At 35.2% G+C, this 461373-nt stretch carries 438 protein-coding genes, 5 tRNA genes and 1 pseudogene (2 of these 444 running past the window's edge); 211 read left to right on the top strand and 233 right to left on the bottom strand.

Features of this window, described 5'->3' with window-relative positions; translation table 11 throughout:
* The 6 genes from atpB to P163_RS02375 all read right to left on the bottom strand — a co-directional run.
* A protein-coding gene (gene atpB / locus P163_RS02400) for a F0F1 ATP synthase subunit A (RefSeq protein WP_034887232.1) crosses the window boundary here: on the bottom strand, positions 1 to 468 show its beginning. Its footprint begins 615 nt before the window's first position; only the first 468 of its 1083 coding nucleotides appear in the window; it begins with the start codon at positions 466 to 468; the stop codon falls past the left edge of the window.
* Between the two features lie 133 nt (positions 469 to 601).
* Complete coding sequence (locus P163_RS02395; protein ID WP_034887229.1) at positions 602 to 988, bottom strand: hypothetical protein; 387 nt, start codon at positions 986 to 988, stop codon at positions 602 to 604.
* Positions 989 to 997: 9 nt separating this feature from the next.
* On the bottom strand, positions 998 to 1225 hold the full coding sequence (locus P163_RS02390; protein WP_034887227.1) for an AtpZ/AtpI family protein: 228 nt from the start codon (positions 1223 to 1225) through the stop codon (positions 998 to 1000).
* A gap of 61 nt (positions 1226 to 1286) precedes the next feature.
* Complete coding sequence (locus P163_RS02385) at positions 1287 to 3836, bottom strand: tetratricopeptide repeat protein (protein ID WP_051931040.1); 2550 nt, start codon at positions 3834 to 3836, stop codon at positions 1287 to 1289.
* A 111-nt stretch (positions 3837 to 3947) separates the two neighbouring features.
* A complete protein-coding gene (locus P163_RS02380) occupies positions 3948 to 4661 on the bottom strand; it encodes an ABC transporter ATP-binding protein (RefSeq protein WP_034887224.1) in 714 nt (237 codons plus the stop codon).
* Positions 4662 to 4685: 24 nt separating this feature from the next.
* Positions 4686 to 6170 carry a DUF5687 family protein gene (locus tag P163_RS02375; protein WP_034887221.1) on the bottom strand — a complete coding sequence of 495 codons (1485 nt, stop codon included), beginning with the start codon at positions 6168 to 6170 and terminating at the stop codon, positions 4686 to 4688.
* A 92-nt stretch (positions 6171 to 6262) separates the two neighbouring features.
* Between P163_RS02375 and P163_RS02370 the strand changes: the two genes are divergently transcribed.
* A complete protein-coding gene (locus P163_RS02370; RefSeq protein ID WP_034887218.1) occupies positions 6263 to 7312 on the top strand; it encodes a ferredoxin--NADP reductase in 1050 nt (349 codons plus the stop codon).
* Between the two features lie 23 nt (positions 7313 to 7335).
* On the opposite strand, the gene P163_RS02365 is transcribed toward P163_RS02370, so the two are convergent.
* The 3 genes from P163_RS02365 to P163_RS02355 form a co-directional block, all read right to left on the bottom strand.
* Positions 7336 to 8430 carry a glycosyltransferase family 9 protein gene (locus tag P163_RS02365; protein WP_316930048.1) on the bottom strand — a complete coding sequence of 365 codons (1095 nt, stop codon included), beginning with the start codon at positions 8428 to 8430 and terminating at the stop codon, positions 7336 to 7338.
* A complete protein-coding gene (locus P163_RS02360) occupies positions 8431 to 9039 on the bottom strand; it encodes a DUF4254 domain-containing protein (RefSeq protein WP_034887216.1) in 609 nt (202 codons plus the stop codon).
* Positions 9040 to 9226: 187 nt separating this feature from the next.
* Positions 9227 to 10153, bottom strand: a complete 927-nt coding sequence (locus P163_RS02355) for a DUF6427 family protein (RefSeq protein WP_034887213.1) — start codon at positions 10151 to 10153, stop codon at positions 9227 to 9229.
* A 45-nt stretch (positions 10154 to 10198) separates the two neighbouring features.
* Between P163_RS02355 and P163_RS02350 the strand changes: the two genes are divergently transcribed.
* On the top strand, positions 10199 to 10429 hold the full coding sequence (locus tag P163_RS02350) for a DUF6341 family protein (protein ID WP_034887211.1): 231 nt from the start codon (positions 10199 to 10201) through the stop codon (positions 10427 to 10429).
* Here P163_RS02350 and purD read toward each other — a convergent pair.
* A complete protein-coding gene (gene purD / locus P163_RS02345; RefSeq protein ID WP_034887209.1) occupies positions 10421 to 11695 on the bottom strand; it encodes a phosphoribosylamine--glycine ligase in 1275 nt (424 codons plus the stop codon). The genes P163_RS02350 and purD overlap by 9 nt on opposite strands.
* Positions 11696 to 11786: 91 nt before the next feature.
* Between purD and P163_RS02340 the strand changes: the two genes are divergently transcribed.
* Entirely contained in the window at positions 11787 to 13094 is a 1308-nt protein-coding gene (locus P163_RS02340; protein WP_034887207.1) for a phenylacetate--CoA ligase family protein, read from the top strand.
* Here the strand turns inward: P163_RS02340 and P163_RS02335 are convergent.
* From P163_RS02335 to P163_RS02305, 7 genes are read right to left on the bottom strand one after another with little or no spacing between them, the layout of a single operon-like run.
* Positions 13083 to 13862 (bottom strand): glycosyltransferase family 2 protein, encoded by a 780-nt coding sequence (locus tag P163_RS02335; RefSeq protein WP_034887205.1) that lies wholly within the window; start codon positions 13860 to 13862, stop codon positions 13083 to 13085. The genes P163_RS02340 and P163_RS02335 overlap by 12 nt on opposite strands.
* A gap of 11 nt (positions 13863 to 13873) precedes the next feature.
* Complete coding sequence (locus P163_RS02330) at positions 13874 to 14863, bottom strand: UDP-glucuronic acid decarboxylase family protein (RefSeq protein WP_034887202.1); 990 nt, start codon at positions 14861 to 14863, stop codon at positions 13874 to 13876.
* A 34-nt stretch (positions 14864 to 14897) separates the two neighbouring features.
* Positions 14898 to 15755 carry a dTDP-4-dehydrorhamnose reductase gene (gene rfbD, locus P163_RS02325; protein ID WP_034887201.1) on the bottom strand — a complete coding sequence of 286 codons (858 nt, stop codon included), beginning with the start codon at positions 15753 to 15755 and terminating at the stop codon, positions 14898 to 14900.
* On the bottom strand, positions 15752 to 16297 hold the full coding sequence (gene rfbC / locus P163_RS02320; protein WP_034887199.1) for a dTDP-4-dehydrorhamnose 3,5-epimerase: 546 nt from the start codon (positions 16295 to 16297) through the stop codon (positions 15752 to 15754). The genes rfbD and rfbC overlap by 4 nt, the downstream gene beginning before the upstream one ends.
* 9 nt (positions 16298 to 16306) lie before the next feature.
* Positions 16307 to 17992 carry a DUF6909 family protein gene (locus P163_RS02315; RefSeq protein WP_034887198.1) on the bottom strand — a complete coding sequence of 562 codons (1686 nt, stop codon included), beginning with the start codon at positions 17990 to 17992 and terminating at the stop codon, positions 16307 to 16309.
* Positions 17989 to 19500 (bottom strand): GH3 auxin-responsive promoter family protein, encoded by a 1512-nt coding sequence (locus P163_RS02310; RefSeq protein ID WP_034887197.1) that lies wholly within the window; start codon positions 19498 to 19500, stop codon positions 17989 to 17991. The genes P163_RS02315 and P163_RS02310 overlap by 4 nt, the downstream gene beginning before the upstream one ends.
* Before the next feature lie 6 nt (positions 19501 to 19506).
* Complete coding sequence (locus tag P163_RS02305; RefSeq protein WP_034887196.1) at positions 19507 to 20376, bottom strand: M23 family metallopeptidase; 870 nt, start codon at positions 20374 to 20376, stop codon at positions 19507 to 19509.
* A gap of 114 nt (positions 20377 to 20490) precedes the next feature.
* Here P163_RS02305 and P163_RS02300 point away from each other — a divergent pair, with 114 nt between their 5' ends.
* Positions 20491 to 20709, top strand: a complete 219-nt coding sequence (locus P163_RS02300) for a twin-arginine translocase TatA/TatE family subunit (RefSeq protein ID WP_034887195.1) — start codon at positions 20491 to 20493, stop codon at positions 20707 to 20709.
* Between the two features lie 74 nt (positions 20710 to 20783).
* Here the strand turns inward: P163_RS02300 and P163_RS02295 are convergent, their stop codons facing one another.
* The 3 genes from P163_RS02295 to P163_RS02285 are packed head-to-tail and all read right to left on the bottom strand — an operon-like array spanning position 20784 to position 24615.
* Positions 20784 to 21761 (bottom strand): DUF4837 family protein, encoded by a 978-nt coding sequence (locus P163_RS02295; RefSeq protein ID WP_034887193.1) that lies wholly within the window; start codon positions 21759 to 21761, stop codon positions 20784 to 20786.
* A gap of 23 nt (positions 21762 to 21784) precedes the next feature.
* Positions 21785 to 23380: a lytic transglycosylase domain-containing protein gene (locus tag P163_RS02290; RefSeq protein WP_034887191.1), complete on the bottom strand. Its 1596-nt coding sequence runs from the start codon at positions 23378 to 23380 to the stop codon at positions 21785 to 21787.
* 47 nt (positions 23381 to 23427) lie between these two features.
* The gene (locus P163_RS02285; RefSeq protein ID WP_034887188.1) at positions 23428 to 24615 is read right to left on the bottom strand and encodes a phosphoglycerate kinase; all 1188 of its coding nucleotides are present in this window, start codon (positions 24613 to 24615) and stop codon (positions 23428 to 23430) included.
* Positions 24616 to 24686: 71 nt separating this feature from the next.
* Between P163_RS02285 and P163_RS02280 the strand changes: the two genes are divergently transcribed.
* Positions 24687 to 25838 (top strand): ATP-binding protein, encoded by a 1152-nt coding sequence (locus P163_RS02280; RefSeq protein WP_034887187.1) that lies wholly within the window; start codon positions 24687 to 24689, stop codon positions 25836 to 25838.
* A gap of 10 nt (positions 25839 to 25848) precedes the next feature.
* Positions 25849 to 26244 carry a hypothetical protein gene (locus tag P163_RS02275; RefSeq protein WP_034887183.1) on the top strand — a complete coding sequence of 132 codons (396 nt, stop codon included), beginning with the start codon at positions 25849 to 25851 and terminating at the stop codon, positions 26242 to 26244.
* Between the two features lie 69 nt (positions 26245 to 26313).
* On the opposite strand, the gene P163_RS02270 is transcribed toward P163_RS02275, so the two are convergent.
* The 6 genes from P163_RS02270 to P163_RS18690 all read right to left on the bottom strand — a co-directional run bounded on the left by P163_RS02270 (position 26314) and on the right by P163_RS18690 (position 33705).
* Positions 26314 to 26823, bottom strand: coding sequence for an OmpH family outer membrane protein (locus P163_RS02270; protein WP_034887181.1), 510 nt, complete (start codon positions 26821 to 26823; stop codon positions 26314 to 26316).
* Between the two features lie 228 nt (positions 26824 to 27051).
* Positions 27052 to 27915 carry a class I SAM-dependent methyltransferase gene (locus tag P163_RS02265; RefSeq protein WP_034887179.1) on the bottom strand — a complete coding sequence of 288 codons (864 nt, stop codon included), beginning with the start codon at positions 27913 to 27915 and terminating at the stop codon, positions 27052 to 27054.
* Positions 27916 to 27993: 78 nt separating this feature from the next.
* Positions 27994 to 29862, bottom strand: coding sequence for a tRNA uridine-5-carboxymethylaminomethyl(34) synthesis enzyme MnmG (mnmG, locus tag P163_RS02260; RefSeq protein WP_034887177.1), 1869 nt, complete (start codon positions 29860 to 29862; stop codon positions 27994 to 27996).
* 13 nt (positions 29863 to 29875) lie between these two features.
* Positions 29876 to 30307: an rRNA maturation RNase YbeY gene (gene ybeY / locus P163_RS02255; RefSeq protein ID WP_034887174.1), complete on the bottom strand. Its 432-nt coding sequence runs from the start codon at positions 30305 to 30307 to the stop codon at positions 29876 to 29878.
* Complete coding sequence (locus P163_RS02250) at positions 30291 to 33563, bottom strand: glutamyl-tRNA synthetase (RefSeq protein WP_034887741.1); 3273 nt, start codon at positions 33561 to 33563, stop codon at positions 30291 to 30293. Before P163_RS02250 ends, ybeY begins: the two co-directional genes overlap by 17 nt.
* Before the next feature lie 7 nt (positions 33564 to 33570).
* Positions 33571 to 33705: a hypothetical protein gene (locus P163_RS18690; protein WP_262489648.1), complete on the bottom strand. Its 135-nt coding sequence runs from the start codon at positions 33703 to 33705 to the stop codon at positions 33571 to 33573.
* A gap of 14 nt (positions 33706 to 33719) precedes the next feature.
* Between P163_RS18690 and gltX the strand changes: the two genes are divergently transcribed.
* Positions 33720 to 35234, top strand: coding sequence for a glutamate--tRNA ligase (gltX, locus tag P163_RS02245; protein ID WP_034887172.1), 1515 nt, complete (start codon positions 33720 to 33722; stop codon positions 35232 to 35234).
* Positions 35235 to 35240: 6 nt separating this feature from the next.
* Here the strand turns inward: gltX and P163_RS02240 are convergent, their stop codons facing one another.
* Complete coding sequence (locus P163_RS02240; RefSeq protein ID WP_034887170.1) at positions 35241 to 35909, bottom strand: hypothetical protein; 669 nt, start codon at positions 35907 to 35909, stop codon at positions 35241 to 35243.
* A gap of 73 nt (positions 35910 to 35982) precedes the next feature.
* Here P163_RS02240 and P163_RS02235 point away from each other — a divergent pair, with 73 nt between their 5' ends.
* Positions 35983 to 36972, top strand: a complete 990-nt coding sequence (locus P163_RS02235; protein ID WP_034887168.1) for an SPFH domain-containing protein — start codon at positions 35983 to 35985, stop codon at positions 36970 to 36972.
* 78 nt (positions 36973 to 37050) lie between these two features.
* On the opposite strand, the gene P163_RS02230 is transcribed toward P163_RS02235, so the two are convergent.
* From P163_RS02230 to P163_RS02215, 4 genes are all read right to left on the bottom strand, one after another.
* Positions 37051 to 37278 carry a DUF6327 family protein gene (locus P163_RS02230; protein ID WP_034887166.1) on the bottom strand — a complete coding sequence of 76 codons (228 nt, stop codon included), beginning with the start codon at positions 37276 to 37278 and terminating at the stop codon, positions 37051 to 37053.
* A gap of 8 nt (positions 37279 to 37286) precedes the next feature.
* Complete coding sequence (locus tag P163_RS02225; protein WP_034887164.1) at positions 37287 to 37637, bottom strand: phage holin family protein; 351 nt, start codon at positions 37635 to 37637, stop codon at positions 37287 to 37289.
* A 4-nt stretch (positions 37638 to 37641) separates the two neighbouring features.
* Complete coding sequence (locus P163_RS02220) at positions 37642 to 38016, bottom strand: YtxH domain-containing protein (RefSeq protein ID WP_034887162.1); 375 nt, start codon at positions 38014 to 38016, stop codon at positions 37642 to 37644.
* 130 nt (positions 38017 to 38146) lie between these two features.
* Entirely contained in the window at positions 38147 to 39823 is a 1677-nt protein-coding gene (locus P163_RS02215) for a glutamine--tRNA ligase/YqeY domain fusion protein (RefSeq protein ID WP_034887160.1), read from the bottom strand.
* Between the two features lie 218 nt (positions 39824 to 40041).
* On the opposite strand from P163_RS02215, the gene folB reads away from it, so the two are divergent.
* Both folB and P163_RS02205 read left to right on the top strand, forming a co-directional pair.
* A complete protein-coding gene (gene folB / locus P163_RS02210; RefSeq protein WP_034887158.1) occupies positions 40042 to 40398 on the top strand; it encodes a dihydroneopterin aldolase in 357 nt (118 codons plus the stop codon).
* Positions 40399 to 40446: 48 nt separating this feature from the next.
* Positions 40447 to 40520: transfer RNA gene (locus tag P163_RS02205), tRNA-Cys, on the top strand.
* Positions 40521 to 40580: 60 nt separating this feature from the next.
* Here the strand turns inward: P163_RS02205 and P163_RS02200 are convergent.
* From P163_RS02200 to rnr, 3 genes are read right to left on the bottom strand one after another with little or no spacing between them, the layout of a single operon-like run.
* Positions 40581 to 41297, bottom strand: coding sequence for a LysE family translocator (locus tag P163_RS02200; RefSeq protein WP_034887157.1), 717 nt, complete (start codon positions 41295 to 41297; stop codon positions 40581 to 40583).
* Between the two features lie 31 nt (positions 41298 to 41328).
* Positions 41329 to 42000 (bottom strand): head GIN domain-containing protein, encoded by a 672-nt coding sequence (locus P163_RS02195; RefSeq protein WP_051931039.1) that lies wholly within the window; start codon positions 41998 to 42000, stop codon positions 41329 to 41331.
* Between the two features lie 19 nt (positions 42001 to 42019).
* Complete coding sequence (gene rnr / locus P163_RS02190; protein WP_034887154.1) at positions 42020 to 44221, bottom strand: ribonuclease R; 2202 nt, start codon at positions 44219 to 44221, stop codon at positions 42020 to 42022.
* A gap of 1057 nt (positions 44222 to 45278) precedes the next feature.
* Here rnr and rpiB point away from each other — a divergent pair.
* From rpiB to P163_RS02175, 3 genes are read left to right on the top strand one after another with little or no spacing between them, the layout of a single operon-like run.
* Entirely contained in the window at positions 45279 to 45707 is a 429-nt protein-coding gene (rpiB, locus tag P163_RS02185) for a ribose 5-phosphate isomerase B (RefSeq protein WP_034887152.1), read from the top strand.
* Positions 45708 to 46619, top strand: coding sequence for a cation diffusion facilitator family transporter (locus P163_RS02180; RefSeq protein WP_034887150.1), 912 nt, complete (start codon positions 45708 to 45710; stop codon positions 46617 to 46619). It abuts the gene before it with no gap.
* Positions 46620 to 46631: 12 nt separating this feature from the next.
* Positions 46632 to 47072 (top strand): GNAT family N-acetyltransferase, encoded by a 441-nt coding sequence (locus tag P163_RS02175; RefSeq protein ID WP_034887147.1) that lies wholly within the window; start codon positions 46632 to 46634, stop codon positions 47070 to 47072.
* Here P163_RS02175 and P163_RS02170 read toward each other — a convergent pair.
* From P163_RS02170 to P163_RS02150, 5 genes are all read right to left on the bottom strand, one after another.
* Complete coding sequence (locus P163_RS02170) at positions 47069 to 48706, bottom strand: S41 family peptidase (protein WP_034887144.1); 1638 nt, start codon at positions 48704 to 48706, stop codon at positions 47069 to 47071. The two genes, P163_RS02175 and P163_RS02170, sit on opposite strands and share 4 nt — an antisense overlap.
* Entirely contained in the window at positions 48687 to 49079 is a 393-nt protein-coding gene (gene rnpA / locus P163_RS02165; RefSeq protein ID WP_034887142.1) for a ribonuclease P protein component, read from the bottom strand. The genes P163_RS02170 and rnpA overlap by 20 nt, the downstream gene beginning before the upstream one ends.
* A 109-nt stretch (positions 49080 to 49188) precedes the next feature.
* Complete coding sequence (locus tag P163_RS02160) at positions 49189 to 51066, bottom strand: M1 family metallopeptidase (protein ID WP_034887139.1); 1878 nt, start codon at positions 51064 to 51066, stop codon at positions 49189 to 49191.
* Positions 51067 to 51076: 10 nt separating this feature from the next.
* Complete coding sequence (locus tag P163_RS02155) at positions 51077 to 52759, bottom strand: S8 family peptidase (protein WP_034887137.1); 1683 nt, start codon at positions 52757 to 52759, stop codon at positions 51077 to 51079.
* Positions 52760 to 52769: 10 nt separating this feature from the next.
* The gene (locus tag P163_RS02150; protein ID WP_034887737.1) at positions 52770 to 53633 is read right to left on the bottom strand and encodes an MBL fold metallo-hydrolase; all 864 of its coding nucleotides are present in this window, start codon (positions 53631 to 53633) and stop codon (positions 52770 to 52772) included.
* Positions 53634 to 53937: 304 nt separating this feature from the next.
* Here P163_RS02150 and P163_RS02145 point away from each other — a divergent pair, with 304 nt between their 5' ends.
* The gene (locus P163_RS02145) at positions 53938 to 55806 is read left to right on the top strand and encodes a cation:proton antiporter (protein WP_034887135.1); all 1869 of its coding nucleotides are present in this window, start codon (positions 53938 to 53940) and stop codon (positions 55804 to 55806) included.
* 157 nt (positions 55807 to 55963) lie between these two features.
* Positions 55964 to 57994, top strand: coding sequence for a cation:proton antiporter (locus P163_RS02140; protein ID WP_034887134.1), 2031 nt, complete (start codon positions 55964 to 55966; stop codon positions 57992 to 57994).
* 55 nt (positions 57995 to 58049) lie between these two features.
* On the opposite strand, the gene lepA is transcribed toward P163_RS02140, so the two are convergent.
* Positions 58050 to 59846, bottom strand: coding sequence for a translation elongation factor 4 (gene lepA, locus P163_RS02135; RefSeq protein ID WP_034887132.1), 1797 nt, complete (start codon positions 59844 to 59846; stop codon positions 58050 to 58052).
* Positions 59847 to 60353: 507 nt separating this feature from the next.
* Between lepA and P163_RS02130 the strand changes: the two genes are divergently transcribed.
* The 9 genes from P163_RS02130 (at position 60354) to P163_RS02090 (ending at position 73734) form a co-directional block, all read left to right on the top strand.
* Positions 60354 to 61640: a sugar MFS transporter gene (locus P163_RS02130; RefSeq protein WP_034887130.1), complete on the top strand. Its 1287-nt coding sequence runs from the start codon at positions 60354 to 60356 to the stop codon at positions 61638 to 61640.
* A gap of 62 nt (positions 61641 to 61702) precedes the next feature.
* Positions 61703 to 62515: an N-acetylmuramic acid 6-phosphate etherase gene (gene murQ / locus P163_RS02125; RefSeq protein ID WP_034887127.1), complete on the top strand. Its 813-nt coding sequence runs from the start codon at positions 61703 to 61705 to the stop codon at positions 62513 to 62515.
* 68 nt (positions 62516 to 62583) lie between these two features.
* The gene (locus P163_RS02120; protein ID WP_034887126.1) at positions 62584 to 65673 is read left to right on the top strand and encodes a SusC/RagA family TonB-linked outer membrane protein; all 3090 of its coding nucleotides are present in this window, start codon (positions 62584 to 62586) and stop codon (positions 65671 to 65673) included.
* A 10-nt stretch (positions 65674 to 65683) separates the two neighbouring features.
* Positions 65684 to 67300, top strand: coding sequence for a SusD/RagB family nutrient-binding outer membrane lipoprotein (locus P163_RS02115; protein ID WP_034887124.1), 1617 nt, complete (start codon positions 65684 to 65686; stop codon positions 67298 to 67300).
* A gap of 10 nt (positions 67301 to 67310) precedes the next feature.
* Positions 67311 to 68102 carry a DUF4397 domain-containing protein gene (locus tag P163_RS02110; RefSeq protein WP_034887122.1) on the top strand — a complete coding sequence of 264 codons (792 nt, stop codon included), beginning with the start codon at positions 67311 to 67313 and terminating at the stop codon, positions 68100 to 68102.
* Between the two features lie 120 nt (positions 68103 to 68222).
* A complete protein-coding gene (locus P163_RS02105; RefSeq protein ID WP_034887120.1) occupies positions 68223 to 69854 on the top strand; it encodes a glycoside hydrolase family 10 protein in 1632 nt (543 codons plus the stop codon).
* Positions 69855 to 69873: 19 nt separating this feature from the next.
* A complete protein-coding gene (locus tag P163_RS02100) occupies positions 69874 to 71322 on the top strand; it encodes a sodium:solute symporter (protein ID WP_034887119.1) in 1449 nt (482 codons plus the stop codon).
* 21 nt (positions 71323 to 71343) lie between these two features.
* Positions 71344 to 72363, top strand: a complete 1020-nt coding sequence (locus P163_RS02095) for a dipeptide epimerase (RefSeq protein WP_034887116.1) — start codon at positions 71344 to 71346, stop codon at positions 72361 to 72363.
* A gap of 141 nt (positions 72364 to 72504) precedes the next feature.
* Positions 72505 to 73734, top strand: coding sequence for an NlpC/P60 family protein (locus P163_RS02090; protein WP_034887115.1), 1230 nt, complete (start codon positions 72505 to 72507; stop codon positions 73732 to 73734).
* 70 nt (positions 73735 to 73804) lie between these two features.
* Here the strand turns inward: P163_RS02090 and P163_RS02085 are convergent, their stop codons facing one another.
* From P163_RS02085 to P163_RS02075, 3 genes are read right to left on the bottom strand one after another with little or no spacing between them, the layout of a single operon-like run.
* Entirely contained in the window at positions 73805 to 74746 is a 942-nt protein-coding gene (locus tag P163_RS02085) for an N-acetylmuramoyl-L-alanine amidase (RefSeq protein WP_034887114.1), read from the bottom strand.
* A gap of 13 nt (positions 74747 to 74759) precedes the next feature.
* Positions 74760 to 76679: a glucosamine-6-phosphate deaminase gene (gene nagB / locus P163_RS02080; RefSeq protein WP_034887113.1), complete on the bottom strand. Its 1920-nt coding sequence runs from the start codon at positions 76677 to 76679 to the stop codon at positions 74760 to 74762.
* Between the two features lie 42 nt (positions 76680 to 76721).
* Complete coding sequence (locus tag P163_RS02075; RefSeq protein ID WP_051931037.1) at positions 76722 to 77993, bottom strand: ROK family protein; 1272 nt, start codon at positions 77991 to 77993, stop codon at positions 76722 to 76724.
* 298 nt (positions 77994 to 78291) lie between these two features.
* Here P163_RS02075 and P163_RS02070 point away from each other — a divergent pair, with 298 nt between their 5' ends.
* The 4 genes from P163_RS02070 (at position 78292) to dusB (ending at position 86095) form a co-directional block, all read left to right on the top strand.
* Positions 78292 to 79419, top strand: a complete 1128-nt coding sequence (locus P163_RS02070; RefSeq protein WP_034887112.1) for an acyltransferase family protein — start codon at positions 78292 to 78294, stop codon at positions 79417 to 79419.
* A 45-nt stretch (positions 79420 to 79464) separates the two neighbouring features.
* The gene (locus P163_RS02065; RefSeq protein WP_034887111.1) at positions 79465 to 82419 is read left to right on the top strand and encodes a glycoside hydrolase family 3 N-terminal domain-containing protein; all 2955 of its coding nucleotides are present in this window, start codon (positions 79465 to 79467) and stop codon (positions 82417 to 82419) included.
* Positions 82420 to 82578: 159 nt separating this feature from the next.
* On the top strand, positions 82579 to 85011 hold the full coding sequence (locus P163_RS02060) for an outer membrane beta-barrel protein (protein ID WP_034887110.1): 2433 nt from the start codon (positions 82579 to 82581) through the stop codon (positions 85009 to 85011).
* A 91-nt stretch (positions 85012 to 85102) separates the two neighbouring features.
* Positions 85103 to 86095, top strand: a complete 993-nt coding sequence (gene dusB, locus P163_RS02055) for a tRNA dihydrouridine synthase DusB (protein WP_034887109.1) — start codon at positions 85103 to 85105, stop codon at positions 86093 to 86095.
* Here the strand turns inward: dusB and P163_RS02050 are convergent.
* Positions 86092 to 87297 carry an ABC transporter permease gene (locus tag P163_RS02050; protein WP_034887108.1) on the bottom strand — a complete coding sequence of 402 codons (1206 nt, stop codon included), beginning with the start codon at positions 87295 to 87297 and terminating at the stop codon, positions 86092 to 86094. The two genes, dusB and P163_RS02050, sit on opposite strands and share 4 nt — an antisense overlap.
* 1 nt (position 87298) lies before the next feature.
* Positions 87299 to 87691, bottom strand: a complete 393-nt coding sequence (gene rbfA, locus P163_RS02045) for a 30S ribosome-binding factor RbfA (RefSeq protein ID WP_034887107.1) — start codon at positions 87689 to 87691, stop codon at positions 87299 to 87301.
* Positions 87692 to 87768: 77 nt separating this feature from the next.
* On the opposite strand from rbfA, the gene mce reads away from it, so the two are divergent.
* The 4 genes from mce to P163_RS02025 all read left to right on the top strand — a co-directional run bounded on the left by mce (position 87769) and on the right by P163_RS02025 (position 90411).
* The gene (gene mce, locus P163_RS02040; RefSeq protein WP_034887106.1) at positions 87769 to 88179 is read left to right on the top strand and encodes a methylmalonyl-CoA epimerase; all 411 of its coding nucleotides are present in this window, start codon (positions 87769 to 87771) and stop codon (positions 88177 to 88179) included.
* A gap of 59 nt (positions 88180 to 88238) precedes the next feature.
* A tRNA-Ile gene (locus P163_RS02035) sits at positions 88239 to 88312 on the top strand.
* Positions 88313 to 88433: 121 nt separating this feature from the next.
* Entirely contained in the window at positions 88434 to 89699 is a 1266-nt protein-coding gene (locus P163_RS02030; protein ID WP_034887105.1) for a radical SAM protein, read from the top strand.
* Positions 89665 to 90411, top strand: a complete 747-nt coding sequence (locus P163_RS02025; protein ID WP_034887104.1) for a hypothetical protein — start codon at positions 89665 to 89667, stop codon at positions 90409 to 90411. The genes P163_RS02030 and P163_RS02025 overlap by 35 nt, the downstream gene beginning before the upstream one ends.
* On the opposite strand, the gene P163_RS02020 is transcribed toward P163_RS02025, so the two are convergent.
* From P163_RS02020 to P163_RS02000, 5 genes are all read right to left on the bottom strand, one after another.
* A complete protein-coding gene (locus P163_RS02020; protein ID WP_034887103.1) occupies positions 90402 to 91244 on the bottom strand; it encodes a hypothetical protein in 843 nt (280 codons plus the stop codon). The genes P163_RS02025 and P163_RS02020 overlap by 10 nt on opposite strands.
* Before the next feature lie 96 nt (positions 91245 to 91340).
* Positions 91341 to 91559: a hypothetical protein gene (locus tag P163_RS02015; RefSeq protein ID WP_034887102.1), complete on the bottom strand. Its 219-nt coding sequence runs from the start codon at positions 91557 to 91559 to the stop codon at positions 91341 to 91343.
* Positions 91553 to 91852, bottom strand: a complete 300-nt coding sequence (locus P163_RS02010) for a helix-turn-helix domain-containing protein (RefSeq protein WP_051931035.1) — start codon at positions 91850 to 91852, stop codon at positions 91553 to 91555. The genes P163_RS02015 and P163_RS02010 overlap by 7 nt, the downstream gene beginning before the upstream one ends.
* Positions 91853 to 91933: 81 nt before the next feature.
* The gene (locus P163_RS02005; RefSeq protein ID WP_034887101.1) at positions 91934 to 92605 is read right to left on the bottom strand and encodes a hypothetical protein; all 672 of its coding nucleotides are present in this window, start codon (positions 92603 to 92605) and stop codon (positions 91934 to 91936) included.
* Entirely contained in the window at positions 92605 to 93840 is a 1236-nt protein-coding gene (locus P163_RS02000) for a site-specific integrase (protein WP_034887100.1), read from the bottom strand. Before P163_RS02000 ends, P163_RS02005 begins: the two co-directional genes overlap by 1 nt.
* Positions 93841 to 94350: 510 nt before the next feature.
* On the opposite strand from P163_RS02000, the gene P163_RS01995 reads away from it, so the two are divergent.
* Positions 94351 to 94587, top strand: coding sequence for a hypothetical protein (locus P163_RS01995; RefSeq protein ID WP_034887097.1), 237 nt, complete (start codon positions 94351 to 94353; stop codon positions 94585 to 94587).
* Here P163_RS01995 and P163_RS01990 read toward each other — a convergent pair.
* Positions 94571 to 95158, bottom strand: coding sequence for a riboflavin synthase (locus tag P163_RS01990; protein ID WP_034887095.1), 588 nt, complete (start codon positions 95156 to 95158; stop codon positions 94571 to 94573). The two genes, P163_RS01995 and P163_RS01990, sit on opposite strands and share 17 nt — an antisense overlap.
* A gap of 59 nt (positions 95159 to 95217) precedes the next feature.
* Here P163_RS01990 and pdxA point away from each other — a divergent pair, with 59 nt between their 5' ends.
* The 9 genes from pdxA (at position 95218) to P163_RS01945 (ending at position 102741) form a co-directional block, all read left to right on the top strand.
* A complete protein-coding gene (gene pdxA / locus P163_RS01985) occupies positions 95218 to 96264 on the top strand; it encodes a 4-hydroxythreonine-4-phosphate dehydrogenase PdxA (protein ID WP_034887094.1) in 1047 nt (348 codons plus the stop codon).
* Between the two features lie 95 nt (positions 96265 to 96359).
* Positions 96360 to 96908: a YceD family protein gene (locus P163_RS01980; protein WP_034887092.1), complete on the top strand. Its 549-nt coding sequence runs from the start codon at positions 96360 to 96362 to the stop codon at positions 96906 to 96908.
* 9 nt (positions 96909 to 96917) lie between these two features.
* Positions 96918 to 97115, top strand: coding sequence for a 50S ribosomal protein L32 (gene rpmF, locus P163_RS01975; protein ID WP_034887091.1), 198 nt, complete (start codon positions 96918 to 96920; stop codon positions 97113 to 97115).
* A 171-nt stretch (positions 97116 to 97286) separates the two neighbouring features.
* Complete coding sequence (locus P163_RS01970; protein WP_034887090.1) at positions 97287 to 98282, top strand: beta-ketoacyl-ACP synthase III; 996 nt, start codon at positions 97287 to 97289, stop codon at positions 98280 to 98282.
* Between the two features lie 20 nt (positions 98283 to 98302).
* Positions 98303 to 98806, top strand: coding sequence for an acetyl-CoA carboxylase biotin carboxyl carrier protein (gene accB, locus P163_RS01965; RefSeq protein WP_034887089.1), 504 nt, complete (start codon positions 98303 to 98305; stop codon positions 98804 to 98806).
* 56 nt (positions 98807 to 98862) lie between these two features.
* On the top strand, positions 98863 to 100215 hold the full coding sequence (accC, locus tag P163_RS01960) for an acetyl-CoA carboxylase biotin carboxylase subunit (protein WP_034887087.1): 1353 nt from the start codon (positions 98863 to 98865) through the stop codon (positions 100213 to 100215).
* A 278-nt stretch (positions 100216 to 100493) separates the two neighbouring features.
* Entirely contained in the window at positions 100494 to 101606 is a 1113-nt protein-coding gene (locus P163_RS01955) for an NAD(P)/FAD-dependent oxidoreductase (protein ID WP_034887086.1), read from the top strand.
* Positions 101607 to 101610: 4 nt separating this feature from the next.
* On the top strand, positions 101611 to 102279 hold the full coding sequence (gene mtgA, locus P163_RS01950; protein WP_034887085.1) for a monofunctional biosynthetic peptidoglycan transglycosylase: 669 nt from the start codon (positions 101611 to 101613) through the stop codon (positions 102277 to 102279).
* An 18-nt stretch (positions 102280 to 102297) separates the two neighbouring features.
* The gene (locus P163_RS01945; RefSeq protein ID WP_034887084.1) at positions 102298 to 102741 is read left to right on the top strand and encodes a transcription elongation factor; all 444 of its coding nucleotides are present in this window, start codon (positions 102298 to 102300) and stop codon (positions 102739 to 102741) included.
* Position 102742: 1 nt separating this feature from the next.
* Here P163_RS01945 and P163_RS01940 read toward each other — a convergent pair whose 3' ends face one another.
* The 7 genes from P163_RS01940 to P163_RS01910 form a co-directional block, all read right to left on the bottom strand.
* Entirely contained in the window at positions 102743 to 103708 is a 966-nt protein-coding gene (locus tag P163_RS01940; RefSeq protein ID WP_034887083.1) for an ABC transporter ATP-binding protein, read from the bottom strand.
* Positions 103709 to 103831: 123 nt separating this feature from the next.
* Positions 103832 to 105994, bottom strand: a complete 2163-nt coding sequence (locus tag P163_RS01935; RefSeq protein ID WP_034887082.1) for a prolyl oligopeptidase family serine peptidase — start codon at positions 105992 to 105994, stop codon at positions 103832 to 103834.
* A 246-nt stretch (positions 105995 to 106240) separates the two neighbouring features.
* The gene (locus tag P163_RS01930) at positions 106241 to 107230 is read right to left on the bottom strand and encodes an aspartate-semialdehyde dehydrogenase (RefSeq protein ID WP_034887081.1); all 990 of its coding nucleotides are present in this window, start codon (positions 107228 to 107230) and stop codon (positions 106241 to 106243) included.
* A 184-nt stretch (positions 107231 to 107414) separates the two neighbouring features.
* Complete coding sequence (locus P163_RS01925; protein ID WP_034887080.1) at positions 107415 to 107663, bottom strand: hypothetical protein; 249 nt, start codon at positions 107661 to 107663, stop codon at positions 107415 to 107417.
* Between the two features lies 1 nt (position 107664).
* Complete coding sequence (gene mscL, locus P163_RS01920; RefSeq protein WP_034887079.1) at positions 107665 to 108090, bottom strand: large conductance mechanosensitive channel protein MscL; 426 nt, start codon at positions 108088 to 108090, stop codon at positions 107665 to 107667.
* A 75-nt stretch (positions 108091 to 108165) separates the two neighbouring features.
* The gene (alr, locus tag P163_RS01915) at positions 108166 to 109275 is read right to left on the bottom strand and encodes an alanine racemase (protein WP_034887078.1); all 1110 of its coding nucleotides are present in this window, start codon (positions 109273 to 109275) and stop codon (positions 108166 to 108168) included.
* 3 nt (positions 109276 to 109278) lie between these two features.
* Entirely contained in the window at positions 109279 to 109914 is a 636-nt protein-coding gene (locus tag P163_RS01910; protein ID WP_034887077.1) for a thymidine kinase, read from the bottom strand.
* A 208-nt stretch (positions 109915 to 110122) separates the two neighbouring features.
* On the opposite strand from P163_RS01910, the gene P163_RS01905 reads away from it, so the two are divergent.
* From P163_RS01905 to P163_RS01885, 5 genes are all read left to right on the top strand, one after another.
* Positions 110123 to 110968 (top strand): hypothetical protein, encoded by an 846-nt coding sequence (locus P163_RS01905; protein WP_034887076.1) that lies wholly within the window; start codon positions 110123 to 110125, stop codon positions 110966 to 110968.
* Positions 110969 to 110994: 26 nt separating this feature from the next.
* Positions 110995 to 111666 carry a 16S rRNA (cytidine(1402)-2'-O)-methyltransferase gene (rsmI, locus tag P163_RS01900; RefSeq protein ID WP_034887075.1) on the top strand — a complete coding sequence of 224 codons (672 nt, stop codon included), beginning with the start codon at positions 110995 to 110997 and terminating at the stop codon, positions 111664 to 111666.
* The gene (locus tag P163_RS01895; RefSeq protein WP_034887074.1) at positions 111667 to 112236 is read left to right on the top strand and encodes a uracil-DNA glycosylase family protein; all 570 of its coding nucleotides are present in this window, start codon (positions 111667 to 111669) and stop codon (positions 112234 to 112236) included. It begins immediately after the preceding gene.
* Positions 112237 to 112427: 191 nt separating this feature from the next.
* Positions 112428 to 114122 (top strand): single-stranded-DNA-specific exonuclease RecJ, encoded by a 1695-nt coding sequence (recJ, locus tag P163_RS01890; RefSeq protein ID WP_034887073.1) that lies wholly within the window; start codon positions 112428 to 112430, stop codon positions 114120 to 114122.
* Between the two features lie 85 nt (positions 114123 to 114207).
* On the top strand, positions 114208 to 116280 hold the full coding sequence (locus P163_RS01885; protein ID WP_034887072.1) for a glycoside hydrolase family 97 protein: 2073 nt from the start codon (positions 114208 to 114210) through the stop codon (positions 116278 to 116280).
* A 44-nt stretch (positions 116281 to 116324) separates the two neighbouring features.
* Here the strand turns inward: P163_RS01885 and P163_RS01880 are convergent, their stop codons facing one another.
* Both P163_RS01880 and P163_RS01875 read right to left on the bottom strand, forming a co-directional pair.
* Complete coding sequence (locus P163_RS01880; protein ID WP_034887071.1) at positions 116325 to 117083, bottom strand: UDP-2,3-diacylglucosamine diphosphatase; 759 nt, start codon at positions 117081 to 117083, stop codon at positions 116325 to 116327.
* Positions 117084 to 117219: 136 nt separating this feature from the next.
* On the bottom strand, positions 117220 to 117672 hold the full coding sequence (locus P163_RS01875; protein ID WP_034887070.1) for a 6-pyruvoyl trahydropterin synthase family protein: 453 nt from the start codon (positions 117670 to 117672) through the stop codon (positions 117220 to 117222).
* 142 nt (positions 117673 to 117814) lie between these two features.
* Between P163_RS01875 and P163_RS01870 the strand changes: the two genes are divergently transcribed.
* Positions 117815 to 118477, top strand: coding sequence for a 2OG-Fe(II) oxygenase (locus P163_RS01870; RefSeq protein ID WP_034887729.1), 663 nt, complete (start codon positions 117815 to 117817; stop codon positions 118475 to 118477).
* On the opposite strand, the gene P163_RS18685 is transcribed toward P163_RS01870, so the two are convergent.
* The 3 genes from P163_RS18685 to P163_RS01865 form a co-directional block, all read right to left on the bottom strand.
* The gene (locus P163_RS18685; protein WP_262489647.1) at positions 118478 to 118609 is read right to left on the bottom strand and encodes a hypothetical protein; all 132 of its coding nucleotides are present in this window, start codon (positions 118607 to 118609) and stop codon (positions 118478 to 118480) included.
* Positions 118609 to 118776: a hypothetical protein gene (locus P163_RS18420; RefSeq protein WP_172822441.1), complete on the bottom strand. Its 168-nt coding sequence runs from the start codon at positions 118774 to 118776 to the stop codon at positions 118609 to 118611. Before P163_RS18420 ends, P163_RS18685 begins: the two co-directional genes overlap by 1 nt.
* 210 nt (positions 118777 to 118986) lie before the next feature.
* Positions 118987 to 119754, bottom strand: coding sequence for an enoyl-CoA hydratase/isomerase family protein (locus P163_RS01865; RefSeq protein WP_034887069.1), 768 nt, complete (start codon positions 119752 to 119754; stop codon positions 118987 to 118989).
* Between the two features lie 199 nt (positions 119755 to 119953).
* On the opposite strand from P163_RS01865, the gene P163_RS17705 reads away from it, so the two are divergent.
* Positions 119954 to 120439 carry a lipoprotein gene (locus P163_RS17705; RefSeq protein WP_051931031.1) on the top strand — a complete coding sequence of 162 codons (486 nt, stop codon included), beginning with the start codon at positions 119954 to 119956 and terminating at the stop codon, positions 120437 to 120439.
* Between the two features lie 93 nt (positions 120440 to 120532).
* On the opposite strand, the gene P163_RS01855 is transcribed toward P163_RS17705, so the two are convergent.
* From P163_RS01855 to P163_RS01820, 8 genes are all read right to left on the bottom strand, one after another.
* Positions 120533 to 121861: an MATE family efflux transporter gene (locus P163_RS01855; RefSeq protein ID WP_034887068.1), complete on the bottom strand. Its 1329-nt coding sequence runs from the start codon at positions 121859 to 121861 to the stop codon at positions 120533 to 120535.
* A gap of 28 nt (positions 121862 to 121889) precedes the next feature.
* Positions 121890 to 122405 carry a GNAT family N-acetyltransferase gene (locus tag P163_RS01850; protein ID WP_231556139.1) on the bottom strand — a complete coding sequence of 172 codons (516 nt, stop codon included), beginning with the start codon at positions 122403 to 122405 and terminating at the stop codon, positions 121890 to 121892.
* A 60-nt stretch (positions 122406 to 122465) separates the two neighbouring features.
* Positions 122466 to 122539, bottom strand: a tRNA-Ala gene (locus P163_RS01845).
* Between the two features lie 81 nt (positions 122540 to 122620).
* Positions 122621 to 123505 (bottom strand): alpha/beta hydrolase family protein, encoded by an 885-nt coding sequence (locus P163_RS01840; protein ID WP_034887067.1) that lies wholly within the window; start codon positions 123503 to 123505, stop codon positions 122621 to 122623.
* Complete coding sequence (locus P163_RS01835) at positions 123492 to 126248, bottom strand: PD-(D/E)XK nuclease family protein (RefSeq protein ID WP_034887066.1); 2757 nt, start codon at positions 126246 to 126248, stop codon at positions 123492 to 123494. The genes P163_RS01840 and P163_RS01835 overlap by 14 nt, the downstream gene beginning before the upstream one ends.
* Before the next feature lie 67 nt (positions 126249 to 126315).
* The gene (locus tag P163_RS01830) at positions 126316 to 127707 is read right to left on the bottom strand and encodes an OmpA family protein (RefSeq protein WP_034887065.1); all 1392 of its coding nucleotides are present in this window, start codon (positions 127705 to 127707) and stop codon (positions 126316 to 126318) included.
* Between the two features lie 241 nt (positions 127708 to 127948).
* The gene (kbl, locus tag P163_RS01825) at positions 127949 to 129145 is read right to left on the bottom strand and encodes a glycine C-acetyltransferase (RefSeq protein ID WP_034887064.1); all 1197 of its coding nucleotides are present in this window, start codon (positions 129143 to 129145) and stop codon (positions 127949 to 127951) included.
* A 31-nt stretch (positions 129146 to 129176) separates the two neighbouring features.
* Complete coding sequence (locus tag P163_RS01820; RefSeq protein WP_034887063.1) at positions 129177 to 132305, bottom strand: UvrD-helicase domain-containing protein; 3129 nt, start codon at positions 132303 to 132305, stop codon at positions 129177 to 129179.
* A gap of 174 nt (positions 132306 to 132479) precedes the next feature.
* On the opposite strand from P163_RS01820, the gene P163_RS01815 reads away from it, so the two are divergent.
* Positions 132480 to 133088, top strand: coding sequence for a superoxide dismutase (locus P163_RS01815; protein ID WP_034887062.1), 609 nt, complete (start codon positions 132480 to 132482; stop codon positions 133086 to 133088).
* A 265-nt stretch (positions 133089 to 133353) separates the two neighbouring features.
* Here the strand turns inward: P163_RS01815 and P163_RS01810 are convergent, their stop codons facing one another.
* From P163_RS01810 to P163_RS01795, 4 genes are all read right to left on the bottom strand, one after another.
* A complete protein-coding gene (locus tag P163_RS01810; protein ID WP_034887061.1) occupies positions 133354 to 135252 on the bottom strand; it encodes an amidophosphoribosyltransferase in 1899 nt (632 codons plus the stop codon).
* Between the two features lie 60 nt (positions 135253 to 135312).
* A complete protein-coding gene (locus tag P163_RS01805; protein WP_034887060.1) occupies positions 135313 to 136251 on the bottom strand; it encodes a PfkB family carbohydrate kinase in 939 nt (312 codons plus the stop codon).
* Positions 136252 to 136341: 90 nt separating this feature from the next.
* Positions 136342 to 136809, bottom strand: a complete 468-nt coding sequence (rnhA, locus tag P163_RS01800; protein WP_034887059.1) for a ribonuclease HI — start codon at positions 136807 to 136809, stop codon at positions 136342 to 136344.
* Position 136810: 1 nt separating this feature from the next.
* Positions 136811 to 137404: a phosphoribosylglycinamide formyltransferase gene (locus tag P163_RS01795; protein ID WP_034887058.1), complete on the bottom strand. Its 594-nt coding sequence runs from the start codon at positions 137402 to 137404 to the stop codon at positions 136811 to 136813.
* 146 nt (positions 137405 to 137550) lie between these two features.
* Between P163_RS01795 and P163_RS01790 the strand changes: the two genes are divergently transcribed.
* From P163_RS01790 to pyk, 5 genes are all read left to right on the top strand, one after another.
* Positions 137551 to 137784: an acyl carrier protein gene (locus P163_RS01790; RefSeq protein ID WP_034887057.1), complete on the top strand. Its 234-nt coding sequence runs from the start codon at positions 137551 to 137553 to the stop codon at positions 137782 to 137784.
* 16 nt (positions 137785 to 137800) lie between these two features.
* Positions 137801 to 139054, top strand: a complete 1254-nt coding sequence (gene fabF, locus P163_RS01785; protein WP_034887056.1) for a beta-ketoacyl-ACP synthase II — start codon at positions 137801 to 137803, stop codon at positions 139052 to 139054.
* 10 nt (positions 139055 to 139064) lie between these two features.
* Positions 139065 to 139802, top strand: coding sequence for a ribonuclease III (gene rnc / locus P163_RS01780; protein WP_034887724.1), 738 nt, complete (start codon positions 139065 to 139067; stop codon positions 139800 to 139802).
* A 107-nt stretch (positions 139803 to 139909) separates the two neighbouring features.
* Positions 139910 to 140389, top strand: coding sequence for an IPExxxVDY family protein (locus P163_RS01775; RefSeq protein ID WP_034887055.1), 480 nt, complete (start codon positions 139910 to 139912; stop codon positions 140387 to 140389).
* Positions 140389 to 141819, top strand: a complete 1431-nt coding sequence (gene pyk, locus P163_RS01770; protein ID WP_034887054.1) for a pyruvate kinase — start codon at positions 140389 to 140391, stop codon at positions 141817 to 141819. The genes P163_RS01775 and pyk overlap by 1 nt, the downstream gene beginning before the upstream one ends.
* A 150-nt stretch (positions 141820 to 141969) precedes the next feature.
* On the opposite strand, the gene dinB is transcribed toward pyk, so the two are convergent.
* Positions 141970 to 143070 carry a DNA polymerase IV gene (dinB, locus tag P163_RS01765; protein WP_034887053.1) on the bottom strand — a complete coding sequence of 367 codons (1101 nt, stop codon included), beginning with the start codon at positions 143068 to 143070 and terminating at the stop codon, positions 141970 to 141972.
* Positions 143071 to 143184: 114 nt separating this feature from the next.
* Between dinB and P163_RS01760 the strand changes: the two genes are divergently transcribed.
* Genes P163_RS01760 through P163_RS01745 form a run of 4 tightly spaced genes read left to right on the top strand, consistent with a single transcriptional unit; the run spans position 143185 to position 145136 of the window.
* Positions 143185 to 143844 carry a nucleoside-diphosphate sugar epimerase gene (locus P163_RS01760; protein WP_034887052.1) on the top strand — a complete coding sequence of 220 codons (660 nt, stop codon included), beginning with the start codon at positions 143185 to 143187 and terminating at the stop codon, positions 143842 to 143844.
* A gap of 18 nt (positions 143845 to 143862) precedes the next feature.
* Complete coding sequence (locus tag P163_RS01755; protein WP_034887051.1) at positions 143863 to 144330, top strand: CYTH domain-containing protein; 468 nt, start codon at positions 143863 to 143865, stop codon at positions 144328 to 144330.
* Positions 144331 to 144342: 12 nt separating this feature from the next.
* Positions 144343 to 144843, top strand: a complete 501-nt coding sequence (locus tag P163_RS01750) for a YciI family protein (RefSeq protein ID WP_034887050.1) — start codon at positions 144343 to 144345, stop codon at positions 144841 to 144843.
* Positions 144844 to 144854: 11 nt separating this feature from the next.
* Positions 144855 to 145136 (top strand): GNAT family N-acetyltransferase, encoded by a 282-nt coding sequence (locus P163_RS01745; protein ID WP_034887049.1) that lies wholly within the window; start codon positions 144855 to 144857, stop codon positions 145134 to 145136.
* A 61-nt stretch (positions 145137 to 145197) separates the two neighbouring features.
* Here P163_RS01745 and P163_RS01740 read toward each other — a convergent pair whose 3' ends face one another.
* From P163_RS01740 to P163_RS01710, 7 genes are all read right to left on the bottom strand, one after another.
* Entirely contained in the window at positions 145198 to 146604 is a 1407-nt protein-coding gene (locus tag P163_RS01740; RefSeq protein ID WP_034887048.1) for an efflux transporter outer membrane subunit, read from the bottom strand.
* Between the two features lie 25 nt (positions 146605 to 146629).
* Complete coding sequence (locus P163_RS01735) at positions 146630 to 149770, bottom strand: efflux RND transporter permease subunit (RefSeq protein ID WP_034887047.1); 3141 nt, start codon at positions 149768 to 149770, stop codon at positions 146630 to 146632.
* 21 nt (positions 149771 to 149791) lie between these two features.
* On the bottom strand, positions 149792 to 150919 hold the full coding sequence (locus P163_RS01730; RefSeq protein WP_034887046.1) for an efflux RND transporter periplasmic adaptor subunit: 1128 nt from the start codon (positions 150917 to 150919) through the stop codon (positions 149792 to 149794).
* A gap of 37 nt (positions 150920 to 150956) precedes the next feature.
* Complete coding sequence (locus tag P163_RS01725) at positions 150957 to 151457, bottom strand: GbsR/MarR family transcriptional regulator (RefSeq protein ID WP_034887045.1); 501 nt, start codon at positions 151455 to 151457, stop codon at positions 150957 to 150959.
* 69 nt (positions 151458 to 151526) lie between these two features.
* Positions 151527 to 152372 (bottom strand): phospholipase A, encoded by an 846-nt coding sequence (locus P163_RS01720; protein WP_034887044.1) that lies wholly within the window; start codon positions 152370 to 152372, stop codon positions 151527 to 151529.
* 126 nt (positions 152373 to 152498) lie between these two features.
* The gene (locus P163_RS01715; RefSeq protein WP_034887043.1) at positions 152499 to 153599 is read right to left on the bottom strand and encodes an isoaspartyl peptidase/L-asparaginase family protein; all 1101 of its coding nucleotides are present in this window, start codon (positions 153597 to 153599) and stop codon (positions 152499 to 152501) included.
* 134 nt (positions 153600 to 153733) lie between these two features.
* Entirely contained in the window at positions 153734 to 154486 is a 753-nt protein-coding gene (locus P163_RS01710) for a YoaK family protein (RefSeq protein ID WP_034887042.1), read from the bottom strand.
* A 258-nt stretch (positions 154487 to 154744) separates the two neighbouring features.
* Here P163_RS01710 and P163_RS01705 point away from each other — a divergent pair, with 258 nt between their 5' ends.
* Together P163_RS01705 and P163_RS01700 are read left to right on the top strand one after the other, a co-directional pair.
* Entirely contained in the window at positions 154745 to 155287 is a 543-nt protein-coding gene (locus tag P163_RS01705; RefSeq protein WP_034887041.1) for a 3-hydroxyanthranilate 3,4-dioxygenase, read from the top strand.
* 91 nt (positions 155288 to 155378) lie between these two features.
* Complete coding sequence (locus P163_RS01700) at positions 155379 to 156932, top strand: aldehyde dehydrogenase family protein (RefSeq protein ID WP_034887040.1); 1554 nt, start codon at positions 155379 to 155381, stop codon at positions 156930 to 156932.
* A 191-nt stretch (positions 156933 to 157123) separates the two neighbouring features.
* On the opposite strand, the gene P163_RS01695 is transcribed toward P163_RS01700, so the two are convergent.
* The 7 genes from P163_RS01695 to hemB form a co-directional block, all read right to left on the bottom strand.
* Positions 157124 to 157837, bottom strand: a complete 714-nt coding sequence (locus P163_RS01695; RefSeq protein ID WP_034887039.1) for a 3'-5' exonuclease — start codon at positions 157835 to 157837, stop codon at positions 157124 to 157126.
* Positions 157830 to 158987: a serine hydrolase domain-containing protein gene (locus P163_RS01690; RefSeq protein WP_034887722.1), complete on the bottom strand. Its 1158-nt coding sequence runs from the start codon at positions 158985 to 158987 to the stop codon at positions 157830 to 157832. The genes P163_RS01695 and P163_RS01690 overlap by 8 nt, the downstream gene beginning before the upstream one ends.
* A gap of 53 nt (positions 158988 to 159040) precedes the next feature.
* Complete coding sequence (locus P163_RS01685; protein WP_034887038.1) at positions 159041 to 159511, bottom strand: methylated-DNA--[protein]-cysteine S-methyltransferase; 471 nt, start codon at positions 159509 to 159511, stop codon at positions 159041 to 159043.
* Complete coding sequence (locus tag P163_RS01680) at positions 159495 to 160595, bottom strand: CNNM domain-containing protein (RefSeq protein ID WP_034887037.1); 1101 nt, start codon at positions 160593 to 160595, stop codon at positions 159495 to 159497. Before P163_RS01680 ends, P163_RS01685 begins: the two co-directional genes overlap by 17 nt.
* Before the next feature lie 158 nt (positions 160596 to 160753).
* Positions 160754 to 161242, bottom strand: a complete 489-nt coding sequence (locus P163_RS01675) for a hypothetical protein (RefSeq protein ID WP_034887036.1) — start codon at positions 161240 to 161242, stop codon at positions 160754 to 160756.
* 123 nt (positions 161243 to 161365) lie between these two features.
* Entirely contained in the window at positions 161366 to 161719 is a 354-nt protein-coding gene (locus P163_RS01670) for a hypothetical protein (protein ID WP_034887035.1), read from the bottom strand.
* A 115-nt stretch (positions 161720 to 161834) separates the two neighbouring features.
* Entirely contained in the window at positions 161835 to 162809 is a 975-nt protein-coding gene (gene hemB, locus P163_RS01665; RefSeq protein ID WP_034887034.1) for a porphobilinogen synthase, read from the bottom strand.
* 235 nt (positions 162810 to 163044) lie between these two features.
* Between hemB and P163_RS01660 the strand changes: the two genes are divergently transcribed.
* Both P163_RS01660 and P163_RS01655 read left to right on the top strand, forming a co-directional pair.
* On the top strand, positions 163045 to 163929 hold the full coding sequence (locus tag P163_RS01660) for an ABC transporter ATP-binding protein (protein WP_034887033.1): 885 nt from the start codon (positions 163045 to 163047) through the stop codon (positions 163927 to 163929).
* 2 nt (positions 163930 to 163931) lie between these two features.
* Positions 163932 to 167537, top strand: a complete 3606-nt coding sequence (locus P163_RS01655; protein ID WP_034887032.1) for an ABC transporter permease/M1 family aminopeptidase — start codon at positions 163932 to 163934, stop codon at positions 167535 to 167537.
* 143 nt (positions 167538 to 167680) lie between these two features.
* Here P163_RS01655 and hemF read toward each other — a convergent pair whose 3' ends face one another.
* From hemF to hemA, 7 genes are read right to left on the bottom strand one after another with little or no spacing between them, the layout of a single operon-like run.
* Entirely contained in the window at positions 167681 to 168583 is a 903-nt protein-coding gene (hemF, locus tag P163_RS01650) for an oxygen-dependent coproporphyrinogen oxidase (RefSeq protein ID WP_034887031.1), read from the bottom strand.
* A complete protein-coding gene (locus tag P163_RS01645; RefSeq protein ID WP_034887030.1) occupies positions 168573 to 169124 on the bottom strand; it encodes a GNAT family N-acetyltransferase in 552 nt (183 codons plus the stop codon). The genes hemF and P163_RS01645 overlap by 11 nt, the downstream gene beginning before the upstream one ends.
* On the bottom strand, positions 169124 to 169519 hold the full coding sequence (locus P163_RS01640; protein WP_034887029.1) for a hypothetical protein: 396 nt from the start codon (positions 169517 to 169519) through the stop codon (positions 169124 to 169126). Before P163_RS01640 ends, P163_RS01645 begins: the two co-directional genes overlap by 1 nt.
* A 9-nt stretch (positions 169520 to 169528) precedes the next feature.
* Complete coding sequence (gene hemE / locus P163_RS01635; RefSeq protein ID WP_034887028.1) at positions 169529 to 170563, bottom strand: uroporphyrinogen decarboxylase; 1035 nt, start codon at positions 170561 to 170563, stop codon at positions 169529 to 169531.
* Between the two features lie 50 nt (positions 170564 to 170613).
* Positions 170614 to 171276, bottom strand: coding sequence for a uroporphyrinogen-III synthase (locus P163_RS01630; RefSeq protein ID WP_034887027.1), 663 nt, complete (start codon positions 171274 to 171276; stop codon positions 170614 to 170616).
* A gap of 6 nt (positions 171277 to 171282) precedes the next feature.
* Entirely contained in the window at positions 171283 to 172194 is a 912-nt protein-coding gene (gene hemC, locus P163_RS01625) for a hydroxymethylbilane synthase (protein WP_034887026.1), read from the bottom strand.
* A complete protein-coding gene (gene hemA, locus P163_RS01620; RefSeq protein ID WP_034887025.1) occupies positions 172191 to 173447 on the bottom strand; it encodes a glutamyl-tRNA reductase in 1257 nt (418 codons plus the stop codon). The genes hemC and hemA overlap by 4 nt, the downstream gene beginning before the upstream one ends.
* A 200-nt stretch (positions 173448 to 173647) precedes the next feature.
* Here hemA and P163_RS01615 point away from each other — a divergent pair, with 200 nt between their 5' ends.
* The 7 genes from P163_RS01615 (at position 173648) to P163_RS01585 (ending at position 181121) form a co-directional block, all read left to right on the top strand.
* Complete coding sequence (locus P163_RS01615) at positions 173648 to 174559, top strand: helix-turn-helix transcriptional regulator (protein WP_034887024.1); 912 nt, start codon at positions 173648 to 173650, stop codon at positions 174557 to 174559.
* Between the two features lie 103 nt (positions 174560 to 174662).
* Positions 174663 to 175697 carry a ferrochelatase gene (gene hemH, locus P163_RS01610; protein WP_034887023.1) on the top strand — a complete coding sequence of 345 codons (1035 nt, stop codon included), beginning with the start codon at positions 174663 to 174665 and terminating at the stop codon, positions 175695 to 175697.
* Positions 175697 to 177055, top strand: a complete 1359-nt coding sequence (locus P163_RS01605; protein ID WP_034887022.1) for an MATE family efflux transporter — start codon at positions 175697 to 175699, stop codon at positions 177053 to 177055. Before hemH ends, P163_RS01605 begins: the two co-directional genes overlap by 1 nt.
* Before the next feature lie 81 nt (positions 177056 to 177136).
* Positions 177137 to 177685 carry a CopD family protein gene (locus tag P163_RS01600; RefSeq protein ID WP_034887718.1) on the top strand — a complete coding sequence of 183 codons (549 nt, stop codon included), beginning with the start codon at positions 177137 to 177139 and terminating at the stop codon, positions 177683 to 177685.
* A 46-nt stretch (positions 177686 to 177731) separates the two neighbouring features.
* Entirely contained in the window at positions 177732 to 179186 is a 1455-nt protein-coding gene (locus tag P163_RS01595; protein WP_034887021.1) for a sensor histidine kinase, read from the top strand.
* Between the two features lie 6 nt (positions 179187 to 179192).
* Entirely contained in the window at positions 179193 to 179975 is a 783-nt protein-coding gene (locus P163_RS01590) for an enoyl-CoA hydratase/isomerase family protein (RefSeq protein ID WP_034887020.1), read from the top strand.
* Positions 179976 to 180044: 69 nt separating this feature from the next.
* Positions 180045 to 181121, top strand: coding sequence for a PA0069 family radical SAM protein (locus tag P163_RS01585; protein ID WP_034887019.1), 1077 nt, complete (start codon positions 180045 to 180047; stop codon positions 181119 to 181121).
* A 9-nt stretch (positions 181122 to 181130) separates the two neighbouring features.
* On the opposite strand, the gene P163_RS01580 is transcribed toward P163_RS01585, so the two are convergent.
* Both P163_RS01580 and P163_RS01575 read right to left on the bottom strand, forming a co-directional pair.
* Positions 181131 to 181604, bottom strand: coding sequence for a hypothetical protein (locus tag P163_RS01580; RefSeq protein ID WP_034887018.1), 474 nt, complete (start codon positions 181602 to 181604; stop codon positions 181131 to 181133).
* Between the two features lie 97 nt (positions 181605 to 181701).
* A complete protein-coding gene (locus P163_RS01575) occupies positions 181702 to 182784 on the bottom strand; it encodes an endonuclease/exonuclease/phosphatase family protein (protein ID WP_231556138.1) in 1083 nt (360 codons plus the stop codon).
* Positions 182785 to 182879: 95 nt separating this feature from the next.
* Here P163_RS01575 and P163_RS01570 point away from each other — a divergent pair, with 95 nt between their 5' ends.
* Entirely contained in the window at positions 182880 to 185708 is a 2829-nt protein-coding gene (locus P163_RS01570; protein ID WP_034887017.1) for a carboxypeptidase-like regulatory domain-containing protein, read from the top strand.
* A gap of 11 nt (positions 185709 to 185719) precedes the next feature.
* Complete coding sequence (locus tag P163_RS01565) at positions 185720 to 187102, top strand: DUF5689 domain-containing protein (protein ID WP_034887016.1); 1383 nt, start codon at positions 185720 to 185722, stop codon at positions 187100 to 187102.
* On the opposite strand, the gene P163_RS01560 is transcribed toward P163_RS01565, so the two are convergent.
* From P163_RS01560 to P163_RS01500, 13 genes are all read right to left on the bottom strand, one after another.
* Positions 187099 to 188076, bottom strand: a complete 978-nt coding sequence (locus P163_RS01560; protein ID WP_034887015.1) for an endonuclease — start codon at positions 188074 to 188076, stop codon at positions 187099 to 187101. The two genes, P163_RS01565 and P163_RS01560, sit on opposite strands and share 4 nt — an antisense overlap.
* 59 nt (positions 188077 to 188135) lie before the next feature.
* Positions 188136 to 189359: a GTPase HflX gene (gene hflX, locus P163_RS01555; RefSeq protein ID WP_034887014.1), complete on the bottom strand. Its 1224-nt coding sequence runs from the start codon at positions 189357 to 189359 to the stop codon at positions 188136 to 188138.
* A gap of 140 nt (positions 189360 to 189499) precedes the next feature.
* Entirely contained in the window at positions 189500 to 190399 is a 900-nt protein-coding gene (locus tag P163_RS01550; RefSeq protein ID WP_034887013.1) for a DUF3078 domain-containing protein, read from the bottom strand.
* Positions 190396 to 190917 carry a DUF2480 family protein gene (locus P163_RS01545; RefSeq protein WP_034887012.1) on the bottom strand — a complete coding sequence of 174 codons (522 nt, stop codon included), beginning with the start codon at positions 190915 to 190917 and terminating at the stop codon, positions 190396 to 190398. The genes P163_RS01550 and P163_RS01545 overlap by 4 nt, the downstream gene beginning before the upstream one ends.
* 19 nt (positions 190918 to 190936) lie before the next feature.
* A complete protein-coding gene (locus tag P163_RS01540) occupies positions 190937 to 191260 on the bottom strand; it encodes an SUF system Fe-S cluster assembly protein (RefSeq protein ID WP_034887011.1) in 324 nt (107 codons plus the stop codon).
* 1 nt (position 191261) lies between these two features.
* On the bottom strand, positions 191262 to 191684 hold the full coding sequence (locus P163_RS01535) for a SufE family protein (RefSeq protein ID WP_034887010.1): 423 nt from the start codon (positions 191682 to 191684) through the stop codon (positions 191262 to 191264).
* 40 nt (positions 191685 to 191724) lie between these two features.
* Positions 191725 to 192159, bottom strand: coding sequence for a hypothetical protein (locus P163_RS01530; protein ID WP_034887009.1), 435 nt, complete (start codon positions 192157 to 192159; stop codon positions 191725 to 191727).
* Between the two features lie 341 nt (positions 192160 to 192500).
* On the bottom strand, positions 192501 to 193739 hold the full coding sequence (locus P163_RS01525) for an aminotransferase class V-fold PLP-dependent enzyme (RefSeq protein WP_034887008.1): 1239 nt from the start codon (positions 193737 to 193739) through the stop codon (positions 192501 to 192503).
* Positions 193740 to 193778: 39 nt separating this feature from the next.
* The gene (gene sufD, locus P163_RS01520) at positions 193779 to 195095 is read right to left on the bottom strand and encodes a Fe-S cluster assembly protein SufD (RefSeq protein WP_034887007.1); all 1317 of its coding nucleotides are present in this window, start codon (positions 195093 to 195095) and stop codon (positions 193779 to 193781) included.
* 112 nt (positions 195096 to 195207) lie between these two features.
* Positions 195208 to 195963, bottom strand: a complete 756-nt coding sequence (gene sufC / locus P163_RS01515) for a Fe-S cluster assembly ATPase SufC (protein ID WP_034887006.1) — start codon at positions 195961 to 195963, stop codon at positions 195208 to 195210.
* Between the two features lie 36 nt (positions 195964 to 195999).
* Positions 196000 to 196389, bottom strand: coding sequence for a hypothetical protein (locus P163_RS01510; protein ID WP_034887005.1), 390 nt, complete (start codon positions 196387 to 196389; stop codon positions 196000 to 196002).
* A gap of 10 nt (positions 196390 to 196399) precedes the next feature.
* Positions 196400 to 197845, bottom strand: coding sequence for a Fe-S cluster assembly protein SufB (sufB, locus tag P163_RS01505; RefSeq protein WP_034887004.1), 1446 nt, complete (start codon positions 197843 to 197845; stop codon positions 196400 to 196402).
* A 247-nt stretch (positions 197846 to 198092) separates the two neighbouring features.
* Complete coding sequence (locus P163_RS01500) at positions 198093 to 198422, bottom strand: HesB/IscA family protein (protein WP_034887003.1); 330 nt, start codon at positions 198420 to 198422, stop codon at positions 198093 to 198095.
* Positions 198423 to 198701: 279 nt separating this feature from the next.
* Here P163_RS01500 and thiL point away from each other — a divergent pair, with 279 nt between their 5' ends.
* Entirely contained in the window at positions 198702 to 199760 is a 1059-nt protein-coding gene (gene thiL / locus P163_RS01495) for a thiamine-phosphate kinase (RefSeq protein ID WP_034887002.1), read from the top strand.
* A gap of 1 nt (position 199761) precedes the next feature.
* On the opposite strand, the gene P163_RS01490 is transcribed toward thiL, so the two are convergent.
* Both P163_RS01490 and P163_RS01485 read right to left on the bottom strand, forming a co-directional pair.
* Positions 199762 to 200019, bottom strand: coding sequence for a hypothetical protein (locus P163_RS01490; RefSeq protein WP_034887001.1), 258 nt, complete (start codon positions 200017 to 200019; stop codon positions 199762 to 199764).
* A 71-nt stretch (positions 200020 to 200090) separates the two neighbouring features.
* Positions 200091 to 200861, bottom strand: a complete 771-nt coding sequence (locus P163_RS01485; protein ID WP_034887000.1) for an alpha/beta fold hydrolase — start codon at positions 200859 to 200861, stop codon at positions 200091 to 200093.
* Between the two features lie 34 nt (positions 200862 to 200895).
* On the opposite strand from P163_RS01485, the gene brnQ reads away from it, so the two are divergent.
* On the top strand, positions 200896 to 202185 hold the full coding sequence (gene brnQ / locus P163_RS01480) for a branched-chain amino acid transport system II carrier protein (RefSeq protein ID WP_034886999.1): 1290 nt from the start codon (positions 200896 to 200898) through the stop codon (positions 202183 to 202185).
* A gap of 130 nt (positions 202186 to 202315) precedes the next feature.
* On the opposite strand, the gene P163_RS01475 is transcribed toward brnQ, so the two are convergent.
* The 3 genes from P163_RS01475 to P163_RS01465 all read right to left on the bottom strand — a co-directional run bounded on the left by P163_RS01475 (position 202316) and on the right by P163_RS01465 (position 204953).
* Positions 202316 to 203608 (bottom strand): aminopeptidase P family protein, encoded by a 1293-nt coding sequence (locus tag P163_RS01475; protein WP_034886998.1) that lies wholly within the window; start codon positions 203606 to 203608, stop codon positions 202316 to 202318.
* Positions 203609 to 203745: 137 nt separating this feature from the next.
* Complete coding sequence (locus P163_RS01470; protein WP_051931029.1) at positions 203746 to 204036, bottom strand: chaperone modulator CbpM; 291 nt, start codon at positions 204034 to 204036, stop codon at positions 203746 to 203748.
* Positions 204033 to 204953, bottom strand: coding sequence for a DnaJ C-terminal domain-containing protein (locus P163_RS01465; RefSeq protein WP_034886996.1), 921 nt, complete (start codon positions 204951 to 204953; stop codon positions 204033 to 204035). Before P163_RS01465 ends, P163_RS01470 begins: the two co-directional genes overlap by 4 nt.
* A 286-nt stretch (positions 204954 to 205239) precedes the next feature.
* Between P163_RS01465 and P163_RS01460 the strand changes: the two genes are divergently transcribed.
* From P163_RS01460 to P163_RS01450, 3 genes are all read left to right on the top strand, one after another.
* A complete protein-coding gene (locus P163_RS01460) occupies positions 205240 to 205902 on the top strand; it encodes a succinate dehydrogenase cytochrome b subunit (RefSeq protein WP_034886995.1) in 663 nt (220 codons plus the stop codon).
* A gap of 12 nt (positions 205903 to 205914) precedes the next feature.
* Positions 205915 to 207918, top strand: a complete 2004-nt coding sequence (locus P163_RS01455) for a fumarate reductase/succinate dehydrogenase flavoprotein subunit (RefSeq protein ID WP_034886994.1) — start codon at positions 205915 to 205917, stop codon at positions 207916 to 207918.
* A 70-nt stretch (positions 207919 to 207988) separates the two neighbouring features.
* Positions 207989 to 208735, top strand: coding sequence for a succinate dehydrogenase/fumarate reductase iron-sulfur subunit (locus P163_RS01450; protein WP_034886993.1), 747 nt, complete (start codon positions 207989 to 207991; stop codon positions 208733 to 208735).
* Positions 208736 to 208828: 93 nt separating this feature from the next.
* On the opposite strand, the gene P163_RS01445 is transcribed toward P163_RS01450, so the two are convergent.
* On the bottom strand, positions 208829 to 209332 hold the full coding sequence (locus P163_RS01445; protein WP_034886992.1) for a DUF1440 domain-containing protein: 504 nt from the start codon (positions 209330 to 209332) through the stop codon (positions 208829 to 208831).
* Positions 209333 to 209431: 99 nt separating this feature from the next.
* Between P163_RS01445 and P163_RS01440 the strand changes: the two genes are divergently transcribed.
* On the top strand, positions 209432 to 210214 hold the full coding sequence (locus P163_RS01440; RefSeq protein ID WP_034886991.1) for an amidohydrolase: 783 nt from the start codon (positions 209432 to 209434) through the stop codon (positions 210212 to 210214).
* Here the strand turns inward: P163_RS01440 and P163_RS01435 are convergent.
* A complete protein-coding gene (locus tag P163_RS01435) occupies positions 210193 to 211803 on the bottom strand; it encodes an Ig-like domain-containing protein (RefSeq protein WP_034886990.1) in 1611 nt (536 codons plus the stop codon). The genes P163_RS01440 and P163_RS01435 overlap by 22 nt on opposite strands.
* 42 nt (positions 211804 to 211845) lie before the next feature.
* Positions 211846 to 212526 (bottom strand): ComF family protein, encoded by a 681-nt coding sequence (locus tag P163_RS01430; RefSeq protein WP_034886989.1) that lies wholly within the window; start codon positions 212524 to 212526, stop codon positions 211846 to 211848.
* A 61-nt stretch (positions 212527 to 212587) separates the two neighbouring features.
* Between P163_RS01430 and P163_RS01425 the strand changes: the two genes are divergently transcribed.
* The 6 genes from P163_RS01425 to P163_RS01400 all read left to right on the top strand — a co-directional run bounded on the left by P163_RS01425 (position 212588) and on the right by P163_RS01400 (position 221090).
* Entirely contained in the window at positions 212588 to 213472 is an 885-nt protein-coding gene (locus tag P163_RS01425; protein WP_051931027.1) for a hypothetical protein, read from the top strand.
* 64 nt (positions 213473 to 213536) lie between these two features.
* The gene (locus P163_RS01420; RefSeq protein WP_034886987.1) at positions 213537 to 215072 is read left to right on the top strand and encodes a glycine--tRNA ligase; all 1536 of its coding nucleotides are present in this window, start codon (positions 213537 to 213539) and stop codon (positions 215070 to 215072) included.
* A 136-nt stretch (positions 215073 to 215208) separates the two neighbouring features.
* Positions 215209 to 218184: a GEVED domain-containing protein gene (locus tag P163_RS01415; protein ID WP_034886986.1), complete on the top strand. Its 2976-nt coding sequence runs from the start codon at positions 215209 to 215211 to the stop codon at positions 218182 to 218184.
* Between the two features lie 91 nt (positions 218185 to 218275).
* The gene (locus P163_RS01410; RefSeq protein WP_034886985.1) at positions 218276 to 219049 is read left to right on the top strand and encodes an exodeoxyribonuclease III; all 774 of its coding nucleotides are present in this window, start codon (positions 218276 to 218278) and stop codon (positions 219047 to 219049) included.
* A 5-nt stretch (positions 219050 to 219054) separates the two neighbouring features.
* On the top strand, positions 219055 to 220011 hold the full coding sequence (locus P163_RS01405; RefSeq protein WP_034886984.1) for an OmpA family protein: 957 nt from the start codon (positions 219055 to 219057) through the stop codon (positions 220009 to 220011).
* A gap of 44 nt (positions 220012 to 220055) precedes the next feature.
* Entirely contained in the window at positions 220056 to 221090 is a 1035-nt protein-coding gene (locus tag P163_RS01400) for an aldo/keto reductase (protein WP_034886983.1), read from the top strand.
* On the opposite strand, the gene P163_RS01395 is transcribed toward P163_RS01400, so the two are convergent.
* From P163_RS01395 to panC, 6 genes are read right to left on the bottom strand one after another with little or no spacing between them, the layout of a single operon-like run.
* Complete coding sequence (locus P163_RS01395) at positions 221087 to 222220, bottom strand: M23 family metallopeptidase (protein ID WP_034886982.1); 1134 nt, start codon at positions 222218 to 222220, stop codon at positions 221087 to 221089. The genes P163_RS01400 and P163_RS01395 overlap by 4 nt on opposite strands.
* A gap of 42 nt (positions 222221 to 222262) precedes the next feature.
* Positions 222263 to 223627 carry a DNA repair protein RadA gene (radA, locus tag P163_RS01390; RefSeq protein ID WP_034886981.1) on the bottom strand — a complete coding sequence of 455 codons (1365 nt, stop codon included), beginning with the start codon at positions 223625 to 223627 and terminating at the stop codon, positions 222263 to 222265.
* A 34-nt stretch (positions 223628 to 223661) separates the two neighbouring features.
* A complete protein-coding gene (locus P163_RS01385; protein ID WP_034886980.1) occupies positions 223662 to 224807 on the bottom strand; it encodes an alpha/beta hydrolase in 1146 nt (381 codons plus the stop codon).
* A 35-nt stretch (positions 224808 to 224842) separates the two neighbouring features.
* Positions 224843 to 225808 (bottom strand): YbhN family protein, encoded by a 966-nt coding sequence (locus P163_RS01380; protein WP_034886979.1) that lies wholly within the window; start codon positions 225806 to 225808, stop codon positions 224843 to 224845.
* A gap of 4 nt (positions 225809 to 225812) precedes the next feature.
* Positions 225813 to 226163 carry an aspartate 1-decarboxylase gene (panD, locus tag P163_RS01375; protein WP_034886978.1) on the bottom strand — a complete coding sequence of 117 codons (351 nt, stop codon included), beginning with the start codon at positions 226161 to 226163 and terminating at the stop codon, positions 225813 to 225815.
* 10 nt (positions 226164 to 226173) lie between these two features.
* Entirely contained in the window at positions 226174 to 227025 is an 852-nt protein-coding gene (panC, locus tag P163_RS01370; RefSeq protein WP_034886977.1) for a pantoate--beta-alanine ligase, read from the bottom strand.
* Between the two features lie 101 nt (positions 227026 to 227126).
* Here panC and P163_RS01365 point away from each other — a divergent pair, with 101 nt between their 5' ends.
* The 5 genes from P163_RS01365 (at position 227127) to P163_RS01345 (ending at position 233597) form a co-directional block, all read left to right on the top strand.
* Complete coding sequence (locus tag P163_RS01365; RefSeq protein ID WP_034886976.1) at positions 227127 to 227939, top strand: glycogen/starch synthase; 813 nt, start codon at positions 227127 to 227129, stop codon at positions 227937 to 227939.
* A gap of 15 nt (positions 227940 to 227954) precedes the next feature.
* On the top strand, positions 227955 to 229565 hold the full coding sequence (locus P163_RS01360) for a DUF4270 domain-containing protein (protein WP_034886975.1): 1611 nt from the start codon (positions 227955 to 227957) through the stop codon (positions 229563 to 229565).
* A 5-nt stretch (positions 229566 to 229570) separates the two neighbouring features.
* Positions 229571 to 231421, top strand: coding sequence for a glutamine--fructose-6-phosphate transaminase (isomerizing) (glmS, locus tag P163_RS01355; RefSeq protein ID WP_034886974.1), 1851 nt, complete (start codon positions 229571 to 229573; stop codon positions 231419 to 231421).
* Between the two features lie 300 nt (positions 231422 to 231721).
* The gene (gene atpD / locus P163_RS01350) at positions 231722 to 233233 is read left to right on the top strand and encodes a F0F1 ATP synthase subunit beta (protein WP_034886973.1); all 1512 of its coding nucleotides are present in this window, start codon (positions 231722 to 231724) and stop codon (positions 233231 to 233233) included.
* 73 nt (positions 233234 to 233306) lie between these two features.
* A complete protein-coding gene (locus tag P163_RS01345) occupies positions 233307 to 233597 on the top strand; it encodes a FoF1 ATP synthase subunit delta/epsilon (protein WP_034886972.1) in 291 nt (96 codons plus the stop codon).
* Between the two features lie 148 nt (positions 233598 to 233745).
* Here P163_RS01345 and P163_RS01340 read toward each other — a convergent pair whose 3' ends face one another.
* From P163_RS01340 to P163_RS01325, 4 genes are all read right to left on the bottom strand, one after another.
* Complete coding sequence (locus tag P163_RS01340; RefSeq protein ID WP_034886971.1) at positions 233746 to 235518, bottom strand: M61 family metallopeptidase; 1773 nt, start codon at positions 235516 to 235518, stop codon at positions 233746 to 233748.
* Between the two features lie 51 nt (positions 235519 to 235569).
* Complete coding sequence (locus P163_RS01335) at positions 235570 to 235779, bottom strand: helix-turn-helix domain-containing protein (RefSeq protein WP_034886970.1); 210 nt, start codon at positions 235777 to 235779, stop codon at positions 235570 to 235572.
* A gap of 2 nt (positions 235780 to 235781) precedes the next feature.
* Complete coding sequence (locus tag P163_RS01330; RefSeq protein WP_081891274.1) at positions 235782 to 236300, bottom strand: DUF2975 domain-containing protein; 519 nt, start codon at positions 236298 to 236300, stop codon at positions 235782 to 235784.
* 67 nt (positions 236301 to 236367) lie between these two features.
* Complete coding sequence (locus P163_RS01325) at positions 236368 to 236559, bottom strand: hypothetical protein (RefSeq protein WP_034886968.1); 192 nt, start codon at positions 236557 to 236559, stop codon at positions 236368 to 236370.
* On the opposite strand from P163_RS01325, the gene P163_RS01320 reads away from it, so the two are divergent.
* The 14 genes from P163_RS01320 to P163_RS01255 all read left to right on the top strand — a co-directional run bounded on the left by P163_RS01320 (position 236558) and on the right by P163_RS01255 (position 249851).
* A complete protein-coding gene (locus P163_RS01320; protein WP_034886967.1) occupies positions 236558 to 238864 on the top strand; it encodes a putative monovalent cation/H+ antiporter subunit A in 2307 nt (768 codons plus the stop codon). The two genes, P163_RS01325 and P163_RS01320, sit on opposite strands and share 2 nt — an antisense overlap.
* Before the next feature lie 33 nt (positions 238865 to 238897).
* Positions 238898 to 239311, top strand: a complete 414-nt coding sequence (locus P163_RS01315; RefSeq protein WP_034886966.1) for a Na+/H+ antiporter subunit B — start codon at positions 238898 to 238900, stop codon at positions 239309 to 239311.
* 3 nt (positions 239312 to 239314) lie between these two features.
* Positions 239315 to 239668, top strand: a complete 354-nt coding sequence (locus P163_RS01310; protein ID WP_034886965.1) for a Na+/H+ antiporter subunit C — start codon at positions 239315 to 239317, stop codon at positions 239666 to 239668.
* Positions 239665 to 241188, top strand: coding sequence for a proton-conducting transporter membrane subunit (locus P163_RS01305; protein WP_034886964.1), 1524 nt, complete (start codon positions 239665 to 239667; stop codon positions 241186 to 241188). The genes P163_RS01310 and P163_RS01305 overlap by 4 nt, the downstream gene beginning before the upstream one ends.
* Positions 241188 to 241664 carry a Na+/H+ antiporter subunit E gene (locus tag P163_RS01300; RefSeq protein ID WP_034886963.1) on the top strand — a complete coding sequence of 159 codons (477 nt, stop codon included), beginning with the start codon at positions 241188 to 241190 and terminating at the stop codon, positions 241662 to 241664. The genes P163_RS01305 and P163_RS01300 overlap by 1 nt, the downstream gene beginning before the upstream one ends.
* The gene (locus P163_RS01295) at positions 241661 to 241930 is read left to right on the top strand and encodes a cation:proton antiporter (RefSeq protein ID WP_034886962.1); all 270 of its coding nucleotides are present in this window, start codon (positions 241661 to 241663) and stop codon (positions 241928 to 241930) included. Before P163_RS01300 ends, P163_RS01295 begins: the two co-directional genes overlap by 4 nt.
* Positions 241930 to 242334, top strand: coding sequence for a monovalent cation/H(+) antiporter subunit G (gene mnhG / locus P163_RS01290; protein WP_034886961.1), 405 nt, complete (start codon positions 241930 to 241932; stop codon positions 242332 to 242334). The genes P163_RS01295 and mnhG overlap by 1 nt, the downstream gene beginning before the upstream one ends.
* Positions 242335 to 242458: 124 nt before the next feature.
* A complete protein-coding gene (locus tag P163_RS01285) occupies positions 242459 to 243616 on the top strand; it encodes an aminotransferase class I/II-fold pyridoxal phosphate-dependent enzyme (RefSeq protein WP_034886960.1) in 1158 nt (385 codons plus the stop codon).
* Between the two features lie 66 nt (positions 243617 to 243682).
* A complete protein-coding gene (gene bioD / locus P163_RS01280; protein ID WP_034886959.1) occupies positions 243683 to 244306 on the top strand; it encodes a dethiobiotin synthase in 624 nt (207 codons plus the stop codon).
* A 24-nt stretch (positions 244307 to 244330) separates the two neighbouring features.
* Positions 244331 to 245641 carry an adenosylmethionine--8-amino-7-oxononanoate transaminase gene (bioA, locus tag P163_RS01275; protein WP_051931025.1) on the top strand — a complete coding sequence of 437 codons (1311 nt, stop codon included), beginning with the start codon at positions 244331 to 244333 and terminating at the stop codon, positions 245639 to 245641.
* A gap of 116 nt (positions 245642 to 245757) precedes the next feature.
* Entirely contained in the window at positions 245758 to 246912 is a 1155-nt protein-coding gene (locus P163_RS01270; protein ID WP_034886958.1) for a beta-ketoacyl synthase N-terminal-like domain-containing protein, read from the top strand.
* A gap of 104 nt (positions 246913 to 247016) precedes the next feature.
* A complete protein-coding gene (gene bioB / locus P163_RS01265) occupies positions 247017 to 248108 on the top strand; it encodes a biotin synthase BioB (protein WP_034886957.1) in 1092 nt (363 codons plus the stop codon).
* Positions 248109 to 248115: 7 nt separating this feature from the next.
* Entirely contained in the window at positions 248116 to 248985 is an 870-nt protein-coding gene (locus P163_RS01260; RefSeq protein WP_034886956.1) for a cupin-like domain-containing protein, read from the top strand.
* Complete coding sequence (locus tag P163_RS01255; protein ID WP_034886955.1) at positions 248982 to 249851, top strand: cupin-like domain-containing protein; 870 nt, start codon at positions 248982 to 248984, stop codon at positions 249849 to 249851. Before P163_RS01260 ends, P163_RS01255 begins: the two co-directional genes overlap by 4 nt.
* A gap of 1 nt (position 249852) precedes the next feature.
* On the opposite strand, the gene P163_RS01250 is transcribed toward P163_RS01255, so the two are convergent.
* Positions 249853 to 250335 carry a regulatory protein RecX gene (locus P163_RS01250; protein WP_034886954.1) on the bottom strand — a complete coding sequence of 161 codons (483 nt, stop codon included), beginning with the start codon at positions 250333 to 250335 and terminating at the stop codon, positions 249853 to 249855.
* Positions 250336 to 250473: 138 nt separating this feature from the next.
* Here P163_RS01250 and P163_RS01245 point away from each other — a divergent pair, with 138 nt between their 5' ends.
* Entirely contained in the window at positions 250474 to 252351 is a 1878-nt protein-coding gene (locus tag P163_RS01245) for a T9SS type B sorting domain-containing protein (RefSeq protein ID WP_034886953.1), read from the top strand.
* 303 nt (positions 252352 to 252654) lie between these two features.
* Here the strand turns inward: P163_RS01245 and P163_RS01240 are convergent, their stop codons facing one another.
* The 4 genes from P163_RS01240 to P163_RS01230 all read right to left on the bottom strand — a co-directional run bounded on the left by P163_RS01240 (position 252655) and on the right by P163_RS01230 (position 255721).
* The gene (locus P163_RS01240) at positions 252655 to 253161 is read right to left on the bottom strand and encodes a hypothetical protein (protein ID WP_156100636.1); all 507 of its coding nucleotides are present in this window, start codon (positions 253159 to 253161) and stop codon (positions 252655 to 252657) included.
* A gap of 172 nt (positions 253162 to 253333) precedes the next feature.
* On the bottom strand, positions 253334 to 253465 hold the full coding sequence (locus tag P163_RS18680) for a hypothetical protein (RefSeq protein ID WP_262489646.1): 132 nt from the start codon (positions 253463 to 253465) through the stop codon (positions 253334 to 253336).
* Positions 253466 to 253575: 110 nt separating this feature from the next.
* The gene (locus P163_RS01235) at positions 253576 to 255114 is read right to left on the bottom strand and encodes an Rne/Rng family ribonuclease (RefSeq protein WP_034887714.1); all 1539 of its coding nucleotides are present in this window, start codon (positions 255112 to 255114) and stop codon (positions 253576 to 253578) included.
* A 301-nt stretch (positions 255115 to 255415) separates the two neighbouring features.
* The gene (locus P163_RS01230) at positions 255416 to 255721 is read right to left on the bottom strand and encodes an HU family DNA-binding protein (protein WP_262489651.1); all 306 of its coding nucleotides are present in this window, start codon (positions 255719 to 255721) and stop codon (positions 255416 to 255418) included.
* A gap of 118 nt (positions 255722 to 255839) precedes the next feature.
* On the opposite strand from P163_RS01230, the gene mutY reads away from it, so the two are divergent.
* The 7 genes from mutY to P163_RS01195 all read left to right on the top strand — a co-directional run bounded on the left by mutY (position 255840) and on the right by P163_RS01195 (position 264873).
* Positions 255840 to 256886 (top strand): A/G-specific adenine glycosylase, encoded by a 1047-nt coding sequence (gene mutY / locus P163_RS01225; protein ID WP_034886950.1) that lies wholly within the window; start codon positions 255840 to 255842, stop codon positions 256884 to 256886.
* Positions 256887 to 257012: 126 nt separating this feature from the next.
* The gene (locus tag P163_RS01220) at positions 257013 to 257495 is read left to right on the top strand and encodes a single-stranded DNA-binding protein (protein ID WP_034886949.1); all 483 of its coding nucleotides are present in this window, start codon (positions 257013 to 257015) and stop codon (positions 257493 to 257495) included.
* A gap of 21 nt (positions 257496 to 257516) precedes the next feature.
* A complete protein-coding gene (locus P163_RS01215; protein ID WP_034886948.1) occupies positions 257517 to 258839 on the top strand; it encodes a gliding motility-associated protein GldE in 1323 nt (440 codons plus the stop codon).
* On the top strand, positions 258836 to 259396 hold the full coding sequence (gldD, locus tag P163_RS01210) for a gliding motility lipoprotein GldD (protein WP_034886947.1): 561 nt from the start codon (positions 258836 to 258838) through the stop codon (positions 259394 to 259396). The genes P163_RS01215 and gldD overlap by 4 nt, the downstream gene beginning before the upstream one ends.
* 133 nt (positions 259397 to 259529) lie before the next feature.
* A complete protein-coding gene (locus P163_RS01205) occupies positions 259530 to 262526 on the top strand; it encodes a SusC/RagA family TonB-linked outer membrane protein (protein ID WP_034886946.1) in 2997 nt (998 codons plus the stop codon).
* An 11-nt stretch (positions 262527 to 262537) separates the two neighbouring features.
* Positions 262538 to 263854, top strand: coding sequence for a RagB/SusD family nutrient uptake outer membrane protein (locus P163_RS01200; RefSeq protein WP_034886945.1), 1317 nt, complete (start codon positions 262538 to 262540; stop codon positions 263852 to 263854).
* A gap of 110 nt (positions 263855 to 263964) precedes the next feature.
* A complete protein-coding gene (locus P163_RS01195; RefSeq protein ID WP_034886944.1) occupies positions 263965 to 264873 on the top strand; it encodes a DMT family transporter in 909 nt (302 codons plus the stop codon).
* 31 nt (positions 264874 to 264904) lie between these two features.
* Here P163_RS01195 and P163_RS01190 read toward each other — a convergent pair whose 3' ends face one another.
* On the bottom strand, positions 264905 to 266971 hold the full coding sequence (locus tag P163_RS01190; RefSeq protein ID WP_034887711.1) for a M16 family metallopeptidase: 2067 nt from the start codon (positions 266969 to 266971) through the stop codon (positions 264905 to 264907).
* A 21-nt stretch (positions 266972 to 266992) separates the two neighbouring features.
* Complete coding sequence (locus P163_RS01185; protein WP_034886943.1) at positions 266993 to 268324, bottom strand: M16 family metallopeptidase; 1332 nt, start codon at positions 268322 to 268324, stop codon at positions 266993 to 266995.
* A 188-nt stretch (positions 268325 to 268512) separates the two neighbouring features.
* On the opposite strand from P163_RS01185, the gene P163_RS01180 reads away from it, so the two are divergent.
* The 4 genes from P163_RS01180 to P163_RS01165 all read left to right on the top strand — a co-directional run bounded on the left by P163_RS01180 (position 268513) and on the right by P163_RS01165 (position 270143).
* On the top strand, positions 268513 to 268983 hold the full coding sequence (locus tag P163_RS01180) for a DUF4199 domain-containing protein (RefSeq protein ID WP_034886942.1): 471 nt from the start codon (positions 268513 to 268515) through the stop codon (positions 268981 to 268983).
* A gap of 98 nt (positions 268984 to 269081) precedes the next feature.
* Positions 269082 to 269555: a 50S ribosomal protein L21 gene (gene rplU / locus P163_RS01175; protein WP_034886941.1), complete on the top strand. Its 474-nt coding sequence runs from the start codon at positions 269082 to 269084 to the stop codon at positions 269553 to 269555.
* Positions 269556 to 269580: 25 nt separating this feature from the next.
* Positions 269581 to 269841, top strand: coding sequence for a 50S ribosomal protein L27 (gene rpmA / locus P163_RS01170; RefSeq protein WP_034886940.1), 261 nt, complete (start codon positions 269581 to 269583; stop codon positions 269839 to 269841).
* An 86-nt stretch (positions 269842 to 269927) separates the two neighbouring features.
* Positions 269928 to 270143: a DUF2007 domain-containing protein gene (locus P163_RS01165; protein ID WP_034886939.1), complete on the top strand. Its 216-nt coding sequence runs from the start codon at positions 269928 to 269930 to the stop codon at positions 270141 to 270143.
* A gap of 249 nt (positions 270144 to 270392) precedes the next feature.
* On the opposite strand, the gene ahcY is transcribed toward P163_RS01165, so the two are convergent.
* On the bottom strand, positions 270393 to 271709 hold the full coding sequence (ahcY, locus tag P163_RS01160; RefSeq protein ID WP_034886938.1) for an adenosylhomocysteinase: 1317 nt from the start codon (positions 271707 to 271709) through the stop codon (positions 270393 to 270395).
* Positions 271710 to 271773: 64 nt separating this feature from the next.
* Between ahcY and P163_RS01155 the strand changes: the two genes are divergently transcribed.
* From P163_RS01155 to P163_RS01120, 8 genes are all read left to right on the top strand, one after another.
* The gene (locus P163_RS01155; protein ID WP_034886937.1) at positions 271774 to 272427 is read left to right on the top strand and encodes a 4'-phosphopantetheinyl transferase family protein; all 654 of its coding nucleotides are present in this window, start codon (positions 271774 to 271776) and stop codon (positions 272425 to 272427) included.
* Between the two features lie 3 nt (positions 272428 to 272430).
* The gene (locus P163_RS01150; RefSeq protein WP_034886936.1) at positions 272431 to 273138 is read left to right on the top strand and encodes a geranylgeranylglyceryl/heptaprenylglyceryl phosphate synthase; all 708 of its coding nucleotides are present in this window, start codon (positions 272431 to 272433) and stop codon (positions 273136 to 273138) included.
* A gap of 89 nt (positions 273139 to 273227) precedes the next feature.
* Complete coding sequence (locus P163_RS01145; protein ID WP_034886935.1) at positions 273228 to 273488, top strand: thiamine-binding protein; 261 nt, start codon at positions 273228 to 273230, stop codon at positions 273486 to 273488.
* Complete coding sequence (gene pnuC, locus P163_RS01140; RefSeq protein ID WP_034886934.1) at positions 273472 to 274104, top strand: nicotinamide riboside transporter PnuC; 633 nt, start codon at positions 273472 to 273474, stop codon at positions 274102 to 274104. The genes P163_RS01145 and pnuC overlap by 17 nt, the downstream gene beginning before the upstream one ends.
* A complete protein-coding gene (locus P163_RS01135) occupies positions 274065 to 274634 on the top strand; it encodes an AAA family ATPase (RefSeq protein ID WP_034886933.1) in 570 nt (189 codons plus the stop codon). The genes pnuC and P163_RS01135 overlap by 40 nt, the downstream gene beginning before the upstream one ends.
* Positions 274631 to 276184 (top strand): DUF4301 family protein, encoded by a 1554-nt coding sequence (locus tag P163_RS01130; RefSeq protein ID WP_034886932.1) that lies wholly within the window; start codon positions 274631 to 274633, stop codon positions 276182 to 276184. Before P163_RS01135 ends, P163_RS01130 begins: the two co-directional genes overlap by 4 nt.
* A gap of 2 nt (positions 276185 to 276186) precedes the next feature.
* On the top strand, positions 276187 to 276591 hold the full coding sequence (arfB, locus tag P163_RS01125) for an alternative ribosome rescue aminoacyl-tRNA hydrolase ArfB (protein ID WP_034886931.1): 405 nt from the start codon (positions 276187 to 276189) through the stop codon (positions 276589 to 276591).
* 339 nt (positions 276592 to 276930) lie between these two features.
* Entirely contained in the window at positions 276931 to 278295 is a 1365-nt protein-coding gene (locus tag P163_RS01120; RefSeq protein ID WP_034886930.1) for a sigma-54-dependent transcriptional regulator, read from the top strand.
* Here P163_RS01120 and P163_RS01115 read toward each other — a convergent pair.
* Entirely contained in the window at positions 278285 to 280711 is a 2427-nt protein-coding gene (locus P163_RS01115) for a hybrid sensor histidine kinase/response regulator (RefSeq protein WP_034886928.1), read from the bottom strand. The two genes, P163_RS01120 and P163_RS01115, sit on opposite strands and share 11 nt — an antisense overlap.
* 324 nt (positions 280712 to 281035) lie before the next feature.
* Between P163_RS01115 and P163_RS01110 the strand changes: the two genes are divergently transcribed.
* Positions 281036 to 283414, top strand: coding sequence for a TonB-dependent receptor (locus P163_RS01110; RefSeq protein WP_034886927.1), 2379 nt, complete (start codon positions 281036 to 281038; stop codon positions 283412 to 283414).
* A gap of 43 nt (positions 283415 to 283457) precedes the next feature.
* Here P163_RS01110 and P163_RS01105 read toward each other — a convergent pair whose 3' ends face one another.
* The gene (locus P163_RS01105; RefSeq protein ID WP_034886926.1) at positions 283458 to 283892 is read right to left on the bottom strand and encodes a hypothetical protein; all 435 of its coding nucleotides are present in this window, start codon (positions 283890 to 283892) and stop codon (positions 283458 to 283460) included.
* A gap of 259 nt (positions 283893 to 284151) precedes the next feature.
* On the opposite strand from P163_RS01105, the gene greA reads away from it, so the two are divergent.
* The 3 genes from greA to P163_RS01090 all read left to right on the top strand — a co-directional run bounded on the left by greA (position 284152) and on the right by P163_RS01090 (position 285582).
* Positions 284152 to 284628, top strand: coding sequence for a transcription elongation factor GreA (greA, locus tag P163_RS01100; RefSeq protein ID WP_034886925.1), 477 nt, complete (start codon positions 284152 to 284154; stop codon positions 284626 to 284628).
* Between the two features lie 151 nt (positions 284629 to 284779).
* On the top strand, positions 284780 to 285169 hold the full coding sequence (locus P163_RS01095; RefSeq protein WP_034886924.1) for an HIT family protein: 390 nt from the start codon (positions 284780 to 284782) through the stop codon (positions 285167 to 285169).
* A complete protein-coding gene (locus tag P163_RS01090; protein ID WP_034886923.1) occupies positions 285169 to 285582 on the top strand; it encodes an acyl-CoA thioesterase in 414 nt (137 codons plus the stop codon). Before P163_RS01095 ends, P163_RS01090 begins: the two co-directional genes overlap by 1 nt.
* Here the strand turns inward: P163_RS01090 and P163_RS01085 are convergent, their stop codons facing one another.
* Positions 285583 to 286734 carry a sensor histidine kinase gene (locus P163_RS01085; protein ID WP_034886922.1) on the bottom strand — a complete coding sequence of 384 codons (1152 nt, stop codon included), beginning with the start codon at positions 286732 to 286734 and terminating at the stop codon, positions 285583 to 285585.
* Between the two features lie 108 nt (positions 286735 to 286842).
* On the opposite strand from P163_RS01085, the gene P163_RS01080 reads away from it, so the two are divergent.
* The 3 genes from P163_RS01080 (at position 286843) to aat (ending at position 288826) form a co-directional block, all read left to right on the top strand.
* Positions 286843 to 287718, top strand: a complete 876-nt coding sequence (locus P163_RS01080; protein ID WP_034886921.1) for a flavin reductase family protein — start codon at positions 286843 to 286845, stop codon at positions 287716 to 287718.
* A gap of 9 nt (positions 287719 to 287727) precedes the next feature.
* A complete protein-coding gene (locus P163_RS01075; protein WP_034886920.1) occupies positions 287728 to 288099 on the top strand; it encodes a DUF3127 domain-containing protein in 372 nt (123 codons plus the stop codon).
* Between the two features lie 130 nt (positions 288100 to 288229).
* A complete protein-coding gene (gene aat / locus P163_RS01070; RefSeq protein WP_051931095.1) occupies positions 288230 to 288826 on the top strand; it encodes a leucyl/phenylalanyl-tRNA--protein transferase in 597 nt (198 codons plus the stop codon).
* A 22-nt stretch (positions 288827 to 288848) separates the two neighbouring features.
* On the opposite strand, the gene P163_RS01065 is transcribed toward aat, so the two are convergent.
* From P163_RS01065 to P163_RS01035, 7 genes are all read right to left on the bottom strand, one after another.
* Complete coding sequence (locus tag P163_RS01065; RefSeq protein WP_034886918.1) at positions 288849 to 289541, bottom strand: DUF2490 domain-containing protein; 693 nt, start codon at positions 289539 to 289541, stop codon at positions 288849 to 288851.
* Positions 289542 to 289546: 5 nt separating this feature from the next.
* Entirely contained in the window at positions 289547 to 290125 is a 579-nt protein-coding gene (locus P163_RS01060; protein ID WP_034886917.1) for a DNA-3-methyladenine glycosylase I, read from the bottom strand.
* 7 nt (positions 290126 to 290132) lie between these two features.
* Entirely contained in the window at positions 290133 to 290852 is a 720-nt protein-coding gene (locus P163_RS01055; RefSeq protein WP_034886916.1) for an energy transducer TonB, read from the bottom strand.
* Between the two features lie 36 nt (positions 290853 to 290888).
* Entirely contained in the window at positions 290889 to 291590 is a 702-nt protein-coding gene (truB, locus tag P163_RS01050; RefSeq protein WP_034886915.1) for a tRNA pseudouridine(55) synthase TruB, read from the bottom strand.
* Entirely contained in the window at positions 291580 to 292374 is a 795-nt protein-coding gene (locus tag P163_RS01045) for an undecaprenyl-diphosphate phosphatase (RefSeq protein ID WP_034886914.1), read from the bottom strand. Before P163_RS01045 ends, truB begins: the two co-directional genes overlap by 11 nt.
* A 6-nt stretch (positions 292375 to 292380) precedes the next feature.
* On the bottom strand, positions 292381 to 292638 hold the full coding sequence (locus P163_RS01040; RefSeq protein WP_034886912.1) for a DUF3098 domain-containing protein: 258 nt from the start codon (positions 292636 to 292638) through the stop codon (positions 292381 to 292383).
* Positions 292639 to 292777: 139 nt separating this feature from the next.
* On the bottom strand, positions 292778 to 293656 hold the full coding sequence (locus P163_RS01035) for a cell division protein FtsX (protein WP_034886910.1): 879 nt from the start codon (positions 293654 to 293656) through the stop codon (positions 292778 to 292780).
* Between the two features lie 115 nt (positions 293657 to 293771).
* Here P163_RS01035 and P163_RS01030 point away from each other — a divergent pair, with 115 nt between their 5' ends.
* The 6 genes from P163_RS01030 (at position 293772) to P163_RS01005 (ending at position 302124) form a co-directional block, all read left to right on the top strand.
* Positions 293772 to 294698 carry a ketopantoate reductase family protein gene (locus P163_RS01030; protein ID WP_034886908.1) on the top strand — a complete coding sequence of 309 codons (927 nt, stop codon included), beginning with the start codon at positions 293772 to 293774 and terminating at the stop codon, positions 294696 to 294698.
* A 105-nt stretch (positions 294699 to 294803) separates the two neighbouring features.
* The gene (locus P163_RS01025; protein ID WP_034886905.1) at positions 294804 to 297842 is read left to right on the top strand and encodes a leucine--tRNA ligase; all 3039 of its coding nucleotides are present in this window, start codon (positions 294804 to 294806) and stop codon (positions 297840 to 297842) included.
* Between the two features lie 32 nt (positions 297843 to 297874).
* A complete protein-coding gene (locus P163_RS01020; protein ID WP_034886903.1) occupies positions 297875 to 298486 on the top strand; it encodes a DUF4230 domain-containing protein in 612 nt (203 codons plus the stop codon).
* A 37-nt stretch (positions 298487 to 298523) separates the two neighbouring features.
* Positions 298524 to 298883: an MmcQ/YjbR family DNA-binding protein gene (locus P163_RS01015; protein ID WP_034886901.1), complete on the top strand. Its 360-nt coding sequence runs from the start codon at positions 298524 to 298526 to the stop codon at positions 298881 to 298883.
* Positions 298884 to 298901: 18 nt separating this feature from the next.
* Positions 298902 to 300671, top strand: a complete 1770-nt coding sequence (locus tag P163_RS01010; protein WP_034886899.1) for a MutS-related protein — start codon at positions 298902 to 298904, stop codon at positions 300669 to 300671.
* Positions 300672 to 300765: 94 nt separating this feature from the next.
* Positions 300766 to 302124 (top strand): glycosyltransferase 87 family protein, encoded by a 1359-nt coding sequence (locus tag P163_RS01005; RefSeq protein WP_034886897.1) that lies wholly within the window; start codon positions 300766 to 300768, stop codon positions 302122 to 302124.
* Here the strand turns inward: P163_RS01005 and P163_RS01000 are convergent.
* The 10 genes from P163_RS01000 to P163_RS00955 all read right to left on the bottom strand — a co-directional run bounded on the left by P163_RS01000 (position 302119) and on the right by P163_RS00955 (position 312418).
* Complete coding sequence (locus tag P163_RS01000; protein WP_034886895.1) at positions 302119 to 302745, bottom strand: lipid-A-disaccharide synthase N-terminal domain-containing protein; 627 nt, start codon at positions 302743 to 302745, stop codon at positions 302119 to 302121. The two genes, P163_RS01005 and P163_RS01000, sit on opposite strands and share 6 nt — an antisense overlap.
* 108 nt (positions 302746 to 302853) lie before the next feature.
* Positions 302854 to 303825, bottom strand: a complete 972-nt coding sequence (locus P163_RS00995; RefSeq protein WP_034886894.1) for a deoxyhypusine synthase family protein — start codon at positions 303823 to 303825, stop codon at positions 302854 to 302856.
* Positions 303818 to 304696, bottom strand: a complete 879-nt coding sequence (gene speB / locus P163_RS00990; protein ID WP_034886892.1) for an agmatinase — start codon at positions 304694 to 304696, stop codon at positions 303818 to 303820. The genes P163_RS00995 and speB overlap by 8 nt, the downstream gene beginning before the upstream one ends.
* Positions 304697 to 304758: 62 nt before the next feature.
* Complete coding sequence (locus tag P163_RS00985; protein WP_034886890.1) at positions 304759 to 306162, bottom strand: arginine decarboxylase; 1404 nt, start codon at positions 306160 to 306162, stop codon at positions 304759 to 304761.
* Positions 306163 to 306522: 360 nt separating this feature from the next.
* A complete protein-coding gene (locus P163_RS00980) occupies positions 306523 to 307362 on the bottom strand; it encodes a pseudouridine synthase (protein WP_034886889.1) in 840 nt (279 codons plus the stop codon).
* A gap of 71 nt (positions 307363 to 307433) precedes the next feature.
* Entirely contained in the window at positions 307434 to 308339 is a 906-nt protein-coding gene (locus tag P163_RS00975; protein ID WP_034886887.1) for a geranylgeranylglycerol-phosphate geranylgeranyltransferase, read from the bottom strand.
* Positions 308340 to 308354: 15 nt separating this feature from the next.
* Positions 308355 to 309293 (bottom strand): mevalonate kinase, encoded by a 939-nt coding sequence (locus tag P163_RS00970; RefSeq protein ID WP_034886885.1) that lies wholly within the window; start codon positions 309291 to 309293, stop codon positions 308355 to 308357.
* A gap of 72 nt (positions 309294 to 309365) precedes the next feature.
* Positions 309366 to 310457 (bottom strand): diphosphomevalonate decarboxylase, encoded by a 1092-nt coding sequence (gene mvaD, locus P163_RS00965; protein ID WP_034886884.1) that lies wholly within the window; start codon positions 310455 to 310457, stop codon positions 309366 to 309368.
* 41 nt (positions 310458 to 310498) lie between these two features.
* Positions 310499 to 311713, bottom strand: coding sequence for an NAD(P)/FAD-dependent oxidoreductase (locus P163_RS00960; RefSeq protein WP_034886882.1), 1215 nt, complete (start codon positions 311711 to 311713; stop codon positions 310499 to 310501).
* A gap of 18 nt (positions 311714 to 311731) precedes the next feature.
* On the bottom strand, positions 311732 to 312418 hold the full coding sequence (locus tag P163_RS00955; protein WP_034886879.1) for a glycerophosphodiester phosphodiesterase: 687 nt from the start codon (positions 312416 to 312418) through the stop codon (positions 311732 to 311734).
* Between the two features lie 148 nt (positions 312419 to 312566).
* On the opposite strand from P163_RS00955, the gene P163_RS00950 reads away from it, so the two are divergent.
* Both P163_RS00950 and P163_RS00945 read left to right on the top strand, forming a co-directional pair.
* The gene (locus P163_RS00950; RefSeq protein WP_034886877.1) at positions 312567 to 313415 is read left to right on the top strand and encodes an SDR family oxidoreductase; all 849 of its coding nucleotides are present in this window, start codon (positions 312567 to 312569) and stop codon (positions 313413 to 313415) included.
* 114 nt (positions 313416 to 313529) lie between these two features.
* Positions 313530 to 314048 carry a DUF421 domain-containing protein gene (locus P163_RS00945; RefSeq protein WP_034886876.1) on the top strand — a complete coding sequence of 173 codons (519 nt, stop codon included), beginning with the start codon at positions 313530 to 313532 and terminating at the stop codon, positions 314046 to 314048.
* A 75-nt stretch (positions 314049 to 314123) separates the two neighbouring features.
* Here the strand turns inward: P163_RS00945 and P163_RS00940 are convergent, their stop codons facing one another.
* Complete coding sequence (locus P163_RS00940; RefSeq protein WP_051931024.1) at positions 314124 to 314561, bottom strand: hypothetical protein; 438 nt, start codon at positions 314559 to 314561, stop codon at positions 314124 to 314126.
* Positions 314562 to 314664: 103 nt separating this feature from the next.
* Here P163_RS00940 and gntA point away from each other — a divergent pair, with 103 nt between their 5' ends.
* Genes gntA through P163_RS00925 form a run of 3 tightly spaced genes read left to right on the top strand, consistent with a single transcriptional unit; the run spans position 314665 to position 316551 of the window.
* On the top strand, positions 314665 to 315366 hold the full coding sequence (gene gntA / locus P163_RS00935) for a guanitoxin biosynthesis heme-dependent pre-guanitoxin N-hydroxylase GntA (RefSeq protein ID WP_034886874.1): 702 nt from the start codon (positions 314665 to 314667) through the stop codon (positions 315364 to 315366).
* Positions 315367 to 315368: 2 nt separating this feature from the next.
* Entirely contained in the window at positions 315369 to 315986 is a 618-nt protein-coding gene (locus tag P163_RS00930) for an FMN-binding negative transcriptional regulator (protein ID WP_034886873.1), read from the top strand.
* A complete protein-coding gene (locus P163_RS00925) occupies positions 315970 to 316551 on the top strand; it encodes a DUF1989 domain-containing protein (RefSeq protein ID WP_034886872.1) in 582 nt (193 codons plus the stop codon). Before P163_RS00930 ends, P163_RS00925 begins: the two co-directional genes overlap by 17 nt.
* Here P163_RS00925 and P163_RS00920 read toward each other — a convergent pair.
* The 3 genes from P163_RS00920 to P163_RS00910 are packed head-to-tail and all read right to left on the bottom strand — an operon-like array spanning position 316543 to position 318474.
* Positions 316543 to 317259, bottom strand: a complete 717-nt coding sequence (locus P163_RS00920) for a TerC family protein (RefSeq protein ID WP_034886870.1) — start codon at positions 317257 to 317259, stop codon at positions 316543 to 316545. The genes P163_RS00925 and P163_RS00920 overlap by 9 nt on opposite strands.
* A 59-nt stretch (positions 317260 to 317318) precedes the next feature.
* Positions 317319 to 317702 (bottom strand): DUF3037 domain-containing protein, encoded by a 384-nt coding sequence (locus P163_RS00915; RefSeq protein ID WP_034886869.1) that lies wholly within the window; start codon positions 317700 to 317702, stop codon positions 317319 to 317321.
* Positions 317680 to 318474 carry a HipA family kinase gene (locus P163_RS00910; protein WP_034886867.1) on the bottom strand — a complete coding sequence of 265 codons (795 nt, stop codon included), beginning with the start codon at positions 318472 to 318474 and terminating at the stop codon, positions 317680 to 317682. Before P163_RS00910 ends, P163_RS00915 begins: the two co-directional genes overlap by 23 nt.
* Positions 318475 to 318873: 399 nt before the next feature.
* On the opposite strand from P163_RS00910, the gene P163_RS00900 reads away from it, so the two are divergent.
* Positions 318874 to 320088, top strand: coding sequence for a site-specific integrase (locus tag P163_RS00900; RefSeq protein WP_031427482.1), 1215 nt, complete (start codon positions 318874 to 318876; stop codon positions 320086 to 320088).
* A gap of 112 nt (positions 320089 to 320200) precedes the next feature.
* Here P163_RS00900 and P163_RS00895 read toward each other — a convergent pair whose 3' ends face one another.
* From P163_RS00895 to P163_RS00755, 31 genes are all read right to left on the bottom strand, one after another.
* Complete coding sequence (locus P163_RS00895; protein WP_031427481.1) at positions 320201 to 320986, bottom strand: zinc-dependent peptidase; 786 nt, start codon at positions 320984 to 320986, stop codon at positions 320201 to 320203.
* Positions 320987 to 321000: 14 nt separating this feature from the next.
* Positions 321001 to 321213 carry a heavy-metal-associated domain-containing protein gene (locus tag P163_RS00890; protein ID WP_028376586.1) on the bottom strand — a complete coding sequence of 71 codons (213 nt, stop codon included), beginning with the start codon at positions 321211 to 321213 and terminating at the stop codon, positions 321001 to 321003.
* Between the two features lie 23 nt (positions 321214 to 321236).
* The gene (locus P163_RS00885) at positions 321237 to 323495 is read right to left on the bottom strand and encodes a heavy metal translocating P-type ATPase (RefSeq protein ID WP_031427480.1); all 2259 of its coding nucleotides are present in this window, start codon (positions 323493 to 323495) and stop codon (positions 321237 to 321239) included.
* Between the two features lie 246 nt (positions 323496 to 323741).
* Positions 323742 to 324062 (bottom strand): four-helix bundle copper-binding protein, encoded by a 321-nt coding sequence (locus P163_RS00880; RefSeq protein ID WP_028376588.1) that lies wholly within the window; start codon positions 324060 to 324062, stop codon positions 323742 to 323744.
* 143 nt (positions 324063 to 324205) lie between these two features.
* Complete coding sequence (locus tag P163_RS00875) at positions 324206 to 324772, bottom strand: helix-turn-helix domain-containing protein (RefSeq protein ID WP_013073615.1); 567 nt, start codon at positions 324770 to 324772, stop codon at positions 324206 to 324208.
* A gap of 12 nt (positions 324773 to 324784) precedes the next feature.
* The gene (locus P163_RS18515) at positions 324785 to 324961 is read right to left on the bottom strand and encodes a hypothetical protein (protein WP_013073616.1); all 177 of its coding nucleotides are present in this window, start codon (positions 324959 to 324961) and stop codon (positions 324785 to 324787) included.
* A gap of 64 nt (positions 324962 to 325025) precedes the next feature.
* Entirely contained in the window at positions 325026 to 326810 is a 1785-nt protein-coding gene (locus tag P163_RS00870; RefSeq protein WP_013073617.1) for an efflux RND transporter periplasmic adaptor subunit, read from the bottom strand.
* Between the two features lie 68 nt (positions 326811 to 326878).
* Positions 326879 to 327358, bottom strand: coding sequence for a DUF305 domain-containing protein (locus P163_RS00865; protein WP_013073618.1), 480 nt, complete (start codon positions 327356 to 327358; stop codon positions 326879 to 326881).
* A 17-nt stretch (positions 327359 to 327375) separates the two neighbouring features.
* Complete coding sequence (locus tag P163_RS00860) at positions 327376 to 328089, bottom strand: PepSY domain-containing protein (RefSeq protein WP_028376590.1); 714 nt, start codon at positions 328087 to 328089, stop codon at positions 327376 to 327378.
* Positions 328090 to 328091: 2 nt separating this feature from the next.
* Positions 328092 to 330629: a heavy metal translocating P-type ATPase gene (locus P163_RS00855; protein WP_028376591.1), complete on the bottom strand. Its 2538-nt coding sequence runs from the start codon at positions 330627 to 330629 to the stop codon at positions 328092 to 328094.
* Positions 330630 to 330643: 14 nt separating this feature from the next.
* Positions 330644 to 331999, bottom strand: a complete 1356-nt coding sequence (locus P163_RS00850; RefSeq protein ID WP_013073621.1) for an APC family permease — start codon at positions 331997 to 331999, stop codon at positions 330644 to 330646.
* Between the two features lie 74 nt (positions 332000 to 332073).
* Positions 332074 to 332367 carry a hypothetical protein gene (locus P163_RS00845; protein ID WP_013073622.1) on the bottom strand — a complete coding sequence of 98 codons (294 nt, stop codon included), beginning with the start codon at positions 332365 to 332367 and terminating at the stop codon, positions 332074 to 332076.
* 157 nt (positions 332368 to 332524) lie between these two features.
* Positions 332525 to 333067, bottom strand: a complete 543-nt coding sequence (locus P163_RS00840; protein ID WP_013073623.1) for a hypothetical protein — start codon at positions 333065 to 333067, stop codon at positions 332525 to 332527.
* A gap of 71 nt (positions 333068 to 333138) precedes the next feature.
* Positions 333139 to 334437 carry a hypothetical protein gene (locus P163_RS00835; protein WP_231556137.1) on the bottom strand — a complete coding sequence of 433 codons (1299 nt, stop codon included), beginning with the start codon at positions 334435 to 334437 and terminating at the stop codon, positions 333139 to 333141.
* Entirely contained in the window at positions 334392 to 334874 is a 483-nt protein-coding gene (locus P163_RS00830) for a YybH family protein (RefSeq protein WP_013073625.1), read from the bottom strand. The genes P163_RS00835 and P163_RS00830 overlap by 46 nt, the downstream gene beginning before the upstream one ends.
* An 18-nt stretch (positions 334875 to 334892) precedes the next feature.
* Positions 334893 to 335450 carry a potassium channel family protein gene (locus P163_RS00825; protein ID WP_013073626.1) on the bottom strand — a complete coding sequence of 186 codons (558 nt, stop codon included), beginning with the start codon at positions 335448 to 335450 and terminating at the stop codon, positions 334893 to 334895.
* A 257-nt stretch (positions 335451 to 335707) separates the two neighbouring features.
* Positions 335708 to 336304, bottom strand: a complete 597-nt coding sequence (locus P163_RS00820; protein ID WP_013073627.1) for a DUF4136 domain-containing protein — start codon at positions 336302 to 336304, stop codon at positions 335708 to 335710.
* 29 nt (positions 336305 to 336333) lie between these two features.
* On the bottom strand, positions 336334 to 336882 hold the full coding sequence (locus P163_RS00815; protein WP_013073628.1) for a YceI family protein: 549 nt from the start codon (positions 336880 to 336882) through the stop codon (positions 336334 to 336336).
* A complete protein-coding gene (locus P163_RS00810; RefSeq protein ID WP_034886862.1) occupies positions 336875 to 338401 on the bottom strand; it encodes an FMN-binding glutamate synthase family protein in 1527 nt (508 codons plus the stop codon). Before P163_RS00810 ends, P163_RS00815 begins: the two co-directional genes overlap by 8 nt.
* A gap of 9 nt (positions 338402 to 338410) precedes the next feature.
* Positions 338411 to 339085, bottom strand: coding sequence for a DUF2231 domain-containing protein (locus P163_RS00805; RefSeq protein WP_013073630.1), 675 nt, complete (start codon positions 339083 to 339085; stop codon positions 338411 to 338413).
* A gap of 16 nt (positions 339086 to 339101) precedes the next feature.
* Entirely contained in the window at positions 339102 to 339239 is a 138-nt protein-coding gene (locus tag P163_RS18415; protein ID WP_008610782.1) for a hypothetical protein, read from the bottom strand.
* Positions 339240 to 339649: 410 nt separating this feature from the next.
* The gene (locus P163_RS00800) at positions 339650 to 340081 is read right to left on the bottom strand and encodes a hypothetical protein (protein WP_008610780.1); all 432 of its coding nucleotides are present in this window, start codon (positions 340079 to 340081) and stop codon (positions 339650 to 339652) included.
* Positions 340082 to 340137: 56 nt separating this feature from the next.
* Positions 340138 to 340698, bottom strand: coding sequence for a DUF3347 domain-containing protein (locus tag P163_RS00795; RefSeq protein ID WP_008610779.1), 561 nt, complete (start codon positions 340696 to 340698; stop codon positions 340138 to 340140).
* A gap of 23 nt (positions 340699 to 340721) precedes the next feature.
* Positions 340722 to 341174: a heme-binding domain-containing protein gene (locus tag P163_RS00790; protein ID WP_013073632.1), complete on the bottom strand. Its 453-nt coding sequence runs from the start codon at positions 341172 to 341174 to the stop codon at positions 340722 to 340724.
* Entirely contained in the window at positions 341175 to 341762 is a 588-nt protein-coding gene (locus tag P163_RS00785; RefSeq protein WP_013073633.1) for a DUF3347 domain-containing protein, read from the bottom strand. It lies immediately after the preceding gene.
* 119 nt (positions 341763 to 341881) lie between these two features.
* Positions 341882 to 342076: an SHOCT domain-containing protein gene (locus P163_RS00780; protein ID WP_013073634.1), complete on the bottom strand. Its 195-nt coding sequence runs from the start codon at positions 342074 to 342076 to the stop codon at positions 341882 to 341884.
* Between the two features lie 18 nt (positions 342077 to 342094).
* The gene (locus P163_RS00775; RefSeq protein ID WP_031427478.1) at positions 342095 to 344482 is read right to left on the bottom strand and encodes a multicopper oxidase domain-containing protein; all 2388 of its coding nucleotides are present in this window, start codon (positions 344480 to 344482) and stop codon (positions 342095 to 342097) included.
* A gap of 64 nt (positions 344483 to 344546) precedes the next feature.
* Positions 344547 to 345113 (bottom strand): helix-turn-helix domain-containing protein, encoded by a 567-nt coding sequence (locus tag P163_RS00770; protein WP_008610774.1) that lies wholly within the window; start codon positions 345111 to 345113, stop codon positions 344547 to 344549.
* Between the two features lie 4 nt (positions 345114 to 345117).
* A complete protein-coding gene (locus P163_RS00765; RefSeq protein ID WP_013073636.1) occupies positions 345118 to 346335 on the bottom strand; it encodes a TolC family protein in 1218 nt (405 codons plus the stop codon).
* On the bottom strand, positions 346332 to 350084 hold the full coding sequence (locus P163_RS00760; protein WP_013073637.1) for an efflux RND transporter permease subunit: 3753 nt from the start codon (positions 350082 to 350084) through the stop codon (positions 346332 to 346334). The genes P163_RS00765 and P163_RS00760 overlap by 4 nt, the downstream gene beginning before the upstream one ends.
* Before the next feature lie 103 nt (positions 350085 to 350187).
* Positions 350188 to 350604 (bottom strand): HYC_CC_PP family protein, encoded by a 417-nt coding sequence (locus P163_RS00755; protein WP_034886856.1) that lies wholly within the window; start codon positions 350602 to 350604, stop codon positions 350188 to 350190.
* A gap of 248 nt (positions 350605 to 350852) precedes the next feature.
* Between P163_RS00755 and P163_RS00750 the strand changes: the two genes are divergently transcribed.
* The 28 genes from P163_RS00750 to P163_RS18050 all read left to right on the top strand — a co-directional run bounded on the left by P163_RS00750 (position 350853) and on the right by P163_RS18050 (position 376340).
* Positions 350853 to 352073: a DUF4856 domain-containing protein gene (locus P163_RS00750; RefSeq protein WP_031427476.1), complete on the top strand. Its 1221-nt coding sequence runs from the start codon at positions 350853 to 350855 to the stop codon at positions 352071 to 352073.
* A gap of 72 nt (positions 352074 to 352145) precedes the next feature.
* Positions 352146 to 353270 (top strand): imelysin family protein, encoded by a 1125-nt coding sequence (locus P163_RS00745; RefSeq protein WP_031427475.1) that lies wholly within the window; start codon positions 352146 to 352148, stop codon positions 353268 to 353270.
* A gap of 3 nt (positions 353271 to 353273) precedes the next feature.
* Entirely contained in the window at positions 353274 to 354638 is a 1365-nt protein-coding gene (locus P163_RS00740; protein WP_031427474.1) for an HTTM domain-containing protein, read from the top strand.
* Positions 354639 to 354646: 8 nt separating this feature from the next.
* Entirely contained in the window at positions 354647 to 357094 is a 2448-nt protein-coding gene (locus P163_RS00735; RefSeq protein WP_031427473.1) for a TonB-dependent receptor, read from the top strand.
* Between the two features lie 165 nt (positions 357095 to 357259).
* Entirely contained in the window at positions 357260 to 357682 is a 423-nt protein-coding gene (locus tag P163_RS00730; RefSeq protein WP_034886854.1) for an HYC_CC_PP family protein, read from the top strand.
* A 171-nt stretch (positions 357683 to 357853) separates the two neighbouring features.
* Positions 357854 to 358435, top strand: a complete 582-nt coding sequence (locus P163_RS00725) for a helix-turn-helix domain-containing protein (protein ID WP_034886851.1) — start codon at positions 357854 to 357856, stop codon at positions 358433 to 358435.
* A 70-nt stretch (positions 358436 to 358505) separates the two neighbouring features.
* Positions 358506 to 359108, top strand: coding sequence for a WG repeat-containing protein (locus P163_RS00720; RefSeq protein WP_034886849.1), 603 nt, complete (start codon positions 358506 to 358508; stop codon positions 359106 to 359108).
* 159 nt (positions 359109 to 359267) lie between these two features.
* Positions 359268 to 359729, top strand: coding sequence for a hypothetical protein (locus P163_RS00715; protein WP_034886847.1), 462 nt, complete (start codon positions 359268 to 359270; stop codon positions 359727 to 359729).
* A 25-nt stretch (positions 359730 to 359754) separates the two neighbouring features.
* Positions 359755 to 360012 (top strand): hypothetical protein, encoded by a 258-nt coding sequence (locus P163_RS00710; protein ID WP_034886845.1) that lies wholly within the window; start codon positions 359755 to 359757, stop codon positions 360010 to 360012.
* Between the two features lie 12 nt (positions 360013 to 360024).
* Entirely contained in the window at positions 360025 to 360243 is a 219-nt protein-coding gene (locus P163_RS00705) for a heavy-metal-associated domain-containing protein (protein WP_034886844.1), read from the top strand.
* 20 nt (positions 360244 to 360263) lie between these two features.
* Positions 360264 to 360482 carry an SHOCT domain-containing protein gene (locus P163_RS00700; protein ID WP_034886843.1) on the top strand — a complete coding sequence of 73 codons (219 nt, stop codon included), beginning with the start codon at positions 360264 to 360266 and terminating at the stop codon, positions 360480 to 360482.
* A 17-nt stretch (positions 360483 to 360499) separates the two neighbouring features.
* Entirely contained in the window at positions 360500 to 360778 is a 279-nt protein-coding gene (locus tag P163_RS00695; RefSeq protein ID WP_034886842.1) for a DUF5676 family membrane protein, read from the top strand.
* 51 nt (positions 360779 to 360829) lie between these two features.
* Complete coding sequence (locus P163_RS00690) at positions 360830 to 362056, top strand: multicopper oxidase family protein (protein ID WP_231556134.1); 1227 nt, start codon at positions 360830 to 360832, stop codon at positions 362054 to 362056.
* Positions 362057 to 362073: 17 nt separating this feature from the next.
* Positions 362074 to 363228, top strand: coding sequence for a hypothetical protein (locus tag P163_RS00685; RefSeq protein ID WP_034886840.1), 1155 nt, complete (start codon positions 362074 to 362076; stop codon positions 363226 to 363228).
* Between the two features lie 6 nt (positions 363229 to 363234).
* Positions 363235 to 364029 (top strand): helix-turn-helix domain-containing protein, encoded by a 795-nt coding sequence (locus P163_RS00680; RefSeq protein WP_034886838.1) that lies wholly within the window; start codon positions 363235 to 363237, stop codon positions 364027 to 364029.
* Between the two features lie 4 nt (positions 364030 to 364033).
* The gene (locus P163_RS00675) at positions 364034 to 364750 is read left to right on the top strand and encodes a lycopene cyclase domain-containing protein (protein ID WP_034886837.1); all 717 of its coding nucleotides are present in this window, start codon (positions 364034 to 364036) and stop codon (positions 364748 to 364750) included.
* A 4-nt stretch (positions 364751 to 364754) separates the two neighbouring features.
* Complete coding sequence (locus tag P163_RS17700) at positions 364755 to 365270, top strand: hypothetical protein (protein WP_051931021.1); 516 nt, start codon at positions 364755 to 364757, stop codon at positions 365268 to 365270.
* Between the two features lie 28 nt (positions 365271 to 365298).
* Positions 365299 to 365760, top strand: coding sequence for a universal stress protein (locus tag P163_RS00665; protein ID WP_034886836.1), 462 nt, complete (start codon positions 365299 to 365301; stop codon positions 365758 to 365760).
* 34 nt (positions 365761 to 365794) lie between these two features.
* Positions 365795 to 367150: an NAD(P)/FAD-dependent oxidoreductase gene (locus P163_RS00660; RefSeq protein WP_034886834.1), complete on the top strand. Its 1356-nt coding sequence runs from the start codon at positions 365795 to 365797 to the stop codon at positions 367148 to 367150.
* Between the two features lie 7 nt (positions 367151 to 367157).
* Positions 367158 to 368513: an APC family permease gene (locus P163_RS00655; RefSeq protein WP_034886832.1), complete on the top strand. Its 1356-nt coding sequence runs from the start codon at positions 367158 to 367160 to the stop codon at positions 368511 to 368513.
* 18 nt (positions 368514 to 368531) lie between these two features.
* Positions 368532 to 369545 carry a type II glyceraldehyde-3-phosphate dehydrogenase gene (locus P163_RS00650; RefSeq protein ID WP_034886831.1) on the top strand — a complete coding sequence of 338 codons (1014 nt, stop codon included), beginning with the start codon at positions 368532 to 368534 and terminating at the stop codon, positions 369543 to 369545.
* 11 nt (positions 369546 to 369556) lie between these two features.
* On the top strand, positions 369557 to 370618 hold the full coding sequence (locus P163_RS00645; protein WP_034886829.1) for a class I fructose-bisphosphate aldolase: 1062 nt from the start codon (positions 369557 to 369559) through the stop codon (positions 370616 to 370618).
* Positions 370619 to 370630: 12 nt separating this feature from the next.
* Positions 370631 to 371989 carry a dicarboxylate/amino acid:cation symporter gene (locus P163_RS00640; protein ID WP_034886827.1) on the top strand — a complete coding sequence of 453 codons (1359 nt, stop codon included), beginning with the start codon at positions 370631 to 370633 and terminating at the stop codon, positions 371987 to 371989.
* Entirely contained in the window at positions 371986 to 372906 is a 921-nt protein-coding gene (locus P163_RS00635; protein ID WP_034886825.1) for an alpha/beta fold hydrolase, read from the top strand. Before P163_RS00640 ends, P163_RS00635 begins: the two co-directional genes overlap by 4 nt.
* On the top strand, positions 372893 to 373867 hold the full coding sequence (locus P163_RS00630; RefSeq protein ID WP_034886823.1) for an ATP-dependent 6-phosphofructokinase: 975 nt from the start codon (positions 372893 to 372895) through the stop codon (positions 373865 to 373867). The genes P163_RS00635 and P163_RS00630 overlap by 14 nt, the downstream gene beginning before the upstream one ends.
* 3 nt (positions 373868 to 373870) lie before the next feature.
* Positions 373871 to 375139 (top strand): MgtC/SapB family protein, encoded by a 1269-nt coding sequence (locus P163_RS00625; protein WP_034886822.1) that lies wholly within the window; start codon positions 373871 to 373873, stop codon positions 375137 to 375139.
* A 10-nt stretch (positions 375140 to 375149) separates the two neighbouring features.
* Positions 375150 to 376139, top strand: coding sequence for a 2-hydroxyacid dehydrogenase (locus tag P163_RS00620; protein ID WP_034886821.1), 990 nt, complete (start codon positions 375150 to 375152; stop codon positions 376137 to 376139).
* Positions 376140 to 376181: 42 nt separating this feature from the next.
* The gene (locus P163_RS18050) at positions 376182 to 376340 is read left to right on the top strand and encodes an SDR family NAD(P)-dependent oxidoreductase (protein ID WP_081891273.1); all 159 of its coding nucleotides are present in this window, start codon (positions 376182 to 376184) and stop codon (positions 376338 to 376340) included.
* Positions 376341 to 376371: 31 nt separating this feature from the next.
* On the opposite strand, the gene P163_RS00615 is transcribed toward P163_RS18050, so the two are convergent.
* Both P163_RS00615 and P163_RS00610 read right to left on the bottom strand, forming a co-directional pair.
* Positions 376372 to 377238, bottom strand: a complete 867-nt coding sequence (locus tag P163_RS00615; protein WP_034886819.1) for an IS3 family transposase — start codon at positions 377236 to 377238, stop codon at positions 376372 to 376374.
* Positions 377235 to 377624, bottom strand: a complete 390-nt coding sequence (locus P163_RS00610; protein ID WP_034886817.1) for an IS630 transposase-related protein — start codon at positions 377622 to 377624, stop codon at positions 377235 to 377237. Before P163_RS00610 ends, P163_RS00615 begins: the two co-directional genes overlap by 4 nt.
* A gap of 57 nt (positions 377625 to 377681) precedes the next feature.
* On the opposite strand from P163_RS00610, the pseudogene P163_RS00605 reads away from it, so the two are divergent.
* The 15 genes and pseudogenes from P163_RS00605 to P163_RS00535 form a co-directional block, all read left to right on the top strand.
* Positions 377682 to 378314, top strand: a pseudogene (locus P163_RS00605) (SDR family oxidoreductase); the annotation flags it as partial.
* A 24-nt stretch (positions 378315 to 378338) separates the two neighbouring features.
* Entirely contained in the window at positions 378339 to 379175 is an 837-nt protein-coding gene (locus P163_RS00600; protein WP_034886816.1) for a universal stress protein, read from the top strand.
* Positions 379172 to 380014: an ATP cone domain-containing protein gene (locus tag P163_RS00595; RefSeq protein WP_034886815.1), complete on the top strand. Its 843-nt coding sequence runs from the start codon at positions 379172 to 379174 to the stop codon at positions 380012 to 380014. The genes P163_RS00600 and P163_RS00595 overlap by 4 nt, the downstream gene beginning before the upstream one ends.
* A gap of 38 nt (positions 380015 to 380052) precedes the next feature.
* Positions 380053 to 380307 carry a hypothetical protein gene (locus tag P163_RS00590; protein ID WP_034886813.1) on the top strand — a complete coding sequence of 85 codons (255 nt, stop codon included), beginning with the start codon at positions 380053 to 380055 and terminating at the stop codon, positions 380305 to 380307.
* A gap of 14 nt (positions 380308 to 380321) precedes the next feature.
* Positions 380322 to 381698, top strand: coding sequence for an MBL fold metallo-hydrolase RNA specificity domain-containing protein (locus P163_RS00585; RefSeq protein WP_034886812.1), 1377 nt, complete (start codon positions 380322 to 380324; stop codon positions 381696 to 381698).
* A 28-nt stretch (positions 381699 to 381726) separates the two neighbouring features.
* Positions 381727 to 383229, top strand: a complete 1503-nt coding sequence (locus P163_RS00580) for a thymidine phosphorylase family protein (RefSeq protein WP_034886810.1) — start codon at positions 381727 to 381729, stop codon at positions 383227 to 383229.
* A gap of 6 nt (positions 383230 to 383235) precedes the next feature.
* A complete protein-coding gene (locus P163_RS00575) occupies positions 383236 to 384129 on the top strand; it encodes a ribose-phosphate pyrophosphokinase (protein WP_034886808.1) in 894 nt (297 codons plus the stop codon).
* Positions 384126 to 384770 carry a hypothetical protein gene (locus tag P163_RS00570; protein ID WP_034886807.1) on the top strand — a complete coding sequence of 215 codons (645 nt, stop codon included), beginning with the start codon at positions 384126 to 384128 and terminating at the stop codon, positions 384768 to 384770. The genes P163_RS00575 and P163_RS00570 overlap by 4 nt, the downstream gene beginning before the upstream one ends.
* Positions 384771 to 384776: 6 nt before the next feature.
* The gene (locus P163_RS00565; protein ID WP_034886805.1) at positions 384777 to 385070 is read left to right on the top strand and encodes a hypothetical protein; all 294 of its coding nucleotides are present in this window, start codon (positions 384777 to 384779) and stop codon (positions 385068 to 385070) included.
* Between the two features lie 18 nt (positions 385071 to 385088).
* Complete coding sequence (locus tag P163_RS00560; protein ID WP_034886804.1) at positions 385089 to 387206, top strand: copper-translocating P-type ATPase; 2118 nt, start codon at positions 385089 to 385091, stop codon at positions 387204 to 387206.
* Positions 387207 to 388421, top strand: a complete 1215-nt coding sequence (locus P163_RS00555; RefSeq protein WP_034886802.1) for an MFS transporter — start codon at positions 387207 to 387209, stop codon at positions 388419 to 388421.
* Between the two features lie 64 nt (positions 388422 to 388485).
* The gene (locus P163_RS00550; RefSeq protein WP_031427469.1) at positions 388486 to 389337 is read left to right on the top strand and encodes an RteC domain-containing protein; all 852 of its coding nucleotides are present in this window, start codon (positions 388486 to 388488) and stop codon (positions 389335 to 389337) included.
* A gap of 293 nt (positions 389338 to 389630) precedes the next feature.
* Positions 389631 to 389915, top strand: coding sequence for a helix-turn-helix domain-containing protein (locus P163_RS00545; RefSeq protein WP_031427468.1), 285 nt, complete (start codon positions 389631 to 389633; stop codon positions 389913 to 389915).
* Positions 389916 to 389918: 3 nt separating this feature from the next.
* On the top strand, positions 389919 to 390671 hold the full coding sequence (locus P163_RS00540; protein WP_031427467.1) for a hypothetical protein: 753 nt from the start codon (positions 389919 to 389921) through the stop codon (positions 390669 to 390671).
* The gene (locus P163_RS00535) at positions 390655 to 391317 is read left to right on the top strand and encodes an ATP-binding protein (protein ID WP_034886801.1); all 663 of its coding nucleotides are present in this window, start codon (positions 390655 to 390657) and stop codon (positions 391315 to 391317) included. Before P163_RS00540 ends, P163_RS00535 begins: the two co-directional genes overlap by 17 nt.
* Positions 391318 to 391538: 221 nt before the next feature.
* On the opposite strand, the gene P163_RS00530 is transcribed toward P163_RS00535, so the two are convergent.
* Positions 391539 to 392171, bottom strand: coding sequence for an N-acetylmuramoyl-L-alanine amidase (locus P163_RS00530; RefSeq protein WP_034886799.1), 633 nt, complete (start codon positions 392169 to 392171; stop codon positions 391539 to 391541).
* A 189-nt stretch (positions 392172 to 392360) separates the two neighbouring features.
* Between P163_RS00530 and P163_RS00525 the strand changes: the two genes are divergently transcribed.
* The 11 genes from P163_RS00525 to P163_RS00475 all read left to right on the top strand — a co-directional run bounded on the left by P163_RS00525 (position 392361) and on the right by P163_RS00475 (position 403623).
* A complete protein-coding gene (locus tag P163_RS00525; protein ID WP_034886797.1) occupies positions 392361 to 392648 on the top strand; it encodes a hypothetical protein in 288 nt (95 codons plus the stop codon).
* Between the two features lie 2 nt (positions 392649 to 392650).
* Positions 392651 to 392935 (top strand): hypothetical protein, encoded by a 285-nt coding sequence (locus P163_RS18045; RefSeq protein WP_073100513.1) that lies wholly within the window; start codon positions 392651 to 392653, stop codon positions 392933 to 392935.
* A complete protein-coding gene (locus tag P163_RS00515) occupies positions 392922 to 395324 on the top strand; it encodes a TraG family conjugative transposon ATPase (RefSeq protein WP_031427461.1) in 2403 nt (800 codons plus the stop codon). The genes P163_RS18045 and P163_RS00515 overlap by 14 nt, the downstream gene beginning before the upstream one ends.
* A 4-nt stretch (positions 395325 to 395328) precedes the next feature.
* Positions 395329 to 395910 carry a hypothetical protein gene (locus tag P163_RS00510; RefSeq protein WP_031427460.1) on the top strand — a complete coding sequence of 194 codons (582 nt, stop codon included), beginning with the start codon at positions 395329 to 395331 and terminating at the stop codon, positions 395908 to 395910.
* A gap of 1 nt (position 395911) precedes the next feature.
* Positions 395912 to 396754, top strand: a complete 843-nt coding sequence (locus tag P163_RS00505; protein ID WP_031427459.1) for a hypothetical protein — start codon at positions 395912 to 395914, stop codon at positions 396752 to 396754.
* A 10-nt stretch (positions 396755 to 396764) separates the two neighbouring features.
* Positions 396765 to 397379 (top strand): conjugal transfer protein TraK, encoded by a 615-nt coding sequence (locus P163_RS00500; RefSeq protein WP_031427458.1) that lies wholly within the window; start codon positions 396765 to 396767, stop codon positions 397377 to 397379.
* 119 nt (positions 397380 to 397498) lie between these two features.
* On the top strand, positions 397499 to 398428 hold the full coding sequence (gene traM / locus P163_RS00495) for a conjugative transposon protein TraM (protein ID WP_031427457.1): 930 nt from the start codon (positions 397499 to 397501) through the stop codon (positions 398426 to 398428).
* Between the two features lie 31 nt (positions 398429 to 398459).
* Entirely contained in the window at positions 398460 to 399293 is an 834-nt protein-coding gene (locus tag P163_RS00490; RefSeq protein ID WP_034886790.1) for a DUF4138 domain-containing protein, read from the top strand.
* Positions 399294 to 399300: 7 nt separating this feature from the next.
* On the top strand, positions 399301 to 399666 hold the full coding sequence (locus tag P163_RS00485; RefSeq protein ID WP_031427455.1) for a hypothetical protein: 366 nt from the start codon (positions 399301 to 399303) through the stop codon (positions 399664 to 399666).
* 200 nt (positions 399667 to 399866) lie between these two features.
* The gene (locus tag P163_RS00480) at positions 399867 to 402887 is read left to right on the top strand and encodes an Eco57I restriction-modification methylase domain-containing protein (RefSeq protein ID WP_081868416.1); all 3021 of its coding nucleotides are present in this window, start codon (positions 399867 to 399869) and stop codon (positions 402885 to 402887) included.
* On the top strand, positions 402868 to 403623 hold the full coding sequence (locus P163_RS00475) for a hypothetical protein (RefSeq protein WP_031427453.1): 756 nt from the start codon (positions 402868 to 402870) through the stop codon (positions 403621 to 403623). The genes P163_RS00480 and P163_RS00475 overlap by 20 nt, the downstream gene beginning before the upstream one ends.
* Before the next feature lie 132 nt (positions 403624 to 403755).
* Here the strand turns inward: P163_RS00475 and P163_RS00470 are convergent, their stop codons facing one another.
* From P163_RS00470 to P163_RS00395, 16 genes are all read right to left on the bottom strand, one after another.
* Positions 403756 to 405336 carry a type IV secretory system conjugative DNA transfer family protein gene (locus P163_RS00470; protein ID WP_034886787.1) on the bottom strand — a complete coding sequence of 527 codons (1581 nt, stop codon included), beginning with the start codon at positions 405334 to 405336 and terminating at the stop codon, positions 403756 to 403758.
* 9 nt (positions 405337 to 405345) lie between these two features.
* Positions 405346 to 406377 (bottom strand): MobB family relaxase, encoded by a 1032-nt coding sequence (gene mobB / locus P163_RS00465; RefSeq protein WP_034886784.1) that lies wholly within the window; start codon positions 406375 to 406377, stop codon positions 405346 to 405348.
* 11 nt (positions 406378 to 406388) lie between these two features.
* Positions 406389 to 406769 carry a BfmA/BtgA family mobilization protein gene (locus P163_RS00460; protein ID WP_034886781.1) on the bottom strand — a complete coding sequence of 127 codons (381 nt, stop codon included), beginning with the start codon at positions 406767 to 406769 and terminating at the stop codon, positions 406389 to 406391.
* A 443-nt stretch (positions 406770 to 407212) separates the two neighbouring features.
* On the bottom strand, positions 407213 to 407410 hold the full coding sequence (locus P163_RS00455; RefSeq protein WP_031427449.1) for a hypothetical protein: 198 nt from the start codon (positions 407408 to 407410) through the stop codon (positions 407213 to 407215).
* 11 nt (positions 407411 to 407421) lie between these two features.
* Entirely contained in the window at positions 407422 to 407802 is a 381-nt protein-coding gene (locus P163_RS00450; RefSeq protein ID WP_031427448.1) for a DUF6876 family protein, read from the bottom strand.
* Between the two features lie 83 nt (positions 407803 to 407885).
* Complete coding sequence (locus P163_RS00445; protein WP_031427447.1) at positions 407886 to 408230, bottom strand: single-stranded DNA-binding protein; 345 nt, start codon at positions 408228 to 408230, stop codon at positions 407886 to 407888.
* A 74-nt stretch (positions 408231 to 408304) separates the two neighbouring features.
* Positions 408305 to 408649: a single-stranded DNA-binding protein gene (locus tag P163_RS00440; protein WP_031427446.1), complete on the bottom strand. Its 345-nt coding sequence runs from the start codon at positions 408647 to 408649 to the stop codon at positions 408305 to 408307.
* A gap of 10 nt (positions 408650 to 408659) precedes the next feature.
* Entirely contained in the window at positions 408660 to 408806 is a 147-nt protein-coding gene (locus P163_RS18410; RefSeq protein ID WP_164917885.1) for a hypothetical protein, read from the bottom strand.
* Positions 408807 to 409331: 525 nt separating this feature from the next.
* Entirely contained in the window at positions 409332 to 409490 is a 159-nt protein-coding gene (locus P163_RS18255) for a hypothetical protein (RefSeq protein ID WP_156100634.1), read from the bottom strand.
* 606 nt (positions 409491 to 410096) lie between these two features.
* Entirely contained in the window at positions 410097 to 410888 is a 792-nt protein-coding gene (locus P163_RS00425; protein ID WP_034886778.1) for a UPF0489 family protein, read from the bottom strand.
* Positions 410881 to 413160, bottom strand: a complete 2280-nt coding sequence (locus P163_RS00420) for a hypothetical protein (protein ID WP_034886775.1) — start codon at positions 413158 to 413160, stop codon at positions 410881 to 410883. The genes P163_RS00425 and P163_RS00420 overlap by 8 nt, the downstream gene beginning before the upstream one ends.
* A 10-nt stretch (positions 413161 to 413170) precedes the next feature.
* The gene (locus P163_RS00415) at positions 413171 to 414274 is read right to left on the bottom strand and encodes a nucleotidyl transferase AbiEii/AbiGii toxin family protein (protein ID WP_034886773.1); all 1104 of its coding nucleotides are present in this window, start codon (positions 414272 to 414274) and stop codon (positions 413171 to 413173) included.
* Positions 414267 to 415034 carry a DUF6577 family protein gene (locus P163_RS00410; protein ID WP_031427440.1) on the bottom strand — a complete coding sequence of 256 codons (768 nt, stop codon included), beginning with the start codon at positions 415032 to 415034 and terminating at the stop codon, positions 414267 to 414269. Before P163_RS00410 ends, P163_RS00415 begins: the two co-directional genes overlap by 8 nt.
* Positions 415035 to 415230: 196 nt before the next feature.
* Positions 415231 to 416067, bottom strand: a complete 837-nt coding sequence (locus tag P163_RS00405) for a DUF932 domain-containing protein (RefSeq protein ID WP_031427439.1) — start codon at positions 416065 to 416067, stop codon at positions 415231 to 415233.
* A gap of 262 nt (positions 416068 to 416329) precedes the next feature.
* Positions 416330 to 418117: a ParB/RepB/Spo0J family partition protein gene (locus tag P163_RS00400; RefSeq protein ID WP_031427438.1), complete on the bottom strand. Its 1788-nt coding sequence runs from the start codon at positions 418115 to 418117 to the stop codon at positions 416330 to 416332.
* 382 nt (positions 418118 to 418499) lie between these two features.
* Positions 418500 to 418581 (bottom strand) — tRNA-Leu (locus P163_RS00395).
* 219 nt (positions 418582 to 418800) lie between these two features.
* Here P163_RS00395 and P163_RS00390 point away from each other — a divergent pair.
* Entirely contained in the window at positions 418801 to 420192 is a 1392-nt protein-coding gene (locus P163_RS00390; RefSeq protein ID WP_034886768.1) for a dipeptidase, read from the top strand.
* Between the two features lie 71 nt (positions 420193 to 420263).
* Here P163_RS00390 and P163_RS00385 read toward each other — a convergent pair whose 3' ends face one another.
* Positions 420264 to 420839: a PhnA domain-containing protein gene (locus P163_RS00385; RefSeq protein WP_034887699.1), complete on the bottom strand. Its 576-nt coding sequence runs from the start codon at positions 420837 to 420839 to the stop codon at positions 420264 to 420266.
* Between the two features lie 139 nt (positions 420840 to 420978).
* On the opposite strand from P163_RS00385, the gene P163_RS00380 reads away from it, so the two are divergent.
* Together P163_RS00380 and P163_RS17695 are read left to right on the top strand one after the other, a co-directional pair.
* The gene (locus tag P163_RS00380) at positions 420979 to 421344 is read left to right on the top strand and encodes a BlaI/MecI/CopY family transcriptional regulator (RefSeq protein WP_034886766.1); all 366 of its coding nucleotides are present in this window, start codon (positions 420979 to 420981) and stop codon (positions 421342 to 421344) included.
* Between the two features lie 3 nt (positions 421345 to 421347).
* Positions 421348 to 423042: a M56 family metallopeptidase gene (locus tag P163_RS17695; protein ID WP_051931019.1), complete on the top strand. Its 1695-nt coding sequence runs from the start codon at positions 421348 to 421350 to the stop codon at positions 423040 to 423042.
* 81 nt (positions 423043 to 423123) lie between these two features.
* On the opposite strand, the gene P163_RS00370 is transcribed toward P163_RS17695, so the two are convergent.
* From P163_RS00370 to P163_RS00350, 5 genes are all read right to left on the bottom strand, one after another.
* Entirely contained in the window at positions 423124 to 424125 is a 1002-nt protein-coding gene (locus tag P163_RS00370; protein ID WP_034886761.1) for a metal-dependent hydrolase, read from the bottom strand.
* Positions 424126 to 424128: 3 nt separating this feature from the next.
* Positions 424129 to 425601, bottom strand: a complete 1473-nt coding sequence (locus P163_RS00365) for a cellulose synthase family protein (RefSeq protein WP_034886760.1) — start codon at positions 425599 to 425601, stop codon at positions 424129 to 424131.
* Positions 425601 to 426293, bottom strand: a complete 693-nt coding sequence (locus tag P163_RS00360) for a glycosyltransferase family 2 protein (protein WP_034886759.1) — start codon at positions 426291 to 426293, stop codon at positions 425601 to 425603. The genes P163_RS00365 and P163_RS00360 overlap by 1 nt, the downstream gene beginning before the upstream one ends.
* Before the next feature lie 79 nt (positions 426294 to 426372).
* Positions 426373 to 427968: a 4Fe-4S binding protein gene (locus P163_RS00355; protein WP_034886757.1), complete on the bottom strand. Its 1596-nt coding sequence runs from the start codon at positions 427966 to 427968 to the stop codon at positions 426373 to 426375.
* Positions 427969 to 427970: 2 nt separating this feature from the next.
* Positions 427971 to 429257, bottom strand: coding sequence for an NAD(P)/FAD-dependent oxidoreductase (locus tag P163_RS00350; RefSeq protein WP_034886756.1), 1287 nt, complete (start codon positions 429255 to 429257; stop codon positions 427971 to 427973).
* Positions 429258 to 429432: 175 nt separating this feature from the next.
* Here P163_RS00350 and P163_RS00345 point away from each other — a divergent pair, with 175 nt between their 5' ends.
* Positions 429433 to 430473, top strand: a complete 1041-nt coding sequence (locus P163_RS00345) for a glycoside hydrolase family 113 (RefSeq protein WP_231556132.1) — start codon at positions 429433 to 429435, stop codon at positions 430471 to 430473.
* Here P163_RS00345 and P163_RS00340 read toward each other — a convergent pair.
* From P163_RS00340 to P163_RS00285, 12 genes are read right to left on the bottom strand one after another with little or no spacing between them, the layout of a single operon-like run.
* A complete protein-coding gene (locus tag P163_RS00340) occupies positions 430463 to 431149 on the bottom strand; it encodes a TIGR04283 family arsenosugar biosynthesis glycosyltransferase (RefSeq protein ID WP_034886754.1) in 687 nt (228 codons plus the stop codon). The two genes, P163_RS00345 and P163_RS00340, sit on opposite strands and share 11 nt — an antisense overlap.
* A gap of 2 nt (positions 431150 to 431151) precedes the next feature.
* On the bottom strand, positions 431152 to 431961 hold the full coding sequence (locus P163_RS00335; protein ID WP_034886752.1) for a DUF547 domain-containing protein: 810 nt from the start codon (positions 431959 to 431961) through the stop codon (positions 431152 to 431154).
* Positions 431962 to 432002: 41 nt separating this feature from the next.
* Positions 432003 to 432815, bottom strand: coding sequence for a purine-nucleoside phosphorylase (locus tag P163_RS00330; protein WP_034886751.1), 813 nt, complete (start codon positions 432813 to 432815; stop codon positions 432003 to 432005).
* 1 nt (position 432816) lies between these two features.
* A complete protein-coding gene (locus P163_RS00325) occupies positions 432817 to 433431 on the bottom strand; it encodes a TIGR04282 family arsenosugar biosynthesis glycosyltransferase (protein WP_034886750.1) in 615 nt (204 codons plus the stop codon).
* Between the two features lie 16 nt (positions 433432 to 433447).
* A complete protein-coding gene (locus P163_RS00320) occupies positions 433448 to 433957 on the bottom strand; it encodes a rhodanese-like domain-containing protein (protein WP_034886749.1) in 510 nt (169 codons plus the stop codon).
* A 34-nt stretch (positions 433958 to 433991) separates the two neighbouring features.
* Entirely contained in the window at positions 433992 to 434840 is an 849-nt protein-coding gene (locus P163_RS00315) for a metallophosphoesterase family protein (protein ID WP_034886748.1), read from the bottom strand.
* Positions 434825 to 436186 (bottom strand): sodium:solute symporter, encoded by a 1362-nt coding sequence (locus tag P163_RS00310; RefSeq protein ID WP_051931017.1) that lies wholly within the window; start codon positions 436184 to 436186, stop codon positions 434825 to 434827. The genes P163_RS00315 and P163_RS00310 overlap by 16 nt, the downstream gene beginning before the upstream one ends.
* A 44-nt stretch (positions 436187 to 436230) precedes the next feature.
* Positions 436231 to 437673 (bottom strand): SusD/RagB family nutrient-binding outer membrane lipoprotein, encoded by a 1443-nt coding sequence (locus P163_RS00305; RefSeq protein ID WP_034886747.1) that lies wholly within the window; start codon positions 437671 to 437673, stop codon positions 436231 to 436233.
* A 32-nt stretch (positions 437674 to 437705) separates the two neighbouring features.
* On the bottom strand, positions 437706 to 440921 hold the full coding sequence (locus P163_RS00300) for a SusC/RagA family TonB-linked outer membrane protein (protein ID WP_034886745.1): 3216 nt from the start codon (positions 440919 to 440921) through the stop codon (positions 437706 to 437708).
* Positions 440922 to 440975: 54 nt separating this feature from the next.
* Positions 440976 to 441665, bottom strand: a complete 690-nt coding sequence (locus P163_RS00295; RefSeq protein WP_034886743.1) for a DUF2064 domain-containing protein — start codon at positions 441663 to 441665, stop codon at positions 440976 to 440978.
* Positions 441666 to 441719: 54 nt separating this feature from the next.
* The gene (arsS, locus tag P163_RS00290; RefSeq protein WP_034886741.1) at positions 441720 to 442781 is read right to left on the bottom strand and encodes an arsenosugar biosynthesis radical SAM (seleno)protein ArsS; all 1062 of its coding nucleotides are present in this window, start codon (positions 442779 to 442781) and stop codon (positions 441720 to 441722) included.
* 59 nt (positions 442782 to 442840) lie between these two features.
* Positions 442841 to 443176 carry an arsenosugar biosynthesis-associated peroxidase-like protein gene (locus tag P163_RS00285; protein WP_034886740.1) on the bottom strand — a complete coding sequence of 112 codons (336 nt, stop codon included), beginning with the start codon at positions 443174 to 443176 and terminating at the stop codon, positions 442841 to 442843.
* 920 nt (positions 443177 to 444096) lie between these two features.
* Between P163_RS00285 and P163_RS00280 the strand changes: the two genes are divergently transcribed.
* The 3 genes from P163_RS00280 (at position 444097) to P163_RS00270 (ending at position 447576) form a co-directional block, all read left to right on the top strand.
* Positions 444097 to 445119: a helix-turn-helix domain-containing protein gene (locus P163_RS00280; RefSeq protein ID WP_034886737.1), complete on the top strand. Its 1023-nt coding sequence runs from the start codon at positions 444097 to 444099 to the stop codon at positions 445117 to 445119.
* Positions 445120 to 445219: 100 nt separating this feature from the next.
* Entirely contained in the window at positions 445220 to 447193 is a 1974-nt protein-coding gene (locus P163_RS00275) for a PAS domain S-box protein (RefSeq protein ID WP_051931015.1), read from the top strand.
* Positions 447190 to 447576, top strand: a complete 387-nt coding sequence (locus P163_RS00270) for a response regulator (RefSeq protein WP_034886735.1) — start codon at positions 447190 to 447192, stop codon at positions 447574 to 447576. The genes P163_RS00275 and P163_RS00270 overlap by 4 nt, the downstream gene beginning before the upstream one ends.
* 81 nt (positions 447577 to 447657) lie before the next feature.
* Here the strand turns inward: P163_RS00270 and P163_RS00265 are convergent.
* Positions 447658 to 447730 (bottom strand) — tRNA-Phe (locus tag P163_RS00265).
* Between the two features lie 122 nt (positions 447731 to 447852).
* Between P163_RS00265 and P163_RS00260 the strand changes: the two genes are divergently transcribed.
* The 6 genes from P163_RS00260 to P163_RS00235 all read left to right on the top strand — a co-directional run bounded on the left by P163_RS00260 (position 447853) and on the right by P163_RS00235 (position 455488).
* Positions 447853 to 448584 (top strand): type III pantothenate kinase, encoded by a 732-nt coding sequence (locus tag P163_RS00260; protein WP_034886734.1) that lies wholly within the window; start codon positions 447853 to 447855, stop codon positions 448582 to 448584.
* On the top strand, positions 448581 to 449825 hold the full coding sequence (locus P163_RS00255) for a membrane protein (protein WP_034886732.1): 1245 nt from the start codon (positions 448581 to 448583) through the stop codon (positions 449823 to 449825). Before P163_RS00260 ends, P163_RS00255 begins: the two co-directional genes overlap by 4 nt.
* Before the next feature lie 19 nt (positions 449826 to 449844).
* The gene (locus P163_RS00250) at positions 449845 to 451218 is read left to right on the top strand and encodes a tetratricopeptide repeat protein (RefSeq protein ID WP_034887690.1); all 1374 of its coding nucleotides are present in this window, start codon (positions 449845 to 449847) and stop codon (positions 451216 to 451218) included.
* 5 nt (positions 451219 to 451223) lie between these two features.
* Positions 451224 to 451787 (top strand): LPS export ABC transporter periplasmic protein LptC, encoded by a 564-nt coding sequence (gene lptC / locus P163_RS00245; protein ID WP_034886723.1) that lies wholly within the window; start codon positions 451224 to 451226, stop codon positions 451785 to 451787.
* A gap of 194 nt (positions 451788 to 451981) precedes the next feature.
* Complete coding sequence (locus P163_RS00240) at positions 451982 to 453271, top strand: hemolysin family protein (protein ID WP_034886721.1); 1290 nt, start codon at positions 451982 to 451984, stop codon at positions 453269 to 453271.
* A 96-nt stretch (positions 453272 to 453367) separates the two neighbouring features.
* Positions 453368 to 455488, top strand: coding sequence for a peptidylprolyl isomerase (locus P163_RS00235; protein WP_034886717.1), 2121 nt, complete (start codon positions 453368 to 453370; stop codon positions 455486 to 455488).
* A 208-nt stretch (positions 455489 to 455696) separates the two neighbouring features.
* Here P163_RS00235 and P163_RS00230 read toward each other — a convergent pair whose 3' ends face one another.
* Both P163_RS00230 and P163_RS00225 read right to left on the bottom strand, forming a co-directional pair.
* The gene (locus P163_RS00230; RefSeq protein ID WP_034886715.1) at positions 455697 to 456611 is read right to left on the bottom strand and encodes a GYDIA family GHMP kinase; all 915 of its coding nucleotides are present in this window, start codon (positions 456609 to 456611) and stop codon (positions 455697 to 455699) included.
* Positions 456612 to 456636: 25 nt separating this feature from the next.
* Positions 456637 to 457953 (bottom strand): hydroxymethylglutaryl-CoA reductase, degradative, encoded by a 1317-nt coding sequence (locus tag P163_RS00225; RefSeq protein ID WP_034886714.1) that lies wholly within the window; start codon positions 457951 to 457953, stop codon positions 456637 to 456639.
* Positions 457954 to 458151: 198 nt separating this feature from the next.
* Between P163_RS00225 and P163_RS00220 the strand changes: the two genes are divergently transcribed.
* A complete protein-coding gene (locus tag P163_RS00220) occupies positions 458152 to 460323 on the top strand; it encodes a S9 family peptidase (RefSeq protein ID WP_034887688.1) in 2172 nt (723 codons plus the stop codon).
* Positions 460324 to 460346: 23 nt separating this feature from the next.
* On the top strand, positions 460347 to 461373 hold the 5' portion of the coding sequence (locus tag P163_RS00215) for a peptide MFS transporter (RefSeq protein WP_034886713.1). The gene runs 878 nt beyond the window's last position; 1027 of the gene's 1905 nt are visible here — the first part of the coding sequence; it begins with the start codon at positions 460347 to 460349; its stop codon lies off the right edge, out of view.

The raw sequence follows: 461373 nt of genomic DNA, 5'->3' as shown, positions 1-461373 counted from the left end.
GAAGAAAACAAGCATTAATATTACTGTTAAGAACATAGCCGCTACGTTCTTCGTAATAGAAAAATCTAATGGCTGGGTTCCATTTACAACATGATGCTCTGCATCAAACTCTGCTTCTGTAGCCCCTTGGTTTAATTGATAGATGTTTTCATGGTAATTCACAAAGCTCATCCCGTCTTTCTCCACAATGTGGTGTCCTTCCGTATCGTGATGAAACTCACTAGACATAAAAGAAACTAATCCATTGTCTGTGTATAAAATTACCGGAAGTGGAAGAACTGCAGCGCTCTCACCTTCCCCAAAGAAATGCCAGCCATGAGAATCACCAATGTGATGCATGATCATATCTGTGGCATTAAATTTTTCTTTACCCTCATGTTCTTCGCTCTGATCCTTCGAAAATGAAAGAAAAGGAATAGAAGTTAACAAAAGTGTCACTATAATCTTAAAAGATTTCTGTGCTGTCATAGTCCAGTTTAACTTAATAATTGCAGGCTCAAAATTCCGTGCAAAGGTATACTTTTAATTTTTATCTAAAAGTCCCGGTGTGAATTTTTTATCACTTTCCGCATTTTTATGGATTTTATTGAAACACAATTAGTTATTTCGAATTGATTAACCTTACTGCTTGTATAGTTTCAAAAATCAAATAAAAAAAATACGGAATAAAAAATGCGAAAATGTTTTCTATATCATCTTCTAGTCTTGCTAAAATCATTGGTAGTAAAAACAGTACAGCTGCCAGCATCTTCAGAAGACTGGCTCCCATAAAGGCAAATCCAGTGTTCTCACTAAAATTATGATGTATCCACAACAAAATCAAATAAATAATGAGCGTAGACAACACCATGAATGTATAGATAGCAGGTACTCCGTAATAAAATTCTGTAGTTTCAAAAAAGTTTACGGTTATAAAATATTGAGCTACAAAGAGAATTGCGGTTACTAAACTTAATGAAATTAGGAAGCTGCGTAATTGTTGTTTCATGAATTTACTTTAATTGTCTTTACTTATTTGACTCACTTTTCGGATTACCTGATATAGGGCTATAAATACACCTAACAACGAAATACCTATAGTGAAGCCAGAATGCTGGTTTGGAAATTTTTCGTCCAGCCAGATCCCTAAAAAAACCCCTCCGCCTATTATAATACCCATTTGGAATGCAATGTTTACAAATTCCAGATATTTATTTTTGGGTGAGCCCGACTTATTACTATCCATGTTATTAATAAAATTTAAAATCACTTATATATTTTTCAAAGTGACAGAGTCAAATAGATTTTTATTCTTTTACCGAGGTATTCTTATAATCCTCTAAAGTTTTATGCACTAGAGCAACTTTATAATTTTCTGATGAGATCACAATTGGTTCCTTTTCAATAGCATATATCTTGTTCTCTCTTAAAAGCTCCTCAAAACCTAAAGCTCTACTTCTACTGCCAATTCCATGAACAACCAATAACACTACATCCTTAGAATATATATCTATAGAGGTGGTGTATTTATAGTTTAATTCTGTAATAGCCTTCTCTACTTTTTCCTTTAGTTTTTCTACTTCTGCCTTATCCTCATATGGAAATTCATAAAGTAATTTCATGTTTTGAGAAAGTGTATCAGGTTTAAACTTGTTTGCCGCTAATGCTGGTAGAGAATTGGTTAACAAATCTTGAGCTTTTTTTCCAGATTCTGTTTCAGGATATTTAAGAGCTACATCCTTAAGCGCAAGTCTATAAGCATCAAACCCAACCAATCTACCAGTAGCAAGTGCTTTCAACAATTCTATCTTTGGTAAGAGTTCATCATCATTAAACTCTTCTAAATATTCTGAACTCAGCTCTAAGACCTCAACATATTCTCCTTGCTCGTAGCGCTTAAATAGTTCTTGATATTTATCTTCTGCTTTATTATCTATCTCTATTGCCAGTCCAGGATTCTTAATGCTTGCGGCATATCTAGAATCTGGATATTTTGCTAGTATATCTTGTTTATATTTTTCTGCAGCTACACGATCTCCCTGAGCATCATAGATCTGATATAGATAATAATTTGCAGGTACTACAAGACGTTCTTCATTGGTATACGTTAATAAAGCTTCCAGTTTTTGCTTTGCCATTTCATCTTCCTGAAATTTCTCACGATATACCAAACCTAATCTGTAATAAGCATCATTTCGTTGTGCCTTAAGACTATCAATCTCTACAGCATCTACAGGAATTCTTGAAATATAGGTTTGTGGATCGAACTCAGGACTGCTGGATAACATATCTTCTGAGACCTGATTTAATGTATCTACCCTTGCATTGGAAATGATCTCTAGAGTATATCTCCAGTTATCCTGAAGCTTTCTTGGGCCCCAGACTCTTAAAAATTCCTTCAAGCCATTAGCAACGCGTGTAGGATTATAGAAATAGAATAAATTTCCTGCGTTTGGTACCCCAAGGGAGGGTGGTAAACCCGGACCGCTAATTGGTGAATTATTATTTTGAAGTGTATTAAGTTGGGCAACCTCACCTTTTATAGCCTTCGCTATAGCCAGTGTTTTTAAACTATCTGCATAATTGGTAAAATAAGTTTCACGCGCTGCTACTCCCATATCTACTAACTTTAAGATACTATCGTTCTTATCTGCTATGGCTTCATACTTTATAACATCTTGAAGATTATCTCTTTTTCGTTTTATAAAAAAATAATCTCTGGTTGTTGTAGGTATCTTGGTTAGTGTACTATCATAATAAACACTGGCGTTTCTAAAATTTGCATTATCAAAATTAATATCGCCTAAGGTCTCGTAGTTTACAGATTGTAGAAAACTATCGTTAGACTGGGTTCTTAGCGATCTATTATAATAATCTATAGCACCTTGAATGGAATCTTCATGATTGTAGTATTCTCCTATTTGAAAATAAATCTTATCTAAGAAGTCTCTGTTCTCTCTATTTTCTTCCATTTCTGAAAGCATTAGCATAAGATCTTCAGGATTTCCGGTATCAAAATTAAAATTTCGTGCCTTCCCTAAATATGCATTTATATAATATTCTCTGGGAGATCTTCTGTTTAGGCGAATTACTTTATCAAATGCATAATTAGCGCTATCTCTATTGCTAAGTCTATTGTATAATTGACCTAAAATGAAATTATAACGCCCCTCTTCTGCCGTAATTTTTGTAAAATTTGCAGCAGTTTTCATAGGAGCTACAGCACTGTCTAAAGCATTGGTATTTATATAAGCCTGAGCCAAAATTGCATTGGCATCTGCCCTATCCTGATCTTTTAAGGTTTCAAATTCTAAAAGACGCTTAAGATTTTTAATAGCCAACTCATTATTCTGAAGTCTGATGTTTGTCTTTTCACGCCATATCTGTGCATGATTAATAGTATTGCTGGCAGGATATTTATATAAAATATAATTAAAGGCTTCTAATGCCGGAATAAATCGCTGATCGTAATATCTGGACTTTCCTAACAGCAAATAAGATTCATCAATTTGAGGGTTGTTCTCTTTTCCTGCAATGAGCATAGAATGCTTTTGAATTGCTTTGGTAGCTTTATCTTCAGACACTCTAAAGAATTCATTTCTCTCGGAACCGGGAAGCAGAATTTCTTGAGAAACCTGCATCTTTTCAACAGGAAGTATATCCCAGAAATTCTCGTTATACCCTTGGTCTATTTGCTTTTTACCCTGCTCTAGGGCAACATTACCATTATATAACGTATTATATTCTGCAGTAACAGCATGCCAATTTCTATTGATGAAGGTGTCCTTTTTCCTAGAACATCCAACAATAGAGAGTATGGAAATAAGAAATATAAAGCCAGAGGAAATTCTATTCAAAATCAATACGTTCTTGATGTTATAAATAACTGTAGCACTTAGGTTTTAGTATGCTAAAATACGTTTCTTTTTGGAAAAGAATGATAGATAGAATTTTGGGCTTCAAAAAATTTATTGTTCAATAAATTCGTCTTTAGAAAAATAGGCTTCCAGCTCTTGGAGCGTTGCAGGAGAGGTAATTATATCTTTTTCTAAGAGTCCATGATTAAGAACAACAATTCTCTCACACACCTCCGTAATATGAATTAGGTCATGGCTGGAAATAAGAATAGTGGTATCTCGTGCAGCGGTTAGTTCTTTAATAGTTTTTTTAAGTCTAATTTGGGTAGTTGGATCTAGATTAGCAAAAGGCTCATCCAAAATAACAACTTTAGGCTTTCCTATAAGTGCTGCTACTATTCCAACCTTCTTTTGATTTCCTTTTGAAAAATCTCGCAAATATTTACGCTTGTTCAAAATTTCTCCATTAAAGAATTCTTCAAATTTTTCTAGAACAGCATCTACATCTGCCTTATTCTGCTCTCTTAATTCTCCAATAAAATAGAAATATTCTTCTGGAGTAAGATAACCTATCAAAAAACTTTCATCTATAAATGAAGATGTAAATGGTTTCCAGTCTTCACTTTGGTTTACCGTAATTTCATTATTAAAAATGTTTCCGGTGGTAGGCTGAATAAGGTCTAATAAAAGACTGAAAAATGTTGTTTTTCCGGCTCCATTGTTCCCAACCAGACCAAAACTTTGACCTTCAGGAATATCAAGATGATCTATATTTAGCACTGTATTGCCTTTATAAACTTTTTTAAGATTTGTTGCTGTGATCATTTCTGAAATTATTTAACTGTATTGTTATTCTCCTTTTTGACTAAAACCTTCTATCATCTCATATTTATTCTTCTTATAGACCTGAGAGATAAAGTTGATAGCATTCGTTCTAAAGAACATTCCTAGTATTCCTAAACCTAATAGAAAAGCCATGCCGCTTTCAAAAGAAACATACTTATCAAATAACCAGAAAAATACTACCGGTAGTACCATTAAGGGTAAACTTACCAGCCATTGTGTTGCTCCCGTGCCTTGATAGTTCATAAACGGACTTTTGTCTAGATCTATTCTTTTTCTGTTGAAAGAGCCTGCATAGAGAAGCATCGGGATATTAATACCAATATTGTACACCGCACAAACAATGTTCAACATAAATATTCTCCATCCAAAGTAAACATAGGGAGTAGCTAATATTACAAGAATAACCACACTAAAAGACATTAATGCCGCCTTGGCAGTTAGGTATTTTTTTAAAGGAATATTTTGAGCCATGATCATGGAATAGTATTTAGCATCCCAAGCCGGAATGAATTGTCCAAAATTGATCATAAAGATTCCTGTAATGAAGATGCCAACAAATACAAAGAACCATGGATTATTTTGATAAGAATCTTGAGGATAGAAGAACATTCCATACCCTAATAACAATAAAGACATATAAATGGTGGTTTTAGGCCTTTTATTACGCCAGATAAGCTTAAGATCTTGCTGTAAATACGGTGCTATATCTCCGAATTTCTTGGTCCATAAGAATTCTTTTGTGTCTGCGCTTTTTGTTTGCTCCTTTAAGGTAGCATCTAAATAGAACTTCCCTTCTAGATTTAGCTGATTCCATTTAAACAATCCTATAAAAAGGAGAACCGGAATAATTGCATAATATGGAGTTTCAATAATTTGATCTAAAACACTTCCAAACCAAAGTCCAATTTTAAAAACCTCAAAATAATCTAATAGAAAAAAGCCAAGAACCAATAAAATAAATGGAAGCAATGCCTTTAAATTCTCTGTGAATCTCTTTTTGATGATAAAATTGGCATAATTAACTGATAGCGTTAAAAAACTTAGAGCGATCATCCATGCAATGATTGATATATCTGGATGTGATTGCTTATACATATTAAAGATCCCAAATGGAATGATATTAAGTAGTGGTAAGAAGTTGAAGAAGGAGAAAAGTGATTTTATCAATACAAAATTCACTAATTTTCTTTTGCTAATAGGTAAAACCATAAGAGGTTTAATATCTAGCACTGGTAGGGTTTGCAATAAGAATCTATAAGCTAGTTCAGCCAGAAGCCATACCAGCACATAATTATTTACAAATAACAAGGGGTCTGCCTCTGGAAAATGTTCTTTAATGATTGGGAAAAGTCCTATTCCAAAGAATAAAAAAATAGCGATAAAATAGAGTGCTAAGAAACCCATTACGATCTTAAGTCCTAAACTTTTGCCCATACTGGCAGATCTAAAGAAAGATTTCCATTCTAGCCAAATTAAACGCTTAAACATATATTCAAGTTTTTATACAAGTGTTGAAATTTACCAATTTGTTACAAATTAAAAACCCCAGACTTTGTATTTTTGCGCACAAAGATTATGACATGAATAAATTCTATGCTTTAAAGATAAAAGAAATAATCCGCGAGACCCCGGAGGCGGTAAGTTTATCTTTTGAAATCCCTTCAGAATTAAAGGAAATATTTAAATATAAGGCAGGACAATATATTACCATTAAAACTACAGTAGATGGTAAAGAAATAAGAAGAGCATACTCTCTTTGCTCTGCACCTTTTTCCTCGGAATTTAAAGTAACGGTGAAAGAGGTAAAAAACGGGTTATTTTCAAGTTTGGCTAATAATAAATTAAAGGCCGGAGATATTTTGGAGGTTCATCCACCAGAAGGTAAATTTATATTTCAACCTGCAAATAGTAATAATACTTACGCTGCCTTTGCTGCAGGAAGTGGTATTACACCTATTTTGTCCATAATAAAAACCATGCTTAATGAGGAGCCGGATAGCAATTTTGTGCTAGTTTACGGTAACAAAACACCAGACGATACCATTTTCTTTAAAGAACTTCTAGAATTACAGGTAAATTATCCTGAAAGACTTTTCGTGGAATTTGTATTTAGCCGAACTCAAGAAAACGACTCACATTTTGGAAGAATAGAAACCAGTACTGTAAATTTTGTTCTGAAAAATAAATTTAAAGAAACCAATTTTAAAACATTCTATATCTGCGGACCGGAAGAAATGATCCATATGGTAAGTGATGTTCTAAAATTGAATAATGTGGAAGAAGCTGATATTTTGTTCGAACTCTTTACCGCTGCAGAAGATGGAGAAGTTATAGAATCTAACATGCAAGGTGAAACAGAGATCACTATTTTGGTAGATGATGAAGAGACCACTTTTAAGATGAAGAGTGAAGATACAATCTTAGATGCGGCATTAGAGAACGATCTAGATGTACCTTATTCTTGCCAAGGTGGTATTTGTAGCAGTTGTATTGCCAGGATCACAGAAGGAAAAGCAGAAATGCGTAAGAATCAGATCCTAACAGATAGTGAGATCGCAGAAGGTCTTATTTTAACTTGTCAGGCTCAACCCACTACACCTATGGTAAAGGTGGATTATGATGATGTATAAAAGCTTATTATTTTCCTAATAAATCAGGAGAAAAGAACTTCATTTATCTTATTATATACTATTTCCGGAGAGATTGTGCGCATAACATCTTCATATCCCTCCGGAAATTTATTTCCATAGATGGACGTTGGAATTTTTGGATACATCTGTAAATCCGGAAGTAAACAATTCTCTAAGGGTTGATTAAAAGCTTTAAAACCTGCATAAGGATGTGTAACTCCCCAAAGTGTAACTACAGGAATTCCGAATATTGCCGCTAAATGGGCATTTCCACTATCCATAGATAGCATCCCATCTAAATTTGAGATAAGGGCTAATTCCTCTTCAAATTTTAATTTACCAACCAGCGATGTAGCATTTCCAAGTTTAGAAGCTAAAGACTCTAATTTTTCCTGTTCTTCTTTACCACCTCCAAAAAGATAGATTTGTACATTCCCATCAGCATTCAATTTTTCTAGAACCTTAGCTAATAAATCTAATGGATACACTTTAGAATTGTGTTGTGCAAAAGGTGCAATTCCCAACCATTTTAATGTATTTTTTCCTGTAATTTCTCTTGCATTTGGAGAAAGTCTTTGTTTTTGAGGATACCTATATTTAGAAAGATCTAAAGCATAGCCAAGCTCTTTAAAAACATCGGCATAGCGTTCTGGAGTAGGTTTTAGCTGTTTAAAGATCTTATTGTTTTCTCTAATCAAAGCCTTCTTCTCTGCCCTGCCCTTGTCAATTTGTTTTACCGGAATTCCAAATAAAAAGAAAATTGATTTTAGAACATTAGTTCTAAGCACATTATGAACATCTGCCACTGCATCTACCCCCAGATCTCTAAGATCTTTTGCAAGACTACTCAATCCAAAAACTCCGTTATGTGCTCCTTTTAAATCGGCTTCATAGATAACTACATTATCAATTCCGAAGAAGATAGGTGCAAAGAATTTTTTAGTAAGTACTGTAATTTTTAATTGAGGATACGTTGTTGTCAACACCTGCAATACCGGTGCTAACATAGCAACATCGCCCATAGCAGAAAGCCTAATTACCAGTAAATGAACCCTCTTATGGTCTGAAAATTTAGCATTTTCAGTCTTTTCCTTAATATTTGAGGATCCAGATTTCATCTAATTCTTTTTTCTTAGAATCGGGTTAAGCTCATCGTCATTGTACATTTTCATCTGCTTGTAAACCTTCATATACTTATCTCCGCTCTCAATATCTTTTAATAATTGATCTATTGCTGAAGAAAGATCTTCTCGCTGCTCTAAAAGGATAGTAAGTTTATCATTACATTTTTCAAGATGTTCTGAAGAAGCGTCGTTTCTCTGAGTTTCTTCTTCCATATGAAAGATCTTTAAGGCCAGAATAGAAAGTCTATCTACTGCCCATGCAGGAGATTCCGAATTTATAGTAGCAGTAGCTTTTGCTGAAATATCATTATATTTCTCAAGAAAATAACTGTCAATATATTCTACCATATCGGTTCTGTCCTGATTGGAAGCATCTATCTGTCTTTTTAATTTCAACGCAGATATAGGATCTATTTGTGGATCTCTAATTATATCTTCATAATGCCATTGTACTGTATCTATCCAGGATTTTCTATATAATAAGTGCTCTATTAGTTGATCTTGCTCCTTATATGGATTTGTAAAATTTTGATCTACAGTATTTATTTCGTGATATTTATTAATCACTTCCTGAAATATAGTATTGGCTTTATCTGAAAACATTAAGGTATTTTTTATCTGTTTCTAATTGAATAATACTCCCTATCTACCGCACTTTTAAGAAAAAGAACCATAGATTTTTGAGAAATACAAAGGTATCATATTTTAGTAAAGTTTGTATTAATCAAATTAAAAAGCTCACAGTAAAGCAGGCTCACAGATAAAAGGTAAGGTTGGCTAACCTCTTTTTTTAGGAAATAAATAATATTAGAATAGGCATCAATACCAATCCTATTAGTAAGATCTCTTTGAAAATCTTTTCTTTCTTTCCTTCAAAATAATTAGAAATAATAAGACTTAGCGGTACAAAAAGAAATATTAACTCACTACCATCTTTTATTGGAGAAAAAATAGCCACTAATATTGCTAGTGCTAAGGTGAACAAGACCAAAATATAGGTTGGTCTGGAGTTAACACTAGCCTTTTGCATTATTCCGAAATAATAGAACAACGTCCAAATACCTAAGCCGATGATGATGCTTAAAGGAATTAGAAGTTGCAGGTTTTGATATAAACTAAAATCGAAGCTTACTTTTTGAAACCATTTCTCCCAGGTATAGAGTTCTGAATATACTAGAATATGAAAACTCATTACAAGGGCAACCACCGTACAAAAGGCAACTAGCGGAATTAACCAATTCTTAAAATAGTTTGCTGCATGCACCAAAATTCCAATAAATACTACAAACAAAAATAAAATCGCCCAAAAGTAGAATAGCGATGCTATGCATATCCAAAATGTTGCATCAAAGATCTTTTTAGGAATATCTTTTCTAGACTTTAAGCTAATGATCCTCCTTAATGCCAGCAGAATGCATAAGTTTGCTAATATCACCTGGTTGTTTTGTAGTATAGCTAAAAAAGAAACAGAAAATACCGCAAAGATCACGATCTTAAAAGCACTTCTTTTTGTTAGGTCGTTCTTTTTGGCGATAAAGTCTAAAACAGTGATACTTAAAATAAAGCATACAAAAACACCCATTTTAGTACCCCAAACCCCAAGATCTAAAGTATTTATAAGCTCAGGGAAATTTGCTGAAATGTAAAACACAGCCATTATAAATGCGACTGCCAAAAAATTTACAGGTTTTGATTTGCTAAAAAAGCTTGTTAGCATTGCCGTTTTTTATATTTTTGTACCATAATATAACAAAGTTATACAATGAAAGATTTTTTTGAAGGAATAGCATGGCTTTTCGAGAATGTTTTATTCATCCCTTTAGATGCACTTAGAACGTTACAATTAGATTCATGGTGGCTTGCAAATATCATGAACTGGATTTTTATGATTATTGGTGCAGCAGCTTTTATTTACTGGATGCTTCAACTAAAAAAGTTCGATGATGAGGAGAAAGCACATCACAATCGTTCTCACCGTTCTACGTTAAGCTAGATCAAAGCCTAGATCCTTTCTATAATACATCTTATCAAAATGGAGTTTATCTACATTTTGATAAGATTTTTTTAGTGCCTCTTGGTAATCTTTTCCAAATGAGGTAACAGCAATCACTCGACCTCCCGAGCTTACTATCTTTCCTTCACTCTCTGCAGTTCCTGCATGAAAAACAATAGAATCCTGAACGTTTTCTATTCCAGAAATTTCCTTACCTTTTTCATAAGCTTCCGGATATCCCCCAGAAACTAACATTACTGTAACGGCAGAATCTTCTTTAATTTTAAGAGTAGCTTCATCTAATTTCTGCTCAGAAACTTTTTGAAGTAGCTCAACCAGGTCAGACTCAATTCTAGGAAGCACTACTTCTGTTTCCGGATCTCCCATTCTTACGTTATATTCTATTACGTAAGGCTCCTCTCCTACCTTTATCAACCCTATAAATATAAACCCTTTATATTCTATATCTTCTTCTTGCAAGCCTTTTATAGTTGGCTTTACAATACGATCTTCAATTTTTTTCATCAAGGTTTCATCTGCAAATGGCACAGGAGATATCGCTCCCATTCCTCCTGTATTTAAACCAGAATTTCCTTCACCAATTCGCTTATAATCCTTAGCTGTTGGTAAGATCTTATAATTTTTACCATCGGTAAGTACAAATACACTTAACTCTATACCATCTAGAAATTCTTCAATTACCACTTTATTACTAGCCTTTCCAAATTTGCTATTCATAAGCATATGTTCCAACTCTTGTTGTGCTTCTTCAAGGTCATCTATAATTAGCACCCCTTTTCCTCCGGCCAAACCATCAGCTTTTAGCACATATGGAGATTTTAGATTTGTTAAGAACGCTTTACCTGCTTCTAAACTTTTAGGAGTAAAACTCTCGTAAGCAGCAGTAGGAATGTTATACATCATCATAAACTCCTTTGCTCTTTCCTTACTCCCTTCAAGCAAGGCACCTCGTTTAGATGGGCCTATAACCGCAACTTCCTTTAACTCACTATCATCCATAAAAAAATCATAGATACCTTCTACTAATGGGTCTTCTGGTCCTACAACCACCATCTCAATATTTTCCTTTAGCACGAAATCTTTAATTTGAGCGAAATTGGTTACCTTCAAATTTACGTTCTTAGCAATTTGAGAGGTCCCTGCATTTCCAGGTGCTACAAAAAGTTGATCACAGTTCTTGCTTTCAGCTATTTTATAAGCAAATGCATGTTCTCTACCGCCGGCACCTAAAATTAAAATATTCATCTGGAAGTTGTTTTTTAGTTCTTGTGTCAAAAATAATTGTTTGTAAATTGAAGCGCTAATAAAAACCAACAAATTAAAGCTAATTTATTCCTTGAACTGGTTCAAAATTTCTTTACAGCTCAATAAATTTCCCATTAATAGGGCTCAAAAAATGTTACGAGAAATTCAGCAGATACCGGAAGGATCTTTCTTGAATTATATCCAGGAAAAGCGAGATGCCATTGTGATTCATCATCTAAATCACAATTCATATTATTCAGAATTTTTTGGCAAAAAGAACTTCACATCTTGGGAAGAGGTGCCCGTTATGTCTAAATCTGATCTGCAGCGACCTCTTAATGAAAGATTAAGCAAAGGTTATTCTAAGAATAAGATCTATGTTGGTAAAACTTCTGGCTCTAGCGGACATCCGTTTATTTTTGCGAAAGATAGATTTTGCCACGCCTTAACCTGGGCAGGATTTATAAATAGATATGATTGGATTGGGATAGACCTCAACAAATCTCTACAAGCCAGATTCTACGGAATTCCTTTAGATATTTATGGCAATTTCATGGAGCGCTTTAAAGACCAAGTAAGTCTAAGAAGAAGATTTAATGTATTTGATCTTAGCGAACAAAAGATGCAGGCTTTTTTAGAACGCTTTAAAAGATCAAGATTTGATTATTTAAATGGATATACCAGCGCAATTCTATTATTTGCTAAATATCTAAATAAGCATAAGATAGTTCTAAAAAATATTTGTCCAAGTTTAAAGATATGCATCGTTACTTCAGAAAAACTTTTTGAAGATGATAAGCTTCTCATAGAAGCTGCTTTTGGAGTGCCCGTGATCAATGAATATGGTGCTAGTGAAGTTGGACTTATAGCTTTCGAAAATCAGCAAAACGAGTGGATAATAAATTCTGAAGACCTCTTGATAGAGATCTTAGATGAAGATGGTCATATTCTTCCTAATGGAGAGGAAGGCCGAGTAGTAATTACATCGCTGTATAACAAAGCGCACCCTATGATTCGCTATGATATTGGAGATACTGGAACTCTTGATATTAAAAGTACTCCTAAAAAGCCAATTTTAAACAAACTTACCGGAAGAACTAATGATGTAGCAATACTTGCAAATGGTAAGGTGGTGCCTGGACTAACTTTTTACTATGTTACAAAATCTATTATTGAAGATGCCGGAGGAATTAAGGAGTTTCTTATAATACAAACAGACCTGGATAGATTTAAGATAGAATACGTAAGCGAGCAGGAATTTACTTCAATTCAAGTCCAGAAAATCTTAAGTGCCATAGAAACATTTGTAGGAAAAAATCTGAATGTAGATTTTGAAAGAAAAACCATTCTTAAGAGGAATAAAAGTGGAAAATTAAAACAATTTACATCAATGATCTAGAGGCATTTTTTGCTGTTTCTTTATAAAGAAGTGTTCCCATAAGAAGATTCTCATAGAATTTAAACTTCTAAAAAGACCCTGATCTAAAAATCTATAATAGATCAAAAAATTATAGTTAAGCAAAGCCAACTTATTTTGAGAAATAGAGTCATTTCTTATTCTATAGGATGCTAATACCTCATCCATACCTTTAGTTTCACCTATTTGCTTCAATATACTCAACCAAAGTGCCCAATCTTGTCTCTTTCTAAGCAAAGGAGCATAAACCTTTCCTAATTTATGTGCATTGTAAATTCCGGCTAGATTCCCAATGTAATTAGATTTCAGTAATTTCTGATAAGTCAATACAGCGAGTGCCTGTACCTTTTCACCGGTTTCTTCACCATTCTCAGATATTAGTTTATAGCTAGAAAAAGTCACCACAAGATCATGTGTTTGCATAAAATCTAACTGCAGATGTAACTTATTAGCATGCCAAAGATCATCTGCATCTAAAAACGCTATATAAGTTCCATTAGCAGCTGCTATTCCTTTATTTCTAGCGGCTCCGGTACCTAAATTGGAAGTATTATTTAGTAAATTAATACGCTTATCTAAGATCATTAGATTCTCTACGCGTTCTTTGGTATGATCTTTAGAAAAATCATCTATTACCCATAATTCCCAATTCTTATAGGTTTGTTGCTGAACAGATTTAATAGCCTCTTCTATAAATGCCGAAGAATTATAACAAGGCATAATTATGGAAACTAGAGCTTCACTGTTCATTTAAGGGTGTTTTAGCGCTTTATATGTTTGGAGAAGTCTTTGTGTTCACTCTTAAATAATTCCTCCTGTGTAAGGTTCTTAAAATAATCATAGGTGATCTTCATTCCCTTACTTCTAGAAACCTTTGGCTCCCACCCCAAGATCTCTTTAGCTCTGGTAATATCTGGCTGGCGTTGTAAAGGATCATCTTCCGGAAGTTCCTTATAAACTATCTTTTGATCTGTATTGGTCAATTTTATGATCTCTTCAGCAAAATCTTTAATAGTAATTTCTTCAGGATTGCCAATATTTACCGGTTCGCTGTAATCGCTTAATAACAATCTATAGATACCTTCTACCTGATCATCTACATAACAAAAAGAACGAGTTTGCTGCCCATCCCCAAAAACAGTCAAATTCTCACCTCTAAGTGCCTGACCAATAAATGCAGGTATAACGCGCCCATCATTTAATCTCATTCTTGGCCCATAAGTATTGAAAATTCTGGCAATTCTGGTCTCCAAACCATGAAAACGATGATAAGCCATGGTCATAGATTCTTGAAATCGCTTGGCTTCATCATAAACTCCACGAGGGCCTATAGAATTTACATTTCCATAATAATCCTCGGTTTGTGGATGTACTAAAGGATCTCCATAAACTTCTGAGGTAGATGCTATTAACAATCGCGCATTCTTTTCTTTAGCTAATCCTAAAAGATGAAATATACCAATAGACCCCACCTTTAAAGTTTGAATTGGGATCTTTAAATAATCTATTGGGCTGGCAGGAGATGCAAAATGCAGGATATAGTCTAATTTTCCGGGTACGTGTACATATTTTGTAACATCGTAATGAACGAACTCAAAATTTGGCTCATTTATAAGGTGTTCTATATTTTTCATATCTCCGGTGATCAAATTATCCATCCCGATAACCTGATAACCCTCCTTGATAAACCTATCTGATAAATGAGAACCTAAAAATCCGGCTGCTCCGGTAATCAATATCTTCTTTGCCATGTAGCTTTAATTAGATGCTAAAATTAGAGAAAAATTATGCTTTGAAACTTTTATAAAGTTCTAAAAGCGATACTTGCCAAGACTTTGGAGTGTAATGGAGATTCTCAATAAGTTTCTGCTTGCTCATTACACTATATTCTGGCCTTACTGCCATTGTTTTATAAGAACTATCGCTATTAAGCTGAACTCTATCTGAATTTCCAGAAATTTTTAAAATCTGTTCTGCAAATCCGTACCAGGAAGTCTCTCCAGCATTACTAAAATGATATAAACCTGAATTTCCGTTCTTTTTTAAAATTACCTGCAAAATTAATTCAGCCAGATCATTAGCATTGGTTGGAGTTCCTATTTGTTCTGGAGTGATATTTATTGTTGATCTTTCTTCAACTTTATTTAGGATGGTCTTAAAAAAGTTATGACCAAATTCCGAATATAACCAGGAGGTTCTAAAAATAAAATATTCATGTAACAACTCTTGAATGTAAGCTTCTCCTTTTAATTTTGAAGCACCGTAAACATTTATAGGATTGGTGGAATCTGTTTCCTTATAAGGTTGATCTGCTTTTCCATCAAACACATAATCTGTAGAAATATGTATTAGCACCGTTCTATTCTCGCGGCATTTAATAGCTAGATTCTTTACAGCTTCTGCATTTATAGAAAATGCTTTCTCTTTTTCGATTTCTGCTTTTTCCACATTGGTGTATGCGGCACAGTTAATACAGTAATCAATTCTTTTACTGGTAAAACAGGCCTGTAGATCTAAATTGGATGTAATATCAATTTCAGAAGAATCAAAAAAAAGCCAATCTATGGTATTCTCTTGCTCTGCTAATTTCTGAATACATTGGCCTAACTGCCCAGAAGCTCCGGTTACTAATACTGTCTTCATTTGTATAGATCTTGAAGTGTAGGTAATTTAGTGTCTTTTTCAGAAAGGATCATTTCGCTTTCCGGCAAGATCCAGTCTATAGCCAGATCCTTATCATTATAAATAATTCCAGATTCAGAGCCTGGTGAGTAAAATCTATCACACTTATATAAAAAAACAGAAGTTTCAGACAAGGTTATAAACCCATGTGCAAATCCTTGTGGGATAAATAACTGATGTTGATTCTTATCATTTAAAATAACAGAAAAATGAGATCTAAATGTGGATGAATCTGGCCTAAGATCTACCACAACATCTAACACTTCCCCATAAATAACTCGCACTAATTTTGCCTGAGCATGATCTCCTTCTTGAAAATGCAGACCTCTCAACACTCCTTTTTTTGAAACAGATTGATTCTCCTGAACAAAATCTATTTCCAGACCTGTAGCTTCTTTAAACTTCTTTTTGTGGAAGCTTTCAGAAAAGATGCCTCTATGATCTGGAAACATATCTGGAGTAAAAAGAAAACAATCCTTTAGCGGAGTTTTTTCAAATTTCATGGAGTTCTATTAAGAATTGAAAATTTGTTCTAAGATCTTTTCTGTAATTAAATACGTAGGCTTAACACCGGTGGTTCCCAATCCTCCTGAAGCCAAAGTACTACCTGTTTCTAATGGATTATCTGATGCATAATAAGCATATCTCACCTTTACATCTTCACTAATGCTACCTCTTAACTTAGAAGCGGCCTGAATTGCTTTTTGGTAATGAACACCTTCCATTTCCAGACCCACAACATTCCAGGTAGATTCTTGAAAGAATTTTAAGATGTCTTTATTCTGAAGGGAAGTTCCTAGAACGGTGATCATAGAACCATCTACCACCTTAATACCGTTACCCTCAAGATCCGATTTTTTAAGCTCATTCACAAATGGATAGTTATCTGCAGTTCCTTCAAATAGGTGAGCAGATGGTATCATGATATCTCCTTTACCTCCATATAAAATACCGGCTTTACCCATAATAGAAATTGAGGCAACATTCATATGTATCTCGTTCTCTTCAATATTATAAGGCTTTAAAAGCTCATCCATAGTCTCATAAGCCTGCTCTCCAAAGGCATAATCCATAACCACCAATACCGGTTTCTCATCTTCTATCTTCCCTACAAAATCTGGATTTCTAAAACCTTGCTTCAGTTTTGCAGTATCAAATACCTGAACGTCTATATTGGTACCACTGGTATCTTCAAGAAATTTCATTCCGTTTTCAAGAGCTACCTTCATAACTTTACTACGTAATTGCCCGTTACCGCTATCACTTAAGTTCTCATAGATCTCCATAGCTCCTTTTTTCTCTAGCTCATTTGCCAAAGCTTCTGGAGAAAAAATGGTATTCATAACACTATGCATATTGGCACTAATAATATGAATTGGCCTATGCATTAGATTGTTTTCCAACAAATGTTTCTTTATACCATCTGCCCAGATCTCTCCATGAATGTGATGCCCTAAACGCTCTCTTAGTACCGGACTAAATGTTACTATACGCTTATTGTTATTGATAGTTTCATCCATTGCCAATTTACCTAACCAATAAATAATATGAAGAAAACGCTCTTCGTTTTCCGGCAAAATGAATTTTGGATATAATGTAGTTACTTCTTTGAAAGTTCTTCCCAGAATATTAGAGGTATGTGTAAGTGCAATTTCTCTCTCTATCTGATCTAATTGAGGTTTTTGAACAGCGGCTTCCAGTTTTTTCCAATCTCTGGTAACATTACCCTCTTCATCTATAATAACTCTTCTCATAATTTTATGAGATTCAACAAAAAGAAAGGTAAGGTGCGTTAGTATATCATAGATCTCAGATCTTCCACGAGTGATCTCTATATTCATTTGCTCCTCATCTATTCTATAGCAATTTCTTCTTCTTTTTGGAGGAACTATAGGCTTAAAGTGGGAGTTTGCATACCCTTCATCACTGGTAAGATTAATAAATCTACATTCTTCAATTCCTTTTGGAAGTCTGTCTATAACATATAGAAGTCCGTCTAATTCAACTTTTTCATCTGCAATAGTACCGTAGATCTCTGGGCGAAGTGTTAGTAAAGATTCGCGTAATGTTTCTCCGGAAACACCCATAGGTTTGTAAAAACCCCTGTTAAACAAGTGTCTCATGGTAATATACATTCTCTCAATAGCATGAGTGCTTTCTTGTGCGCGGGTGCGGCCTAATTGTTTTAAGTTGATCATATGCTTGTACTTGATTTTAATATTAGTTCCAGTTTATCTGCAATATTTCTATCATTAGATAATCTTGGTAATTTGTTTTGTCCGCCTAATTTCCCAATAGATTTCATATAATCCTGAAATCCATTTTCGGGCATCTTTGTAATTTTTAAGGTCTGAAGAATATTTCCTTCCTTTAGATCTAAATAATAAGAATTTTGTTCTTGGAGCGAATTATCTAGTATTTCTACAAATTCCATCATATTAGACGGTTCTTTCTCAAACTCTATAAACCATTCATGATATGGCAATTGTTCTCCTTGAGGAGTAATTTGAGGTGCCACGGTAAACTCTGTGATTCTTGCGCCAGTAGCTTCTGTAGCCGCCTGCATGGCATATTCTACCTCTTTAGCAATAACATGTTCTCCAAAAGCAGAAATAAAATGCTTTATCCGTCCTGAGACAATAACTTTGAAAGGTTTAAGAGAAGTAAACTGAATAGTATCTCCCAAATTATAAGCCCAAAGTCCTGCTGTGGTAGATACAATCATTACATAATTTATACCAACCTCAACCTCCGCGATGGTTAACCTTTTAGGTTTTTCTTCAAAAAACTCATCAGCTTTGATAAATTCATAGAATATACCGGAGTCTAGCTGAAGGAGCATTCCTTTATCTTTTTGCAGATCTTGAAAAGCAAAGAAACCTTCAGATGCCGGGTAAAGCTCAATACTATCTACTTTTCTACCTATAAGATTTTCAAATTTTGCTCGATACGGTTCATAATTAACTCCCCCGTAGATAAATAAGTTAAAATTCTTAAATAGATCTCCAACCTTCTGTCCTGTTTTTTGCTGAAGCCTTTCAAAATACATCTGTACCCAAGAAGGTATCCCGCTAATAACGGTCATATCTTCTCCTTTGGTTTCTTCAACAATAGCATCTACTTTTTTCTCCCAATCTTCTATGCAATTGGTTTCTAAAGTGGGCATTCTGTTCTTCTGAAGATATGCTGGAACGTAATGAGCCACAATCCCTGAAAGCCTCCCGAGTTTAACTCCATTCTTCTCGTGTAATTCTGGACTTCCCTGTAGAAATATCATTTTACCATCTACAAACTGTGTATTTCCCGTCTCTGCAATATAACATAGAATCGCATTTCTTGCAGCGTTAATATGGGTTGGCATAGACTCTTTGGTAAGAGGGATGTATTTTGCTCCACTGGTAGTTCCAGATGTTTTAGCATAATAAAGCGGCTTTCCGGGCCAAAGAATATCTTCTTCTCCCGCCACCATCTTATCTACATAAAACCGCAATTCTTCATAATCTCTAACAGGAACCTTTTTAGCAAAATCCTGATAGGTCTTTATGCTACTAAAGTCATGATCTTTACCAAACTTTGTAGAAACTGCTTTTTGAATAAGATCTTTAAAAACCTCTTCCTGAACTTCTATTGGATTTGAAGCCCATTTATTAATTTTCTTTCTAATATAGTACGCAAAAATCTTTGCGGAGAATGATTTTATAGACATAGGTTATTAATCAAAATCGATATAATCTGTAGGATTTACAGGGTTTCCTTCTTTCCAAAGTTCAAAATGTAAATGTGGTCCGGTTGTTAATTCTCCGGTAGATCCGGCTGTCGCAATAACTTCACCTGCACGCACAAAATCTCCTTGCTCTTTAGTAAGTGAAGAATTGTGCTTATATACAGAAATAAGCCCAAAATCATGCTCAACGATCATTACATATCCGGTTCCTGCACTCCATTCAGCAAAAATTACTCGTCCGTCTGCCACTGCCTTTACGGGTGCGTTCTTAGCAACCACTACATCTACCGCAAAATGTTTGCTTTTTAATTTATACTTTGCTGAAATAGGACCCTTTACCGGAGGAAACAGGGCAAAATTCATTGCAGAACCTGCAGATTCTAATACATTGTATTTATCTTCCTGAGCAACCTCATCTCTTAAAAGAGAATCTGCCTTAGAGGGGCTTAGATCAAGCATTAATGGATCACTAGTAATAGTTTTGGGTAAAGAATCTTTATTAAGATTACCCGGCTCTAGATCTCCATTTAAAACTTTTCTGATAGACGCATAGTATTGATTGTTTAAAACTAATGCTGTTTGAAGCGAATCTGTCTTAAACGCCAATTCTGTTGCTTGTTTTTTTAAAGCTGCAGAAGAATAGCCCGGAATATATTCCCTAAGCCCTGTAAAGGCTATAAGAAACGTGGTTCCGGCAATAAGGATGATAGCACTAAGCGTTACCGCTACAAACACATTCAATTTGGTAAGCTTAAATGATAGCCTCTCCTCAAAGGTATCTTCGTTAAGCACCACCAAACGATATTTGTGCAGCAATTTCTTAGCGAATTTCTTTTTATTTTTATTTGATTGTTTCATAGTAGATACTGCATTTACAAAGATAGCATAAAGTTAAATTTATACTATTTTATAAGTTGTAAACGTTTATATTAATGTTTTCTTACTAAGTTTGTAACAACTAAATTTTTAATTATGAACGCACTATTTTTACCTTTAGTTATAGGAGCACCTCAAATCATCTTAATTGTGATAGTAGTATTGCTTTTATTTGGAGGTCGCAAAATACCTGAACTGATGAGAGGTCTTGGAAGTGGTATAAAAGAATTTAAAGACGCATCTAAGGATGATGATAATACAACTTCTCAAACTACTACAGATGAAAGCAAAAAGGTATCTGGCGATAACAACTAATTCGACATTTATATCTTTAAAATATTAAAAAAAGCCCAATTAAAATTGGGCTTTTTTATTACACTTTATTTTGATTATTGAAATTTAACCGATTTCAATATCGCTTCAAGTTCAAACATGTTATCTCTTTTTGCTGATGCCGGAGAAAAAGCAAATCCTTCAAGAATGATATATCTGCTGTTGGCCGTATCTCTTACTGCGTAGTTAATAAATGGTCCCGCCATAAAATCGTTTTTAACCTCCCAAGTACCTTTAGTTTCATAAGCAAACTTCCCATCGATCTCAGAATTGAAAAGATAAGGAGCGTACGCTTCTTCTGTGATCATGTAACTGCCATCCAAACGACCTGGAACTCGAGATTTGCCAATGGAATCTCTCATTTTAATGATTTGCCCAACTACATTAGTGTCTTTATCTATTGTACTTAAAGGCACTTCATAAACCATAATCTCTATATTCCCTTTTGGAATATCCTTTCTTATCCAAAAGAACTTTTTATCTTCTATTGCATACCTGTAGGCGGTTGGAAATTTCATAGAAATTCCAAACTGTTCCTCCAATTTATCATCGTCTTTCAGAGATTTTCTAATTCTTCGTTGCTTTTCAGTAATTTCAGTATTCTTTAAAACCTTTATTAACGACTCTGAATTTTCAGAGATCTGGTCTACGATTTCTTGCGAATTTTGACCGGAAATAACAACTCCTATTTGAGGATGTGCATAAGGATCTCTAAATATTTTAAATCCCGCTTCTTTCCCACTTTCTATCTTTACAAATAATCTATTCTGTCTCACAAAGCCTTCAAAAGACTGTTGTGGCATTTGATTCAATGAAAAAAGAGGTTCTTCTTGTGGAAGCCCATCTACAGGTGCTGCGAGGGTATTTCGAAGTGATTCTCCAATAGAACCTTCCCATAATTCATTGTCTACAATAACAGAAATACTATTGATGTTCCCAGAAGAACTAGTAAGGATAATCTTGTCTTTCTTTTCAGAATCACATCCTGATAATACGGCGGTAAGAAATACAGCTAAGAATAAAATATTCTTCATAGAGAGTGTTTTGTAAAACAGACCTAGCTTTTAGAAAGCTTTAGGACCATTCCTGGTTTTAGATTTGTACTGGTTATACTATTCCAAGCCCTCAAATTCTGTACCGAAACTCCAGGAAACTTATTTGAAATGCTCCAAAGAGAATCGCCATTCTTTACCGTATAAGATTTTGGAGTAGAAGATTGCTGGGCAACCTGTTGTTTTTTACTAGTATTTGAAACAGATTTTCTAGGGTATATTGTAAGATATTGACCAACTTTCAAGTTATTACCTCTAATATTATTCCAGCTTCTAATGCTAGTTATAGCAACTCCATATTTTTGAGCGATCTTTCCTAGATAATCGCCACTCTTAACTCTATATCTAACTTTATCTTCTGCTTCTACAAATCTAGGCAGCTCCTTTTTAGCTTCGGTGATCTCTGTTTTCGCAAAATTATAGATAGCATCTTCATTATTCACAAACACTCCAACACTGGCTCTTGGCAAACGTAGCGCATATTTTTCATCTTCCACAAATGGAATAATATTCAATTTGTAACTAGGGTTTAAAAATTCTAACATGTCTTTCTCAACTCCAGTAACATTCGAGATCTGATCAAACGTAAGCAGCTGCTTTACATGAAGCGTATCTGTTTCAAAAAAGGCTACATCAGGATTGCTTGGCTGAAAATCATGTTCTTTAGCATATTCAAAAAGATACATTGTAGCCAAGAATGCTGGAACATAACCAGCTGTTTCACGTGGAAGATATGGTCTTAATTTCCAATAGTTGGTAGACCCACCACTTCTTCTAATAGCTTTTGAAACATTTCCAGGTCCGGAATTATAAGACGCAAGAACCAAATCCCAATCTCCAAAGGTCTTATATAGACTAGAAAGGTACTTAACAGCTGCTTCTGTAGCCATTATCGGGTCCATACGCTCATCTACATAAGAACTTACATCTAAGCCATGCATCTTTCCTGTAGTAAACATAAATTGCCATAAACCAGTTGCTCCCATATGGGATTTTGCTCTTGGGTTTAAAGCAGATTCTACTATTGCTAGGTATTTAATCTCTAAAGGAACATCAAATCTATCCAATTGCTGTTCGAACATTGGAAAGTAGTACGTACTTAACGCCATAAGACGTTCCATAGACTTCTTATTCCTTTTTAGATAAGACTTAATAACGCTCTCCAACATTGGATTGTATTCAACGTTAAAAGGTGTTCTAGCATTCAACTTAGCGAGTCTAGCCTTTAAAGTATCTGTTGGAAGATCTTTATAAACAACATCCGAGTAATCCTGTTTCTGGATCTCACGTTGCATATTTTCAAACAGATCAGAATTTAATAATTCTGATTTCCAAACAGAATCTATTACCGCTGCTTTAGGTAGATCTTTAAGATTAACAAGATCCGCCTTATTGATCTTAGCACCAATTGGAAGCCTGTTCTTAAATTCTGGATCTGGATTTAATATTTTTATATCACTTGTGTCTGTTTTCTTAAATACCTGTACTCTAAAATTAGCTTTTTTAGCCTGTGTTTTAGATTGCGGAGTATTCTTTGGTCCTTGCTGTGCCCAGCCACCAAAAAAAGCAAACATCATTAGGAGTGAGAGTGTTTTTTTCATAATCATCACATTATTAAACAAAAACGAACTTTCATCATTTTTCGTGCCTACTTATTTAAAATAGCATCGATTCCGGGTAATGATTTTCCCTCTAGCATCTCCAACATGGCACCACCACCGGTAGAAACGTAGCTCATATCATTTTCAAGATTGAATTTTTTAACAGCAGAAACAGAATCCCCTCCTCCCACTAATGAGAAAGCACCATTTTTTGTAGCCTCTCCAATTGCTTTTCCAATTTGAATGGTTCCATTAGAAAAAGCGTCCATTTCAAAAACACCAACTGGCCCATTCCAAAGAATGGTTTTGGATTTTAATATTACTTCAGAGAAATTCTTAATGGTTTCTGGTCCAGCATCAAGACCCATCCAACCTTCTGGAATATCTTTAGTAGGTCTTACATCTGTCTTAGCGGTTTCAGAAAAACTATCTGCAATTACAGAGTCTACCGGTAAATGAATTTCTACACCTTTCTCCTTTGCAGATTTTAATATCTCTAAAGCCAATTCTAATTTATCATCTTCTACTAAAGAATCACCTACATTTCCACCTTGTGCTTTCACAAATGTAAAAGCCATTCCACCTCCAACTATAAGGTGATCTACTTTTTCAAGAATATTCTCAATAACGGTAATTTTAGACGAAACCTTTGCTCCTCCAAGAATGGCAGTAACAGGTTTTTCTGCAGATTTTAATACTTTATTTAAACTCTCTATTTCCTTTTGTAATAGGTATCCAAAACATTTATCATCAAAATACTTTGCAACAATGGTAGTAGAGGCATGCGCTCTATGAGCGGTTCCGAAGGCATCATTTACATAGATATCTCCTAATTTTGAAAGTTGTTTAGCAAATTCATCATCTCCATTGGTTTCCTCTTCATGAAACCTGAGATTCTCTAATAACAATACTTCTCCAGATTGAAGATTTTGAGCTGCAGTCTCTGCAACCTCTCCAACACAATCTGAAACAAATTTTACTTCTACTCCAATAACTTCAGAAACTTTATCTTTAATGCGCTCTAAAGAAAATTCTGCTTCCTGAGCTTTTGGTCTACCCATATGAGACATAAGGATAACGCTTCCGCCATCTTCCAGTATCTTTATGATTGTAGGTTTTGCAGCTTCAATTCTTGTAGCATCATCTACCTCTCCTTCTTTATTGATAGGTACATTAAAATCTACTCTAATTAATGCTTTCTTATGTTTAAAATTATAGTCGTCTAGTGTTTTCATGATCAATGTTTATATCACAAATATAAATTTTTCTTAAGATATAAAAGTGCAGATTAATTTTATCTTTGCTCATGCTTTTTTCTGAAGTCCTAGGTTTACCACATATAAAAAATCATCTAACAACCACAGCAGACAGGGGTAGAATACCTCATGCTCAGCTTTTTGTTGGCAATCATGGTAGTGGTATTCTACCAATGGCTATAGCCTACGCACAGTATATTCTATGCAGTAATGCTGGATCAGAAAATTCTAATAATCATTCTTGTAATTCCAGATTTAAAAATCTTTCTCATCCAGATCTTCATTTTGTTTTTCCTGTGGCTGGGAATGATAAGGTGAAATCTCACCCTGTCTCTAATCATTTTATGGAAGAATGGAGAGCATTCGTAAAAGAATCTCCATATGGTAGTCTATTCGATTGGTATCAGAAATTAGGAATAGAAAATAAGCAGGGACAAATAGGGGTAGATGAAGCTTTGGAAATAGTGAAATCTTTATCACTAAAGTCTTATGAAGGTGGGTTCAAGATCATGATCATCTGGATGGCAGATAAAATGAATACGTCTAGCTCTAATAAATTGTTGAAGTTAATTGAGGAGCCCCCAGAGAAAACGGTTTTTCTTTTAATAGCTGAAGATGAAGAGCAGATCATTCAAACCATTAGATCTAGGTGTCAAATATTGCGGTTTCCTCCTATTGCTGAAGCAGTAATTACAGAAAAACTTATTGCTTCGGAAGGTATGGATACTCTGGCTGCTAAGAAAATAGCGGTTCAAGCTAACGGAAATTATGCAAACGCCCTGCATCTCATACAGCAAAACTCTTCTGAAGATATTTTTGAAAAGTGGTTCATTACCTGGATCAGAAGTGCATTTAGAGCAAAAGGAAATAAAGCTGCAATACACGATCTTATAGATTGGAGTAATGAATTGGCTAGTTCTGGAAGAGAAACTCAAAAAAGCTTTTTATTATATTGTCTGGACTTTTTCAGACAAGCGCTTTTAATGAATTATAAAGCAGACGCGCTGGTATATATGCAGCCTAAAACTGCAGGATTTAAATTAGAAAAATTTGCTCCTTTTATTCATGGTGCCAACATTATTTCCATTACTCAGGAATTAGATGATGCCTTATATCATATTGAAAGAAATGGGAATGCAAAAATTGTACTTACAGATCTTTCTATTAAACTAACCAGATTACTTCATACTAAAATTGATTAACTATAAACTCATGGAAAACTTTCACGCATACGTAACAGAAATTCTAATTCTAATCTTTGTTTTAATAACGTTCCTTCAATCTGGGATAGATAAGATGGTAGACTGGCAAGGCAATATAGCTTGGTTAAAAGAACATTTTTCAAAAACGTTCTTGTCTGGTCAGGTACCCGTAATGGTAGGTATCATACTAGTAATAGAAGTTATTACCGGAATATTATCTATTATAGGGATCGCTCAGATCTTATTATATGGCAATGTAATTATGGGATTATACGCCTGCGTTTTGGCTGCCCTAACGCTATTAATGTTGCTTTTTGGACAACGTGTTGCCAAAGATTATGCAGGGGCATTCACCTTAACAGGATATTTTATAGTTGTGATATTAGGAGTTTATATCATGTCTTAATTCTCAAATTTAAATAATAAAAAAGGCTGCAATTAAAATTGCAGCCTTTTTTATTTGAGAGCGTAAATACTATTTCTTGTACTCAGCATTAAGTTTTTCTAAGATCTCTTCTGTGATATCCAACCCATCTTTAGCATACATAATGTTAGCAGATTCATTAGAACCAAAGATATAAGTGTATCCATTATCTTTTCCATAGTCTTTCACATATCCTTTAACTTTAGAAACGATAGAGTCTATAACAGTATCACTTTCTTCACGTAATTGATTCCCTCTCATTTGTTGTTGTTGCTGAATCATTTGTTGCTTACGCATTAAAGTTTGTTCAACTTCTTTTCTTTTATCTACAGACATACTATTCATGTTTGCCTGGTAATCTTCAACTTCTCTTTGGAAATCTTGTGCCATAGTATCTAATTCACCTTTAATACTATCAGACTTAGCTGTGAATTCTGCCTCCACCTCTTTCATCTCTTTATACTCCTGAATTAATTTTGAAGTATCTACATAAGCTGTTTTCTGTTCATTACAACTTGTAAGTCCGGCCGCCAATAAAACAACCAATAGTAATTTTTTCATTCTAGTTTAAATTTTGATTCACGCAAAAGTAATAAAGTAACTCAGTAATAATTGAAAAAAAAAATCGGATTCACTATTATAAGAAAAACTTATAAAAATTATAGATGCTATAAGATTTTACAATAAAAATACGACTCATTAGCTGAGATCTAAGAGATAATCAGGAATAATTCTTAATATATACCACAAGTCATACGAAAACTCGCTTAAAATGCCTTATTTTAGATTCTAACTCCTTTTTCTGAAGAAATAGGCAATGGAAGAATACTCTGAAGATGATTTTGCTTTTGAATTGGAAATATACCCAATATAGAGTGCTTTTAAGAAATTGCTATTTCCAGTCTTATATTTCTCTGAAAGTAAACTTACATAATATGAATCGAAAATTAGTGGTTTGGAATCTGATTGTTTAAATGAAGTTCCACTAAATACAGATTTAAAACTATTTCTAGAGAAATGCCATAAATGTCTTGGTACATCGTAAGCTGCCCAAAATTCTTTATAATATGATGCATCAAAGCTTTTATAATTTGGAACTGCAATTATTAAAAGGCCATCTTTTTTTAGGAGCGTCTCTAATTCTATGATCTGCGCTTTAAGATCTGGAATATGTTCAAGAACATGCCACATAGTAATAACGTCAAATTTTTCAGATTTAAAATGAGAAGAATCTTCAAAAAGCTTCACTCCTTTTTCTTCAGCTTTTTTTCTTGCTGAAATTTCTGGTTCAATTCCTTTAACCTTCCATCCATCTAATTTAGCAAGTGCCAAAAAATCTCCAGTGCCTGCTCCAATATCTAAAAGTTTACCCTTTTGTGGAAATTTCTTATTTATCCATTTCAGTTTCTTCTGAAGCATAAATTTCCTTACGCTTTGATAGATCTTATCTTTTAAGCTTGAGGAAGAATCTGTATGAGAGATGTAAGCTTCACTTCTATAATAATTAGAAAGAACTCTTTTATCTGGCCTTGGGTATGTAACCAACATTTCAGAATCTTCATCTAAAAGAAGATCAAAATTTTCTCCACTTACCGTATGATCTTTACAGATAAGAAATTTCTTTTGTGATGATAGTAAATATTGCTCCTCCAAGATTTTTAAAATATAAACGTATTTATGTCGTTAAATTTCATCATTTTTTAAATAGTTCCACGTGGAACAACGCAAATTTTATCTACCCATATAAACCAAAAGAACCGAAATATCGCTAGGACTAACCCCGCTTATTCGTGATGCTTGGGAAACTGTTATGGGCTGTATCTTATTCAATTTTTCGCGTGCTTCAAAAGACATCGACTTTATATTAGAATAATCGTAATTCTTAGGGATCTTAATATCTTCTAATCTATGAAGCTTATCTGCATTGTTCTTTTCCTTATCTATATAACCAGAATACTTTACTTGGATTTCTGTTTGTTCCAACATTTCTTCGTTCAATTCATTATTATCAATAAATTCCTGAACTCCCGGAAAAGTTTGTACATCCCGCATGGTAATATTAGGTCGAGAAAAGATCTTGAAGATCTTATCATTTTGCTTCATTAATGCAGAATCTTTATCTTCTAAAACTACGTTCGCAACCTCATGATCTACACTGGTATCTTTTAAGAAATCTACAAATTTTAATGACTTATCTTTCTTCTCTTCCATTTTACGCATTCTCTTTTCACTTGCTAATCCAATATTAAAAGACTTTTCAGTCAATCTAAAATCGGCATTATCCTGCCTTAGCAACGTGCGATATTCTGCTCTAGAAGTAAACATTCTATATGGCTCTTCTGTACCTTTTGTAATAAGATCATCTACCAAAACTCCAATATACGCTTCATCCCTCTTTAAGATAAAAGGATCCTTTTCTTGAACTTTTAGTGCGGCATTCATTCCTGCCATCATTCCTTGGGAAGCAGCTTCTTCATATCCTGTAGTACCATTAATCTGCCCAGCAAAATATAATCCGTTTACTAATTTAGTTTCCAGCGTATGCTTTAATTGCGTAGGTGGAAAATAATCATATTCTATTGCGTATCCAGGTCTAAAGAATTTTACATTCTCAAATCCGGCTACAGATTTTAAGGCTTTAAATTGTACGTCTTCCGGTAAAGATGTTGAAAATCCATTCACATAAACCTCGCACGTTTTCCAACCTTCCGGTTCAATAAATAGTTGATGTCTATCTTTATCTGCGAATCTATTTATTTTATCTTCAATAGAAGGACAGTAACGCGGACCTAAACTTTTAATTCTACCATTAAACATTGGAGAACGATCAAAACCTTCTTTCAAAATCTCATGCACCTCATTTGAGGTATACGTCATATAACAAGAACGTTGTTTTTGTAATGGCCTAGTTTCATCTAAGTATGAAAATTTAGAAGGAATTTCATCACCTGGTTGTTCCACCATTTTAGAATAATCTAAAGATCTTCCATCTACTCTAGGAGGAGTTCCAGTTTTCATTCTTCCTGCTTCAAAGCCAAGATTTACTAATTCTTCGGTAATTCCAGTCGCCGCTCTTTCTCCAGATCTACCACCACCAAAGTTCTTATCTCCTATATGAATTAATCCATTCAAAAAGGTTCCATTGGTAAGAACTACAGATTTGGCTCTTATTTCTAGTCCTAAAGAAGTTCTTATACCTACAACAGTATCTCCTTCCACAATTAAACCCGATACCATTTCTTGATAAAAATCGAGATTTTTTGTTTGTTCTAAACGCAATCTCCAGTGCTCTGCAAACATCATTCTATCACTCTGCACTCTTGGGCTCCACATTGCCGGACCCTTAGATTTATTAAGCATCTTAAATTGAATTGCACTTGTATCACTAACCAATCCACTATATCCTCCAAGAGCATCAATCTCCCTCACAATCTGCCCTTTTGCAATCCCACCCATGGCAGGATTACAGCTCATCTGTGCAATATTTTGAAGATTCATTGTAACCAATAAGGTCTTAGAACCTAAGTTGGCGGCAGCAGCGGCAGCTTCACTTCCAGCATGTCCTGCACCAACAACTATAACATCATATTCTTCAAACATAATATCTCTTTCTTTATGATTGTTCCACGTGGAACAATTTCATTTTTTCCTCTTCTTTACCACGCATGATCTCTGCCTGAGAAACTGTTTTATCCTTGTAACCACATAAATGTAGAATACCATGAGACAACACGCGTCTTAATTCTTCGTCGAAATCTACTTGAAAACTTTCAGCATTTTCCTTAACACGTTCCGTACTAATATAGATATCTGCTTGCAGAATATTTCCCACGCAATAATCAAAAGTTATAATGTCTGTATACGTATCGTGGTCCAAGTATTCCTGATTGATATTAAGAAGATATTCATCATCACAAAATATATAACTTATTTCTTCTAGCTTCTTATCTTCAGATAAAATTACCCTTTCCAACCAGCTTGAATAACGATTATGATCTTCTAAATCAAAATCATTTTCTGAATAAAAATTAATCTTCTCTTGCATCAAAATACTCCTTTACTTTCGTCTTATAAATTTGGCGCAAAGGTAAGCTTTGTCTATTTAAAATATCAATTGAATTAAAATATTCTTTAGCCCTATCAATTTGATCTTTAGCGTTGTTATTGTACTCTATGCTATTTGAAGTCGAACTCCTTTTTGAATCTTCCTGCTGACTCAATTCAGAATTTTGTAGCTCCATTAATTGATGAGTTATGTTATCCATACGTTTTCTCGTCTCTTCGTTGTAGCCCTTATCTAAAATATCATTTTCAATTTGCTCCAGCTCTAGTAATAGATCTGATTCACGCTTATCGAATCCATTCTCTCTAAACTTTTCCAAAAGCTGTTTTCTTAATTCCTGCTGATCTTTGAATATATTAAAAAGCTCACCACTCAGTTTCTCTTGTATTAAGCCAGATTTACTATCCGTATCGTCATTCTTATCTTTACCAGTTTCTTCACCCTTCTCCATACCTAGTTGCATTTTCTGTTGTAACTGTTGTTGGGATTGAATAATATCTGGCAATTGTATTCCTTCTCCGTCATTACCATCTCCAGAACTAGGATTTAACTGTTGCTCCATATTAGAAAGTATATCTCCAAGCATATTGGCTAACTCATTGGTATCTGCCATTACATATTGTTGACTAGCGGTTCCTTGTGGAATTTGATTCTCAGACAATCGTTCTAAAGATTTATTGATATTAAAATCAATGTCAGACAACTTTCCATTAATCTGTTCTGTCATCATTGGATTTTGCAAAGACAAGGCGAATAAGCTATCATTAATATGTTCAAAATGTTGCTTTAAAACCTGCTGCCTTCTTAGCTGTTTCGCATAGAGAGGATCATTATTGCTATAACTTTTAAATAAAAGCATAAGGTCTTCCTGCTCAAAAGAGAATTTTATCAAATTATCTAATATCTGCCGCAAACTCTCTACATTAGCTTTTAAGGTTTGTGCTTGTTGAGAGTTATGAGATGATCTCATTTTAGAACTTAGCTCCTTCATTTTCTCTGCGGCAGCTTTCTGTTTTTTCTTGGCAAGATCAATTTCCTTTTGCTCTAAATTATCTACTGCTTCTTTTTGATCTATTGTGATCTCGTCTTCTCCCCCATCCTGATTAGATATATCAAATGGTTTTTTTAGACTTTTATTTTCTTCTTCTAAAGAATCCATCTCCTTCTTAAACTGATCAAATTGCTCTGACAATTTCTCTTGATTTTCTTTTGAATTATTCAGATCACTCTCGGAAATCTTTTGTTGCTCTCTTGCTAAAATTTCTAGATCATTTGCCAGTTTTATATTTTTTTCTTGAACATAATAACGCTTGGTTAATTCTAAAAGTTGTTCAATATTTCTTTTCTGAGCCTTGTTCTGTTTAGCAAGATTTTCTAATTTTTTAGCTAATTCTTCAGTACTAATCTTTTCGGTATATTTTTCAAGTTCTTTCATTAAGGCTTCATTTTCTTTTAAGCGCTCTTCATTTCTTTCTAATCTTTGTTGAAGATCCTGCTTAAATTTTTGATTTTCCGGAGATGTACTACTGCTTTTATCTAAAGATGTTTTCAATTTATCTGTAAAATTTTCTATCATTTCTGATTGTTGCATTTGCCTCTTTAAAAAATCATCTAGCTTTTTTTGATCGTTATAATTTAAATCTCTTTGTTGTTTTTGTTCATTAGATAATTCCTTTAGTTCTTCTTCAGAAGATTTCAGATTATTAAGACTACTAGAAATATTCTCTATAGATTTTTGTTGCTCCTTTAGGTTTTCTTTTATTTTATCATTTTCAGAATTACTCTTATAAGATATTATTTGACTCCTAGATTTTTTACCACCATGGATTGCATCGTTATCTATAACTTCGAAATAAATATTATAAGTTACACCCTCTTCTATTTCTAAATTTCCCGGAAAAGCATACGGGAATTGCATAATATTCCCAATATTATTTAGAATAGTTACTTTTTTCTGCTTTAACTCCTGATTTTCAATAAAATAAACCATAGATATATTAGAAATCCCGTTATCATCTGTAGCTTTTCCTAAAAAATATAGCTGCTCCTTATTCAGGCTGTCCCTTTTGGTCTGAATTTTAATTTTAGGATATTGGTCCTTAATTACAGATATATTATAATCTAAAGTTTCATGATCTGGAAAGTCTGCATTAGAGGTGGTAATCTTGTAAGGAAGATCTGCAAATACCATTTGAGATAATTTGAAATTATCTACTTCTTTAGCAAATAGATTTGAAGTATCTAAACTCACAAACATAACCTCGTCTGTTTTCTTAGCTCTCAAAACCCACGTAACTTTTGTACCCTCCGGTAGTTTGGCATTTCCAGTACCTTTTAAGATCTCATCAGTTATTTTTAAATACACTGGATATTCTAACTTCATTTCAAAATCTGTGAGAGTAGGAACCGCTATTACCTCTATTTTGTACGGTAGACTTTTTACCTGATTAGCACTTATATAAAAATCTATATTCTCATCAACTCCTTCAAATTTAAATGTGAAATTTCCCGCCCCATCATTTTTTAAAAGATATTCCTGCCCATTGTAATGTATGCTCGCCAATTCTGGATGTACATTACCTTCCACTTTTACGAGAATCTCCAAATCACCTCCTTGCGCTACTTTAAGATCTACTTGATTAATATAAAAAGAAAAAGGTGCAGGTGGTAAATAGGCAGTTCTATAATCTATAACTCTGGAATAGCTTTCTGTAAATGATGAAATATTCCCGGAAATATAAATTCCTAAGATCAGTAAAAGAGGAAAGGCTGCGTATTTTATGTACTTTAAATTTCTTCTAAAATCTACTGCCAATTTAAAGGGGACAGGTTTTAATTCTTTAGATCTTTGAGCTATACTTGCTAATAATAGTTCAGACTGTTCTGAAGATCTTTGAAGTTGCAGCACGTTCAACAACTTATCATTCACCTCCGGAAAATATTTCCCTATAATCTTTGAGGCATCTATTAAATCTATGCCTTTAGATAAATTGAAAAGTTTCAAAATAGGTACGGCAACAAATTTATAAAGCAATACAATTGTTACCCCAATAGATATGAAAAAAAGCCATTTTCTATAGCCCGGTGTTAACCAAAAAAAATATTCAAGAAGTAACACAGCTATGAAATAAAATAACCAGATCGAAATGAACAATATCGCCCCTTTCAGCAATTCATTTAAATAATATCTTTTAATGAATGCTACTAGTTTATTCTGAAGAATATTAAAATCGTTCATTTCTGCTTCACTTACCAACTAATAAAACTACAATATTCTTTCCATAAAGTCTGGTAGACTTAATAATAGAAAATAATATCAAATTAGGCTGAAGAAGTGCTTTAGAAATGGCAAAACCCATAGAATCTCTTACCTTTGCCAATAAAATCAGTATTTATGTCTACTAAAGTTCGAGTTCGTTTTGCTCCTAGTCCAACCGGTCCATTGCATATAGGTGGAGTTAGGACTGCTCTATATAATTATCTATTTGCCAAAAAACATAATGGCGATTTCATTCTAAGAATAGAAGATACAGACCAGAACAGGTTTGTAGAAGGTGCAGAACAATATATTATAGATTCTTTAAACTGGTGCGGAATTCCTTACGATGAAGGTCCAGGAAAAGAAGGGAGTTTTGGTCCTTACAGACAAAGTGAAAGAGCAGATCTATATAAAGATTATGCAAAGAAATTAATTGAAAGTGGAAATGCTTATTACGCATTTGACACTCCCGAGGCTTTGGATGCGCAGCGTAAAGAGCATGAAGAACAAGGAAAGACTTTTATATACAATTGGCATAACAGATTAAAGCTAGATAATTCATTAGCTCTAAATAAAGAAGAAGTACAAAATAAACTAGATGCTAATTTGCCTTATGTAGTAAGATTTAAATCTCCTGAAGCAGAAACGCTACCGTTAACAGATGAGATTCGTGGAAATATGGAAATAGATACGAGTATCTTAGATGATAAAGTCTTATTTAAAAGTGATGGTTTACCTACCTATCACCTTGCAAATATTGTAGATGATCATTTAATGGAGATCACCCACGTAATTAGAGGGGAAGAATGGTTGCCATCTCTTGCCTTGCATGTTCTATTGTACAGAGCATTAGGGTGGAATGCTCCAAAATTTGCTCATTTACCTTTAATATTGAAACCTCAAGGTAAAGGAAAGTTGAGCAAGCGCGATGGAGATAAGATGGGCTTTCCAGTGTTTCCACTAGAATGGAAAGATCCAAAAACAGGAGAGATCTCTTCCGGATACAGAGAAGAAAATTATTTACCGGAAGCTATGGTAAATATGTTAAGTTTTTTAGGTTGGAATCCTGGAACAGAACAAGAATTTTTTAATTTACCTGAATTGGTTTCAGCTTTTGAGCTTTCAAGAGTTCATAAGTCTGGTGCAAAATTCGATCCTGAAAAAACTAAATGGTTCCAACAACATTATCTTCAGTTGCAAGATGATGCTACGCTTGCTGCTCAATTTCAGGAAATACTAGAGGCAAAAGGAGTAAAATCTGAAGAAGATTTTACAATTAAAATAGTTTCTTTACTTAAAGAAAGAGCAGTTTTTGTAGACGATCTTTGGGAGCTTTCAAACTATTTCTTCATAGCTCCTACCCTATTAGATCCAAAAGCTTCAAAAAAAGCATGGAAAGAAGATACCAATGATATTTTAGAAAATTTGATAGCGATAGTTTCTTCAGTTCAACCTTATACTACAGAGAACCTTCAAACTGAAATTAAAGAATGGATTACTTCTAATGAAATTGGGTTTGGTAAAGTAATGCAACCTTTACGCCTTGCTCTGGTAGGATCTTTACAAGGACCAGATGTATTTGAAATAGCTTATTTATTAGGAAGAGAAGAAACCATTAAAAGAATAAGATTTGCGCAACAAGCGAACTAAATCTTATTAAAAATAGAATACTACTCCTGCAGCAGCCAATCCTAAATGAGCATTAAGATCGGTTATGCGGGAGTCTTTATTTTTAATAATTTCTTTATCTAGATTTCCAAAACTATTTGTTATTCCATATTGATATTGTATCCAAAATTTTACATCTCTAAAACCAGCGGAGATCATAGCAGCAACATTCAAATTCACTTTAGTAATATCTTCGAGATCTGAAGCTTGTATATTATAACCTTGCATTAGATGATCTTGATATTGATCTTCTGTTTTTAATTTACTATTTATTTGCAATATAGGCCCTCCCTCAATGCTTAAATGCTCTCCTAGCAACTTCTGCCCTAGAAATAAGTTTAATTGCACTCCAGAGGCTTTAAAATCGATTTCTTCCAGCTTAGAACTAGCAGCATCTATAACAGACATTCCGGTGTTGAATTCAAAAAAGTTTACACCGTAGATAATGATCAAATTGTTATAAAAATTAGCACGAGTGGTTAAACCAGCCATAAAACTAGCTTTATCTGTGGTAGCGAAATTTTTAGTATTTAAACTTCCATAAGTAACACCGGCTTGTATCCCTAACCTATTATAGCTATCTCTTTTATATTGAGCATTTATATTAATACTCGTAAATAGAAAAAATAAAAAAAATATATAACTGTAGATTTTCATAAGGGCCAGATTTTAAAATCTCAAATGTAGCTCAATTATTAGTATCTTAATCCTCTAAAATATTTAAGCAATTATGATTGAAGCTGTTATTATCCCCATTGTTGTTGTCTTGGCAATAATTATTCTTTTTACAGGAATTTTTACTGTAAAGCAACAAACTTCTGTAGTATTAGAGCGTTTTGGAAAATTCCAAGCCATTAGGAGCTCTGGTTTACAATTTAAGATACCTGTTATTGATCAGATAGCCGGAAGGATTAATTTAAAAGTGCAACAATTAGATGTTTTGGTAGAGACTAAAACTAAAGATGATGTTTTTGTAAAATTAAAGATCTCTGTGCAATTTCAGGTTATCAAAACCAATGTTTATGATGCTTTTTATAAATTAGAAAGTCCGCATGATCAAATAACTTCCTATGTTTTTGATGTTGTTAGAGCTGAAGTTCCTAAAATGAAGCTAGATGATGTTTTTGAACGTAAAGATGATATAGCTATTGCGGTTAAGCGTGAGCTTAATCAGGCCATGCAAGATTATGGTTATGATATTATAAAAACGCTTGTTACAGATATAGATCCAGATGCTCAGGTAAAATCTGCTATGAACAGAATTAACGCAGCAGAAAGAGAGAAAGTAGCTGCAGAATATGTAGCAGAGGCAGAACGTATAAAAATTGTAGCCAAAGCCCGTGCAGAAGCAGAAAGTAAAAGATTACAAGGTCAGGGTATTGCAGATCAAAGGCGGGAGATAGCTAGAGGATTAGAAGAAAGTGTAGATGTGCTTAACAACGTAGGAATAAATTCTCAAGAAGCTTCAGCACTAATAGTGGTTACTCAGCATTATGATACCCTACAATCTATAGGTGAACATACTAATAGCAATCTTATTTTGTTACCTAATTCTCCTCAAGCTGGTAGCGATATGTTAAATAATATGATAGCATCTTTTACAGCATCTAATCAGATTGGAGAAGCGATGAAAGAAAAGAATGCACAATTAGGCATAGAGATCAAAAAGAAGAAAAGAGATAGACCAGAGTCTGGATATAGCACAGATTCTGAAATATAACTAATAAAAAAATCGGATAATCCTAAAGAAGAGCAATGCTGATCTTTATGGAATATCCGATTTAAATTTTATTAAAGTCTAGTTAGAAGTAACTACTCTTTTAACGCCAAATATCTTTGATACCGCTTTTAATACTATGGCTTTCTGAAATACAGAACTTACCATTCCACCAATCATAGAAACGGGAGACAAAGCTTCCTTGGTATGATGAATATTAATCTTCACCTCTTCCTTATCAATTTCATTTTGAAGCTTTAAAATCTTCAAATCTCTATCTATTTCTTCAAATGAGGTATATTGTTTCATACTAAAGGTTAATCGTTAAAGAAAGTTTTCGAAGATTTTAAAAGAACGATCTTCTCTATCTTTTTCTTTCCAAAAATTCGGAATAGAATAAATATCAAGGCATAAAAACCACCCATAATATAATATCCATAGCTCAGATGTCCTAAAGCCTCTCCTATACTAATCGCAACGGCTATTGATAAAAATGAAACTACCAATAAGCATACAAAACAAATGATCATAAGATTGATTAGGAAAATAGCCCCTTTCATAACCTTTTTATAAAGGTCTAACTTATAATAATCGGCACTGCTCTTGGCTAGTTCCCGAACATTATCATTTAAATTATTAATACTATTGGTTAGTTTTTCAAATGCCATACGCTTAAACTACTGCTTGATTTGGAGTATTAGAGCTAGTCTCAGATTTTACATCTTTCTGTAATTTAGCATTTTGCTTTCTAAGATCCTCTAATTTAGATTCCATTGCAGATAATATCTCGTCTGCTTTGTAACTAGCAGAAGATAGAGTTTCTTCTAAACGTGTTTCAAAATCGTATCTCGCTTTTTTAGCTTTACTAGATAAGTTTGAAGAAGTCTCTTTATACTTTTGGTTGAATTGATCTTGAGCTTTTTTAGACTCTTTTGTAATTTTTTTACGTGTTTTATCACCACTTTCTGGTGCATATAACAATCCAACAGCTGCTCCAATAGCGGCTCCGGTTACCAATGCAAGTAAAGTACTTCCTGTATTTGCCATAATATTTGATCTTTTTTTAGTTAATTATCTTACAAAATTAACTTAAACCTAAAGAAATCGTTGTTAATAACCGGTTAATATCTAAACTTTCTTTCCTAAAGTATTCTTAAATAGTCCTGCATTATTTAGATTAATCTTTCTTAGTCCAAGAATCTTTAAGTGTAACTGTTCTATTAAATATCAATTTTTCCACTGCTGAATCTTTATCTACGCAGAAATAACCTATTCTTTGAAATTGGAACTTATCTGAAACTGATGCATTTCTTAAACTCGGTTCAACATAACCAGTAATGGTTGTTAACGAATCTGGGTTAATGAAGTCTAGATAATCCTTTTCTTTATCTGCATCTGGAGCCTCTACTGTAAACAGTCTGTCATACAACCTTATTTCTGCTTTTAAAGCGTGCTTAGCAGAAACCCAGTGTAGCGTTCCTTTAACCTTTCTTAGAGATTCTTCACTCCCACTTCCACTTTTGCTTTTAGGATCATAGGTACAGTGAATTTCGGTAATATTTCCTTCCGCATCCTTAACAACACTTTCCCCTTTAATAATGTAAGCACTCTTAAGTCTTACTTCTTTTCCGAGGGTTAGCCTGAAGAATTTACGATTTGCTTCTTCTTTAAAATCTTCCCGTTCTATATAAAGTTCTTTTGAAAAAGGAATTTCTCTTGTTCCTGCACTTTCATCCTCAGGATTATTTTCAGTTTCTAGTAATTCTTCTTTTCCATCTTCATAATTGGTAATAACCAATTTTACCGGATCTAAAACACCCATAACTCTAGGTGCATGCTTATTAAGGTCTTCTCTTATGCAGAATTCTAATAAAGACACATCTATTATATTCTCACGCTTAGCAATTCCAATTGTATCTGCAAATTTTCTAATTGAAGAAGGCGTATAACCTCTTCTTCTTAAACCAGAAATTGTTGGCATTCTAGGATCATTCCAAGAGTTTACGATACCTTTCTCAACCAGTTGTAATAATTTACGCTTACTCACCACGGTATGACTAAGGTTTCTACGCGCAAATTCGCGTTGTTTTGGCTTAAGCTTAGCTTGGGTATCTATTTTCTCTAAAAACCAGTTATAAAGCTCTCTATGCATTACGAACTCTAGTGTACAAAAAGAATGAGATATACTTTCTATAAAATCACTTTCTCCATGTGCCCAATCATACATTGGATAGATCTTCCAATTTTCTCCTGTTCTGTGGTGCTTCTTGTGTAAACTACGGTACATAATAGGATCTCTCATAAGCATATTAGTAGAAGCCATATCTATTTTGGCTCTCAAAACATGCGCTCCTTCTACGGTTTCCCCGTTTTTCATCTTTTCGAATAGATCAAGATTTTCTTCTACAGAACGATCTCTATAAGGACTATTCTTACCAACAGTAGTTGGAGTTCCCTTTTGTTCTGCAATTTCAACAGAAGTCTGACTGTCTACATAAGCCTGACCATTTTTGATCATCACTACAGACCAATCATACAGTTGTTGAAAATAGTCTGATGCATAGCATTCATTTTCCCATTTATATCCTAACCAAAGAACATCTTCTTTAATAGCATCTACGTATTCTTGCTCTTCTTTGGTAGGGTTGGTATCATCAAATCTTAAATTTACAGGTGCGTTATAACGTTCCCCTAATCCAAAATTTAAACAAATAGAGGAAGCATGACCAATATGCAGGTATCCATTAGGTTCTGGTGGAAATCTAAATTTCAATTCCTCTCGGGAGTAATCATTCTTAAGATCTTCTTCTATAATTTGCTCAATAAAATTGAGTGATTTTTTTACTTCTGCCATAATATCTTTAAAAAAATAATAGACAAAGTTATCAAAATTAGAGGTGGTAATAGTATTTTATAAAAGATAAGAAGCCTTAATTTCGAGTTATAAGCACAGAAATGACTTTTGAATACGGAAGATTGAACTTTTACAAGCTTAATTTTGGTAAAAGGAAGGTTAAAAATGAATATATAGTCTAATATTTGTGGTTTAAAATAACATTTATAAAAATTATTTTGGGAAGTATTAAATTAAAAAATATCAAGGTTTTTTCCTACCACGGATGCCTTGAAGAAGAGAGCAAAATAGGAAGTGATTATAGAGTAGATCTTTCTATAAAAGGAGATCTTTCAAGATCTGCGGAAACAGATTTATTAGCAGATACTATTGATTATGTGCATCTTAATAAAATAGTAAAAGAAGAAATGGCTATAAGATCTAAATTATTAGAAAATGTTGCAGAACGTATTTTAGCAAGAGTACTAAATGAGTTGGAGCTTGTAAAAAAGGCTAAGGTACATGTATCTAAAATTAACCCTCCTATAGGTGGAAATGTAAGTATGGTAACAGTAACTAGAAGCAAATCGAGATAGATTGTTAGGAAACACAAAAATTTTATTACATTTGCCATCCAAAATTATGGCATCGTGGCCGAGTGGCTAGGCAGAGGTCTGCAAAACCTTGTACAGCGGTTCGAATCCGCTCGATGCCTCCAAAAAGCTTCCTTTAAATAGGGAGCTTTTTTTATTTCAACCCTTTTGCAAATAGAAATATCCTATTTGGAATCTTTATCTAGGTCAAAAACAATTTCTCCTGGCTGTATAAGATCAATTCTATCTTGAAGATTTTCAATCCTTTTAGGAAAAACTCCCCTACTTATAAGAATAGCTCCAAAAATTATCATTATAATACTTATCCCTCTCTTCATTCTAAAGATTCTGGAAGGTGTAAGTTTTCTATTTAATTTCTTCGCTAATAATATTTTAAGAATATCAAAGAATAAATAAGTTAATAGAACAGTACTAAAGAATACTACAATTCTATTCGTTTCCATATTAAGGGTTGGACCAAATACAATTATTAAACCTAGCCAAAAACCAAGAACCCCAATATTTATGAAGTTCAATAAAAATCCTTTGGCTGCTAAGCCAAAATAATCGCCTCTCCCGAGCTTTCTTACCTCTGGCGACTCTTCATCATGAGGAATAGATTTCTTTGTCTGTATAAAGGTCATAACCCCATAGGTGGCCAAGATCATACCTCCAAAAATAAAAAGTGCCGGATCGTCTTTTAAACTAGCCAGCAACTTAGAAGTACTTAGATAAGCTATGAACAGGAATATTATATCTGCCAATATAACTCCCAGATCTAAAGATATTGCCGCTCTAAAGCCTTTAATGGCAGCGGTTTCAAGCAATACAAAAAATACCGGACCTAAAAGGAACGCTAGAAAAAATCCTAGGGGTATGGCAGCCAAAACATCTTGAAACATACAAAAATGTTATTTTCACAAAGGTAAGATTTTACTTTATCTTTTTAATTGTACCTCCAAATGTGGTTTTTTTATCTAATTTTTCAGGTTTTCCATATACATATATAGTTCCTCCTGCTGTTACCGTAGCTTTTACATATTTCTTTGCATACACATTGGCTTTTCCACCTGCACTAAGACTTATATCTACCGTTTCACCAATAAGGTTTTCACCTTTGAAATCTCCAGAAGCTTTTAGATCTATTATTTGATCTATAGCAGTTCCTATAATTACTAAATTACCACCAGTTATAGATCTTGCTATGAAATTCTCTACTTCAATATTTGCATAGATATCAGAACCTTCAGCAGATTTAAATTCTATTATTGGTTGAAATATCTTTCCACAAAGTTCTACATCTGCATTTTGTCTGGCCTCTACACGTAGTAATTGTTTGTAATATATATTAACGATGGTATTATCTTCATTCCAGATATGATTCAAAGATGTTTGAACCTTTATAACTCCATCTTTTTGGTTAATTTCAACCTTATCTCTACTATTCCCAGAGATAATAGCTTTATTTTCTTCACTTTTTATAAGATTCACTTTAAGTCCATTAGATACTTCAATTTCTGTAAAATTATCTAGATCTATACTTATTTCTTGTGCGTAACCAGTAATCCCCGCAAGGATAAATAGGGTAAAAATTATGTTTTTCATTTTATATTAGCAATGCTCTTTATTTTTCTACTTCTTCTTTACTTCCAACCAAATTAAAATCTAAATGTCTTTTAACCAGATCAGCATTTTTTACATTCACATACACTTCATCACCCAACTGATATTTCTTACCTGTTTTACGGCCAATGATAGCATATTGTTCTTCATCAAATTCATAGTGATCATCGCTAATGTCCCGTAATCTCACCATTCCTTCACATTTATTTTCTTCAATCTCTACATAGATTCCCCACTCTGTAACTCCGGAGATCACTCCTAAGAAATTTTCATCCTGGTGATCTATCATGAATTTTACCTGCATGAATTTAATAGAATCTCTTTCTGCACTAGTTGCAAGACTTTCCATTTCACTACTATGGTGACATTTTTCTTCATACTCTTCTTCTGGAGCAGAAGCTTTTTCATCTAAATAACGCTGCAATAATCTATGCGTCATTACATCCGGATATCTTCTAATTGGAGAAGTAAAATGTGAGTAATAATCAAACGCCAGACCATAATGACCAATATTCTCTGTACTGTAATATGCCTTACTCATGGTTCTAATGGTAAGTGTATCTACCATATTCTGCTCTTTAGATCCTTGAACAGAAGAAAGAAGATTATTTAGCGAATTATTGATAGATTTCTTGTCTTTAAGATCTAATTTATATCCAAATTTTGCAATTACGGTTTGCAATGAGTTCAATTTAGATTCATCTGGCTCATCATGACATCTGTATACAAATGTCTTTTTGGGCTTCTGTTTTCCTATAAATTCTGCAACTTTTCTATTGGCAAGTAACATGAATTCTTCAATAAGCTTATTAGCTTCTTTAGACGTTTTAAAGAAAACACCAACTGGTTCACTTTTTTCGTTCAATTCAAATTTAACTTCAACCTTATCAAAAGATATAGCGCCTTCTCTCATTCTTCTGCCTCTCATTACCACAGCAAGATCATTAAGTGTGGTTACAGCATGTACGATCTCATCGTTAACACTGTAAGCTTTATCTTGAATAGAGATCTCTTCAGGAATATTTCCTTCTTTAGTTTCTATGATATGCTGCGCTTCCTCATAAGCAAAACGAGCATCAGACAAGGTAACCGTTCTACCAAACCACTGGTTCACCACATGTGCCTTTTTATCGATCTCAAAAATGGCCGAAAAAGTATATTTTTCTTCATTTGGACGTAAAGAACAGGCATTGTTAGAGAGTATCTCTGGCAACATAGGTACTACTCTATCTACCAAATATACAGAAGTAGCGCGTTGATATGCTTCATCATCTAAGACAGTACCTGGTTGTAAATAATGAGAAACATCTGCAATATGAATTCCAATTTCATAATTACCATTCTCTAAAATTCTAAAACTCAAAGCATCATCAAAATCTTTAGCATCTTTTGGATCTATAGTAAACGTTAGTACGTCTCTTAGATCCTTACGCTTTTTAATTTCTTCTGATTGAATAGATGTATCAATATTATTTGCAAAATCTTCTACCTCTTTCTCAAATTCATGAGGCAATCCATATTGCGCTAAAATGGAATGAATTTCTGTATTATGTTCTCCCGGTTTTCCTAAAACTTCTTTGATGGTTCCAAAAGGAGAATCTGCTTTTTCTGGCCATTCTTCTAAAGTTACCACAACCTTATCTCCATCCTGAGCATCTTTCATTTTATTCTTCTGAACAAAAATATCTGTATACATTTTTGGATCCTGAATAGCTACAAAACCAAACGTTTTCTGCATCTGAAGTACTCCAACAAAATCTGTACGCTTTCTCTTTAAGATCTTAACGATCTCTCCTTCAGATTTTTTATTCCTTCTTTTATTATAAATGTAAATTTCCACTTCATCACCATTCAATGCTTTATTCAATGAATTAGCAGGGATAAAAACATCATCTTCCAGCTCTTCTACTACCACATAACCAAAACCTTTAGTGGTCATATCCAGCACACCTTTATAATAATCTAAATTGGCAACAATCTTAAATTTTCCTCTGTCTTCTTCTTGAATTTGCTTTTTAGCAGCAAGCTGTGCTAAACTTCTAATAATCTTATTTCTAGAACTTGGATCGTCAACACCAAGTTTTGCAGCAATCTGTTTATAATTAAAGGTAGTATCCGGAGATTTTCTAAGAATATCTATAATGCTCTTAGACATACTTCCTTGATTCTTGGATCCTTCCTTCTTTCTATTATTTTTCTTCATAAATTTTAATAAAGCATAAAATTACAGTTAATATGTGACTTGAGATTATATAGGGAATAAAGTTTTGTTAAGCTAAAGCTCACTTTTTATTCAAAAAATTGTTCTTTGATAAATTGATTAACAATCACTTAGCTAAAAATAAAAACTAGAAAAGTGTAATTTTTCTTAATATTTTCTTAATTTTAAAGTAACACGTTATAAATTAGATCCCCTCATCTTTATTATAATTAAACTATTGAGGATGAGTCAATCTACAAGAATATCGCTTCTCTTTCTCTTAATATTCCTACTAGGTATTATAGGAACTATCACTCTTGTTCAAAAGAGTTTAAATAAGAAACATTTGGTTAATAATACCATGGTAGATTCTAATTTTTAAAAGTTCCATAGCTAAGAATATTAAAGATCTATATCTATGAGGTCTTTATTTATAAGCGTTTCAAAGTTATCTTTAAGACAATTTCAGTTTTAATAATAAAATTCTATTTTTTTTAAATCTTCAGTTTGGATGAACTGTAAGTCTAAGATTCTAAGCAGAGTTGTTAACACCTATTATTATATTTCCTTTTTTTCTTTTTATTAAAAATTAAAACTGATGTCTATTATTGTCTGTTAATTTGTAGCATAAGTTTATTGAAAAATAGTTGCATTTATCGTTACCAACATTCTAAATAGAGTTGTTAACAAAACTATAAAGCTTTAACTACCTGATACTGTTCTAGATTTAATATTTACTTAACAAAAGTTAATAATTGAAAAGGATTTTAGATTCTTAAAAAATATTCAGTTTTGAGATGTTCACAATCCAATTTTTAATGGTGATAACTTCTCTACAAATTCTATAGTTATAATTAGGGATAACGATAAATATTTCTCTATTCCAAAAATTAATCAATAATCCAAATTTCGTTGTTAGATTCTCACCAAAGGTTATCCACAATTTGGGTGATTTATTAAGTGCTTAAAAACTAAGTATCTGCAAATAGTAATTAACAATGGAAATAACTTTAGTTAACAAGCCATTTTTTACCTTTGCTTAACCTTAAAAACAAAAATTATGAAAATTTCTATTGGTAATGATCATGCCGGAACCGAGTATAAACAGGCAGTTGTGGCTTTTTTAGAAGCTAAAGGTATTGAAGTTATTAACTATGGTACTAATTCTGAAGAAAGCGTGGACTATCCAGATTTTGTACATCCTGTAGCTACAGATGTAGAAAATGAAAAAGTAGATCTAGGAATCATTATCTGTGGAAGTGGAAATGGCGCTTCTATGACTGCTAATAAACACCAAGGTGTAAGAGCAGCTTTATGTTGGACTAATGAAATTGCAAAATTAGCCCGTCAACATAACGATGCTAATATTTTAGGAATTCCTGCCAGATATGTTTCTCAAACCCAGGCTATAGATATGGTAGATACTTTTTTAAACACAACTTTTGAAGGCGGACGTCATCAAAACAGAGTAGCTAAAATACCAGTTTAAATGGGGCATTCTCACGATCACTCGCATGCTCATCCTGAGGTTAAAGGTAAGAACCTGTTAATATCTATAGGGCTAAATATTCTTATTACCATAGCTCAAATTATTGGTGGTTTCTTAAGCGGTAGTTTATCTTTATTATCTGATGCACTACATAATTTAAGTGATGTGATCTCCCTTATAATTAGCTATGTTGCCAATAGATTATCCAAAAAAGACGCTTCACTAAATAAGACCTTTGGCTTTAAAAGAGCAGAAATAATTGCTGCCTTTGTGAATGCAGCAACTCTTATCATTGTTGCTGTTCTTTTAATGGTTGAAGCCGTAAAACGCTTTCAGGAACCTCAAGAGATCGCATCCGGATTGGTTATATGGCTGGCATTATTAGCTATTGCCGGAAATGGGTTTAGTGTTTTGATAATTAAAAAAGATAGCAAAGCCAACATGAATATGCGTTCTGCTTATCTGCATTTAATTACAGATATGATGGCTTCTGTAGCAGTACTGGTGGGTGGACTATTAATGAAATATTATGAGCTCTATTGGGTAGATAGTGTACTTACTTTTGCAATTGGTGTCTATCTAATTGTGGTAGGTTATGATCTTCTTAAATCTGCAACTCATGTACTAATGCTCTTTACACCTTCTGATATTGCCTTAGAAGATATTGCCAAAGGCATCTGCAAATTAGAAGAAGTAGACAATGTACACCATATTCATATTTGGCAATTAAATGATAAAGAGATTCATTTAGAAGCGCATGTAGATTTTAATAAAGATATATCAATTTCAGAATTTGATAAGATATTATCTAAAATTGAAGAAGTTACTTTTCATGATTTTGGAATTACCCATATAAATATACAGCCAGAATTTGGGAAATGCGATACCAAAGACTTGATAGTACAGGATTAATAAAATAGAAAAATGGAAATTAGAATAAAGGCCTTTAAAGAGCTTAGTATAGATGAATTATATGATCTATTGCAGTTAAGATCTGAAATTTTTGTGGTTGAACAAGATTGCGTATACCAAGATATTGATGGGAAAGACCAAAAAGCTTTGCATATTATAGGCTCCAAAGATGGTAGAATTGTAGCCTATACCCGTTGCTTTAACAGTGGAATCTTTTTTGAAGAAGCATCAATTGGAAGAGTGGTTGTTGCTAAAGATCAACGTAAATATGGACTAGGTCATGAAATTATGAAAGCTTCTTTAAAAGCAATTCAAGACCATTTTAAAACAGATTCTATTAAGCTTTCTGCACAACAATACCTCGTCAAATTCTATGAATCTCATGGTTTTAAAACTATAGGAGAAGGATATTTAGAAGACGGTATCCCACATATAGCAATGATAAGATCTTAATATTTTAAGATCTTATCATATTGCTGTTTATCGTTCAATACTTTTTTGGCTTCTAAAATTTCAGGATTGTAGAGTACATAATGATCATATAAACCTTCTTGATAGAAATATCTCTTGATAATTTCATCTGTTAATAAACTCGCAATTTCAGGTTTTTTATCCTCTAGTTCTACTTTTTTCTGAGCCTCAATTTCAGCTAGTAAAGAATTATATCCTTTTAATATATCCTGGTTAAAATCTTCTGCTTTAGCCGTCTTCATTGCTTTTGTTAGATCACGTTCTGTAGCGGTCTCATAATTAAAATCTGTTTTTTCTAAAAATGCCTTAAAGCTATTATAATCCTCATCTGTAAGTTGAAAACTTTCAGGATTCTCTAATTTATGAGCATAATAATATTGTGTGGCAAAGTCAAAAATTGCATCGCTGGCCAACAGAGCTTTGGTGATAGTGTTATATTCTGAAGATTTTAAAGTAACATCCGGTAAGATCCCTCCACCATCAAAAACGCTTCTCCCATTTCTGGTTTTAAATTCATTATAATCCTCGATTCTTGTTCTAATAGGATTTCCTTCTGCATCTCTGTCTCTATAATTTAATGCCTGAATACATCTTCCACTTGGAGTATAATATCTAGAAATAGTGAGTTTTAACTGTGTTCCATATGCCAGTTCTTTAGGTCTTTGCACCAAGCCTTTTCCAAAACTTCGGGCACCAATAATTACTGCTCTATCAAGATCTTGTAAAGATCCTGCCACGATCTCACTAGCAGAAGCGCTTCTACCATTAACAATTATTGCTAAGGGGATCTTTGTATTTATAGGTTCTTTAGGCGTATAATATTTGTTATTATATTTATCTATCACAGATCTTGTGGAGGTAATTAATTCTCCCTTATCCAGAAAAATATTGCTAACCAGAATAGCCTCTGCCAGCAATCCTCCCGGATTTCCTCTAAGGTCTAAGATTATTTTATCTGCACCCTGACTCTCGAGATCCTTCAATGCCTTTATCGTTTCCGCAGAAGCACGCTCATTAAATCTTGATAAAACTATGTATCCAGTATTATCTTCGAGAAGTTGATAATATGGAACAGCATTCAGTTCTACTAAGCCTCTGGTAATTTGAGTAGTTTCATTCTTACCTTGTCTATTATATTCTATGACGACTTTAGAATTTGGAGCTCCATTTAAAAGTTCTCCTGCATCATCTTTATAATCTGATACCGATAATCCTCCGATCTTAATTATTTCGTCTCCGGGCTTTAAACCGGCTTTATCTGCAGGATAATCCTTATAAGTTTCAATAATTGTAAATTTTCCATCTTTTATCTTTACAGTAGCTCCAATTCCTTGATATTCTCCGGCAGTATTCATTCTGGCTGCTTCTACATCCTGTTCATTCCAATAGTTAGTATAGGGATCTAGATCTGCAAGCATCGCTTTTATAGCCGTATCCATAAGTTCTGCAGGATTGGTTTCATCTACATAATTCATGTTCAGTTCCTTGAATAGCGTAGTGAAAATCTCCAACTGCTTGGCTATTTCAAAAAAGTCAGATTTAAAGGAAGAGGTAATAAAAAGTAAGCTTAACCCAAGAAAGGCAACTGCTGCTTTTTTAAGTTTTGGTATTTTCATGTAAAGATTCCCTTTGTATAAGCTTATTCATAATTTGAACAAAACATGCTGCCATCTGTTCACTATTTATCTTCTTAGGTGAAGTATAGATAAACATCAACGCGTATTTACCCTGCAAGTTGCTCTCAACAAGGTACTTATTTTTTCTGAATGCCTCACGCATAGATCTTTTTATACTATTTCGATCTACAGCCAGCTTATAAATTCTTTTGGGAACAGAAACGCCTGATTTAAAATGAAGATCCTGAGGATTTTTAAGCGGAAGATAAATGAGCTTTAATGGAAAATTTTTCAAAGATTTTCCTTCTGAAAATAAGCGATCTATCAATATTTTGCTTTTCAGTTTTTCTGAAGAAGGAAACTTTTCGTTCATTGAGTTCAATTGAAGGGGCTAAATTAAAAAAATCCGCTTTGGGAATTCCCAAAACGGATCTTTCTTTTTATTCTGAAGCTTTTAACTACTAAAACCTCTTTTATAATTCTTATTCTGCAGCTGCTGCTGGAAAGATATTATTAGATCTATCTACATCTGCCATAAATCCTGCAGCATCAATCTCTATCTTGCTGATCTCGCTTTTTGGCTTATTCAGTTTAAGGTCATAATTTCTTTGTGCCCAAGACCAGTTTTTTTCTACAGTTCTTTCCATTCCTTCTGCAGCTGGTTTTTCCCATTGCATCATACTTAGCGGAATGTAAATGTTTTCTGAAGTTCCATCGGTATAAGAAACCGTAACATCTAAAGGCATTGGCATAATTCCAACTCTTTCTAAGGTTGCTGTGGTAGCATTGTTCTCTTCAGAAATATTTTTAACAGCATAATCTATGGTATTGGTAGTATTTACCCAATCATTTAAATACCAGTTTAGCTCTGCACCAGAAACTTTTTCTGCAACTCTAATAAAGTCATTTGGAGATGGATGTTTAAATTTCCATTCATCATAATAACTATGCAATGTTTGTTGAAGATTTTCTTTCCCGATAATATATCCTAACTGAGATAAGAAAACACTTCCTTTTACATAAGATGCTATAGAATAAGCCATATTGTACTCATAACGATCTCCATGAGTAGATAATGCTTGTTCCTTTCCAGATTGTGCTAAATAATTATAAGTTCTATAAGATCCCTTATAAGGATTTTCAGAATTTTTACCTTCTAAACTTTGCTCTGCCTGTGTAGAGATATAGCTGGTAAAACCTTCGTCCATCCAAGGATGTTGAGATTCATTAGTTCCTAATAATTGCTGAAACCAAGAATGCGCAAATTCATGAGCAGTAGTTCCTAGAAGTCCGTCATAGTTTTCACCACCGGTTATTAGGGTACAATTTGCATACTCCATTCCACCATCTCCACCTTGAATTACAGAATATTGTTTCCAAGGGTATTCTCCTATATGCTCATTATAAAAAGCTAATAATTTAGCGGTTTCCGGTTGAATTTTCTTCCAATTCTCCTTCACTTTTGGATCATTCTTGTATAAAAAGTGAAGGGTTACTCCGCTTTCAGTTTTCATAGAATCGTGGATATATTCTGGATCTGCAGCCCAAGCAAAGTCATGAACTTTTTCTGCTTTAAAGTTCCAAGTAAGCTTATCTCCTTTGGCTCTTTTTACTTTAGTTCCTTCTTTTTCATACCCATATCCAATTTCATCTGCATTTTGAAGTACTCCTGTACCACCAAGAATATATTTTTTATCTATGCTGATGTTCACATCAAAATCTCCCCAAACTCCAAAGAATTCTCTGGCGATATAAGGATCTGCATGCCATCCTTCAAAATCATATTCTGCTAATTTAGGATACCATTGCGTCATAGAAAGCGCAACACCATCTGCATTGTTTCTTCCAGAACGACGAATTTGAACAGGTACTTGCCCCTTAAATTTCATCTTGAAGGTTGTAGATTTTCCAGGAGCAATTGGCTCTGCAAGAGAAACTTTAAGTATGGTTCCCTCCTCTTTATATTCTACCTTTTTACCGTCCTGATCTAAAGATTCTACTCTTAGATATCCAATTTCATTAGGCTTTAAAATACTAATTCTACTTTGATATTTAGGTTCTTCCTTAGTTCCTAAGTTATTCACCATTCTTCCATCTGGATCTGCAATGTCTTGCAATCTCATATCCATATCGCTTCCCGGTTGAAGAGCGTTAAAGAATAGGTGATAAAATACCTTTTTTAAAGTATCTGGAGAATTGTTAGTGTACTTAAGTTCTTGCGAACCTGTATATTGAAAATTATTAACGTTCATATCAATATCCATCTTATAATCAACATGTTGTTGCCAATAATTAGGATTTTCCTGAGCAGACATTGCCCCGCCCGTTAAAATTAAAATACTTAATATTAATTTCTTCATAGTTTATTTTTTAGTTGCTTTTGTTCACTTTATCTGCAAGAATAAGAGCATTGTAAAGATTTGCCATCTTCCCTGAAGTAGAAATTTCAGTGAATTTCTTAGATTTTTGCTCCTCTCCTACCAAAACTGTAGCAGTAGTAGAAACTCCACTATCCATAATAATATGTTTTACCTGAGATGCAGATAATTTTGGGTAGAAAGATCTAATAATTGCAGCAACCCCTGCAACTTCCGGAGAAGCCATAGAAGTACCTTGTAAATACTCATACGTGTTCTTTGGAGTTGTAGACCAGATTTTCACACCAGGTGCAAATACATCTACATTAGATTTTCCATAGTTTGAGAAACCAGCAATAAGATCTGAACCATATTTATAATTTAAAGCTCCAACGGTTAAGAAATTATCTGCAACCTCTGTTGGCGCCTCTGGATATTGATCGTTTGGATATACTCTGTTGGTATCTAGGTCTAAACTTTCATTTCCTGCTGCGTTAACAATAAGCACATCTTTAGCTGCAGCATATTTAATAGCATCTGTAACCCATTCTGGATGTGTAGAGAAATATTTTCCAAAACTTGTATTTATAACTTTAGCACCATTATCTACTGCATATCTAATAGCCAAAGCAATATCTTTATCATACTCATCTCCATCTGGAACAGCTCTTAACACCATGATCTGAGCATTATTAGCAACACCTTTTAAACCTTTATTATTGGTTCTGTTGGCTGCAATAATACCTGCTACGTGGGTACCGTGTTTAATATCATCTTTGTCTGAAGTTGGTCCGTCTACTTCATTATTACCATATTTTGTATCGGTAATATCATCTGGATTATCTCCTACTATAGCTCTACCATCTAGATTCAAATTAAAATGAGTGTCTAAACGCCCTGCATAATAATCTACCGCTTCATTCAATTGCTTTATAGCTGCAGGAATGTTCTCATCTACATTATTCTGAATTTGAGTTAACATTGCTTTATACTGCTGCATTTCTGGAGTTGTTGCAGGCATTGCAGATAATTCAGCTTTCGTATAATCTTCTTTTCCAAGTTTAGAAGAAACTGCTGCATGTGCAGTTACTAATTGCTGCTTAATATTGGTGTATTGATCTTTAGTTTGAAGAGCTTTGCTATATTCTTTATCATATTCTGCTTTTGCAGCCTGATACATTGCAAATTCTTCTCTATCTGCAGTGCTAATAGCACTTGCAGATTTACCGTCATACTTTGGTTTTAATTCCTTATAAATTCTGGTAAATTCTGTATTTTCTTTTACAGCATCTCCTAAAAAGTTCCAACCGTGAACATCATCAATATATCCATTATTATCATCATCTTTTCCATTATTAGGAATTTCACCTTTATTGGTCCAGATTACGCTTTTTAGATCTTCTTGATTAATATCTACCCCGCTATCTATAACACCAACAATCATTGTTTTTCCAGTGTTATTTTTTATGATCTCGTTATAAGCTTTTGTAATGCTCATCCCTGGAATGGTATCTGTAGTTAGATCTGCTTCAGGCCAGGTTTTAAGTTGAGCATCAGTTAGTGGTGTAACCTTTAAAGGGGTTTGATCTATATTATCTATAGGGGTAGCAATAATTGAAGGGGATGAACTGCTACATCCGGTAATTGCCATTGCAATTCCAGCGATCATCAAGGGCTTAAAAACAGGTATTTTCATTGAGTTTGGTTTAATTAAAAAGTTCATTAAATGTATATGTGTTGTCTAGTCTTACTCCTTTTTCGGTATGTTTTAAGGTAATAATCTCATTATGGGCATCATGTTCTAAGAAAAGATAATATTCATTATCTGCTGCGGTATTCAAAAATGTCTCCTTTTCATCTAAAGTTAACAAAGGTCTGGTATCAAATCCCATTACATAGGGCAATGGAATATGACCTGCTGTTGCTAAAAGATCGGCCATAAAAACCAAGGTTTTCCCTTTATATTGAATATGAGGAATCATTTGTTTATCTGTATGTCCATCTACAAATAGCACACCAAAGCCCATTTCATTGTAATTTTGAAATTTGTTTGAAGGGTCTCTATCCAGAAAATTTAGTTGCCCGCTTTGCTCCATAGGAAGGATATTTTCTTCTAAAAATGAAGCTTTTTCCCTCGCGTTTGGCTGTGTAGCCCAATGCCAATGATCTTTATTGCTCCAAAATTTAGCATTTTTAAAAGCAGGTTCATAACCGGTTCTATCTTTATTCCACTGTATACTACCCCCACAATGATCAAAATGTAGATGTGTCATAAAAACATCGGTTATATCATCTCTATGAAATCCGTTTTGTTTTAAAGACTTGTCTAAAGAATGCTCTCCCCATGGATAATAATAGCCAAAGAATTTTTCGCTTTGCTTATCACCCATACCGGTATCAATAAGCATTAACTTGTCGCCATCTTCAATTAACAAACACCTGGCGGCAATGTCTATCATATTATTTGCATCTGCTGGATTGGTTCTTGTCCAAAGACTTTTTGGAACTACTCCAAACATAGCACCTCCATCTAACTTAAAATTTCCGGCTTCTATAGGATAAAGTTTCATTTTTTTGAATTTGAACTGCAAAGTACTAAAACCCCAATACATGCCTGAATTCAATCGTTTTTATTTTGTTATTTTTAACAAACTTTTGGAGATTGATATGGTATTTGCTGACAAAACTATTAGTACTATCGCATGATATTGAAGCTAACTTTTAATAATAGTTAGTTGTCTGATTATTAGCACTCCTAAGATTTATATTGGTTATTTTAACTAGTATAAACTTCAAAAAACTTTGAACTTCAGTAAATAGCACTATTTTTATGCGACTGAGGTTTTTTATTATAGAATAGACAATAGAACTTAGATGTTAGAACTTGCAGGATTAATTATTTTAGGAATTCTGGCGCAATGGGTAGCCTGGAAAATTAAAGTTCCGGCTATTTTGCCGTTGATACTTATAGGCCTTTTAGTAGGTCCAATATCCACACTTATTTCTGAAGATGGTGCCAAATGGTTAGAGCCTATCTGGAATGGAGAAAAAGGTCTATTCCCCGGAGAAAGCTTATTTTACTTTGTGTCTTTGGCTATTTCTATCATTCTTTTTGAAGGTGGATTAACACTTAGAAAAAGTGAAATTGGTACTGTAGGTCCTGTAATACTCAAATTAATAAGTGTAGGTGTAATTGTTACCTTTTTTGGAGGTGGTCTTGCTGCCCATTATATCTATGGGTTTACCTGGCAAATATCCTTTCTTTTTTCTTCCTTAATAATTGTAACAGGTCCCACAGTAATATCCCCTATTTTAAGAAATATCCCTCTTAAAAAACACGTGTCTTCCATCCTTAAATGGGAAGGTATTCTTATAGATCCTATCGGCGCTTTAATAGCGGTATTGGTGTATGAATTTATACGTGTTGAAGGTGGACAAGATTTCACGAAAACAGCGCTCGTAGAATTTGGTAAAATTATCTTATTCGGTTTCACCTTTGGGTTTGCCTTTGCAAATGTGCTTACATTTTTAATCAAAAAGAATGTAATTCCACATTACCTATTAAACGTATTTACACTTGCCACAGTGCTAGGAGTTTTTGTTCTTGCAGATCAATTTGCACATGAAAGCGGGCTTTTAGCCGTAGTGATCATGGGGATGGTAATGGGTAATAAAGATCTGCCTAATCTTAAAGAGTTACTTTATTTTAAAGAATCTCTAAGTGTACTTCTTATCTCAATACTCTTTATTTTACTTTCTGCAAATATAAAAATGGAAGAATTGTACCTGCTTTTAAATTGGAAAGCTTTGGTATTGTTTGCTATAATCATGTTTATAGTTAGGCCCTTGGGTGTTATATTAAGTTCTATTGGTTCTGGATTAAAGATCAACGAAATTGCTTTTATTAGCTGGGTTGGCCCTAGAGGAATTGTAGCTGCAGGTATCGCCTCCCTATTCGGTTTAAAATTAGCGCGTGAAGGCGTAGAAGGTGCAGAATATATCACTCCGCTGGTTTTTATGATTGTATTATGTTCTGTACTATTAAACGCTACCACCGCTAGATTATTTGCTAAACTTGTGGGTGTGTTTATTAAGAACTCTCAGGGAATTCTTATTATTGGAGCCTCTTCAATTTCAAGAATTATAGGTAAATATCTTCAGGATAATAAAAGACATGTAGTTTTTGTAGATAGCAATGGTGAAAATATACGTAAAGCTAGAGCTTTAGGAATGGAAGCTATAGAGGGAAGTGTTTATTCTGATGATCTTATCAATAATATTGAATTGAATGATATTGGTTATTTAATGGCCATTACCGCCAATAGTGATATTAATAAAACCGCAATTTCCCGATTCCAAAAACAATTTGGAGAAAAAGGTTCATTTAGAGTGATTTCTTCAGATGAAATGAATGATCCGGAGAGAAATCCTGCTGAAGGTCTTTTCTCTCATACAGACGATTATATAAAGCTTGCTGAGGTATCTAGAAGGTATCCAAAGATCCATGAGATCATTGTGAACAGTAAAGAGCATTACGAAGGCTTGATTGAAATTTCTAAAACAGATCCAGACATAATTCCACTTTTTGTTAAGACAGATGATGGTGATCTTCAAATAATTCCATCTCACAGCTCAGAGGTAGAAATACAAGAAGGCTTTCACTTGGTTTATCTGGGTAAAAAGATCCAAAAAGAAGAAATTTTTGAAGAAAATTATAAGGAAGTCGCAGATGATGATAACTAATTCTACGTCCTTAATTATTATTGCTGCAAGCATCATTTAGTTTACAAAGCATTTAATTGTTTTTATAAATTTGGCGACTGCTAAGAGGATAAAATAACCATCATTTTATCTACAAGTCAGAATTTTATCAGCAACAATAATTGATATAAGGTGTGGTATGAATGATTTTCTAGAAACTCTGCGCCATGAGTTCACCCTACCAATAGGTGATCCTGTCCTAATATTTTCTATTATACTAATTATAATATTAGTATCTCCAATTCTTTTAAAGCGAATAAATATTCCAGGGATAATTGTTTTGATTATTTCCGGAATTATAATAGGCCCTTTTGGAGTTGGGCTTTTAGAAAAGAATACAGCAATAGATCTATTTTCTAAGATCGGGATACTATATATCATGTTCATTGCCGGACTAGAATTGGACATGAATCAATTCAAGGCAAATCAAAATAAGAGCTTTACTTTTGGTTTTTTCACCTTTATAATACCGCTCACTTTAGGTTTTCCAATTTGCTATTATTTGCTTGGATATAACTTTAATGCTAGTTTTTTAACCGCAAGTATGTTCGCTACTCATACACTAATAGCATATCCAATAGTTAGCAAATTGGGTGTTTCCAAAAATGAAGCTGTTGCCGTAGCTGTAGGTGGAACAATTTTAACAGATACTGCAGTACTTATTATTCTTGCCGTGATCTTGGGAAATGCAGAAGACGGTGGACTTACCGCATCGTTTTGGCTAAGACTTATAGTATCACTACTTATATTTTGTGCTATTATGTTCTTTTTAGTTCCAAAGATCGCCCGATGGTTCTTTACAAGAATGGATAAAGAAAAACACTCTCATTACATTTTTGTGTTAACCGTGGTATTTCTATCTGCTTTCTTAGCAAAGTTAGCAGGTGTAGAAGATATTATAGGGGCTTTTCTGGCCGGTTTGGCTTTAAATAGATTAATACCCCATTCTTCTCCACTTATGAATCGTATCGAGTTTATAGGGAGTTCTCTATTTATACCTTTCTTTCTGATTAGTGTGGGAATGATGGTTGACCTTAAGGTTATTTTTAGTGGGTATATGGCTATCGTGGTGGCATTAACGCTATCTGTAGTAGCAATTCTTGGAAAATGGCTGGCAGCCTTTGTCACACAGTTAACCTTTAAATATTCTGCTACACAAAGAAAACTTATTTTTGGATTGAGCACGGGGCATGCTGCAGCAACACTGGCAGTTATTATTGTAGGTTATAAAGCAAGTATCATTGATATTAATATTCTTAATGGTACCATTATTCTTATTCTTATTACCTCCATTGTTGCAACTTTGACAACAGAAAATGCTACCAAGAAGATTGTAGAAGAATCTAAAGAAATAGACTTGAATGAAGTAAAGAAGTCTAATAATTATAAGATGGAAAGTATTCTGCTCCCGTTAGCTAATATTGTGAATCTAGAAAGACTGCTGGAGTTTAGTATTTTAATAAAAGATAAAAATTCAGAAAATCCAATTTCTATACTATCTGTAGTTCCAAATGATGAGCAAGCAGAATTAAACATAGCTCAGGCTAAGACCAAATTACAAATTTTTGTAAATCAAGCTTCTGCCACAGAAACCAAAGTAGACGTAACTGCTACTATTGATGAGGATGTAGCTAAAGGGATTGCCAGAAAATCTAAAGAGATCATAGCAGATGTTATTGTTATGGGGTGGCCAACAAGTGGTAATGAAGATGAAATTATAAATGCAAAGATGAACGGTATTATCCAACAGACCTCAAAAACCTTATTTCTATGCCAAACGAATAAGCCTTGGGCTACCCATAAAAAGTTACTTGTTTTAGCTCCTATTGATGTTCAAAATATGAAGGGCTTTGAAATATGGATCAAAAAATGCGTAAGAATAGCTGAAGAATTAAGTGTTCCAATACTTGTTTATTGCTCTTCAGAAACTCAGGTGGCTATAGAAAGACTTGTGGATAAACTAAGATTAAAGGCTCCGTTCTTATTCAGAAAAACTGCAAACTTGGAACAAAGTGCTATAATATTGAAGGAAGTAGATACAAATGATATTTTGATGCTTATTACTGCCAGAGAAGATGCCATTGCATACCAACCGATGTTGAAACAGCTACCTTATATTCTGGAAAATAATTTTAGAAGAAACACTAAGATCTTGGTATATTTACAATAAAAGAAAAGGCATTAGAAATAATGCCTTTTCTTATTTGATATGTAGAATGTTCTAATTAATCGTTCAATTTAAGAACAGCCATAAATGCCTCTTGAGGAATTTCAACATTCCCTACCTGTCTCATACGTTTTTTACCTTTTTTCTGCTTTTCTAGAAGCTTTCTTTTACGAGATATATCTCCTCCATAACATTTTGCTGTAACGTCTTTTCTCAATGCTTTCACCGTTTCACGAGAAATGATCTTTGCTCCTATGGCAGCTTGTATTGGAATATCAAATTGTTGTCTTGGGATAAGCTCTTTCAACTTTTCACACATTTTCTTACCAATATCAAAAGCATTATCTACGTGCAGTAATGCAGATAGTGCATCTACCACACTTCCATTAAGAAGTACATCTACTTTAACCAGTTTAGAAGCACGCATTCCTATTGGAGAATAATCAAAAGAAGCATAGCCTTTAGAAACTGTTTTCAATCTATCATAAAAGTCAAAAACGATCTCTGCCAAAGGCATATCAAAATTAAGCTCTACTCGCTCTGGAGTAAGATAAGTTTGATTGGTGATCTGGCCACGTTTTTCTATACAAAGAGACATTACAGGACCAACAAAATCGGCTTTGGTAATGATACTCGCTTTAATATAAGGTTCTTCTACTCTATTTAAACTTGATGGTTCCGGAAGATCTGAAGGGTTATTAACCAGAATCATTTCATCTGGATGTTTATGCGTAAATGCATGGTATGAAACGTTAGGAACCGTAGTGATAACGGTCATATCAAACTCTCTTTCCAATCTTTCCTGAATGATCTCTAAGTGTAACATTCCTAAGAATCCACATCTAAAACCAAACCCTAAAGCAGCAGAGCTTTCTGGAGTAAATACCAAAGAAGCATCATTAAGCTGTAATTTTTCCATAGAAGATCTTAGATCTTCATATTCTTCTGTATCTACAGGATAGATTCCGGCAAAAACCATTGGTTTTACGTCCTCAAAACCTGCCACAGCTTCTGTAGTTGGATTTTTAGCATCTGTAATAGTATCACCAACTTTTACTTCTCTTGCATCTTTTATCCCAGTAATTAGATATCCAACATCTCCTGTTTTTATCTCTTGTCTTGGAAATTGTTTTAACCTTAGTGTACCAACTTCATCTGCGAAGTATGTTTTATCTGTAGCAACAAATTTAATGTTTTGCCCTTTTTTGATAGAACCATTAATAACTCTAAAATAGGTTTCTACTCCTCTAAAAGGATTGTATACAGAATCAAAAACCAATGCTCTAAGTGGCGCATCCACTTTTCCGGTAGGTGGAGGAATGCGTTCTATAATAGCGGTAAGAATCTCCTCTATTCCTATACCTGTTTTAGCACTTGCAGGAATCACATCTGAAGGATCACATCCTAATAATTCAACAATATCATCTGTAACCACTTCTGGATTTGCACTTGGTAAATCTACTTTATTAAGCACAGGAATGATCTCTAGATCATTTTCTAATGCTAAATAAAGGTTAGAGATAGTTTGTGCCTGAATGCTCTGTGCTGCATCTACAATTAAAAGTGCACCTTCACAAGCTGCGATAGACCTGGAAACTTCGTAAGAGAAATCTACGTGTCCAGGAGTATCAATTAAGTTTAAAATATATTGTTCACCCTTAAAGGTGTATTCCATTTGAATAGCATGACTTTTTATTGTGATCCCACGCTCACGCTCAAGATCCATACTATCCAGTAATTGCTCTTGCTTTTCACGATCTGTTACCGTTCCGGTAAAATCGAGTAATCTATCTGCTAACGTACTTTTCCCGTGATCAATATGGGCAATAATACAAAAGTTACGTATGTTCTTCATGTGTCAATTTCAGAGTTGATCGAGCCTATTGTGACCCAACATATTAAAGTTTACAAATATAGGTTTTTTAATATGGTTTGTATAACTATTCTGCTTGGCTGTTGCGTAATTATAAATCCTGTATTAAATGTACCTAATAATCGCAATTTTGAGATTGCTATGATCCTAATCTGAAATAATTCGTAAAATTTCAGAAACACCTGACATAAAGAATATTATAAAAAATTGAATAATCTTTTAATAGGTTATAAAAAAAATTATAAAAGTATTTGGTTTTTTTAAAAAAAGACGTCTTCTTTGTAAGTGTAAAAGCTAAATATTAGCCATTTAACTAATTTTAGTTTTTTTATAAGATTTTTTTTCAGGTGAAATTCAAACGTTTTCGTGAGTTGAGCTTATCGATCTAACTATTTTTTAAATATTTGTGGAGTATCATTATCTATAATTTTTTTGGAAGTTAAGGTTTTGATCGAGTAACGTTTTAATCTTATACATTAGAAAACTTCTATGAAAAACCAATCAACTTTAGGCACACCACAAGTCAGTGCGAAATCTGAAACTAATCGTTCCATTCTTATCATTGGAGCACTCTTCTTTATCTTCGGATTTGTTACATGGCTAAATTCTGTACTAGTACCGTATTTAAAGATCGCCTGTGAACTTAATAACTTTCAATCCTACTTTGTTGTAAGTGCCTTCTATATCTCATATTTAGTAATGGCTCTGCCGTCTGCTAAGATCCTTAAACTTACAGGTTTTAAAAAAGGAATGTCTGTAGGATTACTAGTAATGGCAGTTGGGGCTTTAATTTTTGTTCCTGCAGCTTATACTAGAACCTATGGCTTATTTCTTTTGGGTCTTTTTGTGCTAGGAACCGGCTTAGCAATATTACAGACTGCTGCAAACCCTTACATTACTATTTTAGGCCCAATAGAAAGTGCTGCTAAGAGAATTAGTATTATGGGTATTTGCAATAAGATAGCAGGAACTCTAGCGCCTTTGGTGCTGGGAGCCATTGTTTTTAAAAATACCGAAACTTTAGTGGAAGAGTTAACTCTCATGAGCGTAGCAGAAAAGGCGCTTGTTTTGGATGAGCTTTCGGAAAGGGTAGTAGTACCATATCTTATTATGATGGGGGTTCTTATTTTACTGGCAGTTATGATCTATTTTTCTTCCTTACCAGAAGTAGATACAGATTCTGAAGATGAAGAATTGGCAAAAACCAATGTAAATAAAACCAGCATCTTTCAGTTTCCACATTTATTGCTAGGTACCCTTGCCATGTTCTTTTATGTAGGTGTGGAAGTGATAGCAGGAGATACCGTTATTAGTTATGCAGCTTCTCAGGGTATTCCGCTAATAGATGCTAAAGTCTTTACCTCGTATACTTTAGGAGCCATGATCATTGGATATATTATAGGTATATCTACAATCCCAAAATATATTTCTCAAGAAAAAGCCTTAAGAATTTCTGCTATTGTAGGGATTATCTTCGGGTTAGGGGCCATCTTTTCAGATGGGTTTATATCAGTACTATTTATCTCATTATTAGGATTAGGAAATGCTATGGTGTGGCCGGCTATTTGGCCAATGTCTATTGCAGGCTTAGGTAGATTCACCAAAATTGGATCTTCATTTCTAATTATGGCTATTGCAGGTGGTGCTATTTTACCTCCTTTATATGGATACCTGGCAGATATTGTGAATCCTCAGAATGCCTATTGGATTGTAATTCCTTGTTATGCATTTATACTATTCTTTGCCAGTAAAGGATATAAGATAAGAAGTAACTGATCTAATTATTAAATATTGAATTAGAGTAGCAAAGTGCATGCTATACTTAGACAAAAATTAAGATGAATAAAAGAACCACAGAGCAAAGCTCACTATATAATGATCTGGAAAAGATGAATACGCGTCAGTTATTGACAAATATCAACAATGAAGATAAGAAGGTATCAGAAGCTATAGAAAAGGAGATTCCAAGTATAGAAAGATTGGTAGATGTTATAGTGGAAAAAATATCTAAACATAATGGGAGACTTTTTTATATAGGAGCAGGAACCAGTGGAAGGCTGGGGGTTTTAGATGCTTCAGAATGTCCTCCAACTTTTGGAGTTTCAGATAATGTAATTATAGGATTGATAGCCGGTGGAGATGTTGCCTTGCGAAAGGCGGTTGAAAATGCCGAAGACAATAATAATAAGGCCTGGGAAGACCTAAACGAATATAATATCAATAATAACGATGTACTAATAGGTATAGCGGCCTCTGGTACTACACCCTATGTTATTGGAGGAATAGAAAGAGCCAGAGAAAACGGACTTATCACGGGATGTATAACCAATAATGCAGATTCTCCACTTGCCAATGCTTCAGAATTTCCAATAGAAGTAGTAGTAGGGCCGGAGTTTGTAACGGGTAGCACCAGAATGAAATCTGGTACAGCACAAAAATTGGTGCTGAATATGATCTCTACTTCAGTAATGATAAAATTAGGAAGGGTAAAAGGAAATAAAATGGTAGACATGCAACTATCTAATGCCAAATTAGTAGACCGCGGTATTAAGATGATCATGGAAGAGTTGGATGTAGATAAAGAGAAAGCTTCAGAATTATTAAAAGAATATAAAAATGTACGCTCTGCTATACACAATAATAGGGGGTAGTTTGCTAAATATAAGATAGTTAAGAAGTTAAATAGAAACCAACAACGTTTATTAAATACATTCAAATTATGGAAAAACGATTACTCTTAATTTTACTCTGCTTCATTGGCATGCAATCTTTTGCCCAGGAGCGTAGGGTTACAGGAACAGTAAAAGATGGTAACGGTTTACCTGTTGCAGGAGCATCTGTTTACATAAAGGATACAAATAATGGAGCCGTTACAGACATGGATGGAAATTTTGCTTTGAACGCTCCAGATAATATGGAAGCTATTCTGGTAATTTCGTCTTTAGGTTTTGATACTCAGGAAATCAAGCTACAAAATAAGTCCACATTTAATATTCAATTAAGCGAAAATTTAGAAGGATTAGATGAAGTTGTAGTAACCGCTTTAGGAATAAAGAGGGAGAAAAAAGCGCTTGGTTATGCCGTTACAGAAGTTAAAGGGGATGTAATTGCAGAAACACAGCGTGAAAATTTTGTAAATGGTCTGGCAGGAAGAGTTGCTGGGGTAGAGGTAAATAGTACTTCAGGACTTCCTGGCTCTTCATCTTCTATAGTAATTAGGGGAATAAGTTCCTTAAGTGGTAGTAACCAACCATTATTTGTAGTAGATGGACTTCCAATTAGTAACAATACTACTTCCACTGCAGTATTTGCATCTTCTGTTACTGGTAATGCTTTTGATAACAGAGGGGTAGATTTTACAAATAGAGCGGCAGATATCAATCCTGAAGATATAGAATCTGTTACGATATTAAAAGGTCCTGAAGCTGCAGCATTATACGGTATAGAGGCTGCATCTGGAGCTATTGTAATTACTACTAAACGAGGTAAAGCCGGAAAAACTCGTATAGATTATAGCAACAGTTTTAGAATAGATAGAATTATAGAGTATCCAGAAATTCAGCAAACTTATGATAGAGGTTCTAATGGATATACTAATGAAGGAAATGAAGAATTATATTATTTTGGAGAACCTTATCCTGAAGGCACTAAATTCTATGATAATGTTAAGGACTTCTTCCAAGAAGCTTTCACTCAAAGACACAACATCTCATTTTCTGGTGGAAGTGAAAAGACTCAATATAGAATTTCTGCTTCTCACACAGATGCAGAAGGTTTTGTTCCAACCACCGGCTTAGAAAAATTAAATATTTCTTCTGCAATTACAGCAGAGTTCAACGACTATCTTTCTGCAGATGTAACGTTTGATTATACCAGATCAGATAATGATCAAACCTTTAGAGGTTCTGGTGGCCCATTATTAGATTTGCTGCTTTGGCCTTCTACAGATGATGCTAGTAACTATCTTACTCCGGGAGGTGATAGAAGAGACTATGCAGACTATTCTAACGCGGTAGAGAATCCATATTTCAATGTTAACAAAAACATATTTAACTCATTAACAGATAGATATAAGTTAAATACTCAACTTACAGCTACTCCTCTAAGCTGGCTAAAATTTGTAGGTCAGATAGGGGTAGATTATTTTACTACAAATAATACAATAGTAAGACATCCGGAATCTAATACGGGTAAAGATTTTAATGGAATATTTGATCAGGCTTTAGTAACAACTAGAAATTTAACTTTTCAATATTATACACAGATCACTCCTCCAAAACTTTTTGATGATAAGATTACAACAGATATAAAAATTGGTAGTGCGGTTTATGATTATAACACATTTAGTGCTGCAGCAGGTGGGCAGGATTTTCAAGCTCCAGATTTATGGTCTATAAATAATACAGACCTATCTACTCATAGAGCTTTTAACAATTTAACAGAACGTAGATTGGTTGGCGCATTTGCAAGTTTAAATGCTAGCTATGATAATATGCTCTTTCTAACATTAACTGGAAGAAATGACTGGAGCTCAACGCTGCCTAAAAAGAATAACTCCTTCTTTTATCCATCTGCAGGATTGAGTTTTATATTTACAGAACTTGATGCTTTTAAAGGATTTAAAAATGTACTTACCTATGGTAAATTAAGAGCTTCTGTAGCCGAAGTTGGAAAAGATGCGAGACCTTATAGCATACGTCCTTTTTATACTAATGCTTTAACTACAGGTGGAGGTTTTCGATATGGGTTTACCGGACCAAGTTTAGATCTAAAGCCAGAGATTACAACTTCTTACGAATATGGTCTTGAACTTAAATTCTTTAAAAACAGATTGGGTATAGATGCTACCTATTTTAATAAGACCTCTAAAGATCAAATCGTTCAAAATCTAAGACTTAGTTATGCTACAGGATTTGTACTTATGACGTTTAATGCCGGTGAGATTCAAAATGAAGGTATTGAACTTCAATTAAATGCTACCCCAGTTCAAACCGAAAACTTCTCTTGGGATATCTTAGCTAACTATACTAAGAACTGGAGTGAATTGGTGAGTTTACCTGGTGATGTATCAGAATTCTATAATTCAGATACCTGGTTGTATGGAAATGTACGTCTAGGATCTAGAGTAGGTGGTTCACTTACTACATTTACAGGGTATGATTTCGAAAGAAATGACGATGGGGAAGTATTAATTAATCCTTCTAACGGGTTACCAATTCTAGATACAAGCGAATGGATTGTTGTTGGAGATAGAAATCCAGACTTTTCAGTTGGACTTACCAATACCCTAAGATATAAGAACTTCTCTCTTAATTTCTTATTAGATTTTAGAGTAGGTGGAGATGTCTACAACGCTACAGAGCATTACCTAACAACAAGAGGATTAAGTAAGAGGACTTTAGATAGAGAAACCCCAAGAATTGTTTCTGGTGTGCTTAAGGATGGAAATGAGAACGTTAACCCAACAGAAAATAATATTCCTATAGATCTATATCGTAACTCTAGTTACTGGAGTAGTATATATCCACATCAAAGCTTTATAGAAAAGGATATAAACTGGGTGCGCTTAAGAGATGTAACTTTTAGTTATAATTTCTCTTCAGACATTTTAAGTAGCACTAAATTTTTAAGAACTGCTAGTGTTTTTGTTACAGGTACAGATCTGTTCTTGTTAACTAATTATTCAGGATTAGATCCAGTTGCAAGTGGAAACTCTGCTGCAGTAGGAGGCGCAGGTGGAGCAGGAATAGACTATGGTAATTTCCCATTACCAAGAGGATTGAATATAGGAATGAGAGTTGGATTTTAAATAAAGAGCGATGAAAAAAATTATATACACATGTTTAATGATTGCCGGAACACTTACTTTTTCCGGCTGTGAGGATTATATAGATGTAAATACCAACCCTAACGGTCCGGATGCACTTTTACAGCCAGAATTATTCTTGCCGCAAATTCAGTCTGAACTAGCAGTTGCAGTTCAATGGGATGGTAGATTTACAGGTTTTTATACCCAAAATTGGGCATATTCTTCTGGAGAATCTTATTCTTTGAATTTGCACAACAACCCATTGTCAGATTCTTATGCCCAATTATGGAGAGCTGTTTATTGGAGTATGGGTTACAATCTATCTGATATGATAGAAAGTGGGATGAATAGTGAGAAATATGATTTCGTTGGAGTAGGCTATATTTTAAGAGCTTACGGTTGGCAAATGTTAACAGATTATCATGGACCTGTAATTGTAACTGAAGCATTCAATTCAAGTCAACGTGTTTTCAATTATGATGAGCAGGAAGTGGTTTATGAGGAAATACAAAGATTGTTAGCCTTAGGAATAGAAAATCTAGAAAGAACAGATGGTTTAAGTCCCCAAGATTCTGGTCTAAGCGAAGCAGATCTAATCTATAACGGAGATAGAGATAAATGGAAAAGATTTGCTTATGGTTTACTTGCAATAAATGCTCACAGATTAACTAATAAAAGTTCTTATAATGCAGATGAGGTTATTGGATATGTAGATCAGGCATTGGCAGGGAATCAAGATGATGCTACAATTCGTTTTGAGGGAACTGTGAGCTCTAATACTAATTTCTTTGGACCACTTAGAGGAAATATTGGTAGATACCGTCAAACCAAATTTATGGTAGGACTTTTAGACGGAACGAATCCAGAATTAACAGATCCAGACCTTATAGGTGCAGATCCACTATTGGAAGATTCAGAAGAACATTTAAAAGATCCAAGAATTACAGCAATGATGGCGCCATCTCCAGATGGTAAATATAGAGGGATATCTCCAGTGGTAGGTATTAATGAATGGTCTCCAGAAGAATCTGATCTAGTTCCAAAGAACTTTTGGAATGAGGAAGGTTATACGGGCACATCTCCATCTCCTCAAATATATTTCTTTAATAACGATGCTAGATTTCCTTTGATGACTTATGCAGAACTTCAGTTTATTAAGTCTGAGGCTGCTTTTATCTCTGGGAATAAAGATGTAGCATTAAATGCGTATCAAAAGGGGGTAAGTTCTCATATGGATTTTGCAAGACAATATGCTCCAGACCCCTCAATTTTTGATACTAGGCGTGAAATTTACCTTAGTAGTGAAGAACTATATCCATCTTCTGCGGGAGAGCTAACATTATCTAAGATCATGTTACAAAAATACATAGCTACTTGGGGATGGGGATTCTTCGAAACCTGGTCTGATATGAGAAGGTACCATTATGATATGGATACAGCAGAACCTGTTTACAAAGGTTTCGAACTTCCAGACCCATTATACATAACCAATAATGAGAACCCTGCCTACCGTGCAAGACCTAGATTCAATTCAGAATATATGTGGAACAAAGAGGCTTTAGAAGTACTTGGTGCTTTTGAAGAAGACTATCACACCTACGAAACTTGGTTTAGTAAACCAGAATAATTCAAAAATTATGATAAAGACATTCAATAAATTATTGTTATTTTTCACAGTAAGTTTATTTTTTACTTCTTGTGATGAAAATGCTATTCCTGAGCTTACAGAGCCAGTATCTAATAATGCTACGTATTTAAAATTCTTTTTTCATGTAGAGGATGCACCCAGCCTAAATATATATTTTGATGATCAAAAAGTAAGTGCGGTGAGTTCTTCAAATACAGATGAAGAGAAGGGTAATTCCTATGGATCTGTATTTCCTTCTAATGCTTATGCTTTAATTCCTTCAGGTAATTTTAGTGTGAATGCAAAAGATTTAGATGGAAATATCGTAGCCTCTACAAATGCTTCCTTTGCAGATGATAAAAACTATTCTGCATACCTTGTTGGAACTACAGATAGCTATGAGATCTTTGTAATGGAGGATAACCTTCCTCCTTTAGATAGAGTAAAAATATACTGGAGATTTGTAAATACAATGGCAAATATGCCATTTGCTGTAGATGTTTTTGCAATTAAAGATGCTATTGTGGCCACAGAAGATTCTCCTGCGCAAGATACTCAGATAATAAGTTTAGGAAGCGGGTTAGGCTTTAAGCAAGCCGGAGATTATAAAGAACTAGAATCAGGTAACTATACATTTAAAGTATTTGAAGCTGGAACAGAATACGATGTGGAAACATCCGAACCTTATATTCAAAATACAGTGAATGTGGGTAGTAAGGGAAGAGTTTATTCTACTCAAATTAGAGGAACGTATACCGAAAATCCAAGCTCAAAAAATATAGATTACTGGAGAGAGCGCTAATTGATATTTGATAATTAATAAAAGAAAGAGACACGAATTGTGGCTCTTTCTTTTTTAAAAGTAATTCACGATTTGTTGAATTTAAATTTTAAAATTTGTTTCATACTTATCAATTAATTTATGTCGTTAAAAATTAGATCCATTTTGTTGATATTGCTGTGTGCAGTAACACTTAACTCCTGTAAAACACCTAAACCTGTTGTTTCAAAACCAAGGCCTCCAAAAAAGGAGTTACCTCAAAGAGTTGAGAAGCCAACACTACCTTCTACAAAGATTCCTAAACCGGTTGAAATTGAAGAGAAGGTTCCACCAGTTCAAATATTTAAAAGTAGTCCCTATGTGATGCGCGAATTTCGTGCAGCTTGGATTGCTACAGTGGCAAATATTAACTGGCCTAGTAGATCTGGTTTGTCTACAAAGCAACAGCAAGAAGAGGCTATAAAATTATTAGACTTTCTTAAAGATCATAATTATAACGCAGTGATCTTTCAAGCCAGACCGCAGGCAGATGCTTTATACCAAAGTGATTTAGAGCCATGGTCTTATTTTCTATCTGGAGAAGTTGGAAAAGCTCCAGACCCATATTATGATCCTTTAGATTTTTGGATCAAGTCTGCACATGAGAGAGGAATGGAATTACATGTTTGGTTAAATCCATATCGTGCACATCATTCTACAGGAGGACCGATAGCACCAAAATCTATGGTGAAAATGCATCCAGAGTTTATGGTGAGCTTAAAAAATGGAATGTGGTGGATGGATCCATCTAAACAAGCAACGCAAGATCATTCTGCAGCCGTGGTTATGGATATAGTTAAGAGATATGATGTAGACGGAATTCATTTTGATGATTATTTCTATCCTTATGCTTCCTACAATAAAGGTGCAGATTTTCCAGATTCAGAAGTATATCAAGCATATATAAAATCTGGAGGAAAGCTATCTAAGCCAGACTGGCGTAGAGAAGGTGTAAATAATTTTGTGGAACGTATCTATAAAGAAATTAAGGCAGAAAAACCTCAGGTTAAATTTGGGATTAGTCCGTTTGGGATCTGGAGACCGGGCTACCCAAAATCAATTTCTGGGATGGACCAGTACAACGAGTTGTATGCAGATGCTAAATTGTGGCTAAATAAAGGGTGGTTAGATTATTTTACACCTCAGCTATATTGGAAGATCAATCAGACCGCTCAAAGTTTCCCTGTTTTATTAGGATGGTGGGAAGGTGAGAATTCTCAAGATCGCCATTTATGGCCTGGAATTAATATAGATTTTGGGGGAGATGCTGCTAATGTTGATGAAACTATCAATCAGATCATGTTAACTAGAGGAATGATAGCAGAAAGTAAAGGTACAGTACACTGGAGTATAGCTCCATTGTTGAAATATCCAAATCTCTCAAAAGCCTTGGTAGACGGACCGTATGAAAAACAAGCCCTTGTACCTGCAAGTCCGTGGTTGGATGAAGTATTACCAGAAGCCCCTACAGTTTCAGCAAAAATTGAAGGAAATAGCGTGAAGATCTCTTGGTCTCATTCTGCAATTACAGATGTATCAAACTGGGTGGTCTTCTATAAATATGGAAATAATTGGGATTATAAGATCTTAGACAGAACTGAAAATGCTACAGATTTCACTCATTATTTAAAGGAAAAGGAGAAAAAGGATCCGTTGACTTTTATAGGGGTTACTGCCGTAGATAGAACCGGAAATCAGAGCACTTTCAATGAAATTAAAATTGAAGCTAAATAGTTAAGAAAATTTAATAAGTATGACTCCATTATTGGTTTTTAGTGTGATCGCCGCCTATTTTGTCCTATTGTTAGTAATAAGTCACTTTACCTCGCAAAAGGCAGATAATACTACGTTTTTTACAGCCAACAGAAGATCTCCTTGGTTTTTAGTAGCCTACGGAATGGTTGGTGCTTCTCTATCTGGAGTCACCTTTATCTCGGTTCCTGGAGAAGTAGGAAATTCTAATTGGACGTATCTACAATTTGTAATGGGAAATATGGTGGGTTATGCCGTAATTGCATTTGTATTGATCCCGCTTTTTTATCGACTTCAGCTAGTTTCTATTTATGAATACCTAAGAGATAGGTTTGGGAAGAATTCCTATTTAGCAGGCGCTTCCTTCTTTTTGATCTCTCAAACCATTGGAGCTTCCTTTAGATTATTTTTAGCCGCAGTAGTACTACAGATTGCATTTTTTGATGCTTTTGGAATTCCTTTTTTCGTAACCGTACTTACTACCATTTTACTTATTTGGATCTATACTTTTAGAGGAGGAATTAAAACCATTGTTTGGACAGATACACTTCAAACCACTTTTTTATTAGCTGCGGTAGTGATTAGTATCATTATGATTGTTGATCATATGAATTTGAATTTTGGAGAAGTGACTAGTCTGGTGTCAAAAAGTAAGATGTCTACCATATTTGATTGGGATTGGAGATCTAATCGCAATTTCTTTAAAACCTTCTTAGCGGGAATCTTTATTACCATCGCTATGAACGGGCTGGATCAAAATGTAATGCAGAAAAACCTGACTTGTAAGAATAAGGGGGATGCTCAAAAGAACATCTTTTGGTTTTCTATCGTTTTCTTTTTCTCTACTATGTTGTTTTTAGCTTTAGGAGTACTGTTATATCAATACGCCATAGATCAGAATATCTCGATTCCAGAAAGAACAGATGATCTATACCCATTGTTGGCTTTAAATTATTTTGGAACTTTTGCCGGTATCGTATTTTTATTAGGAATTATTGCAGCAGCATTTTCAAGTGCAGATTCAGCATTAACAGCGCTTACAACTTCTTTTTGTGTAGATATTTTAGATCTTTCCAAACGAAAGAGCAATCAAAAGAAAACACGATTTTTAGTACACATAGGCTTCTCTTTACTGATGTTCTTTGTGATCATCATTTTTAATGCATTAAATGATACCAGCGTGGTAAGTGCCGTTTTTAAAGTGGCAGGATTCACCTATGGACCTTTATTAGGTTTATTTGCATTCGGATTATTAACAAAGCGTGGAGTAAAAGATAAATGGGTGCCCTTAGTGTGCATTCTCTCTCCAATGCTATCTTTTATTCTAGATCAAAATTCTGCAAGCTGGTTTTATGGTTATAAATTCGGATTTGAAATATTATTGGTAAATGCTGCCATAACATGTTTAGGCCTAGCATTTTTATATAAAAGACAACCTGGATTTCTATAATAGAATAGTGAAAATGAACTCATGAAAATTGAATTTTACACTTTTAATTTAGCGCTTAAAAATACTTTTACCATTACTCACGGATCCAGAGATTTTCAGGAAACACTGATTGTGGCTTTAACCGATGGAGACTTTACCGGATATGGGGAAGCAGCGGCAACGGTGTATTATGGAGTTTCTACCAAAGCGATGATAGCATCTATAAAATCTGTAGAAAATATCATTTCAGAAAACATCCATTTAAAACCAGAAGAACTTTGGGAACTCACATTTCCGCATTTAAAAGAAAATCCTTTTGCACAATGTGCTTTAGACATTGCAATGCACGATCTTCATGGAAAACGAAATAAACTTCCATTATATAAAATGTGGGGTTTAGATCTTGACAATATTCCGCTTACCAATTATACCATCGGAATAGATTCAGTTGAAAAAATGACAGAAAAGATCAATGCATTTCCATGGCCATTATATAAGATCAAATTAGGAACTGAGGATGATGTGCAAATCATAAAAGAACTTAGAAAACATACAAATTCAGTATTTAGGGTAGATGCAAACGGCGCGTGGACGGCAGAGCAAACCATCAAGAATTCTAAATTATTGAAGGAGCTAAATGTGGAATTTTTGGAGCAACCCTTGAATCCGAAAGATCTGGATGGAATGGGGGAAGTTCACAAGAATTCTGTATTGCCAATTATTGCTGATGAAAGTTGTATTGTTGAAGCCGATGTTGCAAAATGTAAAGATTACTTTCATGGCGTTAATATAAAACTTACCAAATGTGCAGGGCTTACACCGGCAAGAAGAATGATAGCGGAAGCCAAGCGTTTAAATATGAAAGTGATGGTGGGTTGTATGACCGAATCTACTGTGGGGATTTCAGCAATTGCTCAATTATTACCTTTGTTAGATTATGTAGATATGGATGGCGCACTTTTATTAAAATCTGATATTGCAGACGGAGTAAAGGTGTATGATGAAAAAGTGTATTTTCCGAAGCGAAATGGAACAGGAGCTAAATTATTGATTTCAGGATAAAGTACGAGATCTCAAGAATTTAGTTTCATATTCTAAAATTAAATTTGCATCTAAATGTCAGGTTGAGCGGAGTCGAAACCTAATTTCTAAATAAGTATTTTTATAATATCAATAACTAATTGATTAATATTTTAAAATTATATGAACGTATTTAAAAAGATCAATTTATTAGCCTTAGTTGGGCTTTTAACAATTGCTTCTTGTAATAAGAAAGCAGAAGAAAAAGAAGACAATAAAGCGCAAGCTTATATTGAAGATGTAAAACAGGAATACGCTCCAGATAAAAGGGTGGCATTATTTGATGTAGAAGCAATGCAAGCTAACGATGCTTATATTCTTAAAGGGGAATCTAATTTGCCGGATGCTGTAAGTGCATTAAAAGAAAAATTAAATGCTGAAGGAATTTCTTTTGCAGACAGCATTCAATTGCTTCCTACCACCGATTTAGAAGGAAAAACCAACGGACTTATAAAAATTTCTGTAGCCAACCTTAGAGGTGAAGGAAAACATTCCGCAGAACTTGTTACCCAGGCAACTATGGGAACTCCTGTGAAAATATTGAAAAATAATGAGGGTTGGACATTAATTCAAACTCCAGACGGTTATATTTCTTGGGTAGACTACGGGGGAGTAATTGGATTAACAGATGCTGAATTTGAAGATTGGAAAGCAGCAGATAAGATCATCTATCTAAATCCTTATGGAAAATCTTTTGAAAAGGCAGACTTAAAAAGTCAGCCGGTTTCCGATTTGGTTGCTGGAGACATTTTAGAGGTTCTAAGCGACAAAAACGGATTTTATGAGGTTAAGTATCCTGACGGTCAAAAAGCCTTTGTAGATAAGGTAGAAGCTATGGGATATTCAGATTGGGTAGCTTCTGTAGATCAATCTGGAGAAGATCTGGTAGCTACGGCTAAAAAGTTGATGGGATTGCCTTATTTATGGGGTGGAACTTCGCCTAAAGGAGTTGACTGTAGCGGATTTACAAAAACTGTTTATTTTTTGAATGGTTTGGTCATTCCAAGAGACGCTTCACAACAAGTGCACACCGGAAAATTGATAGACTCTACAAAGAATTTTGAAAATCTGGTTCCCGGAGATCTTTTATTCTTCGGAAAAAAAGCTACCGATTCTACCGGTGAAAGAATTATACATGTTGGAATGTGGATTGGAGATCAAAAATTCATTCATTCTATGGGGAATGTACACATTAGTACTATGGATACCACCAGTGCAGATTTTGATGAATACAATTACAACCGATATTTAAGAACAAAACGCATCAATAATCAAGAAGGAAACGGATTGTTATATCTGGCCAAAAAAGATATTTTTATGGCTAAGAAAGATTCTACATCGGTAAAAGAATAACCTTTAAATTCTTATAAATAAAAAGCTCCTCTACATCTAGAGGAGCTTTTTTTATGCTGAAAAAGATACTTTATAGATACTTCTTATATAGATTATTAAGCACCTTCAAATCATGATTTGTTAAAGTAGAATTTACTTCCGTTTGAATAAAATGAAGTTTAAAGGCCTTAATTGCTGCTGGCATATCGCTTACATCATATCCAATAATCTTTAGAGCGATCTTAGGAGTAACATCTAATAATGGAGCAGCTTTTGGCACTTTTGCATCTGCAACAATTACAGAATCATTTACTTCGGTCTTGATCTCCTGAGGGATTTCTGTGGTTAGCTTATTACCTTTATCTAAAGTCTTAATTTCCTCTTCCGGGATTTCATCATACCACAAGCCAAATCCTTCTTTTGCCAATTCTTTCCACGGAAAAGTTTTATTCGGATCTTGTTTTCTGGTTGGAGCGATATCAGAATGGCCAATAAAATTAGCTGCTGGGATCTTATATTTCTCTTTAAGATCTTTCAATAATTCCAGTAGGCTTTGAATTTGTAATGGTGAAAATTCGTCACTTCCATTATTGTCTAATTCAATTCCTATAGAAGATGAGTTTAGATCGGTATTAGAACCCCACTTTCCGGCACCACCATGCCATGCACGATAAAGATCATTCAGCATATGATAGATCTCTCCGTTTTCACCAATTACATAATGCGCACTAACTTGAGTTCTCTCTAATGTGAAGGTTTTTAAAGTTTGCCCTACCGAATCTTGCGCGGTATGATGAATAACCACAATATTTGGTTTTCTAAGGTTGAAATTGGTAGTACCTACCCAATCTTCCACATACTTTAAACTACTTGCAGTTCCAGGATTTGGCGGAGGTAAAACTTCTAACTCTTTTGTGAGTTCTTTGGTGTGTTTTTTATGATCTCGGTTAGTTGAAGCATACGGATTGCTGGCACATGAAACCATCATGTAAGCTGCTGCAACTATTGTGAATGCTGAATTTATTCTTTTCATTTAAAGTTTAATATTAAAATTTCCAGCGGACAAAAGCTTCCATTGCTTCATAATCTGCCATTCCTAATTTGTGATAATTAATTGCAGTTTCTCTGTTTCTTTCCTGAGCGCGAACCCAAAATTCTCGTTCATCGTCACCCGGAAAAACAGGATGATCTTTTTGAGATTGATGCTGAAAAATGGCTTTTCTTTTGCGATCTACTTCTTGAGGAGAAAGTGGTACTGCCATTTCAATTTCATGAGTTTCAAATTCTAACCATGCACCTCTGTACATCCAAAGCCAACAATCTTTTGTCCAAGCTTCGGTTTTTCTAAGTCGGTTCATGGCTTCGATGATAATTCTGAAGCAAACAATATGAGTACCATGCGGATCTGCAAAATCGCCTGCCGCAAAGATCTGATGAGGTTTTATCTTCTGTAAAAGCTCCATGGTCAACAAAACATCTTTTTCTGTAACCGGATTTTTCACCGTTTTTCCCGTTTCGTAAAACGGTAAGGCCATAAAATGAATGTTCTTATCTGCTAACCCGGCAAATCGGGCTCCGGCAAAAGCTTCAGATTTTCTTATAAAACCTTTTACTTCTCTAATCTCTGGCAAGTCGATCTCATTAGGTTGTTTAGACTTTAAGAAACTTCGCATCTCTTCATAAATAGCTTCCAGTCTTTTGGTATCATCGCCCATACTTTTATTAAAGTCGATAGCAAATTCAACATATCTTAAGACATCGGTATCCCATACAGCGGTATTTCCCGAAGTTTGATAAGCTACATGCACGTCATGACCTTGATCTACCAATCTTATAAAGGTTCCGCCCATAGAGATCACATCGTCATCTGGATGAGGTGAGAAAATTAATGATCTTTTATGTGCCGGTTCCGATCTTTCCGGGCGTTGAGTTTCATCTGCATTGGGTTTTCCACCCGGCCAGCCTGTAATGCTGTGTTGAAGATTATTAAATACTTCAATATTGATGTTGTAGGCAGGACCTTTTTCGGTGGCTAATTGTGCCATCCCGTTATTGTTGTAATCTTCGTCTGTAAGTTTTAAGATAGGTTTTCCAATTTCTGAAGATAACCAGATCACCGCTTTTTTAATTTGCCTATCGTCCCACAAGCAATCTTTAACCAACCATGGCGTGTTGAATCTTGTTAATTCTGAAGCCGCTTCAGTATCTAAAATAAACTCCACTTTATCTGAATGTTGCAAATAGGTAGCAGGTACATTTCCTGAAATTTCTCCTTCTACAGCCTTTTTAATAATACTGGCTTTTTTCTTGCTCCAAGCCATTAAAATGATCTCTCTGGCTTTGAAAATAGTACCAATTCCCATGGTAATGGCTTTTGTAGGTACATTTTCTTTACCGCCAAAATCTCTTGAGGCATCTCTTCTGGTAAGATCGTCTAAAGTAACCAGTCTCGTTCCGGAGTTGGGAGCAGATCCAGGTTCGTTAAAACCAATATGTCCTGTTCTACCAATTCCTAAAATTTGAAGATCAAGGCCTCCTAATTCTTCGATTTTATTTTCATAATCCAGACAAAAAGCAGCAATATCTTCTTTCTTTAAAGTACCATCTGGAATATGAATATTCTCTTTTAAAATATCGATATGATCAAAAAGATTTTCGTTCATGAACGTTACATAGCTTTGTGGCGCTGTAGGTTGCATGGGAAAATATTCATCTAGATTGAAAGTGATCACATTCTTAAAACTTAAACCTTCTTCCTTGTGCATTCTAACCAATTCCTGATAAACCTCCACTGGAGTAGCTCCAGTGGCAAGACCTAACACTGTAGGAATACCCTCCTTTTGCTTTTTAGTGATAAGGTTGGAGATTCTTTTAGCAACACTTTTAGATGCTAAATGTTCATCTGGAAAAACACTTACCGGTAATTTTTCATACCGTGTTTCTTCAAGGAGATTTAGTCTGGCCATAATAAAGTTTTACAATAAGGTTGTTGATTATATGTAACTTATTTAGTTAAGTTGCGCTTTGGCTACAGCTATCTGTTGTTTAAAGATATGATCCATAATGGCTACGGTGGCACCTAACAAACTTGAGTTCTTTCCTAGTTTGGAAAGCTCAATTTCGGTGCGTTCTTTTAGCTGGATCATACAATAAGTATTTATAGATTGCTGTATTGGAGTTGTTATAAACTGTTTAGCTTCGGCTATTTTACCTTCCAGGATAATAAGTTCCGGGTTAAAGATCTGTATTAGAATAGCTATTCCTTTTCCTAGACTTATACCAATATCAGATAGCACATTAATTGCAAATTGATCTCCGCGATTGGCAGCTTCAATAATAATAGAGGGTTCTAAATTTTCGAGTTCATTGCTAACCAAATCTTTTAAAATAGAATGTTGTCCAGCCTCAATTCCATCTTTAGCTTTTTTTACCAATGCAATTCCGGAGGCCACGGTTTCTAAGCACCCTCTTTTCCCGCAATGGCATAACGCTCCGTCTTCTACTAAAGGAATATGACCGAATTCTCCTGCAAAGCCTGAAGACCCCATGTGCAGTTTCCCACCCATAATAATACCAAGACCAATTCCCCAGTCCATAGATAGTACCAGAACATTATTCTTGTTCTTGGCGAGTCCAAATCTAAATTCTGCCAAACATGCACTTTTAGCATCGTTTAATATAACTACAGGCTTATTAAATTTTTTTTCAAACTCTGCTTGGAGATTTTGTGGCTGATGATCTTTTAGAAAATAAGTAAAATTGGTTCCGTTTTCTGAAGATACCAGTCCGGGCATACTAATTCCTATACCCATCAACTTATCAGAATTAATATTAGATTCTGCTATGAGTTCTGTGGCATGCTCATGCAAAATGTTCACAATATCAAAATCTTTAGAAATTATGGTACGTACGTTTTTTTCAAATAATATTTGGTGAGTATTATCCAGTATAGCTAATTGTATTTGGAAGCGTTCAATATGGATGCTCAACACAAAAAAAGTGTTCTCCTTTAATCCAAATAGATCTGGTTTTCTCCCACCAACAGATTCACCTCTTCCTTGTTTAGCTACAATTCCATCTGCAACTAACTGATTTAATAAAGACATGGAGGTAGGCAGACTTACATTAAAAGTGCTACAAATATCTGCGTTAGTATTGGCTCCGTTAAAATAAAGATGCTTAATGATCCTTATTTTTTGAAGATATTTTTTCCTCTCTACGTTACTCAATCCCGGTGGTGGAGAATGGTTGATAAAAAATTCCTGCAATTCTTTAGACATACATAAAATTTAAATTTGAAATTAATTTGTCATTAAGATTAGTCCTTTTTTGACATATAGGAAGGAATAATATTTTTTAAAATTAGATAAAATATTATTTTCAAAAAAGACTTTATTAATTTTTTTATGAAAGATCGATTATTTATTTAAAATTTATATTTTTAAGCATTGGTTTTAAAAACAATCTTAAAATCGATCATAATTTACTGGCTCAATATAAGTAAACATTGAGTTCTTAAAGCATTGGAGATTAAAAAATCTATTTCTCCTTCTAATTTTAACTTATGTTAATGATGCAATGGTAAACGGAGTTCAAAGATATTTTGCACTAGATGTATTAAGAGGTCTAACCATTGCCTTAATGATCTTGGTTAATAATCCTGGTAGCTGGTCTAATATATATGCTCCTTTTAAACATGCTGTCTGGCATGGTTTTACAATTACAGATCTGATATTTCCAACCTTCTTATTTGTGGTAGGTAATGCTATGAGTTTTAGCTTAAGAAAGAACAAATACAATTCTAACAAAGTATTTCTGAAGAAGATCTTAAAGCGGAGTTTCCTAATATTTTTTATAGGCCTTTCTTTAAATGCGTTTCCTTTTGTTATAAGAAATGAGTTTGGTGAAATTGTTTTAAAAGACTTCTCAGAAATACGCATTATGGGAGTGCTGCAGAGAATTGCAATTTGTTATTTGATTGCTGGCTTATTGCTCCATTTCATCAAAACTCAGGCAAGTCTAATTATTAGTATCAATATCTTACTATTTTATTGGTGGGTATTATATAGGTTTGGCAATGCATTAGATCCATTCGGACTTCAGGGAAATGCAGCCTTAAAATTTGATCTTTTGATCTTCCAACCGGAAAATTTATGGAAAGGGTTTGGAATAAGGTTTGACCCTGAAGGCTTGTTAAGTACCTTGCCAGCAGTGGTAAATGTAATTGCAGGTTATGTGGCAGGAGTTTTTATACAGACTTCTGGAAATAAACTCACTACGGTATGGAAACTAGCACTTGGGGGATTAGTATTATTAATTGTATCGTTGTTTTGGGATAATTATTTTCCTATAAATAAAGCGTTATGGACCAGCTCTTTTGTGCTTTATTCTATTGGTTGGGACTTATTAATTATTGCAGTTCTTATAATAATATTAGAGCTGTGGCATTTTAAAAAGTGGGCCAAAATTTTTATAGCATTCGGAAGAAATCCTCTTTTCATTTTTGTGCTATCTGGTATTTTTTCTAAGTTATTGAGTATTGTTTGGATACATGGAGCTGCTTTGAAAATTTGGATCTATACTAATGCTTTTTTAAGCTGGCTTACCAAATACAATGCTTCCCTAGCTTTTGCCGTTAGTTTTATGTTGCTAATGTGGTGCATTGGTTATATTATGGACAGAAAGAAGATCTATATAAAAGTTTAAATTCTGCAAACCTCTGGTTTGCTTATAATCATCTATAATTTTAATATGAAATTATTCCAATTTTACACCTTATTACTTTTAACTCTTTGCATAGGGCTGAATTCTTTTGCTCAGGAAGCTAAAGTTAGAACTCCAGAATTTGTTCAATTTGAACACAGTGTCTGGGTAGATTCTATAATGAAAACTTTAACTCCAGATGAGCGTATTGCTCAGATGTTAATGGTAGCAGCCTATTCAAATAGGGGTACGGAGCATAAAGAAGAAATTCTAAAACTCATTAAAGAACAAAAGATTGGTGGAGTTATCTTTTTTCAAGGCGGTCCGGTAAGGCAAGTAGCGTTGATGAACGAATATCAAGCAGCCTCGAAAGTTCCTTTAATAGGAGCTATTGATGCAGAATGGGGATTAGGAATGCGGTTAGATAGTACCATTAGTTACCCCTTCCAGATGCCTATGGGTGCTATGAAAAATGATACACTTATCTATAAAATGGGAACCCAGATAGCCGAGCAAATTAAAAGGGTTGGGTTGCACATCAACTTTGCTCCAGATGTAGATGTTAATAACAATCCCGATAATCCAGTGATTAATTACAGGTCTTTTGGAGAGAACAAATATAAAGTAGCAGAAAAAGGGATTGCTTATATGAACGGACTTCAAGATTCGGGAGTCTTAGCTACAGCAAAGCATTTTCCGGGACATGGAGATACGGCTACAGATTCGCATTACGCTCTTCCGCAGATAAATCATAACAGAACACGCTTAGATACTCTAGAACTTTACCCTTTCCGCGAAATTGTAAACGCGGGAATTGGGGGAGTTATGGTAGCGCATTTAGATATTCCGGTTTTAGATTCTACGGGAGTTCCTTCCACCTTATCTAAACCTATAATTTCAGGATTATTGAAACAGGAATTGAATTTTGGCGGATTGATAGTTACAGATGCCATGAATATGAAAGGAGTAACTACCGGACATGAACCTGGAATAGTAGATAAAGATGCGGTTTTGGCAGGGAATGATCTTTTAGAATTTACCGAAGATATCCCGATGGCAATTTCAGAAATTAGAAAAGCAATCAATCAGGGTTTGATAACTCAAAAACAAATTGATGAAAGATGTAGAAAGATCCTGGCGGTGAAACAATGGGTTGGACTGAATAAATATCAACCAATTTCAACAGAAAACATTATTGAAGATCTTGATAAGCCGGAATATCATTTATTAAACAGGCAGCTTACGGAGGCTAGCTTAACGATTCTTAAAAATAATAAAGATCTATTGCCACTTAAAAGGTTAGATACTCTAAAGATCGCTGCTATTTCTATAGGTAAAGAAGAGCGTTCTAAATTTCAGGAAAGCTTAGGGTTATATACAAATATCACCAATTTTAATATTTCAAGAGATGCCACTTCAGAAGATATTTCAGCAATAGAGAAGGAGTTAGAAAATTTTAATCTAATTATTGCTGCTGTTCATGATCATAGCAAATTCCCTAGAAATGGTTTTGATCTTTCCGAAGAAGGAAAACAGTTTATTAGTAAAATTTCTTCAGAAGAAAATGTGATCATGACATTTTTTAAGAATCCTTATGTAATTAACGATATTGATCTAATTGAAAAATCTTCTGCTTTAATTTTAGGGTATCAGGATACTGATAATTCTGAGGATCTGGCGGCACAATTAATTTTTGGTGGGATAGGAGCAAATGGGAGATTACCGGTGAGTATTGGAGACAAATTTAAAGAAGGAGATGGATTGGATGTTGAAGGCAGAATTCGATTTAAATATACGCTGCCGGAAGATGCAGGAATGGATTCTCAAATTCTATATAAAAAAATAGATTCTTTAATGCAAGAGTCTATAGATGCTAAAGCGATTCCTGGAGGTCAGATCTTAGTAGCAAAAGGAATGAAGGTGGTAATGCACAAAGCTTATGGCTATCATGAATATAGCGATACTATTAAAGTTAAAATTTCTGACATCTATGATCTTGCTTCGGTTACCAAAGTTTCTTCTGCTTTAGCGGCATTGATGAAATTAAAAGATGAAGGTAAGTTTGATCTAAATGCAGGAATAGATGCGTATTTACCATATTTCAAAAATTCTAATAAAGCAGGAATTCCATTTAGACAGATCTTAGCACACCAAGCTGGTTTTAAGCCTTGGATTCCTTACTGGAAAAATACGCTTAGAAAGAATGGAAGTTACAAATGGAATACGTTTAAGAAAGATTCTTCTAAAAGATATCCTATAAAAGTTTCAGAAAATATGTGGCTATTTAAAGATTATAGAGATAAGATATACAGAGAGATCAAGAATTCGCCATTAGAGAAAGACCGTAAGTATCTATATTCCGGATTGGCATTTTATCTGTTGCCGGGAATTGTGGAGAATATTACCAAAGAAGATTATATAGATTACTTAAATGAGCATTTTTATGCTCCTCTTGGTGCAACAACTTTAACCTATAAGCCATCAGATAAATTTTCTGGAGATAGAATTGTTCCTACAGAGCATGATTATTTATTCAGAAACAAACCAATTCATGGGAGTGTGCATGATGAAGGCGCTATTATGATGGGAGGAGTCTCTGCAAATGCCGGATTATTTGCCAACGCTAATGATCTTGCTAAACTATTGCAGATGTATCTGAATGGAGGAAATTATGGAGGAGTTCAATATATTTCCACAGAAACCTTAAAAGAATTTACCAGTTATCAATTCCCGGAAAATGATAACCGCAGAGGCTTAGGATTTGATAAGCCGAGTTTGGGAGATAGAAAACCAGATGGCAATGCAGCATTAAGTGCTAGTAAGGAGAGTTATGGGCATACCGGCTTTACCGGAATTATGGTATGGATGGATCCAAAAACAGATCTGCTCTACCTATTTCTTTCTAATAGAGTTTTGCCAAGCAGAGAAAACACCAGACTTTACCAAATGAATACCAGAACTAAGATCCAGCAGGTACTTTATGATGCTATAAATTTTAATTAGCTAATAAGTGTAACCGTTTTAAAACTCCTGCCTTGAGCAGGAGTTTTTATTTTTATGTTATTCATCGAATAAGCAGGCAATTAATTAGATGTTTTTATAGAAATAGTATATTTGTTTAATGCTTAACGCTTAAAAACCCCAATTTTCTAATTATTTCGAATGAAACAATATTGTTTGAACCCCCTTGTTTACTTGATTGCCCTACTCTCTATTCCAAGTTTTTCTCAAAATTCTATTAACGGATCTATTACAGATTCAGACAAAAATCCTGTTGCATTTGCGAATGTAATTTTGCTTCAAGCAAAAGATTCTGCAACTGTTTATAAAGGAACCGTATCTGAAGAAGATGGGAAATTTATAATTGAAGATGTAGCAGATGATGAGTACGTGCTTCAAATAAGCTTTGTAGGTTACGAAGATTATTTGAAAAAAATAAAGGTTAAAAATGGTGAGAATTTAGGACGGATCATACTAAAAGAATCTGAAAACGGACTGGATGAAGTAGTTGTGAATGCCCGCAAGCCTAAGGTATCTAGGAAAGTAGACAGATTGGTTTTTGATGTTGAAAACACTAGTATTTCCAGCGGAGATTCCTGGGACATCTTAAAATACACTCCCGGAGTTATGGTGAGCCAGGGCCAGTTGCTTATAAAGAACAAACCGGCTGTAGTTTATATAAATGACAGGAAGGTTTATTTAAGTCAGCAGGAGTTGCAGCAGTTATTACAGGGTTTTTCCGGGAACAATATAAAATCTGTTGAAGTGATCACTAATCCCCCTGCAAGATATGATGCAGATGGAGGGGCCATTTTAAACATAGTTACTTCTAAGAATATTTCTATTGGATATAAGGGAGACATTAGTGCTTCTAATACTATTGCAATAGTTCCAAAATATACGGTTGGGACAAGCCAATATTACAAGAATGACTGGTTGAATGCTTATGCTAGTTATAACTACAATTCTAGATACGATTATAAAGAGGATATTGGTAATATTACTTATTATGAGCCTAATGGAAATGTAGATTCTTATTGGGATAACATCTTTAAAAAAGATTCAAGAACCATTTCTCATAGTTTGAACACGAATTTAGATTTCACATTGAATGAGAATAATAGCTTAAGCCTAAGTGCTAATCTACTTTTTACTCCAAAATCAGATTCAGAGATTATAGGAAAAACAGAGATCTTTAACCCACAAAGGCAGTTAGATTCTTTATATACTACAGATAGTGATGTAAATTCTAATCAAGATAACCTTTTGTTCAATGCTACCTATTCTTCTAATTTAAATGATAAGGGAGCAAATTTATCTGTTCAGGCTAATTATATCAATTATAAAAATGATCAATTTCAAGATCTTACCACAACATTTTTAAATTCTGAAGAGGTAGAGTATGATAGAAACAATTTTAGCACTGTTTCTTTTCAAGATACAGAGATCTTAGCAGCTCAGGTAGATCTTACTACAAGCATAGCCGGACTTCCATTTGAAACTGGACTTAAAGCTTCTAGAATTTTATCAGACAGCGGATTGGATTTCTTCAACGTTGATAATACCATAGATTATTCTGTAGGTTTCCTTTCTGATGCTTTTAAGTATGATGAAAATATTTATGCGGGATATGTTAGTTTATCTAAAGATTGGGATAAATGGGCGGTAAAGGCAGGATTGAGAGGAGAATATACCGATGCTCTTGGAACTTCTTCTAATGTAGGAGCTTTAAACGATCAGCAATATTTTGAATTGTTTCCAACTTTCTTTTTACTGCATAGTCCCTCAGAAGATCACTCCTATAGTCTAAATTATAGTAGAAGAATTTCCAGACCAGCCTTCCAAAGCTTAAATTCTTTTAGGTATTTCTTGAATGAAAATAACTTTCAAGAAGGAAATCCACAATTGCAGCCTGGAATAACCAATAAGATCACCCTAAATTATACCTATAAATCTAAGCTTTCTTTTGATCTGTATTGGGAAGGCACCAACAATGCGATTACGATCTTACCCTTTCAAAATAATGAATTTAAATTCTTGAGATCTGTAAATTCTAATTTAGATTACGATCAGCAATACAGCTTAGACGTTTCTTATTATTCTTATGTAAATGATTGGTGGTATTTCTACGGACTGGCTTCTTTTTATAATCTGAAATCTGATTTCTATGCGTTGGAAAGCGGAAATCAAAAAGTGACTAATGAAGTTACCAGTGCATTTGTAAATATTTTCAATCAGTTTACGTTGTCTAAAGACAGAACGTTCACTATGGATGTTTCGGGAATGTATCTTCCAGATTTTATTGCCGGATCTTACGATTTTGATCCTCAGTATTCTTTAAATATCGGGTTGAGAAAATCATTCTTAAACGGACGTTTGATAGCTACGGTAAATGCAGATGATATTTTTAATACCAACAATATTCCGCTGGTATCAAAATATTTAAATCAGAACAATTCGTTCTTTGCTAAACCGGAATCTCGGAAAGTGAGATTTTCTCTAAGATATAAATTCGGAAACTTTAAATTAAGAGATAATCAGCGTGCTGTAGATGCTGAAGAAGGTGAGCGTTTAAAAGAAAAGTCGCTTTTATAGATCTTATATACGCTTTCTAAATATCTGTTTTTCATCTTACTGATGCATATTGAAAACAAATTCTTAATTTTGCACTCTCAAATAAATTGATTTGGCAAAAATAGGAAACATAGATGTTGGAGAATTCCCGTTGCTTTTAGCACCGATGGAAGATGTGAGCGATCCGCCATTTCGCGCTTTGTGTAAAGAACAAGGGGCAGATGTAGTGTATACAGAATTTATTTCTTCAGAAGGACTTATTCGCGATGCCGCGAAAAGCGTAATGAAACTTGATATTTACGAAAAAGAGCGTCCTGTTGGTATCCAGATCTTTGGTGCTAATCTGGAATCTATGCTACAATCTGTAGAGATCGTAGAGAAATCGAACCCGGATATTATCGATATTAATTTTGGATGTCCTGTAAAGAAGGTAGTATCTAAAGGTGCCGGAGCCGGAATTCTTAAAGATATAGACTTGATGGTTTCCCTAACAGCGGCCATGGTAAAACACACACATTTACCGGTTACTGTTAAAACCCGTTTAGGATGGGATCAAGACTCCATAAAGATCGTTGAGGTTGCAGAACGATTGCAAGATGCAGGAGCAGCTTCTATTGCTATTCACGGTAGAACCCGAGCACAGATGTATAAAGGTGTGGCAGATTGGGGTCCTATTGCAGACGTTAAGAACAATCCTAGAATGCACATTCCTGTCTTTGGAAATGGCGATGTAGATTCTCCAGAGAAAGCTATGGAAATGAGAGATAGATACGGATTAGACGGAGCCATGATTGGACGTGCAAGTATTGGGTATCCATGGTTTTTTAGAGAAGTGAAGCACTTTTTTGAGACGGGTGAGCATATGGCGCCTCCAACTTTGGAAGAGCGTGTACAAGCCGCCAGAAAGCATTTGCAAATGGCTATAGATTGGAAAGGTGAGAAGTTAGGAGTTTTTGAAACTCGTAGACATTACACCAACTACTTTAAAGGAATTCCGCATTTTAAAGAGTATAGAACCAAAATGGTAACCAGCGATGATTCTATAGATGTTTTTGCAGCTTTTGATGAGGTAGAAAGAGAATTTGCAGGCTTCGAATTCGCTTAAATTCCCAATGCTTTTTTACTTCGGGTTGCAGCAATATAAGATGCTGAAATTCCTAACACACCTATAGTTAAAGCCACTATTAGAATATTGATCGCCTTTATGCTTACAGGATAAGGAAGGCTAGGGGTGATCATTACAAAGTTAAATTCTAACTGAAGGTAGACCAGCACTATTCCGAAGATAAGTCCGAGAACTCCACCAATCACGGTCATTAAAGTACCCTGAAAGAAAAAGATATTTTTTATAGAATTCGGGGTTGCCCCAATATTGTATAAAGTCTTAATGTTTTCTCTTTTATCTAAGATCACCATTATTATAGAACCCACTACATTAAATAGTGCAATGATCAACACTAAAGTAAATATAAGATATACCGCAAGATTTTCGGTATTTAGCATTTTATAAAGCGTTTCATTAAGCTGCGCTCTAGTTTTTACTTCCACGTTATTCCCAAAGATCTTTTCTAGATTTTTGGAAATATTATCTATATCTGCTTCTGGTTTGGTTTTGAATTCTAAAGATGAAATTTCATCATCTTTCATATCAAGCAATTTCCGAGCGAACATTAGATTTGAGAACACAAATTTGTTATCTAATTCTTCGTTGATGCTATAAATACCGGTAACAATAACACTTTCTCTACTAAACGCACTATTTATATTGGTGAGTTTTATCTGCCCTTTCCCCGGCTTAGGCACCATAATATTGAGAAGATTATTATAATCAAATGGAGAGATAGAAAGCAATTTAGAGATTCCATTTCCAACCACTACCTGATATTCAGATTGGGCAAGCCAGGTTCCGTAAACCATAGCGCTATCTACATTGTTCACACGTTGATAATTGGAATCTACTCCCTTGAGATACGCGGTATGGTTTTTAGATCTGTAATCTAAGAAAACGCGCTCTTCAATAGTTTGCGTAAAGCCTTCGATACCTTCTATCTTTAAGATATCTTCTTTTTCCTTTTCTGTAAATTGAATGATCTTACCTTCAGAAGGCAAAACTTTTAGATCTGGATCAAATTCATTCGTAAAGGAGAGGCTAAAATCTTTTAATCCGGAGAAACCGGAAAGTACTACGAATAAAGCAAAGGTTCCTGCAAATATTCCAATAGCAGCAATAATGGTAATAATATTTATTGCATTACTGCTGCTTTTGGTAAAAAGATATCGCTTTGCGATGTAGAGGGAAAAATTCAAGTTAAGATTTTTTCCTGCGCTCTAAAAGATCTGGTTGATCTATAGGGTTTTCTTTACCTTTCATAGATTTCTCTAAGTTGTCTATATACTCTAAAGAATCATCAACAAAGAAATCTAGATCTGGCATACGTCTTAATTGGTTTTTAGTACGCTGCGCCAATTCATGCTTTATCTTATGCTTAATCAAATTAAGATCATCAAGCACTTCCTGTGCATTTTTATTCGGAAAAATACTTAAATATGCTTTTGCTATAGAAAGATCTGTTGTAACTGTTACTTTAGAAACGGAGATCAAAATGCCCGACACCCCAGAATCTCTAAGATGATTTTGCAGGATCTCTGCTAGATCCTTTTGTAGAACTCCACCTATTTTTTTTTGTCTATTTGTTTCCATAGTACAAAAGTAGCATATTTAAAGATTATAGTATTTTTATAAGCTGAAATAAGATGAATAATTAGATTTTAGTTGCAATGAGAAAGATAGAACATATTGGGATAGCTGTAAAGAATATGGAAGAAGCCAATAAGACCTACCAAGATCTTTTAGGTGCAGAGCCATATAAAGCGGAAGAAGTGGAAAGCGAAGGAGTACTAACTTCCTTCTTTAAAATTGGGGATAGTAAGATCGAGTTATTGTCTGCTACAAATGAGAATAGTCCTATTGCCAAATTCTTGTCTAAAAGGGGAGAAGGGATTCATCATATTGCATTTGATGTAGAAGATATTCAAAAAGAGATCTTAGATCTTGAGAAAAAAGGATTTACTTTAATTAATAAAGAACCTAAGAAAGGTGCTGATAATAAATTAGTTGCGTTCTTACATCCTAAAGATTCTCATGGGGTTCTGGTAGAATTATGCCAGGATATGAATAATAATAAATAAATTATTTGGTGCGTAAGTAGCAATTATCTAAATTTGCGCCCTCATATACCTATTGAGCCGGTCCTATAGCTCAGCTGGTTAGAGCACCTGACTCATAATCAGGTGGTCCCTGGTTCGAGTCCAGGTGGGACCACTTTTAAGCATTGATAAGCCCTATAAACAGTACGTTTGTAGGGCTTTTTCTATTTTAGGGGCTGAATGAGGGGACGAAATTATTATTGTATATTTAATTTTATAAATAATCTAATCAATTAATGCAAGAAACTTATAAAAACCCTTTAGGACTAACTAGTCAATTTAGTTTTTGTGGATTACCATTTAGATTGGATACTTATGCGGGATGTGCTTTAAGTTGTAATTATTGTTTTGCAAGATTGAGAGGAGGTAATTCATTATCTAATCGAATTCGAACTGCAGACTCTGTGCAGATTATTAATAGATTCAAAAACGCCTACCAGAATCCTTTAACATCTACGGGCATAATTTCAGAATTAATTAGAAATAGGTCGCCATTACACTTTGGAGGTATGAGTGATCCATTTCAACCGATTGAAAAAACTAAAAAAGTTTCTTATAATGTATTGAAATATCTGTGCTCAATCGAGTACCCAATAGTTATTAGCACTAAATCAATTATTATTGCAGAAGATCAATATGTAAATTTATTAAAAAGTAATCCTAACATACTTGTTCAATTTTCATTCTCTACTACTCAGGACAATTTAAGTGATCTCGTTGAGCCATCTGCATTTGCACCAAGTGAAATAATGCGTGCGATTGAATTTCTTTCCAAGAATGGAATTAAAACTAGTGTTAGGTGGCAACCTTATATTCCTGGATTTAGTGAAGAGCCGGAAGAATTTGTATCTTCCTTTAATAATATTGGAATTAAACATATAGGTTTTGAACATTTGAAATTACCTGTTGAAAAAAATAATCCATTATGGAAGAAATTGTCTGCTAAATTAAATTATGATATCAGAGATTATTATTTGCAGAATGGCTCTATAAGTGACGGTAGAGAACTAATATTACCTCCAGAGATAAAAATAAAGAACGCATTAAAAGTCAAAAAAGAATGTTTCACTAATGATATCAGTTTTGGATCTGCTGATAATGAAATTCAATATTTGTCAGATAATGATTGTTGTTGTAGTGGAGTTGATCAATTTGAAGGGTTTGAAAATTTTAATAAATTTCAAATTAGTTACGCTATAAAAAAATCGAGAGGAGAAAGAATTACATTTAACCTAATTTCAGAAGAATGGAGACCTAGTGGCTCTATAGACAAACATTTAAATTCAAAGTCTAGAATCGAAAGAAAAGACAAATTTAATAATGTGGAGGATTATATTCATAATAGATGGGAAAATTTAAACTCCCCATTTAATCCTTCTAAATTTTATGGAATTAAAAGTACTCAAGAACGTGATGAGAACGGATTTCGTATTTTTGATTGGGATAACAATATTATAGATATAAAAAATGAACTGGATACAGAAATATGCCAAAAACAGTAAAACTCACTGGCAGTGGTACAAGGATTTTTTTCAATTAGCTATTTTTCGTTACTTGATAACATGGTTTGCTATTGTTCCTGTATTTGCTAAATTGTTAAGTAAGATTCCTTACGAAGTCCCAATCCGAACTTCCAACGGTTTTGAAATGATATTAACGTTAGCTCTTCCTTTTCATTGGCAGTTATTATGGTTATCATCTTTGTTTTTTGTAATAGCTTTCTTTTTATACAAAATTTTCTGTCCAAATTTTATAATAAAATACCCCAACTTTTATAAATATTTAGACCACAATCATTCTCCAAGATGGATGGTATGGGAAGCTGCAGAGGTTATAAAAACACGAAGTGAAATTTCAAAGTTTATAGATAGACTTTCGAAAAAACAGTATATCAAAGAAGAAAAATTTTATTTAGTAAATGAAATTAAACCTGAGGTCGAAAATAAGCAGACCATACTTAAATTTAATTTTAATGACAGAACCTACTCTCTAGGAATGCCAATTATTAAAAATGATGAAGTAGCAGAGAATTTAACTTTAATCGCTGAAAAGGAAATTTTCTGGGAAATATTCGGAAGATTTGCCTCTTCACATTATAAAATAAGAGTGCTAATATCAATTTTGCTTTTATTAAGCTCCGCTGCATTTGGAGTTGTATTAATTGAAAACATTTGGGCGGGTTTATTATATTTTTTTAAGTGGATCTATTTATAAATTGCTTTATTTTTTTCATCCAATCTTTTATAAAGTGGTAAGGTCTGCCTATTGAGATCAATCAATTTAATATTTAGAAATGGTCTTTCTATATGATCTTTTACTTCAAATTCTTTGAGAACTGCATTTAAACGGACGAAATTTTCTGTAAACTCTGTAGTAGTATAAAAGTCGGTGTAGAGCTCGGAAACACGCTTAGAACAGTTCCAAACTTGACATTTAAACTTTGCATCATTCTTCGTGACATATTTGGTTACATAAGAGGCGATAGACCTAATATTATTCGAGTTCAATTGCTTTACATCAAATGCTGATGAAGGCTTATAATCTTTTTTTCTAGGTTTGATTCCATTCTTAATTTGCAGATCAATCCAGTAATTCCACCACTTATCTATTTTCCAATATTTATTTGTAATCATATGGAAATGTACATTTCCCTTAAATGCATCATTTTTATTTTGACGTTCTGCAACCCATACGTATTGAAAATCTTCACTTCTTTTTTTAGCGTTGTCTATAAACTTGCGTAAGAGATTTATCGCTTCTTCATCTGTAACTTTATTTAAGAATGTTAGAGTTACGAAGTTTAACCGCTTATAACATCTAGCAAAGCATGTAATTTTCTTTCTGATCTTTTGTTTTGATCTTCTGGAAAGTGTTCTAAGTTTAATTTTCTTCTTTTCTTCATTCTCCAATTTCTTCTTTATTGGTTTCTTATCGGGATCTGGTTTTTTACGTTGTAAAGCAGAACCAGCAAATTCTTCTTTGGGAATTACGCCGAACTGTGTTGTTGAGAATCCGACGCTTATTCCATATGTATTTTTGACTATCATAATCTGAATCGTTGCACATTAATTAAAACCATTAAAAGGTTTCTTATTAAGGGTTTTCTAAGAGTGCGTTTTATTAAAGGTTAAAAAAAAAAGACGCTACTCTTGAAGATGTGCAGGAATGAAACTATCTCTATAAAATCTTCTAATATAATTGGCTGTTCTTCTATTGTAGACATTCATATACTTCCAAGTAGAGTGGCTCTTATGAAGAAACATTGAGAAGCCGTTTAATTTATCTACGTATGTCCATTTCTTTGGTTTAGTGCCATCTTCAAAATAGACTATAACTGAATAATCATTCTTCTTTTTTAACATGATACACCTCCTCTTGATTTTAAAGTTTTAATCTGAGTAAGTGCTTGAATAACTTCTTCCTGTTTATAAAGAATTCTGTTACCAATACGATAACCCACGATAGAACCAGTTTTAGTCCATTCGTGAAGTGTTGGAAGTGAAATGCAAAGCGTTTTTGCTGTTTCTTTTCGAGTAAGTAGTTTTAGAGATTTTGGTTCTCCAAAGTTTAAAGAATTGAGTTTTCTTTCTAGAACTTCTTCAACGACTTTTTTTATGTCGGATAGTTCCAATGATGTTAATAATACTTTTGTCATTTTTAATTTTATTTAATTAATTATGACGCAAATATGTTACACAGGAGTGCTTGGGGTTTGGGCTGGGGTTACCCCAAATTTTTATTTTATTTTTTCTATATCTTCTTTTATTTTGTCTGCTATTTCTTCAAAACCCGCATTATCAAATAGTTGTAAAACTTTTTCTAAATTATCTTGATTTCTTACTTCATCATTATTTCCGTATAAAAAAGGGATTTGTTTTCTAGTGTCCCCAAAATTTTGCCCGATTATTGGTTCTAAAATTTTAGCAGATTTTATGTTATCATATCTTCTTAGGTCTAATCCTAAATAATGTAATGCTAGTAATTTTTGCTTGTGAGTAAGAGTTGATTTCTTTGAAGTTTTTTGTGGAGTGTTTTTCAATTCTATCAACCACTTATAGTATTCTGAAAATTCAAAAGCCTGTTTAGATATATGTTTTTTTATATTCAAAGATTCTTCTGTGTCAATAGTAGAATTTGAAATTGGAAATTTTCCAGTAGTCAGAAAACTGTGAACCGCTTCATTAAATAGAGGTCTCAACATATCGCTAATAGATAGTTTAAAAATTTGAGTTTGATTTGCTTTTTTTAGATGAACTAATCCATTCCTTTTAATTTTGGGAGTTGGAGAATAATCTAGATAATTATTTATTTCCCTTAATTCATTCTCGATTAAAAAATTCTTATTTATAGTTTTTTCTAATGCTGAATTGAAATCGTTTTGCAGTTCGGTAAGTGTTGCTAAGTTCATTAATTAAAGAATGGATGATTAACTAGTTTATCTGCGTTTTGTTCTTGAGTGATCTTTATATATTGCATGAATGATCTTTCAGACCTATGTCCTGTAATCTTCATTATTGAGATTGTTGGTACATCAGCTAAATATAAATTTGTTGCAAAACTTCTTCTCGCAGTATGAGTGGAAACAAGATCAAATTTTTTAATTGGAGTTTTCTCTACTTTTCCACCTCTTGTAATAGTGGTTTCAACATTTTCTTTTAATCCAGCTAATGAGGCGACATCTTTTAAATATCTATTCATAACTTGATTAGTATATGCTTTTGGAAGTTCATTATCGTATTTCTTTAAAATCTTTTTGACTGTTTTATGTAAAGGAATAGAAACTCTTTCTCCTGTTTTTTGAGTTCGCACTTGAATGATAGATTTTTCAGAAATTATATTCTCAGGTTTAATTTGAGTGAAATCAGAAAAACGTAAACCAGTATAACATCCAATTAAAAACAAATCTCTTACTTTATCAAGTCTAGGACTAGCCGATAAATCTAATTTCTCAAAACAATCTAATTCTTTGATTGAAAGATATATTGAATCTGATTCTTCTCTTAGCGTTTTAAACTTTCTTTTCTTGAATTCTAGATTTGTATTATAACCCCTATCTGTAGCTTCATTTAAAAACGATTTTAGCGTTTTAATATGTTTTCCGACCGTATTAGCTGCAAGCTTATTTTCAATTGATAAATAAGCGATGTATTGATTGTAAAATTCTAGATTGATAGTATGGAAATCTAATTCTTTATTGAGAGAGTTAGAGTATTTTTTTAAGTAGTTGAATGTAGTAGTATAAACTTTTACAGTTCCTTCCTTTTTATGGGCTTTACTTTCTTCTATATAATTTTCTATAAACTTTAATAGAGTTGTTCTTTTAGCTTGTAAGATGTTGTCAGATAGGCAAGCTTCTAATTCTTCTTTAAGATTAGTATTGTTTGGCTGAATTCCATCATTTAATAATTTTCTGAATGCAGTTTTAATTCCGCTCTCTAATTTATCTAAGCGAGTATTAAATTCGGGATATTCAGCAAATTTTTTAGTTTCTTTTGCTCTTTGACTTTCAGGATTCCAGAACTTAGGATTTATTTTTTCTCCAGTAGAATATTTGAATCTTCTATACTGATAATTGTAAAGCATATACACAAGAGTTTCCTCTTTTGCTTTTGGTTCCTTAAGTATAAATTTTGCCTTTGCCATAAGACAAATATATTCTAAAATTTCACTCAGGGGACGAATGAGGGGACGAATAATTTTAATTTGTTCTTGTTTCTCTTGTTTTTACTTTCCCTACGAAACCCCTATAATTTAGCCTTAAGGCTTATGAATAAAGAAAATATAGTAAAATAATGTAAAAAGTCATTATGTACAGGTGGGACCACAGAATACTTAAAAGCCTTTCACTTAGTGGAAGGCTTTTTTATTTACAATTTAGTGGTGCTACTACTATTTCATCTTCTAATTTAAAGCGCTATCTTATAAGGATTGGAAGCCGTATAAATTATTTGGCCCAGAATTTGAAATCATGTTTCTTAGTAGAAGATTTGATGGTGAGTATTTTAGCCCATGGATACGAGAAATGGGTATATGTTATTTTTATAATTAATAATATAAAACTATACTACAGATAAATCCGTATCTATTAAAAGTTTACGTCTTGTCTTGAAAATTTTTGCTGGATAAGATTAATGTAATACTTTAGACGAAATTATGAATTGTAAAAAGATTTCTTCCCTAGTTCTCTTTTTGGCAATAGTATTATTGCCATTCATTGGATTTTCGCAAATAAATCCCCCTCCGCCTCAGATGGTGGATGGAGGTCCTGGAGGTCCTCCACCTCCGGTTGGTCTACCTATAGATGACCACCTTCCTGTATTGCTATTGGCAGGTTTTAGTTTAGGTATTTATATAGTAGTCTTCCGAAAAGCTACTAAGAAAGTTCTGTAATTCTTTTCACGTATTTGCCAATCACATCAAACTCTAAGTTAACAATAGTTCCCTCTTTCAATAATTTGAAGGTTGTATGCTCATAGGTATATGGAATAATAGCCACACTAAATTCATTCAATTTAGAATTTACTACCGTTAAACTAACACCATTTACGGTAATAGATCCTTTCTCTATTGTGATGTTGGTTAATGTAGGGTCATAAGTAAAGGTATAAACCCAGCTTCCATTGCTTTCTTCAACACTCTTGCATGTTCCAACTTGGTCTACATGGCCTTGCACAATATGTCCATCTAATCTTGCACCCAGCTTCATGCCTCTTTCCAAATTTACAAGATCCCCTTTTAGCCAATTACCAAGACTGGTTTTTGCTATGGTTTCTTTTATGGCAGTTACGGTGTAGGTATTATCTTTAATAGAAACCACTGTAAGGCAGATGCCATTGTGGGATACACTTTGATCTATTTTAAGTTCAGAAGTCATTTTAGCCTTAATGCTAAGATGGAGATTGTCCTTCTCACGGGTTACTTCTTCAATTTCTCCTAGTTCTTCTACAATTCCGGTAAACATATGTGTGGATTATTCTTACATTTGTGTGGTAAAAATAGAAATAAAAAAGGGGATTGATTATGAAGTCTGTTCAAAAGATCAAATTAGGAATTAGTATTGGAGATCTAAATGGTATTGGAGGCGAGATCGTCTTAAAGACTTTTGATGATTCTAGAATGCTGGATTTTTGCACTCCTATTATTTTTGCTTCTGTAAAAACGCTAAGTTTTTTAAAGAAACACTTTAATTTATCGCTTAATTTTCAAGGTATAGATGAGGTTTCTCAGGCTATAGATGGAAAGATAAATGTGGTAAACGTTTGGAAAGAAAACGTAGCTATAGATTTTGGAGCAGAAGATCCTAAGATTGGGAAGTATGCCTTCCTATCTTTAGAGGCTGCTACCAAAGCTTTAAAGAATGATGAAATTGATGTTTTAGTAACAGCCCCTATCAATAAGAATACAATACAGTCTGAAACCTTTAATTTTCCTGGGCATACAGATTATCTTGCCAAAGAATTGCAGGGAAATAGTTTAATGTTTATGATTTCAGATAATTTAAAGGTGGGTCTTTTAACAGATCATGTGCCTTTAAAAGATATTGCAGAGGTAATTACCCCAGAGCTTATAGAAAAGAAGATCAATATCATTCAAAAAACACTTCAGCAAGATTTTAGAGTTTCAAAGCCAAAAATAGCTGTGTTAGGAATAAATCCTCATAGTGGAGATAACGGGCTTATTGGAAAAGAAGACGAAGAGGTTTTAAAGCCAACGTTAGAGAAGATTAGAGAGAAGGGGTCCTTAGTTTATGGTCCTTATGCAGCAGATAGCTTTTTCGGTTCTAAAAACCATATGAATTTTGATGCTGTTATAGCTTCCTATCATGATCAAGGCTTAATACCTTTTAAAACCTTATCTTTTGGGGAAGGTGTAAATTTTACCGCAGGTCTTAACAAAGTTAGAACCTCTCCAGATCATGGTACTGCCTTTGAAATTGCCGGGAAAGACTGTGCAAATATCAATTCTTTTAAAGAGGCAGTTTTTAAAGCTATTGAGATATTTAATACTCGTAGTGAGTATAAAAAACTAACAAAGAATCCCTTGAAAAAGCAAAGTAAAAAGATATAAACAAAAATTTGTTTATAACGAAGCGTTAATTCATTATATTTTATATCTTTGCACCTGCCTTTTCCGGAGGGCAAACGCTCGAAATAGATTATGTTATGAGGAAATTAGCAGCGTTTTCAATTCCGTTTGTAGGATTGAAACCAGGTAAGCATGAGTTTGAGTACCAATTGGATAAAGAGTTCTTTGAAGATTTTGAATACGAAGAGTTTAACAGCGTCAATTTAAAGGTTGATCTGCTGTTTGACAAAACGCCTACTATGATGGAATTAAATTTTCATGCGGAAGGTGTTGTAAACGTAAACTGCGATCTTACTAATGAGCCTTACGATCAGCCAATTAACGGGGATCTTAGGTTGGTAGTAAAGTTTGGAGATGAATTTAATGATGATAATGAAGAGATATTGATATTGCCACATGGGGAGTATCAGATAAATGTAGCTCAATATATATATGAGCTTGTTGTTCTCTCTGTTCCATTAAAAAGAATTCATCCCGGAGTTGCAGATGGATCTTTAGAGTCTGAAGTACTCAAGAAATTAGAAGAATTAAGCCCTAAAGAGGCTAAAGATATTGATGAAAATGAGAATGGGGAAGATATCGATCCCCGCTGGAATAAATTAAAAAACTTATTAAACGATAAATAATACGTAGCAATGGCACATCCTAAGAGAAAAACCTCTAAAACCAGAAGAGACAAGAGAAGAACCCATTATAAGGCTTCTGTTCCACAAATTGCCAAAGATCCTACCACAGGAGAAGCGCACATTTACCATAGAGCGCATTGGCATGAAGGTAAATTATACTACAGAGGTCACGTGTTGATTGACAACACTGAAGAAGTAGAAGCATAATTAAGAGCTAAACTTTATTTGAAAACTCTCACTAGGTGGGAGTTTTTTCTTTTAAGTTGAATAAGTCCTAAAAAGGCCTTAATTTACACCCCCGTTCAAGGAAAATTTAGTACATTTCTCTACCTAGATTTCAGAAATTTTCTGAAATTTGGTGTGTAAAATTCGATTTTTATGAATAAAATCACAGCAGCGATCACAGCTGTAGGTGCCTACGTCCCTGATGATATCTTAACCAATAAGATGTTAGAAAAAATGGTTGATACCAATGAAGAGTGGATTGTTAGCCGAACAGGAATTAAAGAGCGCCGTATCCTTAAAGACCCTTCTAAAGGGACTTCCTACCTAGCCATTATGGCTGCCCAAAATCTTATAGATAAAAAAAACATAGATCCTAAAGAGATCGATCTGGTAATTTTAGCCACCGTTTCTCCAGATATGCCTGTGGCTGCTACCGCAGTACACGTGGCAACAGAAATTGGAGCAACTAATGCTTTTGCTTATGATCTACAGGCCGCATGTTCAGGATTTCTTTATGGAATGTCTACAGCGAGTGCCTATATAGAATCTGGGAGATATAAAAAAGTTCTTGTAATAGGTGCAGATAAAATGTCATCTATTATAGATTATACAGATAGAACTACCTGTATCATCTTTGGAGATGGAGCAGGAGCAGCACTTTTTGAACCAAATTACGAAGGTCTTGGCTTTCAAGATGAAATATTACGAAGTGACGGGATAGGTAGAAAATCACTTAGAATTGAAGCTGGTGGATCTTTATTGCCACCAACTGAAGATACCGTTGCTAAAAAGCTTCACTATGTTACCCAAGATGGTAAAACAGTATTTAAATACGCTGTTTCCAATATGGCCGATGTTAGTGAACAGATCATGAAACGTAACAATCTAACCAATAAAAATGTAAATTGGTTGGTAGCGCATCAAGCTAATCAAAGAATTGTGAGTGCCACTTCCAATCGCATGAAATTGGAAGACGAAAAAGTGCTTATGAATATTGAACGTTACGGAAATACAACCTCTGCAACCCTTCCGTTATTACTTAACGATTTCGAAAGTAAGTTGAAAAAAGGAGATAATATTATCTTTGCCACATTTGGAGGTGGATTCACATGGGGATCTATCTATCTAAAATGGGCCTATAATTCTTAATAAACCAACAATCTAATATTATGGATTTAAAAGAAATTCAGAATTTAATCAAGTTTGTAGCTAAGTCAGGTGCTAGTGAGGTAAAACTTGAAATGGACGATGTAAAGATTACCATTAAAACAGGATCCGAAGAAAAAGAGCATACCTATATGCAACAAATGCCTATGGGTGGCCAAATGCAGCAAATGCCAATGCAACAATCGCAGGCACCAGCTCAACAAGAGCAATCTCAGGCAGCTCCGGCTCAAGAATCTTCAGCTCCTCAGGGAGACGACAATTCTAACTATGTAACTGTAAAGTCTCCAATTATTGGAACCTTCTATAGAAAACCATCTCCAGATAAAGATGTTTTTGTAGAAGTGGGAGATACCATTAAAGAAGGAGATGTACTTTGTGTTATTGAAGCAATGAAATTGTTCAATGAGATAGAAAGTGAAGTTTCTGGAAAAATAGTTAAAGTATTGGTGGATGATTCTTCTCCAGTAGAATTTGATCAACCATTATTTTTAGTAGATCCATCTTAGATACTACCCGTTCTTCAAGAATTTAATTTTACTGTTTCAGTAAAAAATATAAAGGTATGTTTAAAAAAATATTAATTGCCAATAGAGGGGAAATAGCACTACGTGTTATTAGAACCTGTAGAGAAATGGGAATCAAAACCGTGGCGGTTTATTCTACAGCAGACGCAGAAAGTCTTCACGTACGTTTTGCAGATGAAGCTGTTTGTATTGGACCTCCACCAAGTAATTTATCTTATTTAAAGATTTCCAATATCATTGCTGCTGCAGAGATCACTAATGCAGATGCAATTCACCCTGGATATGGATTCTTATCAGAAAATTCTAAATTTTCTAAGATCTGCCAAGAACATAATATCAAATTCATTGGAGCTAGTCCAGATATGATCGATAAAATGGGAGATAAAGCTTCTGCTCGCGCCACTATGCTTGCAGCAGGAGTACCTTGTATCCCAGGATCTGACGGATTGCTTAAAGATTATGCAGATTGTTTAAAAACTGCAAAAGGAATGGGCTTCCCTGTAATGCTTAAAGCTACCGCCGGTGGTGGTGGTAAGGGGATGAGAGCCGTTCTTAAAGAAGAAAATTTGCAAGCTGCATGGGATTCTGCCCGTCAGGAAGCAGGTGCTGCTTTTGGAAACGATGGGATGTACATGGAGAAATTGATCTTGGAACCTCGTCATATCGAGATTCAAGTGGTAGGAGACAGCACAGGTAAAGCCTGTCACCTTTCAGAAAGAGATTGCTCTATCCAACGTAGACACCAAAAGCTTACAGAAGAAACTCCATCTCCTTTCATGACAGATAAGCTCAGAAAAGAAATGGGAGATGCTGCGGTAAAAGCTGCAGAATACATCAAATACGAAGGAGCAGGAACTGTAGAATTTCTGGTAGATAAGCATAGAAACTTCTACTTTATGGAGATGAATACGCGTATCCAGGTAGAACACCCAATTACAGAGCAAGTAATAGATTATGATCTTATAAGAGAACAGATCATGGTTGCTGCAGGAATTCCATTATCTGGTAAGAACTACTTCCCGCAACTGCACTCTATAGAGTGTAGAATTAATGCAGAAGATCCTTATCACGATTTTAGACCTTCTCCAGGAAAGATCACCAATTTACATGCACCTGGAGGTCATGGAGTACGAATAGATACGCACGTTTATAGCGGATATTCTATTCCTCCAAACTATGATTCTATGATCGCAAAATTGATCACTACCGCTCAAACCAGAGAAGAAGCTATCAATAAAATGAAGCGTGCTCTAGATGAGTTTGTAATTGAAGGTATAAAAACTACCATCCCTTTCCATAGACAACTAATGGATCATCCAGATTATGTGGAAGGAAATTATACTACCAAGTTTATGGAGTCCTGGAAAATGGATCCTATCAAACAAGATTAAAACTAAAACCTCGAGCAATCGGGGTTTTTTTATGGGGTTTCCGCTCCCAAAAGAGCGGTCGGGCTATTCGCTTGTAGTCCCAATCCCAAAAGGTCTTGGGAGCTACCGCTGCTATCCCTAACCCAAATGCTACTTTCAATCTGCAGTTCTATTGCGCTATAGATTGTCACTTCGAAAGAAAAATAGAAGTCTACCATTTATAAAATAAATCTCAGAAATTTTTATAACATTAATATTCTGCAAAACTTTATGTAATTTTCATCTCTTAAATAGTATTGATGAATCTTTCTTACTGGGAGTATAAATCCTGGCTTTCCAATATAGATTACACCATTGTTGGCAGTGGTATTGTAGGCCTTAATGCGGCTTTGCATCTTAAAGCCCAACATCCAAAAGCAACTATTCTGGTTTTAGAAAGAGGAATGTTGCCCAACGGCGCAAGTACTAAAAATGCAGGTTTTGCATGTTTTGGTAGTCTTTCTGAAATTCTTGACGATTTAAAATCACATTCTGAAGACGAAGTTTTAGAATTGATTAAAAAAAGGATAGCAGGTTTACAACTACTTCGTGAAAACTTAGGAGATAAAACTATTGGCTACAAACCTTGGGGCGGATATGAACTTTTCTTGCCTCAAGACAAAGAACTCTTTCAAGAATGTATCTCTAAAATGGGTGCTGTCAACAAATTATTAAAGCCTGTATTTAAAGATGCAGTTTTTAGCGAAGGCAGCAACAATTTCAACTTTAAGAATGTTGAAAATTCGCTTATTTTCAATCAATTTGAAGGGCAAATCAACACCGGAAAAATGATGGAAGCACTTTTACATAAGGTGCAGGTTGCCGGAATAAAGATCTTGAATAATGTGAATGTTTTGGAGTATTCAGAAAGCAATACTTCAGTAAAAGTTAAGACAGATCATTTCGAATTTGATACGCTAAAATTAGTGATCGCTACCAACGGTTTTGCTTCTAAACTTGGAATCGAACATGTGAAACCTGCAAGAGCTCAGGTATTGATCACTAAACCTATCAAGAATTTAAATATCAAGGGAACTTTCCATTTGGATAAAGGCTATTATTATTTCAGAAATATAAATAATAGAATCTTGTTAGGTGGTGGTAGAAATTTAGATCTTAAAGGAGAAGAAACCACAGAATTGGTACAAACAGATCTTATTCAGAATAGATTAGAACAACTTCTAAAAGAGACCATATTGCCGAATGAAACTGTGGAAATAGAGCAAAGATGGAGCGGAGTAATGGGCGTTGGAGATCAAAAAATAGTGATCGTAAAAAAAATGTCAGACAAGGTTAGTTGCGGGGTGCGTTTAGGCGGAATGGGCGTAGCAATTGGAAGTTTGATTGGTAAAGAATTAGCAGAGATATCTTAATTATATGAAACGAATATTTAAATTTTTCTTGAGACTTATTGGATGGTTATTTCTATTTAGTTTATTTATAGTCTTACTATACAAATGGGTTCCGGTGCCATTTACTTCTTTAATGGCTATTAGATATTTTGAAAATCCTTCAGAAGAAATAAAGCATGATTGGGTGCCTATAGAATCTATTTCTCCTCATTTACAATTGGCGGTGATCTCCAGTGAAGATCAAAACTTTTTAAATCATAGTGGCTTTGATATGAAAGCTATTGAAAAAGCTATTGAAAGAAATAAAACAGGAAAGAGAGTACGAGGTGCGAGTACCATTTCTCAACAAACTGCTAAGAATGTGTTTTTATGGCCAAACAGAAACTGGTTTAGAAAAGGAATGGAAGTTTATTTCACTTTTTTGATAGAAACCTTGTGGAGTAAAGAACGCATCTTAGAAGTCTATCTTAACAGTATAGAAATGGGAAAAGGAGTTTATGGAGCAGAAGCAGCTTCTCAATTATGGTTTAAAAAACCCGCTGCTAAACTTTCGGCTTATGAAGCTGCGGCAATTGCTGCAATTTTACCAAATCCAAGACTGTACAGAGCAAATCCTGCAAGTAGCTATATACAAGGAAGGAAATCTTGGATAGTGCGCCAAATGAATAATCATGGTCCTTTTAATTTAAATTAGGCTCTTAAAATTTAAAGATTGAAAGAAAAATTATTTACTGCTTGTAAGGATTATTTAGAGGAAAGAATTAATAGAATTCAGTCTTCTTTAGAAGATCTTAATGAGGCGCTTCAAAATGAAACCAAGAGCAGCGCTGGAGATAAATACGAAACTAGTAGAGAAATGATAAATACGGAAGTGAATAAACTTTCGGTGCAACTTCAGCAATTTAAGAAGCTTCAGGCTACGCTGGAAATGGCAAGAATTAGAAAAGGTTCAACTACGGTTCAACTAGGTAGTGCGGTAAAAACTTCTGCAGCAAATTATTTCTTAGCAATTCCTGCTGGCGAGATAAATTCAGGGAAAGAAAAATTTTATGCTATTGGTGTAAATTCTCCTATGGCGCAAACTTTAATGGGAAAAGCTGTAAGTGAAAACTTTAGTTTCAACGGGAAAGAAAATAAGATCTTAGATATTTTCTAATCTAACTTCGTTTTGCAATAATAGCTTCAGAAACCTTAATTCCGACGATCTCATTTGTTTCTAATGCCGAAGCATTTTCAAAAAAGATAGTTTGTCCGGAAAGAGCTACTTTAATTAAATATGCATTTCCTTTAAAATAGCTTTTCAAAACTTTTACTTTCAGCTTGGAAGATTTAGAAATTTTGATCTCATCTGGATATAGTAAGATCTTCTTTTTACTATTAGCATCTGGAGAGAATTGATTTAAATGGATCTCGTTCACATCCCCAAAAAGTGAAGCCACATATTTATCTTTTGGATGTTGATATAAATTAAAAGGAGCGTCCTTAGCGTGAATTTTGGTATTCTTCAGCACAATGGTTTCATCTGCAAAAGAAAGCGCATCTGTGCTATCGTGAGTGGCTATAATGCAAGTAATATTCTTTTCTTTTAGGTAAGCAAAGAGTCTTCTCCTCAAATTATTCTTTCTAAAATGGTCTATATGGCTAAAAGGCTCATCTAATAAAATAAGTTCAGGTTCGTTTGCTAAAGCTCTGGCAAGTGCTACCCTTTGTTGCTGTCCACCGCTTAATTTGCTGGCTTTTACATTGGCCATATCTTGCATTTCTACCACACCCAACAATTCTTTGATCCTGCGCTTTTTTTTGACAGGATACATGTTGCTAAGATATTTTCCCACATTTTCCTGAACACTTAATGGAGGCATCAGATCAAAATCTTGCGCAAGGTATTTTATAAAATCTTCTCCGGGAACCAGATTAAAAGTAGGACCTAAAAGCTCTTTTCCATTCCAAGTAATAATTCCGTCTGTATGATGCAACCCATAAATGAGCTGAAGCAAGGTGCTTTTTCCACATCCGCTGGCTCCTATAATTGAAACATTTTGACCTTTTTCTATTTTTAAGTTGATATTCTTTAAAATTGGAGTTTTATCATAAGAAAAAGAAACATTTTTCAATTGAAGCATAGAAGCAGTTTTAATAGGTGATAAATTTAAGATAAACTTTTTAAGCTCTCTACAAAGAAAAAGACCCCTGAAGTTATTTCAGAGGTCTTTCTAAATCTATTAATTCAACTAAAATTCAATAGTTTACATCTTATTCGGCAAACTTTTGAAACCCATATTGTAAAGGGTAAAAGCAAATATATCTGCATATTCCTCTATGATCATAGCTGTTGGTTTCCCCGCTCCATGACCAGCTTTGGTTTCAATTCTAATAAGAACAGGTGCATCTCCCGCTTGTTTTTCTTGTAATTCTGCAGCAAATTTAAAAGAGTGTGCAGGTACTACTCTATCATCATGATCTCCGGTAGTTACCATAGTTGCCGGATATTTAGTTCCCTTTTTTACATTATGAACAGGAGAATAAGCGTAGATGTAATCAAACATTTCTTTGCTGTCTTCGGAAGTTCCATAATCATAAGCCCATCCGGCTCCTGCTGTAAAGGTGTGGTATCTCAACATATCCATAACACCTACGGCAGGTAATGCTACTTTCATAAGATCTGGACGTTGCGTCATTGTTGCCCCAACCAATAATCCTCCGTTAGACCCACCTCTTACGGCTAAATAGTCGCTTGAAGTATATTTATTATCGATTAGATATTGAGCTGCCGCTATAAAATCATCAAACACATTTTGCTTTTTCATTTTGATCCCTGCATCATGCCACTCTTTTCCATATTCTCCACCACCTCTTAAATTAGGTACCGCATAAACACCACCTTGTTCCATCCAAACTGCGTTGGCAATGCTAAATGAAGGCGTTAAGCTAATATTGAATCCGCCATAACCATAAAGTATAGTTGGATTTTTACCATCTAATTTTACTCCTTTTTTATAAGTGATGATCATTGGGACTTTAGTTCCATCTTTTGATGTAAAGAAAATCTGCTTGCTTTCATACGCTGAAGGGTCAAAGTCTATATCTGGTTTATTATATAATTCAGATTCTCCCTCTGTGATCTCATATTTGTAAATACTACCCGGAGTTACGTAATTAGTAAAAGAATAGTACAATACTTTTTCTTCTTTTTTAGCACCAAAACCTCCTGCAGAACCAATTCCCGGAAGTTCAATTTCTCGAACCAATTTCCCGTCATAATCAAACTGTTTTACTTTAGAAACTGCATCTACCATATAATTGGCAAAAAAGTAACCACCTCCCGTAGAAGGGGTAAGTACGTTTTTGGTTTCAGGAATAAAATCTTTCCAATTTTCTGGAGTTGGATTAGAAGCATCTGCTGTTACTATTCTTCCATTAGGAGCATCTTTATTAGTGAAAATGAAAAGTTTAGAACCATCATTTTCCATTACATAAGAATCTGTTTCCTCATTGTCTAGAATAGTGATCAATTCTGGATTGTCTTTGGTAAGATCCATCATGAATAATTTCCCGCCAGATGTAGAATTTCGAGCAGAGATATACAAGTAATTATTATCTTCTGAAACACTTCCACCTACATACCGATGTTTTTGGGCTGCAGTAGCTCCAAAAACCAATTTATCATCTTTTTGATTAGTACCTAATTTATGATAGAATAACCGATGCTGATCTGTTTTTGCTGAAAGCTCACTTCCTTCAGGCTTTTCATAACTAGAATAGTAAAATCCTTCGTCGCCTCTCCAAGAAATTCCACTGAACTTCACATCTCTTAAAGTGTCTTCTGTGATTTCGCGAGTTTCTGCATTTAAGATCAAGATCTTTCTCCAATCGCTTCCACCTTCAGAAATACTATAAGCTGCTTTTTTACCGCTTTTAGAAAACGTCATTCCACTTAAAGAAGTAGTTCCGTCTTCACTAAATTTATTCGGATCCAGAAAAACTTCCGCTTCTCCATCATCTCCTTTTTTGCGATAAACTACATACTGATTTTGCAACCCATCATTCTTATAAAAATAGATATAGTCACCTTCGGTAAAAGGAGCGCCAAGTTTTTCGTAATTCCAGAGCTTGGTTAAACGCTCATTCAAATTTTTGCGATAAGGAATTTTTTCTAAATAATTAAAGGTGACTTCATTTTCGGCCTTTACCCAGTTCTCTGTAGCTTCACTTCTATCATCTTCCAGCCAACGATATGGGTCTTTTACTTTGGTTCCAAAATAATCTGTTACCGTATCTACTTTTTTAGTTTGTGGATATTTCAAATTTGTTGATTTGTCGTTAGTATGATTTTTATCATGCTCCTGTGCATTTGTAAAGGGAGCGGCTAGCATTAAACATATCGACAGTAATTGTAATTTATTCTTCATATGTTGATATTTTTTGATTCGTAGTATTGACGCAATGTGTATCTGAATTAAATTCTTACTAAGATCATTTTATATTATTGAAATTAAATCGTCTTTAAATTTAATACAAAATGCCCATAAGTTGAAATCTTACAGGCATTTAGATTTTATTTTTGATCTTTTGTATTGAATTGTCACATCGAGCGGAGTCGAAGGGTTAAGACATCTCGGCTCCGCTCGATGTGACAGAAGGTTTTCATTTTGAGATTAAACCAAATTGTGACTCACCAAATATTCAGCAATTTGCACAGCATTGGTAGCGGCTCCTTTTCTTAAGTTATCTGCAACTATCCACATATTCAAAGTATTTGGTTGCGAATAATCTCTTCGTATTCTACCCACAAACACATCATCTTTTCCTTCCGCATAAATAGGCATCGGATACGTATTTACAGAGGGATTGTCCTGTACAGTAACTCCAGGAAAATCATTCAATAACTTTCTAACGTCATTTTCATCGAAATCATTTTCAAATTGAACGTTTACCGATTCGCTATGCCCTCCAACAACTGGAATTCTAATAGCGGTTGCCGAAACATTTACGCTATCATCTCCAAGGATCTTTTTGGTTTCGTTCACCAATTTCATTTCTTCTTTGGTGTATCCATTGTCCATAAACACATCGCAATGAGGAATAGCGTTTCTATGAATTGGATACGGATAAGCCATTTCGCCTTTTTCCTCTTTATATTCGTTTTCTAATTGCTTTACCGCCTTTACTCCAGTGCCAGTAATAGACTGATACGTAGAAACTACAACTCTTTTAATCTTGTACGCATCGTGTAGTGGCTTTAAAGCCATTAGCATTTGGATGGTAGAACAGTTTGGATTGGCAATAATCTTATCTTCTTTGCTCAACTCATTGGCATTGATCTCCGGGATGATCAATTTCTTATTTGGATGCATTCTCCATGCAGAAGAATTGTCGATAACTGTAGTTCCAACCTCAGCAAACTTAGGCGCCCATTCTAAAGATGTATCTCCTCCTGCAGAAAATAATGCAAGATCTGGTGTTAAACTTACCGCTTCTTCAAGGCCAATAACTTTGTATTTTTTATTTCTGAAACTGATCTCTGTGCCCACAGATTTTTCTGAAGCAACAGGATAAAGCTCAGTGACTTCAAAATTTCTTTCTTCTAAAACTTTTAGTATAATATTTCCTACCATTCCGGTGGCTCCAACTACTGCAATTTTCATATGAACTATTTTAATAAACTGAATGCAAAGGTATATTACATGAAATAATCTAGGCATCTAGAAATCACATAATTTATAACTACATCTTTAAATTAAACACAATTCTAATTTTTGTGTAAAAAAATACCCCGCTTTCACGGGGTTTGGTTGTTAAAATATGTAGTGTAGCGGTAAGCGTACTTCTTTATTTTAGATATAACTCTTTGAAATGTTCAACTCTTAGTCCTCTATAGAACATTTTCCAAATTTCATTTTTTTCAATCACTCCCTTACTTACAAGTCTCAGACCATCTATATAAGTTCTGTAAATTAAAGTATATGTAAAGAGAAAGCTTACAAAAACCAAAGAGTTAGTATTGAACATTCTCAAAAAGAAGATCATTAGAACCAATGGTGTTATGATAGCAAAGTAATAAAAGTAGATATTTTTCATTTTAAGAGTTTTGCTTTTTCAGCTCATCACGAATTTCAATCAACAATTCTTCTTGGGTTGGTCCTTTTGGCGCTGGAGCAGCTTCTTCTTCCTTTTTCTTAGTCTTTTCATAAGCTCTTAAAAATAAGAATACAAAAAGTCCTACTAAAATAAAGTAGATAATTGCCTGAATAAGATTTCCATATGTTAGCACAGCAGCTTCAGCTTCTTGAGCAGCTTCTAGCGTTGCATATTTAGTGCCGTCTAAAGAAATAAATTTCTGAGAGAAATCTGCACCCCCGGTTAATACTCCAATAATAGGCATAAAAATATCTGCCACTACAGATGCTATTACTTTATTAAAAGCAGCACCAATTACTACAGCAGTAGCAAGCGCAACTATATCCTTCTTCATTAAGAAGGCTTTGAAATCCTGAAAAAAAGCCATATATGTTAGTTAAATAGTTAGTTTGTAAGCAATTTAGCTAAAAAATTAAAAGCTGTGCTAACTTTCTTTTTATAATTACTGAATTATCACTCTCTTAACGCGCTGAGAAATTCCGGTAATAAGTTCGTAAGAGATCGTATTTCCTGTTTCAGCAAAATCTGTAGCCGGTTGAGGTCCTCCAAATATAATTACTTCATCTCCATCTGTACAATCAATCCCGGTGATATTTATCATTAACATATCCATACACACATTTCCGATAATAGGTGCATACTTACCATTAACAATTACCCCTGCTTTTCCATTTCCATACTGGCGATTTATTCCATCTGCATGACCTATAGGCAATACGGCGATCTTTGTTTTATCTGAAGCGATAAATGCTCTATTATATCCCACAGATTCTCCTGGTTCAATATTATGAATTTGAGAGATTATAGTTTTTAAGGTTCCTATTGGCTTTAGGTGTTTAGAGACTTCACTATCATTTCCAAATCCATAAAGGCCAATACCACTTCTAACCATATCATGAGCAGCTTCAGGATAATTCATAATTCCGGATGTATTGCATAGATGTAATAAAGGTCTGTAACCTAAAGCTTCTACGAGCTTGTGTGCCATATTTCTAAATTTATTGATCTGCCCTAAAGTGAATTCTCGTTCTTTCCAGACTTCACTTGCTGCTAAATGAGAGAAGATGCCTTTTACTTTTATAGCACTTGTTTGGGAAAGTAACGTTAAAACCTCATCCAATTCTACTTCGTCGAAACCAAGTCTGTTCAGGCCTGTATTCAGTTTTAGATGAACAGGGTAATCTTTTAATCCTAATCTTTCTGCCGTCTGTATGAATTCTGTTAATACAAAATGGCTATACACACTAGGTTCCAAACAATGATCAATTACTTCTTCAAAATTTACAGATTGCGGATGTAATACTAGAATAGAATTCTCTATTCCTGCCTTACGTAAAGAAATACCTTCGTAAGTATATGCCACCGCAAAATAATCTACACCAAGTTCACTTAATTTTTGAGAGATTACTTCTGCTTTACTTCCATAGCCATAGGCTTTTACCACTGCCATGAATTTTACATCTTTGGGAGTTTTAGAACGTAAATATTTATAATTATGAGCCAATGCCCCTAGATCTATCTCAAGGGTTGTTTCTCTCGTTTTATTTGTCAAAATCTAATGTTTTTTAGGATCTATAGGTTGAGCGCTGTTTACAGGAATATTTTTTATGCGTTCTTTAAGCATTGCTTTATAATAAGCACCTCTGCTTAAAGGCTCATATTCTTCATTTTCACCAAGAAATACAAGATCATCATTCACTGCTTTTCTGTAGCTAAATTGTGCGAGATTTCCGGTTCTTGTACATACTGCATGAACTTTAGTTACATATTCTGCGGTGGCCATTAAATTAGGCATGGGCCCAAACGGATTTCCTTTAAAATCCATATCTAGTCCTGCAACTATTACCCGCACTCCTCTGTTGGCAAGATCATTACAAACCGTTACGATCTCATCATCAAAGAATTGAGCTTCATCTATTCCAACCACATCACAACCATCTGCCAGTAATCTAATATTAGAAGCAGAGGGAACAGGTGTAGATCTTATTTCGTTAGAATCGTGAGACACCACCATTTCTTCGTGATATCTTGTGTCTATTGCGGGTTTAAAGATCTCTACCTTTTGTTTTGCAAATTGAGCTCTTTTTAATCTACGTATCAATTCTTCGGTTTTACCGGAAAACATGGAGCCGCAGATTACTTCAATCCATCCAAATTGCTCTTTGTGATTTACTGTATTTTCGAGAAACATTTTGTAATTTTCAGTGCCGAATAGGAATAGTTCCTATTTCGCATAAAGTTGACACAAATTTATTAAAAATACAACCTGCCTCAAGGCTAGGTTCTCTAATTTTGTGAACTATGAAGCAAGAATTTATTACAAACGTAGTTTTATAAATTGGTAAAATAATTGCAATTGTAAGCTTACACTGTTCTACTTAACTTAAACACAACCTGTGATGAAAAATAAACTTGAAGCCGAATTGAAACAATTGGCTAAGAAAATATTTGAAAATAATACCTATCAATCTGCAACAGATCTTAAGCATCTAGCTAAAGATCTATATGAAAAATTGACCATTTTATCTTTTACAGAAGAGAATTTAGCTTCATTTCAAGAAACAAATTCACCTGAAAATAAACAAGAAGAGCCGGGTATAGTTGAAGCAGAATATAAAGCGCCAATCGAGGAGGAGCATGAGCAAAAAGAGGTTTTTGCAAGAGTAGCAGAACCGATACATGAAGAGGTTAGAGCAGAAGAAAAAGATGAGTATCTACCTGATGGAACAGAGTATAATGATGCTGAAGCCATTACAGAGCCAAATACAGAAATGATAAAAGACATTGTAGCTCAAATGCCTCCAGAAACGGAGAATGTAGATAGAATGCTAAACAATGTGATGTCTAGAAATACAACTGTTGGTAGAACAGACGTTAATAGAACAGAAGCTCCAAAAGAGCACGATAAAACAGATTTTAGAAATATAGGAGTAGATTACGATAATCTTCCAAGTTTTGAACCGGTTAAGAAAAATGAAAAAGAACGTCCTCGCTCTTTAAATGACAGACTTAAAAAAGGTATTAATATTGGATTGAACGAAAGACTAGCATTTATACGTCATTTGTTTGATGGAAATGCTTCAGATTATAATAGAGTGATCTCTCAATTAAATACTTTTGATTCTTTAGAAGAGGCCAAAAAATTCATCCAGTTGGTAGTAAAACCAGATTATAAGAAATGGGTAGGGAAAGAAGATCATGAGCAACGATTCATGGAGTTGGTAGAAAATAAGTTCAATCATTAGATCTCAACCAGACCAATAACAATTTTATGGCAAAACTTTTTTTAGTGCCAACACCCATTGGTAATCTTGAGGATATGACCTTTAGGGCTATCAGAGTTCTTAAAGAGGTAGACTATATCCTGGCAGAAGATACCAGAAATAGCGGTAAACTTTTAAAACACTTCGAGATCAACACTCCTATGCATAGTCATCATATGCATAATGAGCATAAAACAGTAGAAACTATTGTTAGAAGGATTCAGGGTGGAGAAACTTTTGCATTAATAAGCGATGCAGGAACTCCTGCTATTAGTGATCCAGGTTTTTTATTAACTCGAGCTTGCGTACAGGCGGGAATAGAAGTAGACTGTTTGCCAGGTGCTACTGCATTTGTACCTGCGCTTGTAAATAGTGGTTTCCCAAATGATAAGTTTGTGTTTGAGGGTTTCTTACCTGTCAAAAAAGGTAGGCAAACCAGATTAAAGCTTTTAGCAGAAGAAGATAGAACCATCATCTTTTATGAATCTCCTCATAAGCTTATTAAGAGCTTAGCACAATTTGTAGAATATTTTGGGGAAAACAGGCTAGTCTCGGTTTCCAGAGAGATAACCAAACTTCACGAAGAAACTATTCGTGGTACTGCAAAAGAAGTTTTAGAATATTACACCAATAAACCTCCAAAAGGCGAAATAGTGGTTGTGGTACAAGGGAAGGCTTAAATGCAACAACTTTTGAACACTATTAGGCAATGTGAGGTTTGTGTAAAAAATTTACCCCGCGGCCCAAGGCCTATCATTGAAGCCTCTGTAGATTCTAAGATTTTATTGGTTAGTCAGGCACCGGGAAGAGTAGTGCATGAATCTGGTATTGCCTGGACAGATCAAAGCGGAAAAAAGTTAAGGGAATGGCTCGGTGTAGATGAAAACACTTTCTTCAATACTTCCAACTTTGCCATATTACCTATGGGATTTTGCTATCCCGGAAAAGGAAAGACAGGAGATCTTCCTCCAAGAAAAGAATGTGCGCCGCTATGGCATGAGCAGGTATTTTCAGAACTTCAGAATATAAAGTTGATCATTCTCATAGGCTCTTATGCCTCTTCTTATTATCTTCCTGAAGAAAAAACTAATCTTACTCAAAAAGCAGCAGATTTTGAAGAGCATCTACCCAAATATTGGGTGGTTCCACATCCATCCCCGGTAAACAGATTTTGGCGAGCTAAAAATCCATGGTTTGAAGAAAGCGTTGTACCTCAACTTCAGCAAAAGATTGCAGATATATTAAAATAATTATTTTCTAGAGCCATTCAGATTCATTGAAATTTTAATGATTTCATTTATAAATTACTGAATACTAGTTTATTTAATAAATAGATCTGCCGATTGATCCCTAAAATTTTAATATTTTAGTATCCTTCCCTAACAAGGCTATATTTAAGGAGTCCTATTACCTTTGTGATCAATTTAAATCTTAAGAATTTATGCGCTGGACATTAAAACCTAAACCCGATAGTGAAACTGTTTCTCAACTTGCCTCAAAACTTGGAGTTGAAAAACCTATTGCTTCTTTATTGGTTCAGCGAGGAATAGAAACTTTTGATGAGGCTAAGAAATTCTTCAGGCCTTCTTTAGAAGATCTTCATGATCCTTATTTAATGAAGGATATGGATCTGGCGATTGATCGAATTGAAAAGGCGATAGAAAATGGTGAGAATATCATGGTTTTTGGAGACTATGATGTAGATGGAACTACCAGTGTGGCGTTACTTTCATCTTTCTTGAAAAGTTTTTATCCAAATGTTGCAACCTATATTCCGGATAGATATGAAGAAGGTTATGGCGTTTCTTATAAAGGAATTGATTTTGCTGCCGATAATGATATTACACTAATAATTGCCTTAGACTGCGGAATTAAAGCCATAGATAAAGTTGCCTATGCTTCAGAAAAGGGAGTAGATTTTATAATATGTGATCATCACCGCCCCGGAAATGAAATCCCTAAAGCAGTAGCTGTATTAGATCCAAAGAGGGATGACTGCGAATATCCGTATAAAGAACTTTGTGGTTGCGGGGTAGGGTTTAAATTAATGCAGGCTTGGGCGATAAAGCAAGAATATCCATTAGATACTCTTTTGCCTTATTTAGACCTAGTAGCTACTGCAATTGGTGCAGATATAGTTCCTATTACCGGAGAAAATAGAGTGCTGGCTTACCATGGTTTACATGTTATTAATACCGCTCCAAGGGTTGGGTTTCAGGCAATATTAGATCAGGTAAAAAAAGAAACGCTTACAATAACGGATGTTGTCTTTATACTCGCGCCAAGAATAAATGCTGCCGGTAGAATGAAACATGGATTACATGCCGTGAATTTGCTTGTAGAGGATGATGTAGAAACTGCAAAACAATTTGCAGCAGAAATAGAATCTTATAATTCAGACAGAAAGAACGCAGATAAAACAATAACAGTAGAGGCTTTAGCTCAGATCGAAGATCCAGAAGAAAAGGAGCGCTTTACAACAGTGGTATATCAGGAGAATTGGCATAAAGGGGTAATTGGAATTGTAGCTTCCCGCTTAATAGAAACCTATTATAGACCTACCTTGGTCTTTACTAAAAGTGGAGAGAAATTGGCAGCTTCTGCAAGATCTGTAAAAGGTTTTGATGTTTATGACGCCTTGGAAGCGTGTAGCGAACATATAGAACAATTTGGAGGTCATAAATATGCTGCAGGGCTTACGCTTCACGAATCTGAATATGAGAATTTTAAGCGAAAATTTGAGGAAGTGGTAGCGGCAACTATAGAAAAACATATGTTGGTTCCTGAAGTTTCTATAGATACCGAGTTAAATTTGGTAGACATCACTCCAAAATTCTATAGAATTTTAAAGCAATTTGCACCGCATGGGCCGGGCAATATGTCTCCGGTATTTCTTACTCAGAATTTAAAAGATAGTGGCTTTGGGAAATGTGTAGGTGCAGATGACCTTCACTTAAAGTGTAAAGTTAAACAAGGAAATAGTCCATTGTCTATAGATACTATTGGTTTTAATCTTGGTCCTAAGTGTAATTTGATCACTAATGCTCAAATTTTTAAAGCAGCCTATTCAATAGACGAAAATGAATGGAATGGTAATATTTCTCTTCAGTTGAAATTAAAAGATATAAGCGATTAAAAGTTAAAATGAAATTAAGAACTGGATCAATTAACTTGCTCCACTTTAATTTCCGAAATTTAGTACCTCACCAAACATCATCAAAATGAAATTTAATTTTACACTAGCAGCTTTGCTGTTATTTTTGAATCTTTCTGCTCAGAAAAATGATTACAAAGTAAATTCTCCAGATGGGACTATAAAGGTTTCTTTTAATCTCAATGCTGCAGGGGAACCCTATTATTTTATCTATCATAAGGATAGCAAGGTTATAGATACTTCTTATATGAGCTTTGATCTTAAAGACGCTCCTTCGCTCTCTAAAGATTTTAAAGTAGCAGATGTTCAAAATTCATCATTCAATGAAACCTGGGAAATGCCATGGGGAGAGCAATTAAAGGTGGTGAATAATTATAATGAACTAGAGCTGAGCCTACAGGAAACTTCAAATTTTAAAAGAAAAATTACCATTGTTTATAGAGTTTTTAATGATGGAATTGGCTTTAGATATGAATTTCCAAAACAGGAGAATCTACATGAAGTTGTAATAACAGATGAGAATACAGAATTTGCCCTAACAGGAGACCATACTGCATTCTGGATTCCAGGAGATTGGGATATTTACGAGCATTTGTATAATACCTCGAAGGTTTCAAAAATTAATGCAACAACTTTAAGAGATAACCCGAACTTAGGAAAGCATTCTTATATTCCTGAAAATGCTGTGGTAACTCCAGTAACCATGAAAACAGATAATGGACTTTATTTAAGTTTTCATGAAGCTGCCTTGATAGATTATGCAGGAATGACCTTAAAAGTAGATACGAGTAATTTTAAACTTAGCAGTGAGTTGGTAGGTTCTGATATTACGGGTTATAAGGTAAAAAGAGCTACACCATTTAATACTCCTTGGAGAACTATTTTGATCACAGAAAAAGCAACTCAACTTATAGACTCTAAAATGATCTTGAATTTAAATGAACCAAATAAACTGGAAGATGTTTCCTGGTTTAAGCCTACAAAATATACCGGTATCTGGTGGGAAATGCACTTAGGTAAAAATTCTTGGGATATGGCTTCTGGAATTCACGGAGCTACCACTCAAAATGCAAAAGATAAGATTGATTTTTCTGCTAAAAATGGAATAGGAGCCATGTTGGTTGAAGGTTGGAATACTGGATGGGAACATTGGATTGGTTTTGAAGACAGGGAAGGAGTGTTCGATTTTGTAACTCCGTATTCAGATTATGATCTAGATGAGGTGGTAAGATATGGTAAGAGAAAAGGAGTGAGCATTGTAATGCATCACGAAACTTCTGCAGCTCCAAGAACTTATGAAAAGCAAATGGATACCGCTTATGCTTTGATGAAGAAATATAACATGCATGTGGTTAAATCTGGATATGTAGGGAAGATCATTCCTAAGGGAGAATATCATCACGGGCAATGGATGGTAAATCATTACAATAATGCAGCTATTAAAGCAGCAGATTACCAAATTGCTGTAAATGCACATGAGCCAATAAAAGCAACAGGATTAAGAAGAACATATCCGAATATAATTTCAAGAGAAGGATTACGCGGACAAGAATTTAATGCGTGGGCCAGTGATGGAGGAAACCCTCCGGAGCATTTACCTATTGTTGCTTTTACCAGAATGCTTGCCGGCCCCATAGATTTTACTCCGGGAATATTTGATATTAAATTTGATAAATACAAGCCGAACAATCAGGTAAATACTACGCTTGCTCAACAATTGGCTTTATATGTAGTAATTTACAGCCCTATTCAAATGGTACCAGATCTAGCTGAAAATTATGAAAATCAGCCGGGATTCCAGTTTATTAGAGATGTAGTTACAGATTGGAAAAAGACAGAAGTCTTAAACGGAGAAATAGGAGATTTTGTAACTATTGCCAGAGAAGACAGGAACAGCGATAATTGGTTCTTAGGAAGTATAACAGATGAAAATGCTAGAGACTTGGACATAGATCTAAATTTCTTAGCGGAAGGAGCTACCTACACAACTACTATTTATGAAGATGGTAAAAATGCACATTGGGATAAGAATCCAACATCTTTAAATATTAGAAAATTTGAAGTAACTAAAAATGACACTTTAAAATTAAAGTTAGCTGCTGGGGGTGGAGCTGCGATAAGTTTTATGAAGAATAAATAATCTTGAAATTGCCTGAAATGGCAGTCCTTTAAGAAAATTAGTAGTTAAGGCTGGAGTTTCTTCAGCCTTAATTCATTTCCGTCAAATTCTGCATAGGTATAGAAATTGATCCAATCTCCTGTATTTACATAGGTTGAAGTTTCGTTGAGCTCTATCTCTAAAGGCAAATGTCTATGCCCGAACAAGAAATAATCATAATGCTGAGATTCTAATTTTCTGCGGCAGTATTGAATTAACCATTCTCCTTCTTCCCCTAAAAATTGCTGATCTTCTTCTCCCGATATTAATTTATTCTTGATAGAAAGATGTTGCGCTAACGGAACTCCAAGATCTGGATGCAACCAACGGTAGAACCATTTAGAAACTGGATTTGTAAATACCTTTTTCATTCTTTTATAACCGTGATCTCCAGGTCCAAGCCCATCACCATGTCCAACTAAGAATTTCTTATTGTTGAATTCAAACTTTTTTGGCTTGTGATACACGGGGATGTTCAATTCTTTTTCAAAATAATCATCCATCCACAGGTCGTGATTTCCAACAAAGAAATAAATTGGAATACCACTATCTCTAATTTCTGCTAACTTTCCTAAAGTTCGTACAAATCCCTTTGGAACAACGTGTTTATATTCAAACCAGAAGTCGAAAAGATCTCCTAATAAGAAAATTGCAGCTGCATCTTCTTTGATCTCATCCAGCCATTTTACAAACTTCTTTTCACGAGATTTGCTGGCTTCCGGTGTGGGAGCGCCAAGGTGATTATCGCTAGAGAAATAAACTTTTTTTCCTGCTGGAATGTTCATAAAATGAGAATGAGATGTAAATATAATTAATTTGGTGTATTTGAATGCTTATAAGAAAGTGCGCAAGGGATGGCAGCGACATCCCCCGATTTTTATCGGGGATATAGCGAACAGACCGACCCTTTAGGGATGCGCCCTAAGAATTATCTGAAGCATACCACTCTGCAAAAGAAGAGTCTGTTTCCTGAAGTTTTAACGAGTGCAATTGAATATGACCCGGTAGATTTTTCTTGATCTTTTCTGCAAAATCTATCACCATGTTCTCACTGGTGGGTTGGTAGTCTACCAAGATCACATTATGATCTCTGTTTTCTAGCTCCTTTGCAAGTTCTACATGAGGAGTATTTTTGTTGAAAACAGTGGCATGATCAAACTTGTCTACAATTTCAGACTTCACGATCTTTTTGAGATCTCCAAAATCTATCACCATTCCGTATTTAACATTGTTGGTATCTAGAATTGGAGTTCCAATTACGGTAACGCTTAGCTTATAACTATGGCCATGCACATTCTTACATTTCCCGTCATATCCATATAATGCGTGCCCTGTTTCAAAAGAAAATTGCTTGGTGATCCTGATCTTGCTCATACTATAAATTTGCAGCAAAGATAATAGTTTTTGTCGGCTTAAATTTTAGATACAAGCAAAGCTTTCCCGATGTATATTTGTAGGCTTTATTAACTCTAATTTGGAGTTTAAATTTCTAAAAGTTTTTGCTATAATTTTTAATATGACCACAACCACCACCTCAGATCTGGAATTATTTGAACAACTAGAATTTAGAGAAAATCCGCTCTACGAGAAGATCATTTCTGATATTTTAGAAAATCAATATAGCATAGTTGAAGACTTTTTTAGTTTGGAAGAAGTAGCAGAACTAAGACAATCTCTTTTAACCAAATATGAAGAAGACAACTTTAAGAAAGCAGCTATTGGGAATAGGGTAAATGAAACCATAGAGAAATCTGTGCGTGGAGATTTTATTTTGTGGATGAACGAAGCCAATGCAGAACTTTTGGAGAAGCATTTTTTTGCTAAGATCAATTCTTTGGTAGACTACCTTAACAAGACGTGTTTCTTAGGAATTCTTCAAAAAGAATTTCATTATGCTTTATATCCTGAAGGCACCTTTTATAAGCGGCATTTAGATACCTTTCAAAATGACGATAGAAGAAAGTTGTCTATGGTTTGTTATTTAAATGATGAAGACTGGAAACCTGAAAATGGGGGAGAGTTGGTGATCTATAAAGAGGAAAATGGCGAGGAGAAAGAAACAAAGATCTATCCTTTTCCCGGAAGGATGGTGATTTTCGAAAGTCAGATCTTAGAACATGAAGTGAAACCTGTAAAAACTCCAAGAATGAGTATTACAGGATGGTTAAAGACCCGATAATTATTTTTTAAGTTTTTGGTATATAAAGACACCAACCAAAACAAGAGCGAGAATGATCCAAAGCCCCATTCCGCTTAAAAATGTAAAAATATCAAAGGCTTCTTCGCTAACCGGAACTTTATTTTGTATCATTATTTATGTTTGTTATAATAGGATCTGGAATAAAGGAATATTAGCAATAAAAGTAGCACCATTCCTAAATAATACTTGTTGGCATCTATAAATTCCCAGAGCGTAAATCCCCATTGTTCATCTCCAACGGCGGGTTTATCTTGAGGTAATTCGCTTTGCTGTATCATATTTATAATATTGAATTAACATTCTTTACTGCTTAAGAGGGAATAATACATTAATTGTAGAATTATTGTCCCTCTGTACTTTACAATTGCTCCAGCTATTAAGTGAATAATTTACATCTCTACTATTCTCGATTTGAACTTGTTGGTATCGAGCTTACCTAAAGTAGCCTTTATCTTGAGGGAAGATACTAAATAATAGTATCGCTAGCTTTATTTTTTAAACTTAGAAAGTGCTTGTTTTGTAAAGTCAGAAAGCACTAATTCTCCACTTATAGCAGCTCTTTTTTGAAGTAAATCGTCCCAATCTTCGGTATTTTCCCAAAGCGTACGTTTCATTTCCAACAAAGCTTGTGGATTATAGGATGCCAGTTTTTCACTAAACATTTCAATTTCCTCATCTAGATCTTTAATAGATTCGAACACTTTAGCAAACAATCCTTTTTCTTTTGCCCAATACGCATTTTTCCATTCGTGAGCAGCTAAAGTTAGTTCTGCCAACCCAGAAACTCCTATTTTACGCTCTACGGCTGGTGCTATTACAAAAGGCCCAATACCTATAGTAAGTTCAGAAAGCTTTATAGAGGCCGCCTCTGTTGCCATAGCGTAATCGCATGCGGCAGCAAGTCCAACTCCTCCGCCAACGGTTTTACCTTGAATTCTTCCAACTATAAGTTTCTTACAAGATCTCATAGCATTGATCACCTTCGCAAACCCAGAGAAGAACTGTTTTCCTTGTTCTAAATTTTCTACCGCCACCAATTCATCAAAAGAAGCGCCTGCACAAAATGCTTTTTCTCCTTCAGATCTTAATATAATAACGTTTACGGTATCTTCTGTAGATAATCTAAGAAGTTCCTTCTCCAATCTGTCTAAAAGTTCTGATGGGAATGAATTACTTGCAGGATGTCCAAATTCTACAGTGGCTATCTTATTTTGAATTTTGGTATATAAACTTCCGTTCTCTCTATTGGTGGTCATGATTCTCAATTTTATCAAATGTAGTGATAATGCGCAAAATTGCACAATTCAGAACAGCGCTCAAGATGTAAGATCCTTGTAATGTATTGATTGTGAGTTTAAATCTAATTTCTAGAAAAATTTTTCTTTTTGTGCGCAACCTTTTGAAGGTATAAGGTCATATAAGTAAAGAAATCTATTATACACCAAACTTTAAAAAATGAAAAAACTAATTTTATTATTTGTGAGCACCTTGATCTTAACTAGTTGCAATGTAGATGATGATGGGCCTAAAACCTTGTTAACTCCAGCAGAAGTATCTGAGATAGACGTGCCAGATTATTTTGAAAACGGAAAAACTTACGAGATAGATATAGTGTATTTGTTGCCAGATGCATGCCATAATGCGGCGGGTATTAACGTTCAAAGAGGAAGCAATAGCAATGGCGAAAAAGAATGGCGTGATATTTATGTTACTGGAGTTGCTTCTTATGATTCTAATTTATCTGAATGTAATAAGGATGCTACTAATACAGAACTAGAAAAAGATGGTTCATTTAAGATCACAATTCCTATGAATGATGAGCAATCTTATACGTTCTTTCTCTGGACTGGGGTAGATACAGATAACAAGAATATTTATACCGAAGTTGTTGTACCAATTGGGAAACCAGAAGATGCAGCACAAGCTGTTTGGAGTAATTAAGATTCTAAAACGAGTATCGCATAAATCTAAGCAAAGCAAAAGCTATTTCTGGAAAACTCTAGAACAGCTTCTGCTTTGCTTTTTATTTAAAAATTAAACCTCTTTATTAAGATATTTTCTTCTGAATTTTATTACTAAAGCGCTACTTCTAAGAAGCATCCAGCAGAAGAATGCTATCCAGATGGCGTGCAGTTTTAGTCCGAAATGATCTGCTATTAAAAGAACGGGTGTAAACACTAAAAACGTAGCAACCAGCAGTAGATTCCGAAGATATTTAGCTTCTCCCAAACCTTTAAAAATTCCGTCGAACATAAAGGCGATGGCATTTACGGGTTGCATAACTAGAACAATCCAGAAAACAGAAGAGAACAATACTAATACACTGGCTTCTTTGTTGAATAAAAGTCCGATCTGGTCATAAAGCAAGAAACAGATTCCCATTAATATAAAAGCTATTAGCACTGCATATTTGCTGATCTTTTTGCTGAGCTCCCACAAACTTTTATAATCTTTAGATCCTAATAATTTCCCGCCAATTGCATTCCCGGCATTTGCATAGCCATCTATAAAAAAGGAAAAGAATAACCAAATATTCATTAAGATGCTCTGGGCTGCAATATAATTTTTCCCGTATCCGGTTGCGTAGGCATTGGCTAAATAAATGGCGAAATTCAAGGCGGCTGTTCTTACAAACAAGTTGGCAGCCATAAGCAATAGGCCTTTCATTCTAGGGTTGATAGTGAAACTCAGCTTTAAATGAAAAGGTGTTTTTTTGAAGAAGAACCATAAAGCCATGATAAGCATGACCAACTGCGCAGCTAAACTGGCATAAGCAGCTCCTTTTAAATGCATTGGTTCCAAATATCCATCAATACCATATACCAACAAATAATCTAAAGCTACATTTACCACCGCTCCCGTAAGACTGCATTTCATGGCCCAAAGAGTATTTTGAAGTCCGCGAAAAACTCCAAAAATTGCAAATGTTACCAAAGTTAAAGGATAGCCTAAAGCCCTTATTTGATAGTAATCTTCAGAATATTGAAGTATCAATCCATCGGCATTATATGCGCTAAAAATGGAATGCGCAAAGAAAGCAGTTACTCCATAGATTACAAAGCTAAATACCAAGTTAAAAGCAATTGCTTGTGGAATAAGAGTTTTAACAGCGTGTAATCTATTAGCTCCTAAATGTTGAGAAACAATGGCAGAAATAGCGGTTTTGGTTTGAGCCACGATCCAGATAATAGCAGAGAGAAAAGAACCAACAATTCCTGCGGCTGCTAAAGCTTCTATTGGGTGATCTTCTACATTTCCAATAACAGCAATATCAGTTAATGAAATAAGAGGTTCGGCTATTCCAGCAATAATAGCTGGAATTGCAATTCTATTGATATTCTTAAAACTTATGGCAGTGCTCAAGGTCTAATTTATATGCTAAAGTTAGTGCTTATAATACCAATTCATAACAATGAAAGGGATGCGTGCTTTGTTTAGGGAAAAAGATGTCGCCTAATTTCTGATATCCACGAGCTTCATAAAAACGTTGATTTCTTTTGTTCTGACTAAAAGTGTCTAATCTAACCGATTCGTAATTATTTTCTCTGGCAAAATCTTCTGCAAAATTCATTAATTTTTTACCGTAGCCTTTTCCCCAAGTTGCAGGATCTGTAGCTAAACGATGTATATAAAGATTCTTAGAATTTGCGGTGAGCCAAGATATAGGAATGTATTCTTCGTCCATAATATCGGTAAGAACTATAATTCCTAAGAGCTTATCATAATTTTCTAAAACAAATAACTCATTATGATCAACATCAAATTCTAATTTTTTTAAAGAAGGGTAGTGTTCATTCCATTGAAAGATCCCCTTCTCTTGCATCGCAAGAGCACAAGCTTCGGTTAAACTTTTAATATTTTGAAGATCGCTAGAAGTAGCTAATCTAATTTGTGATGAATCTTTCAAGCGGCAAATCTTTAAGGTTCTTAAAAATAAAAAAACCACCCTAAAAAGAGTGGTTTTATGTGGAGAATATCGGAGTCGAACCGATGACCTTTTGGCTGCCAGCCAAACGCTCTAGCCAACTGAGCTAATCCCCCAAAATCGAATTCAAAGATAGTTAAAAAAACAAATGCTGAAAATGTTATTTACTTTCTTTGAATTCAACAAGTTTTATATAATTAACCTTCGGTTGCTCTCAAAAGTTCTTCTTGTGGAGTATCCATAAATTCTCGGGTTTTTTCTAGAACGTATTTAAAATCTTTCGAAACCTCAGGTTCATTCCATGGATGTGTAATTCCATATACGTGATCTGCATTTTCTACCAATAAAAGTTCTGAGAAAGTACTCCATTCAAACAGTTTCCCTGAAGCACTAATAGGCACCGCAACATCACTGCTTCCGTGTACTATTAATAATGGAATTTCTAAGGCTTTAGCAGCTCTAGATATTGTAAGTCGCTCCTCGTTCTCTTTAAAATTGGTGTAGAATTGATAGTGATGCGGTAATTTTTGATTGGTTCTGGTATTTAAAATATATCTTACCCCTTTCTCTTCCCACTTTTCTAATTCTTCTTCTTCCGGGAATCTTTCTCCAAAGTCACTTACAGATGAAAAAGTGATCAGTTTATTTATTCTATTTTCCTCTGCAGCTTTAATCACAACAATTCCGCCTCCTCGAGAATGTCCAATTAGGCCAATGTTAGATGGGTCTATTTGTTGAGCACAGTTAAAATCTGGCAATAAAATATGGTCTATCATAGATTGAAGATCATCTAGTTCAATACTATAATTATTATCTCCAAACGCTTCTACATCTAAAAATTCTGTTGGTTTCTCCGGGGTAGTTCCGTTATGTGAAAAATTAAATTTCACGAAAAAATATCCGGCTTCTGCAAAAAAGTCACCCATTTTGTCCCAAGCACCCCAATCTTTAAAACCTTTATATCCGTGGCAAAAAATAACCACTGGTTTAGGTTGGTTGGTAGGAGTGTAGAAAAAGTCTGCCAGTATAGGCTTCTCATGTTTTCCCTGTATTTCTATATTCTTTTGTCTAGTAATTTCCATGTGCTTTAATTTCCTTTTCGTAAAATGCAGTTTCCGGATCGCAAATTTCTAAGATCAGTTTTTTAAGTTGAGTTTTAAAATTTAACAGCGTATCTGCATTTACAACGTTATTTTTAATTGTTTTTTTTCCTTGAGATTCTTTGATACCGAATTTTAAGAACCCTTCTTTTAGATTCTTAAAAGAGATCACACCAGCTTCGGCATCTACTGTAGTTGGTTGGTTTTCTAATAAAATAAGTGCATACATAAGCACTTGAAATGGTTTTGAATACTTGTCGTAATCTGTAGTAATATCTTCCCAATTCGTAATCTCCAACTGACTTTGTATCACTTTCCCGGTCTTGTAATCTATTATACGTAATATATCATTAGAAATATCTACCCTGTCTACCATTCCACCAATATTAACCGGATAGTCTAGTTCTGGAATATTCAGGCTAGCCGTTAACTTCGTTTCAATCTCTTTGACCTTTATAGATCTACCTGCTGCCAATTCTTTAATTTCCATTTTAAGGAAATTGGTTACATATCTTTTTACAACTTCTAAAATAAGTAAATTCTTCCCCTTAGATAACGGTATCTTACTATAGGTTTGATGAAACTGATGTTCAACCTCTTCTGGAGTTCTCTTAATAAAATCTTCTAAATGTTCTTGTGAAAGTTCTATCTCAATTACTTCTTTATAAAGCTTTTCTAAAGTATCATGAACGATGGTTCCTAGCGTATTATAAGCTACAGTTTCTTCCACTTCCTCCTTGTCTCTTATGCCAAGAATATACTGTTTATAGAAATCTAGAGGGTTTCTTATATACGTGGTTAAGGCAGAAGGTGAAAATCCTCTATTTGCAAGCTGTTCTAATTTCTCAAGGATCTCCGGTGTTTTTTGAATTACCTGAAGTTCATTGTGTATAGCCGGTACTTCAGGAATAACAACAGAATGTTTAATATTATGTAGTGGCTCATTATCTATTTCTAATTGAATTAAAAATCTACTTTTCTCACCGCCCATATTGCTATCTGTATCTGTATTGTGCAACAAGTATACCTTTTTTGCCCTTTGTAGGAGATGATAAAAATGGTAGGTATATACAGCATCCTTTTCTTTATAAGTAGGGAGATTGTAGGTTTTCTTAAGTTCAAATGGAATAAAGGAGTTATTGCTCTTTCCTGCAGGAAGTGTTCCTTCATCTACAGAGGTTAAAATAACCGTGTCAAAATCCAAAACCCGAGATTCTAACATTCCCATTAATTGGAGGCCTTGGAAGGGTTTACCTTGAAAATCTAGGGTTTGAGTACTAATTAGTTCCTTAAAAAAATGATGCAGTGAGGAAACAGATTTTATATGCGGATAATTGCTAACCAGTTTCAACAGTTCTTCAACAACCAGGTGATAATGGTATAGAAACTCCAAATTGATCTTATCTTCATCTTCTTTTATTTCTGTCTTGAACCATTTAATTAAACTACTAAAATCTAATAGTATTTCTTTAGCTGAATTGTTATGTGAAGGAAAACAATAAGCTATTTTCAAACCAGTTTCTTCTGTGAAAAGTTCTAAGATCTGTGTTTTGGATAAGTAAAGAAGATTGTTAGATTTAATATGTTGAATGGCAACTTCTGCTTCCTGTTTAGAAGCCTTCATGATTATAGAATTGCTAAATACGGAGATCACATCCTTATGATAGTAATTCTCATTACCTGCCTTTAAAATATCAAAAAGCTTTTCAAATAAAGAAGAAAAAGGACTATACTTAAGAGGATAGCCCATAGTAATGTTTAGGGCATCTATGTTTTGCGGCATTGCATTTAACATAGGTAATAATAAACCTTCATCTCCTAATACTACTGCGGTAGAATTTAATTCTGAAGGAGTAAGTTGAGATAAGATCTCTCCTGCATATTTTGCCTGTCCTATACTTTTAGGAATTCCAATAATTTCGATCTGTTTTTCTGTTCTATAATGTGAGCTTACACGTTCCAGTTCTTCAGATTGATAGTAGGGCCAGGATTGAGCATATTTTCGAATAAATAGAGATACATCATGATCTGGATCTTCAAAATGTACTTGGTCTATATCCCAGAACACCTTGGCTTTCTGGTCTAACATCTGCTGAAATATTAATTGTTCTGCAGAGTTAAGCGCGTTAAATCCTATAAAAACATAATTTTGTGCATATTCTTTAGCAAAGGTCGCAGCCTTTTCTGAGGCTTGCCTATAAACTAAACCTTGATATGCTTCTTGTTTTATTAGAAGTCTGGATTTAAGTTCTGTATAATATTCGGGTAGTTTTCTCCAGAAACTTAGGTAATTTTTTACAAGATCTGTTTGGTTGTCTTGTAGAGACCAATGTTCATTGTCTTTTATAGCAGAGAGATAATTGAAGATTGCATCAGGAGGTACTAAATATCTATCTATTTCATTGAAATCATGAATAAGTGTCTGAGCCCAGTTGCTAAAATTTTCAAAATCTTCTGCTTGTTCTTTGGGTGTAAGAGATAAGTATACAGAATAGAATTCAAAAAGTGTAGCGGTGGTATCTAAGGTTTTAAGTTCTGAAAGTTCTTCTGCAAATTCTTCAATACTTAAGATAGCTGGTGAGAATACCGGTTTTGTATAGCATCCGGCTATTTGCTTTTTTAAATAAGCTCCGGCTCTTTTACTAGGAAATATAAAAGTAAGGTCTGGTAAATAATGACCTTCTTTTTGAAGGTTGGCTAAGATTTCAGAGATGAATGATGTCATGATCTAAAAATAAAAAACGCCCCGATAAATCGAGGCGTTTTTATTAAAACTTTAGAAATATATTCTATTATTCTTTATCAGCGCTAGCTTTCATTTCTTTGTCTTTATCTAAAGAAATTTCAACACGTCTGTTATCTTGTCTTCCTTTTGCAGTTTTGTTAGTTGCAATTGGTTTAGTTTCACCGTAACCTTCAGAAGTTAATCTGTTAGCAGGAATACCAGCAGAGATCAAGAATTCTCTAACAGAAGCAGCACGCTCTTTAGATAATTTCATGTTGTAAGCATCACTACCTTGGCTATCTGTATGTCCACCAATATGGAAGATAGTTTGTGGATACTCATCCATAATATCAGCGATAGATTTTAAAGCTGAACCAGAGTCAGAACGGATTGAAGCTTTATTCAAGTCAAACAATACAGTTTTAGAATACTCATTCAATTCAGAAATAACTTCTACAGTTGGCTCAGGACATCCGTTGTTAGCAGCAGTTCCTGCAACATCTGGACATTGGTCATCTTTATCTAATACACCGTCACCATCCTTATCTTGGAAAGGACAACCGTTATTTTCTTTTGGACCAGCTTCGTTAGGACATTCGTCTTCACTATCTTTTACACCATCACCATCAGCATCAGGACATCCATTCATTTCAGCTGAACCAGCTACAGTAGGACATTCATCTTTATTGTCAGCAATACCGTCACCGTCAGTATCAGGACATCCATTAAACTCAGCTAAACCAGCTTCGTTAGGACATTCATCTTTACGGTCTTCGATTCCGTCACCGTCAGTATCAGGACATCCGTTAAACTCAGCTAAACCTGGAGTTTCAGGACATTCGTCATCTTTATCATATACTCCATCTCCGTCAGTATCTTTACCACCGAATACGAATTTAACACCAGCAGAATGCTGTAAGTGAGACATAGCGTCATCACTAAAAGCATGCTTGTAAGAAGACTGGATGTCTAAAGCTATGTTGTCTGTAAACCAGAAAGAGATCCCTAAACTTCCGTTTAAAGTTCCATTTCCTTCTTCATCCAACCAAGTGTAACCACCACCAACACCTACATGCGGGTCAAACCATCCGTCATTAAGTAATGCTCTTAGGCTGTAGTTTACTGTACCATCAACGGCATAGTAAGAAAGGTCATTTGCAGATTGATCACCAATTTTATCAATTTGGTTTACAGTTCCTGCTACCCCAAATACGAATCCACCACCAATATATCTGGCAACAGATAATCTTGATACTGAAGGAAGTATATTCCAGTGATCGTCGGTGTTGAAGTACTCATCTCCGAATCCACCTGCTGGAGCATCATCTCCTGTAGGGTAATAATCAACCGCATTTACGCCAATACCAATGGCCCAAGGGTTGTTTTGATCTTGAGCTTGTACAGCAGTAAAGCCAAGAACAAATAATGAAGCGAATAAAAATCTGCTAAGATGTTTCATATCTGTTAATTTAGTTTTTAAGTGTTAATTGAAACAAAAGTATGTTGTAATTCAATATTAACAAAGTTAAAAATAATAAAGTTTTCTTAATTAGCCCCCAAATACCACGTATTACAAGGGTTCTACAGTGGTAATATGCATTGACTTGTAGTTCTTATACGGATTTACCTTTATAAATTTAACAGAATAATACTTAATAATTTAATAAAAATTGAATTATTTAACAATTTTGTTTTTATGATTATGATATGACTTTTAGTTCTTTTCCAACCTTGATGAAGGCTTCTATGGCTTTATCTAAATGGTCTTTAGTGTGAGCTGCAGAGAGTTGAACTCTTATTCTGGCTTTCTCTTTTGGTACCACTGGGAAGAAGAATCCAATTACATAGATACCTTCTTCTAATAATCTATCTGCCATTGCTTGAGATAATTTGGCATCATAAAGCATTACAGGTACTATTGCAGAATCTCCATCTATTATATCAAATCCGGCCTCTTTCATTCCTTTCTTGAAATAATTAGTATTCTCTTCTAATGTATCTCTTAGTGAAGTATCATGTTGTAACATTTCAAATACTTTGATAGAAGCACCAACAATTGCCGGGGCAAGAGAGTTTGAAAATAAGTAAGGTCTGGATCTTTGGCGCAAAAGTTCTATTATTTCCTTTTTACCTGTAGTATAACCCCCCATCGCACCACCTAATGCTTTACCGAGTGTTCCTGTAATAATGTCTATTCTTCCAAGTACTTTCTTTTCTTCTAAAGTTCCAATTCCTTTCTCTCCTATAAAACCTGTGGCATGACATTCATCTATCATTACCATAGCATCATATTTATCTGCCAGATCACAAATCTTATCTAATGGGGCTAATAGTCCATCCATAGAAAATACTCCATCTGTAACTATCAATTTAAAACGTGCGCCATTAGCATTGGCATCTTGAAGTTGCTTTTCAAGATCTTCCATGTTTCCATTATCATATCTATATCTTGCTGCTTTACAAAGTCTAACCCCGTCTATAATGGAGGCGTGATTTAAAGAATCTGAAATAATAGCATCTTCTTTAGATAACAAAGGTTCAAAGATTCCTCCATTAGCATCAAAAGCAGCAGCATATAATATAGTATCTTCTGTACCGTAGAACTCTGCAATTTTAGATTCTAGTTCTTTGTGTATATCCTGAGTACCACAAATAAAACGAACGCTAGACATTCCAAAACCATGAGAGTCCAAAGTGTCCTTAGCAGCTTTAACCACTTCTGGATGAGAAGAAAGACCAAGGTAGTTGTTGGCACAAAAATTTAAAACCTTTTCTCCGGTAGAGATAGTAATTTCTGCTCCCTGTGGAGATGTAATTATTCTCTCTTTCTTATAAAGACCATTTTCTTTGATCTCTTCTATTTCCTTTTCTAGGTATTCTTTTATTTTTCCGTACATATTTTCTATTTTCTACAAAATTATAAATCTTTTATACAAAAGTGATGTTCACTTCATTATTAATATAAATGAGTATCTTATTGCTTACTTCAAAATCCATTTTAGAAATTACGTGAGCATATTCATTCATTTGCTGTTGGTGGTAAGGTTGGATATTTCCAGTCTTATAATCTATAATAGTAACTTTATTGTCTTTAATATTAAGCCTATCTGGTCTTAAGATCTCTCCTGAAGCATCTATAATATCCCGCTCTCTTATTATCTTATATTCATCTGAATAATATTCGGCTGTTTCGGGATGGGTAAATATTGCGGAGATAAGTTTCTCCAATTCTAATAGTTCATCTTTACTAAGATCTTCTTCTGAAGTGAATTTATTAAACGCAGCAGGGAGATCTTCAGCGGTATCAACTTCAGACATGATGTTATGCACTAAAAGTCCTTTATTGATAGCTTCTTCCTGAACAGAGTCCCATAAAGAACTGGAATTGGTAACTATCTTTACTAAATTACTTCTAGTAGGGGAGGAAAAAAAATATTCCTGTTTTATAGTATTATTAGGTTCTTTTGATGAACTACTTTCTGGAGCTATGGTTCCAAAATCGTAGCTGGCAACAGCATCATCCCAAAGATTTTTACTTTTTAAGTATCCAATTAAAAGACCAGAAACCACTTTTTCATCTTCCTGTCCTTTTTTAAGTGCGAGGTTAGAAAGTATGTAAAGCTGTTTAGAAGCTCTTGTAAACGCAACATACAACACATTGATATTATCAAATTCGCTTTGTTCTAATTTTTCTTGATACGCAGAAGATTCTATTTCACCCCAATTCAACATTTTATCTGAAGCTTTCAAATAACCAACAGGTATATCATCTAAACCTTCTGGAAGAGGTAACCATAGATGATCTCTGCTTACATCTTTAAGTTTGGTATTGGCAAAAGGATAAATAACTATAGGAAACTCTAATCCTTTAGATTTATGAATGGTCATTATTATAACTGCATCTTCTGTTTTAGGTGCAATGATGCTTAATTTATCTTTATCTTGCTCCCACAGTTCTAAAAATTCTTGTATTCCTATAGAATTCTTCTCTACCTTCTCAAAAATATAATCTAAGTAAAACTGTACGTAGGCGTTAGAAGTTTTTATAAGTGAGAAAGTTCTAATAATATATTCTGCAGCTTCATACATAGATAGAAATCTTATTTCTTCTATATTAAAATTGATATTATAGGTGCTTAACCAATCAAAAAAATCCTGATCATTTTTTTCAATATTCTCCGCAATTATTCTGTGGGGATCTGCTATTTGAAATGAGTGGGTAAAATAATTTAAAAGATTCCATTTTATATTCTTGTCGGTAGGGTTTTGAGAAAATTCAAAAATAGCATTTATAAAATGTACCTCCGGAGAATTTGAAACCAATAAAGATTCTGATGAAACTATAGAAACCCCTCTTTCGCTCAGGTAGTTTGCCATGGCAAAACTCTCTTTTCTAGTTCTGGTTAAGATACAGATGTCGCCCTTAGAATAGCCTTTCACGTCTAGATCATTAATGATCTCTAGAGCTCTTTCCGGATGAATCTCAAACTCATCTTCTTTCTTTTCAGATTCCAGAAAGGAAATATTCACATATCCCGGAAGATCTATTTTTACTTCTTGGCTACTATTCTTAAAGAGTTCTCTGTAAAGAGGATTATCAAATTTATCTGAGATATAGCTAAAGAAGGAATTGTTAAATTTTACGATCTCTTCTGCACTTCTATAATTACTGGGAAGATTGTGGAGATTCTTTTCTATGTTGAATGGATTTTTATGGTTGTATAGGTCTATAAATTGCTCTGCTTTTCCACCCCTAAACCTATAAATAGATTGTTTAGCATCTCCAACCAGCGTTAAGCTGGAAGTTTCTCCAGTAACCTGTTCAGTTGAAAGCGCATGATCTATAAGCGGAATCATATTAAGCCACTGCATTTCTGAAGTGTCTTGAAATTCATCAATAAAATAGTTCTTATATCGTTCTCCTAAACGCTCATATATAAAGGGCGCTGGTTGATTATTGATCACTTTAGCAATAGTTGGATTAAAATCTGAGATAAGCACAAGAGATCTTTCTTTTTTGATATTCTCAATTTCATTGGAGATCTCGCTTAAGAGCGATAACGGGTTTAGGTTTTTCAAGATCTCTTTTAAATATTCTCTTTTAAAAATCAATGCTCGAGAAGTTTTAAATAGCAAGGCGATCACCTCTTGATTTTGATCTAGAATTTCTTTCTTGTGAGCAGCTACTTTTTTAGCATATAACGGCTCATCCTCTATTTGTTCCTGATATTTAGCTCCAAATGAAACGGCATAATTTTTAGCTTCAAGTTTGCTGAAATAATTAAAGAGATGCCCTGCATTAAAATCTAATCTTTCTAATCCTTCTGAATTGATGATATCAAAGAATTGAGCGCTCACCTCAGAAATTTGATCTTCAACCGTTTTAAGTTCTTTCTTTAATTTGTGAGAGTAAGCTTCAAAATCTAATAAGGTCTTACCCTTAAGAAGGGCTACAAATGGTTGGTGTGTTTCTTGAGTTAATAACCCCGAAAACTTGAAAAGATCTCTAGAGATATCCCAACTCTTATCGTCATCTGCTTTATCTAACGTATAGCTCAATAAAGCTTTGGTTAATTTTTTATCTTCTCCGGCTCTGTTAATAACACGATCTACTGCCTCTTTTAATACTTGCTGAATGTTAAGCTCTACTTCAAAGTTAATTGGAATACCAAGGTCTTTAGCAAAGGTTCTTATGATTTTGTGGGTAAACCTATCTATGGTAGAAATATCAAATGCAGCATAATTGTGTAGAATGCTTTTCAGCACATTTTTTGTCTTGCTTTTGATATTTGCTATGGGGAGACCGGTTTCCGATTGAAGATCTCTTAGTAATAAATCATTATCATCTGTGCTAATAGCTATTTTATATAAAGTGGCTATCACCCTAGATTTCATTTCTGCAACCGCTTTATTTGTAAAAGTGATGGCTAAAATGTTTTTATAAGAATCGCTGGTATCAGCTTTAAGTAATAGTAGAATGTATTCTTTTACAAGAGTATAGGTCTTTCCAGACCCTGCCGAAGCATTATAAATGGTAAATGAATTTTTTTGAGACAAACTTTAGATTTTGATGTTGAAATTAAGGAAAATAAGTGGAGCTTATAGATAGTAATTTCTATAAGAAGCAATTTAATCTTTAAGTATTTTATAACACAAAAATATTTTTAATAATCCCCTTAATGCCTAAATTTGGAACAATAGATAGAATAATAACTAAAAAAAGATATAATTATGGCTTTTGAGTTACCAAAATTAAAATATGCCTTTGATGCATTAGAACCAAATATAGACGCTAAAACAATGGAAATTCATCATGATAAGCATCATGCTGGATATACCAATAAATTGAACGATGCTATTGAAGGTACAGATCTTGAAGGTAAAACTATAGAAAACATACTTAAAAATCTAGATATGTCTAATACCGCTGTTAGAAACAATGGTGGTGGATTTTATAATCACAGTCTTTTCTGGGAAGTAATGTCTCCAGATGGAGGAGGTAAGCCAGAAGGTGATCTAGCTAAAGCTATAGATAACGCTTTTGGTTCTTTCGAGTCTTTCAAAGATGAATTTTCTAAAGCAGCTGCTTCTAGATTTGGATCTGGATGGGCGTGGCTATGTGTGCATGAAGGTGGAAAAGTAGAAGTATGTTCGTCTCCAAATCAGGATAATCCATTAATGCCTAAAGTTGGGTGCGGTGGAACTCCAATTCTTGGATTAGATGTATGGGAACATGCATACTATTTAAACTATCAGAATCGTAGACCAGAATATATTGAAAGTTTTTTCAATGTTATAAACTGGACAGAAGTTGCTAGCAGATATGCTAAAGAAAAATAGTTTAGTTTTAAGTGTATAAAAAAGCCTGCTACTTTTAAAGTAGCAGGCTTTTTTTGTGTTTTGAAACTGTTGTAAAATAAAAAAAGGCGGATAAGATATCCACCTTTTTTTGCCCCAAATCTACCATGAACTTAACCTACTTATGCTATGGCTCTGCTAATATACACGATTACTTAGCTTGTGCAAACACTTTTAGATGAACTACGTAGATATTAGTTAAACGACCTGAGCCGTCAAATAAAATTACATTCTTGTAAGACTATGCTTAATAAGCTCGGTCCTTATTTCCTTCGAAAAAATTAATGAAAGCCCTGTTAACCACCCTGTTACCTCCAGGAGTTGGATAATCTCCGGTAAAATACCAGTCTCCTAAATTATCTGGAATAGCTTTATGTAAATTCTCTACGGTTTGATAAATGATCTTCACTTTCGTCTTTACTTCAGGCTCACTTAGCAGCTCTGCAATCTTATCTGAAATTTGCTGATCTGTAAACGGCTCATAGATCTCTTTCACAAAATTCTTCACTTCTGTATCTGCTAGATCTACCTGTTTTTTGCATTTATCATAAACAGATTCTACTATCTGGTATTGGTTCGTATCTTTTAAAAGCTCAAGTGCTGCTCTAAAAGCAACAAAGTCTTCAAGGCGAGCCATATCAATTCCATAACAGTCTGGATATCTAATTTGTGGAGCAGAAGAAACTACAACTAATTGTTTAGGCTTCAATCTATCCATCATTTTAATGATACTTTTTTTAAGAGTTGTCCCTCTAACAATACTATCATCAATAATTACCAGGTTGTCTTCCGGCTTTACTACACCGTAAGTAATATCATAAACATGTGTTACCAGATCGTCTCTACTGCTATCTTCAGTAATAAAGGTTCTTAGTTTAACATCTTTAACTGCTATCTTTTCCGTTCTAAGGCGATGTGCTAATATTTGCTTTAATCGCTCATCTGTTAGCGTTTCTTTTTCGTCTAGGATTGCCTGATTCTTCTGTTTGTTCAATTCATCCTGAGCTGCTTCCACCATTCCGTAGAAGGAGGTTTCAGCAGTATTTGGGATATAAGAGAATACGGTGTTTAATGTGTCGTGATCTATAGATTTTAATACCTCCGGCATTAGAAGTCTTCCTAGCATCTTACGCTCTTTGTAAATTTCTGCATCACTTCCTCTAGAAAAATAGATACGCTCAAAAGAACATGCTTTTCTCTCTAAAGGTTCTAAGATCTGTTTAATGTTTACTTCTCCACTTTTCTTGGTAATAATAGCGTGGCCAGGATCAAGTTCTTTAACATCTTCAAAGTTTACGTTGAAAACTGTTTGAATAACCGGTCTTTCTGAAGCTACTACAACAACTTCATCATCTTGGTAATAGTACGCCGGTCTAATTCCTGAAGGATCTCTTAAAACAAAAGAATCTCCGTGACCTAATAATCCGGCCATCGCGTATCCACCATCCCAATTCTTTGCAGATTTTCTTAAGATCTTAGCAACATTAAGTCTTTCTGCGATAAGGGGAGAAGCTTCTACTTTAGTATAACCTTCTTTTTTAAGTTTCTTATATAATTTTCTTACTTCATCATCTAGAAAATGTCCGATTTTTTCCATTACGGTAACTGTATCAGCACGTTCTTTAGGATGTTGTCCCAGTTCCACCAAATTGTCGAATAATTGGAAAACATTGGTCATATTAAAGTTTCCGGCAACAATTAGATTTCTATGCATCCAGTTGTTTTGGCGAAGGAATGGATGTACGCTCTCTATAGAGTTCTTACCAAAAGTTCCATATCTAACGTGTCCTAAAAAAAGTTCTCCTATATATGGGATCTCCTTTTTTTGAAGCGCTACATTATCTGCATACTCCGGATGCGCTATAATTTCTTCATTAATTCGCTCGTTAATTTGATTGAAGATATCCTGAATAGGCTGTGCAGCATTAGATCTTAATCTGCTAATATATCTATCTCCTGGAGCTGTGTTTAATTTGATACTTGCAAAACCGGCGCCATCTTGTCCACGGTTATGCTGCTTTTCCATTAATAGATACATTTTATTCACCCCATAAAAGGCAGTACCATATTTTTCTTTATAATATTCTAATGGCTTAAGTAATCTTATAAGTGCAATACCGCACTCATGTTTTAAAGCATCGCTCATAATAAATACCTTTCGGTTTGCAAGGGTTAAAAAATATTTGTCACAAAAAAAGCCCCGAAATTACAGGGCTTTAGTTGGCGTTAATTCTATATCAAACTGGGTTAAGCTCTTAAACTCTTTTAAGCGTTCTTGAATTTCATCCTGTTTTAATTCTATCATTCTTTCTGTTCCAAATTTCTCTACACAGAAGGAGGCCATTCCAGAACCATAAATTACAGCGTTCTTTAAATTTTCAAAAGAAAGGTCCTCTGTTTTTGCCAAATAACCGGTAAATCCACCTGCAAAAGTGTCTCCGGCACCTGTTGGATCAAATACCTCTTCTAAAGGAAGGGCAGGGGCAAAAAAGATTTGATCTTTATGGAACAGCAATGCTCCATGTTCACCTTTTTTGATCACTACATATTTTGGCCCTAATTTCTCGATCTTTCTTGCAGCTTTAACTAAAGAATGTTCGTTAGTTAGCTGGCGAGCTTCTTCATCATTAATAGTAATTACATCTACCTTAGCTATGACATTCATAAGATCATCCCAGGCATTGTCCATCCAGAAATTCATAGTGTCTAAAACTACCAGTTTTGGATTCTCCACCTGTTCCAGTACACTTAATTGTACCAAAGGGTGTAAATTCCCTAACATTATGATCTCTGCATCTTTATATGCTTGAGGAACAACCGGATTAAAATCTGCCAATACATTTAATTGTGTATCTAAAGTATCGCGGGTATTAAGATCATTATGATATTTACCGCTCCAGAAAAAAGTTTTTCCTCCTTTTACAACTTCAAGACCATCAATGTTAATTCCGTTAGAAGTTAACAGATCTAAATGCTCCTGAGGAAAATCATCTCCTACTACAGAAACTATAGCATTGTCTACATCAAATTGTGCCGATGATAACCCAATATAAGTGGCTGCACCACCTAAAATCTTATCGGTTTTTCCAAATGGGGTTTCAATTGCATCGAAGGCTACCGTACCTACTATCAATAATTTACTCATAATTGTGTTTGAAATTATGCCGCAAATATACGCTTTGTTTTTCAAGGCGTTGGGCAATTTTAGAAATTTAGAAGAATGATTTAATACTTTTTAACTCTCTGTAAAACCTTCATCTAATAGGAGTCTGGGTTGTTTAGAAGCTGTTACAGCTAGAAAGTCACAACGCTCATTTTGAAGATGATTATTATGTCCTTTAATCCACTTAAAATCTACTTTCTGCTTTCTGTATTCCACCAAGAATTTTTTCCAAAGATCTGTATTCTTTCTTTCTTTGAACTTTTTTTTCTCCCAGCTAAATACCCAGCCTTTCTTTACAGAATCTACAACGTATTTAGAATCTGTAAAAACCAGGACTTCTGTACCGGGATTTTTTAATTTTTTGAGTGCTTCTATTACGGCCAGCAATTCCATTCTATTATTAGTAGTATGCTTAAAGCCTTGAGCGAATTCCTTCCGGTAAGGTTTTCCTACCCATTCCATTACAACGCCATATCCTCCGGGTCCTGGATTTCCTCTAGCGGCACCATCGGTGTAAATGTGTACTTGTGGTTGATTCAAATTATTTAGATTCTAAAAGTTTCTGGATAACTTCTGGGAAGTGTTGATATTCTAATTGATGTATTTTGGAGGCTATATCTGTCACTTTATAATGTGCTTCTACAGGAATAGTGCTCTGAAAGATAATTTCACCTTCATCATATTTTTCATTTACATAATGTATAGTAATACCGGTTTCTTTTTCTTTCTCTGCAATTACTGCAGCATGTACTCTGTCTCCAAACATTCCCTTTCCGCCAAATTTTGGTAGCAGGGCAGGATGGATGTTAATAACCTTATTTGGAAAATGTCTCAGGATCTTATTAGGGAAAAGCCATAAAAAACCAGCGAGAACTATAAGATCTGGATTAATATCTTTTAGTACATTTAATACTTCATTGGTGTCTACAAACGCATGTTTATCAAAATAAAGTGCTTTTACGTTTAGATCGTGCGCTCTTTTTAGCACCTTTGCGCTACGTTTATTGGAAAAAACAGCCACAACATTGCCTAAATCTGATTTTTGGAAATATTTTATTATATTTTCTGTATTGGTGCCAGAACCCGATGCAAAAACAACGATCTTCTTTGATACTCTATGCTGTGGTGAATTCAAACCTCTTGTATTAACAATTATTAAAGGTAAAAATAAAGGGTTTAAATGAAATTTCCGTAAATTACCGACACATTTTTAAAGTAAAAACCGGTTTTAAAATAAAGTTTTTTATTTTTGCCACTTAATCAAAATTAAAATAGAATATTATGTCAGACATTGCATCAAGAGTAAAAGCGATTATCGTTGACAAATTGGGAGTTGACGAGAATGAAGTTGTTAACGAAGCCAGCTTCACCAACGACTTGGGCGCTGATTCATTAGACACTGTGGAACTAATTATGGAATTCGAAAAAGAATTTGATATCCAAATTCCAGATGACCAAGCTGAGAACATTGCCACAGTTGGTCAAGCAATTTCTTATATCGAAAAAGCAAAATAAAAAAGAATAGTACTATATGGAGTTAAAGCGAGTTGTAGTTACAGGCTTAGGAGCCCTGACACCTATTGGAAACAATGTTGAAGAATATTGGAATGCACTAGTGTCTGGTAAAAGCGGAAGCGCCCCTATCACCTATTTTGATACCGAAAAATTCAAAACTAAATTCGCTTGTGAGCTCAAAAATTTTAATGCACTAGATTTCTTTGACCGTAAAGAAGCCCGAAAACTAGACAGATTTGCACAGTATGCTATTGTAGCTTCAGATGAGGCTATCAAAGATTCTGGAATAGATCTGGATGTTGTTAACAAACATCGTGTTGGAGTGATTTGGGGAGCTGGAATTGGTGGACTAGAAACTTTTCAAGATGAAGTTATTAACTTTTCTGAAGGTGATGGAACGCCAAGATTCAATCCGTTCTTTATTCCTAAGATGATCGCAGATATTGCCCCTGGCAATATTTCTATTCGTCATGGGTTTATGGGGGCAAATTACACTACGGTTTCTGCATGTGCTTCTGCAGCCAATGCTATGTTTGATGCCTTAAATAATATTCGCTTGGGATATAGTGATGTTATTGTAACAGGTGGATCTGAAGCAGCGGTTACGAAAGCAGGTATGGGTGGATTTAATTCCATGCACGCACTATCTACAAGAAATGAAAGCCCGGAAACAGCTTCCAGACCTTTTGACGCTACCAGAGATGGTTTTGTTCTAGGGGAAGGAGCCGGAGCTCTTATTCTTGAAGAATATGAGCATGCAAAAGCCCGTGGCGCAAAGATCTATGCTGAATTTGTTGGAGGTGGACTTTCATCTGATGCTTATCATATGACGGCACCACATCCAGAAGGTTTAGGTGTTATTGCGGTGATGGAAAGTTGTTTGCAAAACGCTGGTTTAAAACCAGAAGATGTAGATCATATTAATACTCATGGAACTTCTACTCCACTTGGAGATGTAGCAGAATTAAAAGCTATCTCAAAAGTATTTGGAGAACACGCCAAGAATATTAATATAAATTCTACAAAGTCCATGACTGGACACCTTCTAGGTGCAGCTGGGGGTATTGAAGCGGTTTCAGCTATTTTAGCTATGAAACACGGAATTGTTCCTCCAACCATTAATTTTGAGCACGCAGATGAAAATATTGATCCGGAATTAAATCTTACTCTTAACAAAGCGCAAAAACGCGATGTGAAAGTAGTGATGAGCAATACATTTGGATTTGGTGGTCATAACGCCTGTGTACTATTTAAAAAGTTAGATGAATAACCCAATTGTTATGAGTGTTATTCGAAACATATTAAATTCCCGTTCTTCTAAAGACGGGAATTTTTTTATGGCTATTCAGAAAATTCTGGGTTTTAAACCTAAGAATATTGGTCATTACAAAAAAGCCTTTACCCACCGCTCTTTAAATCAAAAAGATCAGGAAGGGAATGCGGTAAATTTTGAACGAATGGAATTCCTTGGAGATGCTATGCTTAGTGCTGTAATAGCAGCCTATTTGTTTAAAACCGTTCCTGGAGGGAATGAAGGATATCTTACCAAAATGCGTTCTAAGATCGTTAGTAGAAAGCATTTAAATGAACTTGGAAAAGATCTTAATCTTATAGATTTTGTTCAAACCAACATTCCTAAAGAACAATTTGGTGCCAATATTCATGGGAATCTGTTTGAAGCGTTAATAGGTGCTATTTACGGTGACAAAGGTTATAAATATTGCAAGAAATTTATTTACGATAGGGTTATCAATCCTTATGTAGATATAGAGCAGTTGGAAGGAAAAGTAATAAGTTATAAAAGCCTTTTAATTGAGTGGTGTCAAAAGACTAAAAAAACCTTCAACTTTGAAGTTTATGACGATACCGGAAATGATGAGGTTAAACATTTTGCGGTAAAACTGAGGATAGATGAAAGAGTGGTTGCAAAAGCTAGAGCCACTTCTAAGAAAAAAGCAGAAGAAAAGGCCTCGAAACGCGCTTATTACGCACTTCAGAATAAAATTGAGATCAATTAATAATTCCTTCTGAGCTACAACGTTTTCGTAGAAATATCCTAAAATATACCCGCTAATCTTTAGAATTTGGCAATCTTATTATATCTTTAGCTTTAAAGATTAGAAGTATGTTATCTCACAAATTGGAGTTTGATGATATAGATTATTATCAATTAGTGGCTATTCATAGTTCTATGGAAGAGTATAAAATGGCTTATTTTTTAAATAAGCATTTAGACCTTCGCTTGAAACGCTCCCATTTCGATCTAGATTTTAATCATGGAGAAATTCAGGCACTCTATCCACTTTTCGATTTTAAAGAACCAGAAAATTACCGCAGCTATTATCTTATAAAGAATAAATTTAAAGGCTCGATTAAGAAAGTTGTAAGTTCTGGCTCATTATTTATTGAAGAAGACATGTCATCTCAAATTACGTATCTAATACCTGAATATAAGGAAGTAGATTATTTTTTGAAGATAGAAGATGATACAGAAGGAGAGGAGCAAAGCATTATAAATAAGATAGCTTTTATACCACAAGTTATCACAACATATATGGTTGATATCAATCAACTAAAATCAAAGAACAATTTAATTTTAGACTAATGCCAACAAACAAAAGAACAAAGATTGTAGCCACTTTAGGCCCTGCTACTAGTGAGAAATCTGTATTAAAAGATATGCTTGAGGCGGGAGTTAATGTGTTTAGAATCAATTTTTCCCACGCAGATTATGAAGATGTGCGAGAGCGTGTTAAGATGATTCGTGAATTAAATGAAGAATTTGGTTATTCTGCAGCCATTCTAGGAGATCTTCAAGGCCCAAAACTAAGAGTAGGGGTAATGAAGGAGGAAGTAATAGTTAATCCTGGAGATAACATTGTATTTGCTACCGGAAAACCATTTAAAGGAACAGCAGAAAGAGTTTATATGAATTATGAAACCTTTCCGCAAGATGTGAAGAAAGGGGAAAGAATTTTGTTAGATGATGGAAAATTGATCTTTGAAATTGTTAGTACCAATAAAAAAGATGAAGTTGTAACCAAGGTTATTCAAGGAGGTCCTTTAAAATCTAAGAAAGGGGTTAACCTTCCAAATACCAATATTTCACTTCCTGCCTTAACAGAGAAAGATGTTAAGGATGCTATTTTTGCATGTGAGCTGGAAGTAGATTGGATCGCTCTCTCTTTTGTAAGACATGCTGAAGATCTTATGGAATTACAAAAATTGATCAGTGAACACAGTGATCATAAAATTCCGATCATATCAAAAATTGAAAAACCGGAAGGTGTTAAGAATATAGATAAGATCGTTGCTTATTGCGATGGTTTAATGGTAGCTCGTGGAGATCTAGGTGTTGAAATTCCTGCTCAGGAAGTTCCATTAATTCAAAAGCAATTGGTGCTTATCGCTAAAAAAGCTAGAATTCCGGTTATTATTGCAACCCAAATGATGGAGACCATGATCACTAGCCTTACTCCAACAAGAGCAGAGGTGAATGACGTTGCAAACTCTGTAATGGATGGTGCAGATGCTGTGATGTTAAGTGGTGAGACTTCTGTAGGGAAATATCCAGTACAGGTAATAGAGAAGATGTCTCAGATCATTCAAAGTGTTGAGAACTCTCCTTTAATTAAAGTTCCTCATGATCCACCACATGTACGTACCAAAAGATATATTACTAAAGCAATTTGTTATCATGCTGCTATTATGGCCAATGAGATCAAGGCTAAAGCTATTTGTACTTTAACAAATAGTGGATATACCGCTTTCCAGATCTCTGCATGGAGACCAGAATCTAATATTTTGGTATTTACGTCTAATAGAAGAATTCTTTCTCAACTTAGTCTGTTATGGGGGGTTAAAGCTTTTTATTACGACAAGTTTGTGAGCACAGATGAAACTATAGACGATATAAATGAAATTGCACGTAAAAATAAATATGTAGCTAAAGGAGATTTCCTCATCAACCTTGCTGCAATGCCAATTACAGATCGTGGAATGGTAAATACCCTTCGTGTTTCAGAAATTGAATAACTATAAATAATTGTTACGTCGAGCGGAGCCGAGACGTTTTAGTAATTAACTAAAAGCAATTAAAATATTAAAGCCACGAATGCATGAATAAAATTAAATTCGTGTATTCGTGGTTTTATTTTTTCAGAATTAAACTGAAATATTTTATTTCTAAAATTCAAATTTTAACTGTACCGCTATTTCTTTATTGTTGCATTTTTCTTCATCTTTCCCCGTGTTTAAATTAGACAAAGTAATTCCTAATAAACGTACAGACTCTTTCATCTTTTCCTGATAGAGAAGTTCTTTGGCGGTTTCGAGAATTAAGTCCTTATCAGAAATAAAATAAGATAAGGTTTTACTTCTTGTTTGCTGACTAAAATCACTGTATTTGATCTTTAATGTGACCGTCTTGCCTGCAACTTTTCCTTTTTTTAATCTTTTTTCAATCTCTTCGGAAATGTTCTGCAGCCTTTCTAGCATAAATATTTCTGAAGAAATATTGGTGTCGAAAGTTCTTTCTGCGCCTAAAGATTTTCTTATTCTATCTGGTTTTACTTCGCTTAAATGAATTCCTCTCACCACTTTATAATAATGAGCTCCACTCTTTCCAAAGTGCTCTGTTAGAAATTCTTCAGATTTTTGCTTAAGATCAAATCCGTTGAAGATACCAAACTGATACATTTTCTCTGCAGTTACCTTACCTACACCATGAAATTTCCTGATCTGTAATTTTTCCAAAAACTCCTCGATCTCTTCCGGATGTACCGTTTTCTGTCCATTTGGTTTATTATGATCGCTGGCGATCTTAGCAATGAATTTATTGATTGATATCCCAGCAGAAGCGTTTAAACCTGTTTTTTCTTTGATCTTAGCCCGAATTTCTTTTGCAATAAGTGTGGCACTCGGATTTCCTTTTTTATTCTCGGTAACATCTAAATACGCTTCATCTAAAGACAGCGGTTCTACCAGATCTGTGTATTCTAAAAAGATCTCTCTAATTTGAGTGGAAACTTCTTTGTAGCGCTCAAACCTTGGCTTCACAAAAATAAGGTCTGGGCAGTTGCGTTTGGCTATAATACTGCTCATAGCACTGCGCACGCCAAATTTTCTAGCTTCATAACTGGCTGCTGCTACAACACCACGTTCTGCACTTCCTCCAACAGCTATTGGTTTGCCCACAAGTTCAGGATTATCCAACTGTTCTACAGAAGCGTAAAATGCATCCATATCTACATGTATGATCTTTCTATGGTGTAAACCTTCTTTCACAGCGCAAATTTAACGAATCTACAGTATTAAAGTCTTAAGGCCGATTAGAAACCAGGGAATGATCATGTTAAAAAACCTTTCAAAATCTTATCTTTGAGAAAGACACATAAAAGGATGAAAAAGACAGCTATCATTATAGGAGCTACCGGTCTTACCGGAGGTATTCTACTTAAAAAATTATTAAAAGATCCTACCTATGGAACTATTAAATTATTTTCTCGAAGTTCTGTAGAGAATTCTGACCCAAAAATTGAAGAACATTTAATAGATATGTTCGAGTTGGAGAAAGAGCAAGAGAATTTTAAGGCAGATGAGGTTTATGTATGCATTGGAACAACTAAAGGTAAGACTCCAGATAAGCAAACCTATAAAAAGATAGATAAAGGTATACCTGTAGCGGCTGCAAAACTTAGTAAACTTAATAATATCAATACCTATTTGGTAATTTCTGCTCTAGGAGCAGATGCCAATAGTAGTGTTTTTTATAATAAGGTGAAAGGGGAAATGCAGGAGGAAGTGCTTGCTCAAAAGGTTCCGAATACTTATATTTTCCAACCTTCACTAATTTCTGGAGATAGAGATGAAAGTCGATTTTGGGAAAACGTCGCAAAAAAAGCTATGTCGGTATTAAACGTTTTTATGATTGGAGGCTTAAAGAAATATAGATCTATTCATCCAGATCAAATTGCAGATGCCATGAAATGGGTTGCCAATAATGGTTTTGATAAGCAAGTTTTAGAATCTGATGAGATTATTGAAATCAGTAATAAATAATTCAAATTTATGATGTAAATGTTAGAAATAGAAAGAAAATTCCTCGTGAGATCTTTAGCTTTTAAAGCTTTAGCATTTAATAGTTCAAGAATAAAACAAGGATATTTAAATTCTGATGTAGAGCGAACTACAAGAATACGAGTTCGAGATCAAGAAGCTTTTATTACCGTGAAAGGGAAATCTTCGGAAAATGGAATGTCTAGATTTGAATGGGAAAAGCAGATAGAAATTTCTGAAGCAGAATCGCTATTAATTCTTTGCGAACCGGGAATTATTGATAAATCTCGATTTTTGGTAGATGTAGATGGACATACTTTTGAGGTAGATGTATTTTATGGCGAAAATGAAGGTTTGCTCTTAGCAGAAATAGAGCTTAATTCTGAGAACGAGAATTTCACCAAACCGAACTGGCTAGGAGAAGAGGTAACAGGAAATAATAAATATTACAATTCCTATCTTTCTAAACATCCATATTTACATTGGTAAAACTTAAAAGATATGAAAAGACTACTGTTATTAACACTTGGCTCCGTATTACTTATTTCCTGCAAGAATAATGAGTCTGATACGGAAAGTCCTTATGCCCAAGAACTTCAAAAGAATAAAATTATATCTGTAGATATTCATAAACAAGCAGATAAATTAAAGCAAGAAGGTTATCAAACCTTTATATATAGTGAAGGAGATACTACATTTTTAATGCAACAATATTTCATAGTTTTTCTGAAAAGCGGAAATTCAAGATCTCAAGATTCTACAGAAGCTACTAAATTACAAAGGCAACATCTTTCACATTTAAGCAGAATGACAGAAGAAGGTTATGCAAGTTTACTAGGGCCTTTTGAGGATGATGGAGATATTCGAGGAATTGTAGTGTATAATACCAGAACCTTGAAGGAGGCAGATAGTCTTGCCAATCTAGATCCTATGGTAAAGGCTGGAAGACTTAAAGTAGAAGTTCACCCTTGGTGGACGGCAAAAGGAGGAAAACTGAATTAATAAAATAAGTTATGGAGATCAAACATTTTAATGGAGATAAAAAAGGGCAATTTGAGGCATTTTCTGATGAAGAAAAAGCAGGATTAATGACCTATAAATGGTATGATGATCATTGCATTACTATAGACCATACAGAAGTTTATAGCAGTTTTGAAGGCAAAGGAGTTGGAAAGAAATTAATTGTAGAAGGGGTTGCATATGCTAGGAAAAATGATCTAAAGATAAGGCCTTCGTGTCCGTTTGCAAAGAAATATTTAGAACGAACATCAGATTATGATGATGTGTTATATTAAATAAAAAACCGGTCCAAGAATACTTTTGGGCCGGTTTTTCAACTATAAACATACAAAAATCTTACCTCCATCCACCACCAAGGGCTCTGTAAAGATCTACCACTGCTTTTAACTGATTGAATCTGGCGTTTACAAGATCCAATTGTGAATTTAATGCATTTTCTCTAGCAGTTAATACTTCTAGATAATTAGCATATCCATTTTTCAATAACTCTTCAGAATAACCAGTAGCATCAGAATATGCTCTAAATTCCATAGACTTTACATCTATCTTATCTGTATTTGCTTTATAATTATATAAAGCATCTGAAACTTCTTTCCCTGCAGTAAGTAAAGACTTTTCAAAATTTAAGGCTGCTTGCTCCTTTTGAGATTGTGCAACCTCATACTGAGTTCTAATTTTTCTTCCATTAAAAATAGGTTCAGTTAAAGATCCTACTAGGGTTGCAAAGAGAGAGTTCACATCAAACAACTTATCAATATCAATACTTTGAAAACCTCCTGTGGCTGTTAATCTTAGAGATGGATAGAAATTACTTCTTGCTACATTAGTAAGCTCAAAAGCATTTATCAAATTATATTCTGCAGCAATTAGGTCTGGTCTATTCTTTAATAATTGCATTGGAACTCCAACTTCCATGTTGGTGGTAATTTTCTGATCATCCAACTCGCCCCTTTGGATATTTTGAGGTGCTTCCCCTAGTAATATTGAAAGAGAGTTCTCTAACAATCTAATCTCATTATTAATATCAATTAATATCGCTTTTGCAGTGTAGAGTTGAGCTTCTGTTTGTTTTACTCCAACTTCTGTAACATTTCCAGCTTCTTTAAGAGCCTGAGTAGTTTCTAGACCTTTTTGTCTATTCTCTATAGTAGTTTCAGTAATTCTCCTTTGCTCGTCTAAAGCTAATAACTGATAATAATTGGTAGCAATATTGGAGATCAATCTAGTTTTTACCGCTTGGTGAGCAGCAACACTTTGCAAATAGGAAGCTTCAAAAGCTCTTTTATTACTTCTTATCTTTCCCCAGATATCAGCTTCCCAAGAAAGATTTCCCAAGATCTCATATTGATCATTCGTTCCATTTAAAAAAGAACCCAGCTGGCTGTTGTTAGATAATTCCTGATGTGTTACCTGCCCTGTAATACTCAGGGTTGGTAGATAGCCGGCTTTTCCCTGCTTTACGTATGCCTCTGCAGCTAATATTTGCTGAATAGCTATACGTACATCCAAATTGTTTTGAAGCCCTTTTTCTATATAAGTTTCTAATACGGGGTCTGTAAACATTTCTTTCCAGGAGACTTCTGCCATATTAATACTATCTTGAGGAAGCTCGTCTGTTCTATATAGATCTTTTGGAGGCGCTACATCTTGAGGACGTTTATATTCTTTTGCAACAAAACAAGATTGCAAGCTTAGGGCAACCATCCCAAGAAGTAAGAATTTAGATTTAAATAAGATTTTCATTGTAAATAATTTCTTGTTCAGATTATTAATTCTCTATCGTTTCTGGCTCTGGTTTCTTTCCAACTTTCTCCTGTAACCATTGGAAAAGCATAAATAATATTGGTATTACAAACACACCTGTAAGTGTACCTATCAATAATCCACCAACGGCACCAGTACCAATAGAACGGTTACCAGCAGCTCCAACTCCAGAAGCTAACACCAACGGCATTAATCCCAAGATAAAGGCAAAAGATGTCATTAAAATAGGTCTTAGACGTGATTTTGCTCCATCTATAGCAGCATCTACTATAGATTCACCATTCTTCCTACGCTGTATTGCAAACTCTACAATAAGAATTGCATTCTTGGCAAGTAGCCCAATTAGCATAATCAATGCGATCTGGAAATAGATGTTGTTTTCTAATCCCGCAAATTTTGTAGTAATATAAGCTCCAAAAACTCCCAATGGTAAAGAGAACAATACCGAAAGTGGTAACAAATAGCTCTCATATTGTGCAGCAAGTAAAAAGTAAACAAAAACTATAGAGAGAATAAAAATAGTTGTGGTTTGGTTACCAGCATTAACCTCTTCTCTTGTTAGACCAGAATAGGCAGTACTATAATTACTTGGCAATGTTGCCGCTACTTCTTCTATAGCTGTAATTGCATCTCCAGAACTAAACCCAGGGTTAACTGCTCCGGTTAGGGTAGTAGAGTTAAAAAGGTTAAATCTAGTTACAGATTGAGGTCCGTACACACGTTTTAGTGTCATAAATTCTGTAATAGGAGCCATTTCACCACTTTCTGTTCTTACAAAAAGTTTGTCTAAATCTTCTTTTTTAGTTCTGTCTTCCGGCAGTGCCTGTACATAAACACGATATTGTTTTCCAAATCTGGAGAAATCTGAGGCATATACCCCTCCAATATAACCTTGTAAGGTAGAGAAGATACTACTAATTGGCACCCCAAATTTTTTGGCAACTGGTACATTTAGTTCAATCTCATATTGCGGATAACGTGTGTTGAAGGAAGACTGAGCATATTGTATTTCTGGTCTTGCCGTTAATTTTTGTATGAATTCCTGATTCACCTTATCAAGGTCTTCAAAACTAGAACCAGATTTGTCTAACAAGTTTACAGTAAATCCTGACGAGTTCCCGAAACCTGGAATACTAGGAGGGGAGAAGAAAATAACGTTTGCTTCTGGTATGGTAGCCGCTATTCCGAATAATTTACCGGTAACTGCTTTAATAGACTGGCTATCTTCTTTACGCTCATCCCAGTCATTCAATCTAATAAAACCAAGTCCGTAGTTACTACCAGCTCCACTAATTAAACTTCTACCATTAATCACTGAGGATCCTTTAACTTCTGGGAGTTGTGATATTTTCTCATAGAGTTTTTGATTCACTTCATTGGTTCTATCCATAGAGGCACCAGCGGGAAGTTCTACGTTCATAAAGATAATTCCTCGATCTTCATCTGGAACAAATCCGGTAGGAGTGTTTGTAGCAGACCACCATATTCCTACAACAGCAAGAATAAGTATCACTGCAGTAATCCATTTGTTCTTATATAAAAAGCTTAATGATTGTCCATATCTGTGAATGGTAGCATTAAATCCTCGGTTAAAAGCAGTGTAAAAACGTTGAAGGAAGTTCTTTTTCTCACTTCCCTTCTGTTTTTTATCGTGAGGTTTAAGTAATAATGCACATAGTGCCGGACTCAAGGTTAAGGCATTCACAGCAGAAATTATGATGGCTATAATTAAGGTTACACCAAATTGTTCATAGAAAACACCGGTTGGCCCTTGTATAAAGGTTACCGGAATAAATACTGCAGCCATTACCAATGTAATAGATATAATAGCACCGGAGATCTCATGCATGGCACCTACCGTAGCTTTTTTTACATCATTGGCGCCTTCATCTATTTTTGCATGTACTGCTTCTACCACAACAATGGCATCATCTACTACAATACCAATAGCCAGTACAAGTGCAAATAGCGTTAATAAGTTAATAGAATATCCAAAGAGGTTCAAAAAGAAGAACGTACCAATAATAGATACAGGAACCGCGATTGCCGGAATTAATGTAGATCTAAAATCTTGAAGGAAAATAAATACTACAAGGAATACCAATAAGAATGCTTCAAAAAGCGTACTAACCACTTTCTCTATAGAGGCATTTAAGAAGTTGTTGGTATCATAAGGAATAAAGATCTCGATACCCGGTGGTAGTTCTTTCTCTAATTCTGCTAATTGTTCTTTAATGGTAATAATGATCTCTTGTGCATTAGAACCTTTGGTTTGAAAGATTCCCATATTTACAGCAGGATAGCCATTAGTAGAAGAACCCCCGTCGTAAGATTGTGCATCTAGCTCAATATCAGCTACATCTTTCAGTCTAAGAAACTGTCCATCTCCTAAAGCTTTAATAACAATATTGCTGTATTGATCTTCGGTTTTAAATCTCCCGCTATATTTAATTACATATGAGAAAGCCTCTCCATTGTTTTCCCCTAAAGATCCTGCAGCAGCTTCCAAACTTTGTTCTCTTAAAGCAGCTGTAACATCAGAAGGCATTAGGTTGTAAGCCTTTAATTTATCTGGCTGTAACCATATTCTCATGGCATAATCTTTTCCACCAAACACATTTACATCTCCAACCCCATTTACCCTTTGTATTTCCGGAATAACATTAATTTTCAGATAATTCTGAATAAAAGTATCATCGTAATCTGGATTGGTACTATAAAATGAAAGGAACATTAAAGCACTGGTTTGTTGCTTCTGAGTAGTTACACCATTCTGTTTTACCTCTGCCGGTAATAATGGATTTGCTCTAGCCACACGATTCTGGACGTTCACCGCAGCAATGTCTGGATCTACATCCTGATCAAAATAGACAGTTATAGAGGCAGTACCATTATTAGTAGCTGTTGAGGTAATATAGGTCATTCCCTCCACCCCGTTAATTTGCTCTTCTATAGGTACAATAACGCTTTCTAGGATAGTCTCTGCACTGGCACCCGGGTAAGCAGTACTTACCGAAATGGTTGGGGGTGCAATATCAGGGTACTGGGTAATAGGTAGGGTAGTTAACCCAAGTACTCCTAATATTACAATAATAATAGAAACAACCGTTGAGAGTACCGGACGTTCAATAAATTTCTTGATCATAATTAATTCTTTCTTCTCCGGTTAATTAAATACTTTTTCCATAGGCTTGGTAATAGAATCAAAAGAAACCGGTTGCGGGCTAATTCTAGAACCGCTTCTTAGTTTATCTGCTCCTTTGGCTACAACACTATCGCCCTTTTCTAATCCAGATTCTATGATATATAGATTGTCTACTTCACCTTTCACCTTAACGCTAGAGGAAACTACAGAATCATTGTTCTGTAATTTGAAGACCATCACACTACCTTGTTGTTCGTAAGTTGATTCTTGAGCGATCACTACCACATTTTCATATGTTTTTGGAATCTCTATTTTAGCGCTATTCCCATTGGTTAATAATCTTGAAGGATTATCAAATACTGCTCTAAAAGAAATAGATCCTGTATTTGAGTTAATTACAGAGTTTATTGTTTGGATCTTTCCTTCCTGATCATACAAACTTCCATTGGCAAGTCTTAATCTTACAGCCGGAATGTTCGCTATTTTATCATCTATAGTTTCGCCGTCTGTTTGTTGAATAAAATCTAAATAATCTTTTTCGTTCATTGAGAAATAGGCATAAACCTTACTTATATCTGTTACGGTGGTTAAGGGTTCTTGATCTGAAGCACTAATTAATGCACCTTCTCTTTTTCTAATAGCACCTACATAACCATCTACAGGGCTTTTAATATTAGCATATCCTATATTTGCCAGGATCCCATTGTAACCACTTTTAGCTTGTTGTAGCTTAGCCTTAGCAGTTTCTAATTGCACTGCGCTTATAATATTTTTTTCTACTAGTGGTTTTAGTTTGTCTACTTCTACCTGGGCAGCATTTACATTTGCTTTTGCTGCATCTGCATCTTGAGATAAAGATTGCGTTTCTAGCTTGAACAAGATCTGTCCGGCTTTTACTTTTTCACCTTCATCTACCAGAACCTGAGTAATATATCCGGAGACTTTAGCCCTTACATCACTATTTACTATACCTTCTATACTAGCAGGATAGGAGGTGAAACCCGTAACCGTTTTAGTAGGAACTTCATATACAGGATATGGCATAGGTTGTTGTGCAGCCTGTGCAGATTTGTCTCCTTCGCCTTCCCCGCAAGAAATTAGAAATAAAAATCCTGAGGACGCAATTAATAATTTTATAATATTCTTCATCTTAATCTTCAAATTTGAATGGTGTATAATTGGATGTCTAGTTTTTAATTTCAGAAATGTTCTTTTTTAACTTCTTCACAGCATTTGCCATGTCTTCTAAAAATTGAATATAATTCTCATGAAACTGAAGTTCGTAGGCTTCAGTTTCATCTTCAATTAAGTTATTTGCCTCTTTTTTGTAATTAATGATATCTGAATGAATGTCATACTGCTTATTCCAGTTGTCTAACATCTCATCCATTACCTGAACCAATCTATTTGGGGTGAGATTGAAGTAACGTTTTCTGTCTCCCGGCTTAGTAAAATAGCTTACTCTACCAGAAGCCTGTAGTGTATTTAAATGAGTACAAATAGTACTCTTACTCGCGTTAAGATCTTTAACAAGGTTTTCAAAAGTTATTCCTCCCTTGCCTGTTAGTAATAACGTAGAAAATATTCTGGCTTCTAAAGGTGCCATCTTATCCTCATGCTCTATAAAAACTCCAAATCTTTCTACGAGCTTATTTTTCCTTTCTAATAGGTCTTCTTTCTCTTGCATCTTCAAAATTTGAAGTGCAAAATTAGTTTTAGTTCGGGAATTACCGAACTAAACGAAATCAAAGTTTTGTTAAAGTTTTGGCTTGTCTCTAAGTATGTTCAAATCAGAAGATTTAATAACATATCCAACCCTTACCATGCTGGTAAATTTTTGATAATCTATTAAGCTTTCAGAGTGACCTGCAAACCATTCTAACATTAAGTATTGGTTGTTAGAGTTATTAAATAGCTTGTATAATATTCTAGCGCTAATGGCTCCATTCCAGTCTTTTAATCCTTTTCTTACCGTAAGATCAGAAGTTAATCTGTTGGGTATGATGTCATATTCCATCTTCGCTTCTCCTAATCCAACATAGTCTAGAATATCTGGATTGCTTTCTTTGTAAGCAAAAGGTAACCAACCTCTCACGGTAAGCATACCGTTATTTCCCACAGGAGTATTATAAGTTAAAGTGAATCTGTTCCAACTTCTACTATCTAAACTATCTCTACCATTAGATTCGTGTTCCATCTTAAACTCTGCCAATCCAACTATCTTATCATTCTTGTTGAAGATTGGTTTTGCCACACCTACTGATGGATTAAAATTTACCTCATCAAAAGGACTGGATTTTTTATAAATATCCCAAAATGCTTTTTGCGTATAGGTTACAAACAAATATGAATTTAAAGGAAGTGTAGCACGGGTGATCATTTGTTTAAAACTCACCTGGTATTTGATGTCAGAATTACCCTTTGTGATACCTTTGTTTGTTGGAACCCCGGTTATAAAATAATTATCCTGATAAATGGAAAAGGAGGGCATGGTGTGTATAGTGTCTGTAAACTCTTGCCTAGACATACTTTGAGCCCCTAGCTGCAGGGTGCTTCCGGTAAAAAATATTACAAGCAATGCAAAAGGAATAAAATTCTTCATATTTATATAATTGTAGGGATGCAAATTTAATGATCTTTACTTCACGAAATGTTTTAAAAATGTAAAAAAATAAAGGCCATCAAATTAATTTTGAGGGCCTTAGACGATCTTAAATTTTAAAACTTACTATTCTTGAGATGTATTATTTTCATTTTCTTTATAGATACCTAAAGTAAGTTCACCTTTTTTATTCATAGTTGCTCTATACATCCCTGTGGTATTAAATTCCATAGCTATATTCCCATCATGATCTATGGCTATTATTCCTCCATCTCCACCAAGTTCCGGAAGCTTTTTTTGAATCACTTCTCTCGCAGCTTCCTCTAAACTCATTTCTTTATATTCCATCAATGCAGATATATCATAAGCTACAACTCCTCTTATAAAAAATTCTCCCCATCCTGTAGCAGAAACAGCACAGGTCTTATTATTGGCGTAGGTTCCTGCTCCAATTATTGGTGCATCTCCAATTCTGTTATATTTTTTATTGGTCATTCCGCCGGTGGAAGTTCCGGCGGCAAGGTTTCCATTTTTATCCAACGCTACACAACCAACGGTACCAAATTTGGAGTTTTTTATGAAAGGATCATAAAACGCAGTGGCGTTATTAATGCTATCTGCTTCTTTCTTTTCTAATTCCTGAACTTTCTTAAGCGACTGAAATCTATTTTCTGTATAGAAATAAGATGGGTCTACAATTTCAATTTGGCGTTCTTTGGCAAATTCTTCAGCTCCTTTGCCCGATAGCATTACGTGTGGAGAAAATTCCATAACTTCATAAGCAAGATTTATAGGATTCTTTATTGTGGTAACTCCAGAAATTGCTCCGGCATTTAACGATTCTCCATCCATTATAGCAGCGTCCATATCATTGGTTTCAGCATTGGTAAAAACGGCTCCTTTTCCTGCATTAAAAAGCGGAGAGTTTTCCATTATATTAATGGTCTTTTGAACAGCCTCTAGCGCTGTTCCACCATTAGCCAGAATTGAATGTCCGGTTTCTATAGCTTCAGTTAGCACCTTTTTATACTCTGCTTCTAAAGAATCTGTCATATTCTCTTTCAATATTGTACCCGCACCACCATGAATAACAATTCCAAAATTATCGCTCTCTACCTTATCGGATGTTGGTTTTTGATCTGGTTCTCCAATGGGTTTCTTATCTACTGTGGATTGATTGCACGAGAAAATGAATAAAAGCGTGAAGAGTAGTAATAATTTTTTCATAAAAATTGTTTTAGCTGAACTTTTTGGGCCAGAATAGTAGTTGCTTGGATAAGCAACTAATGTAGCAAAAAATGGAATGTGCTTCAGGAAATTCTGAAGGATTATAGGAGGAGTAGATCACAAAGTTAATATTTCTAACTGGCGATGTAATCTGACTTTCTTTGATTATATTTTCTTCTGGTTTTTATCATTTTATACCTAACATCATCATAGAACAGACTTATTAATAAAATTAAAGCTCCAATAATTAGCGTGTTTAATTTGAGATTCACTGTGGAATAAAAAAATCCTCCCGTTAATCCACCGGCAAAAAAGAAGGAAATGATATAGATGCGAAGTTTAATTTTCGATTTCAGGTTATCTCTGTGCTGCTGTTTCTTTAAAAAGAAAAGTTGAGAAATGTCTATTCCTAAATCTGTAAATAGGCCAGTAAGGTGTGTTGTTCTTACTACCGCATTCGATATTTTAGTTACAAAGGAGTTTTGAAGTCCCATAGCAAAAAGTAAAAAGCAAATAATTACGTTGGGAACTTCTAAGGTTATGATGTTACTAACGAGGCCAATTGATATTAAAATAAGGCATTCCATTAATGTTGGTAGTAAGAAAACATTCAATTTTTTATTTTCTCTGAATTTCTCAATTAGAAAACTAGAAGTGAAGGAACCAACTAGAAAGGAGAGAATATACAGAAAATAGACGGTTCCTTTCCAAAATTCAAGATCGGCGACATCATAAATAAATAGTGCGAAATGGCCCGTAACATTTGTAGTTAATTGCTTAAAGGCTAAAAACCCAGTTACATTTACAATTCCGGCAACAAAAGAAAGCACGGTGGCAATTCGCAGATTATGTTTTAACGTTCTGCTTTTGCCTTGATGTCTAAACATTTAGTTCCTATTACTTTCAATGATATAAAAGTAGGCTAATAAATATGGCTGCTGTAGAGAATACGTTTGTATGTAAATTTAATTTGCGTGAGCGATAGTAGCGAAAAGCCCACAGCCCATATAACAATGTTTATTGTAATGTGGGCGAGGACTTGAAGCGAATAGCGCGGTGCCTCTGGCACACGCCCAAAACATTTACATAAGCTTCACACCATTGTGATTGAGATTGCTTAATTTTAAACAAATAAAAAAAGAAAAATGGCTATAAATGAACCTTTCAATCTTAATAAATGGATTGAACAAAACAGGGATCTGTTAAAACCACCGGTTGGTAATAAGAATATCTATAAAGAATCTGCAGATTATATAGTGATGATCGTGGGAGGTCCTAATGCAAGAAAAGATTATCATTATAATGAAACGGAAGAACTATTCTATCAATTAGAAGGAAATATTGAAGTAAATGTTCAGGATAATGGGGAAAAGAAAACTATGAAATTAGGTCCTGGAGATATGTATCTGCATCCGGCAGGAATTCCGCATAGCCCTGTAAGACACGAAGGATCTATAGGTTTAGTAGTAGAGCGTAAGCGATTAGGAGAAGAAGGAAAAGATGGATTATTGTGGTTCTGCGATAATTGCAATCATAAGCTTTATGAGGTATATTTTCCATTACACGATATTGAAACCGATTTTTTAAAACATTTTAATCATTTCTACGGAAGTGAAGAGCTTAGAACCTGTGATAATTGCGGTACGGTAATGCCTGCAGATGATCGGTATATTGCAAAAAAGGAATAAGCATACATAGAACAAGGGCTACTACTATATTCTTTTAATTTTATTAAATTAGCAACAAACAAACAACAAATACTTATAAATAAGCAAATTAATGAGTGAAATAGCAGAAAAATTTGGAATTAAGCAAGCCCTTAAAGATCTGGGAATTCAAGATATAAATAATGGAACTTCAACCGGAAGTGATTTTTTTGGAAATGGTGAGATCATAGAGTCTTACTCTCCTGTTGATGGTGCCTTAATTGGTAAGGTAAGATCTACTACCAAAGAAGATTATGAAAAAGTAATGAGTGCTGCTACAGAAGGTTTTAAAACCTGGAGATCTATGCCTGCACCTTTACGTGGAGAAGTAGTTAGAAAATTTAATGAAGAATTACGCCGCTTAAAAGAACCACTAGGGAAATTGGTTTCTTATGAAATGGGTAAATCTTATCAGGAAGGTCTTGGAGAAGTTCAGGAAATGATAGATATCTGTGATTTCGCAGTTGGATTATCTAGACAGTTGCACGGACTTACCATGCACTCTGAACGACCGGGACATAGAATGTATGAGCAATACCACCCACTTGGAGTAGTAGGAATTATTTCTGCTTTTAACTTCCCGGTTGCTGTTTGGTCTTGGAATACTGCATTGGCATGGGTTTGTGGAGACGCTTGTGTCTGGAAAGGATCTGAAAAAACACCAATTACTTCTGTAGCTTGTCAAAAAATAGCCGCAAGAGTTTTTGAAGAAAATAATGTACCTGCAGGAATATCTTGTTTGATAACAGGAGATTATAAAGTAGGAGAAATGATGACTTTAGATAAGCGTATTCCGCTTGTTTCTGCAACAGGATCTACTAGAATGGGTAAGATCGTTGCTTCTAAAGTTGCTGAGCGTCTTGGAAAAACTTTATTGGAATTAGGTGGGAACAATGCCATTATCGTTACTCCAGATGCAGATGTTAAAATGACCGTTATTGGTGCTGTATTTGGTGCTGTGGGAACGGCAGGACAACGTTGTACTTCTACACGTAGATTGATAATCCACGAATCTATGTATGATAAGGTTAAAGAAGCGGTAGTTGCTGCATACAAGCAATTGCGTATTGGTAACCCATTAGATGAGAACAACCATGTTGGGCCACTTATAGATAAAGATGCAGTAAAAAACTACCAAAATGCTTTGACTAAAGTTGTTGAAGAAGGTGGAAAGATCATTGTTGAAGGTGGTGTTCTGGAAGGTGAAGGTTATGAAAGCGGATGTTACGTGAAACCTGCAATAGCTGAAGCTAAGAATTCTTATGCCATAGTGCAACATGAAACCTTTGCTCCAGTATTATATATGATGAAATATTCCGGTTCTGTAGAAGATGCTTTAGAACTTCAAAATGGAGTGAATCAAGGACTTTCATCGGCCATTATGACTAATAATTTAAGAGAAGCAGAGCACTTCTTATCTGTAAACGGGTCAGACTGTGGTATTGCGAACGTAAACATAGGAACTAGTGGAGCAGAAATTGGCGGAGCCTTTGGAGGTGAAAAAGAAACCGGTGGCGGACGTGAATCTGGATCTGATGCATGGAAGGTTTATATGAGAAGACAAACCAATACTATTAATTATACTACAGAGTTGCCATTGGCACAAGGAATCAAATTTGATCTGTAAGTATTAAGTATAGAATACTAAGATTTTTTATAATCAAAAAGGCCATCATATTCAAGGTGGCTTTTTTGATTATAATGGTATTATAATAATAGTGTTGCATCACCCTGAATTTATTTATGGGTCTCAAATTCTTGTATGTATCTATGCTGAAATTGTAAAGGTCTATCTTAGATAACTTTTAAATTCTTAGGCTACACAGACACTATTTCTTTTTCATCTAAAAGTTCTTCTTGCTTAAACTTCAGAACTATCTGAGCTATGGCCACCACATCTCTTTCACAATAACTCACAATTCTATCTAATTCATTATTATCGTAATAAACATTCCGAACCTCAGAACCATCTATATCTGTCTTTGGTGATGGAATTCCCAGCACACTGGTGAGTAATTTAAGCGATGTGTAATGTTTGTAATCTCCAAACTTCCAAAGCTCTAAAGTGTCTAAATGCGGTACTTCCCAAGGTTTCTTCCCGAACAGATCTAATTTTGATGGTAATTCTAAACCGTGTATGATCATTCTTCTGGAAATATATGGGAAGTCGAATTCTTTTCCATTATGTGCGCATAGTATATGTTGAGGTTTATTAAAATGTGTTTCTAATAACTTTGAAAACCCTAGCAAGAGTTCCTTTTCATCCCCTTTAAAACTAGTTGTTCTAAACTGCCTAGTGTCTTCAATATTTTTAAAATACCCAACAGATATACATATGATTTTTCCAAATTCTGCCCAGATTCCCGCCCTATCATAATATTCCTCTGCTGTAAACGCTTCCTTACGCTGATACTTGGATTTCTCCTCCCAGAGATTTTGCTTCTCTTCAGATAGGTGTTTAAAAGATTCTTGTTCAGGAACGGTTTCTATATCTAGAAAGAGTATATTTTCTAATGGAGTTTTTTTAATCATGATCTAGCATTTTATAAGCTTCATCAATATAAATAAAAAAATCGGGAGCATGATTTTCGTCTTCTTTCCTTCTAATAAGATCTTCGCCCAATCGAACAATTATTATATCATCTTCAGGAATTACGATAACATATTGTCCTAGAATGCCGCGCATATAAAATACATCCTTTCCATTATAATCACTCAACCAAAATCCATAACCGTATTGTGGCGATTCTTTAAACCGGGCATGAGTGGCTAATGCTACAAAATTACTATCTAAGAGTTGTTCTCCATTCCATTGGCCTTTATTCTTATACAGTTTCCCAAACCTTGCAAAATCTCGAGCATTAGATGCTATACAGCAATATGCCTTTTCTAAGCCACTCTCCTCACTGTCTAACTGCCATAAGGCATCATTTTTCATTCCCATTGGTTTCCAAAAGCTCTCACTAAGGTATTCTGACAGATGCATTCCAGTAGCTTTTTCAATGATCATCCCAAGAAGAAGTGTATTCCCACTTAAATATTTAAAAGAATTTCCAGGATTTTCTACTAGCTTTAATTTCAAGATCTCTTCTCTCATATCTTCTTTGAAATAAGCACGGGCGGTCTGTGAGAACGGGTTATAGTAGTTTTCATCCCAATTTAAACCTGAAGACATAGATGCCAGATCTCCTAAGGTGAGTGCATTTCCATTATAATCTTTGAATTCTGGAAAAAAATCTGACACAGGTTGCTCTAAACCTTTTAATTTCCCTTCATTAATGGCTTTCCCTAATAAAGAAACCGTAATAGATTTTGCCATAGAAAAGGAGTTGGTAAGGGAATTCTCATCGTATCCATTGGCATATTTTTCATACCAAATACTATCATTCTTAATGATCAAAAAAGCTACAGTACCAAGATCTATATTGAGATCCTTTAGTTTTTCTGTAGAATTTTTAGAATTGTATTCTTTGGAAATCGCCCAAGTCTGAACATTTTTTCCGGCTTCGATCTTCCGGTTGTCAAACTGCGGATAATCATCAATATAAGCGGTAGTATGGCCTGTAAAATAAATAACTTTTACACCTTTTAAAATATATTCTAAATTGAAGGTGTAGAGGCATATAACGGTTATTAGAAGTAGGGATAATAAATAGCCTATAACGCGGAAGGTTTTTTTCATATCATTTAAAATTAGCATTTTTCAACTAATAATAAATATATATATGTCTAAGCTTAGAAAAGTTCTTGCTGAAGTGATGGCTTTTCTAATTCCAAAAGCCATTTCTTTCGCCACAGTCCTCCTGCATATCCGGTGAGAGCACCATCGCTGCCTATAACTCTATGGCAGGGAACGGCTATCAATAAGGGATTTTTACCATTTGCGGCTGCAACTGCACGTACCGCCTTTACATTACCAAGTTCTTTTGATAGTTGCAAATAGGATCTGGTTTCTCCATAAGGAATTTTAAGTAACGCTTCCCATACTTGCTTTTGAAAAGAGGTGCCTTGGGGGTTAATTCTAAAAGTAAATTCTTGCAATTCACCATTGAAATAAGCTTTTAGTTGAGTTGTTGCAGGCACTAAAATCTCTGGGATATGTTGGCTAATTTCTTTATCTGTATCTAAAATCTTGATCGATGTAATGCCATCTATATCTCCGGTGACCTCACAAATTCCCAAAGGGGTTTTAAGAAAGGCGTTCATTCGTATTCGGTTTTATCTCAGATTCATTCTGTTGAATAAGTCCGAGTTTCTTTGCCCTCTTTTCCCAGTTTTGTCGAGCCATAAGTTGCATGTCTTCAATATGATCACTTTCATCCATGATCTCTAGCCCTAATAGCGTTTCGATAATATCTTCCATAGTTACCAAGCCAACGGTATTCCCATACTGGTCTGAAACTATTGATATATGAGCTTTACGCTTAATAAAGATCTCAAAAAGTTCAGGAATTGGGGTGTTAGGATCTGTAATAAATACATCCCTTTTTAAAATGCTTAAAGGTTCTACACCCTTTTCATCTATCATCTCTTCTAGGATGTCGTCTTTAAGAACAAAACCCGTAATGTTGTTAGGTTTTTCTCTATAAATGGGAATTCTAGAAAATTTAAGATTTTTATGCTCTCTGTGAAAATCTTCTATGCTAGTGGCTTCATTTTCGATAGTTGCTACCGAGAACGGGGTCATGACATCTTTTGCTTTTACAGATTTAAAAACTAATAAGTTCTTAATAACCGTAGTCTCCTTTTCTTCGAAAAAACCTTCTTCTTCCGCAGCATCAGTAATTGCCAAAAACTCTTCTCTACTCATAGTGCTTACATGCGCAGATTTTCCAATAAGCTTTGTTGTTAACATCATGAGCCATAGAATTCCGGTATATTTTAAAGGGAAAATAAGGATCTTTAGAGTAACTACTGTAAACTTACCTAGAGATTGCCAGTAGGTTGCTCCAATGGTTTTAGGGACGATCTCAGATAGTATTAATATAGCCACGGTCATTATTGCAGATACAATTCCAACGGCATTTCCTCCATCTCCAAAAACTTTCTCTGCCTGTACACCAACTAAGATTGCTCCTACGGTATGAGCAATCGTATTTAGCGTTAGAATTGCTATAAGAGGCTTATCTATATCCTGTTTGAAGCGCGCCAAGGTGTTTGCATAAGCTTTACCCTCCTTTTTCTTAACCCGAATAAAGGTTGGTGTAATGCTTAGCAATACTGCCTCGAGTATTGAGCATAGAAATGAAAAGAATATTGCCAGTGATGCAAAGAGAATTAGTACTCCCATGATTAATTTTAGGTTTGAGGTCCTAAAATAAGGAATCTTCCATAAAATTTACTTAAAGTAATGGTAAAGCCATTCTTTATAATACCGAAAAAAAATAAGCTGCTACCATAGTTAATCGATAGCAGCTTAAGGTGCTTATTAATTCTAAAAAAGATTTATTAAGCAGAAAGGTTTCTTTGAATAAGATCATTCCATTTATTGGCAAGGAACAGCTGAGATTCTGCACTTAAACTTGCATTATCATCTTCATCATAAAAGGTGATCTCAGAAACTCTTTGTTTAGGATTGTTCTTTATTAATTCTAAACTTATATGAGTTACAGCTGTTTTATTCTTAGTAGCTCCGGGAACAGGAATAGTTTTTTTAGAAATATAGCTCTCATTGATGTTATTAAGATCTATAACGTTAAATTCCATGTTTTTTTGAGGTTCTACAATGATTAGTTTCTTAGCGTTATTATCTATTCCTAAAAGAAATAGGTTATTGATCTCCATATCATCCAATTGCATTTGATGATCTGTACTTATCTTTTTGAGACTCGATACATGTAATTTTTCTTTTGCAGATTGTCTAAATATCAAATATAAAATAGGACCAATAAATACTAATAATAATACGATGCCTATGGCAACAGATGCGTTTTCCATTTGTTAAGATTTTAAAGTGAATTGATTTGTTTTACGGCATTTAGTCTAATATTAAAACATAGATATGCCTAACCTCGACTTAACATAAGTCGGGATATAGAATCGATTTTTAAAAACTTGTGATCACCAAAAAAAGTGGAATGGAAAAATTTGCAGTTCCAAGAAGTATTTTATATCCTGAGAACCAGTAGTAATTCTATTGGAAGATAGACCAGATAGAGGTATTGGAGGAGTTGAGGTAAAGTTAATTCCAGTACCAAAATTACCAGAATTATTTTCAGAATCTATTTGAAAAGATGCAATAGAGGTCTCTTCTAAAAATAAAGCTTGCTTATTTTGATCTGCTTGTAGATAATCGTAATTTCTTGAATTAAGATCTTTAAATAGATCTTCAGAATCAAAAGTATTACTGCTGAAAGCATTTAAGCTGGCCAGTAGTAAAAGGGAAAATAAAATATGTAGTCTTTTGAAATTCACATAACAAATGTACACAGAAAGTAGATTCGATGATATTTTATTGGCAAGAATTTATATCAAAAAAAATCGGCTTAAGAACTACTCCTTAAGCCGATTCAATAAATTTTTTATGGTATTACGAGATAAGTTTTACCGCATCTTTAGCAAAGTAGCTAGCTATCATATTAGCGCCGGCTCTTTTAATCGCTGTAAGTTGCTCCATCATTACTTCGTCATGATTTAACCAACCTTTTTCTGAAGCTGCTTTTATCATAGAATATTCTCCGCTAACCTGATAAACGGCTACAGGTACATTTACAATGTTCTTAATGTCTCTTACAATGTCTAGATAACAAAGCCCTGGCTTTATCATTACAATATCGGCTCCTTCATCTATATCCATCAAGGTTTCCTTAATTGCTTCATCTCTATTGGCAGGATCCATCTGATACGTTTTCTTATCGCCAAAACCAGGAGCAGAATCTAAAGCATCTCTAAATGGACCGTAGAATGCAGAGGCATATTTTGCGCTATAGCTCATAATACCTGTATCGTAGAAACCTTCATCTTCCAGAAGTGTTCTCATTTCAAAGATTCTTCCATCCATCATATCACTCGGGGCAATAATATCTGCACCTGCTTTTGCGTGAGATAAAGCCATTTCAGCAAGAATAGCGGTAGAGTCATCATTTAAGATCTTCCCTTCCGCAACAATACCATCGTGCCCAAAAGAAGAATATGGATCTAGCGCCACATCTGTCATCACCAACATTTCCGGTACGGCGTTTTTCACAGTTTTCACTGCTCTTTGCATCAGCCCTTCGGGATTAATTGCTTCTGTGCCAGCATTATCTTTTAATTTATCATCAACTTTTACAAAAAGTAAAACAGATCTCAATCCTAATTTCCACAGTTCTTTCACTTCTTTCTCCAAAAGATCCAAACTATATCTATAATAATTAGGCATAGACGCAATTTCATCTTTTACATTTTTTCCTTCTACCACAAACATTGGAACAATAAAGTCATTCGGAGAAACTATAGTTTCTCTTACCAAACTTCTAATAACTTCATTAGTTCTTAGTCTTCTGTTTCTTCTTAATGGATACATATTAAAATCATTTTTTAATTCGAGAGATACGCTACGTATCTCTGTATTGTTACATAATTTTATGTGATCACGTGTTGGATTCTAAAATTATGCATTTGCAAATATAAGGCTTGCTCAAGAATATTTTGGCATTTAAGAAATAGGAATAAGCAAGAGCATTTTAAATAAAAATGTAACGTTATGGCTTATTAGTTACTAATTGGTTTAAAGATCAACTTCATTTAAACCATTTACTATGCTTTCTATCAAGAATTTAAATAAAACATATCCTAACGGAACCAAGGCTCTCAATAATGTTAATCTAGAAATAAATAAGGGGATGTTTGGTCTTCTAGGCCCAAATGGAGCCGGTAAGTCTTCTTTAATGCGAACCATTGCCACTTTGCAATTAAGCGATTCTGGAAGTATAGAATTTGATGGGTTAGATGTTTTTAGTGATCCTGAAGAACTACGAAAAGTTTTAGGCTATTTGCCGCAAGATTTTGGAGTGTATCCAAAAGTTTCTGCAGAGATGATGTTAAACCATATTGCGAAAATTAAAGGCATTCATAATAAGTCTGAAAGGACTGCTTATGTGGCAGATCTTCTAAACAAGGTGAATTTATACAAATTTAGAAAAAGGAATCTGGGAGACTTTTCAGGAGGAATGCGTCAACGTTTTGGAATTGCTCAAGCTTTAATTGGCAACCCTAAATTGATAATTGTAGATGAGCCTACAGCAGGTTTAGACCCTTTGGAGCGTAATCGATTTCATAATCTTTTAAGTGAGCTAGGGGAAGAAGCTGTTGTTATTCTATCTACTCATATTGTAGATGATGTAATTAATCTATGTACCAACATGGCAGTTTTCAACGAAGGTTCTGTAGTAGTGCAGGGACATCCTTTAGAATTGACAAATTCATTGAATGGAAGAGTTTTTAGAAAGAAGATTGAAAAAGAGGAATTAGAGAGATATCAATCTGAATACTCCGTATTATCTGCTTATTTAAGAAGTGGGCAGTTAAACATAAATGTGTATTCAGAATCTCAACCTGGTGATGGTTTTGAACTTGTGAATAACACGCTAGAAGATTTTTATTTCTATAGTATCAATCAACCTCAAACTGCTCAAACTGTATAATTATGAAAGAGATCTATTTATTTGAGCTAAAATATAGAATGCGCAGACCCGCAACCTATATCTACCTATTTATAGCTTTTTTAATTCCGTTATTAATTGCGGTATTTGAAAAGTCTATTACGGCACAATACACCAACAGCCCAAATATCATTATGGGAGTTATAGGTACAATGAGTGTGTTCTTGCTTTTCTTTTATGCTGCAATTATGGGAGTTGCAGTTTACAGAGATGAAGATCATAAAACAGCACAAACCTATTTTACATTTCCTGTCTCCGAAAAGAATTATATTTTAGGTAGATTTTGGGGAAGTTTTACTATAGTTACTTTTATAAATATTGCAGTAGTAATTGGCGCAATGTGCGGTTTTGGATTGGGAGCTTTCTTAGACAGACCAGATTATGGGACCTATACAGCATTTAATTTTGCTTCTTATTTCTATCCATTTATTTACTTTTTAACCTTCAATGCTTTTTTTATTGGAAGTTTATTTTTTGGGTTAATGGCCTTCTTTAAAAAGATGCCAATCTTATACTTGGGAGGAATTGTAATTTTTATATTGATTAGTGTTTCATCTCGTCTTCTAACAAATTTAGATACAGAATGGCTGAGCGTTTATGTAGATCCTTTTGGTGCCAAAGCTCAGGGTTTTATAGACAAATATTGGTCGGTACATGAGCTTAATACCACCCAACTTTCACTTACCGGAAAGTTCTTAATAAATAGGATGATTTGGCTAGGACTAGCTGTAGGTATCTTCGTTTTTACGTTATTCAGATTTTCATACAAAGGTTTTTTATCTTCAAAAAAGAAGAAGAGTGCTAATGAGCGGAAAGAAGAATATAAAGAGGGCCATAGACTTCCAAAAGTTGTTCAGGAATTTACCAGCAAAGCAAGAAGAGAAAATTTATGGTCTCTAAGTAAAATAGAATTTATTTCTATAGTTAAGGAAACCGCCTTTATAATTTTATTGGTAATTGGAGTTTTGATCGCCGGTTTTACCGCCTATCAATCCAATCAATTATACGGTACGCCATCATTGCCATTAACTCGTTTTATGGTGGCTCAGATCTCTGTAGGAATTTCATTACTCTCGATAATAATCCTGATTATCTATTCTGGAGAAGCAGTACATAGAACAAGACAAAATAAGACTTTTGAATTTTATGATGCCCTACCGGTAAGTAATAGCACCTTATATCTTTCAAAAATAATTTCGCTTATTGGAGTTTCAATTTTACTTACTCTAATCAGTATTCTAGTTGGAGTTATTTATCAAACCTTTAATGGATATTTTAATTACGAACTTGGAATGTATTTCACTTTTAGTTTGGTGAATGTTTTACCTGGTTTTATAATGATAGTCCTATTGTCATTTTTCATTCATGTATTGGTCAATAATAAATTTTTAGGACATTTTATAGTGGTCATTCTTTATGTGGGATTACCAATTTTGTTGGCATTGGCTTTTAAAACTTCCAATCCTTTATTAATTTTTGGTTCAACTCCGGGTGGATTTTTGAGTGATCTAAACGGTTTCGGACATTACCTGGTAGGAAGTTTTTGGCTGAATTCTTATTGGATCTTATTAACATGTATTCTAGCTGTTATTGGGAAACTCTTCTGGAACCGCGGGTTCTTCTCATCGGGTAAAGAACGCTTGTTCATGGCAAAACAAAGATTTACAGGTAAAACTGTTGCCTATACAGTATTCTTTGTGTTTGCATTCATCTCTGTTGGTTCTTATAGTTACTATAATCTGAAAGTTTTAAATCAGATAGAAGATGGTAATTATGCTGAGAAAATAAGTGCAGATGCTGAAAAGAAATATGGCAAATATATTGGCAAACCACATATTCAGGTAACAGATCTTAAAGCCTTTATAGATATTTTCCCTAATGATAGAAGAGTAGAAGCTAAGGGAGATTTTAAAGTGATCAATAATTTTGAAGTAGCTATAGATACGCTGTTAATGGAAGTAAAATTCCCAATTGCAGATACCAAGATCACCAAAGTGATTTATAATGATGTAGAACTACAACCATTTTTAAAAGACACCGTGTATCGCCTATTCATGTATAAATTACCAACATCTTTACAGCCAAATGAAACTGCATCGCTAGTAATTGAAACTAGCGCAATTACAAAAGGTTTTTCTGCAGATAGCGAAACTGCAATATTGGGTAACGGAACATTTTTTCGAAATGGAATTTTTCCATCATTTCACTACGAGCGTAGTTTAGCAGATAATGGTGTTCGTATAAAAAATGGTTTAAAAGCGCTGGATTATTTAAATCCACCAAGAACAGATAGTATTGCGCTGAAACAGAATCTTTTCAATGAGGATGCAAATTATATGACTTTTGAAGCTACAGTAAGTACCTCTAAAGGTCAAATTGCCGTTGCTCCGGGGGTTCTTAAAAAAACATGGGAAGAGAAAGACCGAAGTTACTTCAATTATAAGTTAGAAGGGAAAACAGATTATTTCTTCAGTTTTGTCTCTGCAAATTATAAGATCGAAAAAGATACTTGGACTGCACCTAGTGGCAAAAAAGTAAATATTGAGGTCTATCATTCTCCTAAACATACTAAGAATTTGGAATATTTTATTAAAGGGATTAAAACCTCTTTAGACTATAACTCTAAAAACTTTTTTGAGTATCCATATTCAGTTATTAGAATTATTGAATTTCCGGCATATACTACGCTTGCCCAATCTTTTGCTACTACAATCCCTTATTCTGAAAACTTCGGATTTGTGGCAGATTTCTCTAAAGCAGAAGATTACAATTATGCCTTTAGAGTCACTTCTCATGAAATGGCACATCAATGGTGGGGGCATATTGTAACCCCAAGTAACACCTCTGGAGCTAATATTATTTCTGAAACCTTGGCGGAATATGTTTCGTTAATGACCATGAAAAAGGAATATGGAGAAAATGGGATCAAATCGTTCTTACAAAGTTCTTTAGATAAATATTTATCTGGTAGACAAATGAGTTTTAAACCTGAACGCACCTTAATTGATGTAGAAACCGGACAATATATTTGGTATGAAAAAGGCTCTATGATCATGTATGACCTGCAAGATGTAATAGGAGAAGATAAGATAAACGAAGGTCTGCGTAGCTTTTTAGATGAATTTAAATATAATGAAAAAGGCTATTATGCCACTTCAGAAGATCTTTATAATGCTTTATATAAAGTAGCGCCAGATTCTCTTAAATACAAAGTGAAAGATGGTTTTAAAGAGATCGTGCTTTATGAAAACCGTGTGGTAGATGCTAAAACTAAAAAGCTGAAATCAGGAAAGTGGGAAACTACTTTTACAGTGAACTCTAAAAAGATCTATTATGATGATGCCGGAAGGGAGAGAGAAATAGATACTAAGAAGAACCTTGTAGATATTGGTTTGTTTGGGGAAGATGTAGTGAATGAGGAAGAAGTTACTATTAAAGATCCTTACTATTTTGAGTTAAAATGGTTAAAACCAGGAGATAATAAATTCACAATTATTACCGATAAAAAGCCCTTAAAAGCAGGAATAGATCCTTATAATAAATTGATAGACAGAAATTCTGGTGATAATTTAAAAACTATTGAAGAATAGGTAGATGATATCACGGTCAGTTCGAGCGGAGTCGAGAAGCTTTTATATTAATACTTCTATTAGATTCTGAAAACACTGAAGCCTTTCAATCTTACTTGAAAAAGTAGAATTGAAAGGCTTTTTTAATAAAATTAAGTTCAGGCTTATATCCAGTCTTTAGGATGTTCCAGTACATTCAATAAGATCTCTTCATCACTGCCCGGTTCTGGATGATGATCGTAAACCCATTGCACGTGTGGGGGTAAACTCATTAAAATACTTTCAATTCTTCCGTTGGTCTTTAATCCGAACAAAGTGCCTTTATCATGCACCAGATTGAACTCCACATAACGCCCGCGTCTAATTTCCTGCCAATCTTTATTCTCTTTGGTATAAGGCAACTCTTTTCTATTTTCGACAATTGGTGCGTAAGCATCTAAGAAACTGTCGCCAACTTCAGTCACAAAATTATACCAATCTTCAATATTCATTTCTTCGGAAGCTTTGCAATAGTCAAAGAATAAACCTCCAATTCCTCTGGCTTCATCTCTATGCGAATTCCAGAAATATTCGTCACATTTCTGTTTGTATTCAGGGTAAAACGTTGAATTGTGATGATCGCAAGAACGTTTACAAACTTCATGAAAATGTTTGGCGTCTTCTTCAAATAAATAATAAGGCGTAAGATCTTGTCCGCCACCAAACCATTGATCTATCACATTTCCTTGTTTATCATACATTTCAAAATACCTCCAATTTGCATGCACGGTAGGCACCATTGGGTTTTTTGGATGTATCACTAAGCTTAAACCACAAGCAAAAAAATCTACCTCTCCAACGTTGAAATATTTTTGCATTGCAGGAGCCAAAGGGCCATGAACTGCAGAAATATTGACTCCGCCTTTTTCAAAAACGGCTCCGTTTTCTATCACTCGAGTTCTTCCGCCACCGCCTTCTTCGCGATCCCAAAGATCTTCCTGAAATGTGGCTTCTCCATCAATTTGTTCTAATCCGGCAACAATCTTGTCTTGAAGCCCTTCTATATATTGATAAAATTTATTTTTCATGCTTTTGATAATCAGATTTTAAAAGTCCGAAGTAGACTACATCTTCCAGTTGCCCCAGATAATTCTTAAATTCATTTCTTAAGACTCCTTCTTGCTGAAAATTATTTTTGATTGCAATTTGCTGGCTGCCCTGATTTTCTTTGGAAGTACAGATCACTACTTTCTCCATTTCCATTTCGTTAAAAGCGAAAATGATCATTTTTGAAACTAATTCTGAAACGATTCCCTGACCTTGAAAATCTTGATCTACAAAATAAGCAAATTCACATCTACTAATTTTTTGAGAGATATTCTTAATCTGAAAGTATCCAATTAAGGTTTCTGTTTTCTCTTCTTTTAAAACAAAATATTCCCCTTTTCCCTGTTTTTTAAGCTTTTTACTATTAGAGAAAAAACTTTTTGTTTTCCATAATGTTTCACAAGAAGAAACCGTTACGGGGAAGGTGGGATGTATATATTCTTTATTTTTAAGAATAAGCCGGAAAAATTCTGATGGTCTTGCCGAATGTAATTTTTCTATTTTCCAGCTTGTAATGCTCATTATATTAATGCTTTGGCGTTATTGATCTTTTGAATAAGTCCAAATGAGAAAGTTTTGCTTTCTTTTTGAGCGGTTTCATAAACTGCTGCAGTGTGAGTAGCAAGTAAAGATTCTTTTTCTTCACGTTCTAAAGGAATAGCTCTTAACATAAGATCTCCAAATTGCTCGTAATGTTGAAACTCAAAATCTGCTGCTTTTAATTTTTCTAATAAGGCTTCAGAAGTCATGTTTTCAATAGCGTCTAAAGTGATATTAAGCATGGCTTGAAGTTTTTCATTCAACTTATTTCGCTGTTCATTTTCCCAAAGATTAGGCACAAACTCAATATCCAACAAAGCAATAAAGGCATCATCTATCTTCTTTTTTTCTTCGTCTCTAAGTCCTTTGCTTAACATGTAGCTTAATTATTTTGAAGGATACTCCTTTACCGCATCAACAAAAGCACGCGCATTTTCTACAGGAATATCTGGTAAGATTCCGTGTCCAAGATTCACGATGTATCTGTCTTTCCCAAATTCATCAATCATTTGGTGCACCATTTTCTTGATCTGTGCTGGTGGCGAATATAATCTTGAAGGATCAAAATTACCTTGTAAAGTGATATTTCCACCGGTTAAATAACGAGCATTTCTTGCAGAACAGGTCCAATCTACACCTAAAGCTGAAGCTCCAGATTTAGACATTTCGTTATATGCGAACCAACATCCTTTTCCAAATGCAATAACAGGCGTTATATCTTTTAAAGCTTCTATGATCTGCTGAATGTATTTCCATGAAAATTCTTGATAATCTGTTGGAGAAAGCATTCCTCCCCAAGAATCAAAGATCTGTACGGCATCTACGCCAGCTTCAACTTTAGCTTTTAAATACGCAATAGTAGTATCTGTTATTTTTTGAAGTAATGTATGAGCGGCAACAGGATTAGAAAAACAGAATTTTTTTGCTATGTCAAAATTCTTAGAACCTTGCCCTTGTACTGCGTAACATAAAATAGTCCATGGAGAACCGGCAAAACCAATTAGCGGCACTTCATCATTAAGTGCTTGCTTGGTCATTTTTATAGCATCCATCACATATCCTAAAGTTTCATGTACATCTGGCACAATTACTTTTTCTACATCTGCACTCGTTCTTACAGGATTTGGTAACCAAGGGCCTACACCCGGTTTCATTTCCACTTCAATATTCATTGCTTGCGGTACCACCAAAATATCGCTAAAAAGTATGGCGGCATCTGTACCTATTTGATGAATTGGCATTACGGTGATCTCTGTTGCAAGTTCTGGAGTTCTGCATCTGGTAAAGAAATCGTACTTCGCTTTCAATTTCATGAAATCTGGCAAATATCTACCTGCCTGACGCATCATCCAAACCGGAGGTCTTTCTACGGTTTCACCTTTTAATGCTTTTAGAAATAAGTCGTTTTTAATCTGTGTCATATCTTAATTGCGTTAATTCTTTCGCCCTGAGGTCTTATAAAGAATGACGTTTATTTATAATGTTTTACCACCTGAACAATCACATTTTCTATAGATGGTGTAGTTGCAAGTACTATTGGTATATTCTTATTTTTTATTGCTGAAGCGGTTGTTCTGCCTATACAAAAGCAAGTTTCAACATTAAGTTCATTCAAATTTAAATAACTTTCTATGCCGCTTGGGCTAAAGAACATAATGCCATCAAAATCCTGATCGAAATTTTTCTTATTTAAACCTGTGGTATACACTTCAATTTCCTCTAGCGAAATATTTTTTTCCTTTAAAACTGATGGAAGTTCATCTCTTCTAGAAGTTCCACAAAAGAATTTGAAATTTCTGTCGGCGTATTTTCTCACGATGATCTCAGAAAGATCTTTACTATAATCAGCAAATTCAAGAACTTCCCATTTCTGGCTTTCTAAGTATTCTTTGGTCTTTGTCCCCACACAAAAAATATGGAGATTTTCAGGAAGTACGGTTGATTTATAGTTATCCAAAAAGGCTTTTACTCCGTTTTTACTGGTAAAGATGAGATTATCTTCTGAATTAATCTTTGTTTCAAAATCGATAAAATCGATCTTTATCGCATCATATTCTACCAAACCAATACCCGAATTCAATAATAAGTTCTTTTGAGAAGAACTTAATTTTTTGGTAGATAGAACGCTAACCATCAACTACTATTTAAGCACTTTCTTGATCTCGCTCATCAACTCTCTTCCTCCATTGCTCAAAATTTCCTGAGCGCAACGTTTTCCAAAATCTTTCAAATTAGTTACCGCAATATTGTTCTCAACTTCAATTTTCTGACTTCCATCTAAACTGAATAAAGCCCCTTTAAAATGCAGATTATTGTCTATAATTACTGCCGAAGCTCCAATTGGTGCGGTACATCCTCCTTCCAATTCTTTTAAGAATTCTCTTTCTACATGTACGCAAATTTCCGATGCTCTATGGTTTAGAGCAGAAACAGCTTCTCGGCAAATATCATCTTCTTCTTTTGCTACCACTAACATAGCACCTTGAGCAGGAGCAGGTAACATCCAGTTAAGATCTATATGATTTTTTGGAGTGAGGTTGATGCGCTCTAGTCCGGCAGCAGCAAAAATTGCCCCGTCCCAATCATTATCTTCCAATTTTTGCATTCTAGTATTCACGTTCCCGCGAAGATCTACCACGTTATGGGTAGGGTATTTATTTAACCATTGGGCTTTTCTTCTTAAACTTCCCGTAGCAATGGTTCCATCACCTTCCAAAAATTCAACTCCTTTATGAAGCAAAATATCTTTAGAATTAGCTCTTTTAAGAACTGCGGCTTCTACAATTCCTATTGGTAGCGCGGTAGGAACATCTTTCATGGAGTGAACGGCAATTTCAATCTTATCGGTTAACATGGCGATATCCAATGTTTTGGTAAAGATTCCGGTAATTCCCATTTCGTAAAGCGGCTGATCTAAATTTAGATCTCCGGTAGATTTTACAGGGACTAGCTCGGTTTCATGTCCAAAATGTTCTAATGCAGCTTGAACGGTTTTAGCTTGCCAAAGTGCTAGTTCGCTATCTCTGGTTCCAATTCTAATTACTTTATTCATTTTGCGGCCTCTTCCAGGTGAAACATTTTTTGGATAAGTTCTAAACTTTCATCTGTAGTGTTAGAATCATCTTTAAGGTGATTGGCAAAATGATTCATTATTTTTTGAATGATGCGGTTGCTCACAATTTCAGCTTGTTCATCATTGAAATCTGTGATCTTTTTACGTTGAAAATCCAGTTCAGCATCTTTCATGGTTCTCAACTTTTTCTTCAAGGCTTTAATAGTTGGGGCAAATTTGCGGGTTTCAAGCCACTTATTAAAATCTCCTTCTACTTCAGCTATAATTTCTCTGGCTTGCGGAATAAATTGTTTTCTGCGTTCCAGCGTTTCATCTGTCATTTGAGAAAGATGATCTAAATGTATCAATTTTACATTTTCAAGTTCCAACACATCATCTGCAACGTTCTTCGGAATAGAAAGATCTAAGATCAATAATTCCTTTTTAGAATAGATCAATTCCTTAGAAACAGTAGCGTTTTGAGCGCCTGTAGCAACAATCAAGATATCTGCCTGTCTAATTTCAGACTGAAGATCTGCATAATCTTTTACCGTTAAATTGAACTTTCCGGCAATTCTCTCTGCCTTATCCTTAGTTCTGTTAATAAGGGTAATATTGTTGTTCTTGGTGTGTTTTACAAGGTTTTCACAAGTATTTCTACCTATTTTCCCTGTTCCAAAAAGCAAAATGTTCTTATTAGAAACATTTTCAACTTCCTTTAAAATATATTGTACCGAAGCAAAACTTACTGAAGTGGCTCCAGAAGAAATGCGGGTTTCGTTCTTAATTCTTTTGCTTGCCTGAATCACCGCGTTTATCAATCTTTCTAAAAATGGATTTGCAACTCCAACTTTCTTAGAGCTTACAAATGCATTTCTTAACTGACTGATGATCTCAAAATCTCCTAAGATCTGGCTATCTAATCCTGTTCCCACATTAAACATGTGTGAGATGGCATCTTTATTTTTATAAACGTAGGCAACTTTCTCAAACTCCTCTACAGTACCATGTGTGTGTTCACATAATAACTTGATAAGTTGATAAGGGTGTTGAGCAAAACCGTAAAGTTCGGTTCTATTGCAGGTGGAGGTTACTATTAATCCATCAATACCTTCTTCTTTTGCGTCTTCAAGTAAATTTTGCTTTCCTTCTTCAGACAAACTAAAGTGTCCTCGAATGTCTGCATCAGCCTTTTTATAACTTAAGCCTATGATGTAAAAATGTTTTCCTCTTGAAATATGATAGTTCTCCATGAAACTGTTTGGGAATTCTGAAGCAAAAATAACATATACATAAATCAAAATACAACGCTGTAGGTACTAAATGTGTCGATAGATGATAATTGTCACCTATTTGACATATTTTGACCGGATTTTGGCTATTTTTGTAGTAGTATCAATCGTTTTGGAACCATTAGTTTAGACTGATTCTAAATAAAAACAATTTTGGAAAGATGACATCAGAACAGAAAAATATCGCTGGAGGGTTTGTAGATGAGACTAAAATTGAAGAGGGTTTTTTCATTCTGAAGTTTCAGAACGAAACTCCAGATTCTGTAAATTTTACTCGTGAGATAGATAGTAGTTTTATTCAGTTTCACTTCTGTGTAAAAGGGCAAAGCAAGTTTTTGTTCAATAAAGGGAACTACCAATTACCACTGGGAGAAGAGAATTCTTTGTTGCTTTACAATCCGCAGCAAGACCTTCCTTTAAATGTAGAATTATTTCCAAATTCGTGGTTGATCTCTTTGGTGATCTCCATTAAAAAATTCCACTCGCTGTTTTCTCAAGAAGCAGGATATATTCCGTTTTTAAGCAGTGAGAACAGAGATAAGAAATATTATAAAGATGGCGATATTTCGCCTTCTATGGCAATTGTTTTGAATCAGTTGATGAATTTCAATTTAATGTCCTCTATCAAATCTTTATATTTTAAGGCGAAAGCGTATGAGTTGTTAAGTCTTCATTTTAATAGAACTGAAGATGCAAACATAGAGCAGTGCCCGTTTCTGGTGGATGAAGTGAATGTACTGAAGATCAGAAAGGCGAAAGATATCATTATTGCTAGAATGGCAGAACCGCCAACACTTCAGGAATTATCTGATGAAATTGGCTTGAGTCTTAAAAAACTGAAAGAAGGTTTTAAGCAGATATATGGAGATTCTGTCTACAGTTTTCTATTTGATTATAAAATGGAATTTGCGCGTAAACTTTTAGATTCTGGCGATTTTAATGTGAATGAAGTTGGGTTAAAAGTAGGTTATAGCACATCCAGTCATTTTATCGCTGCCTTTAAAAAGAAATTTGGAACCACTCCAAAGAAGTATATCATGTCTTTATCGCTACCCACAAATATCAAGAATTGATTTTGGTGATGCTGTAATTGGTCAAAACTTCTATAAGTGAATTTATATCAACAATAATAGTAGTAATTTTAGGTCAGGAAAAATTGCTGAAAAAGAATAAAGAATGAGTAAAGGTGTACTCTTGGTTAATCTGGGTTCTCCAGATAGTACCGACCCGAAAGACGTAAAGAAATATTTAGGTGAATTTTTAATGGATGAACGAGTGATCGATGTTCCATTATGGGCAAGAACGCTCTTGGTTAAAGGAATTGTTCTGAACACACGACCTAAAAAATCTGCAGCCGCTTATCAAAAAATCTGGTGGGATGAAGGTTCGCCTCTTATTGTACTTTCTGAAAGATTAAGAGATAAGATAGACGATTTTACCTCATTACCAATTGTGCTTGCCATGCGTTATGGTACGCCAAACATTAAATCTGGTTTGCAAGAATTGCATGATCAAGGAGTAGATGAGGTGCTTATATTTCCTTTGTACCCTCAATTTGCAATGGCTACTACAGAAACTATTTTGGTATTGGCAGAAGAGTTGAGAAGAGAATTCTTTCCTGAAATGAAATTCACTTCTATTCCTGCATTTTATAATCACCCAGATTATATTAGAGTTTTAGCTGAAAGCATTTCGGAAAAACTGAAAGATGTAAAATTTGAACATTTACTATTTTCTTATCACGGAGTTCCGGAAAGGCATATCAGAAAAAGCGATATTACGAAGTCTCATTGTCAGATAGATGGTTCTTGTTGCAAGACCGCTTCTTCTGCACATCAATTTTGCTATCGCCACCAATGTTATGAAACTACAAGGCTGGTTGCAGAATATCTTGAATTAAAAGAGAATACGTACAGCGTTTCCTTTCAGTCTAGATTAGGATTCGACCCATGGTTACAACCTTACACCGATAGAACCATAGAACGTTTTGGAAAACAAGGCATGAAAAATCTTGCCATTGTAACTCCCGCTTTTGTTAGCGACTGTTTAGAAACTTTGGAAGAGATCGCTATGGAAGGGGAAGAGATCTTTCACGAAGTTGGTGGAGAAAAATTCACCGTGGTTCCTTGTCTAAATGACAGAGAAGATTGGGTAAAAGTATTATCTAGATGGATAGACGAATGGGCGTATGCTAAACCTGTAGAAGCATAATGGCAAATCTGAATTCTAAAGCTTTGGGTAATGAACCAATAGGGAAATTACTTATTAGGCAGGCAGTACCTGCATCTATTGGAATTCTGGTTATGTCTTTAAATATTCTAGTAGATACCATTTTTGTTGGTAACTGGATAGGATCTATAGCAATTGCTGCTATTAATGTGGTCTTGCCAGTTTCGTTCTTCATCGCTGCTTTAGGGATGGCTATCGGGATTGGTGGATCCTCTATTATTTCTAGAGCGTTAGGTGCGAATAATCACAAAAAAGCTCTTAAGACCTTTGGAAATCAAATTAGTCTTACTCTTATTTTAACCATTGTTATGGTAGCTGTGGGGCTCCTCTTCAGAGACTCCATTATACCTGCTTTTGGTGGGAAAGGCGATATTTTTGAGCCTGCGAAGATCTATTATACCATTGTTTTATATGGCGTGCCATTTCTCGCACTCTGTATGATGGGTAATAATGTAATTAGAGCTGAAGGGAAGCCGAAATTTGCCATGGTGGCCATGATCATACCTTCTGTAGGAAATCTTGTACTAGATTATATATTGATTAATATAATGGATCTAGGAATGATGGGTGCAGCATGGGCAACCACAGCTTCTTATATGTGTTGTTTTGCGTATGTAGTTTGGTTTTTCTTGTCTAATAATTCTGAATTAAAAATCTCATTAAGTCATCTTGGTTTTAATTGGAATATTTTAAAGGAAACCGCCTCCTTGGGATTTGTAACTCTTGCTAGACAAGCCGTAGTAAGTATTACTTATTTATTAATGAACAATATTTTATTTGATATTGGGGGAGAAGATTCTGTTACGGTTTATGCTATTATTGGGAGAATGCTAATGTTTGCGCTTTTTCCGGTACTAGGAGTAACACAAGGCTTTTTACCAATTGCCGGATATAATTATGGGGCAGAGAATTTTGCCAGAGTAAAAAAGAGTATAAATACAGCAATTCTTTACGCTACACTTTTAGGTATCTTAGTTTTTGCGGGAATTATGACGTTTGCAGAAGAAATTGTGAGCGTATTTACAGATAATCCAGCTGTACTTTCAGATACACCACAAGCCATGAGATGGGTATTTGCTGCAGTGCCGATCATCGCTTTACAATTAATTGGTTCTGCGTATTTTCAAGCTATAGGCAAAGCCATTCCGGCTTTATTATTAACCCTATCCAGACAAGGATTTTTCTTTATTCCGTTGGTACTTATTCTCCCTAATTATTTTGGAGAGATTGGTGTTTGGATCTCATTTCCTATTGCAGATTTCCTATCTACAGTGGTTACTGGATTGTTCTTAAATAAGGAGATTAGAAATAAACTAAAACCAGCAGAAGTTATTAATTGAATTATTTCACTCTTCACAATTAGTTATATTTGCTAAGCGCTCAAGTGAACGATCCATAAACCTTGAAAAATTAAGTCTGTGATAGAATATTACAACTACATTAAATCTTTGCATTTAATTTTTGTTATAACCTGGTTTGCAGGATTATTCTACATTCCAAGATTATTTGTTTATCATATTGAAGCCGCTCAAGAAGCAGAACCTAAAAGAACTATTTTAGTAGATCAGTTGAAATTGATGACTAAAAGATTATGGTTCATCATAACTTGGCCTTCCGCTGTATTAGCGAGTTTATTCGCTTTTTGGATGCTATATCTTATGCCTGGATGGCTGCAACAACCTTGGATGCATGTAAAACTTGGCTTTGTAGTGTTGCTTTATATATATCATTTTAAATGTCATCTTATCTATAAAGAGCTTCAAAATGACGTTGTAAAATGGACCTCGAACCAAATGCGAATCTGGAATGAAGGTACTACGATAATTTTATTTGCAGTGATCTTTTTGGTAATTGTAAGAGATGCCGTAAACTGGATCTATGGTGTAATAGGAATAATATTATTAGGGGTACTGCTAATGCTCGGAATCAAATTGTATAAGCGAATTCGTTCTAAAAATCCGAATGCCTAATCTGGTGTGATAATTGATATTTATGGCAAAACTACCTAAATAATATATGAAGATATTTAAGCTCTCCTTAAGAAACAGAATTTTCATTTCTATGATCTTGTTGGTGTTAGGGGCTTCTATACTTATTGCCGGCGTTACTGTTTATCAATATACACAAGAATCTGAAGCCTATCATAAAGAAAGGTTAGAGCGTAAAGAACAAGCTATTAGAGAGAACATAAAATTTGTTCTGGATAAAACCACCCATGTGGTAAGCACAGAAAATATTCCGGTGATCTTAAAGGAACGCGATAAGATCTATGAGATGTCTCAGGTGCATGAAATGCAGCTTAATATTTATGATCTCACAGGAAGACTTCTTATAAAATCTAACGAATCATTTTTTAGAGATACTACAAATGTGCAGATCCCAAAGCAGATCATTCAAAATTTAGAAACGTCTCCTACCAAGAGATTCTTGAAGAAATCTGAGATCAACGGACAAAAATCACAATCTTCTTATACCTATATCCACGACAATCAATTTAAACCTTTAGCCATTTTATACCTTCCTTATCTGCAAGATGATGAGGTATTACAAAAAGATCTAAACGACTTTTTAATGAAGTTGGGCGAAGTTTATCTATTTATGTTGTTGGCAGCTATTTTGATGTCTTATTTCCTTTCCAAATACATTACAAAATCTTTGAAAATAGTTTCAGAAAAGATCATAGAAACCAGGCTGGATAAGCGAAATCAAAAGATACAGATAGAGAACGTTTCTGAAGAGATCTATACCCTGGTATCTGCTTATAATAGTATGATAGACGAGTTGGAAGAAAGTGCTGTAAAACTGGCTACCGGAGAGCGAGAACAGGCTTGGCGAGAAATGGCTAAGCAAGTAGCGCATGAGATCAAAAATCCATTAACTCCAATGCGACTCACAGTACAAAGTTTTCAACGAAATTTTGACCCTAAAGACCCTAATGTGATCATGAAATTGAATGAATATAGCGAAACCTTAATTCATCAAATAGATACCATGAGCGCTATTGCTTCGGCCTTTTCAAATTTTGCCAAAATGCCGGCGCAACAAAATGAAATTCTAAATGTTCCAAAAACAGTTAAATTAGCATTAGACATCTTCAATGAAAATTACATACAATTCTCTTCAGAAAAAGAAGAAATTCTGGTTAAATTTGATAGAACTCAGCTTATTAGAGTGATTACCAATTTGGTGAAAAATGCTACTCAAGCTTTACAAGATGTAAAAGATCCGAAGATATTGGTGGAGGTTGAAGAAGAAGAAACTTCTGTAAAAGTTTCTGTCTTAGACAATGGTGTAGGTATTTCAGAAGAAAATAAAGACAAGGTGTTCGAGCCTAAATTTACCACCAAATCTAGTGGTATGGGATTAGGTCTTGCTATGGTGAAGAATATTGTAGAGACCTATGGCGGAAGCATCAATTTTGAATCAAACAAAAATAAAGGGACTATCTTTACAGTCCGATTTCCAAAATAAGTAAGTATGACATTTGAAAACATTTTATCAGAACTTCACGAAGGAATTCTACAGATAACTATCAATAGACCTTCAAAATTAAACGCACTTAATAAAGAGACCATTAGCGAACTTCATGAAGCTTTTGCAGATGCTAGAGAAGATAACGACGTTAAGGTTATCATTTTAACCGGTAGCGGAGAGAAAGCCTTTGTTGCAGGAGCAGACATTAGCGAATTTTCAGATTTTTCTACGGAAGAAGGAGGAGAACTTGCAGCACAGGGACAGGCAAAATTATTTGATTATGTTGCGAATTTTCCAAAACCAGTAATTGCGGCAGTGAACGGTTTTGCTCTTGGAGGTGGATTAGAATTGGCAATGGCAGCACATTTTAGAATTGCTAGCGATAATGCAAAAATGGGATTGCCGGAAGTTTCTCTTGGATTAATCCCGGGATATGGAGGAACGCAAAGGCTACCTCAATTAGTTGGTAAAGGTCGCGCCATGGAAATGATCATGACTGCCGGAATGATAGATGCTACGCAAGCTTTGCAATATAATTTGGTGAATCACGTATGCCCTCAAGACGAGTTGTTGGATTTCGCTGAAAAATTAGCGAATAAGATCATGAAAAACTCACTGGTAGCCATCTCTGCAGCTATTAAGGCAGTAAATGCTAATTTTGAAGATGGAGTAAATGGTTTTGAAATAGAGATCGAAGAGTTTGGAAGAAGCTTCGGAACAGAAGATTTTAAAGAAGGAACTTCTGCCTTTCTAAATAAAAGAAAAGCAGATTTTCCTGGAGAATAATATTCTCAAACATCAATATTAAATATGGAATAAATCCTATGAATAGGAATTATTCCATATTTTTGTTTTATGTCGGGAGAGAATGATTATATAAGAGGACGAGGAGCTCAAAAGAATGTGCATAATAGATTTGATGCTCAGAGTCATGAATTTAGAGATGACTTTTTAAATTATTGTGCATTGGAGGGAGATGAAGCTTCTAACTCCAAAACAGTCCTAATAGATACCTTTCCAAAAACAGTGGTGAATAAAGTAACCAGCCCAGATGTAGGCATGGGATTTTCTTTGAATCCATATCAAGGTTGTGAACATGGCTGTGTGTATTGTTATGCAAGAAATTCTCATGAATATTGGGGATACAGCGCCGGGATAGATTTTGAACAAAAGATCTTGGTAAAAAGAAACGCAGTGGATCTTTTAGAAAAGAAATTGCAGAGTAAAAGATGGGAAGCTGCTCCAATTGTGCTTTCCGGAAATACAGATTGTTATCAGCCAATTGAGAAGAAACTCGAGATCACCAGACAACTGCTTCGAACATTTCTAAAATACAAACATCCGGTAGGTATTATCACAAAAAATGCTTTGATCCAACGAGATATTGATATTCTAAAAGAGCTCGCTCAAGATAATCTCATTCATGTAAATCTTTCCATTACTAGTTTAGATGAAAATGTTAGAAGATTGCTAGAACCAAGAACAGCCTCGGTTAAAAAAAGGTTAGAAACCTTAGAATTGCTTTCGAAGGAGAATATTCCCACCAGTGTAATGATGGCTCCAATTATTCCCGGTATTAACAGCCATGAGGTGCTACCGCTAGTTAAGGAAATAGCAGAACGTGGAGCTTTAGGAGTTGGTTATACTATGGTTAGATTGAATGGTGCTATTGGAGGAATTTTTACAGATTGGATTCAGAAAACTATGCCAGATAGAGCAGATAAGGTTTTACATCTTATTGCTGAATGTCATGGTGGGAATTTGAACGATAGCAACTTCGGAAGAAGAATGATAGGTTCCGGAAATATAGCAGAGCAAGTGTCTCAACAGTTTAAGATCGCCAGAAAAAAGTATTTATCGGGCAGAATAAAACCCGAATTGAATTGTGAACTTCACGCACAATACAAATCGGGTCAAATGAGTTTATTTTAAATTTTAGTTCTAAAATCTATATCCAACCTTAACATTTCCCCAAGGAGCAAATTTTTCTGCCACTGCGGGCCCTAGGTCTACCCCCAAATTAAATCCCTTTTCACCAAAGAAACTTACTCCTATAGGAAGATAAGCTACAAAAATTCCTGCATCATCTTCACTAGAACCCCATATATCTAATGCTTTAGCAGAAATAATAGTTCCGGTAAGGCCAATATGAAACAACATTTTAGACTCTTTTATCCCGGAAGGATAGTATTTAAAACCCGCTCCTACACTTGGAATACCAACACCTATTTCTACACTTAAATTTTCTGAAACAATCCGATCGTAGGTTATTCCAACAAATGGGGTAGTTCCTAAAATATTGAAGGAAATGGCATTTTTACGCATTCCTTCGATCCCGGAAGTGGTTTCCTGCGCAATGCTAGAAAATGAAATAAGTAAAATTGAAAAAATTACAAGAACGGTGCTTTTGGTCATATTAATTTGGAATTCCTATATGGGAATTCACAAGCAAGGTATAGTAATATTATTAAGAATTTAACAATTACAATTATAAATGTTAAATATTTTAAGATTATAGTTTTTTAACTAGATATATGTACACTGGAAAGTGATCTGAATAACCCCCGGTGTAACCACCATAATCGTAGCTTCTAAAAGGATACCCTTTAAATTGACCTTTGATAGTAATTAGATAATTTTTCTGAAAAATGTCTGCCTTATAGAATTTATAGCCTTCTGAATTACTATTTACCAAAGTTCCGGAAAGTAGGATCTGATCGAACAAATTCCAACTGTCTCTATATGCTAAAGTTCCACGCCCGTTTTTCATCATGTTCTCCATAGGATTATAAAGATCATTTACTTCTAACTCTTCTTTAGAGGCCTTTGTATGTAATACTTTTTTGATGCTTTTATTAGTTGGATCATCATTAAAATCGCCCATACTTATGATCTTTGCATAAGGGTCTATTTGATATAAGGAATCTATTATTAATTTATTTAACTGCCCTGCACGTTCTCTTTTATAACTGCTTCTGGCTTCTCCACCACTTCTGGAAGGCCAGTGATTCACGATTATATTTATTTCTTCTCCATCAAGATTTCCTGTAACTACTAATTGATCTCGAGTGTATACTCTTTTTAAAGGATCTTCCAGTTCATAGATCAATAATCTTCGAGATTGGGAATTGGTGGGTGTAAATAGTGATTTTTGATAAAGTAAGGCCACATCTACGCCACGCCTGTCTGGGGAATCATAATGAACTATGTCGTAGTTTTTTTCTTTTAACGCAGGTTGATTGATAAGGTCTTCTAGCACCATATAATTCTCGATCTCACAAAGACCAATGATCGCTGGAGAATTTTGAGTGGTTTCAGTTCCTATTTCTGAAATGACTTTAGATATATTCTTCAGCTTGTCCTGATATTTTTCTAAGGTCCAAACATCTTTTCCTAGCGGGGTTCTATCATCATCGAAGGTTAAGGAATCATTTTCAATATCAAATAGATTTTCAACGTTATAAAAAGCAACAGTATGCACCTTATAAGAATCTTTTGATTGTGCATAAACACTATTGGCTACAAGAAATAGTAAGGATGGAAATATCACGATCTTAGAGATCATTTTTGAGAATAATTTACATTTCTGATTCATAAGTATGAATTTATAGCAAAGATTAATTTACTGATTTATTGGTAATTACAAAATAAAAGTTTAAACTTACTTACTGAAAACGAGCAACTTATAAAATGAAAAAGTGTAATTTCATTTTGGTGCTAGGGCTGCTCACCTTCATTCATATTTCTGCACAAACCACCCTTACTGGAACTGTAGTTGATGCCGCCACTTTCAATAAAATAGAAGAGGTTGCTATTAGCATTGAGGGAACTGGTTTTAATGGCTCAAGCAACAATAACGGAGAGTTTATAATTTCTGGAGAAATTCCGGAGGGTAACCTGGTACTTCTGTTTGTTAAAAATGGATATCTAAACCTACGCTTACCCTTAAATATTAGCCAAGGAGAACACAAAGATCTAGATCTCATATCGCTTAGAGCAGATCTTCTTAAAGAGCAAATTCAAATTGGTATTATAAGCCTGTCTGATGCTGAATTAAATGAAGAAGATGCCAATATAGCAAGTGTTTCTGGATTACTTCAAGCTACAAAAGATGTATTCTTAAATGCTGCTGCTTTTGATTTTAGCGCTACGTTTTTTAGACCTCGAGGACTGGATAGTGAATATGGAAGATTACTCATTAATGGGATTGAGATGAACAAAATCTTTAATGGAAGGCCCCAGTGGAGCAATTGGGGTGGATTGAATGACGTACAACGTAATCAGCAATTTTCAATGGGAACCACCGCAAGCGAAGTTAGTTTTGGAGCTTTGGCTGGAACTACTAATATTACCATGAGAGCATCACAATTCCAAAAAGGTACGAGGCTATCTTATGCCTTGGCAAATAGAAGTTATAAAGGCAGAATTATGGCCACCTATAATTCTGGAGAATTAATAAATGGCTGGTTTTACTCTATATCTGCTTCAAGAAGATTTGCGGAAGAAGGGTTTATAGAGGGTACGCCTTATAACTCCAACTCATTCTTCATTTCTGTAGAAAAGAAAATCAATGCTGCTCACAGTCTTAATTTCTCCGGATTTTATACGCCTGTAACCAGAGGGAAATCTTCTGCCAATACTCAGGAAGTCATAGATCTTAAAGGGCGGACTTACAACTCATTTTGGGGGGTTCAAGATGGAGAGATAAGAAATTCAAGATTGAAGGAGATAAAAGAACCCATTTTAATGTTGAACCATTTCTGGAAACTTTCAGAAACTACAGAGCTCAACACTAATCTTGCATATCAATTTGGAAAAACAGCCAATACTAGAATAGATTATGGCGGAACGAGATTGATTATTAGTGAAAATGGACAGGAAAGTTATATAGGTGGTGGTTCAAATCCAGATCCTTCTTATTACCAGAAGCTTCCAAGCTATTTCTTAAGATTTGAGAATAATCAGAATTATGAAGCAGCATATTTAGCAGCACAATATCTAAAAGATGAAGGTCAAATAAATTGGAACCAATTATACAATGCGAATAGAATAGCTACAGAAAATGGAGGAAATTCTATTTATGTTATTTCTGAAGATAGAACAGATGACACTCAATTCTCTGCAAATACTATACTCTTTAGTAAACTGAATGATCATCTTATTATTAATTCACGTTTGAATTATACTCACTTACAAAGTGAAAATTTTGCTTCCATAAGAGACCTTTTAGGAAGAAACGCTTATTTAGACATTGATTTTTTTGCGGAAGCAAATGCAGAAGATACTGAAGGTGTAACTGCCCAAAGCGATCTGGAAAATAGAAACAGGTTGGTTGGAGAAGATGCTAAGTATAAATATAATTTCAACTTTACTGCAGATATTTTAAAAGCATTTGCTCAGGCGCAATGGAGGTATAGTAGATGGGATCTCTACGCTGCTTTAGAAATCTCTCAAACTAGCTATCTAAGAAATGGACTCTTCAGAAATGGTCATTTTCCTAATAACTCGTTAGGAAAGAGTGATCAATTAAATTTCACAGATTTTGGGATTAAAGGGGGCGGTACCTACAAACTTTCCGGCAAACATTTAATTGAATTGAATACAGCTTACCTCACTAATTCCCCAACATTAAAGAATTCTTTTTCTAATCCTAGAGAAAATAACAATACGGTTAAAGACCTAACTTCAGAAATACTGAATACAGTAGATCTAAGCTACCGTTATAGAACGCCACATCTTAAATTCAGAATTACCGGATATGCATCAGAAGTAAAAGATGCCACTGAAATTTCATTTTATTACGCAGATGGACTTTCTGGCTTAGGACAAGCGGGAACTACTGCCTTTGTTCAGGAAATTCTTAGGGGAATAGATAAACAGTATTTTGGAGTAGAGTTGGGAGCAGAATATCAGATCACCACTACCTTAAAAATTAAGGGTGCTGCGGCTCTAGGGCAGTTTACCTATAGCAATAATCCTGAGCTGGTATTAACCTCTAACAATTTTGAATCTGCTGTAAGTTATGGTCAATCTTATTTAAAGAATTATAGAATTGCCGGTGGACCACAAAATGCAGCTCAAATTGGCTTTGAATACCGCGATCCGAATTATTGGTGGTTTGGAACTACCGTAAATTATTTTTCTAATGCCTATGCAGATATTGCCCCTTTAAACAGAACAAGTAATTTTTCTAAAGATGTTGATGGCTTTACTCTTATTGATTATGATGAAGAAAGAGCAAAAAGTCTACTTGTTCAAGAGCAATTTGATAATTATATGCTCGTAAACGTCATTGGTGGTAAATCATGGTTGCTGAAGGGTGGTTACTATTTGGGATTCTTTATAAGCATTAACAATGTTCTTGATGAGGTATATAAAACCGGGGGATTTGAACAGGCGAGAAATGCAAATTTCAGAAACCTATTATCAGATAAAGAAAGAGAACAGCCAGTTTTTGGTAATAAATATTGGTACGGAAACGGTACCACATATTATGCAAATATGTATGTGAGATTTTAAAATTTAAGATTATGAGATCAAGATTCTATACTAGTCTAAGTATCCTAATTGTGCTATGCATTTCTTGTGTAAATACAGATGACTTTGAACTTCCGGAAACGGAAAGCCTTATAGATGATTTTAATGGTACTACCACCAGTATTTCTGCCGTAAAAGGGCATTATAATATAGAGACCAAAGAAATATACACTTTTCAGGAAACAGATGTTTTTATGGAAGGATACGTAATTTCTAGTGATGAAGGTGGAAACTTCTATAAGAAGTTAATGTTGCAAGATAAGCCTGAAAATCCAACTTCAGGAATACAAATACTTGTAGATGATGCATCCCTATTCAATTCTTACGAGTTTGGGAGAAAACTTTATATAAAATTAGATGGTTTGAGTCTTTGGAAGAATAATGGCGTTATGCAGCTAGGGATTCAGAATAGAGGAGATGTTGTGGTAATTCCAAAAGCATTAATAGAAGAACATCTTATCAAATCTATAAAGAGAGAGATTATTACACCCATATCGCTTACGTTATCTGAGTTTTCGTTGGTGTATGCTAATCTTTATGTTCAGGTAGAAGACGTTCAATTCAATAAGAATCTGGTTAGGGATGCTCATATTTTCAGCTTAGCAGGAGAAAGTACAGATAGATATGATGCAGAGCGGCAATTAGAGAGTTGTATAGATGGTTTCACAACAATGTTAAGCACTAGCACCTATTCAGATTTTAAATCAATGCTACTGCCTAAAGGTAGTGGAAGCATTACAGGTGTACTATCAAGGAACTTTTATGATGACCATTTTGTATTGATATTGAATTCTCCAAAAGATTTGGATTTTAGCAGCGATAACAGATGTGACCCGGAGTTCTTTACCTGTGGTAATGAAAAAGAAATGGGGGTTGAGTTATTATTTGAAGAGAACTTTAATTCTATTACCAATGAAAACATGTTAGATAGAAAAGGCTGGACGAATATCAACATCAATGGAGGTAAGCGTTTTGAAGATGCTACACTTTTAGGAAATAGATTTCTGAGGGTTTCTGCTTATAATACGATGGAAAGTCCCATGGAAGTTTGGTTGGTTACTCCGAATATTAATTTGGATAAAAGTATAGCGGAGGTACTAACCTTTGAAATTAAGGCATCTTTTGATAATGCTACTATTTTAAGCGTTTATATCACTGATGATTTTACTGGAAATCCGCGAACCACCAATTGGAAGCTTTTAGATGCTCAAGTTCCTAAAGGGCCATCTAACCAAAACGGACTCATCTTCAAAAAATCTGAATTTGATATTTCCTGTTTTAATGGGGATGTGAATATTGCATTTAAATATCTAGGATCAGCTCCAGATAAAACCACTACGTATGATATTGATAATGTACGGGTAACGGGAAATTAATCGTGTTTGATAAGCGAAATATATACAGGAAAATGATCTGAAAACCCACCGGTATAGCCATCAAAGTCATAACTTCTAAAAGGAAAACCCTGATATTGACCAGATAAAGAAATGAGGTAAGGCATGCTAAATATTTTAGCATCATAGAACTGTAAACCCTCTACATTACCAACAAATGAGTCTGAAATAAGGATCTGATCGAACAAGTGCCATTCATCTCTATGAGCAACAGAGCCCTTACCTTTTTGAGACATTATCTCCATGGGATTATGCAATTGTTGCTCATCTATTAGGGCAATATTGCTATTGGTTTGTAATATCTCTTTAAAACTCTTGCTGTTAGGACCATCGTTAAAATCTCCCATGCTAATGATCTTAGCCTTTGGATCTTTATGGTAAAGCTCTTCTATGATCTCTTTGTTAAGCATTGCAGCTTTTTCTCTGCGATAATTAGTTTCTTCTATTCCCTCGCCTCGAGATGGCCAGTGATTGATTATCAGATTAACATTTTCACCTTTTAAACTCCCGGAAACTAATAGCTGATCTCTTGTGTAGAATCTTCTATTTTCATCATCTAAATAATTGATCATTAGAGGTTTTGGTTCTGAATGATGAACCGTAAATAATGATGCCTGATATAATAATGCTACATCAATTCCGCGTTTGTCGGGAGAATCATAATGCACAATCTTGTAATTAAATGGGGCAAGATTAGGGTGGTTTACAAGATCTTCTAAAACCGTTAGATTTTCTATTTCGCAAAGTCCGATCACCGCAGGGGCGGTTTTAGTACTGTCATGCCCAATTTCAGAAATAACTCTAGAGATATTCTTTATTTTATCTTCGTATTTCTCCATGGTCCAAAGATCCTTGCCTTCAGGAGTTCTATCATCATCCCAGGTATGAGGATCATTTATGGTGTCAAATAAATTTTCAACATTATAGAATGCAATATTATAAAGATTATAGCTCAAGGTTAAATAGGATTAAATGAAATTAAAAATGGCCTCCATTTTAAAAGAGGCCATGAATTTTATTCTTCTTCATCTGTATACTTATCGTATTCCGGATATAAGAAGTTATTGTAAGGAAATCTAGTAATATGAATATCTCTAACAGCTTCGTAAACTTTACGTCTAAAATCTTCTATATTCTCTTTATTCAGCGCAGAGATAAAGATCACATTATCACCCATTCTATTCATCCAGGTGCGTTTCCAATCTTCTAAAGAATAGTGTTCTTCCGTTTTTTCTGTAATAAGATCGTCTTCCTCAATTTTGGTCTCTGTATAAGCATCAATCTTATTAAAAACCATGATAGTAGGTTTATTGCTACTCTTAATATCTGCCAAGGTTTGATTTACAGATTCAATATGGTCATCAAAATTCTCATGAGAGATATCTACTACGTGTAACAACAGATCTGCTTCTCTTACCTCGTCTAGAGTAGATTTAAAAGATTCTACCAATTGGGTAGGAAGTTTTCTAATAAATCCTACAGTATCTGTAAGCAAGAAAGGGAGGTTGCGAATTACCACTTTTCTTACTGTAGTATCTAAGGTTGCAAAAAGTTTGTTTTCAGCAAAAACCTCACTCTTACTAACAACATTCATAAGAGTAGATTTTCCAACGTTGGTATATCCTACTAAAGCAACTCTAACCAGAGCACCACGATTACCACGCTGTACTTCCATTTGTTTATCTATAACCTCTATTTTTTTCTTTAATAGGGCTATCTTATCTCGTACAATACGTCTATCTGTCTCTATTTCTGTTTCTCCGGGACCACGCATTCCAATACCACCACGCTGACGCTCCAAGTGAGTCCACATACCCGCAAGTCTAGGCAATAAATATTGATATTGTGCCAATTCTACCTGAGTACGTGCATAACTGGTTTGTGCTCTTTGAGCAAAAATATCTAGGATGAGGTTGGTTCTATCTAAGATCTTAACATTAAGGATCTTTTCTATGTTCTTTTGTTGTGCTGGTGATAATTCATCATCAAAAATGGCAGTTCCAACTTCATTATCATCAATAAATTGTTTTACCTCCATGATCTTCCCAGAACCCATAAAGGTTTTTGGATCTGGTTTGTCCATTTTTTGAGTGAAACGTTTTAGGACTTCACCCCCTGCGGTATAAGTAAGAAATTCTAGTTCGTCTAGATATTCTTTTAATTTGCTTTCATCCTGATCTTGGGTAACTATACCTATTAGGACAGCTTTTTCGTAATTTAAATCAGTCTTTTCTATCATAGTCACAAAGTTAAACAATTGATGTTAATCGGTGTTTTAAAGCTAATAATTCAACATAAATTTAACTAGAACACAAAAAAATAGCTGCTTAAAAATTTTTTAAGCAGCTATTTTAGAAGTTTAGTATACGTTGATCTTTCTTAGATCTTATAATTGATACCGAGTCCAAAGACTTCTCTAATTTGAAAGGCTCCAACGGCATTATCATCATAAATAGCTTGAAATAATAAATTTGCTGAGAGATATCTGTTAATGGTCATTTCCATGTTCATTAGATAATCTATATCTATATTACCGGGATTATCAAGGTAATTAGAATATAGATTAATAGAGTTCTCCATATTTACATTCTCTAGAATTTCAAATGTGGCTAAAGCGCTAATAGAGGCACCAAATTCAAACCTACTAGATTTTCCCTGATCTACTCCAAAATAATCTCCATCTACATAATCTACTTCAGATGTAAAAACATCATCCACAAAAATAAAGCGTGCTGTAGCCGGAGCTATATTAAACATGAAATTGTCGTTCTTTTTCCACATCATGCCAGGTCCAGTTTGTAAATAAGCAGGAGAAAAGAAATGAGTAGTTTCTGTACGAATAGTCTCTCCGGTGTCTGTATCTTCACTGTATTCATATCCTTTTGCGATCTGACTTCTAAAATTAAAGAAATAAGAATAATACCAATTAGAATCTGTCAATTGTTTACCTGCAATAGAATTAAACTCTATTCTGTCACTAGTCTTTCTTGTAAACTCATCATCTTTAGTTTTCGTTAGACCGTAATTTGCCAGCAATTTATTATCCCAAGTAAAATCATTCATTCTATAATTAAGATCATAGTTCAATGTTAAGTTTCCTGAGACACTTGAAGTACCACCTCCTTTCCACTCTTTATTAAAAGCAGATTGGTTAAAAAGCAGTTGTATGTTACCATCCTTAGTCCATCCATTTGGCGGGATAGAATCTTTCTTTTTATCCTGTGCATTCGCAAAATTAGCAGCAAAAGCTAGGGTTAAGGCCAAGAGCATTTTTTTCATTTTTGAGCTGTGTTTTTTTGTTTAAATAAAGGTACAGAGGAGCATGCTTCTCCATAAAGTACGCTCTTTACAATAGGTTGCAATTTTTCAATAAGCAATAGATATGCATTCTCCGGAACTGGTTTATGAGAGCATCCCTTAACTATAACCGGTTTTCCTTCCAGAGCACTTAGATCCATATTTTGAATGATCTCTGTATATAATATAGTCTCTAATAGTTCGAGATCTCCAGAGATTACTTTTTTAGCATATGGCTGTAAATGGGTAGCTAAAAGCATATAAGCCCAGGCCGGAATTATTGCATCTGTAGAGCAGGTAAGTGCTACATATTGGTCTTTGTACTTACTCCAATCATGAGCCATTGCTTTTTCTCTAAAGATGGTTTCTCTTAGAACCAGTCCTTCAAGCAGCCAGTCTTTAATATCAAAAAGACTACGCTCCCCTTTAGGATAGTAGTCTTCTAGATCAAAAGTTATAAGCTTGCTGTTTGCTACTCTATTAATAATTTCAGTAGACATAGTACAGTTATTTTTTAAATTATAGTAGGCCTAATTCTAATTTGGCTTCCTCACTCATAAGATCTTGCGTCCATGGTGGATCAAAAGTAATTTCTACTTCACAATCTTTTACCGTGTCTACAGATTTCACTCTTTCTTCTACTTCTCTAGGTAAAGATTCTGCCACAGGACAGTTAGGAGTTGTTAATGTCATTAAAATTTTTACATCATAGTCTGTATTAACCATGACGTCATAAATTAGACCTAGTTCATATATATCTACAGGAATTTCTGGATCATAGATAGTTTTTAAAACCTTTACTATCTTTTCTCCTAATTCTTCGGTGTTTATTTCTTGTTCCATTTTAATCTAATTGTGTTTGATATGCTAATGCATACATTTTAAGCTGCTTGATCATACTTACCAAACCATTGGCTCGGGTGGGAGAAAGATGTTCTTTAAGCCCAATATCATCTATAAATTGTGTGTCTGATTCTAATATTTCTGAAGGATGTTGATTTGAAAATGCACGAATAAGAATGGCAACTATCCCTTTTGTAATAATTGCATCACTATCTGCAGTAAAGTTCAACTTATTCCCATCTAATTGTGCGTGAACCCACACTTTACTCTGACAGCCTTTTATAAGGTTTTCTTCAACTTTATATTTTTCATCTATAAGAGGTAGAGATTTTCCCAGTTCAATCATATACTCATATCGTTCCATCCAGTCATCGAACATGGAGAACTCCTCTACTATTTCTTGCTGATTTTCCTTAATACTCATATATCTATAATTTGGTGCAAAAATACAATAACCTGTTTTGCTATTCAACAGTTTCTGCTAATCTTATTATAGCATTAACCAATGGAACAAGTGGTTTGGGCGCATTGCCTTTATCAAAGGTTTTAGAATTGTACACCTCATCATTCCATTTTACATTAAGTTCGGCATGTGCAGCGGCATCCCGATTTCTATCATCAGAATCTGACTCGTATGCATTAAGTGTTTTTATATCTATAGCTTCTGTTAAGTCGATCAAATTTTGATATTCTTCTGCTGTAATTGGTCTGGACTTAATAAGATCATCTATAGTGCCGGATTTAACCGTGATATCTTCTTTAGTAATGATATACGAGTTTGCAAAGCCTCTTGAAAATTCATCATAAGTAAATATCATATTTTCTTTCTGCTGATCTGCTTCTTGAGAACAAGATTTTAATGCCAGTAATGAGATAATGGCCAAGACTATATATTTCATATTATGAATTTTTTACAGAAATTAATAATACGAAAAGGAGGCGAATTATTGGTGGTTTTTAAGACTGAAGTGTTTTTGGATATTTCTACATGCTATTATCGAGCGGAGTCGAGATGTTTTGAATTGAGATAAACCCTTCGTCTTCGCTCAGGGTGACATTGCCGTTTATAATACCTCACTCTGAACATGTTTTCGCATATTCTAATTATTGTTTTTCGATTACTTTCTAAGTCGAGGTAGTGATAACAGAGCCAAAATCTTTACTGAATGTCATATCGAGCGGAGTCGAGATGTTTTGAAATGAGATAAACCCTCCGTCTTCGCTCAGGTGATAATAAAATTTACTCCAACATAGATTTAGCTCTTTTTACCGCAGCAATAAAAAGATCTATCTCTTCAAAACTGTTGTAAAAGGCAAAGGAAGTTCTTACTGTTCCCGGGATCTTATAGAAATCCATAATAGGCTGTGCGCAATGGTGTCCTGTTCTTACAGCAATTCCAAGTTTATCTATGATGGTTCCAATATCGTAAGGATGAATACCTTCAATATTAAAAGAGATGACAGCCGTTTTATCCTTAGAAGTTCCGTAGATCTTAACTCCTTCTATCGCTAATAATTCTGAAGTTGCATACTCCAACAACTGATGCTCGTAGTTGGCAATAGTATCAAAACCAATAGCATTCATGTAATCTAAAGCGGCCCCAAATGCAATACCTCCACAAATATTTGGAGTTCCAGCTTCAAATTTATGAGGCAAATCTGCATAAGTTGTCTTTTCAAAAGTAACCGTAGCAATCATTTCACCGCCACCTTGATAGGGAGGAAGTTTTTTAAGCCATTCTTCTTTACCATAAAGCATTCCAACTCCTGTGGGTCCACATATTTTATGAGCAGAAGTCACATAAAAATCTACATCCAATTCTTGAACATCTGCTTTAATATGTGGTGCTGCCTGAGCTCCATCTACCAAAACCACTGCTCCAATGGCATGAGCTGCATCTATGATTTTCTTAATAGGATTTACGGTACCAAGGGCGTTCGAAACGTGATTAACAAAGACCATTTTGGTCTTGTCTGAAAGCAACTTTTCATATTCTTCAAAGATCAATTCTCCATTTTGAGACATAGGAATCACTTTAAGAATAGCTCCGGTTTTCTCACATAACATTTGCCAAGGCACAATGTTAGAATGATGCTCCAAGGCAGAAACAATTATTTCATCATCTTTTTCAAGCAAGGAGGCAAAACCGTTAGCCACCATGTTTATTCCATGAGTAGTTCCTGAAGTAAATATGATCTCGTAAGATTTTTCAGCATTAAAATGCGTCTGAATGGTCTTTCTAGCCTCTTCGTACTTATCTGTAGCCTCTTGAGATAATGTGTGCACTCCACGATGAATGTTGGCATTGTAGTTTGAATAATAATCTACAATAACATTTATGACTTGTTGCGGAGTTTGAGAAGTAGCTGCATTGTCAAAATACACCAAGGGATGTCCATTGACTTTCCGCTTTAAAATTGGAAAATCATTTCTGATCTTTTCAAGGTCTAACGGAATTTTTTCTGCAGCAACTTTCATATAATTTTTACTTTTTTTGGAAGGATACTATAATAAGGCTTATAGATCGAATCCTAAGCTCACTCCTAATTTAAGAGCGATCTGGTGTGTAATTCTTTTTTTGATCTCAGGAATTTTTACACTTTCCAATACATTGTTAGCAAAAGCGTACATCAATAAAGCCTTAGCTTCTTTTAGCGGAATACCTCTAGATCTTAAATAAAATAAAGACTCTTCATCTAATTGCCCAATGGTACAACCGTGACTACATTTTACATCATCTGCAAAGATCTCTAATTGAGGTTTTGCATTAATGGTAGCTTTATCATCCAATAAGATGTTGTTGTTTGCCTGAAAAGCGTTTATTTTCTGGGCCTCTTTATTTACCAATACTTTCCCGTTGAAAACTCCAACAGAATTATCTGCAAAAATCCCTTTATAGTCCTGATGACTTTCGCAATTAGGAGAAATATGGTGAACTAGCGTATTATGGTCTACATGCTGTTTTTCTTCAATTATGGTAATCCCTTTTAAGGTAGAATCACAGTGCTCTCCTTTTTGATAAAAGTTTAAATTGTTTCTGGTTAACTTTCCTCCAAAGGAAAAGGTATGCATAGAACAATTACTATCATCTTTTTGGTCTACATAGGTGTTATCTATTAAAGAAGCGGAAGATTTATCATTTTGAATCTTATAATAATCTATAATAGCTCTCTTAGCTGCAAAGATCTCTGTAACCGAATTGGTAAGCACAGGATTCTCTGTTAGACTTTGATGACGCTCTATGATCTGAACTTGAGAGTTCTCATCTGCAATGATCAAATTTCGAGGCTGAACCAATAATGCTGATTCATTTCCTGTAGAGAAATTAATGATCTGAATAGGCTTATCTGCAACCTGATTCTTATGTATATGAATAAATGCTCCTTCTCTAGAAAATGCAGTATTTAAAGGAGTAAATCCATTTTCTTTAGTTACTAATTTATTGAAATAAGTATCTATTAGATCTTTATATTTTGGCTTATTTAGCGCAGAAGACATCAAACAAACATCAATCTTATCATGTGTAGTTTGAGAAAGGTGTGAAGAGAAAATCCCATCTATAAATACAAGGTTATAGGTATCTATATCATGAATAAGATATTTCTTAATATCACGGTATTCTATTGCATCCTCCTTTTTAGGGAATACACTATAATCTTCTTTTAATATTGAATTAAGGGAAGTGTATTTCCAAGCTTCCTGTTTTTTTGTAGGAAAACCAAGAGATTCAAATTCTTTTATAGCATCATATCTTAACTGATGTATGTCCGAATCTGTATCTAAGGCTTCTTCAAAAGCTAAAAAGGAAGAGATTAATTTATCTTTTAATTCCATAATGTTTTTCAATTTTCATTGCCTAAACAGGTCATATCTCTAAAACCAACAAGGCTCTAATTTTTATTCTTTAATAATTCATTCTGCAATAATAATTGCTGCTCAGAATTATTTAAGAAACTGCATTCTCTTGTTTGATCCAGTCATATCCTCTTTCCTCAAGCTCTAAAGCAAGTTCTTTTCCACCAGATTTTACAATCTTACCATCCAGCATAACATGTACAAAATCTGGAACTATGTAGTCTAACAAACGTTGGTAGTGCGTGATCACTAATACCGCGTTGTCTTTACTTTTCAAAGCATTTACACCTTTAGAAACCACTTTCAAAGCATCTATATCCAAACCAGAATCTGTTTCATCTAAAATGGCCAATTTAGGCTCTAGCATAGCCATTTGAAAGATCTCATTTCTCTTCTTTTCACCACCTGAGAATCCTTGGTTTAGAGAACGAGATAAGAACTTTCTGTCTATCTCTAATAATTCAGATTTCTCACGAATTAGTTTCAACATCTCATTAGCCGGCATGTCTTCTAATCCTTTAGATTTTCTGTGGGCGTTAATAGAGGCTTTCATAAAGTTGGTTACAGAAACTCCAGGAATCTCTACAGGATATTGAAAAGATAAGAAGACACCAGCATGTGCTCTTTCTTCAGGATCTAATTCTGTAAGGTCTTTACCTTCAAAAATGATCTCTCCAGCTGTCATCTCATATTCTTCCTTTCCTGCAATAACAGAAGATAACGTACTTTTTCCAGATCCGTTAGGACCCATGATAGCGTGTACCTCTCCTGGATTTATTTCAAGATTAATTCCTTTAAGGATTTCCTTATCCTCTATGTTTGCGTGTAAATTCTTTATTTTAAGCATAATTATATGGTATACATCCGTTACAACCGGACATTTTTACTTCTTTAATTCTTCGTTTGCAGGTTTCTTTTCGGCAAAGATCTTTACAACTTCTGTAATTTCAATTACCTGTGAATATCCTGTTGATTTTTTACTATCTATAACCTTACCCTTAACTTCTACCGGAACTATAGTTGCGTTCTCTAATGTGTATTCATTAAAGCTTTTTTTGAGATCTGCAGTCACAGAATCTAATTGAACCTGAAATACAAACTGGTCTCCTTTAAGTACAGCAGAGTTTCCTACAGAAATAAAATTTCCTTTGTAATTCTGAATGCTGTCCACAGCTTTAACTTCAACTTCATTCTCTACAGTAGATTGCGTTTCGTTATCACAAGATACCGTAGTGGCAATAAGGGCAAATATGAAAAATAGTCTTTTTAACATTCTTACTTATTTATCCTACAGAACCCTCTAACGAGATCTCCAACAATTTTTGAGCTTCTACGGCAAATTCCATAGGAAGTTTGTTTAATACTTCTTTACTAAAACCATTTACGATCAAGGCAATTGCCTTTTCAGTATCTATACCGCGCTGGTTACAATAAAAGATTTGGTCTTCACCAATCTTACTGGTAGTAGCTTCATGCTCCACCTTAGCAGATTTATTTTTAACTTCTATATATGGAAAAGTATGCGCTCCACATTTATTCCCCATCAATAATGAATCACATTGAGAGAAATTTCGAGCGTTCTCTGCTCTACTGTTTATCTGAACTAATCCTCTGTAAGAATTCTGAGATTTTCCTGCAGAAATCCCTTTAGAAATAATGGTACTCTTAGTATTCTTACCAAGGTGGATCATTTTTGTTCCTGTGTCCGCTTGCTGATAGTTATTAGTAACGGCAATAGAGTAGAACTCTCCTATAGAATTATCTCCTTTTAAGATACAAGATGGATATTTCCAGGTTACAGCAGAACCGGTTTCAACCTGCGTCCATGAGATCTTAGCGTTTTTCTCACAAAGACCACGTTTAGTCACAAAGTTATAAACCCCACCTTTTCCTTCTTTACTTCCAGGATACCAGTTTTGAACTGTAGAATACTTAATTTCTGCTCCATCTAAAGCAATAAGTTCTACAACTGCAGCGTGTAATTGATTTTCATCTCTTGTTGGAGCAGTACAACCTTCTAAATAACTTACATAGCTATCTTCATCGGCAACCAATAAAGTTCTTTCAAACTGACCGGTTCCTGCCTGATTTATCCTAAAATAAGTAGAAAGTTCCATTGGGCACTTTACTCCTTTAGGAATGTAGCAAAAAGAACCATCACTAAATACTGCCGAATTTAGTGCTGCATAAAAATTATCTTTCTGAGGAACCACAGTTCCAAGATATTTCTTCACAAGTTCAGGGTATTCTTTTATTGCTTCAGAGATACTCATAAATATGATTCCCTTTTCTGCCAATGTTTTTTTGAAGGTAGTAGCAACAGATACAGAATCTACTACAATATCCATTGCAATATTATTCATCTTCTTTTGCTCATCTACAGAGATCCCTAATTTTTTGTACATCGCTAAAAGATCAGGATCTACATCATCTAAGGTCTTATTAGGGTCTACAGATGTTGGAGATGAATAATAAGAGATCGCTTGAAAATCTGGTTTTTGGTAATGTACGTTAGCCCATTCCGGTTCTGTCATCTCTTCCCAAATGCGAAAAGCCTCTAGTCTCCAGTTGGTCATCCATTCCGGCTCCTCTTTTTTCTTAGAAATTGCGCGAACAATATCTTCGTTCAAACCAATAGGAAAAGTATCAGATTTGAAATCGGTATAAAATCCATACTCATACTCTTTTGTCTCGAGCTCCTTCTTTAAATCGTCTTCAGTATATGCCATATTCTAATGTTCAATATTCTTTAATTCAAAGTTTAAAATTGTTTAAACTTATTTGCTTAAAAATAACTTTAACTGCAAGTATCGTTTTAAGCGTCTTTTATGTTTTCCAAGCACAAGTGATCTGTTGTGCGCTGTATCAATTGTTATTTTGATATATTATTCCTCAAAAAAAACCTTTATAATTATCGAATCTCTAAGCAGGATCTTTTAATTACTGGTATGGAATCTTGGATCTGAAAATTACCACTTATAGTGAAAAACTTTCACCGCATCCACAGGTACGTTGTGCGTTTGGATTGTTAAAAACAAATCCTTTTCCGTTTAATCCTCCAGAATATTCCAAAATAGTTCCGGCTAGATACAATACACTTTTTTTATCTACAACGATCTTTACTTCGTTGTCTTCAAATAATTTATCGTTATCTGCTTGAGATTTATCAAATTTCAATTCATAGGACAATCCAGAGCATCCACCACTTTTCACACCTACACGCACAAAATCTGTAGAAGCATTATAGCCTTCATCAGACATGAGCAATGCAATCCTTTTTTTTGCGTCTTCGCTTACCTTTATCATAGCTAAAAAGATTAGTCTTAATTTTGTGCAAATATACTACAAAACAAACGGTTTACCATATCCTATAGATTTGATTTAAGTATAGGAGCATAGGCAGTTACAATGGAAGAAAATAATATTATTAAAGTGCTATTATGCATCTAATCAGTTGTATAATCTACTTTAAAAATTAGGTTCGCCATTAAAATGGTTTGTGTTTAGAATGAATTTCTTAAAATCCCGATTAAATGGGGGATGTTGAAATAATATTCATTTATTTTGCATTTCAAAACTTCAATTATGTTAGAAGATAGTCACCAAAGCAAAACAAACCTTTCAGAATTAGGCGAATTTGGTCTAATAGACCTCTTAACCAAAAATCTGGCTCCCAAGTTGGCATCTACCATTAGATCTATAGGAGATGATGCTGCAGTAATGGATTTTAAAGACAAACAAACCTTAGTAACTACAGATCTTCTTGTAGAAGGAGTCCATTTTGATCTTGCTTATATGCCTCTAAAACACTTAGGGTACAAAGCGGTAATGGTTAATTTATCTGATGTGTATGCAATGAATGGAATTGCGTCCCAAATTACTGTGGGAATTGCCTGTTCCAATCGTTTTCCTGTAGAGGCTTTAGAAGAATTATATGCAGGAATAGAGCTGGCGGCTAAAATATATAATATAGATGTGGTTGGAGGAGATACTACTTCTTCTACCAAGGGACTTTTAATTAGCATTACTGCTATTGGGAGTGCGGCTAAGGAAGATGTAGTGTATAGAGATGGTGCAAAACCCAATGATCTTCTAGTGGTAACCGGAGATCTTGGTGCAGCATATATGGGATTGCAGATCTTGGAGCGTGAGAAGGAAGTTTTTAAGGTAAATCCAAATTCTCAGCCAGACCTAGATGCATATACCTATTTAATTGAAAGACAGTTGAAACCGGAAGCGCGTAGAGATATTTCTGGATTGTTGAAAGGCCTGGAAGTGAAGCCTACATCTATGATAGATATAAGTGATGGTCTATCTTCTGAAATTATTCATCTATGTAAGAACTCTAAAGTAGGAGTAAACCTATTTGAAGATAAAATTCCATTAGATCCTGCTGTGATTGCAGCGTGTGAAGAATTTGAAATAGATAGTACCACAATAGCTCTTAGCGGTGGAGAAGATTACGAATTACTGTTTACAGTTGCTCAAGAGGATTTTGAAAAAATTAAAGGCAATCCAAATTTTAGCATCATCGGCCACATGACAGAGGAGAGGGAAGGTATGCACTTAATAACTCGAGGCAATACTAAGATCCCTTTAATAGCTAAAGGTTGGAACGCGTTAGAAAGAGAAGACGAAGCCTAAATTAAGAAGTAGCGTGGTTGGCATATACTCTCTGGCAACGCTTTTTGTGAATCTTTCTTATATATTCATTGGTTTCTTTGAACTTTGGGGTAAGTCTTGCTATAAAGCCATTCGCTGTATCTGTAAGTTCTAAGCCGCATTTAGCACATTTATATTCGTGAATGTGATCTGTTACATTTTTTGAGACCTCTAATTTGTGGCCAAATATTTTGCAGATCGCGTTTGCAAAGGAAAATGACTTAAGATTTTTGTTCTCCATAAAAGGTTGATTTGCTTGATTGTAAGTGTAAAATTATAAAAAAAAGTTAAATAATAGGTTAAAAGGTATAATTAATCGATTAAGTGCAGAAAACTTTTTATCTCATCCCTATTTTCTAAATAAGACAAGTGACCGTCATTTAAACTCAAAAGTTCGCTATTACAATGGTTAGCGATCTCTTTTATGCTACGATAATCTAATATTGGGTCATTTTCACCTGCTATAAGATATTTTGGAATTTTTAGATTCGTTAAGATCTCTAATCTATTTGTACGAATTTTCATACCTTTTATTGCGGCTATAATTCCTGTGGAAGAAAACTTTAGAGCCTCTTTTTTCAGCTCATCTAATTCATTCTTGAACTTCAAGCTATTTTCTTCTGATATCAAATTAGAAATTGCCATGTTTATAAAGGCTGCTTTATTTCGCTCAACCAAAGACGCTGCTCTGTCTCTAGTTTCCTTTCGTTCTTCAGAATCTTCATCTGGAGTAGAATTCATAAGAACCAAGCCAGAAATTTCTGAAGGATACTTTTCCGCATAAGCTAAGCTTACATATCCACCCATAGAGTGTCCTACTAATGTTGATCTACTAACTTTTAAATAAGAAAGGATATAATGAACGGCCTCCGCCATTAATTCCATACTATGCACTTTCTCTAAATTTCCCGACTGCCCGTGACCCGGTAGGTCAATGCATATTACCTGTCTTTTTTCTGAAAGGGAAGGAATGAAAGATTCCCACATATTGCTGCTTTCTAAAAATCCATGTAAGAAAACTATTGGATTTCCAATACCTTTGGAGGTATAATATAACTGCGTATTTCTGTAGTTTAGCGTCATGTAATTAATATATTATAATATTTTAGAATTCAAAATGAAATTTACCAAAGAAACCTTTATTGTAGGATTTGCTTTATTTGCCTTATTTTTTGGAGCCGGTAATTTAATACTACCCCCATATTTAGGCTTTTTTGCCGGGAGAGAATGGTATTTGGTAGCATTAGGATTTGTGATCTCTGGGATAGGAATTCCGTTATTGGGAATCTTAGCCCATGCAAGATTACAGGGAAGTATGTTTAATTTTGCAAATAAGATATCTCCTGTATTTAGTGTTATCTTCTGCATATTGGTATATATGATAGCGGTTGCAATTCCTGCTCCAAGAACGGCGGCTGTAACGCACGAAATTGCGATTGCTCCTTTTTTTGATATCACTCCATTAACAACAAGTATTGTATATTATTTTTTGGTGTTCATATTCGTGATCAAAAGATCTACAGTTGTGAATAACATGGGGAAATTCTTAACCCCCGCAATCTTGTTATTATTATTGATAATCATTTTCTCCGGATTCTTTTCAGAATATTTACCCATGGGTGAACCGGTAACAGAAATGCCTATACTTTCAGGTTTTTTTGAAGGATATCAAACTTTTGATGCCATTGCTGCTTTGGTAGTTGGAGGGGTAATCATTATCTCTGTTAAGCTGAAAGGATTTACAAGCCCTTCAGAAATTAGAACTATTATTACCACTTCTGCTTTCTTAGCTGCTCTCGGATTGCTATTTGTCTATGGCGGATTAATTTATAACGGCGCCATGGTAAATTCAGAATTTCCGGATACCATTACTAGAACCGAATTACTTTCAGGAATAAGCCTTTTAAATTTAGGAAGTTTAGCTCAAATTGCACTAGCCATTCTAGTAGCATTAGCTTGCTTTACAACCGCAGTAGGCATAGTAACAGGAACTGCAGATTTTCTAACTGAAAGAATAGGTAAGCCAATTGTTTATCCTGTTACGGTGGTATTAGCCTGCTTAATGGGGATAGTTATAGGTGCATTATCTGTTAATGCCATAATAGAATTTGCTTTGCCGGTACTTTTGCTTATCTATCCTGTTACCATTGTTTTAATTATTTTGAACGTGCTTCCGGAGCATTGGAGAACCCGATTAATAATGACTACAACTGTAGTTGCAACTATCATCTTCAGTTTGCCGGATGCCTTTAAATATTTGATATCTCCAGAATCTTTCGATAATGTAAAGCGTTTAATTCCGCTTGCAGATTATGGATTGGGATGGGTAATTCCTGCGCTACTAGGATTTCTTGCAGCATTATTATATCAGAATTTTATTCAAAAGAAATCTGAAATTAGCGCATAAAAAAACTGCCTTAAGTTCCTATAATCCGTCATTCTGAATTTATTTCAGAATCTTAACTTATATTTAAAAGCAGAAACAAGTTCAGCTTAACGAAAAAAATATGCTTAAGGCAGCTTTAAAAGTCAGAATTCTAAGAATTCATAATATCTTCTATCTCGTCTGCTTCAATAGGAATATTGCGCATTAAGTTGAAAGGTTCTCCTTTTGGCTGAATTACCAAGTCGTCTTCCAATCTAATTCCAAATCCTTCTGCAGGAATATAAATTCCAGGCTCTACCGTAAAAACTTGATTCGCCTCCATAGGTTCTGTCAAAATTCCATAATCATGCGTGTCCAAACCAATATGGTGAGACGTACCGTGCATGAAATACTTTTTATAGGCTGGCCAATCTGGATCTTCATTTTTAACATCGGCTTTATCCAACAACCCTAAGCCAATAAGTTCAGAGGTCATTAATTTTCCCACTTCCACATGGTATTCTGCCCACATAGTTCCAGGAACTAACATTTTTTGAGCTTCATTCTTTACTCTATTCACCGCGTTATAAACTTCTTTCTGTCTTTTAGAGAATTTCCCGGAAACAGGAATTGTTCTAGACATATCGCTAGCGTAATTGGCATATTCTGCTCCGGTATCTAAAAGTATAAGATCTCCCGCTTTACATTGCTGATTGTTCTCTATATAGTGAAGCACGTTCGCATTGTTTCCACTTGCTATAATTGGAGTGTATGCAAATCCATTAGATCTATTATTTAAAAATTCGTGCATATACTCCGCCTCGATCTGATATTCCCAGGTTCCGGGTTTCACAAAATTTAAAGTTCTCCGGAAAGCTTTTTCGGTTATATCACATGCCTTTTGCATAAGATCTAATTCTATCTGATCTTTTACAGAACGCAATCTTTGTAATATTGGATTGCTCTTCGCAACCTGGTGTGCAGGATATTTCTTCTTGCACCATTCTACAAATCTAGCTTCTCGAGTTTCGGTTTCGATATTTGCACGATAATGTTCATTGGTATTGAAATATACGGTCTCACATTGCGTCATCACCTCAAAGAAAACTTTGTCAAAATCTTTAAGCCAGTATACAGTTTTTATCCCGCTAGTTTCCAACGCTTTTTCTTTGGTTAACTTTTCACCTTCCCAAACAGCAATATGATCATTGGTTTCTGTTAGGAATAAGATCTCTCTGTGTTTCTCCAAGGGAGCGTCTGGGAAGAGCACTAAGATACTTTTATCTTGGTCTACTCCGCTCAAATAAAATATATCTCGCGCTTGTTGAAATGGCATAGTGCTATCTGCACCAATTGGGTAAATATCATTAGAATTGAAGACCGCTAAACTATTAGGCTTCATTCTAGCCATAAAGTTCTTTCTGTTCTTAATAAAAAGTTTTCGATCTATTTGGTCGTATTTCATGAAATTGAATTTAATTTTTTTAATCTATTCTACCTCTGTCAGGACATAATTCCCGTGAGATTTTCAAAATTAGGAAAGCTATTTTCAAAAGCTGTTAAACTAACTTTAAAAGATTTTAGATTTCTTTAACAAATGGCTTATTCATATAAATTCAATCTATTTCTAAGCTGAAGATTAGATTTTTGAAGTTTTTTAACCTGATTAAGTAAGTTCTCTACAGCCTCCAAGCCTTCTATGTTTATATGAAGATCATAATGCATTCTACGTAATTTTTCAAAATCGGAGATATTATCGCAATGCACATATTCTGTCTTTTCAACAGTTATAATTTCTAGCAATCCGCTATCATTCAAGCTCCTAATAAAAGTGCTTTCTACGCTGTATTTGGTGCATAAGTCTTCTGTGGCTACTAATTCTTCTAAATTCATGATCGTAATTTTTGAAGTTCTTGAAATAGTTCTTTTTCTTTAGCTGAAAGATCGGACGGCATTTTAATTTGGTAGGTAATATACAAGTCTCCAAATTGTGCTTCTTTCTTGTATTTAGGAAAACCCTTTCCTTTTAACTTAACCTTGGTGCCAGATTGGGTTTCAGGTTTTACTGTTAATTTTACTTTACCGGTAAATGTATCAACAGTAATTTCTCCTCCCAATAATGCTGTATAGAAATCTAGGTCTACCGTTGCGTATAAATTCTCTTTCTCTCTTTTAAAATTGGTGTTGTTCCGGATATTGAACGTTATTAAAAGATCTCCTTTAGGTCCTCCCTGAACTCCCGGGCCTCCATGACCTTTAATTTTTATTGTTTGTCCATTTTCTACCCCGGCAGGGATAGTTAACCTAATATTTTTACCATTAACAGTGATGGTTTGTTTTTGGCTGGTATAGATATCTTTTAAATTAAGCTGAAGTTCTGCGTTAAAATCCTGTCCTTTAAAATGAGTGGTTCTACCTCTTCCTGTACCTCCTGCGCCAGCTCTTCCGCCGAACATTTCTTCAAAGAAATCTGAAAATCTATCATCTTCAAAATTTCCGGAGTATTGTTGCTGGCCTCCGCCAAATCCACCAAAACCACCACTACCTTGAGAACGTTGCTGCTTTGCTTGTTCAAATTGGTCTGCATGTTTCCAGTCTTTCCCATATTCATCATATTTCTTTCTGTTCTCCGGGTCACTCAAAACTTCATTTGCTTCATTGATTTGCTGAAATTTTGCCTGAGCGGTCTTATCATTCGGATTCAGGTCTGGATGAAATTTGCGTGCTAATTTTCTATATGCTTTTTTGATGTCTGCTTGGGTGGCAGATTTATCAAGTTCGAGAATTTTGTAATAGTCTATAAAATCCATGGATGTTTTTTCTGCTCTTGAAATTACTAAAAATGACGCTGCCAATGGGTTAAGCTTTTCAAAAATGTTGATATTTTAATATTTGATCAATTTTGAATATCAATTTGGAGGTTGTATAGTGAAGGGAATTAAAGATTGTGTTGCCAACTTTTGATAATCAAACTTCAACAATTATTAAAGTACTTTGAATTAGTTCTAAATTGAGGGTAAAATAGTTGCTAAAGTTTGTGAGTAACTATTTTCAGATGTATTTTTGCTGTTAAAATTTTATAAAATAATCAAACCAATGGGTGGATTACTAAAATCTTCAGTAGCGAAAAAGTTTGCTATGGCCTTATCGGGACTTTTTCTAGTTCTATTTTTAGCTCAGCATTTCACGATTAACTTAACTTCGGTGATAAGTCCGGATGTTTTTAATGAGCTTTCTCATTTTATGGGAACCAACTTTTTAGTACAGGCGCTATTGCAGCCGGTATTAATATTTGGAGTTTGTTTTCACTTTATAATGGGATTTGTATTAGAGATCCAAAACAGAAAGGCGAGAAGTATAAACTACGTACGTTATAATGGAAGTGCTAACTCTAGCTGGATGTCTAGAAACATGATCTGGTCTGGGGCGGTGGTATTAGCTTTCTTAGGACTTCACTTTTATGATTTTTGGGTACCAGAATTAGTTCACAAATATGTAGAATCTAATCCTGAAGATGCAACAAGATATTATGGAGAATTGGTAGAAAAGTTTCATAGTCCGGTTAGAACAGGACTTTATGTGTTGTCATTCATCTTTTTAATGCTTCACTTATTACACGGTTTCTCATCTTCTTTCCAATCTGTTGGTTTCAACAATAAATATTCTAAAGGATTAAGAGGCTTTACTGTAGCATACGCTATAGTTATTCCGTTAGGCTTTATTTTTATAGCACTTTTCCATCATTTTAATAACGTTTAATAGGAGAGATTTATGTCAGTTTTAGATTCGAAAATACCGGAAGGGCCATTATCAGATAAATGGACGAACTATAAGAATAACATTAACCTGGTAAATCCTGCCAACAAGCGTAATATAGATGTTATTGTAGTAGGAACAGGACTTGCTGGTGGTAGTGCAGCAGCAACTTTAGCAGAGCTAGGCTATAATGTAAAAACATTTTGCTACCAGGATTCTCCAAGACGAGCGCATTCTATTGCAGCTCAAGGAGGAATTAACGCATCAAAAAATTACCAAGGAGATGGTGACTCAGATTACAGATTGTTTTACGATACTGTGAAGGGTGGGGATTACCGTTCTCGTGAAGGAAACGTTTACCGTTTGGCAGAAGTTTCTGGAAATATAATAGACCAATGTGTGGCACAAGGAGTTCCTTTTGCTCGCGATTATGGTGGATACTTAGACAATCGTTCTTTTGGTGGAGTACTTGTTTCACGTACATTTTATGCAAAAGGACAAACAGGACAACAATTATTATTAGGAGCGTATTCTGCAATGAACCGCCAGATTAACCGTGGAAAGATCCAATCTTTTAACCGTCATGAAATGATGGATGTAGTATTGGTAGGCGGAAAAGCTCGTGGTATTATTGCTAGAGATATGGTAACCGGAGCAATAGAGCGTCATTCTGCTCATGCCGTAGTATTAGCTTCTGGTGGATACGGTAACGTATTCTACCTTTCTACAAATGCTATGGGAAGTAATGTAATGGCTGCATGGAGAGCTCACCGTAGAGGTGCTTACTTTGCAAACCCTTGTTACACTCAAATTCACCCAACTTGTATCCCGGTTTCTGGAGATCATCAGTCTAAATTAACATTGATGTCTGAGTCTTTAAGAAATGATGGACGTATCTGGGTTCCGAAGAAGAAAGAAGATGCTGTAGCAATTAGAGAAGGAAAACTTAAGCCTACAGAGCTTAAAGAAGAAGATAGAGATTATTACTTAGAACGTCGTTATCCTGCGTTTGGTAACCTTGTTCCTCGTGATGTTGCATCTAGAGCAGCTAAAGAACGTTGTGATGCCGGTTTTGGAGTAAACAAAACAGGAGAAGCAGTATTCTTAGATTTTGCAAGTGCAATTGAGCGTTACGGAAAAGAAAAGGCCTTTACAATGGGTCATAAAGATGCTTCTAAAGAAGAAATATATAAATTAGGTAGAGATGTTGTTGAAGCTAAATACGGAAACTTATTCCAGATGTATGAGAAGATCGTAGATCAAAATCCGTATAAAACTCCAATGATGATCTATCCTGCAGTTCACTATACCATGGGTGGTCTTTGGGTAGATTATAACCTTCAAACTACCATTCCTGGATGTTATGCGGCTGGAGAAGCAAACTTCTCAGACCATGGAGCAAACAGACTTGGAGCTTCGGCTTTAATGCAAGGTTTGGCAGATGGATATTTTGTACTTCCTTATACTATTGGAGATTATCTTTCTAAAGATATTAGAACAGGTAAGATTCCAACAGATACATCAGAATTTGATGCTGCAGAAAAAGAAGTTACAGATAGAATTAATAAGTTGATGAATGCTTCTGGGCAACATTCTGTAGATTCTTACCATAAGAAATTAGGGAAGATCATGTGGAATAAATGTGGGATGTCTAGAAACGCTACAGAACTTAGAGAAGCTATTGATGAGATAGCTGCTTTGAGAGAAGATTTCTGGAAGAACGTGAAAATTCCAGGTGCTGCAAATACTAAGAATGCCGAATTAGAAAAAGCAGGAAGAGTTGCAGATTTCTTAGAACTAGGAGAACTTTTTGCTAAAGATGCCTTACATAGAGAAGAATCTTGTGGAGGTCACTTTAGAGAAGAGTATCAAACTGAAGATGGAGAAGCATTAAGAGATGATGAAAACTTCAAATATGTAGCGGCGTGGGAATACACAGGGAAACCGGCTGATGCTATCTTGCATAAAGAAAACCTAGTATTTGAGAACATTGAATTGAAAACAAGAAGTTATAAATAGTAATGAGATAGTAGTATTGAGCAATTAGATCTCAATACCAAATACTCAATACTCAATACTTTAAAACATTATGAAGCTTACATTAAAAATATGGCGTCAAGAAAGTGCCGGAGCTAAAGGGAGAATGGTAGATTATCCAATTGATGGAATAGACGGTGATATGTCTTTTCTTGAAATGTTGGATGTTCTAAATGAAGATCTTGTTAACAAGGGAGAAGAACCGGTAGAGTTTGATCATGACTGTCGTGAAGGTATTTGTGGATCTTGTTCTTTACAGATCAATGGAGAGCCGCACGGTCCTGATAGATTTATTACTACGTGCCAGTTACACATGCGTACTTTTAAAGATGGAGATACCATCGTTATAGAACCGTTTAGAGCAAAGGCATTTCCTGTTATAAAAGATCTTATAGTAGATAGAACTGCTTTTGATAGAATTCAACAAGCCTATGGATATGTTTCTGTAAATACTTCAGGAAATACTGTAGATGCTAATACTATCCCTGTACAGAAAGAGAATGCAGATGATTCTTTTAATGCAGCAACGTGTATTGGTTGTGGAGCTTGTGTAGCTGCTTGTAAGAATGCAAGTGCTATGTTGTTTACCTCTGCTAAAGTTTCTCAATATGCTTTACTTCCTCAAGGAAAAATTGAAGCTACAGAGAGAGTTCAGGCTATGGTAAGACAAATGGATGAAGAAGGATTTGGTAACTGTAGTAATACGGGTGCTTGTGAAATAGAATGTCCTAAAGGAATTTCTTTAGAGAACATTGCTAGAATGAATAGAGAATATATGGCAGCCTCTACAAAAGGTTAGAAAATAGTATCATTATAGATCAAAAAAATCCCGGATTCTAAAAGAGTCCGGGATTTTTATTTATTTCTAATTCTTAGCGTATAGCGATGTTACTTATCGTTTTAATCTATTGTTTACGTAACCACGAACCAATTCTGTAGTAAGTCCAAACATAACATGTGCAAATAACTCATTGGCCTGCATTCTTAACGGAATATCATTTGGCTTAGCTTCTAAGCCAACTATTGGTAAAGCAGTTTCATGAGTAGATGCCCAAGTGGTAGCTCCAAAAATAGCTCCATCTATTAACTTCATCTCATCTTTATTGCGCTTACCATACCCATAGGCAGCACCTAAACTTCCACCAAAAGGGAAATTAACCAATTGCTCTGCTAAGGCTTCGTTTTGAACAGAAATAGGACTTCCTGTGATCTTTGTAGAAAGATCATCAACTATCTTTAGCTGAGCAGATTTGTGTTCAATCTTTCTTACAGGCAAGAATTGTTCTATAGCACTTTTTACTGCTGTACCTGCCAAACCACCAATAAAACCTGCAACTAATCCGCGGGTAGTGTTGGAAGCAAAACTATTTTTTTCTAAAAAACTGTCAAGACTCATAATTGTAGAATTTGAAGTAAAACTATTTATATTCCTTTTTTCAGACAATCTTTTAACAGCTATTTAGCAAAGAAGCTTTTAGATTTTTTAAATTTACCTATGGCAAATATTTTAAGAACAGCAGTTATTCAGGCAGATCTTCATTGGGAAGATACTGCTAAAAATCTAGAATTATTTTCAGCTAATATAGCAACCTTAGATGATGGGATAGATCTTATAGTACTACCTGAAATGTTTAGTACAGGATTTTCTATGAATGCTGAAAAATTAGCAGAAGCTACAGATGGCCGAACTTTTAAATGGATGCAGAAAATAGCAAAAGATAGAAATACCGCTATAACAGGTAGTGTGATAATTAAAGATGGAGGAAACTATTATAACCGATTGTACTTCGTATATCCTGATGGCGCTTTCGAAAAATATGATAAGAGGCACACCTTTACTTTGGCGAAAGAAAACCTTACTTATACTGCCGGTAAAGAACGATTGGTAGTAGAATACAAAGGATGGAAGATCTGCCCACTTGTATGTTATGATCTAAGATTTCCTGTTTGGGCACGAAATACAGAAGATTATGATCTTTTAATTTACGTTGCCAACTGGCCGGAAACCAGAGTTCATGCGTGGGATGTTCTATTACAAGCCAGAGCCATTGAGAATATGTCTTATTGTATTGGAGTGAATAGAACAGGACTTGATGGTAACAGTTATAAATACAATGGGCACACGGGTGTATATGATGGCTTAGGGGTACCTTTGATCGATTCTACTTCAGCTGAAGATTTTATTAAAATTGTAGAACTTGATAAGTCTAAAATTGAAGAGCTGAGAAGTAAATTAAAATTTCTTCAGGATCGAGATCAGTTCAACATAAAAGACTGATTAATATCCCAGTTCGCACGTACATCTATGAGATCGGGAAAATAGATAATCTGCTCCGGTTTAGTCTTCTTTAAATAATTTCCGGTATCCCATTTTCTGTTCTCGTTGGTATCATAAATAACTCTAATAAGATATTTTGCAGGATTCAGATAATCAAAACGAAGGGTGCTTTCAGAGTCCGAGAACTTTTCTGCTTTTACAACTCCTTTTTCATCTGTGAGTTGTACCAGAATAGGAAAAGATCTTACATTTTGAAGGTTTAGTGTTACATTCCCGTAATCTGAAAGTGCTTTTGTTCTAACAGTTTTTACAATACTATCATTCGTGCTATTATAAAAGTCTGTTACAGCACCCGGTAAAATACTCAGGTAATAGGTTTGATTTTCTGTCTTTTCAAATTTTACGTGAAGGCTACTTTCTTTAGGTCTCAGTTCTGAGATAAAATCTACAGCTACAGAATCCTGATCTAAAACAGTGATCATGTCCTTATTAAAATCTACCAATGGAGTGGAAGACCTTAATATAAAGTCTTTTCCGAAATCTATATTGCCCGATGGCTCTGTGTTTATGCTTAAAGAGTCTTTTGGCAATTGAGTTATTCTTGTTAGCAGAGTATCTAGCGTTTCTGGGGTTTTTAGCGTAAACTTTAAAGTGTCAGAATCTATTTTAGGCTGAAACCAAAGGTTTAAACTGTCTTTGCCTTCCACCTTTGTCAGCGAGGTTTTAAAATCTGCAGGAGCTCCAAATATAGGTTCAATTTGAATACTATCTAGTTCTACATCACCTCGATATCCAATAAGAAGTTTTTGTAATCCTGTTTGTTTCGGTCTTTCAGGCTTAAAACTTAGAACTTCTTTAAATAGATTTAGTTCATAAATGGTATCTGTAGGAATTGTAATTGGCCTATCTAAAAATGCGATCTTTTCTTTTCCTGGGTCATATTTATAATTATTGTTTAGATCTTTTACAGCTACTAATTGATAGGTGCCTTCCTTTAAATTAGAAAGCTCAAATGTCTTTAAACTATCTAAGGTATTGGTAATATATCTTGGAGGTTGATTGTAGACCAAGGAATCTGAATAATTTTCGTCAATTTCATAAAGCATAACAGAGATAAAAGGATCTGCATCTTTAAGCAAAGCATCCTTCACGCTCCCCGAAACAGATAAAGAATCTATATAGCTTCCGGTTGAAAATACATATTTAAAGAAGGGTTGAGGGTTACCTTCATTATTATCTACTACACTTTGACCAAAGTTAAAGGCATACGTCGTATTCTCTTGTAAGGTATCTTTAATAATTATCTTGATGTATTTGCTGGGAGATCCCAAGGGTGTAATATCTGGTTTGGGATCCATTGGAGGAGAAACTATAATTTGTTTCTGTGCATTTTGAAGTTTTATATATTCATCAAAATAAATTCTAATTTCTTTCTGATCAAAATTTACAGAGAAATTCTCTGGAGTTGCACGTACAAATTTTGGTGGGTCATTATCTTCAGGGCCTCCTGTAGGATTTCCTCTTTTTGCACATTGAACAAAAAGTAAAGCTATCGCCATTACTAATAATACAGATGCTTGCTTTTTCATTGAAGATAATTTTAGACAAAGAAACAATTATTTTTTATTTTCTTATTCAGTAAACGCCATACTTACAACGCTTATCTTTATTCCTGGAATGTCTGCAAGGATATTTGCGCAAGCTTCTATGGTTGCTCCTGTGGTAATTAGATCATCTACTAATAACACATGTTTATTTTTTAGTAATTCAGGATTCTGAACAACAAAGGTTTCCTCTATATTATTCCATCTTGCAAGCCTGCTCTTTAAGGTTTGGGTAGCTGTAAAAGATGTTTTTAAAAGAACATTATCAATATATTGAGCACTTATCACGTTAGCTATTTCTTTTCCAAAGTCTTCTACTTGATTGTAGCCTCTGCTTTTGAGTTTCTTTTTATGTAAAGGAACAGGTATAATGATATCAATATTCTTAAAATTGTCTACACTAGTTAGAGTATTCCCTGTCCAAATCCCCAAATACCCTCCAATTTCTTTTCTTCCTCTATATTTTAATTGATGGATTAAGGTTTGTACATTGCTTTTCTTATGGAAAAGAAGCAGGGAAGTTGCACTTTCTAGGTTTATCCTTCCATAAAATACTTTTGCAACAGGATTGTCGTTATGGAGATGATAATTGCTTACAGGAAGTTCATGAAGGCACTTTGTACAGATAACATGTTCATTTTTAGTGAGAATCTCTTCACAGATAGCACAATCTTTGGGATAAAATAAATTAATCAAATCGTGAAACATATGTTAATGAATTATAATTCTCTTTATTAAACTCTTAAATTTACAAACTAAATTACATTTTATGATGACTGAAACTAAAAGCAATACTGCTTTAAAAATATTAACAGGAATATTGGCTGTTGCGCTTATAGCGTTAGGGATATACACTGTAAAATTCTATAATGAAGAGAAGGAAAATAAAGCGATTCTTCAGAAAGAAAAAACCGTTATAGAAGATGAACTAAATGATCTTATAGTTAAGTATGATGAAGCTATTGCTAGCAACGATGTAATGGATCAGGATCTTGTAGAGGCAAGACAACGTATTGCAGTATTATTAGATTCTGTAAAGGATAATGATGCTAATCTTGTAATGATCTCTAGATACAGAAGAGAAATAGGAAACTTAAAGAGTGAAAAAGAAAGACTCTTTAGAGTGGTAGATAGCTTAAGCAATCAGAATAGGAGATTATCTACTGCTATAGATAGCACCAATACTATCTTGGCAAAACGCGTAAGAGTTTCAGATTCTCTGCAAGTTACCAATCAATCTCTTTCAACAAAAGTAGATCGTGCATCTCAATTAAAAATAACTTCACTTAAAGGAGAGGGAGTTATTGTGAGAAATAGCGGTAAACTGGTAGAAAATGATAAAACCGGAAGGATAGACCAAATTAGAACATGTTTTACTATTACAGAAAATGCTCTTGCAGAAGCTGGTGAAAAAATGATCTATGTGCAGGTTTATAATCCTAAGAATGAATTGGTGGGAGATCAAATAGCTGTTAATCATGACGGAGGAACTATGGTATACAGTGCACAATCTAAAGTTTTCTATGAGAATGAAGAATTAGATGTTTGTATACTATCAAAAACTAAAGAAGAAAAGTTAAAAGAAGGTACTTACAAAGTTTATGTGTATTCTGGTGCACAATTAATTGGAACCTCATCTTTTAGTTTGAGATAATTAATTTATTAAAAATCAGGAGCCGCCTTGATCATTATCAAGGCGGTTTTTTTATTTTTGCGATATGGCAAAACAAGAAGATTTATTTAAAAATGTGATTTCCCATGCAAAAGAGTATGGATATATATTCGCATCTAGTGAGATTTACGATGGTTTAAGTGCTGTTTATGACTATGGTCAAAACGGAGCTGAACTAAAAAAGAACATCAGAGATTACTGGTGGAAGAGTATGGTGCAGCTAAACCAAAATATTGTTGGTATAGATGCTTCTATCTTAATGCATCCGAAAACCTGGAAAGCATCTGGGCACGTAGATGCGTTTAATGATCCTTTAATTGATAATAAAGATTCTAAGAAGCGATATCGTGCCGATGTTCTTGTAGAAGATCATGCCGAGAAATTATTACAAAAAGCTCAAAAAGAGATAGACAAAGCGAAGAAGCGTTTTGGCGATTCTTTTGATGAGGAACAATATATTGCAACCAACGATAGAGTAAATAGATATCTTACTCAGCGAAAAGAGATCTTATCACGTTTGGGATCTTCTTTAACTAAAGAAGATCTTAAAGATGTAAAAGCTTTAATTGAAGAGTTGGAAATTGCAGATCCTGACACTGGTTCTAAGAACTGGACAGATGTGCGTCAATTCAACCTGATGTTTGGTACTAAAATGGGCGCTTCAGCAGATTCTTCTTCAGATCTTTATTTAAGACCTGAAACTGCTCAGGGTATTTTTGTGAATTTCAGCAATGTTCAAAAAACCGGAAGAATGAAGATTCCTTTTGGAATTGCACAAACTGGAAAAGCTTTTAGAAATGAGATCGTAGCTCGCCAGTTCATTTTTAGAATGAGAGAGTTCGAACAAATGGAAATGCAATTTTTTGTGCGTCCTGGGGAAGAATTGAAATGGTATGAGCATTGGAAAGAAGCTAGATTAAAATGGCACCATTCCCTTAAACTTGGAGAAGAAAATTACCGTTTTCATGATCATGATAAATTGGCTCATTATGCCAACGCTGCGGCAGATATAGAATTTGATTTCCCATTTGGATTTAAAGAACTTGAGGGAATTCATTCCAGAACAGATTTTGATTTAAAAGCTCATGAAGAGCATTCGGGTAGAAAACTTAGATTCTTTGATCCAGAATTGAATGAAAATTATGTGCCTTATGTTGTAGAGACATCTATTGGACTTGATAGAATGTTCTTGGCAGTATTGTCATCATCTTTAAAAGAAGAAACTTTAGAAGATGGTTCTTCACGTACAGTTCTTAAATTACCTGCAGTATTAGCGCCAACAAAAGCGGCAATTTTACCTTTGGTTAAGAAAGATGGTCTGCCAGAATTAGCTAATGAAATTATTGAAGAGTTGAAATGGGATTTCAATGTTCAATATGATGAAAAAGATGCTATTGGAAGAAGATACCGCCGCCAGGATGCAGCCGGAACACCTTTGTGTATTACTGTAGATCATGATTCTTTAGAAGATAAAATGGTTACTGTAAGATATAGAGATACTATGGAGCAAAAAAGAGTAGCAATTTCAGAACTTGCCAGCATCATTCGTAAAGAGGTAGATTTTAAGAATTGGATGAAATAAAATAACTTTATTCTAGGATCTAAATATCATAGAGAGAGGCAATTAATCAATTTATTAATTGCCTCTTTTATTTATTTTATTTTTTAAATGACTATTTTTAATAATTATAATAGCTACAGGCACTTTTAACAAGAATATGACTAAAATTTTACCATTTTTAATTCTAATGCTTTTTTTGGTCTCTAACCAAATATCGGCACAAAATAGAGAGATCTCCGGGCCGGTATTTATAGATTCTGCACAAGCCATTTCTACTTCTTCTTTCTCAAGTAAGAGATTAAGGATGGTGCCTCCGGTAGATGAATTTAAAATGTATAATCCTAGAAATAGAGGAATTAATAAGGTGGTTCCTGGTAAAGGCTTGCCAACTACCAAAAGCCCACTTACTCAGGTAAAAATGGGGAAAGTGCCGGGTAAAAATCCTAGTATTTCTTTTGATGCGGTAAGCTCAAGATCTACACCAACAGATCCTACAGGAGTTGCAGGGCCTAATCATTATTTGAATGCCTGGAATTCTGCATTTTCAATCTTTGATAAAAGCGGAAATCAAATTGTTCCTCCAGCTTCCTTAGCAAGTTTGGGTGGAGAATTTACCAATGAAACCCTAGGAGATCCAATTGTGGTATATGATGAATTTGCAGACAGATATCTAATTTCACAATTTAGCGATACCCCAGAAAGTTTTCTCGTTGCCATATCTCGTGGGCCAGACCCAACAAGTGATGGTTGGTTTACCTATAGATTCTCTACCAATGGGGCGTTACCAGATTATCCTAAAATCTCTGTATGGAGTGATGGTTATTATGTAACTACAAATAAGAACACGAACACGGCAAGTACAAGTCAGGTTATTTATGTGTTTGAAAGAGATAAGATGCTGGTAGGGGAAACAGCAAAAGTTATGTCTTTTCCACTTCCAGGTATTAATACTAACGGATTTTATAGTCCTGCAGGTTTTAGTGCAGAGGGTTCTGAAATGCCACCTAGGGGTAATTCTCCAATTATATACTTTCAGGATGATGCATGGGCAGGAGTTTCCGAAGATCATTTAAAGTTATGGAGTGTTAACGTAGATTGGAATACTCCAGATAATTCCACTATTAGACAATCTCAAGATCTAGGTGCAGCAAATGGAGTAACACCTTTTACTGCAACTTTTGATGGAGGTAGTTTTGTAAATCTTTCTCAACCTGGAGATGCTTTAGATATAGATGTGTTACAAGGCGCTATGATGTATATGACGCATTATAGAAGATTCTCCGGTTATAATTCTGCAGTTATGAACTTTGTGGTAGATGTAGATCCTACTTCTGCAGAGCATGCAGGTATAAGATGGTATGAATTGCGTCAAGAAAGTGGCGGCGGCCCTTGGAGCGTTTATCAAGAAGGGACCTATGCTCCAGATAAGAGCGATAGATTTAGCGGAAGTATAGGAATGGATAAAGAAGGAAATATAGGTTTAGGATATACAGTTTTAGATGATAGTCCTGCAGCTCCTATATTTCCTTCTATAAGATATACAGGAAGATTTGCAAATGATGAGTTAGGTAAAATGACGGTACAGGAAACTAGTATTGTAGAGGGTACTTCTCCCAATCCGGCTTCGCGATATGGAGATTATGCCCACTTAACCGTAGATGCCGCAGATGGATTAACTTTTTGGCATAATGCGGAATATTTTAGTGGTATAGAACGGAAGAATAGAGTTGCAGCTTTTAAACTATCTCCAGATTTTGGTAATGACGTGGGAATTATAGCAGTAGTAGACCCATTTAATTCCAGCCTATCTAGTAGTGAACAAGTAACAGTAACAATTAGAAATTTTGGTAGAAATACCCAAACTAATATTCCTGTTACATACACTTTAGACGGAGGAACAGAAATTACAGAGACTTTTACTGGTACGCTTGCAGGAACAAGTTCTATGAATTTCACATTTTCTGTTCCGGCAAATTTGGGTAATGTAGGGCAAATCTATGAGATCACAGCCACTACAAATCTAGATGGAGATCAAGACAATACAAATGATAGTTTTACTACAGAGATAAAGAACTTATTCCCTAACGATGTGGGGGTAACTTCAATAGATGCACCTTCCACAGGATTAAAATTGTCTACTGCAGAAGATATAACAATTACCATAGAAAACTTTGGAGGAGAGGCTCAAACTAATGTTCCAGTTTCATATAAAGTAAGTAATAATACCACTGTGAATGAGATTTACGGAGGTACAATTCCTGTTGGAGAAAATGTGGTGTATACATTTTCGCAAAAAGCTAATCTATCATCATTTGGAAGATATCTAATTACCGCCAGAACAAATTTATCATCAGATAACAATCCAAGTAATGATGAGACATCTAAATCTGTTGCAAACCTAAACTGCATTCCTACCGGTTCTGACTGTGCATCGTTTGGAGATGGGATAAGCTATTTTGAACTGGGAGATATTTTGAATGAAAGAATTCCATGTGGAAATGGATATGCAGATTATATAGGTTTTTCTACAAATCTGGATAGATCTAAGTCTGGATTTGAAGTTACAGTAAAGACATTAACTGATGCCACTCCTAGCGAGAAGTTTTCACTTTGGATAGATCTAAACGATAATGGTGTTTTTAATGATGATGAAAGATTTATAACATCACAACCTATCCCACGTCCAAATACTCCTTTCTCGTATAATTTTGATCTACCAAAAAATGCAGCTTTAGGTCAGCATTTAATGAGAGTAAGAGCCGGAGATACAGATTTTGGTGGGGAGCTGGATAATCCATGTAGTGTTATGGATTATGGTACTACTCATGATTATTCAGTTAAAGTTACAGATAGTAGCATCAGCATAAAAGATTTTCTATTGAATGATGCCGATCTGGAAATTACAAGTCAAGAAAATGGTGTTTACAATATCTTCTTGGAAACAGATTTTGATCAAACTTTAAGGCTTACAGTTCATAACATTCTTGGTCAAAAAATGTTAGAGAATAAAGTAGAGAATGATGGCGGTGGGTATTCTTATGATCTCGATATGTCTTACGCAGCAACCGGCGTTTATTTACTAAGAATAGGAACCCGAGATTTTGGACTCGTGAAACGCTTTATAGTAAAATAGAATTTTTTCAATTTTACGTTTAAAGTAAAAACGTGTTCAATTTATTTGAAACCTCTATGTAATCCTTATTTTTGAGGAAATTTAAACTTGCATGAAAATTATATCTTATAATGTTAACGGGGTTAGAGCGGCTATTAGAAAAGGGTTTATAGAATGGTTACAGCAAGCTAATCCAGATATTATTTGTTTACAAGAGATAAAAGCTAATCCAGATCAATTTGATGCGACACCTTTTGAAGAGATAGGATATAAATACCATTATTGGTATCCTGCTCAAAAGAAAGGATATAGCGGGGTGGCTATCTTGAGTAAATATGAGCCTAATAAGGTGGAATATGGTACAGGAATAGATTACATGGATTTTGAAGGGAGAAATATAAGAGCAGATTTTGATGGATTTTCTGTGATGAGTCTTTATTTACCCTCGGGTACTAATATTGCTAGATTAGAACATAAACTACAATATATGGCAGATTTTCAGGTTTATATTAATGAGCTAAAAAAGGAACTACCAAACTTAGTAATCTGTGGCGACTATAACATTTGCCATGAAGCCATAGACATTCATGATCCTGTAAGACTTAAGAACACTTCCGGTTTTTTGCCAATAGAGCGAGAGTGGATAGATGGTTTTATGAAAAACGGATTTATTGATTCGTTCAGGCACTTTAATCAAGAGTCAGATCAATACTCATGGTGGAGCTATAGAGCAAATGCCCGAGCCAATAACAAAGGATGGAGAATAGATTATAATTTGGTGTCCCAGCCTTTAAAAGATAAATTAAAACGAGCAGTGATCCTGCCAGAAGCCAAACATAGCGATCATTGTCCGATCTTAGTTGAATTAGAATATCCTTCAAATTAGTTAATATGATAAAAAAGTTCATTTTCCTAAGTCTGCTATGTGGGCTTTCTCTTACCTCTTGTGTATCTTCAAAAGTTCACAAAGATCTTCAGTCACAATACGATGCATCTCAGGCAAAGAATAAAAAGCTTTCCGAAGATCTTAAAGCTACAAAATCTAAATATGATGGCGAGCTCAATGTTGCACGTGCAGATTTTAATAAGCTTTCTTCAGATAGAGATCTTCTAAAAAGAGAGTTGGATCTATTAAATGAGAACTATGAAAACCTTAAGAAATCTTATGATGCTTTAGATGCAAATAGTTCTAGTGCACTTTCTGAGAATTCTAAAAGAAACAGAGAGCTTTTATTAGCTTTAGAAGAAAAGGAGAGAAAATTAGCTACAGAGCAAGATCGATTAACTAAACTTCAAAAAGATCTAAACTCAAGATCTAAGAGAATTGAGGAGCTTGAAGGTTTGATAGCTGCTAAGGATGCTAAAATGAATGCGCTAAAAACAGCTGTTTCTAACGCGCTTACCAATTTTGAAGGGAAAGGGCTTACCGTAGAGCAACGTGATGGGAAGGTATATGTTTCTATGGAAAATAAATTGCTCTTTAGCTCTGGGAGTTGGACTGTAAATTCTGAAGGTAAGAAAGCCGTGCAGCAATTAGGTAGTGTGCTGGGTCAAAATCCAGATATAGCGGTACTAATAGAAGGGCATACAGATAATGTACCTTATGGAGGCAGTGGGCAACTTACAGATAACTGGGATCTTTCTACAAAAAGGGCTACTACAATAGTTCAGATCTTAAGAGAGAATTCTAAAATAGACCCACAAAATTTAACCGCAGCAGGACGTGGAGAATTTGCTCCTGTTACAAGTAATTCTACAGCAGAAGGAAAAGCTAAGAATAGAAGAATAGAAGTTATACTTACTCCAAAATTAGACGAAATAAGCAAAATGTTACAAGAGGTAGATTAAGCTCTAGTGCACGCTTATCAAGGTTTCTTATTAAATTTAAACAAATGAAATATACCAAGCTTCCACAATCAAACATTCAGGTGAGTAAGATATGTTTAGGCTCCATGACTTGGGGACAGCAGAATACAGAAAGTGAAGGGCATGCGCAAATAGAGTATGCCTTAGATCAAGGAGTTAATTTTATAGATACCGCAGAGATGTATTCTATTCCTTCCAGAAAGGAAACTCAGGGTAGCACAGAAAAGATTATTGGATCCTGGTTTAAAAAGACCGGGAATAGAGATAAAGTGGTATTAGCTACTAAAGTTGCAGGTCCAAATCCATCAATGTCTTACATTCGGCCGAAACTTGGATTTAGCAAAGAAGCACTAAATGAGGCGGTGAACAAGAGTTTAGATCGTTTACAAACAGATTATATAGATCTATATCAATTGCATTGGCCGGAGCGTAATTCCAATTTCTTTGGGCAACGCGGATATAAAAGAGAGATAGACGATGCTTGGGAAGATAATTTCCATGAGATTTTGGTTAATCTAGATGAATTGATCAAAGAAGGAAAGATCAGAAAGATTGGGCTATCTAATGAGACTCCTTACGGGGTGATGCGCTGTGTTGAGGAATCTAGAAAAGGCCTGCCTGCAATAAGTACCGTTCAAAATCCATATAGTTTATTAAATAGAAAAGATGAGATTGGCTTAACAGAGATTTATCATAGAGAAGATATTGGGCTTTTACCATACTCTCCACTTGGAATGGGAACTTTAAGTGGAAAATATTTAAAAGGAACTCCAAGCAATACAAGATTAGAACTTTTTCCTCAGTACAAAAGATATTCTAATAATAAAGCTATCGAGGCCACAGAGAAATATCTTCAGATTGCAGAAAAGCACGGTCTTAGTTTAACTCAAATGGCTTTGGCCTTTATAGAAAAGCAAGCCTTTGTTACAAGTACTATTATTGGCGCTACGACTATGGACCAGCTTAAAGAAAATATTAGCTCTATACACGTAGATCTTTCCGAAGAGATAATGAATGAGATAGAGGCGGTACAGGAATTAATTCCTAATCCTGCTCCTTAATTTAGGGGAGTTGCTAATGATGAGTGAAGAAAGGAGGTATTCTTAGAGGACGTTGCCTTTATGTGATACCATTCTGAGGATCTTCCTAAGATCTGAATGGTATCTCCTTGCGCTAATTTTTGTATGATTTCTGAATTTTTTACAGAATTAGAATTGCGAAGATTCGCATTTCTTGTTACTAATCCATTCAAATGATTTGGATAGAAATTTTCATTATTCAGTGGCTTTACATCGTTCTGTTTAATAAAATGATAGGGATTAATTGCTCCCCGGTTGCTACGATAAATACCAAAATGCAGGTGAGGTGGTGTGGTTCTGGCATTACCGGTATTTCCCACAAATCCTAAAGTGTCTCCAGCCTTTACTTGGTTTTTATTAATAGAAGCAATACTGTCTAAATGCGCATAATATAAAGATTGACTTCTTTTTAGATCTCTCAACCAAACCTGTTTTCCACCTAATCCTTTTTCGCCCAAGTAGGTTATGCTGCCTGCGGTGCTGGCAATTACCGGAGTACCTCTTTTAGCAAAAATATCAACCCCTTCATGAGCTCTTTTTCCACCATCTCTTTGGGCACCCCAAAAACTTTGTGCGTCCCGATTCTTACCACCAGCCACAGGAAATAGGTATGCTGGAGATCTATTTATATTTATGTTGAAATAGGAGCCAGCATCTATCTCTGGTTGAATAATCACCTTGTAAAGCTTATCTTCAGCAATTTCTAATTGAAGTTTTTGCTTCCCTAATTCTGAACCTATTATATTCTTAAACCCTGAAGTTTCTAATGTGAATATATCGATGAAAGCAAGGGATGAGGTAGAATCTAGCTTAACTTCAACAGAGAGTAAATCTCCTCGATGCAATTCTATTAAATAAGAATATACAGAAAAGCTCTTCGGAAAAAATCTTCCAGATTCCTGATAGGGGAGATCTATCGCCACGCTATCATAAACTAATGCTTTTTGCTTCTCATATTCCCAGATCTTAAAAATATCATCATTAATATGTAGATCTCTTTTATAAATTTCTTGGGCAGAAGAATGAGTGAGTAGGTCTTTAGCTTTATTAATTTTAGAGCAGCTTGCCAGCACCAAAATCAAAAAGAATAAAAATAAGATCCTATCGTTCATTAACTAAAATTTTGGAATGAAAATGCAGTAATTATGCCAGACTTAACTGAATAGAAAGCTTACCACATCTTCAATTCTCGAAACTTTTTGAACTTTTATACCGTAGTTGTTGTTTGGAAGCTTGGATTGTTTTGAGATCATAATGGTGGCGAATCCCAGTTTTTCTGCTTCCAGAATGCGTTGCTCTGCACGTGGTACTGGCCTTATTTCTCCGGCAAGACCTACTTCAGCCGCAAAACAAATATCTTTTTCTATGGCTACATCTTCGTTAGAAGATAAAATTGCAGCAATAACAGCGAGGTCTATAGCAGGATCATCCACAGAAATTCCCCCGGTAACATTTAAGAATACATCTTTTGCACCTAATCTAAATCCAGCTCGCTTTTCCAGAACAGCCAGAAGCATGTTCAATCTTTTAGCATTATAACCTGTGGTAGAACGCTGAGGTGTTCCATAAACCGCTGAACTTACCAAAGCTTGTATCTCAATCATTAAAGGTCTCATTCCTTCCAGAGTAGAAGCAATGGCGGTACCACTAAGACCTTCTTCATTTTTAGAGATAAGGATCTCAGATGGGTTAGCTACCTCCCTAAGTCCGCTTCCTTGCATTTCATAAATTCCAAGTTCTTGGGTAGATCCAAATCTGTTCTTATGAGCTCTTAAAATCCTGTACACATGATTTCTGTCTCCTTCAAACTGCAAAACAGTATCTACCATATGTTCCAGCACCTTTGGCCCGGCAATACTACCTTCTTTGGTAATATGTCCAATAAGTATAACAGGCACTCCGGTTTCTTTAGCGAATTTAATAAGCTCTGCCGTACATTCTCTAACTTGGGAGATACTTCCCGGAGAACTTTCTATATAATCGCTATGAAGCGTTTGTATGGAATCTATAATAACTATTTCCGGCTGTAACTCTTCTATCTGTTTAAAGATATTCTGAGTTTTGGTCTCTGTGAGTATATAACAATTTGCCGGCTCCGGATTGATTCTTTCTGCACGCATTTTTATTTGCTGCTGACTTTCTTCTCCAGAGACATATAGGGTTTTATGAGGCAGATGTAACGATATTTGTAAGAGCAGGGTGCTTTTTCCAATTCCGGGTTCCCCACCAAGTAAGGTAAGTGATCCTGGTACAATTCCACCTCCTAAAACCCGGTTAAGTTCAGCGTTACGTGTATCTAACCGGGGTACTTTAGAATATTCTATTTCTGCAATCTTTAATGGCTTAGCAGTTCTTTTAACTTCTCTAGTAGCTTGAGGTTTCCAATCTTTTTGATCTGGCTTTTGTACAACTTCTTCAACTAAAGTATTCCATTCTTTACAGGAAGTGCATTGGCCTTGCCATTTGGAATGTTGTGCACCGCAATTCTGACAATAAAAGGTAGTTTTGGTCTTAGCCATAGAAATGATAACAGAATTTAATTTTTAACAGGGATTAATACCCAAAGTCTTTTTTGATCTGATCTGCCTTATCTAGCATATAATCTACCGTTAAAAAAGAGATAGGCTTTTGGCCATACCCTTTTTGATAGTTTCTCATAGCTCTTTTCGGGTTTCCGGTTTCTTCATCATATCTAGCTTCAAAAAATGCCGCAAGCATAGTACCAGGATAATTTTTATCTGCTAGTTTAGAAAGTTTTTCAAGATCGTCCCATTTTTCGGTTTTTTCCATAGCCTTATAAACGGCCATCAAATCATTAAGCCTAATGGTTTTCTCTATTCTATAAAGCGTTTCAATATCCTCGTATTTTTCAACTAAATAATCATAAGAAGACACAGAGGTCTGCAAAAGTACGCGGTTATAATCTAAAATAGAAATTGGTCTGTAAACATTAAATATTTGCTCTATTGCTTTTGGAATAGCATTTCCAACAAGCGAGTAATGAGTAGCATTTTCAAAATTGTCGAAATTATAGTGAAGTTGTTTGTTATCTATTGCCTTCAGCTTTGTGTTAAAACTTAAGATCTCATCTTTTAAATTTGGAATGTCTTCTGAAGAGGTTGTGAGATAATACCACACCGGAGTTTCAGTTTTACTTAGAGCGCTTACTACTCTTTCCTGCATCTCTGGGGCCAGATCTGGGCTTAGATTTATATAACCTTGAAATAATGGGCTTTCTTTTAAAAGATAGTAATTGATGAAATTGGATGTGAAATCATGTCCCATGGCTACCCTAAAAGGTACAGTTCTATAATTAGAGTCTAAGAAGGGCATAAGCTCCATTCCTATAAATTCAAAAAAGGCAGCACCGGTATCTGAAGGTAAAAATGTTTTTTCATTATAGAAAGCATCGGCATTCCGTGTGTCTTGTTGATTTATTCCAACAACGATCATTTCAGGAATATCTTCCCAATAGGAGTAATAATCAACATTTCCTGCAACAGGCTCAAACAGATAATCACCATCCAGAACTATAAGTACCGGATATGCTTTTTCTTTGTTTTGATCGTAATTTCTTGGGAGTTGAATTTTTAATTCACGGTCTTCCCCTAATTTAGAGGATTTGATTGTCTTGTAGATTGTTTGTGCTGAAAGTAGGGTTGGCATCAGCAGTACCAATAATAGTAGTTTTTTTAGCATAGGTTAAGTTTAAAATACTGAACACAAGATACTTATTATTTCTTACCATTTAAAATAGGAAGGAAGAGGAAAGAGAGTCCTCCAACTATCACAATTAAAAGGGTTTGTGTTCCCCATGCTATCCATCCAAAAGCCTCTCCATCTTGCTTATCTATCCCAAAAAGCATCATACTCGCACCTATGGCAATGGGATAGACCCCAATTCCGCCGTTTGTTGCAGAAATAGCAAAAGATCCAACTACAAATGCTACCATCACTATTCCAAAGGAGGTGTTGGCAAGTTCTGGAACGGTGAAAATGATCACATAGAACATGAGCACGTACATAATCCAAATAAATAAAGTGTGGAATAGAAAACCCCACTTATTCTTCATTTTTAAGATGCTACGCATTCCTTCTAACAATCCTTTTGCGAAATTCTTAAATTTCACAAAGATGCCATGTTTAGATCTTTTTATAAGTTTAAGAACGATCACCCCAAAAGCTAAGATGGCCAATAGAACTCCAAATGTAAGAATTGGGTTTATTTGATTGTTCTGAAAGTAGGCTAAAAGGTCATCGGTTTGCATGATCATGGCTATTCCAACCACTAATAATAGCATTATAAAATCTGCTATTCTCTCTGATATGATTGTACCGAAAACTTTTTCAAACGGAATATCTTCATAAGTAGAAAGACTTACTCCTCTTAAGATCTCTCCCGATCTAGGCACTCCAAAATTGGCTAGATAAGCTACCATTACCGCCATGAACTGATTGGAGAATTTAGGCTTATAGCCCATAGGCTCTAAGAGATAGCTCCATCTATATGCTCTAGAGAGGTGAGATAACAAACCAAACAGCATAGAAAGTAGGATAAACCATGGGTTTGCAGCAGTAATATTGTCTAGAAGGTCTTGTCTTTCTTGAGGAGTGGCACTATTCAATGAGTACCAGATCAAAAAAACTCCCAGTGTTAGTGGGAGTATGATCTTTAAAATTTTTATGATAGATTTTTTCAAGAAGTTAAATCAACAAATTATTTTCTTCATTTGGGAATACTAAAGAAGGCTTGAAAGATTTTGCTTCTTCAAACTCCATAATAGCATAGGTTATTAAAATTAAAATATCCCCCTGTGCAACTCTTCTTGCGGCGGCACCATTTAAAGTGATCTCTCCAGAATTTCGTGGTCCCGGAATAGCATAGGTCTCAAGACGTTCCCCGTTGTTATTATTAACGATTTGAACTTTCTCCCCTTCAATTATATTTGCAGCATCCATAAGATCTTCATCTATGGTAATACTTCCAATATAATTAAGATCTGCCCCGGTACATTTTACGCGGTGTATTTTAGATTTTACTACGTGAACTTGCATTGGTTTTAATTTAATAATTGAGAGCTATATTATCTATAAGCCTTACATCTCCTGCGTACACAGCTATAAAGGCACGATATTGTGCTCCAGATACTTGTTTGTTTATGGTTTTTAACGTGTTGCTATCTGCAATTTCAAAATACTCTAACTTTAAAAATGAGTGAGAATTAAACTGCTTTTGCACCCATTCTGTTATGTTTGAGGCATTTTCTGTGCCAAACTTTTCTTTAACCGTTTGAAGGATCTTGTATATGATAGCTGAATTTTCACGTTCTTGAGCCGTTAGTCGTTCATTTCTAGAACTCCTTGCTAAACCATTATTTTCCCTGTCTATTGGGCATCCAACTACATTTACGGGTAAATTGTGTTTCTCAGTAAGTTTTTTAATGATCTGTAATTGCTGATAATCTTTCTCACCAAAAAATGCCATATCTGGTAGTACCAGTTCAAATAGCTTTTTAACTACAGTTCCTACTCCGTTAAAATGTCCGGATCTAAATTTTCCTTCCATTTCAAATTCAAGTCCATCATATTCAAAATGTTCAGCCTTAACAGAATCTCCATATAATTCAGATGCATTTGGAGCAAATACAATTACATTTAGATTTAATTCTTCTAAAAGAGCTACATCAGAATTTAATGTTCTGGGATAGTTTTGAAGATCTGAAGGATTATCAAATTGGGTTGGATTAATAAAAATACTCACCAAAACTAGGTCACATTTTCTTGCTGCTTGTATCACCAAAGACAAATGTCCTTGATGTAAAGCACCCATGGTAGGCACGAATCCTATGGTAGTTTCGTTAGATTTAAATCCTGAAATTACCTGTTGTAAGGCGGCTTTCTCTTTAATTATCTGCATTTTGTTGTAAAATTAACAGCGTGCAAACTTAATATAATACTAGCAAACTGCATAAAATTTTGTAATTTTGCGTGTTTTTTATTCGCAAAAGCAAAAAATTTATGAAAGATAAGAGGATATTGTACGTATCATCTGAAGTAATTCCTTACCTGCCTGAAACCGATATATCATCTATGTCTTTTGAAGCCGCTAGAATGGTAAATGGTCTTGGAGGTCAGATAAGAATTTTTATGCCTCGTTATGGCAATATCAATGAAAGGAGACACCAACTGCACGAAGTAATAAGATTATCTGGGATGAACCTTGTAATTGATGATCTTGATATGCCATTAATTATTAAAGTTGCCTCTATTCCAAAAGAGAGAATGCAGGTTTATTTTATTGATAATGAGGATTACTTTAAGAGAAAAGCGACATTAACAGATGAAGATGGAAAATTATTTTCGGATAATGATGAAAGAGCTATTTTCTTTGCAAAAGGAGTGATCGAGACTGTGAAAAAATTGAACTGGTCACCAGATATTATTCACGTTCATGGCTGGTTGTCTTCACTTTTACCACTGTACCTTAGAAACTACTACGGGAATGAGCCGTTATTTTCTGGCGCAAAAATTGTAACATCGGTATACAATCAAAGCTTTGATGAGACGTTAGATAAGGATATGTATAAAAAAGTGCTTTTTGATGGTTTAGAAGATGATAGTGTAAGTCATCTTAAAAAACCGAATTACGTCAATCTTATGAAAACAGCCGTAGATAACTCTGATGCTGTTATTACAGGTGGGGATAATATTCCAGACGAATTGAAGAAGTATCTTGAAAAGTTAGACAAGCCGGTTCTTGGATATAAATCGCCAGAAGAGTTTTCTTCTGCTTACCAAGAATTCTACACTACCAAAGTATTATCAGAATAAATTAATCAATTTCGAATGATTTTATTGAAACGCTTACGCTTTATGCCGTTAATGCTATTAACGGTTTTGGCTTTTATATCTTGTGATGAAGATTATAATACTATTGGAGGAGATCTTATTGGAGGTCAATTAGATTCACTTCCTAGATACAATCCTGGAGTAATTGCATATTCTAAAAAATTAGGACCGGTACAAACTAACAATCTTCCGGTTAATCTTTTAGGAGTTTATAAAGATCCGGTATTTGGTTTGCAATCTGCAAATGTACTTACTCAAATTTCTTTAGCTACATTGAATCCTAACTTCGGAACAGAACCTGTTTTGGATAGTGTGATCCTTACGTTGCCTTACTTTAGTACTCAGATAGATACAGATGAAGATGGGGGTGCGGTGTATCAATTAGATTCTATTTATGGAACCTCACCAGTTAAATTAACAGTTCGCAGATCTAATTATTTTTTAAATGATTTTGACCCTACTGATAATTTTCAAAATCGCCAGAAATATTTCTCCAATCAGGCAGATGTGTTTTCTTCATCCTTAATTGGAGACCCGTTATATTCTAATGATAGCTTTAGACCTACTAACAATAGAGTGAGTTATGCGGAAGTTAACAGTAGTACAGGGAATTTAGATACTGTTCAAAAATCACCAAGATTAAGGGTTGCTTTAGATAAAGACTTTTTTCAGCAAAATATTATAGATAAACAAGGTTCTCCAGAGTTATTTAATAATAACAACTTTAAAAATTATTTTAGAGGATTATATTTTTCTGCGGAAGCTGTAAACGGAGATGGTACTTTGATGTTGCTTAATTTTGCAAATAGCGATGCTAATATCAAATTGTATTACAGGTCTAAAGTAGCAGATACCAATGATTCAAATGAAGATGGAGATACAACAGATCTAATTTACTCGCCTGCTGCCTTTACGTTAGATTTTAATGCAAATAGGGTTAACACGTTATCACAGGATTTTCCTGCAGAATTCCTTCAGTTAATAGAAGGTTCTAGCGAAGACTTAGGAAGTAAGAACCTAGTTTTAAAAGGTGGTGCTGGTAGTATGGCTGTTATTGAGCTATTTGAAGATGAGGAAGAAATACAGCTAATACGTGATAATAATTGGCTTATTAATGAGGCAAGTTTGGAGTTCTATGTAGATCAAAGTAAAATTACAGGTGGAGATGCAGAGCCAGAAAGAATTTATGTGTATGATATCGAGAATAATATTTTCTTGCTAGATTATCAGATCGATCTAACATTAGATGCAGATAGACCTTTAAATTCTGGAACTACTTTTGCATCTAGATTAGTAAGAGATGAAGATGGCAATGGAGTGAAATATAAAATAAGAATCACAGAACTTGTTAAATCTATTTTAGACGAAAATTCAGATGTTAGAAAATTAGGTGTTGTAGTAACTCAAAATATTAATTTAACGAGCAATGCCAGTTTAAAAAATTCTATAGCTTTAAGTGATGATGATATATCTACAGATCTTGTTATAGATAGAATCCCTACAGGTTCTGTTATTAGCCCAAAAGGTACCGTGTTATATGGTAATCTTGCTGATGATGAAGACAAGAGATTAAAGTTTAATATTTATTATACAGAAACAAACAATTAAAGAATATGTGTGGAATTGTTGGATATATTGGATTTAGGGAAGCTTATCCAATTGTATTAAAGGGATTACAAAGATTAGAGTACAGAGGTTATGATAGTGCGGGTATTGCACTATATGATGGAGAAGAGCTTAATCTATGTAAGACAAAAGGAAAGGTAGCAGACCTTAAAGCAAAATTTGAAGAGACCGGAACTTCTACGGAAGGACATGTTGGAATAGGGCATACTAGATGGGCAACTCATGGAGTTCCTAATGATGTGAACTCTCATCCTCACTATTCAAATTCAGGGAACTTGGTGATCATTCATAATGGGATTATTGAGAATTACTCTGCATTAAAGAAAGAACTTGTAAAAAGAGGGTATACTTTTCAGTCTGATACAGATACAGAAGTTTTAGTGAATCTTATTGAAGATGTAATGTCTAAAGAAGATATAAAACTAGGAAAAGCTGTTCAGATCGCATTAAATCAAACTGTTGGAGCTTACGCAATCACAGTTTTTGATAAGAGAAAACCTAATGAGTTAGTTGTAGCAAGATTAGGAAGTCCTTTGGCTATTGGAATTGGTGAAAATGAATACTTTATTGCATCAGATGCTTCACCATTTATTGAGTTTACGAGTAATGCGATCTATCTTGAAGATGGAGAGATGGCAGTGGTAAGATTAGATAAAGAGATCAAGGTTAGAAAAATTCAGGATGATACACTAGTAGATCCTTATGTACAAGAATTACAACTTAATCTTGAGCAAATTGAAAAAGGTGGTTATGATCATTTCATGATGAAAGAGATCTACGAACAACCTAACGCAATTACAGATACTTATAGAGGTAGAATGCTTGTTGACGAGGGCATCATTAGAATGGCGGGTGTAGATGATAATATAGATCGTATTGCCAATGCTAAAAGAATTATTGTTGTTGCTTGTGGTACTTCATGGCACGCCGGTTTAGTATCAGAATATATCTTCGAAGATTTAGCAAGAATACCTGTAGAGGTAGAATATGCTTCAGAATTTAGATATAGAAATCCTGTTATTTATGAAAATGATGTGGTAATTGCTATTTCTCAAAGTGGAGAAACTGCAGATACTATGGCAGCTATTAAATTAGCTAAAGAAAAAGGGGCTTTCGTATTTGGAGTATGTAATGTGGTTGGATCATCTATTTCTAGAGAGACAGATGCAGGTGCTTATACACATGCCGGACCAGAAATTGGTGTAGCTTCAACCAAAGCATTTACAACGCAGATCACCGTTTTAACCTTAATGGCTTTAAAGCTTGCTAAGTATAAAGGTACTATCTCAGATTCAGACTTTAGAATGCACTTGCAAGAGTTAGATAGAATTCCTGCTAAGATCACTAAGGTGTTAGAAGAGAACGAACATATTAAAGTAATTGCAGATAAATATAAAAATGCTCCAAACTGTCTTTACTTAGGTAGAGGTTATAATTTCCCGGTAGCACTAGAAGGAGCGCTTAAGTTAAAAGAGATCTCTTACATTCATGCAGAAGGTTATCCTGCTGCAGAAATGAAGCATGGTCCTATTGCTTTAATAGATGAATTGATGCCGGTAGTTGTTATTGCAACTAAGAAAGGACATTATGATAAAGTGGTAAGTAATGTACAGGAGATCAAATCTAGAAAAGGTAAGATCATAGCTGTTGTTACCGAAGGTGATGAAGAAGTAAGAAGCTTAGCAGATTATGTAGTAGAGATTCCTGAAACCTTAGAATCTTTAACTCCATTATTAACTACTATTCCATTACAATTGTTGTCTTACCATATAGCAGTAATGTTAGGTAAGAACGTAGATCAACCAAGAAACTTGGCGAAATCTGTAACTGTTGAATAGGCAGAGTATAGCATAAAAGTTAAAACCCTTTCGGAATATTCCGGAAGGGTTTTTTATTTTTAAATAATAGGAATTTATATTTTCTTCAACCCTATTTACATTTGGCGTAGTTAAGTTGAATGATTTTAATGAATAGAGAAGATTTTAATTTCTCGAAAAAAGTTGCGTAAGAGCCTGTTTTATTTTATAAAGAAAAACTATCTTTGCAGCCTGAAAATGAATTTTGGTATATTCTTATTTATAGGAGATTATCAAATAGAATTATAAAGATTTTAATATTAAACTTTAAAGAATTAGATAATGTCTAAAGTCACAGGTAAAGTTGCACAAATCATTGGTCCTGTAGTTGATGTAGTTTTCAACTCAGATAATGCTGATTTGCCTAAAATTTACGATTCCTTAGAAATTACCAGAAAAGATGGTTCTATTTTGGTTTTGGAGGTACAATCTCACATTGGTGAAAATACAGTAAGAACTGTATCTATGGATTCTACTGATGGATTGAGCAGAGGTGTAGAAGTAATTGCTACTGGAGCACCAATCCAAATGCCAATTGGAAAAGAGGTTTATGGTCGTTTATTCAATGTAATTGGAGATGCCATAGATGGAATGGATAACTTGCCTAAGGCTGGTGATGCTGGATTGCCAATTCACCGTCAGGCACCAAAATTCGAAGATCTTTCAGTTTCTACTGAAGTTCTTTTCACCGGTATTAAAGTAATTGATCTTATTGAGCCTTATGCAAAAGGTGGTAAGATTGGTCTTTTTGGTGGAGCAGGAGTTGGTAAAACTGTATTGATTCAGGAACTTATTAATAACATCGCCAAAGGTCACGGTGGACTTTCAGTATTTGCTGGAGTTGGAGAAAGAACTCGTGAGGGGAATGACCTTTTAAGAGAGATGTTAGAGTCTGGAATTATTAAATATGGTGATGACTTTATGCATTCTATGGAAGAAGGTGGATGGGATCTGTCTAAGGTTGATAAAACAGCTTTAAGAGATTCTAAAGCAACTTTCGTATTCGGACAAATGAATGAGCCACCTGGAGCACGTGCTAGAGTTGCACTTTCAGGACTTACAATAGCAGAATATTTCCGTGATGGAGCAGGAGATGGACAAGGAAAAGATGTACTTTTCTTCGTAGATAATATCTTCCGTTTTACACAAGCTGGATCTGAAGTGTCTGCACTTCTTGGACGTATGCCATCTGCGGTAGGTTACCAACCTACATTAGCAACTGAGATGGGTGCCATGCAAGAGCGTATTACCTCAACTAAAAATGGATCTATTACATCTGTACAGGCGGTTTACGTTCCTGCAGATGATTTAACTGACCCGGCACCGGCAACAACCTTTGCTCACCTTGATGCAACAACGGTATTGTCTCGAAAGATTGCAGAACTTGGTATTTATCCTGCAGTAGATCCTTTGGAATCTACTTCAAGAATCCTTACTGCTGGAATTTTAGGTGAAGAACACTATAGTTGTGCACAACGAGTTAAAGAGTTGTTACAACGTTATAAAGAATTACAAGATATTATTGCTATTCTTGGGATGGAAGAACTTTCAGAAGAAGATAAGCAAGCGGTATGTAGAGCAAGACGTGTACAACGTTTCTTATCTCAACCTTTCCACGTAGCCGAACAGTTTACAGGTCTTAAAGGAGTGTTGGTAGATATTAAAGAAACCATCAAAGGATTTAATATGATCATGGATGGAGAATTAGATCACTTACCAGAAGCTGCTTTTAACCTTAAAGGAACTATTGAAGAAGCTATTGAAGCTGGAGAGAAAATGTTGGCAGAATCTTAAAATAGAATTGAGTATTGAGTAGTTAGTATTTAAAACTCACTACTCAATACTAATTACTCAATACTGAAAAAATATGTATTTAGAAATTGTTACTCCTGAAGCAGTAGTATTTGGCGCAGAAGTAGAAGCTGTGAAAGTTCCCGGAATAGATGGGGAATTTCAAATGCTTAATCATCATGCTGCTATTGTTTCTCTTTTAGTGGAAGGAGAAGTGAAGATCAATTTAGCATCTTCTGCAAATCCAGAAATGATAAAGAGTCTTTCTAAAGATTTTAGACAAGAAGGTTCTAATGTTTTTTTCTATCCTATTAAAGGAGGAGTGCTTGAAATGAAGGATAATAAAGCCATTGTTCTAGCAGATTAAATAGCATAACACAATATTTAAAATCCCAAATTCTAATATTTAGAGTTTGGGATTTTTGCTTTTATAGATTTTATATAGCAATTTTCTTATCATTACCACAAAAAAAAAGCCAGCTCCAATGAAACTGGCTTTTTTAATAGTTATAATTTTACTTAGATTTTAACCAAGTTTCTCTCATTTTTACCGCTTTCTTGTCTGCCTTTGCGTCTATGCTGATGGTGTAAGCGGGATCCTCTTCTAAAGTAACTTCCGTTTTTTGTTCTTGTCTATTTCTAACTATTACAAGTTGAAGTTTATCACCAGACTTTTTTGATTTTAAAAGCTCTGACCATGCTTCTTTGCTTGAGATAATTGAATCGTTTGCTGCTTTTATTTCATCTCCTTCAGATAAAAATGCTTTATAAGCAGGGCTTTCATTTTTCGGATTACTTGAAATAATTAATTTATTATCATCTTCTTTTACCGACGCCCCGAAGTATGCCGATTCTTTAAGCTGTTCTAATTTTAGTCCTACAGTTTTTAGGAGATCAGCATATTTAGGCATTTCGCTTTTGTAGATGTAATTACTAAAAAACTCATCTGCAAATTCTTGCCCTGCATACTTAGCTAATGTTGTTTGAATATCTTTAATAGTGTAAGCAACTTCTGATTTCCCATAAGTTGTCCACATCAATTTCATGAAATTGTCCAGATTAAGGTCATTATCTCTTAATTTCAGATCTAATGCTAATCCTAAAATACTTCCGTAGGAATAATAAGATATAAAAGTGTTTTCTCTATTTACCGCATCTACAGAAGTTGCAGCATCTACAAAGGGAGCCTGATAGCTCATCTCTATAGAGTTAAAATATTTATGAGCAGGAGAATTCCAAACATAATTAAAAGTGCCGTTTAAGCTCTTTATATAATCTTCAGCACTAATGATTTTAGCTCGAGTTAAAACAAGATTGGTGTAGTAGCTTGTAAAACCTTCTGCAAACCATAAAGAACCAGACATGTTTGCTTTTGTGAAATCAAAAGGTTCTAGATCTGCAGGTCTAATTCTTTCTACATTCCAGGAATGAAAATATTCGTGAGATACGGTGCCAATATTTCCTTTCATTCCTCCTTCAGCTAAACTTTCTACATCGGTTAAAATAGTGCTGTTTCTATGTTCCATCCCGTCGCCTGTAACATTTGGCATATAGCAAGCCAAAAAAGTGTATTTCCCAAAGTCATATTTTGGTAATTCTCCAAAAATCAACTTTTGCTGTTTAACTATTTTTTTGACCTTTTCAAAATACTCATCGAATTCTTGCTTAGTACCTGGATGATGTAGTGCAAAACGAATGTCTTGACCATCTATATTAAATGATCTCAAATCAAAATCACTAATTTCCATAGGACTATCCATAAAATAATAAAGATCTGGAGCAGCATATTTTGTGGCAGAAAGCTCTTTTAATTGAGTTGCGACTTTCCAGTTTGAATTTGCTGGAATATCAATGGTAACTTCAATAGGTCTATGCTCTAAAGTTTTGCTGAAGATGAAAGTAGCTGGAATATTTAAATGTGCATGGGTGTTGTCTACTTGAGAATACGTTCCGTCTCCATGATTGGCAAAGAGCGTATAGGAGATATTTACGGTTCCATCATGATCAGAAATTTCCCAAGAATAAGGGTCCGGTCTTGAGGTGGTAAGTTCTTCCCCTTTGCCATTGGTGGCTTTTAAGTTGTAAACGTTTTTAGCAAATTCATGAACCGCATATCTCCCGGGAGAAGATCTGCTCATTTCAACTTTTAAAGTATGACTTTTAATGTTTGGAAATGTGGCGTTTACTGTAGCTTCATGATGTGCTGCATTTTCAAATGATATTTGATAAGTATTGGTTTGGCCGAAGGATACTGCTGTAATAAGCAGGAAAAAAAGAAATTTATACATAGATATTTTTGAATTTGGACTCTAAATTAATCAATTCCTAAAACCTTGAACTTAATCTTCATTTATATATTCTAAAATATCACCCGGCTGACAATCTAATGCTTTACAGATTGCTTCCAAAGTGGAGAATCTTACTGCTTTTGCCTTCCCTGTTTTAAGGATCGAAAGATTTGCAGTGGTAATTCCAATAAGTTCAGCCAGCTCATTGCTTTTCATACCTCTTTTCTCAAGAACTGAATCTAGATTTATGTTTATAGACATACTTAAACGGTTAGATCGTTTTCTTCTTGAAGGCTTCTAGATTTTTTAAAGAGCTTACTCATATAAATAAAAAACAAACCTATTGATAGAATAAAAAGACTGCTATAATAACCAGAATCTACGGAAACGCCAATTTCCAATCTTTTTTCTAGTAGCATCGTGGAGAAAAAGTGAACTATAAACTGCAGTACTACAGATAGAACAATAAGCTGACCAATTAGTCTGAACAAAGCAATCTGTAATTTTGTGAAAAATGAATTCTTAAAAAAACTTCTTATCAATTTTCTCAAGAGGTATATAGCATAAGTGCTTAATAGTGTAACAGCAAAATTGCTAATTATTAACAAGCCTGACGAGAAGTTCAAATCCACAATTTCCTTTTGACTATCATTTATGGTAACCGTAAAAGGTTCTCCATAGAGTATAAGCATCAAATAAGTAAAAAAAGAGAAAATAACGTCAATTATCAGTATAATAAAACAAATGTCAATGCTCAGTTTAAGAAGTTGTAAAGATTTCATCTCTATTAAATTATCGTTTTACAATAACAAACATAAATATTAATTATCGAAAAACAATAATTTATTATTATTTTAATTTTATAGATTTACTGTATGCATAATTTTTTAAGAAACCAATTAGCATAATACAGGTAATTTCATTTTTAAGATTGTAACCGTTTAATGATCTAAATAGTGTTGCATTAAAGTAATATTTACCTACACAAACCTCAATAATTCCTATTATATTTGCGAAGAACTGATTTTTAGATTCACTCATGCTAATAGCAATACTTTTAGGGTTTATATTTTCACTGTTCTTGGTAGTTGCCGGAAAGATTTTTAAAGGCAAACTAGCAGTACTTTCGGCTGCAATCCCTTTGTCATTATTTGTTTATTTCATTCAATTTATTGGTAGAATAGCCGATGGAGAAGTGATTAGACAGAATTTTGAATGGATTCCATCATTTGGAGTTAATTTGGGTTTTACACTAGATGGTTTATCGCTCCTCTTTTCTTTGATGATCACAGGAATTGGTTTTCTCGTTTTTGTGTACTCATCGGTCTACCTCAAAAATCATAAATATTTAGATAGATTTTATGGTTATCTCAGTATGTTCATGGCTGCAATGCTTGGCTTGGTACTTTCAGATAACTTAATTTCATTATTTGTATTCTGGGAACTTACCAGTATAAGCTCCTTTTTTCTAATTGGATTTAATAACTCTAATCCGGCATCTAGAAAATCTGCAATTACTGCATTGGCTATAACCGGATTAGGAGGAATGTCATTATTAGCAGGAGCTATTTTCTTAGGATCAGTTACTGGTACTTATAATATTTCAGAAATGTTGGCTATGAGCAGTGATATTGCTGCCAGTCCTTTTTATGCCCTTATCGTTATATTAATGTTTGGTGCGGCATTTACTAAATCTGCTCAGTTCCCATTTCATTTCTGGTTGCCAGGAGCTATGAAAGCTCCAACACCGGTTTCTACTTATTTGCACTCGGCAACTATGGTAAAAGCTGGGATTTATTTGTTAATGAGATTAACACCTGTACTGGGTAATCAGGAATTATGGAATTCTACCTTGATCATTATTGGGGCGATTACAATGGTTTATTCTGCTATCCATATAATTTTTAGAACAGATCTTAAAGGAATCTTAGCGTATTCTACAATCTCAGCCTTGGGTATCTTGGTTTTTTTAATAGGTCAAGGTACGGTAGATGCTTTGTTTGCTGCTGCTGTTTTTATAATAGTTCATGCTTTATATAAAGCAACATTATTCCTTATCACCGGAATTATTGATCTCAAAACAGGAACTCGAGACGCAACCAAATTAAGAGGATTAGGAAGGGTTTTATTTCCTGTTGCTATCGCCGGATTCTTAGCTGCAATATCTAGTGCGGGAATTCCTCCAAGTATTGGTTTTATAGGAAAAGAGCTTACTTATGAGTCTACTCTGCATTTGGTTAACAGCCCGGTATTGTGGGTAGCACTTATTATTATTACTAAAATATTGTTGCTTTATGGTGGATTTGTTGCCGGAATAAGACCTTTTGCCGGTAAACTTCCTGATGATTATAAAGATCTAACTTTGCCAAGCATTCTATTATGGTTACCTCCAGTAATTTTAGCATTTGCTGGAATCTTATTTGGTATAGTGCCAAGTTTAATAGATGAATCTCTTATTAAGCCAGTAGTATCTGCAATGGGTGTAGATGGAGCAGAGGTTCATTTAAAATTATGGCATGGCTTTAGTACGGTGCTATGGTTAAGCTTATTCACTATTACCATAGGGACTATCATGTATTTTACCATGAAGCCTACCAAGGCATTAGAAGCTAAGATTGCTCGTTTAGAGTTTATATCTCCACACACTATTTCTACAAAATTATGGGTATTTGCAAATTTCTTTGCTGCCAAATGGACTAAATTTTTTCAAAACGGATATCTAAGAAATTATGTATCAACCATTATAGTAGTTCTCATAGGGCTGCTAGGATATGCCCTGTTTAGAATAGCCACTTTTTCTGTTAATTATTCTAATCTTTCTGAGATTACTTTTTATGAAGCTTCTCTTTGTGCAATCATGCTGGTAGCCGTTCTATATACTGTATTTACAAAATCTAGATTAGCTGCGGTGGCTGCAATGAGCATAGTTGGATATTCCATTTGTATGCTGTTTGTAATCTATAGTGCACCAGATCTGGCAATGACTCAGTTTTCTATAGATACCTTAACCGTAATATTATTTGTATTAGTACTTTATAGATTGCCTAAATATTTGATACTTTCAGATTATAAAGTCCGAATTAAAGATGGAATCATATCATTAACTTTTGGAGCTATAATTACCATACTAATTCTAGAAATACTTGCTGAGCCTATGAATACTGAGGTAAGCGATTTCTACGCTAAAAACGCTTATCTTTTAGCTCATGGAAAAAATGTGGTAAATGTGATACTTGTAGATTTTAGAGGGGCAGATACCATGATAGAGATTTCCGTACTGGCAATAGCAGCCATAGGAGTTTTTGGATTGCTTAAATTGAGATTGAAAAAAAGTGACAAACGATAGACGGAGAAGATCTGAATTAAAAACTAAGAAGTAATGAAAACCATTATATTAAGAACAGCAGCTACCTACCTTTTGCCGGTTCTCCTGCTGTTTTCTGTATTTATTCTTTTAAGAGGACACTATTCTCCTGGAGGAGGGTTTGTGGGAGGCTTAATTGCTTCCATAGCATGGGTGCTTCATGCATTTGCTCACGGTCTGGAAAGAACTAAACCTTTAATTAGAATACATCCTGGATTTTTAATGCCGGTAGGATTAAGTCTTGCTTTTTTAAGCGGAATTTTTCCAATCATATTTGCAGACATGCCGTTTATGACGGGAATGTGGTATCCTCATCATATCCCGATACTAGGATCTCTAGGAACTGCTATGTTCTTTGATACCGGAGTATATCTAGTAGTGGTTGGAGTTACCCTTACCATTATTTTTACAATTACAGAATCTGCTTAAATTATGGAAGTACTTTTAGCTATTATGATTGGAGTGCTTTATGCGGCAGGTATCTATATGATCCTTCGCCGAAGCCTTGTAAAACTTATCTTAGGAATTATCATTCTTGGGAATGGTGCCAATCTGCTTATATTCTTATTAGGAAGAATTGTAAAAGGGCATCCTCCAATTATTCCTGGGACAGATAAGATCTTTCATGATGTTTACGCAGATCCGGTGCCGCAGGCATTAATATTAACTGCTATTGTTATTAGTTTTGGATTACAATCCTTTGCTATCATTCTTATTAAAAGGGCGTATAAAGTGGTTAAGACTGATGATTTAGATGAAATGAACGCCATAGACCAAGATTCATGACAGAACAAATAGTTTTATATCCTCTATTGCTGCAGTTGTTTTTAAGCATTCTATTGATGTTCTTTTGGAACAAGATAGAGGTGCAAAAGATAATTAGTATAGTAGGTAGTGTTATAAGTGTAGCAGTATCCATTTGGTTATTTGCTTATATTATTGATGGGGGAACACAAACAGTGCAAGCGGGTAACTGGAAAGCTCCGTTTGGGATCATCTTCGTTGCAGACACACTCTCTGCTACATTAGTGCTTCTTACCGCAATATCTGGTCTGGCGGTTGCCAGTTTCTCTTCTGCCTCTGTTGTTGCAGCGAGGCTTAGATTTGGATATTTCCCAATTCTCCATTTTCTTTTATTAGGACTTAATGGAGCGTTCTTAACTGGAGATATTTTCAACTTATACGTATGGTTCGAGATCATAATTATTAGCTCATTTGTGCTTATTACATTGGGAGGAGAAAAGGCTCAGGTGGAAGGTGCAGTAAAGTATTTTACACTGAATATCTTGGCTTCAACCATCTTTTTAACTGCAATTGCAGTGCTATATGGTTTAACTGGAGCTTTGAATATGGCAGATCTTTCTGTTAAGGTTGCAGCTATAGAAAATAGAGGTCTGGTAGAGATTACAGCCATTTTATTTCTGATAGCGTTTGGTACCAAAGCTGCAGCATTCCCATTGTATTTTTGGCTTCCGGCGTCCTACCATACACCGCCATCGGCAGTTTCTGCGATCTTTGCAGGTTTACTTACCAAGGTTGGGGTATATGCCCTTTTAAGGGTATTTACATTGATATTTGTTGGAGATGTATTTCTTCAAAATACCATCATTGTAATGGCAGTGTTAACGCTATTTAGTGGAGGTCTTGGTGCCTTAGTGCAAAATAACCTAAGAAAAGTATTCTCATATCTCATAATCTGCCATATAGGGTATATGATTGCAGGACTTGGATTGTTTACTGAAGTTGCTATAGCAGGAACGATCTTTTATCTTATACATGATATTGTTGTAAAAACAAATTTGTTCATGGTAAGTGGTTTAATGTATAGAATTCGAGGAACCAATAGCGTGCAGGCAATGGGTGGATTGTATAAAGATTATCCAAAATTAAGCTTACTAATAGCAATACCATTATTTTCATTGGTAGGGATTCCTCCATTATCTGGATTTTGGCCAAAGATATCCTTGTTAAAAGCTGGTTTTACAACGCAACAATGGTGGCTGGTAGGAGCAATTCTCTTTGCTAGTTTAATTACTTTATTTATTATTGCCAAGATCTGGGCTGCGGTAGTATGGAAAGATAAACCGGAATCTGAATTGAAAACTAATTTCAGATATTTTGCGAATCTTTCGAACGTCAAAAAAACTCAGATGATCGCTCCTATTATATTTCTATCTCTGGTATCTTTATATATAGGTTTTGGAGCAGAGCATATACAACAGCTTTCCTCTAGAATCGCAACAGAACTTATGGATAATCAGCAATACGTAGAAGCAGTATTGCATAATACTCAAATCTTGAAGTAATGAAGAATAGGTTCTTATCTAACATAATGCTTACAGTGATCTGGGTAGCGCTTACGGGAGATTTTACCTTCCCTAACTACCTGTTTGGATTTGCTCTTAGTTTCTTATTGCTTAGAATGATCACCACGGGAAGAACGAATACTAAGTATTTTAGAATAGTTCCCAAGGCCATAGCCTTTGTATTCTTCTTTTTATACGAGCTCTTAAAAGCGAATTTAGAGGTAGCATATGAAGTGATGACGCCCAATTATAATATGACTCCGGGTATTGTAAAGATACCGTTAGATGTAAGAACTAATATAGAGATCACCTTGTTGGCAAATCTTATTACACTAACTCCGGGTACCTTAAGCTTAGATGTTTCTAATGATAAAAAGGTACTTTACGTACATTCTATGTATATTAAGGATAGAGAAAGTTTTATTGCCAGCATTAAGAACGGATTTGAAAAACGTATACTGGAAATTTTTAGATGACATTAATAGATTTTTTAAGCTACTTTGTAATTCCGGTCCTTACAGTTTCGGTTATTTTAATAGTGATAAGATTCATTAAGGGTCCTAGCATTATAGATAGAATAATTGCGGTAGATTTAATTATTACCACAGGGATTGGATTTATTGGAACGTATTCTATACTAACCAATCAGCCGGCATTTTTAGATGTTGCCATGATCCTTGCGCTTATTGCGTTCTTGGGGACGGTAGCATTTTCATACTATATTCAAAAAAGAAATAAATAATGACAGAAATTGCTGTAGGTGTATTGGCTTTCTTTGGGACGATCTTTGTTTTCCTTGCTGCAGTAGGGATCATTAGAATGCCAGACACATATTTACGAATATCGGTGACTACTAAAGCTGCTACCTTAGGGATTGGGTTACTTATGCTAGCTGCAGCCATCTATTTTCAAGAACTTTCTATTACTACACGAGTAATGGCTATTATCTTGTTCATTATACTTACAGCACCTGTGAGTGGGCATCTTTTGGGGAGAACCTCTTATTTTTCTGGGATTAGATTGTGGAAGAATTCTGTTATGGATGATCTGGATGGGAAATACCAAAAACACTCTCAGATCTTAAAGAGTGAAACAGATGATACACCAGAGAATAATCTTAGTCATATTAAAGATGCTGAAGATTAGGAATATTCTTTAAAAATGATGTTTTGCTATAGTAAACTCATCACGTTTATCTTTAAGATAATATCTACACATTTATTTTCTTAGCTACGCATGTATAAAATGTAGGTCAATATTAATAAGCAGTATGCAAAGATCTCCTATAAAATTAGTGCGAAGCCTTGAGAGCAGAAAATCTTCTAATTCCTTTCGTACACTAAAACCTCAGTCTAGTCTTATAGACTTTTCTTCTAACGATTATTTAGGATTTTCTCAAGATGCACAAATTTATGACGCCTCTCATAATTTATTATCAGATCTAGATCTTAAACTAAACGGGGCTACAGGATCTCGCTTGCTTTCAGGAAACCATTTGGTATACGATCTGGCAGAGCAAATGTTGGCAGATTTTCATCATGTAGAAGCGGGTCTGATCTTTAACTCCGGTTATGATGCCAATATTGGTTTTTTTTCTGCAGTGCCACAACGGGGAGATATTATTTTTTATGATGAGTTATCTCATGCTTCAATAAGAGATGGAATTGGTAGCAGTAACGCAAGATCTTATAAATTTAAACATAATGATCTCTCTGATCTTAAAGCTTTAATTGAGAAGAATTCTGGTGATACCAATCAATTTGATATTTATGTAGTTACAGAATCTGTTTTCTCAATGGATGGTGATATGCCAGATCTTAAAAAATTATCAAAACTGTGTGAAGAATTTGATTGTTTTTTAATTGTAGATGAAGCCCATGCTACGGGTATCTTTGGAGCCGCCGGAGAGGGCTTAGTGCATCAGCTCGATCTTCAAGATAAGGTTTTTGCACAGATCAATACCTTTGGAAAGGCTATAGGGTGCCATGGAGCAGTAATATTAGGCAGTAACTTGCTTAGAGAATATCTTATTAATTTTTCAAGAAGCTTTATTTACACCACTGCTTTAAGTCCTCATGCAGTAGCAACCATCTTTTGTGCGTATGAAAAATTGAAAAGTGATGCTTCAGAAATTGAAAATTTAAAACAGAATATTAAGATCTTTAAGGATGAAATTATCTTCCAAGAACTGAAATTGTATTTTGTAGATAGTCAATCTGCAATCCAAAGTTGTATCATTCCTGGAAACAGCAATGTTAAATTGATAGCAGAGTATTTAAAAAATAACGGTTTTGAAGTAAAACCTATATTATCGCCAACAGTTTCGTTTGGAAAAGAAAGACTTAGATTCTGTGTACATAGCTACAATTCAGCAGAAGAAATTAGAACTGTTCTAAATCTCTTAGGTAACTTTGTAAAACGATCTTGATCTCACTTGAGATAGAGTGATCTTATTTGTTTATGGCTTGAGATCTTAATTTAATTTGAAACATCAATGTCTACATATTTTATTACAGGAATAGGAACCGAAATTGGAAAAACCATCGCTTCAGCAATTGTAACAGAAACTTTACAAGCAGATTATTGGAAACCAATACAAGCGGGAGATCTGGATAATTCTGATACCCATAAAGTCCAGAATTTGATCTCTAATGAAAATACAATTTTTCATCCTAACAGCTTTTCACTAAACACTCCTATGAGTCCGCACGCAGCTGCAGAGATTGATGGAGTTAAAATGACTTCAAAGAATATTAAAAGACCGAAGTCTACTAATAAGAATATGGTAATTGAAGGCGCCGGTGGTTTATTAGTACCTATTAGCGATAATGAGGTAATTGCAGATTTAATTTCTCCAGAAGATAACGTATTGGTTGTTTCCAGACATTACCTGGGAAGCATCAACCACACCCTGCTAACTCTTGAAGCACTAAGATCTAGAGGACTTCACATTGCAGGAATTATCTTTAATGGAGAAAAAAAAGAGTCTACAGAGAGCATTATATTAAAAATGAGTGGAGTTCCTTGTGTGGGTAGAATTGATGTGGAGCCTTATTTCGATAAAAATGTGATTAAAGAATATGCAGAGAAATTTAAGGAGAGTCTTAAAGGTCTCTAGATCTTTCATTTAAATTATTTTAAAATGTCTACTAGTAATATAAAGTCACCTATAATAAATTCAGAATTAAGTGATCTCACAAAAAGGGATCAGAAGCATTTATGGCATCCCTTAACACAGCATAAGCTATCTTCAGAAATGTTACCTATCGTAAAAGCTAAAGGAGCTATTTTGTATGATGACATGGGTAAGGAATATGTAGATGGTATTGCATCATGGTATACTAGTATGTATGGGCATTGTAACCCGGCAATTACCGCTAAGGTGGCAGCACAGATGCAGGAATTAGATCAGGTGGTTTTTAGCGGATTTACCCATGAACCGGCAATTAAATTATCTGAAGCGCTCATAGAGATCTTACCGTCTAATCAGAAAAAATTGTTTTTTAGTGATAATGGTTCTACTGCTACCGAAATTGGAATTAAAATGGCTCTTCAATATCATCATAATCTTGGTAATGATAGAAAGGTAATGTTGGCTTTTGAAGAAGGTTTTCATGGGGACACTTTTGGTGCAATGTCAGTTTCTGGATTATCGGTATATAATGGAGCTTTTGAAGATCATTTTATTAAAGTGGTAAGAATTCCAGTTCCTACGGGAGACAATAATCTGGAGGTTTTGGAATTATTGAAAAGCAGGATCTCAGAATATAATCTTGCAGGTTTTATTTATGAACCTTTGGTACAGGGTGCAGCAGCCATGAAAATGCATGATCCAAATGGTTTAAATGAGATCTTAAAGATCTGTAAAGCGAATGATATTATTTGTGTGGCAGATGAAGTTATGACCGGGTTTGGTAAAACTGGAAAGAATTTCGCGTCAGAATATATGGAGGAGCAGCCAGATGTGATATGTCTTTCTAAAGCATTAACGGCAGGATTATTACCAATGGCCATTACTACTTGCTCTCAAAAAGTATATGATGCATTCTACGCAGATGAGATCTCTAAAGGACTTTTTCACGGGCATACCTACAGCGCCAATCCATTGTCTTGTACTGCTGCTATTGCCGGAATAGAATTACTGAGATCTGAGGAGATCCAAAATAATATCTTAAGAATAACAAAGTCCCACCAAGACTTTAATGCTAAAATAAAAGACCATCCCAAAGTTACCAATGTAAGACAGCTTGGTGTTATCTATGCGTTTGATCTTAATGTGAAAATGGAGCGATATGGAAATGTGAGAAATATGCTTTTTAAACATTTTATGGAAAGTGGCGTTTTTCTGAGGCCACTAGGAAGTACCATTTATATATTGGCGCCATTTGTAACTAATGAACAGGAGCTTAAAAAAATATATAATAGTATAGAAGCTGCTCTTGAACTTTTTTAGTTCATAATTTCTAAGTTATTAATCTAATGACACTTGTGTTAAGAAGAATCAATTTTATGATTTATAATTTAGGAGATGCCTTATCACGCCTTATTTTTGCTTAAAAATTGCGACTTTTGAAAACACCTGTTTATATAGCTGGCATAGCTTCTGTTTCCCCTTTAGGAAATTCTTCAGAAGAGGTATGGAAGAACTATAAAGACCCTAAGCATCTTATTTCTAAAAAACTTTTTGGAGAACAGGAAACTTTTGCAGCTTATCTTCCAAAACATGTAGAGGAAGAGATAGACCTTCTTAGAAATTCTAATCCCGTTTTTAAAAATCTTGATCTTACAGTGTTGTACGCTATATATACCTCTAGAAAAGTAATAGCTGAAGCAAATTGGAAGAAGGGAGATGAGATCGGGATAAATATAGGAAGCTCTAGAGGTGCAACCGGACTTTTTGAAAAATATCATAAAAATTTCTTAGAAACAGGCAAAGCAGAAACTTTAGCTTCTCCTACAACTACTTTGGGAAATATCTCTTCGTGGGTAGCTCAGGATATTGAAACTACAGGGCCGGAAATATCTCATAGCGTAACCTGTTCCACCGGATTACAGGCAGTTTTAAATGGCGTTGCTTGGTTAAATGGTGGAATGGCAGAGAAATTTTTAGTAGGAGGGAGTGAGGCGGCGTTAACACCTTTTACAATAGCTCAGATGAAGGCTATGAAGATCTATGCTACAGAAGATCTTAATTATCCGTGCAGAGCTTTAGATATTGAAAAACAAAGAAATACCATGATCTTAGGAGAAGGGGCAGGAGTAATAGCTCTTCAACTTAATTCTGATAATTGTATTGCCAAAATTTCGGGAGTGGGATATGCTACGGAAAGGCTAAATCATCCTGCTTCTATTTCTAGTAATGGAGAATGTTTCCAAAAAGCTATGAAAATGGCTATTGGAGAGATGGATCTTTCAGAAATTGATGTTGTGGTAATGCATGCTCCTGGAACTGTAAAGGGAGATCAAGCAGAAATTAATGCTATTAGCACGCTATTTGGTAATAATTTGCCGGCTATGACTTCTAATAAATGGAAGATTGGGCACACCTTTGGAGCATCTGGAGTGTTAAGTTTAGAGCTGGCAGTTTTAATGCTTCAACATCAGGAATTCATACCAGTTCCTTTTTCCACTATCAGCAAAGCCCCGGCACGACTAAAAAATGTACTGGTGAATGCAGTAGGTTTTGGTGGAAATGCAGTCTCAATTTTGATCAACAATAGTTAAATTTATACGTTCTCACCGTTTTTGGAGAATATGGAAATAAATCTTTTTAATACAAACATTCAGAAAGACTTAGTTTTAGTTATTTTTGAATACAAATAATTTTTATGGCAACTAAACACAACTGGACCAAGGAAGAAATTCTTGAGATTTACAATAAGCCTTTTATGGAATTGCTTTATGAAGCAGCAACGATCCATAGATTGCATCACGATCCTAACACAGTTCAGGTTTCAACATTATTATCAATAAAAACTGGCGGATGTCCTGAAGATTGTGGGTATTGCCCACAGGCAGCCAGATATCATACCAATATTGAAGGGAATGATCTAATGAGCGTTAACCAGGTTAAAGCTCAGGCTTTACGTGCAAAAGCATCGGGAAGTTCTCGTGTTTGTATGGGAGCGGCTTGGAGAAATGTTAAAGATGGAGATGAATTCGATTCTGTTTTAGAAATGGTGAGAACCATCAATAAACTAGATATGGAAGTTTGTTGTACACTTGGGATGATCACAGAAAATCAGGCACAGCGTTTAGCAGAAGCTGGATTGTATGCCTATAATCACAATCTAGATTCGTCTGAAGAATATTATAAAGAAGTGATTTCTACACGTGGGTATCAGGATAGATTAGATACTATTGGAAACGTTAGAAAAACCAATGTAACGGTTTGTAGCGGAGGAATTATTGGAATGGGAGAGTCTATAGACGATCGCGCCGGAATGTTGGTAGCGCTTTCTACTTTGAATCCTCAACCAGAATCTGTTCCAATAAATGCATTAGTTCCTGTAGAAGGAACTCCTTTAGAAGAACAGGCACCGGTTTCTATTTGGGAAATGGTAAGAATGGTAGCTACTACCAGAATTATAATGCCGGAAACTCAGGTTAGACTTTCTGCCGGACGTACTCAAATGAGTAGAGAAGGACAGGCTATGTGTTTCTTTGCAGGAGCAAATTCTATCTTTGCAGGAGATAAACTTTTAACCACACCAAATCCTGATGTGAATGAGGATATGGAAATGTTCAAAGCTTTAGGCTTAAATCCTCAAAAAGCATTCGAGAAAAAAGCAAAACCGGAAAGTGTTTCTGCAGAAGATTCTAAGTTTGCTAATTTGGGAGAAAAACCAAAATGGTCTCGTCCAGGGCATCAAATAGAAAAGAACCTACAAGCTCAGGAAAAAGCAAAAACTAAAGTTTAATATATCATTGAAGCTTGATCTACAAGAAATACCAAGAGTTAAAGGAATTTCTAAACAAGAATTTCTTAAGGAATATTTTATTCCTCAAAAGCCTGTAATTCTTGAAGAGCTTAGCAAAGATTGGCCTGCCAAACAAAAGTGGGATTTTGATTATTTTAAGCGAGTAGCCGGAGAGGTTGTAGTTCCTGTATATGATGGAAAACCAGCTAAAGGGAAGCAAAAAAGCCATGCTCCGGCGAAAAAGCTTAAATTTTCTGAATATATAGATATTGTAAAGGCAGGCCCAACAGATTTAAGAATGTTCTTCTTTAATCTGTTGCAAAACTGTCCGAAGCTTATACAAGACTTTAAATACCCGGAATTGGGGATAAAATTCTTTAAGAAGCTACCTGTTTTATTTGTTGGAGGTGAAGGTTCTAAGGTAGTGATGCATTATGATATGGATCTTGCCAACAATTTTCATTTTAATTTTGCAGGTAAAAAAAAGGTAATTCTATATGGTCCAGAGCAAACCAAATTTCTTTATAAAGTACCCTATTCTATAGTGAGTATGGAGATTATAGATATGGATGACCCAGATTTTCAGAAATATCCTGCGCTTGCAAAAGCCAAAGGTTTTGAAGCTGTATTGGGTCATGGTGATGCACTGTTTATACCTAGTAAATGGTGGCATTTTATAAAATATCAAACTCCGTGCTTGTCTTTAACACTCAGATCCTTACCAAGATCGCCAAAAAAGATATTAGAAGTATTAAATAGTGTAATTTTGCTAAGGAATTTCGACAATCTTATGCGCAAACTTCGTGGGCAAGATTGGATAGACTATAAAAATAAACAAGCGATAATCAAAACGCATAAAAATTTAGGGATTGAATGATGGAAGATAGATTGAACTTAGCACAGATTCCTAGAGTAAAAAATATCTCTAAAAAAGATTTTGTAGAACAATATGTAAAGACTCAAAAGCCGGTTGTAATTGAGCATTTAATAGAAGATTGGCCTGCTTTTAAAAAGTGGGATCTAAATTATATTAAAGAAGTTGCCGGTAATAAAACGGTGCCTCTTTACGATGATCGTCCTATTACATCTGAGTTTAAGTTCAACCAGCCACATATGGAGATGAAACTGTCTGAATATATAGACCTTCTTCAATCTAAACCTACCAATTACAGAATATTCTTATATCACCTTTTAAAAGAGGTGCCTAAGCTTCAAGAAGATTTTAAGTTCCCAAAAATGGGGCTTCGATTTTTAAAGCAGTTACCCATGTTATTCTTTGGTGGTGTTAATTCTAAAGTGTTTATGCATTATGACATTGATTATGCTAATATTCTGCATTTTCAATTCAATGGAAAAAAACAGTGTATCTTATATTCACCTTCAGAAAGTAAATATTTATACAAGGTTCCACACTCTCTTATCTCTAGGGAAGATATAGATTTCACGAATCCAGATTTTGAAAAATTCCCGGCCCTTAAAAAAGCTAAAGGTTATATTACCGAGCTTAAACATGGGGAGGCTCTTTATATGCCGGAAGGTTATTGGCATCAAATGACGTATCTAACTGCCGGATTTTCTATGAGCTTAAGAGCAACTTCTAGAGGTTTGTTGAATATCTCTAAGGCTGTTTATAATTTGGTGGTAATGAGACATTTTGATAATTATATGCGTAAGTGGAAGGGTCAGGATTGGATAGATTATAAAAATGTGAAGGCCATGGAGAAAACACATGCCAATATTTAAATTAGTTGATAAGGTTATTGCTTAATTCATAGACCAAATTAGATTCAAATCCTCTTTGCAAAAGGTAATCACTCAACTTTTTTTTCCGTTTGTATGGATCTGATTCTTTAATAAGATTAAGCTTTTTCTCTGCTACCTGTTCCAGAATATTCAAATATTCGTTTTCATCTATTTCGGTAAGCCCAAGTTTGATTATCGGCGCAGAGATCTCTTTCTTTTTAAGTTCTTGGGTGATCTTTATTTTACCCCATTTTTTTATTCTGAATTTACCCCGAACAAAACTTCTGGCAAAGCGCTCTTCATTTAAGAAATCCTCGCGCATCAGTTCAATTATAATCTGTTCACAAGCTTGAGGGATCATTCGCATTTCCCTTAATTTATCTTCCACTTCTTTTTGGGATCTATCTCTATAGGCACAAAATTGCGCTAATTTGAGCGTCGCCTCTTTAACGGTATAAGATTTTTGTGATAGATTATCCTTCATAGAGACAAAGGTATAAAGACAAGCTTAGAAATACAGCTTTATCAATACTAATACTACATATAAAGCATTTAGGCTTTAAGAATTAAAATATTATAGAAGATATAATTTGCCCATTTATCAAATAAGGTATATTTGAGGATGATTCGGTTTTTATTGTTGTTAGCATTAGTGCTTAGTTTTAATAATTCTTATGGGCAGTTAGGCTTTTGTAATGGAAGTAAAGGTGATCCTATATTTCAAGAAGACTTTGGTACAGGTTCTGGATATGGCCCTAGGTTGGCTGCAGGAATTACTAATTATAGTTATGTAACTCAAGATCCTCAAGATGGGGAATATACCATATCTAGCATTATTGGGCGTGAAATCCCATCCTGGCATTCTTATTCTCCAAATTTAACTCCTTCTGGAGGAAAAGCGCTAATTATAAATGCCGGCTTCACTGCAGGACAGTTCTATAGAACAGATATTTCCGGACTTTGTGAGAATACTACCTATGAGTTTTCAGCTTATCTGATGAATATTTATAATTCTGCAAGTGGTGCTTGTGCTGATGGTGATATTCCTGTAAATGTAAAATTTCAAATCTGGGATGAAACCGATACTCAGCTTTTGAAAGAAGGCAGTACAGGTGCTATAAATTCTACCGCTTTTCCTTTAGCTGAAGAATACGCTCTAACTTTTAAAAGCGCACCAGGACAGAATAATGTGATTCTAAAAATGTTTAATAATGGAGAAGGTGGTTGCGGAAACGACCTTGCAATAGATGATATAATTTTTAGATCATGTGGAGATCTCACCAGTATAGATGCTGGAAATTCATCAAACATGGATTTGAGAGTTTGCGAGGAAGATACTCCGTACAATGTAGATCTTAAAGCAACACCAGATAACACAGTGTATCAAACACATGCTTACCAATGGCAACGAAGTTTAGACGCAGTTAACTGGACAGATATTAGCGGAGCAAATCAGAGTAATTATACGGTTGTGAATTTAGTACAATCCACATATTATCGCGTAAAGGTGGCAGAGGATAGTATAAATCTTACTAATAATTTGTGTAGTTCTTTTTCTGAAGCTTTTTTTGTACAGATGGTTTCAGTACCAACAGCGCCAGTTAGTAACGGAGATGTGGTAGTTTGCGGTAATTCTGAAATACCTCAAATTTCTGTAAAAGCGGGGGTAGATGAAATGGTGAATTGGTATGATGCTCCATCTGGCGGAAACTTACTTCAAGCCAAATCTTTTAATTATCAACCAGATGTTGCTGGTATATTTTATGCGGAAGCAAAAAGCACCTTAATAGAATGTAAACCAAGTTCCAGAACTGCAGTTAAAATTACTCTAGATAACATCCCAGATGTGGAAGATGAAACAATTCAGATATGTCCAAACTCAAATATATCTTTAGATGCAGGCGTAAGTGGTTTTAATTATATGTGGTCTACTGGTGAAAATTCCCAGACTATTCAAGTAACGCAACAAGGCAATTATACCGTGGAAATAGCTACAAATTTAGGATGTGCCGTAACAAGAGAATTTACTGTTAACGATATAGATGATGCGCAAATAAGTGATGTTAGAACGGATGAGAATTCTATCGAGATCATTCCTGTAAATATCGGAGTTTTTGAATATTCGCTAGATGGAGTCAATTTTCAGGATTCAAATGTATTTTTAGGAAAGCCCGGCGGAGTTTATACTGCTTATATGAGAGATAAGAGTGGTTGTAATACCGTTAGCTTGCAATTTCCATACATTTCTCCTCTAAAATTTATAACGCCCAATGGAGACGGTTATAACGATAATTTTATTTTAAGAGGAGTAGAAACTTTTCCTTCTTCTCAAATTATGATCTATGACAGGTATGGAAAATTATTGAAAGCTAGCAATGGAAGTAATTTTTCTTGGAATGGGACTTTAGAAGGTAAAGATCTTCCTGCAGCAGATTATTGGTATCATATAAAAATTGAAGGCTTTGGTGAGCTTAAAGGCCATTTTTCTTTAATTAGATAGATAATTTCTTCTAACAAAAAAACGCCTCTCAAATTAATGAAAGGCGTTAGTTTTAAGAATAATGAGTTTATTCTAATACTTCACCGTTTTTATCGTGAAAGTGATATTCCATGTACGTGTAAGCGTCTCTTGGTAAAATTTTTACCCAGCGCTTATGGTCAAAAAACCATTGGGAGCGGGGCGATGGAAAGCCTCTTTAATTTTCTTTATTTATCGGGTTTTTGACAAAAAAAACACAAAATAATATAGTTGAAATTTAGTAATACACCCTAATTCAATTATAATCCCTTAGTTATGCTTTTATTAATATGCAACGATAGTTACTTCTACTTTATATAAGATATAAGTGTTTTTATTACTTTTTTTTAGAAAATAAATATCTTTAAATTCAACCGGCTGTTTGGCTACTTTTTTCCAACTTGTAGTTTGAATCCAATTATAATCTACTAAATTTAATTTTTTAATTTCATCTTCTTTGATTTTGATTTCTTCTTTTGATATTATTTCAAAAGTTAATTTTGAAACTTTTATTTTAAGATTATCTCTACCACTTTCTGGGTCAAAATAATAAGTACCATTTTTTTTTGCTTCTTTTATTTTCTTTTGATGGTATTCATACTCTTTTTTGTTCAATAAATTTATGTACCGAATTTTTTCGCAAAGCATAATATTATTAATGGTATATTCAGAACTACCATTCTCTAACACAAAATACACATCTTCTTTTTTTTGTGAAAAAGATACGAAGGAGTATAAAATAAAAATTAGTGATACATATTTATTTGCATTCATTGACTTTCGAATTTTCATAATTTATAATTACTTTTCTAATTCTTTTTTTCTCATTCTTTGCATATTCTGGGTCTACATGTAAAGTAGCGAGTAAATGTGTAGATGACAATCTAGCAAATTTTCTATTAATGATATTGTTATAAAGCAATACTCTACTTAAGGTTTTACCATGTTTAACAGTTTTTCTACATCAATCTGCGAAATTCTCTACAGATTTTAAGATGTCTTTTTTGTGATATTTTTTTGGGAAGAAGGCGTGATGTGATGCTGTGATGTAGTGACGCTGTACTCCAATCTCTTTTTTAGAGCGTTTTTCTTTCATTTCTTCGCTTTTTTCCTCCTTTACTTCGCCACTTTGTCATTATTTAAAAAATAGCAAAAAAAAACGCCTCTCAAATTAATGAAAGGCGTTACTTTTTAAGAATAATAAGTTTATTCTAATACTTCCCCGTTTTTATCGTGAAAGTGATATTCCATGTACGTGTAAGCGTCTCTTGGTAAAATTTTTACCCAGCGCTTATGGTCAAAAAACCATTGGGAGCGGGGCGATGGAAAGCCTCTTGTTAAAAAGGCTGCAATAAATGGGTGCGTGCTCAAAGTGATCTTTTTATGATTCTTCTTGATCAATCTTTCTAGGTCGGTCTTAATTTTATCAATTACGATAATAGGTGCCTCAATCTCACCTGCTCCGTTGGGATTTTCTTCCCGGGTTTTGATATTAGTTTCCGGCCTTACGCGTTGTCTTGTTATTTGAATCAATCCGAATTTACTTGGAGGAAGTATTTTATGTTTCGCGCGATCATCGCTCATCTCTTCCCTTAAATGATCGTAAAGGGCCTTCCTGTTTTCGGGTTTGTTCATGTCTATAAAGTCTACAACAATAATTCCACCCATATCGCGTAAACGAAGTTGGCGAGCTATTTCTGTAGCGCTTATTAGATTTACTTCTAAGGCTGTGTCTTCTTGATTCTTGGCTTTATTAGACCTGTTGCCAGAGTTCACGTCTATAACGTGCATGGCTTCGGTATGCTCAATAATCAAGTAAGCACCTTTACTCATAGAGACGGTGCGTCCAAATGAAGTTTTTATCTGTCTTTCGACTCCAAATTTTTCAAAAATGGGAACATTGGTTTGATGCAATTTTACTATAGATTCTTTATTAGGGGCAATTTCTGCCAAATAATCTTTAATTTGTACATATAGCGTTTCATCATCTACGCAAATAGAAGTGAAAGTATCATTAAACACATCTCTTAAGATGGATGATGCTCTATTTAACTCTCCTAATACCTTGGAAGGATGAGGTGCTTTGTATAATTTTTTACACATGACTTTCCAACGATCCATCAAATTTTGAAGATCTTTGTCCAGCTCTGCTACTTTTTTGCCTTCTGCTACGGTACGTACAATAACACCAAACCCTTTAGGTTTAATGCTTTTTACTAATCTTTTAAGTCTATCTTTTTCTTCTTTGCTCTCAATTTTTTGAGAAACCGAAACCCTGTTAGAAAAAGGAACTAAAACTATATACCTACCCGGAAGAGAAAGCTCGGAGCTAATTCTCGGACCCTTAGTAGATATAGGTTCTTTCATGACCTGTACCAATAGCGACTGATTTGATTTTAAGACTTCAGCGATGCTGCCGTCTTTATCAATGTCTTTTTCAAAAGTAAAATTCTGTAAAGAATAGTCTTTTAATTTACCTGTGCTTACACGTTTTACGAATTTCAACAATGAAGAGACTTGAGGTCCCAGATCATGATAGTGTAAAAAACCATCTTTTGTGTAGCCTACATTTACAAATGCGGCATTTAATCCGGGAACAGCTTTTCTTATCTTGGCAATAAATATATCACCAACAGCAAAATTACTGTCGTCTTCTTCCTTGTGTAATTCAACTAGTTTTCCATCTTTTATTAAGGCAAAATCTACAGCAGAAGAACTGGTTCTAATAATCAATTCTTTATCCACTTTAATTAGATTTTTGTCCCGATTGTGTCGGGATGGATTAAACATTAAATTTTTCACAGGGTTTTTAAATCCTGAAGAAACACTTAATTACTTTATAAATAATAAAGGTTTCATTTTCAAAGAACGTCTTTTACTAAAAAAAGTAGTGCGAGCACTACTTTTTCTTATGGCGGTTAGCTCTACTTCTTTTCTTTCTTTTGTGAGTAGCTACCTTATGTCTTTTTCTTTTTTTACCACTTGGCATAGTGTTAGTTTTTAAGATTAATAATTCTATTATCCTTCTTTAATATTAAGAAGTGTTCTATTTTACGTCTACATTACTTTTAACTCCATCTACAAACACTCTTGCTGGTTTAAAAGCAGGGATGTTGTGAGCTGGAATCTTGATAGTCGTATTCTTTGAGATGTTTCTTCCGGTTTTCTCAGCTCTTGTTTTAATAACAAAGCTTCCAAATCCTCTTAAATATACATTATCTCCGCTTTCTAAAGAAGTCTTTACTTCTTCCATAAATGTTTCAACAGTAGCTTGAACATCACCTTTTTCCATTCCTAATTTCTCTGAAATTCGGGCTACGATATCTGCTTTCGTCATTTTAGTGCTATTTATTGGGGTTTCTTAATTTTCAAGGGGGCAAATATAAGAATTAAATCTCCAATAAATCAATCCTAATTCATTAAATAGTAACCAAATAAAGAATTATTATTGCAATCAAACATCTATATCTGTGGTATTTCATAAAAGTCTGACATACTGGTACTTAAATAATAAAAGAGAGCTACCTTGGCGAGAAACCAGTGACCCATATTGTATTTGGCTGAGTGAAATTATGCTTCAACAAACAAGAATAGAGCAAGGATTACCCTATTATTTGGCATTTACTAGTGCTTATCCTACCGTTTTTGATCTTGCAAAAGCTTCAGAAGAAGATGTTTTAAAACTATGGCAGGGACTTGGATATTATTCCAGAGCTAGAAATTTACATACCACTGCTAAACATGTAGCTTTTGATCTTAATGGAGTCTTTCCAAAATCTTATGAGAGTTTACTAAAATTAAAAGGAGTAGGAGATTACACGGCAAGTGCTATAGCTTCTATCTCTTATAATGAACCAGCAGCTGTAGTAGATGGAAATGTTTATAGAGTGCTAGCGCGTTATTTTGATATAGATACCCCTATTAATAGTTCTTCCGGAATTAAAGAATTTAAACAGTTGGCTCAAGAATTGTTAGATAAAGAAGATCCTGCTACTTATAATCAGGCAATTATGGAATTTGGAGCCTTGCAGTGTAAGCCACAATCTCCATTATGTACATCTTGCCCTTTAAGTGATAGTTGTTTAGCTCTTCAGAACAACAGAATAGCAGAGTTGCCGGTGAAGATCAAGAAGACTAAAATTAAAAAACGGTATTTCAATTACCTGGTATTTCAATCTAGTGAGAATAAGACACTACTTGAGAAAAGAACAGGAAAGGGAATTTGGGAAGGATTGTATCAGTTTCCCTTAATAGAAACAGAAGGACTTAAAGAAGCTTCAGAAATTGAATCGCACATGGAATTTTCTGAATTTTCTAAAAATGAACCTTTAGGGGTTACCTTATATAATGATGCCCCTATTGTACATAAATTATCTCATCAACATATTTACACAAGGTTTTGGATTGTAGATAAAAATGAACTTCCAAATACTGCAATTTCTATATCGTCTGTAGCGGAATATCCGGTTCCGGTGCTTATTGCAAATTTTTTAAATGACTATAGTTTCTCTTTTTAATAGTGACTTTAAGATTTAACCCTCCAGATTTATAATTTTGTTAAACATAGACTTAATAATTTTATCTATTTTTAAAATGTTAATCAATCAAATAGCGGTAATTTTGCGCATTAAATTTATTCAATTATGACAGGCACACTTAACAAAGTAATGTTGATAGGGCATACAGGAGATGATGTAAAAATGCATTATTTTGAAGGTGGAGGTGCTATAGGTAGATTTCCTTTGGCAACAAATGAAGTGTATACCAATAAATCTACCGGGCAACGTGTAGAAAATACAGAGTGGCATAATATAGTTGTAAGAAATAAAGCAGCAGAGATCTGTGAGAAATATCTTAAAAAAGGTGATAAGGTCTATGTAGAAGGAAGGTTAAAGAATAGAAAATGGACAGATGAAAAAGGCTTGGAAAGATATTCTGTAGAGATACAGTGTACAGATTTCACTTTTTTAACTCCTAAAAATGAAACATCAGCACCTTCATCACAGCCTCAATCTCAATCTCCTCAAAATGGAGGTTATTCACAACCTAATACAGCTGTAAAAAACGATACCGCCTCAGGGCAATCAATGAATAATCAAGAAGAAGAGGACGATTTACCCTTCTAAGTTTAACTAAAATCATAGCCATTGGATCCAGATCCTCCCAGTTTAATTTCGTTATTTTTCTCTTTAGATATATCGCAAATATTCAGTTTTGTGATGATATTTGTGTTACTAATATTCTCTGCTCTCATTTCTGGGGCAGAAGTTGCTTTCTTTTCGTTAACACCTTCCAACTTTATAACAGAAAATGGTAATAGAAGCAACAGCCAGAAGATAGTTGTAAAACTTCTTGAAAAACCTAAAAAGCTACTTGCTACCATACTTGTTGCTAACAATGCTATTAATATTGCTATAGTTCTATTGTTTAATGCCCTTACAGATGAGTTCTTTGGAAGAATGAATGCTGTGTTGTTTGGTGTTAACTTTAAATTTGTGGTAGAGGTAGGATTGGTAACTTTCTTAATCTTGCTCTTTGGGGAAATTCTTCCTAAAGTTTATGCTAGCCGGAATAATGTGAAATTTTCTAATTTCATGGCATATCCTTTAAACGTTCTCGATTTTATTTTTTCTCCCTTAAGTATTCCTATGCGCGCCATTACCATCTTTATTCATGAAAGATTGGGGAAGCAACGAAGTTATATAAGTGTAGATCATCTATCTCAGGCGCTAGAACTTACCAGAGATGAAGATACCACCCATGAGGAGCAAAAGATTTTAAAGGGAATTGTCTCTTTTGGGAATACAGATACAAAACAGGTTATGAAACCTAGAATGGATATTTTCGCCTTAAATGAAAGTCAGCCATTTAAAGATATCATACCAGAGATCATAGAAAATGGTTATTCAAGAATTCCTGTGTATAAAGAAAATGTAGATCAGGTTACAGGGATTCTATATGTAAAAGATATTCTGCCCTATCTTGATAAAAAAGAGTTTGACTGGACAAGCCTAGTAAGAGATCCTTACTTCATTCCTGAAAATAAAAAGTTGGATGATCTGCTTAATGAATTTAAGGTTAAGAAGATACATCTCGCTATTGTAGTAGATGAATATGGAGGAACCAGCGGATTGATCTCTTTGGAAGATATTATAGAAGAGATAGTAGGAGATATAAGTGATGAGTTTGATGACGAGGACTTGATATTCTCAAAATTAGACGATAAAAACTTTGTTTTTGAAGGTAAGACCCCTTTAAAAGATTTTTATAAGATCATTAAGCTTGAAGATGCTTCTAAATTTGAAGAGAATAAAGGAGAATCTGAAACTCTGGCTGGTTTCTTATTAGAGATCTCTGGAGGGTTTCCAAAAAAGAATGAGATCATCTTCTTTTCAAATTATAAATTTATAATTGAAGTGATAGATGATAAAAGGATAAAACAGATTAAATTGAGCATAGAAGACGTATGAGAAAGTTGATTTTTAGCATATTCATTCTATTGGCTGTTTTGAGTTGTAAAGATGAGGAACAGCCAAAGCCAAATGCTTTTCTGGCGCTAAATTATCCGGAAGCTAATTATACTACCATAGATCTTAATTGCTCCTATAGCTTTGAAATGAATCAAATTTCAAATATAATACAAGCACAAAATAATAAACCGTGTTGGATAAATATTAAATACCCATTGCTTGATGCGGCAATATTTCTAACATATCAGCCAGTTAATAACAACTTAGATTCTTTATTAACAGACGCTCAAAAACTTCCTTTACAGCATACCATAAAGGCAGATTTTATTGAAGGAGATATCTATGAAAATAAAGAACATAGAGCTTATGGTATGTTCTACGAAATAGATGGGAACGCTGCATCACAGGCAGAATTTTATATTACAGATAGCACGAAGCATTTTCTTACCGGATCTCTTTACTTCAACCAAAGACCAAATTTTGATTCTATTATGCCTGCAGCTGCCTATATAAAGAAAGATATGAGACATCTTATGGAAACTTTAAAGTGGAATTGAGTTGTTAATATTTTAAGTTTTAAAATTACAATCTTTCAATGTTTGGTGTTTAAACAAACACATTTCTCTATATAATAACTGTTTGTTTGTTATTAATTCATATTTTAGTTAAACTAATTATAAAATATGAGTTATGAGGCAAATTCAATTACGATGCGTTAGGTTGATATTTTTGCTATTTGTGTTTCCGTCATTATTAATGGCTCAGGAAACGCTTAACGGTAAAATTATTGACGAATCTACGGGAGAACCGGTGCCCTTTGTGAATGTTATTCAAAAAGGTACTTCTAATGGAACCACAAGTGATTTTAATGGTATTTTCTCTTTAGAAGTCAATGCTCTCCCTACAATCTTGGTCTTTTCTTATATTGGTTTTGAGACTCAGGAGATTAATGTAACCAGTAATTCCCCCATGGCTATTAATTTTGCTCAATCTGCCGCAGCTTTAGACGAAGTTGTAGTAACAGGTTTGGCAACTTCTGTAAAAAGAACCAATTCAGCTAACGCTGTAGCTTCTATATCTGCTGCAGAACTTGTTGGAACTACCACACCACCAACTTTGGATGGTGCGCTATACGGTAAATTTCCAGGTGCTATTGTAAGTGCAAACTCCGGAGCTCCGGGAGGAGGACTTTCAGTTAAATTGCGTGGAGCTACATCTATACAAGGAAATACACAACCTCTCTATATTGTAGATGGAGTTTATGTAGATAACTCTTCTATAGCAGCAGGTTTAAACGCTGTATCTGGCGCCGCGGCGGGAGGTAGTGCTTCCAATCAAGATAACCCATCCAACAGGATTGCAGATATAAATCCGGAAGATATCGCAAACATAGAGATCTTAAAAGGGGCGTCTGCCGCCGCTATCTATGGTAGTAGAGCTGCAGCAGGGGTAGTTATTATTACTACCAAACGTGGAGTTGCAGGAGAAACTTCTTATAGATTTTCACAATCTGTAGGATGGACGGAAGTAATTAATCTATTAGGTGTTAGAGATTATAATGAAGATAGAGTAAGAGAATCTTTTGGAGATGCCGCTGTTCAGGATTTTATAGATGCCAGAGATGGTAATAGACTTGTAGATTATGAAGAGGAATTATTTGGGAATAAAGGGCTGCTTACTATAACCAACTTTAGTACTAGTGGTGGTGGAGAGAAAACCAAGTTCTTTGCCGGAGTAACGCACAATAGTGAAGATGGAATTGTTGCCAATACCGGATATGAGAAAATATCCTTGAGATTGAATGTGGATCATCGTGCTAATGATTTCGTGAAATTAGCGCTGAGTACTAATTACATTCATTCTTCTTCTGATAGAGGGTACTTTAATAATGATAATACAGGAACCTCAGTGGGAGTTGCTTTAACAGGAACTGTGCCTTGGTTGCAATTATTTCCAGACGAAAATGGGAACTATCCTGATAACCCATTAGGATCTTCCAATATCTTACAAACTAGAGATCTGGTAACTAATAATGAAAAGATCAATAGATTGATCATGGGAGGTTCTGCTAACATAGATCTTTACAGGAATGATAAGTCTAACTTAGAATTAATTTTACGTGGTGGTTTAGATTTTTATGGGTTTAATACATTGGCATTTTTTCCAAAAGAACTTCAATTTCAAAAACCATCTAATGGAGGACAGAATGGTGTATCTGTGCAGGGAAGTACTCAAAATAAGAACTATAATCTATCTGCATTCTTAGTACATAATTACTTTACAGACAATAATATCAATTTTAGAACTCAGGCAGGTTTAACCAGAGAATATTTTGATAGAAACGGTTATTTAATTACCGCTACAGATCTTGTCGCTTCAGAAACAAATGTAGATCAGGCTACTAATACCGGGGTAGATCAAAATAGATTGAAGCAAGAAGATGCAGGTTTCTTTGCGCAAGAAGAAGTAAATTTTCAAGATAAAGTAATTGCAACAATTGGGGTGAGGGGTGATAAATCTTCAAACAATGGAGATGCTAATAAACTTAACTATTATCCAAAAGCTTCGGTTGCTTTAAACTTAAATGAGTTTGGCTTTTGGAATCAGAATTCAAAATTTAACCAATTAAAATTAAGAGCTGCTTATGGTGAGGCGGGTAACTTTCCACCAATTGGAGCATTGTTTACATCTTACAACAGTTTTACCAATGTAGGACAGGGCGGTGTAACATTAAAAGGAATTAGCCTTATTGGAACCAGAGGTAACCCAGATCTGAAGTCGGAAAGACAAAAGGAATTTGAAACAGGGGTAGACTTTGGATTTTTTAATGACAGGTTAACAGGATCTCTTACTTATTATATCAAAACCGTAGACGATCTTATCTTAAATGCTTCTAAAGAACCTTCCTCAGGATTTACTACAGAATTTGTAAATGCGGGTAGTCTTGAGAATAAAGGGGTAGAGATCGCGTTAAATGCAGCTATTTTTAGAGGTGAAGATTTTAACTGGGATTTTGGAATGAACTTCTTTAAGAACAAATCTGAGATCACCAGATTAGATGTTCCGGCATTTAATGCAGGTGGTTTTGGAGCCACGCTTGGTACCTTTAGAATTGAAGAAGGTAAAAGTGCTACTCAAATTGTTGGGATCGGGCCAGATCCAGATGCTAACGGTTTACAAAAGTTTGGAGATGCAGAGCCAGATTTTCAAATGAGTTTTAATAACTCTATTAGCTATAAAGGTTTTGATTTCAATTTCTTATGGCAATGGAAAAAAGGAGGAGATAATATCAATTTAACTGCGCTTTTAACAGATTTAAGTGGAACTAGTCATGATTATGATGAAATAGATCTAGATCCTGAAGGGCAGATTGGAAACGGGCCTTATCGTGTTAGTCAGTTAGGTTCTTCTGCAGCAGTATTTATTGAAGATTCCGGATATTTAAGATTGAGAGAGGTTGGTTTATATTATACTATACCTTCTGCTATTACAGACTCTTTCTTAAACGGAACCTTTGACAGAATTAAATTTGGTTTCTCCGGAAACAATTTGATTAATATTTTCGATTATAACAGCTACGATCCGGAAGTTTCCAACTTTGGAGGAGGTGGTATTTTTAATGCCGTTGAGGTAACTCCTTTTCCATCTTCCAAGAGATATATGTTTAACGTAGCCTTTAACTTTTAAAAAATATTAATATGAAAATTTTAAATAAAATATCAATCTTGATGGTTGCAGGCTTACTTACAACTTCCTGCACCGTAGAAGAGTTTTCAGATCTAAACGGTCCGGAAGTAGGTTCTTTGGTAGAAGATCTTTCTCGCGGTGATCTTCAGGATCTCGTGGGAGGAGTTTTTTATAGCATGAGAGTTGGTCTTGGAAATTATTATGACGATACCGGAGTTTTGGGACGTGAGTTTTATAGATTCTCAAGTTCAGACCCTAGGCTAACGGCAGATCTCTTGGGAAGAGAGAATGCCATTTTAGATAATAATACCTTTTATATTACCACGCCTTGGGCCGCAAGATATAGAACTGTAAAGAATGTAAATATTATACTAGAAGCATTAGATAACTCTACTGCAGATTTTACTGAAGGTGAATTAAATGCAACCAAAGGATTCTTAAAGACCATTAAAGCGCATGAGCTATTGATGAATTTAAATCTAACAGATGAAAATGGTATTAGAATAGATGTGAATGATCCGGAGAATTTGGGGCCAATTGTTTCAAAATCTGAAGCTTTATCTGCGATTAGAGCTATGTTAGAAGAAGGAGCTAGTAATTTAGCTGCTGGAGGAGATTCATTTCCTTTTAGCATGACTGCTGGTTTTGATGGATTTAACGATCCTTCTTCATTTTTAGAGGTTAATAAGGGGTTGTCTGCTAGAGTTGCCGCGTACCAAGAAGATTTTTCTGCCGTATTAAGCTTTTTGGGAGATTCTTTCTTAGACCTTAATGGAGATCTTTCTGAAGGTATCTACTATGTTTTCTCAGATGATCAGAACGACCTTCCTAATCCGGTATTTTTCCAACAAAATGCTTCTGCTGCTGGAGTTAGAATTGTTCAGCCAGATTTCATTACAGATGCAGAGGCTGGGGATGATCGTATAGATGCTAAGACAAGCTTGAGAGATGAGACCATTACTTTTGATGGCCTTTCTGGAGATTATGATTTCTTTGTATTTAAGTCTAGAACAGATAATGTTCCAATAATAAGGAATGCTGAACTTGTTTTACTTTATGCTGAAGCTAATATTAATACCAATCCGGAGGAAGCGGTGAAAGCATTAAATGTAATTAGAAATGCTGCCTCGCTATCAGATTATTCTGGTGCAAATACAGCTTCTGCCTTAACTGCAGAAATGTTGAAGCAAAGACGTTATGAGCTATATGGAGAAGGGCATAGATGGATTGATGCCAGACGTTATGATATTTTAAATACCTTACCTATAGACAGACCGGGAGATGATGTGTTTACACAATTCCCTATTCCACTTACCGAGAATGAGTAGTTAATTAATAATTATAATTCTATAATTAGTCCAATGTGTCGAGAGATGCATTGGATTTTTTATTGTTGACAATTGCCTATTTTCGCCTACTTAAATCTTATTCTGAAGCAATGCCGGTAAAAAATCTTAAATGGGTCTATTTAGTCCTTCTTTCTATAGTTTGGGGAAGCTCATTTATCCTGATTAAAAAAGGACTCGTAGGATTAACTCCTCTTCAATTGGGTTCTTTCCGAATTCTGTTTGCAGCTTTGTTCTTACTCTTAGTTGGATTCAAAAGTTTGTTAAAACTAAATAAAAGTCAGTGGAAATGGATCGTGATCTCTGGTTTCTTGGGTTCATTTTTTCCTGTATACCTCTTTGCTTTTGCAGAAACAGAAATAGATAGTGCTGTGGCATCCATCTTAAATGCAGCAACACCCTTAATGACCTTGATCTTTGGAGTATTGTTCTTTAAACTGGCGTTAACTCAAAATAAAGGAATTGGAGTTATCATTGGGTTGCTTGGTACTTTAGGGTTGATCTTTAGCGGAGCGCAGGTTAATCCAGATCAAAATTATTTTTATTCCATTTTGGTAATAATTGCAGCTTCCTGCTACGCTATCAATGTAAATATTTTAAAGCGATATATGCATGATATCTCGGCACTGGGTATCACTACCGGAAATTTTTTAGTGCTTGCAATTCCTGCATTTATAATTTTATTATCTACAGGCTTTAATTTTGATGATATAAAAGTTGATTCTGAGATTGGAATCTCTGTATTCTTTGTGATGATCCTGGGGGTTATAGGAACCGGTATAGCGATGATAATCTTTAATAGGTTGATACAGATCTCAGATCCTGTATTTTCTACTTCAGTAACTTATACTATTCCTCTGGTGGCTTTGGGTTGGGGATTCTTAGATGGAGAGAAATTTAGTTTACTTCAATTATTTTCAGCTTTGATTATTTTATTAGGTGTGTTTTTGGTGAATAGAGCTAAGAACCTATATACATCAAATAAAAAAACCGGCCTCTAGAGACCGGTCTTTCCAACATTAACAAAAATAATTATTCTTCAAAATCTGCATCGCTTACTCCTTCATTTAATTTGATAGAAGAAACGTTGAATTCAAAAGATTGTGGTCCAAAAGACTGAGAAATTGTAAATGGAAATTTAATTCCGTCAACTTCCTGGTAGTTGGAGTACAAAGTAGGGATAGACATTGTCTGTCCTGCTTGAGATACTGTTTTTACAGACTTCACTTTAAGTCCAGACTTAACATCATAGTAAGATGTAGTTTGCTCGTTTAGAGAAACTGCATATGCATCCTGACCTTCAACCTGCTCAATTCCCATCACTTTAGCTCCTTCAGCATTTAGCTCAGGGAAGGTATTGGCATCTTGTTTTGCAGCCGCAATTTGCTCTTCGTTAAAAGGCATTTTTTGTCCTTGCATAACAGCATATCCGGTAGTTCCATTAAAGATCTGCTTACTCATAGCCTGTCCAGCCATAGACACTACAGTAGAAGATTTTCCATTTGCAGTAGTTTTAGTTTCAAGATCTAATTTTTGTCCTTGAATTGTTGCTTGTGCCATAAGTACAACACTTTCCACTTTTTTAGCAGCTTCTTTACCACCAATAGCGTTCAAATATTTGTCAAAAACAGTTGCTACAGTTACAGAAGCATCTACGGTTTTGTTAAATTCTGGCTTTTTAATTTCTTTAGCTTGCTTATCAAAATACTTTACAGGGATGTCTTTTCCATTGTAGGTAAGGTTCTCTAAACTTTCTGCAACATCACTACCTTTTCCTGCAATTACAATTCTTGTATTGTCTACCTGGAAATATTTTTTAGCTACTCTCTGAACATCTTCTGCAGTTACGGCATTTATCTTTTTCAGATAGTTTTGGTAGTAATCTTTAGGAAGATTTTCCGTTTCAATGTTTAAAGCATATTGAGCTATTGTTGTTGGGTTTTCTAATGCTCTCACAAAGTTTCCAACATATTTTGCTTTTGCTAAAGCCAATTCTTGAGTAGAAACTTTTTCATTTCTAATTCTGTGAATCTCATCTAAGAAAGCAACAACAGCACTATCTGTTACGGCATTTCTTACACTAGCGCTAGCTACAAAAGAAGATACATATTTATCATCATCTGTTCTAGAGTAAGCTCCATAAGTGTAACCTTTATCTTCTCTAAGGTTGTTGAATAATCTTCCTTCACCACCACCACCAAGAACTTGGTTAGCAATAATAGCCGGGAAATAATCTGCATCTCCTTTTTTAAGTTTGATAGTATTTACTAAAGCAACTTCACTTTGAACAGCATTTGGCATGTTTAAGAAATCTACCTGAGTGTACTGAACGTTTTTAGGTTCTGGTAAGGTAAACGTTGGAAGCGTACCTTTTTTCCAAGAGCTAAATCCTTTTTTTACTAGATCTTTAGCTTCTTTAAGGTTGATGTCTCCTACTATTACTAAATATGCATTTTGAGGCACAAAATAATTGTTGTAGTAAGATTTTACATTGTCTAAAGTTAAGGTCTCTACAGTTTCTTTAGTAACCATTTCCCCATAAGGGTGATTAGTTCCAAAAGCTAATGCAGATCTTAGTTTTCTAGCATTTGCTGCAACATCTTTCTCATCAGATTTTAATCCTTCTAAAAATCGCTCTTTAGCTTTGTCAAATTCTTCTTGAGTGAATTTTGGATTCAATGCTCCATCTGCCATCAATTCTAAGATTCTAGGAAAATACTTAGATAAACTTCTTGCTGAAGCTCCGCTAGAAAAGTAATTTAAGTTTGCACCTAAATAATCTATCTCTTCATTAAAAGCATCTTTCTCTACAGAAGTTGTTCCTGTTCCTAAAAGATCTCCGGTAAGTGTAGATATACCTGCTTTTGCTCCTTCTGGATGTGGAGGATTGTCCATAGTAAGCGTCATACTCACTCTTGGAAGTTTATGATTCTCCACTAAAAGTACTTTTAAACCATTATCTAGCTTAAAAGACTCTGGAGTACCTAAGTTTATTTTGGGAGCCGGACCCGGTTGAGGTTGCTTGCTTCGGTCTACTTGGGCTTGAATTCCAAACGAAACAAGAAATAAAATGGCTAATGCTGTTATTTTATTTTTCATCATTGTATTTTTAATTTTTATCTATTCAGAATCAGCTGCGCTATCCTCTTTTGGTAAGTATTTTAATACTAATCTTTGATTTGGATTAAGATATTCATTTGCTACTCTTTTAATATCTTCTCTAGTAATAGAGCGGTAGATCTTTATCTCATCATTTATCAAATCTGTATCACCATAAAGCATTTGGTATCTAGCCAAAGAATTTGCAATTCCTTCTATGCTGCTGTTAGAGTTTACAAATTGATTTTCAAAAGTATTTTGAAGTTTTTCGTATTCTCTTTCTGAAATTAATTCAGTTTGAAGTTTTTTGATCTCCTCATCAGTTTCTGCAACTATAGTATCTAAAGCTACGTCTCCTAGTGGAATACCAAAGATCACATACTGCCCGTAATCTTCCTGGCTAATGTTGAAAGCACCAATTTGAAGCGCTTGTTTTTGCTCATCTACCAATTTTTTATAAAGTCTAGAAGATTTTCCTGAAGTTAATACAGAAGAGATCATGTCTAAAACATAAGCATCCTTGTTCTTCATAGAAGGTGTTCTATAAGCAGTAACAATTGCAGGTAATTGAATGTTAGGATCATTATACGTTGCATTGATTTGCTCTGTAATAGGCTCCTCTTTAATATTAATAGGTGTTACTTCATTTCCTTTTGGAATTGGAGCGAAATAATCTTGGATCATTTTCTTTGTTTCTCCAATTTCAATATCTCCAGCTACTACTAATGTAGCATTGTTAGGTGCGTAGAATTTCTTGTTAAAATCTCTAAACTCTTCTAAAGTTGCAGCATCTAAATGATCCATAGATCCAATAGTTGCCCAACGGTAAGGGTGATTTTTAAAAAGATTCTTTTTAACCTCTGCTAAGATCTGCCCATAAGGAGAGTTATCTACACGCAATCTTTTTTCTTCTTTTACAACTTCATTTTGAGTGTCTACACCACCTTGGTTAATAATTGGATGTAACATTCTTTCAGATTCCATCCATAATCCTAATTCTAGATTGTTAGATGGAAAGTTCTCGTAATAGTAAGTACGGTCATCTGTAGTGTTAGCGTTGTTAGCACCACCATTAGCAGAAACTATCTTAAACCATTCTCCTTTATCGATGTTCTCTGTACCTTCAAATAAAAGGTGTTCAAAGAAGTGAGCAAATCCTGTACGTTCAGGATTTTCGTTTTTTGCTCCTACATGGTACATCACTCCGGTGGTTACTACGGGTGCAGTTTTATCCTGATGTAAGATGACATGTAAGCCATTATCAAGATCGTACTCGGTAAATTCAACTTCTTGTGCGAATCCGGTAACTCCAAGAATTAGCGCACAGGCTGATAATTTAAATTTGTTGATCATTTTTTTTGAATATTTTTATTAATGTAGGTATAGGTTGCTCAAACAGTGAAGTTGTTACATTATATCAGAAAATTTAACAATTAGCCCTATTTTTAGTTCCACAAAGCTTAAAGATGTTAAAATTAACAGCGTATTAAGTAAATTACTGATGAATTTTAAAGAACTTTAGAAAAGAAAAAAATAAAAGAATGAAAACATTAAGTATCCCAATTAAATATGGAGTTGCTATTTCTGCTGGATTAATAGCTTATTTTTTAGTCCTCGCGCTTTTTGAAGTGCATACCCAACCGGCGTTTAGTTTATTTAACGGTGTAATTATGGGCTTTGGAATGTATGAAGCTATAAAACATTATAGATTAGAGAAAGGTGACAATTTTAAATATCAAAAAGGCTTCATGGCACTTTTGCTAACGGGTTTTAACGCTAGCATTATTTTCACCATATTTTTTGGTCTTTACTCCACAGAATTTAATCCTGATTTTTTAAATCAATTATTGAGTATGTGGAGATCAGACTATGATACTAGTGTTGGAATTGTAATTTTTGTAGTAGCCGTTATGGGGTTTGCTACCACCTTTGTACTTACACTTTCTTTTATGCAGCTATTTAAAGATTCTTGGAATGCAGGATCAGGAAAAAAACAACAGGTACGAAAATAATCAAAGACTTTGTGAATTAATTATTTAGAAGTATATTTGCACCCGCTTGTGGAAAATTTGCAAGCAATTTATTTAAATAATTAATTTAATTATACGCTATGTACGCAATTGTAGAGATAGCAGGGCAGCAATTTAAGGTTGCAAAAGACCAAAAGGTATTTGTACACCGCCTAGCAGGAGAAGAAGGAGATAAAGTTTCTTTCGATAAAGTTCTTCTAACAGGTGATGGTGACAATTTCACTTTCGGCGCCCCAGCTATAGACGGTGCTTTGGTAGATGCTAAAATCACCAGACACGTAAAAGGAGACAAAGTTATTGTCTTTAAAAAGAAAAGAAGAAAAGGTTACCGTGTGAAGAATGGTCACCGTCAATCTTTAACTGAGATTTCTATCGTTGGAATTACACTTCCAGGATCTAAGAAAAAATCAGAACCGGCTAAAAAAGAAGAAGCTAACACTTCTAATGATTTAAGCCAGAACACTGTTGCTGAATTGAGAGATATGGCAAAAGATAAAGGAGTTGAAGGTTACTCTTCAATGAAAAAAGCAGAATTAATTGCTGCTTTAAGTTAATTTAATAGTTTAAAAACGAAATAAAATGGCTCACAAAAAAGGAGTTGGTAGTTCCAAGAACGGTAGAGAATCAGAATCAAAACGCTTAGGTGTAAAGATTTTTGGTGGTCAAGCTGCTATCGCGGGAAATATCATCGTTAGACAAAGAGGTTATACACACAATCCAGGAGAGAATGTGTATGGAGGAAAAGATCATACTTTACATGCCAAAGTTGACGGTCTTGTAAAATTCACTAAAAAGAAAAATAATAAATCTTACGTTTCTATTGAACCGTTTGAAGCTTAGTATTTTCTTTTATAGATTTATAAAAACCCTTTCTGTTTTCAGAAAGGGTTTTTTTGTACTTTTAATCGAATCAGAATTTATTGAATATGAATTTTATAACCGTTTTCTCTACTCCTAATTCTTTTCAAATTGCAATTATTCGAAATCTCTTTGATATGGAAGGTATCGCTTATAGAATTTTCGATGATGTGATGAATAGCGCCGCAGGAATTGCAGGTTTAGGAAATCATGGGGTAAGAGTGCAAGTAAGCGAAGATGATTACATTAAGGCCCGTTATATCATAGACAAGGCTGAGTTTTAGATTGCTCTGCTTAAATTAGTTTATCTTTTATGAGATGCGGAAATAAATTCAGCATGATGTAAATAAAATTACGTCACCCCTTGAGCGGAGTCTTCGGGTTTATAAAGATTACTTATAAAACATCTCGATTCCGCTCAATGTGACCTTCAAATATTTAATTTCGAAAATATAATTTAGAAAGTATTAAAGCATAAAAAAAGCTACCACAAAATATATGTGAGAGCTTTTTAATAGTAAGGTTTTATGAAACTAGTATCTGTAATATTCAGGTTTGAACGGTCCTTCAACAGTTACTCCAATATATTCTGCTTGATCTTGAGATAATTCTGTAAGCTCTACACCAATTTTCTCAAGGTGAAGTTTAGCCACTTTTTCATCTAGATGCTTTGGTAGCATATAAACTTCATTTTTATAATTATCTGTATTTTTCCAAAGTTCGATTTGTGCTAAAGTCTGGTTTGTAAATGAGTTACTCATTACAAAACTTGGATGACCAGTAGCACAACCTAAGTTTACAAGCCTACCTTCCGCTAAAAGAATAATGTCTTTGCCATTGATGGTATATTTATCTACTTGAGGTTTGATCTCAACTTTAGAATTTCCGTGAGTATTGTTTAACCAAGAAACTGCAATCTCATTATCAAAATGACCAATGTTTGCTACAATAGTCTTGTCTTTCATCGCTTCAAAATGTTCTGGACGCACAATGCCTTTATTTCCTGTAGTGGTAATAACGATATCTGCTTTTTCAAGAACATTTTCCAATTTCTTTACTTCAAATCCATCCATTGCAGCTTGAAGTGCGCAAATCGGGTCAATTTCTGTAACAGTTACAATAGAACCCGCTCCTTTAAAAGATGCTGCAGTACCTTTTCCAACATCACCATATCCACAAACAACAACTCTCTTTCCGGCTAACATCACATCTGTAGCTCTTCTAATAGCATCTACAGCGCTCTCACGACATCCGTATTTGTTATCAAACTTCGACTTTGTAACAGAGTCGTTCACGTTAATTGCAGGCATTGGAAGCGTTCCATTTTTCATACGCTCGTATAAACGGTGAACTCCTGTAGTAGTTTCTTCAGAAAGTCCTTTAATACCATCTGCTAATTCTGGATATTGATCTAAAACCATATTGGTAAGATCTCCACCATCATCAAGGATCATGTTCAATGGTTTTCTATCTTCCCCAAAGAATAAGGTTTGTTCTATACACCAGTTAAATTCTTCTTCATTCATTCCCTTCCATGCATATACAGGAACTCCAGCGGCAGCAATTGCAGCGGCAGCCTGATCTTGTGTAGAGAATATATTACAAGAACTCCAGGTTACATCTGCTCCTAAAGCCGTTAATGTTTCTATAAGAACAGCAGTCTGGATAGTCATGTGTAAACATCCTGCAATTCTAGCTCCTTTTAAAGGTTGTTCATCCTTAAACTCTTCTCTAAGAGACATCAATCCCGGCATCTCTGCCTCAGCAAGTTCAATTTCTTTTCTTCCCCAATCTGCTAGGGAAATATCTTTAACTTTATAGGCCGTGTAAGGCACTGTTTTAGTAGACATATTATTATATTTGATTTATAGCAATTTTTCTTTTGCAAAAGTAAGTAATATATAACAAAAATTTATGCCACTTTACAAAACAATAACAGTGAATGCTCATACTAAAGTCTTCATTTGGAAGGTAGAAGAGTCTTTAGAATGGTTGAGTAAAGACATAGATTTAACGCCACATTGCCAAAAGCGAGTGAACGGTATGAAATCTGAGCTTCACAGAAGAGGTTTTATGAGCATACGGCATTTAATGGCAGAAGCAGGTTATGTAGATGCAGACCTTTATTATGATTCTTTAGGAAAACCACACTTAACAGATGATATGCATATCTCTATTACGCATTCTTATAATTTCACCGGGATCATCATTAGTAATGAGAAAGTTGGAATAGATATAGAAATGCAGCGAGATAAGATTCTTAAGATCGCAAATAAATTTACGCCACTAAAAGAATATCATACCGTAGCTAATGCTGAAGCTTTAATTAGAAAACTTACCATTGTATGGGGTGGGAAAGAAGCAATTTATAAACTATTTGCAGAACCCGGTTTGGGTTTCCTTCAACATATCAATATACACGATTTTGATTTTGAAGATCACCAAACTACAGCAAAGATTCTTTTTAAAGGCTTAAGTGCCGGGTATGATCTAAATTTCTTAGAATTTGAAGGTTTTACCTGTGTGTATGCTAGAGAAGAGAGTGAGTCAAAAAAGGGAAGCGCTTAATTAATGAACTCACTTTATTTTAATATACTTCAGAATAAGAATTCTGGCAGACCTCATTTAGCGGTATTAATAGATCCCGATAAATTTGAAGCTGCTACTGCATCTATATTCTTTCAATCACTTCCTAGTTACGTAAATTCTATTTTTGTTGGGGGTAGTATAGTAGAAAGATCTAAAACAGAAGAAGTAGTAATTTGTATAAAACAATTTACCTCACTACCTATAATTTTATTTCCTGGTGATCATTCCCAGATCTCCGATAAAGCAGATGCATTATTATTCTTAAGTTTAATTTCGGGAAGAAATCCGGAGTATTTGATCGAGCAACAGGTAAAATCTGCAGCTCAACTCAAAAATTCAAAACTAGAAATTATTCCAACGGGGTATATTCTTGTAGATGGAGGTGCTGAATGCGCTGTACAAAGGGTTAGCAAAACTTTGCCACTTTCTCAAAACGATATAGAAACAATAGTAGATACTGCTTACGCCGGAGAACTTTCCGGAAAGAAATTAATATACCTCGAAGCTGGTAGTGGTGCTAAAAACCAAGTAGCTTTAGAAATTATTTCAAGAGTAAAAGAAATTATAAGTATTCCGCTAATCGTGGGAGGTGGAATTAGATCTATCATTCAGGTAAATGATACTTATAAGGCAGGTGCAGATATTGTGGTAGTTGGAACCGCCTTTGAGAACAACGTGTTTTCTGATTAGGTTTTGTGCCATGTTATCTTTTAATGTGTACAGACTATGAGATTATAATTGGTATTTTTGAATTAAATTATCATAGAAATAATTAGAACATGGAAATTTCAGTAGAACTTACTTTATCCCCACTTCAGGATAATTACGAGCCTGCCATTATCAATTTTATAAAAAGCTTAAGAGCATCTGGGCTTATTATTAAAGAAAATCCTTTAAGTACTCAGGTTTACGGAGATTATGATAAGGTGATGGAAATCTTAAATAAAGAGATGAAAATAGCCTTAGAAGCAGTAGATAGAGGATTGATGTATATTAAGATCGTAAAATCTGATAGAAGCGATTATGCAGCCCATTTTTGATTTTTTCTTTGGACAGTATTACAACTATCCCACACTCTACATCATATTAGAAGTTATAGCCGTAATCTTTGGGTTTCTGTCTGTTTGGTATTCTAAACAAGAAAATATTCTTGTGTACCCTACCGGAATCATTAGCACATTGATTTTTGTATACCTTCTCTGGCAATGGGGGTTATTGGGAGATATGATGATAAATGCCTATTATTTTTCTATGAGCATTTATGGATGGTATATCTGGACGAGGAAAGTGGATGCTGTTCACTTTACGCCAGTAACCGTGATGACTAAAAAAGAACATTTAAAAGCTGTCTTTTTGTTTATTGGCACCATGGTTTTTGTTCATGCTGTTTATAATTATTTTGATAAATGGAATAATTGGACAGCCTATGTAGATACTATCACCACAGCTGTATTCTTTGTGGGAATGTGGCTTATGGCACTCAAAAAAATAGAGAATTGGATCTATTGGATTATAGGAGATCTTATTTCTGTCCCCCTATATTTTTATAAAGGACTTACCCTTACTAGTTTTCAATATTTATTATTTACTGTAATTGCCGTTTATGGCTATCTAGCATGGAAGAAAAGCTTAAACAAACAACTGCAAACTGCGTAAAGGCGGTATTATTTGGTCCGGAATCTACCGGTAAAACCACTTTGGCAAAAAGGCTTGCAGCTCATTACAATACGTATTGGGTGGAAGAATATATGCGGGAATATCTTCAGAAGAAATGGGATGAAAAAAAGCAGGTTTGTATACCAGAAGATCTTATTCCTATTGCAGAAGGACAAATGGCAGCAGAAAATAGATTGAGTAGATCTGCCAATAAAGTATTATTTTGTGATACCAATTTATTAGAGCTAAAGGTTTATTCTGAAGCTTATTACAACGGATTTTGTGACCCTGAACTTCATAAACATGCGTTAAACAATTGGTATGATATTTACTTTTTAACTAATATTGATGCCCCTTGGGTTAAAGATGACCTAAGAGATAAACCTCATGATAGAGAGGGAATGTTCGAGAGATTTAAAAGCACCCTACTGTTGTATGAACGTCCTTTCGTAATTCTAGAAGGAAGTGAAGAGCAAAGATTTACCAAAGCAGTCTCGGTTATTAATAAACTTTTAAAGATAGAAAATTGAATTTTACACAGGCAGATATACAGCAAATTGAAAATAAAGGTATTGCATTAAGCGAAATAGAAGAGCAATTAAAAATTTTCTCTCGTGGCAATCTGCCGGTAAATATTGCTGCAGCAGCTACGGTTGGAGATGGTATAAAACAATATTCTGAAGCAAGACAACAGGAACTTAAAAAATTCTATGAAGATCACAAATCAGAATATAAGATCTTAAAATTTGTGCCTGCTTCTGGGGCAGCTACCAGAATGTTCAAAGCAATACATGTATTCTTAAATGAATTTGATCCAGAGCGAGAAGAGTTGTCTAATTATCTTAAAAAAATAGATAACGATAATCTTAATAGGTTTTTTAGAAATTTTGAAAAATTACCATTCTTCAAGGAATCTGTAGAGTTTGCAAAAAAAGATAATTCGAACTTTGCTGATCTAGCCGATGATAAGAAGAAAGTTTTGATAACCAAAGCTATGTTATTTTCACCAGGATTAGATCTTTGTGATCATCCAAAGGGATTAGTTCCTTTTCATAAATATGGCGATCTAATAGCTACAGCTTTTGAAGAACATCTCTACGAAGCAGCGTTATATTCTGAAGTAAATGGAGAATGTGATCTGCATTTTACAGTTTCAGAAGAACATAAAGAGAAATTCGAAAACGAGTATAACCGTATCTTAGAGAGAGTAAATAAGAAAACGGGGATAAATTTTAAAGTAACTTATTCCTATCAAAATCCTAAGACAGATACTATCGCTGTAAATAAAGACAATACTCCCTTTAGGACAGTAGATAATGAATTATTCTTTAGACCCGGTGGGCATGGAGCTCTTATAGAGAATTTGAATAATCTTGATGCAGATGTTGTCTTTATAAAGAATATAGATAATGTTGTGAAATCTTCTGAAGTAGATAACATGGCCAGCTTCAAGAAAGTTCTTGGGGGAAAATTATTGTTACTTCAAGATCAATGTTTTGAGCATTTAATTAATCTTGATAATCCTAATCTTTCAGATGAAGAGTTAGAACAAATCAAGGTCTTTTTAAATGAAAAACTCAATCTAAGTTCTAAAGAAGATTTTAGTATACTTTCTAAAGATGAAAAGATCAAATATTTGCAAGATAAACTTAACAGACCGCTAAGGGTTTGTGGTATGGTAAAGAATGAAGGAGAACCAGGAGGTGGGCCATTTTTAGTGAAAATGGAAAATGGAGAAAGATCACTTCAAATTATTGAAAGCGCACAAATTGATACAAAAGATATTCATCAAAACGAGATCGCTCAAAATGCAACTCATTTTAATCCTGTAGATCTTGTTTGCGGGATAAAAGATTACCAAGGAAATCTGTTCGATCTAAATCTCTTTGTAGATCCAACAATGAGTTTCATTGCTGAAAAAACTAAAGATGGAAAACCTTTAAGAGCTTTAGAAAGACCTGGGTTATGGAATGGGGCAATGGCAAAATGGAATACCGTTTTTGTTGAAGTTCCAGTGCAAACATTTAATCCCGTAAAAACAGTCTCAGATCTTTTGAAGGCTAGTCATCAGATGCAATAAAAATGGCCAACTTAGACCAACTAGTTCAGGAATTAAGTTTTAAAGCAGTGAGAAGTTCGGGTGCGGGAGGGCAACATGTTAATAAAACATCTTCGAAAATTATTTTATCTCTAGATCTTGAAAATTCTCAGGCATTTTCTGAAGAGGAAAAATCTCGGGTTTTAAAGAAATTATCTTCCAGACTTACAAATGCCGGAGAGCTAATTTTAGAAAGTCAAGGTAGTAGAAGTCAGCATAGAAATAAGGAGGAAGCTATCTCAAGGCTGCTGGATATAATTAAAGATGCTCTTAAAAAACCTAAACCTAGAAAAAAGACCCGACCTACCAAAGCTTCAAAATTAAAGAGATTAAGAGAAAAGAAGATAAGATCTGAGAAGAAAGGGAATCGTCAAAAACCCTCCGTTTAAAATCGTTATTGTAGAATCTTGCTACATGAATTTTTTCAATTGTATAAAATTCCACATAAATAGTATCATTTAAAAAATTTCAACAGTCCCCGATGTATTATCAATACAGTGTTTTGATAAAATATCTATTCTATATTTCTTTGGTACAATTTTTCTATAAGATAACATATAAGCAAATGTGAATACATAAAATCTTATAATAGAAAGAACGACTAATAACCAACCCTTTCTATATTTAAAAGAGCTGTCTATTTTAGCAGCTCTTTTTTTTTGTTTCTAGTTTTAAAGAGAGTACCACCTATAATTAGTAAATTTGCACAACAATTAAGGCAGGCATTTATGGTAGCAATTCTTATAGTGGAAGACGATGTAGCATTTGCTACAATGCTAAAAACCTTTTTAGATAAAAGAGGGTTCAATGCAACTGCGGTTTTCTCTGCTACAGAAGCCCTAAAATTAATAGGAGCGCAAAAGTTTGATTTGATCTTAACAGATATGAGATTGCCAGACAAAGATGGTCTTGTGATCTTAAAAGAAGCTAAATCTAAAGATGCTTCTACGCAAGTAATTGTTATGACAAATTACGCCGAGATCAATATGGCTGTAAAAGCCATGAAAGATGGAGCTTTTGATTATGTTTCTAAGCCCTTTCAACCAGAAACAATTCTACAAACTATCAATAATGCTTTGAATCAAAGATCTGCAGACCAGGAAATAGCTCCAAGTGCTCCAAGGAATAAATCTCCTAAAAAATCTAAGGAAAGAATAGAGGAGCAGTCTATAGAATTTATAAAGGGTGTAAGTGATGCTGCAACAAAACTTAATGATTATATAGACCTGGTGGCGCCAACAAATATGTCTGTGCTTATAATGGGTGAAAGTGGTACCGGAAAAGAACAGGTAGCAAAGACCATTCATGATAAAAGCAAGCGCCAGGGAAAACCATTTATTGCGGTAGATTGTGGTGCTATTCCAAAGGAGATTGCATCAAGCGAATTTTTCGGACATTTAAAAGGATCTTTTACTGGAGCAATTCAAGATAAAACCGGTCATTTTGAGGCTGCCAATGGAGGTACCTTGTTTTTAGATGAAATTGGAAATCTTGGATATGAACTACAAGTACAATTATTAAGAGCTCTTCAAGAAAGAAAAATAAAACCTGTTGGAGGTAATACAGAGATCAAAGTAGATATTAGAGTTGTTACTGCTACCAATGAAGATCTTTCTCAAGCGGTTAAGGAAGGTAATTTTAGAGAAGACCTTTACCATAGATTAAATGAATTTACCATAAAGGTGCCGGCTCTGCGAGAGCGCACAGAAGATCTTATACTTTTTGCAGAGTATTTTTTAGATGAAGCTAATATAGAATTAGAAAAAGAAGTGATGGGCTTTAGTGAAGATACCTTAGAAGCTTTCCAGCGATACGCTTGGCCTGGAAACCTGCGAGAGCTAAAGAACACAGTTAAAAGAGCTGTGCTTCTTACTAAAAGCAACGAGATTCCATTAAAGGTGCTGCCGCATGAAATTGCTACAGCTACACAGGAGAAAGAAACTTATAGCTTATTTAAAAGCAAGAATGAAGAAACTTTAATCTTGGAAGCATTAGAAAAGTCTAATGGGAACAAAAGTAAGGCTGCAAGAATTTTATCCATAGATAGAAAAACGCTTTACAATAAGTTAAAGCAATATGATATTAAGTTGTAGTAATCTCTTTTTGAAGCTCTTTCAGGAGCACCTCTACATCTAATAACACCTTTTTTATAAAAGATATCTCCAAAACATTCTTTTTCTTATGTTCTAGATCTGTCAATTTAATAACGATCTCATCTGCATGAAGTTGTTTAAACATAGGTAACATTCTATGTGATATTTGGGCCACACGTTCCCAATTAGCAACCTGCGCTTCTTTGAAGATCTCTTCTAAATTTAGCTTAGTGCTATCTATAAAGGCATTTAAGATAGTATTTAAAGCAATTGGATCGTCCCCCGCAAATTGGGATATTTCTGATAGAGAATAGCGAGGGTTTAAATTATCATCGCTTTTCTTTAAAACAGACGCCTCATTTTTTAGTTCTATCTTAAAAATTTCCCCAATCTTAAGTAGCAGATCATTAGGTCTATATGGTTTTAAAATATTACAAGTAAAACCAGCTTCAATATATCTGTTTTGATTAACATCTGTTCTGCCAGATGCTGCAATTACAGGAATGCCTGCAATATTCTTATCTTCTTTAATAGCTGCTACAAGTTCAAAGCCATCCATTTCTGGCATTTGTATGTCTGTGAGTACAAGATCATAATGCGCTGTCTTCAATAATCTAAGCGCTTCTTTTCCATTTATGGCTGTGTCACACACCATTCCCTTTGCTTTTATCAATTCTTTTGTAAGTGCTAATTGAGAAGATTCATCATCTACTACCAATACGCGTTTACCATTAAGGTCTACTTCCTCTAATATCGCAGGTTCTAATCCTGGCGAGGTGTTGGTAAGTTTAGTTACAGGGATTCTTATAATAAACTCACTTCCTTTTCCGGGGCTACTTGTAAGTTCTATATTCCCCTTTAATAAAGATGTTATTTGTTTTGTTATTGCTAAGCCTAATCCGGTACCGCCATACTTCTTTTCTATTGCGGCATGCTCTTGTGAAAATTCTTCAAAAATGTCTTCTTGTTTGGCTTTTGAAATTCCAATTCCGGTGTCTTTAATAGATATTATTAAAATATGACTGTCTTCAATCTCTTTTTGAAGTGAGAGCGAGGCGGTAATTTCTCCACTTTCTGTAAACTTATAAGCATTGGTTAAAAGATTGGAAAGAATTTGTTTCAATCTAAAAGGGTCGCTTAATACTTCGCAATCACTATTCTCTGAAGTCACAACGCTGTATTTGAGATTTTTAATGGCAGGATCTGGAAGGGTATTATAAAATGTTTCTTCTAATAAGTTCTTTGGGTTGAACCTTATCTTCTCTACCAACATTTTACCTGCTTCTAACTTAGAAAGGTCTAGAAGATCATTCACTAAGTGTAAAATGTATTCTGAAGATTTTTTAAGATGAGAAAGATAATGTTCTTGTTTATTGTTCAATCCAGATTTCTCCATAAGATCTGTATAGCCAATAACAGTATTTAATGGAGATCTTAGATCGTGAGTTATGGTAGCCATAAATTGTTCTCTTCTTTTCATAAGAGATTCTGTAAAAACTTTGGCTTCTTCTAATTCTAATCTATAACGCTGACTTTTAGATACATCTTTTAAGATAAGTACTAGAAAGAATAATATCAATAAAATAAAGGCGATTCCCACTGCTATTATTATGGTAGAGATCTCATTAAGCATTAATTGAGATGTTTGTACCTTATCTAACGAAGCGCCTCTTTCTTCTAATTCTATGGCAGATAATAAACTTCTTAGTTGTTGATTTAAGGTGACATCATTAGTTAAGAGCTCATTCTCTTTTTTGTTGATCACTGCTTTAAAAGCATTGTTTTGCTGCTCTAATTCATTTAAAACCTTCTTAACAGATGCAACCAGAGAGTCTGCGCTTAGGCTTGAGGAAGATTCATTGTTTTCAGTCTTAGAAAACTCTATCAATCTTATTAGAACTCTTCTTTGATGAGGCTCCAGATTGGCAAACCTCGTATCGTAATCTGGCTCATTAAAAGATGGATCTACTTTTTGCAACTCGTTGATCACCTCCTTGTAATAACTGGTGTTCTGGTTACGAGATCTAAGTTTAAGTAATTCTTCTAGGTTATCACTTTTTTTGGAGAGAAGGATAGAAATACTATCCATTTCTACCTTCATTGTAGAATCTGCATACGTGCTTCTTAGCGTTTGTATGCTGTTTTGAATATTCTTGATCTGTGTTTTGTACCTATTAAGATCTAAGGTATCTCCAGATTGAATAAACTGCTTTCCTATATTTTCTGTTTGATATAACTCTGTTGCAATTTCGCTTACCAGAACCAGTTGTTGGTTGTTGAGATTATTGGATTGATTTAGTTTTGAAAACCTAACAACCTGAGAGTAAATGAACCATACGGCGAGACCGGCTAATGCTGCTAATAGAATATAGCCAACAATTACCTTAAAAGTTATAGACCTCTTTGTGTTCTTCATTCTGAAATTATTCACAAAATTACGGCAATTATGTCAAAACAGTAGAATTATAGTTTTATTCTGAAAAATCCTTATTACCTTTGACCCACATCTCAAAGGGGTGCCAATTCTTAATTTAAGAGGAGGCTGAGATTATACCCAACGAACCTGGGCAGGTAATGCTGCCAAGGGACAATAACAAAGCCAAGTTGGCTTTAATAAATGTGTATAGTACTCCCTAATAGATCGCTCGAGAGATTTATATAGGGTTTTTTTATGCACAATTTTTACTAACATAAATCAAAATGAATAATCGCCCCTTTTATTCGTAAACCATAATTACGAATGAAAAAAATAATTTTTGTTGCAGCCTTGATCTTAATCTCTATTCAGGCTTTTTCACAAGATTACATCTTAAAAGGAAAGATCACAGCTAATAATAAAGCTATAGAAGGTGCTTCTGTAATGGCTTTAGGAGAAAATGTTGGAACTCAGACAGATGCTCAGGGAAATTACTCGATCTCTCTAAAAGAAGGAAGTTATACCTTCTTATTTACTTACGGAAATAGCAGAACTGTAGAAGTTTTGCTCGATAAGAATACAACTATAGATGTAGATCTTTCTAAAGCTGCAGAGGTTTTAGATGAGGTTTTCCTTTCTGCATTAAGAGTGAATGCTCAATCTCCAATAACCTACAGCAATTTAAGCAATGAAGAAATAGAAGATCGTAATCTAGGTCAGGATATACCAGTGTTAATGAGCTATATGCCTAACGTAGTAACAACTTCTGATGCTGGTGCCGGTGTAGGTTATACAGGGATTAGAGTTCGTGGTAGCGATGCCACCAGAGTAAATGTTACAATTAATGGAGTTCCCTATAATGATTCAGAAAGTCAGGGTACATTTTGGGTTAATTTACCAGATTTTGCATCTTCTGTAGAGAATATTCAATTGCAACGAGGCGTGGGAACATCAACAAATGGAGCGGGGGCTTTTGGAGCTAGCTTAAATATCCTTACAGATGGTTATAGTACCGCTGCCAATGCAGAAACCTCTCATAGTTTCGGGTCTTATAACACCCGAAAGCATACGGTAAAATTTAGTACAGGGTTAATGAATGATCATTGGGAAATTGCGGGCCGAGCTTCTCAAATTAAAAGTGACGGTTATATAGATCGAGCCAGTTCAGATCTTAAATCTTATTTTTTGCAAGCAGCTTACGTTAATGATAATACATTGATAAAAGCCTTGATGTTTGGAGGTACAGAAAAAACCTATCAGGCTTGGTATGGAATAGATGGTGAGACCTTAAGCTCTAATAGAACCTTTAATCCTGCAGGAGCATACACCAGTAATGGAGAGGACATGTTTTATGATAATCAAACTGATAATTATCAGCAAGATCATTATCAATTGCTATGGAATCAAAAATTTGATCCTAATTGGTCTTCCAATTTCGCTTTACATTATACCAGAGGAAAAGGTTATTATGAAGAATTTAATGAAGATGCCAGTTTAAATGAATTCGGACTTCAGAATTTTATGGCAGATGGTATGGAAATTACAACTTCAGATCTTGTAGGAAGAAAATGGTTAGACAATGATTTTTATGGAGCTACTTTCAATTTAAATTATCAAAATAGCAAGCTAGATTTAGATCTTGGAGGAGGTTTAAATAGATATGAAGGAGATCATTTTGGAGATGTTATCTACACAAGATTTGCTAAGAATGGAGAACCAAGTGAACATTATTATTTTAATGATGCGGTTAAAACTGATTTCAATATCTACTCAAAGGCAAATTTTGCAATTACAGAGAAACTTGCTGCTTACGTAGATCTTCAAATTAGAACTATAGATTATGTAACCGATGGGTTATTAGATGATCAGACTAGTTTTAATGTAGATGATAATTTTAGCTTTTTTAATCCAAAAGCGGGGTTAACTTATCAGCTAAATGATATCAATCAATTCTATTTCTCTTATGCAAGAGCTAATAGAGAGCCTAGTAGAGCAGATTATGAAAATGGGAATCCGGAATCAGAAGGCCTAAATGATTTTGAACTGGGTTGGAGATATAAAGCTCCAAAAGTGCAGATAAATACGAATGTATATCTAATGGATTATCAAAATCAATTAGTGCTTACTGGCGGAATTGATGATGAAGGGGCATTTGTTAGAGAGAATAGCGGTAACAGTTATAGATTAGGATTGGAGATAGATGCTAGTATTCAGATCTCAGATAAGTTTAAAATTAGACCTAACTTTTCTGTTAGCAGAAATAAAAATGTAGATTTCGTTTCAAATTTTAATGGAGAATTGAACAATTTTGGAGATACAGATATTTCCTATTCTCCAGAAATAGTAGCAGGGAATATTTTAAGCTATACTCCAATAAATAATCTGCAATTTAGTTTGCTCTCTAAATATGTTGGAGATCAGTACATGAGTAATATTGAGGCTAAGAACTCTAAGTTAGATTCTTATTTTGTGAATGATCTAAATGTACAATACACCATCCGCCAACTTTCAGTTTTTAAAGAGGTTACTTTTACAGCTTTGGTAAATAATATCTTAAATGAGAAATATGTATCTAATGGATACTATTATACATATGATGTTGAGAATCCGGATCTTCCAAGTGGAGTTCAAACCTTTGATGGAGCTGGATATTATCCGCAAGCTACTACTAATTTCTTAGCTGGAATTACACTAAAATTTTAGGATATATTAAAACCTTCCGGTTAATACATCAGCTGGAAGGTTTTTAATTGTAAATTTCTAAAGTGTTGCCATTCTTTCTCACCCTGTAAGACTTTAAAGCATATTGACCTTCTCCCTGAGTGATCTCTCCGGTTAGAATATTGTACTCATTTCCATCTCCACAATTACATGTAGCCAGCAATCCCTGTACAGTTAATCTAGAGCAGTTTGAAACAGAATGATTTGGATCTGTAAGTTCAAATGCTAGATATTGAGTGTTATTTATATTGTAGACAACCACACCATTGAGTCCGTAATTATAGGTTACATAACTATTGCCAGGAAAGTTCAAACTATTATACTCGGGTAGGCTTAAATTAATATTTAAGTTGAAGTTGGTATCTACAAGAAAAGGATTGTTATTACTGTTATTATCTGACGTGCTACAGGATAAAAGCAAGCTTATCAATAGGGCTGAAAATAGAATTTTTTTAATCATTATAAGGTTTCTGTCTCTCGACAATTTTATTGGTTTCAATGTTTAAATTTATTATATTTGTTTAGATAAATCCCGTCGCGCATGGGATTTTTTGTATTTATTAGCTAGATGAAGGTTAAATATTAAAGAATTCAATCTATATAGATAAATCCGGCACTTTAGCCCTGGAATAGATTTATTTAAAATCACTAAACATATATTGATAAATTATGGAAGAGGTAATGTTACCTAACTTCTATAATTATTAAACGATAACATTATGAGCAAAGTATCTTATTATACACCTGAAGGCTTAAAAAAGCTAAGAGATGAGCTTAATTTATTAAGAGATGTAGAAAGACCAAAGGCTTCTCAGGCAATTGCAGAGGCTAGAGATAAAGGAGATTTAAGTGAGAATGCAGAATATGATGCAGCAAAAGAAGCTCAGGGTTTATTAGAACTAAGGATCTCCAAGATGGAAGAAGTTGTTTCTAATGCCAGAATTATAGATGAATCTCAATTAGATACTTCTAAGGTTTTGGTACACTCTTTAGTGAAGATCAGGAATCTCTCTAATAAAATGGAAGTAAAATATAAGTTGGTAGCTCAAAGCGAAGCAGACCTTAAAACCGGAAAGATCTCTGTAGATTCTCCAATTGGTAAAGGATTGTTAGGTAAAAAAGTTGGAGATACTGCAGAAATAAGCGTTCCTAATGGAACCATGACTTTTGAAATAATAGAGATCACCAGAGAGTAATCTCTTTATCACTATTGAAATAAATCCTTTTCAATTTTATATGAAAAGGATTTTTTATTTTCTATGAAGAGCTAGCCTATCAAGCTTATTAAAGAAGATGGTATGAGTTCTCTTTTTAGAAAGTATTTTTATCTTTATTAAAAAAATAGACATGTCTACAATATTCACAAAGATCATTAATGGGGAGATTCCTTCTTATAAAGTTGCAGAAACAGATAAATTTCTAGCTTTCTTAGATGTAAATCCGAATGCGAAAGGACATACCCTTTGTATTCCAAAGAAAGAGGTGAACAAGATATTTGATCTTGACAAGGATACCTATTCAGATTTAATGGAATTCTCTAGGCAAGTTGCTATAGGCTTGGAAAAAACTGTGTCTTGCAAAAGAGTTGGGATGGCGGTAATTGGTCTGGAAGTTCCTCATGTACACGTACACCTTATCCCTTTAAATAAAATGACCGAGATGGACTTCAGTCATAAAGTTACTTTATCTTCAGAAGAGATGGATGAGCTTGCAGATGCTATTAAAGGGAATATATAATGGATGACCTTTCCTTATACAAGCTTAGCTTAGAAATACGAATAGATTGGGGCGATTTGGATATGTACAAGCATGTTAATAATCTCACTTTTCTAAGGTTTATGCAATCTGGTAGAGTTAAATTTTGGGAAGCTACAGGGCTTTCTAGTATGTTTGAAACTACTAACAAAGGGCCTATGCTGGTAAGTAGTCATTGCGATTTTCAAAAATCACTGTATTATCCGGGGAAAGCAATTATAAAGACTAGGTTAGATTATATAAAGAACTCTAGTTTTGGAGTAGAACATTTAATCTTAAATGAAGATCTCGAAATATGTGCGCGTGGAAAAGATGTAGCGGTATGTTTTGATTTTAATAAGAATGAAACCTATAGAATTCCAGATGATCTTCGGGAAATAATGTCTAAATATTAATTATGCGATCTTTTTGAGCGCAATTTGAAAGGTTGTTCCTTTATTAATCTCGCTGCTAAAAACCTTTATTTTACCTAAATGATATTCTTCTATGATACGTTTAGCTAAAGAGAGACCTAGGCCCCAGCCTCGTTTTTTAGATGTATAGCCCGGTTCAAAGATCATTTTATATTTACTTTTAGGAATACCTTTACCAGTATCTTTCACATAGATATAGACCCAATGTAGGTCTTGCTTTATCTCTATTTTTAAAGCACCCTTTCCGCGCATGGCATCTATGGCATTCTTAACTAAATTCTCTATGGTCCAGCTGTATAAAGATTCATTTAGGTTTACATAAATAGGAGAATGTGGGGTACTTATTTGAAAATCAATCAATCTGGAACTTCTTATTTGTAAGTAGATAAAACTATCTTTTGTAGCTTGGACCATCTCAGTTCTGGAGAGAATTGGTGCAGATCCTATCTTAGAAAATCTTTCTGTAATTGTTCTTAATCTATCTACATCTTTTTCAATTTCGTCTATATACTCCTTATTAATTTTTTCTGCTTTCAAAATTTCTGTCCATCCAATTAATGAAGAGAGGGGTGTACCAATCTGGTGTGCAGTTTCTTTTGCCATTCCGGCCCATAGCTTGTTCTGTTCGCTGGTTTTTGAAGTAGTGTAGAAAAAATAAACCACCCCTATAAATAAGAAGATAATGAGGAGCAAGGCAATAGGATAATATTTGATCTTGGTAAGCAATGGAGAATCTCCGTAATAAATACGATGAATTCTATTGGCTCCAAGTACCATTTCTATAGGTTCGTTCTCATCCTTTAGTTGATTGAGATATTGCTGTATTTTCTTAGGATCATCTCTAACTTCAGAATCTATATTAAGTCCGTCTATGATCTTCTCATTTTCATCCACCCAAATTGTAGGAATGCTCGTGTTATTATTTAAGATGTGTAGCGTTAGGTCTATGTCTGTATCATCACTTGCTTTATCTAGAAAAGCCTGAGCAGCGGTCCACACTTCCATTTTGTCTCGTTCATCTTGCTTTAGACGTTCAAAGAAAATAGACGTGTTCCATAAAATTAGAACCACTATAAGTAAAGATGAAACAATGATGAACCAACGGGCTAGGTTTCGTTCGTCTGAAAAATTCATGAAGCCAATTTAAGTAGATTTAAATATAACTTATTTCTGTTAATATTATTGTTGGAGTGGCGTTTTTCATTACTGACTTGATTCGTTATCTTTGTGAAAAATTGTAAGATGTTAACAGTAGATCCTAAAGAAATAAGTACCGGGCAAAGGCATCAATATCTATTAGGTGCAGTGGGTCCAAGGCCTATCGCATTTGCAAGTACCGTAGATGAAGAAGGAAGACCTAATTTATCACCTTTCAGTTTCTTTAATGTATTTAGTGCAAATCCACCAATTTTGATATTTTCTCCGGCTAGAAGGGGAAGAGATAATACCGTAAAACACACTTTTTTAAATTCAAAGGCCACCAAAGAAGTTGTTATTAATATTGTGAACTACAAGATGGTTCAGCAAATGTCTCTTTCCAGTACAGAATATGCAGAAGGAGTAAATGAATTTGAAAAAGCTGGATTTACCATGTTAAAGTCAGACTTAGTTAAACCTTTCAGGGTGGCAGAGTCTCCGGTGCAATTTGAATGTAAGATCACAGAAGTTGTAGAATTAGGGCAAGAAGGAGGAGCAGGAAACTTAGTGATCTGTGAAGTGGTTAAGATGCATTTTGATGAAGAGATTTTAGATGAAAACGGTCAAATAGATCAGCATAAAATAGATCTTGTTGCAAGAATGGGTGGTAATTGGTATTCAAGAGCTAACGAGGGAATGTTTGAGGTACCTAAACCTTTATCTACACTAGGAATTGGAGTAGATGAAATTCCTGAGTATATTAGAAGAAGTAAAGTTCTTACCGGAAATGATCTTGGTAAACTTGGGAATGTGGAGGCATTACCATCAAAAGAAGAGATCACTTCATTTTTAAATGAGAACAGTGAGATGGATAAAATTATAGGTGCCGGCAATGTGGAAAATATCCATTTACAAGCACAATTATATTTAGAAAAAGACGAACCGGCAAAGGCCTGGAAATTATTATTAGCAAATAGATAAGATAACGAGATGGAAGTACAAGGAAAGATTAAAATGATAGGACAAACCCAAACATTTGGTAGCAATGGGTTTAGAAAGAGAGAAGTAGTAGTTACTACAGAAGAACAATATCCACAGCATATAATGGTTGAATTTGTTCAAGATAAAACAGATTTATTAGATAGTTTCCAAGTTGGGCAGCCTGTAAAAATAGGAGTGAATTTGAGAGGACGAGAGTGGGTTAATCCTCAAGGAGAGACTAAATATTTTAACTCTATTCAAGGTTGGAGAATTGAGAATTTACAAGCGGGAGCTCCTGCAGGAAATTCTGCTCCTCCAGCAGATCAATTTGAACCGGCACAAGATTTAAATGATGAAGATTATGACGATCTTCCTTTTTAATTAAAAATATATTAGTTGATGAGCTGTTTTAAAGATCTGAGCTATTTTAGATCTTTGAAACAGCTTTTTTAATTTTAATAATATCAGTTTGAAAACTCCAGAAGATGATACCTATTTCCCTCCGGTAGAAATGGCTACAGAAGATGGCTTGCTTGCCTATGGAGGAGATCTTTCTGTAAACCGACTTCTTTATGCCTATACCCACGGAATTTTTCCTTGGTTTGAAGATGGGCAACCTGTACTTTGGTGGAGCCCAGATCCAAGAATGGTGCTTTACCCAAAGAAACTGAAGGTTTCAAAAAGCATGAAACAGGTGCTTGGAAATAATAATTTTCATCTCACCTTCAACAAAGATTTTAAATCTGTTATAGAAAACTGTGCAAGCATAAAGCGAGATGGGCAAAATGGTACATGGATTACTTCGGAAATGCAAGATGCTTATATGAAATTGCATGAGCTTGGAATTGCCCAATCTGTAGAGGTTTGGCTAGATGAAGAACTGGTGGGAGGTCTTTATGGAATATACCTCAGGGACAAGAATGTGTTTTGTGGAGAAAGTATGTTCGCAAAAGTGAGTAATGCTTCAAAATTCGCTTTTATAAAAATGATAGAAAAATTAAGAATTGCCGGAGTAAAGCTTATAGATTGCCAGGTATATACTTCGCATCTTGAAAGTCTTGGCGCAGAAGAGATCTCTAGAGAAGAATTTCTAAAGTTTCTAAGGTAGTTACAGTCAGTTAAATTTATGTTTATAGGCTAATGCTAACTTCGCTAATTAGGAACAGCTCAGATTTTGGGTTTCTTAAATAGCTGTTATATCTAAATTCCGGACCCAGAGAGAATTTTGCCCTTTCAAAAAAGTTATTTTGAAGACCTACTCTCCAACGCTGACCCAATTCTGGGCCTTCAAACTTACCATAACTCCATACACTTTCTGTATCTGCAACTAAATAGAATTGTTTAGAATCTTTTAACGGTTTTCCTATTGGGAATATAAAGCTTAATCTAAATCTAGTCCTAAAACTAAGTTCTTCTCTAAACCTTTCTTCTTGTCTTAATCTATAAGTAACATCAAATATAGCACCTTCTACAAGATGACTGTATTGTTGAAGAAATCTAAGTTCATTAGTTTCAGTAGCTTCAAATGCTTCTTTAAATCTATACCTTGTTCCAAGACTAAACTTGTTAGCTTTATCTAATTTAAAATCTACAAATTGATTGATCTCAATATGTTTTTGTCTATATAAAATATCACCTTCTTCAATAAAATAATTTCTATTGGTAAGTCCAGATTTTAATACCCATGACTTAGAGATAGGTATCACTATAGAAAATTCAGAATCTGCAAGTACAGGAATTTCATTCTGAGCTTTTAAAACAGTAAAAGTCAAAGCATGTAAGATTATAGTAAGAAAGTATTTATAATACTTAGGAACCATCATTATTTTTAATTTTTACTGCTTAGCACTCTATTTCTATAGCAATTTTCTTCATGGTCATTTACCATACCAACGGCTTGCATATAAGCATACATTACCGTAGAGCCCACGAATTTAAAGCCGCGTTTTTTGAGGTCTTTGCTTAGCAGATCACTTATTTCTGAAGTTGCAGGAGCTTTTTTGTAATTCTCAACTGTATTTTGAATAGGCTTGTTCTCAACAAATTTCCAGATATAATTGCTAAAGCTTCCAAATTCATTTTGGATCTTTAAAAAAGCCTGAGCATTGGTAATAGCAGCTCTAACCTTCAATTTATTTCTAATAATGCCTGCGTTTAATAATAACTCTTGTATTTTATCTTCAGTATATTCAGCTATTTTTTTATAATCAAATTCATCAAAGGCTTCTTTAAAGTTCTCTCTTTTTCTTAAGATCGTTATCCAACTTAATCCTGCTTGAAATGTTTCTAGTATCAAGAATTCGAATAGGGTTGCGTCATCACGAACAGGAACTCCCCATTCTTTATCATGATAAGCTTCGTATAACGCATCGCCCTCACACCAACCACATCTTTTTAGATCATTCATATCAAGACTATGGTTTAAATTGGTAGGTAATGGTGCCCGGTTGGGCTGTTCTACCAGCCAACTTACTAAAAACAGCCTGAGAAGCATATTGTAATGCCTGTTGGGTGAGACATTCATTATTAGAGGTAGAACTTGCCTTATTTATAGCAGTAGCTATAACACGCCCTCCTTCATTAACGGTAATATTCACTACAACTCTACCAGGTAGATCACAGGTGTAAATAGGATTTGGGATATCCACAGCGCTTCTACCTTTTAAAGAAAATGAAATAGAGCTATTGTCTAGACCTCCATTTTTAGCAGAAGTATTTTCTGTAGCCTGGTTGCCATCAGACCTTTTCTTAACCTCTTTCTTTTTGGGGGAATTTTGTGTTGTAAAATTACCAGATCCGCTTGTGCTTTCTTTGTCTGAAGTTTCTTGCTGTGAAGCACTATTCTTTTGAAAGATCTCATCTAGTTGTTTGCTGAAGTTAGCATCTCTAGATTCCTGATTTTCATTATATGCTTGATGTGTTTTTACTATATTTTTTTGAGGGATCTTTGCCGGTTCTATTTCTTCCGGTTTTTTTTCTTCCGCTTGCTCAGTCTTAAAACTTTCAAGATCTATAAGCATCTCTCGAGTTTTCTCATTATTGTTGGATAGATTGAAATTATATAAACTAAGCATCAACAGCAAAAATAGCAGCGAGGTAATTATCAAAGCTTTATGTCTGTCAAAAAAATCCATAGAATTAAAACTCCTTAATACCTCGTTTATTCTAGCTTAAGGTAATAAATTTTGAAATGCTTCCAAATCCATGGAATCTTCAACCTTAAAATCTCCAATTCTAGTTCTTCTTAAGGCTGAAAGATATGCGCCAGAACCCAATGCTTTACCAAAATCGTTAGCAAGACTTCTAATATAGGTTCCTTTGCTACAAACTACTCTGAAGTCTACTTCCGGAAATCTAATTTCAGTGATCTCAAATTCGGTTATTGTTACCTTTCTTGATTTAACTTCCACGTCTTCCCCATTTCTAGCGTACTCATAAAGTCGCTTCCCATCCTTTTTTAAAGCCGAAAAAACTGGGGGTACTTGTTCTATTTCTCCAATAAAATCAAATGTTACATTGGTAATATTGTTTTCAGAAATATGATCTATAGGAAATGTTTCATCTACTTCGGTTTCCATATCGTAAGAAGGAGTAGTTGCCCCTAAAGTAAAGGTGCCGGTATATTCTTTTTCCTGACCTTGAAACTGTTCAATTCTCTTGGTAAATTTCCCAGTACAAATTACAAGTAGGCCGGTAGCTAAAGGATCTAAAGTTCCAGCGTGCCCAACTTTTATCTTTTTGATATTACAGCTTTTTCTAATTAGCCATCTTGCCTTATTCACCAGCTGAAAGGAAGTCCAATTTAGAGGTTTGTCAAATAAAAGTATTTGTCCCTCTTTAAATTCTTCTGGAGTGATAGTTTTAGTTTGCATACCCAAATCCAATTGCAATGATTCCAACAATTAAACAATAGATAGCAAAATATGATAATTTACTATTCTTTACCAGTTTTATCATCCACGTACAGGCAACTAAACCTGCTAAAAATGCTGCAACAAACCCAATAATTAAGACAGAAGAATCTGTGCTGCTTGCCGCTAGATCTCCACTTAAAACATCTTTAGCTATTTTTCCTAAGATCAAAGGGACTACCATTAAAAAAGAAAATCTAGCTGCTTTTGCTTTATCATTACCCAATAATACTGAGGTAGAGATGGTTGCTCCAGATCTGGAAATTCCTGGTAATATGGCTATTGCCTGAGAAACTCCAATAACAAAAGCATTGCTAAAACTAACTTGTTTTCCGGTGCTTTTTGCTTTATCTGCCAACCACAGTAGTAGTGCAGTTATAATTAGCATAAAGCCTACTAATAGTAAATTTCCTTCAAATAATACATCCATTTCTTCCTCAAAAAGTAATCCCACCATTGCTGCTGGGATCATGGATAAAATGATCTTTAGTGAGAACTGAGTTTCCTCATTCCACTTAAATTGAAAGAGACCTTTTATGATCTCAATAATATCTTTTCTGAAGATGACAATAGTGCTTAGTGCAGTTGCAAAATGCAAAACAACAGTAAAAAGTAGAGATTCACTTGGTATGCTGTGGTCTCCTAAAATGGCTTTTCCAAGTTCTAGATGTCCACTAGAGGAAACCGGTAAAAATTCTGTAAGTCCTTGGATAATTCCCAGGACTACTGCATCAAATTCGTTCAAAGTAAATTATTTTTTATTGGGATTTAATAAAATAGCATAAGCTTCAATTCCAAATCCTATTAAAACTAAGGCAGGCGCTAATCTAATTCTTCTAAAATTGTAGATCTCCGCATTAAATACATTAGGGTCATCACTTCCACCGCCAGACATTAAAATAAAGCCCAATGCAATTACAGCTAATCCAATAAACATAAACGTGTAGTTCTTTTTGCCGAATACAAAGTTGAGATCTTGCTTATGTAAAGGTTTATTATTTTTATTCATTGATAATTTTTTAATTGTCCAATCTTTGCCACGAATGCACTAATATTTATAAAATAATTCGTTCGTGAATTAATTTATCTGCCTCAAAATTAGCCAAAATCGCTAAATTGTTATTGTTGTATTTTTGGCAGCTAATAGATTAATAATATAATTCGTCTGTCTTTAAATTTAGGAATCTTGAAGTGGCAAAGAATGTACTTAGCCAGGTTATGAAAATCCCCATTAAAAAAACACCCACAAATAGACCTATTAAAAGAGTAGAATCTCTAAGTAATTCCAATTCTGGGAAACTTTTGTTTAAATAAAACAAAACAATTCCCATTCCTATTAATGCAAGTACAGCACCAATAATTCCCAATTTTACGCTTTGCCAAATAAAAGGTCTGCGAATGAAACTCTTAGTAGCACCTACCATTTGCATGGTTTTAATGATAAAACGCTTGGAATATACAGCCAATCTTATGGAGCTGTTGATAAGCAATACTGCTATAAACGTAAAAACTCCGCTTATTACCAAGATCCAGAAACTAATTTTCTTTACGTTGTCATTCAACAATGCTATCAAAGGTTTATCATAGATCACCTCATCTACAAAATTCTTTGCGGTAATATCTGATGCTATTTTGTCTATTTGTTCAGAATCTACATAATCTGCCTTCATGTGAACATCTATAGAGTTCTGTAATGGGTTGTACCCCAGAAAGTCCATAAAATCTTCACCAATTTCCTTGCTCTGCTCTTCTGCAGCTTGTTCTTTGGAAACAAAAACACTGGTTTTAGTGTATTCTGCCATGGCAAGACTTTTCTTTAACTGCTCAATTTCAACATCTTTTGCATTATCTTTAAGGTAGACGGTAAGAGCGATCTGCTCTTTAAAATGATCGGCTACTTTTTTAGTGTTAAGCACTAACAGGCCTAAAAGACCAAGAAGAAAAAGTACTAATGAAATACTGATTACAACAGAAAAATAAGAAGAAATCAATCGTCTTTTTTGATACCTTTCAAAAGATGTACTCATAGAGTGGTTACAGATTTTTTGTAAAAATAATAAACTTAATGATTCCCTATCTTTAAAACGTTTAATCTTTCAGATTTATTCTTTAAGATCAAAAATTGATAAAAAATTTACGAAGATGAATATATTAATATACGGTGCCGGTGGTGTAGGTGGTTATTTTGGGGGAAGAATTGCAGATGCCGGATACAAAGTAAGTATGATTGCCAGAGGTGAACACTTAGAAGCCATACAGCAAAACGGATTGGAAGTAGAGAGCATTAACGGGAATTTTAGAGTTGAACCTTTTCTTGCTACAGACGATCTTAGTAAAGTTCCATCTCCAGATCTCATTATTTTAGGAATTAAATCTTGGCAAATTCCTGAAGCTGCTAAAGCGTTAAAGTCTTTTGTTAAAGAAGAAACCATGATCTTACCATTGCAAAATGGGGCCAATAATGTTGAAAATCTACTAAAAGTATTTCCTAAAAAGAATGTCATAGGAGGGCTTTGTAATATTGTAACTTTCGTAACGGGCCCCGGACAAATAAAACACGCTTCTAGAGATCCGCTGATCACTTTTGGAGAACTTGATAATTCTAAATCGGAGAGAATCCTTCAGCTTAAAGAGATCTTTGATGATTCTAAAATCACCAATATTATTCCCGAAAATATTCAAATAGAGATCTGGCAGAAATTTTTATTCATTACTACTGTTAGCGGGCTTGGTGGCCTTACTCGAGTCTCTATAGATATTATGCGAGAAAGCGATTATTTATATGGTCTTATGAGAAATACAGCTAAGGAAATTTTGGCTGTTGCAAATGCCAAAGGAATAGCGCTTTCTCAAAAGAACTATGACTGGGCTTTTGAGGTGATTCAGAAACTTCCGGTTGGAACTACGGCTTCTACTCAAAGGGATATTATGAGTGGGAAACCTTCAGAATTAGAGAATTTTAATGGCTATATAGTTAAAGAAGGCAAGCGCTTGGGAATTGCTACTCCTGTAAATGAATATGTTTATGAGTGTTTATTGCCCATGGAGAAGAAGGCCAGAGTTCAGTAAAAATCCGTAAGTCTTAAGTATTCTATACGTGTATAAAATCGTAACTTTGTGGCTTATTCCTGAAATTTTAGTTTCAGGATTTATTTTTTCTAGAAAATTATAGCAATGAGTTACCATTTTAACGAGATTGAGGCCAAGTGGCAGAAATATTGGGCAGAGAACCAAACTTTTCAAGCAAAGAACAATAGCGATAAACCTAAATATTATGTGCTGGATATGTTTCCTTACCCATCTGGTGCAGGATTACACGTTGGGCATCCGCTAGGGTATATTGCCAGTGATATCTATGCCAGATTCAAGCGTCATAAAGGTTTTAATGTGTTGCATCCTCAAGGATATGATAGTTTTGGATTGCCTGCCGAGCAGTATGCTATTCAAACCGGTCAACATCCTGCTATAACTACAGAAGAGAATATTGCCAGATATAGAGAACAATTAGATAAAATAGGATTTTCTTTTGATTGGAGCAGAGAAGTGCGCACCAGTAATGCAGAGTATTACAAATGGACGCAATGGATCTTTATTCAGCTTTTTGATTCTTGGTATGATGTTGCTGAAGATAGATCGAGAGCAATTTCAGAATTGGTAGGAATTTTTGCTGCTGAAGGAAACTCTGCGGTAAATGCTGCTTGTGATGATGAAATTGAAGAATTTTCTGCTGCAGATTGGAATGCTTATTCTGAAGAAGAAAAACAACAAATCTTATTAAAATACAGACTTACTTATTTAGCTGAAACCGAAGTGAACTGGTGCCCACAATTGGGAACTGTGTTAGCAAATGATGAAATTGTGAATGGAGTTTCAGAGCGTGGAGGATATCCTGTTGTTCGCAAGAAAATGACACAATGGAGTATGCGTATCTCTGCTTTTGCTGAAAGATTATTGCAAGGACTGGAAACCATAGATTGGAGCGAAAGCTTAAAAGAAAGTCAGCGTAACTGGATTGGGAAATCTGTGGGTGCTTTGGTGAAATTCAAGGAACAAAGTACCGGAATAGATATTTCAGTTTTCACCACAAGACCAGATACTATATATGGAGTAACTTTTATGACCCTTGCTCCGGAACATGAATTGGTAGAAAAGATAACCACCGCAAAGCAAAAAGTAGAAGTTGAAGCCTATATAAAAGCATCAGCAAGAAGAAGTGAGCGTGAGCGTATGGCAGATGTAAAGACCATATCTGGAGTTTTTACCGGTGCGTATGCAGAACATCCGTTAACTAAAGAGCCAATTCCTATCTGGATTGGAGATTATGTACTTGCAGGCTATGGAACCGGAGCAGTAATGGCGGTGCCATGTGGAGATCAGCGTGATTATGATTTTGCGAAGCATTTTGAGCTGCCTATCAAGAATATTTTTGAAAATGTAGATATTTCTGAAGAAGCTTTTTCAGGAAAAGAGGGAACTGTAATTGCAAATTCAGATTTTCTTAGCGGACTTTCTTATAAAGAAGCTTTAAACAAAGCCATTCTGGAATTAGAAAAATTAGGCAGAGGTAAAGGAAAGACCAATTATAGATTGAGAGATGCGGTTTTCTCTCGCCAAAGATATTGGGGAGAACCATTTCCTCTGTACTACGTAAACGGACTTCCGCAAATGATCGAAAAAGAACATTTGCCATTAAGATTGCCTGAAGTTGAGAAATATTTACCAACCGAAACAGGAGAACCACCTTTAGGAAACTCCTCTGAATGGGCTTGGGATACTAAGAATAATAAAGTGGTTTCTAATGATACCATAGATCATAAAACAATCTTTCCTCTAGAATTAAACACCATGCCTGGATGGGCAGGAAGCTCTTGGTATTTCTTCAGATATATGGATGCTCAAAATGAAGATAGATTTACTTCAGAAGAAGCTCAGAACTATTGGGAAAATGTAGATCTATACATTGGTGGTAGCGAACATGCAACAGGACACTTGTTATATTCAAGATTTTGGACCAAGTTCTTATATGATCGTAAAATGGTTACTGTAGAAGAACCATTCAAAAAATTGATCAACCAAGGGATGATCTTGGGAACCAGTGCTTTTGTTTATAGGATTTACCTTAAAATTAAAGATAAAGAGAAGGTTATTAGTCATGGGGAGTATGATACTTATCCAGTTAATGAATTTGGATTTTTATCAGATAATTATAATGCATATTGTTCTGCTAATTTTCTGGAAAAAATTTCAGAAGGAATTAAACCTTCAAATTCAAACGCAGGTTTAGTTTTAAAAGCAAAGAATTTACATTTATCAAAAACCTTACTAAAGGACTATTATAAGTTAGATGAAAAAATTATTGAAAAAGTTATAAAAGGAGATTTTACTTTAGAAATAAGTTATGATCCAATTCGAGTTCCAGTAGAATATTTAGATGGAGATACTTTAGATGTAGATAAAGTTAAAAATTATCGTCCTTTAGAGGATGCTGTTTTTATTTATAATGACAAATTTATTTGTGGTAGAGAGGTAGAGAAAATGTCTAAATCTAAGTACAATGTGGTAAATCCAGATGAGATCTGTCAGCAATATGGCGCAGATACTTTAAGGATGTACGAAATGTTCTTAGGGCCTTTAGAACAGGCAAAACCTTGGAATACTGCTGGAATTACAGGAGTGCATAGTTTCTTGAAAAAATTCTGGAAATTATATTTCAACGGAGAAACATTTGAAGTTTCAGACGCGAAGCCTTCAGCAGATTCTTTAAAAACACTTCATAAGACCATCAAAAAAGTAACCGAAGATATCGCAGCTTTCAGCTTTAATACTTCAGTTTCAACCTTTATGATCTGTGTAAATGAACTTTCAGCGCAAAAATGCAATCAGAGAGAGATCTTAAAACCTTTAGCTATTCTTTTAGCGCCTTACGCTCCGCATATTGCTGAAGAGTTATGGCAAAAATTAGGTCATTCTGAATCTATTTCAACAGCTGAATATCCTGTGTTTGAAGAGAAGTATTTAATAGAAAGCACCAAAGAATATCCAGTTTCCTTTAACGGGAAAATGAGATTTACGTTGGAATTGCCTTTAGATATGGGGAAAGATGAAATAGAAAAAACGGTGATGGCAGATGAAAGAACCCAAAAACAATTGGAAGGAAGAACTCCTAAAAAGGTGATCGTTGTTCCCGGAAAGATCGTAAATATTGTAGGTTAAGCACTCGAACTGTTTTTGATTATATTTGAAGTATGGAATATCTTTTTATAGGACTTGCCGCCGGTGCCATTGTTGCTTATTTCATTTTTGCCAGATTCAGCAATCATAATAAGAAGCAGAAGGCAGATGAACAATCGGTGATCTTGATGGATAAGATCAAGAGCGTTTGTAAATTCATCACCGTAGAAGGCGATTTCTCTGAGATCTATCATTATGAAAATCTGAAGGAGAAATACGTGAGTCTTATTTTCGGAAAGAAAAAAGCCATTGTTCTTATTACTGCAAAAGCTCATATAGGTTTTGATCTTAGTAAGATTAGGATGGATAGCGATAACGAAGCAAAGAAGATCATACTTACCAATTTTCCGCAGCCGGAATTATTAACGGTAGAAACAGATTTCAAGTATTACGATAAGCGTGAAGGTTGGGCAAATCCTTTTACCACTTCAGATCTTACCGATATAAATAGAGATGCGAAAAAGCATATTGTAGACAAGATCCCTCAAAGCGGACTTTTGGAAAAAGCCAGAAATGAAGCGTTGAGTACAATTCTTCTTATTGAAAAAATAGTAGAAACCATTGGTTGGAAGTTAGACTATACTGCCTTAGAAACTCAAACCGAAGAACAGCCGAAATTGAAATAAATCAGTTCTATCCTAAATCTCTTTTAAATTAATAACTATGGATATCGATGTTCTAAGAGATTATTGCCTCGCCAAAAATGGGATTACAGAAGAACTTCCCTTTGGTCCGGATACGTTGGTTTTTAAAGTGATGGGAAAGATGTTCGCTTTGGTTGGTTTAGATGAGGTGCCTTTACGAGTGAATTTAAAATGCAATCCGGAGAAAGCAGTTCAGTTAAGAGAAGAATATCCGGAAACTATTTTACCGGGATACCACATGAATAAACAACACTGGAATACGGTTGTTTTAAATGGAACTATCAATAGCTCAATGAGCTTTGAATTGATAGATCACTCTTACACGCTAGTTGTTTCCAGCCTTACCAAAAAATTACAACAGGAACTTAACAACCTATAATCAACAGTAAATTTCTGTATGACAACATTAGAATTTTATACGCAAGAAAAAAATAAACAGGAAGATCTATTAAAAACTGCTAATAAAAAGCTGAATCTTTCTAGCATGCTTAGGTTGGCTGTTTTTCTAATAACTGCCTTTGGTATCTATTACTTTTTTGGCGATTTTAAGGTGATTGCTTTTATATTTCTTGTAGGTATCGTCATTTTTCTATTTTTAGTATCTCGGCATTCTGATATGCAATATCAGAGAGATAAGATCAAACAATTGGTAGAGATCAATGCTCAGGAAATAAGAGTGCTTCAAAGGAATTATTCAGATCTGCCAACTGGTAAAGAATATGAAAATCCGTTACATCCTTTTAGTCATGATATTGATCTTTTTGGGAAAGGTTCTTTTTTTCAATATATAAACAGAGCAGCACTTAGAGAAGGAGAGATCAAACTTGCGGGAATTTTAACTGAAAATTCAATTGATGGAATTGTTAAGAAACAAGAAGCTATTAAGGAGTTGGCAGATAAAGTGCTTTGGAGACAAGAATTCACGGCGGTAGCCAATCTTGTGAAAACTGAAACTCCTTCAAACACAGTGCTTGAATGGTTCCGTAGTTATAAAAGTTTTGTTCCGAAATACATTCCGTGGGTTGCTGCTGGGTTTTCTATTATTTCGCTGCTTCTTTGTATTGGTTATTTTGCAGATTACGTTACCGGACTGCAATTTTTTCTTTGGTTTTTGGCAGGATTGCTTTATTCCGGGTTCTATTTAAGAAATGTGAACCTACTATCTATGAGTGTAGATAAAGTACAGGATACTTTTCATCAATATCACCAATTATTGGGAATGATGGAGAATACCGAATTTTCTTCAGGGATCTTAAAAGAGCAACAACAGGAAATACATTCTGAAGCTAAAAAAGCCTCTGCCATTTTTAAGGAATTTTCTAAAGCGATAGATTCTTTAGACCAGAGAAGCAATTTTTTGATCGGAGTTTTGCTGAACGGTTTTCTATTATGGGATCTTCAACAATCTTATAAACTCGAAAAATGGATCAGGAATTATCATCAAAATGTAAAAAGTTGGTTTGAAGTAATTGAAAAGATGGATGCTTACAACAGCCTCGGGAATTTTGCTTTCAATCATCCGCAATTTGTGTTTCCAAATATCAATTCAGATGAGCATATTATAAAAGCTACCAGTCTTGCTCATCCATTACTGAACCCTGAAAAGCGAATCGCAAATAATTTCAGTATAGAAAATGAACAATTTTTTATAATTACCGGAGCGAACATGGCGGGGAAAAGTACTTTTCTAAGAACGGTTTCTTTGCAAATTGTAATGGCAAATATTGGATTGCCGGTTTGTGCTACTAGTTGCGATTATTCTCCTATAAAACTCATTACGAGCATGCGAACCACAGATTCGTTAAGTGATGATGAATCTTATTTCTTTTCAGAATTAAAACGACTTCAGTTTATTGTAAATGAAATTAAGACCGATAAATATTTTATCATATTAGATGAAATTTTGAAAGGTACCAATAGTACAGATAAAGCGATTGGTTCCAGAAAATTCATTCAAAAGTTAGTTGGTTCACATTCTACAGGAATTATTGCTACGCACGATCTTAGTTTATGTGAAGTGGCTACAGAATTACCTCAAGTGGAAAACCATTATTTTGATGCAGAGATTATCAATGATGAATTGCATTTTGACTATAAATTTAAGGATGGAATTTGCCAGAATATGAATGCTTCCTTTCTTTTGAAAAAGATGAAGATCGTAGACTAAGCCACCAAGAGGCTTTTTATATATTTTACTAAGCTTGTTAAAGCATCTCGACTCCGCTCGATGTGACAACGAAAACTTAATCACGTATTCCTTAATGAAGAAGTTCTTTCAATACCACAAAATGACCTTGCTAATGGCAGTCGCGGTGGTATTGTTCTATTTCTCTTTTGCATACGATCTAGATCGCGCAGATTTTATTAAACTTTTTGGACTTTACACGGGAGCTTTCTTTTTAACCTGGAAGATCGTCAAGATCGAGAAGAGCCAATTCTGGTTGCTCGCTTTACTGGCTTTAGTTTTTAGACTGATCTTTATAGTTGCCATTCCCAATCTCTCACAAGATTTTTATCGATTTATATGGGATGGCAGAATGATCGCCGCGGGATGGAATCCATATTTATATTTACCTGAAAATTTAATAGCTTCGGGAACAGCTCCTATCGCTCAGGCTCCTGAGTTATTTAAAGGAATGGGAGCTTTGAATGCAAGTCATTACACCAATTATCCACCGCTAAATCAGCTCATATTTGCATTAGCTGGGATACTTTCAGGAAAGAATATTTTAGGTGCTGTAGTAGTGCTAAGATCGGTGATCATTTTAGCAGATCTTGGAACTTTATATTTTGGAAGAAAATTGCTAAAGAAATTAAAGTTACCGGAATATCAGATCTTTTGGTTTATACTCAATCCGTTTATTATTATAGAACTTACAGGAAACCTTCATTTTGAAGGGGTGATGATATTTTTGCTAATTCTCTCGCTTTACTTTCTGATTGCCAAGAAATGGGTCTTAAGCGCTGTTTTTATCGCCCTTTCCATTTCTCTTAAACTTTTACCGTTGATCTTTTTACCCTTGTTATTTAGATTTTTTAGCAAGAAAAATAATGCTTACAATCTAAATTTTGGAAAGTTGATCTTGTATTATCTTATAGTAGGAGCTGTGGTTATTTTAAGCTTTCTTCCTTTCCTTTCTTCAGAATTGATCTCGAACTTTATGGATAGTATTGGCTTATGGTTTCAAAAATTTGAATTCAATGCCAGTATTTATTATGTGGTGAGGTGGGTTGGCTTTCAAGTTAAAGGCTACAATATTATCGCTACTGCAGGAAAGGTGCTGCCTGTACTTGTTATTCTTATTATTGGCGCATTGGCTTTGTTCAGAAAAAACAATTCCTTAGAGAAGCTTATTGTGAGTATGTTGTTAACGGTAAGTGTTTATTTCTTTCTTTCTACTACCGTTCACCCTTGGTATGTAGCAATGCCCTTAATACTTTCTGTATTTACCAGATATAAATTTGTCCTGATTTGGTCTTTTATAGTGATTCTTAGTTATACCGCTTACGTACATGAAGTTTATCACGAAAATTTATGGCTTGTAGCATTGGAATATATAGTGGTAATAGGAATGTTTATGTATGAAGTATTTTGGCTTAAACTAGAATCTCCATCATGACTCTTTGCCTTTGGCGATAATGATGAGGTTTCTGATGTAAATGATAGCGCCAAAGAAATGAGCAGATAATAAGACCGGATCTTTTCTGAAGATTGCATAGGTAAAAATAATTGCAGACCCAGTTAAACTGATGATCCAAAAAGTTTTTGGCAATGTAGACTCCTGATTTTTTTCTGAATAATACCACTGATAAATAAACCTACCGGTATAAATTATTTGGCCTATTATTCCCATTAAAACTATCCATAAAGCTAGATTTTCTCCGTGGAATAATTTGCTCCAATCTAGGGTAGCAAAAAATACCATATATAGCGTGATAAGGATAGGAGAAACAATAACTGCTATTTTAAGGAATATGTTAGAATCTTTCCAATGTCCTTTTAACTGAAGGTTTCTAAAGTAAACAGCATATATTAACGCTTGACCGATCATAATGGCAATATCATCTCTCAAATATCCGTAGATGAAGAAAAAGATTGCTCCAAGAAGGCTCAATTTCCAAAAAATAGTGGGTGTTTTTACCTCTTTTGCTTTTTCAGATCTTAACCATTGAATGATCAATCTTGAAGAAAACATAAGTTGTGCAAGAAAACCAATTCCGTAAACCAACCAGTCTTTCATAATTTTTATGGATGTAAAAAGGTAAATATCTTAATTTAACTCATAAATAAAGGCTGCTCAATTATATATTATGAGCAGCCTTTAAAAATGTCTGTATTTTAAATTGGATTACATATCCAATAAGTAAGCGAATATTAATGGGGCTACAATTGTAGCATCACTTTCAATTATAAACTTAGGTGTATTGATGTCTAATTTCCCCCACGTAATCTTTTCATTTGGAACTGCTCCAGAATAAGATCCGTAACTTGTGGTAGAATCTGAGATCTGGCAGAAATAGTTCCAAAAAGGAGTGTCTGTTCTTTCCATATCTTGATACAACATTGGCACTACACAAATTGGGAAATCTCCTGCGATACCTCCACCAATTTGGAAGAATCCAATTCCTTCTTTAGAATTTTCAGTATACCAATCTGCAAGGAAAGTCATATACTCAATTCCAGATTTCATAGTACTTGCTTTCAATTCACCTTTAAGAACATAAGAAGCAAAAATGTTACCCATGGTACTATCTTCCCATCCCGGAACTACAATTGGTAAGTTCTTTTCTGCAGCAGCATACATCCAAGAATCTTTAAGATCTATTTCGTAATACTCTTCTAATACTCCAGAAAGCAATAATTTATACATGTATTCATGCGGGAAATAACGTTCTCCGGCAGCTTCAGCATCTTTCCAGATCTTCACGATATGCTCTTGAATTCTTCTAAAGGCTTCTTCTTCAGGAATACAAGTATCTGTAACTCTGTTTAGTCCTTTTTCTAAAAGATCCCACTCATCTTGAGGAGTTAAATCTCTGTAATTTGGCACTCTTTTGTAGTGAGAATGCGCTACTAAATTCATTACATCTTCTTCCAAATTGGCACCTGTACAAGAAATTATTTGCAATTTATCCTTACGGATCATTTCAGCAAATATTTTTCCTATTTCGGCAGTACTCATTGCTCCGGCAAGAGAAACCAACATTTTAGAACCTTGAGCAAGTTGTTTTTCGTATGCTTCAGCAGCATCTACAAGCGCTGCAGAATTAAAGTGTAAATAATATTTTTTAATAAATTGGGAAATCGCTCCTTTACTCATCTTCGTCTTCGTCTGGGTTATGGTTTTGATATTTGAACTTATAGCTCAACATTTTATAATATAATTTGGCTGCAAGAAAATCTGAAGATTTATCTTTTTCATTAGGACAGAGTTCTACAATGTCAAACCCTACAACGTTCTTTTTCTTGAACATCATTTTCAAGAATTCTAAGGTTTCATACCAAAAAAGTCCTCCCGGTTCTGGAGTTCCTGTAGATGGTAAAATAGAAGGGTCAAAAGCATCAAGATCTATCGTGATGAAAACATTAGGAGTCATCTGCCCAATAGCATCGTCCATCCAATCTTCATAAAGATCATGTGCAAAATACACCTGATTTTCATCCATGTGGTCCATTTCTGAAATATCCATAGATCTAATTCCTACCTGCAAAAGGTTGGTAGTTTTACTTGCTTCGTGAAGGGCACATGCGTGATTGCATTTGCTTCCTTCATATTCTGGTCTTAAATCTGCATGAGCATCTAATTGTACTACAGTAAGATCTGGAAAAGCATCGTTAAACGCACGAATTGTTCCAATACTTACAGAATGTTCACCTCCAAAAATGGTAACAAATTTTTCCTGGTCTATGTAATTCTTGGTAATCTTTTGAACAGCTTCTACCATTTTCTCTGGAGATGCGTTCTCTGTTACCGGTGGAGCCAAGTAAATACCTTTTTTGTAAACTTCTGTGCGGGTTTCGATGTCGAAAAGTTCCATGTTCTCAGAAGCATGTAAAAATGCTTCAGGACCTTTGTCTGCCCCTTTTTGCCAAGAACTTGTTCCATCATAGGGAACGGGAATCAATACCACTTTAGCCTCATCTATTCTGGCATATTTGTCTGGTATCCCGGCGTAATTCTTTTTGCTCATTGCTTGATTTTAAAAGATTTAAGTTTCAATTTTTGCTTAAAGTTATAATTTTTTTTGAGAATTTACTTATTTGTGTCGTATCCCAGAATATTCAATAGCTCATCTGAGGTTTGTTGATTGCTAAAAAGTTCTGTCTTTAGATTTCCATCTTCATCTCTATCTATTAAAATATGTTTTGGAGAAGGGATCAAACAGTGTTGCAATCCACCAAATCCACCAATGCTTTCCTGATAGGCTCCAGTATTAAAAAATCCTATATATAAAGGCTTATCCTTTCTATATTTTGGAAGATAGATAGCATTTGTATTTTGCTCTGAGTTGTAATAATCATCACTATCACAAGTTAATCCTCCTAGTAGTACTCGCTCATACTCATCATTCCAACGGTTGATGGCTAGCATCACAAATTTCTTGCTAATTGCCCATGTATCTGGTAACGTAGTAATGAAAGATGAATTGATCATGTTCCACTTCTCTCTATCATTTTGTTGTTTTTGATAAAGGATCTCATAGATAGCTCCTCCACTTTCACCAACCGTAAAAGAACCAAACTCTGTAAAGATATTTGGAACATCAACCTCTGCTTCTTCACAGGTTAATTTGATCTGATTGATGATCTCTTCTACCATATATTGATAATCATAATCAAAAGCAAGGGAATTCTTAATAGGAAAACCGCCACCAATGTTCAAACTATCTAATGTTGGACATACTTTTTTAAGGTCGATATAAACCTTCAAACATTTATTAAGCTCATTCCAGTAGTAAGATGTGTCTCTAATACCAGTATTGATGAAAAAGTGAAGCATTTTAAGCTCTACTTGCTCATTTTCTTTGATCTTTTTATTAAAGAATGGAACTATATTCTTATATCCAATTCCAAGTCTAGAGGTATAGAATTCAAATTTTGGCTCTTCTTCAGATGCAATTCTAATTCCTATTTTATAAGGGTCATTTATCTTTTCAGATAATAGATCAATTTCTTCATAATTATCTATAATGGGGATACAATTCTTGTGCCCGCTATTCATAAGATCTGCTATGTTAGAAATATACTGATCTCTTTTAAAACCATTACAGATTACGTAAGTGTCATCTGTGATCTTCCCTGTTTGTTTCAATTTCTGAACGATATTGATATCAAAAGCAGAAGAAGTTTCAATATGTATGTCATTCTTTAGTGCCTCATTTAAAACATGTTCAAAATGAGAACTTTTTGTGCAGTAACAATAATTATAATTTCCTTTATAATCGTGCTTTTCTATGGCATTTTTAAACCAAACCTTCGCTCGGTTAATATTTTGAGATATCTTGGGTAAATAGGTGAACTTTAACGGAGCACCGTATTTCTCTACCAATTCCATAAGATCTATATCATGAAACTGTAATTCATTATCTTCCAATTTAAATTCTTCTTGAGGAAAATAGTAAGTCTGGTCTATTAAGTTGCTGTATTTAGTATTCAATGCTTTATTTTAAATGAATTAAAGATGAAAATGTAGGGATTTATTTATCCTATCAAAAAAATTGACTGGTAAATAATTGTTAAGATAAGGGTTTGGCAAGAATTCCGAAATGAGCTCGCGAGATTGCCGAAAGCTATTTGCCTTCTTGCGATGTTGCATCTTACAGATGGCAACGGAGTATAAAATCAATTTAATCAACCGATTTTTGGTTATTCTCTAACGTATAGATAAATATTCGTTTTAATGAAATAAGGATAAAAATTTGTACAGTATTAGATCTACACAAATTTTTATCTCTTCAAATTTCATTACAAATGTATTAAAAATGTTATTACTAAAATCTTAAAATTTTAGAGATAACTACAACACTTTCAGATTGATAATTTCTTGCTTGGTAAGTACTCTCCAAGTTCCTCTAGGAAGATCCTTTTTAGTAAGTCCGCCAAAGGTTACACGATCTAATTTCTCCACCTCATAACCAAGGCTCTTAAAGATTCTTTGTACTACGTGAGGTTTTACGCTATTGGTTTCCAGACCAATTTCATTCTTAGGTCTATTATCAATATAACTTATCTCCTGTACTTTAATTTTACCATCTTCAAGCGTAATGCCGTCTTTTATCTTCTGAATATCTTCAAAACTAACAGGCTTTGTAAGTTCTACATGATAGATCTGGCGAATACCATTTTTAGGTTTTCCTAATTGCTTTTCTAAAGCACCATCATTGGTAAACAATAAAAGTCCGCTGGCTTGTCTATCTAATTTTCCTACAGGAACTATTTTTCCTTTTGAAGCATTTGCCACAAGATCCATAACCGTTTTAGAACCTTTCTCTAAACTTCCGGTAGTGAAGAATCCTTTAGGTTTATTCAGTAAGACATATTCTGGCTTTTCTGGATTTAATCTTCTACCGTCAAATTTTACCTCATCTGTTAGCATAACACGATAACCCATTTCGGTTACGGTTTTACCATTTACGGTAACATTTCCTGCAGAAATGTATATATCTGCGTCTCTACGAGAGCAAACTCCAGAATTAGAAATGTATTTATTTAATCTTAAACCTTCCTTTTTTACAGGCTTAGCTGTAGGGGTTTGTTTTTTAACAGGTGCTTTATCTTTGGAAACGGGCTTGTTCGATCTTCCATCAATCTGCTTACCAACTCTTTTTCCTTTTGAAGATTTCTCGTTTCTGCTCATATCTCAAATTTTTTGCAAAGATACTCGATTATTCTCAGTCTGTTAAGCTTAATTCTTAAAGATTTCAATGCTTAAAAAACACGATTGAGTACTTCGGCGTGATCTATTAATAAAATACTGAAAACTCCGGCAACAATTATTAGCTTCAAAATATTATGCAACAGTAAATATTGCCATTTAGCCGAGCTAAAATATAAGAATAACAAGAAGAATATCAGTAACACAAAAGATGTGTAGAAATAGTAATCCATATATCCTGTATCAAATTTTGTAGTGAGAAGAAGAATTGGTACTACTGCTAATATGGTTAGCACAGAAAGGAAAAACTTGCTCCATTTCTCTCCATACACCACTGGGATAGTTTTGTAATTCAAAATAAGATCGCCTTTTAAATTTTCCAGATCTTTAACTAATTCTCGCATAACGATCATGATATAGAGAAAAGTAGCATGAATGAATATAACTGTCTCAAAATTCTTATAATAAAGAAATATGACGAAAAAAGGAATGATAGCTAAAATACTTGCCATTAGGTTTCCTAAGAAAAGGATCTTTTTTACCCTGTAGGAGTAAACCCATATCAAGAATATGTAGATAGAAAAGAATACTACCGTTCTAAAAGATACGTAGCTGGCAAAAAATATGGAAGCGAAATTCAGAATAAAGTAAACAGACAACTTGGTGCGCTGACTTATAAACCTATCTAACATTGTTTTTTTTGGCCTATTAATAAGGTCTTTTTCACTATCATAAAAGTTATTTATAATATAACCAGATGCTATAATAGTTGCTGAAGATAGAATAAGGAAGAAAAGATTAGCGTCAAAAAACACTTTTCTTAAAGGTAATTCTGGAGCTAATATAAAGGCTGAGGTTAGGTATTGTGCCAAAACCAATATTAAAATATTGTATCCTCTCACTACCGAAAACAAACTCAGCAACTTAAGCAATAATCGTTTGTTCTTAGCTGCCGCCATGAAATTTAGAGAATTCTAAAAATTATAAACTATTTCTAGATTGTAGTCTTTTAGAGCTTTTTTTGCTTTGTCTATATCTTCAGTAAAGCCTAAAATATATCCACCTCCACCAGAACCACAAAGTTTTAGGTAATAGTCATTGGTTTCAATACCATTTTGCCAAAGTTTATGAAATTTAGCAGGAATCATAGGCTTGAAATTGTCTAGAACAACATGAGAAAGCTTTTTGATGTTTCCAAAAAGAGATTTTACATCTCCTTGCAAAAAGTCATCTACACAGGCATCAGTATGTTTTACAAACTGATCTTTCAGCATTTTTCTAAAAGGTTCCTGTTTCATGTTCTCCATAAAAATATTTACCATTGGAGCAGTTTCACCAATAGTACCAGAATCTAATAAGAAAACGGCACCTTTCCCATTTTCAGTTTGAGAAGGAATTCCTGCAGGCTCTATATTATCTTTAGAGTTAATTAATATAGGGATGCTTAAGTAACTATTTAATGGGTCTAATCCTGAAGATTTTCCGTGGAAAAAAGATTCCATAGCTCCAAAAATGCTCTTCAATTTTAACAGCTTATCTCTAGTTAAATTTTCTAGAACCGTGATTTTATCTGTAGCGTATTCATCATAGATAGCAGCTACAAGAGCTCCACTACTTCCAACTCCATATCCTTGCGGTATACTAGAGTCAAAATACATTCCCTTTTGAATGTCCTCATTCAAAGTTTTCATATCAAAATGAACCAATTCTGGATCAGTTACTTCCAATTCAGCTAAGTAATCTGCAAATCTTTTCAGACTTTCATTAGATTTAATAGCCACTTCTGAAGGATTTTCATCAACTTTCAAGGCTCCATTGTAGAAGTTATAAGGAATAGATAATCCCTTAGAATCCTTGATAATTCCGTATTCTCCGAAAAGTAAGATCTTAGAGTAGAATAATGGTCCTTTCATAAGTGTATAGATTAATCTGTATTTATTGGAATTCCAATATGCTAGATTGTGGGCAAATATAACCAAATAAATCTACAACTTTTTTGCGCCGTTTCCAATCTGGTCGCAAATATACTGTCCATTTTCGCAATATGCAACTAGCTCATTCTTAATGAATTCTAAAATTTCAACTTTATTTTTCTCTGGGTAGAGTACATGAACATTAGCGCCGGCATCTAGCGTAAAGCAAACTGGTAAGGCTGTTGCTTCTCTAAATTCCCATATCTTATTAATGATCTCCATGGTATTAGGCTTCATTAAGATAAAATAAGGATTGCTGCTCATCATCATAGCGTGTAATGTAAGGGCTTCACTCTCCACTAAATTCATAAAAGCATTAAGGTCTCCGGTAGCAAATATTGGTTTCAAATTATGTAGGTTATCATGAGCTTGTTGAAACCTGGCTTCTGCAAAAGGATGGCCGTGCATTAAATTATGCCCCACGGTACTGCTTACTTGTTTTTGCCCTTTATCTACTAATAAGATAGTATCCTGAAACTTTTGAAAAACTGCATCAACTTTATAAGGATATTTAATTGCGTAGAGGTCTGAGCTATCGCTTAGATCTGCATGCTCTCCCCATTCTATTAAAGAGCCTTCAATACTTCTACATGCACTTCCAGAACCTAATCTTGCTAAAAAAGAAGCTTTTTTATTAAAGTATTCGTTTGTAATTTCAGGATCAAACTCTTTTTCTAAACTCATTAAACATAAGGCTAAGGCACTCATTCCGCTGGCGGAAGATGCAATACCACTGCTGTGCGGAAAAGAATTTTCACTGCTAATCTCTAAGTGATATTCTCTAAGGTATGGGCAATAGTTCTCTATTCTTTTGAAGAAGGTAGATATCTTGGGTTTGAAATCCTCCTTTTTTTTCCCTTCAAAATAGAATTCAAAATCAAATTCTTCATCTTTAGCTGCAGGAGATTCTCTCTTATGAAACTTTAAGGTAGTTGTGGTTTTGCAATGGTCTAGCGTAAAGCTAACAGAAGGATTTGCAGGAACCTGATTCTCCTTTTTTCCCCAATATTTTACCAATGCAATATTGCTTGGAGATTGCCAAGTTACACTACCGTTTTCAACAGTTTTAGAATTAGTTCTAGATAAGAAATCATTTTCAGTCATGCTTCAGAAAAATTTACGCAAATATACTTTTTTAGTTCACACTATTTAGAGCTCATGCCCTGTGCCGCCAAATATCCGCCTGTCCATGCATTTTGAAAATTGAAGCCTCCTGTAATGGCATCAATATTTAATACCTCTCCAGCAAAATATAGATTCTTAAGCAATTTGCTCTCAAAGGTCTTAAAATTCACTTCTTTCAGATTAACGCCACCTGCAGTAACAAACTCCTCCTTAAAAGTACTTTTTCCATCTACCTTAAATACAGCTTCTGTAAGTTGTAAGCTTAGGGCTTGTAATTGAGTTTTATTCAGATCTGCCCATATCGTATCTTCAGCAATAGTAGCTGCTTTAACAAGTTGTTGCCATAATCTTTTAGGAAGCTCGAATTGCGCGTATTTTGATATTTGCTGTTTAGAATGTTCGATCTTCAACTCTTTTAGTTCTTCTAGAATAGATTCAGAAGTATGACCGGGTAACCAATTCACTTGGATGTTAAACTTATAGTCAACATCATGTAATTTTCTAGCTCCCCACGCCGAAAGTTTTAAAATTGCTGGTCCGCTAAGGCCCCAATGAGTAATTAGGGTTGGTCCTTCACTTTCTAATTTTTGTCCGATTATTTTAATTTCGGTGTAGGTAGAAACTCCCGGAAGATCTTTTATTCTCGAATCTTTTATGTTGAAAGTGAATAAGGACGGAACTGCATTTTCTATGGAATGTCCTAGTTTTTCAAGTAATTTCCACACTTTAGGATTGCTTCCGGTAGCCAGTAAGATCTTTTCAGCAGAAAATTGATCTTTATTAGTGCTGATGTTCCAATAGGCATCTACCTGTTCTATATTTTGTACAGATTGATTTTTTAAAGTATCTATCTTTAATTTCTCGGTAGCTTGAAGAAAACAATTAATAATACTTTCTGAAGAATCTGAAACCGGAAACATTCTGCCATCATCTTCAATTTTAAGCTCAATTCCATGTTGCTCAAACCAGGAGATAGTATCACTGGTCATAAAACTATGAAAAGGGCCTCTAAGTTCTTTTTCACCTCTTGGATAATTTTTAACCAGATCTTGAGGTATAAATTCTGCATGAGTAACATTGCAACGTCCGCCACCAGAAATTCTAACTTTAGTAAGAACATCTTTTCCTCTTTCTAGTATAAGGATCTTCGCATGAGAATCCATTTCTGCAGCATTTATAGCAGTAAAAAATCCTGCCGCACCACCTCCAATTATTATTATATCGTAATGTTTCATAAATAACTTTTCAGGATCTTAAAGTCTGTCTGGGTAGTCTGAAATTATTCCGTCTACACCAAAATCTATCATTCTTGCAATATCATCAATGTCATTTACTGTCCATACATACACTTTAAAACCTGCATCTTTGGCATTTATAACATTCTTTCTGGTAATAATACCAATAGAAGGATGAATGGCTGCTGCATTTAGCTCTTTTCCTAATGTTATAGCTTGAGACATACTCGCTTTGCTCAATACTCCAATAGGAATATGCTTATCTAGATCTCTAATTTTAAATAGCTCACTTGTTTGAAAGCTGGAAACTATAAAATCTTTATAACTCCAACTACCTTTTTCAATATATTGCTGTATAATTAGGCAAGTAGCTTCGGCGGTATTACTCCCTTTAAGTTCTATGTTTATGCTGCATTTGCCGGTAATTAGATCTAGAACCTCAGTAAGAAGTGGGATCTTATATTTTCCTCCTATGCTAAGTTCTTGCAAGTCTTCCCAAGATTGATTTGCAACTTCACCAGAGCCATTGGTGGTTCTGTCTAAAGTGAAATCGTGAATTACCACCACTTCTCCAGTTTTACATTTATGAACATCAAGCTCTATAGCATCTACTTTAAATTCTAAGGCTTTCGAAATACTTTCCAGAGTGTTTTCAGCCAGATGTGCTTTCGCGCCTCGGTGACCAATTTTTACCAGTGTTTCCATTGTGCAAAGATATTGAAATAGCCGGAATTCTAATTTTTCGAACGTTATTCCGTAATAGCGGCAAACCTTAAGTAATCCTTATAATCTCTTAACATTTTTTTAGATGCAGAGTGGGGTAATTTTATCTTTATAATGTAAACCCTATATTATGTCTAAGCAGAATAAATTTCCAGAGCAGTCTCAATCACAACCGGGAGACCAATATAAAATGTCTCCAGAACCACAAATAATACGAGATAATTATAGAGGTAGCCAAAAGCTTAAAGGGAAAGTTGCCTTAATTACCGGAGGCGATAGTGGTATTGGAAGAAGTGTAGCTGTTCATTTTGCAAGAGAAGGTGCAGATGTAGCAATTGTATATAAAGAGGAGGATGAAGACGCATTGGAAACCATGAAAATGGTAGAGCTGGAAGATCAAAAATGTATAATTATCTCTGGAGATCTGAAAGATGCTGAATTTTGCAAATCTGTGATTAAAGATTGTATCTCTCAATTGGGAAAATTAGATATTCTTGTTAATAATGCTGCAGTTCAATTTCCAGAAGAACAGGTTGGAGATATAACTGAAGAACATTTATTTGAAACTTTTGAGACTAATATCTATCCCTATTTTTATATGGTTAAGGCGGCGCTGGAGGAATTAAAAGCAGGGGGTACTATAATAAATACTACATCTGTAACTGCATATAGGGGAAGTGAACACCTTCTTGATTATTCTAGTAGTAAAGGTGCAATTGTAAGTTTTACCAGATCGTTATCTAAAATGTTAGTAGAAAAGGAAATTAGGGTGAATGGTGTTGCGCCGGGACCTATATGGACTCCTTTAATTCCATCTACTTTTGATGAGGTTAAGAATTTTGGTAATGATACCCCAATGGGCAGGGCAGGGCAACCTTCTGAAGTTGCTCCGTCTTATGTTTTCTTGGCATCAGAAGATAGCAGTTATATTACAGGGCAGATCATTCATGTAAATGGAGGTGAAATTATTGGAGGCTAATTAAGTTTATAGCAACTATGATCTGCTTGTTAGCTTTATATGTAAAGAATTTATTAATTAGAATGATATCTTATTTCTCATTAACTTACTAAAAATCAAAAACAAAATAATATTATGGAAAAATGGTTCGAAGCTTCTTCTACCTCATTAATTGCAATTGTACTTACATCTATAGGTATCTATCTGGCAGTAATTTTATTTACTAGAATCGCAGGAAAGCGAAGCTTTTCTAAGATGTCTAGTTTTGATTTTGCGATGACAGTTGCCATTGGTTCCATCTTAGCCAGCACCATCCTTTCAAAGTCTGTGAGCTTATTACAGGGAATTGTGGGATTAGCTGCGGTATACGTGTTGCAAATTTCTGCAGCATTATTTAGACGATATGATTTTATACAGAAGGCTATAGATAATCAACCTTTGTTATTGATGGATGGGCAGAAAATACTTCATGATAACTTAAGAAAGGCTAGAGTTACAGAATCAGACCTTAAAGGGAAATTAAGGGAGGCAAATGTTATTCAACTCTCACAAGTTAAAGCTGTTGTTTTTGAATCTACCGGTGATATTTCTGTTCTACATGCTTCAGAAGATACAGAATTAGAAGATTGGCTTATTGAAGGTGTGGATAGGTAGAAATGTACTTACCTACGCATAAGTTTTCTTTAGATTATATAATTAATTGAATTAGGGAGCTTTCAATATAATTTTCTACCATAAGAGATAGATTATTGCTGTGCTTATTCCGAAAAGAACATGTGCAATTACTAGTTGAATATAATAATCACTCCAAGAGATCTTAGGGGGATTATTATTGATCCAAAACAAGATCTTCCATCCAAATATTCCTATTACTCCTCCTAAAAATCCTAATAACGCTCCAGAAAGAACAGAGGCTTCAACTAATTCTGAAAGCCATGCAGCCTCAATTAGAATTACGAACATCCAACCAATGAGATAATGTAAGATCCAACCGGCAGCGCTTTTTTTAGATAGTTTAAGCCGGTAGAGGTTAGATCTTGAGAGTAGATCATTTAGAAGTTCAGGTTCCCTAAACTCTTTCTTGGTAATATTGGCAAGTACATAACTAAAAGTTGTCATAACTGTTGTTGCGACTATTCCTTCAATAAATATTCTTATGAATTCCATGGGGTGTTAATCTTCATTAAAATTGAACTAATATATTCTTAAACCGAATTTATATTAAAAGACTTGGATTTAAATTTATTTCGAGAAAAAAAACATTAAAATTATGATCACGGCAACAGATAGAAATATTAAATCTAGGATTAATAATTCAAATAATGATAATAAAATTAAAGCTCAGTTCGAAGATTTTGTAGTTGACAAAAATCATCCCTGTGTAATGGCTCAAACTGTTTTTAGCATGGATAAGGTAGATTTTCATGTATATGAGAATTTTGGATCTAAGAATACTGCAAACAAGATATTACAGGATCTTAAACGATATATAGCAAATTATGATTTTGAGTCTAAGGAGTTCTTTACATTTCTTGCAGTTTTTAAAGGAAGGAAAGAGTATTCAGAAAAGCAGTTCGAAGCCTTGTTGTGGTCTCAACTAAATTTGCTTCATGAAGTAGATACAGCTCCTTGGGATAAAGCGGTAAGTAAAGATCCAGAACATAAAGATTTTAGTTTTAGTCTTGGAGGTAAAGCCTTTTACATGGTTGGCTTGCATCCCAACAGTTCTAGAATGGCGAGACAATCTCCATATCCTGCAATAGCATTCAATTTACATTGGCAATTCGAAAAATTGAGAGAGATGGGGACTTATAATGTGGTGAGAGATAAGATTAGAGAAAGGGACATAGCTTTGCAGGGAAATATCAATCCTATATTAGAAGATTTTGGAGAGAACAGTGAGGCGAGACAATACAGTGGTAGAAATGTTGGAAAAGAATGGAAATGTCCGTTTCTTTCAGGGAAAAAATAAAAATGTACCAACCAAAAAAATACAAGAAGCAAGATCCTAATTATCTATTTCAGTTTATAAAAAATCATCCATTTGCAACCCTTGTAATATCAGGTGAAAATTTAATGGCAACCCATATTCCAGTATTATTGAAGGGTAATGCAGAGGAGTTCACTTTGTATTCTCACATTGCAAATCACAATGAGCAATTAGAATATTTAAAAAATGGGGTAGAGGCATTGCTAATATTTCAAGGAGCGCACGCTTATATTTCCTCTTCCTGGTACAAGGAAAAAGATATTAGTACGTGGAATTATTCTGCCGTTCATGTAAATGTTAAAATAAGGATTCAAACTAGAGAAGAATTGGAGAATTCTTTAAAACAATTGGTACATACTTTTGAAAAAAAGCAAGCTTCTCCATTGTATTATCAAGATATTCCCTCTAAAATGGTGGAAGATCATATTCCACATATTACGGGGTTTTGGGCAGAACCATTTCAAATTAAAGGGGTAGCTAAATTGCATCAAACATTTCAAAAGGATGATATTGATGCGGTAGTACACCAATTAGAGAAAGGAGATGCTTTGAGTAAAGAGTTAAGTAAAGATATAAAAGAAGAAAATGATAGAAGTAATTAAGAGGCAATCTGGAGCTGCTTTCAAATTGAAGAAAGGTCAGAAATTAAAGGTTATAGATCCCGAAGGAGAGCAGGTGAGCGATATGGTACTTTTTAATGCTGAAGATACAAGAGAAAAGATCTCCTCTGGGAAGACCTTAGATTTTGAAGAGAGCATACTAATATCTACAGGTAACTTTTTATGGAGCAATAGAAGTAGAAAGATGATGCAGATATTGGAAGATACCAATGGAAGAAACGATTTCTTATTAGCTCCCTGTAGCCCGGAAACGTTCCAGATCATGTACAAGAATCCTGAATATCATCCAAGTTGCTTTGAGAATCTATATACCAATCTCAGAAAGTTTAATATTGAACCTGATGATGTTCCTACCGCTTTTAATATTTTTATGAACGTGCAGTTTGATGAAAAGGGAAAGCTTAGCGTAGACCCTCCGTTAAGTAAAGCAGGAGATCATGTGCTTTTTGAAGCTAAAATGGATCTAATTGTTGCATTAACTGCGTGCTCTGCAGAAGATAGTAACAATGGTAGCTTTAAGCCCATACACTATACGATCTTAGACTGAGGTATTTTTCTTTCTGAAGCGCATATTCAACATTTCTATAGCTAATGAGAAGAATACTGAAAAGTAGATATATCCTTTTGGAACATGATAATGCATCCCTTCTACTATAAGCATCACTCCAATTAGAATCAGGAAAGAAAGCGCTAGTATCTGAATGGTAGGGTGATCATTTACAAAATCTCCAACTGCCTTTGCAAAGATCATCATAATAATGATGGAAATCACCACGGCAATTATCATGAGTAAAAGTTGATCTGTAAGCCCTATAGCTGTTAAAATGGAATCAAAAGAAAAGATAATATCTAATAGTACTATTTGGAGAATAGCGTATCCAAAAGAGTTGATCTTTGTTACTTGTTTCTCTTCCTCTACCTTTCCTTCTACCTTGTGATGGATTTCTAGCGTACTCTTAACGAGTAGAAAAATCCCTCCGGCAATGAGGATAATATCTCTCCAGCTAAGTTCAAATTCGTTAAAGGTAAGAACCGGTTGGGTAAGCCCTATGATCCAGGTAATGCTTAAAAGTAATAGAACTCGCATAATTAGGGCAGCAGATAAACCACCAATACGAGCCTTTTTTTGCTGTTCTATGGGAAGTTTTCCTGCTACTAATGAAATAAAGATAATGTTGTCTATGCCTAAAACTATTTCCATAAAAGAAAGAGTTAAAAGTGCGATCCAGGTATCTGCATGTAAGAATATTTCCATCTAAGCGCGAGCGTAATTTTATCCGAAATTACTAAATTTCAGGTAATGGTAATCATAAATTATAGCACCAACTCGTTAAATAATCGTGTAATGGTTTTATCTAATTCTGGGCATAATCCAGGATGTGGTCTGGAAGTTTGAATTACAGAACTTCTTACTGCCGTAAGCCATCTAAATCTAGAAGGAATATCCATTTGTGCAATTGGCCCTCCCTCTTTAGAGCCCAATGCAATTTTTTCAAAAGAATCGAGATTTTTTCTGATCTCTTCAATATCAAAATCTTTGCAAAGGCATCGTAATCTATGTTCGTCTAGAGTGTAAAGCACTTTAAGAAATTTCTCGCGCTTAGAAAAAAGAATGATACCTACATTTAAGAACTCTTCTCGCTCAACACGTGGAAGTACTCTTATTGTGGCATACTCATATAAGTGCTTTTCTGGCATTTTGTGCTTCTTTTAAAAATATTTCTGAATTTTCTAATCTCACTAATAAGAACTGAGTATAGGTTTCTTTGATCTCCTGCATGTTTTCATCATAACCTTCCCAATTCAACCATTCTTCTGGTATTAGGTCTACTATCTGTCTAATTTTTTCTTCTGATAGAAGCCGTTTAGAGAAAAGATCTGCCTCTTCTAATTTAGAGGCTTGAGGTAGAAGAACATGGTCTTTAATTAGGGCAAAGGGAGTTTTTGCCTGTTTCTCCATATTGGTCCATGAGTGATGAAAGTAGAAGGAAGCTCCATGGTCTATAAGCCACAATTCTTTATGCCACATGAGCATATTGGTATTTCTGAAAGTTCTATCTACATTTGTAATAAAGGAATCTAACCACACGATCTTGGAGGCAAGTAATGGATCTACCTGCGTAACTACCGGATCAAAATTTATGGCGCCAGACAAAAAGTGCAAGGCTAAGTTCAAACCTTGGCTAGATTGCAAAAGATCTTGTATCTCTTCATCTGCCTCTGTTCTTCCAAAAGCTTCATCTAAATTAGCATATACAAGTTCCGGTACTTTAAAACCTAGAGCACGTGCTATTTCACAGCCTAATAATTCGGCAATTAGCGCTTTTACCCCATGTCCTGCACCTTTAAATTTTAAAACATATTTAAAATCATCATCGGCTTCTGCCAAAGCAGGTAAGGAGCCGCCTTCTCTAAGAGGAGTGATGTATCTGGTAACAGTTACCGTTCTTAATTCTGGATTGTTTTTCATTTAGTATGCTAATGCTAAAACAAATTTAATAGAATATTGGATATGGGTGGATATCGAGTGATTTTAAATGAAAAAAGCTTCAGATTTCTCTGAAGCTTTTTTTTGTGCGGGCGAGAGGACTCGAACCTCCACACCTTGCGGCACTAGATCCTAAGTCTAGCGTACATTTGCCCAAACAGCACCAAAGCCACTCATTTTCAATTGATTATATAATATGTCATTTTCTTTGATATCATCTAATATCAATTGATTTCAACATTTGTTGTACCTATGTTGTACCCAGAGAAACTAATAAATTTGTATCTTTAGGGAAACTTCTTGGTAAACTAAACATTCAAAATTGAATGTTGTACCTATGTTGTACCTGATTTGGCTTTCGTACGCAAAACTAGGTCAATTATGTCATCAAACGCTAAAATAGTTCTTCGCAAAAAGCCTAATAAAGAAGGCTTGTATCCTCTTGCCATACGTATTACAAAAAATCGTCGCTCAACATACCAATATATAGGTCACTACATTGAATTGGAAGATTGGGATGAAAAGAATATTCGGGTTAAGAAATCACACATAAATTTCAAAACCTTGAACAATTTGTTATCCTTGAAACTTTCTGAATTAAACAATGCTCTTATTACGCTTCAATCCGAACAAAAAGATGCTTCTGCCAATCAAATTAAGAAGGAAATATATTCCTCCGGTATCAATGCTTCATTCTTTGAATTAGCACAAGAACATCTTGACGATTTAGAAAGTACAGAAAAGCTAAATCGTTTATCTACTGATAAAGCGTGGTTGAGCTTTATTATAAAATATCACAATTCGAAACAATTGTCTTTTCAAGAAATTGATGAACGTTTTCTTAAAAAACTGATGTTAACTTTAAAAGTTAAGTACTCCCTGTCTGAAACCTCAATAATGAACATTTTGGTATTTGTAAGGCTATTATTTAACAGAGCAATTAAATACAAAATTGTAAGCAGAGAATTATATCCCTTCGGTGGCGATAAAATAAAAATCAAATTTCCTGAAACTACCAAAGTCGGACTAAATATTTTAGAGATTCAACAAATTGAAAATTTGATAAATCTCAAACCTTCTGAAATACATACTAGAAATGTTTGGCTTTTTAGTTTCAATTTTGCTGGTATGAGGGTTTCTGATGTTCTACGAACCAAATGGTCAGATATTTATGATAACAGGCTGCATTATAGAATGCATAAAAACGCAAAACTTCTATCATTAAAAATTCCTGAAAAAGTACTAAAGATTTTAGACCAATATAAAGATGATAAAAGAAGTGATGATGATTTTGTTTTCCCTGAATTGAAAAAGGCAGACCCTGAAAATGCGAAAGATTTATATAACAAGAGAAAAACTGCTACAAAGAGGTTTAATGACAATCTAAAATCAATCTCTAAAAAGGCTAAAATAAATAAGAAAATAACGATGCACATAGCACGGCATAGTTTTGGAAATATTGCTGGGGATGCCATTCATCCGTTGATGCTACAGAAATTATATCGCCATAGTGATTTGAAAACCACCTTGAACTATCAAGCCAATTTCATCCATAAAGAGGCAGATGATGCATTGGATAGTGTTATAAACTTTTGAGGAAATAAATAATTGAAGAGCGGATATTTTATTGCTATAAGTAGTTTAGCATATTCAAAATATCCGCTCTTTACGATTTTCAATTACAGATTTAATCTCTCCTAAATAGAAACTAATTTTTAATTGGATTTGCTAATTTTTGATTGAAGCATTTAACTAACATTTTATAAAGTTCTGGATGTTTCTTTTTGAGCAAATCTGGGCGCTCGAAGAAATATTCTGAAGCTACTGCAAAGAATTCTGCTTGGTTTGTACCACCATATTTTCTGATATCAGAATGGTTGTCGTTTATGGCTTCTATTTCCTTATGAATTAAATTCAGCCAAGGTATTGCATATTGATGTTCTAATAATCGCTCTGGAACGCCATCTGTTCTATCATCCAGCTTATCAATAAGGTGTACAAATTCGTGTATGCCTGTATTGCTTTTATCTGTTGTGTTTCTAAAACCGTGATACAATGCTTTTTTAGATAAAATCATTTGTTTCTCAAAACGTCCGTTCCCGACTATCCCACCAATATTGCGCGAGTTATCCTTACTGCTAAATTGCATATCTTCATTAAAATTATCTGGGTATAAGAGGATTCCACTTAAATTAGTGTAATGCCATTCTTTAAAGCCGAAAACAGGAATTACCGCACTTGCTGCAATTAAAATTTTGTCTAATTCTTCCAATTCAAACTGCACGCCATCTATATAAACCTCACTTAAAAACTGCATCATTTTTTGTTGAAAAACAAGTTGCCTGCCTTTTGAAAGATTTTTATAATAAAGAACATTCTCCATTAATAATTTGTGCCAATGCTCTGGAAATGGCTTTACGCTATGCCGTTTCTCTTTTCGATAAAAATGAATAGCAAACAGAAGAATCACAACCAAAATTAAAATATAAACCATATTATAGCGAGGTATTAATCTACAGGTTCCGCTTTAAAGCCTACCTTTTGCAAGGTAGCCTTTACATCTTCTTCTGAAGCACCATCGCTTTCTATGGTTAAAATTTTATCAGGATTAGCGGTATCCACTTCCCAACTTTCGACACCTTCTTGCTTGTTTAAAAAAGGGGTCACTTTTGATACACAACCACCACAATTGATATTTGTTTTAAATTTTAAAGTTTTCATTGTATTTGAATTTATAATTAATATTAAAGTTTTACTCCTTTAAGCCTTAAACTATTTAGAACTACAGATACGCTACTGAAAGCCATTGCCATTCCCGCAATCATTGGGTCCAATAAAAATCCATTTACGGGATACAAAACGCCTGCTGCAATTGGAATACCAATAAGATTATAAATGAATGCCCAAAATAGATTCTGACGTATGCCCAACACGGTTCTTTTCGATAGTTCCAAAGCTTTGGGAATAGATTGCAAATCTGACGTTATCAATGTCATTTTCGCGACGTCCATTGCTATATCAGACCCTTTACCCATTGCTATACTTACATTGGCCTGTGCCAAAGCGTGCGAATCGTTGATACCATCGCCCACCATTGCGACTATCTTTCCATCAGCTTGCAATTTTTCAACAAAAGCTGCTTTCTGTGAAGGCATCACTTCTCCTTGGTAATTTGTTATTCCTACTTGTTTTGCGACAGCAGATGCGGTTTTATTGTTATCTCCAGTAAGCATATAGACTTCGATGCCTCTGTCTTGAAGTGTTTCTATAGCTTTTTTTGAAGTTTCTTTAATCTTGTCAGCAATGGCGAGTATCGCCAGCACTTGTTTTTCATTGCCAAAGAAAATGACCGTTTTAGCCTGCTCTTCGAGACTTTCTGCCGTTTGCATTAAGGAAGCGTCGATTTGAATATTCTTTTCAACCATTAGCTTATGGTTTCCAACATAGTATTTTGAACCATTTTCTGTTTGAGCTTTTACCCCCTTTCCTGTGATACTTTCGAAGGAAGCCATTTCAGTTTGTTCAACATTTTCATCTTTTAAGTGGTTGACTACAGCCCCTGCCAAGGGATGTTCTGACTGTGCTTCGATAGCCAAAAGAATTTCCTTGTAATCGTTCTGATTTTCAAGCTTGTCCTTCCAAAGTATGTCGGTTACCAAAGGTTTTCCTTCAGTAATCGTACCCGTTTTATCAAGGATTACTGCATTCACTTTATGGCCAAGCTCTAAACTTTCGGCATCCTTTATCAAAATATTATTTTCAGCGCCTTTACCGATACCCACCATAATGGCAGTAGGTGTGGCCAATCCCAATGCGCAAGGACAAGCGATAACCAACACGGCTACAGAAGTTAATAAGGCTTGTGAAAAACCATTATCGCCTCCAATTGATATCCATACAATAAAGGTAATAATGGAAATAGCCAACACAACGGGAACAAATATTCCAGCAATTTTATCGACCAGTTTCTGAACAGGCGCCTTGCTTCCTTGAGCTTCCTGAACCATTTTAATGATTTGTGATAGTAAGGTTTCTCCACCTACTTTTTCGGCAGTAAATTGAAAGCTCCCTTTTTGATTTACCGTGCCTGCAAATACTTTTTCATCAGTTGATTTTTCTACTGGAACAGGTTCTCCCGTAATCATACTTTCATCTACATACGAGCTTCCCTTGGAAACTTCTCCATCCACAGGAATCTTTTCTCCGGGACGCACCAAAATGGTCTGGCCAACTTGCACGGATGAAATAGGAATTTCCTTTTCTTCTCCATTCTCAATGATTTTAAGGGTTTTAGGCTGAAGACCCATTAATTTTTTGATGGCTGAAGACGTATTGGATTTTGCCTTTTCTTCCAATAGTTTCCCCAAGGAAATAAAGGTTATAATTACCGTAGCCGCTTCATAATAAACGTGAGGTTCAATACCACGACTCAACCAAGATTCTGGAAAAAAGGTATTGAATACACTAAAGATAAAAGCGATTCCTGTGCTCAAAGCTACCAAGGTATCCATATTTGCTTTACCGTGTTTGGCTTGCTTGAAAGCATTGATGAAAAAGCTACGACCGAACCAAAAAAGAATTGGAAAAGTTAACACCAAAGAAATCCACTTACCTGGTTCCCATTGCATAAAAAACATTCCTAATACAAAAATGGGTAGCGTAAGTATAGCCGACCAGATAGTACGGCTTTTTATGTCCTGATAATGTTTTTGCTGAAGTTCTTGTTGTACTTCCGAAGGATTTTCTGTATCTATAATAATATCATAGCCTACCTCGCGAAGTGCATTTTGAAGTTGATTAGGACTCAACGCTTTGTCGTATTCCACAAGAACAGAACTATTAGCGAAATTGACGCTGGCATCAAACACTCCTTCTGTGTGTTTTAAAACAGATTCAACGCTCGCTGCACACGATGCGCAGGTCATTCCCGTAACAGGAAATGATTCTTTTATTCCCTGTTTTTGCTTCTTTTCTTTGGTTTCAAATATGTTGATTGTCTCCATAATCGTATTCATCTTAATACATCACAAATTTTAGGATTTAAAGTTTTTAATATATTACGTTATATGCTGAATGAATTGTAGAATTTGCTTGTTAAGGGTCACCAATATGTAATTTTCCCAAGTTTCCGATACAAACAAGATAACTTATACCCGATTTTTTATAAAACAAAAGACTACAATGTGAGTTGTAGCCTTTCGGAATTTGAGGTTGTTGCACCTCACTATAATGAATTGAGATAAGTTGTATTATTTTAAATATTCGTTACAAGCTTCCTCACATTTTCTACAGGCATCTGCACATTCTTGACAGTGTTTGTGGTCGTGCTTGGCACATACATCAGCGCATTTTTTACAGATATCACGGCATTGTTCTACCATACCTCTAACATCTTTATAATTTGACGCAAGCAAATTTGCTGTTGCACTACAGATTGCAGCACAAGCCCTATCAGTTCTTATACAATCTACCATCATCTTGACGTTTTCTTCGCCAAGACAAGCATCTGCACAGTAATTACAATGTGCTACACAATTGTTTAAAGCTTCGATTAATTTTGAATTTTTCATAAATATATTAGAATTTAAATTGTTAAAAATAGTCCACTACTATAGCGGATATTACTAAAGACAATTTAATGTATGTAATATCGTTTTTTGTTATAAAATATGCCGAATGATTTGTAAAATTTTCGGATTAACAGAATTTAACATCATATTTTATCCAAATATTTACGATTCTGATTTGTGCTTTTTTTAAACTGTGTAGGTGTCATTCCTGTAACCTTTTTAAATTGATTGCTTAAGTATGCAACACTACTATAATGAAGTTTAAATGCTATTTCACTCAAGGTTAATTCATCGTAAACTATAAGTTCTTTAACACGTTCAATTTTCTGGTTTATGATGTACTGCTCGAACGTAATATTTTCTACCGACGAAAAAAGTGAACTTAAATATTTGTAGTCCAAGTGAAGTTCGCCTGTAACAATATCTGCCCATTTGAAATCGAGCTCCTCGGAAGAATGATGGATTTTATCTACAACCAATGTTTTCATTTGTTCAATAAGTTGACTTTTACGGTCGTCAATCAAACTAAAACCTGAATTTTGAAGCGCTTTGGAAAGACTATTTTTTGTGTTGGGACTTAACGATGAAACTAATTTAACCTCCCCCAATTTTATAGAAACATACAGTATTTTAAGTTGTTCCAAAATATTGGAAACTGCTGAGATACATCTTGGGCAGACCATATTTTTAATATGGATAGTCTCATTCATATAGTACTTGTTTCAAAATAATTTTAATCCAGATTTGTATAGAGAATAATAAACGGCAGCTGTTGCAGCAACTACAAAAATCAATACTATCACAACTAAAGCTATAATTTTATCTTTTTTTGGAATATCACTTTTAGGCTGATGTTTCTTTCTGTCATTTTTTCTTCTATTTCTTCTACTCTCACTCATCCTCGTTCTCCTTCAAAAAATCAAGATGACTAATTTAAACTACCCAATTAAGTATAGTTTTAAACTATTGTACGGTTTCTGTTACTTCACCACAGTTTAGCATTGCTTGTCCGTAGTAGGGATTTTGTATTTCTTTTTCCGTGCTCAACCAATATGCGCCTTCATTATTATTTGCCATTGGACAAAAATCTATGTAAATTTCTTGGTTGATGCCAAACGCTTTCATTGCATTTATGAGGTGTGCTGAAAGACTGATAAAATGATTTCTCTGGGTTTTAATATCGGATGTCTGGGCAATTTCATTTGAGGAAGCCTTCAATTCTTTTTCAAGTTGCGCCCAGTGGTTATTCGCATTTTTATCCTTTAGCAAAGCAAGGTCAACTTGTGTTAAACTTTTCTGTAAGGTCTGTGCGGCCGTTTTTGCTTTTTCACTTTGGTCGTTTGTCAATGCTGTTTTAAGCATAATATAATCATCAAAAACTGTTTTGAGCTGCTCTTGGAATTTGGAAGCTACATCCATACGCTTGGCGGCATCAACTGTGTTGTTTAAATTTTCCATTCCCAAATGCCCTTCGTGACCTGTCATTGTTTTACCACCTGATGCATTCATCATAGATTTTTTTCCTTGTAACTGTGCAGCGGCATCTACGGTAAATGTTCCGTTGGTTACCACTTCATCGCCGTTAGAAAGCCCTTCGATAATGGTATAGTTCTCACCATTTTTCGTTCCCAAAGTCACTTCTTGCATTTCAAAAACGGGTTCATTGGGATTGGTCTTTACGTACACCAATGAGCGCTCGCCTGTCCACATTACTGCCGTTGCAGGTATGCTTATCGCAATTTCCATAGTATTGCCTTTTGTCATTGCCACTTTTGCGGTTACGAACATTCCTGGTTTTAATAGATTTTCCTTATTGTTCAATGTGGCGCGCACTGAAACAGTTCTGGACTTTGTATTCAAAGTAGGGTCGATAAATGAAACTGATGCTTCAAATTCTTTATTGGGATAAGCGTTACTAGTGATTGTTACCTTTTGACCTTCCTTTAGTTGCGAGATTTGTCTTTCGTAGGCGTCAAACATTGCCCAAACAGTACCCAAATCACTTACTTTAACAATGGGCTGGCCTTGTTTTACATAGTCGCCTTCTTCTGCCATTTTTTGGGAAACGGTGCCTGAAACAGTTGCATAAATCGGAAAATTTTCCCGCACCTTGCCAGAACTTTCTATTTGGTCTATTTGGCTTTCAGAAAGTTTCCACAATTTTAATTTGTTTCGAACTGCTTTGTATAAACCTGGTTGTGATTCTTTCAGGTCAGAAGCAGTTAAAAGTTCTTGTTGGGCAGCAACGAGCGTTGGTGCATAAATCGTTGCCAACAACTGTCCTTTTCGTACTTCTTCGCCCGTGAAATTGACATTCAACTTTTCAATACGTCCTTCAAAATAGCTTGCCTGTACCGCATTGGCTTCTTCGTTGGCCATTATTTTTCCGGAAAGTGTTATTTTGTTATCGTCGGTTCCTGAAATATTTCCTACAATTGTAGTTTGGATATTCGCCAGTGCCATTGCATTGTCGCTCATTTTTATTTCGTTCATTGCAAGCCCTTCCGCACCAGTTTCGGCGGGAATTAAATCCATACCGCATATTGGGCAGTCGCCAGGTTCTGGTTGCATAATCTGTGGGTGCATTGAACAGGTCCACATTTGATGTTCTTCGGAGTGGTTAACGTCTTCGCTCAAATCTGTTACTTTCTTGCTGTTTACGGAACCTTCCGCAGAAGGGCCAAAAAAGACATAGCCCAAGACCAATCCTATGGCTAAAATTGCGGTATAAATGATGTATTTTTTCATAGTATATTTTTTTATTTCTTTATAAAACCCAACAGATTTTAAGACCAGTTAGGTTTTGGTAATTATTATTATTCTGCTTGCAAACGCTTTATCATTGCTTTCATTTCTCCAATTTCTTTACGTTGTGCTTTGATAATATCATCAGCCAGTTTGCGCACTTCAGGGTCTTTGATATCGGCTCTTTCACTTGTTAAAATTGCAATTGAGTGATGGGGAATCATTGCTTTCATCCACAGAATATCGCCAATGATTGGGCTTTGTGCCCTAACCAAACCAAGTGCGCCTAAAAATAGCACCAAGCTACCTAATAAAATAGCGATGTTCTTTTTCTTGTTTTGATACATTTTCCGCATAAAAAACCACATTATTACTGCCATTGCTGCAATACCCAAACAACTCATATAGAATCTGGTTAAACTAAAATATACGTGGTCTAACGCATAACTATTTAGATACATCGTGATGTACATTGCAATAAAAGATGCGACAAGCATCAAAATAAATTTTGTGTAATTGCCTTTGTTTGTGTGTTGATTTGAATTTTTCATTGTTTTAGAGTTTTTGGTTATGATTTAATTATTTTCTTTTTTAATTTTCTAATGGTTGGCGAGGAGGTGTACCACAGCAGGAATCCGCTTAACACCGTAATCAATCCCAAGAGCGAAAACGCCCTTAATACAATGGTATTGAAATTGTCGCGCGTGTCATAATCCATTGTGTGGGTCATCCATAAAAAGTCGAACCAACGCCACGCTCGATGCCTTACAGTCTGGAATTTTCCGTCTGTTACCGAAACATAAGCATTAAGAGCTTCATCGGTATCATATGAAATAACATAGGCTGGCAATAGCTTTTCCCGATATTCGTGATAGTCGTCCACTTCGGTTATTTTTTCGATGTTGGCGACTTTCAAACCATCTTTCATATAGTTTTTGGCAACAGACAAGGCCTCTTCTTCCGTAATATTTTTTTTTGCTTTCCCAGTTTTTGCACTGTACAATTTTTGATTGTTTATCCAGTAATAAGGCTCGTTGTTGATGTCCCTAATTTCGATACTTCCAATGCCTTCAGGATTGTTTATTTGTGAAGGACTTATTAAATCATCAAAGGCTTTGGGCACGTAATCTAAATTACAGAATTGGTCACCGTGAATGTCGTCTATGTTTGTCCAACTGAAATACATTCCGCTAATGGTCCAAAACAGGAACTGTACCCCCAAAAAGAGCCCCAAATATCTGTGGGTCTTTCGTATTTTTAGTGCGGTTTTCCTTTTCACCATCTTTAAAGTTTTAACGAACGTAACCGCAAAGCGTTCATAATAACGGAAACTGAACTAAAGCTCATTGCCAAAGCCGCTATCATTGGTGATAATAACAACCCGAAAATAGGGAACAAAACACCTGCTGCGATTGGGATTCCTAAAATGTTATATCCTAAAGCCCAAAATAGGTTTTGCTTGATGTTACGCATTACACCGTCGCTCAATTCCCGTGCCTTGACAATACCGTGCAAATCGCCTTTTACCAAGGTTATCATTGCACTTTCAATGGCAACATCTGTTCCTGTTCCCATTGCGATACCAACATCACTTTTTGCCAAGGCTGGCGCATCATTGATGCCGTCGCCTGCCATTGCTACAACTTTTCCGCTGTTCTGTAATTTTTCTACTTCCTGAAGTTTGTTTTCGGGCAACATTCCTGCTTTAAAATCAGCAAGATTTAATTCTTTTGCGACCGCTTGGGCAGTATCGTGATTGTCGCCAGTAAGCATTATTACTGCGATACCTTTGTCTTGAAGTGCTTTGATCGCTTTGGCGCTGGTCGCCTTTATTTTGTCGCCAATGACAACATATCCCACAACTTTTGAATCGATGGATAGGTATGAAACTGTTTTTCCTTGCTTTTGAAAACTTTGTGCTTCGGTTTCCATTTCCGAAGTTAATTCAGCCTTGGCGTATGCCATCATTTTGGAATTCCCTAAATCCACTTTTTTCCCGTTGATGTTTCCTTCAACACCTTTTCCGGTAACTGCGCTAAACTTTTCAGCGCTCAAAAACTCAACATTCTTTTCTTTACCATATTTTACAGTTGCTTCGGCAAGCGGATGCTCGCTTTTGCTGTTTAGGGAAACGATGTATTGAAGCACTTCTTTTTCTGAAAAATTAGTTCCGAAGGCTCCGACTTTTTCAACCGTTGGTTTGCCTTCTGTTATGGTTCCTGTTTTATCGATAATAAGTGTATCCACCTTGTCCATTTTTTCCAAAGCTTCGGCATTTTTTATGAGCACACCATTTTGTGCGCCCTTACCAACACCGACCATAATGGACATTGGTGTTGCCAAGCCCAAGGCACAGGGACAGGCGATAATCAATACTGCAATTGCATTTACAAAGGCATAAACATAGACGGGTTCCGGACCAAAAATAGCCCAAACCACAAATGTGATAATGGAAATAAGGACAACTATGGGTACAAAATATCCCGAGACGGTATCCGCCAATTTTTGGATTGGTGCACGACTGCGACTGGCATTATTGACCATTTGGATAATTTGGGACAGTAGGGTATCTGCACCCACCTTTTCGGCTTTCATCAAAAAAGATTGGTTGCCGTTGATGGTGCCACTGGTAACTTTGTCATTTGCCGCTTTGTTTACGGGAATAGGTTCGCCTGTAATCATAGATTCATCGACCGTTGTACTACCTTCGGAAATCACGCCATCAACTGGAATTTTTTCGCCTGGTTTCACCCGTAGGATATCGCCCAATTTAATGCTATCAATCGTAACCTCTTCTTCCTTGCCATCTTTGACTAGTATGGCCTTGTTTGGCGCGAGCTTTAGCAATTCCTTTATTGCTGAATTGGTTTTGCCGTGGGCACGTGCTTCCAAAACCTGACCCAAGAGCACCAAGGTCAAAATAATAGTGGATACTTCATAATATACGTGAACGGCACCAGATTCTGTTTTGAACTGTGCCGGGAAAAAATCGGGAAAAAGCATACCGAATACGCTGAATAACCACGCTGCGCCAGCACCAATGCCGATTAGGGTAAACATATTGAGGTTCCAGGTTTTGATGCTTTTATAGGCACGTTCAAAGAACATCCACGTAGCATAAAACACCACAGGAATTGAAAGTGCAAGCTGAATCCAGTTCCAGTTTTTTTGCTTCATTACCGTATATAACGGATTATTCGGAATCATATCGCTCATTGCGATTAAGAAAATAGGTAAGGTAAAGGCGACTGCAATCCAGAATTTCTTGAGTAATTTGTTATAGGTCTTTTCTTCGGCTGAACTATCTGCTTCCATTGGGACTAAGTCCATCCCACAGATTGGGCAGGCTCCAGGTTCATCTTTTACAATTTCCGGGTGCATTGGGCAAGTCCATTGTTCAGAAGTTTTTGCAGATAAATTTTGCTCTTCAACTAAATCCATTCCGCAGACAGGACAGTCTCCAGTTTTTTCATATGTTTTGTCTCCCTCACAATGCATCGGACAGTAAAAAGTGCCAGTTCCTTTACCTTTAGGTTTTTCATTTTTTGCTTTCGTACTTCGACTACGCTCAGCATCAACTCCGGCGGTATCGTTTTGATGATGTCGCTCTCCAGATTTGTGGATAGAATAAGTACCACCTTCTTTTTTAAGGGCATCTTGGAATTTCTCAATAGGAATATGTGATTCCATTTCAATGGTAGCTTCAGCTTTTGCTAAATTCACAGTAGCCTTTGAGACACCTTTCACTTTGGAAAGTGTTCCTTCTACGTGATTTCGACAACCATTGCAGGTCATTCCGTGTATTTTATAGGTGTGTTTCATAGTATCTGTTATTTTTACATTTTCATTTGTTCTTTTTCACTGTTTTCCATTCCCATATTCATATTTCCGTCTTTATCTGTATGCGATTTCATAAAAATAAATTGAGAAAGAAAAATGAGGGCAATACCAATTGCAGCAACTATTAGTACAAATGGGTCGTTTACATATTTTAAATAGATAAATGCTGCCAAAATAACAACATCCAACAGTATGGCAATTATTGGAATAATCGGGTTGAATTTTACTTCCTTTTTCAAATATTTAAAAAGTCCCCAATGAATAGCAATGTCCATTATCAAATAGAAAATAGCACCAATGGAAGCTATGCGAGTTAAATCGAACAAAACAGTCAAAAGTATCGCTAAAGAAACAGTAAAAATCAGCGAAGGATTTTTAAGTTGCTTCATTCTGTTCATATCAGGAACTTGTTTCATATTGCTTAACATACCCAACATTCGCGAGGCAGAATATACGCTGGCAATTACACCGGAAACTGTTGCAACAATGGCTAGTAAAATAGTTAGCGTTGAACCCCATTCGCCAAATAGAGGTTTTGCTGCTGCTGCGAGAGCATAATCTTTTGCTATTATAATTTCTTCAATACTCAATCCGCCAGCAACCGATAATGCCAAAACAACATAGATAACCGTACAAACGATTATTGATATAATTATGGAACGCCCTACATTTTTATGAGGATTTTTTATATCGCCACCTTGATTGGTAATGGTCGTAAATCCTTTGTATGCAAGGATAGACAAGGCCAATGCGGCAATAAATCCAAAACCTTCAGGCAGGGATTGGCCATTGGCAGCACTATAAGTACCTGTGATTGTGGGTAAACCAGAAATAACCAATCCTGATATAGCAAGAACTGCAATACCCACTACTTTAATAATTGCAGTAATGGTAGCGGTAGTCTCAATAATCTTGTTACCCGAAATATTGATGATATATGCAGCAACAATAAGCAATACACCCAATGCAGATGCATAACCTTCATATCCTTGCGGAAACAGTCGTAACGCATACGCCCCAAAAGTACCTGCCACTAAACTTTCTGAGACAACCATTGATACATACATCAGCAAAGAAAATGAACCAGCAAGTGTACCTGGTAAATAGGCCTTTGTCAAAAATTTAGCAACACCTCCAGAAGAAGGATAGGCGTTTGAAAATTTAACATACGAATAGGAGCTAAAGCCTACTACAACTGCGCCTGCGATAAAAGCAATAGGAAATAAATCGCCGACTAATTCGGCTATCTGCCCCATTAAAACAAAAATACCTGCACCAATCATTACGCCTGTACCTAAAGATACAGAGCCTAATAATGAGAGCTTTTGGGTATTTATTTTTAATGGTTTCATCTCGAAATTTCTATTTAATCTGATTACAATATTGGTTGCGGGTCACTTTTTATATGTTATATATATGTTTCAAATTACCTTAATTTTTTTCGGATTGCCTCAGAAATATTTTCAGAGTAAACCCCATAAGCATCCACCAATAAGCCTTTTATTCCATTTTTGGAAGAAATGGCATATAGTACACTATTGTCATCTGTGCTACTCATTCCTTCAAAACGATGCATCTCGTCCACCTCAAAATCTTCTGGATGGAATTTCAACTTTAGAGCATTACATTCCAGATGTTTCTCTTTCAAATTGAAATCAACAGTGTAGCCTTTAGCCTGTAAATGAGCCATAGTTTCAGAAAGTGTATCGTAGCTTTTCATATTATAATAGTGCCCGACTTGGGAAGGAGTTTTAACTAATCAACAATGAAAAATTTTCCATTCCCTTCCCACATCAGGACTTATTTTATGTTCTCTTGGCCTGTTTTAAATATCATAAATACTCTTATCATTCTTTTTGAATATAGAAAACACATAGTTATTCCAATTTCAGCACCAATTGTGCAAATTGCACATTTATTGTTTTATCCAAACCTTGCATTAAAGAATCTAACCCCGTATCTGAAACCAAAACCTGTCCCGTTGCACTTATCAGACAAGACATATTTATGCCCTGTTCTATATGGGTAATGGTTGCTTTAAACTGTGATTTATAGGTTTCCCCTTGATATAAAACATCAACCAGCCAATTAAAATTGATAGGGTCGTGCCGTTTTGATAAAAAATCAACGGATGGAATAGTACCTGTAAACCGAAGAATTGCAGGTGCTTCCCCTTCTTGTATAATGGCATTTAATTCAGGAAGGTCTGTTACTAAAGTTTTAAGGTCTAGAACACCATTTACTACTTTAGAATTGTAATCAAGATATAGTGCCAGACTATGGCTTTCTGCCTTGATAGTCTTACCGTCCACCAAAGTCATCATCTCAATATGGCCATCATCGGTTCTATATATTTTTTGAGCCGAAACCTCGAAATATGTTATTAAAAGAACTGCGAACATCAATAGTTTAGTTTTCATAATGTTTATTGTTGCTAATTGTTTTCTATATAAAGTAAGTATAACCATAATCCGCAATTGCCAATTTCAAATCAAACTGATTTTGCTATTTTTTCCATAATTGTAAGGTCTGTACCAAATTTGCAAATCGCATCGCAATGCATCCTCAATTCAGAAAACAAAATATACTTTATATGCATCTTGGAATTTTTGATTACAGGTCGATTCAATTGATGTATGACGTCTTTTTCACGATGGTTTGGAATGATGATATAAAAAACCTCATCGCCATCGGAAATGCTGAAATATAAATCGGACAGTCTTAAAATTCCTGAATAGATACTGGTGCTTTTTTCAACCTCAAAAGCGGCTACTATATTATTGGTTCCCTTTTCAAACCAAAGCACATCAATGAGTTTAATGGTGGTTTGGGTTTCCTTATCGCAAGGAAGCGCTGGAAATGTTTTCATTGAAATGAACGAAAAACTTTGACCGCCAAAAGATTTACTTTTATCGTTGCTGGCAGGTGTAACGTCAAAACCAAGTGAAATGCCGATTTTCAATAAATGGTATTGCATTTCGTCGTGAAGTTTCTCTTCCTGCTTTTCTTCCTGAATTTCCCTTTGCCGTTTTACGATGTTTTTTTCAAATTTGACCCGTTCGGCCTCACTTAAATATTCGTCGTTACCTATGAGCATTTTTTGGGTGCCAATCTCGAAACACAATCCTGCAATTGCGCCTAAATCGTTTGACAGTTCCGTTTTGTTTTTAGTATTGGTTTCTATCAAGATTTCCCTGATTTTCAGATACTCCGTCCAACTTCCCAATTTCTTTTTATCCTTGAACAGAAAATTAAACCCATTTAGTATGGCCGTATTAAATGGTGGAAACCAAGTGGGATGCAAAAAATATAAAATACTTGCTACCGCTGGGCCGAGGCCTTTTACTTTGAGTGCATCCAACTTTACGATTTCCCTTACGACCTGTTCTTCCGTTTTGGCATTAATACAGTTTTCCAAAAATTGACCAAAAGCTATTTTATTGTCCTGATTTTCATAGATATCAGGAATGCGCAGTTTCGGCTTCCAATAAAAAGGATGCGCCACACCCGCAAAAACTTGCTTTTGCTCTGCAATGCTGCCCAACACAAATTCCAGACTGCTTTCCTTAAAATCGTTTGGGAAGGTTTTGTTTTTAATGTCCTCAATCACCTGCAAAACGCCTCTACGGATGGTTCTAAACGCCTTCAATCTCTGGTCATTGTCAACAAACCAAGTATTGTAAACACTTTCCGAGTCGGTTTTATATTGATGGATTATTTGAGGAAAATTGCTCATTGTTGCTGTTATTTCGTGTTTCTTGAAGAGGTATGTGTTTTGATGATTTTCCATTCGCCACCCATCTTTTTTAGGATAGACGTTGCCACGCCTTTTTTGCGAATCGTTCGTGTTTCACCTTTTTCATTTGGGTTAAGCACTATGGTATAAATGTAGGTTTCAGTAGTAAAAGCATAGGGCGCATCTACTTTGGCATCGATTTCATAATCAGAAAAGGTAAAACTTTTAAATTCGCCTAATTCTGGTCCAAGATGATGCTCAATGTAATGTGCATACGTGCCTTCGACTCCACCGGATTCAAATACTTCAGAATCTTCTGCAAATAAATTGAACGTGCCTTCAGTTGTCAAATTTTGAATGGCATCCTTGTAGGTTTTCATCACAGCAATAACCGCTTCCGTATCCGTCTTTGCTTTTGTTTCCTGTGCGTTGGATAAGCTGAAAGTAGCAATGAGAATTGTTACGAGTGCAATTGTTTTAATTGTTTTCATAATTTTAGTTTTTAAAGGTTATTTATTATCAACGTGTATTCTATTAATATTTGCAATGCCAAAGACAAGTACCAAAAAGCTCAAGAAAATTTCCATCATTACCAGCGTTTTTCCCGCAATTGAAATTGGTACAATATCGCCATATCCAACCGAGGAAAAAGTTATCAAGCTGAAATAGATAAATTCAAAAAATTGCAAGAAGAATGAACCATTGAGCGAAGTACTCTCTTTGAAATTTTCAGAATTCAAAATATATAACGCGTGATAATCAGTCGTGAATGAAAAAACAATCAAAACAATCAACACCGCAAATAAAGTTAGGACGTGCGCAAGCTGATGGCTTTCGCCTATTATTTTAGCCAATTGTATGAACGTAAGCCGAACGATAAAAATGGTCTTGATTAGAGCCAAAGCCACAATTAAAATAGGTCGCCATAGGCCATTATCATCTGCTTGTGCCCAAAATATATAACTCAGTGATATAGCGATAACCGCCGTTGCGGTAAGCAATACTTTTTTAAAGAGCTGTCCATAAAACCCATTGCCGTTTGATATATCATTTATAGTTTCTTTCACTATTGATTTTTTTAATACATTAATATTAGTTATATCATTGCAACACCAATAAATAAGTATTGATGCCTTGAAAGGATAGATGAAACTCTAGTGGCCACTCCATAAAAATATACATCCTGAAAATCCAGTATTTACAATAAGATTTTCTTTCACAAAATTTCTAGTGCCTAACAAGGGGGGACTAAAACCAACCATCAACATTGACCCTTCCCTAATTAGGGCTTTTTTTCTTGATATCTTTTTATATCATTTTAAGCTCAGTTTTTTACAGTATTCCCATATTGATATTTTGCAAATATTTTTGCCACCGCCTCCTTAATTTCCTTTTGCTTGTCGGTGGTATTTGCGTGCAGCACATCTGGCGCAAATCCTTGCCAGACTAATTGACGGCGTTTCATATCTATAAGTTCTATGACAACGCCACCTTCTTTGTGTTCTTGAGATGATTGGTAACCGCCATAATATCCATAACCGTAAGACCCGAAATGACCATAACCGTGACCATAAGAAGGAAAATAAGGGTAGCCACCACCTGTGTTTATATCTCTTGTCTGTACAACGATACGGGAATCTACCAATAAATCAGGATTGCTCTTATTCAAGACGTAGCCTTTATTTTCCATTTGTTCCTGAATGGCGCCTTTTAACCGTTTCTTTATCAATGTGTTGAAAAATAACGGTTCGTTTTCCTTGTCGCTGTCCATTTGAAAATCATCGGACCAGTAAAAGGTTTTGTAGGTTCCAAACTGTGCTTCTTGGTCATAATCGGTAACGATGGCCGAAGAAGTGACCGAACAACTTACTGCGGTAATGCTTATTAAAAGGCAGACTGCCAATTTTATTAATGTTCTCATAATCCATTTATTTAATTCAACAATCTATTTTATTTCTTCGTAAGTATTGCATCCACACTCAAGTCGTGCTTGTCATTAACTTTTATAAATACCAAACTTGGGCGTTCCAAATTATAATCGGTAATCAATAAAGACCAAGAAGCTGTTAATTGAATTGTATCTTCTGAAACAAGTTTCAACTCAATAGGAATGGTTATTTCCCGAGTAACTCCGGCAAGGGTGAAATCTCCCTTTGCGTTGAGCGTTTGTGTCGCTTTTTCTTCAAAATTAAAATCGTCCATAAATTTTCCTTCAAAAACAACATTGGGTTTTTTTTCCGCTTTTACCAGATCATACATATGTCCATCCCGTTTTTCATTATCTGTCTTTATGGATTTTACAGGAACCGAAAAGGTCAACGTGCCGTCCTTAAAACCTATGGTGCCCTGTAAATCATCAGATTTGCCGATATAGGAATTAAGTGGCATTTTTGCCTTAAAGGATGCGGTTCCTTCCTTTACTATATAATTTTGGGCCTTTATAGATACATTGCTTGAAAACAACAGTATTATTAACAAATAAATTAAGTTTTTACCCATTACTTTTTATTTTTCGACCATTCAATCCATTTGAGTATAACTCTTGAAATGTCTTGGTCTCATTCTCATTGATTCGGCGGACAATATACTTTTTGTCGATACCCTTTCTATTTTCAATACCCATTGATTTTAGCAGTTCCTTAAAACCTTCGATGGTATTTTTATGATAGTTGGCAACTTTGGTTTTTTTATCTTTTACAACAATGGATGCAACTCGGGAAGGCACCATTGTGGTAATTCCCGTAGGGCAGGTATCCAAATTGCATTTTAGCGATTGCACACAGCCCAAGGCAAACATCATCCCTCTTGCGCTATAACAGGCATCTGCGCCGAGCGCCATCATTCTATAGATATCAAAAGCGGATATAATTTTACCAGCTGCCATTACTTTAATTTCATCTCGCAACCCATACTTTTTAAGAATGCCGTTTGCGAAATGGATGGCTTCAATTATTGGCATACCGGCCCAATGTAAGGATTCCATATGGGCAGCACCAGAGCCACCTTCGGCACCGTCAATGGCTATAAAGTCTGGGCAATTTTGCTTTTCGGCAAAGGTTTGAACCATTCTTTCAAACTCATCTTGTTGACCAATGCACAGCTTTATTCCCACAGGTTTTCCTTTAGAGAGTTTTCTCAATTTTCTAATGAAGCGTAGCATTTCAACGTCATTGTCGAATGCCGAATGAAAGGCTGGGGAATGAATTTCCGTTCCCTGCTCCACATCCCTGAATTTGGCAATTTCCTTTGTGTTCTTCTTTGCCGGCAAAATTGCCCCAAAGCCAGGTTTGGCACCTTGCGATATTTTTATTTCAATCATTTTCACTACATCGTTGGTTGCGATATCGGCGAATTTTTTGGCGTCAAAATTTCCTTCTGCATCACGACATCCAAAATAGCCTGTTCCAAACTGAAAGATAATATCTGCACCGTATTCTTGATGATAGGGTGTAAAGCCACCTTCGCCGGTGTTTTGAGCAAAACCTGCTATTTTCGCACCACCGTTAAAAGCAAGGGTAGCATTTTTGCTTATGGAACCAAAACTCATTCCCGCAAGGTTGAGAATGCTGGCAGAGTAAGGTTTTAAGCAGTGGGAACTTCCTATAAGAACTCTAAAGTCGTCATTGATTTGTTTTGCAGGATATGTGGAATGGGTAAACCACTCGCGCCCCACTTTGTCATACGGAATCTGTGTTCCAAAAGGTTGATTTATAAGCGCATCGGCAGCTCTTTTATAGACAATTTCCTTTTGAATTAAAGTAAAGGGTTGCCCTTCGGTACGGTTGAGCAATAATGTTTCCTGAATAACGTGGCGTTGCTCCTCAAGAAGATTTGTGATTCTACCAAGCAAAGGGTAGGTTCTCCTAATATTATTTGATTCTTGAAAATAGTCCACAAGACCGAGAACGAGTAAAGGAAGGATAATCAATCCAATCCACCACAAATGGGGATGCCAAAATACCATAACGATATATGCAGCAACTAAAAATATAGCGGTTATAATAAATCCTTTTCTCATTTTTCAGTATTAATGTGAATGTTCATCACTTTCTCCGTGACCTTCTTCGTTTTCGTTACCAAGATATTTCCCCTGTGGGCCAACTCCTTCAATATGCACGAGCTGTGAACCATAGTGTCCTGCCTGTGCTACTGAATATCCTGCAAAAGCCATAACTACAAATACCCCAATTTCAAAACCTCGCTTTAATTTGTACCAGAAGAGGCTTACTATTTTTAATAGGGCTGCCAAAGCACTTGCCCATAAAGTCCAATCTGCATATTTGTCGTGCAGTTCCAAGACCTTTTTTGCGGTTTCTGTAAGTCCTTCGGTATGTGGGTGCACCAGTGTACCTGCTACGTAAGCTCCGATAAATCCGAATCCTACTGTTAGTAAAATGACCCAATCCAGTGTGCGATTTAAAACGAACAGCTGGATGAGCTGTAACAAAACTGCCAATAAAAGCAGTACAATCGGGAAGTGTACAACTAATGGATGCAGATTAGGGAAATCGTCCAAACCGGCTTCAGTATGGTCTTGTGAGACAGAAATTGGACTGCTTGTTTCAAAAATAGAAAGTGATTTCTCATCCTTGATGTCGGTTTTAGTTTCAGAAACAATAAAATTACTATCAGCAAATACCGTCGAAAAACCTCCAAACAAGGCTAACATCAATACGGTGAAAATTATTTTTTTAGATTTCATTTTATATAGTTTTAAATTAATCACCTGTTAATTGCAAGATCAATACACCTATCACAATAATGGCTATAATGGCATAAATGGTATAATTGAACCATTTTTTGAAGCCACTTCTCTTTTGTTTGGTTTCGCTACCGGTTTTACAACAATCTTTCATCTGTTGATATTTATTTATTTTTAATTATCAGATGTAATTGGCCAATCAACATTTCGCTTGTTATCAACTTTTTTGTATGGCTCATTTCATACTATTTTATTTGTGCCTAATTAAGAGAAAGGGCTTCACTAACCAACCAAAAGTATGTGCCCTCTCTCTTATTAGGACTTAAATTTTTGCCTGACCTGGGAAGGAATTAACACTAACCATCAACATTGTTTTCCTTCCCACGACAGGACTTAATGACTACCCAAGATATCCCAGACATCTTATTTACTTCTGTTAACTAATAAACCAGAGCAACAAAAGATGCTTAGGGAAGGGATTACCTATTGAATAGTCTTTTGTATTTTGCCATATTTAAACTTCCTACTACCATATTATCGGTTTCTTACTTTGTTTATTTACACTCAATTATTTCCTTTTGCAATTAGGCTGTCCAATTCCATATACTTTTCTTTCATTAGGCTTAACGCAAAAGCTCCAGCAGAAGCTGTAAAGACTGAAAAGTCTAATGCTCCTTTTATTCCAGTGGAAAATGTCATTGAAAGCGCAAATAGTAGCAGTAAAAATCCACTCCATTTTGCGAACAATTCTGTTTTAAATCCAATTATCAAGAAGAATGCAAAAATAATTTCAGCTGCGGTTGCAATAATTCCGATTGTTGAAATTAATGAGTCCGGAATCCAAGGATTTATCTGTTGTGTGTAGTTAAGAAAATTATCCCAATTCCCCCACACAGAAACATCTTTGTTCCACAATCCAAATCTATCAGCTACTGCCGATAAAAATCCGATTGATATTGCAAGTCGCAAAAAGAGTTTGATTATTTTAGTCCTCATCTTTGATTATTGTTGGTTGCTTAATTCTCTTGATTTTGGTCAAAAGGATTACAACTTTACTGAATTGTCTTTTGAACTTTCCCACATTTAAGCATTTTGCTGCCATAGTAGGGGTTTTTTACTTCATTACTTGTACTTAACCAAGCACTTCCTTTATCGTACATTGGGCAAAATTGTTCATATAACGTGCTTTTTGTACCCGTAATAGCTACCATATCAGTAATATCCTTACTTAACGTTTTAAAGTGCTCGCGTTGGTGGTCTATCGCACTTTCAGAAATATGTTCTGCGTGCTCGGTAGCATCTTCTATGATATCGGCCAGCTCTTTTTGTTGTTCTTTTGAGTAACTACTCTTATCGAATTTTTTAAGAGAGGCTACCAATTTAGAACCTGATTGTGCCGCTTTCTTGGTGTCATCGCCTACCAAAGCATCTTTCAACATAAAATAATCGGCAAGAACCGTTTCTGCCGCTGGATTCATTTTGTCCATTTTCATTTTACTATGATCCATTTCCATTTCACCGTGCTTGTGGTTCATTTTTTCTTTTTCCTGGGCGTTGGTAAAAGAAACTGCTAACAATAGCATTACTGCTATACTCATTTTTAAATTTTTCATTTTTATTATTTTTAAATTATTGTTTATAAACTATCTTTTAATTGTGTGATAAAATTGATTAATTCTTCTGCCTCCGCTTCAGAAAACTTAGCATCTTTATGTATCAAAGTGTAAGAATCCAAAGGCATTTCTCCGCTTTCTATCTGTTTGATAATTGATCGAAGTTTACTTGATTTTCTTCGGCTTGAAAGCGAATCCCATTCGTTAAAATTAAGTTCGGCCTTGCCTTCTTTAATGTGGTCTTCCAAAAACCAAGCAGCGGGTTGAATCTTATTATACCAAGGATATTGCGTATTGTTACTGTGACAATCATAGCAGGATACCTGTAATTTTTTCTGAATAGTTTCAGGAACATTATGTACCAACATAAAATCAGTTTCGGGAACCGTATAACTTTGATTGCGTTCCGTGGGAATAAATTGAATCCCCACAAACCCTACCAGTGCTATTATTGCTATGATTTTTAAAATTTTCATTTAATTGATTTCCTTTTGCATTTCACCACAGGTCAACATTTTACTTCCATAATAAGGATTCTTAACGTCCTTGCTCATACTTAACCAATTACTACCTCCATCATACATTGGGCAGAATAGTTGATACAAGGTGTTTTCTGTACCGGTTATAGCAACCATATCTGTTACATCCTTACTTATGATTTTAAAATGTTCTCGCTGGTGTGCTATATCACTTTCTGAAATATGTTCTGCGTGTTCTGTGGCATCTTCCATAATATCCTTGAGTTCCTGTTGCTCACTATCTGAATAGCTGGATGCATCAAAATTTCCAAAAGTACTTGCAAGCGTTGCTCCCAATTCTTTTGCCTTATCATTGTCATCGCCTACAAGTGCATCTTTCAAGTTGAAATAATCTTTCAGGATTGCTTCTGCTTTTGCGTCTTGGTTGTCACTCATTGCCATATCATCTTTGTCATCCATAGACTCTTGGTACATCTCATTGCTCATAGGTGCAGCTGGTTCATCTTTTTTTCCGTCCTTACAGGATATAGCCGTAAGGGTTAAGGTCATTACTAAAATACCGACGGTCATTTTTAATTTTTTCATTTTAATTTCGATTTTAATAGTTAATATTTGATTTTAATTTATTGTTATACCTGTTTACACAGCTTAATTTTTTTTTACATAGTGCTATGTTTAACAGATTTTTGGATTGCTTCTTTTTTTTATTTCTTTGAGCCTATAGCCTGCTTAATTTCTTCATACTCCTCTTTGGTTATCTCTCCTTTAGCGTACCTTTCATCAAGGACATCCATAGCCTTTGAACTTTTAGTCCGCTTTATTTTCTTTCCTCCTGCATAGATGAAAACACCTAGAATAATAACACCGAAAATGGTTAAGAAATCCCAATTGTAGTCCATCGTTTTATTTTTTAGTCATTAAAATCTTAGTGATAATCCTCCACCTGCACCAAAACGGTTATCATAACTTCCCATCAATGAGAAATTTTTGGATAAAAGATATTCAACACCCGTACTCCAAGTAATCTCTTTTTTGAAATTATCTCCTTGAGGCAGGTCATCTACCCACCCAAAATCTGCTTGGTACTCGTACATCCCAAAAACAATAGTTCTAGGGAAAATGGTAATAGCACGGCTTAAGCTAATCTGCGGGCGTAGCTTACTATCCATCCTCACATCCAACGTAAATAAGTAGGGCGTAAGGTATCGTATCCCTGCTATAGCTGTTGTTGTTATTTCTTCAAGGCTATCCTCCATTTCGTTCTCGACATTTACACCGCCAAAAACGGTTAGATAATCATAGAGGTATCTATCGTAGGCAGCTTCAACCTCCATATTCCTGTTCCAACCATATTCGCCCCTCAAACTGAATTGGTTTCGGATATTTGAAGATATAAGGTTCAAAGTGGTCATATGTGATGCGGCATCTATCATTCCGTAGGAATAGAACTGGTCGGTCTCGTCAATAAGTTTAGATACGGGATATTCCTTCAACCTTGGATCCCTAGGGGTATCATAACTTACAATACGCGCCATACCTCCCATCATATGGTATAGAATATGACAATGGAAAAACCAATCGCCATATTCATCACCATAAAATTCAATGGTAACTTGTTTCATTGGTGGAACATTGACTGTGTGTTTTAAGGGTGAGTATTCCCCATTTTCGTTAATGACCCTAAAAAAATGACCGTGTAGGTGCATTGGGTGGTGCATCATAGTCAGGTTATTGAAGGTAATCCTAGTTACTTCGTCTCCCTTGATTTTTATTTTATCTGCTTCAGATAGAGGAACCCCATTCAAACTCCAGATATAGCGCTGCATATTCCCGGTAAGGTTTAATAGGATATCCGTTACAGGAACATCTGGGTCATAATTGGTCTTCTCCGGCGATTTCAAGTAGTCATAGTTATACTCTGAAAACATATTCATTCCCTGCATTCCATCTGCTTCGTCCATTTTCATATCATCCATTTGAGAGGCCTTTTTCATTTTGGTATCCATTTTTGTGTCCATCCCTGCCATTTTGGAATGGTCCATCTGCATTGAATCCTTTTTCATATCCATTTGCATTTCGTCCATTTTATGCTTCTTCATTTCCATACCCTTCATATTGGACTTGTCCATATTCATTGTACCCATATCCATATCTTTCATTCCTTCCATCTGCATTCCCCATTTTTCTTTCATCTCGTAACGCTCATCTTTGCCTGGTCGGAACTTTAAAGCGGGTGCACCCATTTTCATTTTCATTTTGGCCATTTGTTGCATCATCCCTATTTTATCAGGTTTGGATACATCGGGTGCAGCAACAATAGGTCCTTGGCCTAGGTATGCCGTTGCGGTACCAGAGCCGTCTTGGGCCATAATTTTATATTCCAGTTTGCCGTTCTCCGGTATGGTTACGATAAAATCATAGGTTTCAGCGACCCCTATAAATGTCTTGTTATGCTTAACCGGTACTACATCTTTACCGTCTGCCGAGACAAGCAAAGGGTCAGGGCCGCCAAAGGCCATCCAGAACGAAGTAGAAGCAGAGCCGTCTATAATGCGAAGGCGCACTTTTTCGCCAGGTTTAAACTCGGGGTACTCCACTTTTTCTTCTCCATTAATTAAGAACGCTGGGTAATACACATCTGCCACATCTGCACTTTCCATACGCTGTCTCCAAAAATTTAATTGCGCCCCAAATGCGCCCCTTGCAATTACTTGGTTAAGCGGCGTAGCTGTTCCTTTTCTTATATTGTACCATTCTGTACCTCGCTTTAAAAACCGAAGTACATCCCGCGGTTTTTCGTTGGTCCAGTCAGATAGTACCAAAACCTGCTCTTTATCATACTCCAAGGTTTTTTCTTTGGGCTGTATTACAATTGAGCCGTAAACACCGCTCTGTTCCTGCAACATTGTATGGGAATGGTACCAATAGGTGCCGTTTTGCTTTATTGCGAATTCATATTTTAGTGTTTTACCGGGTTCTATGGGCGGTGTAGAAAGGTAGGGTACCCCATCATAAAAATTGGGCAACAACAAGCCGTGCCAATGGATGGATGTCTCCACGCTCATTTCATTTTTTACATAGATTACTGCGTACTCCCCTTCGGTAAATTCGAGCGTTGGCCCTGGAATACCTCCGTTGACGGTCATCCCTTTTACTTCTTTACCGGCTTTATTAACCATTTCTTCCTTTAGGGTCAACGTGTATTCGTGAACGGGTAGATTATCGACATTACCTTCCACGGACTGTGCAGATGCTGTATAGGTACACAGTAACAAAAGAATAAATGCATAGCTTATTTTTTTCATAAGATTACTTTTTTTAAAATTAATATTGATTATGAGAAGTTTGTGTCATAATTATGGTTGTTATCTACCTTATTTGATCTAAAGGGTTTCTAATACTTTTTTGATTATTCTTATAATTAGTCAGACTCATACCAGTTTCACTTTTAAACAGCCTACTTAAATGATTTACATTACTGTAATCAAGCAGCTGACTTATCTCCGTAAAATTACCCTCTTGTAATTGAATCAGCTCTTTCACTCTTTCTATCTTGAGTTTTATAAAGTATTTTTCTATGGTAATATGCTCCGTAACAGAAAATATTTTACTGATTTTTGAGTACTCAAGGTTTAATTTACTTTCCAAATGCTTGGACAGCGTTTTATTTAATTGAAGTGGTAATTTTTGTAATAATTTAATAAGTTCAATTTTAACTTGCTCTACTAATTGCTGGTCTTGCGCCAGTAAAATTTCGAAACCATTGTTTTCTAAAACATTTTTTATATTTTCAAAATCATCTATAGATTTCTCTTCGTAAATAATAGAACCCAATTCAATATGCTTTAAGTGAATCCCTAATGTTTCAACATCACTCTGGATTGTTTTAATACAGCGATTACACACCATATTTTTTATAAATAATTTCTTTTCCATCCGGTTAGTTGATTAGGTAATTAACAATTGCAGATTGTGTGTAATACTTCTGTATCGATTCCACTTGATTTAACTGAAATTTGAGCTGTAACTCTTGGATATCCAGCACATCATTAAAATCAATGGTGCCCGTTTCATAGTTTTTAATGAGAATTTCTTCAGCATCTTCTGCTTGTTTCAGATTGTTCTCTTGTGTATTATATGCTATTCGTGCTTGGTTGCGTTGCGATATTGCTTTTGCGAAAGCGGATTCCAAAACATTCAATCGTTGTGCTTTTTGAGTCTCGATTTCTTGTTGGCGCAAGTCATTTTGCCTTGAAATAGATTTATACCGATTATTAAAAATGGGAATGGAAACTGAAACCATAGGCATTAGTATATCCTTTCCATTGTCTATTGGATTCATATCCGCTCGCTCGCTCACTGGTAGATAATCAACCCCAAAACCAAACATAGGTAATGCCTCACGCTGGTTGAGCAATTCAGATTGTGCTATAGATTCGTAGAGTTTATCATATTTAAGCAGTTCAGGATTAAGTGATAGTGCATCTCTACCAGATACGGCGTTTTCACTTGGAATTTCCATTAATGTGACCACATCAACCATCATAGTTCCATCACGATTGAGTAGCTTATTGAAGGTGATTTGTTCTGACCCAAATTCCTCTTCGAGCACCTCTTTTTGCTGTTGCAATTCATTTTGACGAATCTGTAATCTCAAAACGTCAACAGAAGATGCCTTGCCTACTTCAACCGATGTAAGGGCAAGACGCTCATAGGTTTCTAATAATTTAATGTTCTTATCGAGCACCCTTTGCTTTGCTTGTATTTCATACAAACGATAATAGGATTGAGCTACAGAAAGTGCCAGTTTTCTTTTGGCAATTATGATTTCCACATATTCAGCTTCAGCCATTGAGGCTGCATAATTTTCTCTTGCCGTTATGGTCCCGAACCAAGGCAACATTTGCTTAAAGCCAATACGTGCTCTCTGCGCCCCAACACGGGTCTCGGGCTCACTGACAAAGTACCCAGCACTCACTTCAGTATTAGGCAGCCAGTTTGCTTCGTTCACTTTTTCTTCGGCGATGTTATAGCGCAGTTCAAAGGCTTGAATCTCGGGGTTGTTAGATTGTGCCTCTTCAATGTATGATTGTAGTTGTTGCGCTTTCGCGAAAGCGGAAACAAACAAAAGACAGGTAATAATTTTTATATTTTTCATTTGTTTGCTCGTTTAAGTTGGTACTCTTTTTTCCAGCTATATAATACTGGTACTAAAAAGTAGGATGTAATATCTATAATCATCCCACCGAAAATGGGGATTGCCATAGGTATCATAATATCGCTTCCTTTTCCCGTAGAAGTAAGTACAGGTAAGAGTGCAAGCACGGTGGTAACAGTAGTCATCAAACACGGACGAATTCGCTTTCCAGCAGCTTCTAATGTGGCAAGTCGGATTCCTTTTTTATCATTGGGATTCTCTCTGTCAAAAGTTTGTGTGAGGTAGGTAGCCATAACTACACCATCATCTGTTGCGATACCAAAAAGCGCAATAAAGCCAACCCAGACAGCAACACTTAGATTGATGGTTTTCATATTGAACAAATCCCGCATATTCTCACCAAAAAAGCTGAAATTGAAGAACCAATCCTGACCGTAAAGCCAAATCATTATAAAGCCACCTGCAAAGGCAACTGCGATTCCTGTAAATACCATCAACGAGGTGGAAACAGAACGGAACTGGAAATACAGAATCAAGAAAATAATAAGCAATGCCAAAGGCACAACTACGGAAAGTGTTTTTTCTGCGCGCAGCTGATTTTCATACGTACCCGTAAAACGGTAATTAATACCTTGTGGCACAATCAAATCACCATTGTCTATTTTTTGTTGAATGAGCGCTTGGGCATTTTCGACCACATCAACTTCGGCAAAACCATCGAGTTTATCAAACAGTACATACCCTATCAAGAAGGTGTCCTCACTTTTTATGACCTGTGGACCTTGTTCATAACGTATGTCTACCAATTCGCTCAGTGGAACCGGACTTCCTTTCTCAACCGGAACATAAATATCTTTTAAATCTTCTGGGTTTGCACGCAACTCACGCGGATAGCGCACTCTTACTCCATACCGCTCACGACCTTCTACCGTTTGAGTAAGCGGCATACCGCCCACAGCTACCTGAAGTACTTCCTGAACATCCATTATGGAAATTCCATAGCGTGCCAATTGGTCTCGTTTTATATCAATTAGTAAATAGGGCTTGCCCACAATACGGTCTGCAAAGACAGCTTGTTCTTTTACACCTTCAGCTTGTTTTAAAATGTCTTCGAGCTGTAGACCAAAAGCTTCTATTGTTTTCAAGTCTGGCCCTTTAACTTTTATACCCATAGGCGCACGCATACCTGTTTGAAGCATTACGAGCCTTGTCTCGATAGGTTGTAGTTTTGGTGCAGAAGTCACCCCTGGAAATTTGGTCACTTTCACAATCTCATTCCAGATATCGTCTGGGCTGTCGATTTCTGGCCGCCAGTTTCGGTAATATTCACCGCTGCCGTCTTCAATTAAATCGTTATGGGTTGCATTTGTTTTTAGTTGCGAGGCCTCATAATTAGCGTCATCATCGATTTCATTATTTGGATTAATAATGAATTTATCATTTTTCAGAACAAATAAACCATCATCGTTTACGCGGTAGCGTTGTCTCTCGCCATTCTTGTTTCGCATATATTCAGACTTATACTGAATCACATTTTCATACATCGAGAGCGGCGCAGGGTCAAGAGCAGATTCTGTTCTACCCGATTTACCTACTACCGTTTCGATTTCAGGAATACTGGCTACGGCCATATCAAGCTGCTGTAACACACGCTTGTTTTCTTCAACACCTGCGTGTGGCAAGGATGTTGGCATTAACAGGAATGAGCCTTCGTTGAGCGATGGCATAAATTCTTTACCCGTGTTGCGCATTATTATGGCCCCTAAAATCAACACTGTGGTCGGAATTATTAAAAACAGTAATCGGTTTTGAAGTGCCCAACGTAATATAGTGTCGTAATATTTTTGGAAAATTGAAAACGCCCCCAGTAATCCGAAACAGATAATCGCAACAAAAATCAAGTTCATTATAATACCGCGGTCAAAACCTAGTGGTCGCCAGTATTCGGCTAGAAGGAAAACAATAGCAATACAAGAAATAACGATATGTATTAGATTGGCTCTTTTTGCCGTGATAATATCGCGTACACTCAAAATTGCAACGATTCCATAGGCAATTAATATAATACCCAACCAATAACCATAGAAGATGGCTGTGATACCAAGGACGATGAGAACAGCATTAATAATATATTTAGCGTGCTCCCTAATAGTACTCTTTTTGAAAAGGAATGCGGCAAATGGTGGTATCAAGAAAAGGGCGATAACCAAAGACGCCGTGAGCGCCATTGTCTTTGTAAATGCGAGTGGACGAAACAACTTTCCTTCAGCACCTATCATAGTGAATACAGGAATAAAACTGATAATGGTTGTTAATACTGCCGTTAAAATTGCACCAGAAACTTCAGCAGTTGCATTGTAGATGATTTCATTTGTGGTGTACTCGATTCCGCTTTCGCGAAAGCGTAATTTTTCATCTTCCAAATGCCGAATCATATTTTCGGCCAGTATAACGCCCACATCCACCATTGTACCTATAGCAATGGCAATCCCTGACAATGCTACAATATTTGCATCTACATCAAAAAGTTTCATTGCAATGAAAACCATTAATACTGCAACGGGTAACAAACCTGAAATTAAGATGGATGCGCGTAGGTTGAACACCATTACGATAATGACCAGAATGGTTATTAAGATTTCAAGCGTGAGTGCTTCATTAAGCGTGTGTAGGGTCTCTTGAATAAGCTGGGTACGGTCGTAAAAGGGGACAATGGTCACTTGTGAGGTGCGGCCATCTGCCAGAACTTTTGTTGGAAGCCCAGATGACAGTTCAGCGATTTGCTCTTTTACATTATTGATAACTTCCATAGGGTTGGCGCCATATCGCGCTACCACAACACCACCAACAACTTCGGCACCTTCTTTATCTAAAATACCACGACGAGTTTGCGGTCCCAAATGAACAGTTGCGATGTCTTTTATTCGGATAGACGTAAAATTCTCTGAAGTGACCACGGCATTTTCAATATCTGCAACGGATTTTACATAGCCCAAACCACGAACCAGATATTCGGCCTGATTGATTTCCAATGTTTGTGCACCAATATCTTGGTTGCTCTGCTTAACGGCTTTGACAATGGCACTTAATCCAATATTGTATTGGCGCATTTTCTCCGGGTCCACATCTACTTGATATTCCTGAACATAACCGCCGATAGACGCTACTTCGGAAACACCACTTGCCGATGACAATCCGTATTTCACATAATAATCCTGTATACTACGCAGTTCCTGTAAATCCCAACCACCGGTTACATTACCATCCTTGTCACGACCTTCTAGGGTGTACCAGAATATTTGTCCTAAACCTGTGGCATCAGGGCCCAAAGCTGGGTTAACGCCATCTGGCAGCAAGTTGGAAGGAAGCGAATTGAGTTTTTCGAGAATGCGACTACGTGACCAGTAAAACTCCACATCTTCTTCAAAAATGATATAGATACTGGAAAACCCAAACATAGAGGAACTACGAATAGTTTTCACGCCTGGAATACCTAGAAGCGAAGTTGTAAGTGGATACGTAATTTGGTCTTCAATATCCTGTGGCGAGCGCCCTTGCCATTTGGTAAAAACAATTTGTTGGTTTTCACCAATATCGGGAATGGCATCCACAGCTACAGGGTCAGTAGGCAAAATACCGGTCTCCCAATTAAAAGGTGCGTTTACAACGCCCCAACCGACGAACAAAGCTAATAGTAAAACAGCTACTAATTTATTTTCTATTAGAAATTTGATGCTTTTATTCAGCATAGAAATGATTATTAAGTAATTATAAATCTTGTTTAAAAGTGACAAACAAGCAGAAATGTCCAAAACAAATTAATGCAGGACTACAGTTCTAATTACTTAAAAATCAAATAAGGAAAGTCTGGTCTAAAAGTTGAATATCCCTGACCAAGGGAGGAGGCGTATAATCTCTGTATGAATTTAAATCTTCTTGAGATTCGAAAAATAAGTGTATATAGGTATGGATAAAAGCAGCAACAAATAGTTGTTGGTCTTTATCTAATTTGTCGAACGATGTTTTTAAAGTATCTTGCCCTTCAACAATCACTTGTTCATCACTACAGCAATCTTTTTTAGAAATATCACACTCTGATGACTGCGATTGCTGTTGAACATCCATACCGCAAGTTTGAGCGTGACCAAATAATGAAGAGTCCACAAAAATATCTCCACAATAATGACTATCTACCGTAAATGATACGGTTGACAACAACACTAACAGTGCCATAGAGAATGTTGATATTTTAAAAAAGATTTTCTTCATTAATTTTACAAAAATACAAAATTTCAAGTAAATTTTCTTTATTTAACAAATAATTTTGATTTCATATGCAACATATTCTCCTAAATCTATATGAAAGATTATCTAATTTCTAGAAAAATGCCGAATACAAACCTGTTTTAAATTTATTATTAAGAATTGTTCTAAATAAGTTTGTTTTTTTAAATTTCATTTCTATTTTTGTCGCTGAAATAATCACTTACTTATATTAAGTCTAAATAAATTTAATGATGAAAAAAATGTTTTTTACCGCAATTATAGGAAGCCTTATTTTTGCTTCGTGTTCTTCTGATGATGAGCCGATTACTGAAACCTCAAACATTGAGGTGCCTTCAAACTACACCTTCGAAAGAGATGGACAATCCACAGTGGATTTTAGTGGCCAGACCACCCGAATTTTAATGGCTGAAGAAATCCTTAATTCCTTTACAGATTTCGAAAACACGACTGTGATATCCTTGCAGGCAATGTATGCACATCAGGAAGGGGACCTAGATTTTTCAGACGCTGCCTTAAATGCGTCAGATAAAAACGTACGCAGTAAAACGGCTGCGTCCCAAGATTATTTTAGCGCAAACACCACAGAAGCGGCAGCTATAAGAAACCTATTCGATAGCTATATTTCCGGTCAGGTCAATGAGGTATTCCCTAACAAGGATGTCCTAGCAGTCGCTGGCAGTGCCGGTCAACTTGCCGATGGGACAAAAACCCGGTATGTTAACGCTAAAGGACTTGTGTACAACCAAATGTTTGCAAAAAGCCTTATTGGGGCGCTGATGGCAGATCAGATGCTTAACAACTATCTCAGCATAGCTGTTCTTGATGCTGATAATAAAGTTGCGGACAACGACAATGGGATTACAGAGGATGGAGAGACCTTTACCACGATGGAACATAATTGGGACGAGGCCTATGGATACCTCTACGGAACATCCGTTGATGCAGCCAACCCGAATGTAACCATTGGGGGCGATGATAGTTTTTTGAATGATTATTTGGGCACAGTAAACGCAGACCCGGATTTTTCTACCATTGCTGCCGATATTTTTGATGCATTCAAATTGGGTCGTGCCGCGATAGTGGCAAAAGATTATACAGTACGGGATACCCAGGCTGCCATTATACGTCAAAAAATATCCGAGGTAATTGCCATACGTGCGGTATACTATTTACAACAAGGAAAAAATTTGCTTGCAAACGGTGATTTTGGCGCCGCATTCCAAAACCTTTCTGAGGGTTATGGGTTTGTTTTTAGCTTGCGTTTTACTAGAAACCAGAGTACAGATACTTCCTTCTTTAGCACAAGCGAAGTTGATGGTTTTACATCTGCTCTCTTGGCGGATGGACTCAATGGTTTTTGGGACCTTGAACCTTCAACACTGGACAGTATTACTGAAGCTATTGCCGCTAAATTTGACTTCACGGTCGAGCAAGCTGCCAGCGCAAATTAAATAAAAATTGAATTAGCCACATCAACCGATTTACCGCCGATGGAAAAATCGGTTGATTTAAAAAAAATAGTTATGAAACACTGGAAACTTTGGAGTTTTATTAGTATCGGACTGCTGATTGTAGCGTGTTCAAAAGATAATGGGAACGAAAACTTGCCACCGGCTAACAATAATTTTGATCGTGGCGCAATGCTTTTAAATTGGGCAGATAATATCATTGTCCCTGCATATACTTCTTTTAAAACAGAGGCCGAAAACCTGAACAATGCCGCAACGGTCTATTCAAATGAGCCTACAGAGGCAAGCCTACAGAGTTTGCGCGCCTCGTGGACAGCGGCCTACATTTCCTTTCAAAAGGTCTCTATGTTCGAAATAGGCAAGGCCGAAGAGTTACGGTACAGAAACCGACTGAATATTTATCCATCAAACACCCAAAAAATTGAAGATTTTGTAGCCACCGGTTCTTACGATCTGGCCTTGCCATCTACAATGGATGTACAGGGTTTCCCTGCTATAGATTATCTGATCAACGGTCTTGGAGCAACAGATACCGAAATTGTAAGTTTCTATACTACCAACGGCAATGCCCTGGGATATAAAAATTATCTCGGCACCCTTACGGAAACTATCCTGCAATTGACCACAACAGTACTCGATGATTGGAATGCCAACTTTAGGGATGTTTTTGTTGCAAATACTAGTTCTTCGGCTACTGGATCTGTTGACAAACTAACGAACGACTATATATTCTATTTTGAAAAATCGTTGCGGGCGGGTAAAGTAGGGATACCCGCAGGTGTTTTCTCCCAACAACCATTACCCGAAAATGTAGAGGCGCGCTATAAAAAAGATTTTTCCAAACAATTGATGCTAACAGCAGTTAAGGCAAGCCAGGATTTTTTCAACGGAAAATACTTTAACAACAATACTACCGGGGAAAGCTTCAAGACCTATCTTGATTTTTTGAACAGTATTAAAAATGGGGAGGATCTAGGTGGCCTTATCAATGCGCAGTTCAATGCTGCAGAAACCCAGGCAAATGAACTGAACAATAATTTTGCTCTACAGATTGAAACTGACAATACCAAAATGCTAAGTACTTATGATGAGCTACAACGCAACGTTATCCTCTTAAAAGTGGATATGTTGCAGGCACTGAGCATAAATGTGGATTATGTAGATGCCGATGGCGATTAGTCAATGGCCTCACGTTTAAATGCATACCGAAATATAACTACAGAGGCTGCCCCGTTGGCGGTCTTTCGTATTTTTTTTGGACTGATGATGTTTTTTGGCATCGTCCGTTTTTGGAGCTATGGCTGGATCGATAAACTTTATATTCAACCCAAATTCTTTTTTTCATATTATGGGTTTGAATGGGTACGGCCTTTGGGTGTTTACACCTATTTATTGTTCTTTATCTGCGGTATCTCCGCAATCTGCATTGCGTTGGGGTATCGATACAGAATGGCGATCATCCTTTTCTTTTTAAGCTTTACCTACATCGAGTTGATGGATAAGACGACCTATCTTAACCATTACTATTTTATTAGTTGTCTTAGTTTTTTAATGATCTTCCTTCCCGCAAATGCCTATTATTCAATGGATGCACAAAGGAATAAGGATAAGGCCTATAAACAGATTCCCAAATGGACCGTTGATGCCATAAAATTATTGATTGCACTAGTCTATTTCTACGCCGGTCTGGCAAAACTGAACAGCGACTGGCTCGTTGGGGCAATGCCGCTTAAGATATGGTTGCCGGCCCAATATGACCTGCCATTGTTGGGAAATTTAATGCAGCAACAATGGCTTCACTATGCCTTTAGCTGGGGCGGTGCCGCCTATGATCTGGCGATACCGTTTTTGTTGTTTTATAGACCCACCCGTTGGGCAGCTTTCGGTCTGGTGGTAATTTTTCATTTGATGACCCGCATCCTCTTTCCCATAGGTATGTTCCCTTATGTGATGATAGTGAGCGCACTCGTTTTTTTCGATGCGGGAGTCCACCATAAAATATTGAAAACGCTTTCGACTATTTTTAGGATTAAAAAGGAAAAGGCAGATGCAGGGATACGCAATAAAACCTATCGCAATAAAACCATGGCCCCAATGCTTATCGTGGGTTTGTTTATTGCCTTTCAGTTACTTTTTCCTTGGCGTTATCTGCTCTACAAAAACGAGCTTTTTTGGACCGAGGAGGGATACCGTTTTTCTTGGCGGGTAATGCTAATGGAAAAAGCTGGATATGCACAATTTAAGATTGTGGATAAAAAAAAGGGAACAGCTTTCCTTGTTGACAATACCGATTTTCTGTCAACATTTCAGGAAAAACAGATGAGCACCCAACCCGACTTTATCCTTCAGTACGCCCAGTTCCTCGGAAAACATTTTACAGCACAAGGCCATAAAAATGTAGCGGTCTATGTAGAGAGCTATGTAGCACTGAATGGCAGGCTTAGCCAACCTTATATTGACCCAAAAGTAAATTTACTGGAGCAAGAAGAGTCGTTTGGGCCTAAGGACTGGATATTGGAATTTAAGGATGAAATCAAAGGTTTTTAAACAAAAAAATGTATTTAAAAAAAGAACATATAATCGCAACCCTATTTTTTGCCTTCACAAGTTCTGCAATGTTTGCACAATATGTGGTTCAGGGAAAAGTAGTTTCTGCAGCTTCCAACGAACCTGTCCCAAATGCCGAAGTGTTTCTCACTACTCTAAGAAAATCAACCATCACGAATGATTTTGGGGATTTCAAATTTCAGGACATTCCAAAAGGGACCTATAATTTTACCGTATTTGCCTACGAGTATGCTATACTGGATCACGAGGTTAGCATTTCCGATGATACGTCACTGAACTTAGAACTTGAATCTTTGGGCATAGAACTTTCTGAAGTAGTGGTCACCCAAAGAAAAGAACGCCTTTTCGCCCTAAAACGATTAAGGGACGTTGAGGGAACTGCCATTTATGCGGGCAAGAAGAGCGAAGTGGTATTGGTAAGCAACCTTACCGCTAACCTTGCCGGCGGTAATGCCAGGCAGATATACTCCCAAGTGGTCGGGCTCAATATCTACGAAAACAACGATGCGGGACTGCAATTGAATATTGGTGGGCGTGGCCTCAATCCCAACCGCAGTGCAAACTTCAATACAAGACAAAATGGTTATGACATCTCTGCAGATGTACTGGGATATCCCGAAAGTTACTATACACCGCCGGCTGAATCCATTTCAGAGATCGAAGTGGTACGCGGTGCGGCATCTTTGCAGTATGGGACACAATTTGGAGGCCTTATCAATTTTAAACTGAAACAACCCGATCCCAACAAGAAAATAGAGTGGATATCCCGGCAATCCTTGGGTTCTTACAACTTGTTCACCAGTTTTAACAGTTTAGGCGGGACCTTGGGCAAGGTAGGTTATTATACTTTTTTCAACTATAAAAAAGGAAATAGTTTTCGTCCCAACTCCCAGTTTGAATCCTTCAATGGCTACGTACATTTGGATTATTCGCCTACAGAAAGGACCAAAATTTCCTTTGAGGTAAGCTATTTAAACTATTTGGCACAGCAACCGGGCGGTCTTACCGATGAACAGTTTGAGGAAGACCCCACGTTTAGCAACCGAACCCGAAACTGGTTTAATGTGGATTGGAAATTATATGCTATGCGATTGGAACACGCTTTGAGCAATAAAACCGATTTTAGCCTCAACCTCTTTGCCTTGGACGCCTATAGGAAATCGGTTGGTTTTCGCGAAAACAGGGTTTCACAGGAGGATGATGTGGAGGCTCCAAGGGAATTGATAGTAGGTAATTTTAACAATTGGGGGGCAGAGGCCCGTTTGTTGACGCGGTATAATTTCTTCGGAAAAGAGAATACGGTGCTTTTTGGTGGAAAGTACTATCAATCCAATAATACAGAGCGGCAGGGGCCCGGCAGCAACGGCAGCAACGCCAATTTTAATTTTGAAGAACAGACCTACCCCAACTACCCAAGGCAAAGCGATTTTAGGTTTCCGAACTTGAACCTTGCCCTGTTTTCCGAAAATGTCTTTAAGTTCTCCGAAAAAATTTCGGTAACTCCTGGGCTACGGTTTGAATATATAAAGACTAGAAGTAGGGGCGAATTTAAACGGATCAACTTTGATATTGCAGGTAACCCCATCTTAAACGAAGATGTGGCGGATAACCGTGATCTTGAACGTTCTTTTATTTTATTGGGTGTTGGGCTAAGTTATAAACCCCATAAAACGGTTGAACTATATGGGAATATAAGCCAGAATTACCGCTCGGTTACTTTTAATGATATTAGAATTACCAATCCGTCATTGACCGTAGATCCCAACATCAAAGATGAGCAAGGATATACTTTTGATATAGGGGCTCGCGGGCGAATAAAGAAATACCTTTCCTATGATGTGGGAGCATTTTTTTTAAATTACAAAGATCGTTTGGGTGTGATATTACGGGAAGTAAGTGATATCCAACAGGAGCGGTTTAGAGGGAACATAGGGGATGCCATTACCTATGGCATTGAAAGTTTTGTGGACTGGAATATATGGGAAACCCTGTCCACAGAAAAAAACGATATCAAACTCGGTACTTTTGTCAACCTGGCCCTTACAGATTCAAAATACACCTCTTCCCAAGAAAACAATGTGAAGGGCAAAAAAGTGGAGTTCATTCCCGGTATTAACCTAAAAACAGGATTAAATTTTGGGTATAAAGACTTTTTGGGTAGTTTGCAATATACTTATTTGGGCCAACAGTTTACCGATGCCACCAATTCGCCCAGGGATTTTCAAAGCCAGAGTGGTATTGTAGGTGAAATACCTGCCTATAATATTATGGATCTTTCTTTTTCCTATACCTATAATCGGTTTAAACTGGAAGCGGGGGTCAACAATGTTTTGAACGAAAGTTATTTTACACGCCGTGCGACGGGCTATCCGGGCCCAGGGATCATACCAAGTTTACCACGAACCATATATGTGCTCTTACAACTTAAATTTTGAGTTAATCTGCATTAATGACAAAAATCATATTTCTGTTGAACCTTTAAAATTATCTTCGCATTAATTAATTTTGCTGTTAATTCATAAAAATTTGATAACAAGCTTGTTAAACAGCAGCATTTAATTTACGAAAACATTTAATGTTAGACAAAATTTATTAATACTGTGAAATCTTTTTTTACCAAAATACTATCTTTTTTTTTAGCAGTTTTTATACTGTTTTCTACTTCTTCTTTCACGGTGGATATGCACTTTTGCTGTAATAAATTGGTGGATATGGCTTTTTTTAGTAAGGCAGAATCCTGTATGGAGATTGTACAAAAAAAAGATAATAATTCCAAGCAATGTACTTCCATACAAGAGAAGGATTGTTGCGATAATCAGACCATTGTAAAAGAAGGAGATGACACCTTTAAGAAGTCCAATACAATTTTAGAGATTGAGACTTTAGTTTTCTTAAATACTTTTTTTAATACTTATATTAATCTGTTCGAGGGGCTAGAAGAAAAAGTCATTTCTTTTAAAACCTATAGGCCGCCTTTATTATCTACAGATATTATAATTCTCAACGAGACCTTCTTAATTTGATTTTCTACATCGCAGATTGACTTTAATCTGCATTACCTCTATAGCCAAAGTTTCACTTCTGGCTAACATTTGTTGTACTCTATTCCCAACAATACTATACACCATTAACCCTGTTAGGTCTTAACCTTTCAAACCATTGAGTTAAAACTCAATGACAATACATTATATACTATGAGCAAACCAAAAGAATTTTGGATTAAGAATATGGTCTGTAATCGCTGCTTAAAAGTAATTATGCAGGAGTTACAAGAACTTGAAGTAACCGTACTTTCATTGGAATTGGGAAGATTGTTAGTAGAAGCACCAAATAAAACAGACAGTGAAATCATCAATGCAGTAACAACCGTGCTTCACGCCAATGATTTTGAAATAGTGCAGAACGAAGAAGAAATGCTCGTAGAAAGAATCAAGATTATTCTAATTGAACAATTACAAGAGCTACCATTACATATCAAAGTAAAAACATCTGAACTATTGGCATCAAGCCTTCATAGGGAATACAAGACATTGAGTAAATTATTTTCAGCAAATCAACAGACAACCATTGAAAAGTACTTTATCAAATTAAAGATAGAGAAAGTTAAAGAGCTCATTCAACTCAAACAACATTCCTTTTCAGATATAGGGTACTTATTGGACTACAGCAGCGTCAACCATCTGTCTAGACAGTTCAAAGAAGTAATTGGAGTGAGTATGACCGATTATAAAAATACTGAAAACTGGAAAAGAAATTTTTACGATGAAATTATGTAGATAACAACGAAAGTTATGCAGATAAACGCTTAAGGCAATCATTAATTTTATCAAAATAAATCAAACTAAAATGAAAAAACTACTCATCACATTAGTATTAATTCCCTTTCTAGGGATTACACAAACTATAGAAAATTTAGAGTACATCTCGCCTTTTAACAATGAAGTAGCTGCCATTAAAAAAGGGAACGAATGGGGGTTTATTGACCAAGACGGCAAAGTAATCATTGATTTTCGAAATGATTTGGTGCTAACCAAAACAGGAAATGCAACCTACCCCATATTCAGTAACGAAAAATGCTTGATTGCCCATCAAAAAGATGGCATACTGTATTATGGCTATATCGATAAAACTGGAAAAACTGTCATTACACCTCAATTCTTGAATGCGACCAATTTCGAATATGATAAGGCATTGGTACTAAAAGTTGAAAAAGAGACCATAGGCTATAATGACATTTTCAACAAAGACGTCGTTAGCTACCATTATTTTGAAGTAATTATAGATAAACAAGGAAAAGCCATTGACCATCTAACTCAATTGGCCATTCATATATCGCCTAAAGATAAGGAGGATAAAAATCCACCTACCATAACATCTAAATTCATTTCGGAAAATTTAGTGGCCATTAAAGACAGCAACAAGAAATGGCGTTTAAAAAAAATTGAATAACAATGAAAAAGTTCCCGACAGAAATGAAATTAAAGAAGATTGAAAACCTTTTTAAATCTGACAGTTAATAGCTGATAACCCATTCCCTAAACTACGGTTTGTGGATTGTTGGGAATGGGTTTATAAAAATAAATGTTTAACTCAATAAAATAGAAAATTATGAAAACATTACTAATTGTTTTATCAACAATCGGGCTTTTAAGCTTAAGCAGTTGCAACCAAGGAGCAGATCCTCAAGCACTATTGGAAAATCCTGAAACTCGTACGGAGGTGTTTAATGCCGTTACCGAGAACCACGATTATATGACCGAGTTTATGGAAAGTATGCACGGCAGTCAACACACAATGGCAATGATGCAGGGCAACAAAAAAATGATGGGCTCTATGATGCAAGGAGAAGGAATGCAAATGATGATGAAGGACAGTACAATGATGCATTCGATGATGAACCAAATGATGAATGACGGAAAAATGATGGGAACAATGATGAAAATGATGCACGAAAAAGGAATGATGAGCGAGGACTGTATGGAATCTTGCTCAAAGATGATGGGCGAAAAAGGAATGGATATGCAGAATATGAATAGTCCAAACAAACAGGATCATACCGAGCATCATTAATTTTTAACTTCTAAATACAAAAACAATGAAAAACAATCACTGGATTTGGATGGTCATAGGTTGTGGGCTACCACTATTGTTCATCTTTTTAGCGCCCTCATTTGGTATAGGAGGTGGTTCATCACTATTTATTTTCATCCTTTTTATGTTCGGCATCCATCTGTTTATGCCCCACGGTTCACACGGACACGGAAGGCACAATAATCATAAGCATCAGGATAGCGACCACAATCATTCTGAACAAGAAACAAAAGAAGAACACAAAGGACATCAACATCACTAAAAACTATATACAATGAAACAAAAATTTCAAATAAACGGAATTAGTTGTGGTGGATGTGTAGCAAGGGTCAAGAAGACTTTGGAAGAACATCCCAATATCGAAAAGGCAGAAATTTTTCTGGCACCAAAAGGAGCTACACGTATCACGATGAATGAAGCACTTTCGGTTGCCGACTTGCAAAAGCAACTCGATGAGCTCAATGGATATACAATCACAGAACTTAATCAATAACAATTAAAATCTAAAAAACTATGCATTTATACGACGGACACTTTGGAGGAATGCACCTAATATGGTGGATTATATGGATCATTTTAATTGCTTGGATCTTTTTTATCCCAGCTGACATACCCTATCAAAAAACAAAGAAGGAAAGCCCATTAGAGATTCTTAAAAAACGCTTTGCAAAAGGTGAAATTTCTAAGGAAGAATACGAAGAATCTGTAAAGATTTTAAAGTCAGAAAACTAACTGAAAATCATAAAACTATGTATCGATTAAACATAAAAAAACTCGGTTTTGCTTTTGGTCTAACAGGATCCTTAATTTATTTGGGCTGTATGATTGTGATGGCCACAGCGGGTCAAGAAGGAACAATCACCTTCTTTAATAGCCTCTTACACGGTCTAGACACCACGAATATTATAAGAATGGATGTTCCTCTAATAGAAGCATTATTCGGTATCGTTCAAACATTCATTTTAGGGTGGCTTATTGGTGCGTGCATAGGTGCTTTTTATAATGCTCAAATTAAAGTAAAAAGATAAATTATGGATAGAAGAGATTTTTTAGCCACTGGAGCTGTTTCGACAGCAGGGATGCTATTCTTTCCTGGTAACTTACTAGCCAAGGAAGCAAAAACTAACAATAAGCACAAACTAGTACAAACGCTACCCTATAAAATGGATGGCGAGTGGAAAGAGTTTGAGCTGTATATAGATGTTCATACCCACGAGCCTGCGCCAGGTTATAAGTATCATACGCTTGCTTTTAATGATATGATTCCTGGGCCAGAAATAAGAGTAAATGCTGGGGATAAGGTACGCGTCAAATTCATCAATAAAACAGATTTAAACCATACCATACATTGGCACGGTGTTTATGTGCCTTGGCGAATGGACGGCGTTCCTTTCGTTACACAACTGCCAGTAATGCCCAAAAATGAATTCATATACGAGTTTGTAGCAGAGCCTGAAGGAACACACTTTTACCATTGTCATTGGGGAACACTTATGCATATGCAGGCAGGAATGTTTGGTAGTCTTATTGTTGAAAACCCAAACGATTCAATTAAAAAGAAATTCCCCTATGAACGTGAATATACTCTAGTGTACTCATCACACGACACTAACTATATACGTGAAGAAATGAATAGTATGCTAGAGCGAATGAAACAGCGTAGCTATTTGATGAAACAAGGAAGGTTTAATAGCGAGCAATGGGCGGTTTTTGATAATAAGGAACAGTTTACCGCCAGTTTAGAAAACGGATATCAACCACCATACGTAACCAACCGAAGATCAAATTCAGATCTACCACAAGCCAATTGGTTTACAGTTAACGGTAAGTCATATCCATCTACACCTTATTTGTTTATCAAATCTGGAGAGAACATTCGAATTCGGCTTATAAACGCTGGTGCAGAAACCCATCATTTACATCTACACGGACACGATTTTTGGATGGTAGCTGACGATGGAGTACCTCTAGAGAACCCTTTCAAACGCAACACAGTGCCTCTTACACCTGGTAAAACTTTTGACATTATTGTTGAAGGCAAGAACAGGGGTATTTGGACTTTTCACGATCACGACACGCGTAAAGTGACCAATAACGGTTTATATCCTGGAGGAAATTTGTTAGCACTAGTATACGAAGACTTACCAGCTGATGAGTTGATTATTTCAAAACATTCAGGAAATCCAATGTACAATCCAAATGCTGGTATGGGAGATATGAAAGGTATGGAAAACAAAAATATGGGAAGTATGAACAAAATGATGTTTGGAGAAGATAAACTTCCAAAAATCGCTCTTGATGAATAATTTATAAAACAGTTAAAATGAAAAAAATCATATATATAGCCATCTTAATTTCTGGGCTTGCAAACGCACAGATTACACCAGAATTTGAAATTGGAGCCAAAGGTGTTTTCTCAGGCAATTTAAACTTTAATTCCGAAGAGTCCAATGCAGTTACAGATTTCTCTGATACCCAATTATTAATGGGGCTTAGCCAAAAGCTTTATAACAACTGGAGAGCGCAATTTGTTTTAGGGCTTCAATTTCCTGATGCCAATTCAAATTTGGGCGAGGTCTTTTACAATAATATTTTTATGAAATTGGAAGACCAAACCAACATTTTTAAAGTAGGGCGTACACTTGCACAGACCAACTTAAATGAATTCCCAACATTACGTGATGATGATGCACAACAGTTCGTCTATGCACTCAACCCATTTTCTGATGGTGTAAATACAGAACGTGACCAATATGCCAATGTACTGGATTACACACACATATTTAAGCAACGCTTTTCTGTTTCAATACACGGTGAAAACTTCTACGATAGTTTAGAACCTAACGATTTTAGGTTAAACTCTATGGGACTATCGTTGGTTTACAGAGTACCAGAAAGTCAAAGGTGGAATAGAAATATCTTACAACAAATTGGATTGAGTTACAACAACTATTTCACTGATAGACCAGGATATTCTAACGATTTTGACTCTTCGGTAAAAAACTTACTTTTTAGTACTATACTGAATTTAAAGCCAGACCCAATAAATTTTGTGGATTTTAAATTTCAAGCTATTCAAAACTTTGGTTGGGATGAAATAACAGAGCTTAATGATTATTTTGATTACACAAGAACGCAGTCAACATCTCTCTTTGGTACTTTTAGATATTTGAAACAAAAATTAGAACGCCCACATTATCAAATTTCTGTTGGTGGTGGTTATAAATCCTTGGACAATTTATCGACCGACTCAAACCAATTACTATTTATAGCAAACGGGTTTTATCGAATGGGGCAAAATTTTGATATTGGATTTCAGTATAGATATACTGAAAATGAAGGTTTTACACAAAACCTTTTTGGAAAAAATGAGCATCGTCTACAACTAGCTATTGTATATTCTTTTAGTCAAATATTTAATAAGCAGTTTGGTGACCGCGAAGACTTATTAAACTTAGAACACAATTATATAAAATAAAAGTAAGTGACCTATACCACGCAACATATTAAAACAATAATTGTACAGATACTTATTTGGGCAGGTATTTTCTACTTCTTGGTACACCCTTTCACAATGGTGCTCTATTGGTTTGAGTACAGCAATACGGCATTCTCATTTTCCTTGTTTCAAGACGTTTTAAAAACTCGTTTTTTAGAGTCTTTCTCTTTTGATATGAGGGGAATGGGTGGTTTGCTCACGCTTTTAGGAATTTTTCTAGGTACAATCTCAGGTCTGTTTTTCATAACCATTAAGCAAAAGAATAAGCTTATCGGCACACAACAACGATTGCTAATTCGTGATATTGAAGCATTGATACAAGCCGGTGAAAACGTAATGGTGGAGTTCAAGTCTTCCATACGCTATGACTATTATCGAAAAACAACCAATAAGGAACTGGAGCTGGTTATTGCTAAAACTATCACTGGTTTTATGAATGCAAAGGGTGGCAAACTAATTATTGGTGTAGATGATGACGGAAATGTTTTAGGATTAGAAAAAGATTATAAAACACTTAAACACAAGAACAGGGATGGTTATGAGCGGGAAGTTTTCAGAATCATTTCTACACAATTAGGTCACGAGGCTTGTTTCAGTAATCATATTTCATTCTATAGTTTAAATGAAAAAGATGTGTGTTTAGTAGATATCGAACCTTCTGAAAAACCTGTTTATGTTAGCGATACCGAAAACACCACCTTTTATGTTCGTACTGGCAACGCCACCTATCCACTTACGGTCAAGGAGGCAGTTAATTATTTAGAAACTAGAAAAATATAAAGTTATGCAATACATCTGGTTTATATGGTCACTTATCATTCTCGCTCTTTGGGTAGTTATCTATCTATCTAAAAAAGGAGTTAGAAGAGAAATGCTCAAAATGAGCCTAATTACGATGCCCTTTGGTTTAACAGAACCGTTGTTTGTACCAGAATATTGGTTTCCACCTTCGCTTTTTGATTTGGCCGAAAAAACAGGCTTCGATATCGAAAGTTTGATTTTCTCTTTCGCAATAGGTGGAATTGGCACTGTACTCTACAACCTTATTTTTAAAAGAGGACTTGCCGAAATACCACATAGCGAACGAAGTCATAGTAGGCACCGATTGCATATTTATATACTTTTTATACCAGCAGCTGTATTCATCATTCTGGCGCTTTTTACGTCGCTCAATCACATTTATTGCGGCATTATAGCTTTGTTCATAGGTGGATTGGCGACTCTTTATTGTCGCCCAGATTTAAAAGGAAAGATTTGGGTTGGGGGAATTCTGTTTACGGTATTGTACTTCATTTATTTCGGAAGCATCCTTCCGTTCTATCCTCAATATGTGGAGTTGTACTGGAATCTAGACAACCTGACCCATATTCTTGTCTTGGGCATTCCTATTGAAGAATTAATGTTCGCCTTCACTTTTGGGATGTATTGGTCTGGATTGTATGAACATATCTATTGGCGAAAACTCATTCAAACTGAAATAATTATTCCACTTAAAGATTAACACTATGAAACGAATACACTCAAATCAAAAAAACAATGCTATCCAAGTTGTAGCCATTAAGAACCCAGTAAGAAAGATATACCAGGTATCCATCGCTATATTGTTCCTTCTACTGCTTTCAGCAGTAGTTCTATCCTGTTCTGGCAAGAAAAAAGATGTTGCAGAAAGCGTAACACAGCCAACTGTTGAAACATCCCAAACAGCAAATGAGGCCATTATATCAGCCCAAAATTATGAAATCGTTCCCAACGAAAAAGTCTGTATGGTCAATGACCGATTTATGGGTGTGTCACAAATACCTATTGACGTCAATGGAACTATCTACTATGGTTGTTGTGAAAATTGTGTTGAAAAGTTACAGAAAAATCTAGATGATGTTCGCTTTGGGAGTAATCCACTAAATGATACAAAAGTTGATAAAGCTTCAGCAATTATTGTTCAAGATAAAAGTAGCGGAAGTGTTTTTTATTTCGCTTCCATAGTAGATGCCCAATCATTTATAAATAAGAATAAAGGATAGGAAATCTTTATTCATAAAAATTCAAGTTATGAAAATAGTGTTAGCCATAGATGGTTCTGATTTTAGTAAACTAGCAGTAAAAGAACTTGCAAAATTACCCTTACAAAATGAAAGTGAGGTCTGCATTATAAACGTGTATGAACATCCTGCGATATCAACACCATCATTAATTACATCAACAAGTTCTATTAATTCCTACTACAAAGAGTTTTTATCAAACGCTGAAAAAATAGGGAAAAAGATTGTTTCCGAAGCTGGTAAAGTATTGAAAGAAAAAAATAGCTCACTTCGTATAACAACAAATGTTGTCAGCGGTCTTCCTAAAAAAGAAATTTTGGAAAAAGCGGAATCTTTTGATGCCGATTTGATTGTAGTGGGTTCGCAAGGGCAAGGCGCATTTTCACGTCTTTTATTAGGTTCCGTTTCACAGTATTTAGCAACACACGCCAAATGTTCAGTAATGATTGTAAAAGACAAGGACGCAAAGTAAACTATTGCTAATACCAATGATATAAAAATTAAATATGAACGCTAACCACTCAAATAATAATACAAAAGAATCTGCTTGCAAAGTAACAGATGAAATCTGCCTTCCAGACTCTAATTTACCTCGTGTTATTATTATAGGTGGTGGGTTTGCAGGTTTAGCGTTGGTTGAAAAACTGAAACACAAAGAGGTGCAGGTGGTACTGTTCGATAAAAACAACTTCCACCAGTTTCAGCCCTTATTTTATCAAGTGGCAACGAGTGCTTTGGAACCTGATAGTATTGTATTCCCTTTCAGAAAACAAATTAGTGGTTATAAAAATGTATTGTTTCGTTTAGCTGAAGTCGAGGAAATCCAACCTTCTACAAACACAATTATAACCAATAAAGGAAGAGTTCACTTCGACTATCTCGTATTGGCAACGGGTACAACAACTAATTTTTTTGGTATGGACAATGTCGAGTCCCATAGTCTTGGGATGAAAAACATTCGCGATTCTTTAAATATTCGCCATATGATGCTGCAAAATCTGGAACAAGCTGCAATCACTTGTGATGATAAAGAACGTGATGCCTTAACAAATTTCGTCATCGTTGGCGGTGGTCCCGCTGGTGTGGAAATGGCAGGAGCTTTGGCAGAATTCCGCAAATATATTCTTCCCAAAGATTATCCAGAATACCCTTCTTCCATAATGAACATCTATTTAATTGAAGCCATTGATGAGCTTTTAAGTACGATGTCAGACAAGGCATCATCAAAAACGCTAGAATATTTGAAGGATTTGGAGGTAAAGGTATTACTCAATGAATCGGTAAGCAATTACGATGGTTCACAGGTTGTCACAAATTGTGATAAGATTATTTTAACAAAAAACCTAATCTGGACAGCTGGTGTGAAAGGACAGTTTCCAAAAGGTATTGATAAAAAACACGTGGTAAAGGGTAACCGCTTAAAAACAGACTCATTTTTAATGGTAGAAGGCTACAAAAACATTTTTGCCATAGGCGATATAGCGGCTGTAATTACAGAAGAAACGCCAAAAGGACATCCGCAAGTAGCACAAACAGCTATTCAGCAAGGTAAATATTTAGGTAATGTATTATTGAAAATTATTAAGGATGAGGGTGTGAACTCTTTCGAATATAAAGACAAAGGTTCATTAGCTACAGTAGGGAAACGTAAGGCAGTAGCTGATTTGGGCAAATTCAAATTTGCAGGTTATTTCGCTTGGCTATTATGGTCAGTTGTACACTTATTATCCATAAGCGGATTTAGAAATAGATTGATGGTTGGTTTTAATTGGGCGGTAAGCTATTTCACTTATGAAAAGAGCAACCGCCTAATTATTAGAAATTTTAAACCAAAACCGTCGGTTAATAACATAAAGAAATAATTTACGAATGAAAGACACAACAGATAAAAACAATAAGCTTTCCTTAATAGGGTCTATATCTCTAGGAACTGGTGTAATGATTGGTGCTGGCATATTTGTTCTTATGGGACAAATAGCGGAGTTAGTTGGAGATCTGTTCCCGATTGCCTTTATTGCGGGAGCTGTTGTTGTGGGTTTCAGCTCTTATTCCTACGTAAAGTTCTCAAATGCTTTTCCATCCTCTGGAGGTGTGGTTAAGTTTTTCAATAAATCCTATGGACCTGGAACGACAACCGGTGTCTATTCTTTACTAATGTATGTTTCAATGGTCGTTGCACAAAGTTTAGTTGCAGGAACCTTTGGCGCTTATACCCTTCGATTATTCCCAGAAAGTTATGCTGGTTATGCATCCATACTTGGTATTCTACTTTTGGTAACAGCTTATATAATAAATATTCTAGGAAATAAAGTAATTGGAGCAACGGCCACTTTTACAGCAATTATTAAAGTAGGTGGTATTGCACTACTTGCGATTGCAGGTCTGGTAGCTTCTGGATTTGCGGATATTACAGGAGACTATATCCCACAAAATACCGAAACCTTACCACAAGGGTTCGGCTTTGTAGCGGCATTGGCATTATCAATCCTTGCCTATAAAGGGTTCACAACAATAACGAATCAAGGTGGAGACATCAAAAATCCACACAAAAACCTTGGAAGATCCATTGTGATTTCTATTCTTATCTGCACACTTATTTATGTAGCCTTGGCACTTGCTGTTGCAGGCGGTTTAAGCATTCCTGAAATAATAAAGGCAAAAGATTATGCTTTGGCAGCAGCAGCCGAACCTGTTTTTGGGGAATGGGGCTTATGGTTTACTATAGCAATCGCTATTGTAGCAACCTTTTCAGGGGTTATCGCCAGTGTATTTTCGGCATCGCGCTTATTGGGGATGTTGAGTAATATGAAACAAGTACCCTCTTTAAAAAGGATAGGTAATTTTAAAAATCCAGCGCTCATATTCACGGTTTCCCTTGCCATTTTACTCACTGCCCTTTTCGATTTAACAAGAATCGCTTCTATAGGAGCTATTTTCTACCTTATTATGGATATAGCTATCCATTGGGGGCTTTTTCGCTACCTAAAAAACGAGGTGAAATTTAAACCCATCATTCCGTTAATAGCTATTGTAATGGACACGGTAGTACTGGCAGCCTTTCTATATATAAAATATCTGAATGATCCAATGGTGCTCATCGTAGCAGCAATTGGAATTATCCTGATTCTCATTGCGGAACGTTTTTTTATGATTTCGCATACAGACGATGATGGCAATATGCCTATGGGAATGGAGAATACAAATAATAAAAACAACAAATCATAATTAATTAAAACAATTTATATGAAAAATATAGCAGTTATAGGATACGGAGTCATCGGAAAAAGGGTGGCCGATGCCATCAATCTACAGGACGATATGAAGCTTTCGGGCGTGTGTGATATCATAAGCGATTGGCGCATTCAAAATGCCGTGAGAAAAAAGTACGATATCTACGCAGCAACTCAAGAAGCAGAAGACAGAATGAAATCCGAAGGTATTTCAGTAAAAGGCGATATGCACGACCTGTTGAAAAAATCAGATCTCGTTGTGGACTGTACCCCTAAAAAGATTGCGGCTCAAAATGTAGCAATTTATAAAGAGCAAAACATCAAATTTATTTTACACGGAGGCGAAAAACACGAAACAACAGGCCATTCCTTTAGTGCTGAAAATAATTATCAGTCTGCTCTAAATCTAGATGCTACACGTGTAGTTTCCTGCAACACCACTTCTATTTTAAGGACGTTGACCGCTTTAAAAAGAGCCAATTTATTGGATTATGCCAGAGGTACACTTTTAAGAAGAGCAACAGATCCTTGGGAAAGCCATTTAGGTGGTATTATGAATACGATGGTTCCTGAAAAAGACATCCCGAGCCACCAAGGTCCTGATGCTAAAAGCGTTGACCCAGATTTGGATGTCATCACTGCCGCAGTAAAAGTTCCAGAAACTTTAAGCCATATGCACTATTGGAATGTGAAGTTAAAAAAACAAGCCTCGAAAGAAGAAGTGCTGAATGCTTTTAAGACATCTAGTCGTATCAAGCTAATTCAATATGACAAAGGCCTAGTTTCTAACAACACTATCAAGGAAATGTTTTTGGATATGGGAAGACCTTGGGGCGATATGTATGAAGTAGCCCTATGGGAAGATATGCTGAAGGTAGTGGGGGATGAACTTTTCTACGCCTATGTGGTAGACAACCAAGCAATTGTTATACCCGAAACTATTGATGCCATTAGAGCACTTACAGGAATTGAAACAGATGGTGCCAAATCTATCGCTAAAACAAATGAAAGTTTAGGAATTCATTAATCATTAATACAATGAAAATAGACATAAATATTACACAACTGTTAGGGGAAAAAGCAGACTTCTATTTGAATCACGTTTGTGAAAAAATAACCAAGGATGAATTGCAAACCCCAAGTAGAACAAGCCTAGATAAGGTATTTACCCAAAGCAACAGAAATCCGCAGGTACTGCGAAGCCTTTCGCAATTGTATAACCACGGAAATCTTGGTGGTACAGGCTACTTGAGTATCCTTCCAGTAGACCAAGGTATCGAGCATAGTGCAGCTTTTTCTTTCTATAAAAATCCGGATTATTTTGACCCAGAGAATATCATAAAACTCGCCATTGAGGCCGGTTGTAATGGTGTGGCTTCCACCTTCGGTGCTTTGGGATTGAACGCTAGGAAATACGCCCATAAAATCCCGTTTATCGTAAAGATTAATCACAATGAACTGCTCACATTTCCTAATAAATATAACCAAACTTTATTTGGTAAAGTAAAAGCTGGGTGGGATATGGGAGCAGTTGCTGTCGGTGCTACTATATATTTTGGTTCCGAAGAAAGCAATAGACAGCTTAAAGAAATAGCTGAAGCTTTTGAAGAAGCCCACAATTTAGGTATGGCTACCATTTTATGGTGCTATACCCGAAATGAAGCTTTCAAAACTGGAAAAGAAGATTATCACGCTGCTGCCGATGTAACAGGGCAAGCAAATCATATTGGGGTAACCATTCAGGCAGATATCATTAAGCAAAAATTACCTACAAATAACTTTGGTTTCAAAGAAATCGGTTTTGGAAAATATGATGATGAAATGTATGAGACGCTGACAACAGAACATCCCATCGACCTATGCAGGTTGCAGGTGGCTAATTGCTTTATGGGAAAAATCGGATTGATTAATTCCGGTGGTGGCTCTAAAGGTAAGTCTGATTTGGTGGAGGCAATAACAACTGCCGTTATCAATAAAAGAGCTGGTGGCTCTGGATTGATAATGGGAAGAAAAGCGTTTCAAAAGCCCTTCGGCGAAGGCGTGGAAGTATTACAATCCGTTCAGAAAGTTTATTTGGATACTAAAATTAGCATTGCATAACAATAAAAAAGAATGTTCGACACAGAAGTAAAATCACTTAAATCATTCAATCACTACCTCTCAAAATTGGTAGAAAGTCGTCTATGGCTAAAGGTTATCATTGCCTTATTTTTGGGTGTTGGTTTTGGATTGCTGTTAAGTCCTCAAAACGGGTGGATTACTAAAGAAACAGCAGACATCGCAGGGAATTGGCTGGCATTGCCTGGCGTACTTTTTCTAAAACTGGTTCAAATGATTATGATTCCTTTGATTGTGGCTTCTATCATCACAGGAATCGCAAGTAATGAAAAGGACAGTCTAAAAAAATTGGGTGGTGGCGTTTTATTATATTTTCTAGGCACTACCATAGTTTCGGTAAGTTTGGGTGTAATACTATCTCAAATTTTTAGACCTGGTCGCTTTTTACATCAACAGGCTCTAGCTGAACATAATGAAATTACTGCTGCTCCAACGGAAAATCCCGAGCTTTCCTTCGGCCTTGAAACTATTCCAGATGCCATATCAAACTTACTTCCAGAGAACCCTTTAGCATCTATGGTTAGTGGTGAAATGTTAAGTATTGTGATTTTCACAATCATTATTGGTGTAGCTGTGCTATCACTTGAAAATGCCTTACTGCGCCCAGTGAAGCTTCTTTTAAGTGCCATTCAGGAAGTCTGTATGACAGTAGTAAAATGGTCAATGCTTCTAGTACCTATTGCTGTTTTCGGACTAATGGCGCAGCTTACCTCTAGTGTTGGTTTAAGTTCTTTATCAGGTTTAACGTACTATGTTGGGGTAGTACTTCTCGGTCTTCTTTTATTGGTAATTTTCTATTTGGGACTCATCGTACTTCTCGGAAAGAAAAACCCATTGCATTTCCTAAAAAAAATAAGGGATGTTCAATTATTGGCTTTTTCAACCACAAGTTCTGCCGCTGTGATGCCCTTATCTCTAAAAACCGCCGAAGAAGAACTAAAAGTGGACAAGACTATTAGCAATTTTATCATACCTATAGGGGCGACCGTCAATATGGATGGTACTGCACTATATCAAACTATTACAACTCTTTTTATTGCCCAAGCTTACGGACTGGAAATGAGTTTACTCAATATTATAGTGGTCATTGTAACTATTGTCGCTGCATCCATTGGTACACCTGCCATTCCAGGAGGTGGTGTGGTTATACTCGCTTCTGTTTTGGGAAGTGTCGGCATACCTGCTGAAGGCATCATCATTATCATTGGTGTAGAAAGACTCTTGGGAATGTTTAGGACTGCTGTAAATGTAACTGGTGATTTAACTGCCTGTATGGTCTTCAATAGATTCTATGGTAAAACCCCAATCTTGGTTAGTGAGAAAACGAATAATAAATCAATTACAAAACAATGACATTACTACTCATATCCATAGTGTTCATTCTTCCTGTTGTGGCTATTGCCAGCTATCAGCATTATAAGATTGGTAAGCAACCAGCTTATGATGCCAAAGAAACACTGTTGAATTATGAAATAATAGGCTCTGGAGAAAACAAACTTGTTTTGTTACACGGTTTAACAGGCTCATTGCATTATTGGAAACGCAATTTAGAAAGTATTACAACTACGCATAAGCTACTTTTAGTCGACCTGCTAGGTTTTGGTGATTCGCCAAAACCACAAAGTGATTATTCCCTTTCAATACAATTGCAGGCCCTTGAATTGATTCTTAACAAAGAAGGATTCAATGATGGAAATATCATTATTGCAGGACATTCTATGGGAGCTATGATTTCATTAGCAATATTGGAAAAGCAACCAACTTGGTTCAAGGCAGGAATTTTTATAAGCGTACCTGTTTACAAGAACGCTGATGAGTTTAAAGAAATTATGTCTTCTCATTCCTTTGTAGATAGGATTTCAACAAGCAAATTCTCAAAATACATTTGTATGATTCATCCCATATTTATGTCACGTGCATTCAAGCCTGATAACCTCACGGATGATGTCTATGAAGATGCAAAAAAGCATCATTGGATGAGTTATTATTATTCTCTCACAGAAGTCATCCTAAAAACAGATTTATATGCGATTACAAAGAAAATTAAGGATAAAGATGTGCTCTTTATTCACGGAGAAAAAGACACTACTGCACCTTTAGAAAATGCCTTAAAATTATCGAGGGAATTTAAAAACGCAAAAATAATTACTTCATCTGAAGGAGACCATCAGTTCTTTCTGAAAGAAGCAGAATTTGTTTGGAACACTATTAAAGATTTTACTATTTCTGAAAAAAAGTTACAAAAAACCATATCCAATGAGCACGAATAAAATTAAACATATAGGCGTATTCACATCTGGAGGCGATAGCCCTGGGATGAATGCTGCACTATACGCCATTGCCAAATCCGCTGAAGCAAAAGGCATAAAAATAAGTGGTTTTCGAAAAGGGTATGAAGGGTTGATAGATGGTGATTTGGTTCCATTAGCATCACACGAACTAAAAAAAATAACCCAAAAAGGCGGTACCATTCTAAAAACAGCAAGAAGCAAACGATTTCTGGAATTGGAAGGTCGTAAAAAAGCATTGCAAACTCTAAAAGCAAACAACATAGATGCTTTAATTGCTATTGGTGGCGATGGCACTTTTAAAGGTCTATTAGCTTTTTCAGAAATATGCGGCATTCCGTTTATAGGCATTCCTGGCACTATAGACAACGATATTTTTGGTGCAGATTACACCCTTGGTTTTGATTCGGCTGTAAACACTGCCATTGAAAATATTGATAAAATAAAAGATACTGCCGAATCCCATAACCGCGTATTTATTGTTGAAGTAATGGGAAGGGATTCAGGCTACATCGCTATTCATTCAGGATTAATGGTAGGTGCCGATTCCATCCTTATTCCAGAGAGTGGAAAGGACTTTATTTATCTATTGGACAAGGTTAAGAATTACGATAGTGAAGATGCCTTCCTTGTCGTGGTTTCTGAAGGTGATGAACTAGGTGCAGAACTGGTTTCCTCAAAAATAAAGGAAGTCAATCCCAATGTCGATTTACGAATTACGAAACTCGGCCACGTCCAGCGAGGCGGAAATCCGTCAGCTTTAGATAGAATGTTAGGCATTAGACTTGGAGTGGCAGCTGTAAACGCAATTTCACAAGGTAAAAAGAACGCAATGGTTGGAATTTTAAATAATCAATTGCATCTAACCCCTTTTGAAGAGGTGGTCAAGCAACATCAAGTAGATAATGAATTGTATGAACTTTTAGAATTATTTGGAAAGTAAGAAATGATAGAAGCCTTTAAAAATATCAACCCATTTATCCTCGGACTGCTCATCAGTCTGGGTATTGGCCTTATTCTTGGGCTGGAACGTGAATACGATAAATTGAAGGAAGAACAAGGCTTTGCAGGTATAAGAACCTTCCCAATTGTTGCCATTATTGGTTTTATATTGGGAAATCTTTCCACAACCTATACACCTTGGTTGGTCATTATAATTGCAGCAGCATTTCTTTTGTTTCTGTCTTTGAGTCATCTTTCCATAGTACAAAAGCATATTATGACTGGTATTACCACCAATATGGCATTATTCGCTACTTTGATTTTGGGTGTTATGGTTGCTAATCATTTGCATAAGGAAGCAGTTGCTACTGCGGTTATCATAGTTACTCTGTTATCATTGAAAACGACATTTAATACCTTCATTAAAAATATTACTTCCGAAGAGCTTTTCGCCTTTATTAAGTTTTCAATTATTGCGCTTCTTATTTTGCCTTTCTTACCAAATCAAGATTATGGTCCAGAGGGATTGCTTAACCCTTTTGAGATTGGAGCGATAATAGTGATAGTGTCATTTCTGAATTTCATTGGTTACTTTCTTGTAAAATATGTAGGTTCTAAACGTGGTATTCTGCTCACTGCTATTTTAGGCGGATTGATTTCAAGTACCGCAGTAGCTTGGATATATGCTTCGCGAAGTAAGGAATCGCCAGAACTTTCAAAAGAATATGCTGCGGGTATCATTATAGCTTCCGCAATTATGTTTCCCAGACTTGCGATTCTGGCCTATATTTTCAATAGTGCCATACTTTTAAATTTAGTCATTCCATTTACTATTCTTACCCTTATCTGCTTGATAAGCGCACTCTTATTCATCAAAAAGAATACAGATGTCACAAAAACAGCTATCAATCTGGGTAATCCGCTCAATATTTGGAACGCCCTTGGGTTTGGTGGTATTTATGTGGTCATCCTATTTGCAGTTTTTTATGGAAATCAATTTTTTGGCGAAAGCGGTTTATACTATTCAGCCCTAATTGCAGGATTGGCAGATACGGATGCGATAACTATCAGTATGGCAAAATTTGGGTCATTGGAAGAAAAACTCACGCTGGCCACCAATGTCATTATAACAGCAACTATAAGCAATATGATTGTAAAACTTGGTATTACCTATTTCAAAGGTTCTAAAAAGACTGGGAAACTCGTGATGCTAATTTTTGGAACTGTTGTCATCGTAGGGTTTGTATATATTTTAATACAGTTAGGAAATTAAAAAAAGTGAAATGAAAACAACAGTATTCAGCACGCATAAGTTTGAAGAGCCGTATCTCGTAAAAGCGAATGATGGCAAGCATCAATTAAAGCTGCTTGAAAGTCGTTTAACTCAAGAAACTGCTATTCTCGCAACAGGTTCTAAAGCAGTAAGTCTATTTACGGGCGATGATGCCTCGGCACACATTCTTGAAAAATTCAATGCTTTTGGCGTAAAATATATTGCTCTGCGTTCAGCAGGATTCAATCACGTGGATTTAGCAAAAGCAGCTGAACTGGATATGAAGGTGGCACGTGTTCCAGCCTATTCCCCTTATGCCATTGCAGAGCATACAATGGCACTCATACTTGCATTAAACCGAAAATTGATTAAAGCACACAACAGGGTTCGTGACCAGAATTTCTCATTGAACGGTCTTACCGGTTTCGACCTCAATGGAAAAACCGTCGGCGTTATCGGGACTGGAAAAATTGGGTCTGTATTGGTAAAAATACTACACGGTTTTGGTTGTAAAATACTTGTTCAGGATGTCATTGTGGATGAAAATTTAATCAATTCCTACAATGTAATCTATACCAATTGTGAAACTATTTGTAAGCAGTCCGATATCATAAGCTTACACGTACCACTAACGTCTTCAACGAAACACTTGATTGATGCAAAACATATTTCATTAATGAAGCAAGGCGTAATGCTTATCAATACAAGTCGTGGAGGATTGGTCGATACCAAAGCTGTTATCGAAGGATTGAAAACTAAAAAAATTGGGTATTTCGGAATAGATGTGTATGAGGAAGAAGAAGGATTGTTCTTTGAAGACCATTCCGATGACATTTTGCAAGACGATGTGATTGCCCGATTAATGACCTTCAACAATGTTTTGATAACCAGTCATCAGGCCTTTTTAACCGAAACTGCATTGACAAATATTGCTGAAACCACAATATATAATCTGGATTGTTTTGATAAAGGCAAAGTTTCAGGAAACGAAGTTTCTTGATTAAGAAGCAAAAAATAGTAGTAACACTTAAATCTTAAAATTATGAATCGAGTAAAAAATAAAGTAGCCATTGTCACAGGAGGTGCCTCTGGTCTAGGGAAATCAAGTGCTATTTTATTAGCACGTGAAGGAGCAAAAATCGTTGTTACAGATATAGATGAAGAAGATGGAAAAAAGGTAGTCTGTATTATACTGATATAGGTTGACCTTTTTTGATTCGATTTTTGACAGTTTAAATGGTCAGTAGTTCTAAAATTTGTTTGTTTCTTTTGTAGGAATGATAGTCTACATTTCTATTCAAATGAACAAAGTTAGGGGTGTTCAATTTGAGACTGAAATGTGGTCTTTTGTTGTTGTAAATCTCAACAGCCCTTTTGACCATCTTCTTCGCTAAGTTAGTATTTTTTATAGTTCGTTTTAAATCATATTCATATTTAAGGGTTCTGTTGACTCTCTCAGCCACGGCATTCTCGTATGGGTCGTACTTCTCGGTCATGCTCATTTGTATTCCGTTTTCCTCAGCAAAGCTGGTGTATTGGGGATTGCAATACTGAATTCCACGATCTGAATGATGAATGAGTTTCTGATTCTTGTATTTCCTGTTTTTAATGGCCATTTTAAGCGCATCGATGCAAAGTGATGTCTTCATATGGCTTGCCAATTTATAACCCATAATTTGCTTGGAATAGGCGTCTGTGACCAATGCCAGATAACTGTGTCCGTTCTGTGTTTTAATATAGGTGATATCGCTTACCCAAAGTTGTTCAGGCCTGGTGGGCACTTTGTCTTTTACCAGGTTTTTGTATTTAAAGAATCGATGTTTTGAATCAGTTGTGATATGGAATCGCTTTAATTTAGGCACGAGCAGGTTATTCATGCGCATCACCTGATAGAATTTATCCCTTCCTATTTTGATACCGAGTCGGTTCATGTCAGCCTTTAATTCCTGATATAGTTTGATTCCACCGGTGCGCAGTCCGTACTGACTCCGATACTCTTTGATGAGCCGAATGATTAGCTGTTGCTGTGTTTGCGTGGTCTGATGAGATTTTAACCGCTTATAGAAAGCTTGTTTGGAAACCCCAAAACATTGGATCAACCATTTTCTTTTAAACGGTTTTGCTTCTTTTTTTCGATCTCGTCTGCTAATGTTTTGGGCAATGACTTTTTTGACATATCAACTCCGGTAATAAGTTCCATGTCAGCAATAATGTCTTGTTGGAAGTCTTTTACAAACTCCAGCTCCTCTATTTTTTCTTTGAGTTTTTTGATCTCATCTTTCTTGCTCATCCCTTGTTTCTTTTGTTCTAAAGTACTGTATTTTTTCAACCAGTAGTAAATAGAAGCTCTGGAAACCTGATATTTATCGGAAGCATGATTGATAGAGATCTGTGCATTTTGGATCTGATCGATGATAACCAGCTTAAGATCATAACCTACTTTTTTGTAGGAAGTTTTTCGACAGTGTTCATTTTGTTCTTTCATTAGATATAGTGCTAAAAGGATTAATTTTTAGTCAACCTATTTCAGGAAAGTACAGTCCAACAAATCAAAGCTAACGGTGGGGAGGCTATATTCATTAAACAAGATGTATCCAAAGAAGATGAATGGAAAAATGTCATTGAGACCACGCTCAAAACTTTCGGAAAATTACACATATTAGCTAATTCTGCCGGAATAGGATTAGGTGGAACTGTAGAAGAAGTTACCCTTGAAGATTGGAAAAACCTCATAGATGTAAACCTAAATGGCACTTTTTTAGGTACTCAGTATGGTATAAAGGGTATGAAGGAAACTGGAGAAGGTGGTTCCATTATCAACTTCTCTTCCATTGAAGGACTTATCGGGGACCCTAACCTACCTGCTTATAACGCAAGCAAAGGCGGTGTTACCATATTCACGAAATCTGCTGCCCTGCATTGTGCAAGACAAGGCTACGGAATCCGTATCAATTCTATACATCCTGCTTATATCTGGACACCAATGGTAGAAAATTTTCTGAAAGCTCAAGGTAATGTAGAAGAAGGCAAAAAGCATTTAGAAAGTTTGCATCCTGTTGGCCATTTGGGAGAGCCTGATGATATAGGCTATGGAGTCGTCTATCTAGCTTCGGATGAATCCAAGTTTATGACTGGTTCTGAATTGGTAATCGATGGTGGCTATACCGCACAATAACAAACTACCCTAAAACAAAAAATTATGAAAAATATACTTGTACCTACCGATTTCTCTGAAAACTGTACTAAAGCTGCACATCTCGGGATTAAAATGGCAAAAACATACAATGCAGAAATACACTTTCTACATCAAATGACAACACCTGTGGATTGGGTAAAATTAGACAAACTCAAAGAAAAGCGTTATCCAGAAACCTTAAAGCAAATAGGTACTGCAAAGGCTAATTTACGTGAACTCGAAAAAATAGCAGAACACGAAGGTCTTAAATGCCGAACCTTTCTTCAGTTCGATTCAGGACAAAAAGATATTTTGGAACATTCTGGTCATTTCCATCACGACTTTATCATTACAGGTAGTAGCGGAACAAAGGGTCGTGTACGGGAGATAACAGGCAGTAATGTTGAGAAAATTGTCCGAAAGGCTAATGCCCCGATTATTGTGGTCAAAGAAGAGGAAGTAACATTTCCCTTTAAGGACATTCTGTTCGTATCAAATTTTGAAGAAGATGTGAGTCATCCGTTTCAAGCGGTGCTTTCAATAGCTGAAAAATGCGATGCTAAAATTCATTTGTTACGTATAAATACAGAAACAGACTTTAATAGTATCAACGCTGGATTAAACCCTGTCAAGCAATTTCTTGAAAAGTTTCCCGCCTTAAAAAACTTTTCTATGAGTGTTCATAACGAATCTTCAGTAGAGGCAGGTATTAATACATTTTTAAAACATCAGCCAGCAGATTTAATTGCGATGAGTACCCACGGAAAGACAGGTTTTTTGAGCCTATTTTCAAAAAGTATTGCCGAAGGTGTAACCAATCATTCAGAACTTCCTGTAATGACCATACATATTAAAAAATGAAACATCCAATAAACATAGTAAAATATTCGGGCGACGTGGTAGCCTTTGATGTGGATAAACTTATCAATTCATTAAGACGTTCGCAAGCAAGTGAAGAATTGATTCAGCAAATAGTAGGGCAAGTTGAAGACCAATTATATGAAGGCATTACCACCAAAAAAATCTATCAAATGGCATTTAAAATGCTAAAAGGTAAGTCGAGAGTAAGTGCTTCAAAATACAAACTCAAAAAAGCCCTGATGGAATTAGGTCCTTCTGGCTTCCCATTTGAGAAGTTAGTAGGCAAACTACTGGCACACGAAGGATTTTCAACACAGGTTGGTGTAATAGTTCAAGGCAATTGCGTTCAGCACGAAGTGGATGTAATAGCCCAAAAAGACAATACCCATTATATGATTGAATGTAAATACCACAGTGACCAAGGTCGCTTTTGCAACGTTAAAATTCCCTTATATATCCACTCAAGATTTTTAGATGTTGAAAAACAATGGAAACGTCAAAAAGGTCACGAAGCCAAGCTTCATAAAGGAGGCGTTTACACCAATACACGATTTACAAGTGATGCGGTGAAATATGGTAAATGCGTGGGGCTATTATTGACAAGTTGGGATTATCCAATTGGTGACGGTTTAAAAGACAGAATAGATAAATCGGGGCTGCATCCATTAACAGCATTAACAACACTTACCAAAGCTGAAAAAACAAAACTATTGGATGAAGGTATCGTACTCTGTAAAGAGCTTCACGAAACCCCAAAAATTTTAGAACAAGTAGGAGTGCCAAAATCAAGACACAAAAAGGTTCTCGAAGATTCAAGAGAATTATGTGAAATTCATTAGAGCACTACTTAAATTTTTAATCTAAATAAATAGGACAAATGAAAACAGAAGAACTGAAAGAACAGAGCCGTATAGATTTAGAGCCATTTTACCAAGCATTGGAAGATGATTCTAAACTACTTGAAGAAGCCCTCGAAATATTATTGGGTATGGTACACTTCGAGCCTAAATCCGTAAAGAAGTTGGCACTCGTAATAAAAGAGGATTCCCGCAATCTATATAACGAAATAGCGGAATTGAGCAAATCGAACCAAGACAAAGGAAATACGCCTTCCTGTTGTGGTGGACATTAATAAATACTATAACGATGAAAAACAAAAAAATAAACATCCACTTTTTGGGAGCGGCAGGCACCGTGACTGGCTCAAAATATTTGGTGGATACAGGAGATAGAAAGATACTTATAGACTGTGGCCTCTTCCAAGGGTTAAAGGAATTACGCCTTAAAAACTGGGAGTACCCACCTGTTAATGTAGGTGATATTGATGCTGTTTTGCTTACCCACGGTCATATGGACCATACAGGTTATTTACCCAGATTGGTAAAACAAGGCTTCAATGGCCCCATTTATGGTACGAATCCTACTTTGGACATTGCAAAAATCATTTTGAATGATAGTGCAAAAATACAGGAGCAAGAAGCCGAACGTGCCAATAAGGAAGGCTATTCCAAACATAGTCCCGCAGAACCATTATACGATTTAAAGGATGTAGAAAAAACTATCCCACACTTTAAAGGAATTCCACAATCACAATGGATTCCGTTATTTGATGGTATTAGGGCTCGCTTCCAATACAACGGACATATTCTTGGTGCAACCTATATTGAGTTAGATATACACGGAAAGCGTTTTGTCTTTTCAGGAGATATTGGAAGAACCAATGATTTATTGCTCTATCCACCCCTGAAACCAAAAAAAGCCGATGTGCTTTTCATTGAATCTACTTATGGTGGAAGGTTTCATCCCGATGAAGTGGAAGCACTTCCGCAGATTGAAAAATTGGTCAACGAAACCATTAATAGAGGAGGAAGCTTATTTGTCCCAAGTTTTTCGGTAGAACGTGCCCAGCTAATGATGCTCATCTTTTGGAAATTATTGAAAGAAAAGAAAATCCCCAGAGTACAAATGATTATGGACAGCCCGATGGGTGCCAATGTATTGGAACTGTTTCATAGAACTCGCGATTGGCACAGATTGGAGGACAACGAATGTGACGAAATGTGTTCTCACTTTACGGTCGTAAGCAGTTTTCGGGAAACAATGGAATTAAGAACAGACAACAAGCCAAAAATCGTGATTGCAGGAAGCGGAATGCTCACAGGCGGAAGAATGCTCAACTATCTCGAAACCCAAGCGCAAAATCCAAATAACACCTTGCTTTTTGTGGGCTATCAAGCCGAAGGCACACGTGGTAGAAAATTATTGGAAGGTGAGAAAGAACTAAAAGTCTATGGAAAATGGGTGCCGTTTCATATGGAAGTTGCTGAAATCGAAGGGCTTTCGGCACACGCAGACCACGCTGAACTTATGGATTGGATGCGCAAAATAAAAAATAAGCCAGAGCGGGTTTTCATTGTACACGGTGAAAAAGAAAGTGCAGAAGCATTACAAAAGGGCATCAAGGAAACCTATGGGTGGGATGCAGAAATTCCGCAATTATACACCATCGAAGAAATAGAATAAATCGAAAAATCACAACAATCAATAAAATATGGACACACACTCAAACATATTAAAATATAAACATCTCGGAATCTATACCCAAAACGAAAATGTAGTGTATATGCGCGAAGATTGCCACGTCTGTATTTCAGAAGGGTTTGAGGCACTTACCCGAATAAGAATATCCAATGCAAATAAATCAATCGTAGCAAGTCTTAATGTCCTGAATTCTGATATTCTGTTGCCCAATGAAATCGGACTATCAGATGCTGCTGCGAAAAAACTGAATGTTTCCCCAAATGATACATTATATGTTTCCCATTTAGAACCAATTGAATCTTTAAGCCACGTCAGAGCGAAAATTTATAATCAAAAACTGGATTATTCAGCATTTAATGAAATCATAACCGATATAGTTGAAGGCGATTATTCCAACATCCACCTTTCGGCATTTATTACTGCCTGTGCTGGCGACCGAATGGATATTGATGAAATATCCGACCTAACGAAAGCAATGATTGCTTCCGGAAAGCAACTGAACTGGAACAAGGATATCGTGGTCGACAAACATTGTATTGGCGGATTGCCTGGCAATAGGACAACACCATTGGTAGTTGCCATTGTTGCCGCGTATGGGCTTACTATGCCAAAAACATCCTCACGGGCAATCACTTCGCCAGCAGGCACAGCAGATACAATGGAAGTACTGACCAATGTTACGCTCTCTTCCGAGGAAATAAAGACCGTAGTAGAAAAAGAAGGCGGATGTTTTGTTTGGGGCGGTACAGCGCAGTTAAGTCCTGCCGATGATGTGCTCATTAAAATTGAAAAAGCCTTGGATATTGATAGCGAAGGTCAGCTCATCGCTTCAGTACTCTCTAAAAAGGCAGCAGCTGGTTCTACTCACGTGGTCATTGATATTCCCGTGGGAGAAACCGCCAAGGTTCGCAGTACCGAAATGGCAGAAAAACTAAAAAATCATATGGAAACCGTTGGAACTGCTGTTGGGTTGAATGTAAAAGTTGTAGTTACGGATGGCACGCAGCCTGTTGGAAGGGGTATCGGTCCAACTTTAGAAGCCATAGATATATTAAAAGTTTTGAAAAATGAGGAAGATGCACCTAAAGACTTAACAGAAAGAGCATTGCTTTTAGCTACTGAACTATTAGAACTTTCTGGAAAAGTAGAAAAAGGAAAGGGACAGGAAACCGCACATAAAATTCTCAAATCTGGAAAAGCATATGAAAAATTCGTAGCCATTTGTAAGGCGCAAGGTCAATTTTCAAAACCAGTTTTAGCACCTTATAAAATTGAAATTAAAGCTGAAAAGTCAGGCGTTTTGCAACGAATTGATAACCGTAAAATTGCAAAACTGGCCAAGCTTTCTGGAGCACCACAATCTAAATCGGCAGGGATTCTTCTAAATGTTCATCTGGGAAAACCCATTGAGGAAAACCAATTGCTTTATACTATATATGCTGAATCCAAAGGTGAACTTAACTATGCCTTGGAATATAAAAACAACCATAACGACATCCTAACTATAATTTAAAAAACTATGAAAACAATATTATTCAGTCTTCCCGGAAATGAAGAACTCACAGAACTTATGGCTACAAAAATGGATGCTGAAGTGGGCAAAGCCACTTTGCGTAATTTTCCTGATGGGGAATCGTACACACGTATATTATCTGATGTTAAAGATAAATGTGTGGTACTGGTATGCACCTTACACGAACCGGATGAAAAACTGTTGCCGCTTTATTTTTTAAGTCACACAGCCAAATCATTGGGGGCAATGTGTACCTGTTTGGTAGCACCCTATTTGGCGTATATGCGGCAGGACAAAGTATTTAATGAAGGTGAAGGAGTGACTTCTGGTTTCTTCGGAAAATTGATATCAGGTTTTGCCGATAGCATTACCACGGTTGACCCTCACTTGCACAGAATTAGTTCGTTGGGAGAAGTGTATCAAATTCCAAATAAAGTGATTCACGCTGCCGACGCAATTTCAGAATGGATTAAAGAAAATATCGAAAACCCGGTACTTATCGGACCTGATTCTGAAAGTGAACAATGGGTATCAGAAGTCGCCAAAAATGCAGGAGCACCATTTACGGTATTACAAAAGGTGCGTCACGGTGACCGTGATGTAGAAGTCTCTGTTCCCGATGTGGATATATATAAAGATGCTACACCCATTTTGGTAGATGATATTATTTCCACAGCCCGAACAATGATTGAAACCGTACAACATCTTAAAAAAGCAGGAATGAAACCACCTATTTGTGTAGGCATTCACGCCGTTTTTTCAGGAAACGCCTATCAAGATTTATTGGATTCCGGAGTAGAAAAAATAGTGACTTGTAATACCATCCCACACTCTTCAAATGGAATAGATTTAAGTGATATTATGGCAAAAGAGGTAAAAAAATTAATGCACCATATATGAAAAAACAAGGCTTTATAGTACTAATCACTTTATTCAGCATCACAATGACTGGACAAACTGAAATGCTTATTGGGCAGATTTCAGGTAGAGTTGTTGTTCGAGAAAATTTTGATGAAGAAGGCTCTTTTTTAAACAAACAAACTTTTGAAGCTGGTGAAACAATAAAGAAAAATGGATACTATGAAATTGAGGTGGTTACGGAATTGTTCGATGAAGACAAAATAGCGACCGATAAATACACCACAACCTATCGCTGTAAGCCTGATGAAGCCAGTATAATGGTAATGGCATTTCCATTTTCAAACCCAAAATCAAAAGAAACCGAAATTAATACAACTTCTAAAAAATTTAAAGAACTCTACGACTTGAAAAATCTTGAAAATATAGAACTGGAAATGAGTTTTGATTCGGGCTTGTTGAATTTTTTTGGCTCAAAAAGTACCATAAAAATTTACGACCGAAAATTTAATAATAGCGAAAATAATATTAATTCAAAAATTAACATTAAGGCCTATGCCTTGGGAATTCGCATTAAGCAACTCAATTATACTGTTAACGAGAAATTAAATGCACAAGGTCTATTGACCTTTCAAAAATTTACCGAAGAAGACAACAGTTATTTTACAATGACTTATAAATAAAAATAAATGAAAAATTATGACACCCTTTCAGAAGCTATTAACGATTTGCAGACAAACGAATACCCTTATGATTTCAACTTAAAACCTGAATGTCTGGAATGTGCTTCCCTGAAAATTGAGATTCGACCAGAAGATTTTAAAGTGGATAAAATATATCGCTTTGAAGGAATGAGCAGTACCGATGATAACAGCATTTTATATGCAATATCTTCCAAAAAAGGACTTAAAGGTCTTTTAGTAGATGCTTATGGCGTCTATGCCGAAAACATATCGGAAGCAATGAGAAAAAAATTACGATAACACTTAAACAATACTATAATGGAAAATCACGAGCAGCACAAAAACAACGAAATGGACCATTCGAAAATGGATCATTCTAAAATGAACCACGAAAAAGAAGATCATTCCAAAATGGATCATTCCAAGATGAGAAATGGAGGTGGAGACCATTCGGGTCATAATCCGGGTCACGGACAAATGGGTCACGACCATCATAAAATGATGATTGCAGACTTTAGAAAACGGTTTTGGGTAACACTCGTGCTTACCATCCCCATATTGTTCTTCTCACCAATGATTCAAGAATTTTTTGGTTATGAATTTTTACTTCCAGGAAATCCATACATCCTTTTTGCACTTTCCACTGTTGTATATTTTTATGGTGGTTGGCCTTTTCTTAAAGGATTTGTTTCCGAAATAAAGAATGGTGCACCTGGTATGATGACACTTATATCTATGGCAATAAGTGTCGCCTATTTCTACAGTTCTGCAACTGTCTTTGGTTTACGAGGAGTTGACTTTTTCTGGGAGCTGTCAACACTAATTGCTATTATGCTTGTTGGTCATTGGATAGAAATGAAAAGTGTATTAGGCGCTTCAAAAGCATTACAACTTTTAGTTAGTATGATGCCTGCCGAAGCTCACAGGGTAAAAGGCGACACTATTGAAGATATACCACTTGAAGATTTGTTAAAAAATGACGTGATTTTGGTAAAGCCAGGAGAGAAAGTTCCAGCTGATGGTATCATAGTAGAAGGTTCAAGTTATTTAAACGAATCAATGCTTACAGGGGAGTCCAAGCCTGTAAAAAAAGAAGAAAAGGATAAGGTAATAGGTGGTTCAGTAAATGGCAATAGCACTTTAAAGGTAAAGGTGGAACATACAGGAAAAGACAGCTATCTCAATAAGGTTATTACGATGGTTGAGGAAGCACAAAAGACCAAATCTAAAATGCAAAACCTTTCCGATAGGGCAGCAAAATGGTTGACTTATATAGCTTTGGCTATTGGTTTTGGTACGTTGGCAGTTTGGCTGATTTTAGGCTTTCCGTTTGTGTATGCATTAGAAAGAATGGTTACCGTTATGGTCATCGCTTGTCCACACGCATTGGGTCTTGCAATTCCTCTTGTAGTTGCCATTTCTACTGCTGTATCTGCACAAAATGGATTATTAATCCGTAATAGAACTGCCTTTGAAGAATCACGTAAGATATCCGCCTTACTATTTGACAAAACAGGGACTTTGACCAAAGGGGACTTTGGCGTTACTCGAATCAAATCTGTAAATGCGTCCTATTCAAACGATGAAATCTTAAGACTGTCAAGTGCGTTGGAACAAAGTTCAGAACATCCAATTGCTGTTGGGATTATTAAAAAAGTTAAAGAAGACAATATTACAATCCCAAAGCCTGAAAACTTTAATGCGATCACTGGTAAAGGTGTAGAGGCAAATGTAGAAGGAAAGCAAGTAAAAGTGGTTAGTCCTGGTTATTTAAGGGACGAAAAAATAACTATTCCTGAAGATGCTTATAGTGACGCTGCTGAAACTGTTGTATTTGTATTAATTGAAGGACAACTAGCAGGATACATTGCGCTTGCTGATGAAATAAGACCTGAATCTGCGGAAGCTATAAAAATATTTAAAAAGAATAATATCAAAGTTTTGATGGCAACTGGGGATAACGAAAAAACAGCCAAAGCTGTGAGTGAAAAATTAGGGTTGGATGGCTATTATGCCGAAGTGCTACCGCACCAAAAAGTAGAAATTGTAGAAGAGTTGCAAAACAAAGGAGAGTTTGTGGCTATGACTGGAGATGGCGTAAACGATGCGCCCGCACTTGCCAAAGCTGATGTAGGAATCGCTGTTGGTTCTGGTACTGATGTAGCCGCCGAAACAGCCGATATTATATTGGTAAATAGCAATCCACAAGATATTGCAAACCTAATTTTGTTCGGAAAGGCTACGTACAATAAAATGATTCAGAACCTAATATGGGCAACTGGGTATAATGTGGTGGCCATTCCATTAGCTGCAGGTGTTCTATACTCTTCTGGCTTTGTTTTAGGACCAGCTGTAGGAGCGGTATTTATGAGTTTGAGTACAATTATAGTGGCTATTAATGCGCAATTATTGAAGCGAAAAATCGGTAAAAAATAAATGGATAGAAAAGAAAAACTCAACAGGATATTTTTAATTCTATTGAGTTTGTTTGTAGTGATGTTGGGCTATGGTATATTATTGCCAACCCTTCCTTACTATACCGAAAGATTAGCTTTAAAAGACAATCTTGACACCGACCTTATCAATTTCCATATTGGATTGCTCACAAGCATTTATCCATTTTTTCAGTTACTATTCGTAGTGGTTTGGGGAAAACTATCGGACAGATACGGCAGGAAACCTATTATCATTTGTGGACTAATCGGTTTTGTAATTATGCAATTACTTACTGGCCTAGCCACATCCTTGACAATGCTATATATTGCTCGAATTTTTGGTGGAATTTTTACGTCATCAGTTATTCCAGTTAGCAATGCATATTTAAGTGATATTACATCTGAAAAACGTAGAACAAAAATAATGGCCTGGTCTGGTGTTGCCATTAGCTCTGGTGTTATTTTCGGCCCTGTCATTGGCGGCTTTCTGTCCCAAACTGATATTCATATAAAATATACAATAGGCCTGCTACATTTAGACCGATTTTCAGTGCCCTTTTTTTTCGTTGCACTACTAGGATTGATTGTCCTTTTGGTTGTGATGAAATGGTTAAAAAACACCGCTCGCGTACATAAGTTCACAACACGAAAAGTGAGTTTGCGGTTCACATTTACTAAATATTTTATCGTATTACTAGTGCTATCGTTTGTTATCCAATTTGTGGTGACGCTATTTGAAACTGTCTTTTCAATCTACGGAAAAGATGAATTAGGATTTAATAGTAATCAAGTTGGTATTGGTTTTATGCTATGTGGTTCAATAATGGCTGTTTTACAACCTGTGTTCGCTACTTATGGAGAGAAGTTTTTATCAACAAAGAAACAAATTGCTTTAGGGTTACTAATATCTGGTTTATCCTTGATTGCCTTTCCATTTTTTAACAATGAATTTTTAGTCTATGGATTAATCGTTGTTTTTGCTGCTGGAGGCGCTATGGTAACACCAAATTTGCTCTCTGCGGTTTCATTAATATCAAGGAAAAATACTGGCAGGAATATTTCTATTCAGAGTTCGACCAATAGTATTGGTCAGATTCTAGGCCCCGTTTTAGGAACTTGGCTGATTGCAGGCGGTTTTTACTATCCTTTCATAATTGCTGGTAGCATTGTTTTGCTCGCTATTGGTTGTCTGTTCTTTTTTAAAAATCCCCCATAAAAAGATATAACATACAAACATTACTTATTGATAATTAACCCAAATCTAAAGCCCCAATAATACTATGCACAAGCTAATTCATATAATACTAGACAATTATAAAGAGGAAATAAAAATAGTTGAGGAATCTAACCTTGGCGATTTCAATAATGTTGAAAAAGGTATTTCCATTTCAAGACGATATTTACAAAAGTTACGAATATGTGTTAGGGAAAATGAATTCGTGGATCAACAGAACGAAATAATATTCTTTAAAAAACATAAGCCTTACATCTACAGCAGATTAAAATTTTATGCCCAACTCTATAATTTTTTAATAAATAGGCCTGCGGGAACAATAAAATCCCAAGAAGAATTTATAGATTCAGAAATAAATAGGCTTCAAGAAAGCAATAGACGAAATATAGACTTTATCAAATATTACAGAGAGGATTCTGAACTTTTAGATGAATTTTATTTTTTACGCGGACACGACAAAATTAGCTTGGTTTCTGACACATCACACTTTTATACTGATGCAGAATTTTCTACAAGCCACGATAGCGCTATTGCAAAAATTATGGCATATGACCTTCTAATTAGCCACTACGTTGGGGAATTAAGTTATTTAAGAGACCTCTCCTACAGTAAACCCAATAAATTGAACACTTTATCAAATGGTGAGCGACTTGGTTGGACAGCCTCAAAAACAGACCTCATTGAATTGATTTATGCCTTACAGGCATCTGGGGCAATAAAAAGTGGTACCGCTGGCATTAAAGAAATGGCTTCAGCTTGTGAGGATATATTTGAACTCAAACTCGGAAATGTATATAGAACTTTTCTAGAAATTAGAGAACGAAAAATTGACCAAACCAAGTTTATCGATAGACTAAAATCAACACTTTTAAGGCGAATGGAAGAAACGGACGGATAATTTTTTTAAAATTCAAAACGTTAAAATTTTTCCCAAGTTGGGTTGAACTTGGGAAAAAGTAAAATTAATTTTATTTATCGTCATTTGGTAAAGATGATTTAAAGAACAAACCCCAAATAGAACTAATCTAAACCATTGAAAATGAACAAATAAAAACACCCTACTTGGGTGCAACTTGGGATTAAAATCCAATAAACCATCCCAAATTTGTAGAACGAAAGTCAAATCAGATCAGGGGCTATCAAATTAGTTGAAATCGAAACGATAGTCCCTTTCTTTAAAATCGTTCTATTATGCCAGCAAATATTATTACCACCGACGACCTTCGAGAATTCAAAATGGAATTGCTTGATGACATTAAGAATCTTCTATCTAAACAAGCAACTGGAAAACTTAAGAAATATCTAAAATCTTCCGAAGTAATGGATTTGCTTCAAGTCAGTCCAGGGACATTACAGAATCTTCGCATAAACGGAACATTGCCATACACAAAAGTTGGGGGTATTATCTACTACGATGCCGAGGAAATTCAAGGCGTGATGACATCAAATCGTGTACAGCACGGTTTAAATTCTTAAGCGATGAACTACATAAAGCTACTTAATGCGGCATTTGAAAAATTCTATTTCGATGACCGCCTAAATCCCACGCACATAACCCTTTATATGGCGCTATTTCAGGAATGGAATAGTAGTCGGTTTGCAGATGAATTTTATGTGAATCGAAGGGATTTGATGCGAGCTGCCAAAATAGGCTCAAAATCTACGTATCATCGATGCGTTACAAATTTAGACTCGTGGCTTTACCTATGCTATTTCCCATCCAACAATCCATACAAGGGCAGTAAAATCAAGATGTCCATAATTGGGACTAGTGATGAACCTGTTTCGGGACAGTACAATCCCATATTAGAACAACTTGCGGAACAGTACCATCCCAGAGTTGTACCGCTTGAGGGACACCACCATCCCAAAAATGGACAAGTTGTGGACTTGCACCATCCCACCAGTGGACAAGCATTGGTATCTACTATAAACAATACCAAACAAATAAACAATATAAAACAACCAAAGGGCTGGCAGGTCGTTATTGATTTTTTTATTGAAAAAGGTTTTATTGCCGATGAAGGAAAAAAATTCTTCGAGCATTACGAAACTCGGAACTGGAAAACGAGTGATGGAAATGAAATTAGAGATTGGCGTGCTTTGGCCACGAACTGGATGGACAGAACAGAGCTATATACCGAGGAAAACAAACCAAACAAAAAACAACCGTCCCAAATCAAGGACAACTTGCGAACCACTAAAAACAAAGATTATGGACAACCCCTCTAAAATTACCGAAGGTGGCGTGGAATACTCGCTCGGAAAGTTTGATGGTAAAAGCGTTCTCTACGATTTTGACAAAATCTTGATTTACTTGGATGCAAAGGGAAAGTTGCTCTTTGGCAAACAATTTAGAATCTATGATGAGGACACGGTTATCATCCGCAAACTATGCCATTATTTCATCAATGATGAAGAAAATTGTCTGAAAGATGATATCGATCCTGACAAGGGCATACTTCTTTCAGGGCCTGTAGGGTGTGGAAAGACCACTTTGATGAAACTACTGCGATACATTGTGCCAATGCAACGACCATATGAAATGATTCCCTGCCGAAATGTAGCGTTTAGTTTTAATCACTTGGGATTTAAGACTATCGAGGAATATGGTAATACAAAATTTTTCTGCTTTGATGATTTAGGCGTCGAGCCTGCTGGAAGGTTTTATGGCAAGGATCTGAACGTAATGGGCGAAGTGCTCTTGTCTCGTTACGAATTATATCTGCAAACCAAAAAGAAAATTAAAACCCACGCCACCACTAATCTGAACGCTGAAGAACTGGAAGAACGCTACGGAAATCGTGTTCGAAGCAGAATGCGTGAGCTGTTTAATTTGATTGCTTTTGATAAGCGGGCTAGGGATAAAAGGAAATAATCGCAGTAATAGTTAAACATTGGCAAATATTTGGTATTCTGCCAAAACTTAATTTAAATAATTAGAAGCAACACTTATCATCCAGACTAGATTTACGAGTTTAATAATAGGGAATAACTCAACCTCTGAAAGATTTATATAATAAAATCACTTCTGAAATAAACTGCTCTATTATAGCTTTCAAGCTTTTGGTCAACTCTAAAAAAATATCTTTCATAATTCTAATGATTTTGAATGGATAACAGAATGGATAATGCGATGCGCTGAATATTTATGAAATCTGAAATATAGCTGCCTTCATCTATATTACTCAAAAACCCCAATTCAAAAAGGACAGAGGGACAATATCCAACCGTTTCCCGTAGAACTTGAAAATTTGCAAACTTCACACCCCTACTTTCAAAACCCAATTCTTTATTAAGCACAGCTTGCAATTGAAAAGCTAACCAAGTGGCATCTTTTGTATATTGTGAATTAGCTTTTGCTACATATACTTCCACTCCTCTAGCGTTCGGATTATCGGAATGATTGGAATGCAACGAAATAAATACATCTGCTTCCAAAACTTTGGACAATTTGCTTCTATCGGTTAAAGAAATAAGCGTATCGCTATATCTCGTCAAGTAAATATCCATTGGATTTTTAGACTGTTCATTGAGCTTCAAAAGTTCCAATGCAATATCCAGTACAACATCCTTTTCTTTGACGCCATTTATTCCAATAGCACCAGAATCTTTTCCACCGTGTCCAACATCAATTACAATTTGTTTTTGAGTAGAAATTTCCTGCCCAAAAATGATGCGCATTTTTGAGAGCAAAAACACAAAACTGACGTTTTTGAGCACTTTTTTCATTTTCAATTTTCAGGTTATCAACAACCTCCTTGCAAAAATCCATAGAATTTGATGCTAAATAATAACAACGGAATTCAAACTAAATCAAATAATATTTTATTCACAAATATTTGATTATCAGTTATTTATGTTCAAATATATGTAAATTTCCAATAACGAAAATGAACTAAAAATTTAAACTTTTCCGTTATGAAAAAATCACACTATTTAGCATCCATTCTTTCGCTCTTATCCACTTCGCTTTTTGCTCAAATTGGTGGCATAGAAGATTCAGTTAACGATGTGGGCGACACTATCCGAATTATTTTTCCAATACTACTCGGTGTAATCTTCCTTGTAGGTTTCCTGTTCAACGCAGGACATTTTTTTGGGGAAAATGCAGATTTAAAAAAGGGGATTACCCGAGTTTTAGTATTTGTATTGATTGCAGGTGCCGTCGTAGGCATATTTACTTACCTCATAGGAATTGTTGTATAACGATGAAGAAGTTTGAGGTCTATAAAAACATCAGGAAAAGGGCGGTCATTTTTGGGCTGCCCATTTCCCTGTTTGCCTTAATGATGGTTTCCGTTTTGGCTTCCTTGCTCATCATCATCTTCTCTTTCAGCTTTGGGATAATAATAGGTGTACTGGTATTCAATGCTGCATTATATGTCGCCTTGACTCGAATAAACCACAATCCGCAGCTTTTCCAAATGGCAAAAGCATTTCCACAAATCATCAGTAACAAAAGAAATTCAGGCTTCGATTATGAACAAGATTAATCTTTCGGCATATCAACCCATTACGGATATTCAAGATAATATCGTATTTGCCAATAATGGCAATGTGGTATTATGTTTTGAAGGAAACCTACCCGAAATCTATTCTTTGTCCGAAAAGGATTTTGAAGATATGCACGGTGCTTGGTTTCAGGCTTTAAAATCTTTGCCTGTTGGAACAGTGGTTCACAAACAGGATATCTACCTGAAAAAATCCTATTCCTCGGAACAGCTTCCGAATAAAACCTTTTTAGAAAAAGCAACCCACGAACATTTTAAAGGCCGTACACACATAGAGCATAAATGTTATCTGTTCTTCATCCTGACCAAAAACAAGGCCCTCAACAATCCAAAATACGTCAATCCCTTCCGAAAGGTTTCAAAAGGAATTGTACAAGAACTGGATGACAATATCAAAAGCTTCGTCAATTCGGTAAGCGACTCTGTTTCCTTTATAAACAATAGCAGAAAAATGGCGTTCCTTCCGCTTAAAGCGGAAGAGATTCAGAAGCTCACTAGTTCCTATTTCAATGGATTCAACGAAGGCTTTGATACTGACATAATACTGGAAAAGAAAAGCGTCAATATTGGCGAAAACCATTTTGATGCCCTTGCCATCAATAGCGAACTGTGCTTTGGCGAAAGTGTACAGAGTAGCAAAACCAATGAGAAATTCACATCAGATGATTTTGTGTTTCATCAAGGGTTTATTGATGGTCTTGGGCTTACGCTTAATGAAAATCATATCGTCAACCAGATAATCTATCTCGATGATAAACAAAAGTGGCGCAAGCTGCTCGACAAGAAGATTGAGGAACTGAACAAGAGTTCCAATTTTGGTTCTCAAAACAAAGTGGTACTAGGCAAAATTCAGCATATTCTAGACCAAATCAATGCGGATGACAATGCACGGATTATACGTGGTCATCTCAATATTGTTTATTGGGCAAAAGAAGGCAAAGAGCTCGACAAGATAACCTCAAAAATAAAGACCGAATTTAAGGAATTGGATATCATCCCGTATTATCCAAGAGGCGAAGAACGTAAGAATTACATCCTAAATAGTTACTGCTGTTTCTCTTCCAACTTCTCAAATAATGATTTGTATGTGACAGATTTGAAGCACGCACTTTGCCTGTTCATCAACAATACAAACTATAAATCTGATAACACCGGAATCATCTTTAATGACCGTGAACATAACATTCCTGTCCTGAAGGATGTTTGGGATGAAAAGAAGAAACGCATCAAGGCAAGAAACTTTGCCATTTTTGCGCCAACAGGCGAAGGCAAATCCTTTTTGGCCAATAACATCCTGCGCCAATATTTTGAAAGTGGTGTTCGTCTCGTTATTATCGACTTGGGTGGCTCATACACCAAGTTTGCTAAACTCTATCCTGAAAAATATACAGTACTGCGTTATGAGAGCGGGAAGAATTTGGGCATTAATCCATTTTACATTAGTCATCAAGATGACCTCACTCCAGAACGTTTGGAAGATTTATCAGTTTTCCTATTCGAGCTGTTTGCTTCAGATTTAAAAGTTACAAAAGCTCAATCAGTTTCGGTCAAAAAGATACTGCGTCATTATTACGATAACATTCCAGAAAATCACTCTTTAGATGGTTTTTACAGCTTTATAGAAAGGAATCAGAAAGACCTTCTGGACACCTTAAAAATCCATCCCGATTACTTTAACGTCACGAGTTTTTTGCACGTAATGTCCGAGTATGTCGGTGATGGTCTATATAGTTTCCTTTTTGAAGTGAGCGAAGACCAGACGTACAAAATCGAGGACAAACGCTTGATAGTTTTTGAACTGGATGAAGTAAAGGACAATAAGGAAATCTTGTCTGTAATGTTGAAGCTGATAAAGTCAGCCATCCAAAGAACTATTTGGAAAAACCGTGCTGAAAAAGGTATCATCCTTTTCGACGAGTTTGCCAAGCAACTGAAGTTTGAAAATGTTCTGGAAAGCGTAGAATTCTACTATCAAGCCATACGTAAACAAAACGGTGCGATTGGGATTATTCTACAATCCATTAATCAATTGCCTAACAATTCAACTTCAGCCAGCATATTGGAAAATACGCAGGTCATTTACAGCCTTAACAATGAAAAAGGTTATGACGAACTGGTTAAAAGACTCAACCTTTCAAGCCACGATTTAAACCAATTAAAGTCCATCAAAAACAACCTTTCCGGACCACGGAAGTACACCGAAATGTTTATTAAAATCGGTAGGGAAAGTAACATATTCCGTCTTGAAGTTCCGAAGGAAGTCTATGCGGCTTACTTAACCGATGGTCAGGAAAACGAAGAAATAATGAAGCTCTACAACGAGCATCACGATATGGAAAAAGCAATAATTCAATTCACATCTAAAACATAATATTATGAAGACAAAAATCAAAATTTTACTAATGACAGTAGCATTGACCTTATTTATGTCGGGTAACGCTACTGCACAGGGAATGCCCACTTATGACAATACCAATTTTATCAGCTTGGTAAAACAACTCTTAGAATCTGGCAAGCAGACAGCTCAAATGATTAAGTCTGTAAAATTTTTAAAAGATGCAAAAGAGGCCATCGAAAAGGTTTCAAGTGTGGTTCAGCAACTTAGAGCAGTTCAAGAAATTGCAGACAACAATCAACGCCTTATCAATGTAATGCAAAATGATTTACAGGATATTTTAAACTCGCCTTACATCAAACCAGATGAAGTTTCAAGAGTTGTGGAATCATTCGATGCCATAGTTCAAAATTCATTGGACACGGTGGATTTTATTGATAAAATCCTGTCCAGCGACTATCTAAAAATGAGCGATGCCGAACGTGCCGAAATTCTTAAAGCAAAAGAGTTGGAATCAAAGCAAATGGTTTCCAGCATAACCACTAAAACAAAACGCTATCGTGATATCATTTCCTTCAGAAAAATGCAGGATAAGGTAAATAACCGCGAAACAGGATATTAAAATGACCGCAACTATACTTTTAGGGATTGGGTTGGAATACATAGATGCGGTGTTCCAGACCATACAGAGCAGCAACTTCTCGCAATACACTATTGCAGGGATGAAAACACTTGCTGTTCTGTTTTTTCTGGTCAACATTCTTAAAAAATACAATGAGGGTATTGCAGACAAAGACGGTTACACTTGGGGATTGAGTCCGGGCGAATTGGCCAAGAATTTTGCGGTCATTCTCTTGGTCATTTTCTCTACACAGGTTTTAGGTTTCTTCGATGGTATTTTGGTTGCTATCGAAGGTCAGTATCGAGGTACTGCACCAACATTATTGCCTTTACAAATGCAGGATATTCCCATTGAAGAAGATGTAAGCCTTATTGATGCTGCAAAAAACGCAATGACATTGCTTTACGAAGCATTGGTTACACCGCTCTATGGATTCAAGATATTTTCATTCATCATCGGTATCTTCCTTTGGATTCTTGACCTTTTTATTTATCCGTTGTTTTTGGCTGAACGCTTTTTCCTTTTGGGAATTATGCAGGCATTTTTTCCATTAATCATCAGTCTGGCAGTATTCGAAAAATTCCGTTCGCTCGCCTATAATTTTTTCAAATTGTATGCAGCGGTCTATATGCTCGTTCCTGCTTTTTTTCTGGTCAACGTTTTTGTAAATGCACTCTACACGGAAATAGACACAAACTTTTGGAATAATCTTTTTGGCACCGATGTGGGCGAAGGATTCTTCGCTCCTGTTGTACAGCTTGGTTCGGTTGGCTTTATCGTATTTCTGAAATTTAAACTATACAGACGTGCAACATCTTTCACATTAAGGCTATTTACCAATTAATCCAATCGAAATGAAAACACCTTATAAGAATATTTACAATGTCCTAAAGTTGAATAGGTTTATCGTTTTAGCAGTCGTGGTATGTGCCTTTTTGGCTAGCACATTTTCCGTTTGGATGGCATTTACTACTCATAAAAGTGCGATAAACAGTGCCTTTGCCATCAATACCGACGGTAGTATAATTCCGCTTAAACTCGTTACCCAAAAAGAAAATTTCAGGGTTGAAGCTTTGGCACATTTAGAACTATTCCATAACTATTTCTACAATATCGATGCGAGCAACTATGAACGTAATTTGGAAAAAGCGCTTTGGTTGGGCAATAGTTCAGTTGACAACCTTTATCGCCAAAAGAAAGCGGATGGTGTTTATAACCGATTGTTGCAATATTCCTTGGTTCAGAAAGTGTTGAGTATTGATTCAAAGATAATTGAAAATAATGGTTCATATAGTTTCACTACGACCACCATTTTTGAAATCAATAGAGGTTCCATTATTGACACCTACGAACTGGTTTCAACTGGAAACCTCATAATGGTCAATCGGAACTTCCCAAACAATCCACACGGATTATTGATAACCGATTATTTTGAAAACACCTTAAAAAAACTTAACAATGAAAATTGAGCCGATAATCGGCATTTATAAACCACGATTATGAAATGAGCCATAACTGTTTTTGATACTAATCGAAATATTGGTTGGCGAATTACATCTGACCTTTAAAAACAAATAAATATCAACAGATGAGAGTAGAAAAGAACAAAATAGTATTTGCAGCGGTTTTGGCAGTAATCTTCATTTTCCTGATATCATACTCTATAATGGTTATGGGCGATGATGAAAGTGAAAATGAAAACCTTGAACAGACCTTGATACCCGATTTGGAAGAAAATCAAAAAGAATACGATTCCAAACTGGATGCCATCAATGATTTAAAGGAAGTACGTGAAAACAATGCACCGAGCATCTATGATGAAAAACTGATTGATTCCTTGGGATTCTACGACCCAGATTTACCAGAACGCGAAAAAGAGCGTATTGTAGATAGCATCTATGAAGCTGGCAAAATTCAATATTCATCGAAACGATACCAAAACTTAGGACATAAAAGAACTGTTCGCAAAGCGGTATCAAAAATTGATTCTACTGAAGTAAAAAGAGAACAAAAAATTGAAGCCAAAGAATTAGGCTTAGAACATCAATTGTTCTTTGCCGCATCGCCAAAACCCAACGAGTTTTCAATCATCGGTAATACTGATGAAACCATATATGTAGTTGTCGATGGCGACCAAGTTGTGAAAGTAAATACCAGATTACGAATGCGCCTTACCAAACCTGCAACAATAAACGGTAAGCAGATGCCTAAAAACACACCAATTTTTGGTTTTATAAGCTTTCAGCCCAACCGTGCATTGATAGATATTGAGAACATTAAACATCATCCTACTAAACTCAAAGCATTCGATTTGTCAGATGGTAGTGAGGGCATTTATGTCGAGAACAATTTTAGAGCTGAAGCCACCACCGAAGTCTTGGACGATATTATTGGCGACATCAACATTCCAACCGTACCACAAGTTGGTGGTATATCCAAAGTACTCAGACGTAACAACCGAAACGTAAAAGTTACGGTATTGAATAATTATAAATTAATTCTAAAACCTAAATTATGAGCCCATAATGGGCATTTAAAAACACATTCTTATGAAAAAGTATATCATAATTTCCACTCTTGTTTTAAGTTTCGCTTTCGCGAAAGCGCAAACAACTACAATCCTCGATACCATATATGCTAACGACACCAAAAACGTTGCATTATTCTTCCCTGAACCTATTCGGCAAGGTATAACCGGTTCAGATAATTTTGTTTTTACCTACAATCGTGAAAAAGAACAGTATTTTGGACTTCTACAAGCAAAGCCTGGTAAAGAAAGTAATCTACTGGTAGTCAATAGAAATGGTTCAATTTTTTCGTATATTGTAAGATATAAAAAACAGCTGTCTAAGCTCAATTATTTCATTTCGTTATCCAATAGTATAGGGAATGAGAAACCGATTAAAGTCGATTCTATTCTTGCTGAATCCTCTGAAGAACGTGTAGATAATAGAACATATTACTATCAAAAATTCTGCTCGTATCTTCTTAACAGAAACCAGCGTATAGGTCGAATTAAAAAGCGAAATGAAGGTATCGTTTTGAGTGTTGAGAATATTGTTTTTGATAAGGAAGAACTCTACTTCGTTATCCAGATTGAGAATAATTCTACGTTGGATTATGATTTGAATTTCTTAAAACTCTCTGTTGAAACAAGACAGAAGGGGAAAAAGAAATCGTTACAACGACTGTATCAAGAACCGATTTTCAAACATAATATGCCTTCTAAAATCACAGAAAACGAAACGGTTCGGTTTGTTTATGTCTTGCCGAAGTTTTCGCTATCCAATGACCGCAGAGCAATTTTTGAACTGCACGAAAAAGATGGCGAACGTAATATTGAACTGAAAATATCACATAGTTATATCAATAACCCAAATTAGTAACGTTATGAAAAATTTAGTCATTTGCTCGCTCGTATTGTTGTTCTTCTCGTGTTCAGAAAAAAAGAACCTTTCCCCTTCTGAAACCGCTAAAGTTGTTGCCGAAAGTTTTTATCAAGGTGATGAAGCTACCTTGAAAAAATTTACCACTTCGGAAGGCTATGCAAACCTTTCAAGCATTCAAGCAATGTTTACTGAAGATAAAGATTCAGAAGCTAATTTTAAAGTGGTGGATGAGGCTATGGATGGCGAGGTGGCTTGGGTAAAATATGCAACAGCTTATGACCCAAAACCGGGTGTTTTTAAACTGGTTCAAAAAGATGGCCAATGGAAGGTAACCCATAATGGACCGAGGGATAAAGGGCCTTTTTAAGATAAACAGACTATTTTCGGAATTTATGTGGCTTAAATAAAACATCATTCTGTTCCGCTTGACAAAACAAATACAATTTATCTTATGGATGGTCTATTAAAACTTCTATTTTTGTGTAAATAAATTTTTGATTTCTAATCGAGCCATTAAATAACATATTAAATCAATTAGGGCTAATTGAGCACCGAGCTGTCTATTTTATGGATAGAGCAGATGGTATTTCCTATGATGGATTTGCCCCTGAAGTTAAGCAGAAATTAGAAATAATTAATCCTGATGCTTATTACGTTTTTAATCAGCAACCCTTATTGCTTTTTTTTTATCTTGATGAAAATCATCTGTCAACTCGTGAATTAGATATTCATAAACAAGTATGGTCGTTTGACAATTCGCCTGTGATTTTTATTGTTAAAAATCAAGATGTAAAAGTTTACAATGCTCTTAATTACCATAAAAAAGAAAGAACTCTGGAAGAAATTCCCTTAAATGCAGAGGAAAGACAATCAAAATTTTCTTTTTGGAATTTACAAAGCGGACTTACTTGGAAATGGTTGCAATATGAATATTTCGAAAATACAAAGAAAAATAATTTTCGGAAACGGGTAAATGATCGATTGTTTCAAAATATAAGCTCTGTTAGACAAATTTTAATAAGTAAGCCTGATGGACTTACTGAAAACGAAGCAAATTCCTTAATCCTCCGATTAATTTTTATTCGTTATTTGATTGATAGAGGGGTTAAAATTGACGATGATGAAATCACAGGAAATAGCATTGATGAGAAAAGATTTAGCTTTAGTAAAATAATTCAGGATCCTGCCAAATTGGACAGCTTGTTTATTAAGTTAAATAAAAATTTCAATGGGGTTCTATTTAAAGAATTCGATATAAAATTAACCTCAAGCCAATCTCAATTTCTAGCAGATGTTTTTAAAGGAGAAGTCCAAGAACAAGGAACCTTGTTTGATGGATATTATTTTCACATATTTGACTTTTCAATTATTCCTGTAGAAGTAATTTCTGGTATTTATGAGTCATTAATTGATGAGGAAAAAAGAAAGTTAGATGCTGCGGTATATACACCTCCTTTTTTGGTGGAATATATTTTAAATGATACCATAGATAAGTATTTAGAAAACAGTCATACATCTTCCTGCAAGATTTTTGAGGTTGCGGTGGGTTCTGGAATATTTTTAGTCCAGTCTTTAAGAAAGATGATTGAAAAAGAAATTAACTTAAATGGCAAAGAGAACAATAAGGATTTCAGTACATCTATCAGGAATATAGCTAAAAACAATCTTTTTGGTATTGATATTAATCCGGAGGCTTTAAAAGTAACTTGCTTTTCAATATATATCGCTCTCTTAGATTACCAAAATCCAAAGGATATAGAAAAATATCCTTTCCCGAATTTCTTAGGAGAAAATTTATTTGAAGCAGATTTTTTTGATCTTGACCACAAATTCAACGAGATTGTTATAGGACAAAAACCTAATTTTATTTTAGGAAATCCGCCTTGGAAAAAAGATAAATCGTATAAACACTTAGAATGGGTCAATTCCAGTAATACTTATAGCAAAAAAATTAAGGGCAAATTAGAAATTGCACAATCCTTTTTATTGCGTTCGAATGATTTTATGCAAGTTGATACTGTTACAGCCTTAATAGTAACCAGCACCGTTTTTTATAATGTTTCAACTACAACCAGAGAATTTAAGCATAAATTTTTAACTTCCTTCTGCTTAAATAAGTTTTTAGATTTATCAGCTGTCAAACAATCTCTTTTCGAGCAGCAAGAGAGCCCAACTTCGATAGTCTTTTATCGCCAAGCGAAAAGTGAAAATCATCTCGAAAATTCTGTCGAACATTTGAGTATAAAGGTGAACTCATTTTTAAAGTATTTTAAAATGTTGGTCATTGAAAAATACGACAACAAGAAAATTGCTCAAAAACATTTTGTTGAAAATGATTGGATGTTTAAAGTCGCATTATATGGAAATATTTTAGATTTTGGATTTATAAAAAGGTTAGAGTCTCAAAATACATTAAAAATATTAGATTTAATAGATGAGAAAACTACTTTCAAAGGAGCTGGTATAGAAAGGGGGCTGGATGCAAAACCATATCCAAACTTAATTGGACTGCCAATAGTTGAAAATAGTGAAATAAATGAATACTATACACAGGTAAATAAGGCCAAAACTTTAGGAGAAGCAGATGTCAAACTCTCAAGAGGGAGAAAAATAGAGATTTTTAAAGGGAGTAAAATTCTATTAAAGGAGCAGAGTAAGAATTGGAATAAACCAGTCATTTCTTATTGCGAATCGGACTCGGTATTTAGAAAGGGTACTTTTGCAATCTCTTCATTTAATAAAAATATAATCAAGCCTATTTATGGTTTATTGATTTCAGAAATGGCTACTTATTATATGTTTTTAATTGCGAGCGCTTGGGGTGTTGGTACAAGGCCCGCTATTCGATTTGTAGACGAATTTTTGAACATTCCTTTTAATAAGCCAGATAATTCATTGAATGAGGAGCTTATTAAATTGGTAGATGAATTTTTGAATTCTTTCCGAAAGCATTATTCAGATTTTAATCTAGGAGAGCCTGAATTTGATGACAAGATTTTCTTAAAAATAAATGGGTTAATTGCTGAAATTTACGAAATTAAAGACTATGAAAAAGATTTAATAGATTATGCCCTTAATGTCTCGAGATACCAATTCCAAGAAAGCAAGCAAGATTTGGTTACGGATTTCACTCACTTTAATTTTAATCATTACAGAAACCAAGATTTCGTTCTACAAAAATATGCAGAAGTTTACCTAAATGAAATTGGGAACCTTTACGAGGATGAATTTATTCAAATAGAGATTTACATTTTAGATTATTTCATTGCAATGAACTTTGTTCTTTTAAATGTAGAACCGGAAGAAAAAATTATATACCCAAAAGATAAATTTGATGAAAAAGAAGTATTGCAAAGGTTGGCAGACAATTTAAGTATATCTCAAATTACAAATACGCGTGATCCTCTAAAAAACTTGTATCTACAAAAGGACATTAAGGGATTTGAAAATAATTCATTTTATATAATTAAACCAAATGAGTATAAATGTTGGCATCGCGCCATCGCTTGGTATGACGCAGCAGAATTTAGAAACACTATTGAGCAAGCAGAGTTTAATGACTTAAGTAATGAAGTTAATGATTTCTGATGCATCCCAATTCATACAACATAGGAAAAATACTTTTTCTATAACTAATAAAAGAATACAGCAAATAATTTCTTACGTATGCGAATGTTACGGGATTTGTCTAAAGGAAAAAACAAAAAATCCATACTCTATTAATGCAGTCAAAGAGAATAGTACATTATCATTTGAGGACTATTTGAAATTTGATTTAGTAGATAATTATCTCAACGTTAAAAAACACCTATTAAAAGATAAAATCTCAAAATTAGAAGATATTCATTTTGCTGCTGAAACCCAAGAAAGATATATAGACCTTGTTGATTCTAAACAGAAACCCGATAAAATTGATATATACGTGGATAGATTAGGACTTCAAAGCGAATGGATGTCCAAAAATAATCAGGTCTATTTTGCAATAGAATGTAAACGAATCAGAATTTTATCGGACACAAAAGCTTATATAGGTGACATTAGAAAAGTAGCAAATAGAAATCACACCAATTTAAGGCTTCCTTTTGAGGGACAAATAGCCTTCATTGAGAATTTGAATATAGACCATCACAAAGTAATGACAAAAGCCAATAGTATTTTAAAAAAAGATATAGAAATCAATACTCTTCAATATTTAAAATTCCAAAGTTTTCACAGTTTTTTTCAAAATACCTACAGTTCAGTTCACACAAAAAATTTTGGGGGAAAAGAATCATTTTATGTTTACCATCTACTATTTGACTATAGTCAGATAGTAATGAATTAATCGGCGAATAAGTTTTAATGGTACGGTTTTTGGAATACTATAGATGATTCATTCCATCCTTTTTCTCAATATAGATGCAGAAAAGCTCAATGATATTTAGGTTAACGAAGAAAGTGAGGTCTTTTTTCCTTACTATTCAAATATAGACCTCGCTTCCTCAAAAATCCTCTCAAAATTAGCCTCCAAATCCGCCTGAGAATATTGCTTCGATTCTTTTGGAAACTCTCTTTTTATGTTGGCCAATTTAAACTGCACCTTCTTATCTTTCCCATCAGCATACGTGATAAACTCGCCCTGTTTTAATCTGAAAAACACATCTGCTCTAATTTTCGGGATTTCCTTTTCGCCTGTAGTAATACGTGTATCAAAATCCAAGTTATGCCCACGACTTATACTTTTTGTTGGGTCTTTGATAATCTCAAAAAAGCGTTCATAGTATTTGGCTGTATCTGGGTCGTTGACCTTGCCAAAAAACTGATAGGAAAGATTGCTCAAAATTGCCTTGCTTGCCTTATCGCCATACATCATATCGTTTTGGATTTTGTCCTGCATTACGTAAATCGTAGAAATGTTATAGCTCCGCAGGGTTGCTGGGATGCGGTGCATATTCAAAAGACGAATAGTGGGGGCTTCTTCCATCATAAGAAATGAAGGGTTTGCATTGCGCACACTCATTTGTTTTGTAATGGTATGGATAATGGTGGCGATTACAGGCGAATACGAAGTTTCAAATTTGGGATTGTTCACAACCGAAATCACGGTAGGATTTTCAGGACTATTTATATTGAGTGGTACTTCATCCGCAGACAATGCCATAAAAATCCGTTGGGTGCTGATTCTTTTAAGCGCATTTGCCAAGGTGCTTTTCACACCTGCAGTTTGCCTTTCGGAATCCTTTCCGCTAATAAATGCATCCGCCATTGCCCTCGATGTGGTATTGGTTTCCAAAAACTGGATAAGGCTTTCTGTATCCAGATATTGATAAATGGCAATCAAGTGTGGAAGGGTACAGAATTGTGGATAGGTAGTTTTTAATTTCCAAATCAATCCACCAATCAAGCCTTCCGCAGCATCATTAAAAAATTTTGTAGTTCCAGTTGTTCCTGATTCCCTTTGTTCCAGAAGGTTTTCAATTAACACCCTTGAAACCTCATTTACGCTTTCCTCGTTCTCTAAATAGCGTGGCGCAATAGGATTTACCCTATGTATGATTTTATCAAAGGAAATGACCTTAAATGGGATATCGCCATCCTTAAAGAGTGGATAAGCCATTTCGGTCAGTTCAAAATCTTTGTAATCGTGAATAATTCCGCAAAATCCTTCTTTTTGAAAGTGTTTCAGGAATCCATACACAACACTCTCGGTCTTTCCACTTCCGGCAGAACCTATTATGGATGCACCTCGTTTGATGTTATCCAGTTTAAAATTTCCTTTCGTGGTGGCAAAATTGACTTGATATTTGGCATTTCCACTTTTAGGCTCGTCCGTTTTATGCAAGAATACATACATTCCTATATTAATTAATGTCAGAGGACAAACCAAATAAAGTGCTATTTGAAACAATGGTAATTGTTCATTTAAATAATACACAAAAGCACCAATCAATAGAAAATTGACGACAAATGCATATCTGCTTATCCGAAATATTCCATAAAAAACACTACTGGCCAAACCAATAATAAAAAGTACCGTTACGAGATTGTCCATTTGCATAATTTTAAATTAGATTCCTATGGAACTTGATTTAATGGCCACCTCTGCACCACGTCGTAGCCTATTAAAAATTTTCATCGCCAATTGTACCTTCGTAACAGGAATACTCGGCATCATAGGAATGCCACTTTTTTCCATTATTTTGAACGCTAATGCTTTTTCATTGGTGGGCAGTTTCATCAATGATGCAAAATAGATTTTCGGATTCTTAATGAAATCCTTTCTTGCCTTATAAGTTTCAGCGAAGTTCCTTTGATAGCCAAAAGTCTTATCAAAAGTCTTTTCTGCTTTCTCAAAAAACCCATCTCTATCAAATCCCCGTTTTACCGTTTTACCATTTAATTCAACGTCGGAAGCTTTATATTTACTTCCAGGTGACAAACTGAATCGGTTTGATGCATCCTTGCGGCTAACGATAATATGTATATGGCTTTGGTCTCCTGCTTTTGGCATTCCTTGTACTATTCGTTTTCCGTTCTGTTGGTGCGGTGCTTCTCTTTCTAGTTTCCCGATTTCTTTTTCCAATTTTTTCACATTTCCTTCTGCTCGCCCCTCTTGCACATTTCGGACTTCAGTTTTTAATTGAAGTATTTTTGTGGCAAAAGGCTGGTTTTCCTGCACCTGTTTATCTGTTCCTTTAAAGGTTCTTTGGTGTTCAATTTTTGCGTAGTATTTTATATCATCGATATTGACCGGTCGCCCATTTATTTCACGGTTGAATGAAGCCACATAATCCTTCATAATCTCCCGGGTATATTTTTGCAAATCTTTACTATGGTTTTGCAACCGTTTTAGTTCGTATTTTGAAGGGCTTACGGTAATGGAATAAAACCGTGGCTCGTGCTTTTCGAGTTTTGCCGTATTGCCATCAATTTCCCTGACCACTTCCTCTGCTGAAATCTCGTCGCCATTTTGATTAAAAAAATGCTCCATATCCTGCTGTTCCAGTCCTTGGTTTTCCTTCTCCAGATAACCCACAAAATCAGCCGAACTTTTAGAATAATTGCCACCCATTTTTTGGGGTGTAATTGTTATATACATAGCTTAAAATTTTAGAGGTCGTTATTAAGATTTTGCTTTTCTCGAAAGCGTACTTCCTTTTTTTCTTCGGCATATTTCTTTTCCACTATCAAAGGTTTTTTGCTTGGCTGTTCTGTCTCAAATAGAGATTGAATCATTGCAACTGTAGGCTTGGTTTGGGTCTTTTCAACGTCCCTCATTATAGCGATTACGGCATTGATTCTTTTTAATAGTTTGGCTTCGATGGTTCGCCCTGTCGGACCTAATTTTTCTTTTGGCGATATCTCGTTGTAGAAGAAAAAATCAAGTATAGCTTCCATCGTTTCGGTATGCGTCTTGAAGTGCTTTTTTGAAAATTCTTGAAAACGTTTGGCGGTTTTCCTTTTGAACCTGATAGTGATGAATGAATCCATTTTCTTTCGCTTTTTTGTGTGTTTGACGTAAATCCATCCCTATTTACAAGCTGTTTGGGGGCATTTGACGCAAATCGAAGAAACTTATATAATCCATTAATTTTCAATTACTTGAAATTCAATGGTTTATGCGCTAAAAGGAATATGTAACGTGGCTCTGCCCGTTACCCTCTTGCTATTCCTTTTCGTCACGCCAAAGCGTGACAAAAATTTCATACAATCTGGCTAAAAAGCAAATTGCCCTTTTAGGAATTCGGAAATTCCAATATGTAAAATATAGATGGATACAGCTACCAGCGAAAGTTAAAAATGGGATAACTATATGAATTTATGTGTGCTGAATTTCAGCGAAATAAAGATACGCTTTTTTCTCGACTTGAAATTAATTGCATACAAAAACACCTCCAAAAATTTAGAGGTGCTTGACTATAAAGTTTAGAAAATTAGATGTTGAAAATAAACGTATAGGAATATAAATTTCGCAATGCTTCTTCCTCTATCATCGTTTCAAAACAGGTATAATTTTCTCTTACGTATTTGCGAATATCATCGCCAAATTTTCGTTCCACATCCTTTTTGGAATCTTCCAAAAGACGGTTTTGAGTTTCCTCGCTCAAGTCTGTAAAATTCAGATAAACCATAGCTTTAAAATTTAGTATTCGCTTGGTAACATCAGCGTATCATTTACAAAAAATAACCGCAGTTCATCGAGTGGAAAATCGGTTGCCCGATAACCGTGTTTTTCCAAAATATTATCATTGCCATCGCTGTAAATTATCTCGGCTTCATAACCCGAATAATCCTGTTTTTCTTCGGGCAATCTTTTGAAGTCTATGGTTATAAATTCGCTTCGGTTCATCAGACTTTTTGCAATCACGGAAGTGTCCGTAATGAGCCAAAAACAATCTGCCACATTAGCAAGATATTTTAGTCCGTCCGTAAAACGTGTTCTTAATAATGGGATTTGATAGAACATTTCCGTTCCGTGAAAATGTTGCAATCCTTCTTTGATTTCGTTAACTTGTGCTTTCATTGTTCATTTATTTTAAGTGAATAATTAAAAGAGGGCACGAACTAATTGAAAACTGGTATCTGTGCCCTCTTGGATTTTTATGGTTACTTACCATTTTTAGACCCGAGCAAAAGAATTTCTCTTGCTACAACTTCGGTATAGTATCGTTTTTCGCCTTCCTTGGTTTCATAAGAGCGTTGCGCCAATTTGCCCGCAATGGCAATTTGTTTTCCTACTACTGCATATTTCTCAATGATTGAAGCAAGTTTTCCCCAAGCCACAATACTATGCCAATGGGTTTCCGATTGCTTCTGCCCTTTTGAGTCTTCGTAATTTTCATTTGTAGCCATTGAGAACTGCGCCACAATTTTTCCATTTTCAAGATTTGTAACCTGTGGGTCTTGCCCAATGTTTCCAATTAACTGAACGTGATTTTTAATAGTTTTCATAATAAAAGTTTTAAAGATTATTAATAAAAAAAGGGCGCAACGTTTGAGAGGTACGCCCTCTAAAATTTCAATGATTACTTATCATTTTTGCTTCCAAGCAAAAGGATTTCATTTGCTTCGATTTCGGTAACATATCGCTTGATACCCTCTTTATCCTCGTAGCTTCGGGATTTCAGTTTTCCCGTAACACCTACTTCCTTGCCTTTATCAACATATTTTTTAATAATTTCGGCAGTCTTGCCCCAAGCTACAACGGTATGCCAATTAGTTTCGGTTTGCTTTTCGCCTTTGGCATCCTTGTAATACTCGTTTGTTGCGATTGAAAAACGGGCTACTTTTTTTCCGCTTTCAAGGTTCGTGATTGTTGGCTCTTGTCCAACGTTTCCGATTAACTGTACGTGATTTTTTAAAGTACTCATAATAAAATATTTAAAGATTAATTAAAATGCTATCTGAACCATTCAGACAGTTTGCGTTTATATTTTTTTGAAGTGATTTACTTATTATATCTTGAGCGTTTTCCTTTTTTGTTTTTTTTGGTGTCGCTTCCCTTTGTATGTTTTTGTAAGATTTCATAAGTTTTATTTTAGATTTACTTCCCATAGCGCCCTCGCTGTTACCTTTTTTTGTTGCTGATACAGTTTCAAGATTTTGAAATGATAAGGACTTATAAAAAGTGAAGCGCAGCGTAACGGTTTATGCAGTCTGTTCAAGTTCAAAATGTTGGTATTTTGCTGGCAAAAAAAGGTTAGGGCAGCGAGGGTGCGGAAGTATTTCTAAAGACTTTGTGAAGTACAATAACATAGGAAGTGGCACCAAATGATTAAATGGAATTCCGATTTGGCGGACTCCGTTCACGATTTTGGATTGGGAATGAAGCGTTCCGCTCCAGCGCAGCGGATCGGGTTAGCGGAATGGAAAGTAGAAATTGGGGATGGTGTCCAAGACCTATTTAGAGAAGCTCTTTTCCCGCAATGTAGCTTTTCGCGAAATGCAGGGGAATGTGCTGAACGGGTTATGAAATTCGTATTCAATAAAAGGTTAATATTACTTTGGTGAGTAGTTATCTCATTCTACAAAAGGTTCTTTCTGATTTTCAGATTAAACATTACTTAATACTTGGTAGTAAAGGGGATGCTTTTCTCTGTAGTAAGCTAAATGACTCTCCGCACTTTCAATAGTGTAATTTTCACTACTCAATTGATAATGTTCTTCTGCTTCTTGCAATGAAATGCCGGATTTTACAGTTGTATTTTTCATAATGTTAAAATTTTTGGTTAAACAATATTTGAGCAGAAACCAAACGGAAGCTAAAATCTTGGCTCAAAAGGAAACGGAATAAATAAGCGAGGGAAGAAGAGATGGCTTTATGCCGTAGTCTTTTGATGAAAGTATTTTACGAGTTTACCTTGCGTGTATATTGTATGATAATTAACTTCCTTTTTTAAACGGACTTGATTCACGATTTTGGCAAGGGAATGTAGTGTTACTTTCCAGCATAGCGGAAGGGTTAACGGAATGGAAAGTCGAAATTGGGGATTGTGTCCAAGACCTGTCCAGAGAAGCTCTTTTCCCGGAATGTAGCTTTTCGCGAAATGCAGGGGACTGGGCTGAACGAATTATGAAAACTGTATATCCTTTTGAAGTAGAACGTCAAGCGGACTTAACTTGAAAGGTGTAGGTTGAAATGGAGTTTGACCACTTCCCGATTTTCTTGGGAATGAGTGGGCAAGTGGAAAGGAAATCGGAAGCTTTATAGTTGTGTCCAAGACTTGTTTTAATGAAGCGCTTTGCCTGAAATATAGCTTTTCGCGGAATGTAGGGGAATGGGCTGAATGGCCGTATTATTATCGATTCAATTCATCATCAATATTTAGGTTTCCATTTCCAATTACATTTAGGTGCAAACAATTCTGGACTGAAATAGATTTTGCTAATTAAATCAAGAAACTTATTACTTCTTAAAAGTCCACCGCAATGTTCTGGTTCTGTTGCGATAGTAAATCCTTTTAAACGTTCAAAAATCCAATGAATTAATGGATTGTCCTTATCTAACATTGTACGTATTTCTTGTTCCTGTAGATAGGTAAATTCAAAAGAACCATCACTTAAGCCATTCTTTATCGAAAAGAAGTCCAAGTCTATATCAAAAAATACAGATGTTTCTGATGAATTCAATAAATCATCCTGTAATGTGTCAAAAGTTTTGAATTTTTTGATAGTATGTTTGTTGCCGTACTTATCTATCAATTCTTCATCTTTCCAAGCATCTGGAAAGGAAGCTTGCCTGCAATGCACATAGATATCCCCAATCAAATTGAGATAGGCAGCACATAGAATATGACCGTCATTATTTCCAGCCAGTTTTGCCCAAGAGAATAAAGACACTTCTGCATCACTCGTTAAATCTAATTTATCTAACCATTCTTTTTCTGTTTCACAAGGGTAGCATAAATCCTGATGCCAGTCTAGCGAAACCAAACAAGGTGGATTAGCACTTTCATTCTTACGCATCCATTTGTTCCAATAGAAAAATGCGTATCGATGTTCTTGAAATACTGCAAGTTCTATTGCTTCAGTTTCATTTGTTGGATGCGATAATATTTGTCGTGAAACACCTGGTGGTTCTATGTGATATGGGTTTCTGAATTCAATCATTTTCAATGGTCTTGAAAGGAACAATATCGCTTAAATCATTTTTGATGCCTTGTTCACGTAGTGGCGAAGTGATATTCAACTGAACGACATCTCTATTTTGTCTCCAAATAATCTCTGCGATGAATGCAATTGTTAATTGTACAGATTCCGCTGGATTTTGATTTTCATTTGTGTTCCAGCGTTGTCTCAACTCACTATTCTCATCAAGATTCAAGTCGATTACAGAGGCATATACGTTTCTGTCTGGTATAATTGGTTCAAGACGCAGTTCTTTAATCTCATCAGCTTTGAGGTCTGGATGATTAATTCTCGGAAGGTCAGTCTTTGGCAGAACGAATAGTACATTTGAAAAAACTGGCGAAGTCAACCTAATCATATCCTCAAAGAAATCAGGTATTTCGACTAAACCATTGTCGAAAAAACCAAACCCTACAATTAGATGTTTCTCTTTATCGTACTTTAATCTTTTAAACGCATCTTCAAAGTTTTCTCTGTCTATTAAGTATCTACGTGTTCTCGCTCCGAGGAAAGAGTTTGGAATATATCGATTGATTTGGTCATAAATGATTTGTTGTGCAAATATCGAATCATAATTTAGATGTGGTATGTCTCCTTCTGTAAAACCTTCTTTTCGGAAAAGTATGGAACCTCCATTTAGACCGAATCGCATCACAGGTTCATCATTTGCAAAATCATCTTTATTTATTATGAGGCGGTACTGATTAAATGCATCATCTATCATCGTTGCACTGCTGGCCAAAAATTGACTGATTTTATTATCAGATAATGGTGCATTTGTTCTATTCTGTTGAATTTGCTCTTCAATTCTAATTCGTAATTCAGGCTCAAAACCTTCTATATCCTCCAAAATAGCATCTGACAAATTATAGCCCAGTAAATCCAATAAGTCTTTATTCTCTAATATTTTGTTTAAACAAAACTTGAAATAGTCCAAAGCATCTTTCCATTTAAGTAATTCAAGTACTTTATTTGGCAATCTTGGTTGTTCGGTAAATTGATGAAACGTATAATAGGGTTGCAAGAAAAATTGTCTTATAAAAAGCAAACATACATATTGACAAATCCAAAAGGTTATTTGTCGTGAGAGGCCTAAATTATCAATGTCTGGAAATGGGTATTTAAAATCTGTAGGCGTAACTCTGTTTACATACCCTTCTTTAAAATAGGCAAACCAGTAGAATATGTCATACATAGAGTTAGGCAATAGGTAATAATCTGGCGGCTGACTTTGTGTGAAATTTAGAATTCGTTTTAGTCCATTATTGTTTTGACGATACAATAACAAGCCACCCAATGCATAGTGAAACTCTAAAAATCTTATCTGTTCACTTTCTCTTATTTCAATTTCCTCCTTGTTCTCATAATCTCTAATATCGATGTTGTATTTGCCAGTTTTCCTCCCTAATTGAAATCTATAATATTGGTGTGCAGTGCTCCAATGCTCCTTTATAAACTTTGCATTGTCGGAAATCTGATAGATATTGCCCCACATACTATCATACGTTTTTTCTGATATTGGAATCTCCTGAAAATCCTGTCCCAACAACCACCAATTTGATACTGCGGGAGATGTCAATCTATCCAATTCAGAAACTTCTTTCCGAAGCAATTTTTTAATTAGCTTACGGGTTACATCATAAAAATAAAATGGATATTCTAAAGCTTCGCTTGAATTATGATTATGACGAATTTTAATAAACTCTTCAGTATAAAACTTACTCAATTCCTCTTGTAAATGGATATCCTCCTTTTCTACAGCGAAATAGGCTATCTCGTTAAGTGAATTGATAAGGTTTTCTTTATATCTACTTTCTTTTGAAATTGATTGATATTTCGCAATCAGATATTTCAATAGGCGAGCTGGTTTTCCGTTGTATAAAGCTATTTTGTCAAGCCAGATTATAAAGGATATTACAAGAAAAAAGGTAAGAGTTAATGTCAATAATTTTGCAGAATTTTGCATCCATATTGAGTTTTTCCAAAATAATGGTTCGGCACCTGCAATCAAAAAGGCAAATGATGCGATAGTGAAGAACAACAGCCATTCGAAAGTGGTAACTTTCCTGCTCCGAAATGGCAAAATGCGACCATATGCCCTTTGTGGAAATTCTTGTTCAAAAACTTCGGAAAGATAATTTGAGTCATACCTATTTCCAATATTCGATATTTTATCAATTATTATAGGATAAGCGATACCAATAATGGCAATATCAATCCCAATGCATATTTCTATTATATATTTTAGATTCATTTCTTCATATTTATAGTAATTCCACCGCCTTAAACCAATAATAAAAAATGCTTTTATCTGGCTGTCTTTTCAGTTTATTTAAAAATGCCCAATCTGCTTTTTCAATGTTAAGTTTACTTATGTCTTGTCCTTTGTAATATTCAATTTCTGTTATCTCATCTTGCAACAATATAGCATTCAAATAAGCTAACCTGGCCGAAGCTGCAAGGGCTTCCTCTATTCTGAAATTTCCCGTCATCAAAAACGCACTTCCAAAACTGCGTATGCCACGGTTTAATTCGTCAAACTTCTTTTTTGTTTCCTTGGTTGGGTTACGTTCCCTTTTGGCGATGATGGCACAGGTGTCTATGGCATCCCAAAGCACATCTGTTTCTTTGAGGTTTCTGCCGCTGAAATCTTTATCCGAACTGCGATATGATAGTTCCGCTTTCGCAAAAGCTGAAAAGCTTTTTTTAACCATTGCCATAGCCGTAATGTTTTCAAATAGCTTTCCTAAATCGAACAATTGCTTACAGATTTCCATTGCAAATAACTGGTCGCCCTTATAATATGGAATACCGATGGTCTCTGGCGCAAAAGCAGTAAGCTTGTCGCCACAGATGGAATTTACCGAAGGTGTGGTAATTGATATTATAGGCTCATTAACCGATAGCCAAGGAATTTCAATGGAAGATTCTATGAGCTCTGGATAATGTGGGCTGTCAAAAAGAATATCCAACAGAATGGTTACTGGAACGTTCGGGTTGTAATCTGAATCAAATTCAAAAGTATAATGTGCCTTTGGAACGCCTTCTTTATAACTTCGACGTTCATTCAAAGTGTGGCTTTTAAAATGTGAGTTGGCAACAACCGCATCAAGGATTTTTTCCAATGGGTCACGCTCTACACTCGAAATAATATCGATATCTATTGAAAACCGATTGCCTTCTTCAAGTAAAAGCACCAGTGAAGTGCCCCCTTTAAAGACAAAATCAAGTCCTTCTATTTTTAGATGTTCCAACAATGAAAATGCGTGAACCATTTTTTCCAAAATGGTCACATTAATGCCTTTATGTTCTTTTTTTGACCGAAAAATACCCAGCCACTCTTTTGTGAAGCTTTTGTTTTCAATCATTGATTATGTCCTCTAAAATATTCGGTATGTGGTTATTCATAAATTGCTTGATTTCCTGTTCTTTCTTTCGTCTTTTCGCATAGCTAAAGAGCTTTGTGAAATTAATACTGTATCGCTCAAGTATCTTTTCATAAATATTTATGAGTTCAGAGCCTTGGTAAAAATGGTACAGGTTTTCATCGGCAAACAAGTCCACCATTATTTTTTCAAGTGTGGCGACTGGAACTAAATTTTTTTTGTCTTTCAATTTACTTATCGGTGCTCTGGTGACGAGACGTTTTATGACCACGGGGACAGCACTCTCGGAAATGTAGAATTCAATTTCCTTGTCATCGGGATTCAAGAAAAAATCCATTTTCAACGAATCGTTGAGATAATAGTATAGTGATTCTGTAAATTCTTTTTCCACTTCTACTACAATCATTTGATTGGATACTTGATGCAGAGTAAATTCATTTAGCCATTGGTTTTCCCATATAGCATATTGGATTTCCTCAAACCGTTCATTGGTCTTACTTGCTATTTTTAGAACACTATCAGACAGTACTGGTCTATACTTGGGTTTATGGGATATAACATACAATCCACGACCAATAGTTTTGATGATGTCTTTTTTCTTCAGGTCGTAAATGCGCCAACTAAATGTACTTTCCTTCAAATCCGGTTCAAGGTCCAAATAAAACTGAAATAGCTGGTCCCTATCAAAGGAACTTTGCTCTTTAAACGCTTCTATAAGCTTGTTTTCTATAATTTTTGGCATAATACAATATCAAAACTTTGCCAAAAATACAAAAAAGTGGCGAATATTTGAAAACTAATTATCGCCACTATGTCAATAAAGTGGTAAATATTTGAAATGGTTATTTCTAATAGAAATTATTGGGATTTGCCAAAAGAACATCATATTGAAATGAAAAAAAATCCAGTTTAAGGTACTGGATGAACCTTTATTGATGTTATGCCATCGCATAAACTTCATCGAACAGTTTCTTGTCCAATCGTTCCTGTTGACCGAAACTTTTCTTTAAGACATTATGAAGTACTGAATTGAACGCATTGTAACCTAACCACAGATTTGGTTCTTCATTGAGCAACAAGGCTTCATAGTTCAAGATTTCTATGACCTCACGAGATTTTTTCGACGGGTCGCTGTTCTTGTCGCTACACTCGTATCGGAACAGTTTCGTTCTGTCAAGAATCGCCTTCACAAATTCCTGTGTATCGATGATTTTAAATTCTTTCATCTTGTCGAATTTCTTGGTAATGGTATAGAATTCATTGTCCAGAAATTTATCGAATAGATTGTTCAGCCTCGGCATAATCAAGTGCGTATTGTTCTTATTGTGCTTTATGGAAAACTCGATTTCAGCCTGTGACACGTGCAGACCATTTGAGCATACTTCTCTATAAAAACCGAAGTGTCCAGAGGTCTTTTCACTTCCGTCATACGAATTCTTGAACCGAAGCATCGGCAATATCAAGTCCTTATGGTTCTTGACTGTAAACTGGCTTTTGTCGTCGATAATAAAGTCAGTAATGAACGACCTATCATTTTTGTTGATGGTGCGTTTGTGGAAGTTCAGTTGTGCATCAGTCAGCATTTCTTCAGCTTTCTTGAAGAACAGTTGATTTGGAATGTGACCGTAGCTGTTCGATACGACGTTAACGATTTTGCCATTTGAGATAATGGCATTTTCAAGCCCTCTTCGGGATTCCATCTGTGTCAGACTTTTTAAGGATTTCATTTCTGATGACACGAAAATTTCATCCTGTTGCAAATTTTGTAAATACATAGCTTTTGAATTTAGATTAAACAATATTTGAGCAGTACCCAAACGGAAGCTAAAATCACAGCTCAAAAGGAAACGGAATAAATAAGCGTAGGATGTTGCGTTGGCTTTATGCCGTAGTCTTTTGATGGGTGTATTTTACGAGTTTACCTTTGCTCTGATATTGATTGATACCCCCTTCCTTATGAACCCATCTTTCAAAACATTATCATAAAAAAGAAAAAGGGGCCAGCACGAATGCCGACCCTTCTTCAAACAACAAAAGCTAATCGTTGAGTTCCTCAATTTGCTTTTCAAGAACTGTGATGCGCTCTTTCAAACGTGCTTCACGCTTGTCCCTCTTTTCGGTATATTCTTTTTCAATGTCGGCAATCTTGGATTTATAATATCCTTGCATTGCTTTGTAGAATGAAATGTTGGTCAGATTATTGACGTGATTGCTTTCGCTAAAATGCACTTGCTTTGTGAGCATATAGCGTATTAACTTGTGAAAGATTTCCTTTTTGAACTTCTTCTTGAAATTCTCAACCATTTCAACTTTTGTCATCTTTGAAGTGTCGCACAAGAACTTTGAGAAATACTTTTGCTGGCTCATATAGTCCACATTATTTTCAAAGAGCGATATCGAGAATGCGACCATTTCGTCTGTTGAAAGTGTCTTCTTCGTATCAATGTATTTTGTTTCTCGAATCATCTGGACAACTTCTTCAAACTGCTTGTTGTTCTCTATTTGCTTCTTGCGGATTTCCCTTTCGTTGATTTTAATGATTTGCTCTTCAGGCGTGCAGTCCGCCATTTTTCTATTCGCCAATGGTGCCGAGTATTCCATAGAATCGTTCTTAGATTTTTCGACAATCTTTACAAAGATTTCCTTGTGCTGGAATGAATCGGGATGGAATACGATGCCGTTTTTAAATCCATTTTCTTTTGCTGAATTGAATTTTTCCAATTCTTCTGTATAATTCTGTAACGCCTCGCTCAACTCTGCTTTGATTTCATCTTCGGAATAATCATAGTGTTGATATTCTTTCTGAATCGCCTCTAGGGTAGGTTCAATAGGATTTTCTATGATTTCAACATCGTCCAGTAGATAGACTTTCAATCCGTTCTTTTCCAATTGTGATATTATGAGCTGATTACTTTCGTCATCTGCCCAATATTGTCGTATTTCAGGGATTAAAAGGATATTCTCTTTCTTGGACTTTTCAATCAGGTTCAAGAACGATTTGCTTTTCTTCGTTTCAAAACAAGCTGCTTTCGTACAGACCATTTTACCATCGCCGAACAGATTGCCTTGATTGGCTGCATTGAACGGACATTCTACACAAGACCCAGCTTTCGAAACCAATTTTTTATCAGCTACATCAAAAGACGCTTTTTCCAAATCATAGGTCTGGTCTTTAATCATCCTGTTTATCTGATGTGCGTTAAAATCTTCGCCCATTGTTTCCAACATCATTTGTTGTTCTTCCGGTTCAAAGAGCGCTACACCGACACCCAATGATATGGTCATTTCGCCATTGCGTACAAATTGCTTGAAACCGTCAATCAATCCAGCTAATTTTAGACGCTGTCTGATGAAGTTATCTGTCCTACCCAATCGCTTTGCAATTTCGGTAGGCTCATATTTCTCACTTAGGTAAGCAATCGCCTCAGCTTCTTCGGTCGGTTCGACATCCTGTCTTTGCAGGTTTTCGATAATCTGAACTTCAAGCACATCATTGTTCTCATAAGCACTAACGATACAGGGCATCGTTTTCTTTCCTGCCAATTTACTGGCACGATATCGACGTTCGCCCATCACGATGATGAAATGGCCATTTTGTTGTCTTACCGTGATTGGCTGTAACACACCGTGCTTTTCGATACTCTCAGAAAGCTGCTTTAATGCATTCTCGTTAAAAGTCTTTCTTGGCTGTTCCGGGTCAGGCTTGATTTTGCCCAATTGTAAGTTCTGAATTTGAAGAATGGATGATTTCTTTCCGTTTACTTCTTTCTTGACAGTAGATTTCGCTCTACTGCGCTGCTTTGTGGTACTCGCTTTTGTTGTCATAATACTCAAATTTTTGATTAAACAATATTTGAGCAGAAACCAAACGGAAGATAAAATCTTGGCTCAAAAGGAAACGGAATAAATAAGCGTTGGAAAGAGCATTGGCTTTATGCCGTAGTCTTTTGATGGAAGTATTTTACGAGTTTAAATTGCGGTTATATTGTATGATAATAAACTCCCCCTTACGAAGTAATAAGGTTGCTATTTAGCAGAATTTATTATTTTACCAGAAAATTAATAGGGTTTAATAACAAATAGAAATATTTGACATCAATACAAATGTTGCCCTGAAATTAGCAAAATGTTGTACCTATGTTGTACCTGACATTTTTTTCGACATTTTTTTAAATGGAAAAAGCCGAAGATTTCTCTTCGGCTTTTGTACGGGCGGGGAGACTCGAACTCCCACACCTCGCGGCATCAGATCCTAAGTCTGACGTGTCTACCAATTCCACCACGCCCGCATTTTAATATTTTAACACTTTATATTTCGCTATGTCCTAAGTCTAGCGTGTCTACCAATTCCACCACGCCCGCATTACCATTTTATAACACTTAGGACTCGTTATAAAACTTACTTACCTTGATAAGCGGCTGCAAATATACATAAATGTTTCAATATTCAAATACTTCTTAAAAAAAAATTCAATTTATTATCTTTACCTAAATTCAAAACGTTGTAGATGAAAGATGTAAAAAGTTATGTGGAAGAAAATAAAGATAGATTTATTCAGGAACTGATTGATCTTCTGAAGATTCCATCAATAAGTGCAGATCCGGCCTATAAGAAAGATGTCTTAAATACAGCCGATGCTGTAAAGAAAAGTCTTGAAGAGGCCGGATGTGATAAAGTTGAAATTTGTGAAACTCCCGGTTATCCAATTGTTTACGGAGAGAAAATTATAGATAAAAATTTACCAACGGTGCTGGTTTATGGACATTACGACGTGCAACCGCCAGATCCTATAAATTTATGGGAAAGTCCACCATTTGAGCCTGTTATAAAGAAAACTAAGATCCATCCGGAAGGTGCCATCTTTGCTCGTGGAGCTTGTGATGATAAGGGGCAGATGTATATGCATGTGAAAGCTTTGGAGTATATGACCAAGAATGATGCTTTACCATGTAACGTAAAGTTCATGATAGAAGGAGAAGAAGAAGTTGGAAGTGAGAGTTTAGGTTGGTTTATTTCTAAGAATAAGGAAAAGCTTTCTAATGATGTGATCTTGATCTCAGATACCGGAATGATCGCTAAAGATGTGCCTTCTATTACTACCGGTCTTCGCGGATTGAGCTATATGGAAGTGGAAGTTACAGGGCCAAACCGCGATCTACATAGTGGATTGTATGGAGGAGCTGTAGCAAACCCAATTAATGTGTTGGCTAAAATGATAGCTTCTCTTCAGGATGAAAACAATCATATTACCATTCCTGGTTTTTATGATAAAGTGGAAGAGTTAAGCAAAGAAGAAAGAGATAAAATGGCAGAAGCGCCTTTTGATCTTGAAGAGTATAAAGAAAAGCTAGATATAGACGATGTATATGGCGAAAAAGGCTATTCTACCTTAGAACGTGCTTCCATAAGACCAACGTTAGATGTGAATGGAATTTGGGGTGGTTACACTGGCGAAGGAGCTAAAACAGTACTTCCAGGAAAAGCTTTTGCTAAGATCTCTATGAGATTGGTACCAGATCAAGACTGGAAAGAGATAAGCGAATTATTTAAAAACCACTTTGAATCTATAGCGCCTAAAGGAGTGCGAGTTAAAGTGAACGCTCATCACGGTGGGCAAGCGTATGTAACTCCAATTGATACTATGGAATATCAGGCAGCTAACGATGCTTATAAAGAAGCTTTTGGAAAAGATCCAATTCCGCAACGCAGTGGTGGAAGTATTCCAATCGTAGCTTTATTTGAAAAAGAACTTCAAAGCAAAACTATCTTAATGGGATTTGGGTTGGACACCGATGCGATTCATTCGCCAAATGAACATTTTGGAGTTTGGAATTACTTAAAAGGAATTCAGACTATTCCTTTATTCTTCCAACATTTCACAAAATTAAGTAAGAAATAATCCGAAAATAGAATAAGCAAAAAGCCGATCCAGTTTACTGCATCGGCTTTTTTTATGATATAGATTCTACGTTATAATTTCTTTACATATTTAGTGATGATCACAATTTGTTGCCCATCAACTTTCCCTTCAATATATTCTTCATTTTCATGATCTAAAGAGATACGTCTTACGGCAGTTCCTTGTTTTGCAACCATGCTGCTACCTTTAACTTTAAGATCTTTAATAAGCACTACATTATCTCCGGCTTCTAAAATTACGCCATTGCTATCTCTATGTACTATGCTTTTCGCGGAAGGATCTGCAGCAATAGAAGATTTAGCCCATTCCTTCACTTCATCTTCCATATACATCATGTCTAAAAGATCTTGAGGCCATCCTAAAGATTTTAATCTAGTAAGCATTCTCCAAGATATTACCTGCACCGCCGGAACTGGACTCCACATACTGTCATTCAAACATCTCCAATGATTGGCATCTACTTTCTCCGGATCTTCAATTTGTTCTTTACAAGTTCCACAGATCAAAATGCTATTCTCAGCATCTTTAGGGGAATCTGGTATTTCATAAACTTCTAAATTGTCTGAAGCGGTACATAATTCACATTGTGATCCACTTCTTTGAAATAACTCTTGTTCCAGGCTCATTGTATTTGTTTTAGAAGGCAAAGATACATTTTTGAGACAAAGCATAAATTGCTTAATTCTGAAAAATAATTTGCTCTATGTTTGTAGAATTAAATATTTATTCTACATTTGTAGAGTTAAGTGTAATTAATTCTATCTCATGCAATTATCTAAAGCTGAAGAGCAACTTATGCAAATTCTATGGAAACAGGAAAAGGCCTTGATGAAAGATCTTATAGATGCTTATGAAGAACCTAAACCTGCAACAACCACTATTGCTACTCTTTTAAAAAGAATGCAGGATAAGAATTTTGTAGACTATAAACAGTTGGGAAGATCTAGAGAATATTTTCCACTGGTAAAGAAGAAAGATTATTTTTCTAAGCAAGTAAACGGACTTATAAAGAATTTTTTTAATGATTCTGCCTCTCAATTTGCTTCTTTCTTTACCAAGGAGACCAATCTTTCTAAAGAAGAATTGGAAGATCTTAAAAGCATTATAGATTCTGAAATCGAAAAGAAATAGCTCATGGAAATATTCTTTCTAAAATCGGCGGCTTGTTTAAGTATTTTCTATGTGTTCTATAAGGTCTTATTGGAAAATGCAAGCATGCATACTTTTAAAAGAATTTATCTTTTGTGTGCACTGGTCTTATCAGCAGTAATTCCATTCATCACATTTTATGAATATGTGCAAGTAGAACAAGCAGCAGGTTTAGTGGAGAATTCTACGGCAATAATTACCACTTTCACCACAAGTTCTGTTGAAAGTTTTAATTGGACTCAACTTTTATGGGGTGTATATTTTCTTGGAGTTGCTTTCTTCGGAATAAAATTCATCAAGAATCTTATCAGTATCAATTTTAGGATACTTCGAAACCCAAAAGTAAAAGCAAACGGACTCATCAATGTTTTACTGAAGTTCAGCGTAGAGCCACATACTTTTTTCAGTTATATATTTCTAAATAAAAGAAGGTTCGAAAATAATGATATTCCCAACGAAGTATTGCTACATGAAAAAGCCCATTCAGAACAATATCACAGTTTGGATATTCTATTCATCGAGTTTTTACAGGTTCTGGTTTGGTTTAATCCGATCATTTATCTTATAAAACATGCTATAAAGCTTAACCATGAATTTCTTGCAGATCGAGCAGTGATCCAACAAGGGATAGCGCGTTCAAATTATCAAAAAATTCTATTGGCATTTTCATCACCCGAACATTTTTCGGAGCCAAAAGGGTATCAATTGGCAAGTGCCATTAATTATTCATCAATCAAAAAACGATTTACAGTTATGAAAACACACACATCAAAACGAAGTATGTTGCTCAAAAGCTTATTGCTATTGCCATTGCTGGCACTTATGTTATTTAGTTTTACTACCAAAAAAGTAGTGTCCATAGATACAGTGGTGAACAGCGATCGGGTTAATCAAGATCCACAGAATTACATTTTAGAGCAGGAGAAAGCAACCGCCAAAATGGTGAAGGAATACAATAAATTGGCTAAGAAGTATAATGCTTTAGCTAAAGAAGAGCGAACGATCTCTAGAGATGGACTTAAGAGAATGGTTTATATTTTTGATAGAATGACGAAGGAACAACGAGCACAATCTGAAAAATTTCCAGAGATCATCGTTCCTAAAAATGCTCCAGCTCCGCCAAGACCAACTCAAGGAGATAATCTTCAGAATATAGTTCCGCCACCGCCACCTCCTGCACCACCACATCCAGAAAGGGTTTCTTTAGATAAGCAACGAGAAATGGAGCGTGAAGTTAGAATTGAAGAACGTAAGATGAGAAGTGCGGAAGATGAAATTAGAACAGAAGAACGCACGATGAGAGCTACTGAACGAGAAATGGAGCGTCAGGAAAGAGAAATGGAAAGACATGAGCGTGAACTGGAAAGGGCAAATAAAGATGAAGAAAGAATGCAGCAAGAAATGCAAAGGCATGAGGTAGAAATGAAGAGAGCAGAGCGTGAAATGAAACGTATGGAAATGGAAATGCAGAAAGAAGGTACACCTTTGCCACCACCGCCACCACCAGAGCCAACAGTACATTTTAAGCAATTAGCTAAAGAAGGCGGAGTCTTTTATTTTGAAGGAAAAAAGATAGCCTTAGATGAAGCTATAAAATTGGTTAAAAGTGGAGGTAATATAAATATTGATGTTTCACAACAAGGAACTGAGCCACCAATTATTAAGATCAAGAAATATTAAAAGCTCTAATTAGATCAATAGAAAACCTCATTTCTTACCGATTTGAGGTTTTTTATATTTTCAAGTTTTCTGATAAAAGCTTCAATTTCCAAACACTCGAGTTGCTAAGTTGCTAAAAACTTTTTTAGCATTTTCAGGATCACGGGGAACTTCTTCTACCTTCAGTTCACCTGCTTTTCCTTTTAACTTATAACTAAAGACAAATTTTGGATCTGCAGCATTTATGTTATAAGCTCCAAAACGAAGATCATTAAAATATAAAGTTTCATCTCTTTTGGCAATAGTATACCAGCCTTGTGAAATAGCGATTATTCTATTAAGATCTTTTTCATCTTTAAAATCATTTACCAAATCATGATTCTTGGGAATACGTTTAAATTCTATAGGCTTGGTATCTAAAATTGAATAATCTGCAAGAAGATAAGCATCTTCAACTTCTACATTGGCAGACCACATAATGGTATTAAATGGACTTGGTCTGGTTTGAATCTGGTTATAAGAAATATCTTGCTCCTCTAAAGCACTTTCAAATTTGAAATATGTGTACGCTTTTAAACCGATGGTGCAAATCATATAAATGCTACTAATAATTAATCCTAAGTTGTTATACTTCCTTCTTTGTAAAGATCCTTTTTTAGCTCTGAAGGCCAATATCAAGAAGATCAAGAATGGCAAGGTGTAAAGCGGATCTATAACAAAGATATTCTTGTAAGCTAACCTAAGATCTAATGGCCAGAAAAGTTGCGTGCCCCAAGTGGTATGGGCATCTAAAAGCGGATGCGTTATTAAGCCCCAAAACATCAACCATGACCAATCTTTCCAATGTACGTCAGCTTTCTTTTCAATTTTTGAAATGAGCCAACCAAATATTGGAGCAAAAAGGATTGAAAACAAGATAGAATGTGAAAAACCTCTGTGAATTTCAATGGCAGTTAAAGTATCTGTAAATAATGGAGCAAAGGAATCTAAGTCTGGAATGGTCCCTGCTATTGCGCCATATAACATCGCTTTATTTCCAACCTTTTTTCCTAACACCGCTTCTCCAATTGCAGCGCCTAATACTATTTGAGTTAAAGAATCCATAGTTTATATTTTGCTGAAAATAGATTTAAAAGCGACAAAGCCAAACCCTGTAAAAAGCATTAGATGAAATACGATCAATCCAAAATCTTGAAGAACAAAAGCGCTATAAATTCCGAAGCCAAAATACAACCAAAGCGCAGCCTCAATAAAAGTGCTTAAGGAAAGACTATTGGTTAGATATTTATTCGCTTTCCAGGAATCTTTAATATTATTCACATTGAATTTTGGGGTTCTTATGAACTCACTTTTCTTTCCAAAATGACCTTCCAAAACGGCAAGTGAATTATGAACTGAAAATCCCATAGCGATCGAGAAGAACGTAATGAACATCCCAATAAATCTGAAGAAATTTTTGAATGAGCTTCCGTGTATCTTCATATAAGTGACTAAATAGCAAACAAAAAATATCAAGGTGCTGATTGCGAAAAAAGCAATGACATTAAAATACCAGCTAAATTGAGGGTTGGAATTTTTAATGTATAACACAGGAATGCTTAAAACCGCTAATAAGATCACCAGCAAGAACATACTTGAGTTGAGCAAATGGAAAAATCCGTGAAATTTAGTGCCTGCACTTAAATTTTTATCATGTAGGAGTTTGCCATAATTCTTCTGAAAGTTTTCAGCTGCTCCCTTGTTCCATCTAAATTGTTGAGATTTCGCTGCACTAATTGCAATAGGTAATTCTGCAGGAGTTTCTACATCTTCCAGATATTTGAATTTCCAATTCTTTAACTGAGCTCGATAACTAAGGTCAAGATCTTCAGTTAACGTATCTCCGCTCCAGTTTCCGGCATCCATGATACACACTTTTCTCCAGATTCCGGCCGTTCCATTAAAATTGATAAAATGCTTTCCAAAATTTCTCCCGGTTTGTTCCAGAATGAAATGAAAATCGAGTGCAAAGGCCTGAATTTTGGTTAAAAGAGAATAATTTCTATTGATATGTCCCCAACGAGTTTGAACAACACCCACATTTGGATTTTTAAAATATGGCACCGTTTGTAACAACCAATCGGGTTGAGGTAAGAAGTCTGAATCAAAAATGGCGATAAATTCTCCTTTTGCGATCTTCAAACCTTCTTTAAGAGCTCCGGCTTTATAACCGGTTCTATCAAGTCTTTGAATATGTTGGATGTCGAGTCCTGATTTTTGTAAATCCAAGATCTTATCGGCTATCATCTTTACCGACTCATCTGTAGAATCATCCAAGACCTGAATTTCTAATTTGTCTTTAGGATATTCAATTTTTGAAATATTATCTAAAAGCCGTTCCATGACGTACAGCTCATTATATACAGGAAGTTGAATGGTAACTTTTGGAATCTGTTCGGCTATGGAAAGATCGAATTTTAAAGAAGTATCTGGTTGTTTTTTAGATCTTAGATAATTAACAAGAAGACTTAACTGAGAAAAACTATAGAGCAAGATCAGCAATAAGGCAATGGTGTAGATGATGATGATCGCAAACTCCATTATTTAATACTGTATTTAAAAATCCAACCTAATATTTTCACACCTGCAAAGATAGCACCTTTCACAGTTCCCGAAACTTTTGACACTCCTATTCGGTTTTTATAATGCACAGGAACTTCTATATACGAGAATTTTTGTCTGATGGCTTTTAACTGCATTTCTACCGTCCAGCCATAGGTTTTATCCTGCATGTTAAGCTGAAGTAGTTTTTCATATTTTATGGCTCTAAAAGGACCAAGATCGGTGAAATTTGCATTGAAGAACAATTTCATCAATGTCGTAGCTAATTTATTTCCGAAACGTTGAGGGAACGTCATAGAACCCGGTTCGCGCAGAGCACTTACTCTTGCACCTATAACCATATCTATATTATCATTAATAATAGGGGCGATGATCTTATCCATTTCTGAAGGAAAATCGCTGTAATCTCCATCCAGAAAAACAATGATATCCGGCTTAAATTCTTGGTTTGAAATATAATCCATGCCTTTTAAACAGGCATAGCCATAACCTTTTCTGCTTTCTTTAAGTACCGTAGCACCGGCTTGAGCAGCATTTTCTTCGGTCTTGTCTGTAGAATTATTGCTGACTACTATAATTTCATCAACAAAATCCGGAATTTCAGCAATTACTTTTGCAATAGAATCTGCTTCGTTATAAGCGGGAATAATAACTTTAATGATCTCAGGCATTCAGAAAAATAGATTTGTCTTGAGGCATTTTGCGCAAAAGCTCATGTTGAGTACGCAAAATAAAGGCTTTACTTACAATTTATCTGCTTTTCTGATTTAATAAATCCATTAAATCTACATCATTTCCTAAAAGAACTTCTTCAGAATTTATTCTTCCGTCTAAAGATCCATTTTCTAATTTAAGGACTCCTCTTGGGCAAACTGCAGCGCAAATTCCGCAGCCAACACAACTGGCTCTAACAATGTTTTCTCCTTTTTGAGCATACGCACGAACGTCTATTCCCATTTCACAATACGTAGAACAATTTCCACAGGAAATGCACTGTCCGCCATTTGTAGTAATTCTAAATTTTGAGAATAAACGTTGTTGCAATCCTAGAATTGCTGCCATAGGGCAACCAAATCTGCACCAAACTCTATTTCCAAAAATAGGGTAGAAGCCTGTACCAATAACTCCGCTAAAAATAGCTCCAATTAAAAAACCGTAGGCCTGACGCAGCGATTCCGCATTAAATAAGAAAAGAGTAGTGCCACCAGCGTAATGAAATCCTATTAAAGAGAGAACTATCACTAAATAGCCAATGGCCCCAATTCTTGCATCTTTTGCTAATTCTTCTTTTTTAAAGAACCAAATCCCAGCAAAAAGCAAGGTTAAGAGTATACCAACTCCTATTAAAAAAGTATCTCTTGTTAACCAATATTTAGAAGCATCGTCCCCTAAATAAGAATAGATAACAGCGGTGGTCATAACAACTACAAATACTAATACACTATGCACAACCCAACGTTCTACTTTCCATGCAAACTGACTTTTATCTGATAACTGTCTATAAGAATCCCCGGCTGTTTCGGCTAAACCTCCACAACCACATACCCAGCTACAATACCAGCGTTTTCCGTATTTGTAGGTGAGAATTGGAGTAATCACAAAAATAGAAACAATCCCAAATAACAATAAAGCCAAGCCAATATCTCCGGCAGAAATAAAATCGTCTACTCTGTATTGTTCAAAATTATAATAATTAAGTGGCCAGATATTTTTCAGATCATAATAAGGAAGGCTAAACGTATCACTATTCAATCTTGCCATAAATTCCGGAATTAGGAAAGCGAAGGCTGTTTGAAAAAAGATGACTGAAATGGTTCTTAGTTTTTCATATCTATTATGGCGATATTTCCAGATGAATTTTATTCCAAAGGCAGCAATAGCAATAGTGTACAGCGTTCCGTAAACAAACCATTGGCTAGCCGGATTTCCGCTTAATGCTTTACTCAGCGGATCGAAAAGCGCAATTAAACCCGTGTTATCACCATCTTGAACCAATCCTATAAATTGAGGAAAGAAATATAATACAATATAAAATCCTGTTAGAGAAATTCCTGCAAGCCAAGCCAAATATCCCCTGCTAGACATAGACTTAAACCAAACTCCGTCATTCTTTATACCGGGATGTGTATCTGAATATGCAGCTTTTGCAAACCAAACAATTCCTGCAAATATGGAAGCCAGAGAAATACTAAGCCACAACGTTTTATTAGGAAAATTGATATTGAAAGCAGCTAACAACAAAATAATAAGACCACTCATTCCTAAAAAAGTAGCGAGCTTTTGCTGTGTATTAATAGACTTTGGTGGTTCGCCGGTGAGCGCCATATTAGGGTGAATAGAACTCATAGTTATGCTGTTGTAAGTTGATTTTTAAATGCTGAAAAGATCTCTTTTTCGTGTGTTTTGTAAAACTCAGGATCAAAATTGGCTTCTTTTAAATGAGAAAGCACATAATCTATGCTTCGTTCTTCATTTAACCACCGATCTATCACTTCGTGTCTTAATCTAATTCCGTAGATGTTTATACCTAAAAATTTATTGGAAGTTTTATCAAATGAAATAGTAAGAAATTTCGTTTCATCTTCATGTTTCCAATTAAGATGTTGCTCATTTTCTTTAGGTTTACTCCACACCCAACCATAGGTTTGATATTCTATATCGAAGAATTTCGCACTATTAAACCAATTTCCGGGTTTGTAGGGGGTTTTGTTTCCTGTTAAAGTTTGTGCCAAGGTCTCACCCATCATTCTACCGGTATACCAAACGGCTTCAATTGGTTTTCTCTCACCAATATTTTTACGCTGCTGCACGCAATCTCCAATAGCATATACATCTGTAATGTTTGTTTGAAGATATTCATCTACCAGAATTCCTTTATCTACTTCAAGAGAAGTATTCTTTAAAAACCCAATATTTGGGTGTACACCTGCACAAAGTCCTACTAACTCGCATGCTATTTCTTCTCCATTTTTGGTCAAGATACCTTTTACTCGTCCGTCTTCATCTGAGAGGATCTTATCTAATTCTTCTTCATGTCTTAGGTCTACGCCGTGTGAAATAATATGTTTGGATATTAAATGTGCATCGTGATAGGGCAACACACTTCCCCAAAATGCCTTTTCTCGAACTAGAAATGTAACATCGATTTTTCTTGTTCTAAGCATTTCAGCCATTTCAACACCAATCAACCCACCACCAATAAGTACTGCTTTTTTACAATTAACAGAATTCTTCTCCAGCAATTCCAGATCTTGTTTGGTTACTAGGCCTTGAACTCCTTCCAGCTCTTCGCCTTCCCAACCAAATTTATTCGGTAAAGAGCCAGTAGCTATTATTAGCTTATCATATTTCATTTCTTGCCCAACAGAAAAGTGCAGTGTTTTTTGCTCAAAATCTATCTTTTCTACCCAAGCTTTTTTTAGCTCAATTCGGTTCTTTTCCCAAAACCAATCTTCGTAAGGTTTTAGGTGATTCCACTTCATATGGCCCATATAGACATACATGAGAGCAGTTCTAGAAAAGAAAAAATCTGATTCTCCAGAAATAACGGTGATCTTTTTATCAGAATTTTTTCGAATATGCCTTGCAGCCGTAATTCCTGAAATTCCGTTGCCTATTATGACAATGTGCTCCATATATTTCCTAATTTTAAGAAGTGTTAAGAATGGCTTTTAAAAAAGCATGAGTCGTACTGCTTGGTATACCTTTCAAAGCTATTAAGGTAAAGTACGCAGAAATATGCTATAATTACAAAGGTTTCCTCCATTTTTGTGCTTTGTTTTAGGCTAAAATCTTTTGAATAGAATTAATATGAAGGTCAGTAATTTCAAATCTCAATTTCAGATTATTTCAGCAATGTTCTTTCTTGTGCTGCTCAGTTCTTGTGAAGCTCAGAATACTTCAGAAAAAATAAATGGGATTAGCTTAGTGGCTTCCAGAGAGAAAATTTCAGCAAATGATATTCAGCCAATAAAAAAGGTTAATGCTAATACGGTTGCCTTGATGCCTTTTGGTTTTATGGAAAGCTTGAACATTCCTAAATTGTATTTTAATCTGGAAAGACAATGGTGGGGCGAGCGCGAAGAAGGAATAAAAGAAACTATCGAACTTATGCGTAAAGATAGTCTGGAAGTAATGCTAAAGCCTCAGATCTGGATCAGGAATGGCGAATTTACCGGGGATGTAAAAATGAATTCTGAAGCAGATTGGGTAAGTTTTGAAGAGCAATATGAAGAATTTATCCTCTTGTATGCAAAAATTGCTGAAAGTGAAAAGGTGGAGATCTTGTGTATTGGTACAGAGTTGTATGAATTTGTAAATGCAAGACCAGATTTTTGGAATAAGCTGATCGCCGACCTTCGCAAGGTATATTCCGGAAAACTTACCTATGCCGAGAATTGGGATAAGATGGATAAAGTTGAGTTCTGGGCAGCACTAGATTATGTTGGAGTGGATGCCTATTTTCCTTTAAATGTAGAAAGATCTCCAAAAATTGAGGAGCTGCGTAAAGGTTGGAAGCCTTATAAAAATTCTTTAAAGATTATTTCTGAAACTTCTGGAAAACCTATTCTTTTTACGGAATATGGTTATAGAAATATAGATTTTGCAGCTAAAACTCCTTGGGATTCTTCCAGAGAATTAAAAGATACCAACAACAAATTACAAGCAGATGCTTTAGAAGCTTTGTATCAAGAATTTTGGCAGGAAGAGTGGTTTGCAGGCGGATTTTTATGGAAGTGGCATCACAATCATGCTGTAGCCGGGGGAGATAAAGACACTCAATTTACACCTCAAAATAAACCGGCAGAACAGGTGGTTAAAAATTATTACGGCAGAGTTTTTACAAACTAAGTTTGGTTTTATAATAAGTATGTAGTTCATCTGGAGAAGCACCTCGATACTTTTTCCAATAGATCTGTAGAAACACATATTGCAATTTCCAAACCCCATATTCTTCATAACGGCGAGCAGAAGTAGTTAACCATTTTTTGATGACTACAAATTGATTTTTCTCATAAAGCCTTCTTATGATGTCGTTGTCTTCATACACTATAAAAGACTCGTTAAAACCACCAATATTTTTGAATAAATTCCTTTCTACAAACAGGGATTGATCTCCACCGCGACAAGCTTTATGATTAAATTTAGTGAAATAACCCATCAAGTTAAGCCACCAGTGATTCTTGTCAAATTTCATACAAAAACAACCTGCTAAATTGCCTTGTTCTATTTGCTCTACAATTTCAAGATCAAAATTATATGGAGGAAAACTATCGGCGTGAAGAAAATAAAGCGTCTTACCCTTTGCAATAGCAGCTCCTGCATTCATTTGTTTCGCTCTTCCTTTATTAGAACTTATAAAAATCACATCTTCCTGATCTGATAATAATGCAGCAGTATTATCTGTACTTCCGCCATCTACCACGATAATTTCAGAAACATAGATAGATGAAGAGCTTCTTAAGTGCTCTAACAGATGAAGGATGTTGGCCTCTTCATTAAAAACAGGAATAATTATGCTGATCATGATTATTTCTGTTCGTTAAGATTCCAATTGTAGTCTTTATAGTTAAGGGTTGCAGTATCGCTAATTTTAGTTTCAGCGAATTTATTGATGTAATCTATCACTGTTTGATCACTATCTCTAAAATCTTTTTTATACCAGTCGAAAATTGAAGAAACCTTTGGTGAATTTTCAGAAAGATCATTTTTATCAGAATTGATGAATTGCTTAGTAGCTTTGTCCAACTGCTCATTGATCTTCGCAGCAGTATAAGCTTCATTCATCAACTTTGGACAAGAGATAGAAGCGCAATTAATGGCAAAATGAATTCTTGGTTCATTCATTTTTCTCAGGATACTATTTTCAATTCCGCCTAAAGAAATTTGAACATTCCCAATTTTCACCATGTCTTTGGTCCAAGCACCTTTAATGTCTTTAATACTTTTCACAGGATAATTTTCAAGTATCAACTTAACAGTGTTGGCGTTATAAGTGTTTATATAATACGCCAACTGTTCTTGCACCGACCATTTATCTGAAGGTTGGTGATTAGATAACATGGTAATATAAGAATCCAGCGCTGTTCTGTCTGCCTGGAACCCTTTATAATCTACCAAACCATCACTATTCACATGCTTTTTAAGCAGTTTGTCCCAAGCGCTATGATCTACATTTACTTCAGAATTTGCCGTGGTAGAAACGATCTCTTCGGAAGCCTCTTTGTTAGACAAACCTTTGTCATTAAGACCTGCAGCCGATAATAACGTACAGGAATTAAGCACTAAAAGGCTAATTCCGGTAAAAAGTAACGGGCGAATGAATGTAATTTTTTTCATAATTCAAGTGTTAGCAGATCAAAATTGGGTGGTTAATCCAGTTATATTTTTTTGATCAATTCTTTAAAAAGGGTGATCATTTGCGGTTCTGCTTTTTCTGCCATTGCAATGATCTCTGCTATATCTACGGGTTTTAGGTCATCAGGGTTTCCTTCATCTGTAATTACTGAAATTGCAGACACCGGAATTTTTAGATGATTTGCCACAATTACCTCAGGTACAGTACTCATACCCACTGCATCTGCACCAATTATTTTTAAATATCTGTACTCTGCTCTTGTTTCCAATTGCGGCCCTAATACCGACGCATACACTCCTTTATGAAGGATAATATTGTGTTCTTTTGCTGTGTTTTCAAGGGTTTCATTCATAACTGCATCATAAGGCTGGCTCATATCTACAAAGCGTTCCCCCAATTGTTCAACCCCATGAAATGCTAAGGGAGAACCTCCTTGAAGATTTATATGATCTTCAATAAGCATTAATTCTCCTTTTTTATAATCTAAGTTGATAGAACCTGAAGCATTAGAAACCAACAGTTTTGAAATACCAAGTTCCTTCATCACTCGTACTGGGTAAGTTACATCTTGCAGGCTGTATCCTTCATATAAATGAAACCTTCCTTGCATTACCACTACTTTCTTGCCTTCCAGCTTTCCGAAGATCAATTTTCCTTTATGAAATTCTACAGTAGCAGTAGGAAAATGAGGAATATCTTTATAGCTAACCTCCGCTAAAATTTCGATTTCATCTATAAATTGACCCAGCCCTGTTCCTAATATTATTCCAATTTCCGGAGCGTCAAATCCGCGGGAGATAAGGTGATCTGTAGATTCTTTAATTTCTTGTATCATATTATTTCTTCAGGAATTTTTGAAAAATCGCTACATCTTGAATATCTTCTAAATAATCAACATCGTTACGAGGTTCCAATAATTTTACATTTTTATATTTAAGATCTTTTAAAGTGTCTTGAAGCACAGAATCTGTACCCCAATTTTTGTTTTTAAAGACTTGTGAAGTTAAGAAATTCATTCCTAATAAATAATACCCACCATCTTCTGCAGGACCAACAACGGCATCATATTCTTGCAGATCTACAATAGCCTCTTCAATATCTTGCTTATTAAGATCATAAAGATCGCTTCCAATTATTATAATATTTTGATATCCGGCTTTAAAACCTTGCTCAAAAGCATACTGCATGCGTTCTCCCAAGTCTTCTCCCTGCTGAAGCTTCTTACTAAAAATAGTATTATCCCAAAGATCATTTTCTCTGATTTTTACAGAATAATGTACCTCTTTTTCTACGGATAGATCTTTGGTAACATTTACGGTATGTTCAATTAGAAATTTATAGATCTCCAGAGCGGTTTCATCTCCAACATCTTTGGCAAGTCTTGTTTTTACTTTGCCAAGTTCCGGGTTTCTGGTAAATATTAAGAGTAGGTTTTTAGAAGTTGATTTCAAAATAAATGATTTGTGATTAATATACCTTTTCTCCTTTTTTCAGCCATTTAGACCAATGCTTAGAGAAAGTATGCACTTTTTCGGTTTCTTTTTCATGAGTATCATAAACAGCAAACCCGCTATTCTTCCACTCAAAAATACCACCGTATAAATTCTTTACATTTTGATATCCGGCATTTTCTAATTTCTCAGAAATATTTTCAGACCGAATACCAACAGAACAATATACCACGATTGGAATAGATTTGTTGCTGAACAGTTGTGAAATCTTTTCTGCGGAAAAATCATCATAACCCACAAATTGAGCATTTTTAATATGACTCACTTCATATTCTTCCTTTTCTCGAGCATCAAAGATCAAGATAGAATCTTTGTCAAATTTCAACATTCTTAATTCTTCTACAGAAATATAAGGAACACTATTGGTGTTATATTTAGCTAAAAGCGCTTCCATAGAACTCTGAGCTTTCATTTGAAAGCTTGTAATGATAAGAACTACTATAAAAATTGATCTTTTTAAAGTCATAATTAGTTGTTTCTATAGATACTTACGTGAAAATTTAGAACTGCGATGTTAGAGTTTTCTGAAATTCGATCTCAATTCCTTGCAATTCACTTTCCGCTTTTGGTAAGATCTCGGTATTATCCCAAATTCCGGTAAGTATGGTATTTGCGTATTCCTGTGGCAAACCATTTTTCAACATCAATTCATTGGCAAGTTCATGCTCATAATTAAACGAATGATGAGATAGCATTGGCGATGCATTTTCATCTAAAATAGCATACCAAACTCTGGGAGTTCCATCATTAGCCGGCATCCCAATAACTCCCGGGTTAATCCAAAGTTTATCTCCGATCTTTTCATTAAAAGGAAGTCCGCAATGCCCAGCAATTATAATATCAGAATTGGTCTCTTCAAAGACGTTGCTTTTTACTTGTTTGGGAGTCGATTTAAAAATGAATTCTGAAATATTGGAATAAGAACCGTGCACTACCGTCACTTTTTTATCAGCATAAGTGAAACTTAGATTTCTTGGAATTGCTCTTACAAACTCAATAGAATCTTTTTCCAAATGTGCTTTTGCAAACGGATACCAAAGTTGTGAGAAATTATCGCATCTGGAACCTTCTCTAAAATCGCAACCACAATCGTCTTTGTCTTCAGCCAATTGAACCTCCACATTTCCTGCGATAGCTCTGGCTCCCCAATCTTTAAATAGCTGAATGGTTTGCTGAGGTTGGGCGCAATACCCTATAATATCTCCCGTGCAAATACAGTTATCAGAAGGAATTCCTTCCGACTTAGCAATAGAGATCAACTTTTCTAAAGCCTGTAAATTGCTATAAACTCCTCCAAATAAAAGAAGTTTGCCGTTTAGAGTTCCAATATTTTCTATTTCTGAATCCATTTAGGAAGTAAATATAAGATTATGCAAGTGATAATTCCCCAAACGTTGATCCAAAGTAGGTCTGCATATGGGCCTTCAGTTAATATCAAAGCTTTCGGGAAAATATTAAAAACGAGTAAAAATCCGAAGACCAATCCGCCAACTACACTAAGGTAAAAACTGCTTTGAGGTACCTTGACCTTCCAGAACATAAAAACCGGAGTCAGCCCAATAACCATAGTTCCGGAAATGGTAGTTGCAGAAAGGATTTCAGCATCTAAGAAAACAGGAATGGTTCCCGCGATTGCTAATACTACCATGGCAATTCTTCCAAATTTGATGCTTCTCCCAAATTTAAGATCGATAGCAATAAGTTTAGAAAATGATGAAAATGTGGAGTCCAACGTTGATGCAGCAGAAGTGATCATAATAAAGTTGATCACTAAAAGAATAATTACTCCAAAGGCTTTTCCAACTTCTACCGCCGCTTGCCCTTGCATTCCTTCTTTTTGCGCATAAACCCCAATAATACTAAAGAGTACGATACAAATTCCACCAAAGACACTCGCTAAAAGAAAACTTTTCAAGGTTGTTTTTGGACTGCTTATAAAACCTCTGTCGGTTAGTACCGGATCATGAAAAGGATAACTAAAAGATTGAATTACGGCGGCAAAAAGCAAATTTAAGCCGGTTGCCATGGTCCAACTTCCGGAGGTTGCCACTTCTTTAACGCTTATTTCTCCAATACTAAAAATGTTCCAAAGAATGATACAAAGCAAAACGGCAAAGAATCCCATTTGTATCACATCTGTAAAAATGGAACTGCTTAAACCACCTTTTAAAGCATAAGCCAACGTCAAAATTGTAAAGACGATGATCGCCCAATAAAATCCGCTACTGCCCTGATCTCCAAAATAAGTACCTATGACCATGGTATTAGACCAAACTTCATTAAAAAGCCTAATGCTTATCAAGATCGAGAATAAGGCGACAGCTCCTCTTCCAAATTTTGAAACTAAGAATTGGTGAATACTTTTAAATCCTCCTTTTACTCGCATTGCGTAGATCACTATCCCCGCAATTGCGAAGGAAAGGTAATAGCCGGCATAGGCGAGACCCCCTACGATCCCGAATTCCAAGCCGAGATTTGCTGCATTGGTAATGCTTTTTGCGAAGATCCAAGAGATTATTAAGCTACCGGTAAGCATTCCTGTATTAGGCGCTTTGTTTTTAAAAGTAGCTTTAAAAAATTCTCTTGCATTTCTTGCTCTCGGTGAAATTATAAAAAGCGCAATACTGGAAAATAGGAGTAACCACCACTGCCAGTAGATAGGTTCAATTTTATAAACTTCAATAAAAAGTGTCATGTGATTATTATTAATAAACCAAGATAGAAATTGAATTCTATCAACTACTCATCCCACCAAACCGGGAAATTGATACTATTGTCATTTGTAGTGCTAGCTGCCTGATTGTAATTTTGGGCATTTAGTGCAGCTTCTTCAGTAGGGTAAGGCATTCTAACAGGAATGAGATCGTTATTCAAACTTGCAGAAATTGGCTTAAGATCTGGAAATCCTGTTCTTCTCCATTCTGTCCAACCTTCGTACCCGTTTATCATATTAGCGATCCATTTTTGGGTGATGATCTGTTCGATCTTATCTTTTCCATCTGTACCATAAGCAGCCGTAGCGCTTAAATAATCTTGGGGCAATGCAGTGTTCCAATATTCAAAAGCTTGGGTAACGGCCAGCTCATATAACATTTTAGGATCTGCTTGAATATATCCTTTTTCGGCAGCTTCGGCTAATAGAAAGTTGGTTTCCCATCCTGTCATAAAATTAGCGTCCAACATTCCAGAGTTTTCTCTAAAGATTTTCCCTGCGTACGAATAATCTGCAGGAGAAATGGAGGTTTGTGAAGCATCTATTCCGTTGATGAGTCCGTTGTAAACTTGTGGATCATTTCCTGTGGGTCTAAACAACACCTCAATTCTTGGATCTTCTAGATCATGCAAGATTTCATCTATAGTTTCAGACATCACGAAATTGTTGAAATCTCCGGCTCTTAGTCTTGCCAGTCTAAAATTATTTGGCTCCCCATCTGTAAAATCAAAAGTGGCATTATCAACATTACTTCTGATGAAATTGCCTTCCTGATATACTTGTTGTAATTGTGAAGCAACATCGGTCTTTTCTGAAATGCGCATCAAACTTTTAATCTTCAAAGAATTTGCAAATTGTATCCAGTTATCAAGATTTCCATTAAAAAGAATATCTCCTTCTAATTTGATAGCGCCGTTGTAATTCTGAATTGCTGCTATCCCTTTATCGAGATTATCAAGAATTCCGCCTTCAGCTAAATAAATATCTTCCTGAGCATCATATTTTGGAGTGGTGGTCACTTCTTTTCCTTTAAAAGCTTCAAAATACGGCACATCTCCATAAATATCTGTGAGCGCAGCGGCCATATAAGCTTTCATTATAAGCGCCGGACCTTCATAAACCCGATTAGCTTCTGTAGTTCTGGCTTGTTCTAAAATGATCTCATTATCTCGAAGATTGGTGTAAAAAACAGGCCAAGGATTACCTCCAAGTTGCGGAGACTTCAAGGCATGTCTGTCAAAAAGGTTAAAATCTAAAGCTGTTAAATATTGCCCTAATAAGTTTCCGGCAACAAAACCTTCATAAGACATTTCTTCGCTATAATCATAAATGACTTGCCTCAACAGCAAACTTGGCTGAACTTGCAAAGGTGCATTTGGATTGGTGTTGATATCTTCAAAATCTTTGGTGCAAGAAGAGATAGCTGCAAATGCTACTAAAAGTGCTGTTATATATATAAATCTTTTCATCTTAAATACTATTTTTAAAAGGCTATTATCGCCTAAAAATTAATTCCTGCTTTAAATCCAAAACTTCGGGTGGTAGCATAAGACATATCTTCTACACCACTTACAAATCCGTTGCCTTGCACCGCTAATTGTTCAGGATCAAAATGAGGAATTTCACTAAATGCAAATAGATTTCTTCCAACCAAAGAAAGATTGATGGTTGCTCCATCTTTCATAAACCCAAGTGCTCCCTCGTTCAGGTTAAAAGTATAGCCTACAGCAAATTGTCTTAATTTTAGGTAAGAAGCATCATAAACGTTGTTCTCTTCATGATTTCTATCGTAATACTGACGGTAATATGATTCTGCAGAAACTGCTGTGGTATTAGGCACATAAATTGGATTTTCTGAAGTCCCGGTGTTTACTACTCCATCTGCAATTATTCCCGCTTCCGGTCTATAAGAAGTTTCTTCTAACTGGCCTCCAACAGCTCCTAAAGCTAAAGTTCTTGAAACTAAAATTCCACCTTGTCTCCAGTCTAATAAAAAGCTAAGGTCCCAATTTTTATAGTTGAATTGGTTGTTGAAACCAAGCATAAAATCTGGGTTGTAGTTACCTAATTTCTGAAGGTTATTATCTGCAATATATCTTCCGGCTTCCGTTAAGATGAAATCTCCATTTTCATTCTTTAAGTACCCGGTTCCATACAGATCTCCAATTTTTCCGCCTTCTTCTACTTGTAACCAAACCGTTTGATCTGGATTGTCATAAATTCTATTGTAAGCCAACGTCAATCTTCCTGCTTCCTGCGGAAGTTCTTCTACTTTAGACACATTTTTGCTAAAATTCAAGGTGCTATTCCAGCTAAAATTGCTATTTCTAATAGGAGTAATGCCTGCGATGATCTCAATTCCCTGAGATCTAACTTTCCCTGCATTCACCACTTTTTGTGTATATCCGGAAGAGATCCCAATTGGTAAGGATAAAATCTGATCTTCTGTCAGGGCATTGTAATACGTAAGGTCAAAATTCAATCTGTCTTTAAAGAATCTGATATCGGCACCTACTTCATAAGAAGTAGTTCGTTCTGGCTTTAAATTAGGATTAGAGATGATGTTCTGATCGCTAAAAGTAGGTTGAGACATATAAGGTGTTTGTGAAACAAAAGCTCCTGTGGTTTGATAGGGATCTGTATCATTTCCTACCTGTGCCCAACTGGCTCTAAGCTGCGCAAAAGAGAAGAATTGAGGCAATTCTGTTACATTTGAAAGTATAAAACTTCCCGAAACTGAAGGATAGAAAAATGAAGTATTAGCTACAGAATATGGTGTGTCAAGAGCGCTAGACCAATCATTTCTTCCGGTAACATCTAAAAACAAGAAATCTTTATATCCAAATTTCGCAATTCCATACATGCTATTGATTCGCTTTTGAGATTCATATTGAAAAACTTCAATTGGAGAGGCAGCATTGTTCAATTTAAAAACTCCGGGCTGCGCCAAAGCGGTGGTTTGTGATTGAGTGGTAGAAGCTTTTTGATCAAGTCTGTTTCCACCTAAAGAAATATCAGCAGAAATAGCTCCAAAAACGTTGTTATAATTCAGAAGGAAATCTGTGTTGATCTCTCTAAAGAAAACCTCATGTTCACCATAAGCACCATTTTTGAATCTATTGGAGCTGAATGCTCTCTTGAACTGACGGTTTTCACTAGAATAATCCATTCCGGTACGTACCGCCAAACTTAAATGATCTGTAATCTCTTGTTTGATAGAAAGATTTCCGAAAACACGATCTCTGTTGAAGGAGTTGGTGTTTTCATAGAGCATAAAATATGGGTTATCAAAATAGGTATAATTATAAGAGATCTGCTGCACATCTTCCAGACCCGGTTGCCAGTAATCTTTTAAATTCTGAATATTCAAAGATCTCGGGCCCCAAGCTACAAGAGAGTAATTTAGATTTTCTGAACCATATCCATTGGCAGGTCTATTATCACTTCCGGAATTCACATAGTTAATAGTGGAGTTTATGCTCATTCCTTTTAGCGGCTTAAAATTGAGTTTAGCAGCCACGGTTTGTCTGTCTAGATTTACACCCGGAATAATAGATTCACTTCTAAGATCTGTAAAAGAAAGTCTATAATCTCCTTTTTCAAATCCGGAAGAAACCGATATATTATTGATGGTTGTAACACCGGTCTCATAGAAATCTTTTAAATTATCTGGATGAGAATTGAAAGGAGTGGGAGTAATGGGAAGGTCGTTATACAGCGAAGTATCACCACCACGAACAATAGTTCCATCTGGTAAGACCACAGGACTATCATATTGAGGTATCAAAGTTCCCTGATCCAATCTTGGGCCCCAGCTGTATGTAATCAAGTCATTAACTCCACCACCAAGGCCATCTTTAAATTCAAATTTCCCGGAATTCCCTTGTCCGTATTCATTCTGAAATTCCGGAAGTTGAAAAGCGGTATCTATAAAAAGACTGGTATTAATACTAATCCCCATGCCTTTAGCTTTTGAACCGTTCTTAGTTTCGATAATGATCACTCCGTTGGAAGCTCTAGTTCCATATAAAGCTGCTGCACTTGCTCCTTTTAAAACCGAAACAGACGCAATATCATCAGGATTTACTTCCATCGCTCCGTTACCAAAATCTACTTCTTGAAATCCTGCGGCAGCTTCAGAAGTATTAGCAAAAACAGTGTTGTTGTTAATTGGAGTTCCATCTACAATAAATAGCGGATTGTTATTAGAGAAAGAAGCTTCCCCTCTAATGGTGATCTTAGAAGTAGAACCCACCCCAGTAGCACCTTGACTAATACTTACTCCGGCTAATTTTCCGCTAAGATTGTCTAAGAAGTTGACCGCTTTGACTTCAGAAATTTCTTTTTGCTGAATACTTTGTACAGCATATCCTAATTCTTTGGTTTCTCTTTTTAGTCCGAGGGCGGTGATCACTACTTCATTTAAACCTGTAGCAGATTCATTTAAAGTAACGTTGATATTATTTTGACCATTAATTTGAATGCTTACCGTTTGGTAACCAAGAGTAAATACTTCTAAAGTTCCGTTGAGGTTGGGAAGTTCTAAACTATAGAAACCATCATCATTTGTGGTAGTTCCTGTATTTGTGTTTTTAAGTACAACGTTGGCAAAAGCAACTCCATTTCCAGAAGCGTCTGAAACCTTTCCTGTAATTTTAGTTTGAGCAAAACCAGTTGCTGCAAGGCAAAATGCCAGGCACATGAATATAATTTTCATCAGATAATATATGTGAAATAATAAATAATCGAAAACCGAAAGATGTCGGTTGGGTTATAAGGAAGGAACAATAAGGTTTGGAGAGCCTTTATTGAATAAGATTCGGAATTGTAAACGGGGTATCAGAATATTCGGAAGACTATTAACTTTTTTGCCTGAGCTGAAAAGAGCAAGAATCAGTTTTGTAATTTCTACTGAAATTCCTTTAAAGCAATTTCTAAAAAATGAGAGATCTTTAAAACCATCAAGATCATTCAAGACTTCTAATTTTACAATTTCGGTAGAGGTTTTGTTTAAAACCGCTTCTAGAGACTTGCAAAGTTTGGAAGATTGCCACGGTAAATCTAGAAATGTTGCTGCATCAAATTGTGATCTTTCAATTCCCATTAAATAGAAACCTCCATCGGTAGAAGGTCCTATTATAACTTTATTTGCTTCTAATTGTGTTGCGGCAGCAATTAAATGAGATGTTGTAAGCTGTGGAGTATCATTTCCAATAGTTATAATATTGGTAAAACCTTGATCAAATACTTCCTGAATTGCGTTTACAAATCTACTCCCGAACGAATTTCCTTTTTGCTCTTTTTCAGTATAAAGAAAATAGGGTAATTCGGATCTTTGAACGGTTTTAAGTGTCTTATTATTTAGAACATCAAATAATGCCTGACCTTTAGGAATAGCCTTTTGCATTTGCTCTTCCGCAGAAGAATTTGCAAATATCAAGACAGCAGTTTTTTTGGTCATTTAAAAAGAGGTGGCTTCGTAAAAGCTATTAGCGTTGTTCTATAATTTTTTTGTTTAGTCTATAACTGTTCCTTGGCAGCTACTTCCGGCGCCTGCGGTACAGCCATAACAATGTTGAGAAATGATAATGTTTCTGTCGTTAAGCAAATCTTCATTATACTCGCTAATATGCTTCACCTTACTATTTACTTTAAGATCTAACATCTGGTTGAAATCACAATCGTATAACCAGCCATCCCAACTAATAGAGATCGTATTGGTACACATTACATTTTCTACCGCTGCAGGATTATAAGCTTCTACCAAGGCATACATATAATCTTCATAATTTTCTGAAGCTATAAGGAACTCCAAAAATCTACTTATAGGAAGGTTGGTAATAGCAAATAAACTCCCAAAATCTATATTGAAATCTTCTTTTAAAGCTTCTTTAAAGTCGCGCTCCATCGCTTCCTGATCTGTTGGTAAAAAAGCTCCTGAAGGATTGTAGACCAAGTCTAATCTTAAACCGGTACCTTCTTTTGCATACCCAACTTCATTCAGCATTTGTAAAGCTTTGATGGATTTATCAAAAACGCCACTTCCACGCTGCTTGTCTGTTTTCTCTCGCTTATAATAAGGTAAAGATGAAATTACATGGACATTGTGTTCTTTAAAGAATTCCGGAAGATCGTGGTATTTTTTGTTGGCAAGGATGATGGTAAGATTAGATCTTACAATAAAATCTTTGATACCTGCTTTAGAAGCTTCTTCAACAAACCATCTAAAATTTGGATTCATCTCTGGCGCTCCACCGGTAAGATCTAGCGTATGAGCCCCGGTAGTTTTTATAACTTCCAAGCACTGCTTCATGGTCTCTACGGTCATAATCTCTTTTCTGTCCGGACCTGCATCTACATGGCAATGAGAACATACCTGATTACACATATAACCAAGATTAAGCTGTAGGATCTCTAGTTTTTTAGGCTTTAGAGGAAAATGTCCTGTTTCGGCGATCTTATCTTTAAAATAAGGCAGTTCGCCTTCACGAAATATTCCGTTGCTTAAAAATTTTAATTGATTGTCTGGACTGGATAGATCATCTTTTCTAGCCGACAACGATTTTAATAAGGTCATAGATATAAGTTCAATATATTATAATCTCGATCCAGCAAGAATTGAGATTCCAAGCCATCTTACATGCTTAATTTGTCATATTTATTCATCATTTGCACTCCGTGAACCAGGGTTGCTCCACCTTTAATGGCAGCACCAACATGAACAGCTTCCATCATTTCCTCTTTATTAATTCCTCTTTGAAGTCCGTCTTTTGTATAAGCGTCTATACAATAAGGGCATTGTACAACGTGTGAAACGGCTAAGGCAATTAGTGATTTCTCTCTTGCGGTTAAGGCTCCTTCTTCAAATACTTTTCCGTAATAATCAAAGAACTTGGTTCCTAATTCTTCATTCCATTCTGTAATTTTTCCAAATTTTCTAAGATCGGCTGGATCATAATAAGTTTTAGACATAATAAGTAAGGTTTGTATTTAGAATTAATCGCAAGTAATTGTAATACTTACGAAACTGTGTCTGTTTTGGTTTTGCAGTAAATATATAAGTTAAAGAAATGATTCATAATTTTAAGTAGTAATTATTTAAAATAATTAAGCTTTCTGTAGTTTTTTCTTATCAATTTTAAAATGTATAAGCTGAATATCAAAATATAACTAAACTTAGAATTTAGGCTTTTCAATTTAAAGGATTAAAAGTGTACTTACATTTAGTGTAGAAGTAGTTTGAAGATCGCTTTTTTACAGAGCGGCTTAAATTTAAAAAGGCAACTATTTTAAATAGCTGCCTTTTGTTTCAAATTGAATATGATCATCTAATATTAAAAAAAAATGATCTAAAAAAATGCTTTTATGCCTCTGATTTTAAATGTCTAGATAAATAGACATTTGTTTGAAAATGTAACTTAGGGGAAGTTTCAAAATTGATCTAACTAAGATCAATTATCTTTATTGCGAAGCGTTCTCTTTATTTTTCGGAAAAAGAAAACAGTTAGAAAGACTACTAGTAGTACCTCAAACCCCATTAAATAATATAATATATTCATGGTGTATAGTTTAACTCAGAAAATAACAAATTGATCTTTGCTAATACTGATACCACAAATATCAATTTATTTTAAAGAGGGAGTTAACGTTATTAAAATTTAAATTGATAGTTTTAACAAAACTTTAAATTTTAATTATTTATCTTTTTTCGTATGGAGTAACGTTATACGAATTAAAGTTACCTCCAATGCTTCTATTTTAGTAGGTTTATTGTTTTTTAGAATTATCATCCCTTATTTTTACGTCTTTACGATAAAGATGGATAAGTTGTAAATTATTGTTAATTTTGTGGCTGGAACTCGCCAGAAATTTCAGTGAGTTTAAGTATTGTTATGAGAATAGACGTTAAGACCTTACCTGTAGTAGAAATTCTTCAAGATATTTCAGAGCACTTAAATGCTCCTGTTGTAAATGGAAGTGGAGAGCTCACTATTCATGTTCCAGAAGAATTTGGAGAAGGATATATTAGGGGCATCAGTTTTGATTGTGGTATGGGTATAGTTTCTTACAATTGTAAGTTCTATCAGGATGTTTCTATTCATTTCTCTTTAAACACTGTTCATCCTCTTAAATTCATATTTTGCTCGGAAGGGCAGGTAGCTCATTCTTTTCAGGAAAGTGAAGAAGTTCACGAAATGGATGCTTATCAAAATATTATAGTTTCCAGTAGCGGGTATAATGGGCATGTGCTTTATTTTAAGGCTAATGTGCAAACACATGTATCTAGTTTGGAAATTATTAGATCTCGTTTTTCTCACAGAACTAATTACGATTTTAGAGATCTAGATCCAACTCTTAAAGATCTGTTCAAAGATTCTGTTTCTAAAAATAAATTCTTCTATCAGGGTAACTACAGTATAAAAGCTGCAGATATTATGGAGGAGATGAACACACAAGATTACACAGGCTTTTTGAGATCTATTTTCTTAGAAGGGAAGTCTTTTCATATGTTGGTCATTCAGATCGCGCAATATCAAGATGATGAGGCCGAAGATAGATTACCAACCATTTTAAGAAAATCTGATATTCATAAGGTAGATTACGTAGCCAAACGTATTATGGGTGATCTTGCCAGTAATTTAACGGTAGAAAGTCTTGCTAAAGAGGCAGGGACCAACGTTAATAAATTGCAGGAAGGCTTTAAGTATGTGTATGATCTTACGGTAAATAAATATATTCAGCATAAAAAATTAGAAGCAGCCAAGGAAATGCTAATGACAACAGAAAAGAACATTTCTGAAATAGTGATCGCCATTGGTTTAAATAACAGGAGTTATTTTTCTAAGATATTTAAAGAAAAATACGGGGTAAATCCGAAATATTTCCTGAAAACACGAAAAACTACCAGCGCATAGGTAATAAGGTAGTATTATTTTGAAGTTAGTTATACGTGTAAATTAGATTCCACAAGCATTACATTATCGCAGCTCAATTTTATAATTCATTGTCTATAATATGAATTCAACCTCCAGGCTCTTAAAGATTTTCACTAATTTTTTTAAGCGCCCACTTGTGGTTGCTATTTGTACAACGATCTTCTTTCTATCTATTGGGCTATTCGGTCTTTGGCAACGCTATCAGATCTTAAAAGAATCGGATACGCGAGAGATGACCAATATCATTAATCTTGTTGAGCAAAATATAAATCACTCTCTAAAAAACAGTTATTCTGTAGCCTTAAGTCTGGCGTTGCTCATAGATGATTCTGGATCTGTTAATAATTTTTATGAAGTAGCTCCATCCCTGGTAGATGATAATCCCTTTATAGATGGAGTTCAAATGGTGCCCGGAGGTGTTATTCAGCAAGTATATCCATTTGAAGAAAATAGGAGTGTTATTGGATATGATATCTTAAAAGACAGCAAAATAAATGCAGAAGCATATAAAGCTATACAATTACGTAAAATGTATTTTGCAGGTCCCTTTGAATTACGGCAGGGTGGATATGCAATTTTAGGGAGACTCCCTGTCTTTATTAAGAATAAGTTCTGGGGTTTTTCTGCTATTATTATAAAGTTCGATAATCTATTAGATAAGTCGGGCATATTCCCATTGGTAGGGGATAAGTATAATTTTCAATTTTCCAAGATACAAAAGGGTACAGGAGAGGAGATTGTTTATTCTCCAAACAAAGCGGAGCTAGATAGATCTTATTCACAAACAGTACTTTTGCCTGATGGCGACTGGAAATTCTACATATCTCCGGTAAACCGGAATGCAAATTTCTATATGCTTCTTCCTTTTTTGATCCTGGTGATCTTATCTTCTTTATTTTTAGGCTGGGCGATGTTTCAGCTATTAAAACAACCAGCAAGATTACAGGCGCTCGTTAATTCTCAGGCGGGAGAATTAATTAAAAGTGAATTGAAATTTAGGAGTATTTTTAATCAGGCTGCCATTGGCGTAGCGCTTTTAGATTCAAGTACCGGAAAGATCTTAGATGCCAATAAAAAATGCAGAGAACTTATAGGGTATAGTAAAGAAGAGATCTTAACCTTAGATTATATGCAGCTATCTTATCCGGAAGATCTACAGGAAGATATGCAAAACATGGAACGCTTAAGAGCCGGAGTATTTAAAGAATACACCATGAAGAAGCGTATTATAAGAAAAGATAAAGAGGTAGTCTGGATCAAACTTACTGTTTCGGCAATGTGGCATGAAGGAGAATCCCCTACCACTCATGTTGCTATTGTGGAAGATATTACAGAAAAGAAGCAGGCAGAAACAGATCTTAAGCGTTCTTATCAAACGGTAATGGATCAAAATAGAAGATTGCTTAACTTTTCATATATTGTTTCTCATAATTTGAGATCTCACTCTAGTAATTTTCAATCCATATTAAATTTATATGAGTATTCAGAGTCTGAAGAAGAGAAGATAAAATATATTGAGATGCTTTCTAACGTGGCAGATTCGCTTAATCAAACCTTGGTAGATCTAAATGATGTTACTTCTATACATTCTAATATAGATCTGGTAATAGAGCCAGTTCCTATGCTTAAATATATAAACAGAACTTTAGATCTGTTAAAGATCGAAATAGAGAAGAAGAATGCTGTTTATAATATTAAGGTTCCTGAAGAGATGGTTGTAGACTTTAATGCGGCCTATATGGAAAGTGTATTGCTTAACTTCTTATCTAATACGTTAAGATATAGAAACAAAGCGGTTCCGTTAGAAGTAACTATTACCGGGAGAAAAGAAGGTGCCGGTTGGGTGTTGGAAATTGCAGATAATGGTATTGGTATAGATCTAGAAAAACATCGAGATAAACTCTTTGGATTGTATAAAACGTTCACCGGGAGATCTAATTCTAGGGGAGTGGGATTATTTATCACAAAAAATCAATTGGATGCCATGGATGCTAAAATAAATGTAGAAAGCACTGTGGGAAAAGGTTCAAATTTTAAAGTGCATTTTAAATGAAAAAAGATATCTGTGTTATAGATGATGATATGATCTATCAGCTCATCATAAAAAAGATGATAAACCGCACGGCTGCTTTTGGTGAGATCGTGGTGTATAGTCGTGCAGATATAGCCCTAGATTATTTTAAAAATTCAGAAGTTTCATTACCAACAGTGATCTTGTTAGATATAAATATGCCCGAAATGGATGGCTGGCAATTTCTGGAAGCACTTAAAGAATACAGACCTCAATTTGCAGAAGAAACCAAGATCTATATAGTTACTTCTTCTATAGCAACCTCAGATAAGTCTAAGGCAAATGCGATCCCGGAGATCTCCGGATTTCTAAGTAAACCCGTAAGCATTGCAAAGCTTAAAGAGCTTGGAGAAAATTTGTATTAGTAGATATTCCTTCTTTAATCAAATTCCTCAATCTCTATATATTAAAAAAACCCCAAGACAAATGTCTAGGGGTTTTTAAGGTGGTGCCTCCAGGAATCGAACCAGGGACACAAGGATTTTCAGTCCTTTGCTCTACCAACTGAGCTAAGGCACCAGTTGCTTTAAAAACTTGTAGTAAGCCTCTCAAGCGGGTGCAAATATAATTTCAATTTTACTTTCTCACAAATGAAATTTTAAAAAAATGCTTTTGTAACTTCGTTTTTTTAAATTAAACCTATGAATCTAGTCGTCGATATTGGAAATACGTTGGTCAAAATGGCTGTATTTCAGCAAAGTAAATTCATCACAAAAAAAATTTGCCTCAAACAAGATTTTTTAAAAAATTTTGAAGAAATAATTCAAAAGTACCCTCAAACTAGCAAATGTATGGTCTCTTCGGTAGCTAAAACCTCTCCAAAGTGGTTTCAAAAGATCGAGGAAACGCTAGATCTCACTATTCTTACTCCCGAGCTTCCAAAAGTCTTTACGAACCTTTATGCTACTCCTTCAACTCTGGGGAATGATAGAACAGCGCTGGTGTCTGCAGCATCTTTTCAATATCCAAAGCAAAATGTGTTAATTATTGATGCCGGCACGTGTATCACATTCGATTTTATTACTAGCAAAAATGAATATTTTGGAGGTGCGATTTCTCCCGGATTGCAAATGAGATATAGTGCGTTAAATACGTTTACTCAAAATTTGCCGTTATTAGAACCAGAAGAAGATGTAGCACTTATTGGTAATTCCACTAAAAATAGCATGCATTCTGGTGTTATTGTGGGAATTACAGCTGAAATTGATGGGGTGATAAATGCCTATAGTTCTCAGTATAAAGATTTAACAATTATTTTGACAGGCGGAGATGCACAATTTTTGTGTAAACGATTAAAAAATAGCATCTTTGCGAACTCTAATTTCCTCCTCGAAGGATTGAATTATATTTTAGAATTTAATAAATCTCAATGATTAAACGATTTATAATAATCGTAGCCTTGTTATCTACCGTGTTAATGGCTGCTCAGGAAGGAACATCCTCCCCTTATTCTTATTACGGAATTGGACTCAATAAATTTAAAGGAACTGTAGAAAATCAATCTATGGGAGGGCTTAGGCTATTCTCAGATAGTATACATGTGAACCTAAGAAATCCTGCCGCTTACGGAAGATTGAAGTTAACAACCTATACCGTAGCAGGAAGTACACAAAGTATTAAGCTTACGGGAGATGAAGGCTCGGAAAATAGTAAAACTACAACCTTAGATTATTTGGCGATTGGTATCCCAACCGGAAAACTTAATTTTGGTCTTGGCCTTATTCCTTATACCTCTGTTGGATATAGAATTTTAGATGTTAATGAAGAAACTGCCAATAGATTTACAGGTAGAGGTGGTATGAATAAAGTTTTTCTTACCGCTGGTTATGCACTAACTGAAGATCTGAGTATTGGTGTAGAAGCAGATTATAATTTTGGGAATTCTCAAAATACATTCACAGCTTTTCAGGCTGGAGTGCAATATGGAACTCGAGAAATTTCTAGAAACGACTTTAAAGGGTTTAGTTATAATTTTGGTTTAGACTATCAGCATGATCTATCGGAAGAGCTTAGAATGTACTCTGCAATCACCTTTGCGCCTAAGATGAGTATCAATCTAGACAAAATGGTGAATACCGCAACAGTTAGAATTGGGCTGGATGGTACAGAACAGGTTACAGATGAAGTTGATGTAAATTCTGAAGACAATGAGTTAACGCTACCAGGGCAGCTTACCATAGGTGCAGGACTTGGAAAGGTGAACAAATGGTTTATGGGTGCAGAATATACAAACTTGAAAGCGAGCGATTTTGGTCTTAATTCTTCAATTACAGGTCAGAATTCAAATTATAAAGACGCCTCTCAATATAGGTTGGGTGGATTTTATATTCCTAAGTATAATTCTATTACAAGTTACTTAAGTAGAGTTGTTTATAGAGCGGGTGTGAGGTATGAAGAAACTGGCTTAAGTATCAACAATGAAGATATCAACGAGTTTGGCATATCTTTTGGATTAGGTCTACCAGCAGGAACAGATTTCTCAAATGTAAACTTAGGACTAGAGTATGGACAGCGCGGTACAACAAGTTCTGGTTTAATTAAAGAAAACTTCTTTAAAGTTTCAATAAGTTTATCTTTGAACGACAAATGGTTCCAGCAACGTAAATTTGATTAACCACAATAAAAACAAGAAAATGAAAACTAAATTTATAATTGCCCTTTCTGGATTGTTATTAGGATCTGGTGTGCTACACGCTCAGTCTAATGCAGATTGCGCTACGAAGGCAGCGCTGGCTTATGATGATGCAAAAGCTCAAAGATATGAGCAAGCATACAAGCCTTTAATGGAAGTTAAAGAAAATTGCCCAACATATAGTTTAGCAACCTTCCAATATTTGGAACGTGTGCTTAATTATAAAATCGATAATGCTCAGGCAGATCAAAAAACAGCTTTTATTGAAGAGATGATTCAATTAATGAATGATCGTCTAAAATATTTTCCAAATAAAACAAGTGCTGGAGATGTTCAGGCTAGTATTGCAATGTTAAAGTATGACAATGGTATTGGTACTAAAGAAGAGCAATTCAACGCATTTGATGAGGCTTTTAAAGCTGATAGAGCAAACTTTACTAGTGCTAAAGCACTTTATGCTTACTTCTCTTTACTTGTAGATCTACAAGATGAAGGAAAGAAAAGTTTAGAAGATGTATTTGCTAACTATGATGAAGTTGTTTCTAAAGTAGAAGAAGAAGAAAATTCTCTAGCAGAAAATCTTGCTCCACTTTTAGAGAAACAAGAAGCAGGAACGGCTTTAACTGCTAAAGAAGAAAGATTAGTTAAGAATTCTGAGATCAACTTAAAGGCTTATAGTACTGTAAAAAGCAGTATTAATGGTAAATTAGGTCAGAGAGCAGATTGTGATAACTTGATTCCTCTTTACAATAAAGATTTTGATGCAAGAAAAGATGATGTTTCTTGGTTGAAAATTGCAACAGGAAGATTGTCTGCTAAAGATTGTACTGAAGATCCGATCTTCTTTAAATTATCTGAAGCTTTACACAAAGCTGAGCCTTCTGCAAAATCTGCTCTTTATTTAGGTCAATTAGCGGATGCAAAAGGACAAGCTTCTCAAGCTCTTAAATATTATAACGAATCTGCAGATCTAGAAACTAATCCTTCAGATAAGTCTAGAGTTTACATGAAGATTGCAGATAACTATAAGAAAAAAGGAAGCTTTGGTCAGGCTAGAACGTACTATAGAAAAGCGCTTCAAGCGAAGCCTTCTTCAGGAAGAGCTTACTTGCAAATAGCAAATATGTACGCTCAAAGTGCTAACAGCTGTGGTACAGATGCCTTTAGTAAAAGAGCCGTATACTGGTTAGCTGCTAACTATGCTGCAAAAGCTGGAAGTGTAGATCCATCTTTAAGTGGAGTTGCAAATGAAAGTGTAGCTGCATACAAAGGAAGAGCTCCTCAAAAAGCTGATATTTTCCAGGCTGGAAAAGCAGGTCAATCAATCAGCATAGGATGTTGGATTGGTGAGAGCGTGAGAGTTCCTTCATTGTAATACCAATGATCACATATCAAAATATATATTCAGGCATTGTCACAGTTATCGCTGTGACAATGCTTTTTTCATGTCAGGGCAATCTTAATCAGGTTAGGGCGCTAGATCAACAAGCAGATAGTCCGCAAACTATTGGGGAAGCGATGTTCTTGAAATATACAGATTCCGGTAGGGTGGTAGCAACTCTAAAAAGTCCGAAGATGTTAGATTTTACCAATCTTGAATTTCCTTATAGAGAATTTCCTGAGGGTGTAAAAGTCGAATTTTTTGATGAGGATAATAATAAGAATACAGTCACTGCAAATTATGCTATTATCTATGATGGTCCAGGATTAATAGATCTTCAGGGTAATGTTGTTTTGGTAACATCTGATAGTACAAAATTGGAAGCAGACCAGTTATTTTGGGATCAATCGTTAGCGTGGGTGTTTACAGATAAAGCAAATACCATAAGGTTTGCCAATGGAGCTCGTAATGATGGGCAAGGCTTTGATTCCGATTTAAATTTTAGTAATTTCCGTTCTCGCACCAATGTGGGAATACAGGTAATTGAAGAAAAGAACAAATGATGAAATTTTTTAAATACTTTGAATACGCTTATTTAGTAATTGCAGCTTTCTTTCTGTTTGAAACCATAAGACTTTGGAACTTGGAAAGAAATAGAGCGTATCTGTTTATCTTCTTTACCGTACTCGCAATTTTTATGTTCTTCTTTAAACGCAGGTTTAGGAAAAGGATTGAGAAGGGCAATCGTTCATAATTTATGGAAGTTAACATACTCATAATTATAGGAACTCTAATTTTATCCGCATTCTTTTCGGGTATGGAGATAGCCTATGTTTCTTCTAATAAGATCTTTATAGAGATTGAAAAAAGACAAGCTGGATTTCTTGCAAAAGTTTTAAAGAAACTCACTAAAAAACCTTCAAAGTTTATTGCTACCATGTTGGTGGGTAATAACATAGCTTTGGTTGTATATGGTTTTTATATGGGAGACCTTATTATGATGTGGCTTGGAAGTCTACTTCCTGTAGATAATTCATTTTTAAGAGCTTTGGTGGTAGATTTTAGTTTATTTACACAAACGGTGATCTCTACATTGGTGATCTTGTTCACAGCAGAATTTCTTCCGAAGGTATTTTTTCAGATCTACGCAAATTCACTTTTAAAGTTCTTTGCATTCCCTGCTTATTTATTCTATCTGCTGTTCAGTTTTATCTCTTCCTTCGTCATATGGATTTCAGACGTGATCTTAAAAAGGTTTTTTAAAACTGATGGTGATGAAGTGCAATTAGCTTTTAGCAAGTTAGATCTTGGGAATTTTATTAGTGAGCAAATGGAAACTGTGGAGTCTGATGAAGAGGTAGATTCAGAAATTCAGATCTTTCAAAATGCTTTAGAGTTTTCTGATATTAAAGCGAGAGAAGTAATGGTGCCCAGAACAGAGATCGTAGCGGTAGACCATACCGTGGCTCCAAAAGACCTTATTCAGACCTTTACAGAAACAGGACTTTCAAAAATTCTTATCTATAATGAAACTATAGATGATATTATTGGATACATACATTCTTTTGAATTATTTAAAAAGCCTAAAACATTAAAATCTACCTTGTTACCGGTAGTTTTTGTTCCTGAGACCATGTGGGTGAAAGATGTATTAAACATTCTTATTAAAAAGAGAAAAAGTATTGCAGTGGTTATTGATGAGTATGGAGGTACTAGCGGAATGATCACTATAGAAGATATTGTGGAAGAATTATTTGGTGAAATTGAAGATGAGCATGATCCAGTAATTTTAATTGAAGAGAAACTAGGAGAAGATCATTATAAATTTTCTGCCAGAATAGAAGTAGATTATTTGAATGAAGCATATAAGTTGAATATACCTGTAGGGGAAAATTATGAGACTCTTGGAGGCTTTATTACTAATTATACCGAAGAGATTCCGCAACAATTTGAAGAGCTTAGAGTAGAGAATTTTAAAATAAAGATCTTAGAAGTTTCAAATACAAAAATTGAATTAGTAGAGCTGGAATTAAAGGATAAGGACTAATTTGAGGAAAGCGTTAAAATTTTGCAAATATTAAGTTTTATAATTAGGCTAAAAACACTATTTTCGCCCACTATATTAGATAAATCATAACTAAAAATGGCAGTATTAAATAAAATTAGACAGCGTTCAGTTTTCTTAATAATTATCATTGCACTGGCGTTATTCTCTTTCGTACTTGCCGATGTAATTCGTAATGGAGGCATGAGTTCGCAAAAGTCTCAAAACGTAGTTGCAACGGTAGATGGTGAAGAAATTGGTCGTGAAGATTTTGCAAGACAAGTAGAAGCTTATCAAAGAAACATGGGGCCAAACGCTACAACTGCGCAAGTGGTGAACCAAGTTTGGGACATGAAATTGAGAGAAGTTATTTTAAAGGAAGAATTTGAAGAGCTAGGAATTGGTGTTGGAGAAGCTCAGGTTAAAATGTTATTGCGTCAGCAATTGGCAGATAACCCTAATTTTACCAATGAAGCTGGAATGTTTGATGAAAGTAAACTTCAACAATATGTTGCCAATTTAAAAGCAACTTCTCCAGAAGCTTACAACAACTGGTTGAACTACGAGAATTCAGTAGCAGAGGCTGCAAAAGAAAATATCTATTACAATCTTATTAAAGCTGGTGTTGGAGCTACCTTATTAGAAGGTGAGCAAGCATATCAATTAGAGAATGATAATGTAGATCTTAAGTATGTTCAAATTCCTTACAGCAGTATTGCAGATGCAGAGGTTACTGTAAGTAAAGATGAAATTAGAGATTACGTTAAAAAACATTCAGAAAGATTTCAAACTGAGATGGCAAGAGATATACAATATGTATATTTTCAGGAGGAAGCTTCTATAGAAGATGAAGCGGAAGCAAAATCTACTGTGTCAGATGTAATGTCTAGCAGAGTTCAATTTAATTCTGCATCTAATCAGAATGACACATTACCAAGTTTTAAAGATGCGGAGAACATTGAAACTTATGTAAATCAGAATTCAGATATCCAATATCAAGATCTATACTTCTTTCAGGATGAGATAAAGAGTGATTATAAAGATCAGATCTTTAACTTGAACAAAGGTGATGTTTATGGACCTTACAAAGAAGCTGGTTATTGGAAGGTGACTAAGATGGTAGATGCTAAGCAAATGGCAGATTCTGCAAAAGCAAGTCATATAATGATCTCTTGGCAAGGGCTTCAAACTGCTAATGGAACTAATAGAACTAAAGCAGAAGCCAAATCTTTAGCAGATAGTATTTTAAATATTGTAAAGTCTGATAAGACTAAATTTGCAGACCTAGCGAAGGAATTCTCTGGAGATCTAGGTTCTCAGGCAAATGGTGGAGACCTTGGTTATTTTAGACCGGGAAGAATGGTTGCACCTTTCAATGATTTCGTTTTTAATAACAACGCTGGGCAAATTGGAGTTGTAGAATCAGATTTTGGTTACCATGTAATCAATATAGAAGAAAAAACAGCTGAAGAGCGTGCTGTAAAAGTGGCAACTATTGCTAGAAATATAGAAGCTTCAGAAAAATCTATCAATGATCTTTTTACTAAGGTGACTAAGTTTGAAATGAATGCTAAGGATAAAGGATTTAATGATGTAGCTAAAACAGACAATTTCAATGTAAGAACTGTAAGAGGAATGAAGGCTCTAGATGAGAACATTCCTGGCGTAGGTCCACAAAGAAGAATTGTACAGTGGGCATTTGAAGATGAAATTAAAGCTGGAGATATAAAGAAATTTGAAGTTCCTGGAGGATATGTGGTAGCGCAGGTAACTGCTGTTAAGAAAAAAGGAACAGAATCTGCTGAAGATGCATCTGCAGTAGTTTCTCCGATCTTAATGAAAGAAAAGAAAGCGAAACTTATCAAAGAGAAAATTAGTGGTAATTCTTTAGAGGATATCGCTAGATCTCAAAATTCTAGTGTGCAAACCGCAAGCGCTATTAATCTTAAAAATCCAACATTAGCAGGTGCAGGAAGTGAGCCGGAAGTTGTAGGTGCAGTTTTCTCTCAAAAAGTAGGGGAAATGAGTAAGCCAATTGCTGGAGAAAAAGGTGTGTATGTGGTTAAGGTTGATGCTATAAATAAGGCTCCAAAAATGGAATCTTATAGAGCATTCGCAAATCAGGAAACGCTTAAAAGAAGACAGTCTGTTAATGCAAGAGTGTTCACTGCACTTAAAGAAAATGCAGATATTGAAGATAACAGAGCTAAGTTCTACTAGTAGAATTTGAGTTTATCATATTAAAAAAACCCGAGGCTATTAGCTTCGGGTTTTTTTTATGGAATTTAGTTTTGTTGGAATATGACTTTAAATTTCGGGCTAAAGTTATTTCTGGATTTAAAATAAAGTAGATGCTATAATAAGTTGGGCATGTTAATCTGAAAAGTTAATAAACTTTAATGCAGAAATTATCATTTTGAGATATTGACTATAAAGTCATTTCAGAAAATGTGAGGATGGTATTATAACCTTTCTCTTTAAAATATTCCTGTTCCTCACTTCCACCGGTAGCTATTATAAAATCTCCTCCCCAACCTCCAAGACTTTTTATAGCGCCTTTAAAATCCGGAAAAAGCTGAGATTTGATCTTAGGAGTGTTAATTAATCTAGAGATAAGGGTTTCATGAATGTTCATGAGCAGCTTAAATTCTTCTAAAGTTTCACAGGTTACAAAGCTTCTTGTAAGTGCTGATACCTTTTCTATATCTGATATTAAGGACTCTTTATCCTGAGCTTTATAATGTGCTATAGATTCTCTGGAATTCTGCTTTTGATTTAGGTGTACAAAGAACAGGCTATCCTTAAAAGATGGGTTGAAGTTGGAGGTGAGAATACTTCTTCCGCTATTGGTAAGCTGATAGGTTATGGGGTAATCTGTATTTGCCGCGGCAATGTCATATCCACTTCCTTTAAAAGTGGAAGAGAGAAGTTTGTAGGCATCTACTTCAAACCATAGCGCAATATTATTGATAAGTGTTGATGAGCTTCCTAAGCCCCAGTTTTGTGGAAACTCTAGCCTGGTAATTACATTGTGTCCAGTGACAGCGCTCAAGGTCTTTGGATTTAATTTATTTGCAACTTGCAAAATTTCTAATAACCTCGTTTCTTCAATCGTATTAAGGTTTTTCTGGTTTCCATTTTGAATATCCCCAAGATCTAAGTTTGCACTAAACCAAAGTTGCCCGTTGTTTTTATAAGCTTCCCATCTAATTGCGTCATGTTGGTTAGCTTTAACCTCTAGAGTTTGACCAAATTTTGTAGGTATTGCAAGTGCAAGTGCTTTGTCTAAAACCGTATATTCTCCTGTAATTAAAAGTTTCCCGTTGCTTCTAAATGTTTTCAATGAAATCTAATTTTAAATATTGGTCTTAGGCTCTTAACTTTTCAAGTTGTTCAGAGACACTGCTGTGAGTAACTGTGTGATGCTTGAAATAATGAACTAGCTCATCTTTCTCTGCATTAGATGCATTGTATTGATTGAGTATGTTCATTAAATGCATTTTCATATGTCCCTGTTGAATTCCTGTAGTCACCAAAGATTTAACGGCCGCAAAGTTCTGAGCCAAACCGGCAACTGCTACTATTTGCATTAATTGTGCTGCAGTAGGTTTTTGAAGTATTTCCATAGCAACTTTTACGAGGGGGTGTAAATTTGTAAGTCCGCCAACGGTTCCTAATGCCAATGGTATTTCAATCCAGAATTTAAATATGCCATTCTCAACACTTGCGTGAGTGAGGCTACTGTAACTCCCATTTCTGGAAGCATATGCATGTATTCCTGCTTCTACAGCTCTAAAATCGTTTCCGGTGGCTAGTACCACGGCGTCTATGCCGTTCATGATGCCTTTATTATGTGTTACTGCACGATAGGGCTCAATTTCTGCGATCTTCATGGCAGTAAGAAATTTCTCTGCAAAGATCTTTGGCTTTGTAAGTTTATCATCAGAAAGATCTTCAACTTTACAACTTACTTCAGCTCTAACAATACACTCTGGTACATAGTTAGAGAGAATGCTCATAATTACCTCTATTTGTTTTTCTTCAGGAGAGAATTGCTCATAATTGAGTGCTTCCGATTTAAAGGTTTCTGAAAATTTTTCTAAACAAGAATTTATAAAATTAGCGCCCATAGAATCTTTAGTTTCGAACTTGCAGTGAAGCTGAAAATAACCTTCTAAAGATTCTGTTTTATCTCTTAATGATATATCTAAAACCCCACCGCCGCGCTTCTCCATATTTTTGGTTATAGAGCTTACTGCAAACAATAATTTGGGTTTACAAAAGTTGAAAAAGTCTTCTAATTTATTTTTATCTCCCTTAAAGAGAAAATGTACTTGGCCTATTTTCACCGTATTTAGAACAGTTGCTTTAAATCCTCCACGAGAATGCCAGAATTTGGCAGCCTTGCTTGCAGCCGCTATCACAGAACTTTCTTCAATGGTCATTGGAATCGCAAAAAGATCTCCATTGATCATAAAATTTGGTGCAAGACCAAAAGGGAGGTAAAAGTTACTAAGCGTATTTTCTGTAAACTCATCATGCAGTTGCTGCAGTTTTTCATTTTCATGCCAATATTGTTCTAGCACAGCTACAGATGTATCAGAATCTTTTAGATAAGTTTGCGATAACCAGTTAATCTTTTCTTGTTTGCTAAATTTGGAAAAGCCGGAAATAGGTTTGTTCATTTAAGTAAGATTTGAATTCCAAAGATACAATTACTCTTACTATTGATAAAACCCAAGAATTTGATTGTGTGCAGAATAAATTTAATTAGAAAAACCAGTGGTTCACATTAACAAATTGTTAGTATTTAACACACAAAACGGGTGTTTTTTGCTCAATTTTTAGTAAACTTGGCCTACAAAAAATATTCTCAACATTTTATGAAATTATCTCAATTTTTTCTTGCCCTTTTTATGGTAGGAACCTCAGCGATCTTCGCTCAGGAAAAACAAGTAAGTCTAGAAGAAATATGGAATGGAGAGTTTAGCCAGCAACGCTTGGAGTCTCTAAATTCTTTAAATAATGGAGATGAATATATTGTTCTAAATCAGGATAGATCCAAAGGAACTTCAAGTATAGATGTCTACGCATATAAGTCTGGCGAAAAGAAAAGAAGTTTAGTAAATAGTGCGAACCTTCAAGATGTGAACAGGTTTTCTAGTTATCAGTTAAGCAATAATGAAGCGCAGGTTTTATTAGGAACAGATATGGAACAGATCTACAGACATTCTTCTCGTGGTATCTTCTATGTTTATGATATGTCTTCAAAATCATTGAATATGTTAACCGATAGAAAAGTGCAGGAGCCTACTTTTTCTCCTGATGGTTCTAAAGTAGCTTATGTTTTTGATAATAATATCTTCATCCAAGATCTTGCTTCTGGTAAAGAAACGCAAGTAACTACAGATGGAAAGATAAATGAAAATATTAATGGAGTTACAGATTGGGTTTATGAAGAAGAATTTGCTTTTGTTAGAGCATTTGATTTTAATAAGGACGGATCTAAACTTGCATTCTTAAAATTTGACGAGAGAGAGGTTCCAGAATTTTCAATGGATATGTTCGGAAGTGAACTTTATCCAACTTCTTCTACTTTCAAATATCCAAAAGCGGGTGAAGCAAATTCTAAGGTTTCACTGCATGTTTATAATCTTCAATCTGAAAAAACTAATGATATAAAGTTGGGAGATTACAATGATTTCTATATTCCTAGAATTAAATGGTCCAACAATGCTGATGTATTAAGCGCTCAGGTGTTGAATCGTCATCAAAACAATCTGGATCTTATTTTTGTGAATACTAAAACCAACGAGTCTAAAGTGGTTTTAAACGATTCTGATAAAGCATACGTAGATGTTACCGATAATCTTACATTTTTAGATGATAATAGTTTTATCTGGACTAGTGAGAAAGATGGATGGAACCATATTTATCATTACGACAAGAATGGAAAACTGATCAATCAGATCACTAAAGGGAAGTGGGAAGTAACCAATTACTACGGATTTGATCCAAAGTCTAAAACCGTATTCTACCAAAGTACAGAAAATGGAAGTGTGAACAGAGATGTGTATGCTATCAAGGCAAATGGAAAGAACAAAAAAAGGCTAACTGAGAATGAAGGAACCAATAGTGCAGACTTTAGCGCAGATTATTCTTACTTCATCAATACCTTCACAAATACTACCACACCAAACAAGTATACGTTGCATGATGCTAAATCTGGAAAGTTAGTTAGAGTAATAAAAGATAATTCAGCATTATTAGAAAAAGAGAAGGCTTATAACTTCTCTGCAAAAGAACTTTCTACTATAGAGATTAATGGGAATGAATTAAATATGTGGATGATTAAACCATCTAATTTTGATGAGTCTAAAAAATATCCATTATTGATGTTCCAATATTCTGGACCTGGATCTCAAACGGTTTCAAACTCTTATTTCGGAGCTAATGATTATTGGTACCAGCTTTTGGCAGATAAAGGGTACATAGTAGCTTCTGTAGATGGAAGAGGAACTGGTTTTAAAGGTGCGGCCTTTAAAAAAGTAACTCAAAATGAACTTGGGAAATTTGAATTAGAAGATCAAATTGCTGCTGCAAAGAAACTTGGAGCACGTAATTATATAGATCAAGACAGAATTGGTATTTGGGGATGGAGCTTTGGTGGCTTTATGTCTACCAACGCTATTTTAAAAGGGAACGATGTATTTTCTATGGCCATTGCTGTTGCACCGGTTACAAGCTGGAGATTTTATGACAGCATCTATACTGAAAGATATATGACAACTCCTCAGGAAAATCCAACAGGATACGATGAGAATTCTCCAATTAACCATGTAGATAAATTGGAAGGAAAATATTTATTAGTTCATGGTTCTGGAGATGATAATGTTCATGTTCAAAACAGTATGAGATTAATAGAGTCTTTAATACAGGCTAACAAGCAATTTGATTGGGCAATTTACCCAGATAAGAATCATGGAATTTATGGTGGAAATACAAGATTACACTTGTATACCAAAATGACGAATTTCATCGAAGAGAATTTATAATAACCTAAACTAACTTTAAATAAATGGCAAATACTGCACCTCCAGTTAATCAAAAAGAATTATTCGGGCATCCGGTTGGTCTTTATATCTTATTCTTCACAGAAATGTGGGAGCGTTTTTCTTACTACGGAATGCGCGCAATACTTGTACTTTATCTTGTTAGTGCAACTACAGGTGGCAACGCAGGGTTAGGATGGACAGGTGGAGAGGCAATTGCACTCTACGGTTGGTATACTATGTTGGTATATGTTGCTTCTATTCCCGGAGGTATCATAGCAGATAAATTGCTAGGTCAGAAAAAGACAGTACTCGTAGGAGGTATCATATTGGTTGCCGGACACGGGATACTTGCAGTAGAAGAAATGTGGGCATTTTACACCGGTTTAGGATTGATTATTGCCGGAGTTGGAATGCTAAAACCAAACATTTCTACAATGGTTGGTGGTCTTTACAAAGAAGGAGATATTAGAAGAGATAAAGGTTTTACCATATTTTATATTGGGATTAACCTTGGGGCTTTCCTTTCCAGTTTAATTGTTGGTTATGTTGGAGAACAGATAGGATGGCATTGGGGATTTGGTCTTGCCGGAATTGCAATGGCGTTAGGATTATTGGTTTATTTATGGGGGCAGAAGTACCTAACCAATGTTGGAAATCTATTGTCTAAAACAGAAATGGCAGATGGTGCCTCTTTAGGAAATTTGTTCTCAGATCTTTTAAAATCACCTCTACAATTGGTAATCACCTCTGTATTAATGGCAGGGTCTCTATACTATCTGATATTTGAATCTTTACCATATGGATTGCTATATATATTTTTAACATTGGTAACCGCCTTAATGTTGATGGTTTATAAAGACTTGAGCACACAAATAATGAAAGATCGTTATGTTGTGATGATCTTATCTTTTTTACTGGTAGTTGTTTTTTGGGGAGCTTTTGAACAGGCTGGTGGATTAATGAATATTTATGCGCTCGATAAGACTAACAGATCTATACCATTTACACTTCCATTAATTGGAAATGAGGTTCCTGCAACATGGTTCCAAT

Source organism: Gillisia sp. Hel_I_29 (genome assembly GCF_000744275.1).
Taxonomy (GTDB): Bacteria; Bacteroidota; Bacteroidia; order Flavobacteriales; family Flavobacteriaceae; genus Gillisia.
The sequence above is the reverse complement of the archived record's forward strand: the minus strand, read 5'-3'. Positions and strand labels throughout refer to the sequence as shown.

Coding starts and splice junctions, on each gene's coding strand:
- P163_RS18255 (WP_156100634.1), bottom strand. CDS start 409,490: ATGAAAAATACAACTGTAAAATCCGGCATTTCATTGCAAGAAGCAGAA.
- P163_RS01040 (WP_034886912.1), bottom strand. CDS start 292,638: ATGAATAAAAATAATAAACCTTTACATAAGCAAGATCTCAACTTTGTA.
- P163_RS00770 (WP_008610774.1), bottom strand. CDS start 345,113: ATGGAAAAGAAATTATTTATAAAAAATATGGTGTGTAATCGCTGTATT.
- P163_RS00445 (WP_031427447.1), bottom strand. CDS start 408,230: ATGAAAACTATTAAAAATCACGTTCAGTTAATTGGAAACATTGGGCAA.
- P163_RS01200 (WP_034886945.1), top strand. CDS start 262,538: ATGAAAATTTTAAATAAAATATCAATCTTGATGGTTGCAGGCTTACTT.
- P163_RS00470 (WP_034886787.1), bottom strand. CDS start 405,336: ATGCAAATGGACAATCTCGTAACGGTACTTTTTATTATTGGTTTGGCC.
- P163_RS00880 (WP_028376588.1), bottom strand. CDS start 324,062: ATGAAAAATTCAAAATTAATCGAAGCTTTAAACAATTGTGTAGCACAT.
- P163_RS00765 (WP_013073636.1), bottom strand. CDS start 346,335: ATGAAAAATATAAAAATTATTACCTGTCTTTTGTTTGTTTCCGCTTTC.
- P163_RS01735 (WP_034887047.1), bottom strand. CDS start 149,770: ATGATCAAGAAATTTATTGAACGTCCGGTACTCTCAACGGTTGTTTCT.
- rnpA (WP_034887142.1), bottom strand. CDS start 49,079: ATGAACGAAAAGTTTCCTTCTTCAGAAAAACTGAAAAGCAAAATATTG.
- P163_RS01150 (WP_034886936.1), top strand. CDS start 272,431: ATGAACTCACTTTATTTTAATATACTTCAGAATAAGAATTCTGGCAGA.
- P163_RS00510 (WP_031427460.1), top strand. CDS start 395,329: ATGAAGACAAAAATCAAAATTTTACTAATGACAGTAGCATTGACCTTA.
- gltX (WP_034887172.1), top strand. CDS start 33,720: ATGTCTACTAAAGTTCGAGTTCGTTTTGCTCCTAGTCCAACCGGTCCA.
- P163_RS01565 (WP_034887016.1), top strand. CDS start 185,720: ATGAGATCAAGATTCTATACTAGTCTAAGTATCCTAATTGTGCTATGC.
- P163_RS01865 (WP_034887069.1), bottom strand. CDS start 119,754: ATGACCACCAATAGAGAGAACGGAAGTTTATATACCAAAATTCAAAAT.
- P163_RS00400 (WP_031427438.1), bottom strand. CDS start 418,117: ATGACAACAAAAGCGAGTACCACAAAGCAGCGCAGTAGAGCGAAATCT.
- P163_RS00240 (WP_034886721.1), top strand. CDS start 451,982: ATGGAAGTTAACATACTCATAATTATAGGAACTCTAATTTTATCCGCA.
- P163_RS00710 (WP_034886845.1), top strand. CDS start 359,755: ATGAAAAACAATCACTGGATTTGGATGGTCATAGGTTGTGGGCTACCA.
- P163_RS01830 (WP_034887065.1), bottom strand. CDS start 127,707: ATGAAACATCTTAGCAGATTTTTATTCGCTTCATTATTTGTTCTTGGC.
- P163_RS00620 (WP_034886821.1), top strand. CDS start 375,150: ATGAAAACAACAGTATTCAGCACGCATAAGTTTGAAGAGCCGTATCTC.
- lepA (WP_034887132.1), bottom strand. CDS start 59,846: ATGAAGAACATACGTAACTTTTGTATTATTGCCCATATTGATCACGGG.
- P163_RS00460 (WP_034886781.1), bottom strand. CDS start 406,769: ATGGATTCATTCATCACTATCAGGTTCAAAAGGAAAACCGCCAAACGT.
- P163_RS01690 (WP_034887722.1), bottom strand. CDS start 158,987: ATGAAAAAAACCTTCCGCGTTATAGGCTATTTATTATCCCTACTTCTA.
- P163_RS02090 (WP_034887115.1), top strand. CDS start 72,505: ATGAACGTATTTAAAAAGATCAATTTATTAGCCTTAGTTGGGCTTTTA.
- nagB (WP_034887113.1), bottom strand. CDS start 76,679: ATGGCCAGACTAAATCTCCTTGAAGAAACACGGTATGAAAAATTACCG.
- fabF (WP_034887056.1), top strand. CDS start 137,801: ATGGAGTTAAAGCGAGTTGTAGTTACAGGCTTAGGAGCCCTGACACCT.
- P163_RS00795 (WP_008610779.1), bottom strand. CDS start 340,698: ATGAAAAATTTAAAAATGAGTATAGCAGTAATGCTATTGTTAGCAGTT.
- P163_RS02300 (WP_034887195.1), top strand. CDS start 20,491: ATGAACGCACTATTTTTACCTTTAGTTATAGGAGCACCTCAAATCATC.
- P163_RS01445 (WP_034886992.1), bottom strand. CDS start 209,332: ATGAGTCTTGACAGTTTTTTAGAAAAAAATAGTTTTGCTTCCAACACT.
- P163_RS02075 (WP_051931037.1), bottom strand. CDS start 77,993: ATGTCTAAAGAATTGCAGGAATTTTTTATCAACCATTCTCCACCACCG.
- P163_RS18415 (WP_008610782.1), bottom strand. CDS start 339,239: ATGAAAGATTGTTGTAAAACCGGTAGCGAAACCAAACAAAAGAGAAGT.
- P163_RS02145 (WP_034887135.1), top strand. CDS start 53,938: ATGTTAGAACTTGCAGGATTAATTATTTTAGGAATTCTGGCGCAATGG.
- P163_RS01715 (WP_034887043.1), bottom strand. CDS start 153,599: ATGAAAAAATTATTACTACTCTTCACGCTTTTATTCATTTTCTCGTGC.
- P163_RS01750 (WP_034887050.1), top strand. CDS start 144,343: ATGAAAAGACTACTGTTATTAACACTTGGCTCCGTATTACTTATTTCC.
- P163_RS01025 (WP_034886905.1), top strand. CDS start 294,804: ATGAGTTACCATTTTAACGAGATTGAGGCCAAGTGGCAGAAATATTGG.
- P163_RS01285 (WP_034886960.1), top strand. CDS start 242,459: ATGCAAAGATCTCCTATAAAATTAGTGCGAAGCCTTGAGAGCAGAAAA.
- P163_RS01155 (WP_034886937.1), top strand. CDS start 271,774: ATGCCACTTTACAAAACAATAACAGTGAATGCTCATACTAAAGTCTTC.
- P163_RS00640 (WP_034886827.1), top strand. CDS start 370,631: ATGTTCGACACAGAAGTAAAATCACTTAAATCATTCAATCACTACCTC.
- P163_RS01730 (WP_034887046.1), bottom strand. CDS start 150,919: ATGAAGAATATTATAAAATTATTAATTGCGTCCTCAGGATTTTTATTT.
- P163_RS00675 (WP_034886837.1), top strand. CDS start 364,034: ATGCAATACATCTGGTTTATATGGTCACTTATCATTCTCGCTCTTTGG.
- P163_RS00625 (WP_034886822.1), top strand. CDS start 373,871: ATGATAGAAGCCTTTAAAAATATCAACCCATTTATCCTCGGACTGCTC.
- P163_RS00410 (WP_031427440.1), bottom strand. CDS start 415,034: ATGCCAAAAATTATAGAAAACAAGCTTATAGAAGCGTTTAAAGAGCAA.
- P163_RS01545 (WP_034887012.1), bottom strand. CDS start 190,917: ATGTCTACTGAAATTATTAATAGAGTAGCAAACAGCAAGCTTATAACT.
- P163_RS01180 (WP_034886942.1), top strand. CDS start 268,513: ATGAAAACATTAAGTATCCCAATTAAATATGGAGTTGCTATTTCTGCT.
- P163_RS01420 (WP_034886987.1), top strand. CDS start 213,537: ATGGCAAAACAAGAAGATTTATTTAAAAATGTGATTTCCCATGCAAAA.
- rpmA (WP_034886940.1), top strand. CDS start 269,581: ATGGCTCACAAAAAAGGAGTTGGTAGTTCCAAGAACGGTAGAGAATCA.
- P163_RS00600 (WP_034886816.1), top strand. CDS start 378,339: ATGAAAAATATACTTGTACCTACCGATTTCTCTGAAAACTGTACTAAA.
- P163_RS02220 (WP_034887162.1), bottom strand. CDS start 38,016: ATGGCAAATACAGGAAGTACTTTACTTGCATTGGTAACCGGAGCCGCT.
- P163_RS00955 (WP_034886879.1), bottom strand. CDS start 312,418: ATGGAAACACTGGTAAAAATTGGTCACCGAGGCGCGAAAGCACATCTG.
- P163_RS00330 (WP_034886751.1), bottom strand. CDS start 432,815: ATGATACAAGAAATTAAAGAATCTACAGATCACCTTATCTCCCGCGGA.
- P163_RS02160 (WP_034887139.1), bottom strand. CDS start 51,066: ATGAAGAAATTAATATTAAGTATTTTAATTTTAACGGGCGGGGCAATG.
- P163_RS02005 (WP_034887101.1), bottom strand. CDS start 92,605: ATGAACTTAGCAACACTTACCGAACTGCAAAACGATTTCAATTCAGCA.
- P163_RS00950 (WP_034886877.1), top strand. CDS start 312,567: ATGTCTAAGCAGAATAAATTTCCAGAGCAGTCTCAATCACAACCGGGA.
- P163_RS00420 (WP_034886775.1), bottom strand. CDS start 413,160: ATGAATCTAAAATATATAATAGAAATATGCATTGGGATTGATATTGCC.
- mce (WP_034887106.1), top strand. CDS start 87,769: ATGAGAAAGATAGAACATATTGGGATAGCTGTAAAGAATATGGAAGAA.
- P163_RS00835 (WP_231556137.1), bottom strand. CDS start 334,437: ATGGAAAATCATCAAAACACATACCTCTTCAAGAAACACGAAATAACA.
- P163_RS02230 (WP_034887166.1), bottom strand. CDS start 37,278: ATGAAACAATATACCTCATTTGAAGAAATAGATAGAGATTTGAAGATT.
- pnuC (WP_034886934.1), top strand. CDS start 273,472: ATGCAGCCCATTTTTGATTTTTTCTTTGGACAGTATTACAACTATCCC.
- P163_RS01310 (WP_034886965.1), top strand. CDS start 239,315: ATGGAAGTACTTTTAGCTATTATGATTGGAGTGCTTTATGCGGCAGGT.
- P163_RS02335 (WP_034887205.1), bottom strand. CDS start 13,862: ATGAACAGTGAAGCTCTAGTTTCCATAATTATGCCTTGTTATAATTCT.
- radA (WP_034886981.1), bottom strand. CDS start 223,627: ATGGCTAAGACCAAAACTACCTTTTATTGTCAGAATTGCGGTGCACAA.
- P163_RS00830 (WP_013073625.1), bottom strand. CDS start 334,874: ATGAAAACAATTAAAACAATTGCACTCGTAACAATTCTCATTGCTACT.
- P163_RS00250 (WP_034887690.1), top strand. CDS start 449,845: ATGAAAACTAAATTTATAATTGCCCTTTCTGGATTGTTATTAGGATCT.
- P163_RS02195 (WP_051931039.1), bottom strand. CDS start 42,000: ATGAAAAACATAATTTTTACCCTATTTATCCTTGCGGGGATTACTGGT.
- P163_RS00450 (WP_031427448.1), bottom strand. CDS start 407,802: ATGAAAGCACAAGTTAACGAAATCAAAGAAGGATTGCAACATTTTCAC.
- P163_RS02390 (WP_034887227.1), bottom strand. CDS start 1,225: ATGGATAGTAATAAGTCGGGCTCACCCAAAAATAAATATCTGGAATTT.
- murQ (WP_034887127.1), top strand. CDS start 61,703: ATGAATAAAAGAACCACAGAGCAAAGCTCACTATATAATGATCTGGAA.
- P163_RS01080 (WP_034886921.1), top strand. CDS start 286,843: ATGTTAACAGTAGATCCTAAAGAAATAAGTACCGGGCAAAGGCATCAA.
- sufC (WP_034887006.1), bottom strand. CDS start 195,963: ATGCTTAAAATAAAGAATTTACACGCAAACATAGAGGATAAGGAAATC.
- P163_RS02085 (WP_034887114.1), bottom strand. CDS start 74,746: ATGAAAAGAATAAATTCAGCATTCACAATAGTTGCAGCAGCTTACATG.
- P163_RS01255 (WP_034886955.1), top strand. CDS start 248,982: ATGATGGAAGATAGATTGAACTTAGCACAGATTCCTAGAGTAAAAAAT.
- P163_RS02170 (WP_034887144.1), bottom strand. CDS start 48,706: ATGAAAATACCAAAACTTAAAAAAGCAGCAGTTGCCTTTCTTGGGTTA.
- P163_RS01760 (WP_034887052.1), top strand. CDS start 143,185: ATGAAAAAGACAGCTATCATTATAGGAGCTACCGGTCTTACCGGAGGT.
- P163_RS02065 (WP_034887111.1), top strand. CDS start 79,465: ATGAAATTATTCCAATTTTACACCTTATTACTTTTAACTCTTTGCATA.
- rplU (WP_034886941.1), top strand. CDS start 269,082: ATGTACGCAATTGTAGAGATAGCAGGGCAGCAATTTAAGGTTGCAAAA.
- pyk (WP_034887054.1), top strand. CDS start 140,389: ATGCCAACAAACAAAAGAACAAAGATTGTAGCCACTTTAGGCCCTGCT.
- P163_RS00280 (WP_034886737.1), top strand. CDS start 444,097: ATGAGAATAGACGTTAAGACCTTACCTGTAGTAGAAATTCTTCAAGAT.
- P163_RS00845 (WP_013073622.1), bottom strand. CDS start 332,367: ATGAAAAGCTACGATACACTTTCTGAAACTATGGCTCATTTACAGGCT.
- P163_RS18680 (WP_262489646.1), bottom strand. CDS start 253,465: ATGAAAGAAAAACGCTCTAAAAAAGAGATTGGAGTACAGCGTCACTAC.
- P163_RS01815 (WP_034887062.1), top strand. CDS start 132,480: ATGGCTTTTGAGTTACCAAAATTAAAATATGCCTTTGATGCATTAGAA.
- panD (WP_034886978.1), bottom strand. CDS start 226,163: ATGCAAGTTCACGTAGTAAAATCTAAAATACACCGCGTAAAATGTACC.
- P163_RS00850 (WP_013073621.1), bottom strand. CDS start 331,999: ATGAAACCATTAAAAATAAATACCCAAAAGCTCTCATTATTAGGCTCT.
- rpiB (WP_034887152.1), top strand. CDS start 45,279: ATGAAAATTTCTATTGGTAATGATCATGCCGGAACCGAGTATAAACAG.
- P163_RS01655 (WP_034887032.1), top strand. CDS start 163,932: ATGAAAGAGATCTATTTATTTGAGCTAAAATATAGAATGCGCAGACCC.
- P163_RS01745 (WP_034887049.1), top strand. CDS start 144,855: ATGGAGATCAAACATTTTAATGGAGATAAAAAAGGGCAATTTGAGGCA.
- P163_RS01455 (WP_034886994.1), top strand. CDS start 205,915: ATGTCAGTTTTAGATTCGAAAATACCGGAAGGGCCATTATCAGATAAA.
- P163_RS00525 (WP_034886797.1), top strand. CDS start 392,361: ATGAAAAAATCACACTATTTAGCATCCATTCTTTCGCTCTTATCCACT.
- P163_RS01695 (WP_034887039.1), bottom strand. CDS start 157,837: ATGATTAAAAAAACTCCATTAGAAAATATACTCTTTCTAGATATAGAA.
- P163_RS01360 (WP_034886975.1), top strand. CDS start 227,955: ATGATTTTATTGAAACGCTTACGCTTTATGCCGTTAATGCTATTAACG.
- P163_RS00785 (WP_013073633.1), bottom strand. CDS start 341,762: ATGAAAAAATTAAAAATGACCGTCGGTATTTTAGTAATGACCTTAACC.
- P163_RS00895 (WP_031427481.1), bottom strand. CDS start 320,986: ATGGTTTATATTTTAATTTTGGTTGTGATTCTTCTGTTTGCTATTCAT.
- arsS (WP_034886741.1), bottom strand. CDS start 442,781: ATGACCTTATTAAAATCGTTGTCGGCTAGAAAAGATGATCTATCCAGT.
- P163_RS01400 (WP_034886983.1), top strand. CDS start 220,056: ATGAAATATACCAAGCTTCCACAATCAAACATTCAGGTGAGTAAGATA.
- P163_RS00800 (WP_008610780.1), bottom strand. CDS start 340,081: ATGAGGACTAAAATAATCAAACTCTTTTTGCGACTTGCAATATCAATC.
- mscL (WP_034887079.1), bottom strand. CDS start 108,090: ATGGCTTTTTTTCAGGATTTCAAAGCCTTCTTAATGAAGAAGGATATA.
- P163_RS02200 (WP_034887157.1), bottom strand. CDS start 41,297: ATGTTTCAAGATGTTTTGGCTGCCATACCCCTAGGATTTTTTCTAGCG.
- P163_RS00665 (WP_034886836.1), top strand. CDS start 365,299: ATGAAAATAGTGTTAGCCATAGATGGTTCTGATTTTAGTAAACTAGCA.
- P163_RS01015 (WP_034886901.1), top strand. CDS start 298,524: ATGGATATCGATGTTCTAAGAGATTATTGCCTCGCCAAAAATGGGATT.
- P163_RS00925 (WP_034886872.1), top strand. CDS start 315,970: ATGATAGAAGTAATTAAGAGGCAATCTGGAGCTGCTTTCAAATTGAAG.
- brnQ (WP_034886999.1), top strand. CDS start 200,896: ATGAAATTTACCAAAGAAACCTTTATTGTAGGATTTGCTTTATTTGCC.
- P163_RS01335 (WP_034886970.1), bottom strand. CDS start 235,779: ATGTCTATAAACATAAATCTAGATTCAGTTCTTGAGAAAAGAGGTATG.
- P163_RS00700 (WP_034886843.1), top strand. CDS start 360,264: ATGCATTTATACGACGGACACTTTGGAGGAATGCACCTAATATGGTGG.
- sufB (WP_034887004.1), bottom strand. CDS start 197,845: ATGGCATATACTGAAGACGATTTAAAGAAGGAGCTCGAGACAAAAGAG.
- P163_RS00505 (WP_031427459.1), top strand. CDS start 395,912: ATGACCGCAACTATACTTTTAGGGATTGGGTTGGAATACATAGATGCG.
- P163_RS02110 (WP_034887122.1), top strand. CDS start 67,311: ATGATAAAGACATTCAATAAATTATTGTTATTTTTCACAGTAAGTTTA.
- P163_RS02350 (WP_034887211.1), top strand. CDS start 10,199: ATGAAAGATTTTTTTGAAGGAATAGCATGGCTTTTCGAGAATGTTTTA.
- accB (WP_034887089.1), top strand. CDS start 98,303: ATGGATTTAAAAGAAATTCAGAATTTAATCAAGTTTGTAGCTAAGTCA.
- P163_RS00870 (WP_013073617.1), bottom strand. CDS start 326,810: ATGAAAAAATACATCATTTATACCGCAATTTTAGCCATAGGATTGGTC.
- P163_RS00485 (WP_031427455.1), top strand. CDS start 399,301: ATGAAAAATTTAGTCATTTGCTCGCTCGTATTGTTGTTCTTCTCGTGT.
- P163_RS01245 (WP_034886953.1), top strand. CDS start 250,474: ATGATTCGGTTTTTATTGTTGTTAGCATTAGTGCTTAGTTTTAATAAT.
- P163_RS01805 (WP_034887060.1), bottom strand. CDS start 136,251: ATGAGTAAATTATTGATAGTAGGTACGGTAGCCTTCGATGCAATTGAA.
- P163_RS00480 (WP_081868416.1), top strand. CDS start 399,867: ATGGATAGAGCAGATGGTATTTCCTATGATGGATTTGCCCCTGAAGTT.
- P163_RS02000 (WP_034887100.1), bottom strand. CDS start 93,840: ATGGCAAAGGCAAAATTTATACTTAAGGAACCAAAAGCAAAAGAGGAA.
- P163_RS00865 (WP_013073618.1), bottom strand. CDS start 327,358: ATGAAAAATTCAAATCAACACACAAACAAAGGCAATTACACAAAATTT.
- hemH (WP_034887023.1), top strand. CDS start 174,663: ATGAGTAAAGGTGTACTCTTGGTTAATCTGGGTTCTCCAGATAGTACC.
- bioB (WP_034886957.1), top strand. CDS start 247,017: ATGGCAACTAAACACAACTGGACCAAGGAAGAAATTCTTGAGATTTAC.
- P163_RS02060 (WP_034887110.1), top strand. CDS start 82,579: ATGAAACAATATTGTTTGAACCCCCTTGTTTACTTGATTGCCCTACTC.
- P163_RS02180 (WP_034887150.1), top strand. CDS start 45,708: ATGGGGCATTCTCACGATCACTCGCATGCTCATCCTGAGGTTAAAGGT.
- P163_RS01055 (WP_034886916.1), bottom strand. CDS start 290,852: ATGGATTTTTTTGACAGACATAAAGCTTTGATAATTACCTCGCTGCTA.
- P163_RS01575 (WP_231556138.1), bottom strand. CDS start 182,784: ATGAATCAGAAATGTAAATTATTCTCAAAAATGATCTCTAAGATCGTG.
- hemF (WP_034887031.1), bottom strand. CDS start 168,583: ATGAAAAATAAATTTTATCAATATATAGAAGGGCTTCAAGACAAGATT.
- rsmI (WP_034887075.1), top strand. CDS start 110,995: ATGGCAAAACTTTTTTTAGTGCCAACACCCATTGGTAATCTTGAGGAT.
- P163_RS01705 (WP_034887041.1), top strand. CDS start 154,745: ATGGCTATAAATGAACCTTTCAATCTTAATAAATGGATTGAACAAAAC.
- P163_RS00760 (WP_013073637.1), bottom strand. CDS start 350,084: ATGCTGAATAAAAGCATCAAATTTCTAATAGAAAATAAATTAGTAGCT.
- P163_RS00380 (WP_034886766.1), top strand. CDS start 420,979: ATGCAATTATCTAAAGCTGAAGAGCAACTTATGCAAATTCTATGGAAA.
- P163_RS00530 (WP_034886799.1), bottom strand. CDS start 392,171: ATGAAAAAAGTGCTCAAAAACGTCAGTTTTGTGTTTTTGCTCTCAAAA.
- P163_RS00655 (WP_034886832.1), top strand. CDS start 367,158: ATGAAAGACACAACAGATAAAAACAATAAGCTTTCCTTAATAGGGTCT.
- P163_RS01685 (WP_034887038.1), bottom strand. CDS start 159,511: ATGAACGCCTTTCTTAAAACCCCTTTGGGAATTTGTGAGGTCACCGGA.
- P163_RS01115 (WP_034886928.1), bottom strand. CDS start 280,711: ATGAAGAACACAAAGAGGTCTATAACTTTTAAGGTAATTGTTGGCTAT.
- P163_RS00580 (WP_034886810.1), top strand. CDS start 381,727: ATGGACACACACTCAAACATATTAAAATATAAACATCTCGGAATCTAT.
- P163_RS02105 (WP_034887120.1), top strand. CDS start 68,223: ATGTCGTTAAAAATTAGATCCATTTTGTTGATATTGCTGTGTGCAGTA.
- P163_RS00385 (WP_034887699.1), bottom strand. CDS start 420,839: ATGAGCCTGGAACAAGAGTTATTTCAAAGAAGTGGATCACAATGTGAA.
- P163_RS00995 (WP_034886894.1), bottom strand. CDS start 303,825: ATGAGTAAAGGAGCGATTTCCCAATTTATTAAAAAATATTATTTACAC.
- P163_RS18685 (WP_262489647.1), bottom strand. CDS start 118,609: ATGATACAAAATAAAGTTCCGGTTAGCGAAGAAGCCTTTGATATTTTT.
- P163_RS00550 (WP_031427469.1), top strand. CDS start 388,486: ATGCACAAGCTAATTCATATAATACTAGACAATTATAAAGAGGAAATA.
- hemE (WP_034887028.1), bottom strand. CDS start 170,563: ATGACACAGATTAAAAACGACTTATTTCTAAAAGCATTAAAAGGTGAA.
- P163_RS02130 (WP_034887130.1), top strand. CDS start 60,354: ATGAAAAACCAATCAACTTTAGGCACACCACAAGTCAGTGCGAAATCT.
- P163_RS01955 (WP_034887086.1), top strand. CDS start 100,494: ATGAATCTTTCTTACTGGGAGTATAAATCCTGGCTTTCCAATATAGAT.
- P163_RS00225 (WP_034886714.1), bottom strand. CDS start 457,953: ATGAACAAACCTATTTCCGGCTTTTCCAAATTTAGCAAACAAGAAAAG.
- P163_RS02375 (WP_034887221.1), bottom strand. CDS start 6,170: ATGTTTAAGCGTTTAATTTGGCTAGAATGGAAATCTTTCTTTAGATCT.
- P163_RS00560 (WP_034886804.1), top strand. CDS start 385,089: ATGGAAAATCACGAGCAGCACAAAAACAACGAAATGGACCATTCGAAA.
- P163_RS01430 (WP_034886989.1), bottom strand. CDS start 212,526: ATGTTTCACGATTTGATTAATTTATTTTATCCCAAAGATTGTGCTATC.
- P163_RS01165 (WP_034886939.1), top strand. CDS start 269,928: ATGAATTTTATAACCGTTTTCTCTACTCCTAATTCTTTTCAAATTGCA.
- P163_RS00475 (WP_031427453.1), top strand. CDS start 402,868: ATGAAGTTAATGATTTCTGATGCATCCCAATTCATACAACATAGGAAA.
- mnhG (WP_034886961.1), top strand. CDS start 241,930: ATGACAGAAATTGCTGTAGGTGTATTGGCTTTCTTTGGGACGATCTTT.
- P163_RS00945 (WP_034886876.1), top strand. CDS start 313,530: ATGGAAAAATGGTTCGAAGCTTCTTCTACCTCATTAATTGCAATTGTA.
- P163_RS01550 (WP_034887013.1), bottom strand. CDS start 190,399: ATGAAAAAAATGCTCTTGGCCTTAACCCTAGCTTTTGCTGCTAATTTT.
- bioD (WP_034886959.1), top strand. CDS start 243,683: ATGTCTACATATTTTATTACAGGAATAGGAACCGAAATTGGAAAAACC.
- P163_RS01470 (WP_051931029.1), bottom strand. CDS start 204,036: ATGAATTTAGAAGAATTAGTAGCCACAGAAGACTTATGCACCAAATAC.
- P163_RS02030 (WP_034887105.1), top strand. CDS start 88,434: ATGCAAGAAACTTATAAAAACCCTTTAGGACTAACTAGTCAATTTAGT.
- P163_RS01220 (WP_034886949.1), top strand. CDS start 257,013: ATGACAGGCACACTTAACAAAGTAATGTTGATAGGGCATACAGGAGAT.
- P163_RS00335 (WP_034886752.1), bottom strand. CDS start 431,961: ATGAAAAAAATTACATTCATTCGCCCGTTACTTTTTACCGGAATTAGC.
- P163_RS01185 (WP_034886943.1), bottom strand. CDS start 268,324: ATGATCAACAAATTTAAATTATCAGCCTGTGCGCTAATTCTTGGAGTT.
- P163_RS02275 (WP_034887183.1), top strand. CDS start 25,849: ATGGAAAACTTTCACGCATACGTAACAGAAATTCTAATTCTAATCTTT.
- P163_RS00635 (WP_034886825.1), top strand. CDS start 371,986: ATGACATTACTACTCATATCCATAGTGTTCATTCTTCCTGTTGTGGCT.
- P163_RS02280 (WP_034887187.1), top strand. CDS start 24,687: ATGCTTTTTTCTGAAGTCCTAGGTTTACCACATATAAAAAATCATCTA.
- P163_RS01085 (WP_034886922.1), bottom strand. CDS start 286,734: ATGAATTTTTCAGACGAACGAAACCTAGCCCGTTGGTTCATCATTGTT.
- P163_RS00515 (WP_031427461.1), top strand. CDS start 392,922: ATGAACAAGATTAATCTTTCGGCATATCAACCCATTACGGATATTCAA.
- P163_RS00285 (WP_034886740.1), bottom strand. CDS start 443,176: ATGTCTAAAACTTATTATGATCCAGCCGATCTTAGAAAATTTGGAAAA.
- mvaD (WP_034886884.1), bottom strand. CDS start 310,457: ATGACTGAAAATGATTTCTTATCTAGAACTAATTCTAAAACTGTTGAA.
- P163_RS00310 (WP_051931017.1), bottom strand. CDS start 436,186: ATGACACTTTTTATTGAAGTTTATAAAATTGAACCTATCTACTGGCAG.
- P163_RS00405 (WP_031427439.1), bottom strand. CDS start 416,067: ATGTATTTACAAAATTTGCAACAGGATGAAATTTTCGTGTCATCAGAA.
- panC (WP_034886977.1), bottom strand. CDS start 227,025: ATGCAGATAATTAAAGAGAAAGCCGCCTTACAACAGGTAATTTCAGGA.
- glmS (WP_034886974.1), top strand. CDS start 229,571: ATGTGTGGAATTGTTGGATATATTGGATTTAGGGAAGCTTATCCAATT.
- P163_RS00345 (WP_231556132.1), top strand. CDS start 429,433: ATGAAGGTCAGTAATTTCAAATCTCAATTTCAGATTATTTCAGCAATG.
- P163_RS00365 (WP_034886760.1), bottom strand. CDS start 425,601: ATGGAGTTTGCGATCATCATCATCTACACCATTGCCTTATTGCTGATC.
- P163_RS00910 (WP_034886867.1), bottom strand. CDS start 318,474: ATGAAAAACAATCCAGAATTAAGAACGGTAACTGTTACCAGATACATC.
- P163_RS00440 (WP_031427446.1), bottom strand. CDS start 408,649: ATGAGTACTTTAAAAAATCACGTACAGTTAATCGGAAACGTTGGACAA.
- P163_RS18420 (WP_172822441.1), bottom strand. CDS start 118,776: ATGATACAGCAAAGCGAATTACCTCAAGATAAACCCGCCGTTGGAGAT.
- speB (WP_034886892.1), bottom strand. CDS start 304,696: ATGAGCAAAAAGAATTACGCCGGGATACCAGACAAATATGCCAGAATA.
- P163_RS00860 (WP_028376590.1), bottom strand. CDS start 328,089: ATGGTGAAAAGGAAAACCGCACTAAAAATACGAAAGACCCACAGATAT.
- P163_RS02215 (WP_034887160.1), bottom strand. CDS start 39,823: ATGGCAGAAGTAAAAAAATCACTCAATTTTATTGAGCAAATTATAGAA.
- P163_RS00650 (WP_034886831.1), top strand. CDS start 368,532: ATGAAAAATATAGCAGTTATAGGATACGGAGTCATCGGAAAAAGGGTG.
- P163_RS02175 (WP_034887147.1), top strand. CDS start 46,632: ATGGAAATTAGAATAAAGGCCTTTAAAGAGCTTAGTATAGATGAATTA.
- P163_RS01105 (WP_034886926.1), bottom strand. CDS start 283,892: ATGATTAAAAAAATTCTATTTTCAGCCCTATTGATAAGCTTGCTTTTA.
- P163_RS18050 (WP_081891273.1), top strand. CDS start 376,182: ATGAATCGAGTAAAAAATAAAGTAGCCATTGTCACAGGAGGTGCCTCT.
- P163_RS00975 (WP_034886887.1), bottom strand. CDS start 308,339: ATGGCGGCAGCTAAGAACAAACGATTATTGCTTAAGTTGCTGAGTTTG.
- P163_RS01755 (WP_034887051.1), top strand. CDS start 143,863: ATGTTAGAAATAGAAAGAAAATTCCTCGTGAGATCTTTAGCTTTTAAA.
- ybeY (WP_034887174.1), bottom strand. CDS start 30,307: ATGCAAGAGAAGATTAATTTTTATTCAGAAAATGATTTTGATTTAGAA.
- P163_RS01250 (WP_034886954.1), bottom strand. CDS start 250,335: ATGAAGGATAATCTATCACAAAAATCTTATACCGTTAAAGAGGCGACG.
- hemB (WP_034887034.1), bottom strand. CDS start 162,809: ATGTATCCATTAAGAAGAAACAGAAGACTAAGAACTAATGAAGTTATT.
- P163_RS00960 (WP_034886882.1), bottom strand. CDS start 311,713: ATGAAACATTACGATATAATAATAATTGGAGGTGGTGCGGCAGGATTT.
- P163_RS00490 (WP_034886790.1), top strand. CDS start 398,460: ATGAAAAAGTATATCATAATTTCCACTCTTGTTTTAAGTTTCGCTTTC.
- mnmG (WP_034887177.1), bottom strand. CDS start 29,862: ATGTTTGAAGAATATGATGTTATAGTTGTTGGTGCAGGACATGCTGGA.
- P163_RS00235 (WP_034886717.1), top strand. CDS start 453,368: ATGGCAGTATTAAATAAAATTAGACAGCGTTCAGTTTTCTTAATAATT.
- P163_RS00645 (WP_034886829.1), top strand. CDS start 369,557: ATGAAAATAGACATAAATATTACACAACTGTTAGGGGAAAAAGCAGAC.
- P163_RS01345 (WP_034886972.1), top strand. CDS start 233,307: ATGTATTTAGAAATTGTTACTCCTGAAGCAGTAGTATTTGGCGCAGAA.
- P163_RS00270 (WP_034886735.1), top strand. CDS start 447,190: ATGAAAAAAGATATCTGTGTTATAGATGATGATATGATCTATCAGCTC.
- P163_RS01295 (WP_034886962.1), top strand. CDS start 241,661: ATGACATTAATAGATTTTTTAAGCTACTTTGTAATTCCGGTCCTTACA.
- P163_RS01680 (WP_034887037.1), bottom strand. CDS start 160,595: ATGGGAGTACTAATTCTCTTTGCATCACTGGCAATATTCTTTTCATTT.
- P163_RS00425 (WP_034886778.1), bottom strand. CDS start 410,888: ATGATTGAATTCAGAAACCCATATCACATAGAACCACCAGGTGTTTCA.
- P163_RS00255 (WP_034886732.1), top strand. CDS start 448,581: ATGATTAAACGATTTATAATAATCGTAGCCTTGTTATCTACCGTGTTA.
- P163_RS00370 (WP_034886761.1), bottom strand. CDS start 424,125: ATGGATTCTTTAACTCAAATAGTATTAGGCGCTGCAATTGGAGAAGCG.
- P163_RS01740 (WP_034887048.1), bottom strand. CDS start 146,604: ATGAAAATCTTATTTAAATCTAAATTCTTACTTCTTGGGATGGTTGCC.
- P163_RS00815 (WP_013073628.1), bottom strand. CDS start 336,882: ATGGGTAAAAACTTAATTTATTTGTTAATAATACTGTTGTTTTCAAGC.
- P163_RS01410 (WP_034886985.1), top strand. CDS start 218,276: ATGAAAATTATATCTTATAATGTTAACGGGGTTAGAGCGGCTATTAGA.
- P163_RS00740 (WP_031427474.1), top strand. CDS start 353,274: ATGGCCTCACGTTTAAATGCATACCGAAATATAACTACAGAGGCTGCC.
- P163_RS00535 (WP_034886801.1), top strand. CDS start 390,655: ATGGACAACCCCTCTAAAATTACCGAAGGTGGCGTGGAATACTCGCTC.
- P163_RS00360 (WP_034886759.1), bottom strand. CDS start 426,293: ATGCCTGAGATCATTAAAGTTATTATTCCCGCTTATAACGAAGCAGAT.
- P163_RS01490 (WP_034887001.1), bottom strand. CDS start 200,019: ATGGAGAACAAAAATCTTAAGTCATTTTCCTTTGCAAACGCGATCTGC.
- P163_RS01325 (WP_034886968.1), bottom strand. CDS start 236,559: ATGAGTGAATCTAAAAATCAGTTCTTCGCAAATATAATAGGAATTATT.
- truB (WP_034886915.1), bottom strand. CDS start 291,590: ATGCAAACTAAAACTATCACTCCAGAAGAATTTAAAGAGGGACAAATA.
- P163_RS02295 (WP_034887193.1), bottom strand. CDS start 21,761: ATGAAGAATATTTTATTCTTAGCTGTATTTCTTACCGCCGTATTATCA.
- P163_RS00890 (WP_028376586.1), bottom strand. CDS start 321,213: ATGAAAACTTTAAAATTTAAAACAAATATCAATTGTGGTGGTTGTGTA.
- P163_RS00920 (WP_034886870.1), bottom strand. CDS start 317,259: ATGGAAATATTCTTACATGCAGATACCTGGATCGCACTTTTAACTCTT.
- P163_RS01525 (WP_034887008.1), bottom strand. CDS start 193,739: ATGAAAGTTGCTGCAGAAAAAATTCCGTTAGACCTTGAAAAGATCAGA.
- P163_RS02225 (WP_034887164.1), bottom strand. CDS start 37,637: ATGGCATTTGAAAAACTAACCAATAGTATTAATAATTTAAATGATAAT.
- P163_RS02010 (WP_051931035.1), bottom strand. CDS start 91,852: ATGACAAAAGTATTATTAACATCATTGGAACTATCCGACATAAAAAAA.
- P163_RS02150 (WP_034887737.1), bottom strand. CDS start 53,633: ATGAAACTTTATCCTATAGAAGCCGGAAATTTTAAGTTAGATGGAGGT.
- P163_RS00735 (WP_031427473.1), top strand. CDS start 354,647: ATGTATTTAAAAAAAGAACATATAATCGCAACCCTATTTTTTGCCTTC.
- P163_RS02315 (WP_034887198.1), bottom strand. CDS start 17,992: ATGATCAACTTAAAACAATTAGGCCGCACCCGCGCACAAGAAAGCACT.
- P163_RS01240 (WP_156100636.1), bottom strand. CDS start 253,161: ATGAAAATTCGAAAGTCAATGAATGCAAATAAATATGTATCACTAATT.
- P163_RS00305 (WP_034886747.1), bottom strand. CDS start 437,673: ATGAAAAGATTTATATATATAACAGCACTTTTAGTAGCATTTGCAGCT.
- P163_RS01840 (WP_034887067.1), bottom strand. CDS start 123,505: ATGGAAATTACTAGACAAAAGAATATAGAAATACAGGGAAAACATGAG.
- P163_RS01880 (WP_034887071.1), bottom strand. CDS start 117,083: ATGAACATTCCAGCAGGAAAAAAAGTTTATTTCTCTAGCGATAATCAC.
- P163_RS00940 (WP_051931024.1), bottom strand. CDS start 314,561: ATGGAATTCATAAGAATATTTATTGAAGGAATAGTCGCAACAACAGTT.
- mobB (WP_034886784.1), bottom strand. CDS start 406,377: ATGTATATAACAATTACACCCCAAAAAATGGGTGGCAATTATTCTAAA.
- P163_RS01940 (WP_034887083.1), bottom strand. CDS start 103,708: ATGCTTCAATTGAAAAATGTTTCTTTTTCTTATGATAAAACTCCAATT.
- P163_RS01300 (WP_034886963.1), top strand. CDS start 241,188: ATGAAGAATAGGTTCTTATCTAACATAATGCTTACAGTGATCTGGGTA.
- P163_RS01510 (WP_034887005.1), bottom strand. CDS start 196,389: ATGTTAAAAAGACTATTTTTCATATTTGCCCTTATTGCCACTACGGTA.
- P163_RS00725 (WP_034886851.1), top strand. CDS start 357,854: ATGAGCAAACCAAAAGAATTTTGGATTAAGAATATGGTCTGTAATCGC.
- P163_RS17705 (WP_051931031.1), top strand. CDS start 119,954: ATGAAAAAACTAATTTTATTATTTGTGAGCACCTTGATCTTAACTAGT.
- traM (WP_031427457.1), top strand. CDS start 397,499: ATGAGAGTAGAAAAGAACAAAATAGTATTTGCAGCGGTTTTGGCAGTA.
- hemA (WP_034887025.1), bottom strand. CDS start 173,447: ATGGAGAACTATCATATTTCAAGAGGAAAACATTTTTACATCATAGGC.
- P163_RS00390 (WP_034886768.1), top strand. CDS start 418,801: ATGAAAGATGTAAAAAGTTATGTGGAAGAAAATAAAGATAGATTTATT.
- purD (WP_034887209.1), bottom strand. CDS start 11,695: ATGAATATTTTAATTTTAGGTGCCGGCGGTAGAGAACATGCATTTGCT.
- P163_RS01910 (WP_034887077.1), bottom strand. CDS start 109,914: ATGTTTCTCGAAAATACAGTAAATCACAAAGAGCAATTTGGATGGATT.
- P163_RS00220 (WP_034887688.1), top strand. CDS start 458,152: ATGAAATTATCTCAATTTTTTCTTGCCCTTTTTATGGTAGGAACCTCA.
- P163_RS01970 (WP_034887090.1), top strand. CDS start 97,287: ATGAATAAAATCACAGCAGCGATCACAGCTGTAGGTGCCTACGTCCCT.
- P163_RS00755 (WP_034886856.1), bottom strand. CDS start 350,604: ATGAAGAAAATCTTTTTTAAAATATCAACATTCTCTATGGCACTGTTA.
- P163_RS02100 (WP_034887119.1), top strand. CDS start 69,874: ATGACTCCATTATTGGTTTTTAGTGTGATCGCCGCCTATTTTGTCCTA.
- P163_RS02330 (WP_034887202.1), bottom strand. CDS start 14,863: ATGGCAAAGAAGATATTGATTACCGGAGCAGCCGGATTTTTAGGTTCT.
- P163_RS01875 (WP_034887070.1), bottom strand. CDS start 117,672: ATGAGCAAGATCAGGATCACCAAGCAATTTTCTTTTGAAACAGGGCAC.
- P163_RS01205 (WP_034886946.1), top strand. CDS start 259,530: ATGAGGCAAATTCAATTACGATGCGTTAGGTTGATATTTTTGCTATTT.
- P163_RS00930 (WP_034886873.1), top strand. CDS start 315,369: ATGTACCAACCAAAAAAATACAAGAAGCAAGATCCTAATTATCTATTT.
- P163_RS01925 (WP_034887080.1), bottom strand. CDS start 107,663: ATGAAAAATATCTACTTTTATTACTTTGCTATCATAACACCATTGGTT.
- P163_RS02240 (WP_034887170.1), bottom strand. CDS start 35,909: ATGAAAATCTACAGTTATATATTTTTTTTATTTTTTCTATTTACGAGT.
- P163_RS01425 (WP_051931027.1), top strand. CDS start 212,588: ATGATGACTGAAACTAAAAGCAATACTGCTTTAAAAATATTAACAGGA.
- P163_RS02365 (WP_316930048.1), bottom strand. CDS start 8,430: ATGAAATCTGGATCCTCAAATATTAAGGAAAAGACTGAAAATGCTAAA.
- P163_RS02285 (WP_034887188.1), bottom strand. CDS start 24,615: ATGAAAACACTAGACGACTATAATTTTAAACATAAGAAAGCATTAATT.
- P163_RS02235 (WP_034887168.1), top strand. CDS start 35,983: ATGATTGAAGCTGTTATTATCCCCATTGTTGTTGTCTTGGCAATAATT.
- P163_RS01835 (WP_034887066.1), bottom strand. CDS start 126,248: ATGACATCATTCATCTCTGAAATCTTAGCCAACCTTCAAAAAGAAGGT.
- P163_RS02305 (WP_034887196.1), bottom strand. CDS start 20,376: ATGAAACAATCAAATAAAAATAAAAAGAAATTCGCTAAGAAATTGCTG.
- P163_RS01020 (WP_034886903.1), top strand. CDS start 297,875: ATGGAATATCTTTTTATAGGACTTGCCGCCGGTGCCATTGTTGCTTAT.
- P163_RS02395 (WP_034887229.1), bottom strand. CDS start 988: ATGAAACAACAATTACGCAGCTTCCTAATTTCATTAAGTTTAGTAACC.
- recJ (WP_034887073.1), top strand. CDS start 112,428: ATGCGCTGGACATTAAAACCTAAACCCGATAGTGAAACTGTTTCTCAA.
- P163_RS01645 (WP_034887030.1), bottom strand. CDS start 169,124: ATGAGCATTACAAGCTGGAAAATAGAAAAATTACATTCGGCAAGACCA.
- P163_RS01405 (WP_034886984.1), top strand. CDS start 219,055: ATGATAAAAAAGTTCATTTTCCTAAGTCTGCTATGTGGGCTTTCTCTT.
- P163_RS00685 (WP_034886840.1), top strand. CDS start 362,074: ATGAAAAAAATCATATATATAGCCATCTTAATTTCTGGGCTTGCAAAC.
- P163_RS02140 (WP_034887134.1), top strand. CDS start 55,964: ATGAATGATTTTCTAGAAACTCTGCGCCATGAGTTCACCCTACCAATA.
- P163_RS02020 (WP_034887103.1), bottom strand. CDS start 91,244: ATGATAGTCAAAAATACATATGGAATAAGCGTCGGATTCTCAACAACA.
- hemC (WP_034887026.1), bottom strand. CDS start 172,194: ATGAATAAAGTAATTAGAATTGGAACCAGAGATAGCGAACTAGCACTT.
- P163_RS01935 (WP_034887082.1), bottom strand. CDS start 105,994: ATGAAGAATAAATTACAATTACTGTCGATATGTTTAATGCTAGCCGCT.
- P163_RS00885 (WP_031427480.1), bottom strand. CDS start 323,495: ATGGAGACAATCAACATATTTGAAACCAAAGAAAAGAAGCAAAAACAG.
- P163_RS01710 (WP_034887042.1), bottom strand. CDS start 154,486: ATGTTTAGACATCAAGGCAAAAGCAGAACGTTAAAACATAATCTGCGA.
- P163_RS00260 (WP_034886734.1), top strand. CDS start 447,853: ATGAATCTAGTCGTCGATATTGGAAATACGTTGGTCAAAATGGCTGTA.
- P163_RS01385 (WP_034886980.1), bottom strand. CDS start 224,807: ATGCTAAAAAAACTACTATTATTGGTACTGCTGATGCCAACCCTACTT.
- P163_RS01790 (WP_034887057.1), top strand. CDS start 137,551: ATGTCAGACATTGCATCAAGAGTAAAAGCGATTATCGTTGACAAATTG.
- P163_RS00855 (WP_028376591.1), bottom strand. CDS start 330,629: ATGAAACACACCTATAAAATACACGGAATGACCTGCAATGGTTGTCGA.
- P163_RS00555 (WP_034886802.1), top strand. CDS start 387,207: ATGGATAGAAAAGAAAAACTCAACAGGATATTTTTAATTCTATTGAGT.
- P163_RS01675 (WP_034887036.1), bottom strand. CDS start 161,242: ATGGAAAACGCATCTGTTGCCATAGGCATCGTATTATTATTAGTATTT.
- P163_RS01450 (WP_034886993.1), top strand. CDS start 207,989: ATGAAGCTTACATTAAAAATATGGCGTCAAGAAAGTGCCGGAGCTAAA.
- P163_RS01030 (WP_034886908.1), top strand. CDS start 293,772: ATGAATATATTAATATACGGTGCCGGTGGTGTAGGTGGTTATTTTGGG.
- P163_RS00415 (WP_034886773.1), bottom strand. CDS start 414,274: ATGATTGAAAACAAAAGCTTCACAAAAGAGTGGCTGGGTATTTTTCGG.
- P163_RS02115 (WP_034887124.1), top strand. CDS start 65,684: ATGAAAAAAATTATATACACATGTTTAATGATTGCCGGAACACTTACT.
- P163_RS01195 (WP_034886944.1), top strand. CDS start 263,965: ATGCCGGTAAAAAATCTTAAATGGGTCTATTTAGTCCTTCTTTCTATA.
- P163_RS01110 (WP_034886927.1), top strand. CDS start 281,036: ATGAAAAAAATAATTTTTGTTGCAGCCTTGATCTTAATCTCTATTCAG.
- P163_RS01075 (WP_034886920.1), top strand. CDS start 287,728: ATGGAAGTACAAGGAAAGATTAAAATGATAGGACAAACCCAAACATTT.
- P163_RS00300 (WP_034886745.1), bottom strand. CDS start 440,921: ATGAAAATTATATTCATGTGCCTGGCATTTTGCCTTGCAGCAACTGGT.
- P163_RS02370 (WP_034887218.1), top strand. CDS start 6,263: ATGAATAAATTCTATGCTTTAAAGATAAAAGAAATAATCCGCGAGACC.
- P163_RS00695 (WP_034886842.1), top strand. CDS start 360,500: ATGTATCGATTAAACATAAAAAAACTCGGTTTTGCTTTTGGTCTAACA.
- P163_RS00545 (WP_031427468.1), top strand. CDS start 389,631: ATGCCAGCAAATATTATTACCACCGACGACCTTCGAGAATTCAAAATG.
- P163_RS01700 (WP_034887040.1), top strand. CDS start 155,379: ATGAGTGAAATAGCAGAAAAATTTGGAATTAAGCAAGCCCTTAAAGAT.
- P163_RS01870 (WP_034887729.1), top strand. CDS start 117,815: ATGACCACAACCACCACCTCAGATCTGGAATTATTTGAACAACTAGAA.
- P163_RS00595 (WP_034886815.1), top strand. CDS start 379,172: ATGAAACATCCAATAAACATAGTAAAATATTCGGGCGACGTGGTAGCC.
- P163_RS01060 (WP_034886917.1), bottom strand. CDS start 290,125: ATGAATGATCTAAAAAGATGTGGTTGGTGTGAGGGCGATGCGTTATAC.
- rpmF (WP_034887091.1), top strand. CDS start 96,918: ATGGCACATCCTAAGAGAAAAACCTCTAAAACCAGAAGAGACAAGAGA.
- P163_RS01005 (WP_034886897.1), top strand. CDS start 300,766: ATGAAGAAGTTCTTTCAATACCACAAAATGACCTTGCTAATGGCAGTC.
- P163_RS02270 (WP_034887181.1), bottom strand. CDS start 26,823: ATGAAAAAATTACTATTGGTTGTTTTATTGGCGGCCGGACTTACAAGT.
- P163_RS00780 (WP_013073634.1), bottom strand. CDS start 342,076: ATGGACTACAATTGGGATTTCTTAACCATTTTCGGTGTTATTATTCTA.
- P163_RS01320 (WP_034886967.1), top strand. CDS start 236,558: ATGCTAATAGCAATACTTTTAGGGTTTATATTTTCACTGTTCTTGGTA.
- P163_RS02095 (WP_034887116.1), top strand. CDS start 71,344: ATGAAAATTGAATTTTACACTTTTAATTTAGCGCTTAAAAATACTTTT.
- P163_RS00660 (WP_034886834.1), top strand. CDS start 365,795: ATGAACGCTAACCACTCAAATAATAATACAAAAGAATCTGCTTGCAAA.
- kbl (WP_034887064.1), bottom strand. CDS start 129,145: ATGTACGGAAAAATAAAAGAATACCTAGAAAAGGAAATAGAAGAGATC.
- P163_RS00810 (WP_034886862.1), bottom strand. CDS start 338,401: ATGAGAAAAGGATTTATTATAACCGCTATATTTTTAGTTGCTGCATAT.
- P163_RS01090 (WP_034886923.1), top strand. CDS start 285,169: ATGGATGACCTTTCCTTATACAAGCTTAGCTTAGAAATACGAATAGAT.
- P163_RS00295 (WP_034886743.1), bottom strand. CDS start 441,665: ATGACCAAAAAAACTGCTGTCTTGATATTTGCAAATTCTTCTGCGGAA.
- P163_RS00875 (WP_013073615.1), bottom strand. CDS start 324,772: ATGAATGAGACTATCCATATTAAAAATATGGTCTGCCCAAGATGTATC.
- P163_RS01630 (WP_034887027.1), bottom strand. CDS start 171,276: ATGGTTAGCGTTCTATCTACCAAAAAATTAAGTTCTTCTCAAAAGAAC.
- P163_RS02015 (WP_034887102.1), bottom strand. CDS start 91,559: ATGTTAAAAAAGAAGAATGATTATTCAGTTATAGTCTATTTTGAAGAT.
- P163_RS01720 (WP_034887044.1), bottom strand. CDS start 152,372: ATGAAGAATTTTATTCCTTTTGCATTGCTTGTAATATTTTTTACCGGA.
- P163_RS01810 (WP_034887061.1), bottom strand. CDS start 135,252: ATGAGCGATGCTTTAAAACATGAGTGCGGTATTGCACTTATAAGATTA.
- P163_RS00915 (WP_034886869.1), bottom strand. CDS start 317,702: ATGCCAGAAAAGCACTTATATGAGTATGCCACAATAAGAGTACTTCCA.
- pdxA (WP_034887094.1), top strand. CDS start 95,218: ATGAAGTCTGTTCAAAAGATCAAATTAGGAATTAGTATTGGAGATCTA.
- ahcY (WP_034886938.1), bottom strand. CDS start 271,709: ATGTCTACTAAAACAGTGCCTTACACGGCCTATAAAGTTAAAGATATT.
- P163_RS00565 (WP_034886805.1), top strand. CDS start 384,777: ATGAAAAATTATGACACCCTTTCAGAAGCTATTAACGATTTGCAGACA.
- P163_RS02070 (WP_034887112.1), top strand. CDS start 78,292: ATGGTAAACGGAGTTCAAAGATATTTTGCACTAGATGTATTAAGAGGT.
- P163_RS01315 (WP_034886966.1), top strand. CDS start 238,898: ATGAAAACCATTATATTAAGAACAGCAGCTACCTACCTTTTGCCGGTT.
- P163_RS01475 (WP_034886998.1), bottom strand. CDS start 203,608: ATGAAATACGACCAAATAGATCGAAAACTTTTTATTAAGAACAGAAAG.
- P163_RS01895 (WP_034887074.1), top strand. CDS start 111,667: ATGCAACAACTTTTGAACACTATTAGGCAATGTGAGGTTTGTGTAAAA.
- P163_RS01905 (WP_034887076.1), top strand. CDS start 110,123: ATGAAAAATAAACTTGAAGCCGAATTGAAACAATTGGCTAAGAAAATA.
- mtgA (WP_034887085.1), top strand. CDS start 101,611: ATGAAACGAATATTTAAATTTTTCTTGAGACTTATTGGATGGTTATTT.
- P163_RS00355 (WP_034886757.1), bottom strand. CDS start 427,968: ATGAGTTCTATTCACCCTAATATGGCGCTCACCGGCGAACCACCAAAG.
- P163_RS01010 (WP_034886899.1), top strand. CDS start 298,902: ATGACAACATTAGAATTTTATACGCAAGAAAAAAATAAACAGGAAGAT.
- P163_RS01460 (WP_034886995.1), top strand. CDS start 205,240: ATGGGTGGATTACTAAAATCTTCAGTAGCGAAAAAGTTTGCTATGGCC.
- P163_RS01585 (WP_034887019.1), top strand. CDS start 180,045: ATGTCGGGAGAGAATGATTATATAAGAGGACGAGGAGCTCAAAAGAAT.
- P163_RS00315 (WP_034886748.1), bottom strand. CDS start 434,840: ATGGATTCAGAAATAGAAAATATTGGAACTCTAAACGGCAAACTTCTT.
- P163_RS00775 (WP_031427478.1), bottom strand. CDS start 344,482: ATGAAAAAAATAAGCTATGCATTTATTCTTTTGTTACTGTGTACCTAT.
- rnr (WP_034887154.1), bottom strand. CDS start 44,221: ATGAAGAAAAATAATAGAAAGAAGGAAGGATCCAAGAATCAAGGAAGT.
- P163_RS00720 (WP_034886849.1), top strand. CDS start 358,506: ATGAAAAAACTACTCATCACATTAGTATTAATTCCCTTTCTAGGGATT.
- P163_RS01725 (WP_034887045.1), bottom strand. CDS start 151,457: ATGCAAGAGAAAGAAGACCTATTAGAAAGGAAAAATAAGCTCGTAGAA.
- rfbC (WP_034887199.1), bottom strand. CDS start 16,297: ATGAAATTTGAAAAAACTCCGCTAAAGGATTGTTTTCTTTTTACTCCA.
- P163_RS01190 (WP_034887711.1), bottom strand. CDS start 266,971: ATGAAAAATAAAATAACAGCATTAGCCATTTTATTTCTTGTTTCGTTT.
- bioA (WP_051931025.1), top strand. CDS start 244,331: ATGTCTACTAGTAATATAAAGTCACCTATAATAAATTCAGAATTAAGT.
- P163_RS01930 (WP_034887081.1), bottom strand. CDS start 107,230: ATGAAAATTGCAGTAGTTGGAGCCACCGGAATGGTAGGAAATATTATA.
- P163_RS00590 (WP_034886813.1), top strand. CDS start 380,053: ATGAAAACAGAAGAACTGAAAGAACAGAGCCGTATAGATTTAGAGCCA.
- P163_RS00715 (WP_034886847.1), top strand. CDS start 359,268: ATGAAAACATTACTAATTGTTTTATCAACAATCGGGCTTTTAAGCTTA.
- P163_RS01095 (WP_034886924.1), top strand. CDS start 284,780: ATGTCTACAATATTCACAAAGATCATTAATGGGGAGATTCCTTCTTAT.
- P163_RS01465 (WP_034886996.1), bottom strand. CDS start 204,953: ATGGATTTTATAGACTATTACAAAATTCTCGAACTTGATAAATCTGCC.
- P163_RS00570 (WP_034886807.1), top strand. CDS start 384,126: ATGAAAAAACAAGGCTTTATAGTACTAATCACTTTATTCAGCATCACA.
- P163_RS02360 (WP_034887216.1), bottom strand. CDS start 9,039: ATGTTTTCAGATAAAGCCAATACTATATTTCAGGAAGTGATTAATAAA.
- P163_RS02120 (WP_034887126.1), top strand. CDS start 62,584: ATGGAAAAACGATTACTCTTAATTTTACTCTGCTTCATTGGCATGCAA.
- P163_RS02250 (WP_034887741.1), bottom strand. CDS start 33,563: ATGAACGATTTTAATATTCTTCAGAATAAACTAGTAGCATTCATTAAA.
- sufD (WP_034887007.1), bottom strand. CDS start 195,095: ATGGAATTAAAAGATAAATTAATCTCTTCCTTTTTAGCTTTTGAAGAA.
- P163_RS01035 (WP_034886910.1), bottom strand. CDS start 293,656: ATGAGTACATCTTTTGAAAGGTATCAAAAAAGACGATTGATTTCTTCT.
- lptC (WP_034886723.1), top strand. CDS start 451,224: ATGATCACATATCAAAATATATATTCAGGCATTGTCACAGTTATCGCT.
- P163_RS02380 (WP_034887224.1), bottom strand. CDS start 4,661: ATGATCACAGCAACAAATCTTAAAAAAGTTTATAAAGGCAATACAGTG.
- P163_RS18410 (WP_164917885.1), bottom strand. CDS start 408,806: ATGAAATCTTACAAAAACATACAAAGGGAAGCGACACCAAAAAAAACA.
- P163_RS18515 (WP_013073616.1), bottom strand. CDS start 324,961: ATGAGTGAGAGTAGAAGAAATAGAAGAAAAAATGACAGAAAGAAACAT.
- P163_RS17700 (WP_051931021.1), top strand. CDS start 364,755: ATGAAACGAATACACTCAAATCAAAAAAACAATGCTATCCAAGTTGTA.
- aat (WP_051931095.1), top strand. CDS start 288,230: ATGGCTACAGAAGATGGCTTGCTTGCCTATGGAGGAGATCTTTCTGTA.
- P163_RS01775 (WP_034887055.1), top strand. CDS start 139,910: ATGTTATCTCACAAATTGGAGTTTGATGATATAGATTATTATCAATTA.
- atpD (WP_034886973.1), top strand. CDS start 231,722: ATGTCTAAAGTCACAGGTAAAGTTGCACAAATCATTGGTCCTGTAGTT.
- P163_RS01415 (WP_034886986.1), top strand. CDS start 215,209: ATGACTAAAATTTTACCATTTTTAATTCTAATGCTTTTTTTGGTCTCT.
- P163_RS01330 (WP_081891274.1), bottom strand. CDS start 236,300: ATGAAATCTTTACAACTTCTTAAACTGAGCATTGACATTTGTTTTATT.
- P163_RS01000 (WP_034886895.1), bottom strand. CDS start 302,745: ATGAAAGACTGGTTGGTTTACGGAATTGGTTTTCTTGCACAACTTATG.
- P163_RS00350 (WP_034886756.1), bottom strand. CDS start 429,257: ATGGAGCACATTGTCATAATAGGCAACGGAATTTCAGGAATTACGGCT.
- P163_RS01395 (WP_034886982.1), bottom strand. CDS start 222,220: ATGAACGATAGGATCTTATTTTTATTCTTTTTGATTTTGGTGCTGGCA.
- P163_RS01530 (WP_034887009.1), bottom strand. CDS start 192,159: ATGAAATATATAGTCTTGGCCATTATCTCATTACTGGCATTAAAATCT.
- P163_RS00840 (WP_013073623.1), bottom strand. CDS start 333,067: ATGAAAACTAAACTATTGATGTTCGCAGTTCTTTTAATAACATATTTC.
- rbfA (WP_034887107.1), bottom strand. CDS start 87,691: ATGGAAACAAATAGACAAAAAAAAATAGGTGGAGTTCTACAAAAGGAT.
- P163_RS00750 (WP_031427476.1), top strand. CDS start 350,853: ATGAAAAAAATGTTTTTTACCGCAATTATAGGAAGCCTTATTTTTGCT.
- hflX (WP_034887014.1), bottom strand. CDS start 189,359: ATGATAGAAAAGACTGATTTAAATTACGAAAAAGCTGTCCTAATAGGT.
- P163_RS00980 (WP_034886889.1), bottom strand. CDS start 307,362: ATGAGCAGAAACGAGAAATCTTCAAAAGGAAAAAGAGTTGGTAAGCAG.
- P163_RS02355 (WP_034887213.1), bottom strand. CDS start 10,153: ATGCTAACAAGCTTTTTTAGCAAATCAAAACCTGTAAATTTTTTGGCA.
- P163_RS01305 (WP_034886964.1), top strand. CDS start 239,665: ATGACAGAACAAATAGTTTTATATCCTCTATTGCTGCAGTTGTTTTTA.
- P163_RS01540 (WP_034887011.1), bottom strand. CDS start 191,260: ATGGAACAAGAAATAAACACCGAAGAATTAGGAGAAAAGATAGTAAAG.
- gldD (WP_034886947.1), top strand. CDS start 258,836: ATGAGAAAGTTGATTTTTAGCATATTCATTCTATTGGCTGTTTTGAGT.
- P163_RS00790 (WP_013073632.1), bottom strand. CDS start 341,174: ATGAAAATTTTAAAAATCATAGCAATAATAGCACTGGTAGGGTTTGTG.
- rfbD (WP_034887201.1), bottom strand. CDS start 15,755: ATGAAGACAGTATTAGTAACCGGAGCTTCTGGGCAGTTAGGCCAATGT.
- P163_RS18045 (WP_073100513.1), top strand. CDS start 392,651: ATGAAGAAGTTTGAGGTCTATAAAAACATCAGGAAAAGGGCGGTCATT.
- P163_RS02155 (WP_034887137.1), bottom strand. CDS start 52,759: ATGAAAATACCTGTTTTTAAGCCCTTGATGATCGCTGGAATTGCAATG.
- P163_RS00575 (WP_034886808.1), top strand. CDS start 383,236: ATGAAAACAATATTATTCAGTCTTCCCGGAAATGAAGAACTCACAGAA.
- arfB (WP_034886931.1), top strand. CDS start 276,187: ATGGCCAACTTAGACCAACTAGTTCAGGAATTAAGTTTTAAAGCAGTG.
- thiL (WP_034887002.1), top strand. CDS start 198,702: ATGTTAGAAGATAGTCACCAAAGCAAAACAAACCTTTCAGAATTAGGC.
- P163_RS02310 (WP_034887197.1), bottom strand. CDS start 19,500: ATGTCTATAAAATCATTCTCCGCAAAGATTTTTGCGTACTATATTAGA.
- accC (WP_034887087.1), top strand. CDS start 98,863: ATGTTTAAAAAAATATTAATTGCCAATAGAGGGGAAATAGCACTACGT.
- P163_RS01440 (WP_034886991.1), top strand. CDS start 209,432: ATGGCAAATATTTTAAGAACAGCAGTTATTCAGGCAGATCTTCATTGG.
- P163_RS01570 (WP_034887017.1), top strand. CDS start 182,880: ATGAAAAAGTGTAATTTCATTTTGGTGCTAGGGCTGCTCACCTTCATT.
- P163_RS01590 (WP_034887020.1), top strand. CDS start 179,193: ATGACATTTGAAAACATTTTATCAGAACTTCACGAAGGAATTCTACAG.
- P163_RS01595 (WP_034887021.1), top strand. CDS start 177,732: ATGAAGATATTTAAGCTCTCCTTAAGAAACAGAATTTTCATTTCTATG.
- P163_RS01120 (WP_034886930.1), top strand. CDS start 276,931: ATGGTAGCAATTCTTATAGTGGAAGACGATGTAGCATTTGCTACAATG.
- P163_RS01990 (WP_034887095.1), bottom strand. CDS start 95,158: ATGTTTACCGGAATTGTAGAAGAACTAGGAGAAATTGAAGAAGTAACC.
- P163_RS01980 (WP_034887092.1), top strand. CDS start 96,360: ATGAGGAAATTAGCAGCGTTTTCAATTCCGTTTGTAGGATTGAAACCA.
- P163_RS01605 (WP_034887022.1), top strand. CDS start 175,697: ATGGCAAATCTGAATTCTAAAGCTTTGGGTAATGAACCAATAGGGAAA.
- P163_RS00745 (WP_031427475.1), top strand. CDS start 352,146: ATGAAACACTGGAAACTTTGGAGTTTTATTAGTATCGGACTGCTGATT.
- P163_RS01435 (WP_034886990.1), bottom strand. CDS start 211,803: ATGAAAAAGCAAGCATCTGTATTATTAGTAATGGCGATAGCTTTACTT.
- P163_RS00970 (WP_034886885.1), bottom strand. CDS start 309,293: ATGAAAGGACCATTATTCTACTCTAAGATCTTACTTTTCGGAGAATAC.
- P163_RS01500 (WP_034887003.1), bottom strand. CDS start 198,422: ATGATAAAGGTAAGCGAAGACGCAAAAAAAAGGATTGCATTGCTCATG.
- P163_RS01365 (WP_034886976.1), top strand. CDS start 227,127: ATGAAAGATAAGAGGATATTGTACGTATCATCTGAAGTAATTCCTTAC.
- P163_RS00540 (WP_031427467.1), top strand. CDS start 389,919: ATGAACTACATAAAGCTACTTAATGCGGCATTTGAAAAATTCTATTTC.
- P163_RS00500 (WP_031427458.1), top strand. CDS start 396,765: ATGAAAACACCTTATAAGAATATTTACAATGTCCTAAAGTTGAATAGG.
- P163_RS17695 (WP_051931019.1), top strand. CDS start 421,348: ATGGAAATATTCTTTCTAAAATCGGCGGCTTGTTTAAGTATTTTCTAT.
- P163_RS01485 (WP_034887000.1), bottom strand. CDS start 200,861: ATGACGCTAAACTACAGAAATACGCAGTTATATTATACCTCCAAAGGT.
- P163_RS01535 (WP_034887010.1), bottom strand. CDS start 191,684: ATGAGTATTAAGGAAAATCAGCAAGAAATAGTAGAGGAGTTCTCCATG.
- P163_RS00690 (WP_231556134.1), top strand. CDS start 360,830: ATGCTATTCTTTCCTGGTAACTTACTAGCCAAGGAAGCAAAAACTAAC.
- P163_RS02290 (WP_034887191.1), bottom strand. CDS start 23,380: ATGAAAAAAACACTCTCACTCCTAATGATGTTTGCTTTTTTTGGTGGC.
- P163_RS00585 (WP_034886812.1), top strand. CDS start 380,322: ATGAAAAACAAAAAAATAAACATCCACTTTTTGGGAGCGGCAGGCACC.
- P163_RS00275 (WP_051931015.1), top strand. CDS start 445,220: ATGAATTCAACCTCCAGGCTCTTAAAGATTTTCACTAATTTTTTTAAG.
- P163_RS00340 (WP_034886754.1), bottom strand. CDS start 431,149: ATGATCAGCATAATTATTCCTGTTTTTAATGAAGAGGCCAACATCCTT.
- P163_RS00820 (WP_013073627.1), bottom strand. CDS start 336,304: ATGAGAACATTAATAAAATTGGCAGTCTGCCTTTTAATAAGCATTACC.
- P163_RS01065 (WP_034886918.1), bottom strand. CDS start 289,541: ATGATGGTTCCTAAGTATTATAAATACTTTCTTACTATAATCTTACAT.
- greA (WP_034886925.1), top strand. CDS start 284,152: ATGAGCAAAGTATCTTATTATACACCTGAAGGCTTAAAAAAGCTAAGA.
- P163_RS02025 (WP_034887104.1), top strand. CDS start 89,665: ATGAACTGGATACAGAAATATGCCAAAAACAGTAAAACTCACTGGCAG.
- P163_RS00630 (WP_034886823.1), top strand. CDS start 372,893: ATGAGCACGAATAAAATTAAACATATAGGCGTATTCACATCTGGAGGC.
- P163_RS01135 (WP_034886933.1), top strand. CDS start 274,065: ATGGAAGAAAAGCTTAAACAAACAACTGCAAACTGCGTAAAGGCGGTA.
- P163_RS01615 (WP_034887024.1), top strand. CDS start 173,648: ATGACATCAGAACAGAAAAATATCGCTGGAGGGTTTGTAGATGAGACT.
- P163_RS01885 (WP_034887072.1), top strand. CDS start 114,208: ATGAAATTTAATTTTACACTAGCAGCTTTGCTGTTATTTTTGAATCTT.
- rnc (WP_034887724.1), top strand. CDS start 139,065: ATGAGTGTTATTCGAAACATATTAAATTCCCGTTCTTCTAAAGACGGG.
- P163_RS00900 (WP_031427482.1), top strand. CDS start 318,874: ATGTCATCAAACGCTAAAATAGTTCTTCGCAAAAAGCCTAATAAAGAA.
- P163_RS01145 (WP_034886935.1), top strand. CDS start 273,228: ATGGAAATTTCAGTAGAACTTACTTTATCCCCACTTCAGGATAATTAC.
- P163_RS00805 (WP_013073630.1), bottom strand. CDS start 339,085: ATGAAATCTAAAAAAATAATTTTCACCGTATTGATGTTAGCCTTGTTT.
- P163_RS00705 (WP_034886844.1), top strand. CDS start 360,025: ATGAAACAAAAATTTCAAATAAACGGAATTAGTTGTGGTGGATGTGTA.
- P163_RS01640 (WP_034887029.1), bottom strand. CDS start 169,519: ATGTTAAGCAAAGGACTTAGAGACGAAGAAAAAAAGAAGATAGATGAT.
- P163_RS01340 (WP_034886971.1), bottom strand. CDS start 235,518: ATGTATAAATTTCTTTTTTTCCTGCTTATTACAGCAGTATCCTTCGGC.
- P163_RS00610 (WP_034886817.1), bottom strand. CDS start 377,624: ATGAAAGAACAAAATGAACACTGTCGAAAAACTTCCTACAAAAAAGTA.
- P163_RS01660 (WP_034887033.1), top strand. CDS start 163,045: ATGCTTTCTATCAAGAATTTAAATAAAACATATCCTAACGGAACCAAG.
- gntA (WP_034886874.1), top strand. CDS start 314,665: ATGATCACGGCAACAGATAGAAATATTAAATCTAGGATTAATAATTCA.
- P163_RS01995 (WP_034887097.1), top strand. CDS start 94,351: ATGAATTGTAAAAAGATTTCTTCCCTAGTTCTCTTTTTGGCAATAGTA.
- P163_RS00455 (WP_031427449.1), bottom strand. CDS start 407,410: ATGGTTTATCTGAATTTTACAGACTTGAGCGAGGAAACTCAAAACCGT.
- P163_RS00320 (WP_034886749.1), bottom strand. CDS start 433,957: ATGACTTTAAAAAGATCAATTTTTATAGTAGTTCTTATCATTACAAGC.
- P163_RS01580 (WP_034887018.1), bottom strand. CDS start 181,604: ATGACCAAAAGCACCGTTCTTGTAATTTTTTCAATTTTACTTATTTCA.